431 protein-coding genes, 10 tRNA genes and 2 pseudogenes (2 of these 443 running past the window's edge) are annotated in these 461,373 nt (G+C 38.0%); 237 read left to right on the top strand and 206 right to left on the bottom strand.

Annotated elements, in window-relative coordinates:
• The 10 genes from tolB to ABFY81_RS09365 form a co-directional block, all read right to left on the bottom strand.
• A protein-coding gene (gene tolB / locus ABFY81_RS09410; protein WP_347913613.1) for a Tol-Pal system beta propeller repeat protein TolB crosses the window boundary here: on the bottom strand, window positions 1–910 show its 5' portion. It extends 371 nt beyond the left edge of the window; only the first 910 of its 1,281 coding nucleotides appear in the window; the start codon lies at window positions 908–910; the stop codon falls past the left edge of the window.
• 99 nt (window positions 911–1,009) lie between these two features.
• Window positions 1,010–2,461, bottom strand: a complete 1,452-nt coding sequence (tolA, locus tag ABFY81_RS09405; protein WP_347913612.1) for a cell envelope integrity protein TolA — start codon at window positions 2,459–2,461, stop codon at window positions 1,010–1,012.
• A gap of 3 nt (window positions 2,462–2,464) precedes the next feature.
• Window positions 2,465–2,917: a protein TolR gene (tolR, locus tag ABFY81_RS09400; protein WP_002052868.1), complete on the bottom strand. Its 453-nt coding sequence runs from the start codon at window positions 2,915–2,917 to the stop codon at window positions 2,465–2,467.
• Window positions 2,917–3,615, bottom strand: coding sequence for a protein TolQ (gene tolQ / locus ABFY81_RS09395; RefSeq protein ID WP_200000167.1), 699 nt, complete (start codon window positions 3,613–3,615; stop codon window positions 2,917–2,919). Before tolQ ends, tolR begins: the two co-directional genes overlap by 1 nt.
• A gap of 24 nt (window positions 3,616–3,639) precedes the next feature.
• Complete coding sequence (ybgC, locus tag ABFY81_RS09390) at window positions 3,640–4,047, bottom strand: tol-pal system-associated acyl-CoA thioesterase (RefSeq protein ID WP_004699892.1); 408 nt, start codon at window positions 4,045–4,047, stop codon at window positions 3,640–3,642.
• A gap of 212 nt (window positions 4,048–4,259) precedes the next feature.
• Window positions 4,260–5,594, bottom strand: coding sequence for a M20 family metallopeptidase (locus tag ABFY81_RS09385; RefSeq protein WP_347913611.1), 1,335 nt, complete (start codon window positions 5,592–5,594; stop codon window positions 4,260–4,262).
• Between the two features lie 205 nt (window positions 5,595–5,799).
• The gene (ruvB, locus tag ABFY81_RS09380) at window positions 5,800–6,804 is read right to left on the bottom strand and encodes a Holliday junction branch migration DNA helicase RuvB (RefSeq protein ID WP_002052424.1); all 1,005 of its coding nucleotides are present in this window, start codon (window positions 6,802–6,804) and stop codon (window positions 5,800–5,802) included.
• 8 nt (window positions 6,805–6,812) lie between these two features.
• Window positions 6,813–7,412, bottom strand: coding sequence for a Holliday junction branch migration protein RuvA (gene ruvA, locus ABFY81_RS09375; RefSeq protein ID WP_016146147.1), 600 nt, complete (start codon window positions 7,410–7,412; stop codon window positions 6,813–6,815).
• 8 nt (window positions 7,413–7,420) lie between these two features.
• Window positions 7,421–8,089 (bottom strand): hypothetical protein, encoded by a 669-nt coding sequence (locus ABFY81_RS09370; RefSeq protein ID WP_077163158.1) that lies wholly within the window; start codon window positions 8,087–8,089, stop codon window positions 7,421–7,423.
• Window positions 8,089–9,429, bottom strand: coding sequence for a deoxyguanosinetriphosphate triphosphohydrolase (locus ABFY81_RS09365; protein WP_004699901.1), 1,341 nt, complete (start codon window positions 9,427–9,429; stop codon window positions 8,089–8,091). Before ABFY81_RS09365 ends, ABFY81_RS09370 begins: the two co-directional genes overlap by 1 nt.
• A gap of 309 nt (window positions 9,430–9,738) precedes the next feature.
• On the opposite strand from ABFY81_RS09365, the gene purL reads away from it, so the two are divergent.
• The 4 genes from purL (at window position 9,739) to ABFY81_RS09345 (ending at window position 15,572) form a co-directional block, all read left to right on the top strand.
• Entirely contained in the window at window positions 9,739–13,572 is a 3,834-nt protein-coding gene (purL, locus tag ABFY81_RS09360; protein ID WP_347913610.1) for a phosphoribosylformylglycinamidine synthase, read from the top strand.
• Between the two features lie 82 nt (window positions 13,573–13,654).
• Complete coding sequence (locus ABFY81_RS09355; protein ID WP_347913609.1) at window positions 13,655–14,860, top strand: multidrug effflux MFS transporter; 1,206 nt, start codon at window positions 13,655–13,657, stop codon at window positions 14,858–14,860.
• 200 nt (window positions 14,861–15,060) lie between these two features.
• Complete coding sequence (locus ABFY81_RS09350; protein ID WP_000977276.1) at window positions 15,061–15,186, top strand: KGW motif small protein; 126 nt, start codon at window positions 15,061–15,063, stop codon at window positions 15,184–15,186.
• A gap of 68 nt (window positions 15,187–15,254) precedes the next feature.
• Complete coding sequence (locus tag ABFY81_RS09345; RefSeq protein ID WP_347913608.1) at window positions 15,255–15,572, top strand: NGG1p interacting factor NIF3; 318 nt, start codon at window positions 15,255–15,257, stop codon at window positions 15,570–15,572.
• Here ABFY81_RS09345 and ABFY81_RS09340 read toward each other — a convergent pair.
• On the bottom strand, window positions 15,569–16,369 hold the full coding sequence (locus ABFY81_RS09340; protein WP_347913607.1) for an enoyl-CoA hydratase-related protein: 801 nt from the start codon (window positions 16,367–16,369) through the stop codon (window positions 15,569–15,571). The genes ABFY81_RS09345 and ABFY81_RS09340 overlap by 4 nt on opposite strands.
• A gap of 109 nt (window positions 16,370–16,478) precedes the next feature.
• On the opposite strand from ABFY81_RS09340, the gene ABFY81_RS09335 reads away from it, so the two are divergent.
• On the top strand, window positions 16,479–17,045 hold the full coding sequence (locus tag ABFY81_RS09335; protein ID WP_347913606.1) for a nicotinate-nicotinamide nucleotide adenylyltransferase: 567 nt from the start codon (window positions 16,479–16,481) through the stop codon (window positions 17,043–17,045).
• On the opposite strand, the gene ABFY81_RS09330 is transcribed toward ABFY81_RS09335, so the two are convergent.
• Complete coding sequence (locus ABFY81_RS09330; RefSeq protein ID WP_347913605.1) at window positions 17,037–17,963, bottom strand: LysR family transcriptional regulator; 927 nt, start codon at window positions 17,961–17,963, stop codon at window positions 17,037–17,039. The two genes, ABFY81_RS09335 and ABFY81_RS09330, sit on opposite strands and share 9 nt — an antisense overlap.
• A 97-nt stretch (window positions 17,964–18,060) precedes the next feature.
• Here ABFY81_RS09330 and gstA point away from each other — a divergent pair, with 97 nt between their 5' ends.
• The 3 genes from gstA to ABFY81_RS09315 are packed head-to-tail and all read left to right on the top strand — an operon-like array spanning window position 18,061 to window position 19,288.
• The gene (gstA, locus tag ABFY81_RS09325; protein ID WP_347913604.1) at window positions 18,061–18,681 is read left to right on the top strand and encodes a glutathione transferase GstA; all 621 of its coding nucleotides are present in this window, start codon (window positions 18,061–18,063) and stop codon (window positions 18,679–18,681) included.
• Window positions 18,682–18,693: 12 nt separating this feature from the next.
• On the top strand, window positions 18,694–18,906 hold the full coding sequence (locus tag ABFY81_RS09320) for a 4-oxalocrotonate tautomerase family protein (protein WP_019457266.1): 213 nt from the start codon (window positions 18,694–18,696) through the stop codon (window positions 18,904–18,906).
• 1 nt (window position 18,907) lies between these two features.
• Window positions 18,908–19,288: a nuclear transport factor 2 family protein gene (locus ABFY81_RS09315; RefSeq protein WP_347913603.1), complete on the top strand. Its 381-nt coding sequence runs from the start codon at window positions 18,908–18,910 to the stop codon at window positions 19,286–19,288.
• 4 nt (window positions 19,289–19,292) lie between these two features.
• On the opposite strand, the gene ABFY81_RS09310 is transcribed toward ABFY81_RS09315, so the two are convergent.
• The 8 genes from ABFY81_RS09310 to dapD all read right to left on the bottom strand — a co-directional run bounded on the left by ABFY81_RS09310 (window position 19,293) and on the right by dapD (window position 24,385).
• Window positions 19,293–19,655, bottom strand: a complete 363-nt coding sequence (locus tag ABFY81_RS09310; RefSeq protein WP_019457264.1) for a glyoxalase/bleomycin resistance/extradiol dioxygenase family protein — start codon at window positions 19,653–19,655, stop codon at window positions 19,293–19,295.
• Between the two features lie 11 nt (window positions 19,656–19,666).
• The gene (locus tag ABFY81_RS09305) at window positions 19,667–20,236 is read right to left on the bottom strand and encodes a CAP domain-containing protein (protein ID WP_347913602.1); all 570 of its coding nucleotides are present in this window, start codon (window positions 20,234–20,236) and stop codon (window positions 19,667–19,669) included.
• 119 nt (window positions 20,237–20,355) lie between these two features.
• Window positions 20,356–20,817, bottom strand: coding sequence for a peroxiredoxin (locus ABFY81_RS09300; RefSeq protein ID WP_347913601.1), 462 nt, complete (start codon window positions 20,815–20,817; stop codon window positions 20,356–20,358).
• 17 nt (window positions 20,818–20,834) lie between these two features.
• Complete coding sequence (locus tag ABFY81_RS09295) at window positions 20,835–21,521, bottom strand: diphthine--ammonia ligase (protein ID WP_347913600.1); 687 nt, start codon at window positions 21,519–21,521, stop codon at window positions 20,835–20,837.
• Between the two features lie 90 nt (window positions 21,522–21,611).
• Complete coding sequence (locus ABFY81_RS09290; protein WP_019457260.1) at window positions 21,612–22,028, bottom strand: hypothetical protein; 417 nt, start codon at window positions 22,026–22,028, stop codon at window positions 21,612–21,614.
• A gap of 13 nt (window positions 22,029–22,041) precedes the next feature.
• Window positions 22,042–22,713, bottom strand: a complete 672-nt coding sequence (gene queC / locus ABFY81_RS09285) for a 7-cyano-7-deazaguanine synthase QueC (protein WP_347913599.1) — start codon at window positions 22,711–22,713, stop codon at window positions 22,042–22,044.
• Between the two features lie 40 nt (window positions 22,714–22,753).
• Entirely contained in the window at window positions 22,754–23,464 is a 711-nt protein-coding gene (gene queE, locus ABFY81_RS09280; protein WP_347913598.1) for a 7-carboxy-7-deazaguanine synthase QueE, read from the bottom strand.
• A gap of 99 nt (window positions 23,465–23,563) precedes the next feature.
• Entirely contained in the window at window positions 23,564–24,385 is an 822-nt protein-coding gene (dapD, locus tag ABFY81_RS09275; protein ID WP_004699931.1) for a 2,3,4,5-tetrahydropyridine-2,6-dicarboxylate N-succinyltransferase, read from the bottom strand.
• A gap of 284 nt (window positions 24,386–24,669) precedes the next feature.
• On the opposite strand from dapD, the gene carO reads away from it, so the two are divergent.
• A complete protein-coding gene (gene carO / locus ABFY81_RS09270) occupies window positions 24,670–25,419 on the top strand; it encodes an ornithine uptake porin CarO type 1 (RefSeq protein ID WP_019457257.1) in 750 nt (249 codons plus the stop codon).
• Window positions 25,420–25,499: 80 nt separating this feature from the next.
• On the opposite strand, the gene ABFY81_RS09265 is transcribed toward carO, so the two are convergent.
• From ABFY81_RS09265 to ABFY81_RS09240, 6 genes are all read right to left on the bottom strand, one after another.
• Window positions 25,500–26,423: a CysB family HTH-type transcriptional regulator gene (locus ABFY81_RS09265; protein ID WP_107972632.1), complete on the bottom strand. Its 924-nt coding sequence runs from the start codon at window positions 26,421–26,423 to the stop codon at window positions 25,500–25,502.
• Window positions 26,424–26,494: 71 nt separating this feature from the next.
• Window positions 26,495–27,556, bottom strand: coding sequence for a sulfate ABC transporter ATP-binding protein (locus ABFY81_RS09260; protein WP_002052588.1), 1,062 nt, complete (start codon window positions 27,554–27,556; stop codon window positions 26,495–26,497).
• 11 nt (window positions 27,557–27,567) lie between these two features.
• Complete coding sequence (cysW, locus tag ABFY81_RS09255; RefSeq protein WP_151749876.1) at window positions 27,568–28,452, bottom strand: sulfate ABC transporter permease subunit CysW; 885 nt, start codon at window positions 28,450–28,452, stop codon at window positions 27,568–27,570.
• On the bottom strand, window positions 28,449–29,282 hold the full coding sequence (cysT, locus tag ABFY81_RS09250) for a sulfate ABC transporter permease subunit CysT (RefSeq protein ID WP_004699938.1): 834 nt from the start codon (window positions 29,280–29,282) through the stop codon (window positions 28,449–28,451). The genes cysW and cysT overlap by 4 nt, the downstream gene beginning before the upstream one ends.
• A gap of 80 nt (window positions 29,283–29,362) precedes the next feature.
• Complete coding sequence (locus ABFY81_RS09245) at window positions 29,363–29,971, bottom strand: alpha/beta hydrolase (RefSeq protein WP_004699940.1); 609 nt, start codon at window positions 29,969–29,971, stop codon at window positions 29,363–29,365.
• A 30-nt stretch (window positions 29,972–30,001) separates the two neighbouring features.
• Window positions 30,002–31,009, bottom strand: coding sequence for a sulfate ABC transporter substrate-binding protein (locus ABFY81_RS09240; protein WP_002052521.1), 1,008 nt, complete (start codon window positions 31,007–31,009; stop codon window positions 30,002–30,004).
• A gap of 262 nt (window positions 31,010–31,271) precedes the next feature.
• Here ABFY81_RS09240 and pabC point away from each other — a divergent pair, with 262 nt between their 5' ends.
• The 4 genes from pabC (at window position 31,272) to ABFY81_RS09220 (ending at window position 34,315) form a co-directional block, all read left to right on the top strand.
• A complete protein-coding gene (gene pabC, locus ABFY81_RS09235) occupies window positions 31,272–32,084 on the top strand; it encodes an aminodeoxychorismate lyase (RefSeq protein WP_347913597.1) in 813 nt (270 codons plus the stop codon).
• Between the two features lies 1 nt (window position 32,085).
• Entirely contained in the window at window positions 32,086–33,156 is a 1,071-nt protein-coding gene (mltG, locus tag ABFY81_RS09230; protein WP_077163145.1) for an endolytic transglycosylase MltG, read from the top strand.
• A gap of 9 nt (window positions 33,157–33,165) precedes the next feature.
• Window positions 33,166–33,765, top strand: a complete 600-nt coding sequence (gene tmk / locus ABFY81_RS09225) for a dTMP kinase (protein WP_004699949.1) — start codon at window positions 33,166–33,168, stop codon at window positions 33,763–33,765.
• A gap of 133 nt (window positions 33,766–33,898) precedes the next feature.
• A complete protein-coding gene (locus ABFY81_RS09220; RefSeq protein ID WP_100192439.1) occupies window positions 33,899–34,315 on the top strand; it encodes a PaaI family thioesterase in 417 nt (138 codons plus the stop codon).
• Window positions 34,316–34,370: 55 nt separating this feature from the next.
• Here ABFY81_RS09220 and nadB read toward each other — a convergent pair whose 3' ends face one another.
• Window positions 34,371–36,014 (bottom strand): L-aspartate oxidase, encoded by a 1,644-nt coding sequence (gene nadB / locus ABFY81_RS09215; protein ID WP_347913596.1) that lies wholly within the window; start codon window positions 36,012–36,014, stop codon window positions 34,371–34,373.
• 231 nt (window positions 36,015–36,245) lie between these two features.
• Between nadB and ABFY81_RS09210 the strand changes: the two genes are divergently transcribed.
• The 12 genes from ABFY81_RS09210 to ABFY81_RS09155 all read left to right on the top strand — a co-directional run bounded on the left by ABFY81_RS09210 (window position 36,246) and on the right by ABFY81_RS09155 (window position 46,546).
• A complete protein-coding gene (locus ABFY81_RS09210) occupies window positions 36,246–37,622 on the top strand; it encodes a Do family serine endopeptidase (RefSeq protein WP_004699956.1) in 1,377 nt (458 codons plus the stop codon).
• 120 nt (window positions 37,623–37,742) lie between these two features.
• A complete protein-coding gene (locus ABFY81_RS09205; protein WP_288101076.1) occupies window positions 37,743–38,195 on the top strand; it encodes an acyl-CoA thioesterase in 453 nt (150 codons plus the stop codon).
• Window positions 38,196–38,371: 176 nt separating this feature from the next.
• Window positions 38,372–40,189: a translation elongation factor 4 gene (gene lepA / locus ABFY81_RS09200; RefSeq protein ID WP_004699962.1), complete on the top strand. Its 1,818-nt coding sequence runs from the start codon at window positions 38,372–38,374 to the stop codon at window positions 40,187–40,189.
• A 70-nt stretch (window positions 40,190–40,259) separates the two neighbouring features.
• Entirely contained in the window at window positions 40,260–41,087 is an 828-nt protein-coding gene (gene lepB / locus ABFY81_RS09195) for a signal peptidase I (RefSeq protein ID WP_347913595.1), read from the top strand.
• A 23-nt stretch (window positions 41,088–41,110) separates the two neighbouring features.
• Window positions 41,111–41,485, top strand: a complete 375-nt coding sequence (locus tag ABFY81_RS09190; protein ID WP_004699967.1) for a DUF4845 domain-containing protein — start codon at window positions 41,111–41,113, stop codon at window positions 41,483–41,485.
• Window positions 41,457–42,149, top strand: coding sequence for a ribonuclease III (rnc, locus tag ABFY81_RS09185; RefSeq protein WP_019457245.1), 693 nt, complete (start codon window positions 41,457–41,459; stop codon window positions 42,147–42,149). Before ABFY81_RS09190 ends, rnc begins: the two co-directional genes overlap by 29 nt.
• 11 nt (window positions 42,150–42,160) lie before the next feature.
• Window positions 42,161–43,183, top strand: coding sequence for a GTPase Era (gene era, locus ABFY81_RS09180; protein WP_077163210.1), 1,023 nt, complete (start codon window positions 42,161–42,163; stop codon window positions 43,181–43,183).
• Between the two features lie 18 nt (window positions 43,184–43,201).
• A complete protein-coding gene (locus ABFY81_RS09175) occupies window positions 43,202–43,399 on the top strand; it encodes an NF038104 family lipoprotein (RefSeq protein ID WP_143221112.1) in 198 nt (65 codons plus the stop codon).
• 9 nt (window positions 43,400–43,408) lie between these two features.
• Entirely contained in the window at window positions 43,409–44,116 is a 708-nt protein-coding gene (locus ABFY81_RS09170) for a DNA repair protein RecO C-terminal domain-containing protein (protein ID WP_347913594.1), read from the top strand.
• A 19-nt stretch (window positions 44,117–44,135) separates the two neighbouring features.
• A complete protein-coding gene (gene pdxJ / locus ABFY81_RS09165) occupies window positions 44,136–44,861 on the top strand; it encodes a pyridoxine 5'-phosphate synthase (RefSeq protein ID WP_347913593.1) in 726 nt (241 codons plus the stop codon).
• Between the two features lie 6 nt (window positions 44,862–44,867).
• On the top strand, window positions 44,868–45,512 hold the full coding sequence (locus ABFY81_RS09160) for a tRNA-(ms[2]io[6]A)-hydroxylase (protein WP_347913592.1): 645 nt from the start codon (window positions 44,868–44,870) through the stop codon (window positions 45,510–45,512).
• A 272-nt stretch (window positions 45,513–45,784) separates the two neighbouring features.
• Window positions 45,785–46,546, top strand: coding sequence for an SDR family NAD(P)-dependent oxidoreductase (locus ABFY81_RS09155; protein WP_019457242.1), 762 nt, complete (start codon window positions 45,785–45,787; stop codon window positions 46,544–46,546).
• Between the two features lie 165 nt (window positions 46,547–46,711).
• Here ABFY81_RS09155 and ABFY81_RS09150 read toward each other — a convergent pair.
• Window positions 46,712–46,787 (bottom strand) — tRNA-Asn (locus tag ABFY81_RS09150).
• 49 nt (window positions 46,788–46,836) lie between these two features.
• Between ABFY81_RS09150 and ABFY81_RS09145 the strand changes: the two are divergent.
• Window positions 46,837–46,921 (top strand): annotated as a pseudogene (locus ABFY81_RS09145) (hypothetical protein); the annotation flags it as partial.
• Between the two features lie 101 nt (window positions 46,922–47,022).
• The gene (locus ABFY81_RS09140; protein ID WP_347913591.1) at window positions 47,023–47,451 is read left to right on the top strand and encodes a hypothetical protein; all 429 of its coding nucleotides are present in this window, start codon (window positions 47,023–47,025) and stop codon (window positions 47,449–47,451) included.
• A 15-nt stretch (window positions 47,452–47,466) separates the two neighbouring features.
• Here the strand turns inward: ABFY81_RS09140 and ABFY81_RS09135 are convergent, their stop codons facing one another.
• Window positions 47,467–47,904: a PaaI family thioesterase gene (locus tag ABFY81_RS09135; RefSeq protein ID WP_002119022.1), complete on the bottom strand. Its 438-nt coding sequence runs from the start codon at window positions 47,902–47,904 to the stop codon at window positions 47,467–47,469.
• Between the two features lie 186 nt (window positions 47,905–48,090).
• On the opposite strand from ABFY81_RS09135, the gene ABFY81_RS09130 reads away from it, so the two are divergent.
• Entirely contained in the window at window positions 48,091–48,501 is a 411-nt protein-coding gene (locus ABFY81_RS09130) for a GFA family protein (RefSeq protein WP_347913590.1), read from the top strand.
• 299 nt (window positions 48,502–48,800) lie between these two features.
• Window positions 48,801–50,501 (top strand): Hsp70 family protein, encoded by a 1,701-nt coding sequence (locus ABFY81_RS09125; protein WP_347913589.1) that lies wholly within the window; start codon window positions 48,801–48,803, stop codon window positions 50,499–50,501.
• A 51-nt stretch (window positions 50,502–50,552) separates the two neighbouring features.
• Here the strand turns inward: ABFY81_RS09125 and ABFY81_RS09120 are convergent, their stop codons facing one another.
• Together ABFY81_RS09120 and ABFY81_RS09115 are read right to left on the bottom strand one after the other, a co-directional pair.
• The gene (locus ABFY81_RS09120; protein WP_347913588.1) at window positions 50,553–52,514 is read right to left on the bottom strand and encodes a molecular chaperone; all 1,962 of its coding nucleotides are present in this window, start codon (window positions 52,512–52,514) and stop codon (window positions 50,553–50,555) included.
• Window positions 52,515–52,733: 219 nt separating this feature from the next.
• Complete coding sequence (locus ABFY81_RS09115) at window positions 52,734–53,969, bottom strand: pyridoxal phosphate-dependent aminotransferase (protein WP_347913587.1); 1,236 nt, start codon at window positions 53,967–53,969, stop codon at window positions 52,734–52,736.
• A 207-nt stretch (window positions 53,970–54,176) separates the two neighbouring features.
• Here ABFY81_RS09115 and ABFY81_RS09110 point away from each other — a divergent pair, with 207 nt between their 5' ends.
• Window positions 54,177–54,356, top strand: coding sequence for a hypothetical protein (locus ABFY81_RS09110; RefSeq protein ID WP_347913586.1), 180 nt, complete (start codon window positions 54,177–54,179; stop codon window positions 54,354–54,356).
• Window positions 54,357–54,388: 32 nt separating this feature from the next.
• Here ABFY81_RS09110 and ABFY81_RS09105 read toward each other — a convergent pair whose 3' ends face one another.
• The 3 genes from ABFY81_RS09105 to ABFY81_RS09095 form a co-directional block, all read right to left on the bottom strand.
• A complete protein-coding gene (locus tag ABFY81_RS09105) occupies window positions 54,389–55,825 on the bottom strand; it encodes a diguanylate cyclase (RefSeq protein ID WP_347913585.1) in 1,437 nt (478 codons plus the stop codon).
• 174 nt (window positions 55,826–55,999) lie between these two features.
• Window positions 56,000–56,791: a hypothetical protein gene (locus ABFY81_RS09100; protein WP_347913584.1), complete on the bottom strand. Its 792-nt coding sequence runs from the start codon at window positions 56,789–56,791 to the stop codon at window positions 56,000–56,002.
• Between the two features lie 193 nt (window positions 56,792–56,984).
• Window positions 56,985–58,121, bottom strand: coding sequence for a GGDEF domain-containing protein (locus ABFY81_RS09095; protein ID WP_346788937.1), 1,137 nt, complete (start codon window positions 58,119–58,121; stop codon window positions 56,985–56,987).
• A 233-nt stretch (window positions 58,122–58,354) separates the two neighbouring features.
• Between ABFY81_RS09095 and uvrB the strand changes: the two genes are divergently transcribed.
• From uvrB to proB, 8 genes are all read left to right on the top strand, one after another.
• Window positions 58,355–60,376, top strand: coding sequence for an excinuclease ABC subunit UvrB (gene uvrB, locus ABFY81_RS09090; RefSeq protein WP_049065914.1), 2,022 nt, complete (start codon window positions 58,355–58,357; stop codon window positions 60,374–60,376).
• Between the two features lie 94 nt (window positions 60,377–60,470).
• Window positions 60,471–61,058, top strand: coding sequence for a lipocalin family protein (locus ABFY81_RS09085; protein ID WP_019457675.1), 588 nt, complete (start codon window positions 60,471–60,473; stop codon window positions 61,056–61,058).
• Between the two features lie 107 nt (window positions 61,059–61,165).
• Window positions 61,166–62,113 carry an EamA family transporter RarD gene (rarD, locus tag ABFY81_RS09080; protein WP_151789215.1) on the top strand — a complete coding sequence of 316 codons (948 nt, stop codon included), beginning with the start codon at window positions 61,166–61,168 and terminating at the stop codon, window positions 62,111–62,113.
• Window positions 62,114–62,329: 216 nt separating this feature from the next.
• Window positions 62,330–63,787 (top strand): glyceraldehyde-3-phosphate dehydrogenase, encoded by a 1,458-nt coding sequence (locus ABFY81_RS09075; protein ID WP_019457677.1) that lies wholly within the window; start codon window positions 62,330–62,332, stop codon window positions 63,785–63,787.
• Window positions 63,788–63,938: 151 nt separating this feature from the next.
• Window positions 63,939–64,673 (top strand): MFS transporter, encoded by a 735-nt coding sequence (locus ABFY81_RS09070; RefSeq protein ID WP_077163209.1) that lies wholly within the window; start codon window positions 63,939–63,941, stop codon window positions 64,671–64,673.
• A gap of 11 nt (window positions 64,674–64,684) precedes the next feature.
• Window positions 64,685–65,359, top strand: coding sequence for a hypothetical protein (locus tag ABFY81_RS09065; protein ID WP_347913583.1), 675 nt, complete (start codon window positions 64,685–64,687; stop codon window positions 65,357–65,359).
• 164 nt (window positions 65,360–65,523) lie between these two features.
• Complete coding sequence (gene cgtA, locus ABFY81_RS09060) at window positions 65,524–66,744, top strand: Obg family GTPase CgtA (protein ID WP_019457680.1); 1,221 nt, start codon at window positions 65,524–65,526, stop codon at window positions 66,742–66,744.
• 15 nt (window positions 66,745–66,759) lie between these two features.
• Window positions 66,760–67,893, top strand: coding sequence for a glutamate 5-kinase (gene proB / locus ABFY81_RS09055; protein WP_019457681.1), 1,134 nt, complete (start codon window positions 66,760–66,762; stop codon window positions 67,891–67,893).
• A gap of 24 nt (window positions 67,894–67,917) precedes the next feature.
• On the opposite strand, the gene ABFY81_RS09050 is transcribed toward proB, so the two are convergent.
• Both ABFY81_RS09050 and ABFY81_RS09045 read right to left on the bottom strand, forming a co-directional pair.
• Window positions 67,918–68,574 carry an HAD family hydrolase gene (locus tag ABFY81_RS09050; RefSeq protein WP_347913582.1) on the bottom strand — a complete coding sequence of 219 codons (657 nt, stop codon included), beginning with the start codon at window positions 68,572–68,574 and terminating at the stop codon, window positions 67,918–67,920.
• Window positions 68,544–69,749, bottom strand: coding sequence for a DUF1615 domain-containing protein (locus ABFY81_RS09045; RefSeq protein WP_134261971.1), 1,206 nt, complete (start codon window positions 69,747–69,749; stop codon window positions 68,544–68,546). The genes ABFY81_RS09050 and ABFY81_RS09045 overlap by 31 nt, the downstream gene beginning before the upstream one ends.
• A gap of 82 nt (window positions 69,750–69,831) precedes the next feature.
• Here ABFY81_RS09045 and dusB point away from each other — a divergent pair, with 82 nt between their 5' ends.
• Entirely contained in the window at window positions 69,832–70,857 is a 1,026-nt protein-coding gene (dusB, locus tag ABFY81_RS09040) for a tRNA dihydrouridine synthase DusB (protein ID WP_022575291.1), read from the top strand.
• 42 nt (window positions 70,858–70,899) lie between these two features.
• Here dusB and ABFY81_RS09035 read toward each other — a convergent pair whose 3' ends face one another.
• Window positions 70,900–71,946: a nitronate monooxygenase gene (locus tag ABFY81_RS09035; RefSeq protein WP_347913581.1), complete on the bottom strand. Its 1,047-nt coding sequence runs from the start codon at window positions 71,944–71,946 to the stop codon at window positions 70,900–70,902.
• A 111-nt stretch (window positions 71,947–72,057) separates the two neighbouring features.
• Window positions 72,058–72,759 carry a VIT family protein gene (locus ABFY81_RS09030; RefSeq protein WP_019457685.1) on the bottom strand — a complete coding sequence of 234 codons (702 nt, stop codon included), beginning with the start codon at window positions 72,757–72,759 and terminating at the stop codon, window positions 72,058–72,060.
• Between the two features lie 250 nt (window positions 72,760–73,009).
• Between ABFY81_RS09030 and ABFY81_RS09025 the strand changes: the two genes are divergently transcribed.
• A complete protein-coding gene (locus tag ABFY81_RS09025) occupies window positions 73,010–74,227 on the top strand; it encodes a hypothetical protein (RefSeq protein ID WP_198072258.1) in 1,218 nt (405 codons plus the stop codon).
• A 34-nt stretch (window positions 74,228–74,261) separates the two neighbouring features.
• On the opposite strand, the gene ABFY81_RS09020 is transcribed toward ABFY81_RS09025, so the two are convergent.
• The 9 genes from ABFY81_RS09020 to ABFY81_RS08980 all read right to left on the bottom strand — a co-directional run bounded on the left by ABFY81_RS09020 (window position 74,262) and on the right by ABFY81_RS08980 (window position 84,913).
• A complete protein-coding gene (locus ABFY81_RS09020; RefSeq protein ID WP_347913580.1) occupies window positions 74,262–75,155 on the bottom strand; it encodes a hypothetical protein in 894 nt (297 codons plus the stop codon).
• Window positions 75,133–76,977, bottom strand: a complete 1,845-nt coding sequence (locus ABFY81_RS09015) for a hypothetical protein (protein ID WP_347913579.1) — start codon at window positions 76,975–76,977, stop codon at window positions 75,133–75,135. Before ABFY81_RS09015 ends, ABFY81_RS09020 begins: the two co-directional genes overlap by 23 nt.
• On the bottom strand, window positions 76,978–78,228 hold the full coding sequence (locus ABFY81_RS09010) for a glycosyltransferase (protein WP_004700031.1): 1,251 nt from the start codon (window positions 78,226–78,228) through the stop codon (window positions 76,978–76,980).
• A complete protein-coding gene (locus tag ABFY81_RS09005) occupies window positions 78,215–79,111 on the bottom strand; it encodes a hypothetical protein (protein WP_191001285.1) in 897 nt (298 codons plus the stop codon). Before ABFY81_RS09005 ends, ABFY81_RS09010 begins: the two co-directional genes overlap by 14 nt.
• Window positions 79,111–79,851, bottom strand: coding sequence for a hypothetical protein (locus tag ABFY81_RS09000; protein WP_347913578.1), 741 nt, complete (start codon window positions 79,849–79,851; stop codon window positions 79,111–79,113). Before ABFY81_RS09000 ends, ABFY81_RS09005 begins: the two co-directional genes overlap by 1 nt.
• 194 nt (window positions 79,852–80,045) lie before the next feature.
• On the bottom strand, window positions 80,046–81,488 hold the full coding sequence (phrB, locus tag ABFY81_RS08995) for a deoxyribodipyrimidine photo-lyase (protein WP_347913577.1): 1,443 nt from the start codon (window positions 81,486–81,488) through the stop codon (window positions 80,046–80,048).
• A 102-nt stretch (window positions 81,489–81,590) separates the two neighbouring features.
• A complete protein-coding gene (locus ABFY81_RS08990) occupies window positions 81,591–82,073 on the bottom strand; it encodes a peptidylprolyl isomerase (RefSeq protein WP_347913576.1) in 483 nt (160 codons plus the stop codon).
• A 135-nt stretch (window positions 82,074–82,208) separates the two neighbouring features.
• Window positions 82,209–83,495 carry an NAD(P)/FAD-dependent oxidoreductase gene (locus ABFY81_RS08985; RefSeq protein ID WP_347913575.1) on the bottom strand — a complete coding sequence of 429 codons (1,287 nt, stop codon included), beginning with the start codon at window positions 83,493–83,495 and terminating at the stop codon, window positions 82,209–82,211.
• A gap of 98 nt (window positions 83,496–83,593) precedes the next feature.
• Window positions 83,594–84,913 carry a D-alanyl-D-alanine carboxypeptidase PBP6B gene (locus ABFY81_RS08980; RefSeq protein ID WP_347913706.1) on the bottom strand — a complete coding sequence of 440 codons (1,320 nt, stop codon included), beginning with the start codon at window positions 84,911–84,913 and terminating at the stop codon, window positions 83,594–83,596.
• A gap of 171 nt (window positions 84,914–85,084) precedes the next feature.
• Between ABFY81_RS08980 and ABFY81_RS08975 the strand changes: the two genes are divergently transcribed.
• Entirely contained in the window at window positions 85,085–86,788 is a 1,704-nt protein-coding gene (locus ABFY81_RS08975) for a M61 family peptidase (protein WP_347913573.1), read from the top strand.
• Between the two features lie 400 nt (window positions 86,789–87,188).
• Complete coding sequence (locus ABFY81_RS08970) at window positions 87,189–89,426, top strand: NADP-dependent isocitrate dehydrogenase (protein ID WP_191110512.1); 2,238 nt, start codon at window positions 87,189–87,191, stop codon at window positions 89,424–89,426.
• A 122-nt stretch (window positions 89,427–89,548) separates the two neighbouring features.
• Here ABFY81_RS08970 and ABFY81_RS08965 read toward each other — a convergent pair whose 3' ends face one another.
• Window positions 89,549–90,337 (bottom strand): rRNA large subunit pseudouridine synthase E, encoded by a 789-nt coding sequence (locus ABFY81_RS08965; RefSeq protein ID WP_086496897.1) that lies wholly within the window; start codon window positions 90,335–90,337, stop codon window positions 89,549–89,551.
• A 200-nt stretch (window positions 90,338–90,537) separates the two neighbouring features.
• On the opposite strand from ABFY81_RS08965, the gene icd reads away from it, so the two are divergent.
• Entirely contained in the window at window positions 90,538–91,794 is a 1,257-nt protein-coding gene (gene icd / locus ABFY81_RS08960; protein WP_347913572.1) for an NADP-dependent isocitrate dehydrogenase, read from the top strand.
• Window positions 91,795–92,394: 600 nt separating this feature from the next.
• On the opposite strand, the gene ABFY81_RS08955 is transcribed toward icd, so the two are convergent.
• The 3 genes from ABFY81_RS08955 to ABFY81_RS08945 all read right to left on the bottom strand — a co-directional run bounded on the left by ABFY81_RS08955 (window position 92,395) and on the right by ABFY81_RS08945 (window position 94,304).
• Window positions 92,395–92,790: a hypothetical protein gene (locus ABFY81_RS08955; RefSeq protein ID WP_049064672.1), complete on the bottom strand. Its 396-nt coding sequence runs from the start codon at window positions 92,788–92,790 to the stop codon at window positions 92,395–92,397.
• A 213-nt stretch (window positions 92,791–93,003) separates the two neighbouring features.
• Window positions 93,004–93,129, bottom strand: a complete 126-nt coding sequence (locus tag ABFY81_RS08950; protein ID WP_288101026.1) for a hypothetical protein — start codon at window positions 93,127–93,129, stop codon at window positions 93,004–93,006.
• Window positions 93,126–94,304: a YbfB/YjiJ family MFS transporter gene (locus tag ABFY81_RS08945; protein ID WP_347913571.1), complete on the bottom strand. Its 1,179-nt coding sequence runs from the start codon at window positions 94,302–94,304 to the stop codon at window positions 93,126–93,128. The genes ABFY81_RS08950 and ABFY81_RS08945 overlap by 4 nt, the downstream gene beginning before the upstream one ends.
• A 96-nt stretch (window positions 94,305–94,400) precedes the next feature.
• Between ABFY81_RS08945 and ABFY81_RS08940 the strand changes: the two genes are divergently transcribed.
• The 4 genes from ABFY81_RS08940 to ABFY81_RS08925 all read left to right on the top strand — a co-directional run bounded on the left by ABFY81_RS08940 (window position 94,401) and on the right by ABFY81_RS08925 (window position 100,724).
• Entirely contained in the window at window positions 94,401–95,282 is an 882-nt protein-coding gene (locus ABFY81_RS08940) for a LysR family transcriptional regulator (protein ID WP_077164812.1), read from the top strand.
• Window positions 95,283–95,479: 197 nt separating this feature from the next.
• Window positions 95,480–96,874, top strand: a complete 1,395-nt coding sequence (locus tag ABFY81_RS08935) for an L-cystine transporter (protein WP_004700069.1) — start codon at window positions 95,480–95,482, stop codon at window positions 96,872–96,874.
• A 149-nt stretch (window positions 96,875–97,023) separates the two neighbouring features.
• A complete protein-coding gene (locus tag ABFY81_RS08930) occupies window positions 97,024–97,839 on the top strand; it encodes a PhzF family phenazine biosynthesis protein (RefSeq protein ID WP_199999591.1) in 816 nt (271 codons plus the stop codon).
• A gap of 122 nt (window positions 97,840–97,961) precedes the next feature.
• Window positions 97,962–100,724: a pitrilysin family protein gene (locus ABFY81_RS08925; RefSeq protein ID WP_347913570.1), complete on the top strand. Its 2,763-nt coding sequence runs from the start codon at window positions 97,962–97,964 to the stop codon at window positions 100,722–100,724.
• A gap of 59 nt (window positions 100,725–100,783) precedes the next feature.
• On the opposite strand, the gene ABFY81_RS08920 is transcribed toward ABFY81_RS08925, so the two are convergent.
• Window positions 100,784–101,197, bottom strand: coding sequence for a DUF3144 domain-containing protein (locus ABFY81_RS08920; protein ID WP_077163108.1), 414 nt, complete (start codon window positions 101,195–101,197; stop codon window positions 100,784–100,786).
• 104 nt (window positions 101,198–101,301) lie between these two features.
• Here ABFY81_RS08920 and ABFY81_RS08915 point away from each other — a divergent pair, with 104 nt between their 5' ends.
• The gene (locus tag ABFY81_RS08915; protein WP_004700077.1) at window positions 101,302–101,934 is read left to right on the top strand and encodes a hypothetical protein; all 633 of its coding nucleotides are present in this window, start codon (window positions 101,302–101,304) and stop codon (window positions 101,932–101,934) included.
• Between the two features lie 40 nt (window positions 101,935–101,974).
• On the opposite strand, the gene ABFY81_RS08910 is transcribed toward ABFY81_RS08915, so the two are convergent.
• The gene (locus tag ABFY81_RS08910) at window positions 101,975–103,438 is read right to left on the bottom strand and encodes a CHAD domain-containing protein (RefSeq protein WP_347913569.1); all 1,464 of its coding nucleotides are present in this window, start codon (window positions 103,436–103,438) and stop codon (window positions 101,975–101,977) included.
• A 165-nt stretch (window positions 103,439–103,603) separates the two neighbouring features.
• Here ABFY81_RS08910 and ABFY81_RS08905 point away from each other — a divergent pair, with 165 nt between their 5' ends.
• Window positions 103,604–103,987, top strand: a complete 384-nt coding sequence (locus ABFY81_RS08905) for a DUF962 domain-containing protein (RefSeq protein WP_347913568.1) — start codon at window positions 103,604–103,606, stop codon at window positions 103,985–103,987.
• Window positions 103,988–104,231: 244 nt separating this feature from the next.
• Here ABFY81_RS08905 and ABFY81_RS08900 read toward each other — a convergent pair whose 3' ends face one another.
• Complete coding sequence (locus ABFY81_RS08900) at window positions 104,232–104,573, bottom strand: hypothetical protein (RefSeq protein WP_347913567.1); 342 nt, start codon at window positions 104,571–104,573, stop codon at window positions 104,232–104,234.
• 1 nt (window position 104,574) lies between these two features.
• Window positions 104,575–105,738, bottom strand: a complete 1,164-nt coding sequence (locus ABFY81_RS08895) for a hypothetical protein (protein WP_347913566.1) — start codon at window positions 105,736–105,738, stop codon at window positions 104,575–104,577.
• A 589-nt stretch (window positions 105,739–106,327) separates the two neighbouring features.
• Here ABFY81_RS08895 and thiE point away from each other — a divergent pair.
• The 5 genes from thiE to rapA all read left to right on the top strand — a co-directional run bounded on the left by thiE (window position 106,328) and on the right by rapA (window position 112,800).
• A complete protein-coding gene (gene thiE / locus ABFY81_RS08890; RefSeq protein WP_347913565.1) occupies window positions 106,328–106,939 on the top strand; it encodes a thiamine phosphate synthase in 612 nt (203 codons plus the stop codon).
• 42 nt (window positions 106,940–106,981) lie between these two features.
• The gene (gene hemL / locus ABFY81_RS08885) at window positions 106,982–108,280 is read left to right on the top strand and encodes a glutamate-1-semialdehyde 2,1-aminomutase (RefSeq protein ID WP_347913564.1); all 1,299 of its coding nucleotides are present in this window, start codon (window positions 106,982–106,984) and stop codon (window positions 108,278–108,280) included.
• 62 nt (window positions 108,281–108,342) lie between these two features.
• Window positions 108,343–109,047, top strand: coding sequence for a phosphopantetheine-binding protein (locus ABFY81_RS08880; protein ID WP_347913563.1), 705 nt, complete (start codon window positions 108,343–108,345; stop codon window positions 109,045–109,047).
• Between the two features lie 132 nt (window positions 109,048–109,179).
• Window positions 109,180–109,818 carry an RluA family pseudouridine synthase gene (locus ABFY81_RS08875; RefSeq protein ID WP_049063305.1) on the top strand — a complete coding sequence of 213 codons (639 nt, stop codon included), beginning with the start codon at window positions 109,180–109,182 and terminating at the stop codon, window positions 109,816–109,818.
• 144 nt (window positions 109,819–109,962) lie between these two features.
• Entirely contained in the window at window positions 109,963–112,800 is a 2,838-nt protein-coding gene (gene rapA / locus ABFY81_RS08870; RefSeq protein ID WP_347913562.1) for an RNA polymerase-associated protein RapA, read from the top strand.
• Between the two features lie 55 nt (window positions 112,801–112,855).
• Here the strand turns inward: rapA and ABFY81_RS08865 are convergent, their stop codons facing one another.
• Together ABFY81_RS08865 and fabR are read right to left on the bottom strand one after the other, a co-directional pair.
• Window positions 112,856–113,872 carry an AI-2E family transporter gene (locus ABFY81_RS08865; protein WP_004700095.1) on the bottom strand — a complete coding sequence of 339 codons (1,017 nt, stop codon included), beginning with the start codon at window positions 113,870–113,872 and terminating at the stop codon, window positions 112,856–112,858.
• 168 nt (window positions 113,873–114,040) lie between these two features.
• Window positions 114,041–114,736: an HTH-type transcriptional repressor FabR gene (gene fabR, locus ABFY81_RS08860; protein ID WP_019457712.1), complete on the bottom strand. Its 696-nt coding sequence runs from the start codon at window positions 114,734–114,736 to the stop codon at window positions 114,041–114,043.
• A gap of 140 nt (window positions 114,737–114,876) precedes the next feature.
• Here fabR and ABFY81_RS08855 point away from each other — a divergent pair, with 140 nt between their 5' ends.
• Both ABFY81_RS08855 and ABFY81_RS08850 read left to right on the top strand, forming a co-directional pair.
• Window positions 114,877–115,947 (top strand): ferredoxin reductase, encoded by a 1,071-nt coding sequence (locus ABFY81_RS08855; protein WP_191001301.1) that lies wholly within the window; start codon window positions 114,877–114,879, stop codon window positions 115,945–115,947.
• Window positions 115,948–115,959: 12 nt separating this feature from the next.
• On the top strand, window positions 115,960–117,054 hold the full coding sequence (locus ABFY81_RS08850) for an acyl-CoA desaturase (protein WP_004700103.1): 1,095 nt from the start codon (window positions 115,960–115,962) through the stop codon (window positions 117,052–117,054).
• Between the two features lie 44 nt (window positions 117,055–117,098).
• On the opposite strand, the gene ABFY81_RS08845 is transcribed toward ABFY81_RS08850, so the two are convergent.
• Window positions 117,099–117,800, bottom strand: a complete 702-nt coding sequence (locus ABFY81_RS08845) for an SIMPL domain-containing protein (RefSeq protein ID WP_004700109.1) — start codon at window positions 117,798–117,800, stop codon at window positions 117,099–117,101.
• Window positions 117,801–118,266: 466 nt separating this feature from the next.
• Between ABFY81_RS08845 and ABFY81_RS08840 the strand changes: the two genes are divergently transcribed.
• The 3 genes from ABFY81_RS08840 (at window position 118,267) to ABFY81_RS08830 (ending at window position 122,892) form a co-directional block, all read left to right on the top strand.
• A complete protein-coding gene (locus ABFY81_RS08840) occupies window positions 118,267–119,640 on the top strand; it encodes a diaminobutyrate--2-oxoglutarate transaminase (protein ID WP_004700112.1) in 1,374 nt (457 codons plus the stop codon).
• Between the two features lie 2 nt (window positions 119,641–119,642).
• A complete protein-coding gene (locus tag ABFY81_RS08835; protein WP_004700113.1) occupies window positions 119,643–121,175 on the top strand; it encodes an aspartate aminotransferase family protein in 1,533 nt (510 codons plus the stop codon).
• A gap of 286 nt (window positions 121,176–121,461) precedes the next feature.
• Window positions 121,462–122,892 (top strand): aldehyde dehydrogenase family protein, encoded by a 1,431-nt coding sequence (locus ABFY81_RS08830; RefSeq protein WP_191010260.1) that lies wholly within the window; start codon window positions 121,462–121,464, stop codon window positions 122,890–122,892.
• Window positions 122,893–122,962: 70 nt separating this feature from the next.
• Here ABFY81_RS08830 and ABFY81_RS08825 read toward each other — a convergent pair whose 3' ends face one another.
• Window positions 122,963–123,448 (bottom strand): Lrp/AsnC family transcriptional regulator, encoded by a 486-nt coding sequence (locus ABFY81_RS08825; protein ID WP_004700117.1) that lies wholly within the window; start codon window positions 123,446–123,448, stop codon window positions 122,963–122,965.
• Between the two features lie 134 nt (window positions 123,449–123,582).
• On the opposite strand from ABFY81_RS08825, the gene ABFY81_RS08820 reads away from it, so the two are divergent.
• The 9 genes from ABFY81_RS08820 (at window position 123,583) to blp2 (ending at window position 136,330) form a co-directional block, all read left to right on the top strand.
• On the top strand, window positions 123,583–125,304 hold the full coding sequence (locus ABFY81_RS08820) for a thiamine pyrophosphate-binding protein (RefSeq protein ID WP_347913561.1): 1,722 nt from the start codon (window positions 123,583–123,585) through the stop codon (window positions 125,302–125,304).
• Between the two features lie 139 nt (window positions 125,305–125,443).
• Window positions 125,444–126,823, top strand: coding sequence for an amino acid permease (locus tag ABFY81_RS08815; protein WP_347913560.1), 1,380 nt, complete (start codon window positions 125,444–125,446; stop codon window positions 126,821–126,823).
• Between the two features lie 447 nt (window positions 126,824–127,270).
• Window positions 127,271–128,302: a substrate-binding domain-containing protein gene (locus tag ABFY81_RS08810; RefSeq protein WP_004707648.1), complete on the top strand. Its 1,032-nt coding sequence runs from the start codon at window positions 127,271–127,273 to the stop codon at window positions 128,300–128,302.
• A 100-nt stretch (window positions 128,303–128,402) separates the two neighbouring features.
• Window positions 128,403–129,782: a phosphate ABC transporter permease subunit PstC gene (gene pstC, locus ABFY81_RS08805; RefSeq protein WP_039254447.1), complete on the top strand. Its 1,380-nt coding sequence runs from the start codon at window positions 128,403–128,405 to the stop codon at window positions 129,780–129,782.
• Complete coding sequence (gene pstA / locus ABFY81_RS08800) at window positions 129,779–131,176, top strand: phosphate ABC transporter permease PstA (RefSeq protein ID WP_263614309.1); 1,398 nt, start codon at window positions 129,779–129,781, stop codon at window positions 131,174–131,176. The genes pstC and pstA overlap by 4 nt, the downstream gene beginning before the upstream one ends.
• Before the next feature lie 13 nt (window positions 131,177–131,189).
• On the top strand, window positions 131,190–132,092 hold the full coding sequence (gene pstB / locus ABFY81_RS08795) for a phosphate ABC transporter ATP-binding protein PstB (RefSeq protein ID WP_004700130.1): 903 nt from the start codon (window positions 131,190–131,192) through the stop codon (window positions 132,090–132,092).
• A gap of 146 nt (window positions 132,093–132,238) precedes the next feature.
• Window positions 132,239–133,201 carry a protease SohB gene (sohB, locus tag ABFY81_RS08790; RefSeq protein ID WP_019457719.1) on the top strand — a complete coding sequence of 321 codons (963 nt, stop codon included), beginning with the start codon at window positions 132,239–132,241 and terminating at the stop codon, window positions 133,199–133,201.
• A 133-nt stretch (window positions 133,202–133,334) separates the two neighbouring features.
• Window positions 133,335–133,952, top strand: coding sequence for a cytochrome b/b6 domain-containing protein (locus tag ABFY81_RS08785; protein ID WP_347913559.1), 618 nt, complete (start codon window positions 133,335–133,337; stop codon window positions 133,950–133,952).
• A 194-nt stretch (window positions 133,953–134,146) separates the two neighbouring features.
• Entirely contained in the window at window positions 134,147–136,330 is a 2,184-nt protein-coding gene (blp2, locus tag ABFY81_RS08780) for an Ig-like repeat protein Blp2 (protein WP_347913558.1), read from the top strand.
• A gap of 51 nt (window positions 136,331–136,381) precedes the next feature.
• On the opposite strand, the gene ABFY81_RS08775 is transcribed toward blp2, so the two are convergent.
• The 9 genes from ABFY81_RS08775 to ABFY81_RS08735 form a co-directional block, all read right to left on the bottom strand.
• A complete protein-coding gene (locus ABFY81_RS08775) occupies window positions 136,382–137,017 on the bottom strand; it encodes a DUF2238 domain-containing protein (RefSeq protein WP_347913557.1) in 636 nt (211 codons plus the stop codon).
• 80 nt (window positions 137,018–137,097) lie between these two features.
• Complete coding sequence (gene purB, locus ABFY81_RS08770; protein WP_174743666.1) at window positions 137,098–138,486, bottom strand: adenylosuccinate lyase; 1,389 nt, start codon at window positions 138,484–138,486, stop codon at window positions 137,098–137,100.
• A 54-nt stretch (window positions 138,487–138,540) separates the two neighbouring features.
• Window positions 138,541–139,275, bottom strand: a complete 735-nt coding sequence (gene hflD, locus ABFY81_RS08765; RefSeq protein ID WP_004700142.1) for a high frequency lysogenization protein HflD — start codon at window positions 139,273–139,275, stop codon at window positions 138,541–138,543.
• Between the two features lie 13 nt (window positions 139,276–139,288).
• A complete protein-coding gene (gene mnmA / locus ABFY81_RS08760; protein ID WP_004700144.1) occupies window positions 139,289–140,422 on the bottom strand; it encodes a tRNA 2-thiouridine(34) synthase MnmA in 1,134 nt (377 codons plus the stop codon).
• 4 nt (window positions 140,423–140,426) lie between these two features.
• Window positions 140,427–140,915: an NUDIX hydrolase gene (locus ABFY81_RS08755; protein WP_004700146.1), complete on the bottom strand. Its 489-nt coding sequence runs from the start codon at window positions 140,913–140,915 to the stop codon at window positions 140,427–140,429.
• Between the two features lie 120 nt (window positions 140,916–141,035).
• Window positions 141,036–141,581, bottom strand: a complete 546-nt coding sequence (locus ABFY81_RS08750) for a gamma carbonic anhydrase family protein (RefSeq protein WP_004700148.1) — start codon at window positions 141,579–141,581, stop codon at window positions 141,036–141,038.
• A gap of 89 nt (window positions 141,582–141,670) precedes the next feature.
• Window positions 141,671–142,819, bottom strand: coding sequence for a D-alanyl-D-alanine carboxypeptidase PBP5/6 (dacC, locus tag ABFY81_RS08745; protein WP_004700150.1), 1,149 nt, complete (start codon window positions 142,817–142,819; stop codon window positions 141,671–141,673).
• Window positions 142,820–142,945: 126 nt separating this feature from the next.
• Window positions 142,946–143,356, bottom strand: coding sequence for a hypothetical protein (locus tag ABFY81_RS08740; protein ID WP_004700152.1), 411 nt, complete (start codon window positions 143,354–143,356; stop codon window positions 142,946–142,948).
• Between the two features lie 147 nt (window positions 143,357–143,503).
• Window positions 143,504–143,875: a hypothetical protein gene (locus ABFY81_RS08735; protein WP_019457726.1), complete on the bottom strand. Its 372-nt coding sequence runs from the start codon at window positions 143,873–143,875 to the stop codon at window positions 143,504–143,506.
• A 102-nt stretch (window positions 143,876–143,977) separates the two neighbouring features.
• Here ABFY81_RS08735 and surE point away from each other — a divergent pair, with 102 nt between their 5' ends.
• The 3 genes from surE (at window position 143,978) to ABFY81_RS08720 (ending at window position 146,721) form a co-directional block, all read left to right on the top strand.
• Entirely contained in the window at window positions 143,978–144,748 is a 771-nt protein-coding gene (gene surE, locus ABFY81_RS08730; protein ID WP_004700156.1) for a 5'/3'-nucleotidase SurE, read from the top strand.
• Window positions 144,749–144,859: 111 nt separating this feature from the next.
• Window positions 144,860–145,690: a peptidoglycan DD-metalloendopeptidase family protein gene (locus ABFY81_RS08725; protein ID WP_004700158.1), complete on the top strand. Its 831-nt coding sequence runs from the start codon at window positions 144,860–144,862 to the stop codon at window positions 145,688–145,690.
• Window positions 145,691–145,791: 101 nt separating this feature from the next.
• Window positions 145,792–146,721, top strand: coding sequence for a LysR family transcriptional regulator (locus ABFY81_RS08720; RefSeq protein WP_263614299.1), 930 nt, complete (start codon window positions 145,792–145,794; stop codon window positions 146,719–146,721).
• A gap of 55 nt (window positions 146,722–146,776) precedes the next feature.
• Here ABFY81_RS08720 and ABFY81_RS08715 read toward each other — a convergent pair whose 3' ends face one another.
• Window positions 146,777–149,395, bottom strand: coding sequence for an ATP-binding protein (locus tag ABFY81_RS08715; RefSeq protein WP_039252848.1), 2,619 nt, complete (start codon window positions 149,393–149,395; stop codon window positions 146,777–146,779).
• Window positions 149,396–149,561: 166 nt separating this feature from the next.
• On the opposite strand from ABFY81_RS08715, the gene ABFY81_RS08710 reads away from it, so the two are divergent.
• The 4 genes from ABFY81_RS08710 (at window position 149,562) to rpmE (ending at window position 153,678) form a co-directional block, all read left to right on the top strand.
• Window positions 149,562–151,751 (top strand): MFS transporter, encoded by a 2,190-nt coding sequence (locus tag ABFY81_RS08710; RefSeq protein ID WP_347913556.1) that lies wholly within the window; start codon window positions 149,562–149,564, stop codon window positions 151,749–151,751.
• 2 nt (window positions 151,752–151,753) lie between these two features.
• Window positions 151,754–152,155 (top strand): lactoylglutathione lyase, encoded by a 402-nt coding sequence (gene gloA, locus ABFY81_RS08705; protein ID WP_019457730.1) that lies wholly within the window; start codon window positions 151,754–151,756, stop codon window positions 152,153–152,155.
• A gap of 133 nt (window positions 152,156–152,288) precedes the next feature.
• Entirely contained in the window at window positions 152,289–153,260 is a 972-nt protein-coding gene (locus ABFY81_RS08700; RefSeq protein ID WP_085945699.1) for a bile acid:sodium symporter family protein, read from the top strand.
• Between the two features lie 193 nt (window positions 153,261–153,453).
• Window positions 153,454–153,678 carry a 50S ribosomal protein L31 gene (gene rpmE / locus ABFY81_RS08695; RefSeq protein WP_004652835.1) on the top strand — a complete coding sequence of 75 codons (225 nt, stop codon included), beginning with the start codon at window positions 153,454–153,456 and terminating at the stop codon, window positions 153,676–153,678.
• Window positions 153,679–153,741: 63 nt separating this feature from the next.
• Here the strand turns inward: rpmE and ABFY81_RS08690 are convergent, their stop codons facing one another.
• Genes ABFY81_RS08690 through epmB form a run of 3 tightly spaced genes read right to left on the bottom strand, consistent with a single transcriptional unit; the run spans window position 153,742 to window position 158,624 of the window.
• Entirely contained in the window at window positions 153,742–155,850 is a 2,109-nt protein-coding gene (locus tag ABFY81_RS08690) for an EAL domain-containing protein (protein ID WP_347913555.1), read from the bottom strand.
• Window positions 155,847–157,592 (bottom strand): hypothetical protein, encoded by a 1,746-nt coding sequence (locus ABFY81_RS08685; protein ID WP_025465158.1) that lies wholly within the window; start codon window positions 157,590–157,592, stop codon window positions 155,847–155,849. The genes ABFY81_RS08690 and ABFY81_RS08685 overlap by 4 nt, the downstream gene beginning before the upstream one ends.
• 15 nt (window positions 157,593–157,607) lie before the next feature.
• The gene (epmB, locus tag ABFY81_RS08680) at window positions 157,608–158,624 is read right to left on the bottom strand and encodes an EF-P beta-lysylation protein EpmB (RefSeq protein ID WP_077163088.1); all 1,017 of its coding nucleotides are present in this window, start codon (window positions 158,622–158,624) and stop codon (window positions 157,608–157,610) included.
• A 73-nt stretch (window positions 158,625–158,697) separates the two neighbouring features.
• Here epmB and efp point away from each other — a divergent pair, with 73 nt between their 5' ends.
• From efp to ABFY81_RS08655, 5 genes are all read left to right on the top strand, one after another.
• Window positions 158,698–159,267: an elongation factor P gene (gene efp / locus ABFY81_RS08675; RefSeq protein ID WP_004700171.1), complete on the top strand. Its 570-nt coding sequence runs from the start codon at window positions 158,698–158,700 to the stop codon at window positions 159,265–159,267.
• 164 nt (window positions 159,268–159,431) lie between these two features.
• On the top strand, window positions 159,432–161,528 hold the full coding sequence (locus ABFY81_RS08670) for a carbon starvation CstA family protein (protein ID WP_019457733.1): 2,097 nt from the start codon (window positions 159,432–159,434) through the stop codon (window positions 161,526–161,528).
• A gap of 2 nt (window positions 161,529–161,530) precedes the next feature.
• The gene (locus tag ABFY81_RS08665) at window positions 161,531–161,833 is read left to right on the top strand and encodes a YbdD/YjiX family protein (protein ID WP_002052430.1); all 303 of its coding nucleotides are present in this window, start codon (window positions 161,531–161,533) and stop codon (window positions 161,831–161,833) included.
• Window positions 161,834–162,000: 167 nt separating this feature from the next.
• Window positions 162,001–162,077, top strand: a tRNA-Val gene (locus tag ABFY81_RS08660).
• Window positions 162,078–162,366: 289 nt separating this feature from the next.
• Entirely contained in the window at window positions 162,367–164,247 is a 1,881-nt protein-coding gene (locus ABFY81_RS08655; protein WP_347913554.1) for a potassium transporter Kup, read from the top strand.
• Between the two features lie 138 nt (window positions 164,248–164,385).
• On the opposite strand, the gene ABFY81_RS08650 is transcribed toward ABFY81_RS08655, so the two are convergent.
• On the bottom strand, window positions 164,386–165,261 hold the full coding sequence (locus ABFY81_RS08650) for a zinc ribbon domain-containing protein (protein WP_347913553.1): 876 nt from the start codon (window positions 165,259–165,261) through the stop codon (window positions 164,386–164,388).
• 809 nt (window positions 165,262–166,070) lie between these two features.
• Here ABFY81_RS08650 and ABFY81_RS08645 point away from each other — a divergent pair.
• The gene (locus ABFY81_RS08645) at window positions 166,071–166,634 is read left to right on the top strand and encodes a TetR/AcrR family transcriptional regulator (protein WP_347913552.1); all 564 of its coding nucleotides are present in this window, start codon (window positions 166,071–166,073) and stop codon (window positions 166,632–166,634) included.
• A gap of 133 nt (window positions 166,635–166,767) precedes the next feature.
• Here the strand turns inward: ABFY81_RS08645 and ABFY81_RS08640 are convergent, their stop codons facing one another.
• The gene (locus ABFY81_RS08640; protein ID WP_199999816.1) at window positions 166,768–167,625 is read right to left on the bottom strand and encodes a LysR family transcriptional regulator; all 858 of its coding nucleotides are present in this window, start codon (window positions 167,623–167,625) and stop codon (window positions 166,768–166,770) included.
• 319 nt (window positions 167,626–167,944) lie between these two features.
• Here ABFY81_RS08640 and ABFY81_RS08635 point away from each other — a divergent pair, with 319 nt between their 5' ends.
• From ABFY81_RS08635 to ABFY81_RS08620, 4 genes are all read left to right on the top strand, one after another.
• On the top strand, window positions 167,945–168,376 hold the full coding sequence (locus ABFY81_RS08635) for a DoxX family protein (protein ID WP_042075095.1): 432 nt from the start codon (window positions 167,945–167,947) through the stop codon (window positions 168,374–168,376).
• Between the two features lie 32 nt (window positions 168,377–168,408).
• A complete protein-coding gene (locus ABFY81_RS08630; protein ID WP_191011954.1) occupies window positions 168,409–169,323 on the top strand; it encodes a glyoxalase in 915 nt (304 codons plus the stop codon).
• 111 nt (window positions 169,324–169,434) lie between these two features.
• Window positions 169,435–170,895 carry an alginate export family protein gene (locus tag ABFY81_RS08625; RefSeq protein WP_347913551.1) on the top strand — a complete coding sequence of 487 codons (1,461 nt, stop codon included), beginning with the start codon at window positions 169,435–169,437 and terminating at the stop codon, window positions 170,893–170,895.
• An 18-nt stretch (window positions 170,896–170,913) separates the two neighbouring features.
• Window positions 170,914–171,522, top strand: coding sequence for a M17 family peptidase N-terminal domain-containing protein (locus ABFY81_RS08620; protein ID WP_347913550.1), 609 nt, complete (start codon window positions 170,914–170,916; stop codon window positions 171,520–171,522).
• Between the two features lie 104 nt (window positions 171,523–171,626).
• On the opposite strand, the gene ABFY81_RS08615 is transcribed toward ABFY81_RS08620, so the two are convergent.
• Together ABFY81_RS08615 and ABFY81_RS08610 are read right to left on the bottom strand one after the other, a co-directional pair.
• Window positions 171,627–172,538, bottom strand: a complete 912-nt coding sequence (locus tag ABFY81_RS08615; RefSeq protein WP_347913549.1) for an ornithine cyclodeaminase family protein — start codon at window positions 172,536–172,538, stop codon at window positions 171,627–171,629.
• A 112-nt stretch (window positions 172,539–172,650) separates the two neighbouring features.
• Entirely contained in the window at window positions 172,651–173,619 is a 969-nt protein-coding gene (locus tag ABFY81_RS08610; protein ID WP_347913548.1) for a threo-3-hydroxy-L-aspartate ammonia-lyase, read from the bottom strand.
• Between the two features lie 255 nt (window positions 173,620–173,874).
• On the opposite strand from ABFY81_RS08610, the gene ABFY81_RS08605 reads away from it, so the two are divergent.
• Entirely contained in the window at window positions 173,875–174,510 is a 636-nt protein-coding gene (locus tag ABFY81_RS08605) for a PAS domain-containing protein (protein WP_191106083.1), read from the top strand.
• Window positions 174,511–174,830: 320 nt separating this feature from the next.
• Entirely contained in the window at window positions 174,831–174,995 is a 165-nt protein-coding gene (locus tag ABFY81_RS08600; RefSeq protein WP_153575733.1) for a hypothetical protein, read from the top strand.
• Here ABFY81_RS08600 and ABFY81_RS08595 read toward each other — a convergent pair.
• Both ABFY81_RS08595 and ABFY81_RS08590 read right to left on the bottom strand, forming a co-directional pair.
• Complete coding sequence (locus tag ABFY81_RS08595; RefSeq protein WP_191106084.1) at window positions 174,992–175,678, bottom strand: pirin-like bicupin family protein; 687 nt, start codon at window positions 175,676–175,678, stop codon at window positions 174,992–174,994. The two genes, ABFY81_RS08600 and ABFY81_RS08595, sit on opposite strands and share 4 nt — an antisense overlap.
• Before the next feature lie 186 nt (window positions 175,679–175,864).
• Window positions 175,865–177,109, bottom strand: coding sequence for a L,D-transpeptidase (locus ABFY81_RS08590; RefSeq protein WP_039250756.1), 1,245 nt, complete (start codon window positions 177,107–177,109; stop codon window positions 175,865–175,867).
• 303 nt (window positions 177,110–177,412) lie between these two features.
• Between ABFY81_RS08590 and hemE the strand changes: the two genes are divergently transcribed.
• The 4 genes from hemE (at window position 177,413) to ABFY81_RS08570 (ending at window position 181,858) form a co-directional block, all read left to right on the top strand.
• Window positions 177,413–178,486: a uroporphyrinogen decarboxylase gene (hemE, locus tag ABFY81_RS08585; RefSeq protein WP_347913547.1), complete on the top strand. Its 1,074-nt coding sequence runs from the start codon at window positions 177,413–177,415 to the stop codon at window positions 178,484–178,486.
• Between the two features lie 6 nt (window positions 178,487–178,492).
• On the top strand, window positions 178,493–179,287 hold the full coding sequence (locus ABFY81_RS08580) for a DUF817 family protein (protein ID WP_347913546.1): 795 nt from the start codon (window positions 178,493–178,495) through the stop codon (window positions 179,285–179,287).
• A 146-nt stretch (window positions 179,288–179,433) separates the two neighbouring features.
• Entirely contained in the window at window positions 179,434–179,904 is a 471-nt protein-coding gene (locus ABFY81_RS08575; protein ID WP_004700201.1) for a DUF3015 family protein, read from the top strand.
• Between the two features lie 61 nt (window positions 179,905–179,965).
• On the top strand, window positions 179,966–181,858 hold the full coding sequence (locus ABFY81_RS08570; protein WP_347913545.1) for a DUF4105 domain-containing protein: 1,893 nt from the start codon (window positions 179,966–179,968) through the stop codon (window positions 181,856–181,858).
• 68 nt (window positions 181,859–181,926) lie between these two features.
• Here ABFY81_RS08570 and blaADC read toward each other — a convergent pair whose 3' ends face one another.
• Together blaADC and folE are read right to left on the bottom strand one after the other, a co-directional pair.
• Window positions 181,927–183,078 (bottom strand): ADC family extended-spectrum class C beta-lactamase, encoded by a 1,152-nt coding sequence (blaADC, locus tag ABFY81_RS08565; protein ID WP_347913544.1) that lies wholly within the window; start codon window positions 183,076–183,078, stop codon window positions 181,927–181,929.
• 150 nt (window positions 183,079–183,228) lie between these two features.
• The gene (gene folE, locus ABFY81_RS08560; protein WP_001187844.1) at window positions 183,229–183,777 is read right to left on the bottom strand and encodes a GTP cyclohydrolase I FolE; all 549 of its coding nucleotides are present in this window, start codon (window positions 183,775–183,777) and stop codon (window positions 183,229–183,231) included.
• 260 nt (window positions 183,778–184,037) lie between these two features.
• Between folE and xdhA the strand changes: the two genes are divergently transcribed.
• The 3 genes from xdhA to xdhC are packed head-to-tail and all read left to right on the top strand — an operon-like array spanning window position 184,038 to window position 188,904.
• The gene (gene xdhA, locus ABFY81_RS08555) at window positions 184,038–185,537 is read left to right on the top strand and encodes a xanthine dehydrogenase small subunit (RefSeq protein ID WP_347913543.1); all 1,500 of its coding nucleotides are present in this window, start codon (window positions 184,038–184,040) and stop codon (window positions 185,535–185,537) included.
• Between the two features lies 1 nt (window position 185,538).
• Complete coding sequence (gene xdhB / locus ABFY81_RS08550; RefSeq protein ID WP_347913542.1) at window positions 185,539–187,914, top strand: xanthine dehydrogenase molybdopterin binding subunit; 2,376 nt, start codon at window positions 185,539–185,541, stop codon at window positions 187,912–187,914.
• A gap of 6 nt (window positions 187,915–187,920) precedes the next feature.
• Window positions 187,921–188,904, top strand: a complete 984-nt coding sequence (xdhC, locus tag ABFY81_RS08545; RefSeq protein WP_347913541.1) for a xanthine dehydrogenase accessory protein XdhC — start codon at window positions 187,921–187,923, stop codon at window positions 188,902–188,904.
• 10 nt (window positions 188,905–188,914) lie between these two features.
• On the opposite strand, the gene ABFY81_RS08540 is transcribed toward xdhC, so the two are convergent.
• The 6 genes from ABFY81_RS08540 to ABFY81_RS08515 form a co-directional block, all read right to left on the bottom strand.
• Window positions 188,915–189,610 carry a Smr/MutS family protein gene (locus tag ABFY81_RS08540; protein WP_347913540.1) on the bottom strand — a complete coding sequence of 232 codons (696 nt, stop codon included), beginning with the start codon at window positions 189,608–189,610 and terminating at the stop codon, window positions 188,915–188,917.
• Window positions 189,611–189,619: 9 nt separating this feature from the next.
• A complete protein-coding gene (gene trpC, locus ABFY81_RS08535; protein ID WP_347913539.1) occupies window positions 189,620–190,426 on the bottom strand; it encodes an indole-3-glycerol phosphate synthase TrpC in 807 nt (268 codons plus the stop codon).
• A 9-nt stretch (window positions 190,427–190,435) separates the two neighbouring features.
• Window positions 190,436–191,485: an anthranilate phosphoribosyltransferase gene (gene trpD, locus ABFY81_RS08530; protein WP_049064964.1), complete on the bottom strand. Its 1,050-nt coding sequence runs from the start codon at window positions 191,483–191,485 to the stop codon at window positions 190,436–190,438.
• Between the two features lie 9 nt (window positions 191,486–191,494).
• Window positions 191,495–192,079, bottom strand: a complete 585-nt coding sequence (locus tag ABFY81_RS08525; RefSeq protein WP_068933533.1) for an aminodeoxychorismate/anthranilate synthase component II — start codon at window positions 192,077–192,079, stop codon at window positions 191,495–191,497.
• A gap of 290 nt (window positions 192,080–192,369) precedes the next feature.
• On the bottom strand, window positions 192,370–194,172 hold the full coding sequence (locus ABFY81_RS08520; RefSeq protein WP_347913538.1) for an aminopeptidase P family protein: 1,803 nt from the start codon (window positions 194,170–194,172) through the stop codon (window positions 192,370–192,372).
• Window positions 194,169–195,710: a peptide MFS transporter gene (locus tag ABFY81_RS08515; protein WP_191107636.1), complete on the bottom strand. Its 1,542-nt coding sequence runs from the start codon at window positions 195,708–195,710 to the stop codon at window positions 194,169–194,171. The genes ABFY81_RS08520 and ABFY81_RS08515 overlap by 4 nt, the downstream gene beginning before the upstream one ends.
• A 722-nt stretch (window positions 195,711–196,432) precedes the next feature.
• Here ABFY81_RS08515 and glnA point away from each other — a divergent pair.
• From glnA to ABFY81_RS08490, 5 genes are all read left to right on the top strand, one after another.
• Entirely contained in the window at window positions 196,433–197,848 is a 1,416-nt protein-coding gene (glnA, locus tag ABFY81_RS08510; RefSeq protein WP_171057781.1) for a type I glutamate--ammonia ligase, read from the top strand.
• Window positions 197,849–197,973: 125 nt separating this feature from the next.
• A complete protein-coding gene (locus ABFY81_RS08505; protein ID WP_134261920.1) occupies window positions 197,974–198,483 on the top strand; it encodes a chorismate lyase in 510 nt (169 codons plus the stop codon).
• Window positions 198,480–199,358 (top strand): 4-hydroxybenzoate octaprenyltransferase, encoded by an 879-nt coding sequence (gene ubiA / locus ABFY81_RS08500; RefSeq protein WP_347913537.1) that lies wholly within the window; start codon window positions 198,480–198,482, stop codon window positions 199,356–199,358. The genes ABFY81_RS08505 and ubiA overlap by 4 nt, the downstream gene beginning before the upstream one ends.
• Before the next feature lie 110 nt (window positions 199,359–199,468).
• Entirely contained in the window at window positions 199,469–200,914 is a 1,446-nt protein-coding gene (locus ABFY81_RS08495; protein WP_347913536.1) for a lipase family protein, read from the top strand.
• A gap of 112 nt (window positions 200,915–201,026) precedes the next feature.
• Window positions 201,027–201,227 (top strand): hypothetical protein, encoded by a 201-nt coding sequence (locus ABFY81_RS08490; RefSeq protein ID WP_004700385.1) that lies wholly within the window; start codon window positions 201,027–201,029, stop codon window positions 201,225–201,227.
• Window positions 201,228–201,238: 11 nt separating this feature from the next.
• On the opposite strand, the gene ABFY81_RS08485 is transcribed toward ABFY81_RS08490, so the two are convergent.
• From ABFY81_RS08485 to ABFY81_RS08460, 6 genes are all read right to left on the bottom strand, one after another.
• Entirely contained in the window at window positions 201,239–201,682 is a 444-nt protein-coding gene (locus ABFY81_RS08485; protein WP_004700388.1) for a DUF2726 domain-containing protein, read from the bottom strand.
• Window positions 201,683–201,738: 56 nt separating this feature from the next.
• Window positions 201,739–201,814, bottom strand: a tRNA-Asn gene (locus tag ABFY81_RS08480).
• 181 nt (window positions 201,815–201,995) lie between these two features.
• A tRNA-Asn gene (locus ABFY81_RS08475) sits at window positions 201,996–202,071 on the bottom strand.
• 8 nt (window positions 202,072–202,079) lie between these two features.
• Window positions 202,080–202,155 (bottom strand) — tRNA-Asn (locus ABFY81_RS08470).
• Window positions 202,156–202,301: 146 nt separating this feature from the next.
• Entirely contained in the window at window positions 202,302–202,928 is a 627-nt protein-coding gene (locus ABFY81_RS08465) for a superoxide dismutase (protein WP_004700390.1), read from the bottom strand.
• 145 nt (window positions 202,929–203,073) lie between these two features.
• Window positions 203,074–203,832, bottom strand: coding sequence for a Nif3-like dinuclear metal center hexameric protein (locus tag ABFY81_RS08460; protein WP_077163012.1), 759 nt, complete (start codon window positions 203,830–203,832; stop codon window positions 203,074–203,076).
• A 194-nt stretch (window positions 203,833–204,026) separates the two neighbouring features.
• Between ABFY81_RS08460 and ABFY81_RS08455 the strand changes: the two genes are divergently transcribed.
• Window positions 204,027–205,202, top strand: coding sequence for a trypsin-like peptidase domain-containing protein (locus tag ABFY81_RS08455; protein ID WP_019457174.1), 1,176 nt, complete (start codon window positions 204,027–204,029; stop codon window positions 205,200–205,202).
• Between the two features lie 49 nt (window positions 205,203–205,251).
• Here ABFY81_RS08455 and ABFY81_RS08450 read toward each other — a convergent pair whose 3' ends face one another.
• From ABFY81_RS08450 to ahcY, 6 genes are all read right to left on the bottom strand, one after another.
• Window positions 205,252–206,490 carry a multifunctional CCA addition/repair protein gene (locus tag ABFY81_RS08450; RefSeq protein WP_347913535.1) on the bottom strand — a complete coding sequence of 413 codons (1,239 nt, stop codon included), beginning with the start codon at window positions 206,488–206,490 and terminating at the stop codon, window positions 205,252–205,254.
• A gap of 91 nt (window positions 206,491–206,581) precedes the next feature.
• Window positions 206,582–208,852 carry an NADP-dependent malic enzyme gene (locus ABFY81_RS08445; RefSeq protein ID WP_004700400.1) on the bottom strand — a complete coding sequence of 757 codons (2,271 nt, stop codon included), beginning with the start codon at window positions 208,850–208,852 and terminating at the stop codon, window positions 206,582–206,584.
• A 236-nt stretch (window positions 208,853–209,088) separates the two neighbouring features.
• Window positions 209,089–211,941 (bottom strand): EAL domain-containing protein, encoded by a 2,853-nt coding sequence (locus ABFY81_RS08440; protein ID WP_347913534.1) that lies wholly within the window; start codon window positions 211,939–211,941, stop codon window positions 209,089–209,091.
• Between the two features lie 134 nt (window positions 211,942–212,075).
• Entirely contained in the window at window positions 212,076–212,798 is a 723-nt protein-coding gene (locus ABFY81_RS08435; protein WP_019457171.1) for a 16S rRNA (uracil(1498)-N(3))-methyltransferase, read from the bottom strand.
• An 18-nt stretch (window positions 212,799–212,816) separates the two neighbouring features.
• The gene (gene metF / locus ABFY81_RS08430) at window positions 212,817–213,653 is read right to left on the bottom strand and encodes a methylenetetrahydrofolate reductase [NAD(P)H] (RefSeq protein WP_240287356.1); all 837 of its coding nucleotides are present in this window, start codon (window positions 213,651–213,653) and stop codon (window positions 212,817–212,819) included.
• A 70-nt stretch (window positions 213,654–213,723) separates the two neighbouring features.
• Entirely contained in the window at window positions 213,724–215,106 is a 1,383-nt protein-coding gene (gene ahcY, locus ABFY81_RS08425; protein WP_019457169.1) for an adenosylhomocysteinase, read from the bottom strand.
• 221 nt (window positions 215,107–215,327) lie between these two features.
• Here ahcY and ABFY81_RS08420 point away from each other — a divergent pair, with 221 nt between their 5' ends.
• A complete protein-coding gene (locus ABFY81_RS08420; RefSeq protein ID WP_347913533.1) occupies window positions 215,328–215,864 on the top strand; it encodes a cysteine peptidase family C39 domain-containing protein in 537 nt (178 codons plus the stop codon).
• Window positions 215,865–215,902: 38 nt separating this feature from the next.
• Here the strand turns inward: ABFY81_RS08420 and ABFY81_RS08415 are convergent, their stop codons facing one another.
• The 3 genes from ABFY81_RS08415 to lipA all read right to left on the bottom strand — a co-directional run bounded on the left by ABFY81_RS08415 (window position 215,903) and on the right by lipA (window position 220,148).
• Complete coding sequence (locus ABFY81_RS08415; RefSeq protein WP_000043121.1) at window positions 215,903–216,286, bottom strand: carboxymuconolactone decarboxylase family protein; 384 nt, start codon at window positions 216,284–216,286, stop codon at window positions 215,903–215,905.
• Between the two features lie 103 nt (window positions 216,287–216,389).
• Entirely contained in the window at window positions 216,390–218,855 is a 2,466-nt protein-coding gene (locus ABFY81_RS08410) for an acyl-CoA dehydrogenase (RefSeq protein ID WP_347913532.1), read from the bottom strand.
• A gap of 279 nt (window positions 218,856–219,134) precedes the next feature.
• Window positions 219,135–220,148 carry a lipoyl synthase gene (gene lipA / locus ABFY81_RS08405; RefSeq protein WP_004700412.1) on the bottom strand — a complete coding sequence of 338 codons (1,014 nt, stop codon included), beginning with the start codon at window positions 220,146–220,148 and terminating at the stop codon, window positions 219,135–219,137.
• A 196-nt stretch (window positions 220,149–220,344) separates the two neighbouring features.
• Here lipA and sthA point away from each other — a divergent pair, with 196 nt between their 5' ends.
• The gene (gene sthA, locus ABFY81_RS08400; RefSeq protein WP_004700414.1) at window positions 220,345–221,757 is read left to right on the top strand and encodes a Si-specific NAD(P)(+) transhydrogenase; all 1,413 of its coding nucleotides are present in this window, start codon (window positions 220,345–220,347) and stop codon (window positions 221,755–221,757) included.
• Window positions 221,758–222,000: 243 nt separating this feature from the next.
• Here sthA and ABFY81_RS08395 read toward each other — a convergent pair whose 3' ends face one another.
• The 4 genes from ABFY81_RS08395 to map form a co-directional block, all read right to left on the bottom strand.
• Window positions 222,001–223,215 (bottom strand): MFS transporter, encoded by a 1,215-nt coding sequence (locus ABFY81_RS08395; protein WP_347913531.1) that lies wholly within the window; start codon window positions 223,213–223,215, stop codon window positions 222,001–222,003.
• 170 nt (window positions 223,216–223,385) lie between these two features.
• Complete coding sequence (locus tag ABFY81_RS08390) at window positions 223,386–224,732, bottom strand: MFS transporter (protein ID WP_347913530.1); 1,347 nt, start codon at window positions 224,730–224,732, stop codon at window positions 223,386–223,388.
• 410 nt (window positions 224,733–225,142) lie between these two features.
• Window positions 225,143–226,198 (bottom strand): OmpW family outer membrane protein, encoded by a 1,056-nt coding sequence (locus ABFY81_RS08385; RefSeq protein ID WP_347913529.1) that lies wholly within the window; start codon window positions 226,196–226,198, stop codon window positions 225,143–225,145.
• A gap of 206 nt (window positions 226,199–226,404) precedes the next feature.
• Window positions 226,405–227,229 carry a type I methionyl aminopeptidase gene (gene map, locus ABFY81_RS08380; protein WP_004700423.1) on the bottom strand — a complete coding sequence of 275 codons (825 nt, stop codon included), beginning with the start codon at window positions 227,227–227,229 and terminating at the stop codon, window positions 226,405–226,407.
• Between the two features lie 210 nt (window positions 227,230–227,439).
• On the opposite strand from map, the gene rpsB reads away from it, so the two are divergent.
• From rpsB to ABFY81_RS08350, 6 genes are all read left to right on the top strand, one after another.
• Window positions 227,440–228,192 carry a 30S ribosomal protein S2 gene (gene rpsB, locus ABFY81_RS08375; protein WP_001982118.1) on the top strand — a complete coding sequence of 251 codons (753 nt, stop codon included), beginning with the start codon at window positions 227,440–227,442 and terminating at the stop codon, window positions 228,190–228,192.
• 137 nt (window positions 228,193–228,329) lie between these two features.
• Window positions 228,330–229,205, top strand: a complete 876-nt coding sequence (gene tsf / locus ABFY81_RS08370) for a translation elongation factor Ts (RefSeq protein WP_019457162.1) — start codon at window positions 228,330–228,332, stop codon at window positions 229,203–229,205.
• Window positions 229,206–229,271: 66 nt separating this feature from the next.
• On the top strand, window positions 229,272–229,754 hold the full coding sequence (locus ABFY81_RS08365; protein ID WP_019457161.1) for a DUF3465 domain-containing protein: 483 nt from the start codon (window positions 229,272–229,274) through the stop codon (window positions 229,752–229,754).
• A gap of 96 nt (window positions 229,755–229,850) precedes the next feature.
• Complete coding sequence (locus tag ABFY81_RS08360) at window positions 229,851–230,675, top strand: AraC family transcriptional regulator (RefSeq protein WP_347913528.1); 825 nt, start codon at window positions 229,851–229,853, stop codon at window positions 230,673–230,675.
• 95 nt (window positions 230,676–230,770) lie between these two features.
• Entirely contained in the window at window positions 230,771–231,487 is a 717-nt protein-coding gene (locus tag ABFY81_RS08355; protein ID WP_347913527.1) for an AzlC family ABC transporter permease, read from the top strand.
• A gap of 1 nt (window position 231,488) precedes the next feature.
• Window positions 231,489–231,806: an AzlD domain-containing protein gene (locus tag ABFY81_RS08350; protein ID WP_151749499.1), complete on the top strand. Its 318-nt coding sequence runs from the start codon at window positions 231,489–231,491 to the stop codon at window positions 231,804–231,806.
• A gap of 38 nt (window positions 231,807–231,844) precedes the next feature.
• On the opposite strand, the gene ABFY81_RS08345 is transcribed toward ABFY81_RS08350, so the two are convergent.
• From ABFY81_RS08345 to ABFY81_RS08295, 11 genes are all read right to left on the bottom strand, one after another.
• Entirely contained in the window at window positions 231,845–232,297 is a 453-nt protein-coding gene (locus ABFY81_RS08345; protein WP_019457157.1) for an Mpo1-like protein, read from the bottom strand.
• A 589-nt stretch (window positions 232,298–232,886) separates the two neighbouring features.
• On the bottom strand, window positions 232,887–233,504 hold the full coding sequence (locus tag ABFY81_RS08340; protein WP_002052473.1) for a septal ring lytic transglycosylase RlpA family protein: 618 nt from the start codon (window positions 233,502–233,504) through the stop codon (window positions 232,887–232,889).
• Between the two features lie 289 nt (window positions 233,505–233,793).
• A complete protein-coding gene (gene mltB, locus ABFY81_RS08335) occupies window positions 233,794–234,795 on the bottom strand; it encodes a lytic murein transglycosylase B (RefSeq protein ID WP_347913526.1) in 1,002 nt (333 codons plus the stop codon).
• A gap of 19 nt (window positions 234,796–234,814) precedes the next feature.
• Window positions 234,815–235,957, bottom strand: coding sequence for a rod shape-determining protein RodA (gene rodA, locus ABFY81_RS08330; RefSeq protein WP_019457155.1), 1,143 nt, complete (start codon window positions 235,955–235,957; stop codon window positions 234,815–234,817).
• Window positions 235,958–236,083: 126 nt separating this feature from the next.
• Window positions 236,084–236,734, bottom strand: coding sequence for a hypothetical protein (locus ABFY81_RS08325; protein WP_347913525.1), 651 nt, complete (start codon window positions 236,732–236,734; stop codon window positions 236,084–236,086).
• A 23-nt stretch (window positions 236,735–236,757) separates the two neighbouring features.
• Window positions 236,758–237,570, bottom strand: coding sequence for an NADPH-dependent 7-cyano-7-deazaguanine reductase QueF (queF, locus tag ABFY81_RS08320; protein WP_347913524.1), 813 nt, complete (start codon window positions 237,568–237,570; stop codon window positions 236,758–236,760).
• Entirely contained in the window at window positions 237,567–238,340 is a 774-nt protein-coding gene (locus tag ABFY81_RS08315; protein ID WP_077165428.1) for an ABC transporter permease, read from the bottom strand. Before ABFY81_RS08315 ends, queF begins: the two co-directional genes overlap by 4 nt.
• Entirely contained in the window at window positions 238,337–239,272 is a 936-nt protein-coding gene (locus ABFY81_RS08310; protein ID WP_004700452.1) for an ABC transporter ATP-binding protein, read from the bottom strand. Before ABFY81_RS08310 ends, ABFY81_RS08315 begins: the two co-directional genes overlap by 4 nt.
• Before the next feature lie 117 nt (window positions 239,273–239,389).
• Window positions 239,390–239,466, bottom strand: a tRNA-Arg gene (locus ABFY81_RS08305).
• A gap of 102 nt (window positions 239,467–239,568) precedes the next feature.
• Window positions 239,569–240,192, bottom strand: a complete 624-nt coding sequence (locus tag ABFY81_RS08300) for a hypothetical protein (RefSeq protein WP_199999783.1) — start codon at window positions 240,190–240,192, stop codon at window positions 239,569–239,571.
• Window positions 240,193–240,336: 144 nt separating this feature from the next.
• Window positions 240,337–241,023, bottom strand: coding sequence for a 3'-5' exonuclease (locus ABFY81_RS08295; protein ID WP_347913523.1), 687 nt, complete (start codon window positions 241,021–241,023; stop codon window positions 240,337–240,339).
• A gap of 249 nt (window positions 241,024–241,272) precedes the next feature.
• Between ABFY81_RS08295 and ABFY81_RS08290 the strand changes: the two genes are divergently transcribed.
• The gene (locus tag ABFY81_RS08290) at window positions 241,273–242,502 is read left to right on the top strand and encodes an alpha/beta fold hydrolase (RefSeq protein WP_347913522.1); all 1,230 of its coding nucleotides are present in this window, start codon (window positions 241,273–241,275) and stop codon (window positions 242,500–242,502) included.
• Window positions 242,503–242,594: 92 nt separating this feature from the next.
• On the opposite strand, the pseudogene ABFY81_RS08285 reads toward ABFY81_RS08290, so the two are convergent.
• A pseudogene (locus tag ABFY81_RS08285) lies at window positions 242,595–242,687 on the bottom strand (hypothetical protein); the annotation flags it as partial.
• 61 nt (window positions 242,688–242,748) lie between these two features.
• On the opposite strand from ABFY81_RS08285, the gene glyA reads away from it, so the two are divergent.
• Window positions 242,749–244,002 (top strand): serine hydroxymethyltransferase, encoded by a 1,254-nt coding sequence (gene glyA, locus ABFY81_RS08280; RefSeq protein WP_039250893.1) that lies wholly within the window; start codon window positions 242,749–242,751, stop codon window positions 244,000–244,002.
• A 43-nt stretch (window positions 244,003–244,045) separates the two neighbouring features.
• Here the strand turns inward: glyA and ABFY81_RS08275 are convergent, their stop codons facing one another.
• The 3 genes from ABFY81_RS08275 to adeF are packed head-to-tail and all read right to left on the bottom strand — an operon-like array spanning window position 244,046 to window position 249,913.
• Complete coding sequence (locus ABFY81_RS08275) at window positions 244,046–245,494, bottom strand: efflux transporter outer membrane subunit (RefSeq protein WP_347913521.1); 1,449 nt, start codon at window positions 245,492–245,494, stop codon at window positions 244,046–244,048.
• A gap of 12 nt (window positions 245,495–245,506) precedes the next feature.
• Entirely contained in the window at window positions 245,507–248,686 is a 3,180-nt protein-coding gene (gene adeG / locus ABFY81_RS08270; protein WP_347913520.1) for a multidrug efflux RND transporter permease subunit AdeG, read from the bottom strand.
• A gap of 6 nt (window positions 248,687–248,692) precedes the next feature.
• Window positions 248,693–249,913: a multidrug efflux RND transporter periplasmic adaptor subunit AdeF gene (gene adeF, locus ABFY81_RS08265; protein WP_347913519.1), complete on the bottom strand. Its 1,221-nt coding sequence runs from the start codon at window positions 249,911–249,913 to the stop codon at window positions 248,693–248,695.
• A gap of 197 nt (window positions 249,914–250,110) precedes the next feature.
• Here adeF and ABFY81_RS08260 point away from each other — a divergent pair, with 197 nt between their 5' ends.
• The 5 genes from ABFY81_RS08260 to ABFY81_RS08240 all read left to right on the top strand — a co-directional run bounded on the left by ABFY81_RS08260 (window position 250,111) and on the right by ABFY81_RS08240 (window position 254,377).
• Window positions 250,111–251,139, top strand: coding sequence for a LysR family transcriptional regulator (locus ABFY81_RS08260; RefSeq protein ID WP_019457145.1), 1,029 nt, complete (start codon window positions 250,111–250,113; stop codon window positions 251,137–251,139).
• A gap of 175 nt (window positions 251,140–251,314) precedes the next feature.
• A complete protein-coding gene (locus tag ABFY81_RS08255; protein WP_019457144.1) occupies window positions 251,315–252,100 on the top strand; it encodes an ABC transporter substrate-binding protein in 786 nt (261 codons plus the stop codon).
• A gap of 91 nt (window positions 252,101–252,191) precedes the next feature.
• Complete coding sequence (locus ABFY81_RS08250) at window positions 252,192–252,881, top strand: ABC transporter permease (RefSeq protein ID WP_087399935.1); 690 nt, start codon at window positions 252,192–252,194, stop codon at window positions 252,879–252,881.
• On the top strand, window positions 252,878–253,591 hold the full coding sequence (locus ABFY81_RS08245; RefSeq protein WP_111854367.1) for an ABC transporter permease: 714 nt from the start codon (window positions 252,878–252,880) through the stop codon (window positions 253,589–253,591). The genes ABFY81_RS08250 and ABFY81_RS08245 overlap by 4 nt, the downstream gene beginning before the upstream one ends.
• 9 nt (window positions 253,592–253,600) lie before the next feature.
• Entirely contained in the window at window positions 253,601–254,377 is a 777-nt protein-coding gene (locus ABFY81_RS08240; protein ID WP_347913518.1) for an ATP-binding cassette domain-containing protein, read from the top strand.
• A 72-nt stretch (window positions 254,378–254,449) separates the two neighbouring features.
• Here ABFY81_RS08240 and abeS read toward each other — a convergent pair whose 3' ends face one another.
• The 4 genes from abeS to ABFY81_RS08220 all read right to left on the bottom strand — a co-directional run bounded on the left by abeS (window position 254,450) and on the right by ABFY81_RS08220 (window position 258,175).
• A complete protein-coding gene (gene abeS, locus ABFY81_RS08235; RefSeq protein WP_004700493.1) occupies window positions 254,450–254,779 on the bottom strand; it encodes a multidrug efflux SMR transporter AbeS in 330 nt (109 codons plus the stop codon).
• Window positions 254,780–255,027: 248 nt separating this feature from the next.
• Window positions 255,028–255,279, bottom strand: a complete 252-nt coding sequence (locus ABFY81_RS08230; RefSeq protein WP_151749491.1) for a YfhL family 4Fe-4S dicluster ferredoxin — start codon at window positions 255,277–255,279, stop codon at window positions 255,028–255,030.
• 2 nt (window positions 255,280–255,281) lie between these two features.
• Window positions 255,282–256,652 carry a tRNA 5-hydroxyuridine modification protein YegQ gene (yegQ, locus tag ABFY81_RS08225; RefSeq protein ID WP_347913517.1) on the bottom strand — a complete coding sequence of 457 codons (1,371 nt, stop codon included), beginning with the start codon at window positions 256,650–256,652 and terminating at the stop codon, window positions 255,282–255,284.
• Between the two features lie 56 nt (window positions 256,653–256,708).
• Window positions 256,709–258,175, bottom strand: coding sequence for a PLP-dependent aminotransferase family protein (locus ABFY81_RS08220; protein ID WP_347913705.1), 1,467 nt, complete (start codon window positions 258,173–258,175; stop codon window positions 256,709–256,711).
• A 230-nt stretch (window positions 258,176–258,405) separates the two neighbouring features.
• On the opposite strand from ABFY81_RS08220, the gene ABFY81_RS08215 reads away from it, so the two are divergent.
• The gene (locus ABFY81_RS08215; protein WP_347913516.1) at window positions 258,406–259,275 is read left to right on the top strand and encodes a PhzF family phenazine biosynthesis protein; all 870 of its coding nucleotides are present in this window, start codon (window positions 258,406–258,408) and stop codon (window positions 259,273–259,275) included.
• Window positions 259,276–259,328: 53 nt separating this feature from the next.
• On the opposite strand, the gene ABFY81_RS08210 is transcribed toward ABFY81_RS08215, so the two are convergent.
• On the bottom strand, window positions 259,329–260,108 hold the full coding sequence (locus ABFY81_RS08210; RefSeq protein ID WP_134261894.1) for a ferredoxin--NADP reductase: 780 nt from the start codon (window positions 260,106–260,108) through the stop codon (window positions 259,329–259,331).
• A gap of 104 nt (window positions 260,109–260,212) precedes the next feature.
• Between ABFY81_RS08210 and tsaA the strand changes: the two genes are divergently transcribed.
• Window positions 260,213–260,941: a tRNA (N6-threonylcarbamoyladenosine(37)-N6)-methyltransferase TrmO gene (tsaA, locus tag ABFY81_RS08205; RefSeq protein ID WP_347913704.1), complete on the top strand. Its 729-nt coding sequence runs from the start codon at window positions 260,213–260,215 to the stop codon at window positions 260,939–260,941.
• Between the two features lie 10 nt (window positions 260,942–260,951).
• Here tsaA and ABFY81_RS08200 read toward each other — a convergent pair whose 3' ends face one another.
• On the bottom strand, window positions 260,952–262,220 hold the full coding sequence (locus ABFY81_RS08200; RefSeq protein WP_347913515.1) for a DUF4010 domain-containing protein: 1,269 nt from the start codon (window positions 262,218–262,220) through the stop codon (window positions 260,952–260,954).
• Window positions 262,221–262,508: 288 nt separating this feature from the next.
• On the opposite strand from ABFY81_RS08200, the gene ABFY81_RS08195 reads away from it, so the two are divergent.
• The 4 genes from ABFY81_RS08195 to ABFY81_RS08180 all read left to right on the top strand — a co-directional run bounded on the left by ABFY81_RS08195 (window position 262,509) and on the right by ABFY81_RS08180 (window position 266,822).
• Window positions 262,509–264,266: a GspE/PulE family protein gene (locus ABFY81_RS08195; RefSeq protein WP_019457134.1), complete on the top strand. Its 1,758-nt coding sequence runs from the start codon at window positions 262,509–262,511 to the stop codon at window positions 264,264–264,266.
• A gap of 75 nt (window positions 264,267–264,341) precedes the next feature.
• Entirely contained in the window at window positions 264,342–264,701 is a 360-nt protein-coding gene (locus ABFY81_RS08190) for a NirD/YgiW/YdeI family stress tolerance protein (protein WP_263614171.1), read from the top strand.
• 103 nt (window positions 264,702–264,804) lie between these two features.
• Window positions 264,805–265,467 (top strand): response regulator transcription factor, encoded by a 663-nt coding sequence (locus ABFY81_RS08185; RefSeq protein WP_347913514.1) that lies wholly within the window; start codon window positions 264,805–264,807, stop codon window positions 265,465–265,467.
• A complete protein-coding gene (locus tag ABFY81_RS08180; protein ID WP_347913513.1) occupies window positions 265,464–266,822 on the top strand; it encodes an ATP-binding protein in 1,359 nt (452 codons plus the stop codon). Before ABFY81_RS08185 ends, ABFY81_RS08180 begins: the two co-directional genes overlap by 4 nt.
• A gap of 65 nt (window positions 266,823–266,887) precedes the next feature.
• Here the strand turns inward: ABFY81_RS08180 and ABFY81_RS08175 are convergent, their stop codons facing one another.
• Window positions 266,888–267,058, bottom strand: coding sequence for a hemin uptake protein HemP (locus ABFY81_RS08175; RefSeq protein WP_000993415.1), 171 nt, complete (start codon window positions 267,056–267,058; stop codon window positions 266,888–266,890).
• 136 nt (window positions 267,059–267,194) lie between these two features.
• On the opposite strand from ABFY81_RS08175, the gene ABFY81_RS08170 reads away from it, so the two are divergent.
• Window positions 267,195–268,097 (top strand): thiamine phosphate synthase, encoded by a 903-nt coding sequence (locus ABFY81_RS08170; protein WP_347913512.1) that lies wholly within the window; start codon window positions 267,195–267,197, stop codon window positions 268,095–268,097.
• Window positions 268,098–268,119: 22 nt separating this feature from the next.
• On the opposite strand, the gene ABFY81_RS08165 is transcribed toward ABFY81_RS08170, so the two are convergent.
• Window positions 268,120–268,671: a tetratricopeptide repeat protein gene (locus ABFY81_RS08165; RefSeq protein WP_039250916.1), complete on the bottom strand. Its 552-nt coding sequence runs from the start codon at window positions 268,669–268,671 to the stop codon at window positions 268,120–268,122.
• A 20-nt stretch (window positions 268,672–268,691) separates the two neighbouring features.
• Entirely contained in the window at window positions 268,692–271,088 is a 2,397-nt protein-coding gene (gene mrcB, locus ABFY81_RS08160; RefSeq protein WP_049064373.1) for a penicillin-binding protein 1B, read from the bottom strand.
• A 185-nt stretch (window positions 271,089–271,273) separates the two neighbouring features.
• Here mrcB and ABFY81_RS08155 point away from each other — a divergent pair, with 185 nt between their 5' ends.
• Both ABFY81_RS08155 and ABFY81_RS08150 read left to right on the top strand, forming a co-directional pair.
• On the top strand, window positions 271,274–272,182 hold the full coding sequence (locus ABFY81_RS08155; RefSeq protein WP_002049094.1) for an NAD(+) kinase: 909 nt from the start codon (window positions 271,274–271,276) through the stop codon (window positions 272,180–272,182).
• Complete coding sequence (locus ABFY81_RS08150; RefSeq protein ID WP_002118245.1) at window positions 272,179–272,451, top strand: YeaC family protein; 273 nt, start codon at window positions 272,179–272,181, stop codon at window positions 272,449–272,451. Before ABFY81_RS08155 ends, ABFY81_RS08150 begins: the two co-directional genes overlap by 4 nt.
• 196 nt (window positions 272,452–272,647) lie before the next feature.
• Here the strand turns inward: ABFY81_RS08150 and ABFY81_RS08145 are convergent, their stop codons facing one another.
• Window positions 272,648–273,658 carry a glycosyl transferase family protein gene (locus ABFY81_RS08145; protein ID WP_100290627.1) on the bottom strand — a complete coding sequence of 337 codons (1,011 nt, stop codon included), beginning with the start codon at window positions 273,656–273,658 and terminating at the stop codon, window positions 272,648–272,650.
• Window positions 273,659–274,157: 499 nt separating this feature from the next.
• Here ABFY81_RS08145 and ABFY81_RS08140 point away from each other — a divergent pair, with 499 nt between their 5' ends.
• Both ABFY81_RS08140 and ABFY81_RS08135 read left to right on the top strand, forming a co-directional pair.
• Window positions 274,158–275,513, top strand: a complete 1,356-nt coding sequence (locus tag ABFY81_RS08140; protein WP_049064365.1) for a dicarboxylate/amino acid:cation symporter — start codon at window positions 274,158–274,160, stop codon at window positions 275,511–275,513.
• Window positions 275,514–275,672: 159 nt separating this feature from the next.
• Window positions 275,673–276,818, top strand: a complete 1,146-nt coding sequence (locus ABFY81_RS08135) for an acyl-CoA dehydrogenase family protein (RefSeq protein ID WP_004700529.1) — start codon at window positions 275,673–275,675, stop codon at window positions 276,816–276,818.
• Window positions 276,819–276,901: 83 nt separating this feature from the next.
• On the opposite strand, the gene ABFY81_RS08130 is transcribed toward ABFY81_RS08135, so the two are convergent.
• Both ABFY81_RS08130 and ABFY81_RS08125 read right to left on the bottom strand, forming a co-directional pair.
• Entirely contained in the window at window positions 276,902–277,492 is a 591-nt protein-coding gene (locus ABFY81_RS08130) for a hypothetical protein (RefSeq protein WP_347913511.1), read from the bottom strand.
• Between the two features lie 89 nt (window positions 277,493–277,581).
• Complete coding sequence (locus ABFY81_RS08125; protein WP_347913510.1) at window positions 277,582–278,523, bottom strand: alpha/beta hydrolase-fold protein; 942 nt, start codon at window positions 278,521–278,523, stop codon at window positions 277,582–277,584.
• A 184-nt stretch (window positions 278,524–278,707) separates the two neighbouring features.
• Between ABFY81_RS08125 and pheA the strand changes: the two genes are divergently transcribed.
• The 5 genes from pheA (at window position 278,708) to ABFY81_RS08100 (ending at window position 285,967) form a co-directional block, all read left to right on the top strand.
• Window positions 278,708–279,817 (top strand): prephenate dehydratase, encoded by a 1,110-nt coding sequence (gene pheA, locus ABFY81_RS08120; protein WP_002049199.1) that lies wholly within the window; start codon window positions 278,708–278,710, stop codon window positions 279,815–279,817.
• Window positions 279,818–279,924: 107 nt separating this feature from the next.
• On the top strand, window positions 279,925–282,171 hold the full coding sequence (locus ABFY81_RS08115; protein WP_347913509.1) for a bifunctional prephenate dehydrogenase/3-phosphoshikimate 1-carboxyvinyltransferase: 2,247 nt from the start codon (window positions 279,925–279,927) through the stop codon (window positions 282,169–282,171).
• Between the two features lie 127 nt (window positions 282,172–282,298).
• Window positions 282,299–282,682, top strand: a complete 384-nt coding sequence (locus ABFY81_RS08110; protein WP_347913508.1) for a hypothetical protein — start codon at window positions 282,299–282,301, stop codon at window positions 282,680–282,682.
• A gap of 233 nt (window positions 282,683–282,915) precedes the next feature.
• Window positions 282,916–284,346, top strand: a complete 1,431-nt coding sequence (locus ABFY81_RS08105; protein ID WP_171250710.1) for a formylglycine-generating enzyme family protein — start codon at window positions 282,916–282,918, stop codon at window positions 284,344–284,346.
• 151 nt (window positions 284,347–284,497) lie between these two features.
• Window positions 284,498–285,967: an aminoacyl-histidine dipeptidase gene (locus ABFY81_RS08100; RefSeq protein WP_347913507.1), complete on the top strand. Its 1,470-nt coding sequence runs from the start codon at window positions 284,498–284,500 to the stop codon at window positions 285,965–285,967.
• Window positions 285,968–286,002: 35 nt separating this feature from the next.
• Here the strand turns inward: ABFY81_RS08100 and rtcA are convergent, their stop codons facing one another.
• The 5 genes from rtcA to ABFY81_RS08075 form a co-directional block, all read right to left on the bottom strand.
• Window positions 286,003–287,049: an RNA 3'-terminal phosphate cyclase gene (rtcA, locus tag ABFY81_RS08095; RefSeq protein ID WP_151762263.1), complete on the bottom strand. Its 1,047-nt coding sequence runs from the start codon at window positions 287,047–287,049 to the stop codon at window positions 286,003–286,005.
• A 259-nt stretch (window positions 287,050–287,308) separates the two neighbouring features.
• Window positions 287,309–287,767: a DIP1984 family protein gene (locus tag ABFY81_RS08090; RefSeq protein ID WP_151762264.1), complete on the bottom strand. Its 459-nt coding sequence runs from the start codon at window positions 287,765–287,767 to the stop codon at window positions 287,309–287,311.
• A complete protein-coding gene (locus tag ABFY81_RS08085) occupies window positions 287,764–288,696 on the bottom strand; it encodes a hypothetical protein (protein WP_347913506.1) in 933 nt (310 codons plus the stop codon). Before ABFY81_RS08085 ends, ABFY81_RS08090 begins: the two co-directional genes overlap by 4 nt.
• Before the next feature lie 26 nt (window positions 288,697–288,722).
• Entirely contained in the window at window positions 288,723–289,991 is a 1,269-nt protein-coding gene (locus tag ABFY81_RS08080; RefSeq protein WP_347913505.1) for an RtcB family protein, read from the bottom strand.
• Between the two features lie 255 nt (window positions 289,992–290,246).
• Window positions 290,247–291,221 carry a ribonuclease Z gene (locus ABFY81_RS08075; protein WP_347913504.1) on the bottom strand — a complete coding sequence of 325 codons (975 nt, stop codon included), beginning with the start codon at window positions 291,219–291,221 and terminating at the stop codon, window positions 290,247–290,249.
• Window positions 291,222–291,288: 67 nt separating this feature from the next.
• On the opposite strand from ABFY81_RS08075, the gene rtcR reads away from it, so the two are divergent.
• A complete protein-coding gene (rtcR, locus tag ABFY81_RS08070; RefSeq protein WP_347913503.1) occupies window positions 291,289–292,887 on the top strand; it encodes an RNA repair transcriptional activator RtcR in 1,599 nt (532 codons plus the stop codon).
• A 59-nt stretch (window positions 292,888–292,946) separates the two neighbouring features.
• On the opposite strand, the gene ABFY81_RS08065 is transcribed toward rtcR, so the two are convergent.
• The gene (locus ABFY81_RS08065) at window positions 292,947–293,579 is read right to left on the bottom strand and encodes a hydrolase (protein ID WP_347913502.1); all 633 of its coding nucleotides are present in this window, start codon (window positions 293,577–293,579) and stop codon (window positions 292,947–292,949) included.
• 125 nt (window positions 293,580–293,704) lie between these two features.
• Between ABFY81_RS08065 and yaaA the strand changes: the two genes are divergently transcribed.
• Window positions 293,705–294,484 carry a peroxide stress protein YaaA gene (gene yaaA / locus ABFY81_RS08060; protein WP_347913501.1) on the top strand — a complete coding sequence of 260 codons (780 nt, stop codon included), beginning with the start codon at window positions 293,705–293,707 and terminating at the stop codon, window positions 294,482–294,484.
• Window positions 294,485–294,681: 197 nt separating this feature from the next.
• Here yaaA and ABFY81_RS08055 read toward each other — a convergent pair whose 3' ends face one another.
• From ABFY81_RS08055 to ABFY81_RS08035, 5 genes are all read right to left on the bottom strand, one after another.
• Window positions 294,682–295,467, bottom strand: a complete 786-nt coding sequence (locus tag ABFY81_RS08055) for a thiazole synthase (protein ID WP_001154367.1) — start codon at window positions 295,465–295,467, stop codon at window positions 294,682–294,684.
• Between the two features lie 13 nt (window positions 295,468–295,480).
• The gene (thiS, locus tag ABFY81_RS08050) at window positions 295,481–295,678 is read right to left on the bottom strand and encodes a sulfur carrier protein ThiS (RefSeq protein ID WP_347913500.1); all 198 of its coding nucleotides are present in this window, start codon (window positions 295,676–295,678) and stop codon (window positions 295,481–295,483) included.
• A 13-nt stretch (window positions 295,679–295,691) separates the two neighbouring features.
• Window positions 295,692–296,057 (bottom strand): DUF423 domain-containing protein, encoded by a 366-nt coding sequence (locus ABFY81_RS08045; protein ID WP_191103600.1) that lies wholly within the window; start codon window positions 296,055–296,057, stop codon window positions 295,692–295,694.
• Between the two features lie 111 nt (window positions 296,058–296,168).
• Window positions 296,169–297,035 carry an RNA polymerase sigma factor RpoH gene (rpoH, locus tag ABFY81_RS08040; protein WP_347913499.1) on the bottom strand — a complete coding sequence of 289 codons (867 nt, stop codon included), beginning with the start codon at window positions 297,033–297,035 and terminating at the stop codon, window positions 296,169–296,171.
• Between the two features lie 133 nt (window positions 297,036–297,168).
• Window positions 297,169–297,414, bottom strand: coding sequence for a sulfurtransferase TusA family protein (locus ABFY81_RS08035; protein ID WP_039254768.1), 246 nt, complete (start codon window positions 297,412–297,414; stop codon window positions 297,169–297,171).
• A gap of 375 nt (window positions 297,415–297,789) precedes the next feature.
• On the opposite strand from ABFY81_RS08035, the gene ABFY81_RS08030 reads away from it, so the two are divergent.
• Window positions 297,790–298,002: a cold-shock protein gene (locus ABFY81_RS08030; protein ID WP_000126912.1), complete on the top strand. Its 213-nt coding sequence runs from the start codon at window positions 297,790–297,792 to the stop codon at window positions 298,000–298,002.
• A 110-nt stretch (window positions 298,003–298,112) separates the two neighbouring features.
• Window positions 298,113–299,264, top strand: coding sequence for an ATP-dependent RNA helicase RhlB (gene rhlB, locus ABFY81_RS08025; RefSeq protein ID WP_004700570.1), 1,152 nt, complete (start codon window positions 298,113–298,115; stop codon window positions 299,262–299,264).
• Window positions 299,265–299,302: 38 nt separating this feature from the next.
• Here the strand turns inward: rhlB and ABFY81_RS08020 are convergent, their stop codons facing one another.
• On the bottom strand, window positions 299,303–299,683 hold the full coding sequence (locus ABFY81_RS08020; protein ID WP_019457108.1) for a hypothetical protein: 381 nt from the start codon (window positions 299,681–299,683) through the stop codon (window positions 299,303–299,305).
• Window positions 299,684–299,886: 203 nt separating this feature from the next.
• Between ABFY81_RS08020 and ABFY81_RS08015 the strand changes: the two genes are divergently transcribed.
• The 12 genes from ABFY81_RS08015 (at window position 299,887) to ABFY81_RS07960 (ending at window position 312,250) form a co-directional block, all read left to right on the top strand.
• A complete protein-coding gene (locus ABFY81_RS08015; RefSeq protein ID WP_019457107.1) occupies window positions 299,887–300,462 on the top strand; it encodes a nitroreductase in 576 nt (191 codons plus the stop codon).
• A gap of 34 nt (window positions 300,463–300,496) precedes the next feature.
• Complete coding sequence (locus ABFY81_RS08010) at window positions 300,497–301,570, top strand: NAD(P)H-dependent glycerol-3-phosphate dehydrogenase (RefSeq protein ID WP_019457106.1); 1,074 nt, start codon at window positions 300,497–300,499, stop codon at window positions 301,568–301,570.
• A gap of 56 nt (window positions 301,571–301,626) precedes the next feature.
• A complete protein-coding gene (locus ABFY81_RS08005) occupies window positions 301,627–302,082 on the top strand; it encodes a phosphoglycerate mutase family protein (protein ID WP_039254772.1) in 456 nt (151 codons plus the stop codon).
• Window positions 302,083–302,104: 22 nt separating this feature from the next.
• A complete protein-coding gene (gene gspL, locus ABFY81_RS08000; RefSeq protein WP_107972916.1) occupies window positions 302,105–303,244 on the top strand; it encodes a type II secretion system protein GspL in 1,140 nt (379 codons plus the stop codon).
• Window positions 303,244–303,723, top strand: coding sequence for a type II secretion system protein GspM (gene gspM, locus ABFY81_RS07995; RefSeq protein WP_004700580.1), 480 nt, complete (start codon window positions 303,244–303,246; stop codon window positions 303,721–303,723). The genes gspL and gspM overlap by 1 nt, the downstream gene beginning before the upstream one ends.
• Before the next feature lie 89 nt (window positions 303,724–303,812).
• Complete coding sequence (locus ABFY81_RS07990) at window positions 303,813–304,817, top strand: quinone-dependent dihydroorotate dehydrogenase (protein WP_347913498.1); 1,005 nt, start codon at window positions 303,813–303,815, stop codon at window positions 304,815–304,817.
• Window positions 304,818–304,823: 6 nt separating this feature from the next.
• A complete protein-coding gene (locus tag ABFY81_RS07985; RefSeq protein ID WP_004700582.1) occupies window positions 304,824–305,411 on the top strand; it encodes a CvpA family protein in 588 nt (195 codons plus the stop codon).
• Between the two features lie 25 nt (window positions 305,412–305,436).
• The gene (purF, locus tag ABFY81_RS07980; RefSeq protein ID WP_019457102.1) at window positions 305,437–306,978 is read left to right on the top strand and encodes an amidophosphoribosyltransferase; all 1,542 of its coding nucleotides are present in this window, start codon (window positions 305,437–305,439) and stop codon (window positions 306,976–306,978) included.
• Between the two features lie 78 nt (window positions 306,979–307,056).
• Window positions 307,057–308,946 carry a M48 family metalloprotease gene (locus tag ABFY81_RS07975; protein WP_039254776.1) on the top strand — a complete coding sequence of 630 codons (1,890 nt, stop codon included), beginning with the start codon at window positions 307,057–307,059 and terminating at the stop codon, window positions 308,944–308,946.
• A gap of 100 nt (window positions 308,947–309,046) precedes the next feature.
• On the top strand, window positions 309,047–309,700 hold the full coding sequence (locus tag ABFY81_RS07970) for a hypothetical protein (RefSeq protein ID WP_347913497.1): 654 nt from the start codon (window positions 309,047–309,049) through the stop codon (window positions 309,698–309,700).
• An 11-nt stretch (window positions 309,701–309,711) separates the two neighbouring features.
• Window positions 309,712–310,677: a D-glycerate dehydrogenase gene (locus ABFY81_RS07965; RefSeq protein WP_039254779.1), complete on the top strand. Its 966-nt coding sequence runs from the start codon at window positions 309,712–309,714 to the stop codon at window positions 310,675–310,677.
• 145 nt (window positions 310,678–310,822) lie between these two features.
• Window positions 310,823–312,250, top strand: a complete 1,428-nt coding sequence (locus ABFY81_RS07960; protein WP_347913703.1) for a M48 family metalloprotease — start codon at window positions 310,823–310,825, stop codon at window positions 312,248–312,250.
• 100 nt (window positions 312,251–312,350) lie between these two features.
• Here ABFY81_RS07960 and ABFY81_RS07955 read toward each other — a convergent pair whose 3' ends face one another.
• Window positions 312,351–312,797, bottom strand: a complete 447-nt coding sequence (locus ABFY81_RS07955; protein WP_004700591.1) for a GatB/YqeY domain-containing protein — start codon at window positions 312,795–312,797, stop codon at window positions 312,351–312,353.
• 26 nt (window positions 312,798–312,823) lie between these two features.
• The gene (rpsU, locus tag ABFY81_RS07950; RefSeq protein WP_001136722.1) at window positions 312,824–313,039 is read right to left on the bottom strand and encodes a 30S ribosomal protein S21; all 216 of its coding nucleotides are present in this window, start codon (window positions 313,037–313,039) and stop codon (window positions 312,824–312,826) included.
• A 145-nt stretch (window positions 313,040–313,184) separates the two neighbouring features.
• Between rpsU and tsaD the strand changes: the two genes are divergently transcribed.
• On the top strand, window positions 313,185–314,195 hold the full coding sequence (gene tsaD, locus ABFY81_RS07945) for a tRNA (adenosine(37)-N6)-threonylcarbamoyltransferase complex transferase subunit TsaD (RefSeq protein ID WP_019457097.1): 1,011 nt from the start codon (window positions 313,185–313,187) through the stop codon (window positions 314,193–314,195).
• A 2-nt stretch (window positions 314,196–314,197) separates the two neighbouring features.
• On the opposite strand, the gene ABFY81_RS07940 is transcribed toward tsaD, so the two are convergent.
• Both ABFY81_RS07940 and ABFY81_RS07935 read right to left on the bottom strand, forming a co-directional pair.
• The gene (locus ABFY81_RS07940) at window positions 314,198–315,301 is read right to left on the bottom strand and encodes a DUF6670 family protein (protein ID WP_347913496.1); all 1,104 of its coding nucleotides are present in this window, start codon (window positions 315,299–315,301) and stop codon (window positions 314,198–314,200) included.
• A 103-nt stretch (window positions 315,302–315,404) separates the two neighbouring features.
• Window positions 315,405–316,286, bottom strand: coding sequence for an ATP-binding protein (locus tag ABFY81_RS07935; RefSeq protein ID WP_004700597.1), 882 nt, complete (start codon window positions 316,284–316,286; stop codon window positions 315,405–315,407).
• 178 nt (window positions 316,287–316,464) lie between these two features.
• Between ABFY81_RS07935 and ABFY81_RS07930 the strand changes: the two genes are divergently transcribed.
• The 6 genes from ABFY81_RS07930 (at window position 316,465) to ABFY81_RS07905 (ending at window position 319,333) form a co-directional block, all read left to right on the top strand.
• Window positions 316,465–317,973 (top strand): DUF3336 domain-containing protein, encoded by a 1,509-nt coding sequence (locus ABFY81_RS07930; protein ID WP_004700599.1) that lies wholly within the window; start codon window positions 316,465–316,467, stop codon window positions 317,971–317,973.
• Window positions 317,960–318,766: a protein kinase gene (locus tag ABFY81_RS07925; RefSeq protein WP_347913495.1), complete on the top strand. Its 807-nt coding sequence runs from the start codon at window positions 317,960–317,962 to the stop codon at window positions 318,764–318,766. The genes ABFY81_RS07930 and ABFY81_RS07925 overlap by 14 nt, the downstream gene beginning before the upstream one ends.
• A gap of 102 nt (window positions 318,767–318,868) precedes the next feature.
• Window positions 318,869–318,953: transfer RNA gene (locus tag ABFY81_RS07920), tRNA-Leu, on the top strand.
• Between the two features lie 53 nt (window positions 318,954–319,006).
• Window positions 319,007–319,080, top strand: a tRNA-Trp gene (locus ABFY81_RS07915).
• 27 nt (window positions 319,081–319,107) lie between these two features.
• A tRNA-Leu gene (locus ABFY81_RS07910) sits at window positions 319,108–319,192 on the top strand.
• A 67-nt stretch (window positions 319,193–319,259) separates the two neighbouring features.
• Window positions 319,260–319,333 (top strand) — tRNA-Trp (locus ABFY81_RS07905).
• An 81-nt stretch (window positions 319,334–319,414) separates the two neighbouring features.
• On the opposite strand, the gene ABFY81_RS07900 is transcribed toward ABFY81_RS07905, so the two are convergent.
• Complete coding sequence (locus tag ABFY81_RS07900) at window positions 319,415–319,957, bottom strand: RNA 2'-phosphotransferase (protein WP_347913494.1); 543 nt, start codon at window positions 319,955–319,957, stop codon at window positions 319,415–319,417.
• A gap of 276 nt (window positions 319,958–320,233) precedes the next feature.
• On the opposite strand from ABFY81_RS07900, the gene ABFY81_RS07895 reads away from it, so the two are divergent.
• Together ABFY81_RS07895 and ABFY81_RS07890 are read left to right on the top strand one after the other, a co-directional pair.
• Window positions 320,234–320,617 (top strand): hypothetical protein, encoded by a 384-nt coding sequence (locus ABFY81_RS07895; protein WP_347913493.1) that lies wholly within the window; start codon window positions 320,234–320,236, stop codon window positions 320,615–320,617.
• Between the two features lie 779 nt (window positions 320,618–321,396).
• Complete coding sequence (locus tag ABFY81_RS07890) at window positions 321,397–321,963, top strand: TetR/AcrR family transcriptional regulator (RefSeq protein ID WP_212511121.1); 567 nt, start codon at window positions 321,397–321,399, stop codon at window positions 321,961–321,963.
• Window positions 321,964–322,114: 151 nt separating this feature from the next.
• Here ABFY81_RS07890 and ABFY81_RS07885 read toward each other — a convergent pair whose 3' ends face one another.
• Entirely contained in the window at window positions 322,115–322,465 is a 351-nt protein-coding gene (locus tag ABFY81_RS07885) for a hypothetical protein (protein WP_068933398.1), read from the bottom strand.
• Between the two features lie 72 nt (window positions 322,466–322,537).
• Window positions 322,538–323,455, bottom strand: a complete 918-nt coding sequence (locus tag ABFY81_RS07880; protein WP_288100886.1) for a LysR family transcriptional regulator — start codon at window positions 323,453–323,455, stop codon at window positions 322,538–322,540.
• Window positions 323,456–323,552: 97 nt separating this feature from the next.
• Between ABFY81_RS07880 and ABFY81_RS07875 the strand changes: the two genes are divergently transcribed.
• The 3 genes from ABFY81_RS07875 to ABFY81_RS07865 all read left to right on the top strand — a co-directional run bounded on the left by ABFY81_RS07875 (window position 323,553) and on the right by ABFY81_RS07865 (window position 328,112).
• Window positions 323,553–324,935: an aspartate aminotransferase family protein gene (locus ABFY81_RS07875; RefSeq protein WP_081401262.1), complete on the top strand. Its 1,383-nt coding sequence runs from the start codon at window positions 323,553–323,555 to the stop codon at window positions 324,933–324,935.
• Between the two features lie 108 nt (window positions 324,936–325,043).
• Window positions 325,044–326,612, top strand: coding sequence for a CoA-acylating methylmalonate-semialdehyde dehydrogenase (locus ABFY81_RS07870; protein ID WP_109090267.1), 1,569 nt, complete (start codon window positions 325,044–325,046; stop codon window positions 326,610–326,612).
• 102 nt (window positions 326,613–326,714) lie between these two features.
• Entirely contained in the window at window positions 326,715–328,112 is a 1,398-nt protein-coding gene (locus ABFY81_RS07865) for an amino acid permease (RefSeq protein ID WP_347913492.1), read from the top strand.
• Window positions 328,113–328,258: 146 nt separating this feature from the next.
• On the opposite strand, the gene ABFY81_RS07860 is transcribed toward ABFY81_RS07865, so the two are convergent.
• Window positions 328,259–328,492, bottom strand: coding sequence for a DUF2171 domain-containing protein (locus tag ABFY81_RS07860; protein ID WP_049066400.1), 234 nt, complete (start codon window positions 328,490–328,492; stop codon window positions 328,259–328,261).
• A 300-nt stretch (window positions 328,493–328,792) separates the two neighbouring features.
• Here ABFY81_RS07860 and ABFY81_RS07855 point away from each other — a divergent pair, with 300 nt between their 5' ends.
• The 5 genes from ABFY81_RS07855 (at window position 328,793) to ABFY81_RS07835 (ending at window position 332,625) form a co-directional block, all read left to right on the top strand.
• Window positions 328,793–329,767: an acyl-CoA dehydrogenase gene (locus tag ABFY81_RS07855; RefSeq protein ID WP_198072389.1), complete on the top strand. Its 975-nt coding sequence runs from the start codon at window positions 328,793–328,795 to the stop codon at window positions 329,765–329,767.
• Window positions 329,755–330,549 carry a PIG-L deacetylase family protein gene (locus tag ABFY81_RS07850; RefSeq protein ID WP_347913491.1) on the top strand — a complete coding sequence of 265 codons (795 nt, stop codon included), beginning with the start codon at window positions 329,755–329,757 and terminating at the stop codon, window positions 330,547–330,549. The genes ABFY81_RS07855 and ABFY81_RS07850 overlap by 13 nt, the downstream gene beginning before the upstream one ends.
• A complete protein-coding gene (locus ABFY81_RS07845; RefSeq protein ID WP_086497440.1) occupies window positions 330,524–331,123 on the top strand; it encodes a class I SAM-dependent methyltransferase in 600 nt (199 codons plus the stop codon). The genes ABFY81_RS07850 and ABFY81_RS07845 overlap by 26 nt, the downstream gene beginning before the upstream one ends.
• Entirely contained in the window at window positions 331,120–331,764 is a 645-nt protein-coding gene (locus ABFY81_RS07840) for a glycosyltransferase (RefSeq protein WP_347913490.1), read from the top strand. The genes ABFY81_RS07845 and ABFY81_RS07840 overlap by 4 nt, the downstream gene beginning before the upstream one ends.
• 390 nt (window positions 331,765–332,154) lie before the next feature.
• The gene (locus ABFY81_RS07835) at window positions 332,155–332,625 is read left to right on the top strand and encodes an AnBLUF65 family BLUF photoreceptors (protein ID WP_004700647.1); all 471 of its coding nucleotides are present in this window, start codon (window positions 332,155–332,157) and stop codon (window positions 332,623–332,625) included.
• Here the strand turns inward: ABFY81_RS07835 and ABFY81_RS07830 are convergent.
• On the bottom strand, window positions 332,622–332,948 hold the full coding sequence (locus ABFY81_RS07830) for a hypothetical protein (protein WP_004700649.1): 327 nt from the start codon (window positions 332,946–332,948) through the stop codon (window positions 332,622–332,624). The two genes, ABFY81_RS07835 and ABFY81_RS07830, sit on opposite strands and share 4 nt — an antisense overlap.
• A gap of 716 nt (window positions 332,949–333,664) precedes the next feature.
• A complete protein-coding gene (locus ABFY81_RS07825; RefSeq protein ID WP_347913489.1) occupies window positions 333,665–334,816 on the bottom strand; it encodes an alpha/beta fold hydrolase in 1,152 nt (383 codons plus the stop codon).
• Window positions 334,817–335,176: 360 nt separating this feature from the next.
• Here ABFY81_RS07825 and gltS point away from each other — a divergent pair, with 360 nt between their 5' ends.
• Both gltS and ABFY81_RS07815 read left to right on the top strand, forming a co-directional pair.
• Window positions 335,177–336,412, top strand: a complete 1,236-nt coding sequence (gltS, locus tag ABFY81_RS07820; protein WP_077165294.1) for a sodium/glutamate symporter — start codon at window positions 335,177–335,179, stop codon at window positions 336,410–336,412.
• A gap of 114 nt (window positions 336,413–336,526) precedes the next feature.
• A complete protein-coding gene (locus ABFY81_RS07815; protein ID WP_004700655.1) occupies window positions 336,527–338,362 on the top strand; it encodes a monovalent cation:proton antiporter-2 (CPA2) family protein in 1,836 nt (611 codons plus the stop codon).
• Window positions 338,363–338,506: 144 nt separating this feature from the next.
• Here ABFY81_RS07815 and ABFY81_RS07810 read toward each other — a convergent pair whose 3' ends face one another.
• The 3 genes from ABFY81_RS07810 to ABFY81_RS07800 all read right to left on the bottom strand — a co-directional run bounded on the left by ABFY81_RS07810 (window position 338,507) and on the right by ABFY81_RS07800 (window position 340,622).
• A complete protein-coding gene (locus tag ABFY81_RS07810; protein ID WP_191017053.1) occupies window positions 338,507–339,340 on the bottom strand; it encodes an SDR family oxidoreductase in 834 nt (277 codons plus the stop codon).
• A gap of 35 nt (window positions 339,341–339,375) precedes the next feature.
• Complete coding sequence (locus tag ABFY81_RS07805; protein ID WP_019458411.1) at window positions 339,376–339,777, bottom strand: DoxX-like family protein; 402 nt, start codon at window positions 339,775–339,777, stop codon at window positions 339,376–339,378.
• Between the two features lie 206 nt (window positions 339,778–339,983).
• Entirely contained in the window at window positions 339,984–340,622 is a 639-nt protein-coding gene (locus ABFY81_RS07800) for a TetR/AcrR family transcriptional regulator (RefSeq protein ID WP_004700660.1), read from the bottom strand.
• Between the two features lie 584 nt (window positions 340,623–341,206).
• Here ABFY81_RS07800 and csuAB point away from each other — a divergent pair.
• The 6 genes from csuAB (at window position 341,207) to csuE (ending at window position 347,224) form a co-directional block, all read left to right on the top strand.
• Window positions 341,207–341,743, top strand: coding sequence for a Csu fimbrial major subunit CsuAB (gene csuAB / locus ABFY81_RS07795; protein ID WP_004700661.1), 537 nt, complete (start codon window positions 341,207–341,209; stop codon window positions 341,741–341,743).
• Between the two features lie 74 nt (window positions 341,744–341,817).
• Entirely contained in the window at window positions 341,818–342,366 is a 549-nt protein-coding gene (locus ABFY81_RS07790; protein WP_004700663.1) for a spore coat protein U domain-containing protein, read from the top strand.
• Between the two features lie 4 nt (window positions 342,367–342,370).
• Window positions 342,371–342,886: a spore coat U domain-containing protein gene (locus tag ABFY81_RS07785; protein ID WP_347913488.1), complete on the top strand. Its 516-nt coding sequence runs from the start codon at window positions 342,371–342,373 to the stop codon at window positions 342,884–342,886.
• Window positions 342,880–343,713, top strand: a complete 834-nt coding sequence (gene csuC, locus ABFY81_RS07780) for a Csu fimbrial biogenesis chaperone CsuC (RefSeq protein WP_347913487.1) — start codon at window positions 342,880–342,882, stop codon at window positions 343,711–343,713. Before ABFY81_RS07785 ends, csuC begins: the two co-directional genes overlap by 7 nt.
• Window positions 343,710–346,208, top strand: coding sequence for a Csu fimbrial usher CsuD (gene csuD, locus ABFY81_RS07775; protein WP_347913486.1), 2,499 nt, complete (start codon window positions 343,710–343,712; stop codon window positions 346,206–346,208). The genes csuC and csuD overlap by 4 nt, the downstream gene beginning before the upstream one ends.
• Complete coding sequence (csuE, locus tag ABFY81_RS07770) at window positions 346,205–347,224, top strand: Csu fimbrial tip adhesin CsuE (protein WP_019458407.1); 1,020 nt, start codon at window positions 346,205–346,207, stop codon at window positions 347,222–347,224. Before csuD ends, csuE begins: the two co-directional genes overlap by 4 nt.
• A gap of 76 nt (window positions 347,225–347,300) precedes the next feature.
• On the opposite strand, the gene ABFY81_RS07765 is transcribed toward csuE, so the two are convergent.
• The gene (locus ABFY81_RS07765) at window positions 347,301–347,534 is read right to left on the bottom strand and encodes a hypothetical protein (protein WP_025469101.1); all 234 of its coding nucleotides are present in this window, start codon (window positions 347,532–347,534) and stop codon (window positions 347,301–347,303) included.
• Between the two features lie 450 nt (window positions 347,535–347,984).
• On the opposite strand from ABFY81_RS07765, the gene ABFY81_RS07760 reads away from it, so the two are divergent.
• Window positions 347,985–348,440 (top strand): hypothetical protein, encoded by a 456-nt coding sequence (locus ABFY81_RS07760; RefSeq protein WP_039253659.1) that lies wholly within the window; start codon window positions 347,985–347,987, stop codon window positions 348,438–348,440.
• Between the two features lie 360 nt (window positions 348,441–348,800).
• On the opposite strand, the gene ABFY81_RS07755 is transcribed toward ABFY81_RS07760, so the two are convergent.
• A complete protein-coding gene (locus tag ABFY81_RS07755) occupies window positions 348,801–349,559 on the bottom strand; it encodes an HD domain-containing protein (protein WP_068936245.1) in 759 nt (252 codons plus the stop codon).
• Between the two features lie 104 nt (window positions 349,560–349,663).
• Between ABFY81_RS07755 and ABFY81_RS07750 the strand changes: the two genes are divergently transcribed.
• Window positions 349,664–349,906 (top strand): CPCC family cysteine-rich protein, encoded by a 243-nt coding sequence (locus ABFY81_RS07750; protein ID WP_077162931.1) that lies wholly within the window; start codon window positions 349,664–349,666, stop codon window positions 349,904–349,906.
• A 371-nt stretch (window positions 349,907–350,277) separates the two neighbouring features.
• Here the strand turns inward: ABFY81_RS07750 and ABFY81_RS07745 are convergent, their stop codons facing one another.
• Window positions 350,278–350,511 carry a hypothetical protein gene (locus tag ABFY81_RS07745; RefSeq protein ID WP_191001384.1) on the bottom strand — a complete coding sequence of 78 codons (234 nt, stop codon included), beginning with the start codon at window positions 350,509–350,511 and terminating at the stop codon, window positions 350,278–350,280.
• A gap of 260 nt (window positions 350,512–350,771) precedes the next feature.
• Between ABFY81_RS07745 and ABFY81_RS07740 the strand changes: the two genes are divergently transcribed.
• Together ABFY81_RS07740 and ABFY81_RS07735 are read left to right on the top strand one after the other, a co-directional pair.
• On the top strand, window positions 350,772–350,999 hold the full coding sequence (locus tag ABFY81_RS07740; protein ID WP_151750472.1) for a hypothetical protein: 228 nt from the start codon (window positions 350,772–350,774) through the stop codon (window positions 350,997–350,999).
• 117 nt (window positions 351,000–351,116) lie between these two features.
• Window positions 351,117–351,356 (top strand): hypothetical protein, encoded by a 240-nt coding sequence (locus ABFY81_RS07735; protein WP_025469103.1) that lies wholly within the window; start codon window positions 351,117–351,119, stop codon window positions 351,354–351,356.
• A gap of 246 nt (window positions 351,357–351,602) precedes the next feature.
• Here ABFY81_RS07735 and ABFY81_RS07730 read toward each other — a convergent pair whose 3' ends face one another.
• Entirely contained in the window at window positions 351,603–351,755 is a 153-nt protein-coding gene (locus ABFY81_RS07730) for a hypothetical protein (protein ID WP_171493767.1), read from the bottom strand.
• 425 nt (window positions 351,756–352,180) lie between these two features.
• Between ABFY81_RS07730 and ABFY81_RS07725 the strand changes: the two genes are divergently transcribed.
• From ABFY81_RS07725 to ABFY81_RS07705, 5 genes are all read left to right on the top strand, one after another.
• Entirely contained in the window at window positions 352,181–352,492 is a 312-nt protein-coding gene (locus ABFY81_RS07725; RefSeq protein WP_022575440.1) for a hypothetical protein, read from the top strand.
• 226 nt (window positions 352,493–352,718) lie between these two features.
• Complete coding sequence (locus ABFY81_RS07720; protein WP_200002508.1) at window positions 352,719–352,868, top strand: hypothetical protein; 150 nt, start codon at window positions 352,719–352,721, stop codon at window positions 352,866–352,868.
• Between the two features lie 96 nt (window positions 352,869–352,964).
• Window positions 352,965–353,435: a hypothetical protein gene (locus ABFY81_RS07715; protein ID WP_068936264.1), complete on the top strand. Its 471-nt coding sequence runs from the start codon at window positions 352,965–352,967 to the stop codon at window positions 353,433–353,435.
• Window positions 353,436–353,578: 143 nt separating this feature from the next.
• Complete coding sequence (locus ABFY81_RS07710; RefSeq protein ID WP_200002496.1) at window positions 353,579–353,767, top strand: hypothetical protein; 189 nt, start codon at window positions 353,579–353,581, stop codon at window positions 353,765–353,767.
• 774 nt (window positions 353,768–354,541) lie between these two features.
• A complete protein-coding gene (locus tag ABFY81_RS07705; RefSeq protein ID WP_019458401.1) occupies window positions 354,542–355,096 on the top strand; it encodes a TetR/AcrR family transcriptional regulator in 555 nt (184 codons plus the stop codon).
• Between the two features lie 36 nt (window positions 355,097–355,132).
• On the opposite strand, the gene ABFY81_RS07700 is transcribed toward ABFY81_RS07705, so the two are convergent.
• Together ABFY81_RS07700 and ABFY81_RS07695 are read right to left on the bottom strand one after the other, a co-directional pair.
• Complete coding sequence (locus tag ABFY81_RS07700) at window positions 355,133–355,561, bottom strand: hypothetical protein (RefSeq protein ID WP_077169368.1); 429 nt, start codon at window positions 355,559–355,561, stop codon at window positions 355,133–355,135.
• Between the two features lie 92 nt (window positions 355,562–355,653).
• On the bottom strand, window positions 355,654–356,235 hold the full coding sequence (locus ABFY81_RS07695; protein WP_019458400.1) for a TetR/AcrR family transcriptional regulator: 582 nt from the start codon (window positions 356,233–356,235) through the stop codon (window positions 355,654–355,656).
• A gap of 432 nt (window positions 356,236–356,667) precedes the next feature.
• Here ABFY81_RS07695 and ABFY81_RS07690 point away from each other — a divergent pair, with 432 nt between their 5' ends.
• The 3 genes from ABFY81_RS07690 (at window position 356,668) to ABFY81_RS07680 (ending at window position 359,594) form a co-directional block, all read left to right on the top strand.
• Window positions 356,668–357,561 carry a DMT family transporter gene (locus tag ABFY81_RS07690; protein WP_347913485.1) on the top strand — a complete coding sequence of 298 codons (894 nt, stop codon included), beginning with the start codon at window positions 356,668–356,670 and terminating at the stop codon, window positions 357,559–357,561.
• Window positions 357,562–357,639: 78 nt separating this feature from the next.
• Window positions 357,640–358,707 carry a bifunctional DNA-binding transcriptional regulator/O6-methylguanine-DNA methyltransferase Ada gene (gene ada, locus ABFY81_RS07685; RefSeq protein WP_134261848.1) on the top strand — a complete coding sequence of 356 codons (1,068 nt, stop codon included), beginning with the start codon at window positions 357,640–357,642 and terminating at the stop codon, window positions 358,705–358,707.
• A 122-nt stretch (window positions 358,708–358,829) separates the two neighbouring features.
• Window positions 358,830–359,594 (top strand): SDR family oxidoreductase, encoded by a 765-nt coding sequence (locus tag ABFY81_RS07680; RefSeq protein ID WP_347913484.1) that lies wholly within the window; start codon window positions 358,830–358,832, stop codon window positions 359,592–359,594.
• A 64-nt stretch (window positions 359,595–359,658) separates the two neighbouring features.
• Here ABFY81_RS07680 and ABFY81_RS07675 read toward each other — a convergent pair whose 3' ends face one another.
• The 4 genes from ABFY81_RS07675 to ABFY81_RS07660 form a co-directional block, all read right to left on the bottom strand.
• Window positions 359,659–361,257, bottom strand: coding sequence for a bifunctional aspartate transaminase/aspartate 4-decarboxylase (locus tag ABFY81_RS07675; RefSeq protein WP_019458396.1), 1,599 nt, complete (start codon window positions 361,255–361,257; stop codon window positions 359,659–359,661).
• 56 nt (window positions 361,258–361,313) lie between these two features.
• A complete protein-coding gene (gene aspT, locus ABFY81_RS07670; RefSeq protein ID WP_004700714.1) occupies window positions 361,314–362,999 on the bottom strand; it encodes an aspartate-alanine antiporter in 1,686 nt (561 codons plus the stop codon).
• A gap of 600 nt (window positions 363,000–363,599) precedes the next feature.
• Window positions 363,600–364,010, bottom strand: a complete 411-nt coding sequence (locus tag ABFY81_RS07665) for a tautomerase family protein (protein ID WP_019458395.1) — start codon at window positions 364,008–364,010, stop codon at window positions 363,600–363,602.
• Window positions 364,001–364,318, bottom strand: a complete 318-nt coding sequence (locus ABFY81_RS07660) for a carboxymuconolactone decarboxylase family protein (protein ID WP_004700718.1) — start codon at window positions 364,316–364,318, stop codon at window positions 364,001–364,003. The genes ABFY81_RS07665 and ABFY81_RS07660 overlap by 10 nt, the downstream gene beginning before the upstream one ends.
• Window positions 364,319–364,410: 92 nt before the next feature.
• Between ABFY81_RS07660 and ABFY81_RS07655 the strand changes: the two genes are divergently transcribed.
• From ABFY81_RS07655 to ABFY81_RS07635, 5 genes are all read left to right on the top strand, one after another.
• Entirely contained in the window at window positions 364,411–365,295 is an 885-nt protein-coding gene (locus tag ABFY81_RS07655; protein ID WP_347913483.1) for a LysR substrate-binding domain-containing protein, read from the top strand.
• A gap of 120 nt (window positions 365,296–365,415) precedes the next feature.
• Window positions 365,416–366,024 carry a paraquat-inducible protein A gene (locus ABFY81_RS07650; protein ID WP_347913482.1) on the top strand — a complete coding sequence of 203 codons (609 nt, stop codon included), beginning with the start codon at window positions 365,416–365,418 and terminating at the stop codon, window positions 366,022–366,024.
• Window positions 366,021–366,830, top strand: a complete 810-nt coding sequence (locus tag ABFY81_RS07645; protein ID WP_049063254.1) for a paraquat-inducible protein A — start codon at window positions 366,021–366,023, stop codon at window positions 366,828–366,830. Before ABFY81_RS07650 ends, ABFY81_RS07645 begins: the two co-directional genes overlap by 4 nt.
• A gap of 7 nt (window positions 366,831–366,837) precedes the next feature.
• Window positions 366,838–368,505, top strand: a complete 1,668-nt coding sequence (locus tag ABFY81_RS07640; protein WP_029767837.1) for an MlaD family protein — start codon at window positions 366,838–366,840, stop codon at window positions 368,503–368,505.
• Window positions 368,495–369,202, top strand: a complete 708-nt coding sequence (locus tag ABFY81_RS07635) for an ABC-type transport auxiliary lipoprotein family protein (protein ID WP_174723292.1) — start codon at window positions 368,495–368,497, stop codon at window positions 369,200–369,202. The genes ABFY81_RS07640 and ABFY81_RS07635 overlap by 11 nt, the downstream gene beginning before the upstream one ends.
• Before the next feature lie 57 nt (window positions 369,203–369,259).
• On the opposite strand, the gene uraH is transcribed toward ABFY81_RS07635, so the two are convergent.
• Together uraH and ABFY81_RS07625 are read right to left on the bottom strand one after the other, a co-directional pair.
• A complete protein-coding gene (gene uraH / locus ABFY81_RS07630; RefSeq protein ID WP_005068395.1) occupies window positions 369,260–369,661 on the bottom strand; it encodes a hydroxyisourate hydrolase in 402 nt (133 codons plus the stop codon).
• Between the two features lie 14 nt (window positions 369,662–369,675).
• Window positions 369,676–370,143, bottom strand: a complete 468-nt coding sequence (locus ABFY81_RS07625; protein WP_191013280.1) for a heme-binding protein — start codon at window positions 370,141–370,143, stop codon at window positions 369,676–369,678.
• A 125-nt stretch (window positions 370,144–370,268) separates the two neighbouring features.
• On the opposite strand from ABFY81_RS07625, the gene ABFY81_RS07620 reads away from it, so the two are divergent.
• The 10 genes from ABFY81_RS07620 (at window position 370,269) to ABFY81_RS07575 (ending at window position 380,589) form a co-directional block, all read left to right on the top strand.
• Entirely contained in the window at window positions 370,269–370,940 is a 672-nt protein-coding gene (locus ABFY81_RS07620; protein ID WP_049063244.1) for a heavy metal response regulator transcription factor, read from the top strand.
• Window positions 370,937–372,340 carry a heavy metal sensor histidine kinase gene (locus ABFY81_RS07615; RefSeq protein WP_151762022.1) on the top strand — a complete coding sequence of 468 codons (1,404 nt, stop codon included), beginning with the start codon at window positions 370,937–370,939 and terminating at the stop codon, window positions 372,338–372,340. Before ABFY81_RS07620 ends, ABFY81_RS07615 begins: the two co-directional genes overlap by 4 nt.
• 96 nt (window positions 372,341–372,436) lie before the next feature.
• Window positions 372,437–373,000, top strand: a complete 564-nt coding sequence (locus tag ABFY81_RS07610) for a lipocalin family protein (protein WP_347913480.1) — start codon at window positions 372,437–372,439, stop codon at window positions 372,998–373,000.
• 120 nt (window positions 373,001–373,120) lie between these two features.
• On the top strand, window positions 373,121–374,092 hold the full coding sequence (locus ABFY81_RS07605; protein ID WP_151750232.1) for an acyl-CoA desaturase: 972 nt from the start codon (window positions 373,121–373,123) through the stop codon (window positions 374,090–374,092).
• Window positions 374,089–375,351 (top strand): FAD-dependent oxidoreductase, encoded by a 1,263-nt coding sequence (locus ABFY81_RS07600; protein WP_107972235.1) that lies wholly within the window; start codon window positions 374,089–374,091, stop codon window positions 375,349–375,351. The genes ABFY81_RS07605 and ABFY81_RS07600 overlap by 4 nt, the downstream gene beginning before the upstream one ends.
• 25 nt (window positions 375,352–375,376) lie before the next feature.
• Entirely contained in the window at window positions 375,377–376,168 is a 792-nt protein-coding gene (locus ABFY81_RS07595) for a DUF1365 domain-containing protein (RefSeq protein WP_347913479.1), read from the top strand.
• Window positions 376,165–377,364, top strand: a complete 1,200-nt coding sequence (locus ABFY81_RS07590) for a cyclopropane-fatty-acyl-phospholipid synthase family protein (RefSeq protein WP_347913478.1) — start codon at window positions 376,165–376,167, stop codon at window positions 377,362–377,364. Before ABFY81_RS07595 ends, ABFY81_RS07590 begins: the two co-directional genes overlap by 4 nt.
• A gap of 29 nt (window positions 377,365–377,393) precedes the next feature.
• The gene (locus tag ABFY81_RS07585; protein ID WP_347913477.1) at window positions 377,394–378,173 is read left to right on the top strand and encodes a DUF1295 domain-containing protein; all 780 of its coding nucleotides are present in this window, start codon (window positions 377,394–377,396) and stop codon (window positions 378,171–378,173) included.
• An 8-nt stretch (window positions 378,174–378,181) separates the two neighbouring features.
• Window positions 378,182–379,231, top strand: coding sequence for a cyclopropane-fatty-acyl-phospholipid synthase family protein (locus tag ABFY81_RS07580; RefSeq protein WP_304456385.1), 1,050 nt, complete (start codon window positions 378,182–378,184; stop codon window positions 379,229–379,231).
• 29 nt (window positions 379,232–379,260) lie between these two features.
• On the top strand, window positions 379,261–380,589 hold the full coding sequence (locus ABFY81_RS07575) for a HAMP domain-containing sensor histidine kinase (RefSeq protein WP_004700750.1): 1,329 nt from the start codon (window positions 379,261–379,263) through the stop codon (window positions 380,587–380,589).
• Here the strand turns inward: ABFY81_RS07575 and ABFY81_RS07570 are convergent.
• The 4 genes from ABFY81_RS07570 to ABFY81_RS07555 all read right to left on the bottom strand — a co-directional run bounded on the left by ABFY81_RS07570 (window position 380,586) and on the right by ABFY81_RS07555 (window position 382,989).
• A complete protein-coding gene (locus ABFY81_RS07570; RefSeq protein ID WP_019458379.1) occupies window positions 380,586–381,281 on the bottom strand; it encodes a response regulator transcription factor in 696 nt (231 codons plus the stop codon). The two genes, ABFY81_RS07575 and ABFY81_RS07570, sit on opposite strands and share 4 nt — an antisense overlap.
• 17 nt (window positions 381,282–381,298) lie before the next feature.
• Window positions 381,299–381,793 (bottom strand): chalcone isomerase family protein, encoded by a 495-nt coding sequence (locus tag ABFY81_RS07565; protein WP_049064170.1) that lies wholly within the window; start codon window positions 381,791–381,793, stop codon window positions 381,299–381,301.
• Complete coding sequence (locus tag ABFY81_RS07560) at window positions 381,760–382,332, bottom strand: nuclear transport factor 2 family protein (RefSeq protein ID WP_068933184.1); 573 nt, start codon at window positions 382,330–382,332, stop codon at window positions 381,760–381,762. The genes ABFY81_RS07565 and ABFY81_RS07560 overlap by 34 nt, the downstream gene beginning before the upstream one ends.
• A gap of 150 nt (window positions 382,333–382,482) precedes the next feature.
• The gene (locus tag ABFY81_RS07555; RefSeq protein ID WP_191001398.1) at window positions 382,483–382,989 is read right to left on the bottom strand and encodes a GNAT family N-acetyltransferase; all 507 of its coding nucleotides are present in this window, start codon (window positions 382,987–382,989) and stop codon (window positions 382,483–382,485) included.
• Between the two features lie 137 nt (window positions 382,990–383,126).
• Between ABFY81_RS07555 and ABFY81_RS07550 the strand changes: the two genes are divergently transcribed.
• The gene (locus ABFY81_RS07550; RefSeq protein WP_347913476.1) at window positions 383,127–383,816 is read left to right on the top strand and encodes an aspartate/glutamate racemase family protein; all 690 of its coding nucleotides are present in this window, start codon (window positions 383,127–383,129) and stop codon (window positions 383,814–383,816) included.
• A 35-nt stretch (window positions 383,817–383,851) separates the two neighbouring features.
• Here the strand turns inward: ABFY81_RS07550 and yddG are convergent, their stop codons facing one another.
• Complete coding sequence (yddG, locus tag ABFY81_RS07545) at window positions 383,852–384,763, bottom strand: aromatic amino acid DMT transporter YddG (RefSeq protein ID WP_191001400.1); 912 nt, start codon at window positions 384,761–384,763, stop codon at window positions 383,852–383,854.
• Window positions 384,764–385,102: 339 nt separating this feature from the next.
• On the opposite strand from yddG, the gene ABFY81_RS07540 reads away from it, so the two are divergent.
• The 7 genes from ABFY81_RS07540 to ABFY81_RS07510 all read left to right on the top strand — a co-directional run bounded on the left by ABFY81_RS07540 (window position 385,103) and on the right by ABFY81_RS07510 (window position 391,507).
• Window positions 385,103–386,089: a quinone oxidoreductase gene (locus ABFY81_RS07540; protein WP_126645863.1), complete on the top strand. Its 987-nt coding sequence runs from the start codon at window positions 385,103–385,105 to the stop codon at window positions 386,087–386,089.
• Window positions 386,090–386,100: 11 nt separating this feature from the next.
• Complete coding sequence (locus ABFY81_RS07535; RefSeq protein ID WP_347913475.1) at window positions 386,101–386,949, top strand: TauD/TfdA family dioxygenase; 849 nt, start codon at window positions 386,101–386,103, stop codon at window positions 386,947–386,949.
• Between the two features lie 59 nt (window positions 386,950–387,008).
• Window positions 387,009–388,061, top strand: a complete 1,053-nt coding sequence (locus ABFY81_RS07530) for a 3-keto-5-aminohexanoate cleavage protein (RefSeq protein WP_004791385.1) — start codon at window positions 387,009–387,011, stop codon at window positions 388,059–388,061.
• Between the two features lie 117 nt (window positions 388,062–388,178).
• Window positions 388,179–389,528: an MFS transporter gene (locus tag ABFY81_RS07525; RefSeq protein ID WP_347913474.1), complete on the top strand. Its 1,350-nt coding sequence runs from the start codon at window positions 388,179–388,181 to the stop codon at window positions 389,526–389,528.
• Entirely contained in the window at window positions 389,525–390,181 is a 657-nt protein-coding gene (locus ABFY81_RS07520) for a DsbA family oxidoreductase (protein WP_347913473.1), read from the top strand. Before ABFY81_RS07525 ends, ABFY81_RS07520 begins: the two co-directional genes overlap by 4 nt.
• Window positions 390,182–390,195: 14 nt before the next feature.
• Window positions 390,196–390,504, top strand: a complete 309-nt coding sequence (locus ABFY81_RS07515) for a Rieske 2Fe-2S domain-containing protein (protein WP_191011523.1) — start codon at window positions 390,196–390,198, stop codon at window positions 390,502–390,504.
• A complete protein-coding gene (locus ABFY81_RS07510; RefSeq protein ID WP_347913472.1) occupies window positions 390,497–391,507 on the top strand; it encodes a putative sulfate exporter family transporter in 1,011 nt (336 codons plus the stop codon). Before ABFY81_RS07515 ends, ABFY81_RS07510 begins: the two co-directional genes overlap by 8 nt.
• A gap of 92 nt (window positions 391,508–391,599) precedes the next feature.
• On the opposite strand, the gene ABFY81_RS07505 is transcribed toward ABFY81_RS07510, so the two are convergent.
• Window positions 391,600–392,610, bottom strand: coding sequence for an AraC family transcriptional regulator (locus ABFY81_RS07505; protein ID WP_022575469.1), 1,011 nt, complete (start codon window positions 392,608–392,610; stop codon window positions 391,600–391,602).
• A gap of 290 nt (window positions 392,611–392,900) precedes the next feature.
• Here ABFY81_RS07505 and ABFY81_RS07500 point away from each other — a divergent pair, with 290 nt between their 5' ends.
• From ABFY81_RS07500 to ABFY81_RS07480, 5 genes are all read left to right on the top strand, one after another.
• Window positions 392,901–393,506 (top strand): alpha/beta hydrolase, encoded by a 606-nt coding sequence (locus ABFY81_RS07500; RefSeq protein WP_080961322.1) that lies wholly within the window; start codon window positions 392,901–392,903, stop codon window positions 393,504–393,506.
• A gap of 101 nt (window positions 393,507–393,607) precedes the next feature.
• On the top strand, window positions 393,608–395,437 hold the full coding sequence (locus ABFY81_RS07495; protein WP_347913701.1) for a DUF1302 domain-containing protein: 1,830 nt from the start codon (window positions 393,608–393,610) through the stop codon (window positions 395,435–395,437).
• A 69-nt stretch (window positions 395,438–395,506) separates the two neighbouring features.
• On the top strand, window positions 395,507–395,917 hold the full coding sequence (locus ABFY81_RS07490) for a PH domain-containing protein (RefSeq protein WP_347913471.1): 411 nt from the start codon (window positions 395,507–395,509) through the stop codon (window positions 395,915–395,917).
• 70 nt (window positions 395,918–395,987) lie between these two features.
• Entirely contained in the window at window positions 395,988–397,337 is a 1,350-nt protein-coding gene (locus ABFY81_RS07485) for a sorbosone dehydrogenase family protein (protein WP_347913470.1), read from the top strand.
• 206 nt (window positions 397,338–397,543) lie between these two features.
• Window positions 397,544–398,695 (top strand): sterol desaturase family protein, encoded by a 1,152-nt coding sequence (locus tag ABFY81_RS07480; protein ID WP_022575474.1) that lies wholly within the window; start codon window positions 397,544–397,546, stop codon window positions 398,693–398,695.
• A 40-nt stretch (window positions 398,696–398,735) separates the two neighbouring features.
• Here ABFY81_RS07480 and ABFY81_RS07475 read toward each other — a convergent pair whose 3' ends face one another.
• Window positions 398,736–399,938, bottom strand: a complete 1,203-nt coding sequence (locus ABFY81_RS07475; RefSeq protein WP_347913469.1) for an MFS transporter — start codon at window positions 399,936–399,938, stop codon at window positions 398,736–398,738.
• A 137-nt stretch (window positions 399,939–400,075) separates the two neighbouring features.
• On the opposite strand from ABFY81_RS07475, the gene ABFY81_RS07470 reads away from it, so the two are divergent.
• Both ABFY81_RS07470 and ABFY81_RS07465 read left to right on the top strand, forming a co-directional pair.
• Window positions 400,076–400,633: a TetR/AcrR family transcriptional regulator gene (locus ABFY81_RS07470; protein WP_347913468.1), complete on the top strand. Its 558-nt coding sequence runs from the start codon at window positions 400,076–400,078 to the stop codon at window positions 400,631–400,633.
• A gap of 478 nt (window positions 400,634–401,111) precedes the next feature.
• Window positions 401,112–402,410, top strand: coding sequence for a dicarboxylate/amino acid:cation symporter (locus ABFY81_RS07465; protein WP_019458359.1), 1,299 nt, complete (start codon window positions 401,112–401,114; stop codon window positions 402,408–402,410).
• Between the two features lie 241 nt (window positions 402,411–402,651).
• Here the strand turns inward: ABFY81_RS07465 and ABFY81_RS07460 are convergent, their stop codons facing one another.
• The 11 genes from ABFY81_RS07460 to ABFY81_RS07410 form a co-directional block, all read right to left on the bottom strand.
• Complete coding sequence (locus ABFY81_RS07460) at window positions 402,652–402,855, bottom strand: hypothetical protein (protein WP_000758190.1); 204 nt, start codon at window positions 402,853–402,855, stop codon at window positions 402,652–402,654.
• Between the two features lie 359 nt (window positions 402,856–403,214).
• Window positions 403,215–403,946, bottom strand: a complete 732-nt coding sequence (gene gloB, locus ABFY81_RS07455) for a hydroxyacylglutathione hydrolase (RefSeq protein WP_347913467.1) — start codon at window positions 403,944–403,946, stop codon at window positions 403,215–403,217.
• A gap of 146 nt (window positions 403,947–404,092) precedes the next feature.
• Window positions 404,093–404,788: a methionine ABC transporter permease gene (locus ABFY81_RS07450; protein ID WP_004700797.1), complete on the bottom strand. Its 696-nt coding sequence runs from the start codon at window positions 404,786–404,788 to the stop codon at window positions 404,093–404,095.
• Entirely contained in the window at window positions 404,785–405,810 is a 1,026-nt protein-coding gene (locus ABFY81_RS07445; RefSeq protein ID WP_004708029.1) for a methionine ABC transporter ATP-binding protein, read from the bottom strand. Before ABFY81_RS07445 ends, ABFY81_RS07450 begins: the two co-directional genes overlap by 4 nt.
• 75 nt (window positions 405,811–405,885) lie before the next feature.
• Window positions 405,886–406,758, bottom strand: a complete 873-nt coding sequence (locus ABFY81_RS07440) for a MetQ/NlpA family ABC transporter substrate-binding protein (RefSeq protein ID WP_004700802.1) — start codon at window positions 406,756–406,758, stop codon at window positions 405,886–405,888.
• 473 nt (window positions 406,759–407,231) lie between these two features.
• Complete coding sequence (gene purD / locus ABFY81_RS07435; RefSeq protein WP_077169344.1) at window positions 407,232–408,518, bottom strand: phosphoribosylamine--glycine ligase; 1,287 nt, start codon at window positions 408,516–408,518, stop codon at window positions 407,232–407,234.
• A 125-nt stretch (window positions 408,519–408,643) separates the two neighbouring features.
• Window positions 408,644–410,218, bottom strand: a complete 1,575-nt coding sequence (gene purH / locus ABFY81_RS07430) for a bifunctional phosphoribosylaminoimidazolecarboxamide formyltransferase/IMP cyclohydrolase (RefSeq protein ID WP_004700806.1) — start codon at window positions 410,216–410,218, stop codon at window positions 408,644–408,646.
• 88 nt (window positions 410,219–410,306) lie between these two features.
• The gene (gene fis, locus ABFY81_RS07425) at window positions 410,307–410,576 is read right to left on the bottom strand and encodes a DNA-binding transcriptional regulator Fis (RefSeq protein WP_001086304.1); all 270 of its coding nucleotides are present in this window, start codon (window positions 410,574–410,576) and stop codon (window positions 410,307–410,309) included.
• Window positions 410,577–410,951: 375 nt separating this feature from the next.
• On the bottom strand, window positions 410,952–411,794 hold the full coding sequence (locus ABFY81_RS07420; protein ID WP_004700807.1) for a zinc-ribbon and DUF3426 domain-containing protein: 843 nt from the start codon (window positions 411,792–411,794) through the stop codon (window positions 410,952–410,954).
• Between the two features lie 13 nt (window positions 411,795–411,807).
• Window positions 411,808–412,713, bottom strand: a complete 906-nt coding sequence (gene prmA / locus ABFY81_RS07415) for a 50S ribosomal protein L11 methyltransferase (protein WP_039251517.1) — start codon at window positions 412,711–412,713, stop codon at window positions 411,808–411,810.
• A 155-nt stretch (window positions 412,714–412,868) separates the two neighbouring features.
• Entirely contained in the window at window positions 412,869–413,162 is a 294-nt protein-coding gene (locus ABFY81_RS07410; RefSeq protein WP_107973606.1) for a hypothetical protein, read from the bottom strand.
• Window positions 413,163–413,394: 232 nt separating this feature from the next.
• On the opposite strand from ABFY81_RS07410, the gene mnmG reads away from it, so the two are divergent.
• Window positions 413,395–415,275 carry a tRNA uridine-5-carboxymethylaminomethyl(34) synthesis enzyme MnmG gene (gene mnmG / locus ABFY81_RS07405; RefSeq protein WP_347913466.1) on the top strand — a complete coding sequence of 627 codons (1,881 nt, stop codon included), beginning with the start codon at window positions 413,395–413,397 and terminating at the stop codon, window positions 415,273–415,275.
• A gap of 384 nt (window positions 415,276–415,659) precedes the next feature.
• Here the strand turns inward: mnmG and ABFY81_RS07400 are convergent, their stop codons facing one another.
• A complete protein-coding gene (locus ABFY81_RS07400; RefSeq protein ID WP_347913465.1) occupies window positions 415,660–416,667 on the bottom strand; it encodes a WYL domain-containing protein in 1,008 nt (335 codons plus the stop codon).
• 225 nt (window positions 416,668–416,892) lie between these two features.
• On the opposite strand from ABFY81_RS07400, the gene ABFY81_RS07395 reads away from it, so the two are divergent.
• Genes ABFY81_RS07395 through ABFY81_RS07380 form a run of 4 tightly spaced genes read left to right on the top strand, consistent with a single transcriptional unit; the run spans window position 416,893 to window position 420,601 of the window.
• Window positions 416,893–418,449 carry a circularly permuted type 2 ATP-grasp protein gene (locus ABFY81_RS07395; RefSeq protein ID WP_049066017.1) on the top strand — a complete coding sequence of 519 codons (1,557 nt, stop codon included), beginning with the start codon at window positions 416,893–416,895 and terminating at the stop codon, window positions 418,447–418,449.
• 22 nt (window positions 418,450–418,471) lie between these two features.
• Window positions 418,472–419,068, top strand: coding sequence for an alpha-E domain-containing protein (locus tag ABFY81_RS07390; protein ID WP_347913464.1), 597 nt, complete (start codon window positions 418,472–418,474; stop codon window positions 419,066–419,068).
• A gap of 2 nt (window positions 419,069–419,070) precedes the next feature.
• Window positions 419,071–419,850, top strand: coding sequence for a transglutaminase family protein (locus ABFY81_RS07385; RefSeq protein WP_049066019.1), 780 nt, complete (start codon window positions 419,071–419,073; stop codon window positions 419,848–419,850).
• Window positions 419,851–419,866: 16 nt separating this feature from the next.
• A complete protein-coding gene (locus ABFY81_RS07380) occupies window positions 419,867–420,601 on the top strand; it encodes a proteasome-type protease (RefSeq protein ID WP_004700824.1) in 735 nt (244 codons plus the stop codon).
• A gap of 56 nt (window positions 420,602–420,657) precedes the next feature.
• Here the strand turns inward: ABFY81_RS07380 and alr are convergent, their stop codons facing one another.
• The 12 genes from alr to ppsA form a co-directional block, all read right to left on the bottom strand.
• Window positions 420,658–421,728 carry an alanine racemase gene (alr, locus tag ABFY81_RS07375; protein ID WP_019458346.1) on the bottom strand — a complete coding sequence of 357 codons (1,071 nt, stop codon included), beginning with the start codon at window positions 421,726–421,728 and terminating at the stop codon, window positions 420,658–420,660.
• A gap of 32 nt (window positions 421,729–421,760) precedes the next feature.
• On the bottom strand, window positions 421,761–423,206 hold the full coding sequence (gene dnaB / locus ABFY81_RS07370) for a replicative DNA helicase (protein WP_004700827.1): 1,446 nt from the start codon (window positions 423,204–423,206) through the stop codon (window positions 421,761–421,763).
• A gap of 201 nt (window positions 423,207–423,407) precedes the next feature.
• Complete coding sequence (gene rplI / locus ABFY81_RS07365) at window positions 423,408–423,854, bottom strand: 50S ribosomal protein L9 (protein WP_004700828.1); 447 nt, start codon at window positions 423,852–423,854, stop codon at window positions 423,408–423,410.
• Between the two features lie 8 nt (window positions 423,855–423,862).
• Entirely contained in the window at window positions 423,863–424,090 is a 228-nt protein-coding gene (gene rpsR, locus ABFY81_RS07360; RefSeq protein WP_000090661.1) for a 30S ribosomal protein S18, read from the bottom strand.
• A gap of 11 nt (window positions 424,091–424,101) precedes the next feature.
• Complete coding sequence (gene rpsF, locus ABFY81_RS07355; protein ID WP_004700831.1) at window positions 424,102–424,485, bottom strand: 30S ribosomal protein S6; 384 nt, start codon at window positions 424,483–424,485, stop codon at window positions 424,102–424,104.
• A 186-nt stretch (window positions 424,486–424,671) separates the two neighbouring features.
• Window positions 424,672–425,550, bottom strand: coding sequence for a heme o synthase (cyoE, locus tag ABFY81_RS07350; protein WP_347913463.1), 879 nt, complete (start codon window positions 425,548–425,550; stop codon window positions 424,672–424,674).
• Between the two features lie 10 nt (window positions 425,551–425,560).
• A complete protein-coding gene (locus ABFY81_RS07345; protein WP_000094534.1) occupies window positions 425,561–425,890 on the bottom strand; it encodes a cytochrome o ubiquinol oxidase subunit IV in 330 nt (109 codons plus the stop codon).
• Window positions 425,890–426,510, bottom strand: a complete 621-nt coding sequence (gene cyoC / locus ABFY81_RS07340; RefSeq protein ID WP_019458344.1) for a cytochrome o ubiquinol oxidase subunit III — start codon at window positions 426,508–426,510, stop codon at window positions 425,890–425,892. Before cyoC ends, ABFY81_RS07345 begins: the two co-directional genes overlap by 1 nt.
• 4 nt (window positions 426,511–426,514) lie before the next feature.
• Window positions 426,515–428,506, bottom strand: a complete 1,992-nt coding sequence (gene cyoB, locus ABFY81_RS07335; protein WP_039251505.1) for a cytochrome o ubiquinol oxidase subunit I — start codon at window positions 428,504–428,506, stop codon at window positions 426,515–426,517.
• A 3-nt stretch (window positions 428,507–428,509) separates the two neighbouring features.
• On the bottom strand, window positions 428,510–429,562 hold the full coding sequence (gene cyoA, locus ABFY81_RS07330) for a ubiquinol oxidase subunit II (RefSeq protein WP_311087361.1): 1,053 nt from the start codon (window positions 429,560–429,562) through the stop codon (window positions 428,510–428,512).
• 316 nt (window positions 429,563–429,878) lie between these two features.
• A complete protein-coding gene (locus ABFY81_RS07325) occupies window positions 429,879–430,634 on the bottom strand; it encodes an RDD family protein (RefSeq protein WP_019458342.1) in 756 nt (251 codons plus the stop codon).
• A gap of 64 nt (window positions 430,635–430,698) precedes the next feature.
• The gene (ppsA, locus tag ABFY81_RS07320; RefSeq protein WP_171057798.1) at window positions 430,699–433,086 is read right to left on the bottom strand and encodes a phosphoenolpyruvate synthase; all 2,388 of its coding nucleotides are present in this window, start codon (window positions 433,084–433,086) and stop codon (window positions 430,699–430,701) included.
• Window positions 433,087–433,233: 147 nt separating this feature from the next.
• Between ppsA and ABFY81_RS07315 the strand changes: the two genes are divergently transcribed.
• The 5 genes from ABFY81_RS07315 (at window position 433,234) to pgaD (ending at window position 440,433) form a co-directional block, all read left to right on the top strand.
• The gene (locus tag ABFY81_RS07315; RefSeq protein ID WP_004700844.1) at window positions 433,234–434,070 is read left to right on the top strand and encodes a pyruvate, water dikinase regulatory protein; all 837 of its coding nucleotides are present in this window, start codon (window positions 433,234–433,236) and stop codon (window positions 434,068–434,070) included.
• 387 nt (window positions 434,071–434,457) lie between these two features.
• Entirely contained in the window at window positions 434,458–436,896 is a 2,439-nt protein-coding gene (pgaA, locus tag ABFY81_RS07310; RefSeq protein ID WP_347913462.1) for a poly-beta-1,6 N-acetyl-D-glucosamine export porin PgaA, read from the top strand.
• Window positions 436,896–438,725 (top strand): poly-beta-1,6-N-acetyl-D-glucosamine N-deacetylase PgaB, encoded by a 1,830-nt coding sequence (gene pgaB, locus ABFY81_RS07305; RefSeq protein ID WP_347913461.1) that lies wholly within the window; start codon window positions 436,896–436,898, stop codon window positions 438,723–438,725. Before pgaA ends, pgaB begins: the two co-directional genes overlap by 1 nt.
• Window positions 438,725–439,972 carry a poly-beta-1,6-N-acetyl-D-glucosamine synthase gene (pgaC, locus tag ABFY81_RS07300; protein WP_004700851.1) on the top strand — a complete coding sequence of 416 codons (1,248 nt, stop codon included), beginning with the start codon at window positions 438,725–438,727 and terminating at the stop codon, window positions 439,970–439,972. Before pgaB ends, pgaC begins: the two co-directional genes overlap by 1 nt.
• Entirely contained in the window at window positions 439,969–440,433 is a 465-nt protein-coding gene (pgaD, locus tag ABFY81_RS07295) for a poly-beta-1,6-N-acetyl-D-glucosamine biosynthesis protein PgaD (RefSeq protein WP_077164902.1), read from the top strand. The genes pgaC and pgaD overlap by 4 nt, the downstream gene beginning before the upstream one ends.
• Window positions 440,434–440,473: 40 nt before the next feature.
• Here the strand turns inward: pgaD and ABFY81_RS07290 are convergent, their stop codons facing one another.
• The 4 genes from ABFY81_RS07290 to ABFY81_RS07275 all read right to left on the bottom strand — a co-directional run bounded on the left by ABFY81_RS07290 (window position 440,474) and on the right by ABFY81_RS07275 (window position 443,498).
• A complete protein-coding gene (locus ABFY81_RS07290; protein WP_346789255.1) occupies window positions 440,474–441,037 on the bottom strand; it encodes a flavoprotein in 564 nt (187 codons plus the stop codon).
• Between the two features lie 147 nt (window positions 441,038–441,184).
• Entirely contained in the window at window positions 441,185–442,189 is a 1,005-nt protein-coding gene (locus tag ABFY81_RS07285; protein WP_068933043.1) for an LLM class flavin-dependent oxidoreductase, read from the bottom strand.
• A gap of 135 nt (window positions 442,190–442,324) precedes the next feature.
• Complete coding sequence (locus ABFY81_RS07280; RefSeq protein WP_077169333.1) at window positions 442,325–442,843, bottom strand: hypothetical protein; 519 nt, start codon at window positions 442,841–442,843, stop codon at window positions 442,325–442,327.
• Window positions 442,844–443,078: 235 nt separating this feature from the next.
• Window positions 443,079–443,498: a hypothetical protein gene (locus ABFY81_RS07275; protein ID WP_039251491.1), complete on the bottom strand. Its 420-nt coding sequence runs from the start codon at window positions 443,496–443,498 to the stop codon at window positions 443,079–443,081.
• 398 nt (window positions 443,499–443,896) lie between these two features.
• Here ABFY81_RS07275 and prfA point away from each other — a divergent pair, with 398 nt between their 5' ends.
• Together prfA and prmC are read left to right on the top strand one after the other, a co-directional pair.
• Window positions 443,897–444,985 carry a peptide chain release factor 1 gene (gene prfA / locus ABFY81_RS07270; RefSeq protein ID WP_347913460.1) on the top strand — a complete coding sequence of 363 codons (1,089 nt, stop codon included), beginning with the start codon at window positions 443,897–443,899 and terminating at the stop codon, window positions 444,983–444,985.
• On the top strand, window positions 444,985–445,797 hold the full coding sequence (gene prmC / locus ABFY81_RS07265) for a peptide chain release factor N(5)-glutamine methyltransferase (protein WP_347913459.1): 813 nt from the start codon (window positions 444,985–444,987) through the stop codon (window positions 445,795–445,797). Before prfA ends, prmC begins: the two co-directional genes overlap by 1 nt.
• A gap of 16 nt (window positions 445,798–445,813) precedes the next feature.
• Here the strand turns inward: prmC and ABFY81_RS07260 are convergent, their stop codons facing one another.
• Entirely contained in the window at window positions 445,814–446,842 is a 1,029-nt protein-coding gene (locus ABFY81_RS07260) for an AraC family transcriptional regulator (protein ID WP_347913458.1), read from the bottom strand.
• A 166-nt stretch (window positions 446,843–447,008) separates the two neighbouring features.
• Here ABFY81_RS07260 and ABFY81_RS07255 point away from each other — a divergent pair, with 166 nt between their 5' ends.
• The 3 genes from ABFY81_RS07255 to ABFY81_RS07245 all read left to right on the top strand — a co-directional run bounded on the left by ABFY81_RS07255 (window position 447,009) and on the right by ABFY81_RS07245 (window position 450,799).
• The gene (locus ABFY81_RS07255; protein WP_343568188.1) at window positions 447,009–447,779 is read left to right on the top strand and encodes a 3-hydroxyacyl-CoA dehydrogenase; all 771 of its coding nucleotides are present in this window, start codon (window positions 447,009–447,011) and stop codon (window positions 447,777–447,779) included.
• A 19-nt stretch (window positions 447,780–447,798) separates the two neighbouring features.
• Complete coding sequence (locus tag ABFY81_RS07250) at window positions 447,799–448,935, top strand: acyl-CoA dehydrogenase family protein (protein ID WP_347913457.1); 1,137 nt, start codon at window positions 447,799–447,801, stop codon at window positions 448,933–448,935.
• Window positions 448,936–449,155: 220 nt separating this feature from the next.
• Window positions 449,156–450,799 carry an AMP-binding protein gene (locus ABFY81_RS07245; RefSeq protein WP_347913456.1) on the top strand — a complete coding sequence of 548 codons (1,644 nt, stop codon included), beginning with the start codon at window positions 449,156–449,158 and terminating at the stop codon, window positions 450,797–450,799.
• A gap of 45 nt (window positions 450,800–450,844) precedes the next feature.
• Here ABFY81_RS07245 and ABFY81_RS07240 read toward each other — a convergent pair whose 3' ends face one another.
• Window positions 450,845–451,423, bottom strand: a complete 579-nt coding sequence (locus ABFY81_RS07240; protein WP_347913455.1) for a flavin reductase family protein — start codon at window positions 451,421–451,423, stop codon at window positions 450,845–450,847.
• Between the two features lie 169 nt (window positions 451,424–451,592).
• Here ABFY81_RS07240 and ABFY81_RS07235 point away from each other — a divergent pair, with 169 nt between their 5' ends.
• The 8 genes from ABFY81_RS07235 to ABFY81_RS07200 form a co-directional block, all read left to right on the top strand.
• The gene (locus ABFY81_RS07235; RefSeq protein ID WP_039247345.1) at window positions 451,593–452,369 is read left to right on the top strand and encodes a HesA/MoeB/ThiF family protein; all 777 of its coding nucleotides are present in this window, start codon (window positions 451,593–451,595) and stop codon (window positions 452,367–452,369) included.
• A 58-nt stretch (window positions 452,370–452,427) separates the two neighbouring features.
• Window positions 452,428–453,726 (top strand): AarF/UbiB family protein, encoded by a 1,299-nt coding sequence (locus ABFY81_RS07230; protein ID WP_016804195.1) that lies wholly within the window; start codon window positions 452,428–452,430, stop codon window positions 453,724–453,726.
• Between the two features lie 15 nt (window positions 453,727–453,741).
• Window positions 453,742–454,122, top strand: coding sequence for a dihydroneopterin aldolase (folB, locus tag ABFY81_RS07225; protein ID WP_038347992.1), 381 nt, complete (start codon window positions 453,742–453,744; stop codon window positions 454,120–454,122).
• Window positions 454,079–454,516 (top strand): 2-amino-4-hydroxy-6-hydroxymethyldihydropteridine diphosphokinase, encoded by a 438-nt coding sequence (locus ABFY81_RS07220; protein ID WP_347913454.1) that lies wholly within the window; start codon window positions 454,079–454,081, stop codon window positions 454,514–454,516. The genes folB and ABFY81_RS07220 overlap by 44 nt, the downstream gene beginning before the upstream one ends.
• A gap of 258 nt (window positions 454,517–454,774) precedes the next feature.
• Window positions 454,775–456,484, top strand: a complete 1,710-nt coding sequence (gene kdpA / locus ABFY81_RS07215) for a potassium-transporting ATPase subunit KdpA (protein ID WP_347913453.1) — start codon at window positions 454,775–454,777, stop codon at window positions 456,482–456,484.
• 8 nt (window positions 456,485–456,492) lie between these two features.
• On the top strand, window positions 456,493–458,532 hold the full coding sequence (kdpB, locus tag ABFY81_RS07210; RefSeq protein ID WP_347913452.1) for a potassium-transporting ATPase subunit KdpB: 2,040 nt from the start codon (window positions 456,493–456,495) through the stop codon (window positions 458,530–458,532).
• Window positions 458,533–458,545: 13 nt separating this feature from the next.
• On the top strand, window positions 458,546–459,151 hold the full coding sequence (gene kdpC / locus ABFY81_RS07205) for a potassium-transporting ATPase subunit KdpC (protein ID WP_347913451.1): 606 nt from the start codon (window positions 458,546–458,548) through the stop codon (window positions 459,149–459,151).
• A 38-nt stretch (window positions 459,152–459,189) separates the two neighbouring features.
• Window positions 459,190–461,373, top strand: the 5' portion of a protein-coding gene (locus ABFY81_RS07200; protein WP_347913450.1) for a sensor histidine kinase KdpD. 471 nt of this gene lie beyond the right edge of the window; only the first 2,184 of its 2,655 coding nucleotides appear in the window; the start codon lies at window positions 459,190–459,192; its stop codon lies off the right edge, out of view.

The following is a 461,373-nucleotide window of genomic DNA, read 5'->3' as shown; positions in this document are numbered from 1 at the left end:
GGTCAGATGTAAAAATAAAAGCTTTTCCATCTGGGGTGTAACGAGCTTCTGTATCAATTGCCGTGTCATTTGTCATACGTTTGATTTGGCGAGTTGATAAATCCATTTGATAAATTTCAGGGTTACCATTCATTGACCCTGTAAATAGCATTGATTTACCATCTGGTGAAAAGCTCGGCGCACCATTCAAACCTTTAAAGCTGGTAAGTACTTCACGTGTTCCAGTAGAAAGATCTTGTAAGTAAATTGCTGGACGTTTAGTTTCAAAGGAAACATAAGCAATTTTTTTGGCATCAGGAGTCCATGCCGGAGATAGAATCGGATCGCGTGAAGAGAGAACTGTTTTTGGTTGTTCACCATCTGTATCCGCAATTTGTAAAGTGTAACGTTCAGCAGGAGTAGCTGGATTACGTAATACATAAGCGATACGACCACTAAAGTCGCCAGCAATACCAGTCAAAGCTTGATAAATAGCATCACTAACCATATGTCCAGCTTGGCGGATGCGCGAAGCAGGTACATTTAACAACTCATTTAGAAGATATTGCTGTTTTTGCACATCATAAAGTTGGTAATGGACTTCAAACCCATCAGCTGTTTGCTTAATTTGCCCAGTAACAACGTATGGAATACCAGCAGCTTGCCAATCAGATGCTTGAATCTGGTTAATAGCAGCATTTGCAGGTAAGTTTTTCGATGAACTTGTGAAACGTCCTGAACGGTTTAAGTCCGTTTCAACAATAGGATAGAGTCCATTGTCATTGTTAAATGGAATAATAGCGATTTTGGGTGCATTTTCTGGTGCTTTAGCAATTTCAAAATACAGTTGGGCATAAGTGTTTAATGGGATTGTTACACTCATTGCAGTGAAAATGGCTAAAGAGATGAGATGTTTACGAGTCTTATACATATTTACAATTACTTACGTTCGTATTTTTGTGACTGTTGATTGTTTAACATAGTTATATGTTTTCTGCTATTAAAAGCAGAAAACATTAACTTTTTATTACTATTTTGCAATAAAGGTAGGAGTTGCTGTTTTTGCTTCACGACGTGCATCTGGATCTTTTGGCATTGGATATGGAGCAGCAGCATCAATAGCAGCAAGAATACTTGCATCTAGTGCATCATCACCACTTGATTTTATGATGACCTTAGATAAAACTGCCCCTGAATCAGAAAGGATAAATCGTACAGTAACTCTTTTGCCTGCTGTTCCTTGAGGAACATGCCAAGCTTTATCAATCTTTCGACGAAAATCTTGTATTGCTGAAGATCCAGTTTTCTTAGCATCTGCCTTTTTCTGAGCAGCGAGTTCTTTTTCCTGTTGAGCAGAAGAGACTTTTTCTGCTTCTAACTCTTTTGCTAGATCATCTTTGCGTTTATCAGCCTCAGCTTTACGCTTGGCATCTTCGGCAGCTTTTTGGTGTTTAGCTTTTGCATCGGCTTCTGCTTTACGCTTGGCATCCTCAGCCGCTTTTTGCTTTTGAGCTTTTGCATCGGCTTCTGCTTTACGCTTGGCATCTTCAGCTGCTTTTTGGTGTTTAGCTTTTGCATCGGCTTCTGCTTTACGCTTGGCATCTTCAGCTGCTTTTTGGTGTTTAGCTTTTGCATCGGCTTCTGCTTTACGCTTAGCATCCTCAGCCGCTTTCTGCTTTTGGGCTTTTGCATCAGCTTCAGCTTTACTACGCTTGGCATCCTCAGCTACTTTCTGCTGTTTAACTTTCGCCTCTTCAGCCGCTTTGCGTTTAGCATCTTCAGTTGCTTTACGAGCTTCATGTTTCGCTTTTGCCTCAGCATCAGCTTTACGTTTTGCTTCTTGCTGTGCCTGAAGTTTTGCATTTTCTGCTTCACGTTTCAGTTTTGCCTCGGCCTCAGCTTTTCGTTTAGCAGCTTCTTCAGCTTTGCGAGCCTCACTTTGTTCATGTTTGGTTTTTGCCTCAGCTTCAGCTTTACGCTTTTGTTCGGCTTCAACTTTTGCAGCTTTTGCCTCAGCTTGACGCTTAGCTTCAGCTTGCTGCTTTTGAGCTTCCTCTAAACGTTGTTGTTCCGCAGCTTGCTTCGCTTTAGCAGCTTCTTCGGCTTTACGTTTTTCCTCAGCTAATTTTGCTTGCTGTGCCTGCTCAGCTTTTTGCTTTTGGGCAACCAGATGTTGTGCTGTGGGCGGAGGAGGAGGAGGTGATGGTACTGCTGGAAGATTTTGAGGAAGATTTTCATCCACAATTGGGCTTAGAACTTCTTCTGCCTGATTTTCTGCTGTAGTTTGTTGCTCAACTTCTTTTGCTAAAGGCGGTGGTAAATCTTCTGGCTTAACTAAAATAGTAGTCAGCTTTTTTGGCTGTTCTGGTGGTTTACTCAAGCCTAAGAAAAGCAAGCCGACAATGGCAATTGCATGAACTCCAAGTGTGAAGCCCAATGCAATCGCATTTTGTTTAAAAGGAGGCTTTTGATTTTTGTTCATAGCTTATTTTAAAGGCTCTGTCAGAAGGCCAACTTGAGTTAAACCTGCTTCTTGTAAACTTGCCATCAATGATACGACTTCGCCGTAAGGGCGCGACTTATCACCATTCACTAAAACCGTAAGCTGTTTGTTTTCCTGCTCAGCTTGCTTTTGTGCTTCACTTAAAACAGATTCAAGCTTTTCACGAGAAAGTGGCTCGTTATCTTTATAGTCTTGGTATTGAAGATAAATATTGCCATCTTTACCAATCGTTACCATGGCTGGCATATCTTTGGATTCAATTGGACGATTATTTGCCTGAGGTAAGTCGACTTTAATGCCGCTAGTAATCATGGGAGCAGTCACCATGAAAATAACTAAGAGTACGAGCATTACATCGATATAGGGTACGACGTTCATGTCACTTTTTAATGGTTTTTTTATGCGCTCAAAGCGCCCTGAACGTTGAATAGCCATTATGCATCTTCCTGTGATGAACCCACAGATTGACGTTGCAATAAAGCAATCATTTCTTCTGCAAATAATGCGCGGTCAGAGTAGACGCTTTCACCTTTAGCCGTAAAGTGGTTAAAAGCGAGTACTGCAGGAATAGCAGCAAATAAGCCAATTGCAGTTGCAATAAGTGCCTCGGCAATACCCGGTGCAACCGTTGCTAAAGTCACTTGGTCAACGGCAGCTAAACCAATAAAAGCATTCATGATTCCCCACACTGTGCCAAATAAGCCGATATATGGGGCAACCGAACCGATACTTGCTAAAGTGCCAAGGCCATATTCAAGAGTACTTTGATCACGACTTAAACCAACACGTAAAATACGTTCGGTACCTTCGATCGTTTGAGAGGTAGAAGCATGGCGCTTTTTAAGTTTGAAAAATTCATTCAGCCCTTGATAAAAAATATCCTCAAGACCTGAACGTTTTGAGTTGAGTTGTGCGTTGTTATAGAGCGTATTGAGTTCAGCACCAGACCAGAACATTTTTTGAAAATGTTCATCACCTTGACGTGCCTTTTTATAACCCATATGTAACTTGGCAATCAAATACCAACTAAAGATTGATGCTAACAATAAAATTAACATGACCAATTGGACGACTGGACTTGCTTGTAAGATAAGGTCAGAAATATGCAGGGTTGATTCAATGTTTGTTGCCATAGTTACATATGCCGGTTGCTTTTTTTAGTCTTGTTCCAATTCTTTACGAATAAGATCACGTATTTCTTCTGGAAGACGACGAGCTACAAGTTCTTTACTTAAACATGCCAATTCAACCTCGCCAGAAGCAAGCAAGATTTCACCACGATAAATATTTTGTTGCAACACAAATGACGCAGCTTTACATGAAACTACACGTGCTGTAACAGTAATTAGGTCATCCATTAGGATAGGACGCATGTATTTTACGTCAATTTTGTGAACAACAAAGTTGTAGTCTTTTTGATGCCAGTAATGATCAACACCAGAAGCACGAAGCCATTCTGTACGGGTACGTTCCATGTAGCGAATGTGGTTGGCATGGTAAACGATACCGCCTGCGTCCGTATCTTCGATATAAACACGAATATTGAATTCAAAATGATTCGCCATGAGAGTATTCCGTTTTAGTTCACTATAGAGCTTTATATTTAAAATATGACTTTGAATAAAACATTCGTTCTATTCAAAAGCCATACATCTGCTTTTAAATACGGGGCAGTTTAGCAGATTGCATACTAAGTCCTATGGCACAACCTTTCAATTGCGATTGCTGTATTTCTAATCTAAAAACGCTACATCTTATAGCTGGCAAGCTTTTTAAGTTAAGAGGGCTTCCATGAAGTTTGAACTTGTTTTGATATATTCGGATAATCTAATACGAATCTGACGTGTAGCTCTGTTCCAGTTTTTAAGGCTTTATTATCTACAATAAAATAGGGGCTATGATTTGGTGCAGCTTGAGTTAAGTCCTGATTTTCTGGTGTTGCACCTAAGAAAACAAAGAACGATGGCATTAATTTGCCATAATAGGCAAAATCTTCACTTGCGCTTGCATTATGATCCAAAACATGAAGTTTTGAGTCTCCAACAACCTTGACTAAAGTTGGCTGAATAAACTGAGTCAGTGTTTTGTCATTCATGGTCACTGGCGCATAAGGCGCAATTTCAACTTTGGCAGTCACATCATTGGCTTGAGCATTATGCTCTATCATGACTGGTAAACTTTTTAAGATATTTGCTCGTATTTCTTCGTTATTAGAGCGAATGGTACCAATCATATTTACCTGTTCGGGAATCACATTTCCTGCTGTACCACCTTGAATATTGCCAATACTGACCACGCCCATACCTTGGGTTAAATCTGTTCTTCGGCTAATAAGACTTTGCAAATTATTAATCATTTGTGCCGATGCATAAATTGGATCTCTGCCTAACCACGGCGTTGAACCATGAACCTGCTTGCCGTTGACCTGAATACGTAAGTGGTCTGCACTATTTAAAATGGCACCATCTTTATAATAAAGGTGGCCACTTTGCATACCAGATATCACATGTATGCCAAAAATGGCTTCAGGTTTATAGTCTTTAAATGCTCCATCTGCGATCATCTTTCTGGAGCCGATTTGATCACCTTGTGTGAAATTATCTATATCTGCTCCACCTTCCTCAGCAGGTTGAAAAACAAAGACAACCGTACCTAATATTTTATCTTTATTGGCAGCTAGAATTTTTGCTGCACCTAATAGCATTGCGGTATGGGCATCATGTCCACAAGCATGCATCACATAAGTTTCTTTACCTTGATAAATTGCTTTTTGTTTACTCGCAAATGGAACACCACTTTTTTCTTCCATAGGTAGTGCATCCATGTCGGCTCTAAGCGCGATAATAGGGCCGGGTTTATTACCTTTTAAAATACCTACAACACCTGTTTTTGCATAACCTGTTTTGACTTGAATGCCATAAGACTTTAATTCTTTTTGAACAAGTGCAGATGTTTTAAATTCCATATTGCCAAGTTCAGGATTTTGATGAATATGTTGTCTTAACTGAATGACCTGATTTTCATTTTGTTGTGCGGCATCTTTGACCCAATCTGCTAGGCTAAGTTGACTCATGAGGGCAAATGGAAAAATTAAAGCGGCTTTTTTGTACATGTCCTTATCCTAAAAATATTATTGTTCATAAGATTTAATATCTAGATTTCTTATAATTCAGTTTTTAAAAATATTGAAAAATCAATAAGGTATAAATATAGACTTAAAAGGTATAGAGTAGCTAACGTATTGATAAGACAATTATTATTTGAGTTGAAAAAGAATACTTAAATTAAAAAAGGAAGAGAAAATTCTCTTCCAGTGCTTAGTTTTTAGGCTCAGGTGGCGTCATGCCAAACTGTAAATAAGACTGATTGGTTGCAATACGGCCTCGCGCAGTGCGCATGACATAACCTTGTTGAATTAAATAAGGCTCAATTACATCTTCAAGTGTACCGCTGTCTTCAGCCATAGCTGCTGCAAGCGCTTCAACTCCAGCAGGACCGCCATCAAAACGCTCGAGTAACATGCTCAAATAACGACGGTCTAGCGTATCTAAGCCAGCTTTATCAACATTGAGCATATCAAGCGCACGCTGTGCCATTTCATGGGTCACTTCACCTGTACCTTTCACTTGCGCATAGTCACGAACACGTCTTAATAAACGATTGGCAATACGAGGCGTTCCGCGTGAGCGACGAGCTACTTCTTCTGCACCTTCAACTGTAATTGGTACATCCATGAGGTTTGCAGAGCGTGACACAATATGCGTTAAGTCTTCTACAGAGTAGAACTCAAGACGTTGCACAATACCAAAACGGTCACGTAGAGGTGAGGTGAGTAAGCCCGCACGTGTAGTTGCAGCAACTAGGGTAAAAGGCGGCAAATCGAGTTTAATTGAACGAGCAGCAGGGCCTTCACCAATCATGATATCTAATTGGTAATCTTCCATAGCTGGATATAGAATTTCTTCAATTACTGGTGAAAGACGATGGATTTCATCAATAAATAAAACATCACCTTCTTCAAGGTTGGTGAGCATCGCTGCTAAATCACCCGCACGCTCTAAAACAGGCCCTGAAGTGGATTTGAGGTTGCCACCCATTTCACGCGCAATAATATTGGCAAGCGTGGTTTTTCCTAAGCCCGGTGGACCGAAAATCAGTGTGTGATCGAGTGCTTCACCACGACCACGAGCCGCGCCAATGAAGATTTCCATTTGCTCGCGTACAACTGGCTGTCCAATATAGTCGGCAAGTGAAGTCGGTCGAATAGCCCGATCAAAATGATCTTCAGGTTTTTCTGTTCCACTGATTAGACGGTCTTGCATAAGTGTATTTACTTCATCATTGATTTAAGAGCAGCACGAATAATATCGGCTGATTCAGTGTAATCGGCTTTAACCGCAGCTACAGCTTTTTGTGCTTCAAGTGGCTTATAACCTAAAGATTGCAGCGCAGCTTCTGCTTCTGCAACAGGAGAGTTTGCAGCAAATTGAATTTGAGGCATAGTTGCTGCAGTTGAAGTGCCTTGAGCCAAGGTTTTAAAACGGTCACGTAGTTCAATCATTAAGCGCTCAGCTGTTTTTTTACCAACGCCCGGAACTTTGACCAATGTGTTGATATCATCATGTTCAATGGTATGAACCAATAACTCAACACTTAACGTTGATAAAATACCTAGCGCCATTTTTGGACCAACACCATTTACTTTTAATAAGGTGCGGAAAATAGTTTTTTCTTGGGCATCGCTAAAACCGTAGAGCTGCTGTGCATCTTCACGCACAACTAAATGCGTCCATAGCGTAACTTTCTGGCCTTTTTGTAATTGGCAAAATGTTGAAAGTGGCGTATCAATTTCATAACCCACACCATTTACATTCAGTAAAACAGTAGGGGCTTCTAAGGCAAACACTTCGCCAATTAAACATCCGATCATTGAATCTTTCACTTATTTGTTAATGGTTGAATAGTAGATGCCATTTGTTCTAAACGCAAAATGGCTTTTAAAATTTCTTTTCGATTTCGTGTGGATTTTATCCATGTAGGTAGACGTGAAAAATAACTGTTATTACCAGTCTGTTTAGTTCTTTCTCTTAAATTAGCTTCAACGAATATTTTTAATTCTTTTAAATGTGCAGGGCTATAAACGTATATGTCTCCATGCCTACTTGAAGTTTTTAGATAAAGTTCAAGACCATAGTGTGTAAAACCAAATTTTTGGTCTAAAACAAAAGCTACATTATATTTTTCAAATTTTGAAAAATTTTGGCATAGATGACATTTAGCTTGAATATACGGAGGATAAGCTCCTGAATTATTCAGCTTTTGATTTGCTTTGAGCCATGACCCACCGCAACTTTGGCAACGCTGGTAAGCTGTGGCGTAAAAATGACCATTGTGACGACTCGATATTGAGCTCTCTTCAGCTTTAATTTGATAACAACAATTTAAACAACTAAAAGAAAAAGTTCCTTGATAAGGCGCATTTACTGGTGATAAAGGACTGTCATATTTCAGGATACTCAGATGAGAACATTTAGGACATTTTACCCACTGATCTGAATACATAAAAGATGATGGATAAAGCCCTCTATCAACATGTCTACTTATCATTAAAACAGACCTATTTTATTACCTTGTAGCTCTTGCGCCAAGCTATAAGCCTGATGATCTGAAAACTTACTAATAATATCGAGTACCTGCATGATATTACTGTAGTGGTTATTGCTAAAGCGGGCACCGTACAAATGAAGGATCGACATTAAACGTTGTTCTTTAAAGCTTAAAGATTTATGCGGCATGGTTAATGGTACAAATGCGTCAAGAATAGTTTGCAAACTTTGATGTGCAATAATTTCTAAACCAGACTTTTGTGGGTGCTCAAAGATTTTTTCACGCGCCAGATTTTTGGCTGTTTCAATCCCTTTAGCAATATCTGGTGAGCAGTATTGTAAAAGGCTACCTTGCAGCTGACCTGTAATAATTTCATACTGATGTTTGGCAAAAGCGGTAGTGACTTCATCAACTAAACGTTTCATGACACGACCACGTAATGCCGAAATTTTTTGTTGCCATGTACTACTTGGCATTGATAACTCTTCAGGTTGGCCATAATCTGCAATTAAATTCAGAAAAATGGGTTCAACTTCTTGGTAATTCAGCATATTTAGAATAATGCCATCTTCTAAATCAATGAGGGCATAGCAAATATCGTCTGCAGCTTCTAATAAATAAGTAAGCGGGTGGCGGCAGTAATGGTATTCACCTAATTGAATGAGACCAAGCTGTTCAGCAATTTGCTTTAAAATTTCTTTTTCAGACTGATAGCAACCAAATTTGGCTCGTTGGTGTGATGGACGATCACCTTGAGAAGCTATTGTTTTTGAAAGCCAAGGATATTTTAAATATGCGCCTAGGGTCGCGTAAGTTAAACGCATACCTCCATCGTCTGGATGATAGTCAATACGGGTTAAGAGGCGTAAACCTTGAGCATTCCCTTCAAACTGACGGACGTCTGCTTCTTCTTCGGGCGTTAATTTTTTTAGAAAATCATTATGTGAGGCATCATCAAACCATTCACGAATTGCATATTCGCCCGCGTGTCCGAAGGGTGGGTTGCCAATATCGTGAGCAAGGCAAGCTGCTTGAATGATTGCGCCGACATCGGCAGGAGATATCCAAACGGGCAATTCATCTTTTATTTTTTCGGCTGCCAGCATACCCATGGAACGGCCAATACAGGAAACCTCAAGGGAGTGAGTTAAACGGGTATGGATCCCGTCATGCTGTGCTAAGGGGTGAACTTGAGTTTTACGGTTTAACTGACGAAAACTTTGTGAAAATATAATGCGATCATAATCTTTATGAAATGGGCTTCGAGCCAATTCTGTACTGCTTTTTTTACTACCTAAACGAACTGCAGAAAGCAGTTCTAACCAACGCATTTGTTCCATTTATCATTATTCAAAACTATAAAGCCTGATCATGCCAAAAAAAACTTAAAAGCACTAGCGTGGTGCGACATAGTTTGTCTTAGTTCAGGTTTTATTATGTTATTGAATAAACATGAAACAATTTATTTTTACCTATAATGCTTAAAAAAATGATTTTGAACAAAAAACACATCACTTCTTGCAGAATTAGGTTACAGAATACTGATTCTACATCTAGCTGATTTTAGCAAGACACAGTAGAATATGCGCTCTCTCTAAAGTCACATTGCGGTAAGGTTCACAAGACCTGCCCGTGGAGCCAAAATCAACATGTTTATCGTGGCCGGTGCAGCAGCACATTCTTCTTTTAAGAAAGCTCAACTATTAACACGTTTATCGTCAATTAGTTCTGTTCAATCTTTTGACAGCCAATGGGTCTATTTGTTTGATCAAGCGCTCAACGAGCAGCAACATCAATCTGCTTTGCAATTATTAAATGACGGTGAGTCTTTTGAACTTCGTCAAACTGCAAGTGATGAGATTCAGATTTTAGTAACACCACGTGTGGGTACTATTTCACCTTGGTCTTCTAAAGCAACTGATATTTTCAAGAACTGCAATACGCCAGTTCACCGTTTAGAACGTGGTCTTTTATTTACGTTAAAAGGTGTTTCTGAAATTTCTAATGAAGTAAAACAAGTACTTCATGACCGTATGACAGAAACTGTTTTTGCTCAAATTGATGATGCAAAAGCGCTCTTTTCAGAAACAGCTCCAAAACCTTTAAACTCAATTGATATCTTGGGTGAAGGTAAAGAAGCTTTAGTAAAAGCCAACAACGAATTTGGTTTTGCCTTATCTGAACAAGAAATTGATTATTTAACTGAAGCGTTCACTCGACTTGGTCGTAACCCAAATGACATCGAGTTAATGATGTTTGCACAAGCAAACTCTGAACACTGTCGTCATAAAATCTTCGGTTCTGAATGGACAATTGATGGTGAAAAACAACCATTATCATTGTTCCAAATGATTAAAAATACTTATAAAGAATCACCAACTGATGTGTTATCAGCATATAAAGATAACGCTTCTGTAATTGTTGGTTATGACACGATGCGTTTTTATCCAAAAGCAGATGAAAATGGTCATTTTGTCTATAAATATAAGAGCCAAGCCGCTCATATTTTAATGAAGGTTGAAACTCACAACCATCCAACAGCAATTTCTCCATTTGCTGGTGCTGCTACTGGTTCAGGCGGTGAAATCCGTGATGAAGGTGCAACTGGTCGTGGTGGTAAACCAAAAGCTGGTTTAACAGGCTTTACAGTTTCTAACTTAAATATTCCTGGTTTTGAACAACCTTGGGAAGAAAACTACGGTAAACCTTCACGTATGGCATCGCCATTACAAATTATGATTGAAGGTCCATTAGGCGGTGCGGCATTTAATAACGAATTCGGTCGTCCTGCATTAAATGGTTATTTCCGTACTTTTGAACAAAATGTAAATGGTGAAGTGAAGGGCTTCCATAAGCCAATCATGATTGCTGGTGGTTACGGCAACATCCGTCCTGACCATGTAGAAAAAGATGCGATTCAACCAGGTGACTTGCTCATTGTATTGGGTGGCCCTGCAATGTTAATCGGTCTTGGTGGCGGTGCAGCTTCTTCTGTAGATAGCGGTACAATGGGTGAAAGCCTTGACTTTGCTTCTGTACAACGTGAAAACCCAGAAATGGAGCGCCGTTGTCAAGAAGTGATCGATACATGCTGGCGCTTAGAAGACTTCAACCCAATCGTTTCTGTACACGACGTTGGTGCTGGTGGTTTATCAAATGCTATGCCTGAACTTGTAAATGACCACGAGTTGGGTGCAGTTCTTAACCTTCGTAAGATTCCTTCATTAGAACCGGGCATGAGCCCAATGGAAATCTGGTCAAACGAAGCACAAGAGCGTTATGTTCTTGCAATTCGTCCAGAGTCTTTAGAGCAGTTCGAAGCAATCTGTGCTCGTGAACGTTGTCCATTTGCCGTGTTAGGTGAAGCAACTGAAGCACGTCATTTAACTGTTGAAGATCCATTGTTCCAGAACAATGCAGTTGATATCCCAATGCAAGTGATGCTTGGTGGTACACCGCGTATGCAACGTTCTTATGAAACAATTGAGCGTAAAGGTAACGAATTTGACGCTTCAAAAGTTGATTTGAAAGATGCGATTTTCCGCGTATTGAAAAACCCTACAGTTGCGTCTAAGTCATTCTTAATCACTATTGGTGACCGTTCAATTACTGGTATGGTTGCACGTGACCAAATGGTTGGTCGTTGGCAGATTCCTGTTGCTGATGCAGCAGTAACGACTACAAGCCTACAAGGCTTTACTGGTGAAGCAATGGCGATGGGTGAGCGTCCACCAGTTGCATTGTTAAATCCAGCAGCGTCTGCTCGTTTGGCAGTTGCTGAAGCAATTACTAATATTGCATGTGCAAACATTGAACAAATTAGCGATATCAAACTTTCTGCAAACTGGATGGCTGCTGCTGGTCAAAAAGGTGAAGACCAAGCATTGTTTGAAGGTGTGAAAGCGATTGGTATGGAAATGTGTCCTGCTTTGGGAATTGCAATTCCTGTAGGTAAAGACTCACTTTCAATGCGTACCACTTGGAACGACAACGGCGAAGATAAAGCTGTAACATCTCCAATGACTGGTGTAATTACTGCATTTGCTCCAGTAGCTGATGTTCGTAAGACTTTAACACCTGAACTTAAGAATTTAGAAGATTCAGTACTTGTTCGTATTGATTTATCTAAAGGTCAGTTCCGTTTAGGTGGTTCGATTCTTGCTCAAGTATATAAAGCAATTGGTTCAATCACTCCAGATGTCGATAGTTTTGATGATTTCAAAGCGTTCTTTGCTTTAATTCAAGACTGGAATAACCGTGGCTTGATTCAAGCTTACCATGACATCGGTGATGGTGGTTTACTCGCAACTGTAGCTGAAATGATGTTTGCTTCACGTTTAGGTGTGGCATTAGAAAACCAAACTACTGCGGGCTTATTTGCAGAAGAAATTGGTGCAGTAGTTCAAATCAAAGCAGCTGATTGGGAAGCTTTACAAGCAGAAGTTGCTGCTTCTAGCTTGAAAGACGCAATTGCTGTAGTTGGTCGCGTAAATAACACTGATCAATTATCTGTAAACGGTTTGACTTTAGAGCGTGCAGAGTTACAACAGGCTTGGTCTGAAGTATCTCATCAGATCCAACGTTTACGTGATAACGTTGAAACTGCTGATCAAGAATTTGCTTTAATTACTGATAAATCACATCAAGGTTTAATTGCAAAACCTACATTTGATTTAAATGAACCTATTGAAGCGCCGTTTATTAATAGCCGTCGTCCTAATATGGCGATCTTGCGTGAGCAAGGTGTAAATGGTCATATTGAAATGGCAGCAGCTTTCGACAAAGTTGGCTTTAATACGATTGACGTACACATGAGTGACTTACTTGCTGGTCGTGTGAGCCTAAGTGATTTCGAAGGTTTAGTGACTTGTGGTGGTTTCTCTTACGGTGACGTAATGGGTGCAGGTGGTGGCTGGGCAAAATCAGTTCTGTTCAATGCGAAGTTACGTGATCAGTTTGAACAATTCTTCCACCGTGAAGGTACGTTTAGCTTAGGTATCTGTAATGGTTGCCAAATGTTGTCACAATTAGCACCGCTTATTCCGGGTGCTGAACACTGGCCACGTTTCCACCGCAATATGTCAGAAGTTTTTGAAGCGCGTAGCGTAAACGTTCGTGTTGAAAAATCTGTTTCTGTATTACTTGATGGTATGGAAGGTTCGATTTTACCGATTGCTGTTGCACATGGTGAAGGTCGTGCTGTTGCGAGTGAAGCTGATATTGCAAGCTTGAATGCAGCGAACCAAGTTGCGTTACGTTATGTTGATAGTCACGGTAACCCGACTCAACATTATCCATTGAACCCGAACGGTTCGCCGGAAGCGATTACTGGTGTAACATCTAAAGATGGTCGTGCAACGATTATGATGCCGCACCCAGAGCGTACTTTCCGTGCAATTCAACACTCTTGGAGTCCAGAAGAGTGGACTGAAGACGGTGCATGGTTACGTATGTTCCGTAACGCTCGTAAGTTTATTGGTTAATATAAAAAGTGAAATAAGCCACCGAAAGGTGGCTTATTTGTATGTAGTACAATGTAAATAGAATAAATAGTAGAGAAGAAAAATGAAGTCAAAAATCCATTTCCGTGAGTTCGCACTGTTGATGGCATTACTCATGTCTATTGTTTCTTTTTCAATAGATGCAGTTTTACCTGCTTTAGGTGAGGTTGGACGAGTTTTTGAATTAAAGAATAATAATCAGACACAGTGGGTCATTATTGGTATTTTTTCCGGTATGACGATAGGGCAACTCATTGCGGGCCCACTATCTGATGCGATCGGGCGTAAACGTATTTTATTTGCTGGGATCATCATTTACTTTTTGGGAAGTTTATTGTGCTTTACCACACAAAGTTTTGAATGGTTTTTAGTAGGGCGCTTTATTCAAGGTATTGGGGTTTCAGGTCCTTATGTCGCCTCAATTTCCATTGTGCGAGATAAATACAGCGGTGCTCAAATGGCCCGTATCATGTCCTTAATCATGATGGTATTTATGGTCGCTCCAGCGATTGCACCAAGTCTGGGACAGCTTATTATTCATTTCTTTGGTTGGCGTGACATTTTCGTTTTATATATGGTCTATGCCACAGTCGTTGGGGCATGGGTCGCTTTACGATTAGAAGAGACGCTACTTCCTGAAAACCGTTTACCTATGCGTTTACAAGCATTTCAAGAGGGCTTTAAAGAAGTTGTAAGTAATAAAACCACCATGAGTTATTTGCTATGTGCAGGTTTTTGCTTTGGTGGATTTATCGGTTATTTGGGAACTTCTCAACAAATTTTTATGCAGCAATTTGGTAAAACTGGGCAAGAATTTAGTGCTTATTTTGCTGTGCTTGCTGGTGTAATGGGCATTGCTTCATTTACCAATTCTAAAATTGTCATGAAATTTGGTATGCGTCCAATCTGTATTTATGGATTTCTCGGTCTTTGCTTAATTTCAATTATTTTCTTAGGGATTCAACTTATAGGTGTGACTGTAGCATTTTGGATGTTTATGCTTTATGCCTGCATTCTGTTCTTATTATTTGGAACTCTATTTGGTAATTTAAATGCGATTGCAATGGAGCCAATGGGGCATGTTGCCGGCATGGCATCGGCTATTATTGGTGCAGCGTCCTCCGTTTTGTCACTTATTCTTGCCTCTATTATTGGGCAATTATATAACGGCACATTAATTCCAATGACTTGCGGTTTTGTTATTTTATGTGGTTTAGCATTTATGATGACAGTATATGAGAACAGATATTTAAAGAAATCGAATGCTTAAAATGATTCAGAATAATGATAGCTCACTGAATTAGAAAAATTTTCTTTAAACTTAAAGTAAAGGTAAGAAAGTACGTTCTTTAAAGACTTTAAGAAAATCTATAAGAGTATAGACATAGGTGTATTTAACCCCTTATGCTTGGATTGCTGTTGGTTCAATTTTTGCTTTCTCTGTAACAACGATAAAAATCGGAGATCAAAATGATGAAAAACAAAAATCATATAAGAACGATGTACACAAGAGATAAAGGTTGGCGCTTATTTGGCTTGGCGCTTGCCATACAAATACTTTTTATTGGAGCAAATTATCTAGCAATGATGAGCTGACTTTGATTCGTGGTCTTCTTAAAGGGTATGATTTAAAGCAAATTTACTAGTTTTGAGTCATTCTATTCATGTTAAAGCTGATTTATTACGTACCTGAGTCACATCTTGAGTCGACTAAAGAGTCTATATTTGCGGCCGGAGCAGGTGGGATAGGGAACTATGAACAATGTGCTTGGCAAGTTAAAGGAATAGGGCAATTCAAGCCAGTTAAAGGAGCTGATCCTTATATTGGAGAGCTAGGTGAACTTGAGCAAGTTGACGAATGGCGTGTTGAAACGATTGTGCTTGAAGAAAAGGCAAATGCAGTGGTAATAGCATTAAAGGCAAGCCATCCTTACGAAGAGCCTGCCTTTGAGTTTATTCAAATCATAGAAGTTGATTTTTAATTAAACTGTGAAAAGTCTGGTTTACGTTTTTGCATAAATGCCTGCACAGCTTCTAGCATTTCTGGTGATTGAACGCGTTGCATAAAGATTTCTGCTTCATGGTCAATACATTCAATAATCTGATCTAAATCATGTTTCATTAAGGCTTTGGTTTGTTTTAATGAAGCAAGCGGTAACGCTGTTAAGTGTTGAGCAGTTGCCTGAGCAGTTGCATAAGCATCTTCAACGATTTCATTCACTAAGCCAGCTTGTAGAGCAGTTTCTGCATTGAACTTTTTCGCAGTAAACAGTAGTTCAGCTGCTTTGTGATAACCGGCTTGTTTAACCAATAATTGACTTGCACCACCTTCAGGAGAAAGCCCAAGGCTAACAAAAGGAATTTGGAAGAGGGCCGTATTGTCGGCAAAAACGAGGTCTGCCTGTAATAAAATCGTAACGCCAATACCAATTGCAACGCCTTTTACTGCAATAATAAGCGGCTTTGATAATCTGGCAGCAGATTTAAGGAGTACAAATGGAGGAACTTGACCTGCAGGGCCAGCATTCGGACTTTGTACAAAACCCATGAAGTCTTTCATGTCATTACCAGCGGTAAAGTCATGTTCGGCACCACGTAGAACGACTACTCGTACATCTTTATTTCGGTCAGCTTCATCAAGTGCTTTGGCAATCCATAAATAAAGTTCGCCATATAATGCATTTTTTGCTTCTGGGCGATTTATGGCTAAGGTGAGTACGCCACCTTCTAAATTTGCTTGTAAATGTTGATGAGGTTGTTGAATACAGCTAAGTGTCATCGTACTATCCTTGCTTTAAACCACGTTGTTGATTTTTAGGTTCTCATTATGGCGCATATTTTTTGTAATAAGCGTAACTGGTGAGTTCATAAAAAGTGAAAAACTCATTATGTATACATTTGACTATCTTGTTTTTATAGGGCGTTTTCAACCATTTCATTTGGCTCATATGCAGACAATTGAAATTGCTTTGCAGCAAAGCCGTTATGTCGTTTTAGCATTAGGCTCTGCTCAAATGGAGCGCAATATTAAGAATCCGTTCTTAGCAGTAGAGCGCGAGCAAATGATCTTGTCAAATTTTTCTCTAGAAGAACAAAAACGCATCCGTTTTGTACATGTGGTAGATGTTTATAATGATGAAAAGTGGGTAAAACAAGTCAAATCTTTAGTAAATGGTGTAATTGAACCGAACTCAAAAGTTGGTCTAATTGGGCATTTTAAGGATGAGTCTTCCTATTATTTGAGACTGTTTCCAGAGTGGATCATGGTTGAGCTTGATAGTTTAAAAGACTCTATTTCAGCAACGCCAATGCGTGAAGCTTATTATCGTGGTGAAATCCAAACTGAATTCTTTCCTGTAGGAACGATTAAATTTTTAGATGAATTTAAAGAGACGGAAGTTTATGCTGAACTACAACGCAAATATCTTATCGATGATAAAACCAATCTAAATTAATTCAGCTTGTGGTTTTAATTCTTTGATCAGAAAATCGATAAAAACACGAATATGAAAAGATTCGTGTTTTTTGAGTGGGTAGAGTAGAGAAAACGGACGTGAAGTTCCTGAAAATTTTGTAAGAATCTCAATCAACTCCCCATTTTGTAGCTCTTTTTCTACTATAAAACGGTAGGTTTGTAATAATCCTGCACTATGTTTTGTTAGTGTGATGGTACCTAGAATATCGTCTAAACAGCGGATTTTACCTGTACTTTGATATTCAATAATTTGATGGTTTGAATTGAATAGCCACGGTACATTTTTCCCTGTACTGGGTAGCACAAATTGAATGCATTGATGATGCTGTAAATCTTCAATGCTTTGCGGTATGCCGAATTTTTTTAAGTATTGTGGTGATGCCACCACAATTAGCTCAGCTTGTTCGAGTTGGCGTGCAATCAAATTTGAATCAGAAAGTTGTCGTCCGCGAATCGCTAAGTCATATCCTTCTGCAATAAAGTCCACATTTTTGTTGGTTAGTTGAACATCCACTTCGATGGCTGGATATTGCTGCGAGAATTTTGCTAATAATGGCAATATTCGGTAGTGCCCATAAGGTGTTGGTACGCTAATTCGAATCAAACCTGAAGGTTGTTGTTTTTGGTTTTTAAGTTGTTGCTCAGCTTCTAATATTTGATTTAATGCTTGTTTGCATTCCTCAAAATACATTTTTCCTTGTGGCGTCAAACGTACTTGTCGAGTCGTTCTCACAAAAAGTGGTGTGGCTAAATGCTTTTCTAATCGGGCGATTGAACGGCTTACAGCTGCTGGACTAACACCTGCATGAAGTGCTGCTTTGGAAAAGCTTTCGTTTTCTGCGACTAAGCAAAATAGCTCTACGCTACTAAACATCATTCTTTTTAGTTGTTGAGTCATTTATTACACCATGTAAAAAATGATTTGAGTTCTGGGCTATTTAAGCACATATAAGTAAACAATAAGATGATTTTCATACCTTGTATGGAGTTATTTTATGAAACTATATTATTCACCCAATGCTTGTTCTTTAGCACCACATATTGTTTTAAGAGAGCTGGGATTTGCATTTGAATTAATCAAAGTCGATTTGGACCAACATTTAACTGAATTCAATGAAGACTTTTATCAACTCAATCAAAAAGGACAAGTCCCTTTATTACAACTTGATGATGGTTCTTTGTTAACAGAAGGTGCAGTAATTAGCCAATTTCTTGTTGACCAATCGTCACGAAAAGATTTATTAGCTGAAATAAATATCGCCGATCGTTACAAGACTCTCTCATGGATGAACTTTATTGCTTCGGAAATTCATAAAGCGTATTCGCCATTTTTCAATGATTCTTATAATGAACAATGCAAAAGTGTATATAGCATCATCCTCAATAAGCACTATTCATGGATTGATGAACAACTAAAGGGACAAAAGTATTTAACAGGAAGCAACTTTACGATTGCTGATATTTATCTTTTTGTCGTTACTCGCTGGGTTGATTTTATTGGGCTCGATCTAAAGAATTTTATGCATTTAGCAAGTTTTATGCAGAGAATCGCCGAGCGTCAAACAGTTCAAGATGCTATTGCAGCCGAATCTCTTTGTTATGAAAGAAAATTATAAAAGGAGATAAGTATGCCTTATATCTTAATTCAAATTACTAAAGAAAATGTCTCGTTACAGCAGAAACAACAATTAATTCGAGAAGCAACGGAGCTTATGGTTCGTATACTTGATAAAGATCCTGCTACTACATTTGTAGTCATTGATGAAGTTGAAACTGATAACTGGGGTGTTGCAGGTGAAACTGTTTCTGCGATACGAAAAAGACAAAGTTGGAGTACTTAAAATGCAAAATAATCCTATTACTGAGATTCAGAAACAACTAGAGCAATATTTTGATGGTTTGTATTTTTGTGATGTGCAACTTCTAAATAATGTTTTTCATCCTGATGCTATATATATCAATGTAACCGAGCAACCCGTACTACGACTTAGCATGGCTGAATATTTTCCGATTGTTGCGAGTCGAATTTCTCCAGCTTCAAAGCGACAAACACGACAGGATAAAATCAATTCAATCAATTTGATTAATGAACGGTTGGCACTAGTACATGTTGAATGCGTTATCCACCCTAAATATTTTTATGATGCTCTTACATTTGTATTTGAAGATGATAAATGGAGGATTATATCGAAAGTATTCCATTATCAAATATTAATGGACTGAATGATTAAGCATCTGCCCAAAATATAAGTCGGTTGGAAAAAGGATCGGTGATGCTGAGTTCAAGGGTTTCCCAATCTGTTTTTTCAACCTGAGGTTTAGAAAATTTATAATCTTTTTTGCTTAGTTCACTATGCAACTCATAAATATGTTCCCAATAAATACGGATTGCACTATGAGGGCTCGCATCTCCAAAATGTTCAGATAAATGAATGATGCAATCATCTTTGGAGATTTGTAAATACAACGGAAAGTTATCTTCAAATTGGTGTTGCCAATCAAGCTGAAAGCCTAAGAAATCAAGATAAAATGATTGAGCTAACGCGACATCAAAAATTCTTAAAATAGGGGTAATCGAACCAGATTGCATCATTTTTCCTTTTAACGTGTACCAAATTGTTGTGTCCAGTAACTCTTTTGTTTAGCGGACTGATCCGAAGCACAAGCGATTGCATAAGTTGTAAACTTAGGGTTCATTAGGTTACTACAATGTAGAGGGCTTGCTAGCCATTTTGTCATTACTTCATTTAAAGTTTTCTGCCCACTCGCGACATTTTCACCATTCGCTTTACCAAGTGAATTATAAAGTTTTAAACGTGACTTTAAATCTAGTCCTGTTGAGCCAACATGTCCAAGAAAGTTATGTGTTGCCATATCTTGACTATGAGAGAGTGCACCTTGGTATAAATTATTATTCCAACTCAGCGGCGTAGTTGCAGAAAAATACTGCTGACCACACTGGCGTGATTGCTGGCGAATTTGATTAATAGTATTAAGAATAGCTTGTTGAAAGGCAGGGTTTTGTAAATCTTGGCAGCTTATTTCTATAGGGGATTTCTGAATTTGTGGAGTAGAAGAGCTAAGAGTCGGAGGCATACTCGAAGAGTTCACAGAACATGCAGTTAAAATAAGACTACAAACCGATAAAATAGAAAAGTTTAGTAGACTCATATTCATGCCTTCATTTGAATTATTTTAATATTTTTATCATACTCCAAATTGAACTGGTTGAGTGATTTTTGTACATGAGAAAAGCGAGTATTAGACTCGCTTTTCTCTACTTAAGTTTATTAAGCTGATTGTAGTGTTTTTAAGTCTTCTAGAACTTGTTCAGCATGCCCAGCAGCTTTTACTTTGCGGTAACTTTTAACTAAAGTTTTGTTATGGAAAATAAAGGTAGAGCGCTCAATACCCATTACTTTTTTACCATACATATTCTTTTCTTTAATGACATCAAAGTGATTACAGAGCACTTCTTCTTTATCACTAATCAGATCAATAGTCAGTGCCTGCTTTTCTGTAAAGTTCTGATGAGCTTTTACCGAGTCGCGAGAGACACCGTAAATACGAGAGCCCAAAGCATCAAACTGGTCTTTTAAACAAGAAAAACCGACGGCTTGTGTGGTACAGCCTGGTGTTGAATCTTTAGGGTAGAAGTAAATAATCAGCCATTCATTATCGACTTCAGCCAAATTAACTTCGCCGTGTGTAGTAGGGAAAACCTGATTTGGCAGTTGAATATTCTCAGACATTTCTTATCCTTTAAAAGTTAAATTTGATCTAATTCAAGTGGTAGAAAAGCATATTCTTCATGATAAACAATATCGAGTTTTCTTACAGGAATAGCTTTGTTAAAAATTGGACCATCAATGACAGTGGTATGGAATTCGCCGCCCTCACCACATGGATCAATGCCACGGTTTTCAAGCTCTTCTATATATTCTAAAGATAAAATTTGACCTAAATCTTCTACTTTCATTCCTAGTTTAAGATTAACAGTGACAATTACACTTTTAAATCCAAGTTGAATAAACTCTTCAACAACTTCGCGGTGCGGACGCAGCCAGAGTGGCATGCCTAATTTAAGCCCCACTGTTTGAGTGACACGGTCATGCCAACAACCATGTTCAGGCATATCTAAGTCACCTGTAACCAACACCTCTGCACTTTTTTGTTTGGCTTCATTCAGTAAGCTAATGAATTTACTTTCATAGTCATTCCAGCTGGATGAAGCCATAAATATGGGTAAGCCAATTGCTTGCGCTTGTGCTCGAATAATATCAAGTGGCATTGCATGCGAACGAGAACGTTGACCATGCTCTTCCAGCATAACAATTAAACCTATTACCTTGCCAGTTTTCATAGCTTGGTAGAGAGCAAGAGAGCTGTCTTTACCTCCACTAAATGAGACAATAGACTTTTTATCAGTTGCGTTGGTTTTCCATTGTTCTTGCATGGTTTATTTCGAATGACTAAATCAATGCTATTTTAACAGAGCTATAAAAAAGCCTGCATAAATGCAGGCTTAATTTGACTCAATAAAAGCTTATTTTTTAGGAGCTTGTTGTTGAGCTGCTTTCATCGCATCTTCAGTTAACTTTTCAAGTTTAGTTGTTAACTGAGGACCCAAACATGCTTTAAGATCACGATTTTGTTGTTGTACAAAAGCTAAAGAGCTTGGGCTTTTCTTCGCATTGATTGCGCTTTGAATTTCCCATTTTTGAGCTTCAGTTACTTTACCTTGCGCATCAACTTGGCAGCTACAGAATTTGCTAACTTCAGCTGAACTTAATTTACCGCCTTTTGCAGTTTGGTCTTTACAAACGTTGATTAATGCACCTTTAACGTTAGTGCTTTTATATGCCGCTTGAACTGGGTTTTCAGCTGCATGAGCTGAACCAGCCATAAGTGCAACTGCTGAGAATAAAGATGAAAGAATAAGATTTGATTTTAACAACTTCATAAATTTTACCTACTTATTGCGGTATGTAGCGTGTTGGATCGGTAACACCAGCATCGATAAAGCCTTCTTTACGTAAACGGCAACTGTCACACTTGCCACACGCACGTCCTTGAGCATCTGCTTGGTAGCAAGATACCGTTTGGCTATAGTCTACGCCATGTTCAATCCCTAAACGTATAATATTCGCTTTGGATAAATGTAACAGGGGTGTTTCAAATTTAAGTGGTTTTCCTTCAATGCCAGCTTTTGTTGCTAAACGAGCCATATTGGCAAAAGCATCAATAAATTCTGGGCGACAATCAGGATATCCTGAATAATCAACAGCATTGATACCAATCACAATTGCTTCAGCATTGAATACTTCGGCTGCTGCTAAGGCATATGAAAGGAAAATTGTGTTACGTGCTGGTACATAAGTTACAGGAATGCCTTCTTGTAATTGTTCTGGTATCGCAATGTTATGGTCTGTAAGTGCAGATCCGCCTAAATTTGCTAAATCGATATTAATAACACGATGTTCAACACCAGCACGTTGAGCTAATGCTTTTGCTGCATCGAGTTCAGTGGTCGAGCGTTGACCATACATAAAACTAATAGCAATACATTCATAGCGCGCTTGTGCCCAAGCTAGGCAAGTGGTTGAGTCTAAGCCGCCTGAAAGTAAAACAATGGCACGAGGGCGCATATTTTTCTCCATATTCGGAATAATTTATTTTATTGAGCGATTAACGACCTGATTCATCATTCCAAAGCAGTTTATGTAACTGTAGTTGGAAACGAACAGGCATTTTATCGTCCAGTATCCACTGTGCCAGATCACGTGCTAAACGTGGTAGGCCAACAGCACCTTTTTCAACTGCAAAAGCAGGGGAGAACCAAACGGTACTGACTTTAGTTTGCAGTTGATATTGTTCAACTTGTTGCTTTGACCATTCATAATCTTCACGGTTACAAATCACAAATTTGATTTGGTCATGTGAGGTTAGATAGTCAAGATTGCTGATGAGATTACGATGTTCTTCACCAGAAGTTGGAGTTTTTAAATCGAGGACTTTAGAAACGCGTGGGTCTACTTTTGACACATCGAGTGCGCCACTGGTCTCTAAAGAAATGTCAAAACCTGCATCGCATAAACGTTGTAATAAAATTAAGCAATTTGGCTGCGCTAAAGGTTCACCACCAGTCACACAAATATAAGGGGTTTTATATTTTTCAGCCGTTTCAATAATGTGCTCAAGTGATAAACGCTCGCCACCTTCAAAAGAATAAGTGGTATCGCAATATGTACAACGTAAAGGACAGCCTGTGAGACGAATAAATACAGTCGGTAGACCAGAGGCATTTGCTTCACCCTGCAACGAGTAAAAAATCTCGGTAATGCGTAAACCAGACGCAGGGTCAGAGACAGGAATTGCAGAGGAACGTAAGGAAGCCATTCTAGAAATACCACATTATATAAAAAATAAAATCTCTACGATCAGTGTTGATCGTAGAGATGAGGAGCGATTAAAGCTCCGCAAGAGAGTTATAACAAATTAGTCAGCGCGTAACAAATCGTTCAAGCTAGTTTTTGCACGTGTTTTTGCATCAACTTTTTTCACGATGATTGCAGCATATAAGCTGTAAGTACCACATTTAGATGGCAAGCTGCCTGAAACTACAACTGAACCTGCTGGTACACGACCGTAATGGATTTCGCCAGTTTCGCGGTCATAAATTTTGGTTGATTGGCCGATGAAAACGCCCATTGAGATAACTGAACCTTCTTCGACAATAACGCCTTCAACGATTTCAGAACGCGCACCGATAAAACAGTTATCTTCAATAATGGTTGGGTTAGCTTGTAACGGCTCTAAAACGCCGCCAATACCTACACCACCAGACAAGTGAACATTTTTACCAATTTGAGCACATGAACCTACAGTTGCCCATGTATCAACCATTGTGCCTTCATCTACATAAGCACCAATGTTGACATAAGATGGCATTAACACCACATTTTTAGCTTGGAAGCTACCACGACGAGCAACAGCAGGAGGCACAACACGCACACCAGCAGCTTTAAATTGCTCTTCAGTCCAACCAGAGAATTTAGTTTCAACTTTGTCGTAGAAACGAAGATCACATGACTCGATTGGTTTATTGTCATTAAGTTTAAATGATAATAAAACAGCTTTTTTTAACCATTGATGAACAACCCATTCACCATTGATTTTCTCTGCAACACGAAGTGTACCGTTATCTAATCCAGCGATGGCTTCTTCAACAGCTTGGCGAATTTCGCTTGAGCAATCTGCTGCAGTAAAGTTTGCGCGGTCTTCAAATGCTTGCTCAATGATCGTAGAAAGCTGAGACATGATCTTCCTTCCATAAAAAATTTTAAAGATTTTACACTAATTTGTGACAAGAATCTTTGAAAAAACGTGTTACGTTTTAAGCGAGAGTTAAAGTGGAAAAGCTTATTAGATAATCAAGTGTTTTTTACACAAAAATGATTTGAAAATAAAAATTTAACTCAATTTGTATCAAAAAATAACAGAAATCTAGCAGTTTTTGTATAAAAAAGACTCTATGCTCTTGAATATAATTTTTGTCACAAGCTGAAAAATTAAAAACAGAGCCTTTTCTTGAGGAGAAAACGATGAAAGTATTACGTGTTTTAGTGACAACTACAGCTTTACTTGCTGCTGGTGCTGCAATGGCAGATGAAGCTGTTGTTCATGACAGTTATGCATTCGATAAGAATCAATTAATTCCAGTAGGCGTACGTGCTGAGGCTGGTACCACAGGTTACGGTGGTGCTTTATTATGGCAAGCAAACCCATACGTTGGTTTAGCATTAGGTTATAATGGTGGTGACGTTTCTTGGCGTGATGATGTGTCAGTAAATGGCACTAAATACGACTTAGATATGGACAATAACAACATTTATTTAAATGCTGAAATTCGTCCATGGGGCGCGAGTACTAACCGTTGGGCGCAAGGCTTATATATTGCCGCTGGTGCTGCTTACTTAGACAATGATTATGATTTAGCTAAACGTATTGGTAATGGTGGAACATTAACAATTGATGGTAACAATTATCAGCAAGCAGTTGCCGGTCAGGAAGGCGGTGTTCGCGGTAAAATGAAGTATGAGAATGATATTGCTCCTTACGTAGGTTTTGGTTTCGCACCTAAAATCAATAAAAACTGGGGTGTATTCGGTGAAGTAGGTGCTTACTATACTGGTAATCCAACAGTTCAGTTAACTCAATATAATCTTGCACCTGTAACAGGTAATACTACGCTTCCACAAGATGCAGTTGATAAAGAAGCAAATAAAATCCGTAACGATGATAAATACAAATGGTTACCAGTGGGTAAAGTTGGTGTGAACTTCTACTGGTAATATCCTGAAGAAAAACGAGCTTCGGCTCGTTTTTTTGTACTTAGTAAAACAAAATAAAAGAGCTAAAAAGCTCTTTTATTTTATTCATCTGGATAAGCAATTTTCTTGAGGGCTTTAATGTCAGCATCGGGTGAGCATAAAGAAATAAACTCATAACCGTAACCACGTAATAAATGACCTTTACGAACAGCAATCCATGTGGTGTTAACACCAAAGATATCAGTTTTAATTTGTTTTAAACGATAGTCACGTTCTGCATCGTAAGCAACATCGTTGACAATTCCGACGCCCATGCCAAGTTCTACATAAGTCTTGATAACATCGGCATCAAGCGCAGACATTACAATATCAGCATCAATTTGAGCATCTTCAAATGCTTTATCAATTTTTGAACGGCCTGTAAAACCACCATGATAAGTAATTAGCGGATATTCAGACAAAGCATCAAGATCAATCTTATTGAGCTTTGCAAGTGGATGTTCTTGCGGAGTAATAATACTGTGTTGCCATTGGTAGTATGGAATACTTGCTAAGTTTTCTTCAGTTGTTAAAGATTCTGTCGCAATACCAATATCAGCTTCACCTTGTAAAAGCATTTCTGCAATTTCAACAGGGCTTGCTTGTTGCAAAATCAAATGCACTTTAGGGAACAGCTTTTTAAATTGATTAACAATTGGTGGTAGTACATAACGTGCTTGGGTATGCGTTGTTGCAATCGTAAGTGTACCTTCATCCACTTTATTAAAGTCATCGGCAAGACGTTTAATATTTTCCGCATCTACAAGCATACGCTCCACAATGCTAAGGAGCGATTGGCCCGGTTCAGTTAAACCAAGTAAACGTTTACCTTTACGAACGAAAAGTTGTACACCTAATTCATCTTCTAAATCTTTAATATGTTTACTTACACCTGATTGAGAGGTGTATAACGCGGCAGATGCTTCTGTTAAATTAAAGTTTTGGCGTACTGTTTCTCGGATAATTCTTAATTGTTGAAAGTTCATTTACACTTTTCCTCGAAAGAGGTGAGGAACGGCTTTAAATTCCGCGACATGATTCCTCACCAAATAATTCCTTAAGCAACTTGATCTGCAAATAGATGAAGTTGAGATGCACTGACCCAAACAGTTTGATTCGGTTTAAATGCATGTTGTTTTGCAGCTTCACTGCTCAAAGCAATCTCAATTAAACGTCCATTACGATCTTGTAATTCCGCCACTACTTTTCCAGCAATCCAGACTTCACGTACAAAAGTTGCTTCAATTGTATTTGCCTGTGGTTGCGAATGAATATGTAACTCATCCGGACGGGCAAAAGCAATCACTTTTCCTTGCGGTGCCTGAACTGTAGTCGGTAATTCGATACGATCATTGCCAATACGGATAATACCGCCAGCATGTTCACCTTCAAAACGATTTGCTTGACCCAAGAAATCAAATACAAATGGTGTTGCAGGTTTTTCGTAGACTTCACGCGGCGAACCAATTTGTTCGACGTTACCTTTATTCATCACAATAATCTGGTCAGCCACTTCAAGAGCTTCTTCTTGATCATGGGTTACAAAAATTGAAGTAATATGCAATTCGTCATGCAAGTTGCGTAACCAGCGACGTAGTTCTTTACGGACTTTGGCATCTAGTGCGCCAAATGGTTCATCAAGCAATAGCACACGAGGCTCTACAGCGAGTGCTCGAGCTAAAGCAATACGTTGACGTTGACCACCAGAAAGCTGAGCAGGGTAGCGGTCTGCTAAAAAGCCCAGTTGAACTAGGTCAAGCAGACGAGTAACACGTTTTTTAATCTCAGCTTCCGAAGGACGGGTCGCACGAGGGCGAACACGTAAACCAAAGGCAATATTGTCAAATACAGTCATATGACGGAATAAAGCATAGTGCTGAAATACAAAGCCAACCTGACGTTCGCGAACATGGACATTAGTTGCATCTTCGCCTTCAAGTAACACTTGACCGCCATCGGCTGACTCTAAGCCCGCAATAATCCGAAGTAAGGTTGTTTTACCGCAGCCAGATGGTCCGAGTAGCGCAACCAGTTCACCCTCTGGAAAATCTAGAGAAATATTTTTAAGCGCATGGAATGCACCAAAGTGTTTTTCAATATTCTTAACTTGAATACTCATGATTTCATTCCTTACGAATCAGTTGAATGCGGTTCTGGTTTGTCTTGATGTAGTTCTAACCAAGTTTTCAATACCAGTGTTAATAAGGCTAAGAAAGCAAGTAATGAGGACACGGCAAAGGCTGCACTAAAGGTGTACTCGTTATATAAAATTTCGACATGAAGTGGCAGGGTATTGGTTTCACCACGGATGTGGCCAGAAACTACCGATACTGCACCGAACTCACCCATTGCACGCGCATTACACAAAATCACGCCGTAAATTAAACCCCACTTAATGTTAGGCAGAGTGACTTTCCAAAAGGTTTGCCAGCCTGAAGCACCTAACACAATTGCTGCTTCTTCTTCCTCTGTTCCTTGAGCTTCCATCAGTGGAATTAACTCACGTGCAACAAAAGGAACGGTAATAAAGATGGTCGCTAAAACAATTCCGGGCACCGCATATAAAATCTTAATGTCGTGGTCCATTAACCAGCCGCCTAACCAACCTTGAGCACCAAAAATCAGTACAATCATTAAACCTGCAATAACAGGCGAAACCGAAAAAGGCATATCAATAATGGTGGTTAAAATCGCTTTGCCTCTAAACTGGAACTTAGAAACAGCCCATGCAGCGGCAATACCAAATATCACGTTAATTGGAACGGCAATCGCTGCTGTGAGTAATGTTAATTTCACCGCTGACAAAGTATCTGGATCAATTAGAGCCTGAACATAAACTTCAAGGCCTTGTTTAAATGCTTCAACAAAAACCAAAATAAGTGGCAGCATCAAGCAACTAAGAAAGAAAATCAGTGCAACTGTAATGAGCGTATAACGTACCCAAGTTGGTTCACGAGTCGCATCACGAGACTGTAGCTTTAAAGCAAGTGCATTACTGTCGGTATGTAAGTTCATGTGATATTTCTCCCTGTACGACGGTTTGCCCAGGCTTGCAGTAAATTAATAGCAAATAAAATAATGAAAGAGAGAACTAACATGACCGCTGCAATGGTGGTTGCACCTGCATAGTCATATTCTTCAAGGCGAGAAATAATCATGAGCGGGGCAATTTCTGTTTTAAACGGCTGGTTACCTGCGATGAAAATTACAGAACCATACTCACCCACGCCACGAGCAAATGCTAAAGCAAAGCCTGTAAATAGAGCAGGTAGTAATATTGGCAAAATAATTTTAGTAATCGTCTGCCAGCGATTTGCTCCAAGTGCAGAAGCAGCTTCTTCAAGCTCGGTTTCGATATCGCTTAGTACGGGTTGAACAGTTCGAACAATAAAAGGAATACCAATAAATACTAAAGCTAGCGTAATTCCGATCGGTGTATAGGCAACCTGAATACCGAGTGGTTCTAAATATTGACCAATCCAGCCAGTGGGTGCATAAAGTGAAGTAAGCGCAATACCTGCAACTGCTGTTGGAAGTGCGAAAGGTAAGTCTACTAAAGCATCAACCAGACGTTTTCCGGGAAAGTTATAACGAACAAGGCACCAAGCTAAAAGTAGTCCGAAAACAACATTAATAAACGCCGCAATTAAAGCTGAACTAAAGCTCAATTGAAGCGATTTTAAAATACGTTCAGAGGTTAAAATTTCCCATAGTCCGTCCCATCCGATTCCAAATGATTTGATAAAGACTGCGGCTAATGGAATAAGCACAATAAAAGAAACGTAGGCGAGGGTGAAGCCCAATGATAGACCAAACCCAGGCAGCACTCGGGATCGCTGCGACATGATATTTCCTCAAAGAGAAAAGCCTGCTGAAACCAGTAAGCGAATAAATAAAGATAAACGGCGCGGTATAAAGCTGGGTATTAAGCAAATTTCAAAGAGAAATGTGTCTTTACCGGATCAATAGATGAGTGGCTACACATCGAGTCTTCAGGAAGTAGATAGTTCAGTAAATCAGGGAATGGGCCAAAACCGGAAGCAACATTAATATGACCGACTTCTCCAAGATTAATAGGATTTAATTGCCAAGCTTTAGCAAGTTGTAAAGCATCAAAAAAATCTAACCAAGGATCATTTTCACTAATCAGTAGTGTTGTAGGCACATTAATTTTTAACTGATGAAAATAATCTTTGTAGTCAGTCAAGCTATGGCGAGCAAAGCCTGCTTCACCAAAACGTGCCGGATTTGCAGGAGCAACCAAAATTAGTTTTTTAACTTGAGCTTGTAACTCAGGATGCTCAGCTAAAGCAGCAACACTTGTTAAGCAACCGAAACTATGTGCAACAATTTGCACAGGTGCTTGTACCGCTTGAACTGTTTTAACAAATTGTTCAATCCATTCACTTAATACGGGTCTATCCCAGTTTTTTTGCTCAACACGAGAACTAGACACGAGTTGACGCTGCAACCAAGATTGCCAATGTTGATGTTCACTTCCACCTACACCTGGAACAATTACAGAGTGAGTCATGTCTGTTCTCCTTATCCTTAGTACAAAGAATTACTTCTCTGCACTATTGATTTTCACGATTTGATCGAAAACACCACCATTATCAAAGTGTTGTTTTTGCACTTTTGTCCAACCGCCAAACTCTTTATCAATCGTCACGAGTTTCAATGGTTTAAATACATTGCTGTATTTTTTGAGTACAGCTGCATTACGAGGGCGGTAGAAGTTACGTGCTGCAATTTCTTGGCCAGCAGGTGAGTACAAGTAGTTGAGGTAACCTTTCGCGATGGTGAGATTGCCTTTTTTGGCAGCATTTTTCTCAACAACAGCAACTGGTGGTTCAGCTAAAATCGAAAGAGACGGGGTAATAATTTCAAATTTGCCCGGTTGTTCACGAACAGCTAAGTGAGCTTCGTTTTCCCAAGCAAGCAATACGTCACCAATGCCACGTTCAGCAAAAGTCGTGGTTGCACCACGTGCACCCGAATCTAGAACTTTAGTGTGCTTATAAATTTGGCGGACATATTCTTGTGCTTTAGCATCGTTACCACCTGGTTGATGTTTTGCCCAAGCCCAAGCTGCAAGGTAGTTCCAGCGAGCACCGCCAGAAGTTTTCGGGTTTGGTGTAATAATTTCTACACCTGGTTTGATTAAGTCACCCCAGTCTTTAATTTGTTTAGGATTACCCTTACGTACCAAAAACACAATTGTTGATGTGTATGGTGTAGAGTTTTGTGGCAACTTCTTCTGCCAATCAGTTGGAAGCAATTTTGCTTTTTCAGCAATTTCATCAATATCAGCTGCAAGCGCTAATGTCACAACGTCAGCATTTAAGCCATCAATCACTGCACGAGCCTGTTTACCAGAACCGCCGTGTGATTGTTTAAACTGAATATCTTGACCAGTACGCTGTTTCCAGTAAGTACCAAACTGCTTATTAAAGTCTGTATATAACTCACGAGTAGGATCGTAAGAAACGTTTAAAAATTCTTGTGCTGCAAATGATGAAACAGAAAGAAGCGCAGCAATAACCCCAACTTTTAATTGAGAAAAACGCATGAGATAACCCCTCAAAAATACGAAATGTTCAAAACATGAACGCAGAATAGCGCTAGTCTTTATTCTAAAAAAATAATAAAAAACGAATTTGATATGAAAAATATAGAAATATAAAAAATGGATAAGCTATTCTTAAATCTTGATATATAACAAGTTTCAAAAGTGCTGATTAAATCGGTATAATTTTTTAAAATCAGTCATTTATTAATTAAATGAAAGGTGTTGTATTGTTGGGCGGTTTTTAAGAAAGGACGGACTAAGCATGTGGTGTTTTAAAAATGGGCAACCTGTTGAAACCATTCCGTTACTAGACCGAGCATTTCATTATGGAGATGGATGCTTTACCACAATTCGTATTTTTCAAAATAAGATTGAGCTTAAGGCTCGACACTGGGAACGTCTAAAACTTGCCTCCCAAAAACTAGCTTTAACTGCAAACTTTGACTTCATTGAACAGAGTTTACAGCACCTATATAAACAAAACCTTGTACTCAATGGCACTTTAAAAATTGTAATTAGCCGTGGTGAAGGTGACCGTGGTTATAGTTTGCCAAAGCATGAAGCAGATATTTATGTCTGGTTCTATCCAAAAGCACTAGAGCAATTTCAACCTGACTTTATTAAGTGTGGGGTTTTAAATCAGGCCTTGGGTTTAACCATGCCAAGTCTAGTTGGAGTTAAATCTTTAAACCGGCTGGAACAGGTACTGCTAAAAAAAGAAGCAGATCAACAAGAGTGGGCAGAAGCATTAGTATCTGATGTACAAGGTTATATTGTTGAAGGGGTAAGCAGTAATTGTTTTATTCGTTTAAATGATAGATGGATTACACCGGAACTTCGCTATAATGGCGTCCACGGTGTGATGCGCGCAGAAATTTTGGCGCGTATGCAGTACCATGGAATTGCCTGCGAAGTCAGAATAATTGAATTAGATGAAGTGCCACAAATACAGAGTCTATTCTTTTGTAATGCTTTACATCCAATGCGAGTAGTTACTCAAATAGGTGAACAAACTCTAGATTCACAGGCGTGCCTAAATTTATTTCATAATCTTAACTTGAATCAGATTCATTAATATGCCGAAGCCACCTGTGAACGCGAAAGCAAAAAATGCTAAAAAAAAGGGCAATAAAACAGCATCTCATTTTCCTAAAAAGTTGGTGCTGATTGGCTTTTTTATCGTTTTAATTTCTATTTTTGCTATTTTGTGGTCAAGTTTATTTAAAGCTTATCCTGTTGAAGGGAAAAAGCAGATGCTATCGATCACATCAGGTGAAACCTATTCTGGTTTTATTGATCATTTAGCCAAAGACAACAAAATCCATTTCCCTATTGTACTTAAGCTGTATCAAAAGTTCATGATTCATGACAGCATGAAAGCTGGTGTGTATGAAATCGAACAGGGAATGAGCGTAAGGCAAGTATTAGAGATGTTGTCTAATGCTGATAATGCTCAGATGAACCGTGTTTTGGTGATTGAAGGTACGACCTTTAAACAGCTTATTACTGCTTTGAAAAATGATAAAAATGTAAAAAATACAATACTCGATCTACCTGATGATCAGCTCATGAAGGCGCTAGGAATTCCATATCATCATCCGGAAGGTTTATTTGCGCCTAACACTTATTTCTTTGCAAAAGGTGAGACTGATAAAAAAATCCTCACCGCTTTATATCATCATCAAATGAAAGCCTTAGATACTGCTTGGGCAAATCGTGCACCAAACTTACCTTATAAAGATAAGTATGAAGCTTTAATTATGGCTTCAATTGTTGAAAAAGAAACAAGTGTAGATAGTGAGCTTGAGCAAGTATCTGGTGTATTTGTGCGCCGTTTGAAAATTGGTATGCGTTTACAAACTGACCCAACCGTGATTTATGGAATGGGTGATAACTATAAAGGCAAGATTACTCGCGAAGACTTACGTACACCAACTGCATATAATACCTATACTATTAATGGTTTACCGCCGACACCAATTGCTTTACCTAGTCAAAAGGCAATTGAAGCAGCATTACATCCAGATGACTCAAATAATATTTATTTTGTGGCAACTGGTAATGGCGGTCATAAATTTACAGCAGATTTACAGGCTCATAATCAAGCGGTACAAGAGTACTTATCCGTGTTGAGATCGAAGAAATAAGGAAAAAAGATGTTTATTAGCTTTGAAGGCACGGAAGGGGTAGGTAAAACTACACTCATTCGAAAAATTCATCAGCATTTTGAAGAGCAAGGTAAACAAGTTGTTTTAACCCGTGAACCAGGTGGTACGCCTTTAGCAGAACAAATACGTTCAATGCTTTTGGCGGTGAATCATGATGAAAATATGAGTCACGATACTGAACTACTCTTAATTTATGCGGCACGTGCGCAACACTTACAACAAGTGATTTTGCCGGCTCTAGAGTCTAGCAAAATTGTTTTAAGTGATCGCTTTACCGATGCAAGCTTTGCTTACCAATGTTCGGGTCGTGGTTTAAGCCAAGATAAATTACAGCTTTTAAATCAGAACTTTGTTTCACGTATGCCAAACGTGACTTTCTGGTTAGATGCACCGATTGAACTCGGTATGAACCGTGCACGTGAGCGTGGAGCTTTAGACCGTTTTGAACAAGAAAAGTTAAGTTTCTTTACTAAAGTTCGCGAAGGTTATGAGACCTTATGGAAAGCTGAACCTGAACGTATTAAACGTTTAGATGCTACGCAAAGTCCTGATCAGGTGTTTGAGCAAGCCTTACAATATTTGGGATAAATAATAAAAGCCACTCTCATATTTGTGGGAGTGGTTAAAAATAATGACAAATCTGCTTAAAAAGAACATAGAGCATATTGAACAATATTTTATGCTATTTTGAATACTGTTCTGAAATCGAAGAAAAACAAGGATGAAAAGTTCAAAAGAAGAAATTATAGCGTTTCTTGAAAAGGAATTTCCCCCAAGTCTTGAACATTGCACGATTGAATCAGTCACGCCTAAAGCTGCTGTCGTTTATTATCACGTCGATCAAAGACATCAACGCCCAGGCGGTACCATATCTGGACCTACCATGATGACTTTGGCAGACTTTGCTTTGTATATCGCAATACTCGGTGAAATTGGAATTGTTGGTTTGGCGGTAACGACGAATTTTAATATTAACTTTCTTAGAAAACCCGCAGGTGATAAAGATCTACGCAGCGAATGTAAGCTCATGAAAGTAGGAAAGACCTTGGTCGTAGGTGAGGTCTGGATTTATTCAGTTGGATTAGATGAACCTGTAGCGCATGTAACCGCGACTTATTCAATTCCACCTAGACCATGAATATTAAATTCAAAAAAGCACAGCCAGAGCTGTGCTTTTTTTGCAGAAGAACAGTTTAAATTTCGGTATTAACCAATGGTTGTTCTACTGTAAAAGTTGGAGGAGTTAAAACAGTTTTACGAATCTCTTTTGAAGTTTCTGGATAATCGAGCGTGTAGTGTAGCCCACGTGATTCTTTGCGGTGCATAGCACAGCGAACAATCATCTCAGAAACGAGCACAAGATTACGCAGTTCAATCAGGTTTTTGCTAACACGGTAATCTTGATAATATTCAGTGATTTCACGCTTTAACATCTCTATACGGTGTAAGGCACGTTCTAGACGTTTTGTAGTTCTTACAATACCAACGTAGTTCCACATGGTCGAACGTAACTCATCCCAGTTTTGTAAAATCACCACATCTTCATCTGGGTTGGTTACTTGAGAGTCATCCCAAGTTGGTACTTCTGGTAATTTGAAGTTTTCATCAAACTTATTTTCGATGTCTTTTGCTGCACTCATGCCGTAAACAAAGCACTCAAGTAATGAGTTACTCGCCATACGGTTTGCACCATGTAAACCTGTATAAGAGGTTTCACCGATTGCATATAGACCTTCAATATCGGTCTGACTATTTGAGTCAACTACAACACCACCACATGTATAGTGAGCTGCTGGCACTACTGGAATCATGTCTTTGGTAATGTCGATACCTAACTCAAGCAATCGTGCATAAAGTGTAGGGAAGTGTTCTTTAATAAATTCAGGTGATTTGTGGGTAATATCTAACCATACATGACGAATACCGAGACGCTTGATTTCGTGGTCAATGGTACGTGCCACAATATCGCGAGGAGCCAACTCTGCACGATCATCAAAACGAAGCATAAAACGTTCGCCATCTGGCAAGCGTAAATAAGCACCTTCACCACGCATGGCTTCGGTAATTAAGAAAGAACGCGCTTGTGGATGGTATAGGCAAGTTGGGTGGAACTGGTTAAATTCCATATTTGCTACACGGCAACCTGCGCGGTAAGCCATCGCAATACCATCGCCTGTAGCAATATCAGGGTTAGACGTATAAAGGTAAGCTTTCATCGCACCACCGCAAGCAAGTGCGGTAAATGGTGCAAGGAAAGTATGAACTTTTTCAGTGTTTTCATCTAAGGTATACAAACCAATAGCGCGATTTGCCTGATCTGTATGACCCAATTTATGCGACGTGATTAAATCAATCGCAATGTAGTTTTCAAAAATAGTAATATTCTTGCGTTCTTTCGCACGTTCAACCAATGTAGTTGAAATGGCTTTGCCTGTAGCATCAGCAGAATGGATAATGCGGCGCTGTGAGTGGCCGCCTTCGCGAGTTAAGTGAAGCTGCTCATCTTCATCTAAGGTGAACTGAACACCTTGCTTTAAAAGAAAATCAACAGAAGGGCGACCGCCTTCTACAGTATGTTGAACTGCATCTATTTCACATAAATGAGCACCTGCAATCATCGTGTCATTAATGTGTTGTTGAATAGAGTCAGTTTCATCAAGAACAGCAGCAACACCGCCTTGTGCATAGAAGGTACTTGCTTCAGTCAAAGCAGCTTTGGCTAAAACTGCAATATTAAAATGACTTGGTAACGATAAAGCCAGACTTAAACCAGCACCGCCACTGCCCACAATAATCACGTCAAAGTGGTGAATTGTCTGTTGATTAGGCATGTCCATTCGCATCAATTTAAAACGTCCGCTAATGACACCCCTTTTTACCTAAAAAGGCAAGAGCTTAAGCGCTCTAAGTCACAGAAAAATTGCAATTACCTTAAAAAATTGCAATGTGTAAAATAAACGTGATCATGATGTCTTATAAGTAAACATATTGTTACGCACAATTCCAAAGCATTGTGATACAAAAGTTTTATTCTTATTTCTCGTAGACCAATTGTGGGTGAGCACCGAATGAAATCTCGCTATTTACAACAAGGAATGTATGCAGCGGTATTTACAGTTGCCGCTGTTCAAGCAAACGCTGCTGTTGATTTTTCAAACCTCGTTGAACAAGTTAGTCCAGCTGTGGTGAGTGTAAATGTCGTAAAAAAAATGACTCAGGATGAACTGTTACAACAGCAAGTTCCTGAAATTTTAAAACGTTTCTTTGGTAATCAGGTCATCATTCCACAGCAACAAGGTCCTCAAGAAAAAACCGCATACGGTAGTGCATTCTTTATTAGCAAAGATGGTTACTTACTCACAAACCATCATGTGATTGAAAATGCTTCCCGCATTAGTATTACTTTAAATGACCGTCGTGAAATTGATGCAACTGTTGTTGGTAGTGATGAACGTACCGATGTTGCCTTATTAAAAGTCAATGGAAATAATTATCCAGCTTTAAAAGTGGGTAATGTTGACCGCTTACGAGTCGGTGAGCCTGTTTTAGCGATTGGTTCACCATTTGGTTTTGATTACTCAGCCTCAGCAGGTATTGTCAGTGCTAAATCACGAAATATGAGTGGTGAAACCTCTGTACCGTTTATTCAAACAGATGTGGCTTTAAACCCAGGTAACTCAGGTGGTCCATTGTTTAATCAAAACGGTGAAGTAGTCGGAGTAAACTCACGTATCTTTAGTGGTACTGGTGGTTATATGGGCTTGTCTTTCTCTATTCCAATCGATGTTGCGATGGATGTAGCTGAACAGCTTAAAACCAAAGGGAAGGTTACTCGTTCATACTTAGGCGTTATGATGCAAGATATTGATCGTAACCTTGCTGATGCCTACAAATTACCTAAACCAGAAGGTGCTCTTATCACACAAGTTACGCCAAATTCACCTGCTCAAAAAGCAGGGCTTAGAGCTGGTGATGTGATTTTAAAACTTAATGGAACTTCTGTACTACGCACAAGTGATTTGCTCTATGCTTTAAACAAAGTACAGCCAAATCAAACTGTTCAGTTTGAAGTATTACGTGATGATAAAACTCGTAATATTTCGGCAACTCTGGCAACCGCACCAGATGAAACACCAGCTACAGGTGCTCAGACTTCTGCCTCTAAAGGTCCGGTTTTAGGCATGAGTATTCGTGATTTAGCTGAGCCAGAGAAAAATGCATTGAGCGTAAAAGGTGGTATTTATGTTCAAGATGTTCGCCGTGGTGGACTAGCATCATTGTCAAATATTATTCCGGGTGATGTGATTATTCAGGTTAATAATACTCAAATTTTGAATAGCCAAGATTTTGCAAAAGTTGTTTCTAACTTACAAAAAAATACGGTTGCACGTGTTGGAATTATTCGTCAAGGCCAACGTGCAATGCTTGGGTTGCGCATTCAGTAAAATGATTTAAAAATGAACCACCCTGAAAATGGGTGGTTTTTTATTATTTGTATTCGGCATAATGTTCGATCTAGCTAATTTAATTGTAGTTTTAGGTTTAATGATTAAAGTGGGTGTTTTGTGAGCAGTGTTTTCGATTTGCATATTCAGGTTCAGCCACAGCATATTGATGCTTTGGGTCATGTTAACAATGTAATGTATGTCCAATGGATGCAAGATGTTGCTGCTGCTCATGTTGAAACATTAGGTGTAGGCGTAACCAAATACCTTGAGCTTAAACATGCAATGGTGGCCGTTGAGCATCATGTGCAATACCGTAAAGCAGCGTTTGAAGGCGAAGAAATTGTGCTGCGAACATGGCTAGATGATATCAATGCACTTTATTCATTTCGCCAGTATGTTTTTTATCGCCCCTCTGATCAGGTAGTCTTATTTGTTGGGAATACCAAGTGGGCATGTATTGAAATTGCATCGGGTCGACCAAAACGAATGTCGCCAACTTTTACACAAGCCTACAAGCCCCTTGATTCAAGTATAAATCCTTTGGATTTTACTATTTCATATGCTCGTTAGTCGGAAGTATTACATGTGCTTTGAATTGTCATTTTTTAGAACATAAGTACAAAGCTCATGATTATTTTGGATACTTTAAAATATCCATCTGCTATAATCTCTCGCAATTTGTTAAACCGCTTTGGCTATGTATTAAAACAAGCTACATAGCACTTTATATTTTCTCAAGGTAGCCCATGGCGCAAGCTAAAAAATCCGTTGATATCAAAAATATCCGAAACTTCTCGATTATCGCTCATATTGATCATGGTAAGTCTACTTTAGCTGACCGTTTCATTCAGATGTGTGGTGGCCTACAAGATCGTGAGATGCAAGCTCAGGTCTTGGACTCAATGGAGCTTGAGCGCGAACGTGGGATTACCATTAAAGCAGCGTCTGTGACATTGTATTACACCCATCCAAATGGGCAGGAATATCAGCTTAATTTTATTGATACACCTGGGCACGTTGACTTCTCGTATGAAGTTTCTCGTTCGTTAGCTGCATGTGAAGGTGCATTATTGGTTGTTGATGCTGCGCAAGGCGTAGAAGCACAATCAGTTGCAAACTGTTACACCGCGATTGAACAAGGTCTCGAAGTTCTTCCTATTTTAAATAAAATTGATTTACCGCAGGCTGAACCTGAACGTGTAATTCATGAAATTGAAGAAATTATCGGGATTGAAGCGACAGATGCGCCGACTTGTTCAGCAAAAACAGGTTTAGGTGTTGAAGGTGTATTAGAGCGTTTAGTTGACGTTATTCCGGCGCCAGAAGGTGATCGTGAAGCTCCATTACAAGCTTTAATTATCGATTCATGGTTTGATAACTACTTAGGTGTAGTGTCTCTTGTTCGTATTAAACAAGGTCGTATCCGTAAGGGCGACAAAATGTTGGTTAAATCGACAGGACAAACTCATCCGGTAACTTCTGTAGGTGTATTTAATCCTAAGCATACTGAAACAGATATTCTTGAAGCTGGTGAAGTAGGTTTTGTTATTGCGGGTATTAAAGATATTTTTGGTGCGCCAGTAGGTGATACCATTACACTTGCAACAACACCAGACGTTGCAACTTTGCCTGGTTTTAAAAAGGTTAAACCGCAGGTTTATGCAGGTCTTTTCCCAATCGATTCAAGCGACTTTGAACCATTCCGCGAAGCATTACAGAAATTACAAATTAACGATTCTGCCCTGTTCTTTGAACCTGAAAGTTCGGATGCACTTGGTTTCGGGTTCCGCTGTGGTTTCTTGGGCATGTTGCATATGGAAATCGTACAAGAGCGTTTAGAACGTGAGTACGATCTCGATTTAATTAGTTCGGCACCAACAGTAGTTTATGAAGCTGTTACCAAAAAAGGTGAGACGATCTATATCGACAGTCCGTCTAAGATGCCAGATGGTTCAGTTGTTGAAGATTTACGTGAGCCAATTGCTGAATGTCATATTCTTGTGCCGCAAGAATACTTAGGTAATGTCATGACCTTATGTATTGAGCGTCGTGGTGTACAAAAAGACATGAAATTCTTAGGTAATCAAGTTTCGATTACTTTTGAAATTCCAATGGCTGAAGTCGTGATGGATTTCTTTGACAAGCTTAAATCATGTTCACGTGGTTTTGCATCGCTAGACTATAACTTCGTACGTTTTGAAAGTTCATCTTTAGTTAAGGTTGATGTGCTAATTAATAGTGAAAAGGTTGATGCCTTGGCTATGATTTGTCACCGTAATGATGCTCGTCATCGTGGTATTGCTCTAGTTGAAAAAATGAAAGACTTGATTCCACGTCAGATGTTTGATGTGGCAATTCAGGCTGCCATTGGTGCGCAAATTATTGCTCGTTCGACCGTTAAGGCGATGCGTAAAAACGTCCTAGCAAAATGTTATGGCGGTGACGTGTCTCGTAAGAAGAAATTACTTTCTAAACAAAAAGAAGGTAAGAAACGTATGAAACAAGTGGGTAGTGTAGAAATTCCACAAGAAGCGTTCTTAGCTGTTTTGAAAGTAGAAAGATAAAAGAAAGGGCTGGGATGAACTTATATTCTCCCAGCCATAAAGCAAGCAGCTAGGCTGCGAGTGAGGTCATGTGGATTTTGATTTTAATTTAATTCTTGTTCCAGTTACGCTGATTTTATTTGCAGTGTGGTTGCTAGATAAGCTCGTTTTTAAACAGCGTGCGAATAAAGGGCGAGAGAACGAAAATTTTGTTATTACATGGGCCTATGACTTTTGGCCAGTTTTAGCTGTTGTGCTTGTATTACGTTCATTCCTTTATGAACCATTTAACATTCCATCAGACTCTATGGTTCCAACTTTAGAGACTGGCGATTTTATTTTGGTTAATAAGTTTGACTATGGTGTTCGTTTACCTATCGTCAATAAAAAAGTGATTGATGTTGGTGAGCCTAAACGTGGTGATGTTATTGTATTCCGTTACCCACCTCAGCCGACTATTAGCTACATTAAACGTGTAATTGGTTTACCGGGTGATCATATTGTTTATGATCATGGGCAATTGATTATTAATGGTCAAAAAATTCCTAAAGTAGCAACTCAGTTTAGTCGTGAAAAAGATGCTTTAGATACACCTACGTCGATTTATCATAAAGAAACGATTGGTGATCATACCTTTACAATGCGTGAGCTTGAAGGCGTAAATGTTGCGCGTCAGGCACCTTTTATCAACTATGTTGATAATGGCAAATATTCGAACCAAGACGGTTTATATTGGGAAGTGAAAGTTCCAAAAGGACATTACTTTGCAATGGGTGACAACCGCGATCAAAGTGCTGACAGTCGTTTCTGGGGCTTTGTTCCTGAAGAAAACTTAACAGGCCGAGCTTTCTATGTCTGGATGCATAAAGAACCTGGTTTCCACCTGCCAAGCTTTAGCCGAAATGGAAAAATAGATTAAAAACAACCATTAGGAAAACAAAAATGCGTAAGGCACAACAGGGTACTTCGTATTTAGCAATTTTATTTGGGGTGGTCATATTTGCAGTTGCGGCGAAAGCCGTACTTGCAGTTTGGCCAGCATATTGGGATGATCGTGTGATTAATAATCAGATTACTGAGCTTATGCAACAAAGCTCAGCTGATACCACACCCCAAAAGTTTATGACACAAATGGATCAACGATTGGAAATGAACAATATTCGTGATCTCCATTTTAAAGAGATTGCTGAAGTGTTTAACCAATCGGGTCTGATTGTCAAAAAGAAATATGAAGTAAGAAAACCTTTCTTACTAAATATTGATTTAGTTTTAACATTTGAGAAGAGTTTTGACAAAACATCAGTTCAAACTAAGTGATCCTCGCTTACTCAGTCGGATCGGTTATCAATTTAAGCAGCCCGAATTGCTACAGTTAGCTTTGACTCATCGTTCGGTGAGTCATAGGTATAACTATGAACGTTTGGAGTTTTTAGGCGATTCGCTATTGGGGATGATCATCGCCAATTATTTATATCATGCCTACCCACATGAAAATGAGGGGCGTTTAACGCGTATGCGTGCGACTCTGGTTCGCCAAGAAGCTTTAGGTAAAATTGCAACCGATTTGCAACTTAGTCGGTGTTTAATATTAAGCACGGGCGAATTGAAATCTGGTGGTCATCATCGTGAGTCAATATTGGCAGATACTGTAGAAGCGATTATTGGCGCAATATATCTTGATTGTAGTGACCTGAACCTACTCAACGATATTGTGTTAAAATGGTATGTACCTTATTTAGATCATATTGAGCCAACAGATCAACTCAAGGATCCAAAATCACGTTTACAAGAGTATCTACAAGCACGTAAAAAACCTCTCCCTGTTTACGAGGTTGTAGATATTCAGGGTGATGCACCTCATCAGCACTTTAAAGTCGAATGTTTGGTAGATGGTTTACCAAAGATTTATGGTGAGGGGTCAAGTCGTCGTTTTGCCGAGCAGGCAGCAGCGGCGGAAATTTTAAAGTTATTGGAGCAATAACCTGCATGTCGATGCATTCTGATCAAATCAATCCAGATTCAAATGAAAACCAAGATCCAAACAATCTGATTGATCAATTTTTTAGTTCCAAAGGCGTTACAATTCCTTCGGATTTTAAGAGCGGATTTGTGGCGATTGTGGGACGTCCAAATGTGGGTAAATCTACCCTCATGAACCATTTATTGGGTCAAAAACTCTCGATTACTTCGCGTAAACCTCAAACGACACGCCATAAAATTATTGGTATTGATTCACGTGAAAAAATGCAAGCGGTCTATGTAGATACACCGGGGATGCATAAGAAAGAAGTACGTGCCATCAATAAAATGATGAACCGTGCTGCGCATTCTGCACTACGTGACGTTAACTTAGTTTTATTTGTTATCGATGCCTATAAGTGGACTCAAAATGACGATTTAGTGCTTGAGAAACTCAAGAATGCTGAAATGCCTGTTATTTTGGTGATTAACAAAGCTGATACTTTTGAAGATAAAAGAGAGATTCTTCCTCTAATTCAAGAGCGTACTAAGCTTATGAATTTTGCTGAGATTGTTCCTGTTTCTGCTCTACGTGGAGCTAACTTGGAACATTTAAGTGAAACGATTGAAAAATATCTTCCTTATCAGCCACCACTGTATTCATTTGATCAAATTACGGACCGTTCTGAGCGCTTCTTAGCAAGTGAGATCATCCGTGAAAAAATCATGCGTCAGTTGGGCGAAGAGCTTCCATATGATTTAACAGTACAAATTGAATCTTTCAAAACGGAAGAAGAAACTGTTAATGAGAAAACGGGACGATTAAAACCAGCTTGTACTTATATCGATGCAACTATTTTTGTGGATCGTGCTGGTCAAAAAGCAATCGTAATTGGTGAGAAAGGTGCCAAGCTTAAAACGATTGGTATGGATGCCCGTAAAGATATGGAAAAAATGTTCGAACAAAAGATCATGCTTACCTTATGGGTTAAGGTTAAAGGTGGTTGGTCTGATGATGAGCGTGCTTTAAAAAGTTTAGGATATAGTGATATCTAAGAAGCAGGGAATACTGGTATGAAAGCAATTACATCAATATTAGCTATTGTTGGATGTGCATTGATGTTGCAAGGTTGTGTATACAAGCTTGTAACCGTACCAGTAGGTATTGCTTATAAAACAACTAAAGGTGTAGTGAAGGGTACAGCTGCTGTTGTAGGAGCTGTAATTCCTGATGGTGACGACGATAAGAAAGAAAAAGAATCTAAGGAATAGTTTCTTTTTATGATGCGCAATGAAATCCTGCATGGATATATGATTCATCATCGTAAATATCGTGAAAAAAGCCATATTGTGCATCTCTTCACTCAAGAGTATGGGCGAGTCGATGGTATTTTAAGACAAACTCCACCCCCTCAATATCAGCCTATCCGATTACAAGCAACGGGTAAAAGTGAACTGAAAAATTTTACGAAACTGGAAATACTAAATCAGCCAGTTTTCTTTTTTGGTGATGCTTTTTTCGCTGGTTTTTATTTAAATGAAATTGTTTTAAGACTTTGCCCTTTAGAAGAAGCAATGCCGCAAACATTTGAACAATATCAATTAACACTACTTCAACTACAAGAATTGTCTTCGCACGAAAACCCAGATCTCTTTCTTAGACAGATATTAAGACAGTTTGAACATGTCTTGCTTCCTGAGTTAGGTTACGCGATTGATTTTTCAGTTGATAGCTCCCAAAAAGAAATTTTGCCGCATCAATTTTATCAATTTCAAGTGTCTGAAGGCTTTGCTCCAGTCGTTCAGGCAAGCCGTTCATCTCTGTCTGGAAAAGCAATTTTATCTATGTTGGACTATGAGCAAGGTCAGGATTTTTCTCACGAACAATTGCAATTATTAGGTAAACTATACCGTCAAATGATTACATCGCTTTTAGGAGATCGTCCCCTAAAAAGCCGACAATTGTGGATTCAAAACACTCAAACTTAATCGTAATTAGGATTTATTTATGGCTGCATTGCTTGGTGTAAACATAGACCATGTTGCTACTTTAAGACAGGCGCGCGGAACTACTTACCCAGATCCTGTAGAAGCCGCTCTCATTTGTGAACAAGCTGGCGCAGAGGGTATTACTTTGCATTTGCGCGAAGACCGTCGCCATATTCAAGATGATGACGTGCGTCGTATGCGTCCATTGTTAAAAACGCGTATGAATCTAGAGTTGGCTGTTACTGATGAAATGGTCGAGTTTGCAAAAGAAATTCAGCCACAGCATGTGTGCTTCGTTCCTGAAAAACGCCAAGAAGTGACAACGGAAGGTGGTTTAGACGTAGTAGCTAATTTTGAAAAAGTTAAGGCTGCAACTCAAGCTTTAGCTGCATTGGGTTGTGATGTATCTTTATTTATTGATGCAGATTTTGCTCAAATTGATGCAGCAATTGAATGTGGAGCACCTACGATTGAGTTACATACAGGTGCGTATGCAGATGCGGAAACAGAGCAAGACCAACAAGAAGAACTAGCACGTATCGTAAAAGGTGTCGAATACGCGGCAGCAAAAGGTTTAGTTGTAAATGCGGGTCATGGCCTCAATCTAAAAAATATTGCTCCAATTGCAGCGATTCCACAAATTCATGAGTTAAATATTGGTCACTCAATTATTGCTGAGAGTGTTTTTGTAGGTCTGGTGCAGGCTGTTAAAGATATGAAAACAGCAATTCAGGCAGCAGGATAATTAGTAATGTCGAGTATCAATTATGATGAGTTAATGCAGCCTGTATTAGACTTCTTGGGATGTCAAACCCCAAATGAATGGCTGGAGGAAGCCGTTAATAATTTAGATATCTTGATGCAAGATCATGCTAATTGTGAAAAGAAAGCTGCTAGTACAGCAATGAACTTAATGTTCCGCTATAGCTTCTTTCCTGACTTACAAGTAAAACTTGCTCAACTTGTACGAGAAGAAATGCTTCACTACGAACAAGTGCTTGAGCTTATGGCTAAGCGTGGTCAAGAGTGGACTGGTTTAAGTGCCGGACGTTATGCTGGTGGTCTCCGTAAAGAGATTCGTACCTATGAACCTGAAGCTTTAATTGACGTACTTGTGGTAGGTGCTTTTGTTGAAGCGCGTTCATGCGAACGCTTTCATGCACTTGCTCCACGTGTAGATGATGAGTTAGGACGCTATTATCGTTATCTGCTTAAATCGGAATCACGTCATTTCGAAGACTATTTAGCTCTTGCACTCGATGTGGCCAAAACAGCAAAAATGAAAAATCCTAAAGAGGATATTCAGCAGCGTATTGAACATATTCGTGAGGTTGAAAAAAATCTGATATTAACACCAGATGATACTTTCCGTTTTCACAGTGGTGTTCCTGCGTAGTTTTGGACGGCTTTTGTTAAAAAAGTTTACCTTCCAAGGTAAACTTTTTTATTAGATATAATTTATCTAGTAGGATCAAATAACTCTGTTTTTAGTTATTTAATGCACATAATTATTTAATAAATATATTTTTTATAGATTTTAATTTCTCTTAAAATTTTTAAAAAAACTTTTATTTTTTTAGCCTAATAATAAATATTGTGTAAATATAAAGGCTGATATGTTCATCATGAGTTCAACTAAAATAGTTGATTATTTCCAAGGATATAAGAATGTTAGCATTAGTTACAGGCGCATCGGCAGGTTTTGGTTATAGTATTTCAAAAAAGCTGATCGAGTTAGGCTATAACGTTATTGGATGCGGAAGACGGGCAGAAAAACTAGAAGAACTAAAACAACAACTGGGTGAAAAATTCTATCCATTAGTATTTGATATGACGGATACAGCAGAAAATATAAATAAGATATTTAAAGAGTTACCCAATGAATTTCAAATTGATCAAATTGACTTGCTTGTAAATAATGCAGGTTTGGCATTGGGTTTAGAGTCGGCAGATAAAGCGGAATTAGATGATTGGTACACGATGATTGATACCAATGTTAAAGGCCTTGTGACAGTTACCCGATTAATTTTACCAAGTATGGTAAACAAGAAATCTGGCTTAATTATTAATATGGGTTCAATTGCAGGTACATACCCATATCCGGGTGGTAATGTTTACGGTGCAACAAAGGCTTTTGTAGAGCAGTTTAGTCTAAATCTTCGTGCGGATTTGGCTGGTACAGGTGTGCGCGTGACTAACGTTGAACCAGGGCTGTGTGGGGGGACTGAATTTTCACTTGTACGTTTTAAAGGGGATCAAGATAAAGTGAGTAGTCTCTATGATAAGAAAAACCCAATTTTGCCTGAAGACATTGCAAATACGGTAGCTTGGATTGCATCTCAACCACCACATATTAATATTAATCGTATAGAAATGATGCCAACAACGCAGTCTTTTAATCCTTTAAAAGTGGTTGAAGTAGAAGAATGATTTAAGAAGAAAATATGTTGTTTAGAGTTAAGTTGTATCGTTAAACCTAACACATGCTCTAAGAAAAAATTAAATCCTCTATCAATAGATAGGGGATTTTTTGTAGTTATTGATAAATTTATGGCAAAAAAAAGCCCGCTTTAATGCTGCGGGCTTTTTAGTATTTGGCTCTCCCACCTGGGCTCGAACCAGGGACCTGCGGATTAACAGTCCGTCGCTCTACCGACTGAGCTATGGGAGAATCTGCATGCGATTATAAGGAGATTTTGACAAGGGTCAAGTGAAAATCGTCATGTTTCCTTCATTTTTGTGTTGTATGCTTTTTATTTGATCAGGTTGGGTGGCAAACTCATAAATTACTTGCACTTTAAAAACTGAATTGCTAGATTCAAAAAAGAACAAGCGTTTGGAGAAATCCAAACAGTGTGGATTTAAACCAACTTGCCAGCACTAAAATGGCTAAATCGGAGATAAGTATGAAAACACTTGCTATTGCTTCTATTTTTTCTAATTTTGATTTTTATCAACGTAATTATCTTAATATATTAAATCAACCTGAATACTATTACACATGTGTAGAAGATGCGTGGATTGATGCTTTTCCATTTAAAAAGCAGAGATTGTACTTAGGTGATTTGCTACAACTCTGGTTTAGTTCAAAGTGGAATGTGCATAATTCACTTAAGATTTTAAAAAGCTCGAAACTACTAAACTCCTCTGAATCTTTATATATTTTTCAATTAGAAGGGGAGTTATTGTTGGGTAAAAATAAAGTTTTGGCTTGGTCTACTCAGCATCGTGAAGTGGTCGAGCTTCAACTTAAAAATATTTGGGCGCCATATGTGATTGCTCAAACTTGTGAACGTCCAATTATTCCTTACGTCATAAAAAAGGCAGCCGTTTAAAGCTGCCTTTATTCTTTATGGGCGAATGATCATGCAGGTTGCTGTTGCATAAGCATAAAGTTTACCTTCTTCATCAATAATTTTTCCTTCGGAAATACCCAAGTTTTTACTTAAATTAATAACTTTACCTGTGGCAATTAAAGCCTGATTTTGGGGAATAGGGCGGCACATTTTTACATTAAGGTCGATGGTGCCATAACCCACACCTGCGGGTAACATCGTATGAACAGCACAGCCTGTTACGGAGTCTAGGACTGTTGCAGCAAAGCCACCATGTACACCACCTAATGGGTTTAAATGGTTGTGATCTGCTTGTGCTTTAAAGGTTACAGATCCTTCAGAGATTTCAGTAGGTTGCATTGGAATCGTTTTACTAATACTGGCAGGTGGAATGTGACCTTCAATCATGGCTTGTAAAAATTCGAGGCCTGTCATTTCCATAGGATTTTTCATTTTTTGAGTCCTTCAGTAATTAAAGTTCTAAAATAGAACTTGATGTTAAATTAGGCGCTAAAATGCATATTGTCAAGTTGGCAAGTATAAGAAATATGGCTGTTTTATAGTTTATAAACTTGTAAAATGTAGTTGAGTAGAATATTTTATAACCCTAAAAATATAAACTTCTTGTGGAAAATAATAATGAACGGTCAGTGTCTATGCGGTGAAACAACTTTTGAAGTTGAATTAAAAAATCATGATGTACATGCTTGCCATTGTTCGATGTGTCGTAGACAAACTAGTGGTGTCATTATGACAGTTGATGTGGTCAAAGGTAGTTTAAAGTTTATTCAGCAAAAGCATCTTAGCGTATTTAACTCTTCTGAATGGGGCGAAAGAGGCTTTTGTAATACTTGTGGAACAACAATTTTTTGGAGAACGAAAGATCAAAGCTACTGTAATATCAATGTATTTTCTTTAAATGAGTCAGTAGAAGCCTTGAATTTGGATATGGAAATTTTTATTGATTCAAAACCCGATTTTTACACTTTTCAGAATCAAACAAAAAAACTAACTGAGGCTGAGGTGTTCGCATTGTTTAATCCTGAATAATTTTAATTATAAAAAAGGCCTCAATTTTGAGGCCTTTTTAAATTTTATAAATTATTTTATGAAGAAATATTAAATTAGAATTATATATAGACCTAATTGCTAAAATTAGGCTTTACAATAAAAAAATTGGAGCTGAAAGTAATGAGAGAATCTTCGAGTATAGAAGATTATGAAAATAAAAAATTAAATATTCTAATAAAATTGAATCAATAAGGTTTAATAGTAACTAAAACTCGCCAATATTTATTAAATCGAATAAAATAATTTTAAAATGAATATTTCTAAATTATTGATAGAAAATGATAGATACTAAACCTCTTATAGCAATTGATCTTGGAACCAGTAATTCACTTGTTGGTATTTTTGAAAATGGTCAGTCCAGACTTATTAATAATCCTTATGGTATGAAAACTACACCTTCAGCTATTGCACTGGATGAGCAGGGGCAAATATTAATTGGGCAAGCTGCATTGGAGTTAAGAAGCCGTGGTAAAGAGGTATTAACTAGTTTTAAGCGATTAATGGGGACTTCAAAAAGATTAAAATTAGGTCAACAGAGCTTTTCAGCAGTTGAATTGTCTTCATTGATATTAAAATCTCTTAAAGAGGACGTAGAGCAGGCTTTGCAATGTGAAGTAGAGGATGCTGTGATTACAGTGCCTGCTTACTTTAACGATATTCAACGTCAAGCAACTATATCTGCTGCAGAACTTGCTGGTTTAAAAGTTAGTCGACTCATTAATGAACCTACGGCTGCGGCTTTAGCATATGGACTAGGTCAAACGCAGGATAGTTGTTTCCTAATTTTTGATTTAGGTGGGGGAACCTTTGATGTCTCAATTGTTGAGTTGTTTGATGGCATTACTGAAGTGAGAGCTAGTGCAGGAGATAATTATTTAGGTGGAGATGACTTTGTCCAGTTGCTAATGAAGCAATTCTGGAAACAGTATGCAACTATTTTTGGCTATACTGAAAATACTATTCCATTTGATATTGAAACCGCATTAAGAGCTAGAGCGCAACATAGTCTCCATGTTTTAAGTAAAGAAGCAAAAACAGAGTTAATATTCAAATGGAAAGATAAGGAAGCAACTTTAGAAATTACCCAAGAAGAATTCGCAGTATTGGCTGAGCCATTACTGCTTAGATTGCGCCGTCCATTAGAGCGTGCCTTAAGAGATGCTAGGGTTCTGCCTCAACAGGTTGACCAAATTATTATGGTAGGTGGTGCAACACGTATTCCGGTAGTTCGCAAATTGGTAACAAAATTATTTGGCCGTTTTCCCTCGACAAGTGTCCAACCTGATGAAGCAATTGTACGAGGTGCATGTGTACAAGCAGGTTTAAAAGCGAAAGACGTATCATTAAAAGAGATTGTTTTAACAGATGTTTGTCCATTTAGTTTGGGGATAGCGGTGGGAAATGATGGACAGTTTTCACCTATCTTAGAGCGCAATATTGTAATTCCAGCCAGTAAGGTGAATACATATACTGCGATGAATAAAGGACAGAGAGAAATTATTGTTAAGATTTACCAAGGCGAGCATCGTCTGTGTAAGGAAAACATTTTTTTAGGTGAGCTCAATGTGCCTTTACCTCCAAATAATGACTATTTATCCATTGAGGTACGATTCTCTTACAATCCAAATGGTATTTTAGAGGTTGATATAGAAGTTCCAAGCACGGGGGAAAAGCTTCAAAAAGTGATTGTTAATCATCAAAATGTGATGAGTGCAGAACAAATAGAGCAGGCGCGTCAACAGTTGCAGGAATTGAAAATACATCCTCGTGATACTTTAATGAATAAGAGCTTATTATTACGAGCAGAGCGTTTATTTAGTGAATATACAGGAGATTTACGTTTACAGATTGGGGAGCGAACACAACAATTTAATTATATTTTAAATTTGCAGGATCCAAGACAAATACGTGAGGCACAACAACATTTCGAAGCTTTTCTTAATGAAATTGAAGATTTAAGTTTGTTTGAAGAGTATTAATCTATATCCCCTTGTATGAATTCTTTGTTAGATACATACAAGGGGATATTTTTAGCAGCTAGATAAAATGATTTTTTTTGCTTGATAGCTTTGATATAAATAATAAATTAACATCAAAGGGATGAGTATGGTGTATGAAGTTGCTATACATAAGGTGATGTAGGTTAAATATTTAAGTGTAGAAGAGAGATTCGTTGCACTAAATCCGGTTATTAATATACTTCCTAAAATCAAGCCTGCAGCATACATAAAAGGTTGTGAGGAAGATTTTATAAATAAATAGCTAAAGCCAAAAATCCAAAATAGTCTAAAGAAGATAATACCAATACTTCTATACATTATTTGTTTATCTGTTAAGTTGGTATCTTCTTTATTGTATCCAAAAATATAGAAGAGAGGGCGGAAAGATTCTGGGTAAAATAAGAAACAGATCGGGATCAGACTATAAATTGTGAACCAGATATGATCAGGTTCACCAATAATAAGAAAGACAGAAATAAGAAAAATACTAAGAGAGATTAAGCCGATATTGATTATCCATTTATCGATATTAATAAATGCACTTTGCTCTAATCTATTCATATATGGCGTTGCATCTAGCAGCAATGCACTCAGTAGTATAATTGTAGATATAAACCATCCATAACTTAGAAGTTGATGGGGTAAATCTGGAAGCCAAGGGGTCAAACTACAGAGAATAAATCCACTTAAACACCAATATTTAAGATAATAGCCCAATGTTCTTTCATAATCAGGGTGACCTAAAATTTTAGTATTTAATATAGGTTGTAGTATAAATATATATATGAGGCTAATGCAGAAAGTAATTAATGAATTTACTATAATTTGATTATCTGGAGCTATAAGGGAATTAAAAAAGAGAAAGGTTATAGTTATAAATAGTATGTTTATAATAGTAAATTTCCAAAAACTGCTTAAACTTTTTAGAAATAAGTAATTAGAGTTGGTTTGGGTATTAGAAAGCTGAAATTTATCAATAATTTCAACTGTGCTATAGTTTTTTGAAATTTTATTTAAGCTTTTTCTTAACTTGAGCATTTTCAATGGATGAAATTTTTTTTCACCAGACAGTTCATATAATAGTTCAAAATGCTCATTAGGTAATTTTTCTAAGAGTTTATATTGAGATAAAAAACTATTTAATTTTTCCTGTAGTAAGCTTGAGTAATAAGATGGATTATATTGATGAATATCATCAGGATAAGTTTGATGCCACAATTCTAGAAACCGAAAATATTCAGGCTGTAAATTATAAATTTCAATTTCTGCTAAAGGGGCTTGGAGTTGATCTTTTATTTCTATTTGTTGACTGAGAGGAATATCATATTGTTGACTAAGTAAATAATTGAATTTATTGAATGTTATATCACTAATATCTTTATTCCATAGTGCATTGCTAACTTCCTCAAGAATTACTGGAATACTAAGTGCATCTGGTTGAATACATTCGTTATTGGAAACGGAATATTCGATTTTTTCTTTTTCAATTATTTTCTGATAGTTTGTATCAACATTTTCGGCATCTTTTTCTGTAAAGATATAATAAAAATCATCAAGATCATTTTCTTTTAATAGATCTAAGATTTGATTTCTGAAATGGCTGCTAATACTTTTATCTTCATATGCTTCAATTTCATTATTAAAATGAATTAATTCATCACGTATATTGAAGTTAATGTCTTGAATAAAAATATGATGTTTTAATCTCTTCAGTTTATTTTCAAGTGTTTGATCATTTAAGTTATCTGGATTTGAATTTTGCTGATTAAATGAAGCATTTTCTTCAAATATAGAAAATGAATTATCCGAATCCTCATTTTCATATGTTAAATGTTCTGCTTCGAATTGTGCGATTTCTAACGCCTCTCTGAGACGAATAAATTCTTCTGGCTGGGTATCTTGATCGATTAATTTTAGTTGTTTGGCATAAGCCTTTTTTATTTCTCTCTGGTTATCTGTTGGTTCTATTCCTAATCTTTGCCAAACGGTCATTTCTTTTACTCAAAGTGCTTTTAATAACGGAAGATTTATTTAATGAATGATACATTTTATCTTAATTTATTATTTTACTATAAAAAGAGAAAGGTTGAAATTAGCAAGCTAACTAAAAATATTAGCTTCTTATTTTATAATAACTATTTTAAAGGTCGTATAAATCAATATGATAAAAAAGGAAGTCTCAGATAGAAACTTCCTTTTTAATTTTACAAATTATTTAGCAGCTTTTTTTGCTTCAATTGAAGCGATCGCAGCGTCAACACCTTCAATCGATTCAGCAGCTTTTTTGATACGTGCTAACGCATCTACAAGTACTTCATCAGCTGTTGCATATGAAATACGCATGAAGCCGCCTAAACCAAATGCATCACCAGGAACAACTGCTACGCCAGTTTCTTCAAGTAACCATTCAGAGAATTCTGTGCAAGACTTTAAGCCTTTTGCACGAATAAGAGGGCGAATGTTTGCATAAGCATAGAATGCACCATCAGCAGGTAAGCAAGAGATACCTTTGATGTCGTTCAAGCCGTTTACAACTAAGTCATGACGGCGTTTAAACGCTTCAATCATTGGTTCTAAAACATCTTGTGGGCCATTCAATGCAGCTTCAGCAGCAACTTGTGAAATTGAAGTTGGGTTAGAAGTTGATTGAGACTGGATTTTTTTCATTGCACCAATGATTTTTGCTGGGCCGGCTGCATAGCCAATACGCCAACCAGTCATTGCATATGCCTTAGAAACACCATTTAAAACAATTGTGCGGTCATATAAATCTGGAGCAACAGTTGCGATGTTGTAGAACTCATCTTCCCAACGAATTGGTTCATACATGTCATCAGAAGCAACAAATACTTGTGGATGACGACGTAAAACTTCAGCTAAAGCTTCTAATTCAGCTTTGCTATAAATCATACCTGTTGGGTTAGATGGGCTGTTTAATACCACTAAACGAGTGTTTGGTGTAATCGCAGCTTCTAATTGTTCAGGAGTGATTTTGAAACGTTGGTCTTCACCACATTTCACAATAACTGGTGTACCTTCAGCAATAATCACCATATCTGGATAGCTTACCCAGAACGGTGCAGGGATGATTACTTCATCACCTTTATTTAATAATGCAAGTGCCAAGTTAAAGAAGCTTTGCTTACCACCACATGACACCAAAATCTGGTTCGCTTGATAATCAAGATTATTATCACGCTTCAATTTAGCAATAATTGCTTTTTTTAACCCAGGAGTACCATCTACAGCCGTATATTTAGTGAAACCATTATTAATTGCTTCAATTGCAGCATCTTTAATGTGTTGAGGGGTATCAAAATCTGGCTCGCCAGCACCTAAACCAATCACATTCTTGCCAGCAGCTTTAAGCTCAGCAGCTTTGTTAGTTACAGCAAGTGTAGGGGACGGTTTGATAGCATTGACACGATCAGAAAGACGTACGTCCACGGCAATATTCCTCTTATGGGATTAAAAATAAAAAGCATACTATCTTATCGCAAAAATTAGGTAATTTGCGGATGCAGGTATTTTTAGATGTAAAAAAGTTTAATTTAAGAAAGATCTTGTTGCGCTTTTATTCAATTAAAGCTTTTTTGGAAAGAAAGGAGAAAAATACTTTATAATAGGCGGCAATCGAAATTTCGAGACTGAATTATGACTGAGCAACTGCCAAAACAGAAAAAGGCTTTGGTGAAATTGCCATTCCCAATGCCGAATGAAAGTAATCAAGCGGATGATGCTGTACACAACCAAGTGCGTCCGAAGCCAGAGCAATATGCTGATAGAACTTGGATGCCTCCTCGTGGTACTCGTCGCTCAATGGGTAAACGCTAATTTAAATAAAAAACAGGCAATATGCCTGTTTTTTATTGCTGTAATATTTCTTGATAATAGATTTTTTTCTTTTGATACATATGGTGATCTGCGCGTTTTAGCATATCTTCCACCTGTTCATTGTCTTTTGTTGTTGCATGCCCAATAGCAATACTAATTGGGTGACTTGAGTAATATTGATTATCTATATTGAAAAGTTCCTGAATCGTTTGAAGCATCATTAAAACATTCGCTTCGTCTGCTCCGGGCATTAAAACAACGAACTCATCTCCACCAATTCGAGAAGCGGTATAAGCAGTATTTGTGATTGCCTGATTTAGAATATTACCTACACGGCGTAACAACCCATCGCCAATATCATGACCCAGTTGATCATTGGTTTCTTTTAAACCATTCATATCTAAAAAAATTGATGAAACAGGGCGGATAATACTGCGATTTAAACGATTAAGTTCTTCTGTAAAGAATGCGCGGTTATAGAGTTTAGTCAGTACATCATGTTGCCCTAAATATTCGAGATAGTTTTCAGCTTTCTTTCGAGCTGTAATATCTGTGAGTGCAACCTGTACCAGTCCCCATGTCTCTTCATAGCCTGGGAATACGGTAAATTGCAGTAGGACATTTCTAATTTGTCCATCTAATGCATAATTAATTGCTTCACGTTTGTGGTGAATATTTCCTTGCCATAGCTCAATCAGTTGCTCTCTGAAGGTTTCTACCATCTCATCGGCAAAAATTTTATGGGTATTTTTTAGCAAAGTGTTTTTATCAGGTGCTTTAAATAAATCGAGGGTCGACTGATTAACATCTAAAATCAAAATATCTTCGATACATTGACGAACAAATTCAGGATGTACATCTAAAAAAGTTCTAAAATCTTCTATACCTAATAATCTAAGCTGATCAATTCTGTTTTTAATACGACTAAAATCTTCGACCCAAAGAGAAGTGGGTGAGTAAATAAACATTGACTCTGCTAAACGTCTATTTTTCTCTTCTTGACGGAGTGCGTTTTTATAAGGAGTAATGTCTTCAGTCGTAATTAAAATACGGCTAAAGGTAGTTTCAGAACCTGGTAAAATTGCTCCCCGTAGTTGTACATCAATAGGTTTACCATAGAGCGTGTAATTTATAGTAGTACTTGAGAAGTGGGTTTTACCATTCCATAACGCATCGAGTTCATGAATATGGGCTTCAAACATCTCTTTTTTAAAAATAAGATCTAAGTTCGCGCACAACTCTTCTTGGTTTTTTGCTTCAAAAAGTTCTAAAGCTTTTTGATTGACTTTGATCACTTTAATTTTATGGGCACATTCAATAATCAGATTTTTATTTTGGCTTAGAAAATCGTATAGGTTTTCAATCCCTTGGCTTTTCCATAAGTCAAATAACTGTTTAACTTCACTGAAATCCTCAATCCACATTGGAATTGGGGTTAGGTCAAAAATTGAAGAATCTAAAGTTTCCATATGTTTCTTTAAGTATTCAGTTTGTCTCAAAGTATAGTGAGAAAAATTAAGATTTGGAAAGATAAACAGATTAAATCTATTAGAATAATTAAAATAAAGAATATTTAATGTAAGTGAAATAATATAATGAGAAAGCAGAGGTTATCTGCTTAACTCACAAAATGACAAAATAAATTAGCGGTTAATTGGGTGTTCAATGTGTTTTTCACCACGCCACAATTTAATAAAGTCTTGCTCATCGAAATCATAGAGTTCCATAAGAGCAACAATAACACTTACGAAAATCATCGCGCCTTCTGAATTACCATGAATATTGAAAATCTTACCATTGAGCTTACCCAAAATATCACTTAATTCATGATCACGGCCTCTGCCATAACGGTCACGAGGATACAATTCTTCATTAAGTACGATAAGGGCTACCGCTTTTTCAGCATTCGATAAATCTGTTTTATCTAAAGCTTCTTCAAAAGACTCGCTACCATGATTAAAGTAAAAGATGACTTCATCATTAATGAAACTTTGAACCATTTTTTGAGTAAGTGTCGGGAACTGTGAAACAGCGTTTTCTTCGACATATGGTTTAAACGATTCAGGGAAAATTACATTGTGATATATGCCCTTAAAAAGCGGAGCAATTTCAGAAACTTTATAACCTGCGATTCCACATCCTAAAGCAGTCACAAAGTACTTCATTTTAGGATGGTTTTTTGCATAAATTTTAAAGTCTTCAACATAATGCTCGATTTGGGAGAGTGGCATTTGTTGAATATGTTCATTTAGAGTTGGAATTGCAAAGCTTTGTCCAGTCCAGCCACGACCTACGCCTTCAACTGCACCAAAGTGCTGACTAGCAACTCGGGCAGCTCCACTACTGTGTTGCCCGGCAAGATTGCTTCCAAATACGAAAACTGTATCTTCAGGAAGTTCCGTTACAATGCTTTCATCATGATATTGGTATGACATATTCTTATCATTAAATAGAGTATAAGCTCATGTTGCAGTTGATTGCGGGAAGGGTCAATACCTGTTTGCATTTTTCTTTTATATTTTTTATAAGACTGTACTCAATGAAGATGAAAGTTATCAATTTATTTTATAAAGAAGGACTTATAAGAAATTGATATGTTTTTATAGAGTCATAAAGTAAAGGTCTTACTTAAATAACAAAATCACATGAAATTTGATTCCTACCATTTGCTTTAGCTTTATAGAGGAGATGATCTGCACGATGCAAAGCCTGTTCAATGTCCTGTAAGTTTTTTATAGAGGTGAGTCCATAACTTGCTGTAATTCTAATTTTATTATTCGTAAATACAGTTTGTTCTATCAAAGCTTTAAGCCGTTGTGTCTGGTGTAAAGCATCTATTTCATTTTTAGCCGAGATCAAGCAAATAAATTCTTCACCTCCAAAGCGTGCTAATAAGTCATTAGCCTTTTTCTTATTTAATATTATTTCACTAACACCTTTTAAAATTAGATCACCTGTATAATGACCCCATGTATCATTAATTGCTTTGAAATGATCAAGGTCGAAGTATATTAAAAAATAAAAACTATTACCAAAATCTATAACCTTATTTTTTTCAAAAAAACCACGACGATTTAATAAATGAGTAAGCGGATCTTGAAAACGTTCATTATTAAGATGATGAATAACATCTTTGACGGCGCATCCACTAATGACTAGAGCAAATAAAATATTTAAGAGGATGTTGGCTGACATACATAGCAGCCACCATACTGATGAGGTTAAGGTAAACTGACTTTGATCTATAGGCTCTAAAAATATGAAGTTAATTCCAGCTCGAAAAAAAGAATATGAAACACTGATCAAATAAAAAATTAAGATCCATTTATCAAATGATTTAGAGGACGGTAATTTTTTTAGTACATGTGGAATTGTAATAAAACCTACTAAACCCAAAGAAATATTTAAAATAATTAATCGTACCCATATTTGGGGCTGTATATATGAAAAATAGGTCAATATAGCAATCGTACATAAACTAATCGCTAATGCTAATTTGTGCCTAAAAGAAACCTTTAACTTCAGACTAATAGCATAGGCACCGAACCAACTGCCTAATAAATATAAAATTGCTGTGAAAGGAGCTGCTAAAGTAAGTTGTGCATTGTTCATTAAACATTGAGCAAATAATGCAATTGAGGGAATGACATAAGCTAAGCCAATCCATAATAAAAAAAGATCAGCTTTAAAAATTAAGCGGCAAAATGTAAAAGCGAGTCCAATCAAAAACAGGCAACTTGGAACAATTAATATAAAATATTGCATATTGATGGAATTCACAGCAATTTTTTTAAATTTTCATATTTTTGAAAGGCATAGAATAAAGTGTATTCATGTGTAAATTCAAGGTTGAGACTTTAAATTATGAAAATATAAAATTTGAAGATATTCACTATATGTAATCAAAAATCTGATTAAAGTACAGAAAAATGATTGTAAATTTGGCTTATTGACTCCATTAATAGCAAATTACGCATATTTATAAAAGAGAGAGAACTGTGAACGAAAATCAACCTTTCGATTTGGTCACTCATTACCAGCCAGCGGGTGATCAGCCACAGGCAATTGAAAAACTGGTAAATGGCGTCGAAAAAGGTTTTCGTAATCAGTTACTGTTGGGTGTGACTGGTTCCGGTAAGACCTATACCATGGCAAATGTCATTGCCCAAACACAACGGCCAACTATTGTGATGGCGCACAATAAGACCTTGGCAGCGCAGCTCTATGGTGAATTTAAAGCCTTTTTCCCAAATAATGCAGTTGAATACTTCGTAAGTTATTACGACTACTATCAACCAGAAGCTTATGTTCCGTCTTCAGATACGTTTATTGAAAAAGACGCAGCAATTAATGACCATATTGACCAAATGCGTTTATCGGCAACACGTGCTTTGTTAGAACGCCGTGATGCAATTATTGTTGCTTCTGTATCTGCTATTTATGGTTTGGGTGACCCAAATGCTTATATGCAAATGTTATTGCATGTGGTGCAGGGTGACCGAGTGAGTCGAGACGAAATTATTCGCCGTTTGGTTGAAATGCAATATACACGTAATGAGCTTGAATTCTTACGTGGTACCTATCGAATTCGTGGCGAAATTATTGACATTTTCCCAGCTGAATCGGACCAACATGCAATTCGTATTGAGCTTTTTGATGATGAAGTAGATTCAATTCGTTGGTTTGACCCACTCACTGGTAAAATGGTACGCAAAGTACCACGTGTCACGATTTATCCAAAAAGCCATTATGTGACACCAAAAGACAATTTAACACGTGCGATTGATACCATTAAGGATGAACTTCAAGACCAGCTTAAGTTCTTCCGTGAACATGACAAGTTACTTGAAGCTCAGCGTATTGAACAACGTACTCGTTATGATTTGGAAATGATGCAGCAACTAGGCTATACCAATGGTATTGAAAACTACTCTCGTCATTTATCGGGCCGTCCAGCAGGTGAAGCACCACCGACATTGTTTGATTATGTGCCAGACGATGCCTTACTTATTATTGATGAATCGCATGTAACGGTTCCTCAGATTGGCGCAATGTATAAAGGTGACCGTTCACGTAAAGAAAACTTAGTGAATTATGGTTTCCGTTTACCAAGTGCGCTTGATAACCGCCCTATGAAATTTGAAGAGTGGGAGCGTATTGTTCCAACCACTATATTTGTGAGCGCAACGCCCGCTAAATACGAATTGGAAAAGTCAGAACAAGTGGTTGAGCAAGTTGTTCGACCAACAGGTTTAATTGATCCAGAAATTGAAGTGCGCCCAGTACTTACTCAAGTCGATGATGTGCTTTCTGAAATTAATATTCGTAAGAATTTAAATGAACGTGTATTGGTGACGACTTTAACTAAACGTATGGCGGAAGATTTGACGTCTTATTTAAAAGAATATGGCGTTAAGGTTGCTTATTTACACTCAGATATCGATACAGTTGAGCGTGTCAAAATTATTCATGAGTTACGTACAGGTGTATTCGACGTTTTAGTCGGTATTAACTTGCTTCGTGAAGGCTTGGATATGCCGGAAGTTTCTTTAGTTGCTATTTTAGATGCAGATAAAGAGGGTTTCTTACGTTCAGAACGTTCACTTATTCAGACCATTGGTCGAGCTGCCCGAAATGTGAAAGGTAAAGCAATTTTATATGCAGATAGAATTACCGATTCTATGCAAAAAGCAATTGATGAAACCGAGCGCCGTAGAGCCAAACAAATTGAGTTCAACGAGCTACATGGTATTACACCTCGTAGTGCTGTTCGTCAGGTCATCAAAGAAATTGATTCAGGTGAAGTGCTTTCAGATGATCAAATTGATGAGAAGGTATTAGAGCAGGCAAAAGCACTGAGTGCCGATGATCGACATATTCTTTCTGATCCTAAACTGTTTAGTAAACATATTACTAAGCTTGAGAAAGAAATGTTAAAGGCATCGAAAGACTTACAATTCGAGCAAGCTGCTCGCATTCGTGATGAAATTGTTCGTTTAAAAGCGCAAATGTTGCAATAAATGGATACATAACACTACATGATTTGTTTAAAAAACAAGCTACTGTAGATGTTTAAGTTATTTTTGTATTCACAACTAAAAGTTGAGGGCAACAATGGCATTTCGAAAAAATGTTCCGCAAGCCAGTTGGCGCTTGGCAAAAATTGCATTGGGCGGGATTGTTCTGACTGGCTTAGCCGTTGGAACATATGCCTACGCCCAGCAAAAACCGTTACCAACTGTCGATAAAGTTGAATTAGACCGTTATTTAGGTGTGTGGTATGAAGTCGCACGTAAACCAGCTTTTTTTCAAAAAAAATGTGCTTATAACGTATCTGCAACATATACATTAAATGAAAATGGAAATATTGTTGTAGATAACCGTTGTTATGATAATCAAAAACAATTACAGCAATCTATTGGTGAAGCATTTGTAGTGAATCCACCATATAACACTAAACTAAAGGTTAGTTTTTTACCTGAGGCTGTAAGATGGATACCCGTAATTCGTGGTGATTATTGGATTTTAAAACTAGATGAAGACTATCAGACTGTTTTAGTTGGAGAGCCTTCTCGTAAATATCTTTGGGTATTATCTCGAACGCCGCACCCTAAAAAAGAGGTAGTTGATGAATATCTGAATTATGCAAAAACATTAGGATTTGATATTCGAGATATTATTCACTCTGAGCACAAAGAGTAAAAAATTTTGCTTAAGAAAAAACCATGTCTTCACATGGTTTTTTCTTTTGTATAGTGGATAAATCAAGTATTGTATCGCTTCATTTTTATTGAAGTATAAAGAGGTTGGTGATGTTAAAAGGCGTGATTTTCTCTGTCATGGCATCATTAACTTTCGGTGTACTTTATTTCTATACCCAATTACTCGGCCAACTTGATAGCGAGCAGACTTTTGGATGGCGTATTATTGCAACTTTGCCATTTTTAACTATGTTTATGTGGTGGAGTGGTGACTTAAGCCATATTAAAAATATCTATCAGCGTGTTTTGGCAAAACCCACTTTTCTTTTATTGCTCATCACCACCTCTGTGTTGACTTCGGTACAGCTATGGCTCTTTTTATGGGGGCCAATGCATGGCCGTGGTTTACAAGTGTCTTTGGGATATTTCCTTCTACCGCTTGTATTGGTGTTAGCTGGTAGTGTGCTATATGGTGAAAAAATATCAAAATTTCAGTGGGTCGCTATTATTCTGGCCATAGTTGGGGTAGGTCATGAAATTTTTCGCTTAGGAAGTATTGCTTGGGAAACTGCTTTAGTTGCCATTGGTTATTCAGCTTATTTCTTATTACGCAAGAAAATTAAAACGGATAATTTAGGTGGTTTTTGGTGGGATCTTGTGATTATTATGCCCGTAGCGATTTATCTGACACATACAGGTGTATTGCCATATGCTAAATTTATAGATCAACCAACCCTTGCTTTGGTCATTATGGGGCTAGGGGTGCTTAGTGCTATAGGTTTAGGAAGTTATATATTGGCGAGCCGTTTTTTACCCTTAGTGGTATTTGGGTTGCTCGGATATCTTGAACCTGTATTGCTTGCATTGGCGTCGTTGGTTTTAGGTGAAAGTATTGGTCGAGAAGAGTGGTTTACTTATATTCCAATCTGGTGCGCTGTTTTTGTACTTGTTTTAGAAGGTGCTTTTCATCTTTATCAACAGCAGCAAAAAGCCAAAAATTTGCAGTTAAATATCGAAAAATATCAAAAAAGATTAAAAAATGATGCTCATCATTAGAGCATCAGAATCCAAAAAGTAAGAAAAAGCAAAAATTTAGCTGCTTTAAACAATAAGATAATAAAAAATAATTATAGGTATTTTATGAATTTATGATGAATTTTAGGAAAATCTAGCTACTAACGTCAGCTTTTGATTCATTCTTGCCAATAATTCCATTACAATTACGGGGTTTTAAAAATCACGCCTAGATATAATTAATTAGAGGACGTATCTGTGAGCAAAGACACTATCATCGCCCTGCATGCTGAACACCAAGGTCGTTGGAAAAACCGTGAAGAAATCGCGGAACGTATGATTGCATTAATCGGTCAATTATACCGTGAAAAAAATATTGTCGTATCTGTTTACGGTCGCTCTTTAATTAACCGTTCTGTTATTCAAATTTTGAAAACTCACCGTCGTACACGTGTTGTAGATGTTGAGCTTTCTGTTGTAAATACATTCCCAATTTTAGAAGCTTTAGCAAAAGTTGAAAACATTGGTTCTGCAGAAGTTGATATCGGTAAACTTGCAGTTGAATATAAAGAAAAAGGCGGTGATGTTGACGCGTTTGTTGCTCAAGCTGTTGAGTCAATTAAAGGTAGCGCAACTTCTGAACAACCAAAAGACGTAGTTCTTTATGGTTTTGGTCGTATTGGTCGTATCTTAGCTCGTTTAATCATTAGCCAATCAGGTTTAGGTCGTGGTTTAAGCCTTAAAGCGATTGTTGTTCGTAAGTCTTCTGACGGTGACTTGGCGAAACGTGCTTCTTTACTTCGTCGTGACTCTATTCACGGTACTTTCGCTGGTACAATCTCTGTTGATGAAGAAAATGAAGCAATCATTGCGAATGGTAACTTCATTAAAGTCATCTATGCATCTAGCCCAAGTGAAGTTGATTACACTGAATACGGTATTGAAAACGCGCTTTTAATCGACAACACTGGTAAATGGCGTGATGCTGAAGGCTTAAGCCAACACTTGAAATGCCCAGGCGTTGCACGTGTAGTATTAACTGCACCAAGTAAAGGCGAAATGAAAAACGTTGTATTTGGTGTAAATAACACTGACATCTTAGATGAAGACAAAATCATCTCTGCTGCAAGTTGTACAACAAATGCAATCACTCCAATTCTTAAAGTATTGGATGACAAATATAAAGTTCTTAATGGTCACGTTGAAACAGTTCACTCATTTACAAATGACCAGAACTTAATTGATAACTACCACAAAGCTGATCGTCGTGGTCGTGCCGCTACATTGAACATGGTTATTACTGAAACTGGTGCTGCTAAAGCTGTTGCTAAAGCATTACCTGCATTAAAAGGTAAGTTAACTGGTAACTCTGTACGTGTTCCAACGCCAAACGTATCTCTTGCGATTTTAAACTTAACACTTGATAAAGAAGTTGATCGTGAAGAAGTGAACGAATACATTCGTCAAATCTCGATTAACTCTAGCCTTCAAGGTCAAATCGGTTATACCAACTCTACAGAAGTGGTATCAAGCGACTTTATCGGTTCTCGTACAGCTGGTGTATATGATGCTCAAGCAACGATTACTTCTGGTAACCGCTTAACTGCATATGTTTGGTACGATAACGAAGTAGGTTATAGCTGCCAAGTATTACGTATTGCTGAACAAATGTGTGGCGTAAGCTATACAAAAATTCCTGCAGAAACTAACGCTTAATTCTATTTAACGTTAGATAAAATATTGTGACAAAAAGACCCAGTTTAGACTGGGTTTTTTTACAACCGTACAAAATATATGCTGATTATTTTTTAAAAATCAATGAGAATAGGATTTAAGGAACAAAAAGAAATAGTAAAAGGGATTGGAATTGCAGCAGTTTAAAAGATTATTAATCGTCTTCTTTTTCATCATTATCGCGAATATATGTGGTGTACTCATCGCCATTTGGGTTTTCAAGCATTTTAATATTTATATCCCGCTGAAAAACCAAGCTGTAGCGATTGATTTACAAGAACCTTTGCAGGTACAGGTTAAAGTCAAAGATGCCTTAAATGTAGATGTAAAGGGTAGAGTAAATGCGAATATTCCTATTAATGAAAAGTTAACCATCCCTCTCACCCAGACGTTAACCCCACGGGTCTATTTCGATAATATGGTGCCAATTAGTACCGTTATTCCAGTTAAAGAAACATTAAAAGTTGATCAAAGCCTCCCAATAGATACTAAAGTTCAAGTCAGAGTATTAGGTAAGGATATCACTTTGCCATTAAAAGGTAATATTCCATTAAAGCTTGATGTACCTATTGATATTCAAGTACCACTCGATCAAAAAGTTCATTTGAAGTTTGATGCTCCAGTTAAAACAGTTTTAAAAGAAGATCTTCATATTCCTCTAAATGCTCAATTAAAGACCAATATTCCGATTCAAGGTAGTTTGAATGTACCTGTAAAAACTGCTTTAAATGCTTCAGTAGATGTGAAAAATACGTTGCCAGTTAAAATTGAGCATGGTGAGTTAAAAATACCTTTATCAAGTATGAGCCTTAATCGGGTTAAAGCTGATAATGCTACATCTGTACCTGATCAGAACCAGAATAAGTAGGAAGGTGACTTATGCTTGGTTCAATAAAAAGTATGCTCATCAGTTTTTTTCTGATTATGGTGCTCACGGCAATTTTATTCTGGTTTTATTTAAATATACAAGCTTCAGTTGTAGTGTCTGCACATGAGTCGGATATTCGTTTACCTGAGTCATTAGAGACAAAAATTCATGTTGGCAATAATTTGCAGGTACAATCTATAGGTAAACTAGATACCTCAATTAAGATTGATCGTCAGATTTCGGTACCGTTAAAGGGAAGGTATTTGGCTGATTTGCAGTTTGAAGTCGAGACGCCAATTACAGTAAGTGTTGATTATACGACTACATTGAAAGTTGATCAGGTTATGCCTTTGGAAACAACTACCGATTTAATTTACCAAAATAAGTTATTACCTAGATTTCCATTAAAATTAAATATTCCTATTAATCTTGATATTCCATTCCAGTTAAAACGTAGTTATACCATTCCCGTTAAAATTGCTTTTAATGGTCCAGTTTATTTTGAGTTCGATGAGTCGGTAAATTTACCAGTTAAACATCAGTTTAATCCAAGTTTGAAAATTAATGATGCAATGGAAATGGGCAATATCTCAAGCTTTAATGCCATTATGTATAACTCTGTACAGCACACAAAAGCGAATTTAGATATGAAGATGGATTTGCCTTTACGCAATGTTCATCCATAAGGGATCAATGCATAAAAAGCGACTCTGATCAGCTTTAAACTTTTATCAATATCAAAAGATATAGAATAAGACCTAGGAAAGTTGAATTCTCTCGATTTTCTATTCGAGAATTTTATGAAAATATGGCAGAATAGGCGGTTTTAGAGTTTTTAGAGGATTGGCAAATGCGCTTTGTTGATGAAGCAGTCATTACCGTAGAGGCTGGCGACGGTGGCAATGGCGTAGCCAGTTTTCGCCGTGAAAAATTTGTACCATTTGGTGGCCCAGATGGTGGTGATGGCGGACGTGGTGGAAGTATCTATATTCAAGCTGATGATGATACAAGTACCTTAGTCGATTACCGTTACACCCGTAAATTCCGCGCTGAGCGTGGTAAAAACGGTGCAGGTGCTAACTGTACCGGACGTGGTGGTGAAGATGTGGTTTTAAAAGTACCTGTAGGTACAACAATTGTTGATACAGATTCTGGCGATATTATTGGCGACTTGGTTGAAGACGGCCAAAGAATTCTGGTTGCAGGTGGTGGTGAAGGTGGTTTAGGTAATACTCACTTCAAATCATCAACTAACCGTGCTCCACGTAAATGTACGACTGGTATAAAAGGTGAATTTCGTGAAATTCGTCTTGAGTTGAAAGTATTGGCAGATGTTGGCTTATTAGGTATGCCAAACGCTGGTAAATCTACTTTCATTCGTGCTGTAAGTGCTGCAAAACCGAAAGTAGCGGACTATCCATTTACTACTATGGTTCCAAACTTAGGTGTTGTAGATGCTGACCGTCATCGTTCATTTGTAATGGCCGATATTCCAGGGCTTATTGAAGGGGCGGCAGAAGGTGCAGGTCTAGGAATTCGTTTCCTTAAACACTTGGCACGTACTCGTATTCTTCTACACATTATTGATGTGCAACCAATTGATGGTTCTGATCCAGCGCATAATGCAAAAGCAATTATGAATGAGTTGGCTAAGTTTTCTCCTACTTTAGCGAAACTACCAGTTGTTTTAGTACTCAATAAATTGGATCAAATTGCTGAAGAAAGTCGTGAAGAGTGGTGTCAGCACATTCTAGACGAGTTGAAATGGACTGGTCCTGTCTTTAAGACCTCAGGCTTATTAAGCGAAGGAACAAAAGACGTTGTGTATTACTTGATGGATCAGATTGAACAACAACGCGAACGCGAAGTTGAAGATCCTGAATACGCAGCAGAAGTAAGAGCTTTCCGTGAACAACTAGAAGTTGAAACACGTGAACAAACCATTGCGGCAAAAGAAGCATATCGTGCGATGCGTCGAGCACAACGTCTCGAAAGTATGATGGACGATGATGATGATTTTGACGATGATGAAGACGACAATGATGTAGAAAGCATCTACGTTCGTGACTAAAAAATCGAGGAAAACATGATAGAAGTGGTCGATGGGCAACGTAAGCTCAGTGAGTGTAAACGAATCGTTGTTAAAATCGGATCATCTTTACTCACAGCAAATGGGCAGGGGCTAGATCTGGAAGCTATTTCGCATTGGGCGAAACAAATTGCAGATTTACACAATGCTGGACACGAAATTATTTTAGTGTCTTCAGGAGCTGTAGCAGAAGGTATGGTTCGTATGAAGCTTGCGAGTCGACCCACCGATCTACCCAGTCTACAAGCATGCGCCGCAATTGGGCAGATGGGCCTAATTCATACATGGTCTAGCGTGCTTGAAAATCATAGTATTCGAACAGCGCAAGTGTTATTAACACATGATGATTTGGCAGATCGCCGTCGTTATTTGAACTCATGCGATGCTTTGCAAAACTTGATTGACTGGCGTGTTATTCCAGTTATCAATGAAAACGACACAGTCTCTACTGACGAGATTCGTTTTGGTGATAACGATACCTTAGCAGCAATGGTTGCTGGCCAAGTACATGCTGATTTACTGATCATTTTAACAGATCAGCAAGGCATGTTTGACTCAGACCCACGTCATAACCCTGATGCAAAGTTGTTATCAACTGTGCGTGCCATGGACGATGTCTTATTTGAAATGGCTGGCGGTGGTGGACTTCTTGGACGAGGTGGCATGGTCACTAAAGTTCGTGCTGCGCGTTTAGCTGCCAAGTCGGGTTGTCCAACACTGATTGCTAGTGGTGAAAGTGACAATGTATTGTCACGAGTAATGGCTGGCGAAATGTTAGGTACATTATTCACAACAGATAAAGACCGTATGACAGCGCATCAACAGTGGCTTGCTGCGCATTTGCAAACAGCAGGTCGTCTGGTGATTGATGATGGCGCGGTTGAAGCGATTAAATTGAAACACCGTAGTTTACTCCCTGTTGGGGTCAAAACTGTTGAAGGTCACTTTGATCGTGGCGATGTGGTTGAATGCGTTGATAAACAGGGTAAGCGCATTGCAGTTGGACGAGTAAACTTTAGTTCGCGTTCTGCTGAAATCATTAAAGGCTTAGCCTCGGATAAGGTTTATCAAGTACTTGGTGAAGCTCGTTCGCTTGAAATGATCCATCGTGACCATATGGCGATTTATTAAGTTGTGATCAATAAAAAGCTCGCTTTATGCGAGCTTTTTTTGTGGTGTTAATGACGGCAAGATTCGATCTTCACCAACCATAAAAGGATGGGTGGCAAGGCTCAGCATGTCTAAATCTTCTGAAGTATTCCCATAGGCATAAATTTGATAATAATCCTGCAAAGAATATTGTTCATGTATTCTTAACTTCTTTTGTTCATTGCTACAATCTGGAGTTGAATAGTAGCCCGTCATCATGCCATTTTTAATTTGAGTTTCAGTACAAATTAATTCGATATCGAGTAATTTGCAAAGTGGAGCAAGATAGATATCAATTGAAGCTGAAACCAATACTACTTGATCACCAAGTAACTGATGTTGTTGTAACTGTGCGAAGATTTCAGGTGAAAGCGTCGAGACGAGCTCTTGTGCATATTCTTCGCCTAATCTTTGCAGTTCAATGGCTGGAGTATTGCTAAACATACTGCGAAAAAGTTTAGCTCGCATCGCATGGGCGGGATAAAAATTAAGGTAATAGGCTTGAATCCATGGCAGGATTTTCAAGCCTTGCTTCACAATGTGGCGCTTAGATAATGCATAAAAGATGAACCCTGTAAAACTGTCTTTAGTGTACAAGGTTCCATCAAAATCGAACAGGGCGAGGTTTTTTATTATCTTATTCGTTTCGCTCGTTGCATACATGATTCATATCGTCCGTTTACGCGGGTTGCATACCAGTTAGTATTATAGTCACGACTTAGTTTAGGCCCAGAAATTACCACTTGAGGCATAATGGCATAGATCGGTTCTTTGCCAGTTTTAGCCTTGTAGAGTTTAGTTAATGCAATATAAGTTGTTGTACTTTCAAACTTTTTCTCTTTTTCCAACTTCAGATCATCGCGAAGTTGTCTTGGAGTAATTAAAACATTATTTGCAGTAAATAGTTTTATTAACTCTTTTTCTGACTGACTCTGAACTGCGAGTGGATCACCAGATTTATTGTAAAGTAATAAATCACCATCTAAAGTAAGTTTAGTATCAGTAAGGGCATCGAGCATGCTTTGAAAAGCAGCATTACGGCTAGAGTACATACCTGAGTTATAATCGGCAAAACGGTAAATCGCCTTATCATAGTCTGCTGGATATACCATCAAGCGGTGAATACCATAATATAAACCACCATATTGCGTATAAAGATCATTTCTAAGGTCTGCAATATTCATGCTAGAACGCTTATGAGCTTTGGCATAATTAATATGAACTTGCATTGAACCCAGTGTAGTGATTGGATTCATTTTCTCGCCAATATCTTGTCCAACCAGTTTGGCTGCACCCGTTAAAGCACTAACATGATAATGTTGAGTCATAAAATCAAAAATTTGACGATAAAGTAAGTCGAGATCTTTTTCAGTTTTGACTTTACGCATCTGACTCATGTAGTTGTTATCAGGAGAGGGCTGGGTTTTTAATACTTCTTCGAAGTAGCCTGCGACAGTACCACCAACTTTCTCACCAAGTTTGTCTTCAAACTTTTCATTTAAACGGGTACTGACTTCATCGACCGCTTTTTTACCAAGACCTGGTACTACAGGATTGGCAACAAAGTTAGATTCCTGATCTACAATCGCGACAATACTACAAACATTTTGCTTGGTTTTCGGAATTTTTAATTCCTGCATAATATCGTCAATATCTTTGGCCCATGACTCACGATCATGCACGCGCGATGGAATTAACTTTTTAATTTGTTGGCTTTCTAAATCGGGCTCATCATTTTTTGACCACCAGGCTTTATCTCCACAAGCAGCTAAACTCATGCATACGGTGACTACACCGAATGATTTTAATAAAAAACGGGAAGACAACGGTTTGTTCATGGCGAGGAAAGCACCTGCAAAAAAGATGAGCTGATCAAGCGGATGAAGTATACTATGTTGATCATGAATTGTATGAATATATATGTATATTGGTCCCTATCAACTGTCAAATAATTTAATTGTTGCTCCTATGGCTGGTGTAACTGACCGTCCATTTAGAACACTGTGCAAGTATTTTGGTGCGGGTCATGCGGTGAGTGAAATGATGACTGCCGACAAAACTTTGCGAATGACTAAAAAAAGTCTTTATCGTGCGAATTTTGATGGAGAATTGGCTCCTATCTCTGCGCAAATCGCGGGTTCTGACCCAGAACAGTTAGCTGAGGCTGCTCGTTATCAAGTTGCAAATGGGGCACAAATTGTTGATATCAATATGGGATGTCCTGCAAAAAAAGTATGCAATAAATTAGCAGGTTCAGCATTATTACAAGATGAAGACTTGGTTGCTCGAATACTAGATGCAGTTGTTACAGCAGTTGATGTTCCTGTGACTTTAAAAACCCGTTTGGGATTTTTAAATGGCCAAGAAAATATTTTACGCGTAGCTAAACGTGCTGAAGAGGCGGGGATTGCCGCGTTAGCATTGCATGGCCGTACACGTGAAGATATGTATTTAAATACAGCACGTTATGAATTAATTAAACATGTTAAAGAGTTAATCAATATTCCAGTAATTGCCAATGGTGACATTGATAGTCCTGAGAAAGCAAAATATGTACTGGACTACACTGGCGCCGATGCAATTATGATTGGACGGGCTGCACAAGGTCGTCCATGGATTTTCCGTGAAATTGCTCATTATTTAAAAACTGGTGAGCATTTGGCTGCTCCAAATATTGAAGAAGTCAAAGATGTACTTTTAGGACATTTGTCTGAGTTATATCAATTTTATGGTGAATATTCAGGATGTCGTATTGCTCGTAAGCATATTGCTTGGTACACCAAAGGTTTACGTTCGAGTAACGAGTTCCGTCAAAATATGTATAAAGTTGAAACTACTGCTGAACAAGCATTAGTGGTCGAGAGTTATTTTAATCAATTGCTTGCAGAAGGTAATTTGATGAGTGATGTTCAGGTTGAACAAGTTAATTTATTAGCTACTCACTAAAATAAAGCAACCAGTACACGACTGGTTGCTTAAAATCTTTATTTATTCATTATCTAACATTTCAACAACCAGTTGATTGACCAGATCAGAAGCGCCTAATTCGCGTATTTGTGCAACATTACTTCCTGCCCAAAATGCACCAAAACCATAGTCATGGTGTTTACTCGCAAGAGCATTGAGTTGTTTTGCTAAATCGTAAGCATAAGGGTATTCAGGTTGAAGAGGTCGAGTAGGTGAATCAATTTTAGTATGCCAATGGTTCAATAAACCGCGAGCTGGACGCCCAGAAAGGCTTGCACTAATTTGCGTTACAGGTTCAGTAAATAATGCTTTGCGATATTCAGCAGAAGCATTTGAAGTTTGGCATTGAACGAATGCTGTACCTAACTGGACTGCGGTTGCTCCTAAACCCAACATATGTTTGGCCTGCAAGCCAGTCATGATGCCACCCGCAGCTACAACAGGAAGCTTACAATGCTTCACAATCAATTGGACCAAATCACTGGTTTTAATCGCTGCATCAAAAGTCTGGTTGAAAATTCCTCGATGTCCACCTGCTTCAATACCTTGAGCAATGATGATATCGATACCTGCTGCTTCAATCGCTTGCGCTTCAATCAGGTTGGTGGCCGAAACCATAGTCAAAATACCAGCTTCTTTCAAAGCTTTAATTTGATGCGGATGCGGAATACCAAAATGGAAGCTCACCGCTTTAGGTTTAGTTTCTAAAACAACATTTAAAAAGTCATCATTGTCTAAAAAACTTGGATAAATACAGTGCAACTCTTGAGGAGGTTGAACAACAAATTTTTCGAAATGAGGACGTAAATATTCAATCCATTGTTGTGCTTTTTCTAGGTTAAGTTCTGTAGATTGATGACAGAAAAAATTAACCTGAAATGAGTTTTCAGTGAGTGCTTGAGTTTTTAAAATTTGTTCACGTGCACTTTGTGGAGTGTTTGCTCCCAAACCTAATGATCCAAGGCCTCCTTGATTTGAAACCTCGGCTGCTAGTTCTGGTGTAGAAACTCCTGCCATGGGGGCCAAAAAAATTGGATGTTTAATTGCAAGTTGTTGTAATAGGCTCATTTTATTCACCTCATTTCTTTCACTTCACCATAACGTGAAAATAGAATGAAGAGCAAATAATATTGGCTATTTAATTTTTAAATATTCTAGAACACTATTTAAAAGATCTTTTTATAATGGCGTGACATTAAATAAAGAACCAATCCAGCTTGAAAAAGCCATTGCTAAAATTCCCCATAAGGTAATACGTAAACTGCCTTTAAGTTTAGATGTACCAGCAAAGTAACTTGAAAGTGCACCTAAAATCGCTAATGAAAGAATTCCTGTGGCTAGGACAGCAGGCATAATCCATTGATTCGGGCTGAGTAATATAGCCAGCATGGGGAAAAAAGCCCCAAAAGAAAATGATGCAGCAGATGATAGTGCGGCTTGTACAGGATTGGCTGCGGTATTTTCATGAATGCCGATTTCATCACGGGCATGTGCACCCAATGCATCATGAGTGGTTAGCTGCAAAGCAACTTCTTGAGCCAATTCTTTAGATAGGCCTCTAGAAATATAAATTTGAGTTAGCTCATCTAACTCTTTTTGAGGGTGCTTAGAGAGTTCTTTTGCTTCAATCGCTAAATCTGCTTTTTCAATATCTTCTTGAGATTTTACGGAAATATATTCTCCAGCAGCCATTGATGTAGCCCCAGAAATTAGTCCAGCAATGCATGTAATTAATAAAGTATGTGAGTTAGCTCCACTTGCTGCCATACCCATAATTAAACTAGTGACAGAAATAATTCCATCATTGGCTCCTAATACTGAAGCTCTTAACCAACCTGAACGGTGAATTGCATGATGCTCTGTATGATGTGGAAAAGCCATGTGTTTTGCCTTATAAATGTTTTATAGATGCTATGAAATTTTACAAATTATTGATCAAAAAATATGTCATCATTATAGGGAATTTAGGGATACTAAAGAATAGATCAATAATAAAAATGGAGACTAAACTATTTATATTAAATCATCCTTAACCTAACTTAACGATGTAACTCATTATTTTAAATTATGATATTTATTGATCATTCTAACAAATTACCCTTAATAACTCTAATTTACTGTAGAGGTGATAATGAGAAATAGCAAAACAATAAACTCTATAACGCATTCGATATTACTTATGGGAGTAGTCATTTCTTCAACGGTAGTAAGTGTGTGTTCTGTTTATGCACAAGACCCAGTTACCTCTGAATATAAACCTGGAAACCTCATTTATGATAAATGGGACAGATTCTATAAAATAGAGCAGTCTCAACCTCAAGAAGCGGAAAAAATATTAGTTGAGCTGAGTAAGCTGACCCCTACAGATATTAAAGTCTGGAAAAGTCTTACTTATTTACAAATTCGGCTCGAAAAAAGAGATGAGGCTTTACAAAGTTTAAGACAAGCAAGAGCTTTAGCTCCTCAAGACGACACTTTAAAATTACAAGAAGCATATTTGCTGAATCAACAGAAAAAGAATCGTGATGCACTGGTTTTATTTAAAGAACTAACTTCATCTTCAGATCCAGCAATTGCTGCGAAGGCAACTCAAGCGGTTAAAAATTTAAGTGGAGGTGAGGTTAAGCCATATTTTGGGGATATCTATTTTGCACCCTCTTATGAGTCACGTTATGACGATGTTATTTTTCCTTTAAAAGTTCGGTACGGTAAAAACATCGACAATGGTCGTGCTCAAGTCTACGGTTTTCTTAATTTAAATCGTGATACTAAATCTCAAGGTGGAGTACGACCTGAAATTATTGATGAAAATGCAGTTACTCTTGGGGTAGGTGCAAATTATCAACCATGGACTTCTATCCCTGTTCGAGCTTATGTCGAAGTTGGCGGAAGTTATGACTTGATTGATCGAAATCGAAAAAAATTTCGTGAAAGTGTAGTTGGAGGGGTAGCTGGTTATCAAGAGTGGTATTCGCAATCTAACTGTAATCATACACTTTGTTTAGATAATTACTTTACTGACCTCTATGGCAATGTCGCGACTTATTCAAGAGAAGACTATAACGTTATTGGAGATTTGCGCTTACGCACAGGTTTAAATTTATATAAAGGAGATAATGGAACTGTGCAGGCTTATGTGAAATTGCATGGCTTAGCAGACAGTAAAAATGAGTATTACAATAATTTATTTGAATATGGGCCAGGGATTTCATGGCAGCCATTTAACTATCAACCGATAAAACTTCGTGTTGAACGTTTATATGGCAACTATTTTAAAGACGTGCCTGTTAACACAAAAGATCATTACAACAATACTCGTGTAGAACTTGTTTTTTATAAGGACTTCTAATTGGATAAATGTCTAAGATTACTAACTATAAAGCTTAATGTTGGCTTATGGTAGCTGGAATGCTGCCATAAGTCAGGCGATACCATAAACCGACGATATAAACCGACCAGCGTCCCATATAGTGGGGACCATCAAAAATATAAATTGTTTTGCCTTCATACGCTTTAATCTGAGAAATAATTTCCCAAGGATAGGCTGCTCGAAATTGTCCATTTTTTTTGGTACGAAATGCTTCTAGCACAATAACAGTTTTATCTTTTCCAAGAGTTTGTTCAAGTTGGTCTAAAATACGTCTGGCTTGTTGAGGGGTTCTTACACCGACACCTACACCATCTTGGAAAAAGACACCAGCTCGGCTAGGTAGCCAACTTTTAACCCATAAATTATAATTTTCAGGTTCTCTTTCACCACTATAAATGCTCACCCAAATAGGTGCTGGCAGTTTTTCTAGAACATGACCTAGTGTGCTTACCCTTAACCAAGTTGGATCAGCTTCAACTGGAAAATAGTAACCTTTTAAAGATGCATCATTTTGTTCTTGAATAATTTGTGCAGATTTTTCTCCTAAAGCAACAACATTTGCACGTGCTGCTGGTTCATTATATTCACCAGCTAAACCTAATATGAGATTTTTAGCCCAAGGTTGTTGCTTAATTTTCTGTATATCAATGGCTTTTTCCCACTGTGGGAGGTTGGAGTTTGTCCACCACGATTTAGATTCAACGACTGACCACTGGGGAACAAAAGTGTTGACTCCTAAATAATGCCAGTTTCCTTTTGGAGGAGTGGTATTGTTATCTGGTTGCCAAAAAATTCCTTCGATGACTGGGGGTTGTCCATGATTTTTGAACAACCCCGCATAAGCTACTACACTACATATAATTAAAATAATAAAAGCAGTTATTTTAATTGGTATCTGTTTTCTCATTATTACGTCGTAACCAATACCACAAGAAGATCACTATTATCATAATTGCAGAGATAATCACAACCAATAAAAAGAATGAAGATTGTTGAACTAATGGAGCTTTTTGATTACCTACAATTAATTTTTGGAGAACATAGATATTGCCGTTTTCTGAAACCAACATTTTGGTCACATTATTTGGGATTTTATGTTGAATGGTTCCCCATAGATGCATGAAAGTTTGTGCACCATTTTCAGAGTCAGTAATGACATCAAAGCGATTATTGTTATAACTCACAATAAAACCGTTTGCTGCTGCTGGCGCATAAATAATGTTTTGATGCATTGAGACTTGTTGTTGATAAATCTGTTTATTCACAATCACATTAACTGCTTGTGGAGCATTTGGAGAAAAACGTACTAGATTCAGTGGAATTGGAGCATCAGTAAGTAACATTTTTTTAGCGACTTGTCCTAAAGTAATTGCAATATTTAATGCACCAGATTGATCATCAATTGCAATTGTTGGTTTGGTTGCTAATGTCATGGAAAGGGCTGCCACCCCATTTTTAAGTTTGTGCGGAAGCTTGACAGTCGATTTGGCTGTATCGACCCAAAGTGAACCATGAGCAGTGGGCAGACATTGAGAGTTGGCAATGACCGAGTTTTCAAGCTTCAAGCTAAAGTTGGTTGTATTAGAAATAGATTTCGCGAAAATGTTGAATTGTCGATTAACTGGGTCAGAGGCAAGATCTGCCGTTTTCATACTACCTGCAAGACCACCATCGAGCCATGCCGTAATGTTTGAACCCTGTAATAGGCCGCTTTGAATACGAAGGGCAATTTGTCCTTGTAGGATGTCAGTAGGTTGCCATACTGCTGGAAAATCGAGAAACAAGTTTTTTTCAGCGTGATTTAAGCGGAAATCTTCAATACCTAAGTCTGCAAGCGTATCAATTTTTCTAAATTGAGCCCAAGCAGGTGCTGAAATTGTAGTTGGGAAAATTGCACTGCCTGTATCAAGCTGCTGTACATAAGCTGGATTAATTAATCCATTAATAGCAGCAGTAAGTTCTTGTGGTGTGTGATAAGTGATAGAGAGGGTAGGAGCACCATCTGTCGGTTTTGAAATTTGTACAAAGGCTCCATTTTTAAGTGGAGGTGTCGATTTTATTATTTCAATAACAAACTTGGTTTCAGGGTTTAAATTGGTTTGTCCAGAATCGATCCATTCAATAGGAGTGACAGAGCTCCAAGAAGTTGCTAGTCGAGCAAGCATAGAGGCTTCGGTAATCTCCTTGCGGTTATATTTCAAGATACCGACAAAAGGAGTAGGTCTTTTCGCTTGGGGGTTAAACAAAGCATCAGGTAAATCTTTTAAGCGATAAACATTTCGAATAGATGTAAAGTCGAGTTGAGAATTACTTAAATATGTCAAATGATCGATATCTTCTGTACAGAATGTATCTTTGGCTTGATTTAAAGAGGTTGGTTTAGAATATTGCTGAATAATCAAATCTAAACGATGAAAACCAGTCTTGCTGGCTGGAATATCAAATTTAAATTGTCCACTCCCATTTAAGGTGGTGTTATAGATGAGCTTATCGTCATATTTTACGAGTAATGTTGTGTCACTTTCAGTGGAATAGTCACTGGAAAACTGAATATTCTGCCACTCTGCACCTTTTCCAATATAGAAAAAGTGAGGCTCAACGGTATATTTAGTTGATGTACTAATATCGTCTAAAGTCCATGTGTTGGTATGAGCTGGCACAGCTAACATAAGGCAACTGCTAGCAAGGAGTGCTTGTATGAGTGGATAAAGTTTGAAAGTCTTTTTCATTTATTTTTTCTCCTTGCTACGTTCTGTTTTGTACCACTGAAGTGAATTACCTTGTATTTTATTTTTTAGCATGTCGAATGCGGCTTTAAATACAATAAATAAGAATATTTGTGAGTAACTTACATAAGATAAAACTGAATAAAAATAGAGCTCTGGTTTAACCTTTTCTAAAGAAAGCGTAAACCACATTTGCGCTACATATAGACAAAATGAAAGGCCCCACAAGAGCGTAAATGGCCCTGGAACTGAAATACCTGCAATATCAAGTAAACCAAGCGTTAACGTAATATGACTCCAGAACAGAGCTGGTACGAAAAGGATATAGCACATGATGTTATTCAGAATTTCAATTCCGATTGGGAATGGTGTTCTGAGCGCTACTGGTAAATATTTACGTGTCACATAAAAATTACCTTGAGTCCAACGTGAACGCTGTTTAACGAATACGCTTAACGAAGGTGGATCTTGCTGCCAACCAATTGCATAAGGAACCCATTTAATTCGTTTTTGTCCGATAAAAATTCGGAAACTCATTTCTGTGTCATCCACTAGCGACTTTTCGTCAAAACCACCTAAGGTTTCTAAGGCATCGCGCCAGATGACATAGTTAGTGCCCATCAATGTTGATAACTCAAAACGTTGCCAACGTCCACCTTGAAAGATCCATTGGAAAAAGATGAACTCAATCGCAATAAAGCGCGTCAAAATACTATCTTGCCAGTTACGGGTTCTTACTTTGCCATTTACAGCGACTAGTTTTTTATCTGCAAGTAGAGTTTGTGCGAGTAATCGAACGCAATCGGGTTCAGGAGTACTATCGGCATCATAAACAACAATTAATTCACCTTTAGCATGAGGAAGCCCGTTATTGAGGGTTCTTGATTTCCCTTTGCCCCCCATACCTTTGGGAACATTAACAATTTTTATGCATGGATAAATTTTTGCGAGGCTTTCTGCGATTTCAAGCGTGTTATCTTTAGATCCATCATTAATCAGTAGGACTTCATAAGCTTCGGCTGGATAATCTTGTTGAGCAATTGCATGTAAAGTATCTTCAATCACTACGCCTTCGTTATAGGCGGGAATTAAAACGCTTAAGACCGGCCATCTCTCGGGGATAGGTAGATTTTGTAGTTCTTTTTCAGCTGTTTTTGAATATTTCCACGCTTGATAGCTTAGCCACGCCCAAAATGCTTGTGGAATCCAAATACCTAAAAAGCCAAATAAAAACAGAATATCAATTGGAGCCATTTGTACGGACCCTCCTAATAATAGAAGAGATGAGTAGCAATAATAGAATTAATCCTACTACTAAGGAGATCCATGAAATATAACTACCAAATGTACCGAGAAGATCTGGATAAGTTGTTGTTAAAATCAGATCTAGAGGAACAACGACTACACTTAAACCAATAAATATATAACCGATAAGATTTGTACTGACATGTTCAGGTGTGCTTACATAATCAATATTATTAAATTTCCACGAAATACCGAGTTGTGGATAGCGAATATTGGAAAGTGGTAAATCGGTCGAAGGATTAATGATAATTTCATAACCTGAAATATGGCCGTTAAAGTTTTTGGCCGAATAAAATAAATGTTTACCTTGTTTAATTTCTCTGGATGGTATTGGTAAGTTTGCCGAATTTAACTGAATAATATAACTACCCGCTGGCTGCGAAATTAAATTTTCATCCCATCCTGTATTCACAAACGCAGCCATTGGCCGTAAACCAATTGCTGTTGAAAATGTTGCCTTCGCAGCAAAATACTGAGGTTGTTCAGTTTTAAATAGTACGATTGGAATAGCGCCTTGGCTTACTGCTTCTTTTAACAAGAAATAGTGGGGGAAACCAAAAACCTCATCTGGCAATATAATGCCGGGTCGAATTCCCTTATGAATAAACTTTTGAAAACTTTCAGAACTGATCTGGTCAAGAGTAAAGACAGGCCACCAAGTATCTTGATAAGGGAAGAACATCGAAAGATCTTCTGGAGTTTGTACTTCAGTTTTTATTTGTTCAGCTTTAATTTCACAATGATAATATTGCCGATAGAACTGTTGTAAAGTGGCGTCTGGATATTGGCTCGATGCGATCACAATTCCACAAATATTAAGAAGAGTAGACATTAGTTCATCTCCTCAGGTGGAATAACAATAACTTTATATTCAACCTCAAGACGCAGTGTCATAATTTCTCTTAACTTTTTAATAAAGTCAGGCTCTTCGTCAGTTTTTTGCTGACGAATGACAATGCTATATATGTTCTCTAAATCATCATCAGCAAATTGGAAAACAATTTCATTCGGCTGATGTTGGCTCAAAATCGTAATCATTTCATTTTGAGTGGTTTTCCAGATATCATCTCCTAACATTTCTTTGATTAGACTACGATTAAGGATTCTAATGACGAATACTTCATAATCTTGAACATTATGATGATCGAGTAGCTTAAAAAAACTACGCTGAAAATATTTTAAAGCGCTTAAAGGGAAAATATCTCGTCGATAATTTCGGTCATAACTTTGAATATCGCGATATTTCTGAACGTTAATTTCAATATTATGGCGTACGGCACTTAAAAAAACTGGAATAAGAGGAATAATAAAAAGTAAAAGAAGCTGACGTTCAATATGCGTTTGTGCTCCAAGATCAAGGAGAAAATAAACAGATACGCCAATAAAAGCGAGTAAACCCACAATTAGTGATAAACCAACTTCTAAAAAAGCACCGGAAACTAAAAGAATTAGAATAAAAATCCAGCTTCCTCTAAAACTTACAGGCAGCCACTCGTATGCAATCATTCCCATAAATAGATGAGCTGCAATAATCCATAAGACGAGTGTTCTACCTGGGTTCTTTTGTTGCATATGGTTTATGCTACCTTTTTTGTAATGTTAATTTTTTTATACTTTTATAATGAAAGGTCGTGATTTTGGAAGTTATTGTTGTTTATGTCCTTTTTAAGTATCTATACTGTTTATTTGTAGTTGAAAGTCCCTTTATAGTCAAATCCCATTATTATTTTTTAATCAAAAGCAAACATATAAGACGTAATTGTTAACTAAATACGCTTGAATGTTTCAATTGCTTTGAGACGCGTTTCTTTTAAATCTACAATCGGTTTTGGATAATTCAACCGAAGAGACTTATTGGCTGAATAAGGATCATGAATAGATTTGTTGTCCAGATGAGCTAATTCTTTTACCCATGTGCGAATATAGTCACCATTCGGATCAAATTTTTGCGATTGGCTAATCGGGTTAAAAATTCGGAAATAGGGTACAGCATCTGTTCCAGTTGAAGCACACCATTGCCATCCACCATTGTTTGCAGCTAGGTCTCCATCAATTAAATGTTGCATAAACCATTGCTCACCAATACGCCAATCGATCAGTAAGTTTTTACATAAGAACATAGCAGTAATCATTCGTACTCGATTGTGCATCCAGCCTGTTTGTAAAAGCTGACGCATTCCGGCATCAACAATAGGAATACCTGTTTGACCAGTTTGCCATGCAGTTAGGTGTTCTGGGTTATGATTCCATTGAATTTTTTGAGTGTCCTTTTTAAATGGAATATGTTTAGACACATATGGAAAATCAAATAAAATATGTTGGTAAAACTCTCGCCAAATAAGTTCATCTAACCATGTTTGCTGACCTTCATTGGTTAAATGAAAATTACCATGTTGACTGCGGAATAATGCTTGTAAACACTGACGTATAGATAAAATGCCAATATTTAAATAAGGCGAAAGTTTACTTGTACCTGTTATGTGGGGAAAATCTCGCTCGACTTTATAGTGAGATACCGAGTCTTTAATAAAATGATCTAGTTGTTCTAATGCATATGACTCGCCAACAGGCCATAAATCTTGCTGTTCTGTTGTAATGGATGAACAGAATAGCTTTTCAATTTCAGCTAAGTTTGTATTTTCCTCTTCTAATAAATCGGTTGGAACTTTAGTTTGTTTATTGGGTAAAGGATAACATTGAGGTAAACCACTAGTATCTAGTTTTGAATAGCACACTTTTTTAAAGGCACTGAAAACTTGATAAGGTTGTTCTGATTTATTGCGAATTGAACGTAGAGGAAAAATCGTGCGATCATGAAATAAAAAAAGTTCTTTACTGTCTTTATTTAAAGTGTCTTGTACAGTTTTATCTCTTTTTAGTTCATTTACTCCTACCTCAATATTGGCATAAACATTTTCAATATTATATTTCTTACTAAAGTCAGAAATAGATTTGGCAATATCTTTCCAATAAGGGATGACCTGAATAACCAGAGGGATGTGAAGAGCTGCCAATTCTTCTTGAAGTTTTTTGAGTTGTCTTAAATAAAAACTAATTTTTATTGGAGCATCGTCGTGCTGTTTCCACTGGTCTGGCGATAAGATGACTAATGCAATTGAATTACCTTGTTGGCAAGCATGCCATAAAGCTGCATGATCGCGCACTCGTAAATCTTGTCGGAACCAAATCAATTGATAAGCATTTGACATGCATAGTCCAATAATAAATTAACTCACTGAATATTATATAAAATAAATGCATAAAAAAAGCAAAGCCGAAGCTTTGCTTTTTATCATCTTGTTAAAGATGAATTAGTGGTGGTGACCACCAGCACCGTGTACATGACCGTGATCAAGCTCTTCAGTAGATGCTTCACGGATTTCTACGATTTCAACTTCAAAAGTTAAGTCTTGGCCAGCAAGTGGGAAGTTAGCATCAACAACAACGTTGTCGCCTTCAACCGCTTTAACTGTAACGATTTGAACGCCGTCATCAGTTTGAGCTTGGAACTGCATACCAGGTTGAATGTTATCAACACCTTGGAACATTTGAGCTGGAACTTCTTGTACTAGGTCTGGGTTGTATTCACCATAACCTTCAGCAGCTGGTACGTTTACAGTGAATTTATCACCAACAGTTTTACCAGTTAATGCATTTTCTAAACCAGGAATGATATTGCCTGCACCGTGCAAATAGGCAAGTGGTTCACCTTGAGATTGATCAAGTGTTTCACCCTCAGCGTTTGTTAATTTATAGTGGAATGAAACCACGTGGTTATTTGCAATTGCAGTCATGTTTTTGATCCATTCAATCAATTAAAGCGTACATCATAAAGTGAAAAATAAATTTTGTAGACTACAAAATCTCAATCTTTAACACTTTTTCTAATGCGTTTTTACGTATATAGGGATGAACTCAAAAAATTCAACTCAATACAGCTTAATTTTTGGTCGTACTCGTCTTGTAAGTAAATCTTTCACTGTGAGTAGTCCAGCTTGAGTGTATCCGTGAATTGTTGCTTGATGTAAACGGTATAAAGATACGTACATTGTTTTAGCAATATATCCTTGTACACTGACATCCCCAAGTAATTCTCCAACGGCTTTATTACGACTTAAAGACACAAGTGAACCTTTGTCATTAAAAGTGAACATCGGCTGGGAACGGCCATTAAGTCTGGCAGCCATAGCATCCACTAAAAAGCTTGCTTGTTGACTGGCAACTTGAGCGCGTGGTCCAAGAGGAGGGTGTCGTGCATCAAGTTGGCAGTGTGCACAATCACCAAAAGCGAATACATTTTGGTCAGAATAAGTTTGCAGCGTAGCATAGACCATTAAACGGTTAATGTTGTCACGTTCAAAATCGGTAAAACTTTCAAGAACTTTCGGTGCTTTTACGCCAGCTGCCCATACCGTAATATCACTTTTGAGTTCATTACCGTTACTGAAATAGATGCAATGCTTATCAATTTTTTCAACGCGATGTCGAGTTAAAATTTGGATCCCCATTTTTTGGAGCTGTTTTGCACTATGCTCAGCTGTTTTCTCACTTAAAGCAGGTAAAATACGTTCGGAAGCTTCAATCAGTGTGATTTTTACTTGATTAGGGTGGATTTTTTTCAAACCATATCGGTAAAAGTTTTTAGTGGTTTCTATAAGCTCGGCAGCAAGTTCTACACCCGTTGCACCTGCACCAACAATTCCAATATTGAGTGTACGTTGGCTAGGTTGATTCTGTGCTTCAATGTACAAATGCAAAAGATCTTGTTGGAAAATATCTGCTTGATTTCTACTGTCTAGAAAATGACAGTTTTCACGTACACCCGTTGTGTTAAAGTCATTGGATACTGAACCAAGCGCTAAAATAAGCGTGTCATAACTGAGTTTTTGAACTTGAGTGTTCTGTTCTTTAGACACTTGAGGAGGGACTAAATCTATTATTTTTTTCTCTTTATCAATTGCAACAAGTGTTCCCAATATAAATTCGTAATGATGTTTTTCTGCATGCGCAAAATAATTGGTTTGTTCTTCGTGAGGGTTTAAGGAACCCGCCGCAATTTCATGAAGTAGAGGCTTCCAGATATGAGTCAAATTTTGGTCGACTAATGTAATTTTGGCTTTACCACTTTTCCCAAAGGTTTCACCGAGTTGTGTGGCAAGTTCTAAACCACCTGCGCCACCACCGACAATGACAATATGATGTAAACTTTGGGCCATTTTTATCACCTAATTATTTTTCTATAAAAAAAGATGGCTAAATTATGCCATCTTTTATTTATAAGATTTATTGTGCCTCTGTGCACAATTTGATGTTTTTAGTGCGAATCTACAGGGTAGAGTTTTGCTGCACTATGATTACTTGATGAAAAAATAGAGAACAAATTTGAGAACCACATCATGATTTTTTGGAAAATATTGGCTTCTTCAATATGCACATCATTTTCAATTTGTAGACTGCGAATCAGTTGATTATTTTGATAAATTGAAACTGTTGCCAAGTTCATGGCTTTCATTAACGGTGCTGTTAATTTTTGCTCGTTTAATGCAATATTTACACGAGTTTGAGTCGTTTCTAGTGGAGCAATAGTTTTTAGTTGTTTATTGCTATCAACGACTTGAATGCGTTGTGTTGCGTAATCAAACGTATTTAAATCAATTGCTGCTGGTTCGGCATATAAAGAAGTCGTGACAATAGTTGGCTGCTTAGTTTCAACCTTAAACATTTTTAAAGTTGATTTAATAACTGGTAGCTCAGCAATAAGTTTTTGCTCTGGAATAACCACTTCATCACGTGTATACGCATAAGCAAGATTCATTAACTTATCGGCAATTTCAGCACGCTTCACTGCACTTGGTGTACCTAAAACAATAACCAGTAAACGTCTTTGTGGTAGGTTCGGTGAAAACGAAGGACGTGAAGCTGTAAGTGCTAAGTTATAACCTGCTGCTTTGGTATAGCCAGTTTTTAAACCATCTACAGATGGATCATATTTCAAAGCAAAGTTAGTCGCATGATGAAAACGTTGATTGTAGCTAAAGCTTGGCATTTTTGAATAATGTAAATATTCAGGTGTTTGGTGAATCACTGCCTGACTTAATAAGCTTAAATCATGCGCTGTCGTGTAATGATCAGGCATTGTAATCCCGGCAGGGTTACTAAAATGCGTGTCTTTCATGCCTAAAGCTTGAGCTTCTTGGTTCATGCGTTGTACAAAATGAGGCACATCACCAGAAATTTTTTCAGCCAAAGTCACCGCGGCATCATTTGCCGACATCACAATTAAACCTGCCAAAAGCTGATCAACTGAAATTTGCTCACCTGCTTTAAGGTACATTTGTGATTCATCCCACTGAACCACGCTAACTACTGGTGTTGCAGTAATAACTTGATCTAGCTTTAATTTTCCAGCCTTAATCTCTTTTAATGCAATATAAGCAACCATCATTTTGGTTAAAGATGCTGGTGCACGTTGCACATGACTATTATGTTCAGCAATGACTTGACCAGATTGAGTATCTACTATTGTCCAAGCAGCGGCCTCGACGCTCTCAGGAGCAATATTAAGAAGGGCAGCATTGGTAAGAGTAGTACAGAAAATACTAAACAGTGTAAAAAGAGATAGGAAGAATTTCACTAGGTGACCTTGACGTTTACTGGCAAATACGGAACACAGATGCACAGCATGCTATGCCTTTTTTTTGTAGAAGGCTAGTCTGAATTGTTGCCAAAAAATACATCTACGCAAGTCGATACAAAAAAGTGATAATCTAAGGTGAAACCGTTCTTATTTTAAATTGAAGAATTTATGTTGCATTATCAAATAGAGTTCGATGATTACAAACAGCATCTTGTTCACGTCACAATTCGTTTTTTAGCGAATCCAAATCAGGAACTATGGTTACCAACGTGGATTCCAGGTAGTTATTTAATTCGTGAGTTTTCTAAGCATATTGAAGCTGTAAAAGCTTACGATGAAGCTGGGCGCATGCTCAATATTAAAAAAACTGAAAAAAATCGCTGGCGTTTATTTAACACCGATCATGAGTTAATTACTGTTGAATACAATGTCTATGCTTACGATTTATCAGTACGTGGTGCTTATGTAGATCAAAATCGTCTATATATTAACCCAGCCTGTGTATGCTTAGGTTTAGATGGACAAGAGCAATCTGCTTGTGAGTTAGAAATCTTTTTGCCTGATGAGTTAAAACACTTTCAATTAGCAACTGGCTTAGCTTCAAAAAGCTTAGTTAAGGGACGTTTTACCTTAAAAGCTGATCATTATGATCAACTGATTGATAGTCCATTTGAACTTGCGGAGCAAACACGTTTTAGCTTCGAAGCTCATGGAATCGAACATGAATTTGCAATTTCTGGACAGCACAATACCAATATAGAACGTTTAAAAGCGGATATTGAAAAGATCTGTGCAGCTGAAATTGAAATGTTTGGTTCAGCGCCATTTAAAAACTATACCTTTATGACGATGGCAACAGGCAATAGTTATGGTGGCTTAGAGCATTGCAACAGTACTAGTCTGATTACACCACGTGATGATTTACCAAAATCGAATGAACCTACTGAACCTTCGAAAGATTATCAACGTTTCTTAGGGTTATGTAGCCATGAGTATTTCCACTCGTGGTTAGTGAAGTTCATCCGCCCAGAAAACTTTGCAAACTACAATTTACATCAAGAAGGTTATACCTCGCTACTGTGGATCTTTGAAGGGTTTACTTCATATTATGATGATCTCATTTTATTACGTAGCGGTGTGATCTCTCAGAAGTCTTATCTAGATTTGTTGAAGTCACAGCTTGATCGTTATTTACAAAATCCGGGTCGTTTTGTTCAGACAGTCGCAGAGTCAAGTTTTGACGCATGGATTAAGTTTTATCGTCCAGATGAAAACACCAATAATGCTGGAACTAGTTATTACAATAAAGGCGCATTAGTTGCCTTATGTTTAGATTTAGGCTTACGTTTACGTGATTCTAGTCTTGATGCCCTAATGCGTCGTTTGTATGAAAACACCCAAAACGGTATTCAGGTTAATGAGCGTACCGTTTTTGATTTGTGCGAAGAGTTAACGGGTGATAGTTGGGTTGAGCAAATTAATCATTTGATTAACACAACGGATGAGTTGCCGCTGGATCAGTTATTCCCTGAGTTTGGTTTAAGTTATACGCTTAAAAACGATAAGACATTAGCTTATGGTTTAAAGCTAACCGATAAACCTGAAGGTGTATTGGTACAAAATGCTCAACGTGAAGGAGCTGGGGCAAAAGCAGGTATTTCTGCCAATGATGTCATTATCGCAATTGATGGATTAAAAGCGACCACAAAACTTATTGAGAAATACGCTAAGCAAAAGGGTAATTACCAAGTCTTGGCTTTCCGCCGTGATGAGTTGTTGTCGTTTGAAGTTACAGGTGAAAGCATAAACTTAACTGAAGTTGAACTTATTATTGAAGATCAAACAAAAGCTGATAAATGGTTAAAAGCCTGAATAACAGTTAAATAGTTTATAAAAAACCGATGTTTCGTACATCGGTTTTTACTTTTTAGTAGATTTTAAAAATTGAAATAGGTGTTATCTTTGAGTTTATTTTGAATGAAAAGTATAATATTTGTCAGAACTCTGAAAGATATCTCATGTAATTTAAGACTGATCTATACCTTAAAAGTTGGTAAACCTAGATGTATTACCATAAGTTAGGTATAAGATTATTATCAATAGATTTAAATTATGTATTATTTCGCTGCGAAATGTCGTTATCACTGGATATTTCGTTGACTGGAAGCCAATGAGAGTCGATACTCTCAGGGTTTTATTTAAGCATATCGGTTCGTAGGCACTGGGCCAAAAGCTCGGTCCTCAAAACTCAATTCAACGGAAGGGGCTATATATGGCTGGTGAAAAGTCAACTATCATTTACACACTGACTGACGAGGCGCCATTATTGGCGACTTATTCGCTACTGCCGATCATTGAGACCTTTACTAAGCCAGCAGGTATCGAGATTGTTAAAAGTGACATCTCTGTAGCTGCACGTGTGCTCGCAGAATTCGCTGACTACCTAAGTGAAGAGCAAAAGGTATCCGACAACCTTGCTGAGCTAGGTCGTCTTACACAAGATCCAGATACTAACATTATTAAACTCCCAAATATTAGTGCCTCTGTTGCGCAATTGACAGCATGTATTAAAGAACTTCAATCTAAAGGTTTTGCAATTCCTGACTATCCGGAAAACCCAGCGACTGAAGAAGAAAAAACTATTAAAGCTCGTTATGGCAAATGCCTAGGTTCAGCAGTAAACCCAGTTCTTCGTGAGGGTAACTCTGACCGTCGTGCTCCTGCTGCCGTTAAAAATTACGCTAAGAAACACCCTCACTCAATGAGCGAGTGGAAACAGTGGTCACAAACTCACGTTTCACACATGGAAGAAGGTGACTTCTACCACGGTGAAAAGTCAATGACACTTGACCGTGCACGCAATGTAAAAATGGAACTTATCACAAACAGTGGTAAGAGCATTGTTCTTAAGCCAAAAGTTGCGCTTCAAGAAGGCGAAATCATCGACTCAATGTTCATGAGCAAGAAAGCACTTTGTGATTTCTATGAAAAAGAACTTGATGATTGTAAAGAAGCTGGAATTTTATTCTCTTTACACGTAAAAGCGACAATGATGAAAGTTTCACACCCGATCGTGTTCGGTCACTGTGTGAAAATCTACTACAAAGAAGCTTTTGAAAAACACGGTAAGTTATTTGACGAATTAGGTATTAACGTTAATAACGGTATGGCTGGGTTATACGAGAAAATCGAAACGCTTCCAACGTCATTACGTGAAGAAATCATCGAAGACTTACATGCTTGCCAAGAACACCGTCCTGCACTTGCAATGGTTGACTCGGCAAAAGGCATCACAAACTTCCATTCACCTAACGACATCATTGTAGATGCTTCTATGCCTGCAATGATCCGTGCTGGTGGTAAAATGTGGGGTGCTGATGGTAAGCAATACGATGCTAAAGCAGTAATGCCTGAATCAACATTTGCGCGTATTTACCAAGAAATGATCAATTTCTGTAAATGGCATGGTAACTTCGATCCGAAGACTATGGGTACAGTACCAAACGTTGGTTTGATGGCTCAAAAAGCTGAAGAATACGGTTCTCACGACAAGACTTTTGAAATTGCTGAAGCTGGTATCGCAAACATTACCGATCTTGACACTGGTGAAGTGTTATTGACTCAAAATGTTGAAGAAGGCGATATCTGGCGTATGTGTCAGGTGAAAGATGCTCCGATTCGTGACTGGGTGAAACTTGCAGTAACTCGTGCACGTAACTCAGGGATGCCTGCGATCTTCTGGCTTGACCCATACCGTCCACACGAAAACGAATTGATCAAGAAAGTACAAAAGTACTTAAAAGATCACGATACGACTGGTCTTGATATCCAAATCATGTCTCAAGTACGTGCAATGCGTTACACACTTGAGCGCGTAGTTCGTGGCTTAGATACAATTTCTGTGACTGGTAACATTTTACGTGACTACTTAACAGATTTGTTCCCAATTATGGAGCTTGGTACTTCTGCGAAGATGTTGTCTATCGTTCCGCTTATGGCGGGCGGTGGCATGTACGAAACTGGTGCAGGCGGTTCAGCACCTAAACACGTACAACAACTTGTTGAAGAAAACCACCTACGTTGGGATTCGCTTGGTGAGTTCCTTGCTTTAGCAGCTTCTTTAGAAGAGATGGGTGTTAAAGAGAATAATGCTCGTGCGAAGTTGCTTGCTAAGACACTTGATGAAGCGACTGGTAAATTGCTTGACAACGACAAGTCTCCATCACGTCGTACAGGCGAGCTTGACAACCGTGGTAGCCATTTCTACTTATCACTTTACTGGGCAGAAGCACTTGCTGCACAAAACGAAGATGCTGAGTTAAAAGCGAAGTTTACTTCACTTGCAAAAACTTTAGCTGAAGAAGAGTCGAAGATTGTTGCTGAGCTTGCTCAAGTACAAGGTAAAGCAGCCGATATCGGTGGTTATTACGCAATTGATCCAGCGAAAGTAAACGCTGTAATGCGTCCAAGCGCTACATTTAATGCTGCTCTTGCAAGTGTTGGTGCTTAATTACTAACTCGTGTGAATAGCTTAAAAGCCGGTGTTTATACATCGGCTTTTTTTATTTTTTTATAAAAAATAAATGGCATTAAAAAAAGCCCACTGACGTGAGCTTTAAAACTTAAATGTTTTTATCGACCATTACGGCCACGACCACGTGGTGCCTTGGTATTTGGACGAGTTGTACCATTGGTCTTGCGACGTGGTTTTTCACTTTCATCCATTTGCCAGATACGTTTTGTACCAGACTTTTTAACAGAACCATCTTTGTTCTTACGAACCATTGGTTTACCACCTGTACCACCCGGTTTTTTCACATAAGAACGTGAACGATAAGGTTGTTCTGCTGGCACATCTTTAAAGTCAGGGTAGAGTAGAGGTTCAATTTCTTTGGTCTCACCCGGTTCTAGTCCTAATTGAACTAAATCAATTGAACCAATTTTAGTACGAATGAGACGTAAAGTTGGGAAACCTACCGCAGAGGTCATGCGGCGAACTTGGCGGTTACGACCTTCACAAATAGAAATTTCAATCCAAGAGGTTGGAATGTTGGCACGGTAACGTACAGGAGGATCACGGTCCCATACCCATTCAGGTTCACTTACCTTAATTGCTTTTGCTGGTAAAGTCATACCATCATTAAGCTCTACACCTTTACGAAGTTGCTCAAGCGCTTCTTCGGTTACATCACCATCAACTTGAACTAAATACGTTTTGTATTTTTTATTCGCAGGGTTGGTAATGAACTGATTCAAACCACCATGATCGGTTAAAAAAACTAAACCCTCAGAGTCCATATCAAGACGACCTGCTATGCGTAAAGTCGGGTCATCTATAAAATCAGAGACCGTCATATGCGCTTCGTCTTTACGAAACTGGGAGAGTACGTCATAAGGTTTGTTAAGAATGACGATTTTCATAAAAAATGACTTCTTCTTTCAAATAAGCGGTAAAAACATTGAGCTATATTTAAGTGTGAAATTTGCTTATTTCCCACATAAATCTCAAAAAGGATTAAATTCGATTAAGCTATTATGCGTTAATAAAAGTTGAAAGTATTGTTTATCGATAATTATTTTTGTTTGGTTAGTTAAATATTATAAAAGGGAGAATCTACACAATGGGTTATCAGAAGATCGTGGTTCCTGCCGATGGTGATAAAATTAAAGTAAAAGCAGACCTATCACTGAATGTACCAAATCATCCAATTATTCCATTTATTGAGGGTGATGGTATTGGTGTAGATATTACACCGACCATGAAAACAGTTGTTGATGCGGCTGTCTTAAAAGCCTATGGCGGTAAACGTTCCATTGAGTGGATGGAAGTATATTGTGGTGAAAAGGCTAATAAAATTTATGGCAGCTATATGCCAGAAGAAACTTTTGAAGCTCTGCGTGAATTTGTCGTTTCAATTAAAGGTCCCTTAACTACTCCAGTTGGTGGCGGTATTCGCTCACTTAATGTGGCATTACGCCAAGAATTAGACTTGTACGTGTGTGTACGCCCTGTACGTTGGTTTGAGGGTGTTCCATCACCTGTTCAGCATCCAGAACTAACCGACATGGTGATTTTCCGTGAAAACTCGGAAGATATTTATGCTGGTATTGAATGGAAAGCTGATTCTGAAGAAGCGAAGAAGGTGATAAAGTTCCTTCAAGAAGAAATGGGCGTCACAAAAATTCGCTTTCCAGAAGGATGCGGTATTGGAATCAAGCCAGTATCTAAAGAAGGATCGCAACGTTTAGTTCGTAAAGCCATTCAATTTGCAATAGATAATGACAAACCATCGGTAACCCTTGTTCATAAAGGTAATATTATGAAATATACCGAAGGTGCCTTTAAAGAATGGGGTTATGAGTTAGCTTTAGATCGTTTTGGTGGTGAACTCATAGATGGTGGTCCATGGGTTAAAATTAAAAACCCTAAAACTGGTAAAGACATCATTATTAAAGATGTAATTGCAGATGCCTTCTTACAGCAAATTTTGATGCGTCCTGCCGACTACTCAGTGATAGCAACCCTTAATTTAAATGGTGACTATATTTCTGATGCATTAGCAGCAGAAGTAGGAGGTATAGGAATTGCTCCGGGAGCAAATATCGGGGGTGCAATTGCCGTATATGAGGCAACTCATGGCACAGCACCTAAATATGCTGGGCAAGATAAAGTAAACCCTGGTTCAATTATTCTTTCTGCTGAAATGATGCTTCGAGATATGGGATGGACGGAAGCGGCAGACCTTATTATTAAAGGTATTTCAGGAGCGATTGCAGCCAAAACGGTGACTTACGATTTTGAACGTTTAATGCCGGGAGCAACCTTGTTGCGTTGTTCTGAATTTGGTGAGGCAATTATTCGTCATATGGAAGATTAGACTGTCATAAAGAAGCCCTTAACGAGGGCTTCTTTGTTGTTCAATGAGTATTATTTATAGTTTTTTATAGTATTGAAGTTAATACAAATAATAAGCTATGAGTTAGCAGTATAAGCCCAAAGCATACAAGTTAATACAGTTAAACTTAACAATATTCCACCCTGACCATAATGAGTTGCATAGAGGGGAACTTGTCCAATACTGTGCGTAAGTTTATAGTTCAAAATAGGTCTAATGCAAAAGAAAAACAGCGGTAATGAAAAGATTACCGTGTTACTCATTTTAATGGTAAAGCGGAAATAGTAACTAAATAGCCCTATTACCATTACATATAACAGAGTTTTGAAAAGTACTTCTCCACTGGTATAGACATCTATACCAACATAAACATTAAACTTCCATATAAGAAGGCTAAATGTAGCAATTATTGAAATAATAGTTACTACAACAGCATTTGCTGGGCTTGATACATTAAACATTTTTAAGTTTTAATTGATATAAAGTAATTTATTTAAAATATATATTATAAAAATATATATTTCAGTGACCATTTTTAACTTTATAAAAATCACGAAAAATCGTTATTCAGACTTTTTAAGACTAATGCGAATTTGAGCTTGTTTCTTTAAATACCCATAGCGCAAAGCAGAAGATAATGACGAGGAGTAATCCTAAAATTTGACCATGACCAGAGAGGTAAAATGGAACCTCTGGGATGGTTTGAATGGCTTTATAGTCAAGAACAGGCGATAGCCAAAAGTATGCAAATGGAATAGCAATTAAAAATTGTGTTGTAAACTCAATATGATCGCGTGTTAAAAAGCCAAGGGTAGCCGCTGTGGCAATATAGATAATAATCTTTACAGAGACTTCATAGGATGTTGTGATGTCCAGTGCAAATATAGTTCGACATTTAAATGCTAATAATGAAACGCAGATAAAAGCGAACATCGCTAAGAGCTTTAAAAGCTCATCAATATAATTGTTATTGCTCATGTCTTACTCTATTTTAAGTATTAAAATTATAAATTTTGAATAAATATAGATGAGACGAAAACACTCTACATTGACAAAATATGACATTTTTTGTCAATAAAGCTGCTTTGTAAATAATCAAGAAATGCAAACGATACCTTTTTACGACACAGATTTAATCGTTAATGTTCACTTTGAAAAAATTGACAAGCCCCTTATTAGTCGGGGCTTTTTTTATTGCATAAACTCAGGGTGTTTTGCCGTTTTGGGTGCACCGATTTTCTTTTGGTAGCTTTGGTCTAAGACCTGTATCACCAGTACAAATGCAATTAAAAATACAGGAAACAATATAGTTTTCACGTTTCGGTTGCTCCGAGAGTGGTAGGTAGGGAAGGACGGGTGCGGACTAAAAGGATTAAAGCGAATAGCAAAACAATGCCACCCATTAAAAAGAGATGGGCATACGACCAGTGCAAGTGATGTAAGGTACTTATAACCACGCCACCTAAAAGCTGGGTACTGGCAAAGCCAATCGTGGCAAGGCTCCAGAGTTTTTGATAACGCTGCTCATAGATTTGTAAAAGGCTATAAGAGCTAATAAACACGGTGGCAGGCGTGAGCAAACCTGTAAGAAATGAAGACAATGCAAGTAAAGAGATGGCATGTGAAAAGAACGGTAATGCAATGGCTACGCAGTAAATGCCATAAAGCCATTTAATTGCTTGTAAATATCCGGTGAGGCGGCTTAAACAGTACGCCACAAAAGCGCCTATACAGCTTCCGATGCCATACAGCACCCAAAACAAATTTCGCTGTTGCAATGGAAAATGCAAGGTTCCCGATAAGTAATCCATCCAAAACAAAGAGTGGGGAATATAGGCAAAAGCACTGCACATATAGGCAATAATAATGACCAGCCCCAAGCGTGAATGTTTGATGCTTTGAGGAACTTGGCTGGTTGTTTGAACAGACTGCTGTGGTTGATGGTTGAGTAATTGGAAAAGTACCAAACTGCCAAAAATAGAGAGCGCTGCAAAAATGCTCCAGACATATTGAACGGGCATATTTTTAAGTAAGGGAATAATAATAGTCGCAGATAACACGCCTACACCAATGCCGCTAAACCCTAAGAAATTGACTTTGAGTCTTTGACTCATTGCAATATTTTTCATGGCAAAGCTCGGTGCCAAAATCATGAGTAGGCCGCCTGCAATTCCTGAAATGGTGCGCCAGAACACGAACCAAACCAATGGTATGTGTATCAAGGCACAGCAGAGTAGGCTTAAACTGCCCACAACTGCCGAACTTACAATGAGTATGGGAATAGATTTTTCTTTAATACTAAACAACGCCAACAAGGCACCTAGCAAATAGCCCAGCAAATTTGCACTGCCTAAGAAGCTTGCGAAGTCATGTGTCCATCCGTATTGCACAATCATGATTGGCATGAGGGCAGTGTAGGAAAATCTAAAAACACCAATACCCAAGCAAGTTGCTAAAAATACAAGCAGACTCATTCGATAAAGCGTAGTCATGAGAAATCACTCAATTTTTTTATTATTAAAAGCGAGTTTGATAATCTTTAAAAATGATTTAATATGATACTAATTATCTTATTTTGAGATAGTGGTATGTTGCTTAAGTCTCTAGAGTTTTTTTTAGCGGTTGCAGAGAGTGGAAGTTTTTCACTGGCTGCACAAAAAATGTATACGGTTCAATCGAATATCACTAGTCATGTGAAAAAGCTTGAAGAAGAGTTAGGAGTGGTTTTATTAAATCGCCATAATCCCGTGACATTAACCAATGCAGGGCAGCAGTTGCATAGCTATGCTGTTCAAATGATCGCGCTGCACAATAAAGCGAAAAAAATCTTTCAATACAGTGATATTGATCCGAACGAAACCATTCGTTTAGGCAGTATGGAAACTACAGCGGCCATACGACTTCCTCAATTACTGAATGAATGTATGCAGCAATATCCTAATTTGCCGATTGAGCTTCAAACTCACCCAACAGGATATTTGATTAACGCTGTGCAGCAAGGTGAGCTTGATTGCGCTTTTGTAGCCTCGAAATATGTGATTCCTGAGTTATATAGCTATCCAATATGGCAAGAACAATTGGTTTTAGTTTGTCCGAAACAGCAAACCGAGTTTCCTGATATTGCCACGCTTGCAAAGACCAGATTTATTGCATTTCGACAAGGGTGTTCCTATCGCCATGCAATTGAGCTGTTTTTAAATGACCATAGTGTGCCGCCTTCGCAAATCATGGAAATGGGCAGTCTGGACGGTATTGTCAGTTGTGTGGAGCTAGGTGTCGGCTTTGCGCTATTGCCAAAGTCATATTTGACTAAAGTGGCTGATAAATTGTCGTTAAGCTGTTTTGAAATTAATACTGAATCTGCACACTTTACCACTTATGTCGTTGCTCAGCCTCCTGAGACATGGGGGAGCAATCTAAAGCAATTTATTGGTTTTATTGAGCAACAGTTTATACAGAAATGTGCTTAATTTTAATACATAAATGTCCTACTTAGCTTATGCCCTAAAAGTGATATATATGTATTTAAATGTCATTTTATATTCTCATCCAGATCGGCAATGATCTGCATGCTAGAAAATTGTGGAAAAGGGTAGTTTATATAGGCCGGCTATGGTCAAATATGCCCCCTTAAAAGATGACACAAGCAATAATTTGGAGTTTGGGAATGAATATACCCTTAATCATCAATATTGTGGTTTTTGTCGGGTTAATATTTTTACTCGCCCAAACACGTAAAACGGACTGGAGCTTATCTAAAAAAGTTCTTGCTGGCTTAGTTCTAGGTGTAGTGTTTGGTTTAGGACTACATTTGATTTATGGCGGTGGCCATCCGATTCTTGCTGAATCTATTAGCTGGTTTAATATTGTTGGTAACGGCTATGTAAAACTTTTACAAATGGTCGTGATGCCTTTGGTATTTGTATCGATTTTAGGCGCAGTAGCCAAGTTGCATCAGGCTTCCTCTTTAGGAAAAATCAGCGTCTATACCATCGGAACTCTACTATTCACAACGTTAATTGCTGCGCTGGTTGGTGTATTTGTGACGAACTTATTTGGTTTAACTGCCAAAGGTTTGGTGCAAGGTGCTGCTGAAACTGCGCGTTTAACTGCAATTAATACTGATTATGTAAGCAAAGTAACAGATTTAAGCGTACCGCAATTTATTCTTTCCTTTATTCCAAGTAACCCTTTTGCTGAGTTAACGGGTGCAAATCCGACTTCAATTATTAGTGTAGTTATTTTTGCTGTCTTTTTAGGGATAGCTGCGCTTAATTTAATGAAAGATGATGCAGAAAAAGGTCAGCGTATTTTGACTGCTATTCAGACGTTACAGTCTTGGGTCATGAAGCTTGTACGTTTAGTCATGACGCTTACACCGTATGGTGTTTTTGCGCTTATGACTAAGGTTGTGGCAAGTTCAAATGTGGCTGACATTTTAAACCTAGGTGGTTTTTTAGTTGCGTCATATTTAGGTTTGGCGATTATGTTTGGCGTTCATGCCATTATTTTGACTCTAACAGGTGTTTCTCCGCTTAAGTTCTTTAAGAAAGTTGCGCCTGTTTTAACATTCGCATTTACAAGCCGTTCAAGTGCAGCAAGTATTCCACTGAGTATTGAAGCGCAAACTCGTCGTTTGGGTATTCCCGAATCTATTGCGAGTTTTTCTGCTTCGTTTGGTGCAACCATTGGTCAAAATGGTTGTGCGGGTTTATACCCAGCAATGTTGGCAGTCATGGTTGCGCCAACCATGGGTATTAATACACTCGACCCAATGTGGATTGCTTCTTTAGTGGGTATTGTGACTTTAAGTTCAATTGGTGTGGCTGGTGTTGGTGGTGGTGCAACTTTTGCTGCACTGATTGTGCTTCCTGCAATGGGTTTACCTGTAACTTTGGTTGCGCTGCTTATTTCAATCGAACCGTTAATTGATATGGGCCGTACTGCATTAAATGTAAATGGTTCAATGACTGCAGGTGTAGTGACGAGTCAACTGATGGGCCAAACAGATAAAGACATATTAAATAGTGAAGATGAAATTGAGTTAACTCAACATCATTAATAGTTAGTATAAAACGGCTCATTCATATCTGAATGAGCCGTTTTTTATATGCTTAAATTGCCACTGTGATGTTAATTTTAAAAAAACTGTATCTGTTTTTATTTTAAATAGTTTTAGAAAATGAGCTTATTACAAAAGAGAGCACTATCATGAAAATGTATCAAGTCGATGCTTTTACAAAAGAGTTATTTCGTGGAAATCCAGCTGCTGTGATTGTTGAAAAAGAGTGGCTAGATGCAGATTTAATGCAAAAGATAGCGCTTGAAAATAACTTATCTGAAACTGCTTTTGTAAAAATTATAGATTCTGAAAACTATGAAATTCGTTGGTTTACACCAATGGTTGAAGTCGATTTTTGTGGTCATGCGACTCTTGCGAGTGCTTTTGTACTCTTTAAAGATTTTACGGATAAAAAGACCATTAATTTTCATGTCCGAAACTTAGGGCTTTTTATTGTTCACCAAGATGAAGATGGCAAAATCAGAATGAATTTTCCAATTCGTAAGGCTGAACAAGTGGAAGATTATCCAGCTATTTTACGACAAGCTTTAAGCAAACCATTTAAGGCTGTTTATCAAAATGTTCAAGCTTATATTGTTGAGTATGAATCAGTGCAAGACGTGTTGGATGAGCAGCCTGACATGAACTTACTTAAAGCCTTAGGTAAACGGACAGCTATTACGACTACAGATATGGATGTCGTAATCACTACAAAAGCAGACGAGCACTATGACTGTGTGTCTCGTTATTTTGCACCTGTTGCAGGCATTGAAGAAGACCCTGTTACAGGTTCAATTCATACTGCAATAGCGCCGTTATGGGCAGAAAAGCTGAGCAAAAATAATATTGTGGCTTATCAAGCTTCTAGCCGTGGAGGCGTTTTATATTGCAATATACTGAATCAGGAACGTATTGAAATTGCAGGATATGGCAAACTTTATATGCAAGCAGAAATTTTTCTTTAAAATAAAAAGCCGTTTAAATAAACGGCTTTCTTTTCAAAACTTTACTATTAATGTCAGCTTAAATTACCTACTATACTCTTACAACTATTGATTTTTTATTATTCAAATTAATTGGTATTTCTATGTTCATGCAGTTTAAACAACTGACTCTCTCCCTATGTATTCTTGGTTTAAGTGCTGCGTCTTTTGCACAAACGACATTAGTAAAAAGTAAGCAAAATATTGAGGAATATAAATTAGATAATGGCTTTCGGGTAGTGCTTGCGCCGAATGACAAAGAAAATAAAATCTTTATTAATACTATCTATTTGACAGGTTCTTTAAATGACCCACAAGGTAAAAGTGGCTTAGCACATTTACTTGAGCATTTGGCATTTAAAGGCACGCAAAACGTAAAGGGTGAAGAATTTCAGCGCCGTTTAGATCAATATACATTAATGACAAATGCGAGCACGGATTACTATTCAACCAAATATACCAATATTGTTCGTCCAGAAAAAAATGCGCTAGATCAAGTGTTGTACCTTGAATCTGAACGTATGGATAAATTGGTACTACAAGAAAAATTTGTACCTTCTGAAATTGAAATCGTAAAGCGTGAACGTGAAGTCCGTATGGATCAGCCTTTTGCTGTCTTAATGGATCAAATGTGGAAATCGGCTTATGGAAACAAGTATTTAGGGCGATTACCGATTGGTGATTTACCTGAGCTTAAATCTATTAAAATGCCTGAATTGAATCAGTTCTACCGCAGTTGGTATGCACCGAATAATGCTGTGATGGTCGTTTCAGGTAAGTTTGATAAAACTGATGTTTTAAAAACAATTGACCAATATTTTAGTCCGATTCCTGCACGAGCTGTGCCGAAGCCTGTTCAGGTACCTGTTTTAGATTCTACAAAAATGAAGGATCGTGAGTTTGTAGTGAAAAAGGGCAGTGATTTGGCCAAATTCCATATCTATATGAATGGAAAAAACACGAAAATTCAACCAACACTCGCTTTAGCTCCAATGTTGTATACCATGCAGCCAAGCGGTCATTTATATCAAAACATGGTTGAAACGGGTATTTCTACAGACGTTCAGGCATCAACATGGTTAGATCAAGATTTTAATGTCGTATTTTTAGGTGCGGTTTACTCACCAAAAAATGACCCTAATAAAGTTGAAAGTGCTTTACTCTCGGGAATAGAAAAGGGTAAGCCTTTTACAGAGACTGAGCTAAATCGCGTAAAAAGCTTAATGAAAACGCAAGGCGAGTTAGTCAATAAAGATGCCGTTGCTTTGGGTTCTCGTTTAAGTGATTACAGTGTAGCTGGTGGGCAATGGGACCAATATTTTAAAGATTTAGATGCAGTTGAGAAAGTGAAACTCAATGAAGTCAATCAAACCTTAAAGCAGTTTCTTGTTGCTGGGCATCGTATTGATGGCGATATTTTGCCGACACCTGAAGATCAAAAGAAAGCATTGCAACTTGACCCTAAAGATAAGCCTAAAACTTTAGATCAAACCGATGTTAAACCAGAGCCTTTAAAAGACCCAAAAGTTTATCAACAAGAAGTTAACGAGTTTTTAAAAACCTCAAAGCAATATGCCGAAACTAATGAGAAAAAGATTAGCCGCGGGAAACTTAAAAACGGAATGAAGTATGCTTTGTTCCCTGTAGAAACTCGTGATGATCGTACCTATGCCACTATTACTATGGATTTTGGTACAGAAAAATCTTTATTTGATAAAGGTACAGTTGTTGATTTAACTTCATATTTATTACTGCGTGGCTCTGACAAATATAGTTTGCAAGATATTGCAGATAAGTCGATTGATGCAGGCGGTGCAGCTTATGCAAGTGCTGACGGCAATGGTATGAATATTAACATTCAATCTAAAACTGAAAAATTTGATGAGTTCTTCAAATTTGTTTTAGAGGTCATGAAAAATCCGAAGTTTGAACAATCTCAATTTGATTTAATTAAGTCTCAAAGCTTGTCGAGCCTTGATCGTCCTTATACTGAACCAGATGTCGTGGCAGGTTTAACATTATCGCGTTTAATTGAAGAATACCAACCAGGTGATTTGCGTTATCACTTTGAACCTGAGCTGGCTAAAAAACAATTGAAGAATGTGACCCAAGAACAAGTGAAAGAGCTATATCAGCATTTCTTTGCAATGAACCATGCGCAAATTGCGATTACTGGTGCATTTGATGCAAAGAAAATGAAAAATCTCTTGAATCAAGAGTTTGGGAGCTGGAATAGTAAGCAACCATACGAAAAAATCTTAATTAAACATGTCGATTTTCCTGCTCAGAAAGTGCATGCTTTATCTGAACAACGCGAGTTTGGTAGTTATCAAAGTATAATCACACTACCAGTTGGGAAAAATCATCCTGATGCACCTGCATTAATTTTAATGAATTATATTTTAGGTGATTCTCAAATCTCATCACGTTTGGCTCAAGAGCTTCGTGAAAAAAATGCATTGGTATATGGTTTTGGAACAGGTCTACAACTTGATCAGGACACAAATGTTGGTGCGTTAAGTATTAGTGCAAACTATACGGCTGGGCGTTCAGCACAAGTCTCTGATTCAGTTCATAAAGTACTAAATGACTTGTTAACGAAGGGTATTACTGAGCAAGAGCTTGACGCAGCTAAAGCAGATCTCATGAAGAAACGTGTTACTGCATTAGAAGATGAGCGCAACATTCACGGTATGTTAAATATTGAGCTTGAGTCGGGTAAAACATTACTTGACCGCATTAAGCACGATCAAGACTTAACTAAGCTGACCGTTGCCGATGTGAACGCAGTCATTAAAAAATATATTAAACCTTCAAACCTTGTGGAGGTGATGGCTGACCAATATGGCCAAGCGCAAAAGCAATAACTAACTTATCAAATAAAAAGCCACATTAAGTGGCTTTTTATTTGAGTATTTAAAACTTATTAATGGTCATGGTCATGGTCATGGTCATGGTCATGGTCATGTTTGTGAGCATGGAAATCTTCATTCTTACGGAAACGTAAGTAGTTTTCGAACTGTTCACAATACTCATCAAAGTTATCTTCGAGCATCATTTGAAATTGCTGAAGCAAATAAGACATTACTTGCTCTTTTGCATCGCGCATTTCATTGCCATCTTTAAAATTGTTTGCAGCCACCCACGTATTAAAACGGGCAGTTGCAAATAACATGGCTGCACTCACTTGGCCGCGAAGCTCAGCGGGGTCAGGCTTTTGGCCTTTAGGCGGGCGACAAAAATCATTCGCTTGTTTAATGAATTCATCCGCACGCTCAAAGAAAACAGCATTTAACGCTTCTTCTTCAGTAATATCTGTTGCATTAATCTTTTGAGACATGACATATTCCCGCAAAAATAGAGCTGCTTATTATAGGCAAAGCCTTGCGGAAACAAAACCTTTGCCTTAGTCTGTAAATAGCCTAAGTGTTGGAAGTTCTAATTATGCAAGATGCGATAGCCGTTCAAAGTTTAAAAACAGACATTGCTCTATTACGTCAGCATATTTTTCCACCCCAATATTTAGAGCATGTCGAAGGGCTGCCAATTTATTATGGTTTGCAAGAAGAAGTTTTAGCCTATTACCAACAATGGAAAGACTTAATCGAAAGGGCACAAGAGCTTTTTCAACCTTTTATGGAAGATGAATTACCAGATGCAATTCATTTACCAAGCCATCTGAACTTACCATTATTCTTTTTTCATGTAGATCGGATTCGTATTAATAAAACACGTGCTAAAGAGTCGAAAACTTTTCGTGGTGTGGCAAGTCTTATTGAAAAATGCGGTCAGTTCGAAACAGATCAGATTTTTACCATGCAAGAATGGTTGCAGAGTGATGACACGGCAGCACTCGTTGCTCACCGTGAATTTATCGACTTGAGAACTTATGTGTTCCAGCATGGTCAAAGTGAATATACACGTTCACGTTTTTATACCAATGGTATTGTGCTAGGGGTAGAGCCTCACTTTGAACTTGTCGATGCCCGAGATAAACCAAGAAAGCAACGTAGCGATAGCTATAATGACCCGTTAGCAGATAATGGTGTGTGGAAAGTATTTGGTAAATACCGATAAGATAAAAAGTCGCGACATCTATGTCGCGACTATAAGATACTTACCAAAAAGTTTTTACTTGATTAAATTTTTGCAAAGCTTCGGCAGACTGATTTTGTAAATAAGGTTGTTTGGCCTTAATCCATCCTAGAGCAAACCAAAAGTGCGGGTCGTGCTCAATTGCTTTATTAAATAGATCTTCAGCTATAAACAAATCGTTATATAGTCCTAACGTATTTTGCACGGGTTGCAATTTCTTTAAAAACTGTTGAACATTTTTAGATGGATATAAGCTTGATATAAATTCGATGCAGTAACGTAGCTGTTTAGCTTTTTTACGTATCTTGTGCTGTTCAGTTACTTCGAGTTCATTGAAATCTTTAGCGTGACTCAAAACTTGGTGATGTAACTTATCTAAGCTTTTTTCTATCTGCTTTTTAAATTTTCCTTTAGTACTTTGGCTATCTTCTTCTGAATACGCAAATGCCAGTAATGCGAGTACAAGCTTGACGGTTTCTGCCGATTTGAACAGTGTGGCAAGATCTTTTAATGGCTCCTCTGAGATTGGAAGTAAAAGCTCAGGTGAACCATGTTGCACAATCATCGGTAAAATTTCAGTACGAATAGCATCTACGTCACGCGTGTTTCCAAGCTTGCGGAAAAGTGCTGCAATTTGCTCTTCCCAAGCAGGGTTCAAATCGTCTGACCATCCTGAAAAATGATGAAGTGCACTGCGTAAACGACGTAAGCTTACACGTGCCTGATGGATATGCTCAGCTTCGGCGACGTTATCGGCAATTGCAGCCATATTCGGTAAGAATTGTCCTAAACAGTTTTCTACAATTTTTTTGAGAGCTTGTTCTGCTGAAATATTCTTATTTAAGCTCAAGTTTTTTGCGTGAACAGCAGGTGAAACGGCTTTTCCTAATGCGAGTAAATTACCGCGTTCGGCTTTACTTCTAACATCGAGCCATAACTCATAACGATTAATCCATTGCTGTGCAAATTGAATCAGTGTTTTAACAGCACCTTGTTTAAGCTCAAACTCAACTTCACAAATTTTACTTTGGGTGGTTGCCGTTTTTACTACGCCGTCATCAAGACAGACTTCAATAGCAGTGTCATCGGCTTCAAATACATGATAAGTACGTTGTACATCTGTCTCAAACTGTAAGCTTAGCTTTTCGACTTCAGTGCCTAAAGCTTCAGTAATTAAATCTGTGACTGCTTTATTATCTTTATATAGATTAAGGTTTAGTTCGGGTTCTTGCTCGCATTTACCTAGAAAAACTTCTTCTTCAACACGGTGTAAATGACTTTGACCAGCGGCTTTAAAGGTTTGTACCCACAAATCATTTTCTTTACGTAAACGTAGAGCCATACCATTTTTTGCGAGTAGACGGTCTGGTGTATCGTAATATTTGGCCTGCAAGTGAATATGCTGTGCTTTATGCTTTTTCAAATACTGCTGAACAGTTTTTTTCTTCGATTCAGGTAACTGAAACTTAAGCTCAACTTCAACCATAATGGATCTCCCTGAATCAGGTATTTAAACTATCTTGAATAAGTATAATAGCTTAGTGCTAAAAATAATGTTTTTGATAGAGAAAGTTACAATCAAACCTATGACGCTACACTTTGTTTTAGGTGTACAATCAGGTGACGTTTTGATCAAATAAAAATCAGGAAGATGATCGTGAATGCACCAGTAAACTTCGACCATGAAGCTCAGCCAGAGTTTGAATTACCGATTAAAAACTATCAGGAATTTTATCGTTTTTATTTAACTGAACACCGTAACATTATGAGCAGGCGCTTACATGTGGTGGGTAGCAGCATTGGTATATACTTTTTTTCAAAAGCAATTCGTAAGAAACAAGCTAAATATGCACTGTATGGTTTAGTGTCTGGCTATGCATGTGCATGGGTTGGACATTTTGTATTTGAAAAAAATAAACCTGCCAGTTTTAAACAGCCTCTTTATAGCTTTATTTCTGATTGGCGAATGCTATCTGATGTGGCGACTGGTCAATTAAGTTTGATTGATCGTAAGCACGATAAAATTGATTCTTAAAGTAAAAATTTAAGGTGTTGAAAGGGCATGACTTGAAGCTTCCCACAGCTTCACTATATGACTTCAATAGTGCTGCATCAGTAGCTTATCTTGGGGTTCCTTTTTATATAGGTCAAAATGTGCGAGCTGTGGCGAAGAAAAACCAAAGCCAAAAACTTACCCTTTTGATTTAGTCAGTATGGTTTTGCCTTAATTATTTAAAGAAAATCCCGCTTTAAGCGGGACTTTCTGAACTAAAAATTATTCACAATAAAAATCCAAATACGGCTAATAAATCACGAATTAAACCTACAATGTCTGAAGCAGTTTTAAGATTATTTATTTCTCCCTTTATATTATTATTATAATCATTTAAATCATTAATGGCTGTATTGAATTTTGGATTATTATTGGCAATTTGCTCCTTTATAGTGTTTAATATTTCATGTTGAATTAACAATTTTTGAATTAAAGCTTCTTGCGATTTCTTATCAAACTCCTTTGAATCTTCATTAGGACTAGCATGATTGTTTAAAAAATAATCTCTATTATTAAGGGCTATATCATAAGCTCCATTAATAAGATCATGAACGTTCATAGTAACCATTTTATTTCTCCTTTTTATCCGAAGGAATTTTATTCATCAAGAAATCAACAACCTTATCTAAATCTGAAGTTTTCTTTTCAAATTTAGATAAATCAATTTGTTTATATTTCCTTTCTAATAAAAGCCCGAGAATATCAATTAGTTCACAATTAGGTTCTCTTCCCTTCATATATAGTATATTTTTGAAATCAAAAGAATAATCAGTGTATTGAGAATTTTTATTATCACTAATATACCATTTGATCGTATAGTATTTAGAAGAACTTAGATTGGAAGGACAAAACTTAGTATATAGTTTCGATCTTTCTTGTAGGGGAGACTCTTGTGCTAAATAATTTAAAGAACTATTCGCTACCATTGGTTGATTAAGTAATTGTTCAATTTTTTTTAAATCTTCAATACTGTAATTAGCTTTAGCTGTTTTGGCAGGGGACTTAGTGGCTTGTTTTTGTTGTTTTGCAAAAGATTTTAATAATGATTTGTGTGAGTTTTCAAAGTCACTATTTAAGTTCTTAGCAACAGGCGTTAAAGTATAATTTGTATAATTCATTATATTGATAATTGCTTGTAAAATAATTTCATATTGATCATTAATTATCTTATCAAATTGCTTGTATTGATGGATTTGGTAAGCTTCCTTAAAAAATGTATCTATTATTTTTTTATCTGTAGTTGTTAAATTTCCTTGTGGAACATCCCCATTATTTCGTAACTTGCCTTCAATAATCTTATTTAATTGATCAATATTCTCAACTAGGCTATTAAAATTTTCATTAATATTTTCAGATTCTAAAGATTTAGGTAAAATTTTAAAATACTCAGAAAGTTGAGCCGATTGTTGTTTTATATCTTCTCCTAGTGAATAATTAATATATTGGTTAATAAAAATTCGATTAAAGTTTCTTGAGTTGTTTTCATCTTCCTCTTTTTGATCTTTTATCTCTATTGGGGTACTTATATTAATACCTAACGATAGGTCTTTGTTTCCATCGATATATATTGAATATTTGTCATTGTAATCAACAATCTTGTTTGTTAGAACCACATACTTATCTACACTAGTTGTTAATTTAGTGGTAGCGTCATGAAGTTGTTCGACCTTGGCCGAGATACAACCCGTTAATAAAAACGATCCCGCGATCAAACCAATTATTTTACTGTCCATGATTTATCTCGATATTTATTATAATACTTATAAATATAATATTATTTTTTTACAAAAGAAACAGATATTTACGTGCAAAATAATTATAAAAAATGAATCTTAAATTATATTTTTAGTTTAATTAATAAACATAATAAATATATATAGTTATTTTGATCTAACGTTCTAAATTAATCTTTAAAATATTTGTAAAAACCAAAAAATAGGCAAAAAAAAGCAATCCGATTCAGGATAATGCCTGTAGAGCGGACTGCTTTCTTTATATTTGTATATTAATATGTAAAATTAAATATTGTCAAGATATTAATTGAAGAAATAGAAAAATATAGTTATAAAATTATTGTATTTATTTATAAAGCATATTCGCGCTGCAAGATGCGAAAGATACTATTAAAAAAGTCCCAGCTAAAAAATCAATATCTTTATCTTTAGTAGTCACTCTTGCAGAGAGTGGGCTTTACTAATTGGGAAATGTGGGCCCTAATAATTAAAATCATGATGATATGGCTACCTTGAAGGCACTCTTTATCTTTAAATTTTTACAAAGAAAATATATTCTGAGCGCAATATGTTTAGTGGCGAAACTTTCATGCGCGGTTTATATCTCATTACCAACGATGACCCAATCCAATTATTATTAGAAAAACTAGATGTAGCGCTCGCAACTCGTCAGGTCGCAATTTTACAGTACCGCCGTAAAAAAATAGAAAAAACTGACCAGCCTGCTGAAGTTGAACAGATCAAGATATTGTGTGAAAAATATCAGGTTCCTTTTGTCATTAATGACGACCTAAAACTGGCCGCTCAGTTTGGTTTAGGTGTGCATTTAGGACAAAGTGACGGTGAAATCACAGATGCAAAATCGAAACTTCCTGAAGGTGTCATTATTGGCCGTACTTGCCTCAACTCTTTAGACCTTGCACAAAAAGCAATTGCCGATGGCGCAACTTATGTTGCCTTTGGTGCTGTGTATGCAACTGCCACAAAACCAGAAGCAGGCAATGTCGGTATTGAAGTCATTAAACAAGCAGCAGTTCAATATGATTTACCAATTTGTGCAATTGGTGGTTTAACTGTTGAAAACTCAAAACCTGTGATTGAGGCTGGGGCTGACCTCTGCGCAGTCATTAGTGATATATTAGGTCGATCAACTGCTGAAATTCCTGCCCGTGTACAAGCGTGGGCACAATTATTTTCTTAAGCTTTCAAAATTATTTTTTAGATATTTAAGACGAGCATTTCCATGAGTTTATCTCCAAAGCAAGAACAGTTATTTAAACAAGCCAGCAAACACATTCCTGGTGGTGTGAACTCTCCGGTACGTGCCTTTAATGGCGTTGGAGGAACACCAGTTTTCATCGAGAAAGCTAAAGGTGCTTATTTGTGGGATGTCGATGGCAAGCGCTATGTTGACTATGTTGGTTCTTGGGGACCAATGATTTTGGGCCATGCTCATCCAGAAATTATTAAAGCGGTACAAACAGCAGCAGAAGATGGTTTAAGTTTTGGTGCACCAACCGTACATGAAACGACTTTGGCAGATATTATCTGTGAAATCATGCCATCAATTGAATTAGTACGTATGACCAACTCTGGTACAGAGGCGACCATGACCGCTATTCGTTTAGCACGTGGTTATACTGGCCGTGACAAAATCGTAAAGTTTGAAGGTTGTTACCACGGTCACTCTGACTCACTTTTAGTAAAAGCGGGTTCGGGTTTACTGACTTTAGGTGAAGGTGAGCCAACTTCAAAAGGTGTTCCAGTCGATTTTGCTAAACATACTTTAACGCTGCCTTATAATGATATTGCTGCATTAAAAGAGTGTTTTGCCAAATTCGGTCATGAAATTGCGGGCGTCATTATTGAACCTGTTGCGGGTAACATGAACATGGTGAAACCAATTGACGGTTTCTTACAAGCCATTCGTGATGTGTGTGATGAATATAAATCTGTATTTATTATTGATGAAGTAATGACAGGTTTCCGCGTTGCATTAGGCGGTGCTCAGTCAGTTTATAATGTAAAACCTGACTTAACGACTTTAGGTAAAATTATTGGTGCTGGCTTACCTGTAGGCGCGTTTGGCGGTAAGCGTGAAATCATGGAGTGTATCGCACCATTAGGTGGTGTGTACCAAGCAGGAACGTTATCTGGTAACCCACTTGCTATGCGTGCGGGTATCGAGATGTTTAAACATTTACGCCAACCTGACTTTTACAGCAAATTATCTGCTCAACTTGAAAAGTTACTTGCAGGCTTACAAGCAGCAGCTAATGAAGTGGGTATTCCATTTAAAACTCAGCAAGCTGGTGCAATGTTCGGTCTTTACTTTACCGATCAAGAAGATATTACAAGCTTTGACTCAATGTTGGCATGTGATATTGAAGCTTTCAAAAAGTTTTTCCATGGCATGTTAAAGCGCGGTGTAAACTTGGCACCGTCAGCATTTGAAGCAGGCTTTATTTCATCTGCTCATTCTGATGAAGATATCGAATATACGATTCAGGCTGCCAAAGAAACTTTCGCCGAAATGAAGTAAGCAAAAAGGCCCGTTTTAAACGGGCTTTTTAATTTGAGCTATTTTTATATTTGTAGAGAACAATGTTTTATCCCTTACCTCGAAAAATCCAATTAGCGCCAAGTACTTCAAACTGGTCTATTGAATCTACGCATAGCATTTTACTCATGGTTGGGTTAAACGAGCTTGAAAATGCCCCTGACTGGATGAATCAGCCATTAGCCGACCATTTAGAATTACTAAGCAAAAGAGCACAGGCACTCGAAATTCCAGTCATGATGATTCAGTCATCTCAACTTCAACAGGTCATGTTACAGCTTGGGCAACAATTGTCATCAAACACTCAAGCACAAGTGATAATAGCTGGAAATTTATCCCCGTTGTTTAAGCAAGTGATGCAGCTTGTTTTATCCATTACAGATTATGTAGCTGTTGTAAATGATGCGATCTTGGCAGGTAGTTTAGAGCAGCATATACAATGGATTGAAAAAATCAGTTTTGACTCCATTCAACATATAAATACACAGACTTTAATGCGCTTATGGTCTTTAAGTGCACCATCGGCACAGGTGTTGTCCGATAAAGGAATTTTATTGGCAGTTGCTGAGCAGGTGGGGCGGCATCCAATGGAAATTCATCCTGAAATAGATTTAAGAAACTATGGTTTAGATGCTGTAGGAGTCAATTATCTGGTGGAGTTATGGCGTGCGAACGGTGCGAGTCTAAGCGCTGAAGAGCTGATGCAAACACCTACCTTGCAACATATTATGCAGTTATTGAAGCACTAATCGGCTTTAGCCATAAACTGAATCATAATATTTGCAAATTCTGTCGTTAATTTACCCGAACGGCATTGTAATTCGGACGTAAGCTTTTTATTATTGCCCGCTTGTTTTTCATCTTGCCTTGGGAATACAACTTTGAGTGATTTTCTAAGTGAACATCTGATCTATCGTGATGATGATTTTATGGTGATTCATAAACCTTCGGACATTTTGAGTGTGCCAGGGAAAGGTGATTTACATGACAGCGTTTTAACAAGACTGGTGGCAATTGAACCACGAACTTTGCTCATTCATCGCCTTGACCGCGATACCTCGGGTATTTTGGTTTTTGGGTTATCTAAGCGTGGACAAAGTGCGATTGCACGCCAATTTCAAGACCGTCAAACCTCGAAAATATATGAAGCGTTAGTCGCAGGCCACCTAGACGGCGAAGGAACTGTTGATATTCCTGTAGTCTATGACCCAAGTCGACCACCGTTGCATATTGTCGATGCTTCTCATAACAAACCTGCTTTAACACACTGGCAGGCGATTGAACATTTCCAGATTCAGGGACAACCGGTTACGCGTGTCAAATTAACACCGATTACCGGACGTTCTCATCAACTCCGTGTACACATGCAATATCTGGGACATCCGATTGTAGGTGATACATTGTATGCAACACCGGAACAATTACTTGTTCCTCGTCTGTGCTTGCATGCTAAACAGTTAAGCTTTAATCACCCTGTTTCAGGTGAATCATTAACGTTTAACTGTCCTGTACCGTTTTAATGTAAAAACTTTCAATGAGTAATTTTTGTAGCGAAACAATTTAATTGGTTTCTGCTGCAAAATTTTGCTTTAAAGACTACATAAAAAGATGCAAAAATAAGCTAATTTGCATCGTACAATATGTAGTGCGAACTTGAGAAAAAGGTGGAAAAATTGCAGCAGTATGCTATTGGTCAACGTTGGCTATCAGATACAGAGACTGAGCTCGGTTTAGGCGTTCTTATTGATGTAGATGAAAGATCTGTCAGCATTTTATTCCCCAAAAGTGATGAAACGCGTGTCTATGCACGTAACAACGCACCGTTGTCTCGCATCATCTTCAACAAAAATGATGAAGTTCAAGATCAAGAAGGCCAGAAGTGGATTGTTGAGACTGTTGAAGACCGTCATGGTGTTTTGCGTTATAACGTTGTTCGTACTTTAGAAAATGGCGAACAAGAACGTAAAGCGCTCAATGAAACTCGTATTGGTGCACAAATTCAGTTATCAAAACCTTTAGATCGTTTACTGGCAAGCCAGATCGATTATAAAGAATGGTATGACCTACGCATTGAAGCCATGCTCATGCAATCGCAAATGCAAACCAGTCCTTTACGTGGCTTGGTTGGTGCGCGTGTAGGTTTAATTCCACATCAACTCTATATTGCACATGAAGTCGGTAAACGTTTCGCACCACGTGTTTTACTTGCCGATGAAGTAGGTTTAGGTAAAACAATTGAAGCTGGTTTAATTATCCACCAACAGCTTAAAACTGGCCGCTCTGAACGTATCCTCATTTTAGTCCCTGATTCATTACAATATCAGTGGATGATTGAAATGCGTCGCCGTTTCAACTTGCAATTTTCTCTGTTCGATTTAACTCGTACTGCGTCTATTAAAGAACATGATCCAGAGCTTAACCCGTTCTTAACTGAGCAATGCATTATTGCCAGCGTAGATTTGATGGTGGACCATGACGATTTACGTGAGCAAGCACTAGAAGCTGGTTTCGATTTACTTGTTGTCGATGAAGCGCATCACTTAATGTGGAGCGAAGAAGAAGGCGGTAATGATCGTTATGATTTAGTTGAAGAACTTGCTGAAAATACAGCGGGTGTATTATTGCTTACCGCAACACCTGAACAGCTTGGTGTAGAAAGTCACTTTGCACGTTTACGTTTGTTGGATCCGCAGCGCTTTAGCAGTTTAGAACGCTTCTTGGATGAAGAAGCGCAATATCAGCAAACTGCTCAAGTTGCAGAAGTATTGATGTCTGATGAACCTTTAACTCAAGAGCATTTAACTGCTTTAGAAGGTTTATTGGGTCATTCAATGGAAGATCAGCCTGAGCAACGTTTCAGAGCGATTCATGAGTTGTTAGACCGTCACGGTACAGGTCGTATTTTATTCCGTAATACGCGTGAAGCGATTCAAGGCTTCCCAGGCCGTGATTGTCAACCAGCACCTTTGCCAGCGCCAGAAGATTGGTCAAAAGACGGTAAATTACGTGAGCAAATGTGGCCAGAAGAAGCACAACTTGATGGTTCATGGATGCAAAATGACCCACGTGTACCATGGTTAATGGAAATCTTGCGTAAAGAACTTAAGCATAAAAAGGTTCTTTTAATTGCACGTAGTGGTCCTGTTGTTGAATCTTTAGAAAGTGTACTTCGTTTGCATGCTGGTATTCGTACTGCAATGTTCCATGAAGGCATGAGTCTACTTGAGCGTGACCAAGCAGCGGCTTACTTTGCAGAAGAAAGCTATGGTGCTCAAATTTTACTATGTTCTGAAATTGGTTCAGAAGGTCGTAACTTCCAGTTTGCAAGTGATCTAATTTTATTTGATTTGCCTGCAAACCCAGACGTTTTAGAACAACGTATTGGTCGTTTAGACCGTATTGGTCAAGAAAACCGTATCCAAATTCATGTACCTTACTTAATGGGCACTGCTCAAGAGCGTATGTTCCGTTGGTACAACGAAGCGTTGAATATTTTCAGCAATATTTCTCCGACAGCTCAAACGCTGCAAGAGAACTTTATTGTTGAATTAAAAGACTGCTTACTTTCAGACCAAGGTCAAACCTTTGAAGATTTACTCGAAGAAGTCAATGTTCAACGTCAGGCTTTAGAAACAGAGTTACAAGCTGGTCGAGATCGCTTGCTTGAATACAACTCATGCCGTCCTATCGTTGCACAAGAAATTGTTCAAGCCTTAGAAGACTACGATGACAACACAACATTACCTATGTTTGTGAAGCGTTTTATGTCTTCAACTAATATTGATTTTGATGAGCAAAGTAACGGTACTGTGATTATTCGTCCGACAGACCAAATGCAAGTGCAAGGTTTGGCATTAGATGAAGAGGGCATGACTGCGACGTTCTATCGTGATCAGGCGCAAATGCGTGAAGATGCTCAATATCTGACTTTAGAACATCCGTTCATTGAAAGTGTCATGGAAATGATCCGTACACAATCATTTGGTAGTACTAATGTTGCTGTTCTTAAGTCAAACGCATTAAAGCAAGGTTCTGTATTACTTGAAGTTTGGTTTAAAGTTGATGTAGTTGCACCAAAATCTTTGAACTTGCCATCAAGCTTACCGAAACAGCTCATTCGCGTGTTGTTAAGTGAAAATGGTCAGGACTTATCTGAAAAGATTGATCCAACCATTTTAAAACCATATTTGCATCATTTAGATGGCAATAGCTGTCGCCAAGTGGTTAAAGCTCGCCGTGAAGTGATTGAAGAGCGCTATAGACAAGCGCTTGATATTGCTAAAGTCGGCTTGCCACAGCTTCAACAGCAGGCAAAAGAGCATTATGGTAATAAATGGCAATATGAGATTGACCGTTTAACGTATTTGAAACAGTTCAACCCAAGTATTCGTCAAGACGAAATTGAGCGCTTACAGAAGTTGCAAAAAGAAGGCTTGAGCTTACTCGATGGCTTAACAGTAACTCCTGAAGCAATTCAGGTACTTGTGGTAGTTAAACCATAAATGATGAGTCATAAAAAAGCGCCTTTAAGGCGCTTTTTTATTGAATAAATTTTAATTAAATCATTCTGGCATCTTTCAACTCTAATTTTAAATAGGCATAAAAGATTGGTGCTGCAATCAGGCCACCTAAACCAAAAATTGATTCAAAAATTAACATTGCCAATAAAATTTCCCATGCATTGGCATTAATTTTATGTCCAATAATTTTCGCATTAATAAAATATTCTAACTTATGCACTAATACGAGATAGAGCAGAGCAACACCTGCTAAACCCAGTGAAACCGTAAGCGCAGCAATAAAGGTGAGCGTATTTGAAATTAAGTTGCCTAAAATCGGAATTAAACCAAACAAGAAAGTAAGAATAGTTAATGTTTTGGCGAAAGGGAGATGAACACCCCAAATCGGCAATATTACAAACGCAAATAATATAAAGAGCAGCGTATTAATTGCCGAAATTTTAATTTGGGCAAAAACGACATTTCTAAAAGAAATTGATAACTTTTGAATACGTTGAATGAGTAAAGACTTAAATACAGGCTGTGGTGTACGGCGGTGAAAGCCATGAATCGCCACCAAAATACCAATAATGAGGCCCATAATCATCGTTACAAAGTTATGTAAGATATCGGAACTGGCATTTTTTAATGTCGTCACATTATCTTTCATAAACGCAAAAATTTCATCTTTTAGTTCTGTAACACTATCTGGAATATAACCTGGAAGATATTTGCCAATTTCGGTTTGTAAGTGCAATAGCGTTTGATCGACTTTATTGTTGATATTATGGATACCTACACCTTTTAAGTCATAAACGACAAAGCTAATTAAACTTGTAATGAAAAAGGCGATGAGTGAAACCGTGATAATACTCAGTAAAATACTAATAAAAATGCGGGCTCTTTGACCATCAATATAACGTTCAACAATAGAGCTTAAACTAATAATAATTTCATAAATGAGAAAGCCAGCAAAAAAGCTTGCTAAGAGATGCAAGGGGATAACCGAAAGCAAAAAAATGCCCATCAGAATATAGCTTGCAATCAGGCTTTGACGATTACTCAAACTTTGCATGTGAATCCCTAAATATCGTGGGGAAATATGGGTATATATTGCTAGAATAATAATTACTTATACTCTTGCATGTTGGTTGCTTCAATCTGTGAATTATATTTTTATCAAGAAATAAGTATGTCTGTATAAAAAATGGCTTGTACAATTACAAACCATTTTGTGTTGATCTTATCGTATCTTTGCTTCGTCTAGATGACGAGCACCTTCTAAAATCATTCTGATCATGATCATGGTTTGTTCTGCGACTTCTGCACGTTGATGGACTGGAAGATCCAGCACTTTAGCACCCATGTGAAATACAAGCTGTGTAATTGCTTTTGCAACAAGCTCAGGATGATATAGGTGATTGTTATTTAAACGCTCTAGACGGATTAAATCTTCTTGTAGTTCTTGTTGGAAGAAATTGAGCTGGCGGTCTACCGCAGCTTTATAAGAAGCTGAACCTGTAAAGCCTTCGCGTAACAATAGGCTTAAATTACCTTCGTCTGCATCAAGCTGTTGAAGAAAAATTTCTACCGAACTACGAATAATGCTGTCTTGAAAAGATGCACGCAAACGAGCTTGACGAATAATCTTACGTAAAACGATACCTGCGCGGTCAATCAGTGAAATGGCTAACTCATCAATATCTTTAAAGTGACGATAAAAGCTATTTGGTGCAATACCAGCTTCCCGTGCGACTTCACGTAAACTTAATGAGGCGATACTTTTTTGAGGACCGATCAGGTTAAGAGCGGCCTGAAAAAGTTCGTCTTTAGTAATCGTCGCTTTTCTTCCAACAGAACGCGTTGCTGTTTTTATTTCAATGACATCTTGTGAAGAGGCTGTGTCATTTTGGCTCTGAGAAAGTGAGGTTTGGGTCATGCTTTTCAATATATTCTTAAACTGTCTGGATTATAGCGTTAGACAGGTAACTTGTGAAATTGTAATTAAAAGTACGGATGTATATACAAATATATATACATGTGTATAATAATTAAAAAAGAGCGACAGAGCCCTCAGTTATGCAAGCAATCGAAAAGAGAAATTCTCTATTCAATTCATTAACACAAGCTGTATTTGACAAAAATATAGCGAGTTTCTGGCTACAAAAAATAAATCCTTTATGGTCTGTACAGCACGGACTAGTTCAAATTGTAAAAAAAGAATTCGTGGCTCATGACACTGTGAGCCTTACTCTAAAATGCAACCGTTTGGTCAAAACTGGCGCAGCAGGTCAGCATCATCCTGTTATTGTTGAAATTGCCGGCCGCCGTTACGAACGTACTTATAGCTTGACGCAAATCGATGCTGAGCACTTACGTTTAACAGTTAAAAAAGTTGCTGATGGTATTGTCAGTAACTGGTTTATTGCTGAAAGCAAAATTGGCGATATTTTTGAGCTTGGTCAACCTTATGGTGACATGCAACAAAATATTCAGACACCGAAATTAATTATGTTGGCTGCAGGCAGTGGCATTACACCAATGTTGAGTTTAATTACAGCAATTAAGCAAAGCCAGCAGTTAGAAAAAGTACAAGTTCAGCTTTTATATTGGGTAAAACAGCGCTCTGATGCTGCTTTTACAGAATATTTTGAGCAAGTGGCTGAACAAAATCCAAACTTTAGCTATCAGGTGTTCTATACGCAAGAAACACCTAATGATGAGCGTTTAAATGCTGAACATCTTGCGTTAGTTGATGATATTGAAAACAGCACGGTCTACGCATGTGGTCCATCTGGCTTTGTTTCAACTGTCGAAGAGCTTTTTGAACAAGCACCAGCCGTACTGACTGAAGCTTTTAGTTTAACTAATGAAAGTTCTGCAGATGATGTTGGTTATGTAAATGTCACATTAACCCAGTCTAATAAAGTGATTGCAATTCCTAAAGGCCAATCTATTTTAGTCAGCCTTGAGCATGAAGGGCTTAAGCCAACACATGGTTGCCGTATGGGAATTTGCAATAAATGTGTTTGTAGTAAAGCGCAAGGTTCTACCCGTAATTTACTAAACGGTAGTCAAAATACTGAACCAAGCCAGTTACTTAAGATTTGTGTCAACTCAGCACAATCCGATCTAGTTATTGATCTTTAAGAGAGAACTCTGATGAATATGCCAGTGAAAGTCGAATATTTTAAAAATCCTAAAAATCGCGATTTGACTCCAGCAGAGCTTGAAGCATTTGCAAAAGAGCTTGATCAGATCAAACAAGAAGTATTGGATGATTTGGGTGAAAAAGACGCTAAATATATTCGCCGTGTCTATGCCGCAGTTCGTTACAGTGGTCTTTTAGGTCGTGCTTGTCTATTTGCTGGATGGTTTCCGCCAGCATGGGTTTTAGGAACAGGTCTATTAGGTTTCTCTAAAATTATGGAGAACATGGAACTTGGTCATAACGTAATGCACGGTCAATATGACTGGATGAACGATCCTAAGTTTAATGGTCAAACTTATGAGTGGGACACCGTAGGTACATCTGATAACTGGCGCCAAACGCATAACTATAAGCATCATACCTATACCAATATTAAAGGTGTTGATGATGACATTGGTTATGGCTTGCTCCGTTTATTCCCAGAGCAACGTTGGAAACCAGGTTTTTTACTCCAACCTGTTTATAGCATTCCGTTTTGTTTATTGTTCCAGTGGGGCGTAGCAATTCAGAATCTTGAAATTGGTCGTGTTCTTTACAAACGTAAGACTAAAGCCAAATTTTTAGAAGAGTTAAAACCAGTTAATAAAAAAATTGGTAAACAACTTTTTAAAGACTATGTGTTCTTCCCATTAATTGCAGGGCCCGCAGCGTTGCCTGTATTTACTGGAAACCTAGTTGCAAATGGTCTGCGTAATATGTGGACATTTACGATTATTTTCTGTGGTCACTTTACAAAAGATGCAGAGGTATTTCCAAAGTCTGTTTTACAAGAAGAAAGCCGTGGACATTGGTATATGCGCCAAATTCGTGGTTCTTCAAACCTAAAAGGTTCAGAAGCATTACATATTTTAAGTGGACATTTGAGCCATCAGATTGAACATCATTTATTTCCTGATGTTCCAGCACGCCGTTATCGTCAAATGGCTCCAAAAGTTGAGGCTGTATGTGAAAAATATGGTATTAATTATAACAATGCGAGTCTGGTGAAACAGTTTGGACAGGTTGTAGGTCGTATCTTTAAATATGCTTTACCTTTTAAAAAATAAGTCAAAAAAGCCCTGAAATTTCAGGGCTTTTTTAGAACAACAAATTATTTAAACTGGATTGAACCGTTTGCATTAACAGTAATTTTAGATTCACCAGCTGCCATATCTTGAGCCGGTGCAGCTTCTGCCATAGCAAATTTAGCCATGCTGGCACGCATTACGGGTTGAGGGAAATAATTGTTAGTGTTCAAGTTTAAATTGACCAATGTATATTGGTTTTTGTTCCATGCTTGAGTCAACATTTGAGCACGTTGTTGGAAGTTTTTAGATGCTTCAACCATCAACTCATTTTCAACTTTTTTACGTTGTTCGTCAGAAACCGTAAAATTAATCGATTGAGTTTGGAAGTTTTGCTGCAATTCGTTCACTAACTGGCTAGCGGCTTTAAAATCTTTACTTTCAAGACGAATTTCAGCACGACCACGCCATTCTTTTAACTTATTGCTATCGTTATCGTAAATTGGATAAGTGCTTTGAGCACCAGTTTCCACTTTTACTTGCGGGTATTTACGGGAAGTTGCAAGCGCTTGATTCATTAACTGGTTAATCTGATTTGAAAGTTCAGCAGGCTGCTTGTTACTTTTTTCAATATACAAAGTGGCATGCATTTCATCGTTAGATACCTGACGAGAAGCTTCAGCTTGTACATTTACAATATTGTAGTGAAGGGCATTATCATCTTGGGCAAAAACCATAGGGCTGAGTACCGTACCAAGTAGAAGAGTAGATATTGCTAAAGTACGCATAAATTTATCCTTTAAAAATTAATATAAATTTAATTTTTTTCATTAAGAAATGTTAAACATAAGTTATGCATAACTTTGGCAGATTTTGTGGGGTATTTGTAATATTTAAATCAATTTTTTTAATTTTTGGTAAGAATAAAAACTATAAAAAATAAAAACTTAAAATTTAAGTGTTTCAATGTAACTTAAAGAATCAAACTAATATAAAAAAAGAATATTTTCTTTAGGTTGTCACATAGTATGATGATAATTCATCATAACTATTGGGATAATACATATTTTCAATAAGATTAGATGAGTAAAGTACACAAAAGACGTTTTTTTTCTTGCAAAATTAGGTATCATCGCGCTCCTAGTTACAAGATATAAAATATGTGTCTTCGCTAGTTCTATAAAGCACCGAGTCAAAGGACCAAAAGTCACCAGACTTATTTCTTTCTACCCTTATCAGAGATGGTAATCCGATATGAGCGTTACTTCTGTCAACCCTGCCGATAATGCTACCAACGAATATTATTTGACTCGCCAAAGTCAGATGGAATCGAATGTTCGTAGCTATCCACGTAAATTACCGTTAGCGATAGCGAAAGCACAAGGCTGCTGGGTTACTGATGTTGAAGGTACACAGTACCTTGATTGTTTAGCTGGGGCAGGTACATTGGCTTTAGGTCATAATCATCCTGCGGTGATTCAAAGTATTCAAGACACATTGGCAAGTGGTTTGCCATTGCATACTTTAGACTTAACCACACCTTTAAAAGATGCGTTTACTGAAGCGTTGTTAGCATATTTACCAGGCGGTAAAGAAGAGTACTGCTTACAGTTCTGTGGTCCTGCTGGTGCAGACGCGACTGAAGCAGCGGTTAAACTTGCTAAGACTTACACTGGTCGTAGTTCAGTAATCAGTTTTTCTGGTGGTTATCATGGTATGACCCATGGTTCACTTGCAATGACTGGTAACTTAAGTGCGAAAAACTCGGTTAACGGTTTAATGCCAGGCGTACAATTCATGCCATATCCGCATGAATATCGCTGCCCACTTGGTTTGGGTGGTGAAGCTGGTGTTGATGCTTTAACTTACTATTTTGAAAACTTTATTGAAGATGTTGAAAGCGGTGTAACAAAACCTGCTGCTGTGATTCTTGAAGCAATTCAAGGTGAAGGCGGTGTTGTTACTGCTCCAGTAAAATGGTTGCAAAAAATCCGTGAAGTGACTGAGAAGCACAACATCGTTTTAATTTTAGACGAAGTTCAAGCTGGCTTTGCACGTTCAGGCAAAATGTTTGCGTTTGAACATGCGGGTATTGAACCTGATGTTGTTGTAATGTCTAAAGCAGTAGGTGGTGGTTTACCACTTGCAGTATTAGGTATTAAACGTAAATTTGATGCTTGGCAACCTGCTGGTCACACCGGTACTTTCCGTGGTAACCAACTTGCTATGGGTACAGGCCTTGTCGTATTAAAAACGATTAGCGAACAAAATCTTGCTCAAAATGCGCAAGAACGTGGTGATTTCTTACAAGCTGAATTGAAAAAATTAGCTACTGAATTCCCATGTATCGGTAACGTACGTGGCCGCGGTTTAATGATTGGTGTTGAAATCGTTGACGAGCGTAAACCTGCTGACCGTATCGGTTCTCATCCTGCTGACTCTCAGTTAGCGGCTGCGATCCAGACTGCTTGCTTTAACAACAAGTTATTGCTTGAAAAAGGCGGTCGTAACGGTACAGTAATTCGTTTACTTTGCCCACTTATCATTACTCAAGAAGAGTGTGTGGAAGTAATTGCCCGCTTTAAGAAAGCAATTGCAGAAGCATTGGTTGCAGTACGAGGCGCGTAAATATGGTGGATTTTGCAGAACATCGTAAAGCGTTACTCTGCAATGATGCACAATCCATTGCTGACTATGAGTCAGCAATGGGCGAAGCGGTAAAAGCCGTTTCAGCATGGTTGCAAAATGAAAAAATGTACACAGGCGGTAGCATTAAAGAATTGCGTTCAGCAATTTCTTTCCAACCTTCAAAAGAAGGTATGGGTGTACAAGAATCACTTCAACGTATGATTGAGCTTTTCTTAAATAAAAGTTTGAAAGTACACCATCCACATTCATTAGCGCATTTACACTGCCCAACCATGGTGATGAGCCAGATTGCGGAAGTGTTAATCAATGCAACTAACCAGTCTATGGACTCATGGGATCAAAGCCCGGCAGGTTCATTAATGGAAGTTCAGTTGATTGATTGGTTGCGTCAAAAAGTAGGTTATGGTTCTGGTCAGGCAGGTGTATTTACTTCTGGCGGTACTCAATCTAACTTGATGGGTGTGTTGCTTGCTCGTGACTGGTGCATCTCGAAAAACTGGAAAGACGAAAATGGTAATCCATGGTCTGTACAGCGTGATGGTATTCCAGCTGAAGCAATGAAAAACGTCAAAGTTATTTGTTCTGAAAATGCGCATTTCTCTGTGCAAAAGAACATGGCAATGATGGGTATGGGCTTCCAGTCAGTTGTGACTGTTCCTGTGAATGAAAATGCTCAGATGGATGTTGATGCTCTCGAAAAAACGATGGCACATCTTCAAGCTGAAGGCAAAGTTGTTGCTTGTGTTGTTGCGACAGCCGGTACAACCGATGCTGGTGCAATTGATCCATTGAAGAAAATTCGTGAAATCACAACGAAATATGGTTCATGGATGCACATCGATGCTGCGTGGGGCGGTGCACTGATTTTGTCAAATGACTATCGTGCAATGCTTGATGGTATTGAGTTGTCTGACTCGATTACCCTCGACTTCCATAAGCATTACTTCCAAAGCATTAGCTGTGGCGCGTTCTTGTTGAAAGACGAAGCGAACTACCGTTTCATGCATTACGAAGCTGAATACTTGAACTCTGCTTATGACGAAGAACATGGTGTACCAAACCTTGTATCTAAGTCATTACAAACGACTCGTCGTTTTGATGCATTGAAATTGTGGATGACAATTGAATCACTAGGTGAAGACCTTTACGGTTCAATGATTGACCATGGTGTAAAACTGACTCGTGAAGTTGCAGATTACATCAAGGCAACTGAAGGTTTAGAGCTTTTAGTTGAACCACAATTTGCTTCGGTATTGTTCCGTGTTGTGCCACAAGGCTACCCAGTTGAGTTTATCGATAGCTTGAACCAAAACGTAGCAGATGAATTGTTTGCACGTGGTGAAGCAAATATCGGTGTAACAAAAGTGGGTGATGTACAGTCATTGAAGATGACAACATTAAGCCCTGTTGTGACATTTGAAAATGTTAAAAACCTTTTAGGTCAAGTATTGGCTGAAGCTGACCGCATTAAAGATGCGATTGCTTCTGGTAACTATGTACCACCAATCGACTAATTAAGTTGATAACAAAAAAAGCTCGGTTTATTGCCGGGCTTTTTTATTGCATATTATTTTTATTAAAAGTGTGCATCACAACAGAAGGAAATGCACAAAACATGCATATTTTCAAAAAACAAAAATAATTATGCATGATTTATGGGGAGCAAATTTCTTATTGTATTGGTATGTTCCCGATATTTTGGGTTGCATTGATATATCAATATCGTACTTACTTTAAATAATCCCGCTTTAACTGAAAAAAGTAAGTGGCTGTAATTACAATTAAGACAAGGAAGAAGAAATGCAACAAGCGAATATGCTCAATGAATTTAAACTCATTATTGGCGGTCAACTTTGTTCAGGTGAGCAAGGTGAACTAGAAATTCTAAACCCTGCTACTGGCTTAACTGCTGCACGTTGTGCAAAAGCATCAGTTGCACAGGTCAATCAGGCAGTGAGTGCAGCTAAACAGGCATCTAAAGCTTGGCAACAAGTCTCCCACGAAGAGCGTAAGTTAATCTTGAACAAGATTGCAGATGGCATTGAAAAGCACGCTGAAATGCTTGCAGAGTTGGTTGTACTTGAACAAGGTAAGCCATTGGCACTTGCACAAATGGAAGTGCAGGGTGCAATTGGCTGGACGCGTTATGCAGCTGCTATGGATTTACCTGTAGAAATCATTGAAGACAGTGAAACCAAGCGTATTGAGCGCCATCGCCAACCATTAGGTGTAGTGGCTTCAATTACGCCATGGAACTGGCCACTCATGATTGCAGTTTGGCATATCATGCCTGCTTTACGCGCGGGTAACGTTGTTATTAGCAAACCTTCTGAATACACACCACTATCAACTTTGCGTTTATGTGAAATCATTCAGCAAGAAGTTCCTGCTGGCGTAATTTCAATTGTGGTTGGTGCTGGTGAGATTGGCGAAGCGCTATCTTCTCATCCAGATGTACAAAAAGTCGTGTTTACGGGTTCAACTCGAACAGGTCAGCACATTATGGCTGGTGCAGCTCAGCAGTTAAAACACTTAACTTTAGAGTTGGGTGGTAATGATGCTGGTATTGTATTGCCAGATGCAAATATCGATGAAATTGCAGCCAAGATTTTTAACATGGCGTTCTTAAACGCTGGTCAAACATGTGCAGCCTTAAAACGTCTATACGTGCATGAAAGTCAATATGAGGCTTTATCGCAAAAGTTAGCTGACATTGCCAATGCTCAAGTTGTCGGTGATGGTATGGCGTCTTCTACCACATTTGGCCCAGTACAAAACCAAATGCAATATAACAAAGTGAAAGCGCTTATTACTGAAGCGATTGAACAAGGTGCAAAAGCACTTTCTGGACAACAACAGCTACCAGAGCAAGGCTACTTTATTGCGCCAACTATTTTGACTGAAGTTTCTGACTCTTGTCGCGTGGTGCAAGAGGAGCAGTTTGGTCCAGTATTGCCTATCTTAAAATATACAGATATCAATGATGCAATTGCTCGTGCCAATGACAGTGAGTTTGGTTTAGGTGGCTCAATTTGGTCTTCCGATATTAAAGCTGCTCAAACTTATGCTACTCAACTTCAATGCGGTACTGTTTGGATTAATACCCATGCAGAAGTCCTGCCTCATGCACCTTTTGGTGGCTGGAAAATGTCTGGTATAGGTGCCGAGTTTGGTTTGGAAGGTTTGCTTGAAAATACGATTGGGCAAACGGTTCATATCAGTAAAGTCTAAATATTAATTTTAAGGCGGATCTAATATCCGCCTTTTATTTTCACTCATAAGGTAGAAAAGCTTGGCTTGCTTATTGGGAGTGATGATAGCTCATACTCTTAGGTTTGATTAAAAAATGATTCTGTTCTTTGATTTTTTTTAGAACAATGTAAGACTTTATATGGCCTATAAAATTATAAGAAAGCAATCTTTCAGTCACAAATTGAGAAAGCTGTTCTAAGTTTTCAGCAACAACTTTTAAAATAAAATCTGCATCACCACTAATTGAAAACGCATCTTGAATATTATCCTCCGCTTCAATCAATTCTTGAAAAGCTTGCTGTGACTTTGCCTCGTGTGTTCTTAAATTAATGTGAATCATTGCTGTAACTTCCAGTCCTAGCGCCTGCTGCTGGATACGCGCGGTATAACCTAAGATTATGCCTTTTTGCTCTAGTAACTGTCTTCTTCTAGAACATTGTGAAGCAGATAAACCAATTAAATCTCCTATTTCCTGATTGGTGAGCCGTCCATTCTTTTGTAATGCTTGAATGATTTGCCAGTCGAACTTATCCATTGCATAAAATCCTTTTATGATACACAAATCATGTATTTTTATTAAAATGCGTTTTCATTATGCACGAAATCTAAAAGGTAGATGAAATATTATTTTTCTATGGAATAAAAATTGGTCTCAAAGGATATAGAGCAATGTTCATAGAAATCGGTGACTTTTTAAATCTTCGTTTAAAACAAATGGGTATCCAACATCTCTTTGGTGTACCTGGTGATTTTAACCTCTCATATCTAGAACAAGTTGAAGCAGACCCACAACTCGAATTTATTGGAAATTGTAATGAATTAAATGCTGCCTATGCAGCAGACGGTTATGCACGAATTAACGGTTTTTCTGCCTTGGCAACCACGTATGGTGTAGGTGACTTAAGTGCGATTAATGGTATTGCAGGTGCCTACGCAGAAAATGTACCTCTTATTCATATCTCAGGAATTCCACCGTTACATGCGGTTCAAAAGGGTACTCTCATACACCATACATTAGTTGATGGTAACTACGACAATATTATGAACTGTATGAAAGAGTTTACAGTTGCCCAAACTCGTTTAACTCCAGCAAATGCAGCCTTTGAAATTGACCGTGTATTACGTCAGTGTTTCCTTGAGCGTCGTCCTGTACACATTCAACTACCAGGCGATATTACCCACGTTAAAATTGAAGTACCTGAGCGTCCGCTCGACTTAAGCTACCCAGCTGTTGAACCTGAATTATTACAAACTGTGGTAAAAAAACTCTGTGACATTATTGAGAATGCTCAAAGCCCAGCACTTCTTATTGATAATGAAGCTTCAGTTTTTGGTGTAACGTCGCTTTTAAATGATTTATCTCAAAAATGCTCTATTCCATTTGCAGGTATGAATACTGCAAAAAATATTATGGATGAAGGTTCTCCTCGTTATATCGGGACTTATGTGGGTGGGGCAAGCCAACCGCATGTGAAAAATATCATTGAACAATCTGACTGTTTAATTGGTATTGGTGCACGTTTTACCGATGTTGGTTCAGCTGTATTTACTCATCAAATTGAGACCAAGAACTACATCGAAATTAAATCTTATGGCTTAAATATTTTTGGTCAGGATTTTCCGGGTATTGAGATTGGACAGTTACTTGTCGAGCTAAATAAAAAAGTTGCACCACGTAAATCATCAACACCTCTTCTCGAAAAACAACCTCAGAAAGTAGTTGAAGCTCCAGCTCAACAAAAACTAAGCCAAGATGTGCTTTGGAATTACATTTCAGGATTCTTAAAAGAAGATGACGTGATTATTGGTGAAGTAGGAACATCAAACTCTGCTTTGTCGGGTATAAAGCTCCCAGCTACAGCTAAATATATTGCTCAGCCGCTTTGGGGGTCTATTGGTTATACCTTACCAGCTTTGCTTGGTAGTTTGTTGGCTGCTCCAGAACGCCGTCAAATTTTATTTATTGGCGATGGTTCTTTCCAGCTTACGGTACAAGAGCTTTCTACCATTATCCGTCACGGTTTAAAACCAATTATTTTCTTGTTGAACAATGGCGGCTACACCATTGAACGATTAATTATGGGTGAAAATGCTGCCTATAACGACGTGCAAAACTGGAAATACACTGAAATTCCAGCTGTATTTAATGGTAAGAAAGGCCATACCACTTATGTGGTTGAAACAGCAGGGCAGCTAAAGAGCGTTTTAGACAATGTTCATTTAAATGACCAGTTAACTTTTATTGAATTAAAACTACCAGCAATGGATGCACCAGTAAGTTTGAAAAAATTTGCTTCTGTGATTGCGCGTTTTGACTACGGCGATCGTGGCTACGAAATTTTAAAGGAGCGTTCCCAGCCAGTTAAATGTAAGGATGCAAGCTCGTTTTAAATAGAAGATAGGACAAGTCTTCTCAAAATTAAATGGACTCATATTAAAGCAACTTATGTCCGAAGGTCGGTTTCTGATCTTCGGATGTAGTGCTGAATAAAGGTGTACAGGAAGTGACACCAACATTGGAGATAATGTTATGGATGCAAACAATAAGCACGAGTTAAAACAAGGCTTATCCAATCGGCATATTCAACTCATCGCACTTGGAGGAGCGATCGGAACAGGGTTATTCTTAGGTCTTTCACAAACAATTAAATTGGCTGGTCCTTCAATTTTATTGGGATATGCAATTGCAGGAATTATTGCCTTTTTAATTATGCGCCATTTAGGTGAAATGGTTGTTGAAGAACCAGTGAGTGGTTCTTTTAGTTATTTTGCGAACAAGTATTGGGGCAAAATGGCTGGTTTTATGTCTGGTTGGAACTATTGGGTGTTGTATGTACTAGTGAGTATGGCTGAACTGAGTGCTATTGGTACGTTTATCCAATTTTGGTGGCCCGAAATTCCGACATGGATGACTGCATTATTTTTCTTTATTTTAATTAACGGCATTAACTTGGTAAATGTCCGCTTTTTTGGGGAATCCGAGTTCTTATTTTCCTGCATTAAAATTGTTGCCATTTTAAGCATGATTGGCTTTGGTACTTATTTATTATTTTCCGGTTCAGCAGGTCCGCAAGCAGGTGTTGCAAATTTATGGCAACACGGTGGTTTCTTTCCGCATGGTATTCATGGCTTTATTATGGCTTTGGCTGTCATTATGTTCGCATTTGGTGGCTTAGAGCTTATTGGTATTGCGGCGGCAGAAACGAAGAAACCAGAAACAACAATTCCAAAAGCAGTAAATCAAATTGTGTACCGCATCCTGATTTTTTATATCGGTGCAATTGGTATTCTTTTATGTCTTTACCCTTGGAATATGGTTGCAGAAGGTGGTAGCCCGTTTGTTTTAATTTTCCAGTCACTCAATAGTAATGGCGTGGCAAATGTTCTTAACTTTGTGGTCTTAATTGCTGCTATTTCAGTTTATAACAGCTGTATCTATTGTAATAGCCGCATGTTGCATGGTTTAGCAGAGCAGGGTAATGCTCCTGCAATTTTGAAGAAAGTAAACAGTCGTGGTATTCCGGTTCCGGCAGCGGTTGTTTCTGCATCAATCACAGCTGTATGTGTGGTAGTGAACTACTTAATTCCTGGCCAAGCGTTTCAGATCTTTATGATGTTGGTTGTGGCAGCACTTGTCATTAACTGGCTTATGATTTCAGTCACACATTTGAAATTTACCAAAGCAATGAAATTGCAACGTCGCCAAACTAAGTTCCAAAGCATTATGAGTCCATGGAGTAATTATTTAACCATTAGCTTTGTATGCTTTATTCTTATTATTATGGCGATGACGCCAGATATGAGATTGGCTGTTATTTTAGGGCCTATTTGGTTAGCGGCTTTAGCTATCATGTATTTCTTGAAGTACCGTAAAAAAATGGTCGTAATGCCAGAAGTGCAATCAAACTAATAAGCTTAAATTTACAGTGATATTGCGGTTATCTGACAAAGAGCAGATAACCGTTTATCTTTTTGTCATAATATTTTCATGTTTGAGCGAAATAATTTTTCAAAATAAATATGACATGTAAAAAAATAAAAAATGGGTTAGTAAAATAATTTTGTAATCTCAATTCATTAAGTTTTTATAATTTAAGCATAATTATTAATTTGTTGATTTGAGTCTTTGTCACATTCAAAATTAAACTTGAGTGCGAGCTACCTTGTAAAATAAGATTAAATAATTGATATAAAATAGAATTAGAAATATGACAGTCCCGATTTTAAAAATCATTAAAGCGTCATAATACTGTAACTTATTTGTCATATTTTCTATTCACAATGCAGCTATCGAAGAGCGTACAAGCACTAAACAAAAAGTGACGTACAACCTATTGCATTAATGAGAGAGAACAGAATGCGCTTAAATCCACGTCAAATCGCAATTGCGTTAGCAGTAACTGGGGCCGCTGTAACTACGACTGCAAATGCAGCTCGTGATACGATTCAAATTGCTGGTTCTTCAACTGTATTACCGTTTGCCAGCGTTGTAGCTGAAGAGTTTGGTAATACATTCCCTCAATTTAAAACTCCTGTTGTGGGTTCTGGTGGTTCTTCTGCAGGTTTAAAGCAGTTCTGTCAAGGTGTTGGTGACAACACAATCGACGTTGCAAACGCTTCTCGTAAAATTAAAAGCACTGAAATTGAAGCTTGTAACAAAGCTGGTGTAAAACAAATTCAAGAAATCAAAATTGGTTATGATGGTATCGTATTCGCGTCTAGCTCACACAAAGCAGCTTATAAATTAAAGCCTTACCATGTGTTTGCTGCTTTAGCTGCGCAGTTACCTTCAAAAGGTAAATTGGTTCCAAACCCATATACAAACTGGAACCAAATCGACAAATCACTTCCTAACGAACCTATTACGCTTGTAATTCCTGCGTCTAACCACGGTACGCGTGAAGTTTTCCAAGAGAAAATGGTTGATGCTGGTTGTGAATCATACGAATACTTCAAAAACTTAGATAAAGACGCTCAGAAGAAAGCATGTTCGACTTTCCGTAAAGACGGTCGTGTAATTGAAATTGCTGGCGACTATACAGAAACTTTAGCTCGTTTAAAAACTTCTCCAAGTGCGGTAGGTGTGTTCGGTTTAAGCTTCTATGACATGAACCGTGACAAGTTACGTGTAGCATCAGTAAACAACGTACTTCCTTCTGAGAAAACTGTGTTAAACGGTACATACCCTGTATCTCGCCCATTGTTCTTCTATGTGAAAGGCGAACACTTAAAATCAGTTAAAGGTTTACCACAGTATGTAGAATACTTCCTAAGCAAAAAAGCGACTGGTAAAGGTTCTAAAGCTGAGCGTGACGGTTTAATCGCAATGTCTGATGCAGAACGCGCTAAAGTCTTGGCTGACTTTAAAGCAGGTAAAACTGTTAAATAATTTGTTTTGAATAGGGGCTGGTGATCCCAAGTGATCATCAGCCTTTTTGTCTAACACGTTTTTCCCAAATTATGACAATTGAGAAAACAGTGGAGAATACATGAATCTGCTACTTATCGGTGTGTTGTTAGCCCTTGTGGCAATTGCATATCAACTTGGGCTAAGAAAGAGCCGCCACCTAGCAGGTAAGGGAAGCAACTCGGCGACACTACATTCTCGTCCTGGTTATTATGGTGCACTGGTTGGGCTTTGGTGCGGTATCCCTGCTTTTTTAATTTTGATCATTTGGAACTTGGTTGAGCCAAGTATTTTAAATCATATTATCTTTAATAATGTTCCTGCTTCTGTCGCTGCATCTCTAGATGAAGCAGCAAGAAGTGTTCTTGTTGATCGAGTTCAATCGATTGCTTCAGGTTTTGGGGTAAGTGATCATCCGGAAGCTTATGAATTGGCTGCGGCTCAGCAATATGCAAAATTTCAAACTATTGGCTCTTTTGCTAAATTTGCCGTTGTTGTTTGCGCTGCCTTATTAGGCTTGGTCTGGGCAAAGAAAAAAATCAATCAAGAATATCGCGCTCGTAACCAAGTTGAACGTGCCATTAATGTTGCTTTAATCTTGTGTTCTGGTGTTGCAATCTTAACCACTATCGGCATTGTAATGTCGATGTTTGGTGAAGCAATGCACTTCTTCCACTTTGTAAGTCCAATTGACTTTTTCTTTGGAACTGAATGGAACCCAGGTTTTAGTACTTCAGGTAATGCAGAAGGTAGCTATGGTTTATTACCATTACTATGGGGTACGCTCATGGTCAGTGGTATTGCCTTATTGGTTGCTGTACCAGTTGGCTTAATGATTGCTATTTATTTAGCTGAATACGCATCCCCATGGTTACGCTCATGGGCAAAACCAACCATTGAAGTTTTAGCGGGTATTCCAACGATTGTTTATGGTGTTTTTGCCATGATGGTTATTGGTCCATTCTTTAAAGCTGTTGGTGCTCATATTGGTATCGAAATTAACGCAACCAGTGCTTTGACTGCAGGTTTCGTAATGGGAATCATGATTATCCCATTTGTTTCATCTTTGTCAGATGACATTATTACTCAGGTTCCACGTGCACTTCGTGATGGTTCACTCGGGCTTGGGGCAACCAAATCAGAAACAATCCGCCAAGTGGTTTTACCAGCAGCTTTACCAGGTATTACTGGGGCATTTTTATTGGCTGTATCGCGTGCCGTAGGGGAAACCATGATTGTGGTTTTGGCAGCGGGGAACAGTCCACTTCTACATGCAAATCCGTTTGAAGCTGTTTCGACAGTTACAGTAACTATTGTAAAACAGTTAACTGGCGATACCGATTTTGCAAGCCCGCAAGCCTTGGTGGCATTTGCACTGGGTTTAACACTCTTTGTGATTACCTTGGGATTAAACATTGTTGCACTGTACATTGTGCGTAAATACCGTGAGCAATACGAATGAGTACATCAAATACATCGTCTCCTATGGATCAGAACGTATTTGATCCACAAGCTGCTGCTCAGGCACGTGATCGCCGTAAAAAAGTGATTGAAAAATCATTGGCGAAGCGTCACCGTAAAGAAAAAGCTTTCCGTATTGCTGGTTTATCGGCAGTTGTTATTGGTCTTGCATTCGTTGCGCTATTGTTCGGTAGTATTTTGGCAAAAGGTTTACCAGCATTTTGGCAAACCAGCATGAATGTTCCAGTTTACTTTGACCCTAAAGTGATTGATGCGGGTCCTGTGCCTGTTCGTACTCAGGGTGAAACACCGGCGCATTACCAAGAACGTTATGTCGATTGGCAAACAAAAATGGGTATGGTGGATTGGGATAGCCTGATCGTAAATGGTATGGTTGCTAAAGACCCTTCACTTGAGTCACAGCGTGATTCCTTACGTAGCCTTTATGCAAGTTCTGAAGCTTATCGTTTACGTGACATGGTATTTGCTGACCCATCACTGATTGGTAAAAAAGAGAATCTTACATTCTTGGGCGATGCTAACGTAGACGTATGGTTAAAAGGCAATATTGACCGCTCATTACCAGATGACCAGCAACAGCTTGATCCGGAAATCCGTAAGCTTGCAGATGATTTGAAAGCAAAAGGTATTCTCGAAAATACATTTAATACCAACTTATTTACAAATCCGGACTCTCGTAGTTCACCAGCAATTAGTGGTCTTGCAGGTGCATTCATGGGCTCGTTATTTATGATGCTAATTGTGATTATTATTTCGATCCCAATTGGTGTAGCGAGTGCTATTTATCTGGAAGAGTTTGCACCAAAGAACTTTCTTACAGACATTATTGAAGTCAACATTAATAACCTTGCGGCTGTTCCTTCAATTGTGTTCGGTTTACTTGGTGCTGCCATTTTCATTGGCTGGATGCACTTACCATTGTCGGCTCCGTTTGTTGGTGGTTTGGTACTAAGTTTAATGACATTGCCAACAGTCATTATTACAACACGTGCTTCTTTAAAAGCTGTGCCACCATCAATTCGTCAAGCTGCACTTGGTTTGGGGGCTTCAAAAGTACAAACCGTTTTCCATCATGTTTTACCTTTGGCGATGCCAGGGATCATGACAGGTTCAATTATTGGTGTTGCACACGCCCTTGGTGAAACTGCGCCGTTACTTTTAATCGGAATGAGTGCATTCGTTGCAAGTATTCCAACAACTCCATTTGATCAAGCAACTGCTTTACCTGTTCAAGTTTACTTATGGCAGGGTAATGAGTTGCGTAACTTCTTCGAAGGCCGTACTGCTGCTGCGATTATCGTACTTCTTGCATTAATGATTGGTTTAAACAGCCTTGCAATTTGGTTACGTAAAAAGTTCGAAGTGCGTTGGTAATAGAGGATAAATAATGAATACTATTGATATTACGAATTCCTTAGAAAAGGATAAGTTAGTGAATACTGAACAGTCTCAATTTACAGATAAGCCGCTGAACCATGGCACTTCATATGTTTCGCATTTTGAACCACAAACTTCAAAAAAGCAGAACTCAACTGAAATCAAAATTAGTGCACAAGATGCCCATGTTTACTATGGCGACTTTGAAGCAATTAAAGGCATTGATTTAGATATCTATCAAAATGAAGTGATTGCATTCATTGGACCATCAGGTTGTGGTAAATCGACTTTCCTACGCACTCTAAACCGTATGAATGACACGATTGATGGTTGCCGTGTAACAGGTAAGATCACTTTAGATAACAAAAATATCTATGATCCAAATCTGGACGTTGTATTGCTACGTGCTCAGGTGGGCATGGTATTCCAAAAGCCAAACCCATTTCCTAAATCTATTTTTGATAACGTTGCATATGGACCAAAGCTACACGGTCTAGCACGTGATAAATACGACCTAGAAGAAATCGTTGAAAATAGCTTGCGTAAAGCGGGCTTATGGGAAGAAGTGAAAGACCGTTTGAATCAGCCGGGTACAGGTTTATCTGGTGGTCAGCAGCAACGTTTATGTATTGCACGTACGATTGCGGTAAGTCCTGAAGTTATTCTGATGGATGAACCATGTTCTGCACTTGATCCAATTGCAACAGCAAAAGTGGAAGAGCTTATTTCAGAACTTTCTGATCAATATACGATTGTGATTGTAACGCACTCAATGCAACAAGCAGCACGTGTTTCAGACCGTACAGCTTACTTCCATTTAGGTGATCTGATCGAAGTAAACTCTACAGAAAAAGTATTCACGCAACCTGACCATCAATTGACAGAAGCGTACATTACTGGACGTTTCGGTTAATTTATAGCTGTGAAAGAAAAAGAGCCTTGTGCTCTTTTTTTATTTAATAAATGAAAATGAATCTATTTTGCAAAATCGCTATTGAATTTTAATCAAAAGAACCACATCTTAAGGCTATAAAGACAAACTTATGAGCATAGAATTTTATGTTATTCCATTTGCCTAAACTCCCTGCGGAAATACGTGTCAGCCATTTAAATGCACGTGTAAATGAACAGAGAAAAAAAATTGCACAAACTACAGCAAGTCGTTTAGAGCTTTTACAATTAGCTCAACAACTTGCGAAAGAAGCTAAAATCCGCCGTAAGAACAATCAGAAAATTTTTGTTTTAGATTTTAAAGGTGATATTCAGGCATCTGCGGTTGAAAATCTTCGTGAAGAAATCACACTTATTTTAGCAACGGCTAAAGCCGGACGCGACCGTGTTGTGGTACGCCTTGAAAGTCCTGGTGGTATGGTTCATGGTTATGGACTGGCAGCAGCTCAGTTGGTTCGTTTGCGTGACGCAGGTTTTCATTTAACAATTTGTGTCGACAAGGTTGCTGCAAGTGGCGGCTATATGATGGCTTGTATTGCCAATGAAATTATTTCTGCACCATTTGCTGTTGTTGGCTCTATTGGTGTAGTTGCTCAGGTTCCAAATTTCAATCGTCTTTTAAAACAGCATAACGTTGACTTCGAACTTTATACAGCAGGGCAATATAAGCGTACTGTGACCATGTTTGGTGAAAATACGCCTGAAGGGAAAGCTAAGTTTGAAGAAGAGCTACAACAAACGCATGTCTTATTTAAGCATTTTGTAGAGAAGTATCGTCCACAGCTGAATGTAGACAAAGTTGCTACAGGCGAGCATTGGTATGGACAAGATGCGCTTGATTTAAACCTTGTAGATAAACTAGAAACATCTGATGAGTATTTATTAGCTTTATTACCTCAGCATGATGTCTATGTGATCAACACACGTAAAAAGGCAACTTTGGGTGAAAAGTTGGGTTTACAAGCTGCTCAAATGGCGGATAGCCTGATTCCGGCGGTAATGAATAAAGTTGCAGACACTTTGGCAAAAGCGAATTCAACGCTAGTTCAAATGCGTGATACAAAATTTTAATTAAGATATTTATAAAAGAAAGAGCACCTTAATGGGTGCTCTTTTTATATCGATGATTAAAAGAATCTGCTTAATATTTGTTTAAGTTTCAATTGCCAAAGTAGGAGTTAATTCCTAAGTTTTGAGTTTTGTGATGTCAAAGACTTTGTCGCATATTGATATTCTCATAAGAATTTTACACATCATTATTATGATTGCTTTTACTGGAGCTTACTTTACAGGCGATAATGAAGACCTACATCAAGTGCATATGATGTTTGGTTATATACTTCTCATCAGTATTACCATACGAGTTATTTGGCATTTTTTAAGTCCGCGTGTTTCAAATAGCGCACCATTTGGCATAAAAAAGCGCAGCAGTATGGCATTCAATGCAATTAAAAAATCATTTAGTCATGCAAATTCAGCAAGTATTTTTTCGAAAAATTCAATTCAACTGTTCAGCATTGGACTATTTCAAGCTTCGATTGTATTTATTTTCATACTCATTCCTGTTGTTGTAGCACTTGGATACGGAACAGAGCACTTTACTTATTCTTTGAGAGACTTACATTCATTTTTCGCAAACTTATTTTTAGCCTTAGTTATCGTGCATCTTTCGACACTTGTTTTAAATAGCATACTTGCGAAACGCTTTCAGGGTTGGACTATGCTTAAGATGACACTTGCTGATAAGAAAATAACGAATTATATGACTTTATTTGTTTTAGTCCTTATAGGTGCATTTAGCTACTTTTACTTAGGAATGTAATATATACGTTTTATGTCTGTCCTGTTTAGTTATATTTTGAATGGAAAGAAAAAAAATATTATTGATAAATATACTTATTGAATTGTGATGGGTAAGTGATTTTGATATTTTAGGCAACAATAAAATAGCTTTTAGATGACTCATTTAAAAAGTTAAACATTTAAAAATATAACTGAGATTCAGGATAGGAAATAATGACAAGAATAATTGTAGCATCCAAAAAGGGTTTGGACGTTCTGCAAGATGGTCAGCTCAATAAAGTAATTTTGAATCAACCTACGATCATTCAAATTGGTATCAGTCAAAAAGATATTGCATCGATGGAAAAACAGGGTGGACGCCTAGTCATCCACTTAAAGAATGGTGAGACAATTGTCTTGGAAAATTTCTTTAATGAAGCAACAAATACAACAGAGCATTCCCTTGTTTTTCCGACTGAACATGGAAAATTTGTTGAAGCACAATTCGATGCCCAAGGTAAAGTAATCGACTATAAAGGCTTAAATCACGTTACAGATTTAGGTTACGGCAGTACTAGTCCAGCCTCTGCAAACATCGCGGTTGATAGTGATCCAAGTTTTTCAATGGGAAGCGTACTTAAAGCAGGTCTAGCAGTTTTAGCTGCGGAAGGACTATATCTTTGGGCTTTTAAGAAAGATGATAAGGAGGATTCATCAAGTGCGCCTGATTTAATCGCACCTGCTGCTCCTACAGCTACGCTTGCTGATGATAATGTGACAGTGACTGGTAAAACTGAAGCGAATGCAAAAATCTATCTTAAAGATGCCGCAGGCAATACCGTTGCATCAGGTGTTGCAGATGCAAGTGGTAACTACACGATTAAATTAGATAAGCCACTTGTGAATGGTGATAAATTAAATGTTATTGCTCAGGATGGAGCTGGAAATAATTCAAAAGCGACTGTTGTAACAGGAACAAAAGATACAATTGCCCCAGATGCTCCACAGGCTCAATTGAACGATGATGGATCATTGGTAACTGGTAAGGCTGAAGCAAATGCAAAAATCACAGTTTATGATGCCACTGGTAAAGTATTAGGAACTGTATTTGCAAATAAAGATGGTATTTATTCTTTAAAAATTACTCCACCATTAACTAGTGAAGCCGGAGGCAAAGTAGTTGCCGAAGATGCTGCTGGTAATAAATCTGAAGAAGTTAAAATTATTGCGGGTAAAGACACTGTACCACCAGCTTCACCTTTTGTTGAAGTTAACAAAGAAGGGTCGGTAATACATGGTAAAACTGAAGCAAATGCAAAAGTTCAAATTAAAGATGCAGATGGCAAAGTCATTGGAACTGGCATGGCGGATGTCCAAGGTGAGTTTCAAATTACGCTGTCGCCTGCTTTAAAAGAGTCTCAAAAAGGTACAGTAGTTGTTGAAGATGCAGCTGGTAATACGTCCAAGCCTATCGAAATTAAACCAGGTTTTGATTCGATTGCTCCTGATAAACCAACTGCTCAAATTAATGCAGATGGTAATTCGGTAACTGGTACAGCCGAAGCAAATGCCAAAATTGAAATAAAAGATGTGACAGGTAAGGTTATTGGTAGTGGAACAGCAGATGCAAATGGAAAATTTACTATTAGCATTTCACCAGCATTAACTGATAACAATCATGGTTCTGTTTCAGCCATCGATAACGCTGGAAACCGGTCTGAAAGCTTTGATATTGTGGGTACGAAAGATACTATTCCTCCAACAAAACCTATATTAAATAGCGCAGAAGATGATGTCGGTGATGTAAAAGGCACTATTGGATCTGGCTCAGAAACGGATGATGCTAGACCAAAACTTACAGGTTCAGGTGAGGCAAATGCGACGCTTACGATTTATGATAATGGTATTGCAATTGGAGTAGTGACAGTATCAACTGGTAAATCATGGACATTTACATTTGATAAAGACTTAGCTTTGGGTAAGCATAGCATTACTTTGACTCAAACTGATGCGGCAGGGCTTACGAGTGAAGCAAGCTCTCCATTTATCTTTTATGTAGTTGCACCGAAAGCTGCAAGTTTAGCTGATGCCTCAGTAGATACGTTAGGTACACATGAACCAGCTTTGGCAGATAGTGTTGGACTGAGTACTTTAAAAGTCGCACAAAATACAACACCTGAGACCAATACCCAGCAGAAAACTGTTTCTATAGATGATTTATTGAAAAGTTCTTCTGCGAGTAACTCAGATCCAGTGGCAAAGCTTTTAGCATCGACAGCATTAAAGCCTACACAAGCACCTGAACAAACTGATGTAAATACTTCAGTTGACCAGACAACAAATTTTGATCAAATTTTACCAAATACGACTTCTTCACCTTTGCAAAATATTTTAGAACAGACTTATCCAGTTGTTTAAAAGACTCTATGTAAAATATAAAAGCGCTCTATGAGCGCTTTTTATTTATGGCTAATTTTTGATTTTCGGTGTTGTTATAAGAGTAATAACTCCATAAACAATTGATCCAATTGTGGCGAGTAACATGTCTTTATGAGCATCCCACATGTCACCTTGTTGTCCATTATAATTTTCAGCTTGTTCAGGTGATAAGCCAATAGCAATGAGCCATTCGATCAGTTCATAAAAAACACTCGATGCCATCACGAATTGAACTACAAGTAAAAATAGGGAAAACGGACGTGCAGTCGGCAACCAAACTTGAAAAACGCGATAAATAAGAGAGTAGAGCAAAGCACCATATGAAAAGTGCACAAGTCGATCATACATATTGCGAGACCAACCCATGTATTCATCTAAATTAAAATGAAAGATGTGCTGAATCCAGTCGTTATACGGAACGTATGAATATAGATAATGAGCACCAATTACGTGTATTAAAAGAAACAGTAAATAAAAACAAAAACTTAAAAAATCGAGACCAATTTTTTTGAAAATAATAAAAAGTAAAATCAGCATTAAAACAGTGCCGGATTGATGAAGTAAGTAAGCTTCAAACTCCAGAGGATTGATACCTGAAACAATAATGGCAATCAAAAGCAGGCTGATTGCAATATAGTGTTTAAGTTGAAATTTTTTTTCGATCATTTTATGGAAAACTTTATTTTGATGGGTATAAGTGTAATAAAAAAGCGAAGCCTAGGCTTCGCTTTTGATTAACTTTTTAATTAGATTTTACTAATTAATTCATTAATTTGTTTTGCTTGTTCAGCTGCGTTACCCGTATAAGTTGCAGGAGTAAGCTCAGCTAAACGAGCACGCTCTTCGCTTGGTACTTGAGCAAGTTCGTTACCATTTACGAAATCAACCATCATGTCGCGAGTCATTGCTTGACCACGAGTTAAAGCTTTTAACTTCTCATATGGTTTTTCAATGTTATAACGACGCATAACTGTTTGAATTGGCTCTGCAAGAACTTCTTGAGCTTGGTCAAGATCTTCATTTAAACGATTTGCATTAAGCTCAAGTTTGCCAACACCTTTTAAGCAAGCATCAAAAGCAATTAAGCTTTGAGCAAAACCAACACCCATGTTACGAAGTACAGTTGAGTCAGTTAAGTCACGCTGCCAGCGAGAAATTGGTAATTTTTCGCCTAAGTGAGCCAACACTGCATTTGCAATGCCTAAGTTACCTTCAGAGTTTTCAAAGTCAATTGGGTTAACTTTGTGTGGCATAGTTGAAGAACCAACTTCGCCTTCTTTAAGTTTTTGCTTGAAGTAACCTAAAGAGATATAACCCCATACGTCGCGGTTAAAGTCGATCAAAATCGTATTGAAACGACGTAATGCATCAAACAACTCAGCCATGTAGTCGTGTGGCTCGATTTGAGTTGTGTATGGGTTAAATGTTAAACCCAAAGATTCAACAAAAGCTTGTGCGTGAGCAGCCCAGTCAACATCTGGGTAAGCAGAAAGGTGAGCATTGTAGTTACCTACCGCACCATTGATTTTGCCTAGTAACTCAACATTTTCAAACTGTTTGATTTGACGAGCTAAACGATATGCAACGTTTGCCATTTCTTTACCCAAAGTTGTTGGGCTAGCAGTTTGACCATGTGTACGAGACAACATAGGTTGTTCAGCATGAGTTGTTGCTAAAGCAGAAATTGCATTTAAAATTTGCTTCATGCTTGATACTAAAACTTCACGACCGTTTTTAAGCATAAGCGCATGAGACAAGTTGTTGATGTCTTCTGATGTACAAGCGAAGTGAATAAACTCACCAGCATTTTGTAATTCAGAAATACCAGCAATTTTCTCTTTCAAGAAATATTCAACTGCTTTTACGTCATGGTTAGTTGTACGCTCAATTTCTTTAATGCGATTCGCATCTTCTTCAGAGAAGTTGCTTACGATTGCATCTAAAGCTGCATTTGTTTCAGCTGAGAAAGGAGCAACTTCAATAATTTCTGGACGGTTAGAAAGCGCTTGTAACCAACGCACTTCTACAGTGACACGAGCATGAATTAAACCAAACTCAGAAAGAAAAGGGCGTAGCGCATCACATTTGCTGGCATAACGTCCATCTAATGGTGATAGTGCGGTTAAAGCGTTCATAACGATTCCTTAATGCTGGAATAAACATAAAACAAAAATAATCTCGTTACAGCGTTAGATAACTTGGTACTGTAAACGAGCAAGTGCTTGAATATCCTGTAGCAATTTACGTTTGCTAAAAATCATGTTCCATGAACTACCGCCGAGTTGTCGCCATAAATGAGCCATTTGAAGCCCTGTAAACAGACAAGCACGAATACGGTTAGTATGGTTGGTATCTTTAAATGCCTCAGCATTACCACGAACAAGAATACGTGGATTAATTTGCCCAGCGGTATCTACATAGGTTTGAGCCAAATTGGCTAAAATACTTGGGTGTAAATAGTTATTATCGAAAAAAGAAAGCTGTTTTAAAATTTTCTGCTGTGCTTTTTCAATAATCGCTACATATTCAGGATTGCTATAGACCTTTTTTTCTAATTGCAAAAGTGACATCGCATAAGACATAGGAAGTTTTGCACTACGCATTTTAGGCAAACGAGATTTAGGCGCATTGGTAAAAGGCTGAGTAATACAATTTTCGAGTGTCTTAAGACCTAATGAAATATCAGCCAGTTGATTAAAAAAATCTAAAGTCTGAACATTATTATTATTTATTGTAGGGCGAATATTTAAACTCGCCTTTATTAATAACTCAAAATAGAAGTTACCGCTTTCACCAATACTTTGTTGCCCAGTCATGGCAGTCATATGCGTAAGCTGGGTCGCTTGGAATACCCCAGCCAAAGCAAGGGCACGGTTTTGGCGAACATTCAAGGCTTGTGATTGTTGAAAGGGTAACTCCACCATGCCATCCATTCCCTTAAATAAAATCTGGTGTAGGGGCATTTGTATGGTGAATCACACCCCCGCCTAAGCAAACTTCATCCGAATAAAATACAACACTTTGGCCAGGTGTGACTGCGCGTTGAGGTTCATCAAACTCAACACGAATACCGTGTTCACTATTTTCATCAATAAACACTGTGCAAGCCTGATCAGGTTGGCGATAGCGTGTTTTGGCAGTACAACGTAATCCTTCAGTCGGAATATGTTGTTCTCCAGCTACCCAGTCAATTGACTCACTCCAAAGCTGTGTACTTTGCATAAGTGGGTGTTCATGTCCTTGGCCTACAACTAAACGATTGTTGGCAAGGTCTTTATGGAGTACAAACCATGCACCTTCTGCTGCACCTTTTAGTCCACCAAGACCAATACCGCCACGCTGACCGAGCGTATAGTACATCAGACCGTGATGTTCACCAACTTCTTTACCGTTATCCAACACGATTTTACCTGGTTGAGCGGGTAAATATTGTTTAAGGAAGTCATTAAAGCGGCGTTCGCCGATAAAGCATATACCAGTTGAATCTTTTTTCTTCGCTGTTGCTAAGTCCAGTTCTTCGGCAATTCTACGCACTTCTGGCTTTTCAATTTCACCAACGGGGAATAGGGTTTTATTAATTTCACGGCCATGCACTGCATGCAGGAAATAGGTTTGGTCTTTGTTGTTATCTAAACCACGTAATAAAGGTGCATATGCTTCACCTTTAGAGTTATAAGCAGTTTCAGCACGACGAGCATAATGACCTGTTGCAATAAAATCTGCGCCTAAAGTCATGGCATGGTCTAAAAATGCACGGAACTTAATTTCTTTATTACATAAGATATCTGGGTTTGGGGTGCGGCCCGCTGCATATTCAGCTAAGAAAAGTTCAAATACACGATCCCAATATTCCATAGCAAAGTTTGCGGTATGGAGTTTAATACCTATTTTGTCAGCTACTGCTTGAGCATCGGCTAAATCTTCCATTGCTGTACAGTATTCCGTGCCGTCATCTTCCTCCCAGTTTTTCATGAAAAGACCTTCAACTTGATAACCCTGTTGAAGTAAAAGCGCCGCAGAAACAGATGAATCTACGCCACCAGACATACCGACGATGACACGTTGTTGCATAGGACTAGGCATCCAAATGTGAAGTTAATGAGGGAGAAAAAGGGTGCTCATAAATAAGAGCTAAAGGATAATGGTGACCTTTTATAGCATCTTCAAGGGCTTTAATCACCAAAGGGCTACGAGCACGGGCAGATTCTTGAAGCTCATCTAGAGTCATCCAGACAGCAGAAACAATACCTGTATCAAGTTTAGGGTCGCTTTCGACATGAGTGACGTGCGCTAAAAAGCAGAAGCGATAGTAAGTCCGGTCCGGAAACATGGGTGGGGTATATGTATAAATGCCAAGTAAAGCATCTATCTCAACATGATGACCCGTTTCTTCAAGAGTTTCACGAATGGCAGCTTCTATTAGCGTTTCACCACATTCCACATGACCAGCAGGTTGATTAAACACTGTGTGTACAAAACCTTCGCTATGTTCTTCAACAAAAAGATAGCGTCCATCTTTTTCTACGACTGTAGCGACAGTGACATGAGGAGTCCATGCGGCCATAAAAAAGCACCATGAATTTAAAAGTCGTATGATACGAAATTTAGGGGTTTTTGGCTACGGTGATCTTACAAACGATAGAGGATTGTAAAAACGCTATCGCTTGAAAAAAATCAGTACATTTTAATTTGTTTGGGTATCTTTATGGTTGTTTTGCACTTTTACATAATGTCTTGCTGAATAAGGTAAAAATGCCAATTCTTTTTCAGTTAGAGGACGTACTTGCTGTACAGGGCTTCCAACATATAAATAACCACTTTTTAAGACTTTACGAGGTGGAACTAAACTGCCTGCACCAATCATCACGTCATCTTCAATAACAACATCATCTAAAATAACGGTATTGATACCAACTAGTACGCGGTTACCAATGGTACAGCCATGTAAAGTAACATGATGACCTACAGTCACATCTTCACCAATAATAAGCGGGGAACCATTGGGTTTTGCATCATTTTTATGGCTGACATGTAACATACAATGATCTTGTACATTACTGTTTTTACCAATTTGAATGCTATTTACATCTCCGCGAATGACTGCAAAAGGCCAAACTGAAACATTTTCGGCCAATTTAACATCACCAACAACCACTGACATATCATCAATGTAACAGCTTGGATCAATTTGGGGATGATGATCTAAATAGGGACGGATGTTTTTTGTCATAAGAAGTATCAAAATAAAATTTAATCAAATTATAAAATAAAAAAGCACTCAAGCTAATAGCATGAGTGCTTAATCCAACTACTCTAAAATTAGAATAAGTTGCTAAAGAATTGTTTAATATGGTCGATCATACGTGCAAAGAAGCCCGCTTCTTCAACAGGTTTTAATGCAACTAAAGGTTTTTCAGCAATGACCTTACCATCTAAACTTGCAACAAGTTTACCAACCACTTGGCCTTTTTGAAGAGGCGCATTTAAATTTGGTTGAACAACTAATTGAGTTTTTATACCGCCTGCTTTGCCTTTAGGCATAGTAACGTTAAAGTTCTCTGCTAAACCAATTTGAACTTCATTTTCTTTACCAAACCATACTTTAGCTTTCGCAAGAACTTGATTTGCAGGTTGAACATTTGCAGTTTCAAAGTTTGCAAAACCCCAAGACAACAATGCACGTGTTTGGTTTGCACGTTCATTAACGCTATTGGTACCAAAGATAACTGAGATTAAACGCATTGGGCCGCGCTTACTTGAAGTTGTTAAGCAGTAACCAGCTTCATCGGTATGACCTGTTTTTAGGCCATCAACACTTGGGTCTGTGTAAAGTAAAGCATTACGGTTACCTTGTTTGATACCGTTAAATGTAAACTCTTTCTCAGAGTAAATTGGATAGTATCTTGAGCTATCTTTAATAATATGTTGAGCTAAAACTGCCATATCTTTTGCAGTTGAATAATGACCTTCTGCAGGTAAACCCGTAGAGTTCATAAATTGTGTATTGGTCATGCCAATACGTTTTGCTTCCTGATTCATCAGGTGAGCAAAAGTACCTTCATTTCCAGCAATATGCTCAGCCATTGCTTTTGATGCATCATTACCAGACTGGATGATAATACCTCGAAGCATCTCTAAAACAGTTGCTGTACCATTTAATGGAACGTACATACATGATTCGGAACTACTGCCTTTACACCAAGCAGATTCGTTCATACGAACCTTTTCATTCTCGGTAAGTTCACCTTTTAATAGTTTTTGTTCAATGATGTAGCTTGTCATCATTTTAGTCATAGAAGCAGGAGCAAGCTTTTCATTTTCATTTTTAGAAGCAAGAATTTGTCCTGTCTCGTAATCCATTAATACATAAGACTTATTATTTAATTCTGGCGGAGCTGATAAGACAGTTGCTGCATAAGAAAAACTTGGTAAGAGGAGGAGTGCAGCAATAGCGCTTTTTCGAGTCATTCTAGGTAATTCCAATATCTTGTATGAAGCAGAAGAACCTAGCATTTTAGGACAAAGCAAAGCCGACTTCTATGGGGGAAGTCGGCTTTTTCGAACAGTATTGTAACTAGAGAGTTTTTAACTAATTTAGTTTTGCGATTGATAAGCTTTTACGTCTTGACAAACTAACGTATTTTGCTCGTTACCAGCAGCTTTTGCATCATTACGCGCTTCTTTTAAGACTTTCTTGAAACTTTTGTCTTTTGTACGTTTTTCTAAAGCTGCAACTGGGTCTGCTTCATTTGGCAAATAGTCTTTTACAAGACGTTCATAACCTTGAGCAAATTCTGCATCTTTTTTGCCAATCAAACTTGGGCAAATTTCAGAAAGTACCTGAATTGCTGCTAACTCTTCCGGGGTGGTGCCTTTATTTGGGGTAACTTCAACAACATTTTCATTTTCAGTTGGTTTTTTCTTGTCAGCAGCATAACCCACTGTTGCCATTGTCATAAGTAAAACAACAGAAAGAGATTGAACTAAGCTTTTTTTCATAAACATGTATAACCTGAAACAAAAATTTGAAATATGCCGATAGCTTAAACAATTTAAGGGCTAAAAAAATGGAAAAAATGTATTGTTATGTAGGTTTTCTGCTTTACATCAACAGAAAACCTTTTAAAGAAAAGCATATCGAGTGAAATAGGCTTAGTCTTTGTAATTTACCACTTCTTCACAAAGCTCATGTTGTTCATGGTGATCCATTTCTTTTGCCGCCTGACGAGCTTCATCTAGCAGTGTTTTATATTCTGAATCATTTTGCAGTGCAGAGAAGGTGATTGATTTATTGGAATAACCGCCAAGATACATTGCAATAATCTTTTTAGTATTGGTTTCAAGATTTTTATTTGCACCAACAAAAGTCGGGCAAATTTCTTGTAAAACTTGAGTAGATGCAATGTCATCTTTAATTAAGCTATCAGCTTCTTGTGTCGAGATACCCTCATCAGCAAAAACCGTCTGTGTACACAGTGTGATACTGATCCCCAATACTTGAAAAAAAGGAGCGAAAGTTTTCATTTTTTCACAATTTTATAATGCTATGGAGGCATAAATATATATAATTCAACAAATAATTCAATTGAGAAAACCTTCGGGTTTATTTGTCGAGAAAGATTTTTAGTGAATATTTTAATTGCGAATGATGACGGTGTCTTTGCACCAGGTATACAAGCTTTAGCTGAAGCGTTAAAACCATTAGGCCGTGTTGTCGTGGTTGCTCCAGAAAGTGAGAGAAGTGGTTTTTCAAGTGCGTTAACACTTGATCGTCCTTTACGTCCTATTCAAATTGCCGAAGATGTGTGGGCTGTGAATGGAACACCAGCGGATTGCGTTTATTTATCTATGAATGGTCTATTCGATTTCGAATTTGACTTGGTCGTGAGTGGAATCAATAGTGGTGCAAACCTAGGTGACGATGTTCTGTACTCGGGAACAGTCGGTGCTGCGTTTGAAGGCCGCTTAATGAAACAACCTGCAATTGCGGTTTCTTTAGCTGGGTCGGATGTACGTTCATACAATCATAAAGATGATTATGCGCAAGCAGCCAAATGGGTGCATGACTTTATTGCCAAAGGTTTACCTGCGCTACCGCCGCGACATATTTTTAATATTAATATTCCGGATGTGCCACAGCTTAAAGGGACTCAAATTACCTATCAAGGCCGCCGTGCTCAATCTAAACCAATCACCAGTCATGTCGACCCAAGAGGAAGACAGGTTTATTGGATTGGTCTAGCAGGTGAGGCCGTTACTGACCCACAGCGTATTGCTAGCCAGATTCAATCTGACTTTTTTGCAGTTGCAAATGGTTTTGTGAGTGTAACTCCAATTCAGATGGATGCAACAAACTATGCGGTTTTAGAGGATTTACAGGCCAGTTTGGGCGAATAATCTAGGTCGAATGTTATAACTTTGTGAATAAAGAAAAAGAGGAACATGTTTCCTCTTACTTTTTTGGTACTCTTAGCCGAAATGATTTGTAGCATTTAGTGAGGGAGATCGATGCATTTAACTGAGCAACAAAGCAGATTGCATATTCAAAGAGACAAAATAATGAAAATTATGATGTTGTCTTTAGCTGTGGGTTTTACTGTTGCAATGGCAGGATGTGCTTCTAGACCACAAATTAATAATAGTTCTCGCTATGCGACGGCTCCTAACTATTATACAGTTCGTTCGGGTGATACTTTAAGTGGTATTGCAATGCGCTACGGTCTGGATTATGTCAGTATTGCTGAAATGAATGGCATTGCTCCACCGTATCGTATTTATGTTAATCAATCATTACGATTAAAGAAATCTTCTTCACCAAGAACCGTGTCGACACAAGTCATGGCGCAACCTGAACCAATTAAACGCCAAACAATAGCATTACCGACTACGACAACAACGGCACCAACAACAACCCCGCCACGAACAGTTGCACCAACCACCAATACAACAGTGGGAACTGCTATTCCAAGTTCAAGCTTGCGTTGGATAAAACCAAATAACGGACCAGTGATTCAAGGGTTTAATTTGGCGAATAATGTCAAAGGAATTCGTTATGGTGGTAATCAAGGTGATCCAATTTATGCGGCAGCAGATGGTCAAGTCGTATACGCAGCCGATGGCTTAAAAGAATATGGTAATTTAGTTTTAATTAAACATATTGATGGCTATATCAGTGCGTATGCCCACAATAGCAAGATGATGGTGAAGAGTGGAGACAATGTAACCGCAGGTCAAAAGATTGCAGAAATGGGCTCTTCAGGTGCGTCGAGAGTTATGCTTGAGTTCCAAATTCGCCTTGATGGTAAACCAATCAACCCAGCAAATCTTTTACCTAATTAGCTAATGCAATAAATATAGGTTTCCTCGTATAATGTAATTGGTTGCTTTCATTACAACAATAAGCATTTTTTATAAATTTAAAATTAGATTTGAGGAAACCTATGTTAGATCAGCTTCGTGCGATGGGTGTTTTTGCTTGTGTGGTTGAAAAAAGTTCATTTAGTGGTGCGGCACGTGAATTAGGCATTACAACAAGTGCTGTAAGTCAGCAAATACGTTCTCTTGAAAATGAAATGGATGTAATTTTATTACACCGTTCTACTCGAAAACTTAGTTTGACAGAGGCTGGACAGGCTTTTTTCTCAAGTTGTCAAGAAATGTTGGCAGCCGCAGAAAGAGGCAAAATCAGAATCAATGAGTTGCGAGATGATTTGATTGGTGATTTGCGTATAGCAACTACACCTGATTTAGCAGTTCAGCATATTATTCCTGCGTTATCTCACTGGATGTCTGCTCATCGTGGTTTATCTGTTCATTTTGAAGTAGGTCATCGTTATATTGACCTCATTGAAGAGCGAATTGATATTGCAGTACGCATGAGTTCTACACCAGTAGAAGAGAGTAGTACTGTAGTTCCTATGGCTTTTGTCGATCAGATTTTGGTAGCCTCTCCTAGCTATCTCAATCAATCAAGCCCGATTTTGCACCCAAATGATTTAAACAACCATGAGTTGCTTTCTATCAATGCAATGAATGAATCACGCAGTTTTAGTTTCCAACATGCTAAAACCGGTGAAAAATTACATATTGAGATGGTAAGCCGTTTGCAAAGTAATAATTTGCAAGTTGCTAAAGCCTTATGTCAGCAAGGACATGGTATTGCTAGAATTTTATATTTAGATGCTCAAAAAGAATTGAAAGCTGGTTCTTTAATTGAAATCTTGCCAGATTGGAAACTGCCGGCTTTTACTTTGTATGCAGAGATTGCCAAACACGATCAACAGCCAATGAAAATTCAACGCTGTGTTGAAGCACTTAAACAATATTTTAGTCAGTTGGCTGGTGGACGAGCGATGCAGATCGTTCGCTAACTTTCAATTGATGCATAAAAAGGGCTTGTGATTACAAGCCCTTTTTATATGAGTATTATTTTTGCTTGAGAGTCGCAACTTCTTCCTGAGTTTCCTGTGGAAGATCATTTGCTGTGAGCTCCTCGTGCTTCTTAATTTTTTTCTTATTTTTCTTTTTCTTCTTTGGTTCCTCTTCAATTTCTTCGCCATCTTCAATCGCTTGCCAATATTCAAGCTGTTCCATTACGGCAGCGTAAATTGAATGTTTGCTATATCTACCTTTTTTATCCAGTGTACCAACAGGGCGAGCCATTAAAATTTCAAGTGCTTGATCAATGGTATCAATCGCATGGATATGGAATTGACCACTTTGTACCGCATCAATTACATCTTGGCGTAGCATTAAATGCTGCATGTTTTGACGTGGAATAATGACACCTTGTTTACCCGTTAAACCTTGTAATTTACAAGCATCATAGAAGCCTTCAATTTTTGCATTTACACCGCCAATGGGTTGAACTTGACCTAACTGGTTCATAGAACCTGTAATCGCCCATGATTGATCAATTGGAATTTGGCTTATGGCAGAAATTAACGCAGAAAGTTCGGCAACCGTGGCGCTGTCGCCATCTACTTGGCCATAGCTTTGTTCAAATGCAAGCGCAGCAGAGAAATGCAAAATCTGTTCACGACCAAAGTGAGCTTTCAAGAAGCTCGACATAAGTAAGACGCCTTTAGCATGCAGTGAACCACCAAGCTCTACACTACGCTCAATATCAAGAATATCGCCGCCACCTTGATAGACTGATGCAGTCAAACGTGAAGGTAAACCAAACTCCACATCTGCATAGTGAATAACAGAGAGAGCATTAATTTGACCTAAACGATGACCAGAAGTCTCGATTAGCTGAGTTCCGCGTGATAAATCCTGCCAGTAAAGCTCTCTTAGATAGCCTAATCGATACTGTCTATGTTGTAGCGCAAGGTTAATGTGCTGATCAGTTACAAGCTTTTCATTGGCTTTAAAAGCATGGTGATGTGCTTCACGAATCAGGTCACCCAAAGTTGAAGCATGTAACGATAGCGAGCTTTGATCTTCTGCTTGACGGCTTGAGTCGGTAAGTAAAGCAGCTAAAGCACTACGGTCAAATGGAAGTAGTTTGTCGGCTTGAACATAGTCAGCAATTAACTGCATGTAAGCTTGTTCATTTTCGTCATTACGTTGTAATGTATCGGTAAAATCTGCGCGTATTTTAAATACGCTACCAAGCTCTGGTTCTACTTCTAAAATTTCATAATAAATTTCAGGCTCTGCCATAAGTACCACTTTAATATCCAGTGGTACCGCAGCAGGCTCAATCGAGATAGAACCCGTTAACGTCAACATGTGTTCAAGAGAAGAGAGCTTGAGTTGTCCTGATTTTAAGGCACGTTTTAAACCTTGCCATGCATAAGGTTGCTCAAGTAATTGCTCTGCCTCAAGCATTAGAAAACCACCATTCGCTTGATGAAGAGCACCAGGACGAATGAGAGTAAAATCTGTGGTAATTGTACCGTTATGAGTAAGTTGCTCAACGTGACCAAGTAAGTTGTAGTGCGTTGGGAAATCTTCAAAAATAACCGGAGCACCGCTGTTTGGTTTATTTGAGACAATCACATTTGCTTGATAACGTGCTGGTACGCGATTGAACATAGCAGGAGCAAAGTCGTCTTCTTCTTGCTCTAAAATGAGTTCAACATTCTCAATTACATCTTGAGCATATTGCTTTAAATAATCTTCAAGGCCTTTCACTTGGCCATATTTATTTAAAATTAAATCTATTCGTGGCATAACCACTTGAGTCGCAATATCTCGATTTAATACAGAAACTTTGTCGCGCGCATCATCTTCTAAATCGCCTAAATGCAAACCAAGACGCTCAAGTTTTTTATCCATGTAGCGAACATTAGCCGCGATTTCAGCGCGTTGTTTCGTATTTAGAGCATCAATTTCTGTTTGAGTGAGCTCTTGCACCTGATCGTCTTTTACTTGTACAGGTACAAAACCATGTTTCTCATTTCGAGAAATCAATTTTAAGTCGAGCTCTTCGCCTTCTTTGGTTAACTCAACCAGCGCTTGTTGTTGTTCATCTCCGGTTTCCTCACGGATCCGTTCAATACGGTTATGATAAGTTTCGGCACTAAAACGGCGTTCAAGCTGTTTTAAAATAATTTGCCAAGCTTGATGAAGAGCTTGTTGAAACTTGGTGCCTTGACCAGCAGGGAAGCGTAAGGCAATTGGTTGACGCGCGTGTTTAAAATTATAGACATATACCCAGTCGTCAGGAGTTGGCATTGTTTTGGCATGTTGCTGTAGTAAACGCTTAATCATGGTGCGTTTGCCTAAGCCTGCCGTTCCTACTGCAAAAATGTTATAACCTGAGTAGGGTAAAGAAATACCCGCTTCTACCGACGCTTTAGCGCGGTCTTGACCTAAAAAATTATTGAGTGGTTTGATACGTTTTGTTGAAGCTGGAATATTTTCAAAATCTGGAATATGGGTAAGTTGTTCCGGTTTTAAGGCTGTTTTATCTAAAGTCATTTTTATATCAGGTTGCTCAAGAGCTGAAGGAAATGCATTTATTGTGACGTTTGTGGTGTTTGTTTTAGCGAGTGATAAAGTTGAAGTTGTCACTTGATCAAGTTTTTGTGTCACTGTTGGTATCCAGCAAAAGAAAACGAAGGTTGAGGGTTAAAGGTATACAGGTTTAGCATAAAATATCAAGCAAACTTGCCGTTTTTATCATCAAAACCAAACTTGATTGCATAAAGAATCTTGAAAGGAATGGTAAGAAGCGATTGAATAGGCACATTTATAATTTATGGAAAATAAAAAACGAATGACCACACAAACCTCTGGTTGGGTCTCGGCGTTTAAAGCATTTTTAGACCGTCGTGCATTAATTATGCTATTTCTGGGTTTTTCTGCCGGAATACCTATTTTATTGATTTTCTCTAGCCTTTCATTATGGCTAGGCGAAGCGGGTATCGATAAAAGTGCAGTCACTTTTTTTAGTTGGGCAGCTTTGGGATATTCCTTTAAGTTTGTTTGGGCACCTCTCATTGATGAGTTGCCAGTACCGTTCTTGACCAAGGCTTTAGGTCGAAGACGTGCTTGGCTGTTAATTGCACAGTGTTTGATTGTGCTTGCGATTTGTACGATGGCATTTGCTGATCCAGCTTTAGGTCATAGTTATCTCGTTCAAATGGCAGCAGGTGCAGTTTTACTTGGCTTCTCGGCGGCAACGCAAGATATCGTCATTGATGCCTATCGTATTGAGTTAGCTGAAACTGAAATGCAGACGGTGTTAGCATCTACTTATAATGCGGGTTACCGTATAGGTATGATTGTGGCTGGTGCTGGTGCATTGTTTTTAGCTGCACATTTAGGAACAGCGAAAGGTAACTATATTTACGAGGCTTGGAAAACCACCTACTTAACCATGGCAGCAGTCATGTCGGTCGGTATTATTACAACCTTACTTGTTCGTGAACCTCAAGTTAGTCGAGTATATAAAAACTATAAGACTACTGATTATTACTGTTTAGTTTTAGTCTTCTTTATAGCGGTCATTTCGTTTGTTTTAACTTATATTTATTCAGGTCAAATTACTGAGGCAATTTCAAAAGCTGGCAATATTCAAGATAGTGCAAGTTTATTTGGCTTAGAAGCTTTAAGATTTTTAACCGCAACAGGTACTGCCATTTTAGTCGGTTACATACTGGTTAAAATGGGTGTTGTAAACCAGCAAATGGCAAAAGAAACTTGGATTGCTCCAATTCTTGATTTCTTTAAACGTTATGGTGTCAAACTTGCGTTAGTGCTTTTATTCTTGATCGGTTTCTTCCGTATTTCAGACATTATTGCGGGTGTAATTTCAAACGTCTTTTATCAAGATCTGAACTTTAGCAAAGAGCAAATTGCCGAAGCAGTAAAAGTTTATGGCGTTATCTTTAGCTTGGTTGGTGGCTTCCTAGGTGGCCTACTAGCGCAGCGTATGAACATCATGAAACTGATGTTTGTTGGTGCTGTATTGGCAAGCTCTACTAACCTCATTTTCATTGGTTTAGTAAAATCTGGCAAACCGCTTGATATGGTTGATATTCAAGTGGGAGACAAACATTATAAAGCTCAGCCAGATGAAGTAGGGTATTGGAAGGTTAAAGTCCCAAGTTCTACTTTTGATGGCACAAAACAAATTGATGTTAAAGCAGGCTATGCTTTGCAAGGTCAACAAGCAGAGAGCATAGTCCGAGTTCAACCATTAGTAACAACGCATGCTGAAGATTCACCTATACAGATTTTACCTTTAATGGGAAGTGACCAAATTACTGCTAAATCTTCTGAGGGAAGTGTTGTTGTTCGTGGTCAGTACTTTGGCAAGGCTTTGTCACCTAACCAAAAGATTGTAGTGAGTTTGAATGGGCAAAACTTTGATGCAAAAATGACAGATCAAAAAGGCGTGTTTAACGCGGCAATTGATATGCAAAAATTATTGTCATCACCAACCAAGCAATTAACTGCTGCGGTGGTTGAAGGAAACCAAAAATTATTATCAGTTTCGCATCAATATGAAGTCGCTTCAAATTCTGCACCAAAAGCTGAATTAGATGTAAACATCGAGCCTCTACCATACATTGACACTCAGTCAGGTAAAGAAGTTGAGATTAGCGGTAAAGTCATCAAGCCTTACAGTTCGCTATGGCTCTACTTCGCAATTGTTGTAGACAATATGGCTTCGGGCCTTGCAGGTGCAGCATTCATTGCATTCCTTTCGAGTTTAACCAGTGTGTCATTTACTGCTGTTCAATATGCGATCTTTAGTTCACTCATGACCCTTACACCAAAACTTTTAGGTGGATATTCGGGTACCATAGTGAGTAATATTGGGTACCCAAACTTCTTTTTGATGACCACACTGATCGGGATTCCAATCTTAATTTTAGTGGTTTGGGTTGGAAAACTACTCAAAGATCATCAAACACATGAATCAGAAAAGGCAGGTGAATAAACATGCGAATGCTTCATACAATGTTGCGAGTAGGCAATTTAGAACAATCTTTAAAGTTCTATACCGAAGTATTAGGAATGAAGTTACTTCGTAAGCGTGATTATGAAGAAGGTCGTTTTACACTGGCATTTGTTGGTTATGGCGATGAAGAAAATAATACCGTGCTTGAACTTACTCATAACTGGGATACATCAAGTTATGATTTAGGTAATGCTTATGGTCACATTGCAATTGGTGTCGAAGACGCTTACAAAGCATGTGAAGAAATTAAAGCACGTGGCGGTAAAGTTGTGCGTGAAGCTGGCCCAATGAAGGGTGGTGTTACGGTTATTGCCTTTGTTGAAGATCCAGATGGCTACAAAATCGAGCTCATTCAGCAAGATGCAGATGCCAGAAATAATTAAGTAAATGACTTAAGTGCTTTAAGATTTAGCTCTTAAAAGTCTAGCTTTATTTTTACAGCCCAGTATGATGAAGACCTGACCAAATGGTCAATTTATCAACTGGGCTTTTATTTGTCTAAAATAATCATAGGATGTGAATATGCTGAAGTTCTTGGCACTTGATCGATTTACAGTTTTGTTGGTTGGCATGGTACTACTAGCAACGTTTTTTCCAGTCAGTGGTCAAGCTGCGCAGTATTTCAATACATTAACTACAGTCGCGATTGCAATTTTATTTTTTCTGCACGGTGCTAAATTGTCTCGTGAGGCTGTAATTGAAGGTATTTTGCATTGGAAAATGCATTTACTGGTATTTGCAATTACGTTCTTTATTTTTCCTGCTCTGGGGTTATTGGCTAAACCTATTCTTTTACCCTTATTAGGACAGCAGCTCTATTGGGGCTTTCTATTTATGTGCTTCTTGCCATCTACTGTTCAGTCTTCTATTGCATTTACTTCAGTTGCAAAAGGAAATGTGGCAGGGGCGGTATGTAGTGCATCTTTCTCAAACTTGGTGGGTATGTTTATCACGCCAGTTTTAGTCAGCTTTTTTATTTTAGGGCAAAGTCAGCACGGGTTTGATCCTACGTCGTCTATTATTGAAATTACGCTGTTGCTATTAGTGCCATTTGTTTTAGGCCAATTGCTTCGTCCCTATGTTTTTCCATATATGGCAAAAGTACCAAGCATTGTAAAAGCATTTGATCAAGGCTCAATTTTGATGGTGGTTTACGGCGCGTTTAGCGGGGCAGTAGTGGCCGGGCTTTGGCATCAGGTAAACTGGAAAACTTTACTGCTTTTGGCGCTCGCTTGTTCTGTGTTACTTACCATTATTATGTTGCTTGCGCTCTATTTGCCGCGTGCTTTTGGTTTTAGCCGTGCCGATCAGATTACTGTTTTCTTTTGTGGTTCAAAAAAGACCTTGGCAAGCGGTGTACCTATGGCACAAATCTTATTTATTGGTCAGCCGTTAGGAATGATTGTTTTGCCAATTATGATATTTCACCAAATACAGCTAATGGTGTGTGGAGTAATCGCAAATTACTGGGCTAAATCCCAAGATTAATTCGCAAAAAAGATTTATATGGCGTATAATAATGTCCACTTGTTGTGCTTAGCTCTAACCCTAGAGGTTTCGGTGGGCCAAAAGAATGGTCTGTTGTGGTGTTGATCTGCTTGAAAAAGCTTTCCTCAATTTAATTGAGAGTGATCAATTGCGATGACAGCTTAAGCCTTTCTTCAATTAGGAGTAATCGACGATGCGCGCCGATATTCACCCAAAATATGAAAAATTAGTTGCAACTTGCTCATGCGGTAACGTAATCGAAACTCGTTCTGCTTTAGGTAAAGAAACTATTTACCTTGACGTATGTTCAGCTTGCCACCCATTCTACACTGGTAAACAAAAGAATGTAGATACTGGTGGTCGTATCGACAAATTCAAACAACGTTTCTCTGGTATGTCTCGCTCTATCAAGCGTTAATACTTCAGAACGAAATAAAAAACGGGCTTATGCCCGTTTTTTATTTTTTAAATAACAAGACCATTACTGGTCTTGTACATCGGTTAAGCGATCAAGTTTTTTCTGGAAATAATCACCTTGTAAGAAACGTGCTTCCACATTCCATGCATTTGCAAATAGGTTCATATCATTTAAGTTAGCCAATAAAATTCCAATTGGTTTTACAGTCAGATAGTTCAATACCTTTTCTTGCAAGCTGTTCAGACCTTGATCTGAACTTAACAAATCCGTTTTGCTAGACTGTAATTTTACAAGCTGAATATCAAGCTGCTGTAAAATTGAATCACTATGCATTGAAGAAGCAAAATCTCGAATTGAAACTTCTGCACCGTGTTGGCGTAAACGACCAATCAGCGGCTGAACGGTTGGAAGATAGTGCTGAAGTGCTTGTTCTGAAAACTGTAAAATTAACGGACTTTCAAGTTTGCTACCAATAATGGTTAGCAGCTTTGAAATCAGCTCTGGGAATGATTTATCTTTCAGCAAAATATCAATATTCAGGTTAATAATGAGTCTTGCTTTAGGATACTGAGCAATAAAATTGTGAAGCTGTTTACATGCTTCAACCAATATCCAGCGATCTACTTGAATTGAAAGCTCAGTATCTTCTTTTAAGTCAGCTAAGTCGTTTAAATCATGCCATTGTTCATCAGTAATAAAGCCACTCGTCACTTCATAGTTATGAGTTTCTTCATCATGTTTGTCATACACTTGCTGATACTTCAGATGTATCTCACCTTTAGCGAGTTTCTGTTTTAACTGCTGTAGCAAAGATGACTGAGAACTCACCTCGAAATGGTCAATTGTTAAATCTAGAGGAACAGTTTCAACAGTCGGTGAAACGATTTTTTCTTCAATTGGCGCTATTTCAAGTTGAGGTGTAACTTGAGGTAGATTCTGCTTTTCAGCTTCATTGAGTAATGAGCTAAAAGACATCTCAGTGAGCGGTTGTTTAAGCGGAGCATAGCCAAGCTTTAACTGTACCGAGAAGTTTTGTTCATTCACTTTTAACAAGTGTTCTTTTTGCAAAGTTTGTAGACTTGTTAACTGCGAATTTAAAACTGAACTATTTTCAGCTTGTAAAATCCCAGCATAAGTTCCCAAATCGACTTTGAAAATTGGCATTTGTGCATGATCTTTTAAAAAACCATGAAGCTGATTGAAATATAGTCCCAACGTCTGCCAACCTTGTTGAAAGAGGCGTTCTGGGCATTGCGCGAGCTTAAATAACACTACAGCATTTGCTTGCGCAGGATGGGTTGATAAATGTCGATTGATTTGTTGCCAAGCCGTACTTAATCCGACACTTTTTTCAGATGGAGACGTGTTTGCTGGAATGCTTAAATCAACTTGATAATCGATGGTCAGTTGTACAGCGTCTTCTTCTTGGCTTGGAATAAATTCCAGTTTCAAAGCGTTATTACCAGAAATAGCTTGATGCTGACTTTGAATTTCAAAACGAGCTTGATCAAACTGACCTAAAGAAATTTTCTTAAATCGTTGTTTGAAAATATTTAAATCGTTCGGTTGTAAGACATCCAAGATTGGCAAACCAATAATATCTTCTTCTTGCTTAAAGCCAAAAAGATTAAGGTATTCAGGATTTGCCTTAATATGTATGCCTTCTTGAAAAATAGCGACTGCTTTATGGCTGTTGTCGACTAGAGTTTGCGTATGACTATGAATGGTATCAAGCTCTGCTAACAAACGTTGTTCCGTTTGTAAAAGGCGGCTATACGATAAGGTTCGAACAAGTGTGATGTAGAAATAGTCCAGTGGTTCTAATGGAACTACATCGTAAATACCTTTTTGAATATAGTTTTGGTATTGCTGTGTTTGATAATCATCTGGTTGCAAAAGTAAAATTGGAAGTTGCGGCTGTTCTGACGCTTGAACGAGGGAGAGAGTTTGTTCAATTTTCAAATCGTACGCGCGGCCAAAAATAATCACATCCCATGATGTATTGAGCTGCTTTTCAAAACTTTTTAAATCATCAAGTAATAAAGCATTAACTTGATATTGATTCCCCGATAAAAGATTTAAAATTTGGTTATAACGTAACTGGTTATCATCAATAATGAGTAAACGTATTTCAGTACGTCTTAACTTTTTAGATAGTAAAGAGTTTCTCACTTTAATGCTTCCCATAAATCTTGACTATTCGCGTTACTATTCTTTTTCAACATGAACTGATCAAGCAAATGTTGTTGCTGATCATTTAAAAGTTCAAATTGAAATTGAATAAAACTCTGAGTAATGAGTTGTGCTTTGAGTAGATACACTTTGATTTCTTCTGTCCCCAATCGTAAATGAATTGTTTGTTGCTCTCTAAAAATTTGAGACCCCGGTAAAATAAGCGTGTTTTGTATTTCTTCTAAGTTTTGAGTTTGTAGTAATAGTGCAGGGTGATAATTACGGGTATGGCGCTCAGCCTGAATATGTACAGCACAAGGGAACATGGCTTGTGAAAGAATTTCTAAACCCAGTTCCAAACTTTTTTCTGTTGATTGTTTAATCCAGCGAATCACACCGCCACGCCACTGACCATGTAATGTTTCTTTAACTAAAATATATTCGCCAGTTCGTAAGTTTTTCGGAGCTTCACCAGACCATTTAATACGATAGCCATTAACACTGATATCAAGCACTGTGGTTTGATAAATGGTTTTACTTTCACGGCTTAAGCGTTGGTAAGAGCTGGTTTGTTGCTCTTTTTTCTCTAGGTTTGATAAAACCTTCGATTCACTTTGTAAATTATAGTTATTGTTGAGTTGGAGCGTTTCTTCAAAGTTCTTTGCTTTAGATAGATAAAAATGTGCGGTAGTTAATCCGAAGCAAATTTGGAGAGCGGCATTATATTCATAACGTTCATGACGGCGCTGTGCGGTCGTGCCTAAAATGGTTTGAACGTGAAACTTTAACGCAGGGCTTAAATAAATCTTTTCATTTTTAGACATGTACTGAGCATTTTTATGCATGGTGGCAGTAACATGCTCAAGCAACGCTTGAGTGCTAATAAAAATGCTTGGATTGAAATTTGAGCTTTGTTTTTTGTTATATACCGGTGGGTGGTCTTTAGTCGGATCGACCACATACTTAGTTAAAGCACTATCTTTAGGTAAAATTTGAATCATACGTGCCCAGTCAAAACTACACTGGAATAGCGCTTGAATTTCCGATTGACGAATCTGATTGGTATTAAAAATATCTAATAAAATAAGCTGAGCGTATGCCTGCGTAATATTGGCTAAAGGATGCTGTACGCCTTGAATATGATTAATATTGGTTAAATGATATTTATATTGGACTGCGGTTTCATAAAGTTCATGAGCAATTAACCATTGGCCTTTGACAGGTTCGCTATAGAGCATGTGCTGCTGATATAAAAGGTTGGTGAGTTGCTGCAATGCATGGAAAGTCGCCAAAATACGCGCAGTTTGCAAATTTTTCTTTTGTTTAAATGAAAATAGAGAAAACTTCTGTCTTTGTAGCTGTCCGTGGCTTGTCCTTGCGATATTTAAATAAATACTCGCAAAATAGCAACGTAGAAGCATTGCCAGTTCAATAATGTGCTCGTTACGGTCTGTACTAATCACACCTTGGTTAAAAAAGTTTTTTTCTAGACTCGCCAAAACATTATTAATGGTTGGGTGAAGTGTTTGAATTAAATCGAAGCGAAGCGTTTCACTGCAATTTAATTCATTCAATTCCAAAAGTGCTGTAAATAAAGCCTTTGAGGTATCACCCAATTGCATAATAGAAAGGGTAGTAACCCATTCATTAAGGTCTTTAATATTGGCTTCACAAAAGCTTAACCGTTCACGAGTAAGTGCGGTTTGATTGTGAAAAATGTCCGAAAGTGCATTATTCATCATCACTTATTATATAACTCAAAAAGTTGTAGCCCCAAAAAGCGGTGTTTTATTCTTTTCGCCCGCAATTTCCCTGACGAGTTTAGGAACCAAATACCCCGGTAGGCTCGCTAACACGTCTTGATATATTGCATCTATTTCAGATGGTATTAAATCAAAATGTTGTGCACCTTTTACTTTATCTAAAACATGTAAGTAATAAGGCATAACGCGAGCTTCAAATAAACGATAACTTAAATCAACGAGTGTCTCGGCAGAATCATTAACACCTTTAAGCAACACCGCCTGATTAAGTACAGTAATGTGCTCGTCAGATAACTGCAACAATTTTGAACAAGTAAAGTCATCGAGTTCAGAAGCATGGTTCGAGTGTACCACCAGAATAATACGCAGCCTACTGTTTTTTAATAAAGAAATAAGCTGTTCGTCGATACGGTTTGGAATAACAATTGGAACGCGTGAATGAATTCTCAGAATCTTCACTTGTTTGAGAGATGATAAACGTTCCAACCAAAGTGCTAATTTTCGATTAGACAAAGTAAGTGGGTCACCGCCACTTAAAATCACTTCATTAATGTCGGGATTCGCTTCAATATAGTTTTTAATGTTTAGCCAATCGTCATTTTTTGGCAGATTTTCCTGATAGGGAAAGTGACGACGGAAACAGTAACGACAATGAACTGCGCAAGCACCTGTCAAAGTCAGTAAAAAACGCGACTTATATTTGTGTAATACACCCGGTAATTGATTTGCTGCTTCTTCACCTAAAGGGTCGGTTACAAACTCAGGATGTTCTTCAAGTTCTAAATGATGAGGCAATACCTGTAGCAAAAGCGGGTCAAGTGGGTTTTTAGCGTTCATTTTTCCGACGAACGCACGAGGCACACGTAATTTAAACTTTTCAGAAGCTAGAATCGCACCCGATAATAGCTGATCTGAGGATAACTCGAGTAGGCTTAGCAGTTCAGAAGGATCAGTAATAAGGTCACTGAGTTGTGATTGCCAGTTTTGCTCTTGGTATAAATAGTTTATCATTTGACACGATTAAGATAATGCAACAACGCATTATATCGCATAGTTGACTTGTTAAGTTTGGAGTGTGCCTTTCATGGCCTATTATTCTACAAATGATTTCAAAGCTGGCCTTAAGGTTATGCTTGATGGTAACCCATGTTCTATCATGGAAAACGAATATGTAAAACCAGGTAAAGGTCAAGCGTTCAACCGTGTAAAATTACGTAACCTTAAAACCGGTAAAGTATTAGAAAAAACTTTCAAATCAGGTGACTCTTTAGAAGCAGCTGACATCGTTGAAGTTGAAATGGAATACCTATACAACGATGGTGAAATGTGGAACTTCATGGATCCTGTATCTTTTGAACAAATCGCTGCAGACAAAGTTGCAATGGGCGATGCTGCAAAATGGTTAAAAGACGATTCAAATGAAAAATGTACAATTATGTTGTTCAACGGCGTACCTTTAACAGTAAGCCCACCGAACTTCGTTGTATTAAAAATCGTTGAAACTGATCCGGGCGTACGTGGTGATACATCTGGCGGTGGCGGTAAACCAGCTAAGCTTGAAACAGGTGCGGTTGTTCGTGTTCCGTTATTTGTTCAGCAAGAAGAAAGCGTTCGTGTAGATACTCGTACTGGCGATTATTTAGAGCGTGCATAATAGTTAAAAAATACACTATTATCGAAGGGATGATGTAAATCATCCCTTTTTTTATGCGAAAGTATAAGAGGAAAAAAGAAAAAGGAGGAGTAGAGTCACAGGGATTAAGAGAAACAGTACATAACAATATAAAAATGCTGTAGTTATTTATTGAGAGGTTAAGAATGGACACAATGCAAGCGAAATCTACGCTTCCCTCCAAGCTGGTCTGGAGCCTAGTGGCAATTATAGGTGCAATTTCTTTTGGGATGCTGGCACTTAGTCGTGGTGAACATGTTAACGCGGTTTGGCTTGTACTAGCTGCAGCATGTGTATATAGCATCGCATACCGATTTTATAGTCTATTTATTGCAACTAAAGTATTTGAATTAAACCCAAGACGTTTAACCCCAGCACATCGTTTAGCCGATGGTCTGGATTATGTACCCACCAATAAATATGTGCTTTTTGGTCACCACTTTGCTGCAATTGCTGGAGCAGGGCCGCTAGTTGGACCAATTTTGGCAGCACAAATGGGCTTTTTACCGGGAACCATTTGGCTACTGGTTGGTGTGGTTCTGGCAGGTGCGGTACAAGACTTTTTAGTTTTATTTATATCGACACGCCGTGATGGTCGTTCACTTGGTGAAATGGCAAAGCAGGAGCTTGGCTCTTTTGCGGGTGTTGTGGTAATGCTCGGTGCACTCGGGGTAATGATTATTATCCTTGCAGTACTGGCGTTGGTAGTTGTGAAAGCACTTGCACACAGCCCGTGGGGTGTATTTAGTATTGCAGCAACCATTCCAATTGCATTGTTCATGGGCGTTTATATGCGCTTTATCCGTCCAGGACGTATTGCAGAAGTTTCAATTATTGGTTTTGTTTTAATGATGCTGGCAATTGTCTATGGTGGACATGTTGCAGCAGACCCGTACTGGGGTGAGTTCTTCACTTTAACGGGTACACAACTGACTTGGTGTCTCATCATTTATGGTTTTATCGCATCGGTATTGCCAGTTTGGTTGTTATTAGCACCACGTGATTATTTATCTACCTTCCTTAAAATCGGGGTAATTCTTGGTTTGGCGGTGGGTATTATCATTGCATTACCTGAATTGAAAATGCCTGCTGTAACTCACTTCATTGATGGTACAGGTCCAGTTTTCTCAGGTAGTTTATTCCCATTCCTATTTATTACCATTGCCTGCGGTGCCATTTCTGGTTTCCATGCACTTGTATCTAGTGGTACGACACCAAAACTCGTCGATAACGAAGCTGATATTCGTGTGATTGGCTACGGCGGTATGCTTATGGAGTCTTTTGTCGGGATCATGGCCATGATCTGTGCGACAGTTTTAGACCCAGGTGTATATTTTGCGATTAATGCGCCTGCGGCAGTACTCGGCACAACTGTAGAGTCTGCGGCAGAAGCTGTACGTAACTTAGGTTTTGTCGTTACTCCAGAAATGTTGACAGTGTTGGCTCAAGAAGTAGGTGAAAGCTCTATTCTTTCACGTACAGGTGGTGCGCCTACCTTTGCTATTGGTATGGCTCATATCATTTCTGAAATTTTTAATAGCCGCCAAATGATGGCATTTTGGTATCACTTTGCCATTCTATTTGAAGCATTATTTATTTTAACTGCTGTTGATGCGGGTACTCGTGCTTGTCGTTTCATGGTGCAAGACACGGTAGGTATTGTTATTCCTGCGGTTAAAGCATCAGGTTCTTTCTTTGGTAATTTGGTTGGTACAGCCGTTGCAGTTGGTGGATGGGGCTTCTTCGTCTATCAAGGTGTGATTGACCCACTAGGTGGCGTTAATTCATTATGGCCTCTGTTTGGTGTTGGTAACCAAATGCTGGCTTCTATGGCACTCATTTTAGGTACAGTCATTCTATTTAAAATGAAAAAAGAAAAATATGTATGGGTAACGATTATCCCAACTATTTTCTTGTTCGTGACCTGTATGACTGCCGGTTGGCAAAAGATTTTCCACGAAAACCCAAAAATTGGTTTCTTGGCGCAAGCGCATAAGTTCTCTGATGCGATTGCTCGCGGTGAAATTATTAAACCAGCCAAAACTATTGCTGAGATGCAAAACATTGTGATGTCGAATCAGATTAATGCTGCACTTTGTGGCTTCTTTATGATTGTTTCGATTGTCATGATTATTGCCTCAATTGGTATTGTTCGCCGTGCTTTAGCGAGTCGTACTCCGACTGTAAATGAAGCACCTGCGGTATATGCCGATCCTGAAGTGGTTACCACTCGAGGAGAATAAAGATGAATTTTAAATTTGCAAAAAATGGAACTGTCATTATTGCGAAAATCATCAAAATGACAGTGCTCTCGCAAAAAGAGCTATTACTTTCTCCAAAGAACTGGTCGCGTATAGCAACCTTGTGGCAGCGTTTGCAGCAAAGCTTCCGACTTATGGTCGGTGTGCCGGACTATCAAACGTATTTGGAGCACATGAAAGCTCATCATCCAGATTTAACACCTATGGATGCGAAGACTTTCTATCGGCATTGTGTTGATGTGCGTTATCCATCGGCAGGCGGTACTTTAAAGAAATGCCCTTGTTAAATTGAGAGTTAAATTCAGCTAAACAAAACGGTATGTGGTTGAACCATGTACCGTTTTACTTTTTGGAAAATGAAAAAGAGTTTGCTCAAAGTCTGCTCATTTGTATTTTTTTCAATGGCAAATCTCTTGTTTTGCTTTTGAAAAATGAATATTATGCTTTCCATTCTAGGTGTATAGCTCAGTTGGTTAGAGCGCTACGTTGACATCGTAGAGGTCTCCAGTTCGAGTCTGGATATACCTACCAAGATTCGCTGTTAAATCAGCAATTTAAAAAACCGCCTTAAATGGCGGTTTTTTCTTTTCGGGGTATTAATTCACGCCCTAATGTGTATAAGTACGAAAATCAATCAAGTTCAGAATTCAAATACTATGAGAGTAGACTAATTTTTGTGTTTATAGTCCTCCTTATTATAGGAAGTAATATCTTATTGATTATTAATGCTCTTGATTTTTATATTTTGATCAATGATAGTGGGCTATAGGTGTTAGTGCTTTTTAAATAAGAATAATAATTTCATATCAAGGAGATATGGATGAGTTCACATGAGATTGGACGTCAAAAAATGTCAGCAATGACATTGGGTGCTTTAGGGGTAGTTTTTGGTGATATTGGTACTAGCCCACTGTATGCTTTTACCCAATGTTTTCATACATCACATAATGTTCCTATAAATGAAGCGAATGTTCTAGGCATTTTATCATTGATTTTTTGGGCACTGATGATCGTGGTGTCTTTGAAATTTAGTATGTTAATTATGCGTGCTGACAATCATGGAGAGGGGGGCATTTTAGCATTATTAGCTCTTAACATGCACAATAAGCAAATTGGGCCTAAAGTGCGCTTTGGGTTAATTACAATTGGTTTATTTGGTGCTTCATTGTTTTTTGGTGATGGCATTATTACCCCCGCTATTTCAGTATTGTCAGCAGTAGAGGGATTGTCTGTAGCAACCCCTATTTTTACACCGTATGTAATACCAATTACGATTGTGATTCTAATTGGATTATTTATGATTCAGAAAAAGGGAACTGGATCCGTAGGCCGTTTTTTTGGACCTATCATGCTACTGTGGTTTTTCTCAATAGGTTTTATTGGCCTATCTCACATTATCAAGAACCCTTTTATCTTGAATATGCTTAATCCGTATTGGGCTTTTCCTTTCATTGAAAATAACCCCGTGACTGCATTTGTAGTTATGGGAGCAGTTGTATTGACGATTACAGGTGGAGAGGCGCTATATGCGGATATGGGCCATTTTGGTCGTAAGCCAATTCAATTGGCTTGGTTTTTGGTTGCGCTACCATGCTTGGTATTAAACTATGCAGGACAAGGAGCATTAATTCTGCAAAACCCGCAGGCCATCGAGAATACTTTTTTTATGATGGTGCCTAAAATAGCCTTATATCCTATGATTGCTTTAGCAACTGCTGCGACAGTAATTGCCTCTCAGGCAGTTATTTCAGGTGTGTTTTCTATGGCACGTCAAGCTATCCAATTAGGTTATTTACCACGTTTTGCGATTGACCATACCTCTGAATCTGAAATTGGTCAGATTTATATACCCGCATTGAACTGGATGTTGCTTGGTATGATTATTAGTTTAGTGCTTATGTTTCAATCTAGCGCTAATCTAGCTTCGGCTTATGGTATTGCAGTAACTTTGACTATGTTCTGTGACACTATTCTAGTTGCTTTCATCATGTATCACTTATGGAAATGGCCTTCGTGGGTCATGTTGTTAATTGCGATACCTTTGCTAATACCAGATCTCCTCTTTATTGCTTCAACTTCACTAAAAATTGTAGATGGCGGCTGGTTCCCATTAATGATGGGGGCAATCACTTTTATAATTATGACAACATGGCGCCGTGGACGTGAATTACTACTGAACAAGTTGCAAAGTGACACTATGCCATTAGATTTATTTATTAAGAGCTTGGAGTCTAGTGCTTATATGGTGAGTGGAACGGCTGTATTTATGACAAGTAGTCCAAAAGTTGTTCCACATGCTTTATTACATAATTTAAAACATAACAAAATACTTCATGAACGTAATATTTTGATCACTATAAATACTCGCGACATTCCATATGTAGATGAATCAGAACGTATTGATGTCGAAGTATTAGATAAGCACTTTTTACGTGTCAGTGCTTATTATGGATTTAAAGAGCAGCCCAATGTACCTCAAGCATTAGAACAAGCTTTAACTAAGTTGAATCAACCGTATAACATTATGGACACAAGCTTTTTTGTATCACGTGAACGTGTAATTCATAACGTAGGTGATGGTATTGTTTCATGGCGTGAAAAACTGTTCATTTCTATGCAACTTAATACGAGTCCTGCTAGTGATTTTTTCCAGATACCAGCTAACCGAGTGGTGGAAATGGGAAGCCAAGTAGAGATTTAGGGATGCCTTGATTGATTTTATATATGCAGAAATGAGAGGCTTTTAAAGGCTTAAATTTAGAAGATTTAAGCCTTTTTTCATGATTCGAGAACTATTTCAGAAAGTTACTCTAATTCAAGTTGACCATCTTCTTTTATATTATTCTATTTTTGAGATTTCATCTTTTCCTTCAGGTGGAATATAGCATTTCACCTTATGTGGAAGTTCTCCACCTAGATCATTTTTTGATTCATACAATACAGATACAACAATATTGCCATTACCTTGTGCTTTAAGTGTATCAATATTTCCATATTTAATTGATAAGGGATGCGTTTCATTAACTCTAATTAGTTGCTTACATCGGCTTATAGCTTCATCTACATTTACTGATTTTTGCGCTTGAGACAGTATCTGTTTATCTTCTTTCAATTCCTTTTCTGAGACATAAAAACGTTCACCATTTGCACAATTAACATAAATAACAATTTCTTTTTTAGGTATACTTCGCGTTGTAGAGATACCTGCTTCTTCAATTGAATCACAAGTATTTTCGCTATTAGCGACTTTCTGTACTGCTGCTTTTTCTACGTTAGTAATTTTCTTAACCCATTTACTTCCCCATTCAGCATAAAGTTTAGGGAATTGATCTTTTGTATAGTCATTATATGCATATTCACTAATAGGTTTTGCTGAAGATATATTGCTTTTATCTCCGATTTTATTATTTGATTTTGTCTCTGAACCAATATTAGCGAAGAGCATTATTGGAATACCTAAGATGATAACCCATAGTAAAAGATTAAAAAGTTTAGTACGTACCTTTGAGTTTTGAGACGAAGATATTTCTTGCGAGCTACTGGAAAGGTTGCTCTTATTACTTAACATATCAGGCAAAGGCGGAGGCGTTGATCTTGCTGCATTTGTTTTAAGAAATGGGTTTCTAAGATTTTCTATAGGAAAACCGCAGTGAGGACAACTTTTAGCTTGATCACTAATTTCTTTCTTACATTCTGGGCATGATATTAAAGCCATTTTTCCCCCTTTAATAAATTAAATATAAATTTGTTTTTGATATTTAATATTTAAAACTTAGGCATAGTAGTTGATGAAATTTATAAATATTTAAACCTATATTACCTAAGAACTATATATAAAACACCAAAAAGATCAGATGCTGAAAGACAAAATCACATTTCAACCTTTTCATAATCCCCCCTTTATAAACCCTCATTTAACAATAACTCACGCATTATTTATTCTTACTTTTTAATGATCTAATTTAAAACAAATGTCATTTTGTGTGCTTGACTGCAACAGGGTTGGGCACTATTCTTTGCCTGCTGGCCACATTGCCAGCCGGCTTTGACAGGCTGAATATTATCTCCCGCATCAGAGCTTTTCCTTCTGAGGAATAGTTTTGTGTGTGGTGTGCCACTCGTCTCTTTCCCGTAGCGGTAGGACGGGAGAGGGACACCCTCGGGTGTGCTAGTTTGAGATAATACTAGTCTGTCAACCTTCTTCCGTTCTGCCACCATAATTCTATAAATGTCTGGCAGAACTCCCCATAAAAAGGAGTTGGCTTTGCACATCCATTATTTCTTGGCCGCCGTTGCCAAAAGCTATAACGACACCACTTAAAAATTTAAAGCAGCTTGATCACCTTTAGGGTTTTTAGGCTTTCAGTCATTACGGCTCAAAAAACTTGCATCAACAATAAAACTTGAGATGTGCCAAGCACAGTCTTTATGGCTTTGCTATGCCTTTTTTACAGCTTTAAAAAAGTGAAAGGCTTTTATATCTCATTTATATACAAAAAAAATTTAATTTATAACGGTAAAACTATGCAAAATTTAACTCTCCCAGCACGTGCTGTAAAAGTTATAAATAACGGGATTCAGGTATTTCATCATGGTGGGTTTCACACAGTCGGTGTCGACAAAATCGTGAGAGAAACTGAAATAACAAGAATGACGTTTTATAACTACTTTCACTCTAAAGAGCGGTTTATTGACATTTGTTTAGTTGTACAAAAAGAACGGCTCCAAGACCAAGTCATTAAAATGGTCGAATATGACCATGCCACAAGCGCGTTAGATAAACTTAAAAAACTATATTATCTACATAGTGATATAGAAGGGCCATATTACCTATTATTTAAAGCCATTTTCGAAACTAAAAATAGCTACCCAAACGCTTATCTAACCGCCGTGAGGTACAGAACATGGCTCACCAATGAAATTTATAGCCAGCTTAGATTAGTTAAAACCGATGTTTCATTTACCGATGCCAAACTCTTTTTATATATGATTGAAGGTGGAATTATTCAACTTTTAGGTTCGGATGGAGCAGACGACAAAGAGCAGATGCTTGAATATTTTCTGCGAGCTCTAACTTATAACAAATAAACTTGATAGCTTTGTATGACTGAAAAAGCCCTAAATTAAAGTAATTTAAGGCTTTTTAGGGCAGAGATAAATAGATTTTTTGAGAAATGTAGATAAAGAAAAAGAGTAATTTCGCGGCTAAAGTTTTATTAACTTAATGATAATTTGAAAAATGCTGTTTTAAAGAATTTAGAAAAAGCTCAACCTTTTTTGGAACTCTCGATCCATAAGGTGTGGTTGCATAAAAATAAAGATCAGAGTTTAAAAGGGTTTTTGAATAATTAATAATAACTCCCTCATCTTCATATTTTTTTGCTAAAAAGTCAGGTGCAAATAAAATACCTTGATTTCTCTTACAAAGTTCTAAAAGAATTTCTATATTATTACATGTCAATTTTGGTATTGAGTTAATAATATTATTTTTTAAGTCATCTTTAGAATATAGTAAAATGCTATGCTCTCTAAGCTCTTCTATATTTTTCGGTTTTCCATATTTATTTAAATATGCGTCTGTTGCATAAAAGCTTCTTTTATACGTGTTTAAAATAAAAGTATTTTGCTCTTCAATATTTTCCTCAACTTTTAAAATCACATCAAACTTATGCTGATTGATATGAGAGGAGTGGTCTGAAAACATAAGATCAATTTCAATATGAGGATATTTGATTAGAAAATTAGAAATGACATCTGAAAAGCACGTTTGGATAAAGGCATGTGGAGCACTAATTTTGAGTAAGCCTTCTGGGTACTTCTGGTCGTATACAAAGTCATGAGCTGCTAAATCTAACTCTTTCACAATCACTTTGCATCGCTCATAGAACTTTTCTCCAGAGCGAGTTAAGTCCATCTTTCGGGTGTTGCGTATAAATAATGATGTATTAAATAGACTTTCTAAATAAAAAATTCTTTTTGAAACTTGATCTCTCGTAATGCCTAGATTTCTAGAAGCATGACTAAAATTTCCATTCTCTACCACACTTATAAAAGTATTAATACAGTCTATTTTATCCATTAAATTTTAAAGGCTAAATGATCTTGCCGCTAAATTATATGAGGAATATCTGTATATCAATCATTGTATCTTTTTAGAATACAGTTTGTATTTAAATAAATATCTAGTAGTTTACACGGTTTTTTGATTTTATATACCGTGAGTTATTTGGTTTTTTAAAGGTTAATAAAATATTTAAAACTATTTAAATTATCTTATTTTTATAAAGATAATTTTATAAATTAGATCATGAATATTGCATATTTTATAAACTTTTATTAATACATGAAACTTATATTTTTTAAATATTAAAACTATGAGATTTCAAAAAGGTAAATAGATGAGTGACTTGATTAATAATAACCCAGTATGGGTAAAAAAGATCTTATCAATTCATGGATTGCTTCCGCTACTTCGACTTGCACTCGTTTCAGCGTATTTAGTGGGGGGAATTAATAAATTCATCGGATTTCATGCGGCTATTGAAGAGCAGGCGAGTTTTGGGTTACAGCCTGCTTGGCTCTGGGCAGCTACAGCGATTTTTATTGAAATTGTTGGTTCACTGCTTGTTATTTTTAATCGTTTTGTCTGGTTAGGAGCAGGGGCTTTAGGCTGTCTAACCGCAGTCGCAATGCTGGTTGCAAACGACTTTTGGAATCATACAGGCCCAGCATTTTTTAGTACGTTTAATAGTTTCTTCGAACATCTTGGGCTCATCGCTGCGTTGGTGATGGTCACCATTCTTTCTAATCAATCTTCAAAATCACAATAAGTTTAAGCATCTCATTTAAACAGGAGCATTTTATGCGTAAATCATTATCAGCATTGCTTTTAAGCACCATGTTAGTGGGCACAAATGTTGCCCTAGTTCCTCAAGTTTTTGCCAAAACAACAACAAGTATAAAAAGTGAGGCGCCCGGTGTAGCCCCCCAATACGATACAACGCATGTTTATGTAAATCCTGAAGACTTTGACAAATTTACCGATAGTTTGGTTGCAACATTCGGTGGCACCAAGTCGAAACAAGGTGTTTTCCAAGTCACACCAACACCGAGCCAGACGATGTCTCAGCTTGTATTGACCCCAGTAGGTACATTGTCTGTATTTGGTTTTAAAACCCCAATTCCATATCCGTTTGGTTTGGAAAGAACAGGCTATTTAGTCAAAGACATGGATGCAGCAGTGCAGGCTGCCAAAGCAAATGGGGCAGATGTTATTGTAGATGCTTTCCCAGACCCAATTGGGCGTGATGCGATTGTCCAATGGCCGGGCGGTGTAAATATGCAGCTCTACTGGCACACGACTAAGCCTAACTATAACCAGTTAGAGAGTGTTCCAGAAAATCGTATTTATGTTTCAAAACAAAGTGCTGACTCGTTTGTTAAGAAGTTCGTGAGTTTCTCGCACGGTAAAGTCGTTTCCGATAACCCTAAAGCCGCAGGTATAGAAATTGGTCGCCCAAATGAAACCTATAGACGTATTCGCGTTGAGTCTGACTTCGGCAAAATGACAGTGTTCGTGACCAATGGTCATCTTCCTTATCCGTATGGGCGTGATATGACGGGTTATGAAGTTAAAAACTTATCTGAAACTTTAGATAAAGCCACAAAAGCAGGCGCATCTGTTTTGGTGAATGCTTATAAGTCGGATGGTCGTGAGTCAGCAATGGTGCAGTTCCCAGGCGGTTATATCGCTGAAATTCATGCCTCTATCAAATAATTTATAGCCTAAATGATCGATTGAAATTTGCACTCATGCTGCCTAAGAGCAATGTGAGTGCAAAACACCAAGTCTCTGCAACGACCTATTTATTACTATGGATAACACTTGATGGCCTCGCATGTTTTTAAAGATAGAACATATCGAACTAAGCACTCAGAGATTTACCTGAAAATAATAAAAATGAGTCTGTTATTAACCAGCAGTTTATTTTTCTACGAATCTGCTTATGCAGAAAATGAAGTCTCAAACACAGATGCATGTCCAACTCGTCCAAAAATCTCAACGAATCGTTGGCAAGAAAATTGGGATGTTTTAAAAAATCCGTGTGTGCCAAAGAAAATAGGAGACGACTTCAAATATATACCTTTTGGCGATAATAATTATTTATCACTAGGGGCAAATATTCGTGAACGTTTTGAAGTCAATAATAATGCCAAGTTTGGTACTGGAAATAATCAGGCCGACAGCTATTTAATTCAAAGATTACAAGCACATGCAGATTTACGAATAGGTGATCATTTACAATTATTTACGCAGCTAAGCGATGCCCGAGCGTTTGATAAAAAGAATATTACCAGTACCGATCAAAATAGACTCGATATAGAACAAGCCTTTATTGCGTGGGTGAGTCCTTTAAATAATGGAACTTTTAAATTTAGAGTAGGCCGTCAAGAAATGGCTTTTGACTTACAGCGCTTTATTTCAAATAGAGAAGGCCCAAACGTTCGACAAGCCTTTGATGGCGTATGGTCAGGTTATGAATATGGCGACTGGAGAATTTTGGGTTATCTCACCAGACCTGTTCAAATAGAAAAAGATTCCACGTTTAATGACCGCTCGAAAAGCAATTTAAGTTTTAGTGGCTTTCGCGTAGATAAACAAAATGTAGGGGATGGCGAGTTATCAGGTTATTACTCGCGTTATGAACGAGATAATGCCTCTTTTCCAAGTATTAAGGGCAATGAGGTTCGAGACTTATATGACCTTCGCCATATGGGTAAAAAGAATAATGTCGATTGGGATGTTGAAGGCATGCTTCAGCATGGAAAAATTGGAGGGCAAACAATTCAAGCTTGGGCGCTCAGTAGTATTACGGGATACACTTTTGCTGACCAAGCGTGGTCACCTCGTTTAGGGGTGCAGTTTGATATTGCCACAGGCGACAAAAAAGCCAACGATAATCAACTTAATACCTTTAATCAGCTTTTTGCAAATGGCTCATATTTTACTTTGGCGGGTTATAGTGGTTATAGCAATATTATTCACCTAAAACCGTCTCTGACGCTCAAGCCTTCCCAAAAACTTACACTGTTAAGTGCCTTAGGTTTTCAGTGGCGTGAAACCACCCACGATGCGATTTATTTCCAAGGCAATAACAGCATGGCAAATACCGCAGGGCAAGGTTCGAGCTGGACTGGGGCATATCTTCAACTCAGAGCAGATCGAAAAATTAACTCTAATCTGTCTGTGGCTGCCGAAGGCGTGCACTTTGAGGTTGGAGATACCATTAAGAAAGCGGGTGGTAAAGACGCAAACTATTTAGGCCTTGAGCTGAAATATGGTTGGTAAAACGAGAAGAGTAAAAATATGAGCACAGAATTAAAGCAGACTAAAATTGGGCGCTACCAAAATTTAAACATTGAACTCGTGACTTGGGACTGTACCACGGCCGAGGTTGAGCTTTCCTGTGCTTGTATTTTTGAACATGAAATGAATAACCGTTCTTTTTCTGGTGGTTTGGCACATTTAGATGAAGCTCTAAACGGCAGACTACATGAAATACGGAAAAATAACTGGTTTAGTGCAAAACTGAATGATGTTCTTTTAATAAATCAAACGCCATCCACGATACATGCCTCTAAAGTTTTACTTATAGGCATGGGGGCACCAGAAGATTTCACGTTAGAGCGAATCGAGACTGCGATAAAAACTGTTGTAAGAACAGCGCATCAACTGGAACTCAAAAGTGTGGCATTTGCGCCGAGTCTTTTAGATACAGGTCTGAATCCTCCTACTGGTTTAAATGAACTGATGCTAAGAAGTTTAAAAGAAGAATTAGACCGACATCATCAGCTTTATTTGCAAAAATTAGTCAAAGAATCTGAAATTGAAAAATGGGTATTTGATGCGGGTTTTCAAAACTATGATGCTAAGGCCGAGCAATATATCGCGTCTTTTGCCAAAGTTTTTATTTAAGATGAATTCTGATTTTAAAAACAAAATTCAGTAAAACATTATGAAAAGGAACATGCTTTACATCTAACTGCATCAACCTGAACGATGCAGTTAAATGATCAATATTAAGAAATTTCTAAAATTTTCTGAGCGATATATAAATCTTGTATAGATAAACCTGAACTGTCATAAATTGTGATTTGTTCCTGAGACTTTCTGCCTTGAGCATTTGCTAAAAGCACATCCCCTATATTGATTAAGGTTGCAGACTCAGACGCATGTTGAAATTCACCAATGAGTTTAGACTGGACATTAAGGTCGCAAAATAAACCACTATGTGAAAATAGCTCTGGCGGAAGTTCTTGTTTGCCATGTTTATCTGAACCCATCGATGAAATATGAGTGCCAGCTTTGACCCATTCAGCTTTAAAAAGAGGAGTATGCGAAGAAGTTGCGGTCACAATAATATCGGCTTGTTCACAGGCTTCTTTTGCACCCGTAATTTGAAGCTTAACGCCTAAGTGTTTGAGGGCATCTGCCATTTTTTCAGCTTTACTTGAGTCGCGTCCAACTATCAAAATCTGTTCAAAATTTCTAATTCTCGCTAAAGCCTCACACTCATATTTGGCCTGATTTCCTGTACCAAATATCGCCAAGACTTTTGAATCTTTTCTTGCAAGTACGTGGGTCGCAACAGCATTAGACGCTGCTGTCCGAAACGCATTCACTTTGCCTGCTTCGATGGCCGCTGCCATTTTTCCATTGGCTTGATTAAATAATAAAATGAGCGCGTTATGGCGAGGCAAACCATGTTTAGGGTTATCTTCCCAAAAAGAACCAACTTTAAGGCCAGCCAAATGCTCGGTCGCCGATGACTTAACACTAAAGGTATTTTTGCTATCGGAACCTTGACCGTGAACCACAGCAAAACTTTTAGTGTCAGGTTGAGTTGCAGCAATTAAAGCTTGGTAAATGGCGTCATAAGCCAGTTCATGATTGATGAGAGCAGAAGATTCAGACTCAGAAATAAATCTCATCATATCTCCAAAAGTTTATTTAAATTAAGACACGAGCAAGTCGAGAGACGAGTAGCATGTAATGCCTATCTATGACGTATTAACTGAACTCATAGATAGGCACTAACTTTTATTAAGCAGATAAAAACGCTACATATTTAGAAATATCTACATTGCCACCACTAATGATGATGCCTATACGTTTGCCTTTTAACTCATGCTTTAAATTACGTGCAGCAGCAAATCCGAGACATCCTGTCGGCTCAACCACCATCTTCATTCTTTCAGCAAAGAACTTCATACAGCTAATGAGGTCTTCATCTTCTACTGTCAAAATGTCATCTACATTCTTTTGAATAATAGGGAATGTTAATTTGCCTAAATATTGAGTTTGAGCACCATCGGCAATGGTTTGCGGCGTATCAATATGAACAATTTCTCCTTTTCTAAAAGACATTTGTCCATCATTTCCTAGAGCAGGTTCAACGCCATATATTTTACAGTTCGGAGAGAGATGGCGAGCAGACAGGGCAGAACCAGCCAATAAACCACCGCCACCTAAACATACAAACAGGTAATCTAATTCGCCGACTTCTTCAAATAACTCTTTTGCAGCCGTACCTTGGCCTGCAATTACATGTGGATGGTCATAAGATGGAATGAGTGTCAGGCCATTTTTTTCGGCAATCTCTTTTCCAATTTTTTCTCGATCTTCCGTATAACGGTCAAATTCAACAATATCGGCGCCGTATTCTCGTGTTGCTGCCATTTTTGCAGCAGGAGCATCTTGCGGCATAACGATTATGGCTGGAATACCAAGAGTTTTTGCTGAAAGTGCAATCGCTTGTGCGTGGTTACCCGAAGAGAAAGCGACCACACCCGCTTTTTTCTGAGCTTCACTAAATTGCAAAAGAGCATTCATTGCACCACGAAATTTGAAAGCACCAACACGCTGAAAATTTTCACATTTAAAAAATACTTCTGCTTCAAACTCATTGTTTACAGTACGTGAAGTTAAAACAGGAGTCTTATTTGCAAAACCTTTTATACGTTCAGCAGCGGCTGCCACATCGTCATAAGTGGGAAGGGTTAAATTTTTCATAATTAAACCTAATTCTATTCAATGTTTTCGGATGCAAGATTTACTATTGCTCAAGCAACGCACAATATACTGACCTTGTTTAGATAAAATATATATTTTTAGATAAAATGTCTAATTTTATTTTCTAATGTGATAACAATGAGATATAAGATTTTGATTTACATTAAGTTTAAAATTAGATAAAAAGTCTAAATTACTATTGCATGCTTTGCGTTAGGGTTTGAAATAGTAACTAAGTCATTTGGAGGAAATACATTGGGCAATCGTGATAAACATTTACTCATTCAACTAGATACTATCGCGAAGGGGTTAAGTGAAACGCTATTTCCTTTTTGCGAAGTTGTTGTCCATGACTTAACAAATCCTGAGCATGCCATACTCTCTATACATAACAATTTATCTGGTCGAAAAATTGGAGATCCAGCAACCGAGTTAGGGCTGGCTAGAATCATGTCTCCAGAATTTCCAAACCTCATTTCAAACTACGCAAACCAGTTTGCAGATGGTCGGCCTGCCAAAAGTACATCTATAGGGATTAAAGATGAAGAAGGGCAATATGTGGCCGCTTTATGTATGAATATAGATTTAACCCTATTTAGGGGAATGCAAAGTGCTCTAGACCAGTTCACTAAAATTGAAACTGACAACATTATTGAAAATCTGGAACCGAATGGTACAGAAGCAATTCGAAGATATATCGATCAATTTGCTTCAAAACAGGCTACGACACCGCGTATGCTAAAACTCAATGAGCGAAAACAATTAATACATGAACTCAAGAATAATGGCTTATTAGACATTAAAAAGGCTGTAGAGACGGTTGCTCAGCATTTAGGTATATCTAGAGCAAGTGCCTATTTATATGTGAAGGAAACTCAAAACGATTTTTAATCATTTATAAAATGAGAGTAGTTTTATTTAAGCTATGCTGAGAGTGGTAGTGTGTAACTTTCGAGTTATTTTGAAAGGTTACTCATCCAGTTTTTACATTGAAAGTGTTGTGGTATTTATCAAAAAATAACTTGTTTAATCAGCATGGGTCATTTAAATAAAGAAGTAGGTGATACAGTAATCATCTATATAGATTTATTTAGGAGGTTGTTATTTGAAGGTATTTTTTATTGTATTTATTACTATTTTTTCCAGCATCGGACTGTTTCTGTTAATTGCAGCTCTTCGCTATCGAAAGAATTATTCATCATCGGGTGAGCATGATTATTCATCGTCAGCAAACCATCATGTTCATGACAATAGCCATCATCATAGCTCAAGCTATTCAAATGATTGTTCGTCATCTTCGGACTCAGGCAGCTGCGATAGTGGCGGTAGTAGTGACTAAAAAGCCCTTTTATATAAAAGGGCTTTTAGCTGTTTAAGGTAAATCAAACCAAATAAATTGACTGTCTTCAAGTGCATGAATCACGGCGTTATCTTCAAACACTAAAGCATCACCAGCTTTAACTTCTTGATCACCAATACGAATTACACCTGAAATCACATGAACGTAATTTACCCGTTTTGATGTTTCAACAGGAAGTTCATTTCCTTTTTCCAATACTGCAGATTTTACTTCTGCGTTTTGGCGAATGTGCATAGGTGCATTTGCATCTGGGCCTGCAATTAAATGCCATTTATTTGGATCTTTACGTGGGTCCAAATTAATTTGTTGGTAGTTTGGCTCAGCTTCTTTTTCGTCTGGAATAATCCAGATTTGTAATAGATGTACGGGTGTATCAGTGTTGTTGATTTCACTATGGGCCACGCCTGTACCAGCACTCATGAGTTGCCATTCACCAGCCTTAATTTGGCCTTCATTTCCCATCGTATCACGGTGTGAAATTGCACCATCAAGCACACAGGTTAAAATTTCCATGTTGTCATGAGAGTGTGTGCCGAAACCATTATGGGCATCAATTCTGTCGTCATTAATCACGCGTAATGCACTTACACCCATATATTTCGGGTTATACCAGTTACCAAATGAAAAGCTATGATAAGACTCTAACCAACCCGCTTTAACATGACCACGATCTTCACTACGATGCAAAAAAGCATTCATGACTCGATCTCCTCAAATTATTATTGATCTCTTGAGGACTATGTTAAACCTGTAGAATGAAGCTAAAAATAGAGTAGATGCAACATATTGTTGCGTTTTTAATATGATCGATATATCAATAAATATTCGTTTCAAATTTTAAGTATAAAAAAAGCCTGCATAAAGCAGGCTTTCTTTTTTAAAGGATTATTCTAAGAATTTAACAGTAACACCTGCACGTACTTTATTACCTAAATCGTTAGCATCCCAGTTGGTTAAACGGATACAACCGTGTGATGCAGTTTTAGAAATTAAAGATGGGTTTGGTGTACCGTGAATACCGAATGATTTTTTACTTAAACCAATCCAGATATTACCTACAGGAGCGTTAGGGCCTGGTGGTAAAGAAAGTGGTTTTAAGTTTTTACCTTGTACGAAGTTCGAAGGTGAATAGCTATACCAAGGGTTACGCGCAACACCAACTACCTTATAAGTACCGGTCGGAGAAGGCGTATCAGTACTGCCAATTGTTGCAGGAAAGGAACCTACCATTTGATTGCGGCTGTTAAACAGATACAACTGTTTTGCACCTTTATGCGCAATAATCAAATGAATATCTTCTGGTAAGTCATTGCGTACGTTTGGAACAATAACTTTCTCACCAACTTTTTTGAAGGTTGCTTTCGGGTTTAATTTCTTTAAGAAACCTTCATCAATATGGAACTTCTCGCCTAACATTTCAGTCACACGCGTGTAGTACAAACCTTTCATTTTGGCTTGTAATGCGTAGTCAGAAGGAATTGACTCAGCATATGGACCTTTTAAGTCTGCATCAGTAATCGTGTATTCAATAAATGCTGGTTTTGTTTGTTTTGCAACAAGTGCATCCCAAGTTTCTTTAGTTAACTCGCCAGTAGGAGATAAACCATTCATTTGTTGGAAAGATGCAATTGCTTTTAGGGTATTTTTACCGCTCATGCCATCAATCGCACCCGGCGAAGCATGTGCATTGTTCAACATAACGTGAGCACGTGCATAAACTGGAAGTTGGCCTTTGCCAATGTTTTCGTACCAGTCAGCATTGTTTAAGCTATCTAATGTCCATGAAACAGCTGGAGCAGGAGCAGAAGTCTTAGTGGCTGTCGCTGTTTTAGCTGGTGCAGTTGGTTCTGAAGCAGCAATGCCTGAATCAGCATTTGGATCTTCAGCTTTTTGCAAATTTTGTAATGTTGTAGACGCTCGATTTAAATCATTTTGTTCTTGAGCAGTAATCTGTGTCTGCGCTTGGGCTTTTGCAGTTGAAGCAGCATCTACAGCAAGCGGATCAATCGGATCTTCTACAGGAGCAGATACTTTTTTAGGGTTCAGTGGTTGCTCAGTTGTTGACGCAGCCAAAGCAACATTAGCAATAATACAACTTAAACTCATAGCGAGTAATGAGCGAACAAACATGTAATTCAACCTTAAGAATTTTCATATAAGCAATAGGGCAAGGAGACTGATCCTAACGTTTATAAAATCACCAACAACGCAATTTTTGCGCATTCAATATTGGTGAATTTAATCATTAATGGAATATCAATAAACCCGATGTAACATGTTGCAAGTATTGCAGAAAACCGAGCTTCTTGCAGTAGACTTTTGTGTAAATATGCATTTTTTAGTGGATTGACAAGTTTTTTGTATGAAATTGAAATTATAAAAACATCTACGTTTTGATATGATGCTGCCACATGAAAAAGATAGAGATCGGCAATGACGACACTTAAAAATGATCGTTTCTTACGTGCTTTATTACGTGAGCCTGTAGACACCACACCGATATGGATGATGCGCCAAGCAGGACGTTATTTGCCTGAATATCGCGAAACACGCTCAAAAGCGGGTGACTTTCTATCTTTATGCAAAAATACAGAGTTTGCTTGTGAAGTAACTTTACAGCCTTTACGTCGTTATGATTTAGACGCAGCAATTTTATTTTCAGATATTTTAACTATTCCAGATGCACTCGGTTTAGGTCTTTACTTTGAAACAGGCGAAGGCCCTAAGTTTCATAAAATGGTTCGTACTGAACAAGATGTAGCGAATTTACCAAAGTTAAATGCTAAATCTGATCTTGATTATGTGATGAACGCAGTAAGTACAATTCGTTCTGCTTTGGGTGGTCAGGTTCCACTCATTGGTTTTTCGGGTAGTCCTTGGACGCTAGCAACTTACATGGTTGAAGGTGGTTCAAGTAAGGAGTTCCGTTTTACCAAGCAAATGATGTATGCACAGCCGGAAGTTTTGCATGCGCTACTCGACCATTTAGCAGATTCAGTGATTGACTATCTAAATGCTCAGATTGATGCGGGCGCTCAAGCAATTCAAATCTTTGACAGTTGGGGCGGTGCTTTAGCACACCGTGAATATGTAGAGTTCTCTTTGAACTATATGAAAAAGATTATCGCGGGCTTGCAACGTGAAAAAGATGGGCGCCGTATTCCTGTCATTGTATTCACCAAAGGTGGCGGTCAGTGGTTAGAACCAATGATCACAACAGGTGCAGATGCATTAGGTTTAGATTGGACGACATCATTAAATACAGCCCGTACAACTGTAGCAGGTCGTGTTGCTCTACAAGGGAACCTTGATCCGGCTGTTTTATATGGTTCAGCAGCTACGATTGAAAAAGCCGTAAAAGCGATGTTAGATGACGCTTACGCAAATGGTGAGAAGACTGGTTATGTTGCAAACTTGGGTCATGGCATTACCCAGTGGGTAGATCCTGCGCAACCAAAAATCTTTGTAGATACAGTGCATGAGTATAGTGCTAAATATCTAGGATAGTTCTTTGTGCGCCACCTAACTTTACCAATTTATTTTATCGGCAAGGCTGTTTCGGCAGCCTTGTTTGGTATTCTGCTTTTAATAGCTTTTGCCCTGACAGCACCGATGGGTAGCCATGAATATATGGGTTTTTATCGTTATGATTATTTACTCATCTATGCGCTCATTATTCAAATTTGCTTGTTATATCTAAAGCTGGAGTCATGGCAAGAAGCCAAAGTCATTGCTTTATTTCATATCATGGCAATGGTCATGGAAATCTTTTTGACACATCCCGGCATTGCTTCATGGCAATATCCGCAGCCTGCGGTATTTAAAATTATTACTGTGCCTTTATTTGCAGGCTTTATGTACTCGGCTGTAGGTAGTTTCTTTGCTCGCTCAATACGACTGTTTCAAGTTTCCTTTGAGAAACTGCCAAGCTTTGGAAGCATGCTTTTTCTCGCATTTTTCTCATATATTAACTTTATGAGTAAATTCTTTATTCCTGATATTCGCTATATTTTATTTGCATTTAGTGTTTATATTTTCTGGAAAACTACTCTTTATTTTCAAATAAATGAACGTAAGTTTAAAACGCCAATGCTCCCTGTGTTGGTGATACTCGCATTCATAATTTGGGTTGCTGAAAATATTAGTACATTTTATAAAATTTGGGTTTACCCAAGTCAGATTAATGCTTGGCATATGGTGGGATGGGGTAAACTTGGTTCGTGGTATTTATTATTACTGCTAAGTTTAGTATTAGTTCTTAAAATATTAGGTCATCGAGATAATCAAGGGAATTGGAATTTAAAGTAAAAATTTCATTTTCACTTTTTATCATATTATTTAATTTTTAATTGCTAAATGACTGGCTTATCGCTATCTTTGATAGGGTGTAATAATAGTTACACATAACAATACATAAGAAACAAATCAATAATGATTTTTGGAGATATACATCTATGTTAAAAAAATTAGCTTTAGCTGCTTTGTTAGCAGCTGGTTCAAGTGTTGCTATGGCTGATAACGATGTAGGTTGTGGTGTGGGTACGCAAGTATGGGCTGGCCAAAAAGGAGTGGTGCCTAAAATTCTTGCTGCAACAACAAACGGTATTTTTACTAACCAATTATTAGGTATTACTTTTGGTACTTTAGGTTGCCGTCAAGGCGGAACAGTAACAGCTCAAGTTGTTACTTTCACAAATGAAAATGCAGAAACTTTAGCGCGTGATATGGCTGTAGGCCAAGGTGAAAGCCTGAATGTACTTGCTGAGTTAATGCAAATTAAACCACAAGACAAAGATCGTTTCTTCAAAGTTTCAAAAGCAAACTTTGGTGAAATCTATTCAGCAGACAACCAAAACACACTTCAAGTATTAGCATCATTACAAAACGTAATGGCTAAAGACGACGTTTTAAAAGCTTACGTATAAGTTTGAAATTGAAAACCCTGTCATTTGGCAGGGTTTTTCTTATATTTAATGATAAAAATTGATGAGCTTAATGAAATCGGTTGTTTTAATTTTTGCCTCATTGGCAGTTAATATTGCGTATTCAGCAGAAATAAATCCATCTATTCAAAACTACTGGTCTATTGCAGAACAAAAAAAGTTAGATCAAGACATCACATGGCAACGCCTGATGTATGCCAATAAAAACCAGAAGAGTGAAGTGAGTTACGCTGGTTACTTTATGGCACCAAATGGGAAAAATAATTTAAAAGAAGAACAGAAAGCAGATATCACAGCATTATTTGCACCAGCTCCAGACAATCAATCAATTCGTTGTAAGTTTCCTGCACGCAGTCAATGGCTTATAAAGCAATTAGGCATTCAAGAAAATGAATTACCGCAAGTAAAATGTTCAGAGTTTGAAAACTGGATTGGCCAGATTAAACCTTATAAAGCGACGCTAATTTACGCTACAGACTTTATGGGCAATCCAAGCTCAATGTTTGGACATACCTTATTACGCTTAGACCCTAAAGATCAAAAACAGTTAAACCTCGTTTCTTACGCTGTAAATTATGCAGCCACTGTCGCAGGCAATGACAACTGGTCATATGCTTGGAAAGGCTTAACAGGTCAGTATCCTGGTGAATATTCACTAATGCCTTATTATCGTAAGGTAAAAGAGTATGGTGATTTTGAAAGCCGTGATTTATGGGAATATGAGTTAAATCTATCTCCTGAGGAAACACACTTTTTAGTGTCTCATATTTGGGAAATGCAACATGTGAGCTTCCCTTATTACTTTGTGAGTGACAACTGCGCCTATCGTTTATTGGGATTGGTTGATTTGGTTAAACCTGAGTCTAACTTACAAGAAAAGTTTAATTACGCTTCTATTCCAATGGAAACGATTAAAGCGATGCAGCAGCAAGGGCTTACGAATCCTCCTGTGTATCGACCAGCTTTAGAGACTCAATTATTAGCTCAAGCTCATCAGCATGGCGCGTCTTTGGCAAAAGTTGCTCATCAGGTAGCCATGATTCTAACTAAAGAGTCCTCCGAAATACTTAAGTCGTATAGTCAGCCAGATCAGGCCAAAATTCTTGAGATGGCTTACGATGATTTATATCTACAATTCATTAGTCGAAAAGTTGAAGAAAGTTTTGCTCAACCACAGCTAAGGCAACTTTTGGCTTTAAGAAGTCAGATTGATTTAGATAAACAACGCCAAGAACCTAAACGACCTTCTACCGAGCCAACACAAGGCCATAATGCACGCAATGTTTCGCTAAAACTGGGCGAAGTACAAGGTGATAAGTTTATCGAGATTGGGCATAGACAAGCTTACCATGACTTGATTGATCCTCAAGGAGGGTATCGTGCTGGTACTCAATTGCTTTTTTTAAATGGTAATGCCCAGTGGAGAGATGATCATTTAAAGCTAGAACGTCTTGATCTACTAGAAGTGAACTCCTACAACCCGATCCAACCATTCAAAACGCCTCTCACTTGGGGATTTAACTTAGGCTGGCGTCAAGAAGCAGTTCATGATGGCGTTTATAGTGATGAAAAACAGCATGGGGTAGCGAGTTTTAATACCCAAGTTGGCTATAGTGTTGCGGACTATGAGCGTAAACATGTGTGCTATGGACAAGTCCAAGCTTATGTTCAAGCAGGTTCAAATTTAGATAAAGGTTGGCGTGTAGGAATGGGGCCAACTCTAGGCTGTATGAATCAGTGGTTTGAAAAGTTTAACTCAGTGATACAAGTTGAATTGCCCTATTGGGAAGACCAAAACCAATGGAACTTACGCTTAAATACCCAGTGGCAATATGCCATTAATAGCAATAATGCTATTCGCCTGAATTGGGATTATGAAAAACAAAATCATCTGGACTGGATGAAATCAAGTCTTGGATATGTTTGGTTCTTTTAAATCGTATATTCATAAAAAAAGAGAAATAGATTTCATCTATTTCTCTTTTTTGTTTTAGCTAAAGATGATTATTTCTTTATCGCATTTAGCACAGCATAAGCCGCCTTAATGCGTTCTTCGTTTGGAATACGTTTATTGGTTAACATGACTAAACCAATATTTTCTTTAGGAATAAATACGACGTATGTTCCAAAGCCATTGGTTGAACCAGTTTTGTGAAACATTTTAACTGAAGGTTCTTTAGAAATAGCAGTGACTTTATTAGGCTTCATCACAATCTGGTCAGAATTGCTGTCTAATAAAGTTTGTAAGGTTGCAGGGTAAGAAAACTCTTCCCAACCAAGCGCCTGATACATGGTACCTACTTGATAGAAACCTTGATGTGTCTCATTAATTGCACGTTGAATATCAGCAGGATATTGCTGCGGGTTGAGGTTGGCATGAACAAACCCCAACATGTCTGGAAGAGTCGATTTAACGCCGTAAGCTGGACCATCTAAGGGACCAGGGTTAACTCGAATCGGCTGATTTTGTTGGTTGTAGCCAAATGCATAGTTTTGCATCTGAGTTTTAGGTACATTGACATAACTATGTTTTAAGCCAAGGTCTGGAAAAATGGTTTTTTCTAAAACCTGACTAAAAGGTTGATTCATTGACAAGCTTACAACTTTTCCAAATAGGCCAATACTTGGGTTGGAATATTGTCTATATTCACCAATTGGATTTTTAGGCTTCCAGTCTTTGAAAAAAGTTAAAACTTGTTGGTCTGTTTGTACTTCATCTGGAAACTGTAGCGCAAGATTATCACTGGTATAAGTAGCAAGTTGAAGTAAATTGACCTGATCAATCGGGGTGTTTTTTAGCTCTTTCCAGTATTTACTTGGTTTATCTTCAAAAGAGATTTTTCCCTTATTCTTAGCATAAGCACCTGCTGTAGCAGTAAAAAGTTTACTGACAGAACCTAGCTCAAAAATGGTACTGCTATTTACAGCTTTTTTATCTTGAACAGATTGAAGGCCATAATACATTTCATATTTTTTATTGTTTTGAATAATACCTACCGCCATACCCGGCACATTATATTTTTCTAATAACGGTTTAAAATTTTGATCAACCAGTTTCTTAATTTCTTGCTCTTTTGGTGTATTCCCTGCATAAATTGAGGTATTAAAAATAAAAAGAGGGGATAAAAGTAAGCAAGAAATTTTTTTAAGTCGCATGATTAACTCATAAATTATCTAAAAAGAAAGATGCGAGCTTTTATAACAAAAATCACCTAATTTAACTGTTATGTTTTATAGGTTAAGTGATTTAACTAGATATAAAAAAGCCCAACTTCGTCGGGCTCTTATTTTGGCAGTAAATCCAAATTAGTAACTTTCTGGTACTGCACTTAAAAATTCACGACGTGCTTCTTTGTCAGTTTTAAAATCTCCGACAAATGAAACTGTACGGGTTGTAGACTCTTGTTTACCTACACCACGCATCATCATACACATATGTGCAGAGTCAATTACGACAGCAACACCGCGAGCACCAGTCACTTCAGCCACAGCTTCAGCAATTTGCTGAGTTAGATTTTCCTGAATTTGCAAACGACGAGCAAACATCTCGGTAATACGTGCAAATTTAGATAAGCCAAGAACTTTACCTTCTGGTAAATAGGCAACATGAACACGGCCATAGAATGGAAGGAGGTGATGTTCGCAAAGCGAATAAAATTCAATATTTTTCACCAATACCATTTCATGGTTATCTGATGGGAAAACAGCATTATTGGTGACTTCTTCTAAAGTTTTACTATAGCCAGAAGTTAAATATGAAAAAGCTTTAGCCGCACGCACAGGCGTATCTTTAAGGCCGGGACGATTAAGGTCTTCACCGACGGCAGTCAGAATGTTTGCGTACGATTGCTGCATTGACATAAGGCGTATAAATTTACTCTATTAGACAAGCTCGGCATTGTATCAGAAACATGACCTGATGTTCATAACTCGTCGCACTATATTTATCCTGTTCGGTACGCGTTGGATAAATGGTGAATAAATTTCATGTTTTTTATCGTTAATAGTCAAGTATTTGAACATGAAATGTGCGACTAATACAGTTAAGTTATAAATGATCGCCTCATGGCATCATATTTGCAAATATGCCGTACTATAGAGCATAAGGATAAAAAATGTCAGAACGTCCAATTACCTTTTTTTTTCGTGGCAGTCAGCAACAAGTAGAAAATGTATTACCCACCATGACGGTCTTACAATTTCTCCGAGAATATACCCAAACTGGTAAAACTCGGCAGACTGGTACAAAAGAGGGCTGTGCTGAGGGCGATTGTGGTGCATGTACAGTAGTGATTGGTGAGTTAGTCAATGACAACCTGCAATTACGGAGCGTAAATGCCTGTATTCAGTTTTTAGCGACTTTAGATGGTAAAGCTTTATTTACAGTAGAAGATCTTCATAATTTATTACCTACACAAGCTGGGACATTGCATCCTGTACAACAGGCAATGGTGGATATGCATGGCTCACAATGTGGTTTTTGCACGCCCGGTTTTATCATGTCGTTATGGGCAATGTATGAAAATGAACAACAGCCACCAAGCAAAGATAAAATCAGTGATTATCTTTCTGGAAATTTATGTCGCTGTACGGGCTATCGACCTATTTTAGATGCAGCAAAAAAAGCATATGACTATCCGCGTGTTCAATTAGAACGTCAAAAAGTACTTAATGTATTAAAAGACATTCAAGCATTACCGGCATTGCATTTAAATCATCATGTTCAGCAATTTTTTGCACCGAAAACTTTGCGGGATTTTGCCGCTCTACGTTTACAGTTGCCGCAAGCCCGTATTGTTGCAGGTAGTACAGATGTCGGTTTGTGGGTCACAAAGCAGGGCCGTGATTTAGGAGATATGCTTTATATAGGTCAGGTTGAAGAGCTTAAAAAGATAGTAGTCAAAGACCATACTTTAACGATTGGGGCAAATGTCAGTTTGAGTGATGCACTCATCAAAATTTCAGAGTTTTATCCTGACTTTCAAGAATTACAGCGCCGTTTTGCTTCCATGCCTATTAAAAATGCTGGAACTTTAGGTGGAAATATTGCCAATGGTTCGCCTATTGGCGACTCAATGCCGGCATTAATTACGCTAGGTACGCGATTGATTTTGCGTATAGGTGAGCAGACTCGTGAAATTGCCTTGGAAGACTTTTATTTAGATTATCAAAAAACAGCATTACAACTTGGTGAGTTTGTAGAGTCGATTGTTATTCCACTTCGTGAAGGGCAGCCACGTTTTAAATTTGCCAGCTATAAAATTGCTAAACGTTTTGAACAAGATATTTCTGCGGTATGTGCGGCTATTTCATGCGAGTTAGATAATCATTGTGTCGCTCATAATGTCAGAATTGCTTTTGGTGGCATGGCTGCTATTCCCAAACGTGCAAAATATGCAGAAGCCATATTGGAAGGTCAGCAACTTACAGCAGAATTGATAGCTAAGGCACAGGAGGCATTGTCGCAAGACTATCAACCTTTAGATGATGGACGTGCTAGCTCGGCATATCGTTTACACGTCGCGAAAAACTGCGTACAGCGTTTCTATGTAGAAAAAATCCTGTCTCAAACGATCACTCGTGTGAATGACTTGATTGCTATGGTGGAGATCTAACATGAATCAAACCATTAACTTAAGCATTTCTAAAAAATCAGCTAAAGCTGGCGACTCGATTCCACACGAGAGTGCCCATTTACATGTAACGGGGCAGGCAACATATATTGATGATTTACCTGAGCTTGAAAATACCATGCACCTAGCTGTCGGATTTTCAAGTTGTGCCAAAGGCAAAATCAGTAAGTTCGATTTGGATGCAGTACGTCAGGCCGATGGTGTGCATGCAGTTTTTTCGGCAAAGGATATTGATGTTGAAAATAATTGGGGACCCATTGTAAAAGATGACCCGATTTTTGCCGAAGATCAGGTCGAATTTTATGGACAAGCCCTGTTTGTGGTTGTGGCCGAGAGTTATCAGCAAGCCCGTCAGGCAGTTCGCTTAGCAAAAATTGAATATCTGCCCGAAACTCCGATTTTAACGATTCAAGATGCGATTGAAAAAGAATCGTGGGTGTTGCCGGCTGTTGACTTTAGTCATGGTGAGGTTGAACAGGCATTTCAAAATGCAGCCCATCAACTTTCAGGTGCTATTGAGCTGGGTGGGCAAGAGCATTTTTATTTAGAAGGACAAATTTCCTATGCGATTCCACAAGAAAATCAGAGTTTAAAAGTCTATTGCTCAACACAACATCCAACCGAAATGCAGCTACTGATTTGTCATGCGCTAGGCATGAATATGCATCAGGTCAGTGTGGAAAGTCGCCGTATGGGTGGTGGTTTTGGTGGTAAAGAGTCGCAGTCGGCACAGTGGGCATGCATTGCATCTTTGGCAGCGCAAAAAACAGGCCGTCCGTGTAAGTTACGTTTGGACCGTGATGATGACATGAGTGCTACAGGCAAACGTCACGGTTTTGCTTATGAATGGTCTGTAGCTTTTGATGACACTGGTATTTTGCAAGGCTTAAAGGTGCAACTGGCTTCAAACTGTGGTTTTTCGGCAGATCTTTCTGGACCAGTGAATGAACGTGCGATTTGTCATATTGGCAATGCCTATTATTTAAATGCGGTTCAGTTGCGTAACTTACGCTGTAAAACCAATACTGTTTCCAATACGGCATATCGTGGTTTTGGCGGACCGCAAGGTATGTTTGTCATTGAAAATATTATCGATGATATTGCTCGTTATTTAGGTTGTGACCCAGTTGAAATTCGTCAGCGTAATTTCTTTGCCGAGCAGCCCGGTGCCGGACGTGATCGTATGCATTATGGGGCAGAAGTCCGTGATAATGTTGCGCCAAAATTGGTAGCCGAATTATTGCAAAGTAGCGATTATGCGAAACGCAAACAAAGCATTCATGCCTTTAACGAGAACAATGACATCATTAAACGTGGTATTGCGTTAACACCCTTAATGTTTGGTATTTCGTTTAACGCCGTGCATTACAATCAGGCCGGTGCACTGGTCTACGTATATATGGATGGTACTGTTTCTATCACCCATGGCGGTACAGAAATGGGACAGGGGCTATATACCAAAGTACGGCAGGTTGCTGCTCATGAGTTGGGTTTACCAATCGATAGAGTTCGCTTAATTGCAACTGATACTTCTCGGGTGCCAAATACATCAGCAACCGCAGCATCGAGTGGAGCAGATCTAAACGGTAAAGCTGTTCAAAATGCCTGTATTAAAATTCGTGAGCGTCTGGCTAAACTTGCAGCCGAAATAAGTCAAAGTGAAGCTGAACAAGTCCAGTTTGAAGATAGTATAGTCACCACAGCGAATGGTCATTCATGGACATTTCCTGACTTGGTTCAACGGGCATATATGGCACGTGTACAGCTATGGGACAGCGGTTTTTATAAAACACCAGAAATTCACTATGATCAGGTCAACCATTTAGGGCGTCCATTTTTCTACTATGCTTATGGCGCAGCGGTCAGCGAGGTCGCAATAGATACGCTAACTGGGGAAATGAAAGTATTACGTGCCGACATTTTGCATGATGTCGGACGGTCAATTAACCCTGCAATTGATATAGGGCAAATTGAAGGTGGTTTTATACAAGGGATGGGGTGGCTCACGACAGAAGAGTTGTATTGGCAGCCGCAGGGGCCACACGCAGGCCGCTTGTTTACCCACGCACCTTCAACTTACAAAATCCCGACTAGTGTGGATATTCCTCATATTTTTAATGTCAAACTCTTTGATAACCAAAATCAGGCGGACACCATCTACCGCTCCAAAGCGGTAGGTGAACCGCCATTTATGTTGGCATTATCAGTGTTCTCTGCAATTCGTCAGGCAGTACAGGCGGCTATTCCAGAAAATGCACCGCTCGTACTCAATGCTCCAGCAACTGCCGAAGAAATTTTACGTGCAATTGCGATTGGACGAGGACAAGCTTTGGCTGACCGACCACAAGCTAAAATGTAGAAGATTATGCAACATTTACAATGGTGGACTGATTTTGTAGCGTGGCAAGTCGATGCTCTGCCTATGGTATTGGTCACAGTGGTACGTGCAAATGGTTCAACACCACGAGAAGTTGGTGCAACCATGTTATTGCGGTTTAATTTGCAACAGCAATGGCAGCAGTCCGATACGATCGGTGGCGGGCATTTAGAGTTTCAGGCCATTGATATTGCTAAAGCAATGTTAAAAGAAACGGAAACTTGTGTGAGGCGTATTGAACGCTTTAACCTCAGTGCTCGGCTAGGGCAGTGTTGTGGCGGAGTGATGTGGTTATTGTTTGAAAAAATATCACCCAGTGCGATCACATTGGATTTATCTGCGATTTTACAAGCATGGCGAGCTGGTCAGCGTATAGGGCGTAAGGTCTCACATCAATATGTGTCCACTTGGCAGACTATGGATATAGAACAACAACCAAGTTTCGAGTTTCATTCTGGCAGCAGTGAAGAATGGCAATTTAGCCAGCAGATTCAACCTTATGCCATGCAAGTGCTGATTTGTGGAGCAGGGCATGTGGGTGAAGCAATTGTTCGTTGTTTATTACCTATTGGAGTTCGGGTGAAATGGATTGATCCGCGTGATGATATTTTTCCATCCGATTTACTGCAACAGGTGCAATGTATAACGACTGATACCTTAGACGCCGAGATCGAGCAATTTGATCGTTCGGGGGCAATTTTAATTTTAACGCACGATCATCAACTAGATTTGCAATTGTGTTTTACAGCCTTAAAACCTACGGCGAAACCATTTGCTTATGTAGGAATGATTGGTTCAAAAAGTAAAAGGGCCATTTTTGAAAAGCGTATGCAAGTACGTGGTTATACTCCCGAAACTTTGCAACGTTTAGTTTGCCCGATCGGGGTAGAAGGGATTTCATCGAAACAACCTGCAATGATTGCCATTGCAGTAGTTGCTCAATTATTGCAGGTATTTGATGTAAAAAAATGATCCCAAAGGATCATTTTTTTTGTTCGAACTTTGGATTTTTTTCTGAGCGTTTAAGCAGCACGAGAACTGCACCTGTGCCACCTTGATTTTCTGGAGCACTTACAAAGGCTAAAACATCACGATGTTGGCGTAACCATCCGTTGACATAGGTTTTTAAGACCGCTTCGGGGCCTTTACCATGTACAATTTTAATGACATTTTGATTTTCATCTTTTGCCATCTGGATAATTTGTAAAACTGCGTCACGTGCTTGTTCAATGGTACAGCCGTGTAGATCTACAGCTTCAAACCAACGCATCTTGCCTGCTTTTAAGTCTTCAAACACCTTATGTTGAAGTGTTGCAATGCGATAGCTTAATGAAGCTTGGCTTGCGACTGGATTTAAAGCAGCTTGAGTGTCTGATAATTCAGCATGTTCGGTATCACGGCCACCTTCGGCAGCTGCACGTTTAGCTAGTGTTTGTGCATCGACTTTTTTGGCACGAGGTGGTTTGACATTAGCCACATTACTATTGTTGATGCGTTTAACACCTGCAACAGCTTGTTGAAACAAATGTGTATCTTCCAATTCTTCAGGCTCAGCCTGAGATTTTTTAGTCTCAGGCTGATTTGCGATTTTGCTTGAATGAGGATTGGAGATTTGCTTTTTAAATTGCTTCAATAATTTTTGTTGCTCTTTAGAAAGCGATGAATCTTTATTACTCATATATCTTCATTAAACCGTTTGAGGTTGTCCAAAAAGAGCAGTAAAAGCTTGATCTGGACGTGGTTGTTTCATAAAACTTTCGCCGACCAAGAAGCTTTGAATATCATGCTCTTGCATCATATGCACATCGTCTGGCGTCGCAATACCGCTTTCAGTAATTAATAAACGTGAGGCTGGAAGTAATTTTTTCAATCGGATAGACGTATTTAAATCTACATCAAACGTTTTTAAATTACGGTTATTCACACCTAATAAACATTGTTCAGAAAGCTTTAACGCGCGTTCCATTTCTTCTTCGTCATGAACTTCAACCAATACATCTAGTTGATGTTCAAACGCAGTTTTTGACATTTCTTCGAGTTGCTGGTCAGATAAACAAGCAACGATTAATAAAATACAGTCAGCATGCAAAGCACGTGCTTCAACTACATTGTATGGGTCGACCAAGAAATCTTTGCGCAAAGCAGGCAGGGCACAATGATTGCGAGCAATCGCAATATTTTCATCTGCACCCTGAAAGAAATCAACATCAGTCAGTACCGATAAACAGGCTGCACCAGATTGTTCATATTGCTGGGCAATTTCAGCAGGATTAAAGTCTGCGCGAATAACTCCTTTTGATGGAGACGCTTTTTTAATTTCAGCAATCACACCCGGACGTTTATGTTGTAAAGCATTTGCAAAGCCACGCACTGGAGTCGCAGCTTTTGCTAATTCTTCAACGTCTTGCAAATTACGTTGTTTTAATCGCGCAGCAAGTTCCTCATGTTTACGGTCAACAATTTTACCTAAAATGGTATTTTGAATATTAATCATGAGAAATCCTTAATCTGCCTGACATTGTTTTAATGTTTTGGTAAATTCAGCCAAAACGCTCATTTTTTCTAAAGCTTGTCCGCCGTAAATAATATCTTGAGCGAAGGTAACAGCCTGAGCATAAGTTTTGGTAATACCCGCCACATAAATTCCTGCGCCTGCATTAAGCGCAATCATGTTTGCTGCTTTTTCACCAATATCAGTTTTATTTTTTCCTAATGCATCTTTAATCAGCTTTAAGCTGGAAGCAGCGTCCGCAACCACTAAACCGTTTAAAGTTTGTGACTCAATCCCGACATCTTCAGGGGTAAGTGTCCATTCAGTAATTTCACCGTCTTTGAGTTCAGCAACAGTTGTAGGAGCTGCAAGACTGATTTCATCAAGCCCATCTCTTGAATGAACCACCATCACATGTTCAGCACCAAGTTGCTTCATCACTTCTGCAATCGGACGACAAAGTTCATCTGAAAATACCCCAATCACAAAACGTTTTACACCAGCCGGATTCGTAAGCGGGCCAAGTAAATTAAAGATACTGCGAACACCAAGCTCTCGACGTGGTCCAACAGCATATTTCATTGCTTTGTGGTGGTTTGGAGCAAATAAAAACCCTACACCCATCTCACGGATGCAGCGTTCAGTTTGTTGCATGTCTAAATCAAGATTAATACCAGCTTGCTCAAGTAAGTCAGATGAACCTGATTTGCTTGAAACGCCACGGTTACCATGTTTGGCAATGGTTGCACCTGCCGCCGCAATTACAAAGCTTGAAGCGGTAGAGACATTAAATAAGTTTTGACCATCACCACCCGTACCGACAATATCAACTAAATATTTGATATCACTGACATCAATTTTGATGGCAAATTCACGCATGACACGCGCAGCAGCAGTAATTTCGTCAATACTTTCACCTTTCATGCGAAGGCCCATCATCAAAGCACCAATTTGTGCTTCGGTTGCCTCACCCTGCATGATGCTACGCATAATGTCTTCCATTTGCGGCTGAGTCAGGTGAATATTTTTTGTTATATGGTTAAGTGCTTGTTGAATATTCATAGGGATCACTTATGCATAAATATCTAAAAAGTTTTTAAAGATTTGATGGCCATGTTGACTCAAGATTGATTCAGGATGGAACTGCACGCCTTCAACAGGCAATGTCTTATGTTTAACACCCATAATTTCTTCTATTGAGCCATCTGCTTCATTAGTCCAGCACGTTACTTCAAGGCAATCAGGCAAAGTTTGCTGATCGATCACCAATGAATGATAACGAGTTGCCGAGAATGGGCTAGGAAGATTACTGAAAATACCTTTATTGCTATGGTACATATCAGATAAACGTCCGTGCATCACTGTTTTGGCTCTTACAATGTTTCCGCCAAAAGCTTGCCCAATACTTTGATGTCCTAAACACACGCCAAGCAAAGGAATTTTTCCGGCAAAGTGGTTAATTGCAGGAATTGAAATACCAGCTTCACTTGGGGAGCAAGGACCAGGACCAATAACCAGATATTTAGGTTGCCATCGTTCAATATCCTCTAATGTGACTTGATCATTGCGAACTACTTTTACTTCCTGATTCAACTCGCCAAAATACTGGACGATGTTGTAGGTAAAAGAGTCGTAATTGTCGATCATTAGAAGCATGATGAACTTAACCTCATGATAATTAATATATATTTAATAAGTGACTAGAGTATTACTCATAATGTTACTCACTTTTTAAAAAGTACTTTTATTTGCTCAAATAAAAAGCCGCTTTCTAAACGGCTAATATAACAAAAAAAGAAGTAACCAGTTTAACTATTTCATTCGTTAGAAATTTGCAGAAAAAAGCTTTGGGAATGGGTGCTTTTTAAAATTATAGTAAGTACAAATCAGGCAGAATAAACTTCTATTGGAAATAAAAATTATTCTGCCTTGTTCATAAAAGAAGATTAAATCTTACGTGTGTTATAAATCAGCCAATCTAAAACATCGCCAGACACGTGTTCAGCTAGTCTTTCTTGAACAGTTTGATGGTAAGCATTTAACCAATCTTTCTCTTCATTCGTTAGCAGATCAATAACGATACAATCTAAATGAATCGGGCAAAGGGTCAGCGTTTCAAACTCTAAAAATTCACCGTAAGTTTTTTCAAATCCAGAGTGGAGACGGTTTGCAACGAGGTTTTCAATACGAATACCGTATTGTCCCTCATGGTAAAGACCTGGCTCGTTAGAAATAATCATTCCCGCGCGTAGTTTGCTATGGGCATGTATAGGCGCGTAATAAGAAAGAACTTGCGGTCCTTCGTGTACGTTAAGCGCAAAGCCTACGCCGTGTCCTGTTCCATGGCGATAATCTAAACCATGTTGCCATAAAGTATGACGACAAATTGAATCGAGTAGAGGAGCAGCTAAACCTTCTGGATAAATCGTTTTTGCCAAAGCAATATGACATTTTAAAACCAGAGTATAGTCACGTTTTTGTTGCTCTGTTGGTGTCCCGACGGGAACAACACGGGTGATATCCGTTGTTCCATCAATATATTGCCCGCCAGAGTCAATCAGTAACAGACCATCACCTTCAATAAATGAATAGTGCTCTTCAGTTGCACGGTAATGGGGTAGAGCGCCATTGGCATTAAAGCCAGCAATCGTTGAAAAACTTGGGCCTATAAAACCCTCTTGCTCAGCACGGAAGGCTGTAATTTTCTCATCAATAGTCAGTTCTGAAATGTTTTCACCATGATGAAGTGCTTTTTCCAACCAGTGAAAAAAGTGACATAGTGCAATCCCATCTTTCACCATGGCGTGACGGATATGAGCTATTTCACTTTCATGTTTACGCGATTTAAAAAGTGTACTTGGGTTGATGTCGTAGACAATCCGAATATCTTTTGCGATCGCTTGTTCATGAAAAATCGATACTTTGGCTGGATCTAAAAGTACCGAGGCATCAGAAATATTTGCTAAAAACTGAGCTGTATCTTGGTAGTCACGAATCTCAATACCATTAGTTTTGAAAGCTTGCTGAGTAGTTAAATCGACTTTGTTGCTATCAATGAATAAAACAGCTTGTTGAGCACTGATATATAAATGCGAAAGGAATACTGGGTTATATTCTACATCTTGCCCACGTGTATTTAAGACCCATGCAATATCATCTAAAGATGAAATAAAATGACCCGTAATATTCTTGTTAGCTAATGTCTCACGAAGCGCCTGAATTTTTTCTTTACGAGATAGTGCATTTAAGTCTTCGGGCATTAAATGAATCTGCTCCGAAGGAAGTTCAGGGCGGTTGGACCAGATTGAACCGATTAAATCTTGCTGTGTTTCAAGTTTAAAACCGCGTTGTTTTGCTGTAGCTTCTAAAGCCTTAAATTGCTGGATTGAAAGCGTTTGACCGTTTACTGAAATAACCGAATCAGTTGATAAATTTTTCTCAATCCACGCAAGATGTGTTGAAGACTCATCACTGGTCAGCTTTTGTAATTGAAAGCCAGTTCCAGCGAGTTGTTGTTCGGCTTGTACCCAATAGCGACCATCAGCCCACAGTCCAGCAAAGTTTTGGGTCACAACTAAGGTGCCAACAGAGCCACTAAAACCGCTTAACCACTGCCTTGCTTTGCAGTAGTCAGGTAAATACTCTGACATATGAGGATCTGCACTCATAACAACCAAAGCATCAACGTGTTGAGTGGTCATGAGTTCACGAAGTTTTGCTAGTTTTTCTGGAACAGTTAAGTCGGTCATATCGTTTCCAAATTAGGTTGAACTTTGTTGCTAGTTTTATTCATTAATTTATTCAGGGGTTTCTTTAATAAAAATAACACGATTGCGCCAATAACCAACGCCAATACGCAGCGCATAAATAAACTTGGTAAATGTTCGATCGCATCTGCTGAAACTTGTCCGCCAATTAGACCTGCCATGAGGTTACCTAAAGCAGTACCTGTAAACCATAGTCCCATAATTTGCCCACGAATTACATTTGGTGCAAGTTTGGTCATGGTCGATAAACCAATTGGACTTAGGCAGAGTTCTCCTAGTGTAAGTAAAAATAAACTGCCTACAATCCAAAACGGCGAAACCAAACCATCACTTATCGCAAAACGGCTAGCAAACGACATTACTAAAAATCCGCCTGCCGCAAGTAAAAGCGCAATAATAAATTTTGAAATGTAATTGGGGTCTTTATTCGATTTGCCTAGTTTTGCCCACAGCCATGCTGCAATTGGGGCAAAAATAATGATAAAAAAGGCATTAATAGACTGGAACCATACGGTTGGAATTTCAAAGCCTAAAACATTGCGGTTCGTATAGTCCTGAGCAAATAAATTAAAAGATGTTGGCTTTTGTTCAAAAGCAGACCAAAAAAGAGCGGAAGTGATCAATAGCACAAAACAAATAATAATTTTAAATTTGTCGTTTTGATCTAAATTAAGGAAAAGCAATAAATAAGCAAAGTAAGCAATAATTCCTAGGCCAATTCCTACGGTTAAGTAGGTTGCTACCACGACTGGGTTAATGTGGATAATCCCAAATAACGTTAACGCAATAATCATCGCAACTACGAATAAAAAACTAAATACAATTTTGGGTGCATTTTTATTATCTACAACAGGTTTATTACAGGTGTTGGTTTCCTGACGTAACTCATTAAAAGTTTGAAGTTGCGGGAGTGCAAAAAAGCGGAAAATTAATAAAGCAATTAACATTCCGATGCCACCAATACCAAAGCCTAAATGCCAGCCATGATTTTGTACTAACAGTCCCGTTATGAGTGGGGCAATAAAAGACCCCATGTTAATTCCCATGTAAAAAATAGAAAAACCTGCATCACGCCTTGCGTCATGAGTTTTATATAGTGTTCCTACAATCACCGAAATACAGGTTTTAAATAATCCGGTACCTAAAACAATCAGTACTAAACCCAAGTAAAAGAAAGACTGATTAAACAGGGAGCTAAGGGCAATTGATAAATGACCTAAGGCAATAATAATTGATCCATACCAGACAGCACGTGCTTGCCCTAACCAGTTATCTGCAACCCATCCGCCAAAGACGGTCATTAAATACATTGAACCTGCAAATAACCCAACTATAGCGGCAGCCGTTGGTCGGTCGAGTGCTAGGCCACCCTCATTGACCATAGCAATCATGTAGAGAATAAGTAAAGGCTGGATACCATAATAAGAAAACCTTTCCCAAAGCTCTGTAAAAAATAAGCCTTGTAGCGGTTTAGGATGACCAAAAAATGCTTTATCTGGCTGTTTAAGTTCATGTTTCATTATTCAAATCCTTGAATGATTTTCTGTTTTTTTATAAACATAACTTTTAGTTTGATTATTTATAACCAAAATTTATATTTTATTTTTTAGTTATTTTTAATAATAAAAGCAAATTTACCTTGTATAAAAAAAGTGAATGAAAAAGAACATGAATAGTGGAGTTAGTTATTAGGTGTTAATTATGATCAGTGTTCATTTGCTGAATCAAAGAATTGCATAGTGCTGAAATGAAAGATAAGAATTCATAAAAATGAAAACTATTTATTAGATTGTAAGTAAACAGCAAAAAGCTTATTTGGGTCGCTTAACGAGAGAGTTTGGGTCATTTAAGCATCGTAAAAATGAGTGAGATCTGTGACTTTAAGACTCTTAAATTTTTTTGTGTAATCTGATAACAATCTCAACATTATATATAAGAAAGTATTATGATCAGAAATGACTGTTAGAAATTGATGCAGTGGGTTATATCAGTGCAACAATTTTGCACTAAATTAGGGCAATAATGAGCTGTTTAAATATGCCATAATTTGAAAATGTGTGAATATGGTGCATTTGCACATTCAAACAGTATAATGGGTTCAAGACAAGGGGCCTAAATCATGAATAGATATAAGTAATTCAATGTTTTAGGTAAGTCTTATAAAGTTGGTATGAGAATTGCTTTATAAATACCAGCAACTAACACGCACTCAACAAGTGCAACAAAATTTCATTGGAGCAAAATGAGCATGGCGAACAAGGTCCTTCAACTCATACAAGAAAGTGGCGCAAAATGGGTCGATTTTCGCTTTACTGATACTAAGGGTAAAGAACAGCACGTAACTTACCCAGCTGATTCTATTGATGAAGATACTTTTGAAGACGGTAAAATGTTTGATGGTTCTTCAATCGCTGGTTGGAAAGGCATTGAAGCGTCTGACATGATCTTACGTCCAGATGCAGAAACTGGTTTCATCGACCCGTTCTTTGCTGAACCAACTGTAGTTGTGACTTGTGACGTTATTGAACCTTCAACTGGTCAAGGTTATGAGCGTGACCCACGTTCGATTGCTCGCCGTGCAGAAGAATACTTAAAATCTACAGGTATCGGTGATACTGCATTCTTCGGTCCAGAACCAGAATTCTTTGTATTTGACGAAGTGAAGTGGGACATCGATATGTCTGGCGCTCGTCATACATTAATCGCTGAAGAAGCTGCTTGGTCTACTGGTAACAGCTATGAGTCTGGTAACTCTGGCCACCGTCCACGTGTGAAAGGCGGTTACTTCCCAGTTCCTCCAGTTGATTCTTCACAAGATATGCGTGCAGAAATGTGTGCAAAAATTGAAGACATCATGGGCCCAGGTCGTGTAGAAGTACATCACCACGAAGTTGCATCTTGCCAGTTAGAAATTGGTGTGAGCTTCAATACACTTGTTCGTAAAGCTGACGAAGTTCAACAGTTCAAATATGCTGTTTGGAACGTTGCGCATCAATATGCAAAAACAGCTACGTTTATGCCTAAACCAATGGTAGGTGATAACGGTTCTGGTATGCACGTTCATATGTCTATCTCTAAAGATGGCAAGAACTTGTTTGCTGGTGATGAATACGCTGGCCTTTCAGAAATGGCGTTGTACTTCATCGGTGGTATCATCAAGCACGCTCGTGCATTGAATGCAATCACAAACCCATCTACAAACTCGTACAAGCGTTTGGTTCCTCACTTCGAAGCACCAATTATGCTTGCTTACTCAGCACGTAACCGTTCTGCGTCTATCCGTATTCCATACGTTTCTAGCCCTAAAGGTAAGCGTATCGAAGCTCGTTTCCCAGACCCAATGATGAACCCGTACTTAGGTTTCGCTGCATTGTTAATGGCTGGTATCGACGGTATCCAAAACAAGATCCATCCGGGCGAAGCTGCTGATAAGAACTTGTATGATCTTCCTCCAGAAGAAGAAGCAAAAATCCCAACAGTTGCTCATAGCTTAGATATGGCTCTTGAAGCACTTCAAGCAGATCACGAATTCTTGTTAAAAGGCGGCGTGTTCACTAAAGAAATGCTTGATGCATACATCGAACTTAAAACTGAAGATGTACGTCGTCTTAACACGACTACTCACCCAGTTGAATTCGATATGTACTACAGCTTGTAATACGTATTTCGTAAAAAAGCCTGCTTATGCAGGCTTTTTTATTGCTTGGAATGTTGATTGAATTCTCTACGTTTTTTATCAAAAAATTGGGGTAAACTAGGTGCGAGTTTTCATGTGAGCAGATTATGCGTAAACGTCAACCAGTACTTAAACAGGAACAAGTTTTAAATCCTGCATTGAAAACATGGTTGTATGCGTCTGGTTCTCTGACACAACAATTAACTGAACTTGGCGGTGGACAGTTCAGCGTAAAACCTTTCAAAGAACATTTTCAACGGTTAACTTTTGCAGACAGTCAATGGATGAATATGCCTCATACCCACACTTCATGGGTGAGGGAAACTTATTTATATGGTTGTGAAGTAGAGCCGTGGGTTAAAGCAAAAAGTATTTTTCCAATTCAAAGCTTACAAAAAAAAGCCCGTATATTTCAGCATATTGGTTCTAAACCGATAGGCCAGTTTTTATTTCAAAGAACAACTCCACTGTGTGATCGCCGTGTTATTCGCTTACCAGAAGGCTGGACGCGACAAAGTTGCTATACTTGGCATGGGTGTAAATTTATTGTTCAAGAAACATTCTTACCAGCTTTTGAAGCTTTTTTATATCAGCAGCACGACAAGGAATTACTATGACGACTGCAACAGGTACAACATGGCGTCAGCGTTTAGAAGCTTATTATTATCTATGTCGATTTGATAAGCCAATTGGAACCGAACTGGTGTTTTGGCCAACCATGTGGGCACTTTGGGTTGCATCAAAAGGAATACCTCATTTAGATATTCTATTCGTTATGATTTTAGGCGTCATTTTTATGCGCGCTGCTGGATGTGCTATTAATGACTTTGCTGATCGTAAAGTAGATGGTCATGTAGAGCGTACAAAAACACGTCCTTTAGCAACGGGTGTTATCCGTGCAAGGGAAGCAGTATATGTCTTCTTGGGCCTTGTTTTAGCAAGCGCATGTCTTTTGTTTTTTTTACCTATAGAAACTTTCTACTGGTCATTTGGAGCATTATTTTTAGCGTTTATTTATCCATTTATGAAACGCTATACCAACTTGCCACAGGTATTTTTAGGAGCGGCATTTTCATGGTCGATTCCTATGACTTTTACTGCTGTAGGTAAAACTCCAGATCTAACTTGTTGGTTGCTCTATTTTGGAAATTTGGCTTGGACAGTGGCTTATGACACTCAATACGCAATTACAGACCGTGAATATGATTTAAAAATTGGCGTGAAATCTACCGCTATTCTTTTTGGGCGTTATGACATCCAAATTATTGCACTTTTACAAGTAACCAGCCTTGTTTTGATTGGAAGCGCATTATATTTAGAAAATATTTTATTTCCATGGGCGACCATTGCTTTGGTTTTAGTGGCATTCGATTTTGTATATCAAACAATTAAAACCAAAGACCGCAATCCTCAGGTTTGTTTCTGGGCATTCCGTCACAATCGCTGGGTTGGATTAATCATTTTTCTAGGAATATTTTTAAATTTCATATAGTAAAAATGACCGTAAGGTTGAAAAGTGTTCTATGCAGAGCACTTTTTTTATGTCTTAATATTTGTGCATAAAAAATATGCGGAATAAACAATACATAAAAAGGATATTTTATGAAACGGTCAAACATTGCTTTAGCTATAACATTATCAGTTTCAGCATTATTTCTTACAGCGTGTAATGACAATAATGACGATTACACTGGGATAGATTCAAATAAAACTTTTTTGTCTGAGAGTAACTACGCTATTGATCAAGTTGATAATGCTTCATCAATTAAAGTAATGACTTATAACATGACAAATGTTCAGGGAAAAACAGCCACTGCTACAGCTATGGTTTTATTTCCAAAAGCTACACAACCTAAAGATGGTTATCGAGTGGTGGTATGGGAACATGGAACTGTTGGAGTGGGTGATGGTTGTGCACCAAGTAAAAATGCAATTAATCCTCGATTTAAAATTTTAGCTGAAAATTTATTGGCAGCGGGTTATGTCATTATTGCGCCAGATTATGAGGGTTTAGGTACCCCTGGGGTGCATCCATACTTAAACTTATCAAGTGAAGCGAAATCTGCACTAGCGGCAGTCAAAGCAGCAAAAGACCATTATGGTACCCAGTTGAAAGGTGATTGGATGTCAATTGGTCAGTCACAAGGTGGACATGCATCATTGGGTACTGCTGAGTTTGCTAATACGGATGCAAGTTATAAAGGTGCGGTAGCCGGAGCACCTGCTTCAAGTTTGGGAACAATCATTCAAATTTATATTGATCCGCAATTTAATCTTGATGCAAACGGAAAACCTAAAGCAGTAAATAAATTGGATGAAAACTTGCTGCAAGTTCGTTATGCAGTGGCTAATAAATTGATTACAGAAGCTGAAGGTCAGGCGATGATTGACCAAATTGCTGATGGTTATGCTGAGTTGTTAGCATATGCTGCTTTTGCAAGTGCAGGAATTAAAGCCCAGCAACCCAATTATGACATGAAGTCAATCTTTACATCAGGAGCGGCTGACATTGCTGAATTAGCTTATGGTCGTACAGGCGATGATGGCGCATGTCTAAGTTATCCAGCACCTGGTACTGCAAATGGCTTACAAGCGAAGTTTAAGGCGGAAATCTTAGCTTTCTTGGCTGATCCTACACATCAAATTTCACAATATGGTATTGATCTGAACAAATTCAAAGTAGATCAAGTAGTTCAAAGCTTCTTGACCGTGACTCAACCTGCAACAAATGCTACAGCTGAAAAAGTTATTAAAGCACCTGTATTCATTATTCAAGGTGAAAAAGATCAGGCCGTATTACCAGTGGTAACGCAAGCCTTATTCGCAAATATGAAAGCAAATGCTTTGAAGTTTTTCCCTCAAGGTGGATACGATAAGGGATATAATTTAACAATTGTGCCAAATGCAACTCATACACAAGCAATTGTATGTAAAAATGCAAATGCTGTAGACTTTATTCAAACCAATATGTCAGCAGGTACAGGAATTGTTCTAACTGATGCACAGAAAGATGCTAGCCAAAGCCCTCACTGTACAGGTAAGTTCTAAGTGTCCTTAAGCTAACTTTTAGTTAGGTAAAAAAAGAGCCTCTTTATAGAGGCTCTTTTTTGTTATATTGTTACATATCTTAAAATTAATGATGTTCGAGTTTAAAACACTTATGAGCCAGCAACCTGTTGAAAAAAAGTCTGTTCCTTGGTTATTAATGGGATTAGGTTTGCTTATTCCTTTTTTGATTATTGGGATACTTTTCTTTGCTGCAAAAAGTGATGCTAAGAATAAAAAGCAGTATGAGCAGCAACGTTTAGAAATGGAAAAAAGAATAGCTGAGAAAGAAGCTGCAAGTTCTGAAAAGAAATAATAGCAGTGCTGTTAATGAATATCCTTTTGTAGCTGGCGTACGCTAGGGATGCTTGTATAACGTTTTACGATATATCCTGCTTCTGTAAGCATTTGATCACGCATACGGTCTTCTTCTACTTTCTCAAGATGGGTAGGGTCGTCTAACTCAATGATTGCGATGACTTCCATTTTGTCGTTTAGCACAACAAAGTCGGTAACTTTACGGTTGAACTGACTACGAACTTTATAATCATTACTGGTAATTAATGCGCTAAAGGCCACTTGAGCTAAAACATGGTAACTAGGGAAACTCTGTTTCAAACGGATAAACATCTGAGTTTCAAAATTAGTAATGACAGGGCGGGCAAAGAATTTTTGTTTTTGAAATAAATAGGGACGTAAACAAACGACAAGAAAAATGCAGGTGCTTAAGCAGCCTAAAATAATAAAAAATAAATGACTCGATTCGAACATGTGACAACATCATACAAATAAAAACCCACTCGTAATGAGTGGGTTTTTAAGAATCTTGGCTCTCCCACCTGGGCTCGAACCAGGGACCTGCGGATTAACAGTCCGTCGCTCTACCGACTGAGCTATGGGAGAATCTGGAAAAGGATTTTAGGGAGGAAAGGGAGCTAGGTCAAGGGCTAATAAGAGAATTAAAGAGAATATCTAATCGTTTGGCTTAAAAATACACGAAACATTGATTTTATTCAAAATAATGGAAAATTATTAAATCATTAGAAAAGAAAAAACCCACAATAAATGTGGGCTTTTAAAATCTTGGCTCTCCCACCTGGGCTCGAACCAGGGACCTGCGGATTAACAGTCCGTCGCTCTACCGACTGAGCTATGGGAGATTAGTAGATGGCTCTCCAACCTGGGCTCGAACCAGGGACCTGCGGATTAACAGTCCGTCGCTCTACCGACTGAGCTATTGGAGAATCTGATGCGCATTTTATGGATGAAATCTAAATGCGTCAATAAGAATATTAAAGAAAATGAATCGTTTGCTTGATTAATATGCTTTTACTGCACTAAAAATAAAAAAACCACCCTAAAAAGGGTGGTTTTTTATAAAGAAATAAAATTATTTCTCTACACCAGCTGGTTGACCTGCAAGTTTTGCATTTGCATAGTCCCAGTTCACAAGGCTTTCTAAGAAAGTTGAAATGTATTTAGGACGTAAGTTACGGAAATCGATGTAGTAAGCATGTTCCCATACGTCAATTGTTAATACAGCAATTTGGCCGTGTGCAAGTGGAGTGTCTGCATTAGAAGTTTTAGTAATAGAAAGTTTACCGTTTACTTCATCAGCAACTAACCAAGCCCAACCTGAACCGAACTGAGTTGTTGCAGCAGCAGCGAATTCTTCTGCAAATTTTTCGTAGCTACCGAAAGCTTCGTCAATTTTAGCAGCGATTGCGCCAGTAGGCTTACCACCACCATTTGGCTTCATGCTGTTCCAGTAGAAAGTGTGGTTCCAAACTTGAGCAGCGTTGTTGAAAATACCAGCTTTAGAAGCATCACCAGCAGTTGCTTTAATGATTTCTTCTAAAGTTTTACCTTCAAGGTCAGTGCCTTTAATTAAGTTGTTTAAGTTAACAACATAGGTATTGTGGTGTTTGTCGTGATGGTATTCTAAAGTTTCTTTACTGATATGTGGCGCTAAATCATCATAGCCATATGGAAGTGCAGGTAAAGTAATGGTTGTCATGTTCCTATTCCTTGCATTTGCTGGGTTATACAATTAAGTGGCTCTATTGTAAATGATTCTGGTAACAATAGGGCATCGTTTTAAAGAACTATACACAATAAAGATCTAATTAATACGCATAACACAGATTGAAAAAAAGACTTAATTAAATCGGATTATTCAATTCAAAATATTCAGCTTCAATTGCAAATTGTTTTGAAATGGCTTGGGCCAAACGTTGAACACCATAACGTTCGGTTGCATGGTGACCACAGGCAAAATAATGAACACCTAATTCTTTAGCTTCGTAAAAAGTTCGTTCACTCACTTCACCAGAAATATAAGCATCACAGTTTTGTAAAGCCGCTTTAGAAATATAATCTTGAGCACCACCTGTACAGAAGCCTATTTTTTGAATAGTTTGTTTTTCTGCTGGTAAGTGAATAACCTTAAAATCAAAGCTATTTTGTAGTTTTGTTTTAAATTCCTCTACAGAAAGCGCTTGTTCTAAATAACCGATATTACCAATCGGATGTTTTTCGGTTAAATCAAGAGGTTCTAAATTCTGTAAATTTAATTTCTCTGCAATCGCTACATTGTTGCCCAAAGTTGGGTGCGCATCTAACGGCAGATGGTAAGCGACTAATGAAATATTATTTTGAATGAGTTTTTTAATGCGTTTACCTCGCATTCCTGTAATTGGGTACGGTTCGCCTTTCCAAAAATAACCGTGGTGCACGAGTAATAAGTCTGCGTTTTGAGCAATTGCCGCATCAATAGCATCTTCGGAAGCAGTAACGGCACAAACGATACGTTTTACTTCAGTTGAACCTTCAATTTGCAGGCCATTTGGTGCGTAATCTTTAAATTCTGCCGCTTTTAAGGTTTGATCACACCACTGAATAATTTCATGCAAATTCGCCATGATATTTCCTGAATTGAGTAGTAAATAATTGCTAAAGCTATAGAAACATATTTTGTTGTGTAACTAAAGCTAGACAAATCTTTTTTGACTTTTTTATGTATATCGACATATTTAATTTAAAATGCGTAATTGAAAACTCTTTTTGTTCAATATATTAATTTAATTAAAAACTTCTTTTCGTAGAGGATATGAACGTGCGCCGCACCTTTACATGGTTACCTTGGGTGTTACTTATTATTGTAATTGCCAGTTTTATCGCATGGCAAAAATACCATCGGCCGAAACCAACTGTTGCAGTTGATGGTGTGCAAATGCCTGCTGAGAAAGTTGAACCACTGGTGGATACTTCTCGAACGGGCGGGGTGGTGTCCTATAGCGCTGCTGTAAAAGTTGCAGCGCCGGCAGTTGTGAATATTTTTACGACCCAGAAAGTTAAACAAAATCATCCTTTATTGAGTGATCCTGTCTTCCGTGAGTTTTTTGGAAATCAGGTTCCTGAACAACAACAGCAAAATGAAAATAGCTTAGGATCTGGTGTTATTGTTCGTGCCGATGGTTATATCTTGACGAACAATCATGTGATTGCTCAAGCTGACCAGATTGTAGTTGCTTTACATGACGGACGTCGTGCCGTAGCTACAATTGTCGGGACAGATCCTGATACAGATTTGGCAGTGATTAAAATTGATTTAGATAAGTTACCAGTATTGCCATTTAAATTGAGTGGTAATGAAGTTGGTGATGTTGTCTTAGCAATTGGTAATCCATTTGGTGTGGGTCAAACAGTAACTCAGGGAATTGTTTCCGCAACTGGTCGCTCAGATTTAGGTATCAATACTTACGAAGACTTTATTCAAACAGATGCTGCAATTAACCCAGGTAACTCGGGTGGTGCGTTAATTGATGTCGCAGGTAACTTGATTGGTGTAAATACTGCTATTTTCTCGCAATCTGGTGGTTCATTAGGTATTGGTTTTGCGATTCCTGCTAAAGTTTGCCAACAAGTACTCAACTCTATTTTAAAAGATGGTCGTGTAGTCCGTGGTTGGTTAGGTATTAGTTTACTTCCACCTACGCAAGATGATGTATTAGCACCAAAACAACAGGTTGGAGTTGTAGTTGCTGACGTGTTGAAAAATGGTCCAGCAGCTTCAGCTGGTATTAAAGTTGGCGATAAGATTGTTCAAGTAAATAATGAACAGATCACTTCAGCTTCTCACTTAATTAACTATGTGGCTTTACAAGCACCAAATAGCGAAATTAATGTATTGGTTGAACGAGATGGTAAACAACAAAACTTTGTTGTGACTGTAGGGGAGCGTAAAGCGCAAAATACCCAATCTCAGTATATTCCACTTCCAAAACGTTAAAATCTAAATAAAAAAAGCCTCGTAAAGAGGCTTTTTTTATGATTACTCATTAGGAATGACTAACACTTTGATGCTGATTTTTAAATTCAGTTAAAGCTTCAATTCGATATTGAATGAGCATTTCACCAATTTCAGCACCTTTAATATTTTCAGGTAAATTCTGAACTTTGATTGAGCGAACGATTTGCATGGCTTCAAGCATATATTGAGCTTGAGGATAAGGACGATCTTCTAATCCTAATCTTCCTTTTGCATCACATTCACACGCTTGTACAAAAGCTTCTACTCTTTCAGGACGACGTAAAACATCTAGGCGTTGTAATAGACGCCATAAAGTGCCTGGTTTTAAGGACATAATCTGGTGGCATTTTAAATGTTCTTTGCACACTGATAATGCCAACTGCTTGGTCTGAGTTGGAACTCGTAAACGTTCACACAACTCAGTAACTGGTTTAATGCCGCGTTCTTCATGCATGATATGACGAGGAAGCTCATCAGCAGGGGTCAATGCTTTACCAAGATCATGCACTAAAACAGCAAAACGTACGTCGAGTGAATAATTCGATTTACAAGCTTGTTGTAATGACATAAGAGTATGAATGCCACAATCTACTTCTGGGTGATATTCAGGACGCTGAGGTACACCAAATAAAGCATCAATTTCAGGGAAAAGATGTTTTAACGCCCCGCAATCACGCAGAGTTTGGAAGTAAATGTCTGCATGAGTTTCCATTAAAGCGCGAGAAGTTTCCTTCCAAACACGTTCTGGTGTTAATGCAACTAGCTCACCTGACTCCGCCATAGTTTGCATAAGCTGCAAAGTCTCAGGAGCAATTTGAAAACCATATGGGAAATATCGTGCTGCAAAACGAGCCACACGTAAAACTCTTAAAGGGTCTTCAGCAAAAGCTTCTGAAACATGACGTAGAGTTTTATTCTCTAAGTCGCTTTGTCCACCATATGGATCGTATATTTTGCCGTCTTGATCCATGGCTATTGCATTAATGGTTAAATCACGACGAATTAAGTCATCTTCTAAGCTTACAGTGGTATCAGTAAAGAATTGAAATCCGTGATAGCCCTGACCTGACTTCCGTTCGGTTCGTGCAAGTGCATATTCTTCTTTGGTTTGGGGATGAAGAAACACAGGGAAATCTTTGCCTACAGGTTGGAAACCTTGGGCGAGCATGTGTTCCGGCGTTGCACCGACCACAACATAGTCCTTTTCTTGATAGGGATGCCCAAGTAAATAATCTCGAACAGCACCGCCTACTAAATACACTTGCATGAAAAAACCTCTATTCTTCAAGCAATCATGCTACAGAATAGAGGTTTTCTCAAGTCATTAGAAACGCTTTTCGTAAAAAGCAGTTTCTAAATTACTTTTCTTGTTGTTGAATTTCAGCAACAGTTAAAGCAGTCATATTGATAAGGCGGCGAGTCGTCGCTGTAGGTGTCAAAATATGAACTGGTTTAGCAGCACCTAGCAAAATTGGACCAATGGTAACGTTGTTACCAGAAGTTGCTTTTAACAAGTTAAATGAAATGTTTGCTGCATCTAGGTTCGGCATAATCAGCAAGTTTGCCGAGCCTTTGAAGCGTGAACCTGGGAATGCAAATTGACGAATGCTTTCATCTAATGCTGCATCACCATGCATTTCACCTTCAACTTCAAGCTCTGGAGCTTGCTCAGATAAAATACGATAAACTTCACGCATTTTTTGAGCGCTTGAATCAGTCTGGTCGCTACCGAAACTTGAGTGAGAAAGTAAAGCTACACGTGGTGTAATACCAAAACGACGTACTTCTTCAGCTGCTAAAATTGTCATTTCAGCAAGTTGTTCAGCAGTCGGGTTAGTGTTTACATAGGTATCAGCAATAAACAAGTTACGATCTTCAAGCATTAATGCATTTAGCGTGAAGAAGTTGTTCATACCTTCTTTAAGGCCAATAACGTTGCGTACGAAGTCTAGGTGAATGTTATAGCTACTGTAAGTACCACATAACATACCATCTGCTTTGCCGAATTTAACCAGAAGCGATGCGATTAAAGTTGAACGACGGCGAGCTTCACGTTGAGCATATTCAACAGTAATGCCTTTACGTTGCATTGTTTGGTAGTAGTCTTTCCAAAACTCTTCGTACATCGGGTTTTGTTCTTGATCTACAATCTCAATGTTCACGCCATGTTGTAAACGTAGGCCTAATTTTTTGATATTTGCTTCAATGACTGCAGTACGACCAACTAAAATTGGTTTAGCTAAATCTTCATCAACTGCAATTTGAACAGCACGTAATACGCGTTCATCTTCACCTTCAGCGTATGCAATACGTTTAGGATCTGTTTTTGCTTGAGCGAAGATTGGTTTCATCAAGAATGCAGAGTTATAAACAAACTCAGACAATTTTTGACGATATGCAGCAAAGTCTTCGATAGGACGAGTTGCCACACCTGAATCCATTGCAGCTTTAGCAACAGCAGGTGCGATTTCTAAAATTAAGCGTTGATCAAGTGGACGTGGAATTAAGTAGTCACGACCAAATGAAGCAGATTTTTCGCCATAAGTAGCAGCATCAGCTTCTACGTGAGCCATACGTGCAATTGCATGTACACAAGCAATTTTCATATCTTCATTAATTGTTGTAGCACCTACGTCAAGTGCACCACGGAAGATATAAGGGAAACATAAAGCGTTGTTTACTTGGTTCGGGTAGTCCGAACGACCAGTTGCCATGATGACATCAGGACGTACTTCATGAGCGTGTTCAGGTAAAATTTCTGGATCTGGGTTTGCCAAAGCAAAAATAATTGGATTTTCAGCCATTAGTTTCACCATGTCTTTGGTGAGAATGCCAGCAGCTGAAAGGCCCAAGAACATATCTGCGCCAGCCATTACTTCATGTAATTGAGTCGCTTTAATGTCTTGTACATAACGTTTTTTAGATTCATCTAAGCCTTCACGTGAAGTCGTAAGAAGACCACGAGAGTCGGCAACAATGATATTTTCTTTATTTACGCCCAAAGCGCAAAGTAAATCTAAACAAGAAAGGGCAGCAGCACCTGCACCTGAAGCAACAATTTTGATTTCTTCAATTTTCTTGTTAACCAGTTGTAGAGCATTTAATAATGCTGAACCTACAATAATACTTGTACCGTGTTGGTCATCATGGAACACAGGAATTTTCATGCGTTCACGAAGTTTCTTCTCGATATAGAAACATTCTGGCGCTTTGATATCTTCAAGGTTAATACCGCCGAAAGTTGGTTCTAATGAAGCAACAATATCAACGATTTTATCTGGATCGTTCTCAGCAATTTCAATATCAAATACGTCAACACCAGCGAACTTTTTGAAAAGAACGCCTTTACCTTCCATTACTGGTTTAGAAGCTAATGGACCAATATTACCTAAACCAAGAACCGCAGTACCGTTACTTACAACAGCAACTAAGTTGCCACGTGCAGTGTATTTTGCAGCAGCTGAAGGATCACGTTCAATCTCTAAACATGGAGCAGCAACCCCTGGTGAATAAGCTAGAGCTAAATCTCGTTGGTTGACGAGTTGCTTACTAGGCGTGACGCTGATTTTCCCTGGATTTGGATATTCGTGGTAATTTAAAGCGGCCTGTTTTAAAGATTGATCGTCCATCTGAGTCTCTATTTGATACAAAAAAGCAAACTAGTCAAATCACTCATTTAGGGGGAGGCAATGTGACGCTCTTACTATGCTTTAATTTTTACCAATTAAGAGAATAGTAGACGAATTGCCAATAGCCCCATAGTGAGCTAAATGCTAAAGAATATAACACTACTTCTCTATTTCTCACAGTCAAAAACGCTCATTTTTGGAAAAACCAGTGCATGTAAAATAGACTGTTAAAACAATTATGAAATATGTGTATTTGATTGAAGATATTGCTTAATCTGATTTGGATGAAGTGGACGACTAAAGAAATAGCCTTGTAAAAAATCACATTGTTGTTTTTGTAGATAAATAACTTGCTCTTCGGTTTCAACACCTTCAGCCACCAGTTTTAACCCCATACTTTTGCCCATCGCAATCATGGCATTGACAATAGCTTCTTGTTTTTGATCGCCGATTTTCGAAATAAAGGCTCGATCAATTTTTAAAACATCGATTGGATATTCTGTCAGGTAAGCTAAAGATGAATAGCCTGTACCAAAGTCATCGAGTGCAATCGAAATATTGCGTTCTTTAATTGAATGCAATAATTTTTTCACATTATCAGTATTGTCTAATAAAGCCGATTCAGTAATTTCGAGTTCTAGATTTGATCCATCGAGTTGATATTTCTCTAAAACTTCATCTAAATCATTCAGTAAAAGTCCACGATGAATTTGTTGAGCAACAATATTTACAGAGACTTGAATATCTGAATAACCTGAGTTTTTCCACTCTTGTAATTGTTTGCCAACCTTATCTAAAACCACTTTACCAATATCGGAAATAAGGCTACTACGTTCCGCAAAAGGAATGAACATATTCGGCATGACTAATTCCTTGTCAGGATGCTGCCAGCGAATTAAGGCTTCAAAACCTTTAACAGATTTGTCATTTAAACTAATTTTTGGTTGATAATAAACAATAAATTCATCATTTTGGATAGCTTTGCGTAATTCTTGCTCTAAATCTGCGGTTTTATACGGATTGCTTGCTTTATTGAAATAGTAGCAAATGGTGTTACCACCTAAACGTTTTGCTTCAGATAATGCTTGTTCGGCATGGTTATTGAGATGGTCAATTTGTCTACCATGCTCTGGAAAGCAGGCAACTCCAATAGAGGCAGTAATAAAATACTCTTGTTGATCAATATAAAATGGAGCATTTAATGCTTGTAAAATATTTTGGCAATATTGCTCAATATTAGGATGAATTGGTGATATTTCATAAATAATTGCAAAATCATCACCATTTAAGTAAGCCACTAAAATGGCATTAATGTTGGTGAGGCGTAGACGCTGTGCAAACTGTTTTAGTAATTCATCACCACTATCATTATTTAAAAACTCATTAAACGCTCTAAACCTATCAATATTAATGCGTATTAATGCAAGATTTTTAAAGCTATAAGATGGATTAATTAAATACTGGTGTAATTGATTGTAATAATAAAAACGATTAGGAAGATGAGTTAAGCTGTCATAATTTTTTAAATAAGATAAATGTTGCTCTTGTCGCTTTTGTTCGGTTAAATCACGTGCAAAGCCAATATAATTAATGACTTGATTATGTTCATCTTTCACAGCATTAATATGGAGCCATAAGTGAACACTTTTACCTGATACAAACTTTTCATCAAATTGACCCATATATTCGCCAGTTTTAAGTAGCTGCTGGGTAATGGAGTCATGAAACTCTTGTTGCTGTAATTTCTGATTTATTGTGATATTGAATAGTTGTTGATTTAACAATTCAGATTTAGAAAAACCAGTTAATTTTTCATAATAGGGATTAACATCAATATAATTCAGTTTATCATCTAAAATAAAAATTCCTTCTGCTGCTTGTTCAAGCACAATTGCGCAAAGTCTCAAATGTTCTTGATCTTTTTTTTCTTGATGAATATCTCTGGTCATTCCCACCATACGTAAAGCTTTATTGGTTTTAGGGTCACGGCTAATGACACGACCTACATCGTGAATCCAGCGCCAAGAACCATTACGCCGTAAAATACGAAAGGTAATATTGAAGTGATCAGATTTTCCATCTAAATGCTCTTTTAAACGCTCATCAAATAACTTTCGATCATTAGGATGGATACGTTCTAAAATTGTATTGAGGTGTAAAGATGTATTTTGGGTCTGCTTTTGTCGATCAAAAAAAGTAATTTCTAATTTTTGTTTTTCAATATCCCAATCCCACGGACGAATACCAGCAGTTTCATGAGCAAATGCCAAATTATGATGATGGCTTTCAAGCTTCTCATTCATTTTGGTTAAATCATAGGTTCTTTCACGTACTTTCTGTTCGAGCAAATGATTATTAAATTGAAGCTGTGCTTCAATATCTTTTGATTTATTTACTTCTTGTTGAAGTTGTATACATAATTCTTCAGCCCATTGCGTATGTTGTTCCGCAACTTGTACGAGTTGTTTATTTTTAAATAGGAGCTGAGAAATTTTTTGGTAGTTGCGTTGAGTTGCGTAAGCACAAAGTAGGGTAGCTAAGAAGGCTAAATTATACGCAAAGTAAAAGGGAAGTTGCGATGTCTGTACATGTGTAAACTGGCTAATAATAAGCGGAACAGTGCTTGGAATAAAAAGTAAATAAAAATATCGGGGTTGCTGAGTTAGAAAGGTAAGACCGATAATATGAGATGAACTAATAAATAATCCAATTAGAATATGAACATCAGAGATAGATATAATTGTAGAAGGAAGGGAGAAATGCAGAACAATTATATTTAATCCCATTAATATCCCTGATACCAAACAAATAGCTTGTAGTGTTAAATCAGTTTTTCTAATGAAATTAATGTCACGATAACGTGTTAAAAACTTCGGGATAAATAATAGACAACCAAGACATAAAATAGTGAAACCAATTGACCAAATAAAATTTGTGATGTAAGAAGTAAAGTAACAAGTGAAAATAATGGCCGAAATTAAGCAAAGTAATATTAAGCTAATCAGATACAAGCGAATATATTGAATTGAGAGTCGGAGCTGCTCAATCCTTGTTTGATGCTGTAAATATTCTTCCTGAAGGCCAGACATAAGATTTTTCTATCCTATTTTTTTACATTTATACAGAAAGAATCTGATTTATCAGTGGAAAAGAATTTAAATTAATATTCATACATTAAAAGTAAGTTAACTTTAATTGTTGATTTAATCAATGTTCAATTAGCTTATATGGATAAAAACCGATAATTTAAAATAGATAATGCAACAACAGGCGCAGTTTCGGTGCGTAATACACGGTCTCCGATACACCAGTTCATAAAACCCGCTTCATTGGCCTGCGTAATTTCATTTTCGCTTAAACCACCTTCCGGACCAATTAAGAGAGCGAGTTCTGGTTGGATCCCTGCTAATACATCTTTTTGTTCTTTTTCAGGAGCCAAAACAAATTTGGATGCAGGAAGATCAGAAGATTTTAGCCATTCATGAAGAGGGACGGGTGCTAAAACTTCTGGGACAAAGTTAAGCCCGCATTGTTCACAGGCTGCAATTGCAACAGCTTGCCAATGATCTAATTTTTTTTGATCACGGTCGTATTTTAAACGCATTTCACAGCGTTCACTGGTTAAAAGCTGAATTTTGCTTACACCAAGTTCGGTGGCTTTTTGAATGGCATAATCCATTCGGTCGCCTTTACTCATGACCTGACCAAGAACAGCTTTAAAAGGGGCATTACGGTTGGCAGGATTAAAATTCTCAATGGCGACAAATGCATTTTTTTTATTAATTTCGGTCAGAGTTGCGAGATATTCGCCACCTTGTCCATTAAATAGAGTCGCTTGTTCTTGTAGTTGTGCGCGTAAAACACGCACCCAATGATGAAATACCGATTCAGTCAGTTGAATTGTTGAGCCAACAGTAAGTTCAGTTTCGATAAAAAAACGATTCATTGGGTACGCCTTACAAAATTAATTTAAACCAAGATCAACAACAAGTTGACGGGTTGGTTCAACTTGATTCATTGAATAGAAGTGTAAGCTTGGTGCGCCACCTGCAATCAGGCGCTCGCATAGCTTAACAACAACTTCATGACCGAAAGCTTTAATACTTTCACTGTCATCGCCATAGGCTTGTAACTGCTTACGGATCCAACGAGGAATTTCAGCACCAGTACCATCTGCAAAGCGAATTAAGTTGCTTGCATTGGTAATTGGCATAATACCAGGAGCCACTGGAATGTTAATTCCTGCACTCTCCAAGCGCTCTATAAAGTAAAAGTACGAATCTGGATTAAAAAAGAATTGGGTAATTCCTGCATTAGCACCAGCTTGTACTTTTTCAATAAAACGTTGAATATCTGTATCAAGATTTTCAGCTTGAGGATGCATTTCTGGATAAGCTGCAACTTCAATATGAAAATGATCACCTGAGTGCTCACGAATAAAACGTACTAAATCTTGAGCATAAGGAAGCTCGCCAAGTCCAACCTGACCAGATGGCAAGTCGCCACGTAAAGCGACAATACGGTCAATGCCTTGTGTCTTGTATAAATCGAGTAGTTCAGCAATACGCGCTTTATCATCACCAATACAAGAAAGGTGAGGGGCAACAGGTGTACCTTTGCCATTGAAATCATCAATAGCAGCAAGCGTGCGTTCGCGAGTAGAGCCACCAGCTCCATAAGTAATCGAGAAAAACTCAGGGTTTAATAGCTGTAGTTCTTGGTGAACAATACGAAGTTTTTCAGCACCGGCATCAGTTTTTGGCGGGAAAAACTCAAAAGAAATAGGTGTACGTTTAGTCATGTCAAATCCTTGTAAACAGCGAAACATTTTAGAAAAAAGGGCAGTCGGTTCACCGTCTGCCCTTAAGTTCTTAGTATTTGTAAGCGTCAGACTTGAATGGTCCCTCAACAGCAACGCCTAAGTAATCGGCTTGCTTTTGAGTTAACTGGGTAAGTACACCACCGAAACCGGCAACCATTGCTGCAGCAACTTCTTCGTCAAGTTTCTTAGGAAGAACTTCTACACGGATTTTTGCAGCTTTTTCGTTTGCAGGAAGGTCAGCAAATTTCTCTTGGAATAAGTGAATTTGACCTAACACTTGGTTAGCAAAAGAACCGTCCATCACGCGTGATGGGTGACCAGTTGCATTACCTAGGTTTACAAGGCGACCTTCAGAAAGAAGGATAAGGTAGTTGTTTTCGTCTTCTGAACGATAAACTTGGTGAACTTGTGGCTTAACTTCAACCCACTTGTAACCACGTAAATAAGCTGTGTCGATTTCTGTATCGAAGTGACCGATGTTACATACAACTGCACCAGCTTTTAAGCTATCTAACATTGCAGCATCACATACGTGGTAGTTACCAGTAGTCGTTACAACAAGGTCAGTGTTGCCAAGTAAGTCTTGGTTAACATCTTCTTTTTTACCTGTTTGTACGCCGTTTTTGTATGGAGATACAACTTCATAGCCGTCCATACATGCTTGCATTGCACAAATCGGGTCAACTTCTGTTACACGAACAATCATGCCTTCTTGACGTAAAGATTGAGCAGAACCTTTACCTACGTCACCGTAACCAATCACAAGTGCACGGCGGCCAGATAACAACATATCTGTAGCACGTTTGATTGCATCATTTAATGAATGACGGCAGCCATATTTGTTGTCGTTTTTAGACTTAGTAACTGAGTCATTTACGTTAATTGCAGGTACTTTCAAAGAACCGTCTTTCCACATTTCGATAAGACGTTGAACACCTGTAGTTGTTTCTTCGGTAATACCGTGAATACGTTCTAAAAGAGCAGGGTATTTTTCATGAACAAGAGCAGTTAAGTCACCGCCATCGTCCAAAATCATGTTGGCATCCCAAGGTTGACCATTTACATTGATCTGTTGTTCTAAGCACCATACATACTCTTCTTCAGTTTCACCTTTCCAAGCAAAAACTGGAATACCGCGAGCAGCAATTGCAGCAGCAGCGTGGTCTTGAGTAGAGAAAATGTTACATGATGTCCAGCGAACTTCAGCACCTAATTCAACAAGCGTTTCAATAAGAACCGCTGTTTGAATGGTCATGTGAATACAACCAAGAATTTTTGCGCCAGCAAGTGGTTTAGATGCTGCATAGCGTTTACGTAAGCCAATCAAAGCTGGCATTTCTGCTTCAGCAAGTTTGATTTCTTTACGACCGTAGTCAGCAAGAGAGATGTCAGCAACTTTGTAATCTGTAAATGAAGCATTAACCGCGTTCATCAGGATCTCCTAGGAAAAAATAGTATTGATCATTCTGTTCGCGGATGCCGTTGTTGGTTAAAACGAGTGTTTAACCGATCGTCGAGCCTGGCAAACTGATCTTTAGTGCCGATCATTTGTCGCAGCATCCCTCGACTAGCGAAACATTGTACTTGGAAAAGCTTTTAGTGCCAATCCAGTTTTGTTTATTATCTGCTTAATTATGACTTTAGATTTAAATTATGGCCTTAAATATTCCCGAATCTTTGGCAAACCTCGAGGCAAACAGTGGTATTTTTGCAGTTTGGATGGTGCTAAAGCATTATGGGGTGCAAATTGATGTTGCTGAGTTAATTAAAGTTTGCCGACATGAGCAAGATGGTACCTATACCATTGCTTTAGCTGTTGCTTTAAAAAAGTTTGGTTTTGATGTTTCATTTTATTCAGATAAAGACCCTAACATTAGCCCCAGCGAACGTATGAGTTATAAAGAGGCAAAGGTGTTGAAAATACCGACAGGGCCTGCTTTGAGCTATCAAGACATTCAAGGTGCAATTCAAAATAGGCAAATGGTAATCGTGTACTACGACACTTTAGAAGGTGTTGGAAATCAGTCGCTCGTTTATTCTGTAGATTCAAACGAAATTTGCTTTTTCGATAGTTTTGAGCCGATGTCAGCAACAGTTTTTGAGAACCAGCGTAAAGCAGAAGGGATTTGTCGTCAGGCTATTGTAATTGGTGATCGTAATTTAAATATTTATTCGACTACATTAAATTAGGTCAAAGTGAGCCAGTAGAGTGCTGGCTCAGATTGAAGTTATTGTTGTTGATATTCTTGAATGACTTCTAAAGCAGCACGAAAAGCTTCTTGAGTAGCAGGCGCGCCGCAATATGGCAGACTATGCAATAAAGTTTCTTGAATCTCTTCAACTGTACAACCATTGTTGAGTGCGCCACGGACATGGCCTTTAAGTTCAGTTGGCGATTTAAGTGCGGTTAGCATAGCTAAAGTAATTAATGAGCGATATTTACGTGGAAGCACACCTTCACGTTGCCAAGTTGATCCCCATGCATGTTCATTAATCCAGTCTTGTAAAGGTTGGGTAAAGGGTACGGTATTTTCTTGGGCACGTTTTACAAAAGCTTCTCCCATCACTTCTGTGCGTACTTTTAATCCATTTTCGTAATCTTGCTTAGACATTAATTTCTCCTAAAAATAAAAGCGTCGAGTGACGCTTTTATGGCTATTTATTAATTAATGCGAATCAAAAATGATTGCAATAGTGAATTGGTGGAGGCATCAGTCACACTATTTGATGAGGGTTTGACAAAGGTAGATCCTTATCGAGTTTTTCATCAAAAACATCGGTAAGCATGCTGTCAAATCGAATTGCGTTGTATTGCAATAATTGTTGAGCTTCACTTTCAGAAATAAAGCCTTCTTTTATCGCTTGTGCAATATTCTCTTCAAAAGTAAGACCAGTAAACTTGCCTTTGGATTCAGCTTTCTTAAACTTATCCCAAAGCGGTTCAAGGGTTCTTAAAATCTGGAACGTGTGCTCTAGACGGCCAGTAACATCGTTAGGTTCAGTTGAATAGTACACATGGCGTTTGAGTTGCTCTCTAAACGGATGTTCTTCCATCATGAGTTCAGCAACTTGCTGTTTTAACTCATCATCAGGTTTTGCAATCACACGACCTAGCGGGAAACAAATCCATTTCACTAAGGCTGCTGGAAGCTTGGCTGGGAAGTTGTCAAATAATCCCCAAAATGCTTCCTGAATATTTAAGAACGCTTTTTGTAATGCTAGTTTTGCATGCAGTTGTTCAGCTTCAGTTTTTTGTCCAGCCTCATAAAACTTTAAAATTGCAGTGGCAATAAACAAGTGTGCATGAATATCAGCTAAACGTCCTGAGAGCATTTCTTTGCGTTTTAAATCTCCTGCAAGTAAACCTAGTGACATATCAGAAACAAGGGCGAAGTTGGCACTAAAACGGTTAATGGTTTTATAGTAACTTGCCGTGAACTGATCTGATGATTGAGGTGCATCACTTGAACCACCTGTCCAACCATAAGCAAATGATTTTGCGCCGCGATTAAAGGTATACGTTAAGTGTTTAAATAACAGGTCATCGAATTTTTGAACTGCATTGGCTTTATCGTCAGACTGAAGTAATTGTAGCTCTTCAAAAAGATAAGGATGACAGCGCATTGAACCCTGACCAAAGATCATGAGTGAGCGGGTTAAAATGTTTGCACCTTCGACCGTAATTGCAATCGGAATGGCTTGATAGGTGAGTGCAAGGAAGTTACGAGGTCCAAGCTGAATACCACGTCCACCAGCGATATCCATGCCGTGATTAATGACTTTACGCATAGTTTCTGTTGCATAGTATTTTGCCATGGCAGTCATCACGGCAGGGGTTCCGCCTTGATTTAGGCCACATGTTACTAAATAACGAAATGCTTCAAGCATATAGGCATCACTGGCAATTTCACTGCTTGCTTCTTGCACACCTTCAAATTTACCAACAGAAATATTGAACTGTTGACGAATTCTCGCAAAAGCACCTACGGTTAAATAGCTCATTTCACCTGCGGCCGTAGCTAATGCTGGGAGGGAAATACCACGCCCAACACCTAAACACTCCATCAGCATACGCCAGCCTTTACCAGCATTTTCTTGTCCACCGATAATCCAGTCGATAGGAATGAAAACATCTTTACCCTCAACTGTTCCATTCATAAATGGAGAGCCTGGATAATGGCGTGCACCTATTTTTACACCCGCATGGCTTGCAGGAATAAGTGCACAGGTAATACCGTATTCGGTTTTATTTTTATCGCCGAGTAGACCTTCAGGATCATAAAGCTTAAATGCTAAGCCAACTACTGTGGCAATCGGAGCAAGTGTAATCCAGCGTTTAGAGAAATTCATACGCAGACCAAGGACTTGAGCGCCTTCATATTCGCCGTAGCACACCACACCCGAATCTGGAATGGCACCAGCATCTGAACCAGCTTCAGGACTTGTTAAACCAAAACATGGAATTTCTTCACCTTTGGCAAGACCCGGTAGATATTGCTGCTTTTGCGCATCAGTACCGTAGTGCATGAGTAACTCACCAGGTCCTAAAGAGTTCGGAACCATACAACTTACTGCTGTAGTTAATGAGCGTGACGCAATTTTGCTCATAATACGGCTTTGAGCAAATGAGCTAAATTCTTTACCACCAAAGGACTTAGGGATAATCAGGCCTAAGAAACCTTTATCTTTAATGAACTGCCAAACTTCAGGTGGAAGGTCTTTTAAGTGATGGTGAATTTCCCATTCATTTAGCATGCTGCATAGCACTTCAACTTCATTATCAATAAAACTTTGTTCTTCTGATGAAAGTGTAGGATAAGGATACTTTTCAAATTGCGACCAATCTGGTGCACCCATAAATAATTCTTTTTCCCACCAGCTTGTTCCTGCTTCCAATGCTTCTTGTTCGGTTGTACTGATGCTTGGCATTGAATTTGCCAGAGTTTTATAAGCAGGTTTTGTAATTAAGCTAAACCGTAAAGGCTTAAACAAAATAATAATGCTAAGAGCAATAAGAGGAATCCCTAAAAGCAGTGACCATGGCGTTAAAATGATTGCGGTAAGTATAGCTACCGCAATCATCAGAATGCTGCCAATGACTCTGTTTAGGTTAAAAAAGAAAATTGCCCATATTGCAGCGAGCTGAATCACAATACTTAAAACAAAGAGTAGGAAAATCATACTTGCTCCTTGCTAGATAAGCCCTCAAGTTGGAAGTTACAAAAGGCGAGGAGAGATTTAAGGCTTAACTAGCTTATTTTTAATGCTGTTTAAATTTGATTTTTTATGTCGCAATTGATCTATATGCTAGAGCAGGGATATATCGTACTTTTAGGTATAAGATATTTTTGAGTGAAAGTGTAATAGCTTGTTTTATCTATTTGTCAAGAAATGTTATTGATTTTCTTATACAAATAAAAAGCCCTCTGTATTAGAGGGCTTTTTATAGAAATTTAATTTTTAAGCTTCGACGACTTGAACAGCGATTTTTTTAGCTGGATCTACTTTACGACGAACTTCTGGTACTGGCTCACCGTGATATTGACGGTCAGCAAAGTAACTCGAACGAACCATTGGCGCAGACCAGATATTTCTAAAACCAAGTTTACGGCCATGCTCTGCATAACGCTCAAACTCTTCTGGTGTTACAAAGCGGTCAATTGGTGCGTGTTGTTTTGAAGGTTGCAAGTATTGACCAATAGTCACATAGTCGACATCGTGAGCACGTAAGTCATCAAGCAATGCAATGACTTCTTCTTCAGTTTCACCAATACCTACCATCAAACCACATTTGGTTGGGATGTCAGGGCAGTATTCTTTAAACATTTTCAATAAGTTTAAAGAATGTTGGTAATCTGAACCTGGACGCATCGCTTTATAGAGACGAGGTACAGTCTCAATATTATGGTTGAAAACATCTGGTGGACATTCAGTCATAATGCGTAAAGCAATATCCATACGTCCACGGAAGTCTGGCACTAAAATTTCAAGTAGTGTGCTTGGACTAAGCGCACGAGCTTCCTTAATACAGTCCACAAAATGTTGTGCACCGCCGTCAAGTAAGTCATCACGGTCAACCGAAGTAATTACTGCATATTTGAGTTTAAGATTGGCAATAGTCTCTGCCATGTGACGAGGTTCATCAGGGTCTAATGCATTTGGACGACCATGTGCGACATCACAGAACGGGCAACGACGTGTACAAATATCACCCATAATCATGAATGTTGCTGTACCACCACCAAAACATTCTGGTAAGTTAGGACAAGCTGCTTCTTCACAAACGGTATGGAGTTTTTGAGCACGTAAAGTGGTTTTAATACGCTGAACTTCTTCTGGTGCCGTCATCTTGACACGAATCCAGTCAGGTTTACGCGGCACTTCAACCGTAGGTACAACTTTTACAGGAATTCTTGCGACTTTTTCTGCGCCACGAAGTTTTACACCCTGTTCAGGTTTACGGTGTTCTGACATATTTAACTTTTCCACTCGTTTATAGAGACATTGACATTGTATTATAGCCGAGTTCTTTGGTTAATAGCGGAAAATAACTATTCATATAATAAATGTGGTTATTCAGAAATATAGGGTTGAGAAATACATAAATTCACCGCATATTAGTCATAATCTATTATAAAATATGGTCATTCAAGAGAGGAAGGAGCTTTCAATGCCACGTAAAAAAGAGGTCGTTAGTGGGAATTTCGTTAAGTACGATGCGGTAGTTCTCGGTTCTGGACCTGCAGGTGAAGGCGCGGCAATGAAGCTTGCAAAAGCGGGTAAGCGTGTTGCAATTGTAGATGTGCGTGATCAACTGGGTGGTAACTGTGCTCACGTAGGGACTATTCCAAGTAAAGCATTACGTCAAACAGTTTCTAGTATTATTCGCTATCAACGTGACCCGATGTTTCAAAAAGTAGGTGAATGGAAACAGTTCACCATGAAACAGGTGTTGCGTAATGCTCACAAGGTGATTCAACAACAGGTTGATACACATACACGCTTTTATGACCGCAACAAAATCGGCGTATTTCATGGCCGTGCATATATTCAAGATAAAAATACAGTTTTAGTTTTTAGCCATGAAGGCATTAAAGAAACAATCATCTGTAAGCAAATCGTGATTGCGACAGGTAGTCGTCCTTATCATCCACAAGGTCTCGACTTTGACCATCCTCGTGTATTTGATTCAGATAAAATTCTTGATCTTGATTACTCAATTCAAAAAATCATTATTTACGGTGCAGGCGTTATTGGCTGTGAATATGCTTCGATCTTTATTGGTTTAGATCATAAAGTTGACTTGATTAATACTCAGCAAAAACTCTTAAGCTATTTAGATGATGAAATTGCTGATGCTTTGTCTTATCACTTACGTGAACAAGGTGTGTTAATTCGTCACAACGAACAAATGGATCATCTTGAAACATTTGATGACCACGTTGTATTACATTTACAAAGTGGTAAAAAAATCAAAGCCGATGCGATCCTTTGGTGTAATGGCCGTTCAGGTAATACAGAAGGCTTAGGTCTTGAGAATGTTGGGTTAGTACCAAACAACCGTGGTCAGCTTTCTGTAAATGATCAATACCAAACTGAAGTTGAAAATATCTATGCTGCTGGTGACGTAATCGGTTGGCCATCACTTGCTTCTGCTGCTTATGACCAAGGGCGCTGTGCTGGTGCAAACATGAGTGGTGAAGATGCGAAGCCAGTACGTGATATCCCAACGGGTATTTACACCATTCCGGAAATTTCATCTATTGGTAAAAATGAGCAAGAATTAACGGAAGAGAAAATTCCGTATGAAGTAGGTCAAGCTTCTTTCCGTCATTTGGCTCGTGCACAAATTACGGGTGATACAGTGGGTGAATTGAAGATTCTTTTCCATCGTGACACTTTAGAAATTTTAGGTATTCATTGTTTTGGTAATAACGCTGCCGAAATTATCCACATTGGGCAAGCAGTTATGCACAGCCCAAACAATACCTTGAAATATTTTGTCGAAACAACGTTTAACTATCCAACCATGGCTGAAGCTTACCGTGTAGCTGCACTTAATGGTATGAATCGTTTATTTTGATTTTAAATAATTTCTCAATAAAAAAGCCCGCAAATTTGCGGGCTTTTTTATTTTCATTAGACCATACGATTTTTATATTTTTATGACAATGTACAGAGTGATTTCAGCGCGTCATCTTTCTAGTGTGCACAAAATGCTTGATTAAAATATTCAAATAAATCAGGTGTCTGTTTCCATAAAACGATAGAAAGAACCAGAAGAGCTACAATGAAGAAACTCATAATTGTTTTCAAAAGTAAGGCATTATGCGTCATGAATAACAGCCTCCTCATTTACAAAGAAATGTACAATTACCCCTAATATACTCAAAGCTATTGAACATAGCCAAATCGCATTGTAATTACCTGTTAAGTCATGGTTAACGCCGCCAAGCCAACCGCCAAAGAAAGAACCAACTTGATGGGTGAAAAACACAATACCGCTCAGCATTGAAAGGTATTTAACACCAAACATATTTGCGACAATGCCATTGGTGAGTGGAACAGTAGAGAGCCATAGAAGACCCATAACGACGCCAAAAGCATATACTGTATAAGTGCTTAAAGGTAATAGTAGAAAGGCAATGATCGCGATCCCTCTGCTACCATAAAGTGCCATTAATAATTTAGGTTTTGAGAAACGATCTCCTAGCCAACCCGCCCCATAAGTTCCCACAATATTAAATAAGCCGATTAAAGCTAGAAACACTGTACCTGTCGCCGCATCAAAGCCGTGGTCGATTAAATAGCCTGGCAAATGTACCCCTAAAAATACAACTTGGAACCCGCATACTAAAAAACCTAAAGCTAACCACCAAAAAGGTTTGTGTTTTCTGGCAATGTTAAGTACTTGTTTAAACGTGAGTTGAGTTTGAATGAGTGCCTTAGGTGATTGATAAGTTGGAGCTTTAAGCATCAATGCCAGAGGAATAATTAGAGCAATAAGGAGAGCACTCACCATTAAAGCTGCGGACCATCCTACTGTTTTAAGTAAGAGAAGGGTGGAAGGCAGCATAATAAATTGACCGAAAGAGCCTGCCGCACTGGCAATACCCATTGCCATACTTCTTTTTTCTGGTGGAGCAGCTTGGCCTACGGCACTGAGTAAAACCGTAAAAGAGGTTGCTGATAAAGCTAAACCAATAATAAGACCTAGGCTTAAATTCAAAATGAGTACACTGGAACTAAAAGCCATTAAGAGTAAGCCAAGGGCATAAAGTAATCCGCCAACAGCAACCACAACTTTACTGCCATATTTGTCTGCGATTGCACCCGTAAAAGGTTGAACGGCTCCCCATATTAAATTTTGCATCGCGATTGCAAGACTAAAAACATGTTGCCCCCAACCAAAATCATGACTCATTGGAACTAAATAAAGGCCGAAACCGTGACGAACACCTAATGAAAGAGCCAAGATAAGAGCGCTACCAATTAACATGTATATAAGTGGCTGTGAGAACTGATTGCCTGTTTTAGTCATTGTGATTGGAAAATTATAGGAAAGTGATGAGTTATTGTAGAAGATGTATCGAAAGATATCGATATAGATGGTGGAGTATTTAAGAAAAATTAAAAGGTAACAATGCTAGTCTCTTTATAACAAAAGCAAACCAGCAGAAATCATTTTGATTTCTGCTGGTTATAAAAAAATTAAGTTGCAGAATTACGCTCAAGTAGCGCTTGTTCAAAAAGGACTTGTTCTTTTTCTTTGTGTTCGGTTGTGAAGCGAATCAAAATTACGCTACAACCCGCAACCATAACCAGTCCACCTAAAATAAATAAGCAAGTTTGAATATCAAGTACACCTTTTAATAAAAAGCCAGCTGCAACTGCACCTGCATTACCACCCGCACCAATAATTCCTGCTACACCGCCTAATGCATTACGGTCAATAAATGGCACAAGAGCATATGTTGCGCCGCAGGCCATGTGTGTAAATAGTGCAAAAATAGTCATTGAAAGAATAGCGAGAGCGACACCATTCATTTGAGAGAAAAGGACTAAGAATAAACCTTCGCCTAAAATCATGAGTACAAGTACTTTCGTGCGTCCATCTAGTCCTTTAGTAAGTGCAACTTTATCGGAAATAATGCCCCCTAGTGCACGTGCAAATAATGCAAGAAGACCAAATATTCCTGCCGTTAAACCCGCAGTTTTTAAATCCATTTTGAATTGATCAACATAGTACATGGCTGCTACGTTATGAATAAAAATTTCTATACCAAAGCATGCACCATAAGCCAGAAATAAAATCCAGACACGGTAGTTACGCGCAGCTTGCATTAAAATTGCCATACCGCCTTTTTTGCCGCTGCCAACATCAATGCCTTGTGCACGAACTTCTTTAAAATCACCTTGAGGGCAATCTTGAGTTAACTTCCAGTAAAGGACTCCCACAATCACCATCATCACACCCGGTACGATGAGTGCAATGCGCCAGCCCATAGTTTGCTCAACACCGAACATGACAATTGCACCGAGTAATAAAGGCATTAAGGCTTGAGTTGCACCGCCGCCAGCATTACCCCAACCAGCTGCCGCTGCGTTTGCTGTACCTACAACATTAGGCGCAAACATAATACTTGTATGATATTGCGTAATAACGAAGCTTGCGCCAATTGCACCAATCAGTAAGCGGAAGAATAGAAATGATTCATAACTGTTGGCAGCAGCAACACCAAATACCGGAATACTGCCTAGTAAGAGAAGGGCTGTGTAGGTAATACGTGGACCATATTTATCACAAAGGGGGCCGACAGCGAGTCGCACTAAAATCGTAATAGCAACGGCGGCAATATTAATATTGGCAATCTGGTCTTTAGTTAAGCCAAATTCGCCTTTAATAACAGGCATTAGTGGAGCACAGGCAAACCATGCGAAGAAGCAGACAAAAAAAGCGAGCCAAGACATGTGAAAGGCACGCATTGCTGGAGTTGAGAAGCTGAATAATTTAATCTCAGTTGCTTTTTTTGCATCTAGATTGATCTTTGAAGACATACGCCGTCCCTCTGAACTGAACGAATTTTTAATTTGCACGACAAAATAAATTGTCTATTTGCATACCGATCAGAGCGGACGTCTTTGGCCGTCTTGGTTTATCCATTGAATCGCCATTGATTCATCATGCTTTAGATAAAGCAAAGGATGTGCCAAAAAATAATTTTTACTAAAAGGAAAATGTTAGTTTTTAATTTTATTCAGTTAGTTGGGATTTAATAAAATTAATTAACAAAATAAAATTAAGAAAAAAGGAAACCACAGAGGTGGGACATGAGTTTTCCTAATAATTTAATAAGAAATGCTCATTTTTTTAGCATATTGGTTTAAAAAGAAGCAGGATTGAACTTACCAATAAAAAAGCTATAAAAGCTTCAGTAAGGCTTTTATAGCTTGAGTATTTTAAAAAATTAGAAACGGTAGCCTACACCTACATAGGTAATAAGTGGGTCGATATCAATTTTGGTATTCGCTTTAATAAGCTCTTTACCTGTATTTTGATCTGTGACATAAATTTTTGCTTCATTATTCATTTTTGAATAAGAAACTGAGCCGACGGCGAACCAGTTCGGATTAAAGTCATAGGTCGCTCCAACCGTAACAATCGGTGCGAAAGTATCGGTCGCTTCAAGTTTAACAATAGGGTTAGCTGAAGACGTTTTACCGTCTAATGCTGCACCCGCTTGACCATCATGAATATTTTGAATCATATGGCCTGCTTTGATTAAATCTGATTCAATCCCTGAATTCATTTTTAAATCATTGAAATAGGCATACATCACACCTGCACCAATGTATGGACGAAATTTATTTACACCCGATTTACCAAATTGGTAATGCAGTTCAACTGCTGGTAACCAAGCTCGTGCTGTGGCAGCTTTACCGCCTTGAGTAAGATCAGTGATATGAATATCTTCTTTTAGACCGATTGAACCAAGAGCTGTGTTTGCTGAACCAGATAATGGCGCATAAATATTTCCTTTACCTTTTATATCTACCTTTGGAGGAACGCCTGCTTTAATTTCCAGAGATAAATTATCTGTAAAATTATAATTTGCCATGATACCCAGAGTATCAACACTTTGAGCTTCTAAGCCTGTACCTTCACTTTGCCAATTTGATAACCCATTTACCGTTGCAGTACCTGTAAGAATGGATGGTAATGTATCTGTAGGTAGAATTTTAATTGCATCGTATAAGAGGGGGTTGGAACTTCGATCCGCCGCATTTAAGACGGATTGTTTTGATACAGAACCTACTTTAGAACTGGTTCCTTCAGCGACACTGGTATTAATGTTGACTGGATTTCCTGAGCCTTGAGGCATAGCATGGAGCCAACCAGCTGAGACCGAAAAACGTTTGAAACCATCACCATCTTTTAAACTAAAATATGGAGAAGCGGCGAAAGTGACTGTAGGCAGAGCAAAAAAGGCAGCTGTCATACAAAATAATGACTTTTTCATCATAAAGGACTCCATGTCCAGACATTTGTTTACTGATTTTTATTGAGCCCACCATAACGCGTTTTATTAAAATGATTGTGTAATAAAAATTAATAATTGTAATGTTTTTGAAATATTTGTTTATATTTGGAAAGAATTATTAATAAAAAATACAAAGTAAAAAACAAAAGGCTACTCAAAGTAGCCTTTTGTTAATGTTTATTAAATTATTAGTTGAAGCGAGAAAGGTCTTCTTCAGGACGAGCTGTCAATACTTCGATACCTGTTTGAGTCACTAAAATAGTGTGTTCATATTGAGCAGAAAGTTTATGGTCCTTAGTTACAACAGTCCATTTGTCACCAAGTAATTTGGTTTGCCAAACACCAGCATTGACCATTGGTTCAATCGTAAAGGTCATACCTGCTTCTAAGCGCATACCAGTGCCAGCTTGGCCATAATGCAACACTTGAGGTTCGTCATGGAAAACGGTACCAATACCATGACCACAATATTCACGTACTACGCTAAAACGCTCTGACTCAACATATTTCTGGATAGCATGGCCAATGTCACCTAGATATGAACCGTCTTTAACTGTTGCCATTCCACGGTACATTGCTTCTTGAGCAACTTTACATAAACGGTTTGCCAAAATAGAAGTTTCACCTCCTACGACATACATCATGTTGGTGTCGCCGTGATAACCATCTTTAATTACGGTCACATCAATGTTAAGAATATCGCCGTTTTTTAAGATTTTATTTTCAGAAGGAATACCATGACACACGACATGGTTAACCGAAGTACAAATAGAATGTTGAAAAGCAGGGCGTCCTGGAGCACCACCATAACCTACACAGGCTGGAATGGCATGTTGTACATTTTCAATATGATTACGGCAAATCGTATCAAGTTCGAGGGTGCTTACACCGGCCTTAATATACGGCTTGATCATCTCTAGAACTTCAGCCGCCAGTCGTCCTGCAATGCGCATTTTTTCAATTTCATCTGGAGTTTTGATTAATCGACGTGGAGCTGTATAAGTACTGTTCATGATCTCTAAAAACTTTTGGTAATTTACAAGCGTCTATGGTATAAATAGCCGCCCATTTTATCAAATGCTTTTCGTGAATATCTTTTACGAAGATTTTTGATAGGTGGAGTAAAAAATCCGCACATATATCGTCACATTACTCTGGGTGCCTGTAAAAAGGTGGAGAATGCGGATATATGGAGGCCTAACCCAACTTTTAAGGTAAAGAAAATGGCAGATTACAACGTAAGCATGCGCGACCTTCTTCAAGCAGGTGCGCACTTTGGTCACCAAACTCGTTTCTGGAACCCAAAAATGCGTCAATACATTTTTGGCGCGCGCAACAAAATTCACATCATCAACCTTGAGCACACTGTTCCTGCGTTAAATGATGCTTTGAACTTCGCTAACCAATTAGCAAGCAAAAAGAATAAAGTTTTGTTCGTTGGTACAAAACGTGCTGCTTCTAACATCATCCGTGAACAAGCTCAACGCGCTGGTCAACCATATGTAGACCACCGTTGGTTAGGTGGTATGTTGACGAACTGGAAAACACTTCGCCAATCTATCAACCGTTTAAAAGATCTTCAAACTCAATCTCAAGACGGTACTTTTGCTAAGCTTACTAAACGTGAAGCTTTAGAACGTACTCGTGAGATGGAAAAACTTGAGCGTTCTTTAGGCGGCGTTAAAAACATGGGTGGTTTACCTGACGCATTATTTGTAATCGACGTTGATCACGAAGCGATTGCAATTAAAGAAGCTAAGAACTTAGGTATTCCTGTTATCGGTATCGTTGATACAAACTCTAACCCAGACAACGTTGATTACGTTATTCCTGGTAACGACGATGCGATCCGTGCAGTAACTTTATATGCTTCAGCTATGGCTGACGCAATTCTTGCTGGTAAAGAATACGCTCAATCTCAAGCGAACGCTCAAGCAAAAGGCGATGACGCTGCGAAAGACGCTTCTGAGGCTTAATGCGTTTTGACGCAGGCTTGTCATTTTTGCGACATGTAATGGTGGCAAATTAAGCGTCGAGAGTGCAAACGGCCCAGAGTTTCTTTGGGCCGTTTTTGTTGAAAAGATTTATTTTCTACCGATTTTAGGAGATCAACATGACTGCAATTACTGCAAGCATGGTAAAAGAATTACGTGACCGTACTGGTCTTGCAATGATGGAATGCAAAAAAGCATTAACAGAAGCGAACGGTGACATCGAACTTGCTATTGATAACCTTCGTAAATCTGGTCAAGCTAAAGCTGCTAAAAAAGCTGGCAACATTGCTGCTGACGGTGCAATCACTATCGTTCAAGACGGTAAGAAAGCGATCTTAGTTGAAGTAAACTGTCAAACTGACTTCGTTGCTAAAGACGAAAACTTCTCTAACTTTGCACACGCAGTTGCTGCTGCTGCTTTAGCTGCTGGCGAAACTGATGCTGCTAAAATCGCTGAATTAAAATTGGCTGATGGCCAATCAGTTGAAGAAGCTCGTATTGCGCTTGTTCAAAAAATCGGTGAAAACATCCAAGTTCGTCGCGCGAAAATCGTTGAAGGCGAAAACTTGGCTATCTACAAACACGGTTTAAAAATCGGTGTTGTAGTTTCTTACACAGGTGATGCTGACACTGGTAAAGGTATTGCAATGCACGTTGCTGCATTCAACCCAGTAGCAGTAAGCGCTGAAGCTGTTCCAGCTGACCTTATCGCTAAAGAGAAAGAAATTGCTGAAGCGAAAGCGTTAGAATCTGGTAAGCCAGCAAACATCGTTGAGAAAATGGTAACTGGTTCTGTTGAGAAATACTTAAACGAAGTTGCTCTTGACCGTCAAATGTACGTTATCGACAACGACAAAAAAGTTGCTGACGTATTAAAAGCGACTGGTACAACTGTTGCTAACTTCGTACGTTTCGAAGTTGGTGAAGGTATCGAGAAAAAAGCAGAAATGAGCTTCGCTGAAGAAGTTGCTGCTGCTCAAGCTGCTGCGAAGTAATTCGTATCACAATAAAAAAAGCCCCTATGGGGCTTTTTTTATCTCTATTGAAATCGGAATATAAAGATGACAAATAAAAAAAATCTAAGTATTGGCGGCATTATTGTCTTATTGATTGCTGCATATTTCGGTCTAGATTCATCTGGACATAAGAAGAATCAAACATCATTACCCACTCCTGTCACTCAGCATACTGAAACGGCGCTTTCAAATGATGGTGCGGATACCATAAAAACTGCTTATGATCGTAAACAAAGTAATGTTCAAGTGCAGGGAAGTGGTCGAGTAAAAGCAATTTTAAGAGAAGATAATGATGGGACAAGACACCAGAAATTTATTCTTGTATTAAAAAATGGTCTTTCAATTTTGGTCGCACATAATATTGATTTAGCACCAAAAATTGAAGATTTACACAAAGGGGATATTGTCGAATTTAATGGTGAATATGAATATAACGAAAAAGGTGGTGTATTGCATTGGACGCATCATGATCCACAAAATCGACATGAAAATGGTTGGCTAAAACATAATGGGCGTATTTACCAATAGAAAACGGGTATACATTTCTATCTAATAGCAATTTTGTTCTATGCATCTTTTTAAAACATGCTATGTTTTTTCTAGATAAATAGATGAGATGTATATATGTACCGCGAACAGGCTGACTACTTGCATTTGCGAGAGTTGGGCGGTTTAGAACTATTAAAAGCACATTACCACCAAACGCAATTTTCAAAGCATACCCACGAAGGGTATTGTATTGGTGTGATTGAAGAAGGTGCACAGTCTTTTTTTAGGACGGGACAGCTACATATAGCCCCTAAAGGCGACATTATTTTGGTGAGTGCAGACGAAATTCATACAGGTTCATCTGCTGTCGAATCGGGTTGGCGTTATCGAGCAATTTATCCCACACCAGAAATGCTCGCTGAAGTGAGTCAGGATTTTTTTGAGAATGGTCATGGCGCACCTTGGTTCCCTCAAGCAGTTATTCAAGATCTGGGTTTGTCTCAACAACTTTGCTTATTATTTGACTTATTAGAACAAAAAGATAATTTTTTGCTGAAAGAAACCATGTATCTGTCGACATTGGCTTGTTTAATGATGCGTCATGGTAAATCACGGCATACCTTTTGTGAGCTACCTGAAGCTTATTCGAAAATTTTAAAAGTTAAAGATTTGTTGGCAGATATGCCTGAAAAGAATTTTTCTTTGCAGGAATTGGCTGATATGGTTGGATTAAGCGCTTGGCATTTTTTAAGACAATTTAAAAAACATGTGGGTTTACCACCTCATGCGTGGTTGGTACAGGCACGTTTGCAAAAAGCGAGACAGTTATTAAAGCAAGGTGATCAAATTGTGATGGTTGCACAGCAATGTGGGTTTTCTGATCAAAGTCATTTTAACCGTCACTTTAAAAAGGCAATGGGCGTTACACCTACCCAGTATGTAGCAAGCCTTAATCTCTAAAAATTTATTTTCATTTCTAACCGCAATTTTGTTCAAGAGAAGCTAACCTGCATAGAAGAAAATCTATAAATATTTAATGTTATAGATGTCTAGAGATGAATGCTCACTTAAATCAATCTGTAAGATTTTCTAAAGGCCAACCTCCGTATCTTTTTTTACGAGGGGCGGTAGATATATTGCCATTGTCTATTTCGGTTATTCCGTGGGCTATTTTGGCTGGTTCAATGGCAATTCATGCAGGTTTATCATTTTATAAAGCATTAGCAATGTCAGGAATTGTTTTTGCTGGCGCTGCACAATTGGTCAGTTTGAGTATGGTGATGGAAGGTGCATCATTATTAACGATCTATATCACGATTTTCTTTCTTACTGCACAGCATTTTATTTATGCATTAACTTTAAGAAATAACATTTCTATTTTGTCTTTGCCAAAGCGATTAAGTTTAGGTTTTTTGCTAACAGATGAATTGTTTGCTTTAAGTGCTCCGAATGAAAAAAGGCATCCTCATTATTTGTTAGGGGCGGGTATATGTTTTTATTTATTCTGGGTGGTTTTTAGTTTAGCCGGAATTTTATTGGCTACTGCGATTCCAGATTTATTGTCCTACCATTTAGATTTTTCGATTATTGCTATTTTTGTAGCCATGATTATTCCTATGTGTAAGGAAAAGCCTGTCATAGCTGGAGTTTTAACAACTTGTGTTACTGGCTTTTTTCTCAAATTTTTAAACTTGGAAGGAGGTATTCTAATTTCTGGTTTATTGGGAATGCTTATTGCGGTTTTTGCAGAAAATAGAACAGGAGAAAAATAATATGTCATGGCTCATGATTTTAGGATTGGCTGCTATTGTGTTTTTTAATCGTTATTATTTTTTAGAACCCAATGTAAAAGTAAAATTACCCGTATTAATGAATAAAATGCTGAATTATTCAGCGCCTTGCTTATTAACTGCTATTTGTATACCAGTAATCTTTTTTGAGGCAAATGAACTAAGAGGTATTTTTGATAATCCTTACTTATACGCGACAATATTTTGTATTGTAATTGCTTTCTATTTAAAAAAAGTTTTACCCAGTGTGCTACTCAGCCTAGCATTTTTCTATTTTATAAATTTTCTAATAAATCAGTAAATTTAAGCTGAATCTAAAAGATTCAGCTTTTTAATAAATTATTGAGTAATCAATTTGTTCTGCCGACTTTTCCACTTTGGCAACATTTTTCCAAGATACGCATCCATACACCAAACTGGACCAATCAATAAAAATTGTAAATCTTTAAAGAAGGAAGGTTTTTTCCCTTCAACTTTATGTCCGTAAAATTGTCCAATCCAAGCAATGACAAAAAGAGCAATATAAAATCCTACCCCTACAGGTAAGACATAAATAAGCCAAGCCATCACAACAAGAAGTGCAGCCATTGCTACTGCAAGTACAAGATCGAGTCGAGCGTAGAAAATTAGAGTCAGTACAATGAGTAAAGCAGTGAGTAAGGCGCTAAAGTGGGCAATGATTCCGATAATAGAAAATAAAATAGCTGGGACGCATACCCAGTGGATTTTCTTATTCGTTGGATTTTGATGGCTTTCACTGTATTCATCAAACCATTCACCAATAGATTTCATAGACCTTTTTCTCCATGTCTAATTTTGAATCATTCTTTTTATGCCTATATTTTAGCCTGTTGTTATCTGAGTAGACAAGAAAAGTTGTACATGTTCCTTATCGTTTATTCATTCACTCTGAATATTTGTATAAGCATAAATTTAAGATCTGACCATCTATAAAAATAGATTTGAAAAGTTAAAAGCCGAACTTAAAAATAGCGAATTCTATTTTAGAAAAATCTGGCTATTTATTTTTGGATTTTGAAGTCAGGAAATGACCCAAAAAAGCACTTTTTTATGAAAAGCCGGAAAATAACAGAAAAATACTCAACTCAACTGCTCTTAAAACGCGATAAATAGCCCTTTTTAGACTAAAGTGGTACTGGGGTAGCGTAATTTTTTTAAAATGGCTCTAATCGAAAAATAGAAGAAAAAAATGAGAGGTATTAAAAAGATGTGTTTTTGGGTTGAAAATTAATCAATTTTGTAATTAAAAAAAGAGTGAAAACATAAAATTTTGAGCATAATTTTTATATTGGGGGGGGGCTAAAAATTAAAAAGCCACAAATTAAATTGTGGCTTTTTCATGAACTCTAGGAGTAATCGCTTATGAAGTAGGACCGTCTACACGTTCAATACTTACTTTTGCAGTACCAGCATTGGTAATACCAAGGCGTTTTGCAGCGCCGTATGATAAATCAAGTACACGATTTGCATGGAATGGACCACGGTCGTTTACTTTTACTACCACACTTTTACCATTATCTTTGTTTGTCACACGGATATAACAGTTCAATGGCAGACTGCGATGAGCAGCAGTAAGTGCATTCATGTCGAATGTTTCACCACTTGCAGTTTTACGGCCATGAAATTGACGACCATACCAAGATGCCATACCAGTTTGGCTAAACTTACGAACAGTATTTGAAGCTACTGTGTTAAGTTTTTCAATCACTGAAGGCTCATCTTCAGGGATTTCAATTTTAGCTGCGATAGCTTGACGACGAATTTGATCGCCAGAACGTTCAGTGATTGAAAGACTGTTAATGTTAGAAAAACGAGAATTAAAGCTTTGAGTATCTTTACTCAATACACGTGCTGCTAAATTTGCATTTGGACCATCTACATCACTGTTTAATGATGATGACTGCATCATTTCAGCGTGCAGTGGGGCCATACTTAAACTAGCCGTCAGTGCAAGAATGTATTTCAGCGATAACTGCATTTATATAAACTCCTGAGAACATGCTCTTTTTCTTTTAGCAAAACGCTAAAAATTGAAGTGAACATGCCTAATTATTCACTTTTGCAATTGCTTGATTGGGGTGGATAATATTCATCGCTTACGGAGAGTGTCTAGTCTTTAACGAGAAATAGTTACAAAAAGGGCAAAAACTTACAGTTTTAGATTAAAAAATAACCAAATATGTAACAAAATATTTAAAATGTGTGTATTGTGATCGATTTAACAAAAATATTTATTGACTTTTACATAAACTCATCAAAAAGCTAGCCTATCGGCTAGCTACTTCTGTGCCTAACAACCATACAGCAGTCGCATACATTCGACTTTTGTTATAAGTCGTAATTACTTGAAAATTCGGATAGGTTAAATAATAAATTGGACCATTATAGTCTTGTAATTGAATAACATTTACCATATCTAGGTCATCAATTTTAACTAAAGGGTTTAATGGAGAAATCCCTTGATTTTTAAGTACGCCATATGGAGAAGGTTGGGTCAGGTCTTTAGCAATAATACTTTCTGGATTTGAACCTGTGTAACGTGCCATAAAACCAATCGGCTGATCGCGCTGCCATCCTTGTTTTGCTAAGTAATTTGCGATTGACCCAATCGCATCTTCCGCAGAGTTTCGTAAATCAATGTGGCCGTTACCATCAAAATCGACTCCATATTTACTAATATTGCTTGGCATAAACTGTGGATAGCCAATTGCTCCAGCATAAGAGCCAACAATACTACTAGTTGGGTAGCCTTCTTTATACGTCCATGCAATCAGAGCAGCTAATTCATCACTGAAATAATCAGCACGGCGCGGATAGCCAAACGCTAATGTCGCAAGCGCGTCACGAGTGATGAAAGAACCTTTATTGGCTCCATATCCTGTTTCAACACCTAAAATACCCAAAATGACAGCTTGAGAGACACCAAATTGCTGTTCAGCTCGGTTAAGTGCATCTGCATATTGGTTTTTAAAACGAACACCACGCTGAATAGTGCCTTCAACTAAAAACATAGAGCGATAGTCGTACCAAGGCTTACTTTCACCTGGGCGAGTCATAATATTTATAATGTTTGGTAAATTTTTTGCACCGCTCATCGCGGCATCTACTTGTACACTGCTTAAACCATAAGTATTCATGGCTTTTTGTTTAAAATTTAAATAATTAGGATCATTTACAAAATCATTGGCCTGAGCAAAATGACTTGTGCTCACTACACCAGTACACAAAGCGAGTACTTTTAAAGTTTTATTAACAAATTGAGACAACATATCTTTTTAAAATTCCAAATTATCGATGTGTATGAATAGACATGACTAAACCAAAAGTGGCCATTAAAGTAATAATAGCTGTACCGCCATAACTCATAAAAGGCAAAGGAACACCCACTACAGGTAAAATACCACTGACCATTCCTGCGTTTACAAATACATAAACAAAAAAAGACAAACCAAAGGCGCCAGCAACCAAACGGCCATAATTATGAAAGCTTTGTAAACCAATTTGGAATGTTCTAAAAATAATAGCTGAATAAAGAATAACTAATATAAGTACGCCAATCAGGCCAAATTCTTCGGAGTAAGCCGCAATAATAAAGTCAGTATGACCTTCTGGTAAAAAGTGTAAATGTGACTGTGTCCCTTCAAGAAAACCTTTACCAGAGAAACCACCAGAACCAATAGCTGTTTTAGATTGAATAATGTTCCAGCCTGTTCCTAATGCATCTGCTTCTGGGTCAAGTAGCGTTAGAACACGTTGACGTTGATAGTCGTGTAAAAGGAATTCCCATGCAATTGGAATAACAATAGCGGCACAGGCTGCAGCTGCGCCGATCATACGCCAAGACAGACCACTTAAAAATAGTACGAAAATACCACTGGCTAATACGAGTAGAGATGTTCCTAAGTCAGGTTGTTCCGCAATGAGTAAAAAAGGAACACCAATTAACATTAATGATAAAACAACTTGAGAAAAGCTAGGGGGAAGTGGTTTGCGTGCTAAGAACCATGAAATCATCATTGGCATGCCAATTTTCATGAACTCACTGGGTTGCACACTTCCGAAACCGGGAATATCAATCCAGCGTTTAGCCCCCATACGAACTTCACCAAAGACCATAACTCCAATTAAGGAAAATAGTGCAAATAAATAAAAGTAGGGTGAAAAAGCTTGATAAACCTTTGGAGGAATTTGAGCCAGACCAATCATGACTAAAAAGCCAATACCAAAGCTCATAGCCTGTTTACTGACTAAGCCGACATCTTGTGCAGATGCACTATATAGTACCGTTAAACCTAACAGAGCATTTAGGAATAAAAATAGGCATAACCAAGGGTCAATATGAAGTTGCTGCCAGCGTGATGGTTGCATGGCAGTACTAAGACCATCTCGAGGAGCTTGGCGTAAAAATTTATATTGTGGACTAGGAGACATGCGGCTTTAACTAGGTCAATCAGTGCTTGGCGCATGCTAACATAAACGTGATTTATGGCAATGTATATCAATATTTTGCAATAAAAAAACCTGGCGTTTGCCAGGTTTCCGATAGTCTATTTTTTATTAGTTAAAGAATAGACCATCATGATATTCAGCCATCGCTTTCAATTCAGTGCGATTTAAACTTGGAATGAGTTTATCGATCGCGATATGAACCGCTTTAGTCACAGCAGCAGCGCCAATATCGGCTGCTTTACGCTTAATCATGCCTAAATCTAATGTCTTGTTAAAATCAGACATAAAGTGTCTAACCATAGCATCACCAAACTGTTTATATAGTTCCGCTAATGCTGCTTTATTAATGTCATTACCTGCTTGAAGCTCAGCAAAATTATGCTTCAAATTAGTCACTAAGCCAGCATCTAAAGCTACGCCAACTTTATATTGACCTTGTGGATCTTTAAATAAGCTTTTCTCTGAAAACTCAACTGACTGTTTAACAACGTCATTTGGAGCTTTGCTGAGTAATTGCTTTAAAAGTACGGCAACTGTAGATTTGACATAACCAGCTAGTTTTTCGGCAGTATCTCTTTTTTCACTCACTGGGAAATGTTGTACTAACTGAATCAGTACATTATCAATAATTTCTTCATTGAGTTGTAAAGCAATTTTGTCTCGAAGTGGATATAGCGGTTCACTAGAATTTTTATTCGCAATTCCAGTCTGCATATCGTTCAATAAGCCTTCAGAAGGGGTAAAACCAAAAAACGGCATGGTGTATCCTCAAATTATTCGTTTTATTGTCGTGCCAATCGAATCGGTTTTGGCATCCATGATAGATCCGATACTCGGCAAGGATTGATATCAAGTCCACCGCGGCGAGTATAAGTTGCATAAACCATCAGCTTTTCAGGCTGCAAATTTTGCCAAACATCTGCAAAGATTTGCTCAACACACTGTTCGTGGAAACCGTTATGCTGACGGTACGAGATAATATAAGCTAAAAGACTACGATAACAAGGTTTTTTGCCCTTAAAACGGATAAAAACTGTACCCCAATCAGGTTGTCCCGTGACTGGGCAGTTACTTCTTAAAAGATGAGAATACAGCTCAATTTCAACTTCTTCACCAGACTCATCAAATTTTAAAAGCGATGCATCGGGGTGTTGTTCTAAACGTTCAGGTATTAGATCATCAATACAAATACCTTGTGGCTTGGAAATATCGAGATCATCTACTTGAAATAGCGTTAGCTCAACTTTTACGCCTGCCGCAGCCGATAAATCTTTTTCAACTGTTTCAATGAATAACGCTTTAGAGTCAAACTGAGTGAAGTTAAGACTATTGAAGTAAAGTTTTAATGACTTTGATTCAATCAAATTTGGTGAAGAAGCTGGCAGGGTAATTCTACCAATAGCAACCTGTGGAATACCGTGCGAATTTAACCAAGAGATTTCAAAAACATGCCACCAATCTTTACCTTGGGTAATGCCTTCAATATGTGAATAATTTTCACGAGATTGAGCACGTGCGATTGGAAATAACACATCGGGTTGATAGCTAGTTGGATACTGGGTTTCTTTACCCAATAAAGACTGTTCGACACTCATTCACGCATTCCTGAACCACGAGCAAGTAAATAGTAAGCAACTCCGTAAAGTACAACACAACATAATGTCACAACGATTAAAGAGAACGTAACGTTCACGTCGCTATGACCTAAAATGCCGAAACGGAAAGCATTAACCATATACACAATAGGATTAATTAAAGAAAGTTTTTGCCAAAAAGGACCAAGTGCACTAATGGCATAAAACACACCACCTAAGTAGGTGAGTGGAGTAAGTACAAATGTTGGAATAATAGAAATATCATCAAATGATTTCGCATAGACTGCATTAATAAAGCCACCTAAGGAAAATAAAACAGATGTAATTAAGACTGTATATATAGTTACGAACCAGTTATGTATAAAAAGGTCAGTAAAGAACATACTCATCGCAGTAACAATGGCCCCAACTAGAACACCACGACAAATACCACCAATGACATAGCCCCATAAAATAATATGTAATGGCACAGGACTCATAATGAGCTCTTCAATGCTTTTTTGGAATTTCACACTAAAGAAACTGGAAGAAACGTTCGCATAACTGTTGGTAATAACAGCCATCATGATTAGGCCAGGCACAATAAACTGCATGTAGCTTACGCCGCCCATTTGTCCAATACGTGAGCCAACCAAATTACCAAAAATGACAAAATACAAGCTCATGGTAATCGCAGGTGGTAATAAGGTTTGGGGCCAAATGCGAAGAAATCGGCGTACTTCTTTACGAACTAAAGTCCAGAGGGCAATTTGCAGTTGGTTAAAGTTCATTTTGCCTCTCCTTCAAGATTTTTCTCAACCATTTTGACAAATAGCTCTTCAAGGCGATTCGATTTGTTTCGCATACTACGGACACGAATACCTTGTGACTCTAAAAGTTGGAATAAGTCATTTAATGTATGTGCCTTATCCATTGTTACTTCTAAAGTGCTGCTATCAATTAAGTTGAACTTCACACCAATAATATTTAACTGGAGTGGGGCAATCGGTTCTGCTAAATCAAAAATAAAAGATTCTTCACTCAACTGGTTTAAGAAACTTTTCATGCTGGTATCTTCTTTGATAACACCGCGGTCAATGATGGCAATTTGACGACAGAGCATTTCCGCTTCTTCTAAATAGTGTGTCGTTAAAATAATAGAAGTGCCACTTTCGTTCATTTCGGTTAGAAAATCCCACATAGAACGGCGTAACTCAATATCTACACCCGCAGTAGGTTCATCTAAAATAAGAAGTTTAGGCTCATGCATCATGGCACGGGCTATCATTAGACGGCGCTTCATACCACCAGACAGCATGCGTGCTTGTATATTACGCTTTTCCCAAAGGCCTAGTTTTTCTAAATAATGTTCGGCACGTTTTTCGGCAATCTTTTTGTGAATGCCATAATAGCCAGCTTGAGTGACTAAAATATCGAATGCTTTTTCAAACTGCCCAAAGTTAAATTCTTGAGGGACAACACCAAGCTGTTGTTTTGCCAAGGATGGGTGAGTGTCGAGATTGTGCCCAAAAATCTCAACTGTTCCTGAGGTCTTTTTTGTGAGGGAGCTGATAATACCAATGGTTGTTGATTTGCCGGCACCATTTGGGCCTAACAACGCATAAAATTCACCTTCAGGCACAGTGAGGTTAATACCTTTTAACGCCTGAAAACCATTACGATATGTTTTGGACAAATCTTTTAATACCAAAGCATCAGTCATGAAATTCTCACATTATGAAAGAGGGGTATATTTTGAGCGATAATGATTAATAAACCAAGTAAAATAGTCGGAATTTTATGAAATTGGGATAAAATTATGAAGTTATTATATATAAATTGGTGCGCTCGGCGGGGATCGAACCCACGACCCCAGGCTTCGGAAACCTGTACTCTATCCAACTGAGCTACGAGCGCACATGTGTGGGGCACATCATAGGAAAAAAACACCGGTAGGTAAAGCACGAAATACATACCAAGTGAGTTTAATGCTTATTTAAACAGCAGCTTGTTCTATTTTTAGATGCGTTGTTGAATAAGCTGAATTGAATAGTTAATAGATTGAAGTGTCTTTGCTAGCTCATGAGGTGGAATACGTGACTCTTGTAAGTGAGTAATCCATTGCATTTGACACATTTTAAGTTCTTGAAGTGTTTTGATTTGCTCTATTTTTTGAATAAGGGGTTTTGCCATAAGGCCACAGAACTGGCCTAAGCTTTGTTTCATTAATAATTGTATTTCTTCAAAAGACAGTTGCTGAACTGGAATAGATGGCTGGTCATTTTCTATATTTGAAGAAGTTACAGACGTTGATTGAGGAACCTGAATCTCTCCAACTAAGTCGTTACTTTTGTTCTCATCAATATTTTTCTGATGTACTTCATTTGATGTTATAGATGACTCTTGCATAGATATTTGCTCGGTCAACTCTGAGTAACTTTCGTTAGAAGTAGCAATGAGTTTTAAATCAATCAGTTGTTGAATCAGCTCTGGAGGAGCAATACGCTTTTTAAACTCGCTATTAAGGCTTTGAAAATCTTCATGATCAATGAGTAGAAGTAAACGTCTTTGTTTTGCATTTAACGTGATATTACGTTGTTGAAGCGCAACTCTTCCCAAATTGGTTCGATAAAAACCAGACATTGTATTTCCCCAATATAAAAATGAAGCAGACTGTTTAATTTTTATCAAACAGTACTGTTCTTAATAAAATATAAATGGGGTTAACGATAAAACTCAAAAATGACAATATGATGAAGAGTCGATGAATATCATCTATTTAAGTCATTAAAGTACACCTTCTAATGCTTTGCGAAGGTAAATATCAAGCTCATCTTGGCGTAATAACCATTGAATATAGTCTTTAGGAAGTTCAGCAATTGCTGTGCCTTTATGCTTACCAAAGTTAACCGTTGTGGGGATACGTGCTTCTTCAGAAACTCGGTATAGCTCTTCAATATCTTGAATATTTAAATGATAGACAATATGCATCAAAATATTAGCAGTCAAAATAATATCTGCATCGGCACGGTGTGCACCTTTGAGTAATTCACGAGCTTTACTGCTGCCTTGCGAAATCATATAGATGAGGGCGGAGATATTATGAGCTTCTGCTTCAGGCCAAACTTTACGTGCTAAAGCTAAAGTACAAATCGGTTTAATATTTGATACATCCACACCGCAACGAGCAATGGCAGCAATATCATAATCAATGTTGTGACCAATAATATAAGTCGTACTATCAGGTAATTTAAAGGTTTTATAGTGAGGCTGGTTTTCTAGGTCAGACTCTAAGATGTGGTGAACCGCCATAGCGGCGTAAGAAATAGGGGCACCGACTTGATAGAGCTGATCAAACAATTTGCTTTTATCTAAGGTGAGCTTGCCTTCATTAATTTCAATCGGGGCATATGCAATTTCAATAGGCAAACCATTTAGTGTATGTGTTTCTGTATCTAAAATAATGGTTTGCATAACTGGCCCTTTAAACAATCACAAGTAACTATGAATGGTAACAGTTGGCTATCTACTTTAAAACATGAAGTGAGGCTATAAAGTAGCGAGAACGTCAATTTATATTAAAAATAAAGTTTTCATAGATTAATTTCATCCAATAGAACTTGCGAAAAATAAAGATTAGGCGTAATTGTTTTTAAGACATTAGAAAATGTTGATTAAAAAACTAAAGCAAAACAAAAATGGAATTTAAGGGAAGATATACCAATGAAAATGAAACTGTTCATGACCAGTGTTCTTAGCACAAGTTTATTGTTGACGGCATGTGGTGGAGGAAGTAGCGATGACAGCCCAGTAACTACTAATCCATCTGGTACTCCAACCAATAATATTCAAAACCCAGTGGTTAAAGTAGATGCTTACACGAGCACCAACTTAGGATCAGTTGCTGCTGAAAGTAGTATTTTGACCTATAAAATGTTAGGTCAAAGTGGCCAAGAAGTACAGGCAACCAGTTTGGTATTTACACCAAATACACCACCACCAGCAGGCGGTTGGCCAATTGTCGTTTGGGCCCATGGCACTACAGGTGTTGCAGATGCCTGTGCACCAAGTAAGACAGCGTTAACCGACAGTACAAAAGATTTAATTAGTAAATTACTAGCAGCAGGTTATGTTGTTGTCGCACCTGACTATGAAGGTTTAGGCACACCAGGCATACATCCTTTTTTAAATGTTAAAAGTGAGGCTTTCTCAATTACGGATGCTGTAGTTGCAACGCGTAACTATTTATTACAGCGTAATTTATTAACTTCAAAAAAATGGCTGACAGTCGGACATTCCCAAGGGGGGAATGCTGCGTTAGGTGCTGCACAATATGCGAGTCGTGCACAACTAGATTATAAAGGTACTGTAGCGGTAGCACCTGCTTCTAATTTAGGGAATATTTTAGTGGCTGGAGAGGCACAAGTTGCGAATGCACCGATAGATATTAAAATTGGAACCTATGCACAGCTTGATACATATACAGCTTTGGTTACAGCTGGTATTCGCAACACACAACCAAGCTTTGATTATGGACAAGTATTTACTTCACAAATTTCAGGTATTGCCGCTCAAGCAGAAAACCTTTGTTCTGGACCATTGTATGAAGCCTTTCATAAAGGCATGTCGAATTATGCTGATAATAATAATGGAACACTGAATGGTTACACGCGTACACAACCTAATTTTATGGCAGTGCCGCTAGTTAAGACGTTTTTGGAAAAAGATTCGCAGCCGTTACAAGTAAAAGTCACTACACCAATCATCATTTATCAAGGGATAGCTGATCCTACAGTACCTAAATTGGCAACTGATCTATTGATATTTAATGCCACTACCTTAGGTACTAAAATTAATAGTTATGTGACTGGTAACTGGGACCATAATACGGCGATGAGTAGTAATGTAGACAACATTGTTGGAAATGTTCAGACCTTGCTAACAGCACAATAGAGTTATTGATATTTAAAGTATTTTTAACCTTATTGTAAGCTAAAGTGAATGAGGAAAAATTTTTAAATATAAGCTTTAAACCAGCTTTTTTATTGATTCATAAACAATGGCTCATTTTTTATAAAACTTGAGCCATTTTTATTTAAAACTGAGCTAACTTCATTCTGTTTAATTATAAAGTTCATGCTACAATATGACGCAATCTTAGCACGGCTTAAAAGCCCTAATTTTATAGGACCCCCGCTAATGTTTGCCAATATTTCCATTTCTGAATTTGATCCAGAATTAGCTCAAGCTATTGCTTCTGAAGATGAGCGTCAAGAAGCACATATCGAGTTAATTGCATCTGAAAACTATTGCTCTCCTGCTGTGATGGAAGCGCAAGGATCAAAACTTACGAACAAATACGCAGAAGGTTATCCAGGCAAACGCTATTATGGCGGTTGCGAGTATGTAGATGTTATTGAGCAAATGGCGATCGACCGTGCTAAAGAACTTTTTGGTGCTGATTACGCAAACGTTCAACCACATGCTGGTTCACAAGCTAACTCTGCTGTTTATCTAGCACTTCTTAACCCAGGCGACACAGTTTTGGGTATGAGCTTGGCTCACGGTGGTCACTTGACTCACGGTGCAAAAGTAAGCTTCTCTGGTAAAACTTATAACGCTGTTCAGTATGGTTTAAACTCTGAAACTGGCGAGATCGATTACGAAGAAGTTGAACGTTTAGCGTTAGAGCACAAGCCACGTATGATCGTTGCTGGTTTCTCTGCTTATAGCCGTGTTGTAGATTGGCAACGTTTCCGTGACATCGCGGACAAAGTTGGCGCTTACCTTTTTGTTGATATGGCTCACGTTGCAGGTCTTGTTGCTGCTGGCGTATATCCAAACCCAGTTCAAATTGCTGACGTAACTACAACGACGACTCACAAAACACTTCGTGGTCCACGTTCTGGTTTAATCCTTGCGAAAGCGAATGAAGAAATCGAGAAAAAACTTCAATCAGCCGTATTCCCTGGTAACCAAGGTGGTCCATTAATGCATGCGATTGCTGCTAAAGCAATCTGCTTCAAAGAAGCAATGTCTGATGACTTTAAAGCTTACCAACAACAAGTTGTGAAAAATGCTCAAGCAATGGCTGAAGTATTAATCGCACGTGGTTATGATGTTGTTTCTGGCGGTACAGACAACCACTTATTCTTGTTATCTTTAATCAAACAAGACGTAACTGGTAAAGATGCTGACGCTTGGTTAGGTGCTGCTCACATTACTGTGAACAAAAACTCAGTTCCAAATGACCCACGTTCTCCATTTGTAACTTCTGGTATCCGTATTGGTACTCCAGCAGTAACAACTCGTGGTTTTGGTGAAACTGAAGTTCGTGAACTTGCTGGTTGGATCGCTGACGTGATTGACAGCAAAGGTGACGAAAAAGTTATTGCTGATGTAAAAGCGAAAGTTGAAGCTGTTTGTGCAAAATTCCCTGTATATGCAAAATAATTTGTGTGTATAAAAAAAGCGCCGTAAGGCGCTTTTTTTTATATCAATTATTCCAACCCCCACCTAAAGCACGGATTAAGTTTACACTTGCAATGATTTGGCCACCTTTAAGCTGAGCTGCCAATTGTTCTTGTTGCAAAATAGTCCGGTCGGAGTCAATCACATCAAGATAGCTAATCGCACCTTCTCGATAGCGTAGATGAGACAATTGATTTGCATGACGAGACGATGAGAGTGCTTGGTTTTGAGCTTGAATTTGCTGATCAAGAATACGTTGATCGGACAAACCATTTTCAACTTCACGAAAGGCGTTTAGTACAGTTTGTCTATAGTTGGCAACACTTTCTTCATAAGCTGCTCGTGCTTGAGCAACACCTGCTTTACGTTGTCCGCCATCAAATAATGGTAAAGATAAAATAGTACCTGCGACTGGACCAAGCAAGAAGGTACGGCTCGACCATTTACCTAACTCGCTTAAACTTGAAGATTCATAACCTAAGGCACCCGTTAGATTAACTTTCGGGAAAAAAGCTGCACGGGCAATTCCAATACGTGCATTATCTGCTGCCATAGCACGTTCAGCAGCAGCAATGTCAGGTCGCCTTTCAAGTAAACTCGATGGTAATCCTGCTGGAAGACGAAGACTATTTATAGTTAAAGGTTGGACAGCCAAGCTAAAGTCAGCTGGTGTTTTGCCTAACAATACTGCAAGTGCATGTTCGGCATTGGCTCTGTTACCAGCAATGCTCAGTGCATTGGTTTGAGCTGTAGCAAGTTCAGTTTGTGCACGAGAAACATCTAATTCACTGACTAAACCATTTTTAAATCGGGTTTGAACGAGATCTCGTGTCTCACCAAGTAATTTAATAGTACGAGTATAAATTGCTTGTTCAGCATCAAGCTGGCGAATGAGAAAATAACCTTGTGCAACATCGGCCTGTAACGCTAAAAGTGCCGACTGATATAACGCTTCTTGCTGTTGTAGATCCGCTGTTGCTGCATTGACACTACTAGTGATACGACCAAATAAATCGAGCTCATATGAAACATTCATTTGAGCGCGCCATAAGGTTTGTGCAGATGTATGCGCATTGTCATCTAAACCCAATGAAGCAGGAGAGGGTTTTTGACGAGTTGGACCAAAGCCAGCACCAATACTTGGCAAACGTTCAGCTTGTGCTGCCGAACGTATTGCACGTGAAGCCTGAATATTAGCTGCTACAGCTTTAAGATTTTGGTTGCCGGCAATCGCTTGTTGTTCTAGTTCATTCAATTGAGCATCATTAAAAACACGCCACCATTCACCTCGAACTTGCTGATCGGCAGGCTGGGCAATTTTCCAATTATTGTCTTCAAGTTTAGGGTCTGACTCTTTGAATTTGACAGGAACTATAACTTTTGCAGGTTGATATTCCGGAGCCAAAGAGCAGCCTGCAAGAAGCAGGCTCCCCATGAGTGAGGACAATAACAAGCTTTGTTTTGCTGTAGTCATTAAATGTCCTCCTTAATGATCGTGTGGGTTAGCTAATGGCGCTTCATGAACTGCTGCGGAATGCAATTTATGTTTGCTATTCAATGTACGAATCAGGACGTAAAAGGCAGGGGTCAGGAATAAACCAAAGAAAGTTACCCCGATCATTCCGAAGAACACTGCAACACCCATGGCATGACGCATTTCAGAACCTGCACCAGTTGAAGTAACCAGTGGGACGACACCCATAATGAATGCAATAGAGGTCATTAAAATTGGACGTAAACGAAGACGACTTGCTTCAACTGCTGCTTTAAAAGCAGTTGCACCTTGCATTTCGAGTTCCCGAGCAAATTCAACAATCAAGATGGCATTTTTACAGGCCAGTCCGACCAGTACCATCAGACCGATTTGGGTAAAGATATTGTTATCTCCACTGGTGAGCCAAACACCTGTCAGAGCCGCCAAAATTCCCATCGGTACAATTAAGATGACTGCTAATGGTAAGGTTAGACTTTCATATTGAGCGGCTAAAACTAAGAACACGAGCAATACGCTAATTGGGAATACCCAAAGTCCTGCATTACCAGCCAAGATTTTTTGGTAAGTTAAATCTGTCCATTCAAACTTGATACCACGCGGCAAAGTTTGAGCAGCAATACGTTCAACAGCAGCTTCTGCTTGGCTAGATGAATAACCTGGTGCAGGACCGCCATTAATATCTGCTGCAGTATAACCGTTATAACGCACCACCATTTCAGGGCCATAGGTTTGAGTTACATTTACCAATGAAGATAATGGCACCATTTGTCCGGCACTATTACGGGTTTTAAGCTGCAAAATATCTTCAGGATTTGCACGGAAAGGCGCATCGGCTTGTGCACGAACCTGATAAACACGTCCAAAGCGGTTAAAGTCATTAACATACTGAGAACCTAAATAAATCTGCATAGTGTTGAAAACATCTGTCACAGCAACACCTTGCTGTTTGGCTTTTACACGATCCAAATCTACGTTGAGTTGAGGCACGTTAATTTGATAACTTGAGAACATTGGACCAAGCTCAGGAGCTGATTGTGCTGCTTTCATAAAGTTTTGTGCAGCATCATTCAAAGCTGAATAGCCTAAGGCACCTCGGTCTTCAAGTTGAAGTTTAAAGCCGCCCATAGTCCCTAAGCCCATCACAGGTGGTGGTGGGAAAACCGCAATATAAGCATCTTGAATAGCTGAGTATTTCTGGTTTAAGGCACCTGCAATTGCATTTGCAGATAAGTCTTTGGCCTTACGTTCATTGAATGGCTTTAAGGTCACAAAGACAATACCGGCGCTTGAGCTATTGGTGAAACCGTTAATTGATAGACCAGGGAAGGCAACCGCGCTTTCTACACCAGGTTGTTTAAGTGCCGTATCACTCATTTTACGAATGACAGCTTCGGTACGATCTAATGATGCGCCGTTTGGTAGCTGCGCAAAACTAATCAAATATTGTTTGTCTTGAGCGGGAACAAAGCCACCCGGAACAATATAAGAAATACCAACGGTTAAACCTAAAAGTGCTGCATAGACACCCATTGCCGATGCTTTATGGGAGATAACACGACTTACGCCTTTACCATAGTTGTCTGATGCACGGGTAAATACGCGGTTAAACAGCGCAAAGAAACGTCCAAATACACGATTCATAAGGCGTGTTAATGCATCAGGTTTCGCATCATGTCCTTTTAGTAGCATGGCTGCTAAAGCAGGAGATAGAGTAAGGGAGTTAAATGCCGAAATAACAGTTGAAATGGCAATAGTCATGGCAAATTGTTTATAAAATTGCCCTGTTAAGCCTGTCATAAAGGCAAGAGGTACGAATACTGCAACGAGCGTTAAAGCAATAGCAATAATCGGTCCGCTTACTTCTCGCATGGCACGGTAAGTCGCTTCCCTTGGATTTAAACCAGCTTCAATATTCCTCTCGACGTTTTCGACGACTACAATCGCGTCATCGACCACAATCCCGATGGCAAGCACCATCCCGAATAGCGAAAGCGCATTGATTGAGTAACCAAAAGCAAGCATGAGAGCGAATGTACCAATAATTGAAACTGGTACAGCAAGTAATGGAATGATTGAGGCACGCCATGTTTGTAAAAATAAAATAACGACCACAACAACCAGTGCAATTGCTTCAAGTAAGGTATGAACGACTGCTTTAATACTGGCACGTACGAATTGAGTCGGATCGTACACAATGTCGTATTTAATTGAAGATGGGAAATCTTTTGAAAGTTCTTTCATAGTGCTACGCACTTGATCCGAAACTTGCAAAGCATTAGCACCCGGTGCTTGGAAAATTGGAATGGCGACCGCTTGTTTGTTATCAAGTAATGAACGCAAGCCATATTGTGAAGCTGCAAGTTCAACGCGTGCAACATCACCCAATCGAGTAACCGCGCCATCAGGAGCCGTTTTTAAAATGATATCTGCGAATTCTTGCTCAGTGGTTAAACGACCTTGAGCATTGACTGAAAGTTGTAAAGGGGAATGACTTGGTGATGCACCAATGGTTCCTGCTGCAACTTGAATGTTTTGTTCGCGGATTGCACTGACAATTTCGGTCGCAGTGAGGTTTCGCTGTGCCACTTTCTGTGGGTCGAGCCACACACGCATCGCATAGTCACCAGAACCAAATAAACCGACTTCACCTACACCTTGTAAGCGTGCCAAACGGTCTTTTACGTTGAGCACCGCGTAGTTACGCAAGTAGGTCATGTCATAGCGATTATCTGGTGAGGTCAGATGCACAACCATGGTTAAAGTCGGTGAGCTTTTTAAAGTAGTAACGCCTAAACGCTGTACGTCTTCAGGTAAACGAGGCAGGGCTTGAGATACACGGTTTTGAACCAATTGCTGTGCTTTATCTGGGTCGATACCGAGCTTAAAGTTCACCGTAATGGTTAAATTACCGTCACTGTTTGCCTGAGATTGCATATAAAGCATATCTTCTACACCGTTGATAGATTCTTCAAGCGGAGAAGCAACAGTTTCAGCAATCACTTTTGGGTTTGCACCCGGATATTGAGCACGTACTACCACGGAGGGTGGAACAACTTCCGGATATTCTGAAATCGGTAATTTAAATACCGAAAGAAGACCGGCAAGTAAAATCAGTACTGATAACACACCAGCAAAGATCGGCCGATCAATAAAAAATTTAGAGATATTCATATGTGATTAACCTTTTGCCGGAGTTGAAGTTTTTTCTGTTGGCTGAGGTTGAGGAGTAGTGCTGCTCGCAGTGATTTGTGCGTTTGGCATAGGTACAAGATGAGGTGTAACAGGGTCACCCGGACGAATCCGCTGTAAACCATTCACCACAATACGATCACCCGCTTGTAATCCGCTATTTACGATTTGCAAGCCATCTTGTTGTGCACCGAGTTTTACCTCACGGTAAGCAGTTTGATTTTTAGCGTCGACGACCACAACAAAACGTTTATCTTGATCGACACTAATTGCAGTTGGGCTAATCAGAATTGCTGAACGAGGTTGACCTCCACCTAAACGGATTCGTGCATATAAGCCTGGTAATAAAACGCCGTTAGGATTATCAAAAGTTGCGCGAACGCGAATCGTACCTGAAGTCGTATTCAGGTTGTTATCGATGGAGTTGATGGTTCCTTCACGAGAGAAACCTGTTTCATTGGCAAGCCCCATATAGACGGGAACTTGTGCTGAATTACGCTGATTACTGATGTATTTGAGATAAGTTTGTTCATCAACGTCGAAAGATGCGTAAAGGCGAGATACAGACACCAAGCTTGTTAAGACCTGTGCGCCATTACCTGCAGACACCACATTACCAACGGTGACTTCAGCACGGGAAATTCGGCCGCTGACTGGTGCAGTAATACGAGTGTACTCAAGATTTAAGCGGGCAGATTGAACAGCGGCTCTAGCAGCTTGTAGGTTGGCATTCGCTGAACGTGCATCATTTTCAGCTAGATCTAGCTCTTGGCGTGATACAGCATTACTCTGAATTAAACGTTGAATACGAGAAAGGTTAGATCCCGTATAAGTGACTTGTGCCTCAGCCGAAGCAAGTTGAGCTTGAGCACGATTCAGTTCTGCTTGGAAAGGACGTGGGTCGATTGTAAAAAGTAAATCGCCTTTTTTAACAAGACTGCCATCTTTGAAGTGTACGGAAATGAGTTTACCTGAAACCTGTGGCCGAATATCGACTTGATCAATCGCTTCTAAACGACCGGAATATTCTTGCCAATCGGTAATCGTTTTGCTGATGACATTAGAAATATCTACTGTTGCAGCTTGTTGGGCACTGGTCGGTGCAGCTTTTGCATCGGCATTTTCATGTAAAAACATAAAACTACCCCCTGTAGCAAAAATGGCGACAAAGATGGCAGACAGTGCGAACTGTTTGCGGGAAAATGACATGAGGTGCTCCTAGTTATTTGGATACCTGTTTTCAGACTTTTAGTTGTGGTCCATATGGGAGAAACAGGGGTTATGGGATGGACGGAGCATAAAAGTTTGTCAATCACGAATAAATATATTAAATTCGATAACACTATTCGTATTTTTATAACAATTGATGTGTTTGATTAAATAAATGCATTGATAGGAGCGTGCGTGTGGATCTATTTCATGCGATGAAAGTATTTAATAAAGTTGTCGAAACAAATAGTTTCAGTTTAGCGGCTGACAGTTTAGGACTACCGCGTGCTTCTGTGACGACAACCATTCAAGGTTTAGAAAAACATTTACAAGTTCGTTTATTGAACCGAACCACTCGTAAACTGAGTTTGACACCAGATGGCGCAGTTTATTATGAAAGAACTGCACGAATTTTAGCCGACGTAGAGGATGTAGAATCGAATTTCCATGATTCTGAACGTGGACCACGAGGTCGACTGCGCATTGATGTTAAAGCGTCAATTGGACGACTCATCCTTATTCCAATGCTTTGTGATTTTCATGCCAAGTACCCCGATATTGATTTGGTGATTGGCATGAGTGATCGTCCAGTCGATTTGGTTCAAGATGCAGTGGACTGTGTTATTCGTATTGGTCAATTGAAAGATTCAAGTTTAGTTGCACGTCGTATCGGAACAATTCAGTGTGTCACTGTTGCTGCGCCTCGTTATTTGATGGAACATGGCGAACCAAAAACCATTGAAGATTTACAAAAACATCAAGTGGTGCATTATTTTAATAGCCGTACCGGACGCAATATTGACTGGGATTTTATGGTGGATGGCGAGATTCATAGCGTCGGTGTGAAAGGGCGTGTTTCTGTCAATGATAGCGATTCATATATTGATTTGGCAGTGCAAGGTTTCGGCTTAATTCAATGTCCATATTATATGGCGGCAAAACATTTAGAATCTGGTGCACTTAGAGAGGTATTGACTGAATGGTTACCTGCACCGATGCCAATATCAGTCGTTTATCTACAAAACCGTCATTTATCGCCTAAAGTTCGTGTATTTGTAGACTGGGTAGCTGAATTATTTGCAAGTTGTCCATTGTTGAGTGGTTGTTCAATGTCATGGGATTCGAAATGTGAATTTGCCAGCGCCAAAGAAAATAACCATGAATATACCATTCGGACTCTAGTTGAAAATGAAAATATGGCAGAAGCCTATACACTCAAAAACTAATTTAAAATTTGAGTGATTTTTCAGCATTTAGATAGTTAATCCAATCCATTGTTTAGACATATTCATAAATCCTTAATTTACTGGTATAGAAATTGCAATTATTTCGGCAGAAGAGTAATTTAGAAATTGCTCAAGTTTTTATCACCTTATTTGGATTTTAAGGAGAAGCTTCAAGATGGCAAGCTTTATGAAAAAAATGTTCGTTTCAACAACCTTAGTTTTGGCTGCTGTTGCAACGAATGTTCAAGCAAAGGATTGGAAGGTGATTCGTTTTGGTACTGAGTCGTCTTATGCTCCATTTGAATATAAAACACCAGATGGCAAGTTAACTGGTTTTGATGTTGATTTAGGTAATGCCATTTGTGCAAAGCTTAAAGCCAAATGTGTTTGGGTTGAAAACTCTTTTGACGGGATGATTCCCGCACTTAAAGCGAAAAAATTTGATGGCATTCTTTCATCAATGACCGTTACTGATGAACGTGCGAAACAAATTTTATTTAGTAGCAAAATCTACAATACGCCAACGCGTATGGTTGCAAAAAAAGGCTCACCGTTATTGCCAACGCCTACTTCATTGAAAGGTAAGCGTGTAGGGGTACAACAGGGCACAATTCAAGAAACATACGCTAAAACCTATTGGGCTCCAAAAGGTGTGAGTGTTGTTCCTTATCCAACTCAAGACTTGATTTACCAAGATATGATGTCTGGTCGTTTGGATGCAACGTTACAAGATGCGATCATGGTTGATGGCGCGTTCTTAAAACAACCAAAAGGCAAAAACTTCGCTTTTGCTGGTGGCAATGTGGTTGATGTCAAAACACTGGGCGTAGGTGCGGCTATTGGTTTACGCAAAGAAGATGCAGATTTGAAAGCGAATATCGACAAAGCTTTGGCTGCAATCATTGCTGATGGCACATACAAGAAACTCGAGAAAAAATACTTCTCTTTTAGCATTTACTAATGATGTGAAAAATGTCGGCTGAGTGCCGACATTTTTAAATCTATTCTCATCTCATCAATATTAGATATTGTTTTTAAGGAGAAGATGAGTCATGTTTTTATCTGGCTATGGGCCACTCCTTCTCAGCGGAACATGGATGACCATACAGCTTGCGCTGTTGTCACTTTTGCTTTCTGTCATTATTGGCTTAATTGGTGCGAGTTCAAAACTCTCTAATATTAAAGCTTTACGCTATATTGCGACCGCCTATACCACGCTTATTCGTAGTGTGCCTGATTTGGTAATTATGCTGCTGTTATTTTATAGCTTGCAGTTAGGTTTAAACCAAATTACTGAAGCATTGCAAATGGACCAGATTGATATCAACCCATTTGTGGCTGGTGTGATTACTTTAGCGTTCATTTATGGTGCATATTTTACCGAGACCTTTCGTGGTGCATTTCAATCGGTTCCAACGGGTCAAATTGAAGCAGCAAAGGCCTATGGGATGACTCCTTGGCAGGTTTTTCGACGTGTATTGTTCCCTCAAATGATGCGTTTTGCACTGCCAGGTATTGGTAATAATTGGCAGGTTTTGATTAAGGCAACCGCACTGGTTTCCATTATTGGCCTGACTGATATTGTAAAAATTACGCAAGATGCGGGTAGAAGTACCATGCAACTGTTCTTTTTTAGCATCGTGGCTGCTGCGATTTATTTGGCAATTACCACCGTATCAAACCTGATTTTAATGTGGCTTGAACGTCGTTATTCTGCTGGTGTGAGGAAGGGACAATTATGATTGAAATCCTTCAACAATATTGGCAGGCATACCTTTGGACCGATGGCCTACAGATGACCGGTGTCGCGATGACTGCTTGGTTATTGGTGCTTTCTATTGGTATTGGCTTTGTGCTTGCTGTGCCTTTATCACTTGCACGAGTATCAGAAAATCTTTGGTTGCGTGGTCCTGTTTGGTTGTTTACCTACGTTTTTCGTGGCACACCACTGTACATCCAATTGCTGATTATTTATTCAGGTATTTACAGTTTTGATTATGTCCATGAACATCAGACGCTCGATGCATTTTTTCGAGAGGGCATAAATTGCACCATTTTGGCGTTCGCGCTCAATACTGGTGCATATACGACTGAAATCTTCGCAGGAGCGATTCGTTCTATTCCACATGGCGAGATTGAAGCTGCCCAAGCTTTCGGTATGTCAAAATGGAAACTCTACACACGTATTATCATTCCGTCGATGTTACGCCGTGCTTTGCCATTTTACGGTAACGAAGTCATTTTGATGTTGCATGCGACAACCATTGCATTTACAGCAACAGTTCCCGACATTTTAAAGATTGCTCGCGATGTGAATGCCGCAACCTATGACACTTTCAATGCTTTTGGAATTGCTGCTGTGTTGTATGCAGTGTTGGCATTTATTTTGATTTGGATATTCCGTAAGTTGGAAAAACGTTGGTTGGCATTTTTAAAGCCATCGAATCATTAGGAGACATAAATGGAACACGTTGCAAAACTAGTGATTCGTGATTTACACAAAACATTTGGCGATCATGAAGTACTGAAAGGGATATCACTTGATGCAAATGCTGGCGATGTGATTAGTATTATTGGTTCATCTGGTTCGGGTAAAAGTACCTTGCTGCGTTGTATTAACTTTTTAGAGCAACCGAGCAATGGCACCATTAAACTCAATGGTGAAAAACTACGCACAGTCTTTGATAAAAAAGGCAATTTAAAAGTGGTTGATCCAAAGCAACTACAAAAAATGCGTACTCAGCTCATGATGGTGTTTCAGCATTTTAATTTATGGTCACATATGACAGTGCTTGAAAATGTCATTGAAGGGCCAATTCATGTGCTTGGGGTGAAGCGTGCTGAAGCCGAAGAGCGTGCAAGAAAATATCTGCGTAAAGTTGGATTGCCTGAAAGTGTTGAAATTAAATATCCAGCATTTTTATCTGGTGGGCAACAACAACGTGTAGCGATTGCTCGTGCTTTGGCAATGGAACCGGAAGTGATGCTATTTGATGAACCAACCAGTGCACTTGATCCGGAGTTGGTGGGTGAAGTGCTAAAGGTTATGCAGAGTTTGGCTGAAGAAGGCCGTACCATGATTGTGGTGACACATGAAATGGGCTTTGCACGTCATGTGTCTAATCAAGTGATTTTCTTACATCAAGGAAAAATTGAGGAACAGGGCCATCCTGATGAAGTACTCAACAATCCGAAAAGTGAGCGTTTAAAACAATTTTTGACGGGCAGTTTAAAATAAGTTGTTTATACCGAGTAAAGTGAAATTTTTTAAAAGAATTCGTACCTTACTCGGTTGCTTTTTAATTATATTTTATAGATGAGTATTTTTAGAAAACACATTAATAATGATAATGCCTGCAATCATTAAAGTAAGACCAATACAGGCCGCCAAATCTAAATGCTGTTTGTAAAATATCCAGCCAATTGCAGAAATTAAAATAATACCCGCGCCCGACCAAATGGCATATGCAATTCCAATTGGGATCGTTTTTAGCGTCAGGGACAATAAATAAAAAGCGATCGCATAGCCCACAACTGTAACGATGGATGGAATAGGAACAGTAAAACCTTGAGATGCTTTTAAAGCTGAAGTTGCGATAACTTCACAAGCAATCGCAATTGCTAAATAAAGATAAGACATGGGGAGCTGCGCCAGAATGAGTTTTAATCAATCTATATGAAATGTTGAAATGGTTTGCCAGTTTTAACGATTGTGCAATTTTTTGGGTACAACATTACCAGTAAACCAAACTGAACTGATAAATTGATTTTATCACTAGCAAATTGTTCTCAGCTATTTATTCGTTTATTTAATCATTGATCTGTATAGTCATTTAAGAGGATCAGCAATTTTAGCTTGATCCTCTATAGATTATTTTAAAAAATAGATTAGCTGAGTATATTTAAACTTTTAAATTTCTCTAGCAGTTGCTCTTTATTTTCAAGATGCGCAGGGTCTGGTTTTATACAGTCGATTGGACAGACCACCTTACATGTTGGGGCATCGTAAAAGCCTACACACTCGGTACAACGAAGTGGATCAATTTCATAAACTTTGCTCCCTTCAAAAATGGCTGTGTTAGGGCATTCTGGTAAGCACATATCACAATTGATACAGTCACTAGTAATCAAAAGTGCCATGTTTAACTCGCTGAATAAGCCAATGTAGAGGCAGTAATACTTTCTTTGGCATGCGGCAAATTGCGTATGAGTAGGGCATAACTGATATCAACATTTTGTGAGAGTGGAATTTCAACAAAATGCCCCGAACCTTTAGCATCTGTAATTGGGTTACCTTTTAAATCGCGCATTTCGGTTAAGGTAAATGTGATATTGCCTTGAGGTGTCATGAGTTCAAGTGAGTCACCAACCATAAAACGGTTTTTAACTTCAATGCGAATATAATCACCGTGACGTTCTAAAACTTCACCACAAAATTGTTGATAGTCAAAGTGTGATGAACCATCGGCATAGTTTTGATATTCGCTATGAACATGACGTCTTAAAAAACCTTCGGTATAACCGCGATTTGCCAAACCTTCGAGCTGAGACATTAAGCTTGGGTCAAATGGTTTTCCTGCTAATGCATCATCAATCGCTTTTCGATAAATTTGAGCAGTACGGGCACAGTAAAAATAGGATTTAGTACGGCCTTCAATTTTAAGCGAGGTTATGCCCATTTTTGTTAAACGATCTACATGTTGTACCGCACGTAAATCTTTCGAGTTCATAAAATAGGTACCGTGTTCATCTTCTTCGGCAGCAAACATTTCTTCATCATTACGTTGTACGAGTAAAGTTTGAACCGAGGCTGTTTCTGATTGTGCTGATGAGCAGCAAGCCTTTTCTGACTCATTGAGCTGAGTGGTTGGAATTACATCGCCGTTTGCATCTTCTTGAGTTTCATGCAACTTATAGTCCCAACGGCAAGCATTGGTACAAGCACCTTGGTTGGCATCACGTTTATTCATATAACCAGAAAGTAGGCAACGGCCTGAGTAGGCCATACATAGTGCACCATGTACAAAAACTTCGAGTTCAATATCTGGTACGTGTTGCTGGATTTCTTCGATTTCTTCTAATGACAACTCACGCGATAAAATCACACGGCTTAAACCGTAATCTTTCCAAAATTTAACAGTGGCCCAGTTAATGGCGTTGGCTTGAACAGATAGATGAATTTGCACATCAGGAAAATGCTCACGCACCATCATAATTAAGCCTGGGTCAGACATAATGAGCGCATCTGGTTGCATCGCTACAATCGGTTCAAGATCACGAATAAAGTTTTTTAATTTGCTGTTATGCGGTTGAATGTTCACCACAACATAAAACTTTTTACCTAAAGCATGCGCTTCATCAATTCCAATTTTTAAGTTGTCATGATCAAAAGCATTATTACGGACACGTAAACTGTAACGTGGTTGGCCTGCATATACGGCATCTGCACCATAGGCAAATGCATAGCGCATGTTTTTAAGTGAACCTGCGGGAGAGAGAAGTTCAGTTTTCATAAAATAAAAGGCATAAAAAATATATGGTTTTATTTTATTAACTCTATATTTTGGATTCAACCCACTGAATTAGTAGGGATTTGATCATTATCCTTTTGTACGGGCAGCATATTTTTTGCTAGCTCTCCTAAGCGCATCAAAGCATTTAACATTTTGGGATTTAGCTCAAAACAAGCTGCAATACGTAAACAATGACTAAATCGTTTATCAGCCGAACATAAAATTCCCGGCATACATAAGATCTTTTCATCCATTGCTTGGTGAAATAGTTCTAATGTATCTATTGATTCGGGTAGTTCTAACCATAAAATAAATCCTGCTTGCGGTCGACTGACACGAGTACCGAGTGGAAAATAACGGCAAATATAAGATTTGATGGTATCGATTTGCTGTTGATAGCGTTTTTTGAGCTGACGTAAATGCAGGTCATAACCGCCATTCTCTAAGAAAAGTCCTAAAGTTTCCGTGAGCAAAGCCGGTTCAGCAACAGTGGTCGTAAATTTAAGTTGCTGCACAATATTACGAAAGCGCCCAGCTTCTAGCCAACCAATTCGATAGTCGGGTGCTACGGTTTTTGTATAGCTACCACACACCAAAACCCATCCATTTTGATCAAACGCCTTAATGTTGGGTAAAAGCGGTTCTGTCAGTTGCAATTCGGCGTACATCGCATCTTCAATGACAGGAACTTTAAACTGATTAGCTAACTCCGCCAAGCGACGACGGTTAGTTTCAGGCATGCTAAAACCGAGAGGATTGTGACCTGTTGGAATGGTTAATATAGCTTGTACACTTTGAGATTTTAACAGTTCTTCAAGAGCATCAAGGCACATACCTGTATGCGGCGAAGTCGGCACTTCTACGATTTTTCGGCCTAAATTATGAAGGAGCGGGTACAGGTTATGAAAAGTAGGAATCTCAAGAGCAATGCTGTCACCTGCTTGTGTGGTTGCCATAATCGTAAGACTCAAAGCCTCCATTGTGCCGTGAGTCAGCACAATATCATCTGCTGAAAGAAACATACCAAGTTGTAAACTTCGCCTCGCAATTTGTGTGCGTAAACGCATAGAGCCGGGCGGTAAAGTATAGTTTTTAAAAATGTCTGGCTGCGTCCGTAAAACTTGAGCAGTTAAGCGTTTTAAGCGTTCAATTGGATAGAAGTTTTCACCTGTAGGACAAGCTAAGGCTAAATTGACATAGTCAGGATCCATCTGCTTTTTAACGATTTGTGCTAGAAAACAGCTAATTCCTGAAAGAGATACTTTTTCTTCACTGACATAACGCTCTTCGAGTTCTAATAAGTTTGAAGGCGCATGACAAACATAGTAGCCAGACTGTGGGCGAACTGAAATTAAACCTTGGTCTTCAAGCTGACGATAAGCTTCTTTTACGGTGTTAATGCTGACCTGATAATGATTTGCGCAGTCGCGAATTGATGGTAAGCGAGAGCCGATAGGCTGTCTGCCATTCTGAATTTGCAAAGTGAGGTCATCACTCACTTTTTTATATTTGTACATGTCAATTCATTAAAAAGCTAAAGCAATGGATACACTTTATAGGGATCTTATATTTAACTCAAATATAGTGATTGCTTTTGATTAGTTCATTTAACGCAAATCTAAACTGAAAAACTGTGTCTATTATTTTTTATATGAACTGATACTGTGACCATTAAAAATAAATCAGTAAGATCAAAAAATGGTAAGGATTTAAAAGCCATAATTTTTAATTACAAAATCAGTAGGAGTGGTCTATGTCTGTTGTTGCATTTAAACAAGTTGATGTTTTTACTTCACAAGCATTTAAAGGTAATCCTGTTGCAGTCATTATGGACGCCAGTGCCTTAACATCTGAACAGATGCAAGCCATTGCGAATTGGACTAATCTTTCTGAAACGACATTTGTGCTCGCTGCGACCGATTCTCAAGCTGACTATCAGGTTCGAATTTTTACTCCACAAAGTGAGTTGCCCTTTGCTGGACATCCCACAATTGGTACTGCCTATGCTTTGCTTGAAGCAGGCCTCGTGACACCTAAAGATGGTAAACTGGTACAGCAATGTGCTGCGGGTTTGGTGACTCTGACAGTAAGTGACTCAAAGCATATTTCATTTGAACTACCTAAGCCTAAAATTACTCCACTTGACCCAATGCACACTGAAAAACTGGCTGAAATTTTAAAATGTCAGATTGATACTCAATGGAATGCTACATTGGTTGATGTAGGCGCACGTTGGATTGTATTACAAGCGGTGAATGCCGAAGCTGTTTTAGATAGCCAACCAGACTTTGCTGCTTTAAAAGAACATGATTTAGAAATGAAAGTTGGTGGAGCGACGGTTTATGGTTTTTATGAAAATAATGATGAGCAAAAACATATAGAAGTCCGCTCATTTGCTCCTTCTATTGGAATAAATGAAGATCCAGTTTGTGGGAGTGGTAATGGTAGCGTAGCTTCATTTATTCGTTACCATGAAATTTTGCCAGCACAAAATGATGTGGTGCTTTCTTCACAAGGTCGGGCTTTAGGCCGAGATGGACAGCTTCAACTTGAATTGCACCAAGATAAAATTTTAGTGGGTGGAACAGCTGTTACCTGTATTGATGGCAGTATCACCTTATAAAAAGAGATAAAAAAACCGAGGACTTTACCTCGGTTTTTTTATTTAGAAAAATCTTATTTTTCTACGAACGCACGTTCAATCACATAGTCGCCCATTTCACCCATACGAGGTGATTCAACTAAACCATGTTGATCAAGTAATGCAGCAACATCTTTTAAGAATGCAGGGCTACCGCAAAGCATTGCACGGTCAGTTTCGCGGTTAAAACGTGGTAAACCAATTTTTTCAAATAAAGCGCCAGTTTCAATTGCAGTTGTTACACGGCCTTGAGTGTGGAAAGGTTCACGAGTAACAGTAGGGTAGTAAACAAGTTTGTCTTTAATACCTAATTCTTCAAAGAATTCATGGTTTGGTAATTCGTTCAAGATTAGGTCTTGATACGCTAATTCAGAAATATAGCGTGTACCATGAACAACGATTACTTTTTCAAAGCGTTCGTAAGTTTCTGGGTCACGAATAATTGATAAGAATGGAGCAAGACCAGTACCAGAAGATAAAAGGTACAAGTTTTTACCCGGTAAAAGGTCATCATGAACCAATGTACCTGTTGGTTTTTTAGAAACTAAAATTTCGTCACCAACTTGTACTTTTTGCAAAATCGAAGTTAAAGGACCGTCTTGTACTTTAATTGAGAAGAATTCTAACTCTTCTTCGTAGTTCGCACTTGCAATCGAATACGCACGCATTAACGGTTTGCCATTCACTTCAAGTCCGATCATCACGAACTGACCATTTTTAAAACGTAAGCTAGAGTCGCGTGTAGTTTTAAAACTGAAAAGGGTGTCATTCCAGTGGTGCACATGAGTAATGCGTTCAACGTTAAAAGCAGCCATTAAAGGTCTCGATCACGATTAAAAGAAAACAGATTGCTATTCTAATCTAATTTCATTCCCGATAAACTGAATATATTTAATTGTGTTTATAAGAAAAAGTGATGATGAACTCTGTCACCCTCCCAATAGTCGGGCACATGTGCTCACCTTTTCGAGAAAAATTTGGTATTCCACGTCAGCCCAACTTGGTCAATATCGAGTCTTATATCGAAATGGTTGAACCTTATAATGACTTATTGGCTTTTGAGGGAATTGAGCAATTTACTCATCTCTGGCTCATCTGGCAGTTTCATGACAATAAAAATCAGGAGACTGCAACTAAGTTTCGATCTCAGGTTCGCCCACCACGTTTAGGGGGTAATGAAAAAATTGGTGTATTTGCAACACGCAGTATGTATCGTCCAGCGCCTGTAGGTTTATCTGTAGTACGTTTAAAAAAGGTTGAAAAAGTCGGTAAGTCTTTAAGAGTGTATGTTACGGGCAGTGATTTACTAAATGGCACACCAATTTTAGATATTAAACCTTATATTCAATATTCAGATGCCATTGTCGATGCTCAAAGTGGCTATGCACAAGCTGAACCAGAACGAAAGCAAGTCATCTGGTCGGAAAGTGCAGTGAATATCCAGCAAAATCTTCTAAAAAATAAAAAAATTAACGGGCAATATCTGGATGAATTAGAGCAAGTTCTAGCTTTAGACCCAAGGCCTGCCTATCAAGAAGACCCTGAACGAGTCTATAAAATGAAATTTTCGAATTTTGATATTCATTTTAAAGTGAATGATAATGTAATTACAGTAATTGATCTGGTAGAACATGTTTTACTCGCTTAAGCATCTCATTTTAAAACCAATGTATGTTCATCCAAAGCAGGCAAATTAATATCGCCATGTGAGAGAGTTGTGCGGGAATAAAAGCAAGGGCATAGCGCATTCCACCTGAAATAGCCGAATTAATGCTCTTAGCAATTGCATGCACTGCAAAACCACTCATAAAAGCGATTAGTAGCGATGTGTGAGCGTTATTCGGTTCTCCTTGTACAATTACTGCTGCAATAGCTGCATGTATTTCAAACAAAGAAGCGAGTAGAGTCCCTGCGATTAAGCCTGCATTTCCTAAATATAGGCTTAGGCCATAAACACTAATCTGAATGAGTGTGAGTGTTCCCGCAATAATCACGGCTTCTTTTAAGCTGAACATTCTGGAGTCTAATTCGGCTGAAGTCGAACTTGGTTCCGCCTTACGCAATAAAATAAAAGCCCACACCGCTAAAAAAACCAAAGCAATCAGCATTGGAAATATAATGACTTTGAACCATGCTAAGCTAATTCCAATCACAATAATTAAGGTCTGAATGAGTGTAGAAACACACGACATCAATGCAGCACCTGCATTTGTGGTGGCGTTCGCACGACCAGAACGAACTTCTAAACCTAGAGTTGCAATAGTCGCTGTACTCGATACAAAACCAGATGCTAAAGAAGAAAGTAATAGAGCATTTTTCGATGACAAAAGCCGTTTTGCAATATGTGCGAGCGCTTGCACAAATAAAATCAAAGTCAGTAATTTTAAAATCACATGTGGGTTTAAAACAGGTCCCCAAAATGGTTTATTGGGAACTAAGGGTAAGGCTATTAAAAGTAATGCCAGTAAAAAAATCCCATCACGCAATTCGGACTCGGTAATCCACTGACTGGCAATACCATGCATCGATTGTTTTGCTAATAAAATAATTGTCATGATGACGGCGAGACCCGCAGCTAACGAAATATTCCAGATACAAAGCGCTCCTATAAAGTAAGTCATAATAAAAGCGAGTTCTGTCGTAACACCGGGGTCATTCGGCTGATTTTTAAGGGAGACTATGCTGATTGCGCCAATAAGTAGAGCGCCTACAATTCCAATTTCAGTACCAAATAAAAAGCAGATTGCACCAAGAAGGGAGCTAATTGCAAAGGATCGAAAACCTGCAAAAGTCTTATATTCGTGTTTGAGCTTGCTTCTTTCACGTTCCAAACCAATTAATAACCCGCAGCCTAATGCCGCAGCAATAATGGTGATAAATTCTTCAAATGATGCGATTTGTAATGATATTGTCATTGGAAGATTCATAATACTTCCTCATTGGTTTATTGTTATATACAGGTGTTAATCATATTTAAATCATGTATTCATATGCAGTGTATGCTTTTTATTGTATTGAGCCTAGTCTCTTTTTTAATCAAACTATCACAATAAATATCTTTATAAATATGATCTATGCCACAAAACAATAATAAGTTGAGAATTGGTTTAATTAATTGAAGTTAAAAGGTATTTAAAAGCTGAATTTGGAAATTTTCATACCAGTTAAATCTAAAACATCTCTGCTATATTATAAAAATATATTGGGGATAACACATGAATGCACATGTAGAAATAGACGCACATTGGTGCCTAGAACAACTATTACAAGAAGGCCGTATTACTGAGCGTGATAAATTACTGGTACAAACGACAAATAGACAAAAAGATCAATTGAAATGGCATCCATTACAGTGGATTGCCCATTTTAATTTAAAAGATCAACACCACGTTCAGGCGCATTTAAGTTTAAACCGCCTGTGCCAATGGTTTGCCGATCGGGCGCAATTACCATTATTTGTGATTGATCCTTTAAAGGCAGATGTTAGCGCTTTAACTCAAGTCATGTCACAAGAGTTTGCGATTCGAAACCACATTTTAGCTGTAGAAGTCCATGCGGACCGAATTGTGATTGGTACCGACCAGCCTTTTAAAATAGATTGGTTAAATAATCTGGAACGCAGTTTGGCACCGAAAAAAATTGAACGGGTATTGCTTAATCCCGAACAGTTGCAACGTTATTTGCGAGAGTATTATCAGGTTAGCCGTGCTGTAAATTCAGCTCAAAAAGATGCTGCGCATGACCGTGATAACAAGGGAGTAGAAGCACTTTTACAGCTTGGTGATAGCCAAAACCCTGATGCCAATGATCAACACATTGTGAAATTGGTCGACTGGATTTTACAGTTTGCATTTGAACAAAGCGCCAGTGACATTCACATGGAACCACGCAAAGACAATGGTAAAGTTCGGTTTCGTATTGATGGCGTTTTACACACCATTTATAACATGCCTTCAAATACACTGACCGCCGTGATTTCCCGAATTAAAATTTTAGGGCGGTTAAATGTAGCGGAAAAGCGTAAACCGCAAGATGGTCGATTAAAAACACGGACACCGAAAGGGCAAGAAACTGAACTCCGTTTATCTACCTTACCAACAGCATTTGGTGAAAAACTGGTTATGCGTATTTTTGATCCAGATGTGTTGGTACGTTCTTTTCAGCAATTGGGTTTTGATCAGTCTTTATTACAACAATGGCAGCGCATTACACAAAATAGTCACGGCATTATTTTAGTTACTGGGCCCACAGGTTCTGGTAAAACCACCACGCTATATTCTTCTTTAAAGCAACTCGCAACTGATCAAGTCAATGTCTGTACCATTGAAGACCCGATTGAAATGCTAGAGCCTAGTTTTAACCAAATGCAGGTCAATAATGCGATTGATCTAGGTTTTGCTGATGGTGTGCGTGCTTTAATGCGTCAAGACCCCGACATTATTATGATTGGGGAAATTCGTGACCAAGATACTGCGAATATGGCCATTCAAGCTGCACTCACAGGCCATTTGGTATTATCAACTTTACATACCAATGATGCACCGTCTAGTTTGACCCGTTTACACGATTTAGGTGTACAACCCTTTTTAACAGCCGCGACTATTTTAGGTGTATTGGCACAGCGTTTAGTGCGACAGCTTTGTCCGCACTGTAAGCAACAGACTCATATTAATGAAGATGAATGGCAACACCTAACCTTTGACTACATTATGGAAATGCCCGAAAAAGTTTATCAAGCAGTAGGGTGTGAGCAGTGCCGACATACTGGTTATAAAGGTCGAGTCGGTATTTATGAGTTTATGCCTGTTAGTCTTGAGCTGAAGCATTTGATTGGTAGTCATGCGACATTAAATGAATTAAGAAGCCAAACAAAAAAAGAAAGTGTAGAGCCTTTGAGAATTGCCGGAGCGCATAAAGTCATAGAAGGACTTACCACTTTAGAAGAGGTACTACGCGTTGTGCCTTTAAATTAAATTTTTCTTAAGATTCACCTCATCTATGCTTGTTGTACTTATGTCATTCCAAGATGTAATCAAATAGGTGATTTTATGAAAATATTTAAAGTGATCTTGATGACTGCTGGTTTGGCAACTGCTGGCATGGTTATGGCAAATATACCCTTGAACCATGCAGCAATTACTCCAGCAACTGTAACGACTGTTAAGCAAGCTTTAACAGCAAAAGACAATACGCCTGTAAAACTGCATGGCCAAGTGGTGAAATCTTTAGGGGATGAAAAATATCAGTTCCGTGATAAAACGGGCACTATTACCATTGATGTAGATGATGAACTTTGGCAAGGTCATCCTATTTCCCCAACGACTAATATTGGTCTGGTGGGTGAAGTCGATATAGACCTTAAACCGTTAAAACGTGTAGAAATTGATGTAGAACAAGTCCAGTTCTAACACTGGATTTTACTTATACGATTTATAGCCGCACAAATGATGCGGCTTTGCTTTTTTAATAAAGGCTTGGCAAGATCAGGTCAGAATATAACAGGAAAAATAGATGAGAATTTTGCTTGCAGAAGATGATCGCTCTCAAGCGGAAAGTATTCAATCTTGGTTAGAGTTAGATGGTTATCAAGTCGATTGGGTTGAAAGAGGCGATTATGCCCTGACTGCCATTGAGCAGCATGACTATGACTGTATTCTACTTGATCGAGGTTTGCCTGAATTGGCGGGTGAAAAAGTCTTAACAACAATACGTTATAAACAAAAAAATGTACCTGTCATTTTTATTACAGCGCGTGACAGCATTCATGACCGGGTAGAGGGACTAGATTTAGGCGCAAATGACTACTTGATTAAACCTTTTAGCCTAGAAGAGTTATCTGCCCGAATCCGTGCTCAATTACGTAATCAAACTTTAAGTCAGCAATCGATTTTAATATGGGGAGATTTACATCTCGATACTCAAGCAAAAGTTGTATCGTTGGCCGGAAATTCCATTGATTTAACAGCGAAAGAGTTCCAAATTTTACGTAAGCTCATGGTTCATCCTGAACATATTGTTACTCGGGATCAATTAGAAGAAGCGCTCTATGCATGGGGTGACGAGATTGAAAGTAATGCAATAGAGGTTTTTATCTATCAACTTCGAAAAAAAATCGGCAGTAGCAGTATTAAAACCATACGGGGACTAGGCTACCGTATGGGAGATTTAAAATGAAAACGAATCGCTCCTCTTTGCAGTCTCAACTGGTTAAAACCACCATGTGGAGCAGTATCGTGGTGGGACTGCTCGCTTTAAGCTTGCTTACCATATTTTCGATTTATCACAACATGTCAGTGCAAGATGAAATCATGGATGAAATTTCAGATACCTTATTGGTTTCTGATCTCTCTAAACATTCTATGAGACAATTTGACGAGCTCAGTGATGAGTTTGATATTCAGTATGAATTATTAAATTCTGGTCAATTGCTTACTCATTCTCATACCTACCAACATGAACTTTTTGAACAAGGCAATTTATCAAAAGGCTTTTCATATTTTTGGTTTGATGGTCAATTATGGCGTAGTCTGGCCGCACAACAAAAAGATTCAGAGCTGCAAGTTGAGGTTTTTCAACCCATGAGTACTCGTGTTGAAGAAGTACTCAAAGCACTCGCTGGATATAGTGGTCTTATGGTTTTGTTCTGGCTACTACAATGGGTCATTGTAAGTTGGCGTACCGAACAACAATTGGCGGCTCTCAACCTACTCTCTAAACGTATTGCTCAAAAAACCGCATCAAATTTAGAACCGATTCAAGACCCAGATGTCATTACAGAAATTCAACCCGTCATAGATGCATTAAACCAGTTACTCGCAAGGCTCCAAAGGGCACTCGTTGCTGAACAGCGATTTACCGCAGATGCATCACATGAGTTACGTTCACCATTATCTGCCATACAAATGCGTCTGCAAGTTTTACAACGTAAATATCAGCATATTCCAGAGCTTGATCAAGACTTTGAACGCATCCAACAAGACGTTTCAAGAAGTACCAAAATTCTTGAAAATTTACTGCTCCTTGCTCGTTTGGAACCTAATGAAATAGAACAACCAGAACTTTTTAAGAGTGTGATTGATTTAAACCATCTATTAGCTCGAGTAATTGAAACTGTAAGTATGGATGCACAAGCCAAACAAATGATGATTGAGACAAATATTTTGTCAAATGAAACCAAAATATTTGCAAATGAAGAATTACTTTTCATTGCTTTTAGAAATCTGTTTGATAATGCTATTCGCTATAGTCCTATGTTGGGTTTTATTCATGTTGAGCTCAGTCATGATCAGCAACAACTAAAAATTTCTATAGAAGACACTGGAAATGGCGTAGATGATGAAGTTTTAAGACGTCTAGGACAGCGTTTTTTTCGTGTATTAGGTACGCAGCAACAAGGCTCAGGATTAGGACTATCAATTACTAAAAAAATTATTCAACTCCATGGTGGGGAACTGCAATTTATGCATGCAAACCAAGGTGGTTTAAAAGTTGAGGTGACATTGCCTTTTAATCATGAAATACAAAAATAGCATGGTTGCCCATGCTATCCATTTTTTGTTTTCCCACGAATATTATTGAAACGCGAGGGTAGTTCTTATTTAGTTAAAATGAGACGGTTATTGCGAGTAAGGCGTAGTCGATATTCCTCGCCAGCATGCATAATTCGAATTTCACGACCTAATGCAAATAGGTTGTTAGAATGCAGCATTGGTAAGGCATGAGCTGAGTCAGTGTTACGAGTAAATAAGCTAAAAGGTGCGTTCATTTGTTGTGCTCCGTGGTATATTCTTGAACGATTTAAATGATAATCATTATCGAATAGATCTGTCAATGAGATTTTAAAGAATTTATAAATTGATAAAATTTGCTTACACTTGGGAAAAATTTGAGTGAGTAGAAAAATGCCTAAACCGATAGTCGATGTCGCAATAGCTATCTTAATTCATCGCGGAAAAATATTAGTTGGATGGCGTGGTGAACAGCAGCATCAAGGTGGAAAGCATGAGTTTCCAGGAGGAAAGGTTGAGCAGGGTGAAACGCCTGAAGAAGCATGCCGCCGTGAAATTTATGAAGAAGTCGGTATTGGTTTAAAAGAATGGCATCAATTTGATTATATTCACCATGAATATGACGATATTGTTGTCAATCTTCATTTGTTCCATAGCTATGTACCTGATGAATTATTAAATCTTATTCATCAGCCTTGGACATGGTATACGCGTGATCAGCTAGTTAAATTAAACTTCCCAAAAGCCAATAAAGACATCATAAAAAGATTGTATTGGCCGCATTTCATTAAAATTAATTCTACACTCGCACTAGTCGAAAATGAGGACACTTTAGTGTATTGGCGTAGTGAAAAAGATAGTTTTAAACCAGAAGATATAGAAAAATTAGCGCTGTTAAATACAGAGCAGCTTGCAAAATTAATCATAAATATCGATATTTGGCGCAAGCTAAAACCTGAGTTAAAAAGCCACATAAAAACAGTTCATCTTAAACAGTCTCAATTAATGAGTTTGCATAAAGGTGATTTAGAGGTGGGAGTGCGTTTTATTGCAGCTTGCCACGATGCAGTTTCTTTACAACACGCACAGCAAATCGGCTGTGATGCTGTTTTTGTAAGTCCTGTCAAAGTAACTGAAACTCACCCAGAAGCGAGAGCACTTGGGTGGGATCGTTTTGCTGACTTGATTGAGAAATGCCAGATTCCCGTCTTTGCTTTGGGGGGGATGAGTCCTGATGATTTAGCCACAGCACAGCAACACGGTGCGTATGGCTTGGCAGGTATTCGTAATTTTTAATAAGATATAAAAGCATTAAAAGCTAGAGTGCTTTTAATGCTTGCTGTGCTTCTTGAATAGTTTTTTGGTTATTGCGTTGTTGCCCAGCTTTTAAAATGGTTAGCCAAAGCTGTTTTTTCATCGCTTGGCTCTGAGCAAAGCTTAAACCACGTCTTGCAAGAGACTCGGCATTAGCATATTGCTGTTTATGATTTGCACTGAGTGCTAAAAATAAATAAGTTTCGGCGGCTTGTGGTGCTAAACGCTGTGCTTGAAGGGCGTAGCGTTCAGCCTCCGACCATTGCTGGTTTTTGTAAGCTTGCTCAGTTTTTTGCATTAACGTTTTAAAAGCAGGTAATTGGCTTCCATCATCATTAAAGCGTTGGGGCTTTTTCTGCTGAGGAACAATCACCTGTAAACTTTTACGTTGAATATCTGGATGATCATAAGGTGTAATTTTTACACCAGATGGTGTCTCAGTATTCTTTTTTTCGGCAACAGGTGGTGTTTTCTCTTTTGGGACTGAATGATCTGGTAAAGTTGTACAGCCGACCATAAGTACAGCACCAATATAAAAAACACCCTTCTTTAACATATCCTGTTTCCTGTTAACACTTAGTTGTTATAACTACCACTAGAAATCACTCGTGTGTTATTCGACAGATCTTGTTCCATCTGACTTTCACTATCACGAATATAGCTATCGCTATTATCCGGTTGAGATGCTGGTGCTGTGTTATCACTTTGTGGTGCGTATGTTGGATCAACTTGATAATAAGGTGCTGCACATGGCGTAGCGCGATGTGGCACTGTATGCGTCAGCATAGGAATATACATTGCGCCAGCACAAGCCTGTGCAGACAAATCACCTGTTGCATGATCAATCCATTGCCACTGTACAGTGTCTGGTTGACGTAGATTTACTGGGGTTTGACGTAACTGTTTCATCACATTAATCCACACAGGTAATGCTCCAGATGAGCCAGTTAAGCCAGTTACTTTATTGTCATCTAGACCTAACCAGACTACAGCAACATGGTTACCTGAATATCCAGCGAACCATGAATCACGTGTATCGTTGGTTGTACCTGATTTACCAGCCAATTTTAAAGTAGGTGATAAGCTGTTATAAGCTGCACGACCAGTACCTGAAGACATAACCTGTTGTAGACCATAGTTCATGATATAACCAACAGATGGATCAATTGTTTGTTGTACGTTTAAACCATAACGATCAAGTAAACGACCCTTGGCATCTACTACAGAACGAATTGCACGAGTTGGATATTTAAAACCACCGGTAGCAAAGTTTTCATAAATACCGAGTACTTCCATTGGTGACATATTAACTGCACCAAGGAAAATAGAAGGGTAGGCTGGAATTGGTGATTCGACACCAAATTTCTTTAAGTTGTTGGTAAATGTAGATAACCCAAATTCTTGGCCTAAACGCACAGCAGAAAGGTTATAAGAATTTGCTAAGGCTTCACTTAAACTTACGACGCCATGACCACCGCCACTATAGTTTTTCGGTGTCCAGCTTTTACCACCATCTACAGGAATGCTAATTGGTGCATCTTCGATCTTGCTTGCCCAGTTATAACGTCCAGACTCCATTGCGCTTAAATAAATCACTGGCTTCAATAGGGAACCGACTTGACGTTTTGCATCTAAAGTACGGTTGAATCCAGTAAAGTCTTGAGTCGAACCGACAGCTGCAATCAATTCACCATTTTCTGGATGTGCTATGAGCACAGCACCTTGCAAGTTTTTCAAACGAGCAGGGTTGCTTTGACTAAGACGTTCTACAGATGCTTTAAATGCATCTTGAACTTGAGTTTGAGCAATTGGGTCCAAGGTCGTAAAAATACGTAGTCCTTGATTGGTTAAATCACTTTCTTGATATTCGGTACGTAACTGACGACGTACAATATCTAAAAAGTCAGGGAATTTTGCAGGCCCTAGGCTTGGTTTACTTAGAATACCTAAAGGACGTGCAATTTCAGTTTCATATTCTGCTTGAGTTAAATAACCCATTACACGCATGTTATTGAGCACTGTATCGCGACGATTTTTTGCTCCTTCAGGGTTTTTCCAAGGGTTATATAATGATGGCCCTTGAACTAAACCGACTAAATAAGCTTGTTGCGCGACATTGAGTTCACGAAGTGGTAAACCAAAGTAAAATTGTGAAGCTAAGCCATAACCATTGATTGAATAGTTACCATTTTGGCCTAAATTTACTTCGTTTAAATAAGCTTCTAAAATTTCATCTTTGCTGTAATGCAACTCAATAAGTAAAGCCATTAATGCTTCATTCACTTTACGTTTTAAGGTGCGTTCAGGTGTTAAATAGAAGTTTTTAACTAACTGTTGTGTGAGTGTTGAACCACCTTGGCGACGTCCTCCAGTGACATTACTCACCAAAGCACGTGCTGTACCACGAATCGAGATACCGTGGTGGTGATAGAAGTTGCGGTCTTCGGTAGAAATTAAAGCTTCAATCAGTGGTTTAGGAACACTATTAAGTTTAATCAGGACACGGTCTTCATTATGCTGGGTATAAATGCCCCCAATGAGTAAAGGTTCTAAACGGGCCACACCTGTTGATGATGGTTTTGTACTACGTACATCTGCAACCTGATCGTTTGCAAAGCTGAGCTCTAAAACCTGTTCAGGTTCTACGCTATCACCATAGTCGAAACCACGTGTATGCACATACATGTTGCTACCTTGAGCAACAAAGGTTCCTGACTTGTCATAATTACTTGAAGTTTTGTAACCTAATAATTTTAATTCTTGAGTGAAATTTGCTTGGGTAATGGGTGCATTATTATAAATTTCCAAAGGCCGAGCAAACACTTTGGCCGGAATGTCCCAGCGCTGTCCTTCAAATTTTTCACGAATAATATTATCTAAACGAATCAGATAGATACTAAGAGCAATAAAAGCACCAATCACTAAAATTGAAAAGATTAGCGCGAAGAAACCGATACCACGTTCAAACTTCATATAAATGAGATAAAACCCTAAACAATACGCTAATGATGCGATAGCTTGTCATCAATTTGCAATGATAAAACTGTGAATAAATTGAAAACTTAGATTGAATTTTACTGCATCTTGTTGTTATGTTTTTTTAAATTAATCAGGATAATGTTATGATAGCGTAGAATCGCAGCGGAGCTTACTCATTCGTGCAAATTTCACATAAGTCCTTCAGAAACGTCGGGTTAATTGGTCGACCGGATAAATCATCAGTTGTAGAAACACTATGTTTAATTCATGACCATTTGCTAAGTTTAGGCCTAAACCCCATTTTTGATCAGGAAACTGCCGAATTAGTGCCCTATGATCATGCGCAAGTTGTTAGTCGTCACTTATTAGGTGAAGTCGCTGATCTGGTCATTGTAGTAGGTGGAGATGGTTCTTTGCTTCATGCAGCCAGAGCTTTAGTTCGCTACAATACACCTGTTATTGGCATTAACCGTGGGCGTTTAGGATTTTTAACTGATATTAAGCCTGCGGAAGCTATTTTTAAACTTGATCAGGTATTACAAGGTCATTTTCAACTTGATCGCCGTTTCTTGCTTGAAATGGAAGTACGTACTAATGGTGAAGTCATTTACGACGCAATTGCTTTAAATGATGTCGTACTACACTCAGGTAAGTCGGTACACATGATCGACTTTGAACTTAATATTGATGGTCAATATGTTTACCGTCAGCATAGTGATGGTTTAATTGTTTCGACACCAACAGGATCAACTGCTTATGCATTGTCAGGCGGTGGCCCAATTTTACATCCAAGTATGGATGCGATTGCATTAGTCCCTATGCACCCCCATACATTATCTTCACGCCCAATCGTAGTTGGTGGGCAAAGTGAAATTAAAATTGTCATTCGCGAAAACCGGGTATTACCGATGGTGAGTGCAGACGGACAGCACAGTGTATCGCTCAATGTCGGTGATAGTTTGCACATCCGCAAACATCCATTTAAATTAAGTTTATTACACCCACCAGGTTATGATTTCTATATGGCTTGTCGTACCAAACTGGGTTGGAACCAAGATTTTGAGTCTTTTCAAAGAGATGAATCATGAATATTGAACAAATGCTATCTGTTTTAAACCCTGAAATTGTCGAGCGTTTAAAAACAGCCGTAGAGATCGGTAAATGGCCAAATGGTGTTGTTTTGACAAAGGAACAGCGCGAAACATGTATGCAAGCTGTGATTGCTTGGGAGTTAAAGAACTTACCGGAAGATCAGCGTAGTGGTTATATTGACCGCGGAACGAAAGAAGAGGGTGAAGAGTGTGATGATGATCATCACAAGCATGAGCCTGAGTTTAAACCGATTCGTTTTGTTTAAAATTAATTTTAGAATAAATCTCAGTTAGCATTTGCTATCGTGTAGGCGACATGGATGTCGCCAGTTGAGCAACAGTACAGGGAAGTACTGTTTGCTCAACAAAAGATTTTTGTTACTTTTCATCTTTGAAAAGTAAGTATCGCCTATATGTAGCAATATAAGAGAAACACGCTATAGAAGGCTGTATGGTCTTATATTAGTTTTGTTGGCTTAAATTTCGTGTTTCCCATAGCACTTTTGCTTTTTGCATCGCTTCTTCAAAGCTAACAACAACGCCCATGGTATATAACGCAATACCCATGGTTTCTGTTACTGCCATTTCACCATATTCATGATGTTGCTGACCAAGCCAGACCGCTTTAAACGTTGCTAAATCTAACTCTTCTTCAATTGGGCTACGTTCAGGCGTAAGCTTTGGCAACTCATGTTCATAGAGCTCACCATTTTTAATACCGCAAATGAGAGTTTTAGCATCGGGGTTTCGCTCAAATTCACCGCCTTCACCTTTAATCACTGCACTATTTTGATAGCCTAAGCGAAGCGCACTATGTTGATGAGAGGTTCTATACGCAGGATGGAATATCGCTTGTAAGGTGGCTTTCGCATTAAATGGGTTAATGAGGCGGGCTAATGTATGAATAGGCGAGCGCAAGCCCATGACATTTCTTAAAGAAATTAAATCACTTAAAACAGGTGAAATTACATCTAATGGTAAGTAAGCAAAATTCTGTTCGGCTAATTGTGTGCGGACTTCTTGTTCAGAATGGCAAATTTTATAATCTAAATATTCCAAAACTTGTTCGGTATAGACTCGGTTAATCGTATGCCCAGAAGCGCCATGCATGACGATTTTGTAGCCATGATGAGCAAGTGTTAGGGCAGCCAATAAAAACCAAGGATAATGTTTACGTTTGCCTGCATAAGATGACCAGTCTAGGTCAACGTCTAAAGGTTGAAAATTAAGTTGGTCTTTGGTGGCTTGTACAAAGCCTGCAAGCTCATCAATAGATTCTTCTTTAACACGTAGTAGCATTAAAAAAGCACCCAACTGAACATCAAGAACTTCGCCTTTTAAAATCATGGTAAAAGCTTGATAGGCTTCTTCATAACTCAGTGATCGAGATCCGGTTTTCCCCTTACCTAAAATACGGACATATTGCGCAAAGGGATGTTCAGCATCTTTATAGATATTACGTTTAGTATTCATGGTAGTTCAAAACAGTAAAAATAAGGGGTATGCAGCTCAAAATGAAATGTCTGCAAGTGCTTATCAATATGACATAAAAATCTGCTGAAAAAATATCAAAAGCGTTTCTCATACTAAAGTCTTAAGGCCGCATGGGTGTTTTTTATACGTATTAGCCAAAAATTTAACCGAATCGTGATTTAATTCGAGTAAACTTTCATGTGCTTTTTTGAGCACTCATATCATAATTTTCTGTGATTCTCCTATATCTTCAGCTTTTTATTGAAAAAGTAAGAGGTTATTTCTGGCTACTCAAAGTGGTTGGAAACTTCAGGTATTCTCCTGTTTTAGAAAACAGCTTTTTTGTTTTCGTTGAGGTAGTAGGAAGGTTTTTTGTTATTAAAAAACCATTTCCCTTTTGCGGTGTCCATGTGAAAGGTTAGGGCTGTGTATTCGTAAAGAATAGACGTTTCATTTTGATATTTCCAACGGACTTGGAAATATAGATTGAAGTAAAGTTATGGCTAAAAAACCGATTTATAAATCACTTTATTTTCAGGTGATTATTGCGATTATTGCGGGTGTTTTGGTAGGGCATTTCTCTCCAAGTACAACGCAAATAGTGAATGGTGTTGAACATCATATTCCAGGTTTAGGTGAGCAACTCAAGCCATTAGGTGATGCTTTTATTCGTTTGATTAAAATGATCATCGCACCTGTTATTTTCTGTACAGTGGTCAGTGGTATCGCTGGTATGGAAAGCATGAAGTCAGTTGGTAAAACTGGCGGTGTTGCATTGTTATACTTCGAGATCGTTTCAACAATCGCACTTCTGATTGGCCTTGTGGTGATTAACATTGCAAAGCCAGGTGTAGGAATGAATATTGATCCTACAACCCTAGACACTTCAGGTATCCAAAAATACGTTACTTCTGGTGAGTCACAATCTACCGTTGATTTCTTAATGCACATTATTCCTGACACGGTTGTAGGTGCATTTGCAAATGGTGAAATCTTACAGGTCCTTCTTTTTGCAATTCTTTTTGGTTTTGCACTTCATAAGTTAGGTGATGCAGGACGTCCAGTTTTAAAGTTAATTGATCAAATTGCACATGTATTTTTTAACATTGTAAATATGATCATGAAGCTTGCTCCATTAGGTGCATTTGGAGCAATGGCATTTACTATTGGTAAATATGGTGTGGGGTCACTCGTACAATTAGGGCAACTTATTATTTGCTTCTATATTACGTGTCTGCTCTTTATCTTCTTGATTTTGGGTACAATCAGCCGTATCAGCGGTTTTAGCATCCTTAAGATGATTCGTCTAATTCGTGAAGAACTCTTAATTGTGCTTGGTACTTCTTCTTCAGAATCAGTCTTACCACGTATGCTGCGTAAACTTGAGATTGCAGGTTGTGAAAAGTCTGTTGTCGGTTTAGTTATTCCGACGGGTTACTCGTTTAACCTTGACGGCACTTCAATTTATTTGACGATGGCTGCAATTTTTATTGCTCAAGCCACAAATACACAGCTTGATATCCAGCATCAAATTACTTTGCTTTTGGTACTTTTAATTTCATCTAAAGGTGCAGCAGGTGTAACAGGTTCTGGCTTTATTGTTATGGCGGCAACTTTATCTGCTGTTGGTCATATTCCAGTTGCAGGTTTGGCATTAATTTTAGGTATTGACCGTTTCATGTCAGAAGCACGTGCTTTAACCAACCTTGTTGGTAACTCTCTAGCAACAATTGTGGTTGCTAAATGGGTAGGTGCTTTAGACAAAGATAAATTAAATGATGCATTAAATAATCCAGAGGAAGTGGATAGAAAAATGCTTGAGCCAAAAAGTGTTGTTGCTGAAGCATCTCACTAAAAATTATGATTGATAAAAAGGGAGCTTCGGCTTCCTTTTTTATTGGCTGACTGAAAAGTACAGTTTTAATGAGCAGCTATGCCATGACAGTAACTAAAAAAATGATTAGCATGCTCAGCAATGAGAATTGATAAAACAATAAAGCTGAAGGAAAATATTATGTTGGCATACGATGCAGATTTAGAATTATTTCGTGATAATTTTAAACGTTTTATGAATGAGCATATCGCTCCACATTATGACCAATGGGAACACGAAGGAATTATGCCGCGTTCAGTTTGGAATCAACTGGGCGAAAATGGCTTTTTATGTGTAGATGTTCCAGAAGAATACGGTGGTTATGGCGTTCCAACTTACTATTCATTAATGTTGGTTGAAGAATCTGCTCGAGCTGGTTTTTGCGCATTATCAACTGCTATTTCTTGTCACTCTGAAATTGCTGCACCTTATATTTTACACATCGGGACAGAAGAGCAAAAACAATACTGGTTACCAAAAATGGTTACTGGTGAAGTGGTTGGTGCCATTGGTATGACTGAACCGGGTGCTGGTTCAGACTTACAATCAATGCGTACGAGCGCCATTTTGCAAGATGACCATTATTTACTAAATGGATCAAAAACATTTATTTCAAATGGTCAACATGCTGACCTTGTGGTGCTTGCAGTAAAAACCGATCCTCAAGCGCGTGCGAAAGGGGTGTCGTTATTATTGGCAGATACTCATCTAGAAGGTTTTAAAAAAGGTACCAACCTCGACAAAATCGGTCTGCATTCTCAAGACACATCTGAGCTATTTTTTGACAATGTTAAGGTTCCTAAAAACCAGTTACTCGGTCAAGCTGGGCAGGGGTTTGCTTACTTAATGCAAGAGTTACCACGTGAACGTACAGCCATTGCATCTACCGCTATTGGCGCTATTCGTGGTGCAATTGATTTGGCAACGGCTTATGTAAAAGAGCGTCATGCATTTGGTCAACCTATTTCACAGTTCCAAAATACGCGTTTTGTTTTAGCACAAGCAAAAATTGATGAGCTTGCTACGGCTGCTTTTTACGAGAGAAACGTTGCTCTATATCAAGAAGGTAAGTTAGATGTGGAAACAGCAGCCGCACTCAAAAGTTTTAGTACGGATATGCAAATGAAAGTCGCAGACAACTTGCTGCAACTCTTTGGTGGTTATGGTTATATGACTGAATATCCAATTTCACGTTTCTTTGTAGATGCTCGTATTCAGCGTATCTACGGTGGTACAAATGAAATTATGAAAGAAATCGTAGCGCGTGGCTTAATTGGTAAAGCCTAATTAAATAGTTTTAAAAAAAGCCTACCTTTGAGTAGGCTTTTTTATATTACCTATTTGTGAGTTCGATAAATGACAGGATAGTCTTATTGCTTGGGTAACTTGTGTAAGGCCTGATTGATCTTTATTAAAAATGCATCGGCTTCATCTTGATGAAAAGAGTCTTCGGTATATTTGCTACGTTTTTGATTGATGCCACAACCTGTTATTTCCATATTTTCAGGATTAAATGACCAGTCATTTGGATTCTTTAAGTTAATGTCTAAATCACTTTCACAGCTTTTCCATAAACGTAAAAACTCATTTGATAATTCTGTTTTAAATCCTCGTGCTGGATAGACAGAAAATCCTTTTATTTCAGGATTGGAAAATTGTATAAACATGTCTACTGGCATACCACCCCAAATAATTGCTGTATCTGCTGGCAAGTATATACCTGATAGATTTTTCTCATTTAAAGCATGTTTTTGCTCAAATTTCTGCCGGAAGTGTTGCGACCGATAGGTCAGTTTTGTTTGGGCTGGGATTTGAATACCACGAACTTGATTGCTGGTAGTTGTCATATAGTACGGAGAATTATCAGTACCATTACATCCTGCGATTATTGGACAACCGCTACAAGCCGTTAAACTATAACTTGCAAGACTCAGTAGACTTAAGACAATAATTTTATTCATTCTATTTTACTGTTCTTTTAACATCTTTAAGCAGTATAGCTAATCTAGGCTTTAAGATGAGTTCAGCATTTTGAAATTTGAGTAATTTCTTATTCCGCTGCCTTCTCACTCTGTTCATCAAATAAAGATTTGCAGCTTTCTAGATCTTTGCACGAAGCAAACATAAGGGCTTTAGGCAAGCTCGCATACAAATTTGTAATGTGTTGCTCAGCAGAATTATAAAAATGCCAATAATTAAATTGGTTTGAACGTTTGTTTTCTAAAGCTTTAAAGAAATCTGTTTCATTAAACTTATTATTAGATTGAGTACGAGGCCCACCTTGCTCATGTGTACCGACTGTGGTCATGAGTAAGGGATGATTTGATTTTTGACTTTGCCAATGCTTTAACTGTTGAAATAACATACCTTGGTCAAACCACAGAGAAGGGCTTGCAGCGAAGTAACGTTGAAATGCATCTGGCTTTTGAAAAAAATGATAAAGCACAAACAAGCCTCCAAAAGAGTGCCCATAGATACTTTGTTGCTGACTATTAATTGGAAACTGTTGTGCAATTTCAGGTTTGAGTTCGTTATTTAAAAATGCAATAAACTGATCAGCACCGCCATATTTATATTTACCTTGAGCCTGAAATTCAGAAGAAGGTTTTGGTGTGTAATCGTAAGCACGCTTTTGCACATCAAAAATTTTTTGCTGAGGATAACCAACCGCTACAATCATAAGTGGATCAAGTCCTAATTTTGTAGAGCCAGCGCCAATCGACTGAGCAATATTGACAGCACTTGGGAAAGTTGCATTTCCGTCTAGTATATATAGTACGGGATACCCATGTTGTGGTGGGGCAACAGGTGGTTTATAAATTTGAATAAGATAATCATGGCCTGTATTTTTAGATTTGATTTGGAATTGTGCCTGATTATTTTGAAAAACGATTTTTGATTGATTTTGTATAGACGTTTCAGCTAGAACATTACTGCTTATTAAAGTACTCAAGATAAAACTAGAAGAAAAAAAGAAAAATGATTTATGCATAACAGATAAGAATAAAATTTATTACTCAAATCATAAATGAAAATCATTATCAAATAAAGCTATCAAAAGAATGTCCGCAAAAAGGTTAATGAAAAAAGCTCTTACAGCCATATTGCCTAACAAATCAAAGCAGACTATTGTTATACTCTCGTTTAAAAGATGATTTTACTGAGGCTGCATTCCAATGATCAACGATGATCAAAACAAAACGACTTCTCTTAGTTTAGAACAAATTCGCGAAGATATTGATAGTGTTGATCAACAGATTCAAGAATTATTAAATCGCCGCGCAAGCCTTGCTGAAGCTGTTGCTAAAGCTAAATTTGCTTCAGAAGAGAATCCTTTGTTTTATCGTCCTGAACGTGAAGCGCAAGTCTTACGTAAAGTGATGGAGCGTAACCAAGGTCCTTTATCTGACGTTACTATGGCGCGTTTGTTCCGTGAAATTATGTCTGCTTGCCTTGCTTTAGAAGCTCCGCAAAGTATTGCATTTTTAGGACCAGAAGGTACTTTTACTCAATCTGCTGTGCTTAAGCATTTTGGTAAGGATGCAGTTGTTCGTCCATTACCAACTATTGATGAAGTGTTCCGTGAGGTGGAAGCGGGTAGTGCACATTACGGTGTAGTTCCAGTTGAAAACTCATCTGAAGGTATTGTGAACCATACTTTAGATTGTTTTAAAACATCTAACTTAAATGTGATTGGTGAAGTTGAATTGCGTATTCATCATCAATTCTTAGTCTCTGAAAATACACGTAAAGACAGCATTAAACAGATTTATGCTCATCAGCAAACTTTGGCCCAATGTCGTCAGTGGTTAGACGCGCATTATCCGGGTGTTGAACGTGTTGCTTTAAACTCAAATGCAGAAGCTGCACGTCGTATTCGTAACGAATGGCATTCAGCAGCGATTGCATCTGATATTGCAGCAGGCATGTATAACCTTGAAATTTTACATAGCAATATTGAAGATAATCCGGAAAATACTACTCGTTTCTTAGTCATTGGCCGTGAAAAAATTCCACAAAGTGGCAATGACAAAACTTCATTATTAATTTCAGCACATGACCGTGCTGGTGCTTTATTAGAAATTTTAGCGCCGTTTGCAAAACATAATATTAGCTTAACAAGTATTGAGACGCGCCCAGCATTACCTGAAAAATGGGCATATGTATTCTTTATCGATTTAGAAGGTCATATCGATCAAGAGAATGTTGCTGCTGCAATCAATGATATTCGCCCAATGGTAAAAGAGCTTCGTATTTTAGGTTCTTATCCTGCTGCCGTTCTCTAATTACTCATGTTGGAATAATGACATGTATCAAGATGGTCATGTCATTATGCTTAAAAACAAATTGCTCAAAGGTTTAAATAACTTTGAGCAAAAGCAAAGTTGAAGTTATGTCACAACCCCTATTTAAAAAAGTTGCATTTATTGGTTTAGGACTCATCGGGTCGAGTTTGGCACGGGTTATTGTTGCCGAAAAGTTGGCGACAATAGTTGTTGCATCTACACGCTCAAAAAAAACTTTAGAAGATGCAAAATCACTTGGCTTAATACAAGAAGGATTTTCTGATCCTATTGAAGCCGTGAAAGGGGCAGATTTAGTTGTTTTAGCCTTGCCAGTACGTGCGACACAAAAAGTGCTCGAGCAAATTAAGCCTTATTTGTCAGAAACCACGATTGTAACTGATGTGGGAAGTACAAAAGGTAATGTTGTTGAGGCAGCAAAAGCTGTATTTGGTGAAAATTTACCAGCAGGTTTTGTACCGGGACACCCTATTGCTGGTAGTGAGCACACAGGTGTTCATGCAGGTAAGGTTGATCTATTTGCAAATCATAAAGTGATTTTAACGCCGTTGCCAACAAGTGCAGAATGGGCTGTTGATAAACTGATTCAACTATGGTCGGCTGCTAAAGCTGAAGTGATTTGTATGGATGTTGCCAAGCATGATGAGGTTTTGGCACATACGAGCCATTTACCGCATTTAATGGCATTTAATCTGGTCGAGCAACTTGCAAACCGTGAAGATAACTTGGATATTTTCCGTTATGCAGCTGGTGGTTTCCGTGACTTTTCACGAATTGCAGCAAGTGATCCTCAAATGTGGCATGACATTTTCTTTGCCAACAAAACCGCTATCTTAAATGCTGTAGATGGCTTCGAAAAGCAACTTACCGTACTTAGAAAATTGATTGAAAACGAAGATTCTCATGCATTAATGGGTTTACTCGGCCATGCTCAGGCAGCACGCCAACATTTCAATCATATGTTAGCCAAAAAACCTTTAATGGAGAAAAATAAGGTGACACAGCAATTCAGTATCTTACCGGGAAATAAGGCATTTAAAGGTAAATTTACCGTACCGGGTGACAAATCTGTGTCACATCGCTCCATTATGTTTGGTGCTATTGCCGAAGGCACCACCCACGTAACTGGCTTCTTAGAAGGTGAAGATGCTCTAGCAACTTTACAAGCTTTTCGTGATATGGGTGTAAGCATTGAAGGCCCTAAAAATGGTGAAGTGACCATTCATGGCGTGGGTATGCATGGCTTAAAAGCACCAGCAAGTGCATTGTATATGGGTAACTCTGGTACAAGCATGCGTTTACTTTCAGGTATGCTTTCTGCACAAAAGTTTGATTCTGTTATGACAGGTGATGCATCACTTTCTAAACGTCCAATGGAGCGTATTGCTAAACCCTTACGTTTAATGGGTGCGCAAATTCAAACAACAGGTGAGAAAGGTACACCACCTGTAAGTATTACGGGTAGCCAGCAATTAAAAGGCATTCAATACGATTTACCTATGGCATCTGCTCAGGTGAAATCAGGTATTTTACTTGCTGGTTTGTGGGCTGAAGGCGAAACTTCGGTAACTGAACCAGAACCAACTCGTGACCACACAGAGCGCATGCTTCGTGCATTTGGTTATGAAGTTAAAACTGAAAGCAACAAGATTTCACTCGTTGGTGGCGGAAAATTAGTAGGTACTGATATTCAAGTTCCATCTGATATTTCATCTGCTGCTTTCTTTATGGTGGGTGCTGCAATCACAGAAGGTTCAGACGTTGTGCTTGAGGCAGTAGGTATTAATCCAACACGTACTGGTGTAATTGAAATTTTAAAACAGATGGGTGCAGATCTGACTGTTGAAAATGAACGTATTGCTGGTGGCGAACCTATTGCTGATATTCATATTAAAGGTTCACGCACACTTAAAGGTATTCATATGCCTGAAGACCAAGTACCTTTAGCAATTGATGAATTCCCAGCTTTATTTATTGCAGCGGCTTGTGCCGAAGGCCAAACAGTATTAACTGGTGCGGCAGAACTTCGTGTGAAAGAATCTGACCGTATTCAGGTCATGGCAGATGGCTTAAAAATCATGGGTATTGACTGTACGCCAACTGAAGATGGCATCATTATCGAAGGTAAAGGCAAATCTGGTGATTGGTCACCAATCTTCACTGGTGGTGAAATTGAATCACACCACGACCACCGTATTGCTATGAGTTTTAGTATGGCAGGTCTTCGTAATTCTGGTCCGATTACAATTCATGGTACTGAAACCGTTGCTACAAGTTTCCCAACTTTCACTGAGTTGGCGAATCGTGCAGGTTTAACAATCGAAGTTAGCCAATAACTTTTTACCTAACACATTTTATAATTGCTAACACAATAGCAACGGCAGCAGCGAGCTAAAAGCTTGGCTGCTGTTTGTTTATTGCTTATGCTAAGTGCAGATAATGATAATAGTGTTAGGACAAAGGATGAAAAAATTACAATTTATTGCCAGTTGCCCACAACATGGGGTGCTTGATCATCCACCAAATGAATGCCATATCACTCAAGAATATGTAGCGGCTTTATTATTTAAACAATTGGGGCATTATGGTTTCGATGCACAGCATATTGTGCATGAACATGAAAAGGTAGAAGTGAGTATTGATAATCATCTTTTACCTTTGTCTATTACTTGTCAAAAAACAGAACATGATGGACACCTGATGTGTGAAATTTCTGCCAATCCAGATGAAGAACAAGACTGGTTTGAGAAAATTGAAACACAAAGCATTATTCGCCAGCTTGCACAGGCCGTTGAAAATAGTTTGAAAGCCGATCAGAGTTTTTCCCAATTTGTTTGGAAGTCTTGATCAATTAAATATATTTTATGAAGTAAGGGTGAACATATTTGTTCACCCTTTTTATTTATTAATATTGATAAGAATTATTTATTTTTGTAGTGACATTATTTAATAAAAATTAACAAACGAAAAAATAATATTGTTTGAATTTTGAACTAATTTTCTATTAATTTAAAAATGCTTTTTAACAAAGAACTACTCAATTTCCTCTTCTTATTTATATTATTTTACAGAGAATTAACATGAACATAATTTCCAGTAATTATTCAAAAGGCTTTGGTATATTGATTATCTCCTTATTATCAGCGTGTAATAGTGATGATAAAGATACGACCATAAACTCAACAAACCAGAAGTTGCTAGAAGGAACAATTACTTCTTTAGAGAATCTTAAGCAAAATCTAGTATGGCAAGAAAATCAGTGTGATAGTGTTTATTCTAAAGTGATCAGTGAGGCAGCAATTGCTCAAAAATCAGCGGCAGAACTAAGAGCCAATATCGCTAGTTCAAATAATTTAGGAGTTTTTCTTGATAATCAAATTATTCCGAAACTAGCTCAGCTTACTGATGAGTCAACTGTATTAAGAGCAAGGTGTAATGCTCCAGACTATGATGGAACAGGCGTAAGCATTGAACGACCTGCCATGCTAAGGGAAATGTTAAGTGAATGGCAGGGAACAATTAATTTATTAATTCGTCAAATCAATAACCCGCCAAATATGAATCCTGAAATTAAATTAGCCTCATTAACCAATACCAATATTAATCAATCAACTCTAGCAAAGTCTAAATTCAAAGATTGTTCAGATAGTTTTTGTCCGGAAATGACGGTTATTCCAGCTGGTAGCTTTTTAATGGGTGGAAATATAAATGAGCAAGAGCAACAAAATGTACCGGCTCAATCTCGACCATACGAATTACCTCAGCACTTAGTACAAGTCGAAAAACCATTTGCAATGTCAACTTATGAAACAACAATTGCTGAGTTTCAGGCTTTCCAAAAAGAAACTGGCTGGGAAGTCGAAGGATGTCGTAATTGGGAAACACGCAATGGTGTCTTCAATATGTGGTATCGAGATGATTTAAATCCGAATAATTCGGGTATGAATCAAACACCTCAGGATCCTGTTGTATGTGTACGCCGTGAAGATGGAAGAGAATTTGCGAAATGGTTATCTAAAAAAACAGGTCAGACCTACCGTTTACCAACAGAAGTTGAGTGGGAATATGCGGCGCGTGCTGGAACGACAACAGCGTATTATTGGGGAGATGACCTTAATCTTGACCAAGCTTGTAAATATGCAAATGTATTAGATCCATCTACAGCGGCAGCATTACCCCAAACCAGTGGTTGGAGTCTATTTAAATGCACGGATGGTTATGCATTTACGTCACCAGTCGGAAAGTTTTTACCAAACAATTTTGGTTTATATGATATGAGTGCCAACGCACGAGAATGGGTGGATGACTGCTGGCACTCAAATTATGAAAATGCTCCTAGTGTGAATCGTCGCTGGGGTGAAGAAAATAATGGACAGTGTAATTTCCCAGTTTTACGTGGAGGGGCATGGATATATAACACTTATAACGTGCGAACTGCTTATCGTAATGCGTATGTAACTTCACAAGCTCGTTCAATTATGTGGGGATTCCGTTTGGTTCGCGAAATTTAGCTTTGATTTTTATACCTAATATATTCTACATTTAAAGTCATTTTTTTAATTTATCAGCGTCGATTTTAATAAAAAGCTAAAACTGCGCTGATAAATTCTTATCTTTCAATAAACCTACGTTTATTAAGAATATTTGTGAGAGTATAAATATATGGTGCCATTTGATTTTTCGAACTTATCTCCTCAAGTGGTTTGGCAGCATTTTCAAACACTTTGCACTATTCCACGTCCCTCAAAGCACGAACAGCAGCTTCGTGAGTTTTTAAAAAACTGGGCTGAAAGTCGAAATTTAGAAACTTACGTAGATGAAGTTGGTAATTTAATTATCCGTAAGAATGCGACCACGGGTAAAGAACATGTGTCTGGCGTTATTCTTCAAGGCCACTTAGATATGGTCACACAAGCTAACACTGGCACAGTACATGATTTCTTTAAAGACCCGATTTGTCCAGTCCTCGAAGATGGCTGGTTAATTGCTAAAGATACTACTTTAGGTGCCGATAATGGCATTGGCGTAGCCTTAGCTTTAGCTGTATTAGATTCAAATGATATTGCTCATGGACCAATTGAAGTTCTTTTAACAGTTGATGAGGAAGCGGGTATGAGTGGTGCACGGCTTTTACAGGCAGGTGTACTAAAAGGAAAATGGTTATTTAATATTGATACAGAAGAGTGGGGCGAGTTATATCTCGGATGTGCTGGCAGTATTGATGTTGAAGTAGAGCAGCCGCTTAGTTATGAACCAATCCCTGAAAATTTGAATATTATGAATATTCAGGTAGCTGGTCTTAAAGGTGGTCACTCTGGCGTAGATATTCATTTAGGACGTGGCAATGCTAACGTTATTTTGGCTCGCTTTTTAAATCAATATTTAGACTCACTTGGTGGGCATCTTGTTGAGTTTACAGGTGGTACGGCCCGTAATGCTTTACCGAGAGAAGCTGTAGCGACTATTGCAATTTCGCCTAACCAATTGCCTGAATTAGAAAAATTACTCGATGAATATCAAACAGCATGGAAAAAACAGCTACAAGGTATTGATGACAATCTGCAATTAATTATTCAGCCTAATAGTGCTGAAGTGACTGAAGTGACTGAAGTGATTACTCAACAACAGCAAAACGAGTGGTTACAAGCTTTAGCAACAAGTCCTTATGGCGTTGCAAGTATGAGTCAAGCTCTCCCAGATGTGGTTGAGACTTCAAATAATATTGGAGTGGTGAGACTAAATAGAGAAGGCGGAAAAGCTGTTTTAATGGTTCGCTCAATGGTGAACCAAGAAGCTCAAGATTTTGCAGAAAAAATTCAGGCACATTTTAGTCAATTTAATATCACCTCTATACTCACACCGTTAGTTTCAGGATGGACACCAAACCCTGACTCGGCGGCTTTAAAGTGCCTACAACAAGCCTATCAAAATGCGTTTAATATTGAACCAAATCTAAAAGTAATTCATGCGGGTTTAGAATGTGGGATTATTGCTGAACATTATCCACATTTACAGATGGTTTCTTTTGGCCCGGATATTCAAGGGGCGCATGCGCCGGGCGAACGAGTAAAAGTAGATACTGTAGAGAAATGCTGGAAGCTACTGGTAACCGCTTTGGCATCTGTAGAGTAATTTTTTAAGAAATAAGAAGCTCAGTTATGAGCTTCTTAAATTTTAACCTTTACATGAAAATGATCTGGATTTAACTCAACAAACTCGATTTCACAATCAATAAATTTTTCAATCATGGCCGCTTGAGTACGAGTGTGTTCGCTAATACATTGTGCGGTGAATTCACCCCCTTGACCTAATGTTAAAGGTAGCAGTAACTGGTCTGCCAAATATTCATCTACAACAGCCTGCGAAGATAAATATAGCTTTACATCTTTTGCTAAATGATCAGCTATTTGCTCTGCACTTTTGCTCTTCTCACCTAAAGCTGTAAATAGTTGGCTGTGATATTGATGAGTAACTTTCACATATACTGTATTGCCTTGGCTAATTCCATTTAAATGAAATTGCTGCTGAGAGCTTAAGTTTAGCTTTTTACTTAATGTGGTTAATTCGCGTTGTGCAATTTGTGCTTCTTCTGAAAGATTTAATACTGCTGCAAAAGCCTCATTGCTTTGTAAAACACCACGATCTAATAAATTTAGCTTGTTTCGATTTTGCCATGGCTGAATGGTAACTTGAATTTCACCCGCACCAATTGGAAAGAAGCCAGCTTTATTTAATTTAAAATTTACGTTAATTCCAATCTTCGCTAGAGCAGGTAAAAAGCAATGTTCAATAAAATCTGCTGTTGGTGCAAGTGGATTATGTGTACCGCCTGAAATGGTGAGTTCGCTAGCTTCATTTTGTAATAACAAAACAGGTAGAAGCGTTTGTAAAACCAGTGTTGTACTACCCGCTGAACCAATTTGAAATTGATATTTACCACTTTGAACATGCTGAGGTGCAAAATATAAACGCTGGCTATGTAATTCAGCGCCTTCCACATAAGCTTGGCTAATTTGTTGAGATGCCTGTACGCAAACTAAATGCTGGCGCATTAAACCTGGTTTTTTACGTCCTGCACGTATATTAATTAATTCAAACGGTTGGCCTGTAATCATTGAAAGCGCAAGGGCAGTTCTTAAAATCTGTCCACCACCTTCACCTTGTGAGCCATCAATTTGAATGGCTTTTGGCATATTTGCCAAAACTGTATTCACTTCTATTTTCCTTATTTTCTAATTTAATGAACATACTGTCAGTACATGGTAATGCGAAGTAACGCGTGACTTTGCTTTTGACAAAGGTTTGCTAGGTGCATAGTGCTGAGCCTGATAAGTGAATATCGATGCACGGCTCACATGCTGCCATAGCCGCCTGAATTATTTTCAATCCCTCAGATCGGAGTAATGCAGGATCTTGTACTCGCCCAGTATGTCCAAACTTTGATTGTGAAAATGATTTCACAAAATCTATTGTTTAATCGATTAGATCAATTTGCCAATTAGCAGCCTGAATTTTTACGTTTAAGTCACGTAGTTTCGCACTGATATCATCCGCCTGCTTTTGTAAGTTAGAAACAGGAATGACTTTCTTCCACTTAATTTCACGTGAGCTATAACGATCAGGTTCTCGATGTGTATTAGCAATTGCATCGATTAAAATCTTATGCTGTTCAGCATAATTATCGCGCAAGCTTAATAGAGACAATAATACTTTGCCATCTTCCAGTTTTGCTTGTGCATTGGTCAAATGAATACGACAAATCAATTGATTGCTTTCCTGAGTTAAAGCGAATACTTGTTTGATTAGCTCATTTGGATCTTCACTAGGTTCATCGCCTTCTTGTACCAATACATTGGCATTGATTCGTTGTTTTAACGAAGCGAGCTTTTTTTGTTGATCGCTTCGAAGTAAAAGTGCTTCTGCGAGTTTCATTTTTTATATTCTTCTTCAGTAATGAAACAATTCTCAGAATTATGTAGAATTTTAAAAAAATCGTATTGTAATATCACTTCATCAGTAACATTTTTATCAATTTGATTAGAGAAAAATCTTCCTTTATTTTGATCTAAAATAATCATCTCTTTAGTGATTTCTTTAAATATATCTACACTTGATAATGCCCAATTTTTTTGGAGCTCTCCAAGTCCCATACAATCATTTGCTAAAGTTAAATCATTAAGATCATATTTTAGATTTTTATTAAATTCAAAAATAATAAAATCAAAAAAATCTTTTAAGTAACAATACAAAGCATGAGTGTGAAATGCAAAGTAGTTGTCGCTAAAATTGATAGAATTATTATAAAAATTTGTATAGCAATAATTTGGAATGGTCAAGTCATCTAAGTCTAAATTATATGCTTGGAAACATAGCCTTTTTCCAAATAAAGGATTTTCACTTATATAAAAAGGTGTAACTTTAATTCCTCCATGTGTAATCTTATTGCGAATGAGATTAATATTTTTATACCATTGTATATTAAGGTGATTAAGGTTGTTCGAGTATTCGATAAATTTATTTTCTAAATATTGATACCTATTTTTTTGCTTCTTATTGTTAGGAAACACTAATATATCTGCTATTTGATAAGCAATATCAAAAATAGTACTAATTTTATAATAGCAATATTCTACATTTTGGATACCGATAAGACCTGTTTTATTGTAGTTCTTCATAAATTCTTCATTTTTTTGAATTTCATGAATAAAACCAATAGTATAGAATAACTTGTTGAAGTGGGTTTGTAAGTTGCCAAAAAGCAACACTACTTTTTTAGTAATCTTATCTTCACAATATTTCTTCATATACATAATTAAGTTGTATGTTGGATTTTTAACGAATTTTGCATCTACATCAATCATGATTTTTTCTCTCGTAAAAATAAAAATTAACCCTTAACACACACCACTTGTCTTAATGTATAAACCACTTCAACCAAATCGCTTTGTGCTTTCATTACATCTTCAATCGGTTTATATGCCGATGGAATTTCATCAATTACAGCAGCATCTTTACGGCATTCCACACCTTCAGTTTGGGCAATTTGATCTTCTACAGTAAAACGTCGTTTTGCTTCAGTACGGCTCATAACACGGCCTGCACCATGCGAACATGAACAGAAAGATTCCTGATTTCCAAGTCCACGTACAATAAATGATTTCGCACCCATTGAACCTGGAATAATTCCGTATTCACCTAGACGCGCACGGACTGCACCTTTACGAGTGACCATTACTTCTTCACCGTAGTGTTCTTCCTTTTCCACATAGTTATGGTGACAATTCACTGCTTCCAAACGTGCCTGAAAAGGCTTTGGTACAATAGTAGCCAAGGCTTTAATCGCAGATTGCATCATGATTTCTCGGTTCTTCATCGCAAAGCGTTGAGCCCAACCTACAGCAAACCAGTAATCATCAAAGTGTTCAGTTCCTTCTACTAGGTATGCTAAATCTTTATTTGGCAAATTAATGAAATGCTTCTGCATGTCTTTACGGGCAAGTTCGATAAAATGATTACCGATAGCATTTCCTACACCACGAGAACCTGAGTGCAACATAATCCAAACATGATCATGCTCATCTAAACAGATTTCAACAAAGTGGTTTCCAGTACCTAAAGTTCCCAAGTGCTTGCGGTTATTGGTGTTTTTCAAGCGTGGATGTTTTGCACAAATGTATTCAAAATCTGCAACCAGATCGGTCCAAGCTTGATCTACCATTTCTGGTGGAGTTTCCCATGAACCACGATCACGTCCGCGCTTAGTCATTCCATGGGGAATTAATCGCTCAAGTTCAGTACGTAGAGCATGTAAGTTATCTGGTAAATCTGAAGCAGTTAAGCTTGTACGGGTTGCCATCATTCCACAACCAATATCTACACCCACAGCAGCAGGAATAATTGCCCCTTTGGTTGGAATCACGCTACCAATAGTTGCTCCTAAACCGAAGTGTACATCTGGCATTACAGCCATCCATTTATAAATAAAAGGCATTTGTGCTGTTTGTAATAATTGTTGTTTTGAGTTGTCATCAACAAGCACGCCTTTAGTCCACATTTTGACTGGCATACTTTTTTCATTTTGCAGAACTTCATAAGAACGTTGTTGCTGCTTTTGTTCAAACTGAGCTTGTTGTTTAATTTCTTCAATGACAGACATTTTCTTTTCCTTTCAAAGCCTGCCTGCCAAGCGTTTGCAGGCAGGTGTTATTCACAATATCCGAATGATGTTGTGTGCTTTTTACTATTGCACTGAGTGTGCCAACTTTTAAAAATATACTTAATTAAAAATATAAGTTATTGAAAATAATATATAAAAATAATTATTCTTTCTGCGTAACTAATTTCTGTTGGAAATTTTAATATTTAAAAGATATCTAAAAATATATTTAAATATCTTTTTGGATATGTGTATTTAATGGTATTTATGATTTCTATCGACTTTTAAAAGCTGTCCAGCTTCATTTAAAGTAAATTCATCAAAATCATTGGCTAAATAAAAATGACCTTTATAAAACTGGAGAACTTCTTCAGTAATAGCTTGCTGCCCAACTTTATCCTGATGTCGGGGGCTAAAATGCGTCAGAATTAAATTGCTTAAAGATTGCTCTTCTGCAAATTCAGCCACCATTTTTGCTGAGCTATGCATTGGACCTTTGCCGACTTTATCTAAAACGGTTTGTAAGTATGTGGACTCATGAATAAGGAGTTGAGCATCTTTGCAAGCGTCAGCTAATAGTTCTGGTTGATCATTATCACCACCTATAATTGCATGAACTTGTTGATTTTGAATTTTGATAAAGTCTTCAGCTTTTAAGGTTTGTCCTTTAAATTCAATATTGTAGCCTCGTTTCAAATGGCCCCACATATCGCCTTGAGGTACGCCAAGCTGAGTTAGAGCTTGGGTATCTAACTTCTTCTGAATAGATTTGATATAAATGCTAAAAGCAAAACTTGGAACACGATGGCTTAGTGGATGTGCTTGAACAATGAATTCGTCAGTGATTTGTTGTGGCTGCGTTGCTTCATTTACATCAATGAATTGAAGGGAATAGGGTAAATGTAAATCTGTAAGTTGGGCAGTGATTTCAAACCATTGCTGAATTTCTTTCGGTGCAATCACGATTAAGGGTTTGCTACGGGCATTCATGCCTGCACTTGCTAATAAACCAACTAGACCATAACAATGGTCGCCGTGAACATGTGTAATACAAATGGCAACTAGGTTTTGTAGTGAAAGTTTAGCTTGTTGAATACGGTGCTGTGTCCCTTCGCCAGCATCAATTAAAATCCAGTCCTTATTTTTGCTGTTACGAACTGCTAATCCTGAAACATTACGTGTCAGGGTCGGTACACCTGAAGATGTGCCTAAAAAAGTAAAATGAAGCATATTCTTGGAATTTTTTAGTCAAATGCGTATTGTATATTATAGACACTTATAAAATTTTATAGAAATTATGGCGGATGCAAAGAAAACAGTTGTTATTGGCTTTGTCGGTTCTACACTTGATCAGGGGAGAAGGCCAGATCGCTGGCAGCGTTGGCGTCCTACACTTAGCCTGTTAATGCATGAAGATTTGCTTGTAGATGAATTGGTATTGTTACATGATCGACAACATCATAGTTTAGTTAAATCTATAGCAGCAGATGCTCAAGAAATCTCTCCACAAACTGAGGTTTCTGGACATAAGGTAAGTATTAAAGATCCTTGGGATTTTGCTGAAGTTTATGGTGCACTCTATGACTTTGTAAAAACCTATCCGTTTGATGTCGAAAAAAATAACTATTTACTGCATATCACGACAGGAACGCATGTTGCTCAAATTTGTTGGTATTTATTGGTAGATGCACATTATTTGCCAGCTCAACTCATTCAAAGTTCACCTAACCAACACAAGACATCAGAAGGTGAATATAGAATTATTGATCTGGACTTATCTCGATACGATGTTTTAAAACAGCGCTTCGATGATGAGCAAAAGCAAAATTGGCAACAACTTAAAGCCAATATTTCTACTCATAATAAAGCGTTTAATCAGCTTATTGAGGAAGTTGAATTAGTTGCAACCCGCTCTAGTGCACCTATTTTAATTATGGGGGCAACAGGGGTTGGTAAGTCTCATTTGGCAAAACAAATTTTTCAGTTAAAGAAAGATAAATTTCAATTAAGCGGCCGTTTTATCGATGTTAACTGTGCAACCTTACGTGGTGATAGTGCCATGTCGACCTTATTTGGTCATATAAAAGGTGCATTTACAGGCGCAGCTGCATCTCGTGCTGGTTTATTAAAAAGTGCTGACCAAGGCATTTTATTTTTAGATGAAATTGGTGAATTGGGACTTGATGAACAAGCTATGCTGCTAAAAGCACTAGAAGACAAAAGCTTTTTTCCTGTTGGAAGTGATAAGGAAATTCAGGCCGATTTTCAGCTAATAGCGGGTACTAACCGTGATTTGCGTAATGAAGTTCAAGCTGGCCGATTTCGTGAAGATTTATGGGCTCGTTTGAATACGTGGACATTCTTTTTACCTAATTTAAAAGATCGTGTAGAGGATATTGCACCCAATATTGATTTTGAGTTACAGCGTTTTGCTGCAATTCATCAAAGACAATTACGTTTTCAACGTGATGCATTAGAAACATATTTAAAGTTTGCTAAATCGGCAGATGCATCATGGCAAGGAAATTTTAGAGATTTAGCAGCGAGCGTAACTCGTTTGGCAACTTTATCTCAAGGTGAGTTAATTCGTCGTGAGGCTGTAGAAAAAGAAATTGAGCGCCTAAAGCAACTTTGGCTTATTCAGGGTGAATCTTACAATGATAAAAATATAGATATTTTGTTGAACTATTTGGATTCTAAACAAATAGAGCAAATAGATGAATTTGATCAGATTCAATTACGAGGTGTGCTCAAAGTCTGTGAAAATTCAAAATCAATGGCAGAGGCGGGAAGACAACTCTTTTCGGTATCTCGCCAACAACGTAATACAACAAATGATAGCGACCGAGTAAAAAAATATTTAGCGCGTTTTGGGTTAAGTTGGAATAATTTTTAGCAGTTACTGTGCTTATGAAATGATGGACATAGACTCAATCTATGCCCATCAAATACACTTTATTTCATGATAATAAAGCGTGTAATGATTTGACGAAGCTGTTTTAAATAACCTGTAAAGAAGTGGTTAGCGCCAGGTAAAATCGTAATTGGATGCTTCTGTGGTTTTGCCCATGCAATTGCATCTGAAAGTAAGGTAATGTCATCTTGCTCACCATGAATGAGTAGAATATCACCTTGAATTTCTGGAGTTTTATAGTGACGTAAGCCCACTACAGTCGCTGTTGGTAAGCCGCACAAAATTAACTGTACTGGTTGTAATTCTGGACTAAGCTGCGCATAACATTTTGCCAAAACATGTGAGCCGAAGCTAAAACCGCCTGCATAGAACGGCAAGCCTTCATGAAGCTTACGAACGTGTTCAATGACACCTAAAATATCTTCGGTTTCACCATGACCTTCATCATGAATGCCTTCACTACCACCTAAACCACGGAAACTTGGGCGGTAAACAATACAACCATATTCATTAAAGATTTGGGTTAAAAGAGCAGGGACTTTATGTTGAGGAGTTCCACCTTGCAATGGATGCGGATGGCAAACAACCGCAAAGCCTTTGATTTCACCTTCAGGGCGGTCTACAAAAAGTTCAATTTTACCAACTGGACCCTGAATGAAAATTTGCTCAGACATATAAGAATCGATAAATAACAATACGTATTCCTATTTTACCGATAGTCGTCATTGAAAACACGAGTTAGCATTAAAAAATATCTACTGTTATAGTTGGTATTAAGAATAATTTTTTCAGGTTGTCTATGCTTGCTTTAATTTCTCCTGCAAAAACTTTAGATTATGAAACAGCGTTACCTACAGATGAGTTTACTCAGCCGCGCTTATTAGAAAACTCAGCACAATTAATTGATGTTTGCCGCAAACTTTCCGCTTCGGAAATTGCGACTTTAATGAGTGTTAGTGAAAAAATTGCCACACTCAATGCAGATCGTTTTAGAGATTGGAATCCCGAATTTAATTTCTCAAATGCTCGCCAAGCAATCTATGCATTTAAAGGTGATGTTTATACTGGTTTAGATGCTTATCATTTAAATGACAAAGATATTGATTTTGCACAGCAGCATTTGCGTATGCTCTCTGGTCTATATGGTTTATTGCGTCCTTTAGATTTAATGATGCCTTATCGTTTAGAGATGGGCACTAAATTAAAAAATACGCGTGGCCATAATTTGTATGAATTTTGGGGTGATATCATCACTAACCAGATTAATGAAGACTTGGCCGCAATTAAATCTGAATTGTTGGTAAATCTAGCTTCAGATGAATATTACAAGTCTGTCAATGAAAAGAAAATTAAGGCTGAAATTGTGAAGCCCGTTTTCCTTGATCAGAAAAATGGCAAATATAAAGTCATTAGTTTCTATGCGAAAAAAGCACGCGGTTTAATGGCTCGTTTTATTGTTGAAAACCAATTAAATAAAGCTGAAGACATCAAAGCATTTAATACAGAGGGTTACTACTTTGATGCTGATAACTCATCTGCAAAAGAGTTGGTATTTAAACGTGATGAACAAGTGGCTTAGCCTTACTTAAGTTAAACTTTCGTAAGCGGTAACTATCGTGAGGTGGCATGGATGCCACCGTTTCGCTGTATTACATGGATGTAATATCAGCGAAACAAAAGATTTTTGTTACTTTTCATCTTTGAAAAGTAACATGCCTATACAAGTTGCATTAAAGTTACAACGGCAATTAAGGCTGTATTCTCACAAGAAATAGATTATTTAAAGAAATAACCAGTCTCTGGTGAGCTTGCATTTGCCATGCGTTTACGTGACATACGACCAGCTAAAAATGCTTCACGTCCTGCTTCAACAGCTTTTTTCATGGCAGAAGCCATTAAAATAGGGTTTTGCGCAGCTGCAATCGCTGTATTCATGAGCACGCCGTCACAACCGAGTTCCATTGCAATAGCGGCATCACTTGCTGTACCAACGCCTGCATCGACTAGGACAGGTACTTTCGCATTTTCTTTAATAATTGAAATAGTGTGCGGATTTAAGATACCTAAACCTGAACCAATCAAGCTACCTAAAGGCATAATTGCGACACAGCCCATACTTTCAAGTTCTTGAGCAATGATTGGGTCATCAGACGTGTAGACCATAATCTCAAAACCGTCATCAATCAAAGTACGAGCGGCTTTTAAAGTCTCGGTTACATTTGGATATAAGGTTTTTTCATCACCTAAAACTTCGAGTTTTACCAAGTTGTGACCATCTAGAAGTTCACGCGCTAACATACATGTGCGTACTGCGCTATCAGCATCAAAACAACCTGCGGTATTTGGCAAAATTGTATATTTTTCTGGTGGGATGACTGAAAGTAAATTCGGTTGATCTGGATTTTGTCCAATATTCACACGACGAATTGCGACAGTTACAATTTCTGCACCACTGGCTTGAATAGCTAAATCCGTTTCATTTAAGTCTTTATATTTGCCAGTTCCTACCAATAAACGAGATTGAAAAGAACGTGAACCAATAATGAGAGGGGTGTCTTGCATGGATAACTCCGACTTAGCCGCCGCCAACAGCGTGAATAATTTCGATACGGTCATGTTGAGCAATCGTAATTTGCTCTAATTTGCTTTTAGAAACGATTTGCTGATTGTGTTCAACAGCAAAACGTTTTCCTTCAAGTGCCAGTTCTTGAACGAGCTGCAACAGGTTTTGGCTAGGCGTGTCCGTTAATTCGCCATTTAAATAAATTTGCATGATCACATTCCGACTATTTAGCGTATTTGAAAGCATTCCAAGCCAAGATCAGCCATCCAGAAATCATTAAGGCTCCACCGATTGGTGTAATTGCGCCTAATATTCGTGGTAAACCTAGTGCCATGATATAAAGCGAACCACAGAAAAATAGAATACCAATTTGGATAAGCAAGAAAGATAACTTGATTGGAAAGAGAGGAAGAACCTTACTTAAAATACCAAGTGCTAGTAGGCCTAAAGCATGATAAAAAAAGTAATCGGTTGCAGTCTGCCACCAAGCAAGTTGCTCAGGACCCGCGTGAGCTTTAAGACCATGTGCTCCAAAAGCACCCAACATGACTGCAAAAGCAAGATTAAGGGCTGAAATGGCAATCCACATAACAAAAAACGCTACTGAATAATGAAAGGCAACGTTACCATAGAATAGGTTGGCTAAACATAGCTAGATAAAACAAAAGGGCTTATCGCCCTTTTATTTTTTTCATTTAATTTAGCTAGCTGACATTGCGACTTTAATTTTTTCCATCGCATTTTTTTCAAGCTGACGAATACGTTCCGCAGAAACATTATATTCAGCAGCAAGCTCGTGTAGGGTAGATTTATCATCATCTAACCAACGACGTTGCAAAATATTCCGCGAACGATCATCTAACTGATTCATGGCATCATGTAAAGCAGATGTGCTTTGCTCTTCCCAGTCTTCATTTTCAACTAAACGAGCAGGGTCGTAGCGGTTATCTTCAAGATACAACGCAGGCGCTGTGTGTGGTGTGTCATCGTCGTCATCGCCTTGTGCCTCAAAGGCAGCATCATAAGCAGTTAAACGACCTTCCATTTCCAGAACTTGTTCTGGAGTTACATTTAAGTCATTAGCAATCGATTGAGCTTCTTCGAGTGTTAATTTTTTGCTCGATTTTTTTAGGCTACGTAAATTGAAAAATAATTTACGTTGAGCTTTTGTCGTTGCAATTTTGACAATACGCCAGTTGCGAATAACGTATTCGTGAATTTCTGCCTTAATCCAGTGGACGGCAAAAGAGACAAGACGTACGCCCATATTTGGGTCGAAACGTTTTACGGCTTTCATTAAGCCTAAGTTACCTTCTTGAATAAGGTCGCCTTGTGGTAGGCCATAACCTGCATAGCTGCGCGCAATATGAACGACAAAACGTAAATGCGACATTACCAGCATTTTTGCGGCATCAAGATCTTGGTCATAATAATAACGTTCAGCAAGTTCTTTTTCTTGCTCGGCCGTTAAAATAGGAATCTGATTGACAGTACTGATATATGCACCAAGGTTTACACCGGGCGCAGACAATGACAGGGGCATCAATTGATTGCTGCTGTCACTCATGAGTTCTCCTTATAGGATAGGATGGATTAACCAATAAATTCATCTTAATTTGAATTGTCTTCATAATTAAGGAAAATTGGGTAGAAAAATGTAAAATTTTATGCAGTTTCTAATCTTTTATTTTATCAAAGAATCATTGAGTTTCAATTAAATAGTGAAATTCTCTTTCCGAAATCTGCATGGTTTGACACATAAAATGATGTAAATTGCAGTAACGGGTTACATCAATTTCACTATGTGGGTCAGATGACTTTAATAAAAACAGTTGCTTTCCAGATACTTTTTTAAGCTCACGTTTTAACATTAATAAAGGCATTGGACATGGTTGACCAAGCGCATTAATTTCAATGGGGGTAATAGCAGAAGAGGTAGTGCTCATTCATCATAAAAACAACTAAAAAAAATATTCTAACAAATTTTCTTATGAACTCTAGCTGTTTTATAAAATTATGAGGTCACGGATTCTTATAAAAATTCTAGTCATAAGGTGTTTAAAAAAAGAGCTAAAAAATAGGGGAAATATTTGAAAAAAATTCTATTAATTGTCATAAACCCGTGTTAAGCTCGAACCGTTTTAGGGATTACCACACAGTTAAATTGTTTTAATAACCTATAACAAATGGATGTAACCGGAAATTGTTGATAGTTTTACAGAATGATTACAAGCTTTAAGATTATAAAAATTTTAAATCCTTGTTTACTCTGCTGTTTGCAACACCGGAAGGTCCTTTTTTCATCATCTGAGGATTGACTTATGACAGCTCGTGAACAAGGCGTAGTAAAGTGGTTTAATGACACTAAAGGCTTTGGTTTTATTCAACGTAACGGCGGCGACGATGTATTCGTTCACTTCCGTGCAATCGTAGGTGACGGTCACCGTTCTCTACGTGACGGTCAACGCGTAGAGTTTAGCGTTGTACAAGGTCAAAAAGGTTTTCAAGCTGAAAACGTTCAGCCTTTAGACTAAGACTAAATTCATCTTTTTGATGAATCATGGACGCTCCAATTTTTGAATTGGAGCGTTTTTGTTTATAATGATCTTCTCATTCGAGAGATTGTTTGTTAGAGCACGTATTTATGACATCTGGTTTTGAAACCTTGAATTTACATCCGCAACTTAAAAAGGCGATTGATGCTTTAGGGTTTACTCAAATGACCCCAATTCAGCAAAAGGTTTTAAAATATACATTAGCCGGGCATGATGCAATTGGGCGAGCACAAACAGGAACAGGTAAGACAGCTGCCTTTCTGATTAGTGTAATCAATGATTTACTCAATAATCCAATTAAAGAGCAACGTTTCCGTGGTGAGCCTCGTGCTTTAATCTTGGCACCTACTCGTGAGTTGGCATTGCAAATTGAAAGTGATGCGAAATTTCTCACAAAATTCTCTAATTTACATGTCGTGACCCTATTGGGTGGTGTCGATTTTGATAAGCAGAAGAAGCAACTTGATGCTAATTTTGTTGATATCATTGTTGCTACACCTGGCCGTTTAATTGATTTCGTAGAACAAAAAGAAGTCTGGCTCGATCAAATTGAATTTTTAGTGATTGATGAAGCTGACCGTTTATTAGATATGGGCTTTATTCCTTCGGTAAAACGTATTGTTCGTTATTCACCGCGTAAAGAACAACGACAAACCCTCATGTTTTCAGCGACATTTAGCTACGACGTCTTAAATTTGGCAAGACAGTGGTTATTTGAACCTGTAACAGTTGAAATTGAACCTGAACAAAAGACCAATAACGATGTCGAACAACGTGTTTATGTTGTAGCTAAACAAGATAAATATCGTCTTTTACAAGATATTTTGCGCGAAGAACCGATTGATAAGGTCATGATCTTTGCAAATCGCCGTGATCAAGTGCGCCGCCTATATGACCATTTGAAAAAAGATGGATATAAAGTGGGAATGCTCTCGGGTGAAATTGCTCAAGACAAACGTATGAAAATGTTAGAGCAGTTTAAGCAAGGTAAACATAACATCATGATTGCAACCGATGTTGCTGGTCGTGGTATTCATGTGGATGGCGTATCGCATGTAATCAACTTTACTTTGCCTGAACAGTCTGATGATTATGTACACCGTATTGGCCGTACTGGTCGTGCAGGGGCACAAGGTGTAAGTATTAGTTTCTTGTCTGAAGATGATGCTTTCTATTTACCAGAAATTGAAAAAGCAATTGGTAAAAAACTACCGCTCACCCGATTGGATGGGTATTGTTAATAAAAAAATCCCAATCAACTGATTGGGATTTTTTTCACTTAATTAATTTTACAGTAAAAAGTAAGAGTGGTTTGGTAATCATCATCTTTTGCTAAAGACGCATTTTTACCAGTTAAACTACCAATGACACCTGCAGCAGCTTCTACCATTTGACCAGTTTTTTCACTGACTACATCTTTTAATACACCATGATAAGTAGTTTTTTCATCAACAATAACTGGGGTTGTGCTCTTAGAGCAGGTTTTTTGTGCGGCAGTCACTGCATTGTTTTTTGCAATTAAATTGGTTTTACCAATACCAGTTACTTCAAACTGATTATTTTCTTTTTGAATTGCTAAAGTGTTTTTAGGAGTAGTTGCACAAGCACCTAGTAATAAAATAACGCTACTCATTGCACTCGCTAAAATTATTTTTTTCATGATTCACCTAAGTTAACCGCCAAAAGATAGGGTTATTTGAACATAAGTTTTCTAATTGATTTTGAAGACGTTGTATGAGTTTTGAAGTTTTGTATTAAAAAATGTCAAACTATGAGTTCGCTAAGTTTATAAGCTAGATTCCATGGTGGATTAACGGTAGATTATGCTAATCTATTTCGAATTTTTGAGTTAGATCAATATTAATGACGGATTCAGCAATACAAATAATTCACCAAAATATTCATCAGCGTCAGTCTATTGGCCAATTAATTGAACCCGCTCCAAACTCAGATCAATTAGAGTTGGCTTTTCAGGCTGCTTTAACAGCTCCGGATCATCATAGACTTAAGCCAACACGTTTTGTAATTGTTTCTGGCGAACAACGTGGAGCTTTTGGTGAGGTTCTAGCAAAAGCTTTGGCGGATTTAGGTGAAACTGATCCTGCTCAACTTGAACGCGTTAAGCAACATCCTTTTCGCGCTCCGCTACTTATTTTAGCGCTTACTCAGTTGCAAGATCATCCCAAAGTGCCACATTTTGAGCAAATCTTAAGTACAGGTGCGGCAGTACAAAATCTTTTGTTATCTTTGCAAGCTCAAGGGTTTTCAACCATGTGGCGTAGTGGTGCTGTTGTCGAATCAAATTGGTTAAAACAGCATTTAGGTTTGCAACCCCATGATTTAATATCAGGTATTATTTACGTTGGCACAGCAGCTAAAGCAATTGCACCACGTGCAGATATTGAAAGTAAAGAATTCGTAAAAGTTTGGCAGGCTTAAACGTCTGTAAAAGTAAGAAATAGGATAATAAAGCATGGCTGAATTTAAGTTTACAGATTTGGTGGAACCTGTTGCGGTCGATAAAAAAACGGCATTACGCATTACTGTTTTAGGCGGTGGTAGCTTTGGTACGGCCATGGCTAATTTGGCTGCTCGTAATGGCTGCGATACCATGATCTGGATTCGTGATGCCGAAACAGCAGAAGAAATTAATAAAACCCATATTAATAAGCGTTATTTGCCAGACTTCACTTTAGAATCTTCATTGCGCGCTGTTTCGGATTTGGAACAAGCTGTATGTGATCGAGATATTATTTTGGTCGCAATTCCTAGTCATTCTTTCCGCGATGTTTTAAAACAAATCGCGCCTTATATTACTGCACAAGCGGTTGTTTCTTTAACCAAAGGTGTTGAAGCTAAAACGTTTAGTTTCATGAGTGATATTATTCGTGAAGAATTACCTGAAGTTCCATACGGTGTATTGTCGGGTCCAAACCTTGCCAAAGAAATTATGGCAGGTATGCCATCTGGTACGGTGATTGCAAGTGATTCGGAACTTGTTCGTTATGCTGTACAACATGCACTGCATAGTGCGTTATTCCGTGTTTTTGGTAGTGATGATGTTCATGGCGTTGAATTAGGCGGTGCGCTTAAGAATATTTATGCAGTGGCAATGGGGATTGGGGCAGCATATAAAATTGGTGAAAATACCAAGAGTATGATCTTAACGCGTGCTTTGGCTGAAATGAGCCGTTTTGCGGTAAAGCAGGGTGCAAATCCACTTACGTTCTTAGGTTTATCTGGTGTTGGTGACTTATTTGCGACTTGTAATAGTCCATTGAGTCGTAATTATCAAATCGGTTATGCATTAGGTTCTGGTAAGACACTTGATCAGGCAAGTAAAGAGTTGGGTCAAACTGCAGAAGGTATTAATACAATTGTTCAAGTGCGTGGTAAAGCAGAAGAACTGGATGTGTATATGCCAATCACCAATGCCTTATATGAAGTAATTTTTGAGGGTGCTCCACCATTAAATATTGCGCTTTCACTTATGAAAAATGGGCACCGTAGTGATGTTGAGTTTGTTTTACCTCATCATGAAGTCTGACGAATAAATGTCATAAATTGTGGTTATAATGCAGGAATTATTAACAAGGAAATTTTATGCAACTGACATTAGTTCGTCATGGGGAAGCTGCTCCGCCAGTAAATGGTAATGATATTAAACGTCCACTTACTGCGCGTGGACATGCACAGGCTGAGCAAACAGCAACATTTTTAAAAGATATTGTTAAGCCAGATATTTTTGTTGTAAGCCCTTTACTGCGTGCTCAAGAAACATTAGCGCATATCCAGACATATTTTAAAGATGTGCCTGTATTGTTATGCGATAAAATTAAGCCAGATGATGATGCAAGAGAAGCGGTTGAGTGGTTGTCTCAAATTCCTTATGAGTCGATTGTGGTGGTTTGCCATATGAATGTTGTCGGTCATATTGCAGAGTTACTTACTCATGAGAACTTCAATCCATTTGCCCTTGCTGAAGCTAGAATTTATGATCAAGCTGTTATTGCAAATGGTTTATCAACACAAAAGAATAGTTTTATACCCACAATATAATTAAAAAGGTTATTTAGCCGACATGCTGTATATAAGGATGCCTGAAACCAATGGAACATGGCATTGGTCTAACGGAGAGAACTGGTTGCAGGCTACAAGTCTCGATCAATTAATACAAGACTTGCAAATACACCAAGGAAAAGAAGCTACAGTCTTTTTTCCGAGTCGTCATGCTCAAATGCTTCAGCAAACTATGGCAAAGTCCCACTATAAACAGCTTGGGGCTGATGGGGTTAAATATCTACTGGAAGAGTTTGTGACTTTGCCGATTGATCATATGAAAGTGGTTCATCATTTTCATGGCGATCAGTTAACTATCTTGGGTGTTGCTCAGGGGATGGTCGAGACATGGCAACATTCTTTAGCATTGTTACCAACTAAACTTGCGGCCTTACTACCAGATTTTCTGATTTTACCTGAACCACAAGCTCAGCAAGTTATTCTGTGTAATATTGATCATCAGCTCTTGGTACGTGAAAATAAGTGGTTGGGCAATTCAGTTGATGATTTGGGGCTTTTTTTAGAATTTCAGGCAGCCGAAACGCATTATCAATATAGCGGTTTAACCGTAGAGCAGCTCGAAAGTTTAGAGGCGGCTTCAAGTGCTGACGAACGTTCTGAGTTTATTTATCAATTCCAGCCTTTAGATAAAACTAAACAACATCCTTTTAATGTTTTGCCAAAGTCAAAAGGCCAAGAGCGTACTTTTTCTAACTATTGGAAAGCTTGTGCGGCTATTGTTTTAGCAATTATTGTGGTGCAATTTAGCTATGATTTATTGCGTTGGGTTAAATTGAAAAAAGTGGCGAACCAAACCTCTGATCAAACAATTGAACAATATAAATACTGGTTTGGGCCATCTAGTCGCGTAACCGAACAAAATATTAAAGGTCAGTTTGAAAGCCATTTAAGAATGAGCCAGCAGGGTGATACTCAAGCGCTTTCTTTGTTAAGTCGTGTTGGGCCTATTTTAATGCAAAGACAGATTTTGGCTCAGCAACTTAATTATGATGCTTCAATCCTAACAATGGCATTAAAAGCAAAATCGGCAGATGATTTACAAGCTTTGACACAACAATTGAATCAGCAAGGATTTAAGGCTGAGCTCGGTAACGTCCAAGCAAATGGTAGTGGTGCAATTGGGGTGGTGAAAATACAATAATGAAAATGTTAGCTCAATTGCAAAATCGCTTTGATCAGTGGATTGAACAAGTTGTTCAATATTTGGATCGTTTAACGGTCCGTGAACGTATTATGGTCATCTTTACTACAATTTTTGTGGTGGTGGCGATCATTGGCTCTTCGCTTTGGAAAATGCATTCTTTGGCAGAGCAACAGCAAAAGCGCTTAAATGATTTAAAAGATCTGATGGTGTGGATGCAAAGTAATGCTGTTACTATGAAGCCTGCAAATGAGCTTGAGCTTGATAAGTCTGGAAAAATTCAAAGAGTCGCTCAACAACAAGGCTTGACTGTGACTTCTCAGCAAAATGGAGAGCAGTTACAAATTGTTGTAACACATCAAAATTATGCAATTTTAGCTAACTTTTTAACACAACTTGCACAGATGGGTCTTAGTATTCAGAAGATGGAAATGGTTTCCAGTGAAGGTCAGATTAAATTAACAGCGACAGTTCAATAACATATCAAAATATGCTTATGTCAAGCATGGTGTTTTGTGCTACCTGTGCCTATAATATGCGTACCTAAAATCAGTAGATTGTGATTGGTATGTTATATTCACTTGCTCGCCCGATGTTGTTTAGTTTAGCACCAGAGCGTGCCCATGAATTAACATTATCCATGCTCGATAAAGCACATAAGCTAGGCATGATGCGTCAGGCTGTACAAGCAAAGCCGACCAAATGTATGGGAATCGAGTTCCCTAATCCTGTGGGGTTGGCTGCTGGGCTAGATAAAAATGGTGCTCATATTGATGCCTTAGCCGGATTAGGTTTCGGTTTTATTGAAATTGGTACAATTACACCTCGCCCACAATCAGGCAATCCAAAACCACGGTTATTCCGTATTCCTGAAGCTAAAGCCATTATTAACCGTATGGGTTTTAATAATGATGGTGTTGATAAGCTTATTGAAAATGTTAAAGCTTCAAAATTTAGAGGCATTTTAGGAATCAATATTGGTAAAAATGCCGATACGCCTGTTGAAAAGGCGGTTGATGATTACTTAATTTGTCTTGAGAAAGTTTATAATTACGCGTCATATATTACAGTTAATATTTCATCACCAAATACTAAAAACTTGCGTAGTTTACAAAGTGGTGATGCATTAACTGAATTGTTGCAAACATTAAAAGCACGTCAACTTGAGTTGGCTGAGCAATATAATCACTATGTTCCTTTAGTTTTAAAAGTCGCTCCTGACCTTACGGCTGAAGATGTTGAATTTATCTCTGCACAATTACTTGATTTTAAAATTGATGGTCTTATTGTGACTAATACGACTTTATCGAGAGAAGGGGTTGAAAACCTGCCTTACGGTAATGAGGCAGGTGGCTTGTCAGGCGCTCCTGTATTTGAAAAAAGTACAGAATGTTTGCGTTTATTTGCTCAATCATTAAAAGGACAAATTCCTTTGATTGGTGTGGGTGGTATCTTGTCTGGTGAGCAGGCTTTAGCGAAACAACAAGCTGGCGCAACACTTGTTCAAATTTATAGTGGTCTAATCTATACGGGACCAACACTTGTAAAGCAATGTGTTGAAGCTATGACCTAATTGAACATGAACACTATTGATATCATCATTCTAATACTTTTGCTCATTGGGGGGCTAAACGGTTTGCGACAAGGATTTATAAAAGCCTTTGCGAACTTGGTAGGATGGATTTTTGCATTAATTATGGGTGCAAAATATGCTGTTCTTCTAGCTCCGTCAATGTCGGGTTTAAGTCAGGATCCGGTGGTTCAAAAGATTGCGGCTTTTGCATTTATTGCACTCATTATTATTGTTTTAACTTGGATCGTCACTGCAATTTTAAATGGCCTCTTGAAAAGTTTGAAATTGGGGCCATTAAATCGTTTAGCAGGTGGTGCTTTTGGTTCCTTAAAAGGTTTACTAGTTGTTCTTGTGACCATGCAAGGCGTAGGACCTTGGGTTGAAAGTTCAGCAAACTGGAAACAGTCCATACTTATACAGTTTTTATTGCCTTATGCGCCTTTAGCAACAGAGTTGTCTAAAGATGCAGCAAGTGAGGCGTATCATCAGATAACATCTGGAGGTAGTGCATCAAGCACTCCTTCAAAAACAATGGACGAATCGGATGAATCAGAAACCCGATCCGACCATTCAACAAAGAATCCTTTTTATTAATTCCTAGCTTGTCTGCGAGGTTGCTATGTGTGGAGTTGTTGGTATAGCCGGTAAATCGCCAGTGAACCAAATGTTGTTTGATGCATTAACGATGTTGCAGCATCGTGGGCAAGATGCAGCTGGAATAGTAACCTGCCATGAAGGCCGTCTTTTCCTTCGTAAGGATAACGGTATGGTGCGTGATGTCTTTCATACTCGTCATATGAGAGCATTACTTGGTAATTATGGTATTGGCCATGTACGCTACCCAACTGCTGGCTCTGCTAGCAGTGCTGAAGCTCAACCATTTTATGTGAACTCACCTTATGGGATTACACTTGCACATAATGGTAACTTAACCAATGCAGAAGAAATTCATGATGACCTGTTTAAAACAGATTTACGTCACATGAACACTGATTCTGACTCAGAAGTTCTTTTAAACGTTTTCGCACATGAGTTGCAAAAGAAAGGAACGCTAAACCCTACAGCTGAAGATATTTTTCATACAGTTTCTCGTGTGCATGAGCGCTGTCAAGGTGCTTATGGCGTTGTAGCTATGATCACTGGTCATGGTTTGGTTGGTTTCCGTGATCCAAATGGTATTCGTCCACTTATTTATGGTTCGCGTGAGACTGAACAAGGTGAGATGGAATATATCATTGCATCAGAGTCTGTAGCGATTACTGCACTTGGTTTTAAAATCGAGCGTGATATTGCACCAGGTGAAGCAATTTTCATTGATTCAGAAGGTCAATTATTCACTAAACAATGTGCGGCAGAACCAAAATACCGTCCATGTATTTTTGAATATGTTTATTTTGCTCGTCCAGATGCAATTATTGATGGTATTTCAGTTTATAAAGCCCGTTTAAAAATGGGTGAAAAATTAGCGCATAAAATTTTGCGTGACTGGGGTGAAGACCATGATATTGATGTGGTTATCCCAATTCCAGATACCAGCCGTACTTCTGCACTAGAACTTGCAAATATTCTTGGTGTGAAGTTCCGTGAAGGCTTTATGAAAAACCGTTATATCGGTCGTACCTTCATTATGCCGGGCCAACAACAGCGTAAAAAATCTGTACGTCAAAAATTAAACCCTGTTGAGTTAGAGTTTAAAGGTAAGAACGTCTTATTGGTGGATGACTCTATTGTACGTGGTACTACGTGTAATGAGATTATTCAAATGGCGCGTGACTCAGGTGCGAAAAAAGTATACTTTGCTTCAGCAGCACCAAAAGTGATGTATCCAAACGTTTATGGTATCGATATGCCTGCTAAGACTGAGCTTATCGCTTCGGAACGCAGTGTAGAAGAAATCCAAGAAATTATTGGTGCTGACCGTTTAGTATTCCAAGATTTGGAAGACTTGAAGAACGCCGTACGTACAAGTAAGGTTCCTACATTGACTGAGTTTGATTGCTCTGTTTTTGATGGAATTTATGTAACTGGCGGTATCGATGCAGACTATCTGAATAATTTGGAGCAGAAGCGTAATGACTCTGCGAAAAAGAAAAAAGATGGTTATATTGATGTCAATATTGATGCAGCGTCAGTAGATTTGACGGGTATTAAAGAAGAATAGAAATAGCCGAAAAAAGCGGGTGTTTCCCGCTTTTTTCTTTTATGATGAAACTTAACAATGTAATTGGGATTATTTACATTGAAAGAAGTAAGCCACTATTTAATCGAAAATAAGAATATGGCATGGTCCATCACTATGTGTTTGGTCGCTGTGCTTTTAACTATTTTTATTTTAAATCTCATTTTGGGTTTACTTGTTCATTTCTTTGATTATAGCCAGCCAATTTGGTGGCATGCCTTAAGTCCATATTTTGTTGCTCTTTTGCTTTTTATTATGGTTTGGTCTGTAGTGACCGAGCTTTATATTTTGCGTAAGGGAGGGCATTCTCTTGCTAAACAGCTTAAAGCGCGTCGTTTGGTAAAAGGTGAGAGTACACCGGAAGAACATGCGGCATTAAAAATTACAGAACATTTGGCGCAAACATTTTCTCTGAATATTCCGACACTTTATGTTTTGCCTGACGAAGTAGGAGTGAATGCATTAACTGCAGGTTTTCACTCAAACGATATTGTCATTATTTTGACTTGGGGAGCTTTACAGAATCTAGATGAACTAGAACTGTATGGTCTATTGGGTCACGAGTTTAACCAGATTTTATCCGGTGAAGCTGTAGAAAATACTAAATTAAAAATTTTATACAGTGGTTTAACAACCTTTAGTCAATGGGGTAGTAAGCTCGCCAAGCAGGGTTTTAAACGTTACAGTCCTGGTTATAAGCATAAATTTGAAACAGTCTTTGTGGCTGTCGGTGGTGTAATCTGGCTAGCAGGAAGCTTGGGTGTATTAATCACACGTTTTATTAAATATTTAACATTAAGTGGTCGTACGTTCCGCAACGACCAAAAAACCATGCGGTTGCTAAAAAATAGTACGAACACCCAAACTTTATTGCGTATTTATGTTCACCATTCAGGTTCGCAAATTCATAGTGCTTATTCTGAATCTATTGCACATATGTGTTTTGCAAACTCACTTAGTCCTCAAAGTTGGATGAACATTCACCCAAGTATTCGTGAGCGTATTTACGAACTTAATCCAACTCTATTGCAAGATTTACAATTAGAAAATTTAAAGAAACTTCGGAATAGACCGTTATTTAGTCTTTTTCGTTCATTAGAAGAATCTGAAACAGAAATTTATATTCCGTGGTCATCACCACAGCCTTTGCCTTTGTTGCGCCTTTCTCCAATTAGTTTTGCATTAAATGATGCGATTAAACCTTTAAGTAATGATATTCGACGTAATAAAAAACGGCCGGAGCTCATTCAGCGCGCATTGCAAACCGCTACTGGTTCACGTGAGGTGATGGTTGCAATTTTAATGATTCGCCAATATCGAGAATTTATTCCACAAGAAGCTCCGGTAAGTCATTCTATTGTTGATGCTTTGCTTAATTTAGATGGTCGTATTCATATTCAGATATTTCACGACGCATGTAAAAATATTGGCCATATGCCTGCAAGTATTGCGCGTCAATTTTTGACCAAACTGGCTCTCATTATTCAGGAAGATGGCGAAATAGGACTGCTTGATGCCTTGTTATTAGAGCGGGTAAAATATGAGTTGAACCTGATGCCACTTCATTTACCTACGGCATTTGAAGAAGTAAAGCCTCAAATAGTGCGTTTAATTGATGCACTACTTCATGTGCAGCAAATTAATAGTCCAAACCAGTTGGAAGTCCGTGAACGTATTTTACGTTCATTGCTAAACCCAGATGAAATGAATATTTATGATGAAATTTCGGATGAGCCTTTGGACTTGGCTGAAATTTTAAATGACATTGCTGGGCTTTTACTTCGTGATCGTTTAAGCATTTTGGCAATTGCTGAAATGTGCTTATGGAGTGACCGAATTATTACTCAAGATGAACTGGATGTGCTTGAGTTGCTCTATTGGCGATTTGGTTTTGAGTCCGATGAAATTGTAGAGCAAATGCAGAAGAAAAATAGCGTTATGATTATTTAAGAAACATATGTGGTTTTGAAAAGAGATCATTTAAAGAAAACGCTGAAAAAAAATCAGAAGCCCGTTAGAATGTGAGTAGATTAGAGGTACTGATTTAAACATGATTGGGCAGCAAAGAAATATACTGGCAACTTTAGGAATCGATGTGTGGATTCCTAGAACACAAGTGTGCCAAAAAAATAATGCTCATACTTTATGGCGTGATCAGGTTGTTGAACCTCATATTCCAATTAATATACCTGTTGCTGTAGATATTCCTGCATTTGAACAGGCACCATCTAATCCTGAACTGCTTGAAGTTGCTAAAGTGGTTGAGGAGCCTTCAATAGCCATTGTAGATATTCCACAGCCTGAAATGGTTGTAGAAAAACCTATCGTTGTTGAGCGAGAGGCAATTGCTCCATTTGAGTTGCAGGCTTATTGTCTTGAAAAGTGTGTAATCTTTGTTGATGTAACTGCATTAGAGAAAGAGGAAAAGCAACTTTGGACAAATATACAAAAGGCCAAAGTGGGGCATTATGCTGAATTAAGGTGGCCTTTTCCGTTAGCAGCTTATCAAGATCAACGCGGTGTCGGTTCATATATTCAAGGTTTTTTAGATGCTGTAGCGGCAGAAAAAAAGATTTTGTGTTTAGGTAAATGTGCCTATATTCAACATACAAATATTATTCATTTAGCTAGTTTAAAAGAAATGTTAGATAAGCCTCTCCTTAAAAAAAGGCTGTGGCAACTTATGCAAGATAACAATGAGTAGTAGGGATATACATGAAAAAGGTTGTGGTTTTTAGCCAAATTGATGAAGAAATTTTATCACGGTTGCAGCAGGATTATCATGTTGTCGTATTAAACCCTAAACTGGGTGATATTAATGAACAGATAAGAAAAGAAGTCGTAGATGCTGATGGAATGATTGGCGCGGGGCGCTTGCTCAATGAAAGTAATCTTGCTCCAGCACAAAAACTAAAAATTATTTCATCTGTGACAGTTGGTTATGATAATTATGATGTTGCTTATTTGAATCAAAAGAAAATTTGGTTATCAAATACACCGCATGTTTTGACTGAAACTACGGCAGATCTTGCTTTTACACTATTATTAAGTGCAGCTAGAAAAGTACCATTTCTAGACCATTGGACTAAACAAGGTGAATGGAAAAGAACAGTTGGGCCACAGCAGTTTGGACTAGATGTGTTTGGGAAGACGCTAGGAATTATTGGACTCGGTAATATTGGTGCTGCAATTGCACGTCGTGGTTTTTATGGCTTTAACATGAATATTGTTTACCACAATCGACGAGAAAAGCCTGAATTGGCCGAGCCATTGAATGCTCAATATTTAGGTTTGGATGAGTTGCTACAACAGTCTGATTTTGTAGTGACAGCAGTTGATTTAAATACAGAATCTAAAGCTTTAATGGGTAAAGCTCAATTTGAACTTATGCAAAAGCATGCTATTTTTGTCAATATTGCGCGTGGTTCAGTGGTCGATGAGCAGGCGCTTATTGAAGCTTTGCAGAATGAAGTTATTTTTGCTGCTGGTCTTGATGTATATGAAAAAGAGCCTTTGCAAGATTCGGCACTTTTCAAATTACCAAATGTTGTTACCTTGCCTCATGTGGGTTCTGCTACAGCTGAAACTCGCAAAAAAATGGCAAATTTAGCTTATAAAAACTTAGTGGAAGCACTGGAAGATAAAACTCCAAGATATTTGGTGAACCCTAATTTTGCATAAAAATTGAATAACACTTCATTGCAAATATAGTCTATTTTCAATGTTATAGTGAAAGCCTATTGATATGATGCAAGATAATTCAAGCATTGTATGAATGGGCTTTTTTGTTGGTCTAATTTTTAATAGAGAAGAACTTTTGAAATTTTTGCCAGTTATTTTAAGTTTGGCTTTTATAACAAATGCCTCTTATGCCGATCCTTTTGATTCCAAACCAGCTTCTGGGCAAGTTGAAATTCCGAATATTGGTAGTGGAATAGGATTGCTTGACCAACAGAAAGAAAAATTTATTGGTGAAAAAGTTTTTCGTGAAGTTCATAAGCAAATGCCAGTCATACAGGATGTATGGCTGGAAGATCAGTTTTTTCAAGTCTTCTCTAATATTTTGGGTCAAACCCAGCTTGGGCAACCAATTGGTTTAGTTGTAATTAAAGACCCTCAAATTAACGCATTTGCTGTCCCAGGTGGGCTATTTGCATTAAATACTGGCCTTATTTCATCTGCTCGCAATATTGATGAGATTGCTGGTGTGATGGCACACGAAATTGCTCACGTTTCTCAAAGGCACTTTAGTCGTTCAGAAGAAGCCTTTAAAGGGCAAGCGCTCTTAAGTTTGGCTGGTTTGCTGGCAGGCGTAGCTTTGGCTGCTCAGGCGGGTGGAGATGCAGGGGCGGCAGTCATGTTGGGTACGCAAGCTGCACTTTTGGATAAGCAGCTTACCTATAGCCGTAATCAAGAGCGTGAAGCTGATCGGATTGGAATGCAATACATGTATGCCGCGGGTTATAACCCGCAAAGTATGGCAGATTATTTTGAAACAATGCATAGGGCAACTAGCCATGTAAGTTTTCTGCCGGATTTTTGGCTTACCCATCCTTTAACGACTGAGCGTATGAGTGAGGCTCGTCTAAGAGCTAATCAAATGCCTCGTGTTAAAAGTCGAATATATGATGCCGATTTTGAAATTTTAAAATGGTATACCATGGTGGTTGCTGGAGAAGCTACAGAAAATCAGCTTCAAAGTTTAGCCTCGCAAAAAAATCTGGCAGGGTTATTAGCGTTGTCTGCATTTTATTTAAAACAAGGTGATTATACGCAAGCTCAAACAACCTTAGATCAAGTGAAATCTAGTGGTAAGCCACTTGTTTCTTTAATTCAAACAGATATTTATTTGGGTCAGAATAAACTTGATCAGGCCTATAATTCTATTGCACCATTACAAATGACCATGCCTGAAAATAAAGCGTTTAGCTATAAGTTAGCTGAGGTTTTATTACGTCAGGGGAAATATGCGCAAGTACAGACACTTGTTCAGCGTTTTATTAATAAAAATGCCCGAGATATTCAAGGCTGGCAACTATTACAGCAAGCCGCTAATTTGGATAAAGAGTCGCCTTTAAGGGCGGTGAATGTATTGCGCTATCGAGCAGAGGCACAATTTTGGTCTGGTAGTGAAGAAAATGCAATTAAATCGATGTTACATGCACAGCGACTTGCAAAAGACAATCATGCAATGTCTGCTAAAATAGATAGCCGCTTAAAGCAAATGCAAGATGAACGACGAATGAAAATTTAGGACGTGTAGAGTATCTTGTGATTTTCGCAGACACGAATTTACTTAAACTCACAAGTAACTGAAAGCTTGGTCTAAGAATGTATAAGGAAAGAGGAGGGAATTAAGCTAACTTAGCTTTAATTTTTGCTGAAACTTGAGCAGGATCGGCACGCCCGGCTATGATCGGACGTAGAGAATTCATCACCTTACCCATATCTTTCATGCTAGTTGCTTCTTGAGCAGCAATCGTTTGCTCAATGATAGAATCAAGCTCTTCCTCAGTCATAGCTTCTGGTAGAAACTGGGAAATAATCTCAGCTTCGGCTTGTTCTTTACTAGCTAAATCATCACGACCAGCACCTTCAAAGGCTTTGATCGATTCTTTACGTTGTTTAATTTGCTTTTCAATGACCGCAAGAACCTGAGCGTCGCCAAGCTCTATGCGCTCATCAACTTCGATTTGCTTAATTGCTGCTTGTAGACTACGCAAAACCGTCACTGTTGCCATATCTTTGGCACGCATAGAAGTTTTTAATGCATCAGTAATTTGGTCTTTTAAAGTAGTCATAATTTCAGCAGTCAATCACAAATTAATTAGTAAAGGCGAGTAGTACGTACAGATTCGCGAGCCAATTTCTTTTGGTAGCGTTTAACTGCAGCAGCTTTTTTGCGCTTACGTTCTTGAGTTGGTTTTTCGTAGAATTCGCGCTTACGAACGTCAGCTAAAACACCAGCTTTTTCGCATGAACGTTTGAAACGACGGATAGCTACGTCAACTGGTTCGCCTTCTTTCAACTTAACTTGTGGCATGTAAAATCCTCTAGATTATGGATAAGATCAGGCACACCATTGCGCCGGATCACAAGTGAAGGTCAGTATTTTACTCATTTACAACTCATATCACAAGTCTATAATAGCGATTGCAATATTTTGACTCATATAAAAGGCAGTTTTGATGATTGTTTTAGGCTTAGAAACTTCTTGTGATGAAACAGGGTTGGCACTTTATGATAGCGAACTCGGCTTGCGGGGACAGGTTCTTTATAGCCAGATAAAACTTCATGCTGAATATGGTGGGGTGGTTCCAGAGTTGGCTTCTCGTGACCATGTTCGTAAGCTTATTCCTTTAATGAATCAATTGCTTGAACAAAGTGGTGTAACGAAACAAGAGATTGATGCAGTTGCTTATACGCGTGGCCCAGGTTTAATGGGAGCATTAATGACAGGTGCATTATTTGGAAGAGCTTTAGCTTTTTCTTTGAATAAGCCTGCGATTGGTGTTCACCATATGGAAGGTCATATGTTGGCTCCATTACTTTCAAGTCAGCCACCCGAATTTCCATTTGTAGCATTGCTTGTTTCAGGTGGTCATACACAATTGATGGCTGCCCATGCAATTGGTCAATATGAACTCTTAGGTGAGTCTATTGATGATGCTGCTGGTGAAGCTTTCGATAAAGTTGCGAAAATGATGAGCTTGCCATATCCGGGTGGGCCAAATATCGCAAAACTTGCGCTATCTGGTGATCCTTTAGCATTTGAATTTCCACGACCAATGCTTCATCAAGGCCTAGACTTTTCTTTTAGTGGTTTAAAAACAGCCGTTTCTGTGCAATTGAAAAAATTGAATGGTGAAAACAGAGATGCTGATATAGCTGCTTCATTCCAAGAAGCAATTGTAGATACCTTGGTGAAAAAATCGGTAAAAGCTTTAAAGCAAACTGGGCTTAAGCGTTTAGTGATTGCTGGTGGGGTAAGTGCAAATTTACGATTACGCGAACAGTTAGAAACTTCCTTAGCGAAAATTAAAGCGCAGGTTTACTATGCAGAACCTGCTTTATGTACAGATAATGGTGCAATGATTGCATTTGCAGGATATCAGCGCTTAAAAGCAGGCCAACATGATGGCTTGGCTGTTACGACTACACCACGTTGGCCAATGACTGAACTTACTATTCCTGAATAAAATTATTTATCTGCAAAGGCTTGTTGGTTTTCAATATCTATATATTCGATATAACCACGGCCTTGCACTTCATTGCCAAAATAATGACCAGTAAATATATAACTACTTGCATAACCTTGCCCATGACCATAGCGGAATGGGCAGTCAATTTCTGCCTGAATATTTAAAATAATTTGCTTTGCTTCATTTCTAGCAATCCAAGAAAAGTATTTGGGAAGTCGCATGTTCTTGCCCGTTGGAGAAATGAAGTCATCAATTTGATATGAAATAATATCAAAGCTGACATCTGTATAAATTTCAGGTGGCCGATCAAGATGTCTAATATGCAATGTATAAGTTACTGTTTGACCCGCAATATCTGCTTTGGTTAGCAGAAGTTGAGTATTTTCATTCAAATTAATGATTTGATAAGTGAAAAAATCAAGCGGTAATTTATGGTTTTCAGGGATAAGTTGATTTGTGAATGAGTGGGGGCCAACTGCTCGGGCATATTCGTAAGTGCAAAGTCCTTCGCTTTCAATGTATTTATCTTGATAGTTTAAAAAACCTTTAAATTTGGCTAATAAACTCAAATGATCATAAACAGGCGTTTTTACAAACCATGAAACATGTGAGGTCACATCAATATCAAAGTCAAAATCTAGACCTTCATAATGTCCATTAATATGAATTTTAGGGAATTTTCCTTGAATTGAAATTTCCTGACCAAGTTCGATTAAGCTTCCATTTTCATTAATTTTTGTATCTTTAGGAATGATATAAGCCTTAAGCAAAGCTTTCTCTAAAGCCGCTGTACTTGAAAAGAAAGTCGCTGTTTTTCTGGGATTGCCAACAATAATGTCATCGTGATCAAAAGCAAGTGCACCAGGTGTGCCTAATAAAATCATAATATTTAAATAGCGATGCGGTTCTGGCAAAAGGGGAAAAAAGATGCCGTAATGAGTCCAGCTATAATATTTTTCGTCAACACGTGGGCGAATGATATGAGATTGAGTAAAAGGAAGCGTTGAATATTTTTTTGCTTGGTCTAAAAAGCCTTGTGCGAATAACAAACTTTTAGTAATAGTTTTGCTTGCGATAGAAAATTTTGGCAATTGTTTTTTCATATATAAACCTGAAAGAGGGCGATCTTGGTTTTAGGTTATGAAAAACAACTGCCAAAGCTAAGCGGTTTACAGGCCAAAGCTAAGGCTTTGTGGGACATTTTATTTAACTGTTAGACAACTCTTTTAAAGCATTTAAACCAATCCAATGCTTAGAAAATTGATAAGCTGCACGACCAGAGCGCTGACCACGCATTTGACACCAACGTAAACTCTCAGCACGAACTTCATCATTAAAAGGCATGTTTGCTTTATCAAGATAATGTTCTACGATTTCTAAATATAAATTTTGATCCATTGGATAAAAAGATAACCATAAGCCAAAACGGTCTGATAGAGAGATCTTTTCTTCAATCGCTTCTTGCGGATGTAGTTCGGTATATTGAGGTACATCAACCTTAGTTACAGGTGTGTTTTCGTGCATGAACTCAGGTAACAAGTGACGGCGGTTACTGGTCGCATAAATAATAAAATTTGTTGAACCAGATTGTAATGAACCATCTAATACACTTTTTAGACTACGATAATTTTCATCTTCAGCATTAAAAGCTAAGTCATCACAGTAGACAATATACTTTTCAGAGCGGTTTTGAATGATTTTTTGAATTTTAGGTAGGTCTGCTAAATCATCACGCTCAATTTCAATTAAACGTAGTCCTTGAGGCGCATATTCAGTGAGTAAAGCGCGCACTATAGAGGATTTACCTGTACCGCGTGATCCCGTTAACAGTACATCATTTGCAGGTAAGCCATTTAAAAACTGCAAAGTATTTTGAATGATTTTTTCTTTTTGACGTTCGATGCCTTTTAAGTCATCAAGATAAATATTCTTAGGCGTATAAATGGCTTTAAGTTGCTGGTTTTCCCATCTAAAAGCTGGTGCAGTGAAATCAGTTTCTTGTTTCGGTTCTGGTAAAACCTGCTGTAACTGATTTAATACAAGTGATAAGGTTTGAACTAAATTGTCGGGTAAATCAATGGTAGCCATGGTTAATCAATCATGTTAAACAGTAATTTACTAGGATACTAACACCGAAATTTGCAAGCTGACAAAAAAGATACTGCCAATCTAGTTTATCTGTTTTGCAATTGATTGAAATGTTCAGACCGCGCATAGTGTTGTCATGTCTATTCAGTAAAATCATCTGTGAAGATGAGGACGAAATATGTTTGAAAAAATACGAAGTGATATGAATCCGCATCAGGCTTACCGTATCAAAAAATTACAACGTCAATTAGACATGGCTGAATCTTATGAAGAGTGGAAGTCTTTTGCATTAAAACTGGATGAAGAAACAGGTGCACAAGAGTGGAAATTCGATAATAGTTCACCTTATTTTGACGCTGAGCTGATTTCTTATCGTTACACTTTACTGAAAAGATATCGTCAACAACATCGTACCTTAGATTTGATTTATCTTTTAAAAGAAGGGCTAACCTACGATATTGCAAATATTGGTCACCCTATGTTGTTTGCTGCAACGCATGTAGGTACAAAAAAATTAATTGAAGATTATATTGAAGAAGTCAGCCAAAGCTTGGCTTACATTGCTTCTAGCGAATGTATTACCTTTCAAAGAAAAGAAAAAATCGAGTTTTTTGAAAATTGTGAAAAAGCCTATGGACAGCCCGCACTCATGTTTTCGGGTGGAGCGACCTTAGGTCTTTTTCATACAGGCGTATGTAAGGCTTTAATTGAACAAGACTTAATGCCGAAAGTGCTATCTGGCTCAAGTGCTGGCGCTATTATGACAGGCATGCTAGGAACTTCTGCCAGTGAAGACGTTCAAAACTTATTAAATGGCGAGCAATTTTTTAGTGATGCGTTTCATTTTAGAAAGCTTCGCGAACTTATAAAAGGGAATGGGGGCATTGCGGATGTCCACTATTTGAAAAAATTCCTAATCGAAAACTTAGGCGATTTGACTTTTGAAGAGGCATTTAAAAAATCGGGCTTAAATATTAATGTCGCGGTTGCTCCGTACGATGCAACAGAAAACCCGCGAATTATGAATGCAATTATGACACCCAACGTTTTGGTTTGGAGTGCTGTATTGGCTTCTTGTGCTGTGCCAGTTTTATTTCCCCCTGTGCGTTTAACCAGTAAGCGCTATGATGGTGAACATACACCTTATATGGCAAATACAAAATGGGTAGATGGCAGTGTGCGCAGTGACTTTCCACAAGAAAGAATGGCTAGGCTTTATAATTTAAACTATACCATTGCCAGCCAAGTAAATCCGCATGTTGTGCCATTTATGCAAGATGATGCACACCGTTTCCGTAAAGATCTTTTAAGTTGGCCAGAACGAATTTTAAGACGCCAAGGTAAAGTCCTGTCTATGGGAGTAATGGACTTTACCCGTCAAAGACTCGGTGCTATTTCTCCAGTAAGAAGGTTGCTTGATCATGGGTATGGGGTAATAGGGCAGCGCTACTATGGCGATGTCAATATTATTGCTAAATATGGCCTAAAACATTATGCCTATACATTGCAAAACCCTCGTCCGCATTTATTTAAGCGTTTACAACGAGAAGGTGAACGTGCGACTTGGCCGAAAATTTCCTCTATTGAAACGCATGCACGTATTGGTAAAACTATTCAGCATTGTTTAGAAGTTCTACGTTTTGAAGAAAAGAGACAACAACCAGAGTCTTATTATGCTGAAGCATGATTTTGCTTCTCATATAGAAAATCTAAAAAGTGTGACAAAACCTAAAAGTGCAGATTTAGGACGGCATCTATGGACATGTACTATAGATGCCCATCACTACTGGCTAAAATATCAAGTGCCGCACGTATATGCTCAAAATGAGCAAGATTTTTTGCATGAATTGCAATTTTATGAAGATATTCAGCATAAAAACGCAAATTGGCTTTTACCATTTAAAATAGTTGATGCCGACATTGTTTCCCAACTACAACAACATGAAGGGAAAATATTAATTTTGCCGGATACAGATGACTGGTTTGATCGTTACATCGCAAAGCAAAACTTAAAAGATATTTATGAGACAGTCTTTAGCGCACTTAAGGCTTTAACAGCGCTTCATGAGCTGGGCTGGATTCATGGAGATATAAAAAGGGAACACTTTCGAAAGTTTGAGCAGCAACTCTATTTAATTGATTTTGAAAAAACACGGCTTATATCGAGTCCTGATTCAATCATTGATGCTACCCCAAGATACATGGCTCCTGAACTGTTTCATGGAGCAAGTAAGAGTATACAAAGCGATTTATATGCTTTTGGAATTGTTTTGTATGAATGGTTAAGCCAAATGCGTTTACAAGCAAATAGTTATCATGGTTGGGCTGTATTGCATTGCCAAAATTTAGACATTCAGTTGCCTGATTCAGTTCAAATTTTTTACCCTTTACTGGCGGGATTATTGCAAAAACAACAGAAAAATCGGTTTTCAAATGCATTTGAAGCGATAAATTGTTTAAAAGTACATTCAAACTTATAAAAATCATTGATCTAGTATCTGTATACAATTTACACGGTCAGTTTTTTTTAGAAAAAAAACACTTGTCACTGTTAGATCTTATCGCTAATATACACAGCCATCGGGGGCGTGGCGAAATTGGTAGACGCACTGGATTTAGGTTCCAGCGCCGCAAGGTGTAAGAGTTCGAGTCTCTTCGCCCCCACCACTTTAAGTTAAAACTTAAAGTTGATTTGAATGTTAAGTCATTTAAATCTTGGAAGAGGATTGGTGTAATGGTAGCATGACGGTCTCCAAAACCGTTCGTCAAGGTTCGAATCCTTGATCCTCTGCCACATTTATTTTAAATAAATGTCCCAGATGGGGGCGTGGCGAAATTGGTAGACGCACTGGATTTAGGTTCCAGCGCCGCAAGGTGTAAGAGTTCGAGTCTCTTCGCCCCCACCATTGAAAAAAGCAAGACGACGATCTTGCTTTTTTTATGATTAAATCTAAAGGGTTTAATTGTACATATAGAGGATTGGTGTAATGGTAGCATGACGGTCTCCAAAACCGTTCGTCAAGGTTCGAGTCCTTGATCCTCTGCCAAGATTCAAAAAAAGCTCCTGTTATGGAGCTTTTTTTATTTTTAGCCGATTTTTATAAAGTTGGTTTTTAGCTTTATGCTATTTATTGAAAAACAATAAACTCTACTGGTACATGTTTAACTAACCAGACTCCATTTTCAGCTTGGAAAAATTCAAATCCATTCTTATGCATTTCCAAAGCATGAATCACTAAAATATGTGGTTTGCCATAACGTGTTCCCACGAATAGGGCGGTGTCTTTATTTTCTGTTAGATGGACATATTGACGATCTTTTGAGATTAAACCTTGTTCTTTTATAGAGCCTATAAACCTTTGGGCTGTACCGTGATAAAGAGAAACTGGCGGAACAAGCTTCTTAAGTGTGATATCGACACTTGTAGTTGAGTGGCCTTGTACCGCACGAATATATTTTCCATCGTCAGAAATTTGGAAGCGCTTTTTATCGCTATTGCTCACAATATTCTTAATAATTTCTTCATCTAAAGCTACATTCTTGACTGGTTGTGACTTGGAAATTAAGTCTTCAACATTTGCCCAACCTTCACGATCTAATGTCAGATCAATTTCTTCTGGTTTGTGCCTTAAAATAAAACTTAAATATTGGCTAATTGCTTTTTCGTTCATAGATATAAGAGTATTAGAGTTTGTTTTTAGTGATTTTACTAACTTATGGGAATATTAGAAATAATGTACCTATAATGAATATCGTTGGAGTAACATCGCAACAGTTAAGATTGACCCTAAAATAGGAAAAGCTTTTATCGCTTTCCCAATTTTGAAATTAGTAACAGCACAATCAAGCCCGCTGACCAAGCGTTTGGCAAGCGTACTAGCAAGTTTAGGTAAAGTTAAAGCAGCTAACGTATGCACTGATTTTAAATCAATAACTATGGATAAAACATGAATTCAATAAATCGCAGTAGTAAGTTCTTTCTTGCAGTTTTTCTGATGATGAGTTTTTCAAATACATATGCAGCAAAGACACAAGTTGAAGAGGTTGATGCAATGGAAGCTGCTGGAGCAGAAGTGGCAGAAGCGGGTGGAGCTGATGTTAGTGGAGTAGAGGTTGAATGTGGTGCTGATGGAGCTTGTTATGGTGTAACTTCTGTAGCTCCCGTTTCTGATGATGAAAGGTACGGTGGTATTGAACAGGAATATGTTGTAAAAGGCTGTAAAGTAACGGTCTACAATGATGGGCCAGTGAAAATGGTCGATGTAAAGACGGATCAACCATGTGATGCTCCACTTCCTAAAGGTCATAAATTCTCTAAAAAGAACCATTAATTATTTTATTTGGCATCTTTAAAACGGGTGCTATTAAAATGAATTTACCAAGCCTCAAGCCAACTACGAGTAAGAGGCTGATTTTTCATATCCATTCTCATTAGGTACTACATAAGTTAGCCCAATCTATTTATTGCTGAACGCAATTATTTTTTAAAAAACCTATAAAAATAACGATATCTGATTTTACCCATAGATTTTGTAGTTCATCTTAAAACCCACTGATTTATCAAATACTTTGTCTGTTTTATTTTAAAACAGTTGTCACTTTTTGTGCTTGACGATAAATAGAGTGACTATTATCCTTTGCGTGCTGGCCTACATCGCCAGTCGGTTTTGACGGACCGTATCATAGAAGCATTAAAGGTTTTACTTTTAATGCTTAGCCCCTCGTGCCCCCTCTGCGGCGGAACGGGAGGGGGACACCTTCGGGTGTGCTGGCTCTATGACCAGTCCGTCAACCCCTTTTCGTTCTGCCACCATAATTTTAATGTCTGGCAGAACTCCCAATAAAAAGGAGTCGGCTTTGCACATCCATTATTTCTTGGCAGCCTTTGCCAAAAGCTATAACAACACAACTTAGTTTGTTAACAAGTTTGATCGCCATTAGGTTTGTCAAGCTTTAAATCATCACGACCAAAACTTAGCAACTATAAAACTCGAGATGTGCCAAGCACAGTCTTCATGGGTTTTGCTGTGCCTTTTTTTCTCCCAGAAAGGGCACAGATTTTTTTAACTCATTTATATACAACAAAAATTTATTTTATAACGGTAAAACTATGCCAAATTTAACATTCCCACCACGTGCTTTAAATGTTGTAAAAAAAGGGATTCATCTTTTCCATCACGGTGGATTCCACACTGTTGGCGTCGACAAAATTGTGAGAGAAACAGAAGTCACAAAAATGACCTTTTATAACTATTTTCACTCTAAAGAGCGCTTCATTGAAATCTGTTTAATTGTGCAAAAAGAACGTCTTCAAGAACAAGTGATTGAAATGGTCGAATATGACCACGCTACAAGTACACTAGATAAACTTAAGAAGCTGTACTTTTTACATAGCGATATAGAAGGGCCATATTACATATTATTTAAGGCCATTTTTGAAACAAAAATTAGCTATCCAAACGCTTTTCAGACCGCAGCGAGATATAGAATGTGGCTTATCAATGAAATTTATAGCCATCTCAGACAGTTAAAAACCGATGCAACATTTAATGAGGCCAGACTCTTTCTATATGTGATTGAAGGCACGATTATTCAATTGTTAGATAACTGCAATGTGGCTGAAACAGAGAAGGTACTGGATTACTTTTTACTAAAGCTTGGTTTGGTTTATTCTTGAGATTATAAATGTAACTATATGCATAAAGTGAGGCTTAAGCTGATATTAATTTAGCTTTAGTCTCTTATGAAACTAAAGCTAATAAATTATAAATTTAGGTCATCAAAAAATTACTAAAGGCTTTCTAAAAAACAATATTGTAAATAAAACTTTATTCAATATTTTCATATTCTGGTAGTTCTCCCCACTGCCAACGTTTTTTAGTAGTTAGAACTAAAATGATAATACCCAAAATTGTACCGATCGGGAATCCAAGCAATAGTAATACTCCAACACCCTGTGATAAATTTTTGCCCGATTCAGTCCCTTTAGATACTTCATTTGAAGCTCTAAAGTGTAAAGCACCTAAGCCAGCATAAATGGCAAGAACAAAAACAGAAAAAATTAAGTTTTCTTTTTTTACTCCATAATTTGCCAGTAGGAAAATTGCTATGATCAACATTAAAATATAAAAGCCTGTTACACAGCGATGAACGTAAAATAAATTTTTATTTAAATGCATATTTACTTACTTTTCTAACTATTTATGTGATTTTATCAAATTGTTAAGTAAAATTGTCATGCCTAAATATTTTTAATCACTGCTGATTCTTTTCTCAAGCATATCTACAAATGTTTTTAAAATATTATTGTGGTTCTTACCCTTATGAGTAATTAAGCATATCGGGGTACTGTAGTGCATTTTATCTTTTAAAACAGGTTGCATCACACCGTCTTCAACCCATTTTTTTGCATAGTGGTCAGGTAAAAAACCTAAAAATTTGCCAGTTAAAATCAAAAAGGCAATCCCTTCACGGTCACTTGCTGTCGCTTTACAATCTAAAAGCTGATGTAACTTTACCGCTTCCGAGGTAATCGCATAATTAGGAAGAATAGCTTGCCATTTTTTTAATTCATTTAAATTGATGTTGCTACAGTGGTTAAATAAGGGATGATTTTTGCCGCAGTATAAAAATGAACTTTCACTATATAAGTCGAAATAGTCTAAACCAGACAAAGGCGTCACAAGGGGAATAACACCTGCATGTAAACGGTTATCGAGTACGCGGCATTCAATATCTGAAAGAGTGCTCATACTAATATTAATAATAACTTCGGCATGCTCTTCGGCAAGTTGAGTCAAGGTGTTGGTGATATAGCCTCTAGGCATAGTCACAAGGTTGTTAATAATGCCGATATTAAACTCACCCTTAAGGCGGTTATGCATTTGGTTGACTTTAGAGCGGAAGTCTTCAATCGCTGCTGTGAGTACTTCAATATATTCTAAAATTTCCCGTCCTTCATCGGTCAGGGCAAACCCAGCACGGCCTCGCTGACATAGTCGAATGCCCAAACGATTTTCTAAATCACTCATATGCAAACTAATTGCAGAGCGGCTAATACCTAAAATACTTTCGGCAGATGTAAAGCTATGACAGTCGCAAACTGTTTTAAATATTTTGAGAAGTTTTATATCAAAATCAGTGACTTGATTTAATTTTTTAGGTTTCATTTAGTTTTGTTTTTTTAAATCTAAACTCAAGATAATTTGAATTTATCAAACTTATCTCGCTATGTACACTCAAACCATAATTTGAAAATAAACAGGAATGGTTATGTTTGATACGGATAAATTTAGCGACTCTGAGCATACTTTGGATGCGGTTCAACCTAATAATAATATGCACATAAATTATCAGGCACATTGGATGCCTTTCTCTGCAAACCGAAACTTTGCTAAAGACCCACGCATGATTGTGGGTGCCAAAGGATCGTACCTAATTGATGATTCGGGCCGTGAAATTTATGACTCACTTTCAGGCCTATGGACGTGTGGTGCAGGCCATACCTTACCTGAAATTCAACAAGCGGTGAGCGCCCAATTAGGTCAGCTCGATTACTCACCTGCGTTCCAGTTTGGTCATCCATTGTCTTTTAAGTTGGCAGATAAAATTGTTCAGCATATGCCTGAAAAATTACAACACGTTTTCTTTACCAACTCGGGGTCAGAGTCGGCAGACACGTCAATTAAAATGGCACGTGCGTATTGGCGTATTAAAGGTAAACCAAGCAAGACTAAATTGATTGGTCGTGCCCGTGGCTACCATGGCGTAAACGTTGCGGGAACAAGTCTAGGTGGGATTGGCGGCAACCGTAAAATGTTTGGTCAGCTTATGGATGTTGACCATTTACCACATACTTTGCAGCCGAATTTAACTTTTACCAAAGGCTGTGCAGAAACAGGTGGGGTAGAACTTGCCAATGAAATGCTTAAATTAATTGAGCTACACGATGCTTCAAATATTGCAGCCGTCATTGTAGAGCCTATTTCTGGTTCGGCAGGTTGTATTGTGCCGCCAACGGGTTATTTACAACGTTTAAGAGAGATCTGTGATCAGCATGACATCTTGTTAATTTTTGATGAGGTGATTACAGGTTTTGGCCGTTTAGGAACGTGGACGGGGGCGGAATATTTTGGTGTAACACCAGATATTTTGAACTTTGCGAAACAAGTCACTAATGGTGCCATTCCTTTAGGTGGTGTGGTGGCAAGCCATGAAATTTATTCTGCCTTTATGCAGCAAGACTTACCAGAGCATGCCATTGAATTTACTCACGGCTATACCTATTCGGCACATCCGGTTGCTTGTGCGGCTGCTTTAGCTGCGCTTGAAGTTTTAGAAAAGAAAAACCTGTTAGCTCAATCTGCGGCGTTGGCTCCAAGTTTTGAAAAAATGCTACACGGTTTAAAAGGCGCACCGCACATTTTAGACATACGTAACTGTGGCTTGATTGGAGCTTTGCAGTTAGCTCCGCGTGATGGCGATGCCACCATTCGAGGTTTTGAGCTTGGTATGAAACTCTGGAAAGAAGGTTTCTATGTTCGCTTTGGGGGTGACACGCTTCAGTTCGGTCCAATGTTTAACAGCACTGAGGCTGATATTGACCGCTTAATGAATGCCGTGGGCGATGCGCTTTATCAAGTGAAATAAGGCTTAGAGACATTTCATGAGCATCTATAACGGTAATAGATGCTCTTTAGAAACCAAATGAAAAATACAGTTTGATCTGAAAATTAATTGTAGTAAGGAGTAACAACAATGACAAATGGCCTAGAAGATTTTAGCTATGACGAAGTTTCAACTGAAAATAGTACGCATAGTGAACAAGCCAAAAAAGTGCTAGGGCATTTCATTCAAGGAAGAATTGTATCTAAAACGGCAAGAAAACAGCCAGTTTACAATCCTGCGACGGGTGAAATTAGTAAAGAAGTCGAAATTGCAGATGCTCAAACGGTAAATGAAGCCGTTCAGGCGGCCGAGCAAGCATTTCCTGCATGGCGTGATACACCAGTCATTAAACGTGCACGTGTCATGTTCAAGTTCAAACAATTATTAGAGCAAAATGCCGAAAAGATTTGCGCTTTGATTGGGCAAGAGCACGGCAAAATTTCTCATGATGCTCAAGGCGAATTGCAACGCGGTATAGAAAACGTTGAATATGCTTGCGGCGCACCAGAGCTTTTAAAAGGGGAGTTTTCAAAAAATGTCGGTCCAGATATCGACTCATGGAGCGAGTTCCAACCGTTAGGCGTTGTAGCTGGCATTACGCCATTTAACTTCCCAGCCATGGTGGCTTTATGGATGTTCCCAATGGCACTGGTTTGCGGTAACTGCTTTATTTTAAAACCTTCTGAAAAAGCGCCTTCTGTGGTTTTATACCTTGCAGAACTATTAAAACAAGCGGGTTTACCTGACGGCGTGTTTAACGTGGTGAATGGTGATAAAGAAGCGGTAGATGCCTTATTGCATCATCCTCGCATTCAGGCAGTCAGTTTTGTGGGTTCGACGCCAATTGCTGAATATATTTACCGCACAGCAACTTCAACAGGTAAACGTTGCCAAGCATTAGGCGGTGCAAAAAATCATGCGATCATTATGCCTGATGCTGATATTGATAACGTAGTCACTTCATTGTTAGGTGCAGCTTTTGGTTCTTCGGGCGAACGTTGTATGGCACTTTCGGTTGCGGTTGCCATTGGCGATGAAGTTGCCGATGTTGTGATTGATAAGCTGACTCAAGAAATGAAAAAATTGAAGTTCGGCAACTATGCAGATGCAAGCAATGACTTTGGGCCGCTTATTACCCAAGCACATAAAGACAAAGTACAAGCCTATATTCAAAGTGCAGAGCAGCAAGGCGCAAAAATTGTGGTAGATGGTCGTGATGCAAAACCGACAGGTTACGAAAAAGGTTTCTTTGTTGGGCCAACTTTAATTGATCAAGTCACACCAAACATGACCAGCTACCAACAAGAAATTTTTGGTCCTGTACTGCAAGTTATGCGTGTGAATAGCATGCAAGAAGCCATGCAACTCATTAATGACCATGAATATGGCAATGGTACTTGTATCTATACCCGTGACGGTGAGGCAGCTCGCTATTTTAGCAGTCACATTCAAGTTGGTATGGTGGGTATTAATGTACCTTTACCAGTACCTGTGGCTTACCATAGCTTTGGTGGTTGGAAACGTTCGTTGTTTGGTGATTTACATGCGTATGGTCCAGATGGTGTCCGTTTCTACACACGCCGTAAAACCATTACTCAACGTTGGCCATCGGCTCAAGTCCGTGAAGCAAAACAGTTCTCAATGCCAACTTTAAATTAATTTTTACTATCAGGGAAAACAGCAGTTTTCCCTTTTTTCATAACTGTAGGATTTTGACATGTAATAGATTGTTTTTATGGATATATTTTTAAGGAATGAAATATGAATAATGATACAACAAAAAAATTAGGCGAAGGACTTTCAAATCGCCATATCACAATGATTAGTATTGGCGGTGTTATTGGCGCAGGTTTATTTGTCGGTTCATCTTCGGCAATTGCCAAAGCAGGCCCTGCGGTCATTCTTGCATACCTGATTACCAGCATTATGGTATTTCTGGTGATGCGCATGTTAGGTGAAATGGCCGTTTTAGAGCCAGACACTGGTTCATTTTCTACCTATGCCCGTAAAGCAATTGGCCCGTGGGCAGGCTTTACAATAGGTTGGTTATATTGGTGGTTTTGGGTACTTGCGATTCCTGTAGAAGCCATTGCAGGTGCTGAAATTTTACATTCGTGGTTTCCGGGCGTTTCAGTTTCTATTTATGCATTTTGCTTTATTGTGTTCTTAAGCTTGGCCAACTTTTTTAGTACCAAAAGTTTTGGCGAGTTTGAGTTCTGGTTTTCTTTAGTCAAAGTCGTTGCCATTATTGGCTTCATTATTATTGGTATTTTGGCAATTTCTGGCATTTGGCCTTTAGCTAAAAATGTTAGCGGTGTTGCCAATTTATATAACAATGCTGGTTTTATGCCGCACGGTATGGGAGGTATTTTATCTGCCATCTTAATTACGGCGTTTTCATTTTTTGGGGTGGAAATTGTCTCGATTGCCGCGGCAGAGTCATCCAACCCTAAACAGAAAATTAGACGTGCCACCAATTTGGTGCTGTACCGTATTATTCTTTTCTTTGTGGTCTCAATGTTTATTGCCGTTTCACTTGTCGATTGGCGTTCACCGGACTTACAGAAGTACGGGACATTCCAATACGTTTTAATGAGCTTAAACGTACCGGGTACTAAACTTATTATTGATACGGTTGTGTTTATCGCCGTGGCAAGCTGTATGAATGCTGCAATTTATACGTCTTCTCGTATGTTATTCCGCTTAGGAACACGCAATGAAGCACCGCAGGCAGTCACTAAAGTGAATTATGCGGGTGTACCAGCAATTGCGGTGTTTTCCTCAACTTTTATTGGTTTAGTGTGCTGTGTTATTAACTATGTATTTCCAGGAAAAGTATTTAGCTTATTGCTCTCAAGTACAGGGTCAATTGCGTTGCTGGTGTACTTGGTTATTGCGTTCTCACAGTTACGTTTAAGATATAAGCTAGAGACAGTTGGAGCGGAAGTTCCATTTAAAATGTGGTTATTTCCATGGCTGACTTGGTTTGTGATTATCATTATTTTAAGTGTGCTCGCTTATATGTTCTTATCACCTGCATATAGTTATGAAACAACTTTATCTTTAGGTGTGACTTTGGCTGTGGTGGTTTGCGGATTGGTTGTGACCCGAAAGCGTAAAGTAACTAGCTCGGTTGCCATAAATCAGAGTAATTTATAAAAATATTAAATAAAATTTTAATGCTATAAATAAAAAGCTCCTTAATGAAAAAGGAGCTTTTTATTTTTTAAGTCTGATATTTTTATTTTAGTTGTTATTTATATTTTAAATAGGCGGCAGAGTTATAAAATAACTCTGCCAAAGACTTAAATCGCTTGCCAGTTTTCTTTAACTTCTTGTGAATTTTTATTTAAAATCACTTGATCATCTTTTACCTCACCAATCCAAGATGTTGGAATAAGGTGGTGTTGATCGTTTTCATCACGAGTAAGTTTTAACTGGTTTTCACCTTCAAGGTGATCGACAGTTCCTACTTTTGTGCCACAAGAAGCAATAACGTCGGCATGTTTTTTAATATCATTAATATTTAAAGTATTCATTTTTTGACCTCTTCTTTGGAAATAGAAAAACCGTAGAAACTAAATTACTGGATAAAATCGGAGAAATCTTTGTTTTTTAATAAACCTTACATGATTATTTTATATTTTCACTTAAGCGATATAGTTAAATAACAATGAAATAAAAAGAAATATTCATTTAATAAAGATTGTATAAAATATCTTTTTATTACATTTTATATCTTTAAATAAACAGAATTATTTCGATATGTTTAAGTGAATACTTTTGAATAATTATTTGTAATGAATATTAAAATATCTATAAATATGAAAATCTTGAGTATGTTGAATGAGTTTGAAGATACTCATGCTGAAAACAAAAGTCAGCTACGCCAAGATTTACTCTACAAATTGGTAGATTTGGCTAAAAATTTACCCTATCCCGCATCAGGTCAAACCTATCAGCGGTGGCAAATGTTTGCTCAAATTGCAGGGTACGACTTAAGTCTTGCTAAATTATTTGAGTCGCATTGTGATGCTTTAAGTATTTTAAATGAACTGGGTTATCAAGCTGAAATAGACAACCAGACTTGGGCAGTATGGGCAGCAGAGGGTGGGCCTGTACCCATACAAGTAGAGAACAATCACTGTAGCGGTATCAAAACTTGGTGTTCAGGTGCTGAGTTTATTCAAAAAGCCTTAATGAGCTATAGGGACAAACAAGGTCAAGCACAGCTTTGTATTGTTGAATTGGCTCATCCTTCGGTTCAGGTTGACCTCAGCCACTGGCAAGCAGTCGGCATGCGGGGAACTCAAACAGCCCAAGTACATTTTGACAATACTCCCGTTACGGTTATAAGTCAGCCAAATCGCTATTTGGAACGCCCCGGATTTTGGCATGGTGCCGCTGGTGTCGCTGCGTGTTGGTATGGTGCGGCGGTACGTTTAGTTAGCTTTCTACATGAAAGCTGCAAACTTAATCCAAACGCATTTAAAAAAATGTATTTAGGAGAGCTAGCTCAACAGCTTTCTGTAACCAAACAGTATTTTCAATATATTGCCAAGCTTATAGATGATGAGCCTATGCTCAGCCATGAGCGTGAAATCCGTATATTACGTGCCCAAACAGAACAATGCTGCCAGAGTGTTATTCAAATCGTTGGTAAAGCTTTAGGCGCAAGGCCTTATTGTGAAGAAGCTATATTTTCTCAGCTCATTGCTGATTTGCCCGTCTTTATTCGACAGAGCCATGCAGCTTTTGACTATGAGTCTATTGCAGAACTCTGTTTGTCGGAGAAAAGCTTATGGGAACTGTAAAGCATCCCTTGGTCGAGGACCGCGTGATTTCAGGTGAAGGGACACCGAAGTTCAGATGGCTAGAGGCATTTAAAAAGCAGCCTTTAGATGGGCTGAATTTACAGTTATTTCAATCTAAACGAGTTGTGATTGTTGCGCCGCATCCTGATGACGAAGTGCTGGGTTGTGGTGGTTTAATGCAACAGCTAGTCAAAGAAAACTGCCACATTATTATTGTGGCGGTCAGTAATGGCACGCAAAGCCATCCGCACTCAACAAAATACAGCCCAGACCAATTAAACAATTTACGACCACAAGAAACTTTAGCTGCTTTGGATAGTCTAGGTGTGTCAGATCATTCTGAACGAATAGCTTTAAATCTTATGGATGGTCAGATTCATTTGCAGACTCGTCAGTTGAATCAAGCGCTCAGCAGAATCGTTCAGCCCGAAGATATTTTAGTTTGTAGCTATGAATTTGATGGTCATCCCGACCACGAAGCCGTCGGAAAAACGGTACAGGCCTTTGCAAAAGCTCATCAGTTACTCTGTCTACATGTATTGATTTGGGCATGGCATTGGGCAGAGCCTTTAGACCCACGGATTGATTGGTCCAAAGCAAAAGCTTATGCCCTAACGGAAAATCAGTTAATTAAAAAACATCAAGCGCTTATGCAATTTAAAACCCAAATTGAAGCCGATGAAAGCACAGGCAATTCCGCCGTTTTATCTTCAAGTGCAATTAGCCGGCTTTTAATGCCTTATGAGGTATATCTGAGTGACTCATTCTCGTATGTATTTTGAGGAGTTGTATCGTACTAATAATGATCCGTGGGGCTATGATTATCACTGGTATGAAGCCCGTAAAAGACAAATCTGTCTTGCATTATTAACACGACCACACTATCAAAATGTTTTAGAAATTGGCTGTTCAAATGGGCATTTAAGTGTTCATTTGGCAAAACGTGCGGCTCATCTTTTATGTATTGATGTATCTGAACACGCCGTTCATTTAGCGACTCAGCGCTTACAATCATTTGAACATGTAACTGTAGAAAATAGAAAAATCCCTGAAGAGTTGTACGAACAAAAGTTTGACCTGATCGTGATTAGTGAAGTGGCGTATTACCTCACATGTGATGAGTTAGATGAGTTTATTAAAAAATTAAAGCATGCACTAAAGCCAGAAGGGGAAATTTTGTGTTGCCATTGGCGACACGATATTCAAGATTTTGAATTGAATGCTCAGCAAGTTCACCAAAGCTTTCAGCAATATTTTCCATTTCATCACTATTTAAGCCTAAACGATCCAGATTTTATGGTTGATGTTTGGACGGTTAGCACATCATCCATAGCTCAGCGAGAACAATTACGATGAAAATAGGTGTGGTAGTTCCAGCGCATAACGAAGAGCAATATTTATCTGCCTGTTTACACTCGATTCAGGTTGCCATCGAAAGAGTTCCACATGAACAAATCGAGGTCATGGTTGTACTAGATAGCTGTACAGATATGTCGCGTTTAATTGTACAGCGTTACGGAGTAAATTGGATTGAATGTGATTATGAATGCGTTGGCAAGGCCCGGGATTTGGGTATTCGCCAACTTATTCAAAATGGAGCAAGCTGGATTGCCTGTACAGATGCCGACACTATAGTTAGTTCAGACTGGTTAAGTTGTCAAATTCGACATCAACCTACCGATGCAATTTGCGGTATTGTCACTTTAGATGATTTGAGTCATTTATCGGCTCAAAAACAAAAAAAGTATTTGTCACATTATCAAGATTGTATGGATCATCATCATATTCATGGTGCAAATTTAAGTTTTAGTGCTGCTGCTTATATGCAAGTGGGTGGTTTTGAGTCGATCCCATGTCATGAGGATGTTTCACTGATTGAGAAACTGACCAGACATTGCTGCAATATTACTTGGAGTAATTTAGTGCGTGTAACGACCAGCAGTCGCTTGGAAGGCAGGGCACCTCAAGGTTTATCAATTTTTTTAGAAAATCTTTAATTATGATAATTTTATTAAGTTTATTTTAATAATTGCTTTTTATTCTTAATATATATCCTCTGTTACACCGATTGTTTTAGTGTTCATTGCGTTACATCTTTTGCCACATCACCCGATGTGGTTTTTTTTATTAAAAAATAACCAAACTGCGACTTGTAATGTTCAAACAACTCAACAACCGTACTCTATATTTAGCACGAAAAACAAAAAATCTAGTACTAGGGATTTAATACATTTTTTAGTCTTGGGAGTTTGAGCGAAATTTGGGCTTTTTATAAAAATACCTAAGATTATGATTTTTATAAGAAAAAAATATAAAGTAATTCTAAGAAAGGTGTGTTAATTTGAAAATTCAATTAGTAATGAAATTTTATATTTCACGGAAGTCTTATGAACGTTCGACTGTGTTATGCCAGCCAACGAAACGAAAAAAATGAAGATTTGCTACAAGATTTGCGTGATATCCTGACTGAAGCTCGTGATTTCAATGATTTAAACGAGATTTGTGGGGTACTTTATTATGCCGATAATGCATTTTTTCAATGTTTAGAAGGCGAACAAGAGGTGGTAGAGCAATTATTTGAAAAGATCCAAAAAGATGAAAGACACTACAATGTTAAATGGTTATGCACATATTCCATCGACCAAAACGCTTTTCAACGTTGGTCAATGAAATATGTACAACGTAATACAAATATTGAGGCTTTCTTTCTTAAGATGGGAGAAAATACCTTTAACCCAATTTCGCTAGACCAACAAAATCTCAAAAACTTTTTAAATGAATTGTTAGTTGCAGAGCAAACTAAGGTTAATACAGATAAGAAAGTTGGAATGGTCAATCGGGGAGTAAACCCATTTTAACTATTAGATGCGATACCGATATGAATGTTCTTGAGCTTAGGTACTAGTTTCGTCATTACGAGATAAACAATAACCGAAGTCGCGAGCATCCATATCACTTCTAAACTTTGACTAATCACAAACATTGCCCAATAGAAAAAACTAAATAGAGCAATACATAGACCGCTACCTTTGTAATACCACGTAATAAATATTCCAAACAGAGCCGAAGAAATGAGTAGGTTTAAGGTTTCATTCATTCCGAGATAGTTAAAAAGAATAATCATTAAGCATAAAGCCAACATTGATAGTAAATATACAAATATATTTTTTGCGATAAACATTTTCTATATCCTATCTGAAGAATTAAAAGGTATCTTTCCTCTGTTTCCAGAGGAAAGATAGTACATATTAATTTTTGAGATTCTTTTTCTATTATTGAGAGTTTTTATATTAATAAAGATGACTTTATCATTTTCTCCAGATCTCTTTATTAATATTCAGCTTTCTATTTAATAGTAAAGAGTGCTTATATGTACTGAAATTAATTATAGGAAAAACAATCGCTTGTGTTGTAAGCTTTAGCTTACATGTTTGTGAGACATTGCCTACATTTGTTTAAATAATGATCAAATTTTACAAAGCTTAATTTTTTTAAATACTTTTTTTTCAAATATTTATTGCAAAATTTTATTGATGTAAGCTTTACAAAAATAACAAAAAGTAACATCCCCTTTAAGAAGGTAATCATTCTAAAAGAAAAGCATTAACTTGCTGTGTGGTTTTTTGATTAATTATTTTTTAACGTTTGATAAAATATTTTATTTTTAAAATAAAATTTTTATAAATAAATTTTATGATTTTTGTGTTTGTGATAACTTTATGACACTAAGTAATATTATCTTTTTTTAGATTTATATATTTAAAATATAAAGGTGGTTTAAAATTTTGGAATAAAATATATTGAAATATAAATGTGATTAAAAAGATTAATTTTGCAAAATTTGATATTCACCAGTGTAGATTTGATTGACTACACCGGTGTTGATGTACGGATAAATTAATTTGAACGTGTAGCTAACCAGCTATTTATTTCTGGCCAAACAGAAGTAGGTGCTTGGCTGCCGGAAACTATACCCATATGACCACCTGAGACAACTTTAAACGTTTTATCTTGGCTGCTAATTAAATCCATAAGTGGCTTCACAGCATCACTGGTCACAATAATATCGGTACTACCACCCACAGCTAACACAGAGCATTCAATATCTTTAAGATTGGCAGTGAGTTCACCAAATTTAACTACGCCCGTTGAAAGTTCATTATCTATCCAGAAACGAAGAATAATGTCTCGCATAACGCCGCCTGGATAAGCCAGCATGTTATCTATAAATGAACTCGAGGTAGCGTGGTCTACTATAAATTCTCGGTTATCTAAATTTTTAAAAAGTTGCCAATAGGTTTTTAAGTTGCCAATCGGGTCAGTTAATTTAAAACCTAGAGTGTTTTGCCAGCCATGTATATGGAACACTTTACTTGGTACATGTTGGCGAATACGAAAAGGTGTGTGTTTGCGAATCCATTCGGCAGGTTTGGTTAGGCTTCCATAGAGTTTGCCCATATAGCCTGCTTTGTGAGTGTCGATCGGTGAAGCAAGAATAATCAGATTTTTAATATCTTTATCTTTAAATAACGCGGTATAGCAGAGTGAAAGTGCCCCGCCCAAACTCCAGCCATGTAATGAAAGCTGCTGTTGTCCACTATGTGCACGAACTTGCTTTAAAAGTTCAGGCATAAAAACTTTTACATAAGTACCAAAATTATATTTTGCCTGATGTAGTGTTGGTACACCCCAGTCTATTAAATAAACATCAAAACCTTGAGCCAAAAAGTAACGAATAAGGCTGCGTGTAGGGAATAAATCGTAAATGAGCATGTTGACTGCCAATGGCGGAACAATCACTAAGGGGACGCGGTGTTTATGCGTAGGAACTTCAGCCTCATTTCTATAGTGACGTAAGCTCATAATTTCATGCTTATAAATCACATCAAAAGGTGTTTTTCCTGACAAGGCAATTTGCTGGCCTCTAAAAAACAGATCTGATGCATTGGCTAGCATGTGCGGTAGTTTCTGACCAGCATGTTTTTTAAGAGATGTTTTAAGCGATTGCACCTGCGGCACATTCTGACGAACTTTAAGCAATAAACTCATTGAATATAAAACCTGTAAAGATGTTGCCCAGAGCAATAACGAGCTGGTTTTGAGGCATATTAACGATAAAAATAGGGGAGTTCAGTGACTTAAAAGACAGTATTTTTTGCTTAAGATATCAAGTCACAAATACTATAAAAATATGAATTTTTTAATATAAGTTTTTGATATTAATAAATTAATAATAATTTTCAGATAAATTTTTCTAAATTATTAAAAATTTTAAGCTATTTTTAAGAATAGTGAAAAACACATTGCTAGGGTAATTTTGTAAAGTTTATTTGTGTTTTTTTTACATATGAAAAAATAAAATATAATTATTTTACAATCGATTAGAAATGTAATTAGAAAGTAGTATATATGGAATTTGTTTTTAATGGTTTTTATACACTAATTTCGGCGGTCATCGTTCTACTGTTGGGCCGCTTTCTTGTCAATCGGATTGATTTTTTAAAACGTTACAATATCCCCGAACCTGTAGCTGGTGGTTTGGTTGCTGCTGTAGTGTCTTTACTTGTCCACACATTGTGGGGATATAGCGTTGTTTTTAGTAGTGAGTTGCAAACCAGCTTTATGCTCGTGTTCTTTGCTTCAATTGGTTTAAGTGCCAATTTCATGAAGCTTAAAGAGGGCGGTACTGCTTTAGTTATCTTCTTAATATGTGTCGCTTCATTTATTGTTGTACAAGATGCTGTTGGTATGAGCCTCGCCACCTTGTTGGGTTTAGACCCACTTATTGGTTTGATTGCAGGTTCAATTACTTTAACGGGTGGTCACGGTACAGCAGGTGCATGGGGTGAAATTTTAGAAACTCAGCATGGTATACAAGGTGCATTAGCGCTAGGTATGGCGAGCGCTACTTTTGGTTTGATCATTGGTGGCGTGATTGGTGGTCCACTAGCTAAATTGCTGATTAATCGTTATGGCTTAGCTCAAGCAAAAACCAATGCGGAAATTCAAAATCGTGATACGCATGTTGAACAAAATTCGGATGATCTCGCGCCGTTTGAAAATCCGCATCAAGTTCGTTTAATTACAGCCGATAATGCAATTACTACATTGGGTATGTTTGCAGCCTGTTTAGCGTTTGCTGAATTTATGACAGGCTTTAGTAAGGGAACATGGTTTGAGTTGCCAACCTTCGTTTGGGCACTTGGTGGCGGCGTAATTTTAAGAAACATTTTAGAAAGCGTGTTGAAAATTGATATTTTCGACCGTGCGATTGATGTTTTTGGTAATGCTTCTTTATCTCTTTATTTAGCAATGGCATTGCTTTCATTAAAGCTTTGGCAACTTGCCGACTTAGCTGGTCCGCTTGTGGTTATTTTAGGTGCACAAACACTGACCATGGCTTTATATGCAGCTTTCGTGACTTTCCGAGTAATGGGTAAAAACTATGATGCGGCAGTTTTAGCAGCAGGCCATTGTGGTTTTGGTATGGGTGCAACGCCAACTGCTGTTGCAAACATGCAAGCTATTACTAACATGTATGGTCCTTCGCATAAGGCATTTTTGATTGTTCCACTATGTGGTGCTTTCTTTGTCGACTTAATTAATGCAACAGTGATTCAGCTTATGTTGAAATTTATTGCTTAATTAGAAAAGCCCGTAAGGGCTTTTTTTTATGGGTACGTTTTCTCATCACTAAGCATCGCCCCTAAACCTCTTTTTCACATAGAATGAATTGCAAATAAATAAAATGAGAAATGTATGAGCGAAGAAGCACATTCAATGAGTCTGGTTGCCCCAGTGGTTTTATTGGCAGCGGCTGTAATCGCAGTCCCTATTTTCAAACGTATTGGTTTGGGTTCGGTATTAGGTTATTTAATTGCGGGCTTAATTATTGGTCCATTTGGTTTTGCTTTTTTTCAAGATTCCACTGCAATTCTGCATATTGCCGAGTTAGGAATTGTGATGTACCTGTTTGTGATTGGTTTGGAAATGCAGCCATCACATTTGTGGAGCTTAAGGCGCGAAATTTTTGGTCTTGGTACGCTACAGATCATCATTTGTGCACTGGCTTTGACTGGGGTAGGACTATTATTTGGTTTTACGTGGCAAGTGGCATTTATTGGTGCAGCAGGGTTTGTATTAACGTCGACTGCCATAGTCATGCAGTTATTGGGCGATCGAGGTGACTTGACGCAACCCCGCGGTCAAAAAATTGTAGCCATATTATTATTTGAAGACTTATTGATTGTGCCATTGCTGGCTATTGTTGCTTTTATGGCACCAAATCATGTGGTCGAAAGTACATCGGCACGTTTAGAAAACATTGGAATTGGTTTATTAGCAATTGCGGGACTTATTGCGGCAGGCTATTGGTTACTTAATCCATTATTTAGACTCTTGGCTGCTGCAAAAGCCCGAGAAGTCATGACAGCCGCTGCATTATTGGTTGTGTTGGGTGCCGCATTGCTCATGCAAGTCAGTGGTTTGACAATGGCAATGGGCGCTTTCTTAGCGGGTGTACTTCTATCTGAATCAACGTTTAGACATCAAATTGAAGCCGATATTGAACCATTCCGAGGAATTTTACTGGGTCTGTTTTTCCTTGGGGTTGGTATGTCACTGGACTTATCCGTAGTTGCTCAAAACTGGCAGCTCATTGTGAGTGGTGTAATTGCCCTAATGTTTGCCAAAGCACTCATGATTTATATAGTCGCTCGATTAACGAAAAGCCCTCATACTGAAGCCTTAGATCGCGCTTTACTTATGGCACAAGGTGGCGAGTTTGCTTTTGTACTTTTCTCTGCTGCATTAAGTGCTCAAGTTATTGATAGTACCGTTAAATCTAACCTTACTGCTATTGTTGTACTTTCAATGGTATTAACTCCAATAGTGGGTATTATTTTTAAACGGTTTACTCAAGCTAAAGAAACGGTTTCATTGGAAAACATTAATATTGCGGATGGGCTAAGCGGTAGTGTTTTAATGATTGGTTTCGGGCGCTTTGGGCAGGTAACTAGTCAATTACTGTTGGCAAGAGGCGTAGATGTCACCATTATTGATAATAATACTGACATGATTCGAAACGCCGAAAAGTTTGGTTTTAAAATTTATTATGGCGATGGTTGCCGCCTCGATATTTTACATGCTTCTGGCGCTGCAACTGCACAAGCGATAGTGGTTTGTGTAGATAGTAAGGACACAACCAATAGAATCGTAGAACTCGTGACCCACGAATTTCCTTTGGCGAAATTATTAGTACGCTCATATGACCGTGAGCATTCATTGCATTTAGTCAAACAAAAAGTGGACTTTATGATCCGTGAAACGTTCGAGTCAGCAATTAAGTTTGGTGGCGTTATTTTGCAAGAGCTTGGTGTAGATGAAGACGAAGTAGAAAGAATTACCGAAGAAATTCGAGATTTGGATAATGAGCGTTTTGAAACTGAAATTGCAGCAGATGATGTAAATGCGGGAGTGGGTATGCAATACACCCATACTCATCACCCTAGACCAACTGCACCATTGATTCGACCAAAACGAGAAGGACAGATTTTAAATAAAGATAATGTCTCAGAGAATGAAAGTATTGATTAATTATAAGCCTCAGTAATAAGTCTTCTTAGAAGTACTTTTACTGAGGCTTTTCTAGAGGAAAGAGTAGCTAACTGCTAAATTCTCTGGGTTTACCAATCAAACCATCATTTAATCAAGTGAGTTGGTTAATCATATTAAACCCATCTAGAGATGTTCTAACGCCGTGCCTTTAACCGGGTTTCTGCGCCAGTAATACGGCTGTAAAAATCTAAGGAAAAGCTTCCAAGGCGTCATCCATGCGATGCGTCGGTTGGTTTTTTTGTTTTGAAGAATTTGTTTTGCTAAATACGCACAAACCACCTCAGGTGGGTCAATCACAAAGAAAAATAAGCGTTTCATCTTTTTCCAGTTTTGTACGTTACCATTTGTCCAAGACGAAACTAACAAGTCGGTTGCCACCATGCCTGGGCTGAGAGTACCAGTTAAAATAGAGGTCGACTTAGTCTCTTTATAAAGTGCTTTACTAAAATAACTTACCGCTCTTTTAGTTGTAGCGTAGGCAGTCATGCCAGCACTCCATTCGCCGTTGCTTCCCCAACCTTCCATATTGAAGATTTGACCATGACCTTGTTTGAGCATGCCTTTTAAAGCGACTTGAGAACCAAGCATTGTGCCTAAAATATTGGTAGAAATGGCTGCGTTTAATTCATCGGATTGAAGGTCAACAAAGTCCTTGGTAGGGTGGCAGCTTCCTGCATTATTAATCCATACATTTACTTGAGCAAAATGCTGTATGGCAACATCCCATAGGTTTTGTAAATCTGATATTTGTGTGACATCACAGCATAGGCCAGTGAACTTTTCTTTATTGAAATGAGTTTTTAAATAACTAAGTGCATGGTTAAGAGACTCTAAGTTGCGGCCAGCGATCACAACCGAACATCCAAGCTCTAAAAACGCGTGGGCGAGTGCTAAACCAATACCCTTAGTGCCTCCAGTAATCACCACACATCCAACTTCACGGTTTGATAAACTCATTGAAATCTCTATATAATTTTAAAAAATTTAGGCCGTTATTGAGCAGTTTTATGCAAATAAGTCGTTTGCTCTTTTAATAAAAGCAGATAGATGACGGATAAACTTATCATCGAAATATTCATGACGATAGGGTTGTAAGGTGAGATCAGCGTTGAAGGTATGAGAAAACCAATTAAAAGCAATAGACCCAACAACCCCAAAATACTTAAATAGTGAATATATTTTTGGTTTATAAATACAAACAATAAACCAAAAATAATTTCGCCTAAACCACTTGCACGGCCTGCAAGTTTTGCATATTCAAAAGAAAGACCTATTGATTGCCACACAAAAATTTCATCAGCATTAATAAAAATTATTTTAGGGACAAGTCCCTGATATATCCACAGGAAGGCTAACACAAAGTTTATAAGTTTTAATGCTTTAGCATTATTCATTAAAGTTCTCTAAAATTTAAAAAAGTTAAATTTTCATTACTAAAGTTATTATCTTTCTATTTAATTTATTGTTCAACTAAAAATAATTATAGTCTGTTTTTTAATCATTTTTATTGTTTTTTTTAAGTAACGTAGCAAGTGATCGAAATATTATATTCTGATTTTATATTAAAAACATAGGAGAAATGACTCCTATGTTTTTAATCTTATGGTTCACTCACTAATCTTGATATATTTTTTAAAACTATATTTCTTAGAAATTCTTTATAACATTCATCTGTATTCTTGTTCGAATGCTGAACTAAATATCCATTGAGTTGTGTAATTATAATAATGGCTCTTTCTTTATATTCTTCTGATGATATTTCATTATGAATGGGTAGAATAATCTTATATATAAGTTCAAGATTATACTTTTGTATAGTTGACAATGATTCATATACATAAGGTAAATGATCTGAAATTGAAAAAAACTCCTTAAATGTATTGGTAATAATCGGTTGTTCTATTTCATATATTATATTGGTAATAATATTCATAAACCGATGTAAAGGTGGTTCATTCGCATTTAAGTTGATTAAAATTTCAATTCTTTGTATGTAGTCACAAGTGAGTTTATTAAGTAAAGCCTGTAATAAAATATCTTTATTGGGAAAATAATGTTGCAAGGTACTTAAACTAATATTTGATTGTGTGGCAACTCCTCTCATACTAAAGCCAGAATAACCTTTGGTTAGAAAAACTATTTCAGCATTTTTTAAGATTTGCTTTATTCTTTCTTGTCCTTTTAGTGTGGTAAAGGACTTCTTAATTTGTATAGTATCAAAGGTATCAATTTTGATCATTATCCAGCCTGTAAGTACTATTTAAAAAAAGGCATTCTAAACCATGAAATTAGAAAAATATAAATAAAATATTTAAATTCTATTAAACTAAAATTAGGTCATATGACCTATTGTTTTTTTAATATAGGTCAATTGACTTAATTAAAACCAAAAAAATAGGTCGGGTGACTTATTTTATTTTGTTTAGTTCTGGTTTAAGTAGGTCAACTGACCTATTTAAATGGTGGGGGTTAAATGTGGAATTTGGATGAATTATAAATAATTGTATTTGAATAAATATTGACTAATTTTTATATGATTGTTGATATTAATTTTATAGATATTTCCCTTGATTTTATAAAGTAGGGGTGGGTATTTAATTGGCTATTTTTAGAGACAATAAGAAATGTAGTTTAAATAAATCAACATAGTCTTTTTGTAATATGTGTATACAAGTTAAATAATTGTTATTAAATTGTGAAAAGAATCACACAATAGTAAAGGGTAGTTTGTTTTATATGTAAAACAAATTGTTCGCATTTTATTTATCGAGTTTGATTCATTTTGTTCTACAAATCTAATCATTATATATGTAGGTTATGAATATGAAAAACATTCAGAAATCACTTCTTGCAGCATTAATAGTTGCTGGTTATGCAGTAAATACTCAAGCGGCTGTTACTGGACAAGTTGATGTTAAATTAAATATCTCAACAGGCTGTACTGTAGGTGGTAGTCAAACTGAAGGGAATATGAACAAGTTTGGTACTTTAGATTTTGGTAAAACTTCTGGCACTTGGAACAACGTATTAACAGCTGAGGTTGCTTCAGCAGCAACAGGTGGCAACATTTCTGTGACTTGTGATGGCACAGATCCTGTTGATTTTACAGTTGCAATTGATGGTGGTGAGCGTACTGATCGTACTTTGAAAAATACAGCTTCTGCCGATGTAGTTGCATATAACGTTTACCGTGATGCTGCACGTACTAACCTTTATGTTGTGAATCAACCACAACAATTTAGCACTGTAAGCGGTCAAGCAACAGCCGTTCCAATTTTCGGTGCAATTGCTCCAAATACTGGCACAGCAAAAGCGCAAGGTGATTATAAAGATACTCTATTAGTCACAGTAAATTTCTAAAAATAAAAAAGAAATAATTAATTGAGTAGCAGGTTTACTTCAATATAAGTAAACCTGTTTAAGATGGAGGGGAAATGATATTTAATCGTAGTTCAGTATTTATAATTTTATACTCATTATTTACTTCAGTAAATGCTGGACAAATTGGAGCAAAACTAACAACGCAAATTGAACTTTTACCTTCTTGTTCTATTAATAATAAAATTGTTGAAAATAATTCTACAAACTTGGACTTAGGAACTATTGATTTTGGAGATGCTACGACCGGTTTTAATGGAATATTAGAGTCAAGCTTAATTAATAATGGAAACTCAGGTCTACAGATTGAATGCTCTGGTATTTCAACTTTAAAAATAACTTTTGGAGCTGGAAATAATGACAGTCAAGTTCCCACTAATTTTTCACAAAATTATTATCATGCTCTAAGTAATGGTAGAGATTTTATTGCTTATAACTTGCTCTATGGTTTAAACAAGCAAGTTGTTAGAGCAAACGATGTTTTTATTCTTAATGATTTGAATACTAAGAAAAATATCGATATTTATGGCCAAGCCACCCATGATGGTAGTCGTATATCTAAGGGTGAATATACAGATATAGTGCCGATTACGATTGAGTTTTAAGAAAATGAAATACTTTTGTTTGAAAGCAATATTATTGCTGTCAGTTAGTCAGTGTATCTACGCAGCAGATCCTCAATTAAGTTCAAGCTTCAAAGTTCAAGCTAAAATTGAAAATGGATGTTCAATAGATAATATTGAGCAAAGTATTAATTTTGGTCAATACTCAGCTTTATCAAAAGATAAAGTAGTTTCAAATATTATAAATAGTAAAGACTCATGGAATATACGTTGTACTGAAAATTTACCGGTGAGTATTTCTATTGATGGTGGTGAAAATCTTGATAGCAATATTAGACGTATGAAAAACTCATCATCTAATTATTTATCTTATAAGTTATATAACTCAAGTAATTTAACAACTGAATATATTGTAGGTAATAAATATTTATTACCTACAACTACTCCAACAAACCGTCTTGTAAATTTTGAAATATATGGTGTGGTTGATTTGGGAAATAATAATGAATCACATCCTGCCGGAATTTATAAAGATACTGTTTCAATAATGATTACATGGTGATTTGTATGAATAACTCTGCATTTATTAAAAATAGCATTTTAAAATCTTTTTTATTTGCAAGTACATTATCACTTGTGACACCTGTGATGGCGCAAGCGACTTTTTTAATTTGGCCCATTTATCCAAAAATAGAAGCCAATGAAAAAGCGACCGCAGTTTGGCTTCAAAACACAGGCAAGACCGATGCGATGGTGCAAATTCGGGTATTCAAATGGAATCAAGATGGCTTAAAAGATAATTATAGTGAGCAATCAGACATTATACCCAGCCCGCCTGTAGCTAAAATTAAAGCAGGCGAGAAGCATATGCTTCGTTTAACTAAAAGCACTAATTTGCCAGATGGCAAAGAACAGTCATATCGTTTGATTGTAGATGAATTGCCGATTCGTCTTGCTGATGGAAACGAGCAAGACGCTTCTAAAGTGAGTTTCCAAATGCGTTACTCAATTCCATTATTTGCCTATGGAAAGGGTATTGGTAGTGGTTTAACTGAAGAAAGCCAAAAAGCCAATGCAAAAAATCCTTTGGCTAAACCCGTTTTACAGTGGTCAGTCCGCAATAATGACCAAGGCCAGTCTGAGCTATATCTGAAAAACAATGGCCAAAAATTTGCACGTCTTTCGGCGCTTAAAACTTCAAAAACTGGCAATGATATTTCTTTAGGGAAAGCTGCTTTTGGCTATGTTTTATCGAATAGTACCGTAAAGTTTGCTATCGATAAGTCGACTGCAAATGAGTTATTAAAAACTTCTAAAATTTATGGTGTTGATAGCTCAGGCATAAAACAAGAGTTGATCGAAATCACTAAAATGGAGGATCCAACATGATCCTTCGGCATAATAATTTATGCAAAAGTATTTTACTAATTTTGTTGTCGGGTGGATGCTTAAATATTCCAAATATTGCTTTGGCTGGCGATTTACCTCCACCACCAAAAGATATTAACGAAATTAATCAACTGTTTAAACTGTATCTAGATTTGGTGGTAAACCAATATTCAGTTCAGCAAGTTGTGCCCGTTATTGTTAAAAATGATGAGTACTTTATACAAAAAAGCAAGCTAATAAATGATTTGGAAATTCAAATTCCTCAAGAGCTATTAAACAACAATGAGACTACTTTAACTAATCAAGATGTTTTAACTTTGGGGTTTAGTGGCGATGCGAATGACTGGATATCTTTAGATAAGTTGAAAGATGTAAGCTACGAATATCAATCATCAAACCAATATTTTAAGCTTAACTTTCCACCTGCTTGGATGCCGACTCAAGTTTTGGGTAAAGACTCATGGTATAAACCTGTCGTTGCTCAGTCGGGTATAGGGCTGCTCAATAACTATGATTTTTATACTTATAGGCCGCATCAGGGTGGCTCAACTAGCAGTTTATTTACAGAACAGCGCTTTTTCTCTCCGTTAGGAGTGATTAAAAACTCTGGTGTGTATGTCAAAAACCAATATAAAAATGAAGGTAATGCTGAGTCTCTAGACAATGACGGTTACCGTCGTTATGACACGTCTTGGCAATTTGATAACCAGAATAACGCCACGTCTTTTGTGCTAGGTGACATTATTACGGGTAGTAAAACGACTTGGGGAAGTTCAGTTCGTCTGGGCGGTTTTCAGGTACAAAGAAACTATTCAACTCGACCAGATTTAATTACCTATCCTTTACCGCAGTTTATTGGACAAGCTGCTTTACCAAGCACAGTCGATTTAATTATTAATGGACAAAAGACCAGCTCAACTGAAGTACAGTCTGGCCCATTCATATTAAACAACGTTCCCTTTATTAATGGTAAAGGTGAAGCCGTTGTCGTCACAACCGATGCAGTCGGGCGACAGGTCGCAACAGCCGTTCCTTTTTATATTTCCAATACATTGTTAAAACCCGGCTTATTTGACTACTCATTGTCTTTAGGGAAAATTCGTGAAGACTACGGACTGAAGAATTTTTCCTATGGAAAGTTTGCAAGTGCAGCCGATGCCCGTTATGGGGTAAATGACTGGTTTACCTTAGAAGGGCGTACTGAGCTTTCTTCAGATCTACAGTTATTCGGTGCTGGGTCTGTACTCAAGCTTGCAAACTTAGGTGTGTTGAGTGCCTCTTTTAGCCAAAGTAAAGCCGATAAGTCTATGTCTGAAGATCGAGCCAAAGACTTAGAGGGTAAGCAATATACAGTCGGGTACAGCTATAACCGTAATAGGTTTGGTTTTAGCATTAACCATAACCAGCGTGATGATGAATATACCGATCTTTCACGGCTGCAATATAGCAATTTAATTTCGGTCAATAGCAATAAAAGTTTAACGGCCAATACTTACTTTGCCACTAAAAACTCAGGAACCTTTGGTGTGGGTTATATTGATACCAAAGCAAATGACTTTAAAAACCGCTTTTTAAACTTGTCATGGGCGCCTGTTTTACCGACCTATATGAATGGCGTGACCGTTTCACTCAGTGCTAACCGTGACTTTATCGAAAAAGAGTGGAGTGCTGCATTTCAGCTTTCGATACCACTGTTCCAACGAAACGCGACTGTAAACTCAGGTTATACATTTAATAAACAGGGCGATACGGGCTATGTTAATTTCAACCGTTCTGTACCTTCTGAAGGTGGTTTCGGTGTCGATTTAACCCGACGTTATAATGAAAATAGTGAAGATTTAAATCAGGCACGCGTCAATTACCGTAACGGTTATATCAATACCGACTTTGGTATGTCTGGAAACCATGACTATAACTACTGGTTTGGTTTATCAGGATCTCTCATTTATATGGCAGGAGAAGTATTTGCTTCAAACCGTTTAGGTGATTCGTTTGCCTTGATTGATACCAACCAAGTACCAGATGTGTTGGTCAGATACGAAAACAGTTTAATTGGTCGTAGTAATAAAAAAGGCCATATTTTTGTGCCATCGGTGACGCCTTATTATTCGGGTAAATACAGCGTCGACCCAATCGACTTACCTTCAAACTTCACCATCACACAAGTTGAACAACGCATTGCTGCTAAACGCGGCTCGGGTGTTGTGATTAAGTTCCCAGTTCATCAGTCTATTGCTGCCAATGTTTATTTAACTCAAGCGGACGGCAAACCTATGCCTGTTGGTTCTGTGGTACATAGAGCTGACCAAGAGTCTTCTTATGTGGGAATGGATGGCATTGTCTATTTAGAAAACTTAAAACCGAACAATACCGTGACGGTTCAACGTTCGGATCAAAGCATTTGTAAAGCAGACTTTTCTGTAGATGTAGAACAAGCCAAGCAACAGATTGTGGTGGTTAAGCCTGTTACGTGTCATGAGGTATCTTTACCATGAATATAAAAACAAAAAAATTACTTCGCCATTTAGGCATGTTTTCTGGACTAATGCTGGCTGGAAATTTGACTCATGCTGCTTGTAGCGTGAGTGCCTCGGGTTCATCCTCTATTTCGGTTCCGTCAATCTATTTAACAGAAAACGGTGAAAACTCTTCACAGTTTAACTCGGGTTTGTCATGTACAGGTTTTAGCTTGGCTTTGGCGAACATGACTTATTTAAAATATCGGGTTGAGCAAATGTCGAATTCATTTACCAATGCTCAAACTGGAGAAAAACTGAATGCTGTTATTTTAGATAGTAATAATGAAATCATTAGCTTAGGCCAAGAAAAAGACATGAGTAGCTTTACGCTGGTCAATCTTTTTAGTGGGCCAGATGGCAATTTGCCTTTTTATATCCGCCTTCCGGCTGGGCAAAGTGTGTCTCCGGGTGTGTATCAGGCTGACTCACCATTGAAAGTAAAATGGTTCTATTCTGTACCGGCAGTTGCAATTATTGGAATTGGGGTCTTCTTTGAAAGCCCTGGGTTTAGACGTGGGGCATTAGGAATTGGTTTTAACTGGGGAAGTGGAGCGGACTCGCTTGGTTCACTTTCTATTACTGTGCTTCCAGACTGCCGAATTTTAACGCAAGACGTAAACTTTGGAACGGCAGCTTTTGCTTCTAAGCTTGAGCCTGTGCAGTCATCTATGGGAATACGTTGCTCTGTAAATACACCATATTATGTAAGTTTAAATAATGGACTTTCTCCGCAAAACGGTAACCAGCGTGCTATGAAGTCACAAACGGGAAATACTTATTTAAAATACGATATTTTCAAAAACTCATCGAATGACCGATGGGGAAGTGGTAACGAGCGTTGGTCGAGTTTAAATGCGACTCTTAATCCCGGTGTACATAACGGGGTGACGCAGCAGAGCTATGTGTTTACCACAAAAATTGTAGATGAAAATGCAGACACCACACCAGCGGGAACTTATCAAGATACGGTTACGGTACAAGTCGAATTTTAAAAGCTGTTTTGTATAAAAGATAAAAGCTCAGTTCATGGGCTTTTGTCTTTAAATGAAGTCATTATTTTTTAAAAATTTACTCAAGCTCTAATTGATCATCATCTTTGGTAATTTTAATCTTTATCTTTTTATATTTACGTTTATTTGGATCTAGTGCCGAGTTCATTACTTCATCCGCAAAGGGCGGGCACTGCATGAGTTTTGCATATGCTCTATAGCCGATGCGTATTCGCGTAGGGGGGCAATCAGTTCTTTTTGAATAGTATTCAATGAGAGAATTCAGTTCTTGTAATAAAGTTTGCTGTTCCATCATACATATTTAACAATTCATTAATTCAAGCATAATAGACTTACAGGCTTAGTGGAATATGTACTCAAAATACTAATTTGTTTGAAGTGTGATATAGTTTTCACTTTTAATTAAATATATGAATTTTTTCATTTTTAGATAGAATGTTTGAGTCTTAGTTTTGCTTTACTAAGACCAAAAAACTATAAAAAGTTAGATTTTTTTTTGAATCATTTAGATTTACATTTAAATGATTAAATTAAAAAAATAAAATTTATCTAATTGATTTTATTAATAAAAAATAATTTAAATAAAGATGGTGCAAGAAATAGAAAATTATTGGAAATATATATTAACTTAAAATAAACAATACTTACATGATGTTTCATATATTTACAAGTTGTTACACAACTTAAAGCATACTTACCTAAAAAGCGCTCCAAATACCACTTAGTAAATAAGGATACTTTAATGCCTCAATATCTGATGATTGCAGAAAGTGTGTATAGGAAAGTTAAAGACAATGATCTCTTCACAGAAGATACCATTGAAAATCTTAATCATCTGATGACATTTATCCGCAAAGAAATCGTTGGGACTGTATTTAAACTTAAGTACAACTATATTGATTTTAATGAACTATTTAGCAAACCACTTAACGAGTGTAATGTAAAAATAGATGTAAGCCTAATTCCGCATTTCAATCATGAAAATGAGTATGTTTTATGGCTGGCGGGATTTATTGAAAAAATTACTGAAGGCGGACCTAAAACTCCACCTCCAATTAAGAAGTTTATTCCTGAGTTTATTAGTTTAAGACTAGAGTTTGATTCAGTGGCTTTGCCAGATGAAAAAACTGAAAATCAGGGTGAAGAAATAACCGAATACTTTAACTCTCAAGCTTTTACAAAAAAGATGGGAAAGTAAAATTGTTTTAATAGGTACAATTTTTCAATAATCGCCTTCGGGCGATTTTTTTTTAATCATCTTGTCATAATGAACAGCTAATTTAAGCTTATAAAAAGAAAAGATGAAGATTGTTGCGAACAACAAAATCAAAAAGCAATTTTCAAGTAAAGCTGGTCTGTTGTAATTAAGCTAATTCGAAAGAATTGGCTTTTTTGTTTTAAGCAAGTTTTGCTTCTAAAAGTGTAGTGATTTGAATTGTTTAAGTCATGTTTTGATAGCCATTTTTAACATGTAGTTATGGAATGGAGAAAGATAAGACAGCCATTAATTGAAGTTTCTAGTTAAGAATTTGAAGTTTCTCATGACTTAAACTTTTAATTATTCTTTATATAAATTTGACTTAATCATGATTGGTAAGCCCAGTCTAGACAATAAACTTGTCCTTGAATTAGGGATATGTTTTCTTTCTAGATTAATAAGTTCAATAAATTCTTTATTAAATTGCTTTCTAGGGTATTTTTCTAAGATTTCATTTCTAAATGATAAGGGCAGTCTATATTGATTGTCACTGATCACATCACAAGATGCTCCTTGCTGTAATAGAATAACCTCCGCTGGATCAGATTCATCTATATATCCATTCATGTGAAGACATATAGCATCTTTAATCACTTCGCTTTTCTTCTCATCAAAGTTATATTCTTTTGCCTTTTTCTCAAATTGTTTAGCACTTTCATACGTAAAACATTGACAACCTTTATCATGAATATGTTGTTCAGTTAGACCAATATCATGAAAAAGAGAAGCTATTAGGAGTGATTCATGATCAAAATGTCTTTTTTGTAAATTACCTAGCGCGGCTCCCCAAAAGTATGTTCGCCATGAATGATTGTAGATAGATATACTTGCTTTTGATTCTAGTTCTTCAAGTGCGATTTTAATCATTTGAGTATCTGGTATTACAATTTTTCCCATATCAAAATCATTGCTAGTTTGAAATCTATAATAATTTATTTTTATAGAATTCAGGATGCTAGGCATCATAATTTTTTGAATTAATTTAATTTTTTCTTTGAAATTGAGTTGACCATTAGTAGCTTGCATCCATTGATATGAACCAATTTTTATACTTTTCATTATTAAATCTCATTTTAGAGTAATTGCTCTAAAATATTACCTTAGCTGCTTTTTTGCAAGTTCATATTTGAATAAGTCTACATAGATAAAGATAGGAGAAAATAATGTCTTACGCATGCCCTTGCTGTGGTTATCTTACATTTGATGCGTTGCCGTATGGTTCGTTCGATATCTGTGCAGTTTGTTTTTGGGAAGATGACAATGTTCAGAACGAAGATCCTGATTATATGGGAGGAGCAAATGGTATTAGTTTAAATATGGCTAAGCAAAATTTTCAATTATTTGGAGCAATCAAAAAAGAATTTATACCATATACCCGTAAACCACTTGAAGAAGAAATGCCCTGATAAACTTACATATTTACCTCACCAGTGATGTGTTTTTATTAATTTATTATTTATGTAGTTATTTGAATTTACTAATATAATTTATGATTTTTATAAAATTTTAATTATTTATCTTTATTTTTTAATGCTCTAATTTAAAACAAATATTATTTTATCTAATTGATTGTTATAAGGTTGAGTAATTTCTTGCTTGCAGGCACTTGTCAGTGACGGTGTGTAATGAATGAAATATGGGGATATCAATTAAAATAGACGGATTCATCAGCTTAATTTTATACCATTTACCTCAATCACAATACATGTGGTTGCACAGACAATTTAAAATTCGTCCTTTCAGTGAGGCAAAGTTCTATTGATAGATTTTGCTTTCATTATTCAAGATCGAGTTGGTTATCATCTTTGGTGACTTTGATTTTTAACTTTTTATATTTTCGTTTGTTTGGATCAATTGCGGAGTTCATAACTTCATCTGAGAAAGATGAGCATAGCATGAGTTTTGCATAGGCCCGGTAACCAATCAAAATTCTACGTAAGGGATAGTCTGTTCTTGTAGAGTAATATTCAATTCGGGCGTTTAGCTCTTGTAGCAGGGTCTGCTGGGCCATTGGAATAATTTTCTATAAGTGGTTCATTACAGCATATAGAGATTTACACTCTCTAAGAAGAAATATTTTAAAAAATTAATATTATTCATAGTTAATTTATTAAAAATCATATGCTATAAATTTTTATTCCTTTTAAATTTAACTAGATATAACAAATTTTTAAATATTTTGGTTAACGTTTAATTATCAAAAATAACAACTCTTTTAAAACAATAAGCGTATGTGTGTTATAGTCAATTTTAAATAATTTTTGGTATAAAATGGATATTTGTATTGGTGGCCTACTAAATGGTCAGAAAAGACATGATAATCAAAGCTTTTTTAAAGTAGAGAATCACTATTGTGATAGTTTCTCCGAATATACTAAAGAGTATTTTCATTTAAATGGTCAAATTTTTTCATTTTGGATTAGTAAAGAAATAGACTTTTTTGAAGCTCAAAAGAAAATTGAATTATATTTGATAAATATTAAAATTAAACATGCATGATAGAAACTAAACTGACTAATATAAAAATATTTTTTAAATTTCTCTATATATGAAATTTAATGAATTTGTCTTTTTGGGATTGTAATATAAAAAATAAAGTAGGTTGCAGGTATGGGTATGAGTGATCAATTAATTGAAAGAGATAAACTTTTAAAATATCTAACTCAAAAAAATGCTGAGAAGGAATTAGAGTGTGAATGGCTTAGAAATATTATTATTCGGTTGCTTGATGAAATTGAAGATAGTCGATTACAGGCTCTGCTGATTAGACAAGTCAATGAAGAGCTGATTTTACTAATCCAAACACATATAGAGCCAGAGTTTAATTTAAAGGATTTAACTCAGTTTCCAAATTAAATAAGTAATAAATATTGCTAAAAATAATCATTTATTTTGAAATGGATTTAAAAGAAATAAAATATTAACTTAAAATATTCAATTAAATTATAATATTATATCTTTGTAAAAATAGTTGATAGATTTTAGATGAGTGAAAAAAATTGTGAAAAATGATAATGAATCAATGAATTTTTAAATGTTTAATATAAAAGCCCTATATTAAATAGGGCTTTTATATTAATTAAAGAGTGTATTTAATTAATTTTAATGTTTATTTTCCTTCTCGTTATTTTCTGGTGAAGGATTTTCAACTTCAGGAGATTGAACGGGTTTCTCAATTTTTTCCTCAGTTGATTTAGGGTTGAAATTATTTTGCTCTTGAGTTGCTTTTTTGGAAAAATCTTTAAAATCAGACATTTTAGACTTCTTTAATAATAGTAGTAAGGAAGCTTTATACTAGACCTTTAATTTAGTTACATTACGGTAGTTGTGAGAGCACTATGTAGTGATATGTTCTAAAAATAGACTAGTTATCGACATAATATTTCTATAAATTGATTTGAGTGTTGATATATATGTAAAAAAACCATTTAGTTAAATACAGGATGTAACATATAAATTAATATTTTCATTTTTAGAAACCCTGAACATAAATTGCTTTTGAAAATGTATTTAAATGTGTAGGTTTTTAATTTCTTTAATGATATAAATTATAAGGTTAAAAGTTTTGAAGTGTAAAAGTCTTTAACTACTTACTTGTAAATATATTTGAACAACTTAAAGATACATTTTTAGATAAATAATGCATACTTAGTTAGATTAAATTTAAAAAGAGAAATAATATGGATACTGAAGTAAAAAAATATTTTGATGTTGCTGAATGTGTTTATAGGAATATTAGTTTTAAAAATCAGACTAATAAGGGCAGAGTCGACTATCTTAATAAGCTATTAGTAGAGATAAAAAAAGAAGCTGCTATCCATCAATTAAGGTTAATGTATAGTAATATTGATTTCGAAAACTGCTTAAATAGACCAATGAAAGAACGTGTTATCAAAATAGATTTAAGTCTGCTGCCTAGTTTAGATAGCAAACATGAATATATTATGTGGTTGGCGAGTTTTATAAAAAGTATTTCTGCCGAAAGAAAATAAAATATATAGCCATGAGAATTTTAATTTAGAGTTTTTTATCTAAAATTTTATTAATTTTGTAGATTGTTGAAAATTAAAATGAAAAAATATAATTATTAATTATCTTAATAATAAACAAGGTGATGACATTTAGATACATTTGTATAGTATCTAAGTTTGCATAAAGGGAATATTGTCAGTAAGTGCTAGATAATCATCTGCACATCATTAAATAGGAGAGACTCTAATGTCTCAACATGACCAAGTTAAAAATGATCAAGAAAAATCAAAACAGCAACAACAGCAGCAGCAAGATGGTAAAGAGTTTGTTCCTAAAAGTCCTGATCAGAATGATTTAGAAAAATTAAATCAAAATGATGAAAATCAGAAAAAATAATATTATTATAAAATTTATTTTTTCTTAAAATATTAATTGGTAGAAAGAGTTTCTATTCTTTTTGCCAATTTCTAAGATTAAGAGGAATATTTTGAAATGTTTTTTATTATAGTAATTGTTTTTTTAGTTATTGGTGCTTATTTTTTAATTAAGTTTTTTTCAAAAGTTTATTTAGAGTTGCCTGAGAAAACTATAAAAATAGCTGGAAAAATATTTACTGAAAATAAAAATTTTTTTGAGCATGAAATAGTTGTAACTTTGTATCAGGAAGAGTTAATAACTTTGGTTGGTGAGCAAGATGGCGATAGAGTTACTGTTTTTAAAAATGCTGTAATATGTCTAGAAAAAGAAACAAATAAAATAGCAGTATATATTGATACTTTAAGAGTAGGATATCTTAATAAAATAAATGCTCATAGTTTTTCTGATTTTTTGAAAATAAAAGGTTTTAATAAAAGGGATGCTTTTGAAGTTGATGCGGTTATAATTAGTGAAAATTTAAGCCTGTGGAGTGTGAGGCTAGATATACCATATGACATGAAAAAATTTAGGTTTGATAAATATTAGATTTATAATAAATATTTAAGTGGTATTTCTGTAATGTATCTTAGAGCTTTTTTTGAATTTAAAATAAAAAGAGATCATAATAATTTTATTGATAATAAAAAAGGAGAACGGTTATGGAACGTAGAGCTGTTAAAGTCCATAAAATGTTTAGAGAGTTTCATGAAGAAAAGGATCGTGGTTATATAGGAGAATATGATGAAAAACATAACCTTATAGCGATATATGATATTTTTAAAGAAAAAATGAAGAAAATAGAAGGAACTTATCAATGGATTTTACCTTCTTCGGGTGAGATCTTTTTTGTTGAAGAAGATCCCATCTATATTCGGTAATTAATAAAGAAATCATATTTGTTAATACACTAACTTTCAAAGATAACAATAAGGCGTTATCTAATCTGGCTTTAAATGATCTATTTTATATTGTTTAAATTTTAGACTGAGTATCTCCTTGCTGGCAGCATTTAAATTCCCGTACAGATCATCACTTTATAAACCCCAATTTAACAATAAATTTTAATTATTTAGCTTACTTTTTTAATGCTCTAAATTAAAACAAATGTCATTTTGTATGCTTGACTGTAATAGGGTAGAGCACTATTCTTTGCCTGCTGGCCTACATTGCCAGCCGACTTTGACAGGTCGGATACCCAAAGCACACGAAAAAGAATTTCTTTTTTGTGGGCATCCCTGCGTGCCCCCTCTGCGGCGGAACGGGAGGGGGACACCTTCGGGTGTGCTGATCTTTTGGGTATCAGTCTGTCAACCTTCTCTCGTTTCGCCACCATTATTTGACAGTAATATGGTGAAACTTCTTTATTACCCAAAGGAGTTCGCACATGCGTACTAATTCTTCTTCATTGGCCTTTGCCAAATTCTCTCTGCCCATACCGCTTAAGAAGTCTATAAAACGGTTTAATCGACTCTAGGTTTTCTACGCCTTAAGAATCGTTACGACCAAAAATCATAGCCACAATAAAACCGAGATAGGCGAGCACACCATTATTGTGCGGCTTTCTTATGCCTGTATTTAGCACTCATTTTAAGAGTGAAGGTATTTATATCTCTTTTTTTATACAACAAAAAATTATTTTAAGCGGTAAAACTATGCGAAATTTAGAAACATCTTCCAAAAAACTACATGTAATTCAAACTACCATTCAACTTATGACGATACATGGGTTCCATAATGTAGGCGTAGATTTGATTGCTAAAGAAACCAAAATTGCAAAAGGTACGCTTTACAACTATTTTCACTCAAAAGCAGGCCTTATTGAAATATGCCTGTTACTGCAAAAAGAAACGCTCATGGAAAAAGTAAGAGAGGTACTAGAAACAACCCAATATTCCACTTTGACGAATAAACTCAGACAAATTTATCTTTTACATGCCGACTTAAATAGCGCTTATTACCTACTGTTTAAAGCGGTTTTTGAAACTAAATTACTTTATCCTCATGCTTACCAAAGTGCTGTGCGTTATAGACGTTGGTTAAAAAATGAGATTTTCTGCCTTATAGCAGAAACTAAAAAAATGGCTTCATATACAGAAGCTGAGTTGTTGGTATTTATGATAGACGGAGCAATTTTGAGGCTTTTAATTTCAGATAAAATTGAAGAACAAACTAAGTTGTTAGATTACTATTTGATGAGGGTAATCTAACAACTCATTGCCGCCCAAGCTATTGAGCTTGGGTTGCTAAATACCTATTACGGTAATGCCATCATATTTGTTTTCGACTCTCTCAAGAAATTTGGTAATTTCTATGATCATGTTGAGAGCTTGTGGTTTAAAAAAATTGAAGTGATTTGCAAACCATTTTGTTTCTTTTTCGAAAATGAGCTTTAACGTCTTATCGTATTTATCTAACTGATTTATAAATGAATGAAGCTTATACAAATCTTTTATAATTTCTTTGATATTTTCAGAGTCTATAAAAGTATTTCCCCAATGAAAAAACTTTTCTTTATCTCGGTTAAATAAATTTTCAACGAGTGAAAAAGCAATTTCATCAACAACTATAGAGTCGATACAATTTTCATTTCTATCGAGGTCCATAGGTATCACTTGAATATTTAATGATCCTACTAAACCAGAAACAAATTTAACGTCAAAATTAATTTTCATATTAAATAGCTGAATAAATTAAATTTTATATTTATGAGATTAAGTTTTCACTTAAATTCAATTCTTTAGAAAATACAGGGTTAGATTTTCAGTTAAGTTGTCTCTAGCTCAATTAATGTATTGATATAGTTCCACGTTTTCTCTGGTTCAATTGGATTTTCTTCGCAAACAGACGCATTAATCAAGCCATCGAGGAGAGAGAGGAATAAATGAGTGAGCGTAATAGGATCCTTTATTTCTAATTCCTTAAAAATAGAACTGGTAGTGTCAAATAACCAATTTCGATATTCATCTAGCACGACATGAATAGTTGGATATAAGCTTCCTACATCCATTCGTGCTTTATGAAATGGGCATCCTCTGGCACCATTTTGATTTACCCAATTGATATACCACATATAGAGTTGTTCTAATTTTTCCAAAGGAACTGATCGTGTAGATATTTGCTCTTCTACCGCAATCTGGATATCAAGTTTTAGTTCCTGTAGGCAAGCGGCCACCAGTTCTTCTTTAGATGGAAAATGTTTATAAAAGGTCGCTTTGGCAATATCAGATTCAGCAATAATTCGGTCTATACCGACAGCAATATAACTTTCCTGAATAAAGAGCTGAGTTGCTGTTCTTAGAATAATTTCTCGTTTTGATGGTTTTTTTAATTTTATTTGTGCATTCATAAGGGCTTATTGCATTTTGTTGAAGAGTTAAGCTTGGTATTTTAGTTGATAGAAGGACTGTTAGACTAGTCGATATGGTTGAAATTTAAACAAAAGAAAGACAGAACTGTATGTATTTAATCGCATATCTTGGATTATCATCTAATCTATAAAAATGTAATGTTTAATTTAATGAGATTTATCAAATTTTAGAGATTTTTGCTTCATTTGGCACATCGTTCGGTATGTCTCTATTTTCCAGATAAATTCTTAAATAGTTATTTTTTCTTAAAGTTTAAATGAGCAAGATATATTATTTTTTTATATTAAATAACTGAATAATTTAAATTTTATATATCTGAAACCAGAAAGATTTACCTTAAAAAAATCTACTCAATTAGATGAACATAAATGAGCCGAATAATTAACGATATAAAACTATTGGAGAAAGCTGTGGATGAACACAAGTTAAAAACAAAAGTCGGCACACTTGAAATGGTCGTAGCTATGCTGCTTTCAGGGAGTATTGGCCTATTTGTGATTAAATCAGGTCAATCACCAATAAACATCGTATTTTTCCGCTGCCTTATATCAGCCTTATGCTTAATACCCATCTGTTTGTTTTACGGTCATTTTAAAAAAGTATATTTTGGCAAAAAAGAACTATTTTTAATGGTGACTTCGGGCTTACTTATTATTTTTAACTGGGTTCTGCTGTTTGCTGCTTTCCCTAAAACCTCTATCTCTTTAGCTACGATTGTTTATCACGTAAACCCGTTTGTGATTTTATTTTTAGGGGCTTTGGTCTTTCATGAAAAGTTAAATAAAAATGATGTGCTATGGACCCTAGTTGCTTTTGCTGGGCTAATTGTAATTATTGGTTTAGGTAGTGCCTCGGTCAACTCCAGTGAGTTAGCAGGTTTAGGCTTGGTTCTTATAGCTACTACACTGTATTCAATATCGGTTCTAATGACTAAAAAACTAACTAACACGCCGCCTTTATTAATTGTGCTTATACAAACCTTAAGTGGAGCGATTGTTATGACTCCGTTTATTTCGGTTTTTGCAAATCCACCGATAGGTCAACAATGGTTGTTTGTACTTGGGTTAGGGGTTTTACACACAGCATTTCTTTACTATTTAATGTACTCGGCAATTAAGAAAATACCTTTAAATAACATTGCGATCTTATCTTTTATCTATCCTATATCGACCATAGTAATTGATTATTTCTTTTTTGATCATGTGCTGACCCATACTCAAATTTTAGGTGCAGGTTTAATTTTATTGGGTGTGCTTGGAGTAAAGTTGCATTGGAATGTTTTTGGGTTGAAAAGATTAAAATAGCAATACCAAGAGTTTTGCTTATCAACAAAGTTGCGAAAATAAGTCATTAAATATTAAATTGCAATTGAGGTGAGCAAAATGAAAAATCAGTGGATAACAGACGAAGATAGATGGCAAGCAATTGTTGATCGTAATGCAGAAGCTGATGCATATTTTGTTTATGGCGTGAAAACCTCAGGTATGTACTGTCTGCCATCGAGTACAAAAAGGCTGCCTAAAAAAGAAAATGTAGTTTTCTTTGAGAGTGCCGCGCAAGCCGAGAAAAATGGTTATCGAGCAAGCCAAAAAATACAAAACAGACTCTCAAATGCGCACGATCCAAAGCTTATAGAGAAAATCGAGAAAGCATGTAGATACATCGAACTACATGAAGAAAACTTGTCTTTATCCGATGTTGCAGATCATGTAGGAATGAGTGCATATCATTTTCACCGAGTTTTTAAGCAAATTACTGGCCTAACACCTAAAGGCTATGCCGATGCCCATAAAAGTAAAAAGCTAAGAGAAAACCTAGACGAAAATATTAGTGTGACTGATGCAATATTTAATGCAGGTTTTAATTCAAATAGTCAGTTCTATGAAAATTCAAATTCGCTATTAGGTATGACAGCGAAAGAATGGAAATCTGGCGGTAAGGGTGTACGCATTTTTTTCGCCATAGGAGCGTGCTCTTTAGGAGACATTTTAGTTGCCCAAAGCCAGAAAGGCATTTGTGCAATTTTGCTAGGCGATGACCCTGAAAAGCTTTTAAATGATTTGCAAGATAAATTTCCAGAAGCCGATTTAATTGGCTGTGATGATGAGTTTGAGCAACTGATTGCGCATATTGTCGGGTTTATTGAAGCGCCACAAATCGGATTAGATTTACCGCTAGATATTCAAGGGACTGCATTTCAACAAAGAGTATGGCAAGCCTTGAAAGAAATTCCTGCGGGGCAGACGGCTAGTTATTCCGATATAGCCCAAAAAATAGGTTCACCTAAAGCGGTTCGGGCCGTTGCAGGAGCGTGTGCAGCAAACATGTTAGCTGTTGCTATTCCATGCCATCGTGTTGTTCGAAATGACGGTTTTATTTCTGGTTATCGTTGGGGCGTGGAGCGTAAACGTGCATTGTTAGAGAAAGAAGCAGAATTGGCACGAAACTAAACTTGTTTTAGTTGGCTGTTTTTATAGAGTTAATTTTTTCAAAACAGCAAGAATCAGAGAGTCTATTTTCTTCGGGTTACTCAAAATATATCCATCAGTTTAATAAAGATGGAATTGTGAGTATGTGCAGATTAAAAGACAAAGTGGCTATTATTACGGGGGCAAGTTCAGGTATAGGTTTAAGTGCGGCGTCGCTATTTGTAGCCGAAGGTGCGAAAGTTATTTTGGTTGCACGCCGTGAGCGTGTTTTAAAAGAGCTTTGCGATAGTTTGAATCGAGACGGCGCCGTTGCGCACTTTATTGCAGGGGATCTTAATGACCCCACAACCATGCAAAAAGCAATTGATATGGCTACGCAATATTATGGAAGGTTAGATATTGCGTTTAATAACGCAGGCCTGTTGGGAGAGTATCAACTGACTCACGACACAACCGATGAAAATTGGAATCATGTGATTCAGAGTAATTTAACCAGTGCGTTTCAGTCAGCCAGAGAACAGCTTAAAGTCATGTTAAAGCAGGGCTATGGCTCAATACTGTTTACATCATCTTTTGTTGGTCATCATATCGGGTTTCCTCAAATGGCGGCTTATGCTGCAAGCAAAGCGGGACTTATTGGTCTAACCAAAGTGATGGCAGCAGAATATGCAACCTCAGGTATTCGAGTAAATGCACTTTTACCCGGTGGAACAAATACTTCAATGGGTCAAGAGGCCGCTTCTTCTCCAGAAATTCTAGAGTTTGTAAAAAGCATACATGCCATGAAACGTTTAGCAGAACCCGATGAAATTGCAAAAGTGGCGCTCTTTTTAGTAAGTGATGATGCAAGCTTTATTACAGGCAGTGCTGTACTCGCCGATGGTGGAGTGACTATTTGTAAAACCTAAATAAACAATGAATAGATAGGTCGTAAAAAAGTGAGGCTGCTAGAGCCTCACTTTTTATATGTACTTATTTTCCTTTTTTGGTTTTTAAATACTCGGCATAAGCTTCATCTGCGAAGCGTCTTAAAGAGTCACCAATAGCAGCATATTGGTATTCATTTAGGTTAGCCAATGATGCACGGGCAGAAGGGTGCTGCACACCGAAGCCAGAACCCGGCAATAAAACCACACCTGTTTCATCTGCTACTCTAAATAATAGCTCGGTCGGATTTTTATTTTTCATCACCCAGTCGGCAAACTCATCACCATAGAGAGTGCGTGAGGTGTTTTCAAGGTTAACAAGGGTGTAGTAGTCCACAGCATTTGGATCTGTTGGAACCTCGACACCAAGCTGTCTATAAAGTGCTGCATCGCGTTCACGTACAACAGATTTAACTGCTTTTTTATAGCTTTGGCGTGAGTCCATCATATTAAAGAGTGCGAATAAAACCATTTGCACTTGCTGTGGGGTAGACAGACCAGCGGTATGGTTTAAAGCAACATTACGGCTGTCTGCAACTAAACGGTCAATAAACTTAATACTTGATGGGTCTGTAGTTAAAGATGAATAGCGCTCTTCAAGCTCTTTCTTCTCTTTTTTCGATAAGTTCGCAATTTGTTTATCAAGCACATTGTTATTTGAAAGTGCAATAACACCAAGTCGCCAACCAGTTGCGCCAAAGTATTTAGAGAACGAGTAAACCAAAATGGTGTTATCAGGACAGATCGCAAATAGTGATTTGAAGTTATCCGCAAACGTACCATAAACGTCATCGGTCAAAATAATTAGATCAGGGCGTTTTTTGACAATATCCGCCAAAATCGCAAGACCTTCATCACTCATTTTTACCGATGGCGGGTTACTTGGGTTGACTAAGAAGAACGCTTTAATAGACGGATCTTCTAACTTTCTAAGCTCTGACTCTGGATATTGCCAGCCAAGTTTAGGGTCTGCCTCAATGAGCACTTCTTCAAGTTGGTAGTCATTAAGTTTCGGAATTTCCAGATATGGCGTAAAAATAGGGCTACCAATGGCAATACGGTCGCCATTTTTAATAATTTTATTTTCTTTTAATGAGTTAAAAATGTAGGCCATTGCGGCTGTTCCGCCTTCAACAGCAAACAAATCTAAGTCTCTTTTTTGCATGCCTTGTACGCCCATTTCTCGTAAGACGTACTCTTTAATAATCGTTTCACTTACTCGGAGCATACGGTCTGGTACGGGATAGTTACAGCCTAAAATCCCTTCAACCATTTCAAGTAAAAAAAGATCAGGGTCTAAGCCTAATTGGTCACGTACATAAGATACGGCTTTACCTAAAAAGACAACGCCCGGTTTATCGCGGTTTTCCAAAATGAAGCTGTCAAAACGTGATTGAAGTCCAACAGGGCGAGGGAAGCCACCTAGACCTTCTGGCATATAAGAAAATGAAAATTCGGATTCGGTTGCCGAAAACAGACCTAGTTGAAAGAATGCTCGGCGTGGGATAGTCGCAAGAAAGTTCGGATTGCCTCGGCCAGCATTTAACATCATGCGGTCAGTTCGGCTTTGAGCTAATTCTATTAAATTATCTTTCAGTTCAAATGGACTGAGTTTTGCGTATTTAGAATAATCGACTTTCCCCATGGGACGTCTCCTTAATTATAGTGGGATGAATAAAATTTCTAATTCAATGTATAAAATCAGGCTAAGCCTACGATTAGTGGTCCGAGTAAGGTCAAGAACACATTTGCGAGGGCATAGGTGATTGCGAAAGGAACAGTCGGAATTGAGTTGCCTGCTTTGTCTAAGATGGCACCAAAAGCAGGGTTTGCACTACGTGAACCAGAGAGCGCTCCAGCCATTACCGCAACGTTGCTATAACGCAGAACATAACGAGCAAACAGCATGGAAAGCAGCAACGGAACCAGTGTTACAACTACTCCAATCATAAAGAGTGAAAGACCACTTTCTTTAATGGTTTGAATGGCCTGTAAACCTGATTGTAAGCCAACCGCTGCAACAAAACCTGCCAAACCTAAGTCTTTAAGAAGCTGTGAAGCCGCTAACGGCATATTGCCATGTACCTGATTTCTACTACGAATCCAACCAAATAGAAGACCCGATAGTAAAGCACCACCGCCAGCGCCAAGCGTTAATGGCACATCGCCCAAACGAATCACAAAAAGACCAATCACTAAACCAACAACAAGACCTGCACCATGAAAAATCCAGTCTGTTTTTAGGCTTTCAGGTAAGGCTTTACCAGCTTCTTTCACTAAACGATCGAGGTCACTTTTTGTACCATAGACAGTCACGACATCACCTTGCTTTAGAACGGTGTCGTCACTTAAAGGTTGAGTTTCATCGTTACGTTTAATCGCAAGTACATAAATACCGTGCTTCAAATAAGCTGGAGTATTGGCCTTAATATCACCTAAGGTGCGGTTAATGTATTTGGAATTTCTTAAGATGACATCGCTGGTATCCATAATCATTTCCATACCCTGCGATGATTGCAATTCGGGTCCGATTTGCTCGGCTACGGAAACTACACTGGCACGGCGACCGACCAGCAATACCACATCGTCTGTTTGTAAGGTTAGTTCAGGAGCAACATCAATAAACTGATCTTTACGTTTTAACCGTTCAATCGTAATGCTTGCTTCTTTTGCTTCAAGTTCCGCAATAGTGTGCCCATTGGCTTGTTTAACTTTATAAATACGTCCAACAATTTCCGGCATTGCCAGTTCCTGACCCGGTGCGAGTTCAAAAGCACCTTTAAGTCGTTCACTTTGAGCTTTTAGAGCATCGTCGTGAATCTCTTTACCCATAAATTTAGGCAAGATATTTACACATACAATGATTGCGCCCAAAGAACCGAAAATGTAAGTCACCGCATAGCCAATCGCGACATTTGCTTGAAGTCTTTGAATCTCAGCCAGAGGCAGATCGAGTCTAGAAATGGCATCTCCGGCAGTACCAATAATCGCAGATTGAGTCATACCACCAGCAGCGAGTCCGGCCGCCAAGCCTTTATCGAGATGGAAAATTTTAGCCATAACTAAAACGGTGACTAAACCACACACGGCCATAAATACGGCTAAAAGAATTTCTTTTATAGACTGTGGCCCGAGTGATTTAAAAAACTGGGGTCCACTTTCAAAGCCTACCGCGTAAATGAAGAGTGCAAATAAAATTGCTTTAACGCCGTTATCAACAGGTACACCGATAAGACTTAGAACGACTGCTACAAGTAGGGAGCCTGCGACTCCACCAAACTGAAATTTTCCAAACTGGAACTGTCCAATCCAGAAGCCAATTGCGAGTGATAAGAACAATAATATTTCGGGGCTATGTTTTAAAACACCTTGTAACCATTCAATCATTTTGATCTCACTTTTATTATTAGATCTATCTTTAATATATAAATTTATTTATTTTTCATTTTTAAAATACTATATGAAAATTACTTAAGCAAACCTTCAAGTCTAATGATTTTCTTAAGTTTAGTTATAGAAAATAAGTCGTTTAAAGTGCTTGTGATGTATGTATGTCACTAATTCTGAGTGATTAAATCAGCTTTGGTTTTGAATGCAAGGTAAAATTTTTTTACAATAATATAAAGAATATTTTATGAAATAAAATTGTCTTTGAATTAATTTTTTTTGCATATTTTTTTTGTAATTTATTGATATATAGTAATTTAATATTTTTTACTGTCGTTTAAGTAATGGTTTTTATTCAAATTAAAAAATAATCTACTTAAAAATGAGTTTCTGTTAACTAGATAGCATAATTTAAAGTTTAATATATTTGGAATACATTTAAATAAATCTTCATAATAAGACTTATTTTAAAGAAACAATATAAACTCAACTTGAGGGATTTTCATTTTTAAATAAAAAGCTTCGTGTTATGGAAGCTTGATATTTAAAAATATTTATTACCTTAAAAATAGTGGCTTATAGCGATTTAAAACTTTGAAATTACTGTTTCGAAGCTAACATTTTTAAGTAAATATCTGCTCGTAGCGCATGACCAAAGCACCAATCTTCTGGGCTATTTTGCACAATCACAAACATGACATCTTGCTCTGGAATCTTAAATTTTTGATGGAGCTGTGCTGTTACATGCTGCATTAAATCTGATTTTTGCTGAGCTGTTCTGGCTTTACCGGAAGTGATGTATAGCAGCATGAATTTTTCAGTGCGGGAAGACTCCACCCAGTAATCAGGATCAACATATATATTGCCTTGAGCCAAGTGCTCAAAGAAATGAAAGCAATCATTTGGGGGAGTATCAAAATAACTTTCCATACAAGTCTGCACAATTTTTGATATCTGAGCTTTTTCATGATCTGTATATGCATAACTGGTTGTAAAGCGAATCATGGGCATGACCATATCTCCTCTGGCATATGTTCAAGTGCTGAAATTGCCGTAGGTAAGCCTGCATAAAAAGCAATATGGGTAATAGCTTCAATAATTTGTTCTTTCGTGATGCCTTCAGTTAAGGCATTTTTTATATGCCATTCAAGCTGCGAATAACGCCCTTGTAAAACAAGCGCAGTGATCGTAATAAAACAACGTGTTTGAGTATCAAGCATCTGTCTTTGCCAGATATCCGCAAATAAATAGTCTTTGCCGAACTCATAAAGTTTGGGCGAAATCATTTCCAAATTATGAATATCAATTTTTCTGAACATTTTAGATCTCAACATTGATGCTGTTGTTGCTAATATGGCAGTTTGGTATAGTTAAAAAAATCAAAACTTTTCTAACTAATAATTCGGTTTTTATGAATGATTATACTAAACCCCCAACCAATCTTGATTTAGATGCCTTACGTGCATTCGTTAAAGGAATCGAGCTTGGGAGTTATCAGCTAGCAGCACAACACTTATGTCGTTCACCGGCCGCAATTAGTGCGCAATTAAAAAAGCTAGAGCAACAAACAGGTTGCCAGCTTCTTAGAAAACAGGGGCGGCTATTAGAATTAACCCCAAGTGGTGAATTATTGTTGAGCCATGCAAAAAACATGTTGGCTTTGAACGATACTGTGCTTTTAAAGCTGCATCAGACTCAAGCGAGTGGAGTCATTCGTTTTGGTTTACAAGAAGATTTTGCTGAAGGAACCTTACAGCAACTTATCGCTCAGTTTATGTTTCAGCATCCAAACGTACAGTTTCAAATTCGGGTTGACCGCAACCTTAACTTGATTGATAAAGTACAAAAGCAAGAGCTTGATTTAGCACTTATATGGCAGCAAAAACCAGTAATTGAAAACTTTCATGAGCTTAAAAGTGTAGAGACAAAATGGTTATTCTGTCCTCATCCCCATATCTTGCAAATCATTGAAAATAGAGCCTCCATACCACTTGTGGTATTACAGCAACCTTGTATTTTAAGGCAAATGGCGATTGAGGTACTTGAGAAAAAGGGTATTGCTTGGCATATTGCTTATGAGTGTAACTCAGTCCAAGGGCTATGGCCTGCTATACGGGCGGGGATTGGCATTAGTCTAAGATCATGTTTTCAAATTCCACTAGATATTCAGACCATAGAAACTGATGTACTGCCTGAACTGGAGACTTTAAACTTTGGTCTTTATTTCAATTCCACCACACAATCAGTACATATTATTCAGCAGTTTCAACAATATATTGAACAGCATCTGCGGTAATTTTTTATTCTCAAATTTGTATTGCCCAGTATAGTTTTTAGATTGCTTTATATTTTAATTTAACTTAGTAATAAAAGAGTTTGTGTAAAACAGTTAAATAATAGCCCTTAGAGTATGCCTATGAAGCTTAAAGAATTAGCAGGTTGCGAGGAGTGCGATACCGTCTATCGTAGAGTTCCGCTTGCTTATGGAAAAAGAGCTTATTGTGTTTGCTGTGGTGCAGAGCTTTATCGGTATACTAAGCCATTTACGACTTTATTGGCCCTCATTTTAACGGCCTTAATCGTATTTGTTATTGCCAATAGCTTTCCGATTGTAAAGATTGAACTGCAAGGGAATATATCTGAAACCACTTTATTGGGTGCCGTATGGGTCATGTTTCATTATGATCGAGCTTTTGTCGGTGTCTTAATTTTAATTACCACGTTTATTGTGCCACTTTCATATTTGTTATTAATGACCTATGTACTGGGTACGGTCAGTATATTTAAAAGACGACCAAAGTTTTTAGTAGTTGCCTTACGAACGCTTTATTTTATGAGAGTGTGGGGAATGGTTGAGGTATTCCTGATTGGAATTTTGGTCACCCTTGTAAAGTTAATGGGTATGGTGCTTGTTATTCCAGAAATTGCCTTGTGGGCATTTGCGGTTTTGAGCCTATTGATGGTTTATATTACGTCCATAAAGGTGAGCGATATATGGAACGAAATTGATAGGTCACAACTATGAAAACGATAAAAAAAGTGACTGCACTCAAGGCCGAAAATACCGATATGGTTCTAAAGCAATATCCACGAGCCAAAGATCTATCGCTGATATTGTGTCACTGCTGTGGGTTATTAAACTCATCAAAAATAGATAAAGTAGTCGCTGCTAAAAAGAATAAAGTTTTACGCTGCGTTAGATGTCGTAGTGTATTGCATGAGCGCAAACAGGGAAGTCTAAACCGTACCTTTGCTCTAGTTGTTGCTGCAACTATTTTGTATATACCGGCTAATGTACTGCCGATGACAATAACCGATTCACTTTTAGGCAGCCAGAAAGACACCATCATGAGTGGTGTGATTTATTTTTGGCAAAATGGAGACTATTTAGTGTCGGTGGTCATTTTCATGGCCAGTATTTTTATTCCGATGCTTAAGCTATTTATTTTGTATTTCCTATTATTGGTTGTATATATACAGTCATCGGCAGCTTGGAAATTTTCACCAGAGCAATGTATCAAACTTTACCGAATTGTAGAGTTTGTCGGACGTTGGTCTATGATTGACGTCTTTGTGGTCGCTTTATTAACTGCACTTATTCAGATTCAATCGCTTGCGACTATTTTGGCAGGGCCAGGTTCAATTGCTTTTGGTGCAGTTGTAGTCTTAACCATGTTTGCATCTTTAAGTTTTGACCCACGTATTATTTGGGATAATTTTTACGCATCCCAAAACACCAATAAACCCAATGATTTTTCTTCGGAAAAAACCACAGTTATTCAGGCAGAGCATTCGTCCTTGAATAATGATTCCATTAATCCCAGTCAATAAAAGAAAAATGAGTATGTCTGAAAACAAAACAAACGGCGGTACATCAGATCATCATGAGACTGATGTTGAACTGGAAAACATGAATGATTTACCAGAACCGCAAGAAAAGAAAAATCGGTGGAAACCTCTATTAATTTGGATAGTTCCATTGGTTGCACTTTTAATTGCACTTTCACTCGCAGTGAAAGCGTTGCTTTCTAATGGGCCAACAATTGAAGTATCTTTTCGTACAGCAGAAGGCTTAGTTGCAGGTAAAACAACTGTGCGCTACAAGCAGGTTGATATTGGTGTTGTACGGCAAATTGATCTAGCCGATGACCGCTCACATATTATTGCGCGAATTGATTTACGTAAAAATGCCAGCAACTTTGCCGCGCAAGATTCACGTTTTTGGGTAGTACGACCACGTATTGGGACAGGTGGCGTTTCAGGCATAGACACCTTATTGTCAGGTTCATATATTGAAGTAGATGGCGGTAAGTCACCCGAGAAAAAACTTGAATTTACGGGTTTAGAAATACCACCAGTGATTACTTCCGATGTACCGGGTAAAGAATTCTTTTTGAAAGCCGATGACTTGGGATCTTTAGATATCGGGTCGCCGATTTATTACCGCCGAATTAACGTCGGGCAAATTACTGCTTATAAGCTAGCTGATGACGGTAAAAGTGTGCAGCTTCAGACTTTTATTCGTGCACCGTATGATAAGTTTGTGACTACAGATGCACGCTTTTGGCAAGCAAGTGGTATAGATGTGAGTTTGAATGCTTCAGGCTTTAATTTAGATACTCAGTCGCTTGCAAGTATTGTTGCTGGCGGTATTGCTTTTGGTTTCCCTGAAAACTCAAATGCGACTGTAGCGGCCAATAAGAGCAGCTTTAATCTTTGGGACTCAAAATCCGATGCGCTCAAAGAACCAGATGGTCAGCCACGTGGCGTGATTATGTACTTCGATCATTCACTTCGCGGTTTAGCTGCTGGTGCGCCAATTGATTTCATGGGTATTGAAATTGGTAATGTTAAATCGATTAATGCGGAGTTCTATAATAACTATAAGCAAATTCGTATGCGGGTTGAGGCTGTCATTTATCCGTCACGTGTTGAAAATGGACAGGCACTCAATCCAAATAGCAACATTTTCAAAGATTTTGTTGAGCATGGATGGCGTGCGCAGATGAGAACGGGCAACCTCTTAACAGGCCAAAACTATATTGCCTTAGATAAGTTCCCTAAAGCGAAACCAGCTAGTTTACAAATTTTGAGTGATAACCGTGTAGTGATTCCAACCACTCCAACAGAGTTGAGTGGCTTACAGGCACAGGTTTCTCAAATTGCTGATAAGTTAACTAAATTCCCATTAGTTGAAATTGGGCAAGATGTTCGTAAAACGCTTAAGAATATGAATACAGCTATTGAGTCTACCGACAAGCTGGTTAAACAGTTAGATGGTAAAGTTGCACCTGGTTTACAAGCAACTTTGGATGATGTTCGCAAAACTGTAAGATCATCTGAGTCTATCTTGTCAAGCGATGCGCCGTTACAACAAGACGTACGTAAAGCATTGCAGCAAATGACACGTGCAGCAGCTTCATTACAGCTCATGGCAGATTATATTGAGCAACATCCTGAATCAATTATTCGTGGTAAGACACCAGAGGCCGATGATGAAAAATAAAAACACTCTATCTTTTCAACATCCTAAAGCAGCCAAATGGCTGCTTGGGAGCGGCCTGTTTTTTATGGCAGTTGCTATGACGGCCTGTTCGAGTTCACCAACACCGAACTACTATACGATTAGTCCTAAAATAACTCCGGCAGTTAGCTCAAGTATTCGAGTCATTGAAGTTCTACCTGTTGGACTGCCAGACCGTTTAGACCGTGCGCCTTTGGTGCTGCAAGACAGTAGTGGCAAGTCTACAGTGTTAAACAATGAGCGCTGGACGTCGACTATGAGTACACAATTACGCGATACTCTATCGGCAGGTTTACAGCAAAAATTAGGCGCAATTGACAGTTATAGCAGTGGGCTTGCTGGAAACAATCAGCCTTTATATCGAGTTTCTACAGACTTTTCTCATTTTGATATTGTTGATAAAAGTTATATTAATATTGCGGTGTCTTGGGTCGTGAAGCGTCAAATACCCCCAACTCAATTAGAGTCATCTAATCCAAAAGTCATTACCAATGCAGGATCTCAGCTCAATTGTCGAATTGCGTTTAAACAGCCAATTGATCAGAAAGCTAAGAAAATGGATGCAATTGTAAGTGCTTCAAGTGAGGCGATGGGCCAGATTATTAATTCGGTTTCTTCTTCAATTGTGGCATTAGATTCAAACAAAAAAGTAGTGATCACGAATGGTGTTTGTTCGTAGTAAAATTTTCTAACACAAGCCTTTATCTGTTTAAAAACAGATAAAGGCTTTTTTATTTTAGTTGCCTCTGTAGGTTGAGTAACCGTAAGGGCTGAGCAGTAATGGAATATGGTAGTGGTTTACGCTGCCGTCCACTTTAAAAATCACAGGTACTTCACTAAAGAACGTTTGCTGTTTGTTCTTTTTAAACCAGTCTTCAGTTTTAAAGGTAACTTTATAAACGCCTTGCTCAAGTTTCTTATTTTCTGGATAGAGTGCAGTAATACGACCATTTGAATCGGTCACTTGCTGGTTGAGTTTTACCCACTGATTATTGGTGTTTTTTTCTAAAACGACTTCAACCTGAGAAGAGGGTAAACCCGTTTCTAAATTTAACACATGCACACTCAGCGGATTAGTTTGTGCAAATGTAGCCGAAGCTATAAATAACGAAGATAAAGCAATAAATGATTTTGTCATGTTGAACTAACTCCTTATGAATTAAAAACGGTTTCAATGGCTTTGCTTGCACATTGATTGTCATTTTGTGCACCGCCAGCACCCGCAACGCCAATTGCTCCGATTACTTGGTTCTCAAAACGAACAGGTACGCCACCGCCTAACAAAAGTAAATTCGCTACGGTGGTTAAATTTTTTGCATCGGGGTTTTGGTTACTGTTTTGGATTAAAACTAAGGTCGATGTTTTGGTAGATAACGCGGTATAGGCTTTTTTCTCGGCAGCCATTAAATTATGTGGACCCACCAGCTCATGCCGTTCGGCAGTTAAAGGATTACCGCCGCGATCTACAACAACAACCGCGATGTTTTGATTTAATTTTTTGCATGCCTCTTTAGCACTGTCAGCTAAAAGGTGGGCGGTTTTTAGATCTAACGAATAAACTTGATTCAAAGCAGGGGGCTGTGCAAAAGTACTATTACCGAATAGCACGGCTGTTAACATCAGCCAGTTCAATTTTTTCATGTTGATTGCCTCTATGTCGCTTTGAAAATCTTAAACAAATTGCTTAATTTCAAGCATGACAATCACATTACAAAGTTGTCATCTTTCAAATGAGTCTCTACAAAATGCGTATCCTTATTATTGAAGACGAGATCAAGATCGCCACTTATTTGGTCAAAGGATTAAAAGAATCCGGCTATCAAGCAGAGTGTGTTCACTTAGGGCTTCAAGGTTTGGAAATGCTAAAAAGAGATCAATATGATTTGCTTATTCTTGATGTGATGTTGCCGGACATAGACGGCTGGAGCGTATTACAAGTACTCCGCCAGTTTTCAAAAATTCCGGTGATTTTCTTAACGGCAAAAGATCAGGTCATAGATAGAGTGAAAGGATTAGAGTTGGGTGCGGATGATTATCTGGCTAAACCGTTTTCCTATATTGAACTATTGGCACGCATTAAAAGTTTGTTAAGAAGACAGCAATATCTGCAAGAAAATGAGCTGTCTATTAGCGATTTAAAAATGGATTTGGTTGGTCATAAAGTATGGCGTAGTGGCAACTTAATCGAACTGAGTAAAACCGAATTTAACTTATTACGTTATTTATTGGTCAATAAAGAGCAAATCGTGACGCGTAGACAAATTGGTTCTGAGGTTTGGAATATTAACTTTGACACCGATACCAACTTTATTGACGTCGCGGTACGCCGTTTACGAAGCAAAATTGATGAAGGCTATGAGTTAAAACTCATTCATACCATACGTGGCTTGGGCTATAAAATTTCGGTTAGCTTATGAACTTTAAATTACTACGTTCGCTCGAAGTCCGTATTACATTACTGGTCACGCTTTGTTCTGCTTTAATTTTATGTTCCGTCGGCTTTATGACCTATTTAGGTATTAACCAGATTTTATTAAAGCAGCAAGATAAAGCTTTAGCAGAGCGAATTAACCGTTTGGAAATTTTGCTACAAGACAGCGAAAATGTAGAGCAAATTATTGCGCGGCCTAAACTATATCAAAACATGCTTGGCAACCAAGACAACTTGTTTCTGCTCATCCATAAACACAAAGCTTTAATTAATATCAATCCGCTTCATATTCAGTTACCTGAGTTTGCAGAAAAAAACACTCTTCAATTTCAAGATTTAGCCAATAACCCATATCCAACCCGAATTGCTTGGAAAACCATAACGATTAATCAAGAGCCTTATTTGCTCATTGCAGGTAAACAGTGGTCGGAACGCATCAATATTCTTTTACCTTTTCAAGAAAGTCTTTTGATGTATGTGGTCGGGGGCGTGTTTGCAATCTTTTTGCTTTGCATTTTAGCGTGCCATTTAGGTTTACGGTCGCTACAACAGCTTCGCAAGCAAACTCACTCTATTAACGTAAACCAGCTACAGAAACGGTTAAATCTCTCAAATTCTCCTTTAGAAGTTGAGCTGCTTTCAAAAGATATAAACCACATGCTTGAGCGTATTGAAAAAGGCTATACGCAGCTCAACCGTTTTTCTGAAGATATCGCTCATGAGTTCCGTACGCCTTTAAATAATTTGATTGGGCAAACCGAGATTGCTTTAACTGGTGAACGTTCGGTTGAGCAATATGAAGATTTGCTGGTGTCTCATTTAGACGACTACCACAGATTAAAACGCATGATTGATAGCATGCTTTTCTTGGCAAGAGCCGATCAGAGAATGGTTCTTGTAAACAAACAAGATATAAATATCCAAGACGTTATAGATAACCTATGCCAAATTTTTGAATATCAAGCCGAGGAACAACACTGCCATTTTAGTTTAAATTTAGAAGCCCAAAAGTTATTTGCAGATCCTGAGCTATTTCAAAGAGCAGTTTATAACTTGATTTTAAATGCACTGGTTCATGGTGGGAATAAGCGAACTATTTTTATTAAAAGTAAATATAAGACACTTGATCACAAGAAAGTGGTGAGCCTAAGTGTGATAACCAGTGGTATTTCAATTGCTGAACATCAACTTGAGCATCTTTTTGAAAGATTCTACCAATGCCACTCAAGTCGAAGTGATGAGAACCAGTCAGGTGGATTAGGTTTATCAATTGTCGCTTCAATTATGGATTTACATGAGGGTCTTTACTGGGTTTATAACACGGTTGAAGGTGTGTGCTTTGAGCTTGATTTTCCAGTTCTAGACACTTCAAAAATATTAAATTAAATACTTAATAGCGCTCATTAATTTTTAAAATTCACACTTTGTTCACAGCACTTTGGAGTATGGTTAAGCATATTAAATAAATATAGGAGGATCATTGTGAAATTATCATTTAAATCACTTGTTGTGAGCACTGGCCTTGCTATGGTTAGTGTAGCGCTTCCTTTTAGTACGTATGCAGACAACAACACCAAACCTGTCGCGGTTGAGTCTATTGATATTAATAAATATGCAGGTAAGTGGTATGAAATTGCGCATTTACCTATGTTTTTTCAGCGTAATTGTGTAGCCAATACGACAGCAAACTATTCTATTAACGCGGACAAAACCGTAGGTGTATTAAATAGCTGTACCAATAAAAAAGGTGAAATGATTTCATCTGAAGGTGTGGCTTATCCGCAAAATGAAGGTAACAGTAAATTAAAGGTGAGCTTTTTACCTTCTGGTCTCAGATGGATTCCTTTTACCAAGGGTGATTATTGGGTTCTAAGAGTAGATCAGGACTATAAGGTTGCTTTAGTGGGTGGCCCTAGCCATAAATATTTATGGATTCTTTCTCGTAGCTCTCAACTTGATGAAGCGACATACCAGTCTTATCTGCAAACTGCGAAACAGTATGGTTATGATGTTTCTAAACTTGTTAAAACTACACAGTCTAAATAGAAAATAACTGATGAAGAAGATCTTAAATTTTATTCGTAATTTTAAGATCTTCACATAAAATTCATTGCGCATTTTCTAAATTGAAAACAGAAAAGAAATGCTTTAGATCAGGAAGAATCAATGTCTAAATTTTTTCTACGCTGGATCGATAGCTGGTCAGATCCAGAAAATGCGCAAATGGATACGTCTAGCGAATATGTCATTGAGAAGAAAATTCAATGGTTAAGAATTATTCCTTTTATTTTATTACATATCGCTTGTTTGGCTGCATTTTGGGTCGGCGTGTCTTGGTTCGCTGTGATCTTTATGCTCGGTTTTTATTTTATACGTATGTTTGCGATTACCGCTTTTTTTCACCGTTATCTTTCGCATAAAACTTTTCAAACCTCACGTATTGTTCAATTCATATTTGTACTCATTGGAACCATGAGCGCGCAGCGCGGACCATTATGGTGGGCAGCGCATCACCGTTATCATCATCATTTTACCGACACCGATCAAGATCCTCATTCAGCAAAAGCAGGCTTTTGGTATTCACATGTTGGTTGGTTTTTAAATGAGCAAAATTTTGCCACTCGAAAAAAAGTCATTAAAGACTGGTTGAAATATCCAGAACTAATTTTGCTTGATCGATTTTGTCTGCCTATTGTGATTTTGACGGCTTTGGCAATTTATGGTTTAGGTTCATGGTTAGGACAACATCATCCCGAACTAGGGACAAATGGCTTACAACTTTTAGTGTGGGGATTTGTGATTTCTACTGTTCTTCTAATTCATGCAACTTTATGTATTAACTCGCTTGCTCATCGCTATGGTTCACGTGAGTTTAATACCCCAGATGATAGCCGTAATAACTTTCTACTTTCTCTAATTACGCTAGGTGAAGGCTGGCACAACAACCATCACTTTTACGCGGGCAGTGTGCGACAAGGTTTTCATTGGTGGCAGATTGATATCACCTTTTATATTCTCAAAGTCATGTCTTTATTTGGTTTGGTATGGGGGTTAAAACCCGTACCGAATAAAGTTTACCAATATAAAAAAATTAAAGATCTACCAATAGAAAAAATTGAAAATGGGGAAGTGTTATGAAGATTGCCATTATTGGTTCAGGTATATCGGGGCTTTATACCGCTTGGAAATTGTCAAAACAACATCAGGTTACGGTATATGAAAAAAATAACTATTTTGGTGGTCATACTGACACGCATGAGCTGAATATTGACGGTGCTAAAGTCGCGGTAGATAGTGGTTTTATTGTGTTTAATGATTATAACTATCCGTTATTTACCGATATGCTAAAAAAATTAGGTGTAGAAACTCAAAGCAGCGATATGAGTTTTTCGGTAAATAATCTGGTGAGTGGGCTTCAATATAACCCTTCCAAAAAATGGTCGCTGTTTGCGCGTCCGCAAAACTTTTTAAACCGAAAGTTTCTGCAAATGTTGTCAGACTTGCTGCGTTTTTATGATGACAATAAGAATATTGATGTGGCAGATATTGAGCCTACTTTAACCATAGAAGAATATTTAGACCAACACAAATATAGTCATGAGTTCCGTTATGAGCATCTTTATCCGATGTGCGGTGCCTTATGGTCGGCTCCGGTTGAGCAAGTAGGTCAAATTCCATATCGATTTGTGGTGAGCTTTTTTCAGCATCATCGCATGTTACAGCTAAAAGAACGTCCGCAATGGCAAACAGTCAAACACGGTTCGGCAAGTTATATTCGTGCGATTCAAAAGAACTGCCCATCTCTTGAATGGAAGTTTGCTGAAGTAAAAGCTGTGAGCCGTTCGCAAGAAAAGGTGTTGATTGAAACCGTTGAAGGACAATCACAATATGACTGGGTCATTTTTGCAAGCCACGCTGACGATAGCCTAAGTTTATTAAAAGATGCGTCATCTCTGGAACAAGAAATATTAAGCCAATTTGGTTATCAAGATAATCGAATGGTAGTTCACCGTGATCTTTCGATTATGCCTAAAAGCCGTTTGCAGTGGGCAAGTTGGCATGTACATGTAACGCCAACATCACAAGTTGAAAATGATACGTCCGCTATACATTACGGGTTTACATATTGGATGAATAATTTGCAGAACTTATCCTGCAAAACTCAAATTTTCTCTACCTTAAATCCAAATATGAAAATTAAACCCGAGGATATTTTGGTGGAACGTCAGTATCGTCATCCGGTATTTGATGCAAAAGCAATTCAAGCCCAATCACGCTGGCAAGAGATTAATGGACAAAATCGTACTTCATTTTGTGGAGCGTATTGGGGGTGGGGCTTTCATGAAGATGGGGCCCGTAGTGCAGCTCGTGTTGTAGAGCAAATCTTAGCGTTATAAATTTTAAAAGCAGGAGGCTTCTCAAATGTTATTAAATAAACTTGCTATAGCTCCTGCACTTATTCGTCATAGACGTTATAGCCCTAAAGAGCACCAATTCACTTCGACTTTAAATTATTTATGGTTCGATCCAGATCAATTAAATGAAATTTCAAAAGATTGCTCACTTTGGTCTACCGATCATTGGAATGTACTAAAACTATCTGAAAATGATTTTTTAAATATGTATCGTGGCTCTATAAGGGATAAAGTAGAGAAAGCAATACTTCAAAATAACAACTCACATTTCCGACCAGACTGGCAAATCAGAGTATTGGCTTTACCTCGATGTTTAGGTTTTCGTTTTAACTCGGTCGTATTTTATTTTGTTCTAACTAAAACTGGAAAACCTGTATTTATTGTTAGTGAAATTACCAACACCCCTTGGAATGAACGAAAAGTTTATGTTCATGATTGTACAAACCAATACAGTCACATAAAGGATTATGAAAGTTTTGATTTTAAATTTGAAAAATCATTTCATGTTTCGCCGTTTATGCCTATGCAGTTGACTTACCGTTGGCGGTTTAGTTTTTCAGATCAACAAAATGTCATTCATATGCAGCTCTTTGAAGAACAAAATCAAGTCTTTGACGCCACTATGCGCTTTGAACTTATACCCATCACATTTCCTTCACAACAATATCGATATGCTGTTAATAACAGCTTGGCGCCTTTTAAAATGCTGTTTTCAATATATTTAGAGGCATTTAAGTTGTGGCGAAAAAAAGTGCCATTTTATCGTCACCCTAAAAAGATCAAGGTAGATAAGACATGATAAAAACATTTCTGTATGGTGAAGATGACTCACTACCATTACTACTCAAAAGCCTTCTCAAATTACGTCATGGGCAGATTACTTTTCAGGGTGCATGGAATGGTACGGTGGGTGAAGTATCAGACTTGCATGCTGTGGTTGAAGTACATAATCCTTTATTGATGGAACTCATTTTAAAAAATGGCGTTTTAGGTGCAGCAGAAGGTTATATCCGTGGAGATTGGAGCAGCCAGCAACTTGTCGAGTTGATTCAGATCTTGGCGCGTAATCGAGATGTATTAGACCAGCTTAATCAAAATATGTTTGCCCAAGCGAGCCAGTTTTTTCTTAAAGCTTGGTATAAAAATAGAAAGAATTCTATAAGTGGTAGCCGTAAAAATATTGCCGAGCACTACGACTTAAGTAATGATTTTTTTAAATTATTTTTAGATCCATCTTTAATGTATTCGAGCGCCGTTTTTGAAAATGAAAATATGACACTCGAAGAAGCATCAGATTTAAAAAAAGAAATTATCTGTAAAAAGTTGGATTTAAAACCATTAGATCACTTGGTGGAAATCGGAAGTGGTTGGGGTGGTTTTGCAATTTATGCCGCTCAGCATTATGGCTGCCGAGTGACTACCATTACCATTTCGCAAGCCCAATACGATGAAGCGATTACCCGCGTAAATGAAGCAGGTTTAGCACATCGTATTGATGTGCAATTAAAAGACTACCGTTTGCTCGAAGGTAAGTTTGATAAGCTGGTTTCAATTGAAATGGTTGAAGCAGTTGGTGCACAGTATCTATCGACATATTTTGATCAATGTAGAGCACTTTTAAAACCTAAAGGTTTGGCTCTTATTCAAGCCATCACCATTGAAGATTTTCGCTATAAAAAAGCACTCAATACTGTTGACTACATTAAACGCTATATTTTTCCCGGTAGCTTCATTCCGAGTGTGAGTGTATTAACTCAAACCGCGTCTGAGAGTGGTTTAAGGCTAAAGTATTTAAATGACATTGGTCTAAGTTATGCGGAAACACTTCATCATTGGCGAGAGCGTTTTTTAGCTGCAAGGGAAGAGGTATTGGCTCTAGGTTTCGATGAAAACTTCATTCGCATGTGGGATTTCTATTTATGTTATTGCGAGGGCGGTTTTAAAGAAGGCGTGATAAGCAATGTTCACTTGTTGTTTGAAAGTACCAGTTACTAGTTCAAACACCTTTAGCAAGGAGACAGCTCATGTTATGGAATTTGCTCATTCTGGACTTACTTATCATGTTGATAAGCTGGTTACTTGCAACTCTAAATGGTCGTGCTGGAATAGTAGATGCTGCTTGGAGCTTCTGTCTGGCAATTAATATTATTGTGTCTTCTTTACTCATTTCAGTTGCTCCAGTTGAAGTAAGGCTATTTATCGGCGTGTTTAGCGGTCTATGGTTTTTAAGACTATTTTGGCACCTGTTAAGACGTTATCAGTCTGAACAAAAAGAAGATGGTCGATATGCAAATATGCGTCAGGCTATGGGTAAGTTCCAGCATTTTGGCTTTTTATTATTCTTTATATTTCAAACACTTTTAGTGCTTTTGTTCTTCTTGCCAATGTGGACACTGCTTAACGTAGAAGTAGGCCTATGGAGTAGTGAATATAAAATCGCTTTAGTGATTGCAGCTGTAGTTATGGCAATTGCTTTCATAGGTGAGCAGCTTGCCGATCAGCAGTTATACAGATTTAAGTTAAATCCGGAAAACCATGGCAAAACCATGGATCAAGGATTATGGCGTTATTCACGACACCCAAATTACTTTTTTGAATGGTTACATTGGTTTGCCTATCCCATTATTGGTTTAGCTGCAGACGAATATTTATTGTGGATTTATCCTGTGTTGATGTGGCTATTTTTATACTACGTTACGGGTATTCCATTTAGTGAAAAACAAGCAATCAAAAGCCGCGGTCAAAATTATCTTGATTATCAACAAAGAACTTCAATGTTTATTCCGCGAAGACCAAAAAAATAGGTGCTCATATGGATTTTATTGTTCATCAGTCTCTAAAAATTGTTGAAAGTGGTGTGATTCCAGATCATGCAATTAGAGCTGCAATTCGTGCTTTAAGTAAAAAGCGCTTAATTCAAGAAGGCCGTTATGACCCTGAGCAAGGGGCACAGCGCTATATGGACGTTCTTAATTTACTCAAAAAGAGTGAAATTGCTGTAGAAACAGATAAAGCAAATGAACAGCACTATGAGTTACCGACCGAGTTTTTTCAGACAGTACTTGGAAAAAGGCTTAAATACAGTGCATGTTACTTTCCAACCAAAACAACAACTTTAGATCAGGCAGAAGAGTTCGCACTTCAGCTTTACTGTGAAAGAGCACAACTTAAAAATGGTCAACACATTTTAGAGTTAGGTTGCGGTTGGGGTTCTTTAACCTTATGGATGGCGGAAAATTATCCACGCTCACAAATTACGGCTGTTTCAAACTCCGCGACTCAGAAAAAACATATTCTCGGGCAAGCAAAGTTGAGAGGGCTTACCAATGTTGAAGTACTCACTTGTGATGTAAATGTACTCGAATTAGACAAGGGCCAATTTGATCGTGTTGTATCGGTCGAAATGTTTGAACATGTGCGGAACTATCAACGTCTATTTGAAAAAATTCAGGGATGGTTAAAGCCAGATGGGTTACTCTGGTGTCATATTTTTTGTCATCGCTTTTTGCATTATCCTTTTGAAGTAAAATCAGACTATGATTGGATGTCCAAGTATTTCTTTACTGGCGGTTTAATGCCTTCAACTTCCACTTTTCTACATTTTCAAGAGCATTTAGAACTGGCTCAACACTGGCAGTGGTCAGGTGAGCATTATATGAGAACAGCGAATGCTTGGCTTGATAATATGGATAATCAAGAGGAAGAACTTAAACCGTTATTTAAAAAAATCTATGGAAAAGATGCCAATATTTGGTGGCAACGCTGGCGTATTTTTTTCATGGCTTGTGCTGAACTTTTTGGGTTTGAGCAAGGACAAGAATGGGTCATTGGTCACTTTCTATTTAAAAAGAGACCTTTGTAATTTCTACAGCCTATTCCGGCGATAACGATATGATAAGAACTCGACGCGATGGCAAATCTAGCCATCCATTAGCAAAAATGTTCAATCGATATTATTGGTTGCAGATTGCTCTAATCGCATTATCGATTGTAGTCGGGTTGGCTTGTAGTGCTTGGGTAATTAAGGGTTCTTTGCTTAAAACCGCTCTAGAACAGGAAATGGAACATTACTGGTTACGTATAGATCGTAACCCAAATGCAGATTTGCCAGATACTAAAAATTTATATGGATATCGGTGGAATACCCAGATAGCACCTCAACCTTTTAAAGATATGCATTTAGAGAGTGGGGTACATCGAATCTTTATTGATGGTAAAGAACGTATGACCGTATACGGTGAGCGTAATGGACAGCATGTACTTTTGGTATTTGGCGAGAGTAACGTCAATAAGCTGATTTGGTTATTTGGACTTGCTCCACTGATGTTCAGTTTATCTGTTTTATATAGTTTTTTGTGGTGGTCAAACCGAAGAGCAAGACGCTATTTTTCCCCAATTACCCGTTTGGCAAATGCATTAGAAAATATTGATTGGGCACATCAAGACACACAAGCTTCACCTTTTAAAGATATAAATACCAATGGCAATATGGAAGCAGAGTATCTGAAACAAGCCTTGGAAAAATATCATCAGGTCTTAAGTGAGTTTATTCGACGCGAGCGAGAGTTCACTGGAGATGTGAGTCACGAACTTCGTACTCCACTTACGATTTTAAAGGGTAATGTTCAGCTTTGTCAGGCTAGATACGGTGATGATAAAGCCTTAGTTCGACTTCATAATACGATTGAAGATATGCAATTATTAGTCGACACTTTACTCGCAATTGCACGTAATACAGTAAAAAGCCTACCATCGGAAAAAAATTTCCTATCACAAATTGTGCGAGACTTAGTCGAAAGCTTGCAAGTCATGAGTGAGAGTAAGGGTATACATATTCATATTCACCCAGACTCAGCAGAACAACCGCGCTGGTTATATCCTTCTATGACCAAAATGGTTTTAGGTAATATTTTGCGCAATGCCCTCAATTACTCTCAAGGCTCACAAATTGATATTATTCAGCAAAAAAACAGTTTGATTATTGCTGATAATGGTATAGGAATTTCTTTACCTAATGATGTGAAGGTGCAAGAGCTTAGCGATTCACAGCTTTCTTTAAAAGTTAAAGGTCATGGCATTGGGTTGCAACTGGTACAGAAGCTTTGCAAACAATTAGGATGGCGAGTCGAACTGTTTGATCGGCAATACTATTTAGCTACACATCCTGAATTAGACTTAGAGCAAGCAACAGGTTTAATTGTTGTGGTATATCTAAGTTAATCGGCCGAATTTTCCAAAGCAATCTTTAAACCGACACCTGCTACTGTGTGTAATAGTTTAGGGTCAAATGGTTTATCTACCATTTTTCTTAAGTTATAAATATGACTGCGTAAAGCATCACTTTCAGGTTCTTCGTCTCCCCACAGCTCCATCATAAGCTCTTGCTTGGTAACCACTTTCGGAGACTGGCGCATCAAAATTTTTAATAGTTTAAATTGAATAGGTGGCAATTCAATATTGTTTCCAGCGCGAACTACGGTTTGAGTTGCGCTATCAAGAATTAAATCATGAATCTGAATTTTATGATTCGCGACTTCACCCGCAGCTCTCTTAATTAAGGCACGAATACGCATCACTAATTCATTAAAATCAAATGGCTTAACTAAATAATCATCTGTGCCAGCAGTAAATCCTTTAAGTTTGTCGTCTAACGTATCTCTGGCTGTCAGCATCAGCACTGGAATATCAACCCCTTGTTCAGTACGTAACCAATTACAGAGGTCATAACCAGAACCATCGGGTAAATTTATATCAAGAAGTAAAAGATGATAGTGCTGTGATTTTAGAAAAGAACGGGCTGCATCTAAATTACGTGCATGATCGATGACATAACCATGCACTTCAAGAAATTCACAGACTGTTGCCGCCAGTTCAAAATGGTCCTCAACCATGAGGATAAAGTGATTACCCATAAGATTTTATTAAGCCATTAATTTAATAGTTGTTGTTTTAATTTAGCATTAAATGGTTCGCTACCAAACCAGATTTTAAAATATTGATTTGCATTTGGATTATTTATAGAACCTAGTAGTTTTTGATTTAATTTTAACTCCAGTTTTTGATTTTCATGTTGGTAATAAAGACTATATAAATCTCCGCTCTTAATTGGTCTATAAAGCTCATTAATATGATTAAGTGGAGATTTTGCATCAAATCCACTAATATTTTTCTTCAAATAGTGTGCTGCCGCCCGCTTAAATGCCCATTCGGGAATATCTCGGTTATAGCTAAAATCCATTTTTATGCTTTGGTTTTGCCAGCTTTTTAAGCAATCCTCAGCAAAGTAACTGACATTTCCTACTTTTTGACTCGTTACCGTTAAAGGTGCTGAACTACATTTTTTCAGTTCAGCCGCATTTGCGTGAGATGCAATTAAAATACCCAGAACTATTAAGATTCGGTTTTTTTGAACGGTAATATCCATTTATAAACTCCTCCAAATACAGGTAAAGAACGATAAAGACCGTTTGCTGGGTCCCAGAAATCTTGTTGGAAAATGATTTTCTGTTGATCATTAATTTTGATTTGGCTAATTCCGTAAGAAGCCATGGTTTTCGAGCGTCCTAGCATTTTAAAGTCATAGGTCATGTACCAATGGATATAAGCGCTATCTTGATGATGTGTTGCACTAATGAGTTTGACTGTGACGTTACTGACGCGTGTGTTCATACCCTCAAAGTGTTTAATCAAATCTTTTTTCTGAGAGAACTGTGAGAGTGTATCGTTGATATAGAGCTGATCTGCATAAAGATTACTTGCATTACTTACAAAGGATGGTGTGCCCAAAGTATTAAACGCAGCAACAAAGTGATTACCAATCTCTAGTGCTTGTTCGTCATTTAATGTAACACCAGTAATTTGTTGTTCGGCTTTACCATAATCACCTGAATAACTAGGCACACTTTTGCATGCTGTTAGACCTACTAAGGTAATCAGCCCTAAGGCAGTAGTTATAATTTTCATGAATGAATCCTAGCCAACTTTATAAGATTAAATTAAAGAGGCTGTCGTGAAATTTGCGTGAATTCTTATATTTTTTGATGTGCGTTTAATGGTGGCTTCTTTGAAGTAAATAGATCTTCATTAACTTAAAGTTTTCTATAAGAATAATAGTTATGAAAAAAATAATAGATCTTTTTTGAAGAAGATAACATCCATATCCATATAACTAGATGAGTTGGTTTTTTCAAAACCAAGCTTATTTAATAGGTTGTGAGCAGGTAAATTATCTTTTTCTGAAAAAGCGATCACATGCTTAAAATTTCGATTTTTCATGTCATCTAGTAACTTAAGTGAAGCTTCAACAATATAGCCTTTATTTCGTTGAGTTTTAATAAGTCTAAAACCTAGTTCAGCTTCTGTTTTGCCATCAACTTCACAAGTTTCAAACCCACAATAACCAATAATTTGATGAGTATCTTTTAAGACCACAGCCATTTTGCCAAAATTATACTTTTTATAATGCTCTAATATTTCAAAAAAACGAGTCGTTGCAGCTTCAAGTGTTAAGTGACTATAAGGTGAAAAAGCCATAAAATCTTTGTCTTGTAACATCTCAATGACTGTAGATAAATCTTCTTGAACAAATGGTTTTAAGAATAAGCGGTCTGTTTCTAACATAAAGTTTTTATTAATTAGTTTTAAAAAATATATTTTATAAAACAGTTTATAGATTTAATAAAGAGAGCAATTTCCTTCTAGTCATGTTTAGCTTTTTATGGCTATAAAGAATAGATCAAATAAAAGGACTGAAACGAATGAAAACGATTGGCTTGATAGGCGGAATGAGCTGGGAGTCTACATCGCTTTATTATCAACAAATGAATAGAACAGTTCAGAACAAATTAGGCAAGTTACATTCGGCTAAAGTCATTTTAAATAGTGTCGATTTTGAAGAAATAGCCGCTTTACAAGCAAAAGGTTTATGGCAAAAGGCAGGCGAATACTTAGCTCAGCAAGCAATGAATTTAGAGAAAGCTGGGGTAGATTGTATACTGTTATGTACCAATACCATGCATAAAGTAGCTCCTCAAATTGAAGAGGCGATTACGGTTCCCTTTATACATATTGCTGATACCACAGCAAAAGAAATTTTAAGTCAAAATATCCGAAAAGTTGCACTGTTGGGAACAGCTTTCACTATGGAGCAAGACTTTTATAAAGCCAGATTACAAAACCATGGAATTGAGGTGATTATTCCAAATGAAACCAGTCGCAAAACAGTACATCGCATTATCTATGACGAATTATGCTTAGGCGTGATTAACCCAGATTCACAACAAAAGTATATGACCGTGGTAGAGGAGCTGATTGCGGAAGGCGCCGAAGGTATTATTTTAGGCTGTACTGAAATTTGTATGTTGATTGGTGATGTTAAATTTTCTGTACCGTTATTTGACACCACCACCATTCATGCAAAAGAAGCTGTCAATTTTGCTTTAGAGTAAAAAACTAATGCTGGTTCTGTTACTCATCATTACTTTTAATCCTTTTTAAAATAAGAACGGATAACTGTCCAATTCGTTGAAAGCCAGCAGATGAGTGAACCTGCTGTAACCATAGCCGTTCCTTGCCAAAAGCTGATTGATAACTCTGTTTGTAAAACCAACATGGCAAGCAGAGAAGAGATGATGGGCGTAAAGTAAGAAGCAACTACTAGCATGGTGGTGTTGCCATGAATAATGCCAATATTCCATGCTGCATAACCTAGCCCAATTGCTGTGGAGGCGAATACTAGAGATAAAGTCGTATTTAAATCGAGTGATGGCAAAACAGCTTGGCCACTAAACAATAGCTTTAACCATAATGTTAGAGCGACGCCAATAAAGAAAATAGAAATAGGGTTTTGTCCTTTACCTATTTTCTTAGTCAACACGCAGTAAAAAGCCCAAATAATGGCACCTATAAATGCCAAAATATAACTTAGAGGATTGCTATAAAAGTTATCGATAACTCGACTTAGACTAAAATCTCCATTTCCGGTCTGTATAAAAATAATGCCAAAAATTGAAATGATTAAGCCTAAAATAATAAATACATTAAATTTTAGCTCTTTAAAAATGACAAAAGCTAAAACCGTCAAGCTTGGCCAAAGGTAGTTCACAATGCTTACTTCAATCGCTTGTTGTGCTGTCTTGGAATAGGCAAGTGCAAACGAAAAACATAGCTCATAAGCGATAAATAAAATTGCACCTAAAATTAAATATTTTTTAGAAATTAACTTAAAATTTGGCGCTCTAAAAATAATAAGGAGTAGCAACGCACTTAAGGAGTAAATCAGTGTAATTCCAATATCTGGGCCGATGACGGTCGTGATATGTTTTACAAAACCTACCATAGAGGCCCACATCAGGATGGCACTTAAACCAATCAGTGTTGCTAAATTTTTTGACATAAGAAATAAATGAACTTAATTAAACGCCTGAGCTACCGTGAAAGTTAAAAATAGTTAAAGTAGGTCAGGGTAAAGGAATTTTTAATTAAAAAATAGTACATTTAAAAAGCTAACTTAAAAAAACAAATCGTAAATATTTAGAATTATTTTAATTTTTCATAGGTATGAACTTAATCCTTATTTCGTTAGATAAATATAAAACCAACTTTAGTAAAGTTCGGCTGTCATTAAAGGTTAAGCTTGTGTCGTCAAATGTAAAGTGGCCCATATCCTAACTGTTGTAATTTTGGTTATTGCTTTTATAGGCACTCAATAAAAAACCAAAATATGGAATAGGACATGACGTTGACGAAAGCTATACGTTTCTATGGAACAGGAACACCAGAAGTAATGCGCTATGAGGATGTAGAAGTAGGAGATCCTAAAGCAGGGGAAGTACGCCTACGTCATGTGGCAGTCGGTTTAAATTATGCCGATACATATTTTCGTAATGGAACCTATCAAATTCCAATGCCTAATGGTATGGGCGTTGAAGCATCTGGTGTTATCGAAGCTTTAGGTGAAGGAGTAACTCAGCTTAAAGTCGGTGATCGAGTTACGTATACAGGTTTTTTAAATACGTTAGGTGCATATAGCACCCACCGTCTAATTCCAGCAAATGCTTTAATTAAATTACCCGAAGAAATTTCTTGTGAAACAGCGGCAGCCATGACCATGCGAGGGTTGACCGCTGCTTATCTGATGCGCCGCATTTATGACTTTAAAGCGGGCGATTCAATTTTATTACATGCAGCCGCAGGTGGTGTTGGGCTGATCGTTTCTCAATGGGCTAAATTACTTGGCTTGACTGTTATCGGTACCACATCTTCAGAAGAAAAGGCTGCCGTAGCGCGAGCTCATGGTTGTGATCATGTCATTAACTACAGTCATGAAAATGTTGCTGAGCGTGTACGTGAGTTAACAGGTGGCGTTGGTGTAAATGTCGTTTTCGATAGTGTTGGCCAAGCCACTTTTATGAGTTCATTAGACTCTCTCAAACGCCGTGGTTTGTTGGTTTGTGTAGGAACAGCTTCTGGTCCAATCCCTGCTTTTGACCCAGTATTACTCGCCGTGAAAGGTTCCTTGTTTGTTACACGTCCAGCTTTGGCAGATTACATTGCAGATCCTGCCGAGAAGAAAGAACTGGCAAATGAATTATTTGATCATGTTCGGCATGGACGAATCAAAATTGAAATTAATCAGCGCTATGAGCTAAAGGATGCCGTGCAGGCTCATCGTGATTTGGAAGCACGTAAAACAATAGGTTCATCAATCTTTGTAATTTGAAGGGATTTCTTATGCAAATTGAACAGTTAACTTGCAATATTGGTGCAGAGCTCAGTGGCGTCAAACTTGCTGATGCGATTTATGATGATGGATTATTTGCTGAAATTCGCACACAACTACTTAAACATCGTGTGTTGTTCTTGCGAGATCAGCACTTGACTCGTCAAGATCATGTCGCATTTGCAGAAAAATTTGGACAGTTAGAAGATCATCCTGCGGTAGGTAGCCATCCTGATCATCCGGGTTTGGTACAGATTTATAAACATCCCGAAAGTCCTGTCGATCGTTATGAAAATGCTTGGCACAGCGATGCAAGCTGGCGCAAGGTTCCACCGATGGGATGCGTGTTGCACTGTGTTGAATGCCCACCTGTAGGTGGTGACACCATGTGGACCAATATGGTCATGGCCTATCAGTCTTTACCTGACGATATTAAAGATAAGATTGCAGACTTACGTGCTTATCACAGCATAGAAGCAAGTTTTGGTGCGGCTATGCCGCTTGAAAAACGCTTGGACCTAAAAGCAAAGTTCCCTGATGCTGAGCACCCAGTGGTACGTACCCATCCTGAAACGGGCGAGAAAATTTTATACGTCAACGCGTTCACAACCCACTTTAGTAACTATCACACCAAAGAGCGCGTCAGATTTGGACAAGATGCTAATCCGGGCGCAGCCGAACTACTGCGTTACTTAATTTCTCAAGCCTATATTCCTGAGTTTCAAGTGCGTTGGCGTTGGAAGCCTAACAGCATTGCCATCTGGGATAACCGTAGCACACAACATTACGCAGTCATGGATTATCCGCCTTGCCACCGAAAAATGGAACGGGCCGGCATTATTGGTGACGCAACCTATTAAATCTATAGGCTAAATAATTTTATCTAATTGAAAATTCTAAAAAATATATGGAGATGCACATGCAATTCTTTGACGACTCATTGCACCCGGAAAATATGGAAAAAGTGGTAATCACGGTTGCGCCGTATGGACCCGAATGGATGCCAGAAGACTTTCCTGAAGATATTCCAGTAACCATGGATGAGCAAATACAAAAAGCGGTTGAGTGCTATGAAGCGGGCGCGACAGTGCTGCATTTACATGTGCGCGAACTTGATGGCAAAGGCTCTAAACGCTTGTCAAAGTTTAATGAGCTTATCGCAGGTGTTCGTGAAGCTGTGCCTGACATGATTATTCAGGTAGGCGGTTCGATTTCATTTGCACCAGAGAGTGAAGGTGAGGCAGCTCTATGGTTAAGTGATGACACCCGTCATATGTTGGCTGAACTTACACCAAAGCCCGATCAAGTTACGGTAGCAATTAACACCACACAAATGAATATTATGGAATTGCTCTATCCTGAATATTTAGAAGGGACTTCATTGGCACATCCAGCGACTCAGGCAGCATATGCAGAGATGACTGTGCCAGCAGGGCCTGCATGGGTCACTGAACACATCAAGCGCTTATGTAAAAACAATATTCAACCGCACTTTCAGTTAACCGGTATGCATGGTCTTGAGACGCTAGAACGTATGGTGCGTAAAGGATTGTATATGGGGCCGTTAAACTTAACTTGGATTGGAATTGGCGGTGGTTTCGATGGCCCAAATCCATTTAATTTCTTTAATTTTATTCATCGCGTACCTGATGGATGTACTTTGACATCAGAATCTCTGCTCAAAAATGTGTTGCCTTTTAACACCATGTCGATGGCAATGGGTTTACATGCCCGTGTTGGTAATGAAGACACGATCATTGATCATCACGGACGTCGTTTTTCATCTGTAGAGCAAATTAAGCAAACCGTTCGGATTGCCCATGAACTAGGCCGTGAAATTGCCTCAGGAAAAGAAGCCCGTGAAATTTATCGTATTGGGGTGCAATACAACAGTATTGAAGAAACCCTAATCGCAAATGGTATGGCACCCAACCGTAAAGCAGGGCAAAAGGGTGTGCCGCAGCGTAACTAATGTGACAAGGTCTAACGGAATTTAGACCTCAAATGTAGTGCAGCTTATTCGCTTTGTTTTTAAAAGTGCGTTGCTGCACTAGCTAAATAGAAATTATAAAAAATACAAGGAGGTCGTATGAATGCACATCAGTATTCAGATCAGATGAGCGATGTTGATACGTCAATCAGTATACCTCGTCGTTATGCATGGCTTGTTTTTGCTTTGACATTTGGTTTGCTCATTTCAGATTACATGTCACGACAAGTCTTAAACGCAGTTTTTCCTTTACTTAAAAATGAGTGGTTACTCAGCGACAGTCAGTTAGGTTTGCTCAGTGGCATTGTCGCTTTAATGGTGGGTTTATTGACTCTGCCGTTGTCTTTAATGGCAGACCGTTTTGGGCGAGTGAAAAGCTTAGCCATTATGGCGACGTTATGGAGTTTGGCGACTTTAGGATGTGCACTGGCTGAAAATTATGAGCAAATGTTTATTGCTCGTTTTATGGTTGGTGTGGGTGAAGCTGCTTATGGCAGCGTTGGAATCGCGGTAGTGGTAGCTGTTTTTCCACGAGAAATGCGTGCAACACTCGCCAGTGCTTTTATGGCGGGCGGCGTATTTGGCTCGTTTTTGGGTGTGGCTTTAGGTGGTGTACTCGCACAGCATTTCGGTTGGCGTTGGGCTTTTGGTGGTATTGCTTTATTTGGTCTCATTTTGGCCTTTCTATATCCAATTTTAGTGAAAGAAAACAGAATAAACGCAGCACCTCAAAATAAAATTCGTAGTAAAACCCAGCACATTAAAAGCCCTTTAAAAACTTTATATTCAAGTCGTTCAGTTATTGCCACTTACATTGGTAGTGGTCTGCAATTATTTGTTGGTGGCACAGTGATTGTCTGGATGCCGAGTTATCTCAATCGCTATTACGGCATGAGTACCGACAAGGCAGGTGTAATGGCAGCGGTCATTTTGCTATGTAGTGCAGTAGGCACAATTCTATGCGGCATGTTGTGTGATTATTTGGGCCGTAACTGTCCAAATCGTAAGGTCAGTTTAGCGATTACATACTGCTTGCTCGGTTGTGTTCTTTTATTCATTGCTTTTGCTATGCCTGCGGGACGTAACCAGTTACTTCTCATCTGCCTCGGAATGTTTATTGCCCTAGGAACCAATGGGCCATCTAGTGCCATGGTGGCCAATCTCACACATAACTCAGTTCATGGTTCTGCGTTTGCAACGCTTACTCTGGCTAATAATTTTCTTGGTTTGGCGCTTGGTCCTTTAGTGGTTGGCAAAGTATCTGATGTGATTGGTTTACATAGCGCATTTCAACTCATGCCCTTGGTCAGTATTGCAGCCGCAGCCATATTTTTTTATGCCAAACGCCATTATCACAAAGATATTGCACGCTTTGAGCAGCAAGGAATAACTGAGCTTAAAAATCATTCAGGTAACCAAATACAAAAATGCGGGATGAATAACAAATGATGATTCGGCAATTACACATTGATGTATTTTTTGACTTTATTTGTCCTTGGTGTTTGATCGGAAAACGTCAGTTACTGATCGCTATAAATAGATTTTATCAGCTTTACCCTAAAGTCAAAGTTGTCGTGCACTGGCGAGGTGTTCAGCTCATACCTGATTTAGCTGTTGAAGGTGTACCGTTTCAAACGTTTTATTTGAAACGGTTAGGTAGCTTGACAGCAGTTCGTATGAGACAAGAACAAGTCAATAAAGCTGCAAATAAAGTTGGGCTCAAGATCGATTTTGAACAAATTAAACGCATGCCAAATACGGCCAAAGCTCATCGCTTATTTGATAAAGCTTTAAAGATAGGAACTCCTGAGCAGTGTAATGCATTGTTAGAACAACTCTTTGCTGCATATTTTTATGATGGGTTAGACATCGGAAATACCACCACTTTATACAAAATCGCGAAACGTTGTGGCTTCACACCTGAGCTTATCAAAGATTTACTTATTCAAGATCATCAAGATTTTATCTCTGCAAGTACAGGAGGTAATGGCGTGCCTTACTTTATTTTTGATCGGGCTTCAGCCTTAGTGGGTGCGCAATCAGCAGAGGCTCTTTATCAAGCAATGCAAGAGGCGCTAGCGGGGCAGGGAGAGTTGATATGAGCAACCGATTTGAAGTGCCTTTTGAGAAAATACCGAATTCAGGTGAGCGGGCTTTTTTTAAAATTGGAGATAAAACTCTCGCATTATTTAACGTTGCGGCTCAATTTTATGCAATCGATGACAGTTGTCCTCATCAGGGCGCATCGCTATTTAGTGGACGTCTAGAAGGACGAGTGATTCAGTGTTGTGCCCATGGTCTACGCTTTGATTTAACAAATGGCTGTTTAGTTAATTCTGCTCAACTCAAAGTTGCAACCTATCCCGTAGAAGTGATCGAGGACAAGGTATTTATTGTGATGGGCTGTGGGGAAAATCATGAGTAGTTTAGTTTTGAAAAATTTTTCCCAGCGTATAAGAGAATTAGCGCCAGGCTTTGTGGTCAGTTCGGTCGTTGCTGCGGCTGCCTGTTTTTTATCAGAGCACTATGGCGCGCCAGTCATGCTATTTGCACTATTACTCGGCATGAGCGTGAATTTTTTAGCTGCTGAAAGTAAATGTAAGGCAGGTATCGAGTTTACCGCACGTAGTGTGCTGCGGATGGGCATAGCATTACTAGGAATGCGTATAACTTTGGGTCAAATCACCGCACTAGGTTGGCAGCCTGTTGCGTTAGTTGTCACTTTGGTTATTGTCACAATCACCGTTTCTGTTATTGCCGCTAAAATTTTAGGTTTCCAAAAACTATTTGGCATGCTCACTGGTGGATCAACGGCAATCTGTGGTGCTTCAGCCGCATTGGCATTATCGGCTGCTTTTCCAAATCATCCGCAAAAAGAAAAAGCGACCTTATTTACCGTGATTGGCGTGTCGGCACTTTCAACATTTGCAATGATTGTCTATCCGATGATTGCGAAGTGGTTAGAGTTATCGCCACAAGCTGCAGGTGTGTTTCTTGGTGCTACGATTCATGATGTGGCGCAAGTGGTCGGCGCTGGTTATAGCATGTCTACTCAAACGGGGGATACGGCGACTGTAGTTAAACTGATGCGTGTGGCGATGTTGCTTCCAGTAATCGTTTGTGCAGCCATGATTACCCGTATGCAAGGAGCAGATTCAACGGGGGAGCGACCGCCATTACTGCCTTGGTTTGCTGTCGGTTTTCTATTACTCGCTTGTATTAACAGTACAGGATGGGTGCCAACGATAGTTCAAAATGGAATTAATGATTTATCACGCTGGTTTTTAGTCATTGCAATTAGTGCTTTAGGAATGAAAACTCAGTTAAAAGAATTAGCATCGGTCGGCATTAAACCGATTCTTTTAATGATCGGCGAAAGCATCTTTTTAGTGGTATTGGTTCTTGGACTTATGCGCTTGTGGTTTTAATTTTAAAAATTAGATTTTTAAGGAAGTTATGGAATAGTTCTCCAGCTTCCTTATATTTTAAATGACTTCATTGGGCTTCACATAAAGAGAAATTAATTGAGCAGGGCTTTATTGTGACTACGCCACATATTTGGTGACATACCAAATTGGCTAATGAACCAACGCGTAAAAGAACTCGGCATTGAGTAACCTAAAATATCAGACACTTGAGCAAGTGAATAATTTAGATTTTTTAAATAACGAAATACGAGATCTTTGCGTACTTCATTCATTAAATCACTAAAACTCGTCTGAGCTTCTTCTAATCGACGCTGTAAAGTCCGTACATGAATACCATGTGTTTGAGCGACTTGATCAATCGTAGCGCGTCCCATTGGCAAGAGAAGATAAATACTTTTACGAATATCAAAAATCATGGTCGATTCATTGCTATTTTGCAAAATATCTAAATAACGTTGTGCATGGTTGGCCATAGCCAGATTTGCTTGAGGGTTTGTTGTATCAAGTTCGGCCGCCGTACAAACAATACCATTAAAGTCACTACCGAACTCTAGTGCACAGCCAAAAATCCGCCGATGCAAAGTTAAATCACTAGGCGGGTTATGAGTGAAGTGTACACTTAATGGTCGCCATTTTTGCATCATGAGTGCTGCACAAAAACGATGGGTAATTCCTAAAGCAAGTTCCGTCGCTTGGCGACTATATCCGCAAGTTGTGGTTATAACTTCTTCTCGAATAACTACTGTATCGTCAATTTCTTCTATATATATTTCAAGTGAGTTATTGAGTAAATTCCTATAACGAACAATCGTTTGCAGCGCTTCTCTCAAAGTATATTGGTAACTTAATAATAAGCTCAGTTCACCAAAATCCGCGATTTCACGTTGCTCTGCCATATGTAAACCGAAAACATCGCAATTACTCATTTGGGCTGAGTCTTCAAGCAAGGTAATGGCTTTATCTACAGGAATACGTTGTTTAAGATCATTCAATTGAGTTTGGCTAAGCCCAACACGTGATAATAAATGGTAGGGATTTAGATCTAATTGCTGAGCAACTGCCAAATAATTTTTTAAAGAGGCGGTATGCGCAAGAGGCACCATTTTATTATCTCCTGTTCTTAATCAGCCATATTCCTTACAGCTGATATCTAGTTATAACTAAAATATCCACATTACAAAAGCTTTTATTTAAGCGCCTAATCGTGATGTCAAATCAATTTTAAACCTGTTCTTTTAATTCATTTGTAATTACAAAAACTATTTTAATTAATTTACGAAATTTTAAAAAGATGTGTCGTCAAATGAAAAGTCCGTGACGTCTTATGTACACCATTAACTGAAATGAGCCTTTATTGTGAATGGAGTTTTATAAAAATTCTTAAGCCTCCTAGATGGCAAAATTCACAGGCGTCGAAATGGAAAAAATACAAACCAAAGCAACAATTTTAATTATTCCGGGGTTACGCGATCATGTTCCCGAGCATTGGCAAACGATCTTAGAAACAAAGCTAGCAAAGGTTCGCTCTGTACCACCTGTAGAAACTAATAAACTCAATTGTGAAAATAGAGTTGCCGCCATACAAGCACAACTCGAACAAATACAAGGGCCTGTCATTTTAGTTGCACACAGCGCAGGTGTGCTGATGACAATACACTGGGCTGCAAAATATCAAAGACCAATTCAAGGTGCTTTGCTTGTGGCGCCACCTGACTTAAACGAAAGCTGGCCAGAAAATTATCCAAGCCCAACCGTACTTCATCAAGAAGGATGGAGTCCTTTACCTAATCAAACACTACCTTTCCCCAGCATTTTGGTTGCAAGCACCAATGACCATTTAGCTCGTTATGAAGCTGTAAGTGAAATGGCAGGAAAGTGGGGTAGTCAACTCGTAAATCTGGGGGAAGTGGGACATTTAAACCCTGCATCTGGCTTTGGCTATTGGCCTTTAGCTGAACAATTTATTCAACAGTTAGATCAGGTCGAACAACCAGCCTAGTGCAAAAAATACCTGTTTAGGTAAACCATTTAAAAGCCAATGGATGGCTTTGAGTAATAAGCAATAAATAAGAAAAATCATATTGATAGGGAGATAATATGATGGGTCATTACGTCTATTTAAATCAAAGAAATAATCACGTTTTATATATTCAAAAAATAGGTGTTTCATTAAGCCTAATTTTATTTATGTCTAAAGCAAATGCAGCCAGTTTTGATATTGATAAAGACTGGAAGGTCGATACAAAAACGACATTAAGCTTAGGAGCCAGTTGGAGTACCCAAGATCCATCCGTTTCATTACTTTATCGGCCTGACGCAAACAAAATAGGCAAACAAGGCGCTAGCATTGATGTGAATGGTGATGATGGGCGTATGAATTTTAATAAATATGATGCTATTTCACAGATCATCAGAGGCATAACCGAAGTTAAGCTAAATGGAAAACAGCAGGGTGCAGTCATTAGCACTAAATACTGGTATGACCATGCCTATGAGACAGGGCACGGAGACTTTAAACCCTTTAATGATTCAGCGTGGCCAAGGCTTGCAAAATTCAAAGGTATCGATTTATGGAATGCCTATATATGGAAAGATTTTGAACTAGGCAGTGGAAAAAGCATCAATTTAAAATTAGGCAAACAGACATTAAGTTGGGGGAAATCTCAGTTTTTTCAAAACGGTTTAAATTCGGTGAGTGCATTTGATTTTGCTGCAATTAACCGACCGGGTGGTGATGCAAAAGAAAGAATCATTCCAACCGAAATGTTTTCATTCGACACAAGCATTAATAAAAATTTGAAAATAGAAGGGTTCTATCAATTTAAATTTAGACCTTCAGTTGTTGATGGTAACGGAACTTTTTTTGAGATTTCAGACTTTGTCCCCGAAAACGCAGGTCCAGTTCTGATTGCTGGAGGTGGAGATAAATTATCAGATACCGCAATTCGTTTACGTACCTATATTCCACGTGCAGAAAGTAGAAAAGCAAAGGATAATGGCCAATATGGCATTGCTTTAAAACAGACATTACCCAGTTTAAATAATGCTGAGTTAGGTATTTACTATGCGAACTACCATAGCCGTAATGCAAACTTTGATGGAACGGCTGTAACAGCAGCAGGACCTGAACATTTTAATACCGCAAGTTATTTTTCTATCTACCCTGAAAATATCAAAATGTTTGGATTAAGTCTGACTGGTAAAGTTGGAACAACAACAGTTTTTAGTGAGTTAACCCACAAACCTAATCAACCTTTGCAATTAAATGGCACAGACATTGTCTATGCTCAAGTGCTATCGGAAGGAACACCATTTGCGCCGCCGGGGAAAACTGTTGAATTAGGTCAATATATTCAAGGATATGTACGCTTACCCGTAACACAATTGTCAGTTGGAGCATCTGACAGCATATTCAATATTTGGGGTGCAAATTCGATGACATGGTCTACAGAGTTTGCCTTAAACCATATTGCAGATATTGGTAATCATCGGTTTGGCCGGACAGGCGCATTTGGCCGTAGTGAGCTGTCAACAGGTGCTTATAATCCTGAAACAGGCGAGTTTAAATGTACGCCGTATGGTACAGCTCATCTTACCAATGCAGAAATAGACAATTTAAATGAACGCTTTTGTAATAAAAACGGATTTTTTAATGAATGGTCATTTGGCTACCGATTACGTGGCGTATTAAATTATCAAGATATTTTACCCTCTACAGTGATTACGCCAAGTCTTAGTTTTAGACATGATGTTTATGGATATAGCCAAAACTTTCAAGAAGGGCAAATGAGTGTAAGTGCAGCGTTATCTATGACGTATCAGCAAAAATATACAACAGAGATTGCCTATAATAACTTTTTTGGTTCTAATGAATTTAGCACGATAGATGATCGAGATTTTGTATCATTAACATTTAAAGCTAATTTTTAGTTCAATTATTTTATAAAAAATATATAGAAATACTCGTTATAAATGAGATTTAGACGTGGAGGATAACTTTTGAAATTTAGATCAAAAATTGATTGGTGGCTTTTATTAATATTTGTTGTTATCACTGCCAATATCCTTATGAAGATTTATGAAGCAAATCATCATTATTCTTTAGCTTCAAATTTTCCACATCTCATCATTTATAGTTTAATCATTTTTCTTATTTGGCTTCCCATTTTTAATACTTATTATGTGGTAGAAAACAACACTTTAATGATTAAGAGTTTGGTATTCCGATGGAAAATTAATATTGATGATATTACCCAAATAGAGCCTACTCATAATCCACTTTCATCTCCAGCACTCTCATTAGATCGACTCAAAATTTATTATATGAAAAATGGAGAAATTAGTTCAGTGATGATTTCACCAAAAGATAAAGAACGTTTTTTTCAAGCCATAAACAAAAGACTCTATTAAAGTTGCTTGTTTAATTGCAAACATAAATTACGCTATTTCCATGACGACAAAAAATAAATGGAGATAACCCATGGCGACACGTTTTTTACTGCCAATTTTGGGCACTACGGTTTTAATTACATTAGCTGGATGTGCTTCATCCTCTCAATATCCAATTACCGACAGTTATGGGCCAGACCCAAAACTTCCTGAACCTAAATCAAGCCTATTACCAACTGTTAATATAGCTCCAGCAGAAGGCTGGCCGAGTGGGGTAATGCCAAAACCAGCAGAAGGTTTAAAGGTCAAAGCATTTGCCAAAGGACTTGAACACCCACGTTGGCTCTATGTATTACCAAATGGTGATGTATTGGTTGCCGAAACGGATGCTCCCCCTAAACCAGAAGACAGTAAAGGCATTAAAGGTAAAATCATGACGTTTGTGATGAGACGGGCAGGGTCATCTCATCCGAGTGCTAACCGTATTACTTTACTCCGTGACACTAATGGAGACGGAGTTGCCGATCAGAAAACGGTATTTCTTCAAAATTTAAACTCACCATTTGGTATGGCGCTAGTCGGTAATAATTTGTATGTTGCCAATACGGATGCACTTGTGCGTTTCCCTTATCAAGAAGGCGAGACAAGAATTACTGCGAGTGGTACTAAAGTATTGGACTTACCTGGTGGCCCTTTAAACCACCATTGGACCAAAAATGTTATTGCTAATCGTGATGGGACAAAGCTCTATATTACCGTCGGTTCTAATAGTAATGTTGCCGAAAATGGTCTAGATCAAGAAAAAGGCCGTGCACAAATTATGGAGTTTGACATCGCAAGCGGGCAGTCACGTCCATTTGCAACTGGACTGCGTAATCCCAATGGTATGGCGTGGCAACCTCAAAGCGGTAAACTCTGGACGGTTGTTAATGAGCGCGATGAAATTGGTAGTGACCTAGTACCCGATTATATGACCTCAGTTCAAGATGGCGCTTTTTACGGCTGGCCTTATAGCTACTATGGTCAACATGTAGATGTGCGAGTCAAACCACAAAATCCAGAAATGGTCGCTCGTGCAATTAAACCTGACTATGCACTAGGCAACCATACTGCTTCTTTAGGTCTTACATTTTATGCAGCCGAGCTGATGCCACAATTTAGAGGTGGGGCATTGATCGGTCAGCATGGTTCATGGAACCGCAAGCCTCATAGTGGTTATAAAGTCATTTTTGTACCATTTAGAAGTGGTCAACCTTCTGGTCCACCGCAAGATATTTTGACTGGATTCCTCAGTGATAAAGGAAAGGCTTATGGACGTCCAGTTGGGGTGGCAATAGATTTTTCGGGTGCTGTGTTAGTTGCAGATGATGTAGGCAATACAATTTGGCGTGTTTCACCAGTTGCAGAGACAACTTATGAGACCCCATATAAAAATAAATAGCTTTTACTCGGTTGATGACTTCATTATTTTGATTTTATTTTAATATTTTAAAATAACTAACTAATTTATCCTTATTTTAGATTGATTGGTTAGTTTTATTTATCTATCTATCTTTTAGTTTGAGTTAAATGGGGTTCTTTTTACAATTAATAATTAAATTTTGTTAGCATGCGCCGTATAGATAAAAAGAATTGTTGATATGAATTATGACCGATCAATTAAGAGCAAGATTTGAAAATTTAGAGCTTAATGCAGGTTTAGGAAAAATTAGTGCTTTTATTTCAATGGCATTAAGCCTACTTTGCCTTTTCGGTGCTTTATGTTTTTTGTTTCCCAGTGTGCTGACAACTCCTGAGTTACGTCCACTTTATGCAAAGCACTATAGTCTTTTTTATTATGGCCTCATTACAGGCATAATCATTAGCGCAGGTTTTGGAGCATTTAGTGCAATCATCCGACAAAATCGATATGGTTTTTATGGTTTATGCTTTGCACTCATAGCAGCAGTATTAGGCTGTGGTGTTATTCATGCTCCAGTCATTCCAAGCGTGCCATTTTATGCAGGCATTGATTATTTTGTACTTACCCTAGTCATCTTGGCTTTTATTTTTATACCCCTTGAAGGCTTTTTTGCTAAAAACCCTGAACAAAAGATCTTAAGAGTGGGCTGGGTGACCGATATGAAATATTTCATGGTCAGCCATATTGGTATTCAACTATTTAGCTTCTTAACGGTTATGCCAATTCAGTATTGGATTACGCATTTGCCTGATAATCCAATTGTGCCATATGTTCAAGCTCAGCCAATTTGGCTGCAATTCATTGAATTGCTCATTGTGGTTGATTTTACGGTGTATTGGTTACATCGAGCCATGCATGAAGTTAACTTTTTATGGCGTTTTCATGCGATTCATCATTCGACTGAATATATGGATTGGTTAGCATCTTCCCGTTTACACGTTGTTGAAGTTTTAATGACTCGCTTTATTGCCACTTTACCGATTTTTCTTTTAGGGTTTCATACTTCTGCTGTTTTTGCCTATTTAATCTTTATTTCGTTTCACGCGATTTTTATTCATTCCAATGTACGTTTTCGCTTTCCATATCTACGTTGGTTTATCGCAACACCAGAATTCCACCATTGGCATCATTCCTCTGAAAAACCTGCGATTGATAAAAATTACGCTGCTTTTATTCCACTCTATGACGTCATTTTTAAAACCGTATATATGCCAAATCACTTGGCGAGCGTGTATGGTACGGTAGGTTATAAAATTCCAAATAGTTTTATAAAACAGTTTACTTGGCCATTTAAAAAGTATGTAAAACGTTTTTTAAAACGCTGGCGTGACCAGTAAATGTTAAAAAAAAGCCTCAGTTCGAGGCTTTTTTATATAGTTATTTATTTTTAAAATTTTTAAAAATCATGAAAAGGGCAACAAGTGATAGTAAGACAATAAAACAGATGTAGCTATTTGCTGTATGCATCAGTCCAATCTTACCCACAAAATAGCCAGCTAAAATTGCAGGAATACTAAAAGCCAAATAACTTTCAACGAAAAATGCTGCCATAAGTCCAGCACGTTCTTCTGGAAGAGCCAGCGGCATTACACTACGAATGGCTCCCATAAAAGCCGTACCAAAACCAACGCCAGTAATAATAGAACCCAAAAATAAAACTACAGCATTGGTTAGGTTAATGGCGATGAATAAGACAATGGCACCAATAGCAATCGAGAGAGTACCGGTTAATAAAATACGAAAATTTGTCGACTTTCTAAGCGTTAATATACCTGCCGCACCAGAAAGGGCGAGCGCCATAAACATAATACCGTTTAGCCATGCCGATGAAGTATGGAAAATTTTTGCTAGTAAAGATGGCATGAGTGACAAGAAGAAACCACTGACCATCCAAAGTGCAATATTAATTGGGCTAATACTTAATAAAGCACTTTTGGTTTGCGGAGGAATAGCCATCGTTGGTTTTAAAGAAGCAAGCGCACCAGCTCTTTTTTGTGCAGTCTCTGGGGTAAGAAAACTTAAAATGAGTTCACAAATAAGAAGAAAACATAAGAATTCAAAAACAAGCTGTAACGGGTGAGCGGAGAGCTGCAAAATAGAACAAGTCAGAAAAATCCCAACAGCCATACCTATCATTGGTGCAATACTATTAATCAGTGAGCCATGAAGCTTACTAAAATCTAAAATGGCTGCTCCTATAGCTGAAACAGCAAGCCCTGTTGCGATTCCTTGTAAGCCTCGTGCGATAAATAGCATCGAAACATCTGAAGCAAATAAAAAGAAGCTCATTGAAATAATTTGTAGAGAAATGGCAGCAATAATGACTGGTCGACGCCCAATATAGTCAGACAGAGAACCAATAATCAGTAATGATCCCAGCAGGGTAAAAGCATAAGTTGCAAAAATTAAAGTTAATGTGACCGGTGAAAATTGCCATATCTGTTGGTATAGACGGTAGAGCGGCGTTGGTGCACTAGATGCAGCCATAAATGTCATAAGCGTAATTGTGTTGAGTGTCAAAGCGCTTGCAGCATCTAATTGAAAAACAGCTCTTGACCGTTTTGAACTTGAATTGTTCATAGAACATGAATAACATAAAAGCGAATATTTAGCTTTTATACATTATTTTGACACTAAAGCAAATCCTTAGCTTTAGTGTATTTTGTATATAGATATAAATATTTATAAATTTTTTGATCCCTTTACAGAGTTTATAAATGGCAAAAGTTGTTACTGGATTACGCCCTGGTGGTCGCAGCGAGAGAATACAAACTGCAGTACATAATGCTGTAAAAGAATTACAAAAAGATTTCGAGCAAAGCCAAATTACAATTCCAATGATTGCAGCACAAGCAGGGGTAACGCCTTCAACCATTTACCGTCGATGGGGTGATATCAACCAACTGTTTTCAGATGTAGCTTTAAATGAACTCAAACCAGACATGGAACCTAAAGATTTAGGTTCATTTAAACGAGATATCACAGCTTGGGTTGAACAATATTTTGAAGAGTATTCTTCCGAAGTCGGTCAAGATTTATTGCGAGATGTGCTCTATACATCAAATTCTGATTCTAATGCCCGTATGTGTGAAAGTTTAATTATTCAACAACTCGATATTATTCAAAATCGTGCAAAATTAAGAAATGAGTTCACTATACCAAACCAAGAAATTATCGAGACTGTAATCGCACCTATGCTATTTCGGATTCTATTTACCAATCAGGAACTAAATTTGGATTACGTACATGGTCTTCTAAAACGCCTATTCGTTTAAGCATATAAGCCTCTTCGTTTTTTTTAGATGAAAATGGCTAATTTAAATAGCGGAATATATAGGCTTTTGTTTTTATTAAATAATTATATATCAATTTTTCTTATTATTTAAAAATTAAATTCTCATAATTTAAAATAAACATGAAGTTACTTTAATCATTTATTATTGAAATGTGTGTTCGGTTAGTTCCAAAATTAGATTTAAAAGTCTTTAGCTAAATCAGTAATAGAATAAATTTAATAATAAACATATTTTTATGAGATTTAACAATAATTTTTATCAAATTTAATTGTTAAATAGTGCAGTAAAATATGAACTTTATATACAATAAATTACATGATTTTTGGTTTTAACATTTTTTAAATTTATGACAAATGGTGTTTTTTATTCTTTACAATGGCTTCACTTCCTTTAAAGCAGCTTGTGGTGCCCGCTTTATATTTTATTTTTTTATCCCCATCGAACAGGTATTTAGATAATGGATTTCAATACCCTTGACCAAGAAACGGTACAGAAAAAACAGAAATTTCACCAAATTTTGTATGTACAGGTCATATTTGCAATTATTTTAGGCGTTTTAATTGGTCATTTTTACCCTGAACTTGGACAGAGCTTAAAACCGCTTGGTGATGCATTCATCAAAATCGTTAAAATGATTATTGCTCCCGTAATCTTTTTGACTGTGGTCACTGGTATTGCCAGCATGACGAACATGAGTCGTGTCGGGCGTGTGACTGGTAAAGCAATGCTGTATTTCATTACTTTCTCAAGTCTTGCACTTGTGGTTGGTATGATTGTGGCAAACATCATTCAACCGGGTAAAGGTCTAAACATTGACCCAGCAACCTTAGTCAGCGATAAGGTAAATACTTACGTTGAGAAGGCTCATGCCACCAATATTACTGACTTCTTTATGAATATTATCCCGCAAACACTGGTAAGTCCGCTTGCTGGTGGTGAAATTTTGCAGGTTCTATTTGTGGCAGTACTATTTGGTATTTCTTTAGCTGCTTTAGGCGATCGTGCACGTCCAATCACTGATTTCCTAAATAACTTAACGGCACCAGTTTTCTACTTGGTTGGAATGTTAATGAAACTTGCGCCAATTGGTGCTTTTGGAGCTATGGCATTTACTATTGGTGCTTATGGAATCGAATCAATCGGTAATTTATTACTATTGATTATGACTTTCTATATCACGGCTGTACTGTTTGTACTAATCATTTTAGGTGCAGTGGCACGTTACAATGGCTTTTCAATTATTGCTTTAATTCGCTATATCAAAGATGAACTCTGGTTGGTTTTAGGTACAAGTTCATCTGAAGCAGCTTTACCGTCTTTAATGGATAAAATGCAAAAAGCGGGATGTGAAAAATCTGTAGTGGGCTTAGTTATTCCTACAGGTTATTCATTTAACCTTGATGGTACTAACATTTATATGACTATGGCTGCTTTATTTATTGCACAGGCTTGTAATGTAGATTTATCAATTAGTGAACAGCTCGCATTGTTGTTAGTTGCGATGGTGAGTTCTAAAGGTGCAGCAGGGGTAACGGGTGCAGGCTTTATTACACTCGCTGCTACTTTGTCAGTTGTCCCATCTGTACCTGTGGCAGGTATGGCGCTCATTTTAGGTATCGACCGTTTTATGTCTGAGTGTCGCGCATTAACTAACTTAATTGGTAATGCATGCGCAACAATTGTTGTTGCTCGTTGGGACAAAGCTCTGGACAAGGACGTTCTAGATAAAGCATTAGGTAAATCTAAAACGAATTAATTATTTAAAATTTTAATTCGAAATAAAAAACCTGTAGCAATTGGCAATTTGGGAGAGGCGCCATGCTACAGGTTTTATTATATCTAGTCGAAAATTTAATTTAAAAAAACTATCTTGTATGTAAATGCTTAATTATGGAAGGCCAATATAAAATTTTCACAAACTCTCATATAGATCTACTTTGAAAGCAGGACTTTTAAGTTGCCTATACTGAAAATAGTATATACAAAACAGCTCAAGCTTACGCTTTTAAGTGATCCTCAAATTCTTCACCTAATTGCATCGCTAAGGCGTTACCAGCCAAATCACACGTGACTAAGCCATACTCTTTTTTAAAACTGAAAGTGAAACCTTTTCCATCGGCCAAGTTTTTAACCGAATACCCTAATTTTTCTAACCAAATACGGAACGCAATTAAATTTTTAGCTTTAACAACCTTTTTCACGTGAGAACTCCTTCTTCTATCCGTGTCTTACACCTTATTTATTAATAGGGATTTACCTAGATTTTTTAAAGGGGGAAAACTTTGTTTTATTTTGCAACTTGTAAAAAAAGTAAAAGAGATAAAGTAATCTTCTTCATTTTATAAATTTATTCAGTTTTTATGTAATCAATTTTTGTACTAATAAATTGTAAGTATTTAATTTTTATTGTTATTTTTAAATAAAAAGATTAGAGTGAAATTTAATCAAATTAAGTTAATTTAAAATCAATAAATGTAAAAAATAATTTCATGAAACATGCCTTATTCAAAAAGATACAGTTCTTAAAATGAAACTGTATCTTTCTATAAATCCGATTAACTTAGAAATTATCTTTTAAACTACGTAAATGAGCGAACTCTTCTACACTTTCAGCACGTAAAAATGGATTAGTTGCCAATTCAAGTTCAATACTACTTGGTAAGGTAATTTTACCTTCCGTGCGAAGCTTACGAACTTGTTCTGCACGTTCTTGTAATGCGTGGTTTTCAGGTTCAACACTTAAGGCAAATTCAGCGTTAGAAAGAGTATATTCATGTGTACAATATACTTTGGTTGTGGTTGGAAGAGCTGCGAGTCGATTTAAAGAGTGATACATCTGTTCTGCTGTACCTTCAAATAATCGGCCACATCCCATTGCAAACAAAGTATCTCCACAAAAGAGGGCATTCAGTTCCTCAATAAAATACACAATATGTCCTAGGGTATGACCTGGTGTGGCAATAATCTCTGCCTTTAAATCATTAAATTTTAAATGGTCGTCGTGTTGAAGGGGATGGGTAATACCAGGAATTTTGCTTAGCTCATCTCTTGGGCCATATACAGCCAAATTAGAGTTAGCCGTTAAATCTGCAACGCCGCCGATATGATCTTTATGCCAGTGAGTAAGCCAAATTTGCTTTAAGGTTAAATGATGGTCATTGCAAAATTGAGTGACTAACTCAGCTTCTGTTGGATCCACAGCAACAGCTTCATGAGTTTCAGTATCTTCTAAAATCCAGATATAGTTTTGTAGGGCATTTTGCACATCAATAAAATGAATTCTATAACGCATTGTTTTATCCTGAAACCAAATCCAAAGAGTAACCACTAATTTTGATGATAACAGAAAATGGTGTTAAGCCACGCACTCAACTTTTTACTCACAGGAGACTATAAAAACAAAAAGCCCCCGTTTAGGGAGCTTTCTATATAAATGACTTAGCGTATCTTAGAGAGCCAGTTGCCTAAAGTCTGTACAATCTGTACCAAAAGCAAGAGGATAATCACTGTTAAAATCACAACGCTTGTATCAAAACGTTGATAGCCATAAGAAATGGCTAAGTCACCAATACCACCAGCACCAACTGCACCAGCCATAGCGGTCGCACCAATAAGGCTAATCGTAGCAGTTGTTAAGTTCAAAATAAGAGAACTACGAGCTTCAGGTAAAATAAAGCGTGAAATAATCTGCCAAGGTGTTGCGCCCATTGCTTGAGCAGATTCGATAATTCCTTCATTTACTTCAAGTAGGGAAGTTTCAATAAGTCGGCCCATATATGGTCCAACATAAATCGTTAAAGGAACGATTGCCGCCCATGTACCAATCGAAGTACCTACCAAGAACTTTGTAAGTGGAATAACTGCAATAAGTAAAATAATAAATGGCAGAGAACGCAATGCATTTACAATTGGGTTAAGCAAATGATAAATGAATCTGTTTGGTAAGATCCCTTCTGGACGAGTTACAAGCAGAATAATGCCTTGGATGAAGCCCCAAATACCACCAAATATAAGCGCAAAGAACACCATATTAAAGGTTTCTTGTAATGCAGTTACAAACTGGTCCATAGAAAGGGAACTTTGCCAGAAAGGCTGAGTAAGTTCAGTTAACCATTGTACGATTAAATCTCTCATACTTGATCTCCTGATTGAACTACGCTCACTTCATTTTTCTCTAAAAACTCAATCGCTTGACTGATCAACTGCGGGTCACCTAAAAGCTGTACAAACATTTGACCAATCACTGTGCCATTAATTTCAGTCATATTGGCAAATAAGATATTTAAACTAATATCATATTGTTTAATAAGTGACTGAATCACAGGTTCTTGAGCCGAACGCCCTAAGAATTGTAGGCAATAGATGCTGTGGTGATGTTGATTTTCTAATTGATTTAGAATGTTAACTGGCAACTGCTGATGTAAGACAGTTTGTATAAAGTTTTTAGTTGTTGGATGCTGAGGATTACTAAAAATATCAATAGTTGAGCCTTGCTCAATCACTTTACCAGCTTCCATAACTGCAACATGGTCACAAATAGATTCAATGACATCCATTTCATGAGTAACCATAACAATTGTGATTTTCTGTTCTTGATTGATTTTCTTTAAAAGCTCTAGAACTGATTGAGTGGTTTGCGGATCTAGTGCAGATGTGGCTTCATCACATAATAAAATTTTAGGATGATTTGCCAAAGCACGAGCAATACCAACACGTTGCTTTTGACCGCCAGACAGTTCATCTGGATAGGCATCTTTTTTATGCTTAAGATCAATAAACTCTAATAATTCATTTAAACGCTTTTCACGTTCTGCTTTTTTGTAATTTAGCAGGCGCATTGGCATTTCGATATTTTCAGCAACTGTTTTGGTTTGAAGCAAATTGAAATGCTGAAAAATCATACCAATATTTGCACGCTCCTGACGTAATGAACGTGCATCTAAAGCAGTGAAGTCCTTTTGATTAATAATAATCTGACCTTCATTTGGTCGTTCGAGTAAATTAATCAGGCGAATTAAAGTACTTTTACCTGCACCACTATAGCCAATAATGCCGAAAATACTGCCCTCTGGAATCTCTAAATTGATTTGATCGAGTGCGCGTATGGTTTGGCTTTTGAGCTGATAGTGCTTTGAAATGTTTTTAAATTGAATCATATCGTCAGAAACTATGCTTGAAAGAAAAAACAGGCAAAGATAATTTGCCTGTTTCACGTTTGGGCTATTATATTACTATTTAGCTTCTGAGAGATAGCTGATTGGTTTGTCTACGTCAACTTTTGTTCCACCAAAGTGTTCTTCAATGTATTTTTTAACAGCTGCAGTGTGGTAAAGCTTACCAACTTTTTGCAAGACAGGATCATTTTTACGTGATTCAGCAGTTGCTAGAACGTTTACACTAATTTTTGAGATTTGATCAATAGGTTCATAGAACATAGAATCTTTGAGTACGTTTAAACCTCCCTCGAGTGCTATGGTATTATTTAATACAACTGCATCAAATTCATTTTTAAGACGTAATGCAGTTTCCATTTTGATTGGTTTGATGTTGATCTTTTTAGGATTTTCGATAACATCAATTGGACTGCCCTGAACAGGATTATAGTCAGCTTTAAGCTTGATTAAGCCAGCAGTTTGTAACAAGAGTAGCGCACGAGATTCGCTGGCAGCATCATCCGGGATTGAAATAATTGCACCTTCAGGAAGTTCTTCAATTTTTTTGTATTTACTTGAATAAATCCCCATTGGCTCAATATAAGTGGTAGAAACCGCTGCAATCTTATCCGGGTTTGAATTATTAAATACAGTAAGATAAGAATAAGCTTGGAATGCGTTCAAATCTACTTCTTTATTTGCAACTGCTGTATTCATTGAAACGGAGTCTGAGAAGTTTTTTACTTCTAACTTCAGTCCAGCAGCTTGGGTTTCAGGTAAAGATGCGATATAACGCCAAATGTCAGCATCCGAACCTGTAGAGGCAATTACTACCGTTTGTACTTTGGTACTATCATTGTTTTGTTCGGCTTGTTGAGCATTTTCTTGTTTGCTACATGCTGTCAATAATACTACTGACATGCTTAAAAAGAGGCTGATCAGCTTTTTCATTTAAAAAAGTCCTGATTAAGATATAGAACAATAACGATTGATCTATATCAATATGAAAAGAGAGGAGTTGGAATTACAACTAGTCTAAACTCTGTGATCTTTTTCTGGGGTTCCATAATTTGCTTGCATATTTTGGCTATAACAGAGGGTAATTGTTTAATAAACAAAAACTGTTTCCCCAAACAGTTCATCCCCAACAGTAGCCAAACGAGCATTCATAAATTTAGAATATTAAAAAACTCTCTACAGGCATAATTTGTAGAGCAAGTCTTTATGGAAATTATTAAAACAGCAGTGTCTGATGACAGTTACAACTATGTACTAATGATAGCAATAAAAATGTAGTTGATATAGAGGGCTTTTTTCTATTTGTTGATATCTTAATAAATCTTCTAAAAATTTATATCATTTTCTTCTATTGGTGCACAAAATAAAAAAAGCTTCCTAAATAGGAAGCTTTTTTTTGCTAACTTTTATTCAGCTTTTTCACGAGCAATCGCGCGGTAACCGATGTCACTACGGTATTGCATACCTGTGAAAGTTACTTGGCCGCATACTTCTAAAGCATTAATTTGTGCTTCAAGAACGCTGTCACCTAAAGCAGTTACGCAAAGCACACGTCCACCAGAAGTCACAATGTGACCATCTTCACGAGTTGCAGTACCTGCGTGGAAGATTTTAGTATCTTCAGGTGATTGGCCGATACCAGAAATCACATCGCCTTTACGTACGCTATCTGGGTATCCTTCTGCTGCAAGTACAACACCGATTGACTTACGCTCATCCCACTCAGCTTCTTTTGGTAAATTACCTGCAATACCTGCTTCAACCAAATCAACAAGAGATGACTTTAAGCGCATCATGATTGGTTGAGTTTCAGGGTCACCAAAACGGCAGTTAAATTCAATTACGCGTGGTTGACCTTGTTCATCAATCATTAAACCCGCATATAAGAATCCAGTGTAAACATGTCCGTCAGCAGCCATACCATCAACAGTTGGACGCATAATTTCAGTCATTACACGTTCAAAAACATCTGGAGTTACAACTGGAGCAGGAGAGTAAGCACCCATACCACCAGTGTTTGGACCTTGATCACCTTCAAAAATACGTTTGTGATCTTGTGAAGTTGCCATTGGTAAAATATTTGTACCATCAATCATACAAATGAAAGAAGCTTCTTCACCAGCGAGGAACTGTTCAATTACAACGCGTGAACCAGCATCACCAAATTTGTTGCCTGCAAGCATGTCATCAATCGCTGCAAAAGCTTCTTCGTTGGTCATTGCAACGATTACACCTTTACCAGCAGCAAGGCCGTCAGCTTTAATAACGATTGGTGCACCATTTTTTTCAACGTAAGCTTTCGCTGCATCAACTTCAGTAAATACATCGTAAAAAGCAGTTGGAATGTTATGGCGTTTTAAAAAGTGCTTAGCAAATGCTTTTGAGCCTTCAAGTTGTGCTGCATATTGAGTCGGTCCCCAAATTTTTACACCAGCTTCACGTGCAGCATCTACTACACCATTTACTAATGGTGCTTCTGGACCAACAACAACGAGTTCAACATTATTTTCTTTAGCAAAAGCAATAATTGCTGGGTTGTCTAAAATATCAAGTTGAACGTTAACGCATTTTTCTTCTGTTGCAGTACCAGCATTACCAGGTGCAACAAAAACTTGAGTAACTTTGGTATCTTGCGCGATTTTCCATGCTAAAGCATGTTCACGGCCACCACTACCTAAAACTAAAATATTCATTTTTAATTTGTTCCTTAACTTTAATCCTTTTTCATCCCCCTCTATTTCTCAAAGTGGAGAGATAGTTCCATTATTGTGGAAAACCCTCCTGAATAAAAGGAGGGTTAGGGAGGACTAAATTTAAATTAGTGGCGGAAATGGCGCATACCAGTGAAGACCATTGCAATGCCAGCTTCATCAGCTGCTGCAATGACTTCTTCATCACGCATAGAACCACCTGGTTGAATAATGCACTTAATACCAGCTTTAGCTGCATTATCGATACCGTCACGGAACGGGAAGAATGCATCAGAAGCCATAACAGCGCCTTCAACAACCAAACCAGCATGTTCCGCTTTAATTGCAGCAATACGCGCTGAGTTAACACGGCTCATTTGACCCGCGCCTACACCAATAGTTTGACGGTTTTTTGCATAAACAATAGCGTTTGATTTTACATATTTCGCAACTTTCCATGCGAAAATAAGGTCATCAATTTCTTGTTCAGTTGGAGCGATTTTAGTAACAACTTTAAGATCATCTTTCGTGATCATGCCCAAGTCTTGGTCTTGAACAAGTAAGCCGCCATTAACGCGTTTATAGTCAAGTTGTGGAGCACGTGCATCAATTGCAGGTAATTCACCACATACTAAAACACGAACATTTTTCTTCGCACCAGTCACTTCAAGTACGCCATCAGCAATACTTGGAGCAATAATAACCTCAACGAATTGACGGTCAACAATTGCTTGAGCAGTTGCAACGTCTAACTCGCGGTTAAATGCAATAATGCCACCAAAAGCAGATTCTGGATCTGTTGCATAAGCTAAATCATAAGCAGCTTTGATGCCGTCTAAAGAAACCGCAACACCACAAGGGTTAGCATGTTTTACAATTACACAAGCTGGTTTAGCAAATGATTTAACACATTCAAGTGCAGCATCTGTGTCAGCAATGTTGTTATAAGACAATTCTTTGCCTTGTAATTGTTTTGCTGTAGAAACAGATGCTTCTTTTGCGGTTGCTTCAACATAGAAAGCAGCAGATTGGTGTGGGTTTTCACCGTAACGTAAATCTTGTGCTTTATTCAATTGAGTGTTGAACGTACGAGGGAATAAATCAGCTTCACCTTCGGTCTTACCAACGCGAGCGCCTAAGTAAGAAGCGATCATGCCGTCATATTGAGCAGTATGTTCAAATGCTTTAACAGCTAAATCGAAGCGTGTTTCATAAGAAAGTGAACCAGCAGCTTTTAATTCGTTAATCACTGTATCGTAATCTGAAGCATTTACAACAATACCCACAGAAGCGTGGTTTTTAGCAGCAGCACGAACCATTGTTGGACCGCCGATGTCGATATTTTCGATAGCGTCAGCAAGTGAACAATTTGGTTTAGCAACTGTTGCTGCAAATGGATAAAGGTTGACTACAACTAGATCGATTGGATCAATGTTGTGTTCTTGCATAACTGCTTCGTCTAGACCACGACGAGCTAAAATGCCGCCATGAATTTTTGGATGTAATGTTTTTACACGGCCATCCATCATTTCTGGGAAACCAGTATGTTCAGATACTTCAACAACAGCAATGTTATTATCTTTAAGCAACTTATATGTGCCGCCTGTAGATAATAATTCTACCCCTAAAGCTGCAAGGTTTTGAGCAAATTCGACAATTCCTGTTTTGTCTGATACAGAAATCAAAGCACGTTTAATAGTCATGATGTTCAAGTCAACAATTTCAAGTCTACGGATTAAAACCAATTAGAAGCATAAAAAAATGCCCACGACGTCGTGAGCATTTTATCATTTATTCACTCATTAAACCGTGAGCTTTTAACTTTTTGCGTAAAGTGCCGCGGTTTAGTCCAAGAATTTCTGCGGCACGTGTTTGATTGCCACGAGTATATTCAAGAACTACAGATAAAAGAGGTTTCTCCATTTCTGCTAGCACCATGTCATATACCTGAGATGGTTGCTCACCTTGCAATTGTGCAAAATAATGACGAACTGCGCGATCCACGTGGATGCGAAGAGCAACATCAGATTGTGCAGTAAAAATAGGAGATTTGCTATTCATGCGAGTTAATCCGAAAATCAAATACTAGCTTGGGTAAAGTAGTATATAAATGTGGTCTAAAATACGGAGTCCTGTTTTAGATCCTAAAACAGTGACTCTAAAACATAAGAACAATTAGCTTGCCATAAATCTTCGTATTGAGTAAAAAATAAGCGTAACAATAGTTAAATATTTGTTACAGCCCCCTCAAAAACAAAAAAAGTTAGGCTATGCGCTTAATTTAGAAAAGCACACATGCTTAACAGTATATTTTTTGAATTGAGAGCGAGGAGTATATGAGTCAAAGCTTTCGTGGCGCGTATCATACCATTGTCTAGGAAAAAGTGAGCAAATTAACTGCATTTTTTTTTATTTTTTTTTCACTTTTTTTACAATTTAGGGGTGGACAATTTCTAATCGATAATTTAGTAAGCTCTTTTTGCTTTTATTTAAGACAAATTGGAATCTAAAAGGTGTATTGGTTGGAATACGTTGAATTCCACGTAAATTTTCTACCAAGTACTGATTAGGTGTAAAAATGATTTGTTCTTGATCAGTTTGTGAACCAAAACTGAGTTTTAGGCTTGGTAGCTCAATACTTTTATTATTTTGATTGACCAAAACACCTGAAACTTGTGTATGTTCTGAATCAATTCTACGTAGTTTCACTTTCTCTATATTAAGAAGTTCGTATTGTTCAGCTGACTTACTGCAATGCAAAATTTCGCATACATAATTAAATGCATGACTAATGGCAGGACTCTGTTGCATGAGTTTTGGGTTAAACCAGAGAATCTGAAAAGTGAAAACCAAAAGCAGAATCAGATTTGCCGAACTCCAAAGCGTATAATATAACCAACTATGTTTTTTACCATGATCTTGTTCGGGGGAGGTTGCTTGCTCTGCTAAGTTGAGATTCGGTAGTGCATTGATTGGTTCATTATGAAAATAATTTAAATTATTTAAATATGTCAGAAGATCAATATTAGAGTTTTCAACTTTTTGATCAAAGATATCTAACACATGAGAGTGAGTCATATATCGTGTTTGAATAGAACCATTGGCTAAAACAGATGAGTTTGTTGGTTCTGGCAGTTCAATACTAACCAAGTTGGTAAGAGCATTAAAATTTAAATTACATTTAGGGCAACAAACCATACCCTGAGCGACAGTTAACTGGGTAAGAGAAACTTTATAAACTGTTAAACACTTAGGGCAGCGGGTTTGTTTTTCATTCATGAGTTAAATAGTCTCAGTTTATTGTTTTGCGTTTTCCTGAAATGCGACACCAATTTTCTTCGCGCTTTTCGATATCTAATATATCAAAAAATTCAGAATAAACACCTGAAACATCAGCAACTTGCTCTTCAATTACACCAGCAAGTGCGAACTCACCATCAGATTTAACTAATTTTGCAAACTCTGGCGCAAGTGCCATTAATGGTCCCGCTAAAATATTTGCAACTAAAACATCTGCTTGTTGAGGTTTGAATTCTTGATCAAACTCTTCAGGGAGGCCAACATATAAACCATCTAGAACCCCATTGAGTTCAGCATTTTGTTTTGTTGCTAAAACAGCTTGTGGGTCAATATCTGTCGCATAGACTTTTTTAGCACCTAATAATAAAGCTGCAACACCTAAAATACCTGAACCACAACCATAATCAATTACGATTTTATCTTTAACATCAGTTTTGCCTAACCATTGTAAGCATAAGAATGTACTTGCATGGTTACCTGTGCCGAAAGCTAGACCTGGATCAAGTTTAATATTGGTCGCGTCTGCTTCTGGTGGCTCTAACCATTCAGGTACGATCCAGAATTTTTCCCCAATTTGAATAGGTTCATAATAATCCATCCATGCGCGTTCCCAAACTTGGTCTTCAAGTTCTTCATGACGCATTGGCACATCTGGAAGTTGAGCTTTTAAGAAAGCTTCTAATGTATCGACATCAATTGGGTCTTGTTCGTCTTGTTGATAGATACCTGTAACAATGACTTTATTCCATAAAGGTGTTTCGCCTGGTAATGGTTCAAGTAGAGCCTGATCTTCGGCATCATCCAGAGTTACGCTTACCGCACCTAGAGACATTAAAAGTGTTTCCGTGAATTCAACTTGTTCTTGATCAACGGTAATGTGTATTTGTAACCACTTCACGAAAAGGACCTAAAATTTTATTTAAAGGCCTATTGTAGCCGACTAGAGTACTTTAAAAAAGAAAACGGCCCATCTTTAATGGACCGCTTTTGAAAATGATGATGTGGTATAGAAGAAAATAAAGTGATTTCTTTATACCTTAAGTCAAAACTATATTAAGGAGCAGGGGCTTTAAATTGTAATTTGCCATTTTCATTTGGTTGGCAAGTACCATTAAAGGTTACCCCATTATGGCTGTAAGACACCCATTCGCCCTGACGTTTTTTCGCACAAGCTCTCAGTTCTTTTTGCATCACTGATTTGCTTGAGTCGGCAGAATGATGAGTTGTTTTGCTGGATTTAGCCATATGAGTCGACTTTGCAGTATGATTGGTCGCAGCGTGGGTCAACGTTACGCCTGAAAAACAAAGGAGAGATGCAGTTAAGATTTTTAACATGGTGCTTTTCATTTTGTGTTCCTTCTAGTTACGTTAGTTTTAAAGTCATATAAGTGCTGTACAATTTTTATTCTAAAATGAAATATTTCAAAAAACATTCACTTTGTATTGAATTCATGCAACAAAATGTCAAAACATGTGGTGTAGCGTAAATCATGTGATGACAATTTTGTAATTATGTACATCAATAAGCAGATAATTTTGCTATAATGTTCCGTCTTTTTTTTCTGGTGTTTTTGTACTCATGCACTATCCTAAAGTTTATGATGTTATCGTTATCGGTGGCGGTCACGCAGGTACGGAAGCGGCACTTGCTGCGGCGCGTATGGGACGACAGACTTTGCTTTTGACCCATAACATTGAGACTTTGGGTCAGATGAGCTGTAACCCAGCAATTGGTGGTATTGGTAAATCACATTTAGTACGTGAAATTGATGCACTTGGCGGTGCGATGGCTTTGGCTGCCGATAAAGGTGGTATTCAATTCCGTATTTTAAACTCACGTAAAGGTGCGGCAGTGCGTGCAACGCGTGCTCAGGCTGACCGTGTTCGCTATAAAGCTGCAATTCGTGAGACTTTAGAAAACCAAGCAAATCTTGATATTTTCCAACAAGCGGCCGATGACCTGATTGTTGAAGGCGATACCGTTAAGGGTGTTGTTACCCAAATGGGTATTCGTTTTGACACCAAAACTGTTGTGTTGACTACAGGTACATTCTTGGGTGGTGTAATCCACGTTGGTTTAGAAAAATCAAGCGGTGGCCGTGCAGGAGATCCTCCTTCTATTGCTCTTGCTCAGCGTCTTCGTGAATTAAAACTACCAGTAGGTCGTTTAAAAACTGGTACACCACCACGTATTGATGCGCGCTCAGTTGATTTCTCTGTTATGACACCACAACCGGGTGACTTTCCGTCTCCAGTGATGTCATTCATGGGTGATGCTTCGATGCATCCTGAACAAGTGAACTGCTATATTACGCATACGAACGAAAAAACGCATGACATTATTCGTGGTGGTTTAGATCGTTCACCAATGTATACCGGTGTCATTGAAGGTGTAGGTCCACGTTACTGTCCTTCAATTGAAGACAAGATTCATCGTTTTTCTGATAAAGACTCGCATCAGGTATTTTTAGAGCCAGAAGGTCTCGATACTCATGAGCTTTATCCAAATGGTATTTCGACTTCATTACCATTTGATGTTCAGTTTGAGCTTGTACGTTCAATTCGTGGTATGGAAAATGCTCATATCCTACGTCCGGGTTATGCAATCGAATATGATTATTTCAATCCGCAAGCTTTGAAATTTACTCTTGAAACTAAAGCAATTAACGGCTTGTATTTTGCAGGGCAAATTAACGGTACTACCGGTTATGAAGAAGCGGGTGCCCAAGGTTTACTTGCTGGTTTAAATGCTGCACGTCGTGCTTGGGAACAAGAAGAGTGGACACCTAAACGTGACCAAGCTTATATGGGCGTATTGGTTGATGACTTGATTACTTTGGGTACAAAAGAACCATACCGTATGTTCACTTCCCGTGCGGAATATCGTTTGATGTTACGTGAAGATAATGCCGATCAACGTTTAACAACAATTGGTCGTGAACTTGGTTTGGTTGATGATGTTCGTTGGGCTGCTTATTGTGAAAAAATGGAAGCAGTTGAGCGCGAAACATCGCGTTTACAACATTTGTGGGCGGCGCCTAACAATCCAATGGGTAAGAAATTTGTCGAAATGACTGGTGCTGACTTGAGTAAAGAATGTAGTGCGATTGATTTACTCAAACGTCCTAATATTAATTTTGCTCAAATTGCAGAGCTTACAGGTTCGGAAGTTTCTGAACAAGTTGGTGATCAAATTGAAATTGCTGTTAAATACGAAGGTTATATTAACCGTCAGCATGAAGATGTCGCTCAATTAAAGCGTCTTGAAGAAACCAAAATTCCAGCCGATTTCGATTATGATATTGTTTCTGGTCTATCGCGTGAAATTACTCAGAAATTGAAAACTGTTCTTCCAGAAACGTTAGCTCAAGCGAGTCGTATTCCTGGTGTTACCCCAGCTGCTGTTCAGCTTGTAATGATCACGATTCGTAAAAATAACATGATGAGAAAAACAGCTTAATTATTTTAGTATGTAAAAAAGCTCAGTTTATACTGGGCTTTTTTATTTTCTGATCAAAAAATATATGGAAATTTCCTAAGGAAGAAAATAGATTTCACTTCCTTTTTTTCTTATTTCACAGGTTTCAAAACGAAGGTTATATTAAATTCACGTTCAAACAAGAGGGCTTTAAATATGACAATGAAATCGATTCGTTACAATAGAGATGAAATGGCATGCCAATGCTCATGTTCAAAATAGCGCAAAACAAGACAAGAGGCAGATCAGTTTTGGCGGGGGAGAACATACTGATCTGAACATAACTAAAAATATAAATGCCAATATAAAATTAAGAAAATGATAATTCAAAATCTAAAGAGAACCTTATGGTTCTCTTTTTTATATCTATTTATTCTCAGAATCAATTTCTCGTACAGCATTGTTTACTTGAATAGGTTCTATACGTAGTAGTTTTTTCCCAAAACTTCGTAGCCACCACACCAGTTGAGATGTAAATGGAACAGTCGCAGTAACTTCGACAATGTTTTCTTCAATTGGAGTAATTGTTTGATCTTTACTTAACTGGCTTTCATAAAAAGTTTTAGCGGTTTGCTCAGTCATTGTTAATGTGAGTTGAATAGACTCTGTAGGTTGGTTGTAATCTACTCTAAAACCTAAAGCACCTGACTCAATATAGTGATCAATATCAAAGTTGACGGGGTGAAGCGCACGACTTTCTAAAACTTTTGCTGATCTGAAACGGTGCAAAGCAAATGTTTGTACTTCAGTTTTGTCATGTCGGGTGCAAATTAAATAAATGACAGCACCTTTTTGGACCAAAGCAAGTGGATTTAAAATATAAGTTTTGTCTTCTCCTTGGTTTACACGAGCTTGATATACACATTCAATTTGTTTGTCTTGTAGCAAGCCTTCGTATATAGCTTGTTGAGCAGCACGATCGACCACAGGTGGAATAAGTGGCTGACTTGCTGGCACAATGCGTACACGATTAATCCATTGCCTTACATTATTCTGTGTAGATAGACTCCGTTTTGCCAAGTCAAACCAAGGTCCCATTTCATCTAGTAGGCTAGGTGGAAGCAAATGTTTGAGATGTTCTTCAACCATCATAAAGGTCACCGCTTGAGAGCTTGTCATATGCGGTAAGCTTTGAATTGGAGCATCTGATTGCCAACGCCAGCCTTGAGGTACGGCTTTATTGCTTTCAATTGGAAAACGCTGAGCAATTTGATTTAAATCACGCTGAATTGTCCTTAAACTGATTTCAATACCTTCACGCTCAAGCATTTCTTGTAATTCTCGAGTTCCGATCCATTTACCAGTAGGGAGGCGAGATAAAATCTGCCATTGGCGATATAAACTATTTGAAGTTTCTTTTTCTATTACAGACATAAGCGTAATAAATCTATATCCAATTGCTTTGGTGTCACCACAATAAAAAAACTTTACACATTTAGCAAGTTTGTCAGATTCAGTTTGTGGTTGCCGTTACAATCAATGCTAAAATTTCGAAGAAAGTTATAACAATGAAAGCCAATAAGTATTATAGATATATAAGTGGCACTGAAATTGCTTATTTAAAAATGAAATATAGATAAATGATAAGACGAGGTTGCTATGTCAGAACAAGAGAAAGACCTACAAGCCGATATTGAATATTTTTTACAAGAGCAGGCGACCAACGCAGCATTACTTAACCAGAGTCCATCGTTTATAGAAAATCTTTCTGTACAGACGAATTTATTTGAACAACTAAAATCGCAGTTTTTCAATGAGATGTTAGATGATGTAACGTTTAATGGAGCAGCTTCTAAAAAAATTGAGCAATGGTTGAGTATTCGTACCTTAGATGAACTTAAGCAATTAAATGCTCAGGCCAAACAGCATTTTCTCTATCAAGGGATTACTTTTAATGTATATGGTGATAAAGAGGGCGCAGAACGGACGATTCCTTTTGATTTAATTCCAAGAGTTATTGAAAAAAAACAATGGGAAAAAATTGCAGCAGGCTGTGCGCAGCGAGTTAAAGCTTTAAATTATTTTTTAGATGATATTTATCATGGACAACATATTTTGAAGGAGAAATTAATTCCAGAGAACCAGATTGTTTGTCATGAAGCCTTTCAGCCACATATGCTCAAGCATTCACTAAAAGGTAAAATTTATTCTCAAATTAGTGGAATAGATATTATTCGTGATGGCGATGGGGAGTTCTTTGTATTAGAAGATAACCTAAGAACACCTTCAGGGGTGTCATATATGATTGAAAGTAGAAATATTAGTCAACAACTTATGCCTGAGCTTTGTGCTGCCAATAATTTACAAGGAATTGAACATTATCCAAGTTTATTAAAAGAAATACTTCAGGAAAATTCAGAAGTTGATCAACCCTTTATTGTGGTCTTAACTCCAGGGCGTTTTAACAGTGCTTATTATGAGCATGCTTTTTTAGCGCGTGAAATGGATGTACCACTGGTTACTAACCGAGATTTATTTGTAGAAAATGATCAAGTTTTTGTTAAAACAATTCGCGGGCGCCAAAAAGTTGATGTGATTTATCGACGTTTAGATGACGATTTCTTAGATCCACTTGCATTTCGACCTGATAGTGCTCTTGGGGTAGCGGGGCTTATGTCTGCTTATTTACAGAAAAATGTAGTTATTGCCAACGCACCTGGTACAGGGGTTGCTGACGATAAATCAATTTATCCATATGTTGATCAGATGATTCAATATTATTTGGGAGAAACACCAATTTTAAAGAATGTACCTACTTATCAATGTCGAGAAAAAGAACATTTAGATTATGTACTCACTCATATTGACCAATTAGTAATTAAAGAAGCTCAAGGTTCTGGTGGTTATGGCATGTTAATTGGACCTAAAGCGAGCTCATGTGAAATTGATGAATTTAGAAAAAAACTGATTGCTACACCGCATGAATATATTGCGCAGCCAACATTAGCTTTATCTGTTGCACCGACTTTAACAACATCAGGGGTGGCTGAACGTCACATTGACCTACGACCGTTTGTATTGAGTTCTCCATATCGTACTGAAATTGTACCCGGAGGCTTAACACGAGTAGCCATGCAGGCAGGATCTTTAGTCGTAAATTCCTCACAAGGAGGAGGTATTAAAGATACATGGGTCGTTGAGACATTACATTCCTAATCGTTGGTTAAAGAGGAAATTTATGGTTTTACTCAATTCGAGTGCACACCACATTTATTGGTTGGGCCGTTATTTAATGCGGATTAAATTTGCTGTATCACACTTGCCATTTACAAATGATGAAAAAGCAAGTCAATTTGCATCAGCATTTGGGTTGGTTATTGAGCAAGCGGAATTACTGAATTGCTATATGTTAGATACTCAACAAACATATTCATTACTGAACCAGTTCGCTATTGCCAAAGATAATATCCATGAATTAAGAGGAATATTATCTTCTAGTGCGTATGCAGAATTGAATCATGCGATTAAGTCTATTCAAGCTAATCCTGATTCATTAAATCAGGCTTTGGATAAATGTAATCAAATACTTAGTGCTGAACATGAGGATATTGCCCTTTTTCTGCAATTGGGCCAAAAGATTGAACAATTCGATATACAACTACGTTTTCAACAAGACCTTACAGTGCTTTTACAAGATTTGGAAAAATTACTCAAACGACTTAATGACTTTGGGTGGGATAAATTAAATGAAGTGTGGACATTGTTGAAAGATCATCCAAATTGGGAGGGTTACTATAATTTCACACAGCAGTTGGAATATATGTTCGAGGCATAATTATGAAACTGATGATCAATCATCAAACACATTATCACTATACGGAAACTGCTAAAAACAGTATTCAGTATATTAAAATGATGCCTCAAACATCATTACATCAGCATGTCTTGAATTGGGCAATCAGTGTACCTGGAGATAAAACTCTCAAAAGGGATATCTTTAATAATATTTGGTTAACGGCTACTCAGCGCTATGAGTATCAGCATTTAACTTTTATGGCGCAAGGGATTGTTGAGCTTCTTAATACAGAAATAGGTGGAGTAGATGTATCTATACCTATGAGCCTATTTCTTCAAAATACGGAAGCCACAAAATATGATTCCGAAATGTTGGATTTTGCTCGGAGAATTGTTACGGTAAAAGATCGAAAACATATTACTTTACTCAGTGAAAATATTTTGCAAAGGATGCCTTATCAACCAGATAGTACCTCTGTTCATACGATTGCTACAGAGGGTTTTCATGCAGGACAGGGGGTATGCCAAGATCATGCACATGTTTTAATTGCTATGTGCCGTGCGTTACAATTACCAGCACGTTATGTTTCTGGTTATTTATTTGATCAAAATTCCCCCCACCTTGCCAGTCACGCTTGGGCGGAAGTATTTTTAGATAATCAGTGGTATTGTTTTGATGTAAGCAATCAATTGTTTACACCAATGCATCATATTTATCTTGCGGTTGGTCGAGACTATCTAGATGTTGCGCCCATTAGAGGTGTGAGAGAAAAAGGTGGAGTCGAAAATATGATGTCTGTGGTTCAAGTGTTGGCCTGTTGAATGTGAAGAGAGCGAAATGACCTATTGTTGTGCACTGAGATTAGAGCAGGGTTTGGTGTTTATAAGTGATACTCGAACTAATGCAGGGGTCGATCATATTTCTGTGTTTCGTAAACTTCATACTTTTGGTGTGACGGGTGAGCGATTTATTGCTTTGCAAACAGCAGGTAATTTAGCAACAACACAAGCGGTTATCGGGCATTTGCAAAATGCCCTTACTTTGCAACAAGAGCCTAATCTATATAGCATTAACACAATGTTTGAAGTGGCTGATCTAGTTGGTAAGACTTTAAAAAATGTTTTAGAGGATATTAGCTCGGATACTCAAGAACAAATGAATTACGCCTGTAGTATTTTAGTGGGTGGGCAAATTAAAGGCGGCGATATGCAGCTTTATAATGTTTATCCACAAGGTAATTTTATTTGTGCAACGACAGATACGCCTTACTTTCAAATTGGTGAAAGTAAATACGGGAAGCCTATTTTAGATCGTGCTTTATATTATGCTATGCCGTTGGATGATGCGCTGCGCTGTAGCTTAATCTCGTTTGACTCGACGTTGCGTTCTAATGTTTCAGTAGGTTTACCTTTAGATGCGCTAGTCTATACTAAAGATAGTTTTGTAATCCCTATGGGGAAGCGAATTAGTGAAGATGATCCTTATTTTTCACAAATAAGTCATCAGTGGTCGGATACTTTACGCCGTGGACTGCAAGAAATGCCAAAACCTACCGATGATTATTGGCGTTAAAAATGACTTTAAATAAAAAATCCAAGCAGAGCTTGGATTTTTTATTGATTAAATTATTAAGTGCTTTGGCGGACTGGTCGAGTACTTAAGCGACAAAGTAATTCATAACCAATTGTGCCATTTGCATCAGCAACATCATCAACTAAACGATGTTTACCCCAAAGTTCAACTTGAGTACCGAGTTTTACTTGGGTATTTGTGACATCAATTGCAATCATATCCATACTAACTCGCCCTACAACTGGGCAAAGTTTGCCATCAACAGCGACAAAATTTTGCTTTATATAAGCTCGTGGATAACCATCACCATAACCAATAGAAACTATTGCGATATCCATAGCCTTTTGAGCGCAAAAAGTAGAACCATAACCAACATGTTCACCAGCTTGAATATGATTTACCGCGATAACTTCTGCTGTGAAAGACATGACTGGTTTTAAATCAAGCTCATGTACTGTTTTATCTGCAAAAGGTGAAGCACCGTAGAGCATGATACCAGGACGTACGTAGTCGAAATTTAGTTCTGGCCATTTAAAAATAGCAGCTGAATTACAGCAAGATGCTAAAACTGGATCACAAGCTTGTTTTACGTGCAAAAATTGTTGTTTTTGCTGCTCGTTAAGTGGGTGGTCTACATCTGCATTGGCAAAATGCATCGTAAGTACACAAGTAAATCCTTCAGATTTTAAAGTTTTAATAACTTCAATAATTTCCGGATTTTTAAAACCTAAGCGGTTCATACCGCTGTTCAGCTTAACCCATACTTTTAGACCTTGGGCGATATAGGCTTGTTTATATTTAATTAACCACTCAAACTGTTGTTGATGGTGAATTATACATTCAAATTTTTCTTCAATTGCGATAGGCATTTCATCTTCAGAAAATACCCCTTCAATTAAAGTTACAGGTTGCTTAAATCCGAGTTGTCGAATTTCTAAGCCTTCTTGTAAGCAAGCGACACCAAAGGCATCTGAGGCATTTAAGGCTGCTAAACAGTCTTTGACTCCATGTCCGTAAGCATTGGCTTTGACCATACTTACGATTTTTGAATTTGCTGCGAGTTGTTTGACACGGTTTAAATTATATTGAAGCGCTTTGTGATCAATATAAACTGTTGCTTGACGCACCCTCATTTACTCCTTTGGGCTAGAGATAGAGTTTATTCTTCATCATCATATTGGCTGTAATACTCAGGAGAGAGATTACTAAAACGAGTATATTGACCTTCAAAGGCAAGACGAACAGTACCAATTGGACCATTACGCTGTTTACCAATGATAATTTCTGCGGTGCCTGCTTCTTTAGATTCTTTGTTATAGACTTCATCACGATAAATAAACATGATTAAGTCGGCATCCTGCTCAATCGCACCCGATTCACGTAAGTCAGACATTACTGGGCGCTTGTTTGGTCGGTTTTCCAGACTTCGGTTAAGCTGAGAAAGCGCGATAACAGGACATTGCATTTCTTTCGCTAATGCTTTTAAGCTACGTGAAATTTCCGAGATCTCGCCTACACGGTTATCACCCATACCTGGAACTTTCATAAGCTGTAAATAGTCGACCATGATACAGCCGATTTTGCCATCATGCATTTTGGCAACGCGCCGAGCACGAGCACGGAGTTCAGTTGGGGGTAGGGCTGATGAGTCATCAATATACAAATGCATTTGTTGAAGTTGCAGAATAGTGCCTGTAACTTTAGTCCATTCATCGGCATCTAAGTTACCTGAACGCAAATGCCCTTGATGAACTTTACCCATTGCCGAAATTAGACGCATAGCAATTGAGTCTGCTGGCATCTCCATCGAAAATACCAAAGCTGGAAGTTGGTTGTATTGCAAGACGCTTTCAACCAAGTTCATTGCAAAGGTGGTTTTACCCATAGATGGACGTGCTGCGACAATAATTAAATCTCCCGGTTGCATACCAGAAGTTTTATTATCAAGTTCTAAGAAGCCTGTGGTTAAGCCTGTAATATTGCCATCGAGTTTTGAGAGCTCATCAAGTTTGCTAATCACATCAGCAGTTACAGAGCTAATTGCTTTAGGGCCAGAATCTTTTTTGTTGTTATTATGCTGTTCTGCTAAAGAGAAAATACTGGTTTCGGCCAAATCTAAAATTTCACTTACACCTCGACCTTTTGTGTCATAAGCATTTTGCAAAATTTCAGTACTGACTTTAATCATGCTACGTAGCGTAGAGAATTCTTTAATTTTGGTCGCATAAGTTTCAAGGTTATAGAAACTCGAAGGCGAGTCAGCCATAAGCTGCATCAAATATTCTTCACCACCGATTGCACTAAGTAAATTTTGTTTTAAAAGCCAGTCATTGACTAAGACGGCATCGTATGGGGAATTTTCCTGCGCCAATTTTTCAATCGCACGATAAATGTACTTGTGACGAGTTGCATAAAAATCATTTTCTTTGAGTAGATCACTCACTTGTTCAAAAGATTCAGCAACAGTCATCAGCGCAGCAAGCACAGCTTGCTCGATGGCTAAATTGTGTGGGGGAGTGCGAAACTCTTTAAGTTGGCCTGATTCACTCGTCTTATTTTCTGTTGGAGATGAAAGCGTTAAAGAAGTGGCATTCGCCTGAGACATAATTAGACCTGATGATAAAATGTGTGCACAAAAAAGGGTTTTAAGCCGAGAACTATCTTAAAACAAAAATAAATAAACTACCTAATTAAAAAACCAATTAAACTGAAGAACTGATCAGGAATTAATATATCTAATTTTATTGCATAAATTTAAGAGATAAAAAAAGAGCATGCGTGAGCATGCTCTTTTTTTGATGAGAAATTACTCAGATACGATAGTAACGAGAACTTCTGCAACAACATCATGATGCAATTGGATTGCGATGTTGAATTCACCAGTGTGACGAAGCGCACCGTTTGGTAAACGAACTTCTGCACGGTCAACTGTAAGACCAGCATTCGTTAACGCGTCAGCGATGTCACGAGTACCGATAGAACCGAAGAGTTTACCTTCGTCACCAGCTTTAGCAGTGATAACGATGTTAACTTCGTTCAATTGTTCAGCACGTGCTTGAGCAGCAGCTAAAATTTCAGCTTCTTGCTTCTCAAGTTCAGCACGACGAGCTTCAAAAGCAGCAGTGTTAGCTTCAGTAGCTGCAACTGCTTTACCTTGAGGGATAAGGAAGTTACGGCCGTAACCAGCTTTAACTGATACTTTATCGCCTAATTTACCAAGGTTCTTAATGCGTTGTAATAAGATAACGTCCACAGATCACCTCACTTATGGTTGTCAGTGTACGGAATCAAAGACAAATAGCGAGCTTGTTTGATAGCAAGTGCTAATTGACGTTGATAACGAGCTTTAGTACCAGTGATACGGCTAGGAACAATCTTGCCGTTTTCAGTGATGTACTGTTTTAAAGTGTCGATATCTTTGTAGTCGATGTACGCAACATTCTCAGCTGTAAAGCGGCAGAACTTGCGACGACGGTAAAAACGTGCCATTGATGTTCTCCTTATTCAGCTTCTTGAGCAACTTGCTGTGCTTCTTCACGTTGAGCTTTACGCGCACGCTTTTCTTCAGCACTCTTAGCAAGCAATGACTCTTCAGTGATTGCGTGTTCACGACGGATGATAAGGTTACGAATGATTGCGTCGTTATAACGGAATAATTCTTCTAACTCATCAAGCGTAGCTTGACCACATTCAACATTCATAAGAATGTAGTGCGCTTTGTGAATTTTGTTAATTGGGTAAGCCAATTGGCGACGGCCCCAATCTTCTAAACGGTGAATTTGACCTTCAGCTTCTTTGATCTGAGAGATATAGCGTTCAACCATACCTACAACTTGATCGCTTTGGTCTGGGTGTACCAAAAGTACGATTTCGTAATGACGCATTGTCAGCTCCTTACGGTTTAAACAGCCCCTAAAAAAATAGAAGCAAGGAGTCATAGCTAAAATATAATATAAATAGCTACGTCGCATAAAATGCGAAGGCTGAATTATAGGTAAAAATTAGACTAAAAACAAATCTTTTGATAAGAAATATGAAAACTTGTTTTAGAGGAGGAAATCCTCCCTTAATTAAAAGAGAGGAAGATTTGGAGCGGGGGATTGATAGGTAAAGCTAAAACTTAAACTTAACAAAGTAATTAAGATTACTGAGTAAAGAAAAAAGCGCTTAGCCCAAAGTTGGTCGTTTTCGGCTTTAAATCCAATAATTGATAAGTAGAACCAATATGCGGTCAACGCATTAAAGGTAATTAAAAAGAATATATTGGTATAGCCAAAACAATATAACCCATTCAAAACAGCTGCAAATAACAGGATATATATTACACATTCAATTTTCGTGCGATAAATTGAACGCGCTACAGGCAAAATTGGAATTCCTGCATTTTTGTAATCATCAAAACGATAAATTGCAATTGCCCAAGAGTGAGGCATTTGCCATAAACCATATGCTAAAAACAAAAGCAGGGCTGCCACATCAAATTGATGAGTTACTGCTGTATAACCAATAACAGGAGGGCTCGCTCCGGAGATACTACCAATAACGGTTTGATGGATTGAGGTACGTTTAGTCCACAAGCTATAAAAACCGACATAGACAACAAAACCAATGACTGCAAATAAAAATGCGTAACCGTTTACACCAAACCATAAAATGCTAAAACCAATTAATCCAAGTACAAATGCATATACAAATGCAACAGTAGGAGAGATGGTTTTTTTAACAAGTGCACGGTTTTGTGTGCGCTGCATCTTTATATCAATATCTTGATCTATAACATTATTAACAACACAGCCAGAAGCAACAACTAACGTTGTTCCAATAAGGGTGAGTAATAATAATAAGATGTCTATAGAGCCTTGGGCGGCTAAGAAGAAGCCGCCCAAGGTGGTAATGAAATTACCGAAGAGAATTCCTGGTTTAGTCAGGAATAGATACTTTCTCAACATGACAATCAGTTTAGATCATCATATTGTAGTGAAGGTAATTCATAATCCACACAGAACCAATTAAAAGTACAGCGATACATAGAATTGTGTAGATAAATGCAATCATATTCCAACGTTGCTCAGATGATGTATTCATGTGTAAGAAGTACACAAGTTGTACAAGAACCTGAGCAACAGCAGTAATAGCAATTACTGTAACTAAAAGACCGCGGCTAAAACCACCTGCCATCACCATCCCGAATGGGATGATGGTAAGAATAACAGATAGAATAAAACCTACAGTGTATTGCTTAAAGTTACCGTGTGACGCACCAGCAGCATTATGCTCATGACTACTCATTAGAGAACTCCCAGTAAGTAAACGACGCTGAATACACAGATCCAAACGATGTCAAGGAAGTGCCAGAACAAGCTTAAACAAGCAAGACGACGTGTATTCGGTAAAGTCAAACCTTTAGTTTTGATTTGATACATCAATACTAACATCCACACTAAACCAGAAGTTACGTGGATACCGTGCGTACCAACCAAAGTAAAGAAAGACGACAAGAATGCACTATGAGTTGGACCGTGACCTTCTTCAACAAGGTGATGGAATTCATACAGCTCCATACCGATGAAGGTTGCACCAAAAAGGAATGTAATAAATAACCAAGTGATCACTTGATTTACATTCTTTTTATAAGATGCAAGTACAGCAAAACCAAATGTTACCGATGAAATCAATAAGGCAAATGTTTCAGTTAACACGTAGCTTAATGAGTTATGGAACAAGTCATATGCACTTGGAGTTCCTGCTGGAACATGACTGCTTAATACAGCGAACGCAATGAAGAGTGATCCGAAAAGAATCAAGTCACTCATCAAATATGTCCAGAAACCAAAAACGGTTAAGTCAGTATCATCATGTTCATGATGACCATCATGGCCGTGGTTGTCGTGATGAAGTACTTCAGCCATTTCCTTAGTCCTTCTTCAAGTGTTTTTCAAGTAAAGCATAGCGTTCGTTTTCAATACGCTCAACTTCAGCAGCTGGAACATAGTAATCAACATTCTTAGTGAATGAGCTTACGATCAAGCTAATAACAGCTGAAGCGAATGAAACAACAACGAGCCACCAAATATGCCAGATGAGTGCAAAGCCAAGAAGAGTAATGAACATTGCAATAACAAAACCAGCAGCACGATCAGTCGGCATGTGGATGTCTTCATATTTAGTATTACGTGCGTATGCTACACCATTTTCTTTGTCAGTCCAGAAACGGTCAACACCGCTTGCATCTGGTTCATGCGCAAAGTTATAGAATGGAGCAGGGGAAGAAGTTGCCCACTCAAGCGTACGAGCATCCCATGGATCGCCTGTAAGGTCCATGTTGTCTTTGCGTTGTAAGAAACCAACGATGATTTGCATTAAGAAACACGCAATACCAATAGCAACAAGAACAGCACCAAATAATGCAATCGCAAGGTATGGGTCCCATTCAGGGTTGTCATATGTATTCAAACGACGAGTCATACCCATGAAACCAAGGATATAAAGTGGCATGAATGCAAAATAGAAACCAAAGAACCAGAACCAGAACGCAGCTTTACCCCATGCTTCATTGAGCTTCCAACCAAACATTTTCGGCCAGTAGTAAATGATGCCGGCAAACATACCAAACACCACACCACCGATAATTACGTTATGGAAGTGAGCGATCAAGAATAATGAGTTGTGTACTAAGAAGTCCGCAGGTGGAACAGCCATAAGTACACCAGTTAAACCACCGATACCAAATGTTACAAGGAAGCCAAGCGTCCATAACATTGGAGTAGTAAAGGTGATGCGACCTTTATACATGGTGAATAACCAAGAGAAGATTTTCACACCAGTAGGAATCGCAATAACCATGGTCATGATACCGAAGAACGCGTTAACGTTCGCACCAGCACCCATGGTGAAGAAGTGGTGAAGCCATACAACGAACGCAAGAACTGTAATCGCGATAGTTGCATACACCATAGACTTGTAACCGAACAACGCTTTACGAGAGAAGGTTGCAACGATTTCTGAGTATAGACCAAATGCTGGTAATACCAAGATATATACTTCAGGGTGACCCCATGTCCAGATCAAGTTCACGTAAAGCATTGGGCTACCGCCAAGCTCATTTGTGAAGAAATGGAAGCCGAAGTAACGGTCTAGAGTAAGCATTGCAAGTGTACCTGTTAATACAGGGAATGATGCAATGATTAATACAGCCGTACAAAGTGAAGTCCACGTAAAAATAGGCATGTCCATTAATTTCATGCCAGGTGCGCGCATTTTAATGATGGTAACGAAGAAGTTAACACCAGATAAAAGCGTTCCTAGACCAGAAACCTGAAGTGCCCAGATATAGTAGTCAACACCTACACCAGGAGAATATTGAATGCCAGATAGAGGAGGGTAAGCCATCCAACCAGTCGCAGCAAATTCACCTAATACAAGTGAAAGCATCATTAAACCAGCAGCACCAGCGAATAACCAGAAGCTTAAAGAGTTTAATAATGGGAAAGCAACGTCACGAGCACCAATCTGTAAAGGTACAGAGATGTTCATCATACCTACAACGAGACCCATTGCTACGAAGAAGATCATAATTACACCGTGTGCGGTGAAGATCTGGTCGTAGTGGTCAGGATGTAAATAACCTTCGCCGCCGCCTTTAGCGAGGAAAAGTTGTAAACGCATCATGATCGCATCGGCGAAACCACGCAAAAGCATGACAACAGATACGATGATATACATGATACCAATTTTCTTATGGTCTACTGTAATAAACCACTCATTCCACAAATATCCCCATTTTTTGAAATAGGTGATACCGCCAAGCACTGCAATTGCACCAATTGCCATAAGGACCATGGTGACAAGTACGATTGGCTCTGTCGGGATAGAGTCCCAACCCAGTTTACCAAAAATCATATCCATGTCTTATTCCCCTTGAGCAGCGTGTTCAGCTGCAGCATGAGTGTCAGCTGTTGCATGTTCAGCAGAGTGGTCAACACCATGATAGTTACTCATATAATGGTTGATAACTGTTTCAAACAGTTTTGGTTCAACTGAAGAGTAATAAGTCACAGGGTGCGGCTTAGTCGGGAACGGTTTCATCGCTTCTGCTTTAGCAAGCGCTTCTTGATCACCAGCAGCTTTAGCACGATTTACTAAATGCTCGATTTGGTGCTTAGAACGATCGCCATCACGTAAGGTTGCCAATTCAGCTTGGTCAAGCGTAGCTTTTTGAATTGCTTCTGGATTAATGGTTGAACCATTACCAGCTTTAACAGCTGCTACCCATTCGTTGAATTGTTGCTCTGTAACGCTATGCGCTTTGAAACGCATTTGAGAGAAACCATAGCCTGAGTAGTTAGAAGAGAAACCACGATATACACCAGTTTCATTTGCTAACAAATGAAGGTGAGTTTGCATACCTGCCATTGCGTAAATCTGACCGCCTAACTGTGGAATGAAGAATGAGTTCATTGTGAAGTTAGAAGTGATTTTGAAGCTTAACGGAGTTTTTTCTGGGAAACGTACTTCGTTAACAGTCGCAATGTTTTGTTCAGGATAAATAAAAATCCACTTAAACTGTTCAGCAATAACCTGAATAGTTAAAGGCGCTTTATCTGATTCTAAAGGACGGTATGGGTCATACTTGTGGGAACCCCACCAAGTTAACCAAGCTAAAATACCAATAATAATGACAGGGATACCCCATACTACAACTTCAATTGCAGTTGAGTGTGCCCATGTAGGTTTATAGTCTGCATCTTTATTTGACGCACGATATTTCCAACCAAACCATAATGCCATGATGATTGAAGGAATCACCACAAGTAACATTAAATAGATCGCAGTCATCATAAGGTCACTTTGACCTTGACCAACTGGACCTTTAGAGTTTAGAAGTACCATATCACCACCACACCCAGTCAAAAGTGCGGCAAGCGTTGATAAAGACAATACAGCTAAAATCGTTTGTCTCATTTTACAACCTCGGTGAAGAGTCCCATTCCCTAATTAAATATGGGATAGCGATTAAAGTGTCGCATGATTGAGAATGCTAGTCTTAAAAATTTAGACTTCTCAATGATGCGACACCGCTACGTTGTAGGGCATTATGCCTCATATCGACAAACTAAGCTACACATAAAGCAGCTTGAAATAATTGTTTTAAAACCCGATTTTTTTTGTAGGGTATCGAATCTTGATAGAGCTTTTATTTAAATATCAATTCTCTATAGAAAAAAGGAGGTGGGGTTCCTCCTTTTTTTTAGACTTTAAATGAATGAGTCATTCACACTCATTTGATCACTTTTGTTCTTGCAATTTTGTCATGTAGAGCCTGTCGTTTTTGGCCCAATGCAAAAGCATAGTCAATAATTGTGCTAATAGGCATAAACAGTAAGTTTAATATAATGAAAACAATACTTCTGAGTAAGAACACACGCGTTAAATTAACTTTACCATTAGTTTCAGCATCGACAATCTTAATTCCGACAATTTTCTTGCCAATACTTTGACCAAATTTAGTTAAAAGAAAAGCTTGGATAGCGAGCATGATGACGACATAAACTAACATTGTATGCCATGCTTCAATCGGAATAAGCGTAAAAAGCTGTTGTTGAAGTTCTGCTGCTTTAGTTGAGGCAACTTCTGCAGATTGCATCTGTTTTTGTAACTCAAAAAGTTGCTTATATTGAGCTTCGTTAAAGAAGAAAGAGGGAATGGCTGCAATAGGTAACCAAAGTAATAAGTCAATAATTTTTGCAAGAGCACGAGATGAAATTGAAGCAAGTTCATGTGCTTTAGTTTCTACACGGATGTGCTGAATTGTCTCATTATGAGTCGTATTTGTATTTGCTGAAAAAGCAGAATAACCCGTAGGTTGATATACAAGTTTACCTTGGGTTAATTCTCCTAAAGCTTTCCACTCTGTCATGCCTTCATGCCAAGCTAAATCAGTGAGTAAAACCTGTTGGCTTGCCAACATCTGATTTAGTTGTTCTAAGGTATAAGGCCCAGCTTGTTGATTATTACGTGCCAAGTAAATTTGCATAAGTAAAAATTCTCTATTCTAAAGATGAAAAAAGACCCACGGATGGGTCTTTTTCTATAACAAATTAGATTTGCTTGATTTTTTCTTCAGCAAGGAAGAACCATGTATCTAAAACTGAGTCCGGGTTAAGAGACACTGACTCAATACCTTGTTCCATTAACCATTTTGCAAGGTCAGGGTGATCAGATGGTCCTTGACCACAGATACCTACATATTTGCCAGCTTTACGACAAGCATGAATTGCCATAGAAAGAAGTGCTTTAACAGCAGCATCACGTTCGTCAAATAAGTGAGAAACAATACCTGAGTCACGGTCTAGACCAAGTGTTAATTGAGTCAAGTCGTTAGAACCGATAGAGAAACCATCAAAGTGTTCAAGGAATTGTTCAGCTAACAATGCGTTAGTTGGTAATTCACACATCATGATTACTTTTAAGCCGTTCTCACCACGTTTCAAGCCATTTTGAGCAAGTAGCTCAATTACACGTTTCGCTTCAGATACTGTACGCACGAATGGAATCATGATTTGGATATTGGTTAGACCCATTTCATCACGAACTTTTTTAAGTGCACGGCATTCGAGTTCAAAACAGTCACGGAAGTTATCTGAAACATAACGGCTTGCACCACGGAAGCCAAGCATTGGGTTTTCTTCTTCCGGTTCGTATAACTTACCACCAATAAGGTTTGCGTACTCATTTGACTTAAAGTCAGACATACGAACGATTACTGGTTTGTCAGCAAACGCTGCAGCAAGTGTTGCAATACCTTCAACTAGTTTTTCAACATAGAATTCTACAGGTGATGCATAGCCAGCTGTGCGTGTCATTACAGCAGCACGAGTTTCACGAGGTAAGCTTTCAATATTAAGAAGCGCTTTAGGGTGAACACCGATCATGCGGTTAATAATGAATTCTAAACGAGCAAGACCAATACCTTCGTTTGGAATTTGAGCAAAGTCAAAAGCACGGTCAGGGTTACCTACGTTCATCATGATTTTGAATGAAAGTTTAGGCATAGACTCAACAGAGTTACGTTGAACTTCAAAATCTAATGCACCTTCGTAGATGAAACCAGTGTCACCCTCAGCGCAAGAAACAGTAACTTCTTGGCCGTCAGTCAATACTTCAGTTGCGTTACCACAACCTACGATTGCCGGTACGCCAAGTTCACGAGCAATAATTGCCGCGTGACACGTACGACCACCACGGTTAGTGATAATCGCGGCAGCACGTTTCATTACTGGTTCCCAATCTGGATCAGTCATGTCAGATACAAGTACGTCACCGTCTTGTACTTTATCCATTTCTTTAATTGAGCTAACAATACGAACTTTACCAGAACCGATACGTTGACCAATTGAACGACCTTCACAAAGAACAGTACCTCTTTGTTTGAGTAGGTAGCGCTCCATTGTGCCGACATTTTGACGGCTCTTAACGGTTTCAGGACGAGCTTGGACAATATAGATTTGACCATCGTCACCATCTTTTGCCCATTCAATATCCATTGGTGCACCGTAGTGCTGCTCAATAATAAGCGCTTGTTTTGCTAATTCTTGTAATTCGTGATCATTTAATGCGAATTGTTGACGCTCTTGTTTTTCAACATCAACAACAACAACTGATTTGCCAGCTGAACCTTCTTCACCATAAATCATTTTTTGGTGCTTAGAGCCTAAGTTACGGCGTAATACCGCATGTTTGCCAGCATTTAATAATGGTTTAGAGAGGTAAAATTCGTCAGGGTTAACTGCACCTTGTACAACCATTTCACCTAAGCCATAAGATGCAGTAATAAATACAACATCACGGAAACCAGACTCAGTATCGAGTGTAAACATTACACCCGCAGCGCCAGTTTCAGAACGAACCATACGCTGAACGCCCGCAGATAATGCGACAACATCATGATCGAAGCCTTGGTGTACACGGTAAGAAATAGCACGGTCATTATATAAAGAAGCAAATACTTCTTTGATGGCGATAAGTACGTTATCAATACCACGAATATTCAAGAAAGTTTCTTGTTGACCTGCGAAAGATGCATCTGGTAAATCTTCAGCAGTTGCAGATGAACGAACGGCAACCGCGATATCAGGGTTGCCGTTAGAGAGTTCTGTAAAAGCGGCGCGAATTTCTTGTTCTAAGGTTGCAGTGAGTGGAGTCTCTACAATCCATTGACGAATTTTAGCGCCTGTTTCTGCAAGTGCATTTACATCATCGACGTTAAGTTGTGCAAGTTCTGCTTGAATTCGAGCGTTAAGACCGCTTTGGTCTAAGAACTCACGATAGGCCTCAGCAGTTGTTGCAAAACCACCAGGTACCGATACACCAGCATTTGATAAATGGCTGATCATTTCACCCAAAGATGAGTTTTTCCCACCTACGAGTTCGACATCGTGTTTCCCTAATTTTTCTAGACCGATTACGCGCGCTTCCAAAGTTTTCACTCCACTTTTGCAGTATTAATGTCTATCTTGGCATGAAATTAAAAAAATAAAGTGCTTAGTTGAGAATTTTACTAAGCGACAGTCATGTAAGATCAGTTTACTATAAAGATTATATAGCACTAAGACAAATGTTTAAGGAGAATTTTAATGTCAGAAAGTAAACAGTATAAGCGGAGTGTTTTTTTTATTTCTGATGGAACTGCAATTACTGCCGAGACTCTTGGACATTCGTTATTAGCACAATTCCCTAATGTAGATTTTGACATTCACATCATGCCTTATATCACAACTGAAGAGGCAGCAATGGCTATTGTGGTTGAGATTAATAAATGTCAAACCCGTGATGGATGCTTACCATTAGTATTTGATACTTTAGTTGATCCGCATGTCCGTGAAATTATTAATACTGCAAAAGCGGTTAATTTAGATGTATTTGAAGGACTAATCAGTAAACTTGAGCAGGAGCTTGGAACGCCGCCAACAACATTAGTTGGGCAAACACATGCAGTTACTGATTCTGAGTATTATAAAGCACGTATTGATGCAGTGCATTTCGCACTTGATAACGACGATGGGGCGCGTACCCGTCATTACGATAAAGCAGATTTGATTTTAATTGGTGTGTCTCGCTCAGGTAAGACCCCAACTTCTATTTATCTTTCACTACAGTTTGGTATTCGTGTAGCTAACTATCCTTTGACAGAAGAAGATTTGGACGATAACCGTCTACCAGCAGTATTAAGAGAGCATCGTAGCAAATTGTTTGGTTTAATGATTGATGCAGAACGGTTGGTTGCTATTCGAAGCGAGCGCAAAGCAAATAGCCGATATGCAAGTTTTAGTCAGTGTCAAATGGAATTAAGAGCGATTGAAGGTATTTATATTTCAGAAGGTATTAAATATTTAAATGTCACTGAAATGTCAATTGAAGAAATCTCTACTCGTATTTTACAAATGACTGGTTTAAAACGACGTATCGGTTAATTAAATCAATTGTTTATTTTGGCCATTCAATTTGAATACTATTAATGTAATCGGATTGAATGGTTTTAAATTTATATACATATTAAAAATAAAAGTTTTAAATATAAAACGTCAAGTTAATGAATCGTTTCTGATTAGTTATCAGCGAGTAAACTCTTACACTACAGTTTGTGAGTTAAAATAAGTTTTTTGAAAAGAAATGTATACAAACTAATAATCTATATTTTTATAAACATTTGTTTTTAGTTATTTTTTTAAAATACAAATACTTTTTTTATTCATATTTTACATTTGTTGTAAATATCATGCGCATTTTGATTATTGTGATGAAGTTCACATTTTTAACTATAATTTCCCATCTCGATATGGGACTATCCGATTATCAAAATGCTAAAAAAATGTGTTTTTTCATTGGTATATCTCTTGCCAATTCAATTGTACGCCGCTCAAGTGGATGTCTTGCGTGAGCAGGCTATTCAAGATTATAGAGCAGGGCAAACCCAACACGCTGTTTATCAGCTAGATCAATTGTTAAAACAGTATCCACATGATCAAAAATTGTTAGCTGATTATTTAATTGTTATGTCTAATGAAAAAAAGGATCTAACTAAATTTACAGATTTATTGGTAAATATTAATTATGTGAATTTTCCGGAATATCCAAAGCTACCTTTAATTCAAAATTTTCGAGATTTTAAACATTTTAAAATAGCGATTGAATGGGCAAATAAGCTTAATATTCAAAAAACGATTGATGGGCGCATTTTATTATCTGTTTTATATGCTGAATCGCAAGAAACAGGGAATGCTAAGACTCTGTTATCTAAAATCAATATTAAAAATTTAAATGCTGATCAATTGGTACGTATTGCATATGCTTACCGTCTAATTAATTTGCCTGTAGATGCTTTAGCTACAATTGAGCATGCTTATCAGCAACAACCTAAGTCTTCATCCGTTTTACAAGAATATGTCTACGACTTGATTGCTATTGGTGCATATCAAAAAGCTCAGCAATTACTTCAAACAAGCGAGAAAAATCAGCAAACTGCGCAATTACAGCAAACTTTACAAGTGAGTGAATTTTCTCAGCAGGTCAATAATGCAATTACCCGTTATAAATATTTAAATCGTCAAGGCTTATCAGATACAGAAAGTTTTGCTGAATTAGATAGCGTGTTAGAAAAAGGGCAAAAGTTACAACAGCAAATAAAACCAGAAGATCCTAACTATTTAAGGTTTCACTACGATTATTTATATGCATTAGATTTCAGAGGACGAGCGAAAGCAGTTTTAGATAATTTTACTCAATTAAATATTCCGCTTGAGAAATTACCTGCATATGTACGTCATGCAATTGCTGATAGTTATTTAGCTGAGCAAAAGCCAAAGCAAGCTGAACTTGTTTATAAGACACTTTTAACCGAAAAAAATTATCCGGATATGATCGTCTATAGCGGGTTGTATTATTCTTATATTGAACAAGAAAAATATAAGGAAGCTGAACAGCTTTTGGCAAAAGTTGATCACCTTATTCCGACTTATAAATATAGTCAGGCAAAAGGTGTAGATAAAACGAGCCATCCTGACCGAGACGATTATATTGCTTTAAAAGGGATACATTTAGCTTATGCCAATCATTTAGATCAAGCTGAAAAACACTTTCAAAAAACAGTAGAGCAGGCACCTGCAAATGAGAGTTTGATTAATAACCTTGCCCGTGTGGAGCGGTGGAGGGAAAAGCCTCTAGAAGCAAAAAAAACAATTTCTCGTTTAAATGGTATAGATCCGATTGCTAAAGATACTCGCATTAATGAAATGCAAAATGCTCAGGCTTTAGGTGATATTCAGACATGGCGTAAAACAACGCAAAACCTAGTGCATTTTTATCCTGATGATAGTGGCGTCATTAAAAGCCGTAAAGAGTTGGATGATCGTAATAGAGCTACGATTTCACACTCAACGACTTGGGGCCAAAGTAAAGCTAATAACAGCGATTCTGTAAGTGGACAAAACGGTTTAAAAGACCGTGAGATGGAAACTCGCCTTAATAGTCCGTGGATAAAAGAGAATTATCGTTTATTCGCTTGGCATCAAGATCGTTATGGCGAATACAATTTTGGCGACGTGCATAACCAGCGCTATGGTGTTGGGGCCGAATGGCAAGCCAATCGTAAGGCATTGTCGGCGATCTTGTCGCAAAGTACAGATGGCGGACAAGCTGGTGTTCGTCTTGATTGGTCACAGTGGCTAAATGATCACTGGCAGTATCAATTGCAATATAACAGTCAGGCTGACATTCCTCTACAAGCGATTGATGCAGGAGAAGACGGTCAATCTTATAGAGCTGCGTTGACGTGGCAAAAGGATGAATCTCGTCAAATTGGCGCAAGTTACGGTTTGACTGATATTAGTGATGGCAATAAACAACAAGAATTTTCAACTTTTTGGCGCGAAAGACTATTTGCAGCGCCGCATCACATTACTTATGGCACTGTCCGTGGTTTTTTCGGCAGTAATAGCCAAGATCAAACCGCTTATTTTAGCCCAAGTTCGCATTACAGCGCCGAGTTGAATTTAAGTCATGACTGGGTGACTTGGCGTGAATATGAACGTTCATTTAAACAGCATTTCGAGGCTGGGGTGGGTCTTTATAAACAAGCCGATTATTCCACTAAGCCAACCTATTCTTTGCAGTATCAACATCAATGGCAGCTATCACGTACATGGCAACTCAATTATGGAATTGGCTGGCAATACCATCCTTACGATGGACATGCTGAACAGCATACCTATGGTATTTTCGGATTTGAAGGGCGTTTTTAATGAATAATTTATTTTCGAAAATGTTGGGCTGTGCTTTGGCCTCGACATTGTTACCTCTGCAATTTGCATATGCCCAGATAGAAAAAGATTTACCAAAAAATCATGTGGTTTCTTTAACTTTTCATGACGTCAGAGATGATGTTTTAAAAGAGGGCGATCGGGATATTTATGCAATTCAAACTAAAAATTTAGCGCAGTTCTTTGACTGGCTCAGTCAATCTGAGTGGAAGCCAATACGCTTAAAAGATATTGAAGAGGCTCGTAAGCAAGGCAAAGAGCTACCTCATAATGCCATTTTGTTAACCTTTGATGATGGTGCTTTAAGTAGCTACAGTCGTATATTTCCACTGCTTAAGCAATATCAGATTCCGGCAGTTTTTGCACTCCCAACCAGTTGGCTAAATGGTAATACAAAAGCTGGCTATGAAGCCTATGGACAAGGGAACTTGGTCAATTGGAAGCAAGTACGAGAAATGCAGGCTTCTGGCTTAGCTGAGTTCGCAAGCCATAGTGATGATTTGCATCATGGTGTGCTTGCTAACCCTCAAGGGAATGAACAACCCGCAGCAACTTCTTATATGTATTTAAAATCACAGGCACGTTACGAAACCGACGCGGAATATCAACAACGTATTTTGAAAGATTTAAAAAAATCTCATGATGTCTTAAAAAAAGAATTGGGTGTAGAGCCGAAAGCGATTGTATGGCCGTATGGTGCGGTAAATCAGCAGTTAGAAAAACTAGCTCAACAAGCAGGGTTTACTTTTTCCTTTAGTTTAGGGCGTGATGGGGTGAACCAAATTAATGACGTTACCTTCAAACGCAGTCTTATGGTGGATAACTCTACAGCTGAGCAGCTATCGGAGACGTTGCTTAATATTTTGAACTCTGCAGAGAAGGATTTATATAAGCAGCCAAAACATTTTGTGAGTATGGATTTAAAGCAATTAGCTGCCTCGACCAATAGTCAGTCAGATGAAAAATTAGGGGTATTGTTATCAAAACTTTATAGCTTAAAAAACAATACGCTGATATTGAAGCCTTTAGATGACCAAGATGGAGATGGACAATATGACGTTGCTTATTTCCCAACAGCTCAAATGCCAGTTAAGCAAGATATTTTGAACCGTGGTTTATGGCAGGCACAAACTCGTGCAGGTCAGTCGGTTATTTTAGAACTACCTATTTATCCTCAAAAAAATAAACCGTTTTTGGTAGCAGATTTAGCTAAAGATGTTGCGCGTTTTAATAGCAATTTAAGTGGTATTCAACTTAATGCCGGAACTGCTTTAAATTGTGCAATGCAAAACATAACGCTGAACGAAAGCAACTGTGTTGAACAAGTGAAGCAATTGTCACAACTGATTCAACTGACTCAAAAAGCTGCAAAGCCTTATTTGAATATGAGTAATCAGGCACAGTTTAGTTTGTTGCTTACACCTGACTTAGAGCATATTGAACACTTACCAGCGCTTTTAAAATCACTCTTAACCCAGAATGATTTAGTGAACCTAAAATTTAATATGGTGGGCAAGCAAAAACAATTTAAACAAGCCTTAAGGCTTTTAAACACGCTTGATGCGAAATACAAGCAACGAATTATGCTGACATTAACATTGCCAGAAAATGACCAGAAAAATGCTTGGCAAGAAGTGAAACAAGGTCTTTTTGATATTCAACGTATAGGTATTCAGAAATTTGGTGTTGATGGCTATAGCCCTAAAAACTCAAAAAGTGTTCACGAATATTTATATAACCCAATGAGCTTAAATTCCAGTTCTGTGATGTATCAGCCCTTTGCAGGTCTAGCGAATGAGGGGAAAAAGTAATGAGAGTATTACTCGATATTCTATTTGCTTTTGCCTTTTTATATCCGCTACTTATGGCGTGGACATGGATGGTAGGTGGTCTCTGGTTTTTCTTTAAACGGGAATACCATGAACAGCAATTACCTGAGCCTTCAAATGAAGGTTGCAGCATTATTATTCCTTGTTTTAATGAAGAAGCTCAAGTGCGGCAAACCATTCGTTATGCCTTGCAAACAAAATATCCAAATTTTGAAGTGATTGCTGTAAATGATGGTAGTAGTGACAGAACAGCAAAGATTCTTGATGAGTTAGCAACACAAGATACTCGTCTGAGAGTCGTGCACTTAGCAGAAAACCAAGGTAAGGCAGTTGCTTTAAGATCGGGAGTATTAGTCAGTAAATACGAATATTTAGTTTGTATTGATGGAGATGCTTTATTACATCCTCATGCTGTACTTTGGCTCATGCAGCCGTTTTTAAAATTTCCACGCATTGGGGCTGTCACTGGTAACCCAAGAATTTTAAATCGCTCAAGTATTTTAGGGAAATTACAGGTTGGGGAGTTCTCTTCAATTATTGGATTAATTAAGCGAGCACAGCGCACGTATGGACGTATTTTTACAGTATCAGGAGTAATTGTAGCGTTTAGAAAAACAGCCCTAGCTCGGGTCGGTTTTTGGTCTGACGACAAAATTACCGAAGATATTGATATCTCTTGGAAGCTTCAGATGGACCATTGGGATATTCAATATATTCCTCAAGCACTTTGTTATATCTACATGCCTGAAACTTTTAAAGGTCTTTGGAAACAGCGTTTGCGTTGGGCACAAGGTGGGGTAGAAGTCTTATTGGAATATATTCCAAAAATGCTCAAAGTCCGCTTGCGCCGTATGTGGCCAGTCATGCTTGAAGCTTTAGTCAGTATTGTTTGGTCATATGTGATGATCTTTATTTTCTTACTTTTCTTGATTGGTCTATTTATTGAATTGCCTCAGCAGTGGCAGATCAATTCTCTAATGCCACAGTGGTATGGCGTGATATTGGGTGGAACATGTCTCATCCAATTTTTAGTCAGTTTATGGATCGATCATCGTTATGACCGTGGGCGTCTTTTTAGAAATTACTTTTGGGTAATTTGGTATCCATTATTTTTCTGGCTACTAACGCTATTTACCAGCGTGGTTGCGGTACCTAAAACTATATTTAACACAAAAAAACGTGCCCGCTGGGTTAGTCCTGACCGAGGCTTTCGAGGAGATAACTCATGAAAAATAAAGAAAATAATGATATAGAGGTTTTAGATATACCTGAATATATTGATCAGCCTGAATATGTAAAAAATAAGACCGCGAACTATACTTTGCAAACAATAGGTTGGTTTTGTTTAATGTGGCTGCTTTTTCCACTGGTTTCTTTATTTTTGTGGTTTTTTGAAGGACATCTTATTTATGACTATGTGTGGGTAGATCATATTTCGGAAGTCAAAACTTTACTGCATTTACTTCTTTTAATTTGCTTAAGTGCTTTGGTTCTAATTTTATGGGCAAGTTATAACTGGCTTAGATTTCATGGTGATGATCGACGTAGTAAAGCGCCAAATAGTTCTGATGATTTATTGGCTTTTAAATTTACAGTAAGTACCGCGTCATTATCAGAATTGCAAAAAGCTCAACGTGTCATTCTGCATTATGATGAGCATGGGCATTTGCAAAAATATGATTTGAACTGAATGAAAAAAGCATGGTATTTCAACCATGCTTTTTTTCTTTTCAAGAAGTTGTTCTAATAATGACATCAATGGTTTGCTGAGTGCCATCCATACTGTATATAGCCGTTTGAGTAACTTTCACAATTGGCCAAGTCTGTAATTTACAATTTGGTCTCTGTAGAGCTGCATAATAGTTATCAGATTTAAAAAATGTTTTATGGGCTTTTGCAGTATTAGGAGTTAAAAGACGCTTCAGCCATGTTTCATTTACTTGGGTTTCCAAAAAACGTAGAGCTAAGATACTTTTTACACGGTTGTTAAATAGCCTCCTGTTTTTAGCAATAAGTGGATGGGTAATGAGACGATGTATACCAATTTGACTATGGGGCAAAATAAAGTGTGGTGTGATTTGAAATACAGTTACAAACTTTGCTTGTTGGCAGATTTTGTCTAAGTCTGTGACAGTTTCCTGATCCGTTCCAATAATCGCTACATTTAAATTAGAAAAATCATATGCTTTGATTGTATTTGATAAAAGAATTTGACCATTAAAAGCGTCAAAATCCTGAACTGAATTTTGAAAAGTAGCTGATTTTGCAACACTATTTTTAAGTTCAATACTCATTTTCCAAAAGTCCTTTTGGTTTTCATTTATGATGATTTTTTATCGTTTTAATATAAATAACCAAGCAAGGTAGCTGGGTAAAGTATTTTCAGATGGGTGGTTATCTCAGGCTTGGAACTGAGCCAAGCATGAGACTTTGTTTAGATATTAATGACTTGATTTTAATTGCATTAATTGAGTAAAGCTTTCTAAACGTTTATTTGTATCATAGACGTCACAAGTAAAAATAAACTCATCGACTTCATATGTAGCCAAAAGCTTTTCTAAACCTGAACGTACTGTTTCAGCAGAACCGATTTGTGCCATCTGATAGAAATTTTCAACTGAAAGTTGTTCTGCTGTGTTCCATAGTCCTTGCATTGAATTAACTGGTGGCTTGAGTTTTAAGCTTTCACCACGAATTAATCCTAAAACACGTTGGTATGCGCTTGTTGCTAGGAACTGAGCTTCTTCATCTGTATTGGCAACTACAACAGGTACGCCCATTGAAACATAAGGCTTGTCCAAATATTCAGAAGGTTCGAAATTTTCACGATAAAGTTCGATCGCTTGACCAAGCATGCGTGGCGCAAAATGCGATGCAAATGAATAGGGTAATCCTAGCTTCGCAGCCAATTGTGCGCTAAATAAGCTTGAACCCAATAACCAGACAGGCACATGAGTATTTTGTCCAGGAGTGGCAATAATTCTTTGGCCGGGTTGAGGTGCTTTAAAATATTGCAAAATCTCAACAACGTCTCTAGGAAACTGATCTTCCGTTTCCTGATGCCCACGACGTAAGGCACGCATAGTGAGCTGATCTGTACCCGGAGCACGACCTAAACCTAGCTCAATACGATTTGGATATAAGGTTGCTAATGTACCGAATTGTTCTGCAACCACTAATGGTGCATGGTTTGGTAGCATGATACCACCTGAACCTAAACGAATGCGCTGGGTATGAGCCGCGATAAAGCCAAGTAAAACAGCAGTTGCTGAACTCGCAATTCCATCCATATTATGATGTTCTGCAAGCCAAAAACGGTCATAACCTAATTTTTCTGCATGTTGGGCGAGCTCTAATGCATGACGTAATGAAAACTCGATTGTTTTATCATCACGTATTGGAGCTAGCTCCAAAATTGAAAATTTGGTGTCTTGAAGTGATCGCATGCGATATTCTCAAAAAACGTTATATCGAAATAATACGATATAAATGAGGTGATGTATATCGATTTTTTTCGATATAAATTTCACTCCCAAATAAAAAAAGCACCGCTAGGGTGCTTTTTAATATCTGTATACCAATTAGTGATGTTTATACCATCCACGGTGTAAGCCATTATCATGACGATAATAAGCGCGATCGTTGTAATAACGACGGTCTTCACGATCATAGCGACGATCGTAACGGCGGTCATCTCGATCATAACGACGGTCATAACGGTCATCATAGTTACGGTCTTGACCAACTTTACGACCTAAAGCAGAACCACCAGCGGCACCTACTGCTGCACCGATATATCCACCGTTTGTACCACCCATGTTTTTACCAACGGTATAACCAGCACCACCACCTAAAGCTCCACCAATAGCAGCTTCTGTACGGTTACGACGGTCACTTGCTGCAGCCGCACCACCAGCACCACCTAAAGCAGCACCAATTGTTGCGCCAGATGTACCACCGATACTTTTACCAATTGCTGTACCTACTACACTACCTAGAGCAGAAGTTGCCGCTACACGGGTACCATTATCTGCATGTGCAACTGACACCATAGAGGTTGTTGCGATTAATGCACTTGCTAACCAAATATTCATTTTCATTTTGGAACTCCATGCTCATTTTGCTAAAGAGCAATCTTTATGTCTTGAGCTAAATGTAATTAAAAATTTCGTGAAAATTATGGAGAAGGTTAATGCCGATACAATAGTTTTGTGTCTGCTTTGTATGGTTTATATTAAGATGTGAATAAATCATGAACGATATATCGGGAGCGGACAAAATTTTGACTATAAAAAAACACCCGAAGGTGTTTTTAAATCTATGTCTTCACTATGATTAGTGACGATGACGATGTTTTTTCTTCCAGTGTTTTGAAGATCGATCATAATCGCGGTCTTTAGAAATTTTATTACCTAAAGCACCACCACCTGCCGCACCTAAAGCAGCACCGATGTATCCACCATTTGTACCACCCATGCTTTTACCAACAGTATAGCCAGCACCACCGCCTAAACCACCGCCAATTGCAGATTCTGTACGGTGACGACGATCACTAGCAACTGCTGCACCACCAGCACCACCTAAAGCAGCACCAATTGTTGCGCCAGATGTACCACCCATGCTTTTACCAATTGCAGTACCAGCAACACTACCTAAAGCCGAAGCAGCTGCTACATGAGTTGTATTATCAGCATGTGCTACAGTCACCATAGAAGTAGCCAGAACAGCACTACATAATAAAGTATTTAATTTCATTATTTACTCCATGTCCCAAGTTGCAGGACCATATATCTTTCGTTACGGCAAATGTAACAAAACACTTCTCTTTAAATGTGGAGAACCCTCATTCGATTATTGGAGTTTAGTGTCTCGTTTGTATGCTTTCTATTAAAAACGTATGTAAAACCATCAATCTGACCGAAAAGTTGACCAATACAAATGTTTGAAAATAAGTAGTGAGCGTTTGATAGGGAAAATATCTAATTTAATGTACTTAGGAATGTTGAGAAGCCTATTCTAAAGTTCATGAATTGAAGGATTACATATGTCATTTAATCAGCATAATCTGTAAACTATGCGCTATTTTTATGATTTGGCTTATCTTCTTATATTTATCTAGATAAGTTTTTTGGACTTTTGAGATATTTCCTCTTATGAAAGCGTCACTCCGTTTACGACTTGATCAACTCTGTGATCGTCATGAAGAACTTACCGCATTGCTTGCAGATGCAGAAGTGATTTCCGATAACAAACGTTTCCGTAAACTGTCTCGTGAACATAGTGATTTAAGTGAAATTACCGAAGTTTGGGGCAAATACCGTCAAGCAGAAGAAGACATTGAAACTGCTGAAATGATGAAGTCGGACCCTGACTTTAAAGATATGGCAGAAGAAGAAATTCAAGCAAATAAAGATTTGCTTGTAGAGTTAGAAAGCCAGCTCAATATTTTGATGATTCCAAAAGATCCAAATGACTCTAATGCTGCTTATTTAGAAATTCGTGCTGGAACAGGTGGTGACGAAGCGGCAATTTTCTCAGGTGATTTGTTTCGCATGTATAGCAAATATGCCGAGACACAAGGCTGGCGTATTGAAGTCCTTTCTGAAAATGAAGGCGAACATGGAGGCTTTAAAGAAGTCATTTGCCGTGTAGATGGTGATGGTGTGTATGGCCGCTTGAAGTTTGAAAGTGGTGCGCACCGCGTACAACGTGTGCCAGCGACTGAATCACAAGGTCGTGTACATACTTCAGCTTGTACAGTTGCAATTTTGCCTGAAATTGATGTTGATACTAACGTTGAAATTAACCCAGCAGACTTACGTATTGATACTTACCGTGCGTCAGGTGCGGGTGGTCAGCACATTAACAAAACTGATTCGGCAGTACGTATTACGCATATCCCAACGGGTACAGTTGTTGAATGCCAAGAAGAACGTTCACAGCATAAAAACAAAGCTAAAGCGATGGCCTTGTTAGTATCACGTTTAGAAAATGCAAAACGTGCAGCAGCCGATGCAGCGACTTCTGAAATGCGCCGTGATTTAGTTGGCTCTGGTGACCGTTCTGAACGTATTCGTACGTATAACTACCCGCAAGGTCGTATGACTGACCATCGTATTAACCTAACTTTATATAAGTTAGACGCGATTATGGAAGGTGATTTAACTGAATTGCTCGATAGCTTACATCGTGAATATCAAGCAGATCAACTTGCAATGCTTGCACAGGAAAATGGCGGCTAATGAATATTGCTCAAGCGCTTGCAATTCGTGGTGAGCCTGACAGTTATGAACGACAAGAAAATGCTTGGCTGCTTGAGCATTTTCTAAAAATCAATTCGCTTGAATTAAAGTTTAGACTTGAGCAAGAGTTAACAGCCCAGCAAGAGCAAGACTATGTAGCTGGTCTTGAACGTATCCAAAATGGTGAACCTTTAGCTTATGTGACGGGTTCACAACCATTTTGGACGCTCGATTTAAAAGTAACATCTGATACTTTAGTACCACGTCCGGATACTGAGGTTTTGGTTGAAACTGTTTTAAATCTAAATTTGCCAAATAACGCAAATATTGTGGATTTGGGAACAGGGACAGGGGCAATTGCACTTGCATTAGCAAGTGAACGTCCAGATTGGCAGATAACCGCAACTGATATTTATGCGCCTACTTTAGATGTCGCAAAAGAAAATGCACAAGTTCATAATTTACAACGTGTGAAATTCGCTTGCGGTGCTTGGTTTGAAGCACTCGAACTACAAAAGTTTGATTTAATTGTTTCTAATCCGCCGTATATCGACCCTGAAGATGAACACATGCAAGCTTTGGCAACAGAACCACGCCGTGCATTGGTTGCAGACCATCAAGGATTGGCTGATATTGAAATTATTATTTCTCAAGGGAAAAACTGGTTAAAACCACAAGGCTGGATTGCACTAGAGCATGGTTATGATCATGGGCAGGCAGTTCGAAATATATTTGCTGAACATGGTTTTAGTCAGATTAAAACTATTCAAGATTATGGCCAAAATGATCGCGTCACTTTGGCTTCATTATAAGTAAAATGGAAACTATTTAAGCGGTGGAGCTAAGAGTAGCTTCCCGGTAAGCACCTGGGCTAACACCTGTCCATTTTTTAAAAGCACGGTGAAAAGCACTTGGGTCATGGAAATTTAAGTCTTCACTAATATCTTGTATTGAATCATTGCTTTTACTTAAGCGTTCAATCGCAATATCACAGCGAATTTCATTTTTAATTTGCTGATAACTTACCCCTTCATGTTTGAGACGACGTTGAACAGTAGCTTCAGAAATATTGAGTTGCTGTGCTACATCTTTGAGTTCGGGCCATTGAGCAGGGTGAAGCTTTAATAAATGACGACGAATAAGAACGCTCAAGGCATTTTCATTTTTAAAGCGAACTAAAAGATTTTGTGGAGTTTGCTCTAAAAAATCATAAAGCGCTTTTTTATCTTTTTTAATTTTAATATCTAAGTAGTGGGCATCAAACTCAACCTGATTTATCTCGGCATTAAATTTTATATCTTCACAGAAACGAACTAGATAATCTTGAATATCATTCGGTTTTGGACAGCGTACCGCAATATTGTTTAAGCCAATTCGCTGATCTACTAACCAACACATAAGCCCATGTATCAACATTAGAAAGGTTGCGTAGGTAAACATACGTTTAGGTTGTTCACGATCACGAATGACCAAATAAGCTTTTGCTTGTTCTCGAATTAACTCTCCACGCATATCATCTAAAACAAAGTTAAAAAACTTCAAAATATCATAGAGAGCCTTTTCTAAAGTTTCAGCCGTACTGACGAGTTTTGTAAGTAATTTATAGCTGCCACGGCGCATAGGGTGGCTATCCATCCCAAAAAACTCGTCATTCATGGCATTGGCAAGTTCTATCCATAATTGTGCATACGTTGCTACCGGAACACGCGCTTTAGGTGTCATGAGCAATTCAGCAGGAATGCCAGCTTTATTCAAAATAATTTGAGTATTTAGACCCTTGGCATAAGCCGCACTTAATGCTTCATGTACCAGTGCAATCGAAATAGTTCCTTTACTTAAAGAAGATTGGACAACCATGTCAAAGACTCATTTTTTTACGTATTTCAAGTGAAATATTTCATATTCAAAATTTGGATTGATCAAAAGCTGCAAGCATTTTGAGGTTTTTTGAAATTGTATCGGAAAAAAACAACTTTTACTCTCACTACTAAGGTTAAAGAACATTTCTATAGGACGTTACATAATGAAAATTCAAGGAAAACATTTCGTGATTACAGGTGGTGGCTCTGGTTTAGGGGCTGCAACTGCTGAATATTTGGTAAAGCAGGGTGCCTCAGTCACATTAGTAGACATGAATGTAGAAGCAGGTGAACAGCAAGCAAAACAGCTAGGGCCAAAAGCTGACTTTGTAAAACTTGATGTAACCAATGAAGCTGCTGCTGAGCAGTTCTTTAAAGATGTGTTGGTTAAACATGGTCATTTACATGGTTTGGTGAATTGTGCCGGTATTGGCCCTTCTGCAAAAGTAGTTGGTCGTGAGGGCGTTCATGACTTAGGGTTATTTGCAAAGACTTTAAATATTAATGTCACTGGTACATTTAATATGCTGCGTTTTGCAGCAGATGCAATGAGTAAAAACACGGTTGAAGAAGGTGAAGAGGACCGTGGTGTCATTGTTAACACTGCTTCTGTTGCAGCATTTGACGGTCAAATTGGACAAGCAGCCTATTCTGCATCAAAAGGCGCTATTGTTGCGATGACTTTACCGATTGCTCGTGAGCTTGCACGACATGCCATTCGTATTATGACCATAGCACCGGGGATTATGGAAACTCCAATGCTTAAGGGTATGCCACAAAATGTACAAGATGCTTTGGGCCAAATGGTGCCGTATCCATCGCGTTTAGGAAAACCAGAAGAGTTTGCTCGTTTGGTTGCGCATATTGCTGAAAATTCCTATTTAAATGGTGAAGTCATCCGTTTGGATGGTGCAATTCGTATGGCAGCAAAATAATAAAAATAAGGATGTTGAAATGATTCTAAATGCTGAACAAAGCATGGTTCAGGAGATGATGCGTAACTATGCGCAAAATCAGTTAAAACCAACAGCTGCACATCGCGATAAGACCCATGAATTTCCGGCTCAGGAGTTAAAAGATTTAGGTGCACTAGGCGCTATGGGAATGACTGTGCCCAATGAATGGGGCGGTGCCGGAATGGACTATGTTTCTTTGGTACTTGCGATTGAAGAAATCGCCGCAGGCGACGGTGCTATTTCGACAATCGTAAGTGTTCAAAATTCCTTGATTTGCGGTATTACACTGGCATACGGTTCAGAGCAGCAAAAACAAACCTATTTGCCAAAATTTGCCTCTGGCGAATGGCTAGGGTGCTTTTGTTTAACTGAGCCACATGTTGGTTCCGATGCGAGCGCGATTTTATGTAAAGCCGAGCGAGATGGCGACCATTGGGTATTCAATGGCGTAAAGCAATTTATTACCAGTGGTAAAAATGCTCAAGTGGCTTTGGTATTTGCGGTTACAGATAAACAAGCTGGTAAAAAAGGGATTTCGTGCTTTCTTGTACCCACCAATACACCAGGTTACTTGGTGACTCGTATTGAAGACAAAATGGGTCAACATGCTTCGGACACTGCAACCATTACGCTTGAAGACTGCCGGATTCCTTTAGAAAATTTGGTCGGCCAAGAGGGAGAGGGTTATAAAATTGCGCTATCTAATTTAGCGGCTGGTCGTATTGGTATTGCTGCTCAGTCTGTCGGTATGGCAAGAGCTGCTTTTGATGCAGCTGTGCAATATGCAAACGAGCGTAAGGCCTTCGGTGTAGAGCTGGTCCAGCATCAGGCGGTTGGTTTTCGCTTAGCAGATATGGCAACCCAGATTGAAGCGGCACATCAGCTGGTTTTACATGCTGCGACTTTAAAAGATGCAGAGCTACCTTGTTTAAAAGAAGCCTCAATGGCGAAACTCTTTGCATCAACTATGGCTGAGCGAGTATGTTCGGATGCAATCCAGATTCATGGCGGTTATGGATACGTCAGTGATTTCCCTGTTGAGAGAATTTATCGGGATGTCCGTGTAAGCCAGATTTATGAAGGTGCTTCGGATATTCAACGCTTGGTGATTGCTCGTGAAGTGGCTCAAGTTTAGATCATAAGATATTGAGTTTTTAAACTTAAAACTGCAAGAAGCCGCACACTATGTGCGGTTTCTTGCAATTGAAATGATGTATTTTTGCTATTAGTTTTGTTTGAAATAGATAGGAAAGTTGAAGAAATATTCTTCGAGCTTTAGCTAAAACAATAACAGTCAGGACAGATTTTGTGGCCTTACACAAAATCAATCATCAAACGGAATGAAGGTGAGCATCATGAAAACTTTGGCAGAAGCTTATCAGCAATTTGATCTTGAAAAACTCATTGAAGAGCAAGTTGTTGGGCACCCCCAAGCGATAAATGCTTATGTTGAGTGCTGTGAGCGTTATGTAGGAAAAAATAAAACAGCGCTCATTTGGGAAGGAAAAAACGGACAGGCAGAGCACTATACGTTCGAACAACTTGCTGAACTTTCTGGAAAACTTGCTAACTTCTTTAAAGCACAAGGAATTCAAGCTGGAGATTGTATTGCAGGGCTTTTACCGAGAACGCCTGAGTTATTAATTACAATTTTGGCAACGTGGCGCATAGGTGCTATTTATCAGCCTTTATTTACTGCCTTTGAAGCAAAATCGATTGATCACCGTATTACGACTGCTCAAACTAAATTGATTGTGACCAATGATGAACAGCGCCCTAAACTGAATACTTTAAATGTTCCGGTTATTGTCACTGTTCATCAGACTGGTCCTTTATCTGAACATGACTTCGATTTTTGGCAATCTTTACAACGCTATTCTGAGCAATGTGAACCAGTCAGCCGTAGCTTTGACGATGACTTTTTAATGATGTTTACCTCTGGTACAACTGGACTTGCGAAGTCTGTACCCGTTCCACTAAAAGCAATTTTGGCATTTAAAGGTTATATGACTCATGCTGTCGATTTGCGTGAAGAGGATATGTTCTGGAATTTGGCAGATCCGGGCTGGGCGTATGGTTTGTATTATGGCATTACCGGCCCTTTAAGCTTGGGGCATAGCATTATTATGGATGAGCGTTCGTTTAATGTAGATCAGGCAGTTGAGTTAATTAAAAAATATAAAGTAAGTAATTTAACTGGTTCGCCAACAGCATTTCGAATGTTCTTTGGGTTTAAGGAAAAATTTGACCCTTCAATTAAACAACATTTACGTGTAGTGAGTAGTGCAGGTGAGCCATTAACTCCTGAGGTTGTGAACTGGTTCAAGCAGGATTTAGAGGTCAATATTTTTGATCAATATGGCCAAACTGAGCTAGGTATGGTGATTGCGAACCACCATGCGCTTGAGCACCCATTAAAAGTAGGTTCAGCTGGTTTTGCAATTCCTGGTCATCGTTTTGCGGTGTTAGACCAAAATTATCAAGAATTACCAACAGGTGGTGTTGGTATTTTGGCAATGGACTCGGAGCAATCCCCACTAATGTGGTTTAAAGGTTATGGTGGCAATAATCGCAAATCATTTGTTGGTAAGTATTATTTAACAGGTGACACGGTCACTTTAAATGAACATGGCGGCATTGATTTTGTGGGGCGTGCTGACGATGTCATTACAACATCAGGCTACCGAGTTGGACCATTCGATGTTGAAAGTACTTTGTTAGAGTGCGAAGCGGTATTAGAGTCAGCCGTAATTGGTAAGCCAGATCCGGAACGAACCGAAATAGTAAAAGCTTTTGTGGTACTTAAACCTGCTTATCAAGCATGTGAAACATTAAAAGATAAGCTACAGCAATATGTTCGTAACCGTTTATCTCGGCATGCATACCCAAAAGAAATTGAGTTTGTGGATAGTTTACCGAAAACCACGAGCGGAAAAATTCAAAGAGGATTATTGAAGCAGCAAGAAATTGCAAAAATGCAGCAAGCCTATGCAAGCTAAATTGAACAAAGGGAAATATTTAAATATTTCCCTTTATTTTTTATATTAGAGGTCGGCTTTCACTTCTTCACCAATCAAGTAAAACGTTCCACCTGCAATATAATGCAGGCTTCGAAGTTCTTTCGGTGCATCTTGAAAATGCCAGTGCCCATCTTTAAAAACGCGGCTATCTGCCCATGCACCTACAACAGAACCAATAAATAAATCATGAGCTGACTGATTGTGCGGTTCAGGAATAATTTTACAAACCAGCCATGCGATACAACCTGATACAAGTGGGCTACTCAGGTCTTCTTGATAGAATAGTTCAACTCCGCAGTGCTCAAGTTTTTGTGGGTCATCCAACTTACTAATGGTACCAAGTTGTTTGGTCATATTGAGCTGTGCATAGCAAGGAACTTGTAGTGTGAAATAACCACTTTGCTCGACAAGCTGTCGGGTTTTAGTGCTTTTATCTAAAACTACAGACACTTTGGCAGGTTTAAACTCTAATGCACATGCCCATGCGGCAGCCATTACATTGCGGTCGTCACCATGTTGTGCAGAAACCAGCACAGTTGGACCATGATTTAATAAACGATAAGCTTTTTCTAACTCTACAGGTGCAATATATGATTGGGACATATTTAGCCTAAGTAATACAGAAAATGGATTGTTCTATTGTTGCAGAAAGCGTGTGAGAAGTAATGTAATGGGGAGTTAACTGAATAAAAAAGTTGTTTCCATTTTATAGCTTTCCTAATGACGAACTTAGTCATAAAATCACTTGGCTTCTAAGTGAAAGGATTAACGTGTGACCGAGCTTCAAGATATCGATTTTGTAGAGTTAAGTGATGAAGAAATGCATCTCTATAGCCGTCAGATTTTACTTGATGGATGGGATATTGAAGCTCAGGAAAAACTCAAACTTGCCAATGTGCTGATTGTGGGTGCTGGTGGCATAGGCTGTAGCAGTGCAGAACTACTTGCACGAGCAGGAGTTGGAAAAATTACACTCATTGATGCAGATACCATTGAGATAAGTAATTTACAACGACAAATTGCGTTTGGTCATGAAGATATTGGTCGCTATAAAGCTGAAGTTCTAGCAAAACGGTTACAGAAAATTAACCCTTATATCTGTGTTGAATACTTTAATGAACGTTTAGACGAACATAACATTGATAGACTTGTTGAACACCAAGACGTTGTTTTAGATGGCTGTGATAACTTTACAACTCGCTATTTAGTGAATAGTGCTTGTAAAAAGCATCAGGTCGCATTAATTAGTGCTTCTGCAATTGGCTTTCAGGCGCAAATGTTTATGGTTGAAGGTGATTCAGCTTGTTATGAATGTTTATTTCCAAAAGAACAGCATGACAATGAAGGCCTTCGCTGTGCAGAGTCAGGAGTGCTTGCAACGACTCCTGTAATGATAGCGTCATTACAAGCACATCACACTTTACTTTATTTAGGGCTTAATCGCACTCCTCTGAAACAAAAACTGTTACTTTGGGATGGATTAAATATGTCACAACGTATTGTTAATTTTGATAAAGATATAAATTGTCCACTTTGTCAGGCAAGCTAATCAGCAAATAAGGCAAAATTTGCTACACTTGAGACGAATATTCTGGTTCTAAAGAAATATGAAAAAAAATATTTTATTTGATGGATTGCGCTCAGTTGCCCGTATCGGTGAAACCGCAGTGGTTGCGGCTAAAGCTGGTATTAAGTACGCAACTGATAAGCCAAGTAATGCCAAACTCATGCGTGAGACTTTTGAGTCGCTTGGCTCAACATATATTAAGCTTGGTCAGTTTATCGCGAGTACACCATCGCTATTCCCACGTGAATATGTAGAAGAATTTCAAGGTTGTTTGGATCAGACTCCAACTCTGCCATTTAGCTATATTCAAGGCGTACTTGCCTCTGAATTTGAAGGGCGTGATTTAAGCGAGATTTTTAGTTATATCGATGAAAAACCTTTAGCTTCTGCTTCAATTGCTCAGGTTCACGCAGCTAAACTAACGACAGGTGAAGATGTCGTTATCAAAGTACAAAAACCTGGCGTAGAAACTATTTTATACACTGACTTAAATGTGGTGCATTGGGCTGCAAAGCTGCTTGAACGTGCAGTCCCTAAAATCAAGTTTGCTGCTCTTTCTGACATTGTTGATGAAATTAAAACTCGTATGGTGCGTGAAGTCGATTTCATTGAGGAAGCCCAGAACTTAGATGACTTTGTGGAATATTTAAATATTTCACAAAACCAAGCTGCGACAGCCCCTAAAGTTTATCATCAGTTTTCTACACGCCGTGTTTTGACCATGCAGCGTTTATATGGTGTGTCTTTGACAGATTTTAGTGTCGTGAAACAATATGCTAAAGATCCGTCACAAGTACTCATTACTGCCATGAATACATGGTTTGGTAGTCTTATGCTCTGTAAGAGTTTCCACGCTGACTTACATGCTGGAAATCTAATGTTGCTTGAAGATGGCCGAATTGGTTTTATCGATTTCGGTATTGTGGGTCAGTTAAAACCAGAAGTCTGGACAGCATGTATCGCGTTTATGGATGCTTTGCAAAAGACTGATTATCAGGCTATGGCTGAAAATATGCTCAAAATGGGTATGACCCATAACAAGGTCGATGTTCAGGTTTTAGCTCAAGATTTAGAGCGTTTGTTTAATGGCGTATTAATGGCCGATCCACAGCAGATTCTGTCTACTAATCCTGCCGATTTAAATGACATTATGATGGATATGGTAGGGGTTGGTGAGCGCCACGGTATTAAATTCCCTCGAGATTTTGCCTTATTATTTAAGCAAATGCTTTATTTCGATCGTTTTATGCGCGTACTCGCACCATATACCGATATTTATGCAGACCAACGTTTGAAAATGGTTCAAAATATGGAACCTGCTTCGTTGTTAAAGCACTAAGGTCAGTTTAAATTTATGGATGCCATTATTATTGAAGGCTTGAAGGTTGAAACAGTGATTGGCTGTTTCAACTGGGAAAGACAAATTATTCAACCTTTAATGTTGGATTTAACCATCCATAATGATTTGAGCCGAGCAGCAGAGTCTGACAAACTTGAGGATACACTCAACTATGCCCAGATTTGTGAGTTATCGGCTCAAACCATTCAGAAAGCCAAGCCTGAATTAATCGAGCACGCAGCTCATCTGGTTTTGCAATGTTTATTTGAAACCTTTCCAACAATTGAAAAAATTACCATAACCATCCGTAAGCCAGCCATCATTGCAGAAGCAAACGCTGTAGGAATTCGTCTTGAACGCACCAGAAACAATTTTTGCGCTCGCCCTAGCGAGTAATTTAGACGCAGATCAACACTTTACTTTTGCTTATACGCAATTAGCAACTTTGGGGAAAGTGCAGTTTTCATCTGTTTATCAAATTCCATGCCGAGATGGTATTGGAGATGATTACTGGAATTCAGCATGTCTATTAAGAAGCACTTTAGCCTGTGAACAAATTGAATCTTTTCTCAAAAAACTTGAGACAGATTCTGGACGTGTTCGTCCGTCGCATCATATTTCTTTAGATGTAGATTTGATTGCATGGGGAAGTGATCTCGACCATATGCAATTTAATTCTAAAAAACTACCTTTGGCGCTCGATGTAAAAATTCCTTTATATGAACTTTGGCATTGTGAAAAACTAAAGGCTGATAGTACGCTTTACCCAGTTGTTAATTTTAAATTTTAAGGTCTTTCAAACTAAAATTTACGCAAAATTTACGCGGCCTTTGAGTTCCTCAATAGAGAATTTACGAGCATTTTATCCATACTGAAATCCACTAAATTAGTGTTACTTCAGGACAATAAAGATGCTTATAAATTCTCAAATGCGCATCTTGCATCAGTCTGGCATAGCCTTATGCGGACTCAAAAAAAGTGATATTTCTTCATCTCTCCTTATTTCCAGTTTGGCAAATCAAGCCAAGGGGTATAGAGGAGAATAGCCATGTTAGAACTTATCCTTGTTTTATTTATTGCTATTTTTCTAGCATGGTGCCTCAGTAAATATTTATCCCAAGTAATGGCAAATCAGCCGATGGTTGGCGATGGATTATTTCGTTGGATTGAAAATCCTGTATATCGCTTGTTAGGTATATCTCCACAACAACAAATGAACTGGAAACAATATTCTTTAGCATTTGTTGTTAGCTGTGTTTTTTTAGCTGTAGCCGTTTTTGCTATTTTTATGACGCAAGCATGGCTACCATTAAACCCAAATCACGCACCAAACATGAGCTGGGATTTAGCATTACACACAGTTATTTCATTTTTAACCAACACCAACCAACAGCATTATTCTGGTCAAGCTCAATTGTCTTATTTGTCGCAAATGACAGGTATTGTAGGTTTGCAAGTCATCACACCAATGATGGGGCTAGCTTTAGTTGTTGCGACCTTAAGAGCTTTCTTTTATCAACGTCCTAGCCATATTGCGGCTGATGTTGCGGAACAGCCAGATCAAATTTTAATTGGTAACTATTGGGCAGATGTAATACGCCCTACAGTCCGTTTCTTGCTTCCTCTTTGTTTTGTTTGGTCATTGTTGCTTAACAGCCAAGGCGTACCAGCAACTTTTCAGGGTGGGCCGGAAGTACAGCTTATTGATAAAGCAAATACCGTACAAACCCAAAAAATTCCATTAGGTCCAGTTGCCCCCATGGTTGCTGTTAAGCAATTGGGTAGTAACGGTGGCGGTTGGTATGGTCCAAATAGTTCTGTACCTTTAGAAAATCCAACGCCGCTATCTAATTTATTAGAAATGATTGCGATTCTGCTCATTCCAATTACAGTCGTTTTTATGGTGGGACATTTTACTCGACGTAAAAAATTTGCCTACTTTGTGTTTGGTAGCATGCTTTTAATGTCAGTTATTTCAGGTGCAGCAGCTGTCTGGTCTGAAAGTATGTCATCGACCGCATCACAAATTGCTGTAATGGAAGGTAAAGAGCAACGATTTGGACCAGCAGCATCAGCAGTTTGGGCAGCGCTTACTACACAGGTAAATAACGGCTCGGTCAATATGATGCATGATTCGTCTGCACCGCTTACCGGTTTAGTCGAACTCATTAACATGCTGATTAATGCCATTTGGGGTGGTGTGGGCTGTGGTCTGCAACAGTTTATGATTTATCTGTTACTTGCCGTATTTATTGCAGGTTTAATGACAGGTCGTACTCCTGAATTGTTTGGACGTAAGATTGAAGCGGCAGAAATTAAGTTGCTCGCGATTATTATCTTGATTCAACCTTTAGTCATTCTTGCATTTACCGCATTAAGCCTCAGCATTCCAAGCATATCTGGAATTAGTAATCCGGGACCACATGGTATTAGCCAAGTGTTCTACGAATATGTCTCTGCATTTGCCAACAATGGTTCAGGTTTTGAAGGTCTTGGAGACAACACTGTATGGTGGAATGTAACTTGTAGTATCGCTCTACTGTTAGGACGTTTTCCGACCTTAATTTTGCCATTAATGATTGCGACACGTTTAGCAGCAAAAAGAAAAGCACCCGAAACAACAGGTAGTCTTCAGGTTGAAACTCCAACCTTTGCCTTAACGCTGATTACGATTGTTGTATTGCTTACCTTATTACAATTTATGCCAGTTCTTGTCCTTGGGCCAATTGCCGATCAACTTTTGTTGGTTAAAGGCTAAGGAGGCGAGTGAAAATGAATACACAAACTCATGTAAATAGCCATAAAACGACTGTGGCAGTACCAAGTTTTGAAGTTTGGAAAAATGCTTTTGTAAAATTGCTACCACAGCATGCGATTAAAAACCCTGTGATGGCAATTGTATGGCTTGGAACCGTAATCACTGCTCTAAGTACCTTAATGGGATATGCCACACTGGTGTTTAGTTTGGTCGTTACAGCAATTTTGTTTATTACGATTTTATTTGCTAACTATGCTGAAGCGGTTGCAGAGGCTAGAGGTCGTGGACAGGCATCTTCATTGCGTGCAGCAAGAGAAAACTTGACTGCTCGAAGACTTAATTCTTTGACAGACCGCCAAGCAACTCAAGTTGCAGCCACTGAACTTCATTTAAATGATTATATTGAAGTTCATGCAGGTGAGCTTGTTCCAGCCGACGGTGAAATTGTAGAAGGCTTTGCCACCATTAATGAATCGGCGGTTACAGGTGAGTCAGCACCCGTGTTACGTGAAGCTGGAACTGACCGTTCAGGTGTTATTGGCGGGACTAAAGTTCTTACAGATCGTATTGTTGTGCAAGTGACTGCGGAATCTGGCCAAAGCTTCTTAGACCGTATGATTGCTTTGGTTGAAGGTTCAAATCGTCAAAAAACACCGAATGAGATTGCACTTGGCTTCTTGTTAATGGTGATGACAATTACCTTCTTAATTGTTGTGATTAGCTTGCCGTTTATTGCTCATTATTTGCATATTGAACTTGATCCAGTCGTGCTTGTGGCTCTGCTGGTCTGCTTAATTCCAACAACCATTGGTGGCTTGTTACCTGCGATTGGTATTGCGGGCATGAACCGCGCGCTCAAAGCTAATGTTTTGGCGAAATCAGGTAAAGCGGTAGAAGTTGCGGGTGACATTGATGTACTTTTACTCGATAAAACAGGAACCATTACATATGGTGACCGTCAAGCGACTTCTTTTTATCCTTTAACCTCGGTAACCGAGTCTGAGTTGAGAGCTGCTGCTTGGGTAAGTTCACTTGCCGACCCAACACCAGAAGGTAAGTCGATTGTTAAGTTAGCAAAAGAACAGGGTTTAAAACAGCAAGAACCTGAGCAAGCCGAATTTATCTCTTTTAGTGCGTCAACTCGAATTTCCGGTGTGAATTTACCGAATGGTGAGCAAATTCGTAAAGGCGCTTTAGATGCAATCTTGAAATTTGTAGATGAAGATTATTCGCAAGATCTAGAGTTAAAAGCGCGTGTTGAACAAGTTGCCAAAAAAGGAGCAACACCTTTAGTCGTTGCTAATCAACATCATGTATTGGGTGTGATTGAACTCTCAGATGTGATTAAACACGGTATTAAAGAACGTTTTGCACGCTTAAGAGAAATGGGTATTAAAACTGTCATGGTCACAGGTGATAACCCATTAACTGCTGCCGCGATTGCTGCTGAAGCTGGTGTAGATGACTATATTGCCGAAGCAAAACCAGAAGACAAATTGGCGTGTATTCGCACCGAACAACAACAAGGTCGTTTAGTTGCAATGGTTGGTGACGGAACCAACGATGCACCAGCATTAGCACAAGCGGATATTGGTTTAGCTATGAACTCGGGTACACAAGCCGCGAAAGAAGCTGGCAACATGGTCGATTTAGACTCTGACCCAACCAAATTACTCGCTGTAGTTGAGATTGGGAAACAGCAGTTGATTACCCGCGGTGCTTTGACAACATTTTCGTTAGCAAATGACGTCTCTAAATACTTTGCCATTTTGCCTGCATTGTTCGCTGCTGCGATTCCACAAATGCAAGTATTGAATGTGATGCATTTGGCGAGTCCAAACAGCGCGATTTTATCTGCATTAATTTTTAACGCTATTATTATCCCGTTATTAATTCCAATCGCACTCCGAGGCGTGAAATTTAAACCTTCAACTGCAACTCAGTTACTACGTCGAAATATGTTGATTTATGGGGTGGGCGGTGTGGTTCTACCATTTATTGCCATTAAAGCGATTGATGTTGTGATTGTTCAATTATTTGGTTTGTAATCTGGAGTTTGAAATGAAAACTTATGCACAAAATTCAGAAGCAAATTTGGGTCAGACCTTAAGAGCATCTTTCGGACTTCTAATTTTTACCCTTGTCGGTTGTGGTGCTGTTTATAGTGCGATCGCTACAGGTGCGGGACAGGTGTTATTTAACAATCAAGCCAATGGTAGTTTGATTGAAATAAACCATAAAGTTCTAGGGTCAAAATTAGTCGCTCAGCCATTTGTTGGAGAGGCTTATTTTCATCCACGTCCTTCAGCGGTTGCTTATGACCCAATGTCTATGGGGGCCACAAACTTAGCCCTTACCAATCCAGAGCTTCAAAAACAAATTGATGCTCAGATTCTTGCGGTTAAACAACAAGACCACACAGGTAATGTCCCTATTCCAAGTGATTTAGTGACTAAATCGGGTAGTGGTATCGACCCGCATATTAGCCCTGAATCTGCTCAGTTACAGGTTGCCAAAGTGGCTCAAGCGCGTCATTTAGACCCTAAAGTTGTAGAAGAGTTACTCCAAAAGCATATTGAACCAGCTCAGTTTGGTGTACTAGGGCAAGCTCGTGTTAATGTATTAGAACTAAATATCGCTTTAGATCAATTACAATCTACACATTAACTTGAAAATAAAATTGTTAGTTTACCGGATGATATCAAGTGCAAAGTAATCGCGAAAATCAGGCTGAAGCCTTATTAAATCATGTCAACAGATATCAAGCCGGTCGACTAACGGTCTTTCTCGGTGCGGCACCTGGTGTCGGCAAAACCTATGCCATGCTTGCCCGCGCTAAAGAGTTATATCAACAGGGCACAGATGTTGTTGTGGGTATTGTTGAAACCCACGGAAGAATAGAAACTCTAAAAATTTTGGAAGGCTTGCCTCAAATTGCTAGAAAGGAAATGCAATATCAGGGGCATACTTTAGAAGAAATGGACTTGGATGCTATTTTACTCAGGCATCCGGAAATTGTTTTGGTTGATGAATTGGCTCATCGCAATATACCAAATAGTCGCCATGAACGACGGTGGCAAGATGTCAATGAATTGCTAGACGCTGGTATTGATGTATTTACCACCATTAATATTCAGCATTTAGAAAGCTTAAATGATGTGGTACATCAGATTACGGGCATTCGAGTAAATGAAACTGTGCCAGATCGTGTATTTGATCGTATTCGAGACATTCGTTTAATTGATTTACCTGTTAGTGAACTCATTGAAAGGCTCCATCAAGGAAAAGTTTATGTGCCGGAGCAAGCGAAGCTGGCATTGCAAGGCTTTTTTAGCATTTCAAATTTAACAGCATTGCGTGAACTGGCAATGCAATGCGTTGCTGAGCATGTCGATTTAGATTTAAAACAGAGTTACACCTCTAAGGGTTTGAAGTCTATCTCGTTGCAAAATGAATTGATGATTGCGATAGATGGACAAGGTTCTTCTGAATATTTAGTGCGGGCAGGTTGTCGGTTAGCTGAACGCTATGGGGCAACATGGACTGTAGTGAATGTTGCTAAAAGTTTGGACTTTGGGCAGAGTTCAGGAAATTCATATAAAAAAGCATATATTGAAATTGATCGGGCATTTGAGCTGGCTCGACAACTCGGTGGTCGAACAGAAGTCTTATATGGGCATCGAGTTGCGTCAGTGTTAATGGATGCTGCCGTTGATCGAGGTATTTCCAATTTGGTCATTGGCAAAAGTATTTCGCCGTGGTGGTTAAAGTTATTTAAGAAAAATTTAGCTCAGCAATTATTAAATCAAGAAAATTCGATTGCTTTAACGATTTTGCATCCAGAACAGGGCACTAAAAAGACAACTCAACTTGAAAAGCCATCATTTTTATCATTAAAAGAAAGTATTTTTGTTTTAGCGGTTACTTGTGTCAGTATTTTTATAGCTCACTTTGCTGAAGTTCTATTGGGTATTGAAGACTTTTCTGTCATTTTTATTATTTCAGTTTTAATTGTAGCAACCAAAACTAGAATGCTCGCTGCTGTAGTGGCAGCTCTTATTTGTTTCTTAGCCTATAATTTTTTCTTTATAGCACCACGTTTTACATTTCAAATTTCAGCACACCAAGGCGTAGTGACTGTAGTTGCTTTTTTTGCGGCAGCTTTAATTGCTGGGCGGTTGGCTTCTCAGTTACGTCAGCAGGTTTTGTCTTTAAAAGCTGCCAATGCTTACACCACAGTGATGCAAGACTTGGCACGTAAGCTTTCTAGTGCGGTGAACCTTGAAGAAGTCATGCAGACGGGACGTATGACTTTAGAAACCCAGCTTCAAACTAAAGTGTGGATTTCTATTCAAGATAGAGTTATTTCATCTGATATTGAGTTAAATGATAAAGAAAAAGTAGCTGCAGAATGGTGCTTAAAACATCAACAACCGTGTGGACGTTTTACCGATACCCTTAGTCAATCGAACTGGTGGTTTTTACCACTTTTAGAGCAAAAAAATAGCCTAGGTATAGTGGGAATTTACTTTAAGGATGAAGTGGCTTCTCTAAATTTTGAGCAAAAGAAACTGACGGAAAGTGTAATCGAATATATTGCACAGGCAGCACTTCGAACCCAATTGGTCAATGAACTTGAACAAGCAAAAGTCACCAGTGAAACAGAGCGCTTACGTTCAGCTTTATTATCTTCGGTATCGCATGATTTACGCTCACCACTTGCTTCTATTATTGGAGCAGCGGACACACTTGCGAATTTTAAAGCTGATATGTCAGAACAAGACCAACAAGATTTACTTGAAACGATTCATTTAGAAGGCGAACGGTTAGACCGTTATATTCAAAACCTACTTGATATGACCCGTTTGGGACATGAAGGTTTAACTTTA

Source organism: Acinetobacter sp. WA-87 (assembly GCF_039938935.1).
Classification (GTDB): Bacteria; Pseudomonadota; Gammaproteobacteria; order Pseudomonadales; family Moraxellaceae; genus Acinetobacter; species Acinetobacter seifertii.
This window is presented reverse-complemented; position numbering and strand designations above follow the sequence as displayed.

Coding starts and splice junctions, on each gene's coding strand:
- tolA (WP_347913612.1), bottom strand. CDS start 2,461: ATGAACAAAAATCAAAAGCCTCCTTTTAAACAAAATGCGATTGCATTG.
- tolR (WP_002052868.1), bottom strand. CDS start 2,917: ATGGCTATTCAACGTTCAGGGCGCTTTGAGCGCATAAAAAAACCATTA.
- tolQ (WP_200000167.1), bottom strand. CDS start 3,615: ATGGCAACAAACATTGAATCAACCCTGCATATTTCTGACCTTATCTTA.
- ybgC (WP_004699892.1), bottom strand. CDS start 4,047: ATGGCGAATCATTTTGAATTCAATATTCGTGTTTATATCGAAGATACG.
- ABFY81_RS09385 (WP_347913611.1), bottom strand. CDS start 5,594: ATGTACAAAAAAGCCGCTTTAATTTTTCCATTTGCCCTCATGAGTCAA.
- ruvB (WP_002052424.1), bottom strand. CDS start 6,804: ATGCAAGACCGTCTAATCAGTGGAACAGAAAAACCTGAAGATCATTTT.
- ruvA (WP_016146147.1), bottom strand. CDS start 7,412: ATGATCGGATGTTTAATTGGCGAAGTGTTTGCCTTAGAAGCCCCTACT.
- ABFY81_RS09370 (WP_077163158.1), bottom strand. CDS start 8,089: ATGATAAGTAGACATGTTGATAGAGGGCTTTATCCATCATCTTTTATG.
- ABFY81_RS09365 (WP_004699901.1), bottom strand. CDS start 9,429: ATGGAACAAATGCGTTGGTTAGAACTGCTTTCTGCAGTTCGTTTAGGT.
- purL (WP_347913610.1), top strand. CDS start 9,739: ATGTTTATCGTGGCCGGTGCAGCAGCACATTCTTCTTTTAAGAAAGCT.
- ABFY81_RS09355 (WP_347913609.1), top strand. CDS start 13,655: ATGAAGTCAAAAATCCATTTCCGTGAGTTCGCACTGTTGATGGCATTA.
- ABFY81_RS09350 (WP_000977276.1), top strand. CDS start 15,061: ATGATGAAAAACAAAAATCATATAAGAACGATGTACACAAGAGATAAA.
- ABFY81_RS09345 (WP_347913608.1), top strand. CDS start 15,255: ATGTTAAAGCTGATTTATTACGTACCTGAGTCACATCTTGAGTCGACT.
- ABFY81_RS09340 (WP_347913607.1), bottom strand. CDS start 16,369: ATGACACTTAGCTGTATTCAACAACCTCATCAACATTTACAAGCAAAT.
- ABFY81_RS09335 (WP_347913606.1), top strand. CDS start 16,479: ATGTATACATTTGACTATCTTGTTTTTATAGGGCGTTTTCAACCATTT.
- ABFY81_RS09330 (WP_347913605.1), bottom strand. CDS start 17,963: ATGACTCAACAACTAAAAAGAATGATGTTTAGTAGCGTAGAGCTATTT.
- gstA (WP_347913604.1), top strand. CDS start 18,061: ATGAAACTATATTATTCACCCAATGCTTGTTCTTTAGCACCACATATT.
- ABFY81_RS09320 (WP_019457266.1), top strand. CDS start 18,694: ATGCCTTATATCTTAATTCAAATTACTAAAGAAAATGTCTCGTTACAG.
- ABFY81_RS09315 (WP_347913603.1), top strand. CDS start 18,908: ATGCAAAATAATCCTATTACTGAGATTCAGAAACAACTAGAGCAATAT.
- ABFY81_RS09310 (WP_019457264.1), bottom strand. CDS start 19,655: ATGCAATCTGGTTCGATTACCCCTATTTTAAGAATTTTTGATGTCGCG.
- ABFY81_RS09305 (WP_347913602.1), bottom strand. CDS start 20,236: ATGAGTCTACTAAACTTTTCTATTTTATCGGTTTGTAGTCTTATTTTA.
- ABFY81_RS09300 (WP_347913601.1), bottom strand. CDS start 20,817: ATGTCTGAGAATATTCAACTGCCAAATCAGGTTTTCCCTACTACACAC.
- ABFY81_RS09295 (WP_347913600.1), bottom strand. CDS start 21,521: ATGCAAGAACAATGGAAAACCAACGCAACTGATAAAAAGTCTATTGTC.
- ABFY81_RS09290 (WP_019457260.1), bottom strand. CDS start 22,028: ATGAAGTTGTTAAAATCAAATCTTATTCTTTCATCTTTATTCTCAGCA.
- queC (WP_347913599.1), bottom strand. CDS start 22,713: ATGCGCCCTCGTGCCATTGTTTTACTTTCAGGCGGCTTAGACTCAACC.
- queE (WP_347913598.1), bottom strand. CDS start 23,464: ATGGCTTCCTTACGTTCCTCTGCAATTCCTGTCTCTGACCCTGCGTCT.
- dapD (WP_004699931.1), bottom strand. CDS start 24,385: ATGTCTCAGCTTTCTACGATCATTGAGCAAGCATTTGAAGACCGCGCA.
- carO (WP_019457257.1), top strand. CDS start 24,670: ATGAAAGTATTACGTGTTTTAGTGACAACTACAGCTTTACTTGCTGCT.
- ABFY81_RS09265 (WP_107972632.1), bottom strand. CDS start 26,423: ATGAACTTTCAACAATTAAGAATTATCCGAGAAACAGTACGCCAAAAC.
- ABFY81_RS09260 (WP_002052588.1), bottom strand. CDS start 27,556: ATGAGTATTCAAGTTAAGAATATTGAAAAACACTTTGGTGCATTCCAT.
- cysW (WP_151749876.1), bottom strand. CDS start 28,452: ATGAACTTACATACCGACAGTAATGCACTTGCTTTAAAGCTACAGTCT.
- cysT (WP_004699938.1), bottom strand. CDS start 29,282: ATGTCGCAGCGATCCCGAGTGCTGCCTGGGTTTGGTCTATCATTGGGC.
- ABFY81_RS09245 (WP_004699940.1), bottom strand. CDS start 29,971: ATGACTCACTCTGTAATTGTTCCAGGTGTAGGTGGAAGTGAACATCAA.
- ABFY81_RS09240 (WP_002052521.1), bottom strand. CDS start 31,009: ATGCGTTTTTCTCAATTAAAAGTTGGGGTTATTGCTGCGCTTCTTTCT.
- pabC (WP_347913597.1), top strand. CDS start 31,272: ATGTGGTGTTTTAAAAATGGGCAACCTGTTGAAACCATTCCGTTACTA.
- mltG (WP_077163145.1), top strand. CDS start 32,086: ATGCCGAAGCCACCTGTGAACGCGAAAGCAAAAAATGCTAAAAAAAAG.
- tmk (WP_004699949.1), top strand. CDS start 33,166: ATGTTTATTAGCTTTGAAGGCACGGAAGGGGTAGGTAAAACTACACTC.
- ABFY81_RS09220 (WP_100192439.1), top strand. CDS start 33,899: ATGAAAAGTTCAAAAGAAGAAATTATAGCGTTTCTTGAAAAGGAATTT.
- nadB (WP_347913596.1), bottom strand. CDS start 36,014: ATGGACATGCCTAATCAACAGACAATTCACCACTTTGACGTGATTATT.
- ABFY81_RS09210 (WP_004699956.1), top strand. CDS start 36,246: ATGAAATCTCGCTATTTACAACAAGGAATGTATGCAGCGGTATTTACA.
- lepA (WP_004699962.1), top strand. CDS start 38,372: ATGGCGCAAGCTAAAAAATCCGTTGATATCAAAAATATCCGAAACTTC.
- ABFY81_RS09190 (WP_004699967.1), top strand. CDS start 41,111: ATGCGTAAGGCACAACAGGGTACTTCGTATTTAGCAATTTTATTTGGG.
- era (WP_077163210.1), top strand. CDS start 42,161: ATGCATTCTGATCAAATCAATCCAGATTCAAATGAAAACCAAGATCCA.
- ABFY81_RS09175 (WP_143221112.1), top strand. CDS start 43,202: ATGAAAGCAATTACATCAATATTAGCTATTGTTGGATGTGCATTGATG.
- ABFY81_RS09170 (WP_347913594.1), top strand. CDS start 43,409: ATGATGCGCAATGAAATCCTGCATGGATATATGATTCATCATCGTAAA.
- pdxJ (WP_347913593.1), top strand. CDS start 44,136: ATGGCTGCATTGCTTGGTGTAAACATAGACCATGTTGCTACTTTAAGA.
- ABFY81_RS09160 (WP_347913592.1), top strand. CDS start 44,868: ATGTCGAGTATCAATTATGATGAGTTAATGCAGCCTGTATTAGACTTC.
- ABFY81_RS09155 (WP_019457242.1), top strand. CDS start 45,785: ATGTTAGCATTAGTTACAGGCGCATCGGCAGGTTTTGGTTATAGTATT.
- ABFY81_RS09140 (WP_347913591.1), top strand. CDS start 47,023: ATGAAAACACTTGCTATTGCTTCTATTTTTTCTAATTTTGATTTTTAT.
- ABFY81_RS09135 (WP_002119022.1), bottom strand. CDS start 47,904: ATGAAAAATCCTATGGAAATGACAGGCCTCGAATTTTTACAAGCCATG.
- ABFY81_RS09130 (WP_347913590.1), top strand. CDS start 48,091: ATGAACGGTCAGTGTCTATGCGGTGAAACAACTTTTGAAGTTGAATTA.
- ABFY81_RS09125 (WP_347913589.1), top strand. CDS start 48,801: ATGATAGATACTAAACCTCTTATAGCAATTGATCTTGGAACCAGTAAT.
- ABFY81_RS09120 (WP_347913588.1), bottom strand. CDS start 52,514: ATGACCGTTTGGCAAAGATTAGGAATAGAACCAACAGATAACCAGAGA.
- ABFY81_RS09110 (WP_347913586.1), top strand. CDS start 54,177: ATGACTGAGCAACTGCCAAAACAGAAAAAGGCTTTGGTGAAATTGCCA.
- ABFY81_RS09105 (WP_347913585.1), bottom strand. CDS start 55,825: ATGGAAACTTTAGATTCTTCAATTTTTGACCTAACCCCAATTCCAATG.
- ABFY81_RS09100 (WP_347913584.1), bottom strand. CDS start 56,791: ATGTCATACCAATATCATGATGAAAGCATTGTAACGGAACTTCCTGAA.
- ABFY81_RS09095 (WP_346788937.1), bottom strand. CDS start 58,121: ATGCAATATTTTATATTAATTGTTCCAAGTTGCCTGTTTTTGATTGGA.
- ABFY81_RS09085 (WP_019457675.1), top strand. CDS start 60,471: ATGGCATTTCGAAAAAATGTTCCGCAAGCCAGTTGGCGCTTGGCAAAA.
- ABFY81_RS09065 (WP_347913583.1), top strand. CDS start 64,685: ATGCTTGGTTCAATAAAAAGTATGCTCATCAGTTTTTTTCTGATTATG.
- cgtA (WP_019457680.1), top strand. CDS start 65,524: ATGCGCTTTGTTGATGAAGCAGTCATTACCGTAGAGGCTGGCGACGGT.
- proB (WP_019457681.1), top strand. CDS start 66,760: ATGATAGAAGTGGTCGATGGGCAACGTAAGCTCAGTGAGTGTAAACGA.
- ABFY81_RS09050 (WP_347913582.1), bottom strand. CDS start 68,574: ATGTATGCAACGAGCGAAACGAATAAGATAATAAAAAACCTCGCCCTG.
- ABFY81_RS09045 (WP_134261971.1), bottom strand. CDS start 69,749: ATGAACAAACCGTTGTCTTCCCGTTTTTTATTAAAATCATTCGGTGTA.
- dusB (WP_022575291.1), top strand. CDS start 69,832: ATGTATATTGGTCCCTATCAACTGTCAAATAATTTAATTGTTGCTCCT.
- ABFY81_RS09035 (WP_347913581.1), bottom strand. CDS start 71,946: ATGAGCCTATTACAACAACTTGCAATTAAACATCCAATTTTTTTGGCC.
- ABFY81_RS09030 (WP_019457685.1), bottom strand. CDS start 72,759: ATGGCTTTTCCACATCATACAGAGCATCATGCAATTCACCGTTCAGGT.
- ABFY81_RS09025 (WP_198072258.1), top strand. CDS start 73,010: ATGAGAAATAGCAAAACAATAAACTCTATAACGCATTCGATATTACTT.
- ABFY81_RS09020 (WP_347913580.1), bottom strand. CDS start 75,155: ATGAGAAAACAGATACCAATTAAAATAACTGCTTTTATTATTTTAATT.
- ABFY81_RS09015 (WP_347913579.1), bottom strand. CDS start 76,977: ATGAAAAAGACTTTCAAACTTTATCCACTCATACAAGCACTCCTTGCT.
- ABFY81_RS09010 (WP_004700031.1), bottom strand. CDS start 78,228: ATGGCTCCAATTGATATTCTGTTTTTATTTGGCTTTTTAGGTATTTGG.
- ABFY81_RS09005 (WP_191001285.1), bottom strand. CDS start 79,111: ATGTCTACTCTTCTTAATATTTGTGGAATTGTGATCGCATCGAGCCAA.
- ABFY81_RS09000 (WP_347913578.1), bottom strand. CDS start 79,851: ATGCAACAAAAGAACCCAGGTAGAACACTCGTCTTATGGATTATTGCA.
- phrB (WP_347913577.1), bottom strand. CDS start 81,488: ATGTCAAATGCTTATCAATTGATTTGGTTCCGACAAGATTTACGAGTG.
- ABFY81_RS08990 (WP_347913576.1), bottom strand. CDS start 82,073: ATGACTGCAATTGCAAATAACCACGTGGTTTCATTCCACTATAAATTA.
- ABFY81_RS08985 (WP_347913575.1), bottom strand. CDS start 83,495: ATGGCCCAAAGTTTACATCATATTGTCATTGTCGGTGGTGGCGCAGGT.
- ABFY81_RS08975 (WP_347913573.1), top strand. CDS start 85,085: ATGTTGCATTATCAAATAGAGTTCGATGATTACAAACAGCATCTTGTT.
- ABFY81_RS08970 (WP_191110512.1), top strand. CDS start 87,189: ATGGCTGGTGAAAAGTCAACTATCATTTACACACTGACTGACGAGGCG.
- ABFY81_RS08965 (WP_086496897.1), bottom strand. CDS start 90,337: ATGAAAATCGTCATTCTTAACAAACCTTATGACGTACTCTCCCAGTTT.
- icd (WP_347913572.1), top strand. CDS start 90,538: ATGGGTTATCAGAAGATCGTGGTTCCTGCCGATGGTGATAAAATTAAA.
- ABFY81_RS08955 (WP_049064672.1), bottom strand. CDS start 92,790: ATGAGCAATAACAATTATATTGATGAGCTTTTAAAGCTCTTAGCGATG.
- ABFY81_RS08945 (WP_347913571.1), bottom strand. CDS start 94,304: ATGACTACGCTTTATCGAATGAGTCTGCTTGTATTTTTAGCAACTTGC.
- ABFY81_RS08940 (WP_077164812.1), top strand. CDS start 94,401: ATGTTGCTTAAGTCTCTAGAGTTTTTTTTAGCGGTTGCAGAGAGTGGA.
- ABFY81_RS08935 (WP_004700069.1), top strand. CDS start 95,480: ATGAATATACCCTTAATCATCAATATTGTGGTTTTTGTCGGGTTAATA.
- ABFY81_RS08930 (WP_199999591.1), top strand. CDS start 97,024: ATGAAAATGTATCAAGTCGATGCTTTTACAAAAGAGTTATTTCGTGGA.
- ABFY81_RS08925 (WP_347913570.1), top strand. CDS start 97,962: ATGTTCATGCAGTTTAAACAACTGACTCTCTCCCTATGTATTCTTGGT.
- ABFY81_RS08920 (WP_077163108.1), bottom strand. CDS start 101,197: ATGTCTCAAAAGATTAATGCAACAGATATTACTGAAGAAGAAGCGTTA.
- ABFY81_RS08915 (WP_004700077.1), top strand. CDS start 101,302: ATGCAAGATGCGATAGCCGTTCAAAGTTTAAAAACAGACATTGCTCTA.
- ABFY81_RS08910 (WP_347913569.1), bottom strand. CDS start 103,438: ATGGTTGAAGTTGAGCTTAAGTTTCAGTTACCTGAATCGAAGAAAAAA.
- ABFY81_RS08905 (WP_347913568.1), top strand. CDS start 103,604: ATGATCGTGAATGCACCAGTAAACTTCGACCATGAAGCTCAGCCAGAG.
- ABFY81_RS08900 (WP_347913567.1), bottom strand. CDS start 104,573: ATGGTTACTATGAACGTTCATGATCTTATTAATGGAGCTTATGATATA.
- ABFY81_RS08895 (WP_347913566.1), bottom strand. CDS start 105,738: ATGGACAGTAAAATAATTGGTTTGATCGCGGGATCGTTTTTATTAACG.
- thiE (WP_347913565.1), top strand. CDS start 106,328: ATGCGCGGTTTATATCTCATTACCAACGATGACCCAATCCAATTATTA.
- hemL (WP_347913564.1), top strand. CDS start 106,982: ATGAGTTTATCTCCAAAGCAAGAACAGTTATTTAAACAAGCCAGCAAA.
- ABFY81_RS08880 (WP_347913563.1), top strand. CDS start 108,343: ATGTTTTATCCCTTACCTCGAAAAATCCAATTAGCGCCAAGTACTTCA.
- ABFY81_RS08865 (WP_004700095.1), bottom strand. CDS start 113,872: ATGCAAAGTTTGAGTAATCGTCAAAGCCTGATTGCAAGCTATATTCTG.
- fabR (WP_019457712.1), bottom strand. CDS start 114,736: ATGACCCAAACCTCACTTTCTCAGAGCCAAAATGACACAGCCTCTTCA.
- ABFY81_RS08855 (WP_191001301.1), top strand. CDS start 114,877: ATGCAAGCAATCGAAAAGAGAAATTCTCTATTCAATTCATTAACACAA.
- ABFY81_RS08850 (WP_004700103.1), top strand. CDS start 115,960: ATGAATATGCCAGTGAAAGTCGAATATTTTAAAAATCCTAAAAATCGC.
- ABFY81_RS08845 (WP_004700109.1), bottom strand. CDS start 117,800: ATGCGTACTTTAGCAATATCTACTCTTCTACTTGGTACGGTACTCAGC.
- ABFY81_RS08840 (WP_004700112.1), top strand. CDS start 118,267: ATGAGCGTTACTTCTGTCAACCCTGCCGATAATGCTACCAACGAATAT.
- ABFY81_RS08835 (WP_004700113.1), top strand. CDS start 119,643: ATGGTGGATTTTGCAGAACATCGTAAAGCGTTACTCTGCAATGATGCA.
- ABFY81_RS08830 (WP_191010260.1), top strand. CDS start 121,462: ATGCAACAAGCGAATATGCTCAATGAATTTAAACTCATTATTGGCGGT.
- ABFY81_RS08825 (WP_004700117.1), bottom strand. CDS start 123,448: ATGGATAAGTTCGACTGGCAAATCATTCAAGCATTACAAAAGAATGGA.
- ABFY81_RS08820 (WP_347913561.1), top strand. CDS start 123,583: ATGTTCATAGAAATCGGTGACTTTTTAAATCTTCGTTTAAAACAAATG.
- ABFY81_RS08815 (WP_347913560.1), top strand. CDS start 125,444: ATGGATGCAAACAATAAGCACGAGTTAAAACAAGGCTTATCCAATCGG.
- ABFY81_RS08810 (WP_004707648.1), top strand. CDS start 127,271: ATGCGCTTAAATCCACGTCAAATCGCAATTGCGTTAGCAGTAACTGGG.
- pstC (WP_039254447.1), top strand. CDS start 128,403: ATGAATCTGCTACTTATCGGTGTGTTGTTAGCCCTTGTGGCAATTGCA.
- pstA (WP_263614309.1), top strand. CDS start 129,779: ATGAGTACATCAAATACATCGTCTCCTATGGATCAGAACGTATTTGAT.
- pstB (WP_004700130.1), top strand. CDS start 131,190: ATGAATACTATTGATATTACGAATTCCTTAGAAAAGGATAAGTTAGTG.
- sohB (WP_019457719.1), top strand. CDS start 132,239: ATGTTATTCCATTTGCCTAAACTCCCTGCGGAAATACGTGTCAGCCAT.
- ABFY81_RS08785 (WP_347913559.1), top strand. CDS start 133,335: ATGTCAAAGACTTTGTCGCATATTGATATTCTCATAAGAATTTTACAC.
- blp2 (WP_347913558.1), top strand. CDS start 134,147: ATGACAAGAATAATTGTAGCATCCAAAAAGGGTTTGGACGTTCTGCAA.
- ABFY81_RS08775 (WP_347913557.1), bottom strand. CDS start 137,017: ATGATCGAAAAAAAATTTCAACTTAAACACTATATTGCAATCAGCCTG.
- purB (WP_174743666.1), bottom strand. CDS start 138,486: ATGAACGCTTTAACCGCACTATCACCATTAGATGGACGTTATGCCAGC.
- hflD (WP_004700142.1), bottom strand. CDS start 139,275: ATGGTGGAGTTACCCTTTCAACAATCACAAGCCTTGAATGTTCGCCAA.
- mnmA (WP_004700144.1), bottom strand. CDS start 140,422: ATGCAACAACGTGTCATCGTCGGTATGTCTGGTGGCGTAGATTCATCT.
- ABFY81_RS08755 (WP_004700146.1), bottom strand. CDS start 140,915: ATGGCCGCATGGACTCCTCATGTCACTGTCGCTACAGTCGTAGAAAAA.
- ABFY81_RS08750 (WP_004700148.1), bottom strand. CDS start 141,581: ATGACAAAAAACATCCGTCCCTATTTAGATCATCATCCCCAAATTGAT.
- dacC (WP_004700150.1), bottom strand. CDS start 142,819: ATGACTCGAAAAAGCGCTATTGCTGCACTCCTCCTCTTACCAAGTTTT.
- ABFY81_RS08740 (WP_004700152.1), bottom strand. CDS start 143,356: ATGTTTATGAAAAAAAGCTTAGTTCAATCTCTTTCTGTTGTTTTACTT.
- ABFY81_RS08735 (WP_019457726.1), bottom strand. CDS start 143,875: ATGAAAACTTTCGCTCCTTTTTTTCAAGTATTGGGGATCAGTATCACA.
- ABFY81_RS08725 (WP_004700158.1), top strand. CDS start 144,860: ATGCATTTAACTGAGCAACAAAGCAGATTGCATATTCAAAGAGACAAA.
- ABFY81_RS08720 (WP_263614299.1), top strand. CDS start 145,792: ATGTTAGATCAGCTTCGTGCGATGGGTGTTTTTGCTTGTGTGGTTGAA.
- ABFY81_RS08710 (WP_347913556.1), top strand. CDS start 149,562: ATGGAAAATAAAAAACGAATGACCACACAAACCTCTGGTTGGGTCTCG.
- gloA (WP_019457730.1), top strand. CDS start 151,754: ATGCGAATGCTTCATACAATGTTGCGAGTAGGCAATTTAGAACAATCT.
- rpmE (WP_004652835.1), top strand. CDS start 153,454: ATGCGCGCCGATATTCACCCAAAATATGAAAAATTAGTTGCAACTTGC.
- ABFY81_RS08685 (WP_025465158.1), bottom strand. CDS start 157,592: ATGATGAATAATGCACTTTCGGACATTTTTCACAATCAAACCGCACTT.
- epmB (WP_077163088.1), bottom strand. CDS start 158,624: ATGATAAACTATTTATACCAAGAGCAAAACTGGCAATCACAACTCAGT.
- efp (WP_004700171.1), top strand. CDS start 158,698: ATGGCCTATTATTCTACAAATGATTTCAAAGCTGGCCTTAAGGTTATG.
- ABFY81_RS08670 (WP_019457733.1), top strand. CDS start 159,432: ATGGACACAATGCAAGCGAAATCTACGCTTCCCTCCAAGCTGGTCTGG.
- ABFY81_RS08665 (WP_002052430.1), top strand. CDS start 161,531: ATGAATTTTAAATTTGCAAAAAATGGAACTGTCATTATTGCGAAAATC.
- ABFY81_RS08655 (WP_347913554.1), top strand. CDS start 162,367: ATGAGTTCACATGAGATTGGACGTCAAAAAATGTCAGCAATGACATTG.
- ABFY81_RS08650 (WP_347913553.1), bottom strand. CDS start 165,261: ATGGCTTTAATATCATGCCCAGAATGTAAGAAAGAAATTAGTGATCAA.
- ABFY81_RS08645 (WP_347913552.1), top strand. CDS start 166,071: ATGCAAAATTTAACTCTCCCAGCACGTGCTGTAAAAGTTATAAATAAC.
- ABFY81_RS08640 (WP_199999816.1), bottom strand. CDS start 167,625: ATGGATAAAATAGACTGTATTAATACTTTTATAAGTGTGGTAGAGAAT.
- ABFY81_RS08635 (WP_042075095.1), top strand. CDS start 167,945: ATGAGTGACTTGATTAATAATAACCCAGTATGGGTAAAAAAGATCTTA.
- ABFY81_RS08630 (WP_191011954.1), top strand. CDS start 168,409: ATGCGTAAATCATTATCAGCATTGCTTTTAAGCACCATGTTAGTGGGC.
- ABFY81_RS08625 (WP_347913551.1), top strand. CDS start 169,435: ATGGCCTCGCATGTTTTTAAAGATAGAACATATCGAACTAAGCACTCA.
- ABFY81_RS08620 (WP_347913550.1), top strand. CDS start 170,914: ATGAGCACAGAATTAAAGCAGACTAAAATTGGGCGCTACCAAAATTTA.
- ABFY81_RS08615 (WP_347913549.1), bottom strand. CDS start 172,538: ATGAGATTTATTTCTGAGTCTGAATCTTCTGCTCTCATCAATCATGAA.
- ABFY81_RS08610 (WP_347913548.1), bottom strand. CDS start 173,619: ATGAAAAATTTAACCCTTCCCACTTATGACGATGTGGCAGCCGCTGCT.
- ABFY81_RS08600 (WP_153575733.1), top strand. CDS start 174,831: ATGATTATTCATCGTCAGCAAACCATCATGTTCATGACAATAGCCATC.
- ABFY81_RS08595 (WP_191106084.1), bottom strand. CDS start 175,678: ATGAATGCTTTTTTGCATCGTAGTGAAGATCGTGGTCATGTTAAAGCG.
- ABFY81_RS08590 (WP_039250756.1), bottom strand. CDS start 177,109: ATGTTTGTTCGCTCATTACTCGCTATGAGTTTAAGTTGTATTATTGCT.
- hemE (WP_347913547.1), top strand. CDS start 177,413: ATGACGACACTTAAAAATGATCGTTTCTTACGTGCTTTATTACGTGAG.
- ABFY81_RS08575 (WP_004700201.1), top strand. CDS start 179,434: ATGTTAAAAAAATTAGCTTTAGCTGCTTTGTTAGCAGCTGGTTCAAGT.
- ABFY81_RS08570 (WP_347913545.1), top strand. CDS start 179,966: ATGAGCTTAATGAAATCGGTTGTTTTAATTTTTGCCTCATTGGCAGTT.
- blaADC (WP_347913544.1), bottom strand. CDS start 183,078: ATGCGACTTAAAAAAATTTCTTGCTTACTTTTATCCCCTCTTTTTATT.
- folE (WP_001187844.1), bottom strand. CDS start 183,777: ATGCAGCAATCGTACGCAAACATTCTGACTGCCGTCGGTGAAGACCTT.
- xdhA (WP_347913543.1), top strand. CDS start 184,038: ATGTCAGAACGTCCAATTACCTTTTTTTTTCGTGGCAGTCAGCAACAA.
- xdhB (WP_347913542.1), top strand. CDS start 185,539: ATGAATCAAACCATTAACTTAAGCATTTCTAAAAAATCAGCTAAAGCT.
- xdhC (WP_347913541.1), top strand. CDS start 187,921: ATGCAACATTTACAATGGTGGACTGATTTTGTAGCGTGGCAAGTCGAT.
- ABFY81_RS08540 (WP_347913540.1), bottom strand. CDS start 189,610: ATGAGTAATAAAGATTCATCGCTTTCTAAAGAGCAACAAAAATTATTG.
- trpC (WP_347913539.1), bottom strand. CDS start 190,426: ATGATTAATATTCAAAATACCATTTTAGGTAAAATTGTTGACCGTAAA.
- trpD (WP_049064964.1), bottom strand. CDS start 191,485: ATGAATATTCAACAAGCACTTAACCATATAACAAAAAATATTCACCTG.
- ABFY81_RS08525 (WP_068933533.1), bottom strand. CDS start 192,079: ATGCTTCTAATGATCGACAATTACGACTCTTTTACCTACAACATCGTC.
- ABFY81_RS08520 (WP_347913538.1), bottom strand. CDS start 194,172: ATGACCGACTTAACTGTTCCAGAAAAACTAGCAAAACTTCGTGAACTC.
- ABFY81_RS08515 (WP_191107636.1), bottom strand. CDS start 195,710: ATGAAACATGAACTTAAACAGCCAGATAAAGCATTTTTTGGTCATCCT.
- glnA (WP_171057781.1), top strand. CDS start 196,433: ATGAGCATGGCGAACAAGGTCCTTCAACTCATACAAGAAAGTGGCGCA.
- ABFY81_RS08505 (WP_134261920.1), top strand. CDS start 197,974: ATGCGTAAACGTCAACCAGTACTTAAACAGGAACAAGTTTTAAATCCT.
- ubiA (WP_347913537.1), top strand. CDS start 198,480: ATGACGACTGCAACAGGTACAACATGGCGTCAGCGTTTAGAAGCTTAT.
- ABFY81_RS08495 (WP_347913536.1), top strand. CDS start 199,469: ATGAAACGGTCAAACATTGCTTTAGCTATAACATTATCAGTTTCAGCA.
- ABFY81_RS08490 (WP_004700385.1), top strand. CDS start 201,027: ATGAGCCAGCAACCTGTTGAAAAAAAGTCTGTTCCTTGGTTATTAATG.
- ABFY81_RS08485 (WP_004700388.1), bottom strand. CDS start 201,682: ATGTTCGAATCGAGTCATTTATTTTTTATTATTTTAGGCTGCTTAAGC.
- ABFY81_RS08465 (WP_004700390.1), bottom strand. CDS start 202,928: ATGACAACCATTACTTTACCTGCACTTCCATATGGCTATGATGATTTA.
- ABFY81_RS08460 (WP_077163012.1), bottom strand. CDS start 203,832: ATGGCGAATTTGCATGAAATTATTCAGTGGTGTGATCAAACCTTAAAA.
- ABFY81_RS08450 (WP_347913535.1), bottom strand. CDS start 206,490: ATGCAAGTGTATTTAGTAGGCGGTGCTGTTCGAGATTATTTACTTGGG.
- ABFY81_RS08445 (WP_004700400.1), bottom strand. CDS start 208,852: ATGGACGATCAATCTTTAAAACAGGCCGCTTTAAATTACCACGAATAT.
- ABFY81_RS08440 (WP_347913534.1), bottom strand. CDS start 211,941: ATGTCTGGCCTTCAGGAAGAATATTTACAGCATCAAACAAGGATTGAG.
- ABFY81_RS08435 (WP_019457171.1), bottom strand. CDS start 212,798: ATGAATCGTTTTTTTATCGAAACTGAACTTACTGTTGGCTCAACAATT.
- metF (WP_240287356.1), bottom strand. CDS start 213,653: ATGACTAAACGTACACCTATTTCTTTTGAGTTTTTCCCGCCAAAAACT.
- ahcY (WP_019457169.1), bottom strand. CDS start 215,106: ATGAACGCGGTTAATGCTTCATTTACAGATTACAAAGTTGCTGACATC.
- ABFY81_RS08420 (WP_347913533.1), top strand. CDS start 215,328: ATGGCCTTAAATATTCCCGAATCTTTGGCAAACCTCGAGGCAAACAGT.
- ABFY81_RS08415 (WP_000043121.1), bottom strand. CDS start 216,286: ATGTCTAAGCAAGATTACGAAAATGGATTAAAAGTACGCACAGAAGTG.
- ABFY81_RS08410 (WP_347913532.1), bottom strand. CDS start 218,855: ATGATTTTCCTACTCTTTGTTTTAAGTATTGTGATTCAGCTCGCTGCA.
- lipA (WP_004700412.1), bottom strand. CDS start 220,148: ATGTCAGAACACCGTAAACCTGAACAGGGTGTAAAACTTCGTGGCGCA.
- sthA (WP_004700414.1), top strand. CDS start 220,345: ATGCCACGTAAAAAAGAGGTCGTTAGTGGGAATTTCGTTAAGTACGAT.
- ABFY81_RS08395 (WP_347913531.1), bottom strand. CDS start 223,215: ATGACTAAAACAGGCAATCAGTTCTCACAGCCACTTATATACATGTTA.
- ABFY81_RS08390 (WP_347913530.1), bottom strand. CDS start 224,732: ATGTCTTCAAAGATCAATCTAGATGCAAAAAAAGCAACTGAGATTAAA.
- ABFY81_RS08385 (WP_347913529.1), bottom strand. CDS start 226,198: ATGATGAAAAAGTCATTATTTTGTATGACAGCTGCCTTTTTTGCTCTG.
- map (WP_004700423.1), bottom strand. CDS start 227,229: ATGAACAGTACTTATACAGCTCCACGTCGATTAATCAAAACTCCAGAT.
- rpsB (WP_001982118.1), top strand. CDS start 227,440: ATGGCAGATTACAACGTAAGCATGCGCGACCTTCTTCAAGCAGGTGCG.
- tsf (WP_019457162.1), top strand. CDS start 228,330: ATGACTGCAATTACTGCAAGCATGGTAAAAGAATTACGTGACCGTACT.
- ABFY81_RS08365 (WP_019457161.1), top strand. CDS start 229,272: ATGACAAATAAAAAAAATCTAAGTATTGGCGGCATTATTGTCTTATTG.
- ABFY81_RS08360 (WP_347913528.1), top strand. CDS start 229,851: ATGTACCGCGAACAGGCTGACTACTTGCATTTGCGAGAGTTGGGCGGT.
- ABFY81_RS08355 (WP_347913527.1), top strand. CDS start 230,771: ATGAATGCTCACTTAAATCAATCTGTAAGATTTTCTAAAGGCCAACCT.
- ABFY81_RS08350 (WP_151749499.1), top strand. CDS start 231,489: ATGTCATGGCTCATGATTTTAGGATTGGCTGCTATTGTGTTTTTTAAT.
- ABFY81_RS08345 (WP_019457157.1), bottom strand. CDS start 232,297: ATGAAATCTATTGGTGAATGGTTTGATGAATACAGTGAAAGCCATCAA.
- ABFY81_RS08340 (WP_002052473.1), bottom strand. CDS start 233,504: ATGCAGTTATCGCTGAAATACATTCTTGCACTGACGGCTAGTTTAAGT.
- mltB (WP_347913526.1), bottom strand. CDS start 234,795: ATGTTGTCTCAATTTGTTAATAAAACTTTAAAAGTACTCGCTTTGTGT.
- rodA (WP_019457155.1), bottom strand. CDS start 235,957: ATGTCTCCTAGTCCACAATATAAATTTTTACGCCAAGCTCCTCGAGAT.
- ABFY81_RS08325 (WP_347913525.1), bottom strand. CDS start 236,734: ATGCCGTTTTTTGGTTTTACCCCTTCTGAAGGCTTATTGAACGATATG.
- queF (WP_347913524.1), bottom strand. CDS start 237,570: ATGAGTGTCGAACAGTCTTTATTGGGTAAAGAAACCCAGTATCCAACT.
- ABFY81_RS08315 (WP_077165428.1), bottom strand. CDS start 238,340: ATGAACTTTAACCAACTGCAAATTGCCCTCTGGACTTTAGTTCGTAAA.
- ABFY81_RS08310 (WP_004700452.1), bottom strand. CDS start 239,272: ATGACTGATGCTTTGGTATTAAAAGATTTGTCCAAAACATATCGTAAT.
- ABFY81_RS08300 (WP_199999783.1), bottom strand. CDS start 240,192: ATGTCTGGTTTTTATCGAACCAATTTGGGAAGAGTTGCGCTTCAACAA.
- ABFY81_RS08295 (WP_347913523.1), bottom strand. CDS start 241,023: ATGCAAACCATTATTTTAGATACAGAAACACATACACTAAATGGTTTG.
- ABFY81_RS08290 (WP_347913522.1), top strand. CDS start 241,273: ATGAAAATGAAACTGTTCATGACCAGTGTTCTTAGCACAAGTTTATTG.
- glyA (WP_039250893.1), top strand. CDS start 242,749: ATGTTTGCCAATATTTCCATTTCTGAATTTGATCCAGAATTAGCTCAA.
- ABFY81_RS08275 (WP_347913521.1), bottom strand. CDS start 245,494: ATGACTACAGCAAAACAAAGCTTGTTATTGTCCTCACTCATGGGGAGC.
- adeG (WP_347913520.1), bottom strand. CDS start 248,686: ATGAATATCTCTAAATTTTTTATTGATCGGCCGATCTTTGCTGGTGTG.
- adeF (WP_347913519.1), bottom strand. CDS start 249,913: ATGTCATTTTCCCGCAAACAGTTCGCACTGTCTGCCATCTTTGTCGCC.
- ABFY81_RS08255 (WP_019457144.1), top strand. CDS start 251,315: ATGGCAAGCTTTATGAAAAAAATGTTCGTTTCAACAACCTTAGTTTTG.
- ABFY81_RS08250 (WP_087399935.1), top strand. CDS start 252,192: ATGTTTTTATCTGGCTATGGGCCACTCCTTCTCAGCGGAACATGGATG.
- ABFY81_RS08245 (WP_111854367.1), top strand. CDS start 252,878: ATGATTGAAATCCTTCAACAATATTGGCAGGCATACCTTTGGACCGAT.
- ABFY81_RS08240 (WP_347913518.1), top strand. CDS start 253,601: ATGGAACACGTTGCAAAACTAGTGATTCGTGATTTACACAAAACATTT.
- abeS (WP_004700493.1), bottom strand. CDS start 254,779: ATGTCTTATCTTTATTTAGCAATTGCGATTGCTTGTGAAGTTATCGCA.
- ABFY81_RS08230 (WP_151749491.1), bottom strand. CDS start 255,279: ATGGCACTTTTGATTACTAGTGACTGTATCAATTGTGATATGTGCTTA.
- yegQ (WP_347913517.1), bottom strand. CDS start 256,652: ATGAAAACTGAACTTCTCTCTCCCGCAGGTTCACTTAAAAACATGCGC.
- ABFY81_RS08215 (WP_347913516.1), top strand. CDS start 258,406: ATGTCTGTTGTTGCATTTAAACAAGTTGATGTTTTTACTTCACAAGCA.
- ABFY81_RS08210 (WP_134261894.1), bottom strand. CDS start 260,108: ATGGCTGCTTTTAACGTTGAACGCATTACTCATGTGCACCACTGGAAT.
- tsaA (WP_347913704.1), top strand. CDS start 260,213: ATGAACTCTGTCACCCTCCCAATAGTCGGGCACATGTGCTCACCTTTT.
- ABFY81_RS08200 (WP_347913515.1), bottom strand. CDS start 262,220: ATGAATCTTCCAATGACAATATCATTACAAATCGCATCATTTGAAGAA.
- ABFY81_RS08195 (WP_019457134.1), top strand. CDS start 262,509: ATGAATGCACATGTAGAAATAGACGCACATTGGTGCCTAGAACAACTA.
- ABFY81_RS08190 (WP_263614171.1), top strand. CDS start 264,342: ATGAAAATATTTAAAGTGATCTTGATGACTGCTGGTTTGGCAACTGCT.
- ABFY81_RS08185 (WP_347913514.1), top strand. CDS start 264,805: ATGAGAATTTTGCTTGCAGAAGATGATCGCTCTCAAGCGGAAAGTATT.
- ABFY81_RS08180 (WP_347913513.1), top strand. CDS start 265,464: ATGAAAACGAATCGCTCCTCTTTGCAGTCTCAACTGGTTAAAACCACC.
- ABFY81_RS08175 (WP_000993415.1), bottom strand. CDS start 267,058: ATGAACGCACCTTTTAGCTTATTTACTCGTAACACTGACTCAGCTCAT.
- ABFY81_RS08170 (WP_347913512.1), top strand. CDS start 267,195: ATGCCTAAACCGATAGTCGATGTCGCAATAGCTATCTTAATTCATCGC.
- ABFY81_RS08165 (WP_039250916.1), bottom strand. CDS start 268,671: ATGTTAAAGAAGGGTGTTTTTTATATTGGTGCTGTACTTATGGTCGGC.
- mrcB (WP_049064373.1), bottom strand. CDS start 271,088: ATGAAGTTTGAACGTGGTATCGGTTTCTTCGCGCTAATCTTTTCAATT.
- ABFY81_RS08150 (WP_002118245.1), top strand. CDS start 272,179: ATGAATATTGAACAAATGCTATCTGTTTTAAACCCTGAAATTGTCGAG.
- ABFY81_RS08145 (WP_100290627.1), bottom strand. CDS start 273,658: ATGAATACTAAACGTAATATCTATAAAGATGCTGAACATCCCTTTGCG.
- ABFY81_RS08140 (WP_049064365.1), top strand. CDS start 274,158: ATGGCTAAAAAACCGATTTATAAATCACTTTATTTTCAGGTGATTATT.
- ABFY81_RS08135 (WP_004700529.1), top strand. CDS start 275,673: ATGTTGGCATACGATGCAGATTTAGAATTATTTCGTGATAATTTTAAA.
- ABFY81_RS08130 (WP_347913511.1), bottom strand. CDS start 277,492: ATGAATAAAATTATTGTCTTAAGTCTACTGAGTCTTGCAAGTTATAGT.
- ABFY81_RS08125 (WP_347913510.1), bottom strand. CDS start 278,523: ATGCATAAATCATTTTTCTTTTTTTCTTCTAGTTTTATCTTGAGTACT.
- pheA (WP_002049199.1), top strand. CDS start 278,708: ATGATCAACGATGATCAAAACAAAACGACTTCTCTTAGTTTAGAACAA.
- ABFY81_RS08115 (WP_347913509.1), top strand. CDS start 279,925: ATGTCACAACCCCTATTTAAAAAAGTTGCATTTATTGGTTTAGGACTC.
- ABFY81_RS08110 (WP_347913508.1), top strand. CDS start 282,299: ATGAAAAAATTACAATTTATTGCCAGTTGCCCACAACATGGGGTGCTT.
- ABFY81_RS08105 (WP_171250710.1), top strand. CDS start 282,916: ATGAACATAATTTCCAGTAATTATTCAAAAGGCTTTGGTATATTGATT.
- ABFY81_RS08100 (WP_347913507.1), top strand. CDS start 284,498: ATGGTGCCATTTGATTTTTCGAACTTATCTCCTCAAGTGGTTTGGCAG.
- ABFY81_RS08090 (WP_151762264.1), bottom strand. CDS start 287,767: ATGAAACTCGCAGAAGCACTTTTACTTCGAAGCGATCAACAAAAAAAG.
- ABFY81_RS08085 (WP_347913506.1), bottom strand. CDS start 288,696: ATGATTGATGTAGATGCAAAATTCGTTAAAAATCCAACATACAACTTA.
- ABFY81_RS08080 (WP_347913505.1), bottom strand. CDS start 289,991: ATGTCTGTCATTGAAGAAATTAAACAACAAGCTCAGTTTGAACAAAAG.
- ABFY81_RS08075 (WP_347913504.1), bottom strand. CDS start 291,221: ATGCTTCATTTTACTTTTTTAGGCACATCTTCAGGTGTACCGACCCTG.
- rtcR (WP_347913503.1), top strand. CDS start 291,289: ATGGCGGATGCAAAGAAAACAGTTGTTATTGGCTTTGTCGGTTCTACA.
- ABFY81_RS08065 (WP_347913502.1), bottom strand. CDS start 293,579: ATGTCTGAGCAAATTTTCATTCAGGGTCCAGTTGGTAAAATTGAACTT.
- yaaA (WP_347913501.1), top strand. CDS start 293,705: ATGCTTGCTTTAATTTCTCCTGCAAAAACTTTAGATTATGAAACAGCG.
- ABFY81_RS08055 (WP_001154367.1), bottom strand. CDS start 295,467: ATGCAAGACACCCCTCTCATTATTGGTTCACGTTCTTTTCAATCTCGT.
- thiS (WP_347913500.1), bottom strand. CDS start 295,678: ATGCAAATTTATTTAAATGGCGAATTAACGGACACGCCTAGCCAAAAC.
- ABFY81_RS08045 (WP_191103600.1), bottom strand. CDS start 296,057: ATGTGGATTGCCATTTCAGCCCTTAATCTTGCTTTTGCAGTCATGTTG.
- rpoH (WP_347913499.1), bottom strand. CDS start 297,035: ATGAGTGACAGCAGCAATCAATTGATGCCCCTGTCATTGTCTGCGCCC.
- ABFY81_RS08035 (WP_039254768.1), bottom strand. CDS start 297,414: ATGAGCACTACCTCTTCTGCTATTACCCCCATTGAAATTAATGCGCTT.
- ABFY81_RS08030 (WP_000126912.1), top strand. CDS start 297,790: ATGACAGCTCGTGAACAAGGCGTAGTAAAGTGGTTTAATGACACTAAA.
- rhlB (WP_004700570.1), top strand. CDS start 298,113: ATGACATCTGGTTTTGAAACCTTGAATTTACATCCGCAACTTAAAAAG.
- ABFY81_RS08020 (WP_019457108.1), bottom strand. CDS start 299,683: ATGAAAAAAATAATTTTAGCGAGTGCAATGAGTAGCGTTATTTTATTA.
- ABFY81_RS08015 (WP_019457107.1), top strand. CDS start 299,887: ATGACGGATTCAGCAATACAAATAATTCACCAAAATATTCATCAGCGT.
- ABFY81_RS08010 (WP_019457106.1), top strand. CDS start 300,497: ATGGCTGAATTTAAGTTTACAGATTTGGTGGAACCTGTTGCGGTCGAT.
- ABFY81_RS08005 (WP_039254772.1), top strand. CDS start 301,627: ATGCAACTGACATTAGTTCGTCATGGGGAAGCTGCTCCGCCAGTAAAT.
- gspL (WP_107972916.1), top strand. CDS start 302,105: ATGCTGTATATAAGGATGCCTGAAACCAATGGAACATGGCATTGGTCT.
- gspM (WP_004700580.1), top strand. CDS start 303,244: ATGAAAATGTTAGCTCAATTGCAAAATCGCTTTGATCAGTGGATTGAA.
- ABFY81_RS07990 (WP_347913498.1), top strand. CDS start 303,813: ATGTTATATTCACTTGCTCGCCCGATGTTGTTTAGTTTAGCACCAGAG.
- ABFY81_RS07985 (WP_004700582.1), top strand. CDS start 304,824: ATGAACACTATTGATATCATCATTCTAATACTTTTGCTCATTGGGGGG.
- purF (WP_019457102.1), top strand. CDS start 305,437: ATGTGTGGAGTTGTTGGTATAGCCGGTAAATCGCCAGTGAACCAAATG.
- ABFY81_RS07970 (WP_347913497.1), top strand. CDS start 309,047: ATGATTGGGCAGCAAAGAAATATACTGGCAACTTTAGGAATCGATGTG.
- ABFY81_RS07965 (WP_039254779.1), top strand. CDS start 309,712: ATGAAAAAGGTTGTGGTTTTTAGCCAAATTGATGAAGAAATTTTATCA.
- ABFY81_RS07955 (WP_004700591.1), bottom strand. CDS start 312,797: ATGACTACTTTAAAAGACCAAATTACTGATGCATTAAAAACTTCTATG.
- rpsU (WP_001136722.1), bottom strand. CDS start 313,039: ATGCCACAAGTTAAGTTGAAAGAAGGCGAACCAGTTGACGTAGCTATC.
- tsaD (WP_019457097.1), top strand. CDS start 313,185: ATGATTGTTTTAGGCTTAGAAACTTCTTGTGATGAAACAGGGTTGGCA.
- ABFY81_RS07940 (WP_347913496.1), bottom strand. CDS start 315,301: ATGAAAAAACAATTGCCAAAATTTTCTATCGCAAGCAAAACTATTACT.
- ABFY81_RS07935 (WP_004700597.1), bottom strand. CDS start 316,286: ATGGCTACCATTGATTTACCCGACAATTTAGTTCAAACCTTATCACTT.
- ABFY81_RS07930 (WP_004700599.1), top strand. CDS start 316,465: ATGTTTGAAAAAATACGAAGTGATATGAATCCGCATCAGGCTTACCGT.
- ABFY81_RS07925 (WP_347913495.1), top strand. CDS start 317,960: ATGCTGAAGCATGATTTTGCTTCTCATATAGAAAATCTAAAAAGTGTG.
- ABFY81_RS07900 (WP_347913494.1), bottom strand. CDS start 319,957: ATGAACGAAAAAGCAATTAGCCAATATTTAAGTTTTATTTTAAGGCAC.
- ABFY81_RS07895 (WP_347913493.1), top strand. CDS start 320,234: ATGAATTCAATAAATCGCAGTAGTAAGTTCTTTCTTGCAGTTTTTCTG.
- ABFY81_RS07890 (WP_212511121.1), top strand. CDS start 321,397: ATGCCAAATTTAACATTCCCACCACGTGCTTTAAATGTTGTAAAAAAA.
- ABFY81_RS07885 (WP_068933398.1), bottom strand. CDS start 322,465: ATGCATTTAAATAAAAATTTATTTTACGTTCATCGCTGTGTAACAGGC.
- ABFY81_RS07880 (WP_288100886.1), bottom strand. CDS start 323,455: ATGAAACCTAAAAAATTAAATCAAGTCACTGATTTTGATATAAAACTT.
- ABFY81_RS07875 (WP_081401262.1), top strand. CDS start 323,553: ATGGTTATGTTTGATACGGATAAATTTAGCGACTCTGAGCATACTTTG.
- ABFY81_RS07870 (WP_109090267.1), top strand. CDS start 325,044: ATGACAAATGGCCTAGAAGATTTTAGCTATGACGAAGTTTCAACTGAA.
- ABFY81_RS07865 (WP_347913492.1), top strand. CDS start 326,715: ATGAATAATGATACAACAAAAAAATTAGGCGAAGGACTTTCAAATCGC.
- ABFY81_RS07860 (WP_049066400.1), bottom strand. CDS start 328,492: ATGAATACTTTAAATATTAATGATATTAAAAAACATGCCGACGTTATT.
- ABFY81_RS07855 (WP_198072389.1), top strand. CDS start 328,793: ATGTTGAATGAGTTTGAAGATACTCATGCTGAAAACAAAAGTCAGCTA.
- ABFY81_RS07850 (WP_347913491.1), top strand. CDS start 329,755: ATGGGAACTGTAAAGCATCCCTTGGTCGAGGACCGCGTGATTTCAGGT.
- ABFY81_RS07840 (WP_347913490.1), top strand. CDS start 331,120: ATGAAAATAGGTGTGGTAGTTCCAGCGCATAACGAAGAGCAATATTTA.
- ABFY81_RS07835 (WP_004700647.1), top strand. CDS start 332,155: ATGAACGTTCGACTGTGTTATGCCAGCCAACGAAACGAAAAAAATGAA.
- ABFY81_RS07830 (WP_004700649.1), bottom strand. CDS start 332,948: ATGTTTATCGCAAAAAATATATTTGTATATTTACTATCAATGTTGGCT.
- ABFY81_RS07825 (WP_347913489.1), bottom strand. CDS start 334,816: ATGAGTTTATTGCTTAAAGTTCGTCAGAATGTGCCGCAGGTGCAATCG.
- gltS (WP_077165294.1), top strand. CDS start 335,177: ATGGAATTTGTTTTTAATGGTTTTTATACACTAATTTCGGCGGTCATC.
- ABFY81_RS07815 (WP_004700655.1), top strand. CDS start 336,527: ATGAGCGAAGAAGCACATTCAATGAGTCTGGTTGCCCCAGTGGTTTTA.
- ABFY81_RS07810 (WP_191017053.1), bottom strand. CDS start 339,340: ATGAGTTTATCAAACCGTGAAGTTGGATGTGTGGTGATTACTGGAGGC.
- ABFY81_RS07805 (WP_019458411.1), bottom strand. CDS start 339,777: ATGAATAATGCTAAAGCATTAAAACTTATAAACTTTGTGTTAGCCTTC.
- ABFY81_RS07800 (WP_004700660.1), bottom strand. CDS start 340,622: ATGATCAAAATTGATACCTTTGATACTATACAAATTAAGAAGTCCTTT.
- csuAB (WP_004700661.1), top strand. CDS start 341,207: ATGAAAAACATTCAGAAATCACTTCTTGCAGCATTAATAGTTGCTGGT.
- ABFY81_RS07790 (WP_004700663.1), top strand. CDS start 341,818: ATGATATTTAATCGTAGTTCAGTATTTATAATTTTATACTCATTATTT.
- ABFY81_RS07785 (WP_347913488.1), top strand. CDS start 342,371: ATGAAATACTTTTGTTTGAAAGCAATATTATTGCTGTCAGTTAGTCAG.
- csuC (WP_347913487.1), top strand. CDS start 342,880: ATGGTGATTTGTATGAATAACTCTGCATTTATTAAAAATAGCATTTTA.
- csuD (WP_347913486.1), top strand. CDS start 343,710: ATGATCCTTCGGCATAATAATTTATGCAAAAGTATTTTACTAATTTTG.
- csuE (WP_019458407.1), top strand. CDS start 346,205: ATGAATATAAAAACAAAAAAATTACTTCGCCATTTAGGCATGTTTTCT.
- ABFY81_RS07765 (WP_025469101.1), bottom strand. CDS start 347,534: ATGGAACAGCAAACTTTATTACAAGAACTGAATTCTCTCATTGAATAC.
- ABFY81_RS07760 (WP_039253659.1), top strand. CDS start 347,985: ATGCCTCAATATCTGATGATTGCAGAAAGTGTGTATAGGAAAGTTAAA.
- ABFY81_RS07755 (WP_068936245.1), bottom strand. CDS start 349,559: ATGAAAAGTATAAAAATTGGTTCATATCAATGGATGCAAGCTACTAAT.
- ABFY81_RS07750 (WP_077162931.1), top strand. CDS start 349,664: ATGTCTTACGCATGCCCTTGCTGTGGTTATCTTACATTTGATGCGTTG.
- ABFY81_RS07745 (WP_191001384.1), bottom strand. CDS start 350,511: ATGGCCCAGCAGACCCTGCTACAAGAGCTAAACGCCCGAATTGAATAT.
- ABFY81_RS07740 (WP_151750472.1), top strand. CDS start 350,772: ATGGATATTTGTATTGGTGGCCTACTAAATGGTCAGAAAAGACATGAT.
- ABFY81_RS07735 (WP_025469103.1), top strand. CDS start 351,117: ATGAGTGATCAATTAATTGAAAGAGATAAACTTTTAAAATATCTAACT.
- ABFY81_RS07730 (WP_171493767.1), bottom strand. CDS start 351,755: ATGTCTGATTTTAAAGATTTTTCCAAAAAAGCAACTCAAGAGCAAAAT.
- ABFY81_RS07725 (WP_022575440.1), top strand. CDS start 352,181: ATGGATACTGAAGTAAAAAAATATTTTGATGTTGCTGAATGTGTTTAT.
- ABFY81_RS07720 (WP_200002508.1), top strand. CDS start 352,719: ATGTCTCAACATGACCAAGTTAAAAATGATCAAGAAAAATCAAAACAG.
- ABFY81_RS07715 (WP_068936264.1), top strand. CDS start 352,965: ATGTTTTTTATTATAGTAATTGTTTTTTTAGTTATTGGTGCTTATTTT.
- ABFY81_RS07710 (WP_200002496.1), top strand. CDS start 353,579: ATGTTTAGAGAGTTTCATGAAGAAAAGGATCGTGGTTATATAGGAGAA.
- ABFY81_RS07705 (WP_019458401.1), top strand. CDS start 354,542: ATGCGAAATTTAGAAACATCTTCCAAAAAACTACATGTAATTCAAACT.
- ABFY81_RS07700 (WP_077169368.1), bottom strand. CDS start 355,561: ATGAAAATTAATTTTGACGTTAAATTTGTTTCTGGTTTAGTAGGATCA.
- ABFY81_RS07695 (WP_019458400.1), bottom strand. CDS start 356,235: ATGAATGCACAAATAAAATTAAAAAAACCATCAAAACGAGAAATTATT.
- ada (WP_134261848.1), top strand. CDS start 357,640: ATGAAAAATCAGTGGATAACAGACGAAGATAGATGGCAAGCAATTGTT.
- ABFY81_RS07680 (WP_347913484.1), top strand. CDS start 358,830: ATGTGCAGATTAAAAGACAAAGTGGCTATTATTACGGGGGCAAGTTCA.
- ABFY81_RS07675 (WP_019458396.1), bottom strand. CDS start 361,257: ATGGGGAAAGTCGATTATTCTAAATACGCAAAACTCAGTCCATTTGAA.
- aspT (WP_004700714.1), bottom strand. CDS start 362,999: ATGATTGAATGGTTACAAGGTGTTTTAAAACATAGCCCCGAAATATTA.
- ABFY81_RS07665 (WP_019458395.1), bottom strand. CDS start 364,010: ATGCCCATGATTCGCTTTACAACCAGTTATGCATATACAGATCATGAA.
- ABFY81_RS07660 (WP_004700718.1), bottom strand. CDS start 364,318: ATGTTCAGAAAAATTGATATTCATAATTTGGAAATGATTTCGCCCAAA.
- ABFY81_RS07655 (WP_347913483.1), top strand. CDS start 364,411: ATGAATGATTATACTAAACCCCCAACCAATCTTGATTTAGATGCCTTA.
- ABFY81_RS07650 (WP_347913482.1), top strand. CDS start 365,416: ATGAAGCTTAAAGAATTAGCAGGTTGCGAGGAGTGCGATACCGTCTAT.
- ABFY81_RS07645 (WP_049063254.1), top strand. CDS start 366,021: ATGAAAACGATAAAAAAAGTGACTGCACTCAAGGCCGAAAATACCGAT.
- ABFY81_RS07640 (WP_029767837.1), top strand. CDS start 366,838: ATGAGTATGTCTGAAAACAAAACAAACGGCGGTACATCAGATCATCAT.
- ABFY81_RS07635 (WP_174723292.1), top strand. CDS start 368,495: ATGAAAAATAAAAACACTCTATCTTTTCAACATCCTAAAGCAGCCAAA.
- uraH (WP_005068395.1), bottom strand. CDS start 369,661: ATGACAAAATCATTTATTGCTTTATCTTCGTTATTTATAGCTTCGGCT.
- ABFY81_RS07625 (WP_191013280.1), bottom strand. CDS start 370,143: ATGTTAACAGCCGTGCTATTCGGTAATAGTACTTTTGCACAGCCCCCT.
- ABFY81_RS07620 (WP_049063244.1), top strand. CDS start 370,269: ATGCGTATCCTTATTATTGAAGACGAGATCAAGATCGCCACTTATTTG.
- ABFY81_RS07615 (WP_151762022.1), top strand. CDS start 370,937: ATGAACTTTAAATTACTACGTTCGCTCGAAGTCCGTATTACATTACTG.
- ABFY81_RS07605 (WP_151750232.1), top strand. CDS start 373,121: ATGTCTAAATTTTTTCTACGCTGGATCGATAGCTGGTCAGATCCAGAA.
- ABFY81_RS07600 (WP_107972235.1), top strand. CDS start 374,089: ATGAAGATTGCCATTATTGGTTCAGGTATATCGGGGCTTTATACCGCT.
- ABFY81_RS07595 (WP_347913479.1), top strand. CDS start 375,377: ATGTTATTAAATAAACTTGCTATAGCTCCTGCACTTATTCGTCATAGA.
- ABFY81_RS07590 (WP_347913478.1), top strand. CDS start 376,165: ATGATAAAAACATTTCTGTATGGTGAAGATGACTCACTACCATTACTA.
- ABFY81_RS07585 (WP_347913477.1), top strand. CDS start 377,394: ATGTTATGGAATTTGCTCATTCTGGACTTACTTATCATGTTGATAAGC.
- ABFY81_RS07580 (WP_304456385.1), top strand. CDS start 378,182: ATGGATTTTATTGTTCATCAGTCTCTAAAAATTGTTGAAAGTGGTGTG.
- ABFY81_RS07575 (WP_004700750.1), top strand. CDS start 379,261: ATGATAAGAACTCGACGCGATGGCAAATCTAGCCATCCATTAGCAAAA.
- ABFY81_RS07570 (WP_019458379.1), bottom strand. CDS start 381,281: ATGGGTAATCACTTTATCCTCATGGTTGAGGACCATTTTGAACTGGCG.
- ABFY81_RS07565 (WP_049064170.1), bottom strand. CDS start 381,793: ATGGATATTACCGTTCAAAAAAACCGAATCTTAATAGTTCTGGGTATT.
- ABFY81_RS07560 (WP_068933184.1), bottom strand. CDS start 382,332: ATGAAAATTATAACTACTGCCTTAGGGCTGATTACCTTAGTAGGTCTA.
- ABFY81_RS07555 (WP_191001398.1), bottom strand. CDS start 382,989: ATGTTAGAAACAGACCGCTTATTCTTAAAACCATTTGTTCAAGAAGAT.
- ABFY81_RS07550 (WP_347913476.1), top strand. CDS start 383,127: ATGAAAACGATTGGCTTGATAGGCGGAATGAGCTGGGAGTCTACATCG.
- yddG (WP_191001400.1), bottom strand. CDS start 384,763: ATGTCAAAAAATTTAGCAACACTGATTGGTTTAAGTGCCATCCTGATG.
- ABFY81_RS07540 (WP_126645863.1), top strand. CDS start 385,103: ATGACGTTGACGAAAGCTATACGTTTCTATGGAACAGGAACACCAGAA.
- ABFY81_RS07535 (WP_347913475.1), top strand. CDS start 386,101: ATGCAAATTGAACAGTTAACTTGCAATATTGGTGCAGAGCTCAGTGGC.
- ABFY81_RS07530 (WP_004791385.1), top strand. CDS start 387,009: ATGCAATTCTTTGACGACTCATTGCACCCGGAAAATATGGAAAAAGTG.
- ABFY81_RS07525 (WP_347913474.1), top strand. CDS start 388,179: ATGAATGCACATCAGTATTCAGATCAGATGAGCGATGTTGATACGTCA.
- ABFY81_RS07520 (WP_347913473.1), top strand. CDS start 389,525: ATGATGATTCGGCAATTACACATTGATGTATTTTTTGACTTTATTTGT.
- ABFY81_RS07510 (WP_347913472.1), top strand. CDS start 390,497: ATGAGTAGTTTAGTTTTGAAAAATTTTTCCCAGCGTATAAGAGAATTA.
- ABFY81_RS07505 (WP_022575469.1), bottom strand. CDS start 392,610: ATGGTGCCTCTTGCGCATACCGCCTCTTTAAAAAATTATTTGGCAGTT.
- ABFY81_RS07500 (WP_080961322.1), top strand. CDS start 392,901: ATGGCAAAATTCACAGGCGTCGAAATGGAAAAAATACAAACCAAAGCA.
- ABFY81_RS07495 (WP_347913701.1), top strand. CDS start 393,608: ATGGGTCATTACGTCTATTTAAATCAAAGAAATAATCACGTTTTATAT.
- ABFY81_RS07485 (WP_347913470.1), top strand. CDS start 395,988: ATGGCGACACGTTTTTTACTGCCAATTTTGGGCACTACGGTTTTAATT.
- ABFY81_RS07480 (WP_022575474.1), top strand. CDS start 397,544: ATGACCGATCAATTAAGAGCAAGATTTGAAAATTTAGAGCTTAATGCA.
- ABFY81_RS07475 (WP_347913469.1), bottom strand. CDS start 399,938: ATGAACAATTCAAGTTCAAAACGGTCAAGAGCTGTTTTTCAATTAGAT.
- ABFY81_RS07470 (WP_347913468.1), top strand. CDS start 400,076: ATGGCAAAAGTTGTTACTGGATTACGCCCTGGTGGTCGCAGCGAGAGA.
- ABFY81_RS07465 (WP_019458359.1), top strand. CDS start 401,112: ATGGATTTCAATACCCTTGACCAAGAAACGGTACAGAAAAAACAGAAA.
- gloB (WP_347913467.1), bottom strand. CDS start 403,946: ATGCGTTATAGAATTCATTTTATTGATGTGCAAAATGCCCTACAAAAC.
- ABFY81_RS07450 (WP_004700797.1), bottom strand. CDS start 404,788: ATGAGAGATTTAATCGTACAATGGTTAACTGAACTTACTCAGCCTTTC.
- ABFY81_RS07445 (WP_004708029.1), bottom strand. CDS start 405,810: ATGATTCAATTTAAAAACATTTCAAAGCACTATCAGCTCAAAAGCCAA.
- ABFY81_RS07440 (WP_004700802.1), bottom strand. CDS start 406,758: ATGAAAAAGCTGATCAGCCTCTTTTTAAGCATGTCAGTAGTATTATTG.
- purD (WP_077169344.1), bottom strand. CDS start 408,518: ATGAATATTTTAGTTTTAGGTAGTGGTGGCCGTGAACATGCTTTAGCA.
- purH (WP_004700806.1), bottom strand. CDS start 410,218: ATGACTATTAAACGTGCTTTGATTTCTGTATCAGACAAAACAGGAATT.
- fis (WP_001086304.1), bottom strand. CDS start 410,576: ATGAATAGCAAATCTCCTATTTTTACTGCACAATCTGATGTTGCTCTT.
- ABFY81_RS07420 (WP_004700807.1), bottom strand. CDS start 411,794: ATGAATGAAAAACAAACCCGCTGCCCTAAGTGTTTAACAGTTTATAAA.
- ABFY81_RS07410 (WP_107973606.1), bottom strand. CDS start 413,162: ATGAAAAGCACCATGTTAAAAATCTTAACTGCATCTCTCCTTTGTTTT.
- mnmG (WP_347913466.1), top strand. CDS start 413,395: ATGCACTATCCTAAAGTTTATGATGTTATCGTTATCGGTGGCGGTCAC.
- ABFY81_RS07400 (WP_347913465.1), bottom strand. CDS start 416,667: ATGTCTGTAATAGAAAAAGAAACTTCAAATAGTTTATATCGCCAATGG.
- ABFY81_RS07395 (WP_049066017.1), top strand. CDS start 416,893: ATGTCAGAACAAGAGAAAGACCTACAAGCCGATATTGAATATTTTTTA.
- ABFY81_RS07390 (WP_347913464.1), top strand. CDS start 418,472: ATGGTTTTACTCAATTCGAGTGCACACCACATTTATTGGTTGGGCCGT.
- ABFY81_RS07385 (WP_049066019.1), top strand. CDS start 419,071: ATGAAACTGATGATCAATCATCAAACACATTATCACTATACGGAAACT.
- ABFY81_RS07380 (WP_004700824.1), top strand. CDS start 419,867: ATGACCTATTGTTGTGCACTGAGATTAGAGCAGGGTTTGGTGTTTATA.
- dnaB (WP_004700827.1), bottom strand. CDS start 423,206: ATGTCTCAGGCGAATGCCACTTCTTTAACGCTTTCATCTCCAACAGAA.
- rpsR (WP_000090661.1), bottom strand. CDS start 424,090: ATGGCACGTTTTTACCGTCGTCGCAAGTTCTGCCGCTTTACAGCTGAG.
- rpsF (WP_004700831.1), bottom strand. CDS start 424,485: ATGCGTCATTACGAAATCGTACTTTTGGTACACCCAGACCAAAGCGAT.
- cyoE (WP_347913463.1), bottom strand. CDS start 425,550: ATGTTGAGAAAGTATCTATTCCTGACTAAACCAGGAATTCTCTTCGGT.
- ABFY81_RS07345 (WP_000094534.1), bottom strand. CDS start 425,890: ATGAGTAGTCATGAGCATAATGCTGCTGGTGCGTCACACGGTAACTTT.
- cyoC (WP_019458344.1), bottom strand. CDS start 426,510: ATGGCTGAAGTACTTCATCACGACAACCACGGCCATGATGGTCATCAT.
- cyoB (WP_039251505.1), bottom strand. CDS start 428,506: ATGGATATGATTTTTGGTAAACTGGGTTGGGACTCTATCCCGACAGAG.
- cyoA (WP_311087361.1), bottom strand. CDS start 429,562: ATGAGACAAACGATTTTAGCTGTATTGTCTTTATCAACGCTTGCCGCA.
- ABFY81_RS07325 (WP_019458342.1), bottom strand. CDS start 430,634: ATGCAAATTTACTTGGCACGTAATAATCAACAAGCTGGGCCTTATACC.
- ABFY81_RS07315 (WP_004700844.1), top strand. CDS start 433,234: ATGTCAGAAAGTAAACAGTATAAGCGGAGTGTTTTTTTTATTTCTGAT.
- pgaA (WP_347913462.1), top strand. CDS start 434,458: ATGCTAAAAAAATGTGTTTTTTCATTGGTATATCTCTTGCCAATTCAA.
- pgaB (WP_347913461.1), top strand. CDS start 436,896: ATGAATAATTTATTTTCGAAAATGTTGGGCTGTGCTTTGGCCTCGACA.
- pgaC (WP_004700851.1), top strand. CDS start 438,725: ATGAGAGTATTACTCGATATTCTATTTGCTTTTGCCTTTTTATATCCG.
- pgaD (WP_077164902.1), top strand. CDS start 439,969: ATGAAAAATAAAGAAAATAATGATATAGAGGTTTTAGATATACCTGAA.
- ABFY81_RS07290 (WP_346789255.1), bottom strand. CDS start 441,037: ATGAGTATTGAACTTAAAAATAGTGTTGCAAAATCAGCTACTTTTCAA.
- ABFY81_RS07285 (WP_068933043.1), bottom strand. CDS start 442,189: ATGCGATCACTTCAAGACACCAAATTTTCAATTTTGGAGCTAGCTCCA.
- ABFY81_RS07280 (WP_077169333.1), bottom strand. CDS start 442,843: ATGAAAATGAATATTTGGTTAGCAAGTGCATTAATCGCAACAACCTCT.
- ABFY81_RS07275 (WP_039251491.1), bottom strand. CDS start 443,498: ATGAAATTAAATACTTTATTATGTAGTGCTGTTCTGGCTACTTCTATG.
- prfA (WP_347913460.1), top strand. CDS start 443,897: ATGAAAGCGTCACTCCGTTTACGACTTGATCAACTCTGTGATCGTCAT.
- prmC (WP_347913459.1), top strand. CDS start 444,985: ATGAATATTGCTCAAGCGCTTGCAATTCGTGGTGAGCCTGACAGTTAT.
- ABFY81_RS07260 (WP_347913458.1), bottom strand. CDS start 446,842: ATGGTTGTCCAATCTTCTTTAAGTAAAGGAACTATTTCGATTGCACTG.
- ABFY81_RS07255 (WP_343568188.1), top strand. CDS start 447,009: ATGAAAATTCAAGGAAAACATTTCGTGATTACAGGTGGTGGCTCTGGT.
- ABFY81_RS07250 (WP_347913457.1), top strand. CDS start 447,799: ATGATTCTAAATGCTGAACAAAGCATGGTTCAGGAGATGATGCGTAAC.
- ABFY81_RS07245 (WP_347913456.1), top strand. CDS start 449,156: ATGAAAACTTTGGCAGAAGCTTATCAGCAATTTGATCTTGAAAAACTC.
- ABFY81_RS07240 (WP_347913455.1), bottom strand. CDS start 451,423: ATGTCCCAATCATATATTGCACCTGTAGAGTTAGAAAAAGCTTATCGT.
- ABFY81_RS07230 (WP_016804195.1), top strand. CDS start 452,428: ATGAAAAAAAATATTTTATTTGATGGATTGCGCTCAGTTGCCCGTATC.
- folB (WP_038347992.1), top strand. CDS start 453,742: ATGGATGCCATTATTATTGAAGGCTTGAAGGTTGAAACAGTGATTGGC.
- kdpA (WP_347913453.1), top strand. CDS start 454,775: ATGTTAGAACTTATCCTTGTTTTATTTATTGCTATTTTTCTAGCATGG.
- kdpC (WP_347913451.1), top strand. CDS start 458,546: ATGAAAACTTATGCACAAAATTCAGAAGCAAATTTGGGTCAGACCTTA.